Source organism: Sphingomonas sp., from assembly GCF_036731925.1.
Classification (GTDB): Bacteria; Pseudomonadota; Alphaproteobacteria; order Sphingomonadales; family Sphingomonadaceae; genus Sphingomonas.
Window position 1 is genome coordinate 1327623 of sequence record NZ_DAINDJ010000001.1, and the last position, 455502, is coordinate 1783124.

At 67.1% G+C, this 455502-nt stretch carries 410 protein-coding genes, 5 tRNA genes and 2 riboswitches (2 of these 417 running past the window's edge); of the genes, 185 read left to right on the forward strand and 230 right to left on the reverse strand.

From position 1 onward, the window contains the following. On the reverse strand, positions 1 to 75 hold the 5' end (the start) of the coding sequence (locus tag V7E00_RS06585; protein ID WP_333571848.1) for an Hsp20 family protein. 396 nt of this gene lie to the left of the window's left edge; 75 of the gene's 471 nt are visible here — the first part of the coding sequence; the start codon lies at positions 73 to 75; its stop codon lies beyond the left edge, outside the window. A 223-nt stretch (positions 76 to 298) separates the two neighbouring features. On the opposite strand from V7E00_RS06585, the gene V7E00_RS06590 reads away from it, so the two are divergent. The 5 genes from V7E00_RS06590 to dnaE all read left to right on the forward strand — a co-directional run bounded on the left by V7E00_RS06590 (position 299) and on the right by dnaE (position 9185). Beyond that, entirely contained in the window at positions 299 to 2677 is a 2379-nt protein-coding gene (locus V7E00_RS06590; protein WP_333571849.1) for a TonB-dependent receptor, read from the forward strand. Between the two features lie 424 nt (positions 2678 to 3101). Continuing rightward, complete coding sequence (locus tag V7E00_RS06595) at positions 3102 to 4352, forward strand: lipoprotein-releasing ABC transporter permease subunit (RefSeq protein WP_333571850.1); 1251 nt, start codon at positions 3102 to 3104, stop codon at positions 4350 to 4352. Beyond that, positions 4345 to 5028, forward strand: a complete 684-nt coding sequence (locus tag V7E00_RS06600) for an ABC transporter ATP-binding protein (protein ID WP_333571851.1) — start codon at positions 4345 to 4347, stop codon at positions 5026 to 5028. Before V7E00_RS06595 ends, V7E00_RS06600 begins: the two co-directional genes overlap by 8 nt. Then, a complete protein-coding gene (locus V7E00_RS06605; RefSeq protein WP_333571852.1) occupies positions 5025 to 5507 on the forward strand; it encodes a glutathione peroxidase in 483 nt (160 codons plus the stop codon). The genes V7E00_RS06600 and V7E00_RS06605 overlap by 4 nt, the downstream gene beginning before the upstream one ends. 198 nt (positions 5508 to 5705) lie before the next feature. Further along, entirely contained in the window at positions 5706 to 9185 is a 3480-nt protein-coding gene (dnaE, locus tag V7E00_RS06610) for a DNA polymerase III subunit alpha (RefSeq protein WP_333571853.1), read from the forward strand. Positions 9186 to 9204: 19 nt separating this feature from the next. On the opposite strand, the gene V7E00_RS06615 is transcribed toward dnaE, so the two are convergent. Continuing rightward, entirely contained in the window at positions 9205 to 9561 is a 357-nt protein-coding gene (locus tag V7E00_RS06615) for a hypothetical protein (protein WP_333571854.1), read from the reverse strand. Between V7E00_RS06615 and V7E00_RS06620 the strand changes: the two genes are divergently transcribed. Then, a complete protein-coding gene (locus tag V7E00_RS06620) occupies positions 9548 to 11140 on the forward strand; it encodes a long-chain fatty acid--CoA ligase (RefSeq protein ID WP_333571855.1) in 1593 nt (530 codons plus the stop codon). The genes V7E00_RS06615 and V7E00_RS06620 overlap by 14 nt on opposite strands. A 114-nt stretch (positions 11141 to 11254) precedes the next feature. Here V7E00_RS06620 and V7E00_RS06625 read toward each other — a convergent pair whose 3' ends face one another. After that, positions 11255 to 13867, reverse strand: a complete 2613-nt coding sequence (locus tag V7E00_RS06625; protein ID WP_333571856.1) for a M1 family metallopeptidase — start codon at positions 13865 to 13867, stop codon at positions 11255 to 11257. 151 nt (positions 13868 to 14018) lie between these two features. Between V7E00_RS06625 and V7E00_RS06630 the strand changes: the two genes are divergently transcribed. Then, complete coding sequence (locus V7E00_RS06630; protein ID WP_333571857.1) at positions 14019 to 15233, forward strand: SGNH/GDSL hydrolase family protein; 1215 nt, start codon at positions 14019 to 14021, stop codon at positions 15231 to 15233. Here the strand turns inward: V7E00_RS06630 and V7E00_RS06635 are convergent. Then, positions 15230 to 16300 carry a PA0069 family radical SAM protein gene (locus V7E00_RS06635; RefSeq protein WP_333571858.1) on the reverse strand — a complete coding sequence of 357 codons (1071 nt, stop codon included), beginning with the start codon at positions 16298 to 16300 and terminating at the stop codon, positions 15230 to 15232. The genes V7E00_RS06630 and V7E00_RS06635 overlap by 4 nt on opposite strands. A 54-nt stretch (positions 16301 to 16354) precedes the next feature. Here V7E00_RS06635 and V7E00_RS06640 point away from each other — a divergent pair, with 54 nt between their 5' ends. Continuing rightward, positions 16355 to 16690 carry a VOC family protein gene (locus V7E00_RS06640; RefSeq protein ID WP_333571859.1) on the forward strand — a complete coding sequence of 112 codons (336 nt, stop codon included), beginning with the start codon at positions 16355 to 16357 and terminating at the stop codon, positions 16688 to 16690. 137 nt (positions 16691 to 16827) lie between these two features. On the opposite strand, the gene moaB is transcribed toward V7E00_RS06640, so the two are convergent. Genes moaB through V7E00_RS06655 form a run of 3 tightly spaced genes read right to left on the reverse strand, consistent with a single transcriptional unit; the run spans position 16828 to position 19944 of the window. Then, positions 16828 to 17355, reverse strand: coding sequence for a molybdenum cofactor biosynthesis protein B (gene moaB, locus V7E00_RS06645; protein ID WP_333571860.1), 528 nt, complete (start codon positions 17353 to 17355; stop codon positions 16828 to 16830). Further along, complete coding sequence (locus V7E00_RS06650) at positions 17345 to 19270, reverse strand: lytic transglycosylase domain-containing protein (protein WP_333571861.1); 1926 nt, start codon at positions 19268 to 19270, stop codon at positions 17345 to 17347. Before V7E00_RS06650 ends, moaB begins: the two co-directional genes overlap by 11 nt. After that, on the reverse strand, positions 19267 to 19944 hold the full coding sequence (locus V7E00_RS06655; protein ID WP_333571862.1) for a uracil-DNA glycosylase family protein: 678 nt from the start codon (positions 19942 to 19944) through the stop codon (positions 19267 to 19269). The genes V7E00_RS06650 and V7E00_RS06655 overlap by 4 nt, the downstream gene beginning before the upstream one ends. 176 nt (positions 19945 to 20120) lie before the next feature. On the opposite strand from V7E00_RS06655, the gene V7E00_RS06660 reads away from it, so the two are divergent. From V7E00_RS06660 to V7E00_RS06700, 9 genes are all read left to right on the forward strand, one after another. After that, complete coding sequence (locus V7E00_RS06660; protein WP_333571863.1) at positions 20121 to 21773, forward strand: electron transfer flavoprotein-ubiquinone oxidoreductase; 1653 nt, start codon at positions 20121 to 20123, stop codon at positions 21771 to 21773. Continuing rightward, positions 21748 to 23334 carry a tetratricopeptide repeat protein gene (locus tag V7E00_RS06665; protein ID WP_333571864.1) on the forward strand — a complete coding sequence of 529 codons (1587 nt, stop codon included), beginning with the start codon at positions 21748 to 21750 and terminating at the stop codon, positions 23332 to 23334. Before V7E00_RS06660 ends, V7E00_RS06665 begins: the two co-directional genes overlap by 26 nt. Before the next feature lie 20 nt (positions 23335 to 23354). After that, positions 23355 to 24191, forward strand: a complete 837-nt coding sequence (locus V7E00_RS06670; RefSeq protein WP_333571865.1) for a 4-(cytidine 5'-diphospho)-2-C-methyl-D-erythritol kinase — start codon at positions 23355 to 23357, stop codon at positions 24189 to 24191. A 158-nt stretch (positions 24192 to 24349) separates the two neighbouring features. Further along, on the forward strand, positions 24350 to 25084 hold the full coding sequence (locus V7E00_RS06675) for an enoyl-CoA hydratase/isomerase family protein (protein ID WP_333571866.1): 735 nt from the start codon (positions 24350 to 24352) through the stop codon (positions 25082 to 25084). Beyond that, positions 25081 to 25812, forward strand: coding sequence for an N-formylglutamate amidohydrolase (locus tag V7E00_RS06680; RefSeq protein WP_333571867.1), 732 nt, complete (start codon positions 25081 to 25083; stop codon positions 25810 to 25812). The genes V7E00_RS06675 and V7E00_RS06680 overlap by 4 nt, the downstream gene beginning before the upstream one ends. 11 nt (positions 25813 to 25823) lie before the next feature. After that, the gene (ilvD, locus tag V7E00_RS06685) at positions 25824 to 27545 is read left to right on the forward strand and encodes a dihydroxy-acid dehydratase (protein ID WP_333571868.1); all 1722 of its coding nucleotides are present in this window, start codon (positions 25824 to 25826) and stop codon (positions 27543 to 27545) included. Positions 27546 to 27558: 13 nt separating this feature from the next. Continuing rightward, the gene (locus tag V7E00_RS06690; RefSeq protein WP_333572391.1) at positions 27559 to 27864 is read left to right on the forward strand and encodes a hypothetical protein; all 306 of its coding nucleotides are present in this window, start codon (positions 27559 to 27561) and stop codon (positions 27862 to 27864) included. Next, positions 27861 to 29264, forward strand: a complete 1404-nt coding sequence (locus V7E00_RS06695; protein ID WP_333571869.1) for an NAD(P)H-hydrate dehydratase — start codon at positions 27861 to 27863, stop codon at positions 29262 to 29264. Before V7E00_RS06690 ends, V7E00_RS06695 begins: the two co-directional genes overlap by 4 nt. Continuing rightward, positions 29261 to 30451, forward strand: a complete 1191-nt coding sequence (locus V7E00_RS06700; protein WP_333571870.1) for a class I SAM-dependent RNA methyltransferase — start codon at positions 29261 to 29263, stop codon at positions 30449 to 30451. Before V7E00_RS06695 ends, V7E00_RS06700 begins: the two co-directional genes overlap by 4 nt. On the opposite strand, the gene truA is transcribed toward V7E00_RS06700, so the two are convergent. Beyond that, entirely contained in the window at positions 30441 to 31187 is a 747-nt protein-coding gene (truA, locus tag V7E00_RS06705) for a tRNA pseudouridine(38-40) synthase TruA (RefSeq protein ID WP_333571871.1), read from the reverse strand. The genes V7E00_RS06700 and truA overlap by 11 nt on opposite strands. Next, complete coding sequence (gene fmt / locus V7E00_RS06710) at positions 31184 to 32086, reverse strand: methionyl-tRNA formyltransferase (RefSeq protein ID WP_333571872.1); 903 nt, start codon at positions 32084 to 32086, stop codon at positions 31184 to 31186. The genes truA and fmt overlap by 4 nt, the downstream gene beginning before the upstream one ends. 52 nt (positions 32087 to 32138) lie before the next feature. On the opposite strand from fmt, the gene recR reads away from it, so the two are divergent. The 3 genes from recR (at position 32139) to V7E00_RS06725 (ending at position 35105) form a co-directional block, all read left to right on the forward strand. Next, entirely contained in the window at positions 32139 to 32735 is a 597-nt protein-coding gene (gene recR, locus V7E00_RS06715; protein ID WP_333571873.1) for a recombination mediator RecR, read from the forward strand. A gap of 31 nt (positions 32736 to 32766) precedes the next feature. Next, complete coding sequence (gene def, locus V7E00_RS06720; protein WP_333571874.1) at positions 32767 to 33291, forward strand: peptide deformylase; 525 nt, start codon at positions 32767 to 32769, stop codon at positions 33289 to 33291. 410 nt (positions 33292 to 33701) lie between these two features. Next, positions 33702 to 35105, forward strand: coding sequence for a DNA recombination protein RmuC (locus V7E00_RS06725; RefSeq protein ID WP_175487973.1), 1404 nt, complete (start codon positions 33702 to 33704; stop codon positions 35103 to 35105). A gap of 63 nt (positions 35106 to 35168) precedes the next feature. On the opposite strand, the gene V7E00_RS06730 is transcribed toward V7E00_RS06725, so the two are convergent. From V7E00_RS06730 to V7E00_RS06765, 8 genes are all read right to left on the reverse strand, one after another. After that, on the reverse strand, positions 35169 to 36836 hold the full coding sequence (locus V7E00_RS06730) for an RNA-directed DNA polymerase (protein WP_333571875.1): 1668 nt from the start codon (positions 36834 to 36836) through the stop codon (positions 35169 to 35171). Positions 36837 to 36899: 63 nt separating this feature from the next. Next, positions 36900 to 37181: an META domain-containing protein gene (locus V7E00_RS20080; RefSeq protein ID WP_443019149.1), complete on the reverse strand. Its 282-nt coding sequence runs from the start codon at positions 37179 to 37181 to the stop codon at positions 36900 to 36902. A gap of 352 nt (positions 37182 to 37533) precedes the next feature. Further along, positions 37534 to 38337, reverse strand: coding sequence for a TrmH family RNA methyltransferase (locus V7E00_RS06740; protein ID WP_333571877.1), 804 nt, complete (start codon positions 38335 to 38337; stop codon positions 37534 to 37536). 167 nt (positions 38338 to 38504) lie between these two features. Next, a complete protein-coding gene (locus V7E00_RS06745; protein WP_315381545.1) occupies positions 38505 to 38777 on the reverse strand; it encodes an HPr family phosphocarrier protein in 273 nt (90 codons plus the stop codon). Beyond that, on the reverse strand, positions 38774 to 39178 hold the full coding sequence (locus tag V7E00_RS06750; RefSeq protein ID WP_010544989.1) for a PTS sugar transporter subunit IIA: 405 nt from the start codon (positions 39176 to 39178) through the stop codon (positions 38774 to 38776). Before V7E00_RS06750 ends, V7E00_RS06745 begins: the two co-directional genes overlap by 4 nt. Before the next feature lies 1 nt (position 39179). Further along, positions 39180 to 40112: an RNase adapter RapZ gene (gene rapZ, locus V7E00_RS06755; RefSeq protein WP_333571878.1), complete on the reverse strand. Its 933-nt coding sequence runs from the start codon at positions 40110 to 40112 to the stop codon at positions 39180 to 39182. Between the two features lie 50 nt (positions 40113 to 40162). Next, positions 40163 to 41737 carry a stimulus-sensing domain-containing protein gene (locus V7E00_RS06760; RefSeq protein ID WP_443019150.1) on the reverse strand — a complete coding sequence of 525 codons (1575 nt, stop codon included), beginning with the start codon at positions 41735 to 41737 and terminating at the stop codon, positions 40163 to 40165. Continuing rightward, positions 41706 to 42416 (reverse strand): response regulator transcription factor, encoded by a 711-nt coding sequence (locus tag V7E00_RS06765; protein ID WP_333571880.1) that lies wholly within the window; start codon positions 42414 to 42416, stop codon positions 41706 to 41708. The genes V7E00_RS06760 and V7E00_RS06765 overlap by 32 nt, the downstream gene beginning before the upstream one ends. A 207-nt stretch (positions 42417 to 42623) precedes the next feature. On the opposite strand from V7E00_RS06765, the gene V7E00_RS06770 reads away from it, so the two are divergent. Together V7E00_RS06770 and V7E00_RS06775 are read left to right on the forward strand one after the other, a co-directional pair. Next, the gene (locus V7E00_RS06770; RefSeq protein WP_333571881.1) at positions 42624 to 44225 is read left to right on the forward strand and encodes a phosphoenolpyruvate carboxykinase; all 1602 of its coding nucleotides are present in this window, start codon (positions 42624 to 42626) and stop codon (positions 44223 to 44225) included. A gap of 83 nt (positions 44226 to 44308) precedes the next feature. Next, positions 44309 to 44674, forward strand: a complete 366-nt coding sequence (locus V7E00_RS06775; protein WP_333571882.1) for a hypothetical protein — start codon at positions 44309 to 44311, stop codon at positions 44672 to 44674. Positions 44675 to 44863: 189 nt separating this feature from the next. Here the strand turns inward: V7E00_RS06775 and V7E00_RS06780 are convergent, their stop codons facing one another. The 5 genes from V7E00_RS06780 to V7E00_RS06800 all read right to left on the reverse strand — a co-directional run bounded on the left by V7E00_RS06780 (position 44864) and on the right by V7E00_RS06800 (position 46806). Further along, a complete protein-coding gene (locus V7E00_RS06780) occupies positions 44864 to 45094 on the reverse strand; it encodes a DUF4170 domain-containing protein (protein ID WP_294329959.1) in 231 nt (76 codons plus the stop codon). A 77-nt stretch (positions 45095 to 45171) separates the two neighbouring features. Continuing rightward, positions 45172 to 45477: a hypothetical protein gene (locus V7E00_RS06785; RefSeq protein ID WP_333571883.1), complete on the reverse strand. Its 306-nt coding sequence runs from the start codon at positions 45475 to 45477 to the stop codon at positions 45172 to 45174. A gap of 4 nt (positions 45478 to 45481) precedes the next feature. Continuing rightward, on the reverse strand, positions 45482 to 45814 hold the full coding sequence (locus tag V7E00_RS06790; protein WP_333571884.1) for a DUF3618 domain-containing protein: 333 nt from the start codon (positions 45812 to 45814) through the stop codon (positions 45482 to 45484). Beyond that, on the reverse strand, positions 45811 to 46152 hold the full coding sequence (locus tag V7E00_RS06795; RefSeq protein WP_333571885.1) for a phage holin family protein: 342 nt from the start codon (positions 46150 to 46152) through the stop codon (positions 45811 to 45813). The genes V7E00_RS06790 and V7E00_RS06795 overlap by 4 nt, the downstream gene beginning before the upstream one ends. An 18-nt stretch (positions 46153 to 46170) precedes the next feature. Continuing rightward, the gene (locus tag V7E00_RS06800; RefSeq protein ID WP_333571886.1) at positions 46171 to 46806 is read right to left on the reverse strand and encodes a hypothetical protein; all 636 of its coding nucleotides are present in this window, start codon (positions 46804 to 46806) and stop codon (positions 46171 to 46173) included. Positions 46807 to 46920: 114 nt separating this feature from the next. Here V7E00_RS06800 and eno point away from each other — a divergent pair, with 114 nt between their 5' ends. The 4 genes from eno to V7E00_RS06820 all read left to right on the forward strand — a co-directional run bounded on the left by eno (position 46921) and on the right by V7E00_RS06820 (position 51158). Further along, positions 46921 to 48201, forward strand: a complete 1281-nt coding sequence (gene eno, locus V7E00_RS06805) for a phosphopyruvate hydratase (protein WP_333571887.1) — start codon at positions 46921 to 46923, stop codon at positions 48199 to 48201. A 56-nt stretch (positions 48202 to 48257) separates the two neighbouring features. After that, entirely contained in the window at positions 48258 to 48578 is a 321-nt protein-coding gene (locus V7E00_RS06810) for an FtsB family cell division protein (protein ID WP_333571888.1), read from the forward strand. 146 nt (positions 48579 to 48724) lie between these two features. Next, a complete protein-coding gene (gene pdhA / locus V7E00_RS06815) occupies positions 48725 to 49774 on the forward strand; it encodes a pyruvate dehydrogenase (acetyl-transferring) E1 component subunit alpha (protein WP_019367919.1) in 1050 nt (349 codons plus the stop codon). A 1-nt stretch (position 49775) separates the two neighbouring features. Further along, entirely contained in the window at positions 49776 to 51158 is a 1383-nt protein-coding gene (locus tag V7E00_RS06820; RefSeq protein WP_333571889.1) for a pyruvate dehydrogenase complex E1 component subunit beta, read from the forward strand. A gap of 60 nt (positions 51159 to 51218) precedes the next feature. On the opposite strand, the gene V7E00_RS06825 is transcribed toward V7E00_RS06820, so the two are convergent. From V7E00_RS06825 to V7E00_RS06835, 3 genes are read right to left on the reverse strand one after another with little or no spacing between them, the layout of a single operon-like run. Further along, positions 51219 to 51953 carry a TadE/TadG family type IV pilus assembly protein gene (locus V7E00_RS06825; RefSeq protein WP_333571890.1) on the reverse strand — a complete coding sequence of 245 codons (735 nt, stop codon included), beginning with the start codon at positions 51951 to 51953 and terminating at the stop codon, positions 51219 to 51221. Further along, on the reverse strand, positions 51950 to 52522 hold the full coding sequence (locus V7E00_RS06830) for a TadE/TadG family type IV pilus assembly protein (protein ID WP_333571891.1): 573 nt from the start codon (positions 52520 to 52522) through the stop codon (positions 51950 to 51952). The genes V7E00_RS06825 and V7E00_RS06830 overlap by 4 nt, the downstream gene beginning before the upstream one ends. After that, the gene (locus V7E00_RS06835) at positions 52519 to 54459 is read right to left on the reverse strand and encodes a TadE/TadG family type IV pilus assembly protein (protein ID WP_333571892.1); all 1941 of its coding nucleotides are present in this window, start codon (positions 54457 to 54459) and stop codon (positions 52519 to 52521) included. Before V7E00_RS06835 ends, V7E00_RS06830 begins: the two co-directional genes overlap by 4 nt. Positions 54460 to 54534: 75 nt before the next feature. On the opposite strand from V7E00_RS06835, the gene V7E00_RS06840 reads away from it, so the two are divergent. Further along, on the forward strand, positions 54535 to 55215 hold the full coding sequence (locus V7E00_RS06840) for a squalene/phytoene synthase family protein (RefSeq protein ID WP_333571893.1): 681 nt from the start codon (positions 54535 to 54537) through the stop codon (positions 55213 to 55215). Between the two features lie 60 nt (positions 55216 to 55275). After that, positions 55276 to 55767, forward strand: a complete 492-nt coding sequence (locus tag V7E00_RS06845; protein ID WP_333571894.1) for an EF-hand domain-containing protein — start codon at positions 55276 to 55278, stop codon at positions 55765 to 55767. Between the two features lie 95 nt (positions 55768 to 55862). On the opposite strand, the gene V7E00_RS06850 is transcribed toward V7E00_RS06845, so the two are convergent. Beyond that, the gene (locus V7E00_RS06850) at positions 55863 to 56573 is read right to left on the reverse strand and encodes an SDR family NAD(P)-dependent oxidoreductase (RefSeq protein ID WP_333571895.1); all 711 of its coding nucleotides are present in this window, start codon (positions 56571 to 56573) and stop codon (positions 55863 to 55865) included. Positions 56574 to 56577: 4 nt separating this feature from the next. After that, positions 56578 to 58041: an amidophosphoribosyltransferase gene (purF, locus tag V7E00_RS06855; protein ID WP_333571896.1), complete on the reverse strand. Its 1464-nt coding sequence runs from the start codon at positions 58039 to 58041 to the stop codon at positions 56578 to 56580. A gap of 131 nt (positions 58042 to 58172) precedes the next feature. On the opposite strand from purF, the gene V7E00_RS06860 reads away from it, so the two are divergent. The 7 genes from V7E00_RS06860 (at position 58173) to V7E00_RS06890 (ending at position 62758) form a co-directional block, all read left to right on the forward strand. Then, positions 58173 to 58421: a DUF7218 family protein gene (locus V7E00_RS06860; RefSeq protein WP_333571897.1), complete on the forward strand. Its 249-nt coding sequence runs from the start codon at positions 58173 to 58175 to the stop codon at positions 58419 to 58421. 71 nt (positions 58422 to 58492) lie between these two features. Further along, positions 58493 to 59089 carry a hypothetical protein gene (locus V7E00_RS06865; RefSeq protein ID WP_333571898.1) on the forward strand — a complete coding sequence of 199 codons (597 nt, stop codon included), beginning with the start codon at positions 58493 to 58495 and terminating at the stop codon, positions 59087 to 59089. An 85-nt stretch (positions 59090 to 59174) separates the two neighbouring features. After that, the gene (hisI, locus tag V7E00_RS06870; protein ID WP_333571899.1) at positions 59175 to 59537 is read left to right on the forward strand and encodes a phosphoribosyl-AMP cyclohydrolase; all 363 of its coding nucleotides are present in this window, start codon (positions 59175 to 59177) and stop codon (positions 59535 to 59537) included. Beyond that, the gene (locus tag V7E00_RS06875; RefSeq protein WP_333571900.1) at positions 59534 to 60031 is read left to right on the forward strand and encodes a hypothetical protein; all 498 of its coding nucleotides are present in this window, start codon (positions 59534 to 59536) and stop codon (positions 60029 to 60031) included. Before hisI ends, V7E00_RS06875 begins: the two co-directional genes overlap by 4 nt. Positions 60032 to 60104: 73 nt before the next feature. Next, positions 60105 to 60473, forward strand: a complete 369-nt coding sequence (locus tag V7E00_RS06880) for a hypothetical protein (protein WP_333571901.1) — start codon at positions 60105 to 60107, stop codon at positions 60471 to 60473. A gap of 43 nt (positions 60474 to 60516) precedes the next feature. After that, on the forward strand, positions 60517 to 60945 hold the full coding sequence (locus V7E00_RS06885) for a MerR family transcriptional regulator (protein WP_333571902.1): 429 nt from the start codon (positions 60517 to 60519) through the stop codon (positions 60943 to 60945). 10 nt (positions 60946 to 60955) lie between these two features. After that, positions 60956 to 62758, forward strand: coding sequence for an acyl-CoA dehydrogenase C-terminal domain-containing protein (locus tag V7E00_RS06890; RefSeq protein ID WP_333571903.1), 1803 nt, complete (start codon positions 60956 to 60958; stop codon positions 62756 to 62758). Here the strand turns inward: V7E00_RS06890 and V7E00_RS06895 are convergent. Continuing rightward, positions 62755 to 64113 (reverse strand): cell wall hydrolase, encoded by a 1359-nt coding sequence (locus tag V7E00_RS06895; RefSeq protein ID WP_333571904.1) that lies wholly within the window; start codon positions 64111 to 64113, stop codon positions 62755 to 62757. The two genes, V7E00_RS06890 and V7E00_RS06895, sit on opposite strands and share 4 nt — an antisense overlap. Before the next feature lie 162 nt (positions 64114 to 64275). On the opposite strand from V7E00_RS06895, the gene V7E00_RS06900 reads away from it, so the two are divergent. Next, positions 64276 to 66093 (forward strand): cation:proton antiporter, encoded by a 1818-nt coding sequence (locus V7E00_RS06900; protein ID WP_333571905.1) that lies wholly within the window; start codon positions 64276 to 64278, stop codon positions 66091 to 66093. Continuing rightward, complete coding sequence (locus V7E00_RS06905) at positions 66090 to 66722, forward strand: OmpA family protein (RefSeq protein ID WP_333571906.1); 633 nt, start codon at positions 66090 to 66092, stop codon at positions 66720 to 66722. The genes V7E00_RS06900 and V7E00_RS06905 overlap by 4 nt, the downstream gene beginning before the upstream one ends. A gap of 144 nt (positions 66723 to 66866) precedes the next feature. Here V7E00_RS06905 and cysK read toward each other — a convergent pair whose 3' ends face one another. From cysK to V7E00_RS06930, 5 genes are all read right to left on the reverse strand, one after another. Beyond that, the gene (gene cysK, locus V7E00_RS06910; protein WP_333571907.1) at positions 66867 to 67787 is read right to left on the reverse strand and encodes a cysteine synthase A; all 921 of its coding nucleotides are present in this window, start codon (positions 67785 to 67787) and stop codon (positions 66867 to 66869) included. Beyond that, a complete protein-coding gene (locus V7E00_RS06915) occupies positions 67784 to 69106 on the reverse strand; it encodes an MFS transporter (RefSeq protein WP_333571908.1) in 1323 nt (440 codons plus the stop codon). The genes cysK and V7E00_RS06915 overlap by 4 nt, the downstream gene beginning before the upstream one ends. 63 nt (positions 69107 to 69169) lie before the next feature. Further along, positions 69170 to 70564: an MFS transporter gene (locus V7E00_RS06920; protein ID WP_333571909.1), complete on the reverse strand. Its 1395-nt coding sequence runs from the start codon at positions 70562 to 70564 to the stop codon at positions 69170 to 69172. Between the two features lie 221 nt (positions 70565 to 70785). Further along, positions 70786 to 70980: a YdcH family protein gene (locus V7E00_RS06925; protein ID WP_333571910.1), complete on the reverse strand. Its 195-nt coding sequence runs from the start codon at positions 70978 to 70980 to the stop codon at positions 70786 to 70788. Between the two features lie 235 nt (positions 70981 to 71215). Then, positions 71216 to 71737 (reverse strand): glycine zipper 2TM domain-containing protein, encoded by a 522-nt coding sequence (locus V7E00_RS06930; RefSeq protein WP_333571911.1) that lies wholly within the window; start codon positions 71735 to 71737, stop codon positions 71216 to 71218. Positions 71738 to 71932: 195 nt separating this feature from the next. On the opposite strand from V7E00_RS06930, the gene V7E00_RS06935 reads away from it, so the two are divergent. Further along, the gene (locus V7E00_RS06935; protein ID WP_333571912.1) at positions 71933 to 72256 is read left to right on the forward strand and encodes a WYL domain-containing protein; all 324 of its coding nucleotides are present in this window, start codon (positions 71933 to 71935) and stop codon (positions 72254 to 72256) included. A 9-nt stretch (positions 72257 to 72265) separates the two neighbouring features. On the opposite strand, the gene V7E00_RS06940 is transcribed toward V7E00_RS06935, so the two are convergent. Continuing rightward, on the reverse strand, positions 72266 to 74575 hold the full coding sequence (locus V7E00_RS06940; RefSeq protein WP_333571913.1) for an ATP-dependent helicase: 2310 nt from the start codon (positions 74573 to 74575) through the stop codon (positions 72266 to 72268). A gap of 217 nt (positions 74576 to 74792) precedes the next feature. Here V7E00_RS06940 and V7E00_RS06945 point away from each other — a divergent pair, with 217 nt between their 5' ends. Both V7E00_RS06945 and V7E00_RS06950 read left to right on the forward strand, forming a co-directional pair. Further along, positions 74793 to 74936, forward strand: a complete 144-nt coding sequence (locus V7E00_RS06945; protein WP_333571914.1) for a hypothetical protein — start codon at positions 74793 to 74795, stop codon at positions 74934 to 74936. A gap of 62 nt (positions 74937 to 74998) precedes the next feature. Beyond that, positions 74999 to 76642 carry an inorganic phosphate transporter gene (locus V7E00_RS06950; RefSeq protein ID WP_443019152.1) on the forward strand — a complete coding sequence of 548 codons (1644 nt, stop codon included), beginning with the start codon at positions 74999 to 75001 and terminating at the stop codon, positions 76640 to 76642. A gap of 54 nt (positions 76643 to 76696) precedes the next feature. Here the strand turns inward: V7E00_RS06950 and V7E00_RS06955 are convergent, their stop codons facing one another. Continuing rightward, complete coding sequence (locus V7E00_RS06955; protein ID WP_169804434.1) at positions 76697 to 76870, reverse strand: hypothetical protein; 174 nt, start codon at positions 76868 to 76870, stop codon at positions 76697 to 76699. A 129-nt stretch (positions 76871 to 76999) separates the two neighbouring features. On the opposite strand from V7E00_RS06955, the gene V7E00_RS06960 reads away from it, so the two are divergent. Then, a complete protein-coding gene (locus tag V7E00_RS06960; RefSeq protein WP_333571915.1) occupies positions 77000 to 78262 on the forward strand; it encodes an MFS transporter in 1263 nt (420 codons plus the stop codon). Here the strand turns inward: V7E00_RS06960 and V7E00_RS06965 are convergent. Genes V7E00_RS06965 through V7E00_RS06975 form a run of 3 tightly spaced genes read right to left on the reverse strand, consistent with a single transcriptional unit; the run spans position 78259 to position 81091 of the window. Further along, the gene (locus V7E00_RS06965) at positions 78259 to 78891 is read right to left on the reverse strand and encodes a GNAT family N-acetyltransferase (protein ID WP_333571916.1); all 633 of its coding nucleotides are present in this window, start codon (positions 78889 to 78891) and stop codon (positions 78259 to 78261) included. The genes V7E00_RS06960 and V7E00_RS06965 overlap by 4 nt on opposite strands. Before the next feature lie 14 nt (positions 78892 to 78905). Then, positions 78906 to 79445 (reverse strand): 16S rRNA (guanine(966)-N(2))-methyltransferase RsmD, encoded by a 540-nt coding sequence (gene rsmD, locus V7E00_RS06970; protein ID WP_333571917.1) that lies wholly within the window; start codon positions 79443 to 79445, stop codon positions 78906 to 78908. Continuing rightward, positions 79445 to 81091: a pseudouridine synthase gene (locus tag V7E00_RS06975; RefSeq protein ID WP_333571918.1), complete on the reverse strand. Its 1647-nt coding sequence runs from the start codon at positions 81089 to 81091 to the stop codon at positions 79445 to 79447. Before V7E00_RS06975 ends, rsmD begins: the two co-directional genes overlap by 1 nt. Before the next feature lie 109 nt (positions 81092 to 81200). Between V7E00_RS06975 and V7E00_RS06980 the strand changes: the two genes are divergently transcribed. Further along, on the forward strand, positions 81201 to 81632 hold the full coding sequence (locus V7E00_RS06980) for a response regulator (RefSeq protein ID WP_333571919.1): 432 nt from the start codon (positions 81201 to 81203) through the stop codon (positions 81630 to 81632). Between the two features lie 6 nt (positions 81633 to 81638). Here V7E00_RS06980 and V7E00_RS06985 read toward each other — a convergent pair whose 3' ends face one another. Beyond that, the gene (locus V7E00_RS06985) at positions 81639 to 81770 is read right to left on the reverse strand and encodes a hypothetical protein (RefSeq protein ID WP_333571920.1); all 132 of its coding nucleotides are present in this window, start codon (positions 81768 to 81770) and stop codon (positions 81639 to 81641) included. Between the two features lie 27 nt (positions 81771 to 81797). After that, positions 81798 to 82991: an aromatic ring-hydroxylating oxygenase subunit alpha gene (locus V7E00_RS06990; RefSeq protein ID WP_333571921.1), complete on the reverse strand. Its 1194-nt coding sequence runs from the start codon at positions 82989 to 82991 to the stop codon at positions 81798 to 81800. A gap of 460 nt (positions 82992 to 83451) precedes the next feature. Between V7E00_RS06990 and V7E00_RS06995 the strand changes: the two genes are divergently transcribed. Then, positions 83452 to 84774, forward strand: a complete 1323-nt coding sequence (locus tag V7E00_RS06995) for an MFS transporter (protein WP_333572393.1) — start codon at positions 83452 to 83454, stop codon at positions 84772 to 84774. 4 nt (positions 84775 to 84778) lie between these two features. On the opposite strand, the gene V7E00_RS07000 is transcribed toward V7E00_RS06995, so the two are convergent. From V7E00_RS07000 to purM, 14 genes are all read right to left on the reverse strand, one after another. Next, entirely contained in the window at positions 84779 to 85210 is a 432-nt protein-coding gene (locus V7E00_RS07000) for a hypothetical protein (protein WP_333571922.1), read from the reverse strand. A gap of 78 nt (positions 85211 to 85288) precedes the next feature. Next, positions 85289 to 86605, reverse strand: coding sequence for a bifunctional folylpolyglutamate synthase/dihydrofolate synthase (locus V7E00_RS07005; protein ID WP_333571923.1), 1317 nt, complete (start codon positions 86603 to 86605; stop codon positions 85289 to 85291). Positions 86606 to 86801: 196 nt separating this feature from the next. Next, entirely contained in the window at positions 86802 to 87662 is an 861-nt protein-coding gene (gene accD / locus V7E00_RS07010; RefSeq protein WP_333571924.1) for an acetyl-CoA carboxylase, carboxyltransferase subunit beta, read from the reverse strand. Next, positions 87659 to 88471, reverse strand: coding sequence for a tryptophan synthase subunit alpha (gene trpA, locus V7E00_RS07015; RefSeq protein ID WP_333571925.1), 813 nt, complete (start codon positions 88469 to 88471; stop codon positions 87659 to 87661). The genes accD and trpA overlap by 4 nt, the downstream gene beginning before the upstream one ends. After that, on the reverse strand, positions 88468 to 89697 hold the full coding sequence (gene trpB / locus V7E00_RS07020; RefSeq protein WP_333571926.1) for a tryptophan synthase subunit beta: 1230 nt from the start codon (positions 89695 to 89697) through the stop codon (positions 88468 to 88470). The genes trpA and trpB overlap by 4 nt, the downstream gene beginning before the upstream one ends. Continuing rightward, on the reverse strand, positions 89694 to 90332 hold the full coding sequence (locus V7E00_RS07025) for a phosphoribosylanthranilate isomerase (protein ID WP_333571927.1): 639 nt from the start codon (positions 90330 to 90332) through the stop codon (positions 89694 to 89696). Before V7E00_RS07025 ends, trpB begins: the two co-directional genes overlap by 4 nt. 16 nt (positions 90333 to 90348) lie before the next feature. Further along, the gene (locus V7E00_RS07030) at positions 90349 to 90855 is read right to left on the reverse strand and encodes a GNAT family N-acetyltransferase (protein ID WP_333571928.1); all 507 of its coding nucleotides are present in this window, start codon (positions 90853 to 90855) and stop codon (positions 90349 to 90351) included. A 52-nt stretch (positions 90856 to 90907) separates the two neighbouring features. Then, positions 90908 to 91582: an orotidine-5'-phosphate decarboxylase gene (gene pyrF, locus V7E00_RS07035; protein ID WP_333571929.1), complete on the reverse strand. Its 675-nt coding sequence runs from the start codon at positions 91580 to 91582 to the stop codon at positions 90908 to 90910. Further along, positions 91579 to 91902: a LapA family protein gene (locus V7E00_RS07040; protein WP_333571930.1), complete on the reverse strand. Its 324-nt coding sequence runs from the start codon at positions 91900 to 91902 to the stop codon at positions 91579 to 91581. Before V7E00_RS07040 ends, pyrF begins: the two co-directional genes overlap by 4 nt. Positions 91903 to 91966: 64 nt before the next feature. Next, complete coding sequence (locus V7E00_RS07045) at positions 91967 to 94243, reverse strand: patatin-like protein (RefSeq protein WP_333571931.1); 2277 nt, start codon at positions 94241 to 94243, stop codon at positions 91967 to 91969. Next, entirely contained in the window at positions 94243 to 94935 is a 693-nt protein-coding gene (locus tag V7E00_RS07050; RefSeq protein WP_333571932.1) for an endonuclease/exonuclease/phosphatase family protein, read from the reverse strand. Before V7E00_RS07050 ends, V7E00_RS07045 begins: the two co-directional genes overlap by 1 nt. Positions 94936 to 94976: 41 nt before the next feature. Continuing rightward, positions 94977 to 95174 (reverse strand): hypothetical protein, encoded by a 198-nt coding sequence (locus V7E00_RS07055; RefSeq protein WP_333571933.1) that lies wholly within the window; start codon positions 95172 to 95174, stop codon positions 94977 to 94979. A 69-nt stretch (positions 95175 to 95243) separates the two neighbouring features. Continuing rightward, complete coding sequence (gene purN / locus V7E00_RS07060; protein ID WP_333571934.1) at positions 95244 to 95840, reverse strand: phosphoribosylglycinamide formyltransferase; 597 nt, start codon at positions 95838 to 95840, stop codon at positions 95244 to 95246. Further along, positions 95833 to 96939, reverse strand: coding sequence for a phosphoribosylformylglycinamidine cyclo-ligase (gene purM, locus V7E00_RS07065; protein WP_333571935.1), 1107 nt, complete (start codon positions 96937 to 96939; stop codon positions 95833 to 95835). The genes purN and purM overlap by 8 nt, the downstream gene beginning before the upstream one ends. A 64-nt stretch (positions 96940 to 97003) precedes the next feature. On the opposite strand from purM, the gene V7E00_RS07070 reads away from it, so the two are divergent. Genes V7E00_RS07070 through V7E00_RS07085 form a run of 4 tightly spaced genes read left to right on the forward strand, consistent with a single transcriptional unit; the run spans position 97004 to position 102522 of the window. Next, positions 97004 to 98245, forward strand: coding sequence for a heavy-metal-associated domain-containing protein (locus tag V7E00_RS07070; RefSeq protein ID WP_333571936.1), 1242 nt, complete (start codon positions 97004 to 97006; stop codon positions 98243 to 98245). Further along, a complete protein-coding gene (locus V7E00_RS07075; protein WP_333571937.1) occupies positions 98242 to 98856 on the forward strand; it encodes a chromosomal replication initiator DnaA in 615 nt (204 codons plus the stop codon). The genes V7E00_RS07070 and V7E00_RS07075 overlap by 4 nt, the downstream gene beginning before the upstream one ends. Beyond that, positions 98853 to 101021 (forward strand): RNA degradosome polyphosphate kinase, encoded by a 2169-nt coding sequence (locus V7E00_RS07080; RefSeq protein WP_333571938.1) that lies wholly within the window; start codon positions 98853 to 98855, stop codon positions 101019 to 101021. The genes V7E00_RS07075 and V7E00_RS07080 overlap by 4 nt, the downstream gene beginning before the upstream one ends. A 4-nt stretch (positions 101022 to 101025) precedes the next feature. Further along, positions 101026 to 102522: a Ppx/GppA phosphatase family protein gene (locus V7E00_RS07085; protein ID WP_333571939.1), complete on the forward strand. Its 1497-nt coding sequence runs from the start codon at positions 101026 to 101028 to the stop codon at positions 102520 to 102522. A gap of 7 nt (positions 102523 to 102529) precedes the next feature. Here the strand turns inward: V7E00_RS07085 and trmFO are convergent, their stop codons facing one another. Next, on the reverse strand, positions 102530 to 103843 hold the full coding sequence (gene trmFO, locus V7E00_RS07090; protein ID WP_333571940.1) for a methylenetetrahydrofolate--tRNA-(uracil(54)-C(5))-methyltransferase (FADH(2)-oxidizing) TrmFO: 1314 nt from the start codon (positions 103841 to 103843) through the stop codon (positions 102530 to 102532). 46 nt (positions 103844 to 103889) lie between these two features. Here trmFO and V7E00_RS07095 point away from each other — a divergent pair, with 46 nt between their 5' ends. Then, on the forward strand, positions 103890 to 104321 hold the full coding sequence (locus V7E00_RS07095) for a DUF488 domain-containing protein (protein ID WP_333571941.1): 432 nt from the start codon (positions 103890 to 103892) through the stop codon (positions 104319 to 104321). A gap of 269 nt (positions 104322 to 104590) precedes the next feature. Further along, complete coding sequence (locus tag V7E00_RS07100) at positions 104591 to 105106, forward strand: PilZ domain-containing protein (RefSeq protein ID WP_333571942.1); 516 nt, start codon at positions 104591 to 104593, stop codon at positions 105104 to 105106. Positions 105107 to 105125: 19 nt separating this feature from the next. Here the strand turns inward: V7E00_RS07100 and V7E00_RS07105 are convergent, their stop codons facing one another. Then, a complete protein-coding gene (locus tag V7E00_RS07105; RefSeq protein ID WP_333572394.1) occupies positions 105126 to 106496 on the reverse strand; it encodes a class II 3-deoxy-7-phosphoheptulonate synthase in 1371 nt (456 codons plus the stop codon). Between the two features lie 330 nt (positions 106497 to 106826). Here V7E00_RS07105 and V7E00_RS07110 point away from each other — a divergent pair, with 330 nt between their 5' ends. Genes V7E00_RS07110 through V7E00_RS07120 form a run of 3 tightly spaced genes read left to right on the forward strand, consistent with a single transcriptional unit; the run spans position 106827 to position 109833 of the window. Further along, positions 106827 to 107969 carry an 8-amino-7-oxononanoate synthase gene (locus V7E00_RS07110; protein WP_333571943.1) on the forward strand — a complete coding sequence of 381 codons (1143 nt, stop codon included), beginning with the start codon at positions 106827 to 106829 and terminating at the stop codon, positions 107967 to 107969. Continuing rightward, positions 107966 to 108592 carry a dethiobiotin synthase gene (gene bioD, locus V7E00_RS07115; RefSeq protein ID WP_333571944.1) on the forward strand — a complete coding sequence of 209 codons (627 nt, stop codon included), beginning with the start codon at positions 107966 to 107968 and terminating at the stop codon, positions 108590 to 108592. Before V7E00_RS07110 ends, bioD begins: the two co-directional genes overlap by 4 nt. After that, the gene (locus V7E00_RS07120) at positions 108592 to 109833 is read left to right on the forward strand and encodes an adenosylmethionine--8-amino-7-oxononanoate transaminase (protein WP_333571945.1); all 1242 of its coding nucleotides are present in this window, start codon (positions 108592 to 108594) and stop codon (positions 109831 to 109833) included. Before bioD ends, V7E00_RS07120 begins: the two co-directional genes overlap by 1 nt. Here the strand turns inward: V7E00_RS07120 and V7E00_RS07125 are convergent, their stop codons facing one another. The 4 genes from V7E00_RS07125 to V7E00_RS07140 all read right to left on the reverse strand — a co-directional run bounded on the left by V7E00_RS07125 (position 109834) and on the right by V7E00_RS07140 (position 112340). After that, on the reverse strand, positions 109834 to 110253 hold the full coding sequence (locus V7E00_RS07125) for a TM2 domain-containing protein (protein ID WP_333571946.1): 420 nt from the start codon (positions 110251 to 110253) through the stop codon (positions 109834 to 109836). It lies immediately after the preceding gene. Positions 110254 to 110341: 88 nt separating this feature from the next. Continuing rightward, positions 110342 to 111772 (reverse strand): cysteine--tRNA ligase, encoded by a 1431-nt coding sequence (cysS, locus tag V7E00_RS07130; protein ID WP_443019157.1) that lies wholly within the window; start codon positions 111770 to 111772, stop codon positions 110342 to 110344. 55 nt (positions 111773 to 111827) lie between these two features. Beyond that, positions 111828 to 112118 (reverse strand): hypothetical protein, encoded by a 291-nt coding sequence (locus tag V7E00_RS07135; RefSeq protein ID WP_333571948.1) that lies wholly within the window; start codon positions 112116 to 112118, stop codon positions 111828 to 111830. Between the two features lie 3 nt (positions 112119 to 112121). Further along, positions 112122 to 112340, reverse strand: a complete 219-nt coding sequence (locus tag V7E00_RS07140) for a hypothetical protein (protein WP_333571949.1) — start codon at positions 112338 to 112340, stop codon at positions 112122 to 112124. Between the two features lie 198 nt (positions 112341 to 112538). On the opposite strand from V7E00_RS07140, the gene V7E00_RS07145 reads away from it, so the two are divergent. Continuing rightward, the gene (locus V7E00_RS07145) at positions 112539 to 112934 is read left to right on the forward strand and encodes a glycine zipper 2TM domain-containing protein (RefSeq protein WP_333571950.1); all 396 of its coding nucleotides are present in this window, start codon (positions 112539 to 112541) and stop codon (positions 112932 to 112934) included. Between the two features lie 110 nt (positions 112935 to 113044). Here V7E00_RS07145 and V7E00_RS07150 read toward each other — a convergent pair whose 3' ends face one another. Both V7E00_RS07150 and V7E00_RS07155 read right to left on the reverse strand, forming a co-directional pair. After that, positions 113045 to 113224: a RebB family R body protein gene (locus V7E00_RS07150; RefSeq protein WP_333571951.1), complete on the reverse strand. Its 180-nt coding sequence runs from the start codon at positions 113222 to 113224 to the stop codon at positions 113045 to 113047. Positions 113225 to 113433: 209 nt separating this feature from the next. Beyond that, positions 113434 to 113507 (reverse strand) — tRNA-Cys (locus V7E00_RS07155). 164 nt (positions 113508 to 113671) lie between these two features. On the opposite strand from V7E00_RS07155, the gene V7E00_RS07160 reads away from it, so the two are divergent. The 4 genes from V7E00_RS07160 to V7E00_RS07175 are packed head-to-tail and all read left to right on the forward strand — an operon-like array spanning position 113672 to position 118526. Further along, positions 113672 to 114355 (forward strand): protein-L-isoaspartate O-methyltransferase family protein, encoded by a 684-nt coding sequence (locus V7E00_RS07160; RefSeq protein WP_333571952.1) that lies wholly within the window; start codon positions 113672 to 113674, stop codon positions 114353 to 114355. A gap of 17 nt (positions 114356 to 114372) precedes the next feature. Continuing rightward, positions 114373 to 115938, forward strand: a complete 1566-nt coding sequence (locus V7E00_RS07165; protein ID WP_333571953.1) for a TolC family outer membrane protein — start codon at positions 114373 to 114375, stop codon at positions 115936 to 115938. A gap of 37 nt (positions 115939 to 115975) precedes the next feature. Then, the gene (locus V7E00_RS07170; RefSeq protein WP_333571954.1) at positions 115976 to 116428 is read left to right on the forward strand and encodes a DUF2497 domain-containing protein; all 453 of its coding nucleotides are present in this window, start codon (positions 115976 to 115978) and stop codon (positions 116426 to 116428) included. 52 nt (positions 116429 to 116480) lie between these two features. After that, positions 116481 to 118526 (forward strand): S9 family peptidase, encoded by a 2046-nt coding sequence (locus V7E00_RS07175; protein WP_333571955.1) that lies wholly within the window; start codon positions 116481 to 116483, stop codon positions 118524 to 118526. A gap of 32 nt (positions 118527 to 118558) precedes the next feature. On the opposite strand, the gene V7E00_RS07180 is transcribed toward V7E00_RS07175, so the two are convergent. Continuing rightward, positions 118559 to 119278 (reverse strand): MOSC domain-containing protein, encoded by a 720-nt coding sequence (locus V7E00_RS07180; RefSeq protein WP_333571956.1) that lies wholly within the window; start codon positions 119276 to 119278, stop codon positions 118559 to 118561. 139 nt (positions 119279 to 119417) lie between these two features. Here V7E00_RS07180 and recA point away from each other — a divergent pair, with 139 nt between their 5' ends. From recA to V7E00_RS07195, 3 genes are all read left to right on the forward strand, one after another. Then, positions 119418 to 120488 carry a recombinase RecA gene (recA, locus tag V7E00_RS07185; RefSeq protein WP_064312673.1) on the forward strand — a complete coding sequence of 357 codons (1071 nt, stop codon included), beginning with the start codon at positions 119418 to 119420 and terminating at the stop codon, positions 120486 to 120488. Positions 120489 to 120662: 174 nt separating this feature from the next. Then, positions 120663 to 121043, forward strand: coding sequence for a hypothetical protein (locus V7E00_RS07190; RefSeq protein WP_333571957.1), 381 nt, complete (start codon positions 120663 to 120665; stop codon positions 121041 to 121043). 195 nt (positions 121044 to 121238) lie between these two features. Then, positions 121239 to 121865 (forward strand): glutathione S-transferase family protein, encoded by a 627-nt coding sequence (locus V7E00_RS07195; protein WP_333571958.1) that lies wholly within the window; start codon positions 121239 to 121241, stop codon positions 121863 to 121865. A 15-nt stretch (positions 121866 to 121880) separates the two neighbouring features. Here V7E00_RS07195 and V7E00_RS07200 read toward each other — a convergent pair whose 3' ends face one another. Then, entirely contained in the window at positions 121881 to 123203 is a 1323-nt protein-coding gene (locus V7E00_RS07200; protein WP_333571959.1) for a dicarboxylate/amino acid:cation symporter, read from the reverse strand. A 66-nt stretch (positions 123204 to 123269) separates the two neighbouring features. Further along, positions 123270 to 124895: a hypothetical protein gene (locus V7E00_RS07205; RefSeq protein ID WP_333571960.1), complete on the reverse strand. Its 1626-nt coding sequence runs from the start codon at positions 124893 to 124895 to the stop codon at positions 123270 to 123272. Positions 124896 to 124991: 96 nt separating this feature from the next. Here V7E00_RS07205 and V7E00_RS07210 point away from each other — a divergent pair, with 96 nt between their 5' ends. Further along, positions 124992 to 126251: a M24 family metallopeptidase gene (locus V7E00_RS07210; protein WP_333571961.1), complete on the forward strand. Its 1260-nt coding sequence runs from the start codon at positions 124992 to 124994 to the stop codon at positions 126249 to 126251. Between the two features lie 12 nt (positions 126252 to 126263). Here the strand turns inward: V7E00_RS07210 and V7E00_RS07215 are convergent, their stop codons facing one another. Continuing rightward, the gene (locus tag V7E00_RS07215) at positions 126264 to 127025 is read right to left on the reverse strand and encodes a hypothetical protein (protein ID WP_333571962.1); all 762 of its coding nucleotides are present in this window, start codon (positions 127023 to 127025) and stop codon (positions 126264 to 126266) included. Between the two features lie 94 nt (positions 127026 to 127119). Between V7E00_RS07215 and alaS the strand changes: the two genes are divergently transcribed. Continuing rightward, complete coding sequence (gene alaS, locus V7E00_RS07220; protein WP_333571963.1) at positions 127120 to 129771, forward strand: alanine--tRNA ligase; 2652 nt, start codon at positions 127120 to 127122, stop codon at positions 129769 to 129771. Between the two features lie 5 nt (positions 129772 to 129776). Here the strand turns inward: alaS and V7E00_RS07225 are convergent, their stop codons facing one another. The 6 genes from V7E00_RS07225 to hcp form a co-directional block, all read right to left on the reverse strand. Then, positions 129777 to 130292, reverse strand: coding sequence for a hypothetical protein (locus V7E00_RS07225; RefSeq protein ID WP_333571964.1), 516 nt, complete (start codon positions 130290 to 130292; stop codon positions 129777 to 129779). Continuing rightward, positions 130292 to 132085, reverse strand: a complete 1794-nt coding sequence (locus V7E00_RS07230; protein ID WP_333571965.1) for a cation:proton antiporter domain-containing protein — start codon at positions 132083 to 132085, stop codon at positions 130292 to 130294. Before V7E00_RS07230 ends, V7E00_RS07225 begins: the two co-directional genes overlap by 1 nt. 183 nt (positions 132086 to 132268) lie before the next feature. Beyond that, entirely contained in the window at positions 132269 to 133489 is a 1221-nt protein-coding gene (locus V7E00_RS07235; RefSeq protein ID WP_333571966.1) for an NADP-dependent isocitrate dehydrogenase, read from the reverse strand. Positions 133490 to 133677: 188 nt separating this feature from the next. Further along, a tRNA-Glu gene (locus V7E00_RS07240) sits at positions 133678 to 133752 on the reverse strand. 54 nt (positions 133753 to 133806) lie between these two features. After that, positions 133807 to 135573 (reverse strand): single-stranded-DNA-specific exonuclease RecJ, encoded by a 1767-nt coding sequence (gene recJ, locus V7E00_RS07245; RefSeq protein WP_333571967.1) that lies wholly within the window; start codon positions 135571 to 135573, stop codon positions 133807 to 133809. A 98-nt stretch (positions 135574 to 135671) separates the two neighbouring features. Next, positions 135672 to 137312 carry a hydroxylamine reductase gene (hcp, locus tag V7E00_RS07250; RefSeq protein WP_333571968.1) on the reverse strand — a complete coding sequence of 547 codons (1641 nt, stop codon included), beginning with the start codon at positions 137310 to 137312 and terminating at the stop codon, positions 135672 to 135674. A gap of 134 nt (positions 137313 to 137446) precedes the next feature. Here hcp and V7E00_RS07255 point away from each other — a divergent pair, with 134 nt between their 5' ends. Further along, entirely contained in the window at positions 137447 to 137866 is a 420-nt protein-coding gene (locus tag V7E00_RS07255; protein WP_333571969.1) for an RrF2 family transcriptional regulator, read from the forward strand. Positions 137867 to 137869: 3 nt separating this feature from the next. On the opposite strand, the gene V7E00_RS07260 is transcribed toward V7E00_RS07255, so the two are convergent. The 3 genes from V7E00_RS07260 to V7E00_RS07270 form a co-directional block, all read right to left on the reverse strand. Beyond that, the gene (locus V7E00_RS07260; RefSeq protein WP_333571970.1) at positions 137870 to 138598 is read right to left on the reverse strand and encodes a 2OG-Fe(II) oxygenase; all 729 of its coding nucleotides are present in this window, start codon (positions 138596 to 138598) and stop codon (positions 137870 to 137872) included. 76 nt (positions 138599 to 138674) lie between these two features. Then, positions 138675 to 139607, reverse strand: a complete 933-nt coding sequence (locus V7E00_RS07265; protein WP_333571971.1) for an RcnB family protein — start codon at positions 139605 to 139607, stop codon at positions 138675 to 138677. Between the two features lie 107 nt (positions 139608 to 139714). Further along, positions 139715 to 140188, reverse strand: coding sequence for a (2Fe-2S)-binding protein (locus V7E00_RS07270; RefSeq protein WP_333571972.1), 474 nt, complete (start codon positions 140186 to 140188; stop codon positions 139715 to 139717). A 78-nt stretch (positions 140189 to 140266) separates the two neighbouring features. Between V7E00_RS07270 and V7E00_RS07275 the strand changes: the two genes are divergently transcribed. After that, entirely contained in the window at positions 140267 to 141067 is an 801-nt protein-coding gene (locus tag V7E00_RS07275; RefSeq protein ID WP_333571973.1) for a DODA-type extradiol aromatic ring-opening family dioxygenase, read from the forward strand. Here V7E00_RS07275 and V7E00_RS07280 read toward each other — a convergent pair. Continuing rightward, on the reverse strand, positions 141064 to 141825 hold the full coding sequence (locus tag V7E00_RS07280) for a class II aldolase/adducin family protein (protein ID WP_333571974.1): 762 nt from the start codon (positions 141823 to 141825) through the stop codon (positions 141064 to 141066). The genes V7E00_RS07275 and V7E00_RS07280 overlap by 4 nt on opposite strands. Positions 141826 to 141889: 64 nt before the next feature. Continuing rightward, positions 141890 to 143317, reverse strand: coding sequence for a helix-turn-helix domain-containing protein (locus tag V7E00_RS07285; protein ID WP_333571975.1), 1428 nt, complete (start codon positions 143315 to 143317; stop codon positions 141890 to 141892). A gap of 105 nt (positions 143318 to 143422) precedes the next feature. Between V7E00_RS07285 and V7E00_RS07290 the strand changes: the two genes are divergently transcribed. The 6 genes from V7E00_RS07290 to V7E00_RS07315 all read left to right on the forward strand — a co-directional run bounded on the left by V7E00_RS07290 (position 143423) and on the right by V7E00_RS07315 (position 151649). Further along, on the forward strand, positions 143423 to 144949 hold the full coding sequence (locus V7E00_RS07290; RefSeq protein WP_333571976.1) for an acyl-CoA carboxylase subunit beta: 1527 nt from the start codon (positions 143423 to 143425) through the stop codon (positions 144947 to 144949). A gap of 23 nt (positions 144950 to 144972) precedes the next feature. Next, a complete protein-coding gene (gene mce / locus V7E00_RS07295; protein WP_333571977.1) occupies positions 144973 to 145392 on the forward strand; it encodes a methylmalonyl-CoA epimerase in 420 nt (139 codons plus the stop codon). A 1-nt stretch (position 145393) separates the two neighbouring features. Continuing rightward, positions 145394 to 147532 (forward strand): methylmalonyl-CoA mutase, encoded by a 2139-nt coding sequence (gene scpA / locus V7E00_RS07300; protein WP_333571978.1) that lies wholly within the window; start codon positions 145394 to 145396, stop codon positions 147530 to 147532. 73 nt (positions 147533 to 147605) lie between these two features. Next, positions 147606 to 148616, forward strand: a complete 1011-nt coding sequence (gene bioB / locus V7E00_RS07305) for a biotin synthase BioB (protein ID WP_333571979.1) — start codon at positions 147606 to 147608, stop codon at positions 148614 to 148616. Positions 148617 to 148812: 196 nt separating this feature from the next. Further along, positions 148813 to 150825, forward strand: a complete 2013-nt coding sequence (locus V7E00_RS07310; RefSeq protein WP_333571980.1) for an acetyl/propionyl/methylcrotonyl-CoA carboxylase subunit alpha — start codon at positions 148813 to 148815, stop codon at positions 150823 to 150825. 167 nt (positions 150826 to 150992) lie between these two features. Continuing rightward, a complete protein-coding gene (locus V7E00_RS07315) occupies positions 150993 to 151649 on the forward strand; it encodes a hypothetical protein (RefSeq protein ID WP_333571981.1) in 657 nt (218 codons plus the stop codon). 5 nt (positions 151650 to 151654) lie between these two features. Here the strand turns inward: V7E00_RS07315 and V7E00_RS07320 are convergent, their stop codons facing one another. After that, on the reverse strand, positions 151655 to 152134 hold the full coding sequence (locus tag V7E00_RS07320) for an RNA pyrophosphohydrolase (protein ID WP_333571982.1): 480 nt from the start codon (positions 152132 to 152134) through the stop codon (positions 151655 to 151657). Positions 152135 to 152212: 78 nt separating this feature from the next. Between V7E00_RS07320 and V7E00_RS07325 the strand changes: the two genes are divergently transcribed. Genes V7E00_RS07325 through V7E00_RS07345 form a run of 5 tightly spaced genes read left to right on the forward strand, consistent with a single transcriptional unit; the run spans position 152213 to position 157395 of the window. Beyond that, entirely contained in the window at positions 152213 to 153154 is a 942-nt protein-coding gene (locus tag V7E00_RS07325; RefSeq protein ID WP_333571983.1) for a histone deacetylase family protein, read from the forward strand. Continuing rightward, entirely contained in the window at positions 153151 to 154137 is a 987-nt protein-coding gene (gene hemB / locus V7E00_RS07330; RefSeq protein ID WP_333571984.1) for a porphobilinogen synthase, read from the forward strand. The genes V7E00_RS07325 and hemB overlap by 4 nt, the downstream gene beginning before the upstream one ends. Continuing rightward, the gene (locus V7E00_RS07335; protein ID WP_333571985.1) at positions 154134 to 154658 is read left to right on the forward strand and encodes a GNAT family N-acetyltransferase; all 525 of its coding nucleotides are present in this window, start codon (positions 154134 to 154136) and stop codon (positions 154656 to 154658) included. Before hemB ends, V7E00_RS07335 begins: the two co-directional genes overlap by 4 nt. Next, a complete protein-coding gene (locus V7E00_RS07340; RefSeq protein WP_333571986.1) occupies positions 154655 to 155179 on the forward strand; it encodes a GNAT family N-acetyltransferase in 525 nt (174 codons plus the stop codon). The genes V7E00_RS07335 and V7E00_RS07340 overlap by 4 nt, the downstream gene beginning before the upstream one ends. Continuing rightward, the gene (locus tag V7E00_RS07345) at positions 155176 to 157395 is read left to right on the forward strand and encodes a spermidine synthase (RefSeq protein ID WP_333571987.1); all 2220 of its coding nucleotides are present in this window, start codon (positions 155176 to 155178) and stop codon (positions 157393 to 157395) included. Before V7E00_RS07340 ends, V7E00_RS07345 begins: the two co-directional genes overlap by 4 nt. 55 nt (positions 157396 to 157450) lie before the next feature. On the opposite strand, the gene rsmA is transcribed toward V7E00_RS07345, so the two are convergent. The 4 genes from rsmA to V7E00_RS07365 form a co-directional block, all read right to left on the reverse strand. After that, complete coding sequence (rsmA, locus tag V7E00_RS07350; RefSeq protein WP_333572395.1) at positions 157451 to 158269, reverse strand: 16S rRNA (adenine(1518)-N(6)/adenine(1519)-N(6))-dimethyltransferase RsmA; 819 nt, start codon at positions 158267 to 158269, stop codon at positions 157451 to 157453. A 2-nt stretch (positions 158270 to 158271) separates the two neighbouring features. After that, the gene (gene pdxA, locus V7E00_RS07355) at positions 158272 to 159285 is read right to left on the reverse strand and encodes a 4-hydroxythreonine-4-phosphate dehydrogenase PdxA (RefSeq protein ID WP_333571988.1); all 1014 of its coding nucleotides are present in this window, start codon (positions 159283 to 159285) and stop codon (positions 158272 to 158274) included. A 1-nt stretch (position 159286) separates the two neighbouring features. Further along, positions 159287 to 160645: a peptidylprolyl isomerase gene (locus V7E00_RS07360; RefSeq protein WP_333572396.1), complete on the reverse strand. Its 1359-nt coding sequence runs from the start codon at positions 160643 to 160645 to the stop codon at positions 159287 to 159289. Between the two features lie 99 nt (positions 160646 to 160744). Next, positions 160745 to 163033, reverse strand: coding sequence for an LPS-assembly protein LptD (locus tag V7E00_RS07365; protein ID WP_333572397.1), 2289 nt, complete (start codon positions 163031 to 163033; stop codon positions 160745 to 160747). A 138-nt stretch (positions 163034 to 163171) separates the two neighbouring features. Between V7E00_RS07365 and V7E00_RS07370 the strand changes: the two genes are divergently transcribed. Next, entirely contained in the window at positions 163172 to 163612 is a 441-nt protein-coding gene (locus V7E00_RS07370) for a DNA polymerase III subunit chi (protein ID WP_333571989.1), read from the forward strand. Positions 163613 to 163686: 74 nt separating this feature from the next. Then, positions 163687 to 164109, forward strand: a complete 423-nt coding sequence (gene ndk, locus V7E00_RS07375; protein WP_125973737.1) for a nucleoside-diphosphate kinase — start codon at positions 163687 to 163689, stop codon at positions 164107 to 164109. A gap of 172 nt (positions 164110 to 164281) precedes the next feature. Here ndk and V7E00_RS07380 read toward each other — a convergent pair whose 3' ends face one another. The 3 genes from V7E00_RS07380 to V7E00_RS07390 all read right to left on the reverse strand — a co-directional run bounded on the left by V7E00_RS07380 (position 164282) and on the right by V7E00_RS07390 (position 167046). Then, entirely contained in the window at positions 164282 to 165664 is a 1383-nt protein-coding gene (locus tag V7E00_RS07380) for a sensor histidine kinase (RefSeq protein ID WP_333571990.1), read from the reverse strand. Beyond that, a complete protein-coding gene (locus tag V7E00_RS07385; protein ID WP_333571991.1) occupies positions 165661 to 166380 on the reverse strand; it encodes a response regulator in 720 nt (239 codons plus the stop codon). The genes V7E00_RS07380 and V7E00_RS07385 overlap by 4 nt, the downstream gene beginning before the upstream one ends. A gap of 159 nt (positions 166381 to 166539) precedes the next feature. Continuing rightward, entirely contained in the window at positions 166540 to 167046 is a 507-nt protein-coding gene (locus V7E00_RS07390) for an EF-hand domain-containing protein (RefSeq protein ID WP_333571992.1), read from the reverse strand. A gap of 359 nt (positions 167047 to 167405) precedes the next feature. On the opposite strand from V7E00_RS07390, the gene V7E00_RS07395 reads away from it, so the two are divergent. Next, on the forward strand, positions 167406 to 170138 hold the full coding sequence (locus V7E00_RS07395; RefSeq protein WP_333571993.1) for a TonB-dependent receptor: 2733 nt from the start codon (positions 167406 to 167408) through the stop codon (positions 170136 to 170138). A gap of 185 nt (positions 170139 to 170323) precedes the next feature. Then, positions 170324 to 171283, forward strand: coding sequence for a hypothetical protein (locus V7E00_RS07400; RefSeq protein ID WP_333571994.1), 960 nt, complete (start codon positions 170324 to 170326; stop codon positions 171281 to 171283). 36 nt (positions 171284 to 171319) lie between these two features. Here the strand turns inward: V7E00_RS07400 and V7E00_RS07405 are convergent, their stop codons facing one another. Next, a complete protein-coding gene (locus V7E00_RS07405; protein ID WP_333571995.1) occupies positions 171320 to 173164 on the reverse strand; it encodes a sensor domain-containing phosphodiesterase in 1845 nt (614 codons plus the stop codon). 199 nt (positions 173165 to 173363) lie between these two features. On the opposite strand from V7E00_RS07405, the gene V7E00_RS07410 reads away from it, so the two are divergent. The 9 genes from V7E00_RS07410 (at position 173364) to cobJ (ending at position 184940) form a co-directional block, all read left to right on the forward strand. Continuing rightward, a complete protein-coding gene (locus V7E00_RS07410) occupies positions 173364 to 174122 on the forward strand; it encodes an acid phosphatase (protein WP_333571996.1) in 759 nt (252 codons plus the stop codon). A 74-nt stretch (positions 174123 to 174196) separates the two neighbouring features. After that, entirely contained in the window at positions 174197 to 175504 is a 1308-nt protein-coding gene (locus tag V7E00_RS07415) for a DUF5690 family protein (RefSeq protein WP_333571997.1), read from the forward strand. A gap of 36 nt (positions 175505 to 175540) precedes the next feature. Next, a riboswitch (cobalamin riboswitch) is annotated at positions 175541 to 175758 on the forward strand. A gap of 193 nt (positions 175759 to 175951) precedes the next feature. After that, entirely contained in the window at positions 175952 to 176959 is a 1008-nt protein-coding gene (locus V7E00_RS07420; protein ID WP_443019175.1) for a HoxN/HupN/NixA family nickel/cobalt transporter, read from the forward strand. Between the two features lie 25 nt (positions 176960 to 176984). Next, a riboswitch (cobalamin riboswitch) is annotated at positions 176985 to 177202 on the forward strand. 182 nt (positions 177203 to 177384) lie between these two features. Further along, positions 177385 to 178422 carry a cobalamin biosynthesis protein CobW gene (cobW, locus tag V7E00_RS07425; protein WP_333571998.1) on the forward strand — a complete coding sequence of 346 codons (1038 nt, stop codon included), beginning with the start codon at positions 177385 to 177387 and terminating at the stop codon, positions 178420 to 178422. Between the two features lie 12 nt (positions 178423 to 178434). Continuing rightward, on the forward strand, positions 178435 to 181713 hold the full coding sequence (cobN, locus tag V7E00_RS07430; RefSeq protein ID WP_333571999.1) for a cobaltochelatase subunit CobN: 3279 nt from the start codon (positions 178435 to 178437) through the stop codon (positions 181711 to 181713). Then, positions 181710 to 182834: a cobalamin biosynthesis protein CobG gene (locus V7E00_RS07435; RefSeq protein ID WP_333572000.1), complete on the forward strand. Its 1125-nt coding sequence runs from the start codon at positions 181710 to 181712 to the stop codon at positions 182832 to 182834. Before cobN ends, V7E00_RS07435 begins: the two co-directional genes overlap by 4 nt. Continuing rightward, positions 182834 to 183463: a precorrin-8X methylmutase gene (locus V7E00_RS07440; protein ID WP_333572001.1), complete on the forward strand. Its 630-nt coding sequence runs from the start codon at positions 182834 to 182836 to the stop codon at positions 183461 to 183463. The genes V7E00_RS07435 and V7E00_RS07440 overlap by 1 nt, the downstream gene beginning before the upstream one ends. Next, a complete protein-coding gene (gene cobI / locus V7E00_RS07445; protein WP_333572002.1) occupies positions 183460 to 184185 on the forward strand; it encodes a precorrin-2 C(20)-methyltransferase in 726 nt (241 codons plus the stop codon). Before V7E00_RS07440 ends, cobI begins: the two co-directional genes overlap by 4 nt. Then, complete coding sequence (gene cobJ, locus V7E00_RS07450) at positions 184182 to 184940, forward strand: precorrin-3B C(17)-methyltransferase (protein ID WP_333572003.1); 759 nt, start codon at positions 184182 to 184184, stop codon at positions 184938 to 184940. Before cobI ends, cobJ begins: the two co-directional genes overlap by 4 nt. On the opposite strand, the gene V7E00_RS07455 is transcribed toward cobJ, so the two are convergent. Then, positions 184907 to 185665, reverse strand: coding sequence for a cobalt-precorrin-6A reductase (locus V7E00_RS07455; RefSeq protein ID WP_333572004.1), 759 nt, complete (start codon positions 185663 to 185665; stop codon positions 184907 to 184909). The two genes, cobJ and V7E00_RS07455, sit on opposite strands and share 34 nt — an antisense overlap. On the opposite strand from V7E00_RS07455, the gene cbiE reads away from it, so the two are divergent. Genes cbiE through V7E00_RS07495 form a run of 8 tightly spaced genes read left to right on the forward strand, consistent with a single transcriptional unit; the run spans position 185664 to position 191721 of the window. Then, positions 185664 to 186860, forward strand: coding sequence for a precorrin-6y C5,15-methyltransferase (decarboxylating) subunit CbiE (gene cbiE / locus V7E00_RS07460; RefSeq protein WP_333572005.1), 1197 nt, complete (start codon positions 185664 to 185666; stop codon positions 186858 to 186860). The two genes, V7E00_RS07455 and cbiE, sit on opposite strands and share 2 nt — an antisense overlap. After that, the gene (locus tag V7E00_RS07465; RefSeq protein ID WP_333572006.1) at positions 186857 to 187204 is read left to right on the forward strand and encodes a cobalamin biosynthesis protein; all 348 of its coding nucleotides are present in this window, start codon (positions 186857 to 186859) and stop codon (positions 187202 to 187204) included. The genes cbiE and V7E00_RS07465 overlap by 4 nt, the downstream gene beginning before the upstream one ends. Further along, positions 187201 to 187986, forward strand: coding sequence for a precorrin-4 C(11)-methyltransferase (cobM, locus tag V7E00_RS07470; RefSeq protein ID WP_333572007.1), 786 nt, complete (start codon positions 187201 to 187203; stop codon positions 187984 to 187986). Before V7E00_RS07465 ends, cobM begins: the two co-directional genes overlap by 4 nt. Next, positions 187983 to 189305, forward strand: coding sequence for a cobyrinate a,c-diamide synthase (locus V7E00_RS07475; protein WP_333572008.1), 1323 nt, complete (start codon positions 187983 to 187985; stop codon positions 189303 to 189305). Before cobM ends, V7E00_RS07475 begins: the two co-directional genes overlap by 4 nt. Next, positions 189302 to 190039, forward strand: coding sequence for a precorrin-6A synthase (deacetylating) (cobF, locus tag V7E00_RS07480; protein ID WP_333572009.1), 738 nt, complete (start codon positions 189302 to 189304; stop codon positions 190037 to 190039). The genes V7E00_RS07475 and cobF overlap by 4 nt, the downstream gene beginning before the upstream one ends. Next, positions 190036 to 190638 carry a cob(I)yrinic acid a,c-diamide adenosyltransferase gene (cobO, locus tag V7E00_RS07485; RefSeq protein ID WP_333572010.1) on the forward strand — a complete coding sequence of 201 codons (603 nt, stop codon included), beginning with the start codon at positions 190036 to 190038 and terminating at the stop codon, positions 190636 to 190638. Before cobF ends, cobO begins: the two co-directional genes overlap by 4 nt. After that, on the forward strand, positions 190635 to 191294 hold the full coding sequence (gene bluB, locus V7E00_RS07490) for a 5,6-dimethylbenzimidazole synthase (protein ID WP_333572399.1): 660 nt from the start codon (positions 190635 to 190637) through the stop codon (positions 191292 to 191294). Before cobO ends, bluB begins: the two co-directional genes overlap by 4 nt. A gap of 16 nt (positions 191295 to 191310) precedes the next feature. After that, entirely contained in the window at positions 191311 to 191721 is a 411-nt protein-coding gene (locus V7E00_RS07495; protein WP_333572011.1) for a DUF1636 domain-containing protein, read from the forward strand. A gap of 124 nt (positions 191722 to 191845) precedes the next feature. Here the strand turns inward: V7E00_RS07495 and V7E00_RS07500 are convergent, their stop codons facing one another. Both V7E00_RS07500 and V7E00_RS07505 read right to left on the reverse strand, forming a co-directional pair. Then, a complete protein-coding gene (locus V7E00_RS07500) occupies positions 191846 to 193195 on the reverse strand; it encodes a sensor histidine kinase (RefSeq protein WP_333572012.1) in 1350 nt (449 codons plus the stop codon). Next, the gene (locus V7E00_RS07505) at positions 193192 to 193869 is read right to left on the reverse strand and encodes a response regulator transcription factor (protein ID WP_333572013.1); all 678 of its coding nucleotides are present in this window, start codon (positions 193867 to 193869) and stop codon (positions 193192 to 193194) included. Before V7E00_RS07505 ends, V7E00_RS07500 begins: the two co-directional genes overlap by 4 nt. Before the next feature lie 130 nt (positions 193870 to 193999). Between V7E00_RS07505 and V7E00_RS07510 the strand changes: the two genes are divergently transcribed. Both V7E00_RS07510 and V7E00_RS07515 read left to right on the forward strand, forming a co-directional pair. Continuing rightward, the gene (locus V7E00_RS07510) at positions 194000 to 194740 is read left to right on the forward strand and encodes a hypothetical protein (RefSeq protein WP_333572014.1); all 741 of its coding nucleotides are present in this window, start codon (positions 194000 to 194002) and stop codon (positions 194738 to 194740) included. A 41-nt stretch (positions 194741 to 194781) separates the two neighbouring features. After that, positions 194782 to 195768, forward strand: a complete 987-nt coding sequence (locus V7E00_RS07515; RefSeq protein ID WP_333572015.1) for a lysylphosphatidylglycerol synthase domain-containing protein — start codon at positions 194782 to 194784, stop codon at positions 195766 to 195768. Between the two features lie 464 nt (positions 195769 to 196232). On the opposite strand, the gene V7E00_RS07520 is transcribed toward V7E00_RS07515, so the two are convergent. The 9 genes from V7E00_RS07520 to V7E00_RS07560 form a co-directional block, all read right to left on the reverse strand. Then, complete coding sequence (locus V7E00_RS07520) at positions 196233 to 196847, reverse strand: retropepsin-like aspartic protease family protein (RefSeq protein WP_333572016.1); 615 nt, start codon at positions 196845 to 196847, stop codon at positions 196233 to 196235. Next, on the reverse strand, positions 196844 to 197614 hold the full coding sequence (locus tag V7E00_RS07525; protein ID WP_333572400.1) for an MBL fold metallo-hydrolase: 771 nt from the start codon (positions 197612 to 197614) through the stop codon (positions 196844 to 196846). Before V7E00_RS07525 ends, V7E00_RS07520 begins: the two co-directional genes overlap by 4 nt. A gap of 25 nt (positions 197615 to 197639) precedes the next feature. Beyond that, the gene (locus V7E00_RS07530) at positions 197640 to 198419 is read right to left on the reverse strand and encodes a TatD family hydrolase (RefSeq protein ID WP_333572017.1); all 780 of its coding nucleotides are present in this window, start codon (positions 198417 to 198419) and stop codon (positions 197640 to 197642) included. Beyond that, positions 198416 to 199921 (reverse strand): methionine--tRNA ligase, encoded by a 1506-nt coding sequence (metG, locus tag V7E00_RS07535; protein WP_333572018.1) that lies wholly within the window; start codon positions 199919 to 199921, stop codon positions 198416 to 198418. The genes V7E00_RS07530 and metG overlap by 4 nt, the downstream gene beginning before the upstream one ends. A 220-nt stretch (positions 199922 to 200141) precedes the next feature. Continuing rightward, positions 200142 to 201125 carry an AAA family ATPase gene (locus tag V7E00_RS07540; RefSeq protein ID WP_333572019.1) on the reverse strand — a complete coding sequence of 328 codons (984 nt, stop codon included), beginning with the start codon at positions 201123 to 201125 and terminating at the stop codon, positions 200142 to 200144. 5 nt (positions 201126 to 201130) lie between these two features. After that, positions 201131 to 202297, reverse strand: coding sequence for a D-alanyl-D-alanine carboxypeptidase family protein (locus V7E00_RS07545; protein WP_333572020.1), 1167 nt, complete (start codon positions 202295 to 202297; stop codon positions 201131 to 201133). 32 nt (positions 202298 to 202329) lie between these two features. Beyond that, positions 202330 to 203139 carry an SPOR domain-containing protein gene (locus V7E00_RS07550; RefSeq protein ID WP_333572021.1) on the reverse strand — a complete coding sequence of 270 codons (810 nt, stop codon included), beginning with the start codon at positions 203137 to 203139 and terminating at the stop codon, positions 202330 to 202332. Beyond that, complete coding sequence (locus tag V7E00_RS07555) at positions 203123 to 204160, reverse strand: lytic murein transglycosylase (protein WP_333572022.1); 1038 nt, start codon at positions 204158 to 204160, stop codon at positions 203123 to 203125. The genes V7E00_RS07550 and V7E00_RS07555 overlap by 17 nt, the downstream gene beginning before the upstream one ends. Positions 204161 to 204317: 157 nt before the next feature. After that, positions 204318 to 204866 (reverse strand): FxDxF family PEP-CTERM protein, encoded by a 549-nt coding sequence (locus tag V7E00_RS07560; RefSeq protein WP_333572023.1) that lies wholly within the window; start codon positions 204864 to 204866, stop codon positions 204318 to 204320. Between the two features lie 250 nt (positions 204867 to 205116). Here V7E00_RS07560 and V7E00_RS07565 point away from each other — a divergent pair. Continuing rightward, positions 205117 to 205206 (forward strand) — tRNA-Ser (locus V7E00_RS07565). Positions 205207 to 205607: 401 nt separating this feature from the next. Here the strand turns inward: V7E00_RS07565 and rpmE are convergent. From rpmE to V7E00_RS07640, 15 genes are all read right to left on the reverse strand, one after another. Beyond that, complete coding sequence (gene rpmE, locus V7E00_RS07570; RefSeq protein ID WP_064313046.1) at positions 205608 to 205838, reverse strand: 50S ribosomal protein L31; 231 nt, start codon at positions 205836 to 205838, stop codon at positions 205608 to 205610. Positions 205839 to 205920: 82 nt separating this feature from the next. Further along, a complete protein-coding gene (locus tag V7E00_RS07575) occupies positions 205921 to 206148 on the reverse strand; it encodes a hypothetical protein (RefSeq protein WP_333572024.1) in 228 nt (75 codons plus the stop codon). A gap of 31 nt (positions 206149 to 206179) precedes the next feature. Continuing rightward, on the reverse strand, positions 206180 to 206659 hold the full coding sequence (gene fabZ / locus V7E00_RS07580) for a 3-hydroxyacyl-ACP dehydratase FabZ (protein WP_333572025.1): 480 nt from the start codon (positions 206657 to 206659) through the stop codon (positions 206180 to 206182). After that, on the reverse strand, positions 206656 to 207426 hold the full coding sequence (locus V7E00_RS07585; protein WP_333572026.1) for an OmpH family outer membrane protein: 771 nt from the start codon (positions 207424 to 207426) through the stop codon (positions 206656 to 206658). Before V7E00_RS07585 ends, fabZ begins: the two co-directional genes overlap by 4 nt. Continuing rightward, entirely contained in the window at positions 207426 to 210173 is a 2748-nt protein-coding gene (bamA, locus tag V7E00_RS07590; protein ID WP_333572401.1) for an outer membrane protein assembly factor BamA, read from the reverse strand. Before bamA ends, V7E00_RS07585 begins: the two co-directional genes overlap by 1 nt. Positions 210174 to 210241: 68 nt before the next feature. After that, positions 210242 to 211375 carry a M50 family metallopeptidase gene (locus tag V7E00_RS07595; RefSeq protein WP_333572027.1) on the reverse strand — a complete coding sequence of 378 codons (1134 nt, stop codon included), beginning with the start codon at positions 211373 to 211375 and terminating at the stop codon, positions 210242 to 210244. Next, positions 211372 to 212529: a 1-deoxy-D-xylulose-5-phosphate reductoisomerase gene (locus V7E00_RS07600; RefSeq protein ID WP_333572028.1), complete on the reverse strand. Its 1158-nt coding sequence runs from the start codon at positions 212527 to 212529 to the stop codon at positions 211372 to 211374. The genes V7E00_RS07595 and V7E00_RS07600 overlap by 4 nt, the downstream gene beginning before the upstream one ends. Next, positions 212526 to 213326 (reverse strand): phosphatidate cytidylyltransferase, encoded by an 801-nt coding sequence (locus V7E00_RS07605; RefSeq protein ID WP_333572029.1) that lies wholly within the window; start codon positions 213324 to 213326, stop codon positions 212526 to 212528. Before V7E00_RS07605 ends, V7E00_RS07600 begins: the two co-directional genes overlap by 4 nt. Continuing rightward, positions 213323 to 214045 (reverse strand): isoprenyl transferase, encoded by a 723-nt coding sequence (locus V7E00_RS07610; RefSeq protein WP_443019176.1) that lies wholly within the window; start codon positions 214043 to 214045, stop codon positions 213323 to 213325. Before V7E00_RS07610 ends, V7E00_RS07605 begins: the two co-directional genes overlap by 4 nt. Before the next feature lie 54 nt (positions 214046 to 214099). Continuing rightward, positions 214100 to 214657, reverse strand: coding sequence for a ribosome recycling factor (frr, locus tag V7E00_RS07615; RefSeq protein ID WP_333572030.1), 558 nt, complete (start codon positions 214655 to 214657; stop codon positions 214100 to 214102). A 33-nt stretch (positions 214658 to 214690) separates the two neighbouring features. Continuing rightward, positions 214691 to 215419: a UMP kinase gene (gene pyrH, locus V7E00_RS07620; protein ID WP_010544556.1), complete on the reverse strand. Its 729-nt coding sequence runs from the start codon at positions 215417 to 215419 to the stop codon at positions 214691 to 214693. Positions 215420 to 215542: 123 nt separating this feature from the next. Beyond that, complete coding sequence (gene tsf / locus V7E00_RS07625; RefSeq protein ID WP_333572031.1) at positions 215543 to 216472, reverse strand: translation elongation factor Ts; 930 nt, start codon at positions 216470 to 216472, stop codon at positions 215543 to 215545. An 82-nt stretch (positions 216473 to 216554) separates the two neighbouring features. Further along, the gene (gene rpsB, locus V7E00_RS07630) at positions 216555 to 217310 is read right to left on the reverse strand and encodes a 30S ribosomal protein S2 (RefSeq protein WP_019369395.1); all 756 of its coding nucleotides are present in this window, start codon (positions 217308 to 217310) and stop codon (positions 216555 to 216557) included. Between the two features lie 435 nt (positions 217311 to 217745). Further along, a complete protein-coding gene (pssA, locus tag V7E00_RS07635) occupies positions 217746 to 218585 on the reverse strand; it encodes a CDP-diacylglycerol--serine O-phosphatidyltransferase (RefSeq protein ID WP_333572032.1) in 840 nt (279 codons plus the stop codon). Then, positions 218582 to 219310, reverse strand: a complete 729-nt coding sequence (locus tag V7E00_RS07640; protein WP_333572033.1) for a phosphatidylserine decarboxylase — start codon at positions 219308 to 219310, stop codon at positions 218582 to 218584. The genes pssA and V7E00_RS07640 overlap by 4 nt, the downstream gene beginning before the upstream one ends. Before the next feature lie 196 nt (positions 219311 to 219506). Here V7E00_RS07640 and V7E00_RS07645 point away from each other — a divergent pair, with 196 nt between their 5' ends. Continuing rightward, on the forward strand, positions 219507 to 220130 hold the full coding sequence (locus V7E00_RS07645; RefSeq protein ID WP_333572034.1) for a class I SAM-dependent methyltransferase: 624 nt from the start codon (positions 219507 to 219509) through the stop codon (positions 220128 to 220130). A 96-nt stretch (positions 220131 to 220226) separates the two neighbouring features. Here V7E00_RS07645 and manD read toward each other — a convergent pair whose 3' ends face one another. From manD to V7E00_RS07670, 5 genes are all read right to left on the reverse strand, one after another. Continuing rightward, positions 220227 to 221435, reverse strand: a complete 1209-nt coding sequence (manD, locus tag V7E00_RS07650) for a D-mannonate dehydratase ManD (protein ID WP_333572035.1) — start codon at positions 221433 to 221435, stop codon at positions 220227 to 220229. A 167-nt stretch (positions 221436 to 221602) separates the two neighbouring features. Continuing rightward, entirely contained in the window at positions 221603 to 222391 is a 789-nt protein-coding gene (locus V7E00_RS07655) for an SDR family NAD(P)-dependent oxidoreductase (protein ID WP_333572403.1), read from the reverse strand. A gap of 5 nt (positions 222392 to 222396) precedes the next feature. Continuing rightward, a complete protein-coding gene (locus tag V7E00_RS07660; RefSeq protein ID WP_333572036.1) occupies positions 222397 to 223413 on the reverse strand; it encodes a phosphotransferase family protein in 1017 nt (338 codons plus the stop codon). Further along, a complete protein-coding gene (locus V7E00_RS07665; protein ID WP_333572037.1) occupies positions 223410 to 224495 on the reverse strand; it encodes a Zn-dependent alcohol dehydrogenase in 1086 nt (361 codons plus the stop codon). Before V7E00_RS07665 ends, V7E00_RS07660 begins: the two co-directional genes overlap by 4 nt. Before the next feature lie 11 nt (positions 224496 to 224506). Continuing rightward, positions 224507 to 225790 carry an acyl-CoA dehydrogenase family protein gene (locus V7E00_RS07670; RefSeq protein ID WP_333572038.1) on the reverse strand — a complete coding sequence of 428 codons (1284 nt, stop codon included), beginning with the start codon at positions 225788 to 225790 and terminating at the stop codon, positions 224507 to 224509. Between the two features lie 140 nt (positions 225791 to 225930). On the opposite strand from V7E00_RS07670, the gene V7E00_RS07675 reads away from it, so the two are divergent. Next, positions 225931 to 227166, forward strand: a complete 1236-nt coding sequence (locus V7E00_RS07675; protein WP_333572039.1) for a TetR/AcrR family transcriptional regulator — start codon at positions 225931 to 225933, stop codon at positions 227164 to 227166. Between the two features lie 21 nt (positions 227167 to 227187). Here the strand turns inward: V7E00_RS07675 and V7E00_RS07680 are convergent, their stop codons facing one another. The 7 genes from V7E00_RS07680 to cyoA are packed head-to-tail and all read right to left on the reverse strand — an operon-like array spanning position 227188 to position 233831. Next, positions 227188 to 227715, reverse strand: coding sequence for a response regulator transcription factor (locus V7E00_RS07680; RefSeq protein WP_333572040.1), 528 nt, complete (start codon positions 227713 to 227715; stop codon positions 227188 to 227190). Then, the gene (locus V7E00_RS07685; protein ID WP_333572041.1) at positions 227712 to 228983 is read right to left on the reverse strand and encodes an ATP-binding protein; all 1272 of its coding nucleotides are present in this window, start codon (positions 228981 to 228983) and stop codon (positions 227712 to 227714) included. Before V7E00_RS07685 ends, V7E00_RS07680 begins: the two co-directional genes overlap by 4 nt. Further along, positions 228980 to 229645, reverse strand: coding sequence for an SURF1 family protein (locus V7E00_RS07690; RefSeq protein WP_333572404.1), 666 nt, complete (start codon positions 229643 to 229645; stop codon positions 228980 to 228982). The genes V7E00_RS07685 and V7E00_RS07690 overlap by 4 nt, the downstream gene beginning before the upstream one ends. 23 nt (positions 229646 to 229668) lie before the next feature. After that, complete coding sequence (gene cyoD / locus V7E00_RS07695) at positions 229669 to 230061, reverse strand: cytochrome o ubiquinol oxidase subunit IV (RefSeq protein ID WP_084580902.1); 393 nt, start codon at positions 230059 to 230061, stop codon at positions 229669 to 229671. Next, positions 230058 to 230684, reverse strand: coding sequence for a cytochrome o ubiquinol oxidase subunit III (cyoC, locus tag V7E00_RS07700; RefSeq protein ID WP_333572042.1), 627 nt, complete (start codon positions 230682 to 230684; stop codon positions 230058 to 230060). The genes cyoD and cyoC overlap by 4 nt, the downstream gene beginning before the upstream one ends. A gap of 4 nt (positions 230685 to 230688) precedes the next feature. Further along, the gene (cyoB, locus tag V7E00_RS07705; RefSeq protein WP_333572043.1) at positions 230689 to 232689 is read right to left on the reverse strand and encodes a cytochrome o ubiquinol oxidase subunit I; all 2001 of its coding nucleotides are present in this window, start codon (positions 232687 to 232689) and stop codon (positions 230689 to 230691) included. 8 nt (positions 232690 to 232697) lie between these two features. Further along, the gene (gene cyoA / locus V7E00_RS07710; RefSeq protein ID WP_333572044.1) at positions 232698 to 233831 is read right to left on the reverse strand and encodes a ubiquinol oxidase subunit II; all 1134 of its coding nucleotides are present in this window, start codon (positions 233829 to 233831) and stop codon (positions 232698 to 232700) included. Positions 233832 to 233959: 128 nt separating this feature from the next. On the opposite strand from cyoA, the gene V7E00_RS07715 reads away from it, so the two are divergent. After that, positions 233960 to 235291 carry an MFS transporter gene (locus V7E00_RS07715; protein ID WP_333572045.1) on the forward strand — a complete coding sequence of 444 codons (1332 nt, stop codon included), beginning with the start codon at positions 233960 to 233962 and terminating at the stop codon, positions 235289 to 235291. A gap of 77 nt (positions 235292 to 235368) precedes the next feature. Further along, positions 235369 to 236121 (forward strand): nucleoside triphosphate pyrophosphohydrolase, encoded by a 753-nt coding sequence (mazG, locus tag V7E00_RS07720; protein ID WP_333572046.1) that lies wholly within the window; start codon positions 235369 to 235371, stop codon positions 236119 to 236121. Between the two features lie 156 nt (positions 236122 to 236277). On the opposite strand, the gene hflX is transcribed toward mazG, so the two are convergent. The 7 genes from hflX to dusB all read right to left on the reverse strand — a co-directional run bounded on the left by hflX (position 236278) and on the right by dusB (position 245449). Further along, positions 236278 to 237570 (reverse strand): GTPase HflX, encoded by a 1293-nt coding sequence (gene hflX / locus V7E00_RS07725; RefSeq protein WP_333572047.1) that lies wholly within the window; start codon positions 237568 to 237570, stop codon positions 236278 to 236280. A gap of 7 nt (positions 237571 to 237577) precedes the next feature. Further along, positions 237578 to 238129, reverse strand: a complete 552-nt coding sequence (hfq, locus tag V7E00_RS07730; RefSeq protein ID WP_315384413.1) for an RNA chaperone Hfq — start codon at positions 238127 to 238129, stop codon at positions 237578 to 237580. Between the two features lie 63 nt (positions 238130 to 238192). Next, positions 238193 to 239572 (reverse strand): nitrogen assimilation response regulator NtrX, encoded by a 1380-nt coding sequence (gene ntrX / locus V7E00_RS07735; protein WP_333572048.1) that lies wholly within the window; start codon positions 239570 to 239572, stop codon positions 238193 to 238195. Then, entirely contained in the window at positions 239569 to 241836 is a 2268-nt protein-coding gene (locus tag V7E00_RS07740) for a sensor histidine kinase NtrY-like (RefSeq protein WP_333572049.1), read from the reverse strand. Before V7E00_RS07740 ends, ntrX begins: the two co-directional genes overlap by 4 nt. A gap of 93 nt (positions 241837 to 241929) precedes the next feature. Further along, a complete protein-coding gene (gene ntrC / locus V7E00_RS07745; protein ID WP_333572050.1) occupies positions 241930 to 243369 on the reverse strand; it encodes a nitrogen regulation protein NR(I) in 1440 nt (479 codons plus the stop codon). Then, a complete protein-coding gene (locus tag V7E00_RS07750) occupies positions 243366 to 244475 on the reverse strand; it encodes a two-component system sensor histidine kinase NtrB (RefSeq protein ID WP_333572051.1) in 1110 nt (369 codons plus the stop codon). The genes ntrC and V7E00_RS07750 overlap by 4 nt, the downstream gene beginning before the upstream one ends. Continuing rightward, positions 244451 to 245449, reverse strand: coding sequence for a tRNA dihydrouridine synthase DusB (gene dusB, locus V7E00_RS07755; RefSeq protein ID WP_333572052.1), 999 nt, complete (start codon positions 245447 to 245449; stop codon positions 244451 to 244453). The genes V7E00_RS07750 and dusB overlap by 25 nt, the downstream gene beginning before the upstream one ends. 141 nt (positions 245450 to 245590) lie before the next feature. On the opposite strand from dusB, the gene V7E00_RS07760 reads away from it, so the two are divergent. Both V7E00_RS07760 and V7E00_RS07765 read left to right on the forward strand, forming a co-directional pair. Further along, positions 245591 to 246748, forward strand: coding sequence for a bifunctional 2-C-methyl-D-erythritol 4-phosphate cytidylyltransferase/2-C-methyl-D-erythritol 2,4-cyclodiphosphate synthase (locus V7E00_RS07760; protein WP_333572053.1), 1158 nt, complete (start codon positions 245591 to 245593; stop codon positions 246746 to 246748). A 40-nt stretch (positions 246749 to 246788) separates the two neighbouring features. Then, positions 246789 to 247325, forward strand: coding sequence for a CinA family protein (locus V7E00_RS07765; RefSeq protein WP_333572054.1), 537 nt, complete (start codon positions 246789 to 246791; stop codon positions 247323 to 247325). Here V7E00_RS07765 and V7E00_RS07770 read toward each other — a convergent pair. Both V7E00_RS07770 and lipA read right to left on the reverse strand, forming a co-directional pair. After that, positions 247250 to 247747 carry a type II toxin-antitoxin system RatA family toxin gene (locus V7E00_RS07770; RefSeq protein WP_333572055.1) on the reverse strand — a complete coding sequence of 166 codons (498 nt, stop codon included), beginning with the start codon at positions 247745 to 247747 and terminating at the stop codon, positions 247250 to 247252. The two genes, V7E00_RS07765 and V7E00_RS07770, sit on opposite strands and share 76 nt — an antisense overlap. Further along, positions 247747 to 248679: a lipoyl synthase gene (gene lipA / locus V7E00_RS07775; protein ID WP_333572056.1), complete on the reverse strand. Its 933-nt coding sequence runs from the start codon at positions 248677 to 248679 to the stop codon at positions 247747 to 247749. Before lipA ends, V7E00_RS07770 begins: the two co-directional genes overlap by 1 nt. 130 nt (positions 248680 to 248809) lie before the next feature. Between lipA and V7E00_RS07780 the strand changes: the two genes are divergently transcribed. After that, positions 248810 to 249439 carry a carbonic anhydrase gene (locus tag V7E00_RS07780; protein WP_333572057.1) on the forward strand — a complete coding sequence of 210 codons (630 nt, stop codon included), beginning with the start codon at positions 248810 to 248812 and terminating at the stop codon, positions 249437 to 249439. Positions 249440 to 249476: 37 nt separating this feature from the next. On the opposite strand, the gene V7E00_RS07785 is transcribed toward V7E00_RS07780, so the two are convergent. Genes V7E00_RS07785 through aspS form a run of 3 tightly spaced genes read right to left on the reverse strand, consistent with a single transcriptional unit; the run spans position 249477 to position 253133 of the window. After that, complete coding sequence (locus V7E00_RS07785; RefSeq protein WP_333572058.1) at positions 249477 to 250253, reverse strand: polyphosphate kinase 2 family protein; 777 nt, start codon at positions 250251 to 250253, stop codon at positions 249477 to 249479. An 8-nt stretch (positions 250254 to 250261) separates the two neighbouring features. Then, positions 250262 to 251278 (reverse strand): 2-hydroxyacid dehydrogenase, encoded by a 1017-nt coding sequence (locus V7E00_RS07790; RefSeq protein WP_333572059.1) that lies wholly within the window; start codon positions 251276 to 251278, stop codon positions 250262 to 250264. Positions 251279 to 251294: 16 nt separating this feature from the next. Beyond that, positions 251295 to 253133: an aspartate--tRNA ligase gene (gene aspS / locus V7E00_RS07795; RefSeq protein ID WP_333572060.1), complete on the reverse strand. Its 1839-nt coding sequence runs from the start codon at positions 253131 to 253133 to the stop codon at positions 251295 to 251297. Positions 253134 to 253279: 146 nt separating this feature from the next. On the opposite strand from aspS, the gene rnd reads away from it, so the two are divergent. Together rnd and V7E00_RS07805 are read left to right on the forward strand one after the other, a co-directional pair. Then, entirely contained in the window at positions 253280 to 254455 is a 1176-nt protein-coding gene (gene rnd, locus V7E00_RS07800) for a ribonuclease D (RefSeq protein ID WP_333572061.1), read from the forward strand. After that, positions 254452 to 254742, forward strand: a complete 291-nt coding sequence (locus V7E00_RS07805; RefSeq protein WP_333572062.1) for an I78 family peptidase inhibitor — start codon at positions 254452 to 254454, stop codon at positions 254740 to 254742. The genes rnd and V7E00_RS07805 overlap by 4 nt, the downstream gene beginning before the upstream one ends. A gap of 18 nt (positions 254743 to 254760) precedes the next feature. Here V7E00_RS07805 and V7E00_RS07810 read toward each other — a convergent pair whose 3' ends face one another. Both V7E00_RS07810 and V7E00_RS07815 read right to left on the reverse strand, forming a co-directional pair. Beyond that, entirely contained in the window at positions 254761 to 255993 is a 1233-nt protein-coding gene (locus V7E00_RS07810) for a cyclopropane-fatty-acyl-phospholipid synthase family protein (protein WP_333572063.1), read from the reverse strand. 39 nt (positions 255994 to 256032) lie between these two features. Continuing rightward, entirely contained in the window at positions 256033 to 257406 is a 1374-nt protein-coding gene (locus tag V7E00_RS07815; protein WP_333572064.1) for a cryptochrome/photolyase family protein, read from the reverse strand. Between the two features lie 113 nt (positions 257407 to 257519). On the opposite strand from V7E00_RS07815, the gene V7E00_RS07820 reads away from it, so the two are divergent. Then, on the forward strand, positions 257520 to 258404 hold the full coding sequence (locus V7E00_RS07820; RefSeq protein ID WP_333572065.1) for a diacylglycerol/lipid kinase family protein: 885 nt from the start codon (positions 257520 to 257522) through the stop codon (positions 258402 to 258404). A gap of 37 nt (positions 258405 to 258441) precedes the next feature. On the opposite strand, the gene V7E00_RS07825 is transcribed toward V7E00_RS07820, so the two are convergent. The 6 genes from V7E00_RS07825 to dapA all read right to left on the reverse strand — a co-directional run bounded on the left by V7E00_RS07825 (position 258442) and on the right by dapA (position 266020). Then, the gene (locus tag V7E00_RS07825; protein ID WP_333572066.1) at positions 258442 to 261126 is read right to left on the reverse strand and encodes a valine--tRNA ligase; all 2685 of its coding nucleotides are present in this window, start codon (positions 261124 to 261126) and stop codon (positions 258442 to 258444) included. 56 nt (positions 261127 to 261182) lie between these two features. After that, positions 261183 to 261536, reverse strand: coding sequence for a response regulator (locus tag V7E00_RS07830; RefSeq protein WP_333572067.1), 354 nt, complete (start codon positions 261534 to 261536; stop codon positions 261183 to 261185). Positions 261537 to 261576: 40 nt separating this feature from the next. Next, on the reverse strand, positions 261577 to 263970 hold the full coding sequence (locus V7E00_RS07835) for a hybrid sensor histidine kinase/response regulator (protein ID WP_333572068.1): 2394 nt from the start codon (positions 263968 to 263970) through the stop codon (positions 261577 to 261579). Positions 263971 to 264044: 74 nt separating this feature from the next. Beyond that, positions 264045 to 264587 (reverse strand): DUF2062 domain-containing protein, encoded by a 543-nt coding sequence (locus tag V7E00_RS07840; protein WP_333572069.1) that lies wholly within the window; start codon positions 264585 to 264587, stop codon positions 264045 to 264047. Between the two features lies 1 nt (position 264588). Next, positions 264589 to 265071 carry an SsrA-binding protein SmpB gene (smpB, locus tag V7E00_RS07845; protein ID WP_141985574.1) on the reverse strand — a complete coding sequence of 161 codons (483 nt, stop codon included), beginning with the start codon at positions 265069 to 265071 and terminating at the stop codon, positions 264589 to 264591. 67 nt (positions 265072 to 265138) lie between these two features. Continuing rightward, the gene (dapA, locus tag V7E00_RS07850) at positions 265139 to 266020 is read right to left on the reverse strand and encodes a 4-hydroxy-tetrahydrodipicolinate synthase (protein WP_333572070.1); all 882 of its coding nucleotides are present in this window, start codon (positions 266018 to 266020) and stop codon (positions 265139 to 265141) included. 71 nt (positions 266021 to 266091) lie between these two features. Between dapA and V7E00_RS07855 the strand changes: the two genes are divergently transcribed. The 4 genes from V7E00_RS07855 (at position 266092) to V7E00_RS07870 (ending at position 269251) form a co-directional block, all read left to right on the forward strand. Next, a complete protein-coding gene (locus V7E00_RS07855; RefSeq protein ID WP_333572071.1) occupies positions 266092 to 268083 on the forward strand; it encodes a lytic transglycosylase domain-containing protein in 1992 nt (663 codons plus the stop codon). A gap of 14 nt (positions 268084 to 268097) precedes the next feature. Next, a complete protein-coding gene (greB, locus tag V7E00_RS07860) occupies positions 268098 to 268577 on the forward strand; it encodes a transcription elongation factor GreB (protein WP_333572072.1) in 480 nt (159 codons plus the stop codon). Positions 268578 to 268692: 115 nt separating this feature from the next. Then, on the forward strand, positions 268693 to 268971 hold the full coding sequence (locus tag V7E00_RS07865; protein WP_333572073.1) for an acylphosphatase: 279 nt from the start codon (positions 268693 to 268695) through the stop codon (positions 268969 to 268971). Positions 268972 to 269020: 49 nt separating this feature from the next. Continuing rightward, positions 269021 to 269251, forward strand: coding sequence for a hypothetical protein (locus V7E00_RS07870; RefSeq protein WP_333572074.1), 231 nt, complete (start codon positions 269021 to 269023; stop codon positions 269249 to 269251). A gap of 68 nt (positions 269252 to 269319) precedes the next feature. Here V7E00_RS07870 and ettA read toward each other — a convergent pair whose 3' ends face one another. Then, positions 269320 to 270999: an energy-dependent translational throttle protein EttA gene (ettA, locus tag V7E00_RS07875; RefSeq protein ID WP_333572075.1), complete on the reverse strand. Its 1680-nt coding sequence runs from the start codon at positions 270997 to 270999 to the stop codon at positions 269320 to 269322. Between the two features lie 268 nt (positions 271000 to 271267). Between ettA and V7E00_RS07880 the strand changes: the two genes are divergently transcribed. Together V7E00_RS07880 and V7E00_RS07885 are read left to right on the forward strand one after the other, a co-directional pair. Further along, positions 271268 to 272647 carry a M20/M25/M40 family metallo-hydrolase gene (locus tag V7E00_RS07880; protein WP_333572076.1) on the forward strand — a complete coding sequence of 460 codons (1380 nt, stop codon included), beginning with the start codon at positions 271268 to 271270 and terminating at the stop codon, positions 272645 to 272647. Between the two features lie 148 nt (positions 272648 to 272795). After that, positions 272796 to 273020, forward strand: coding sequence for a hypothetical protein (locus V7E00_RS07885; RefSeq protein ID WP_333572077.1), 225 nt, complete (start codon positions 272796 to 272798; stop codon positions 273018 to 273020). 56 nt (positions 273021 to 273076) lie between these two features. Here V7E00_RS07885 and V7E00_RS07890 read toward each other — a convergent pair whose 3' ends face one another. Next, on the reverse strand, positions 273077 to 273664 hold the full coding sequence (locus V7E00_RS07890) for a PAS domain-containing protein (protein ID WP_333572078.1): 588 nt from the start codon (positions 273662 to 273664) through the stop codon (positions 273077 to 273079). 145 nt (positions 273665 to 273809) lie between these two features. On the opposite strand from V7E00_RS07890, the gene folE reads away from it, so the two are divergent. Both folE and V7E00_RS07900 read left to right on the forward strand, forming a co-directional pair. Continuing rightward, positions 273810 to 274424, forward strand: coding sequence for a GTP cyclohydrolase I FolE (folE, locus tag V7E00_RS07895; RefSeq protein WP_333572405.1), 615 nt, complete (start codon positions 273810 to 273812; stop codon positions 274422 to 274424). A gap of 14 nt (positions 274425 to 274438) precedes the next feature. Beyond that, positions 274439 to 275386 (forward strand): NAD(P)/FAD-dependent oxidoreductase, encoded by a 948-nt coding sequence (locus V7E00_RS07900; protein ID WP_333572079.1) that lies wholly within the window; start codon positions 274439 to 274441, stop codon positions 275384 to 275386. A 13-nt stretch (positions 275387 to 275399) separates the two neighbouring features. Here V7E00_RS07900 and V7E00_RS07905 read toward each other — a convergent pair whose 3' ends face one another. Beyond that, positions 275400 to 275846, reverse strand: coding sequence for a DUF3429 domain-containing protein (locus V7E00_RS07905; RefSeq protein ID WP_333572080.1), 447 nt, complete (start codon positions 275844 to 275846; stop codon positions 275400 to 275402). A gap of 79 nt (positions 275847 to 275925) precedes the next feature. Between V7E00_RS07905 and V7E00_RS07910 the strand changes: the two genes are divergently transcribed. The 3 genes from V7E00_RS07910 to V7E00_RS07920 are packed head-to-tail and all read left to right on the forward strand — an operon-like array spanning position 275926 to position 279152. Then, entirely contained in the window at positions 275926 to 277467 is a 1542-nt protein-coding gene (locus V7E00_RS07910; RefSeq protein ID WP_333572406.1) for a cryptochrome/photolyase family protein, read from the forward strand. Continuing rightward, the gene (locus tag V7E00_RS07915) at positions 277460 to 277831 is read left to right on the forward strand and encodes a DCC1-like thiol-disulfide oxidoreductase family protein (protein WP_333572081.1); all 372 of its coding nucleotides are present in this window, start codon (positions 277460 to 277462) and stop codon (positions 277829 to 277831) included. Before V7E00_RS07910 ends, V7E00_RS07915 begins: the two co-directional genes overlap by 8 nt. Next, complete coding sequence (locus V7E00_RS07920; protein WP_333572082.1) at positions 277821 to 279152, forward strand: ABC1 kinase family protein; 1332 nt, start codon at positions 277821 to 277823, stop codon at positions 279150 to 279152. The genes V7E00_RS07915 and V7E00_RS07920 overlap by 11 nt, the downstream gene beginning before the upstream one ends. Here V7E00_RS07920 and V7E00_RS07925 read toward each other — a convergent pair. Then, complete coding sequence (locus V7E00_RS07925) at positions 279146 to 279862, reverse strand: SDR family NAD(P)-dependent oxidoreductase (RefSeq protein WP_333572083.1); 717 nt, start codon at positions 279860 to 279862, stop codon at positions 279146 to 279148. The two genes, V7E00_RS07920 and V7E00_RS07925, sit on opposite strands and share 7 nt — an antisense overlap. A gap of 143 nt (positions 279863 to 280005) precedes the next feature. On the opposite strand from V7E00_RS07925, the gene V7E00_RS07930 reads away from it, so the two are divergent. From V7E00_RS07930 to V7E00_RS07950, 5 genes are read left to right on the forward strand one after another with little or no spacing between them, the layout of a single operon-like run. Beyond that, positions 280006 to 280893 carry a DUF481 domain-containing protein gene (locus V7E00_RS07930; RefSeq protein WP_333572084.1) on the forward strand — a complete coding sequence of 296 codons (888 nt, stop codon included), beginning with the start codon at positions 280006 to 280008 and terminating at the stop codon, positions 280891 to 280893. Positions 280894 to 280946: 53 nt separating this feature from the next. After that, the gene (locus V7E00_RS07935; protein ID WP_333572085.1) at positions 280947 to 282155 is read left to right on the forward strand and encodes a hydrolase; all 1209 of its coding nucleotides are present in this window, start codon (positions 280947 to 280949) and stop codon (positions 282153 to 282155) included. Between the two features lie 53 nt (positions 282156 to 282208). Further along, entirely contained in the window at positions 282209 to 283168 is a 960-nt protein-coding gene (locus V7E00_RS07940) for an arginine N-succinyltransferase (protein ID WP_333572407.1), read from the forward strand. Beyond that, the gene (locus V7E00_RS07945) at positions 283168 to 284427 is read left to right on the forward strand and encodes an N-succinylarginine dihydrolase (RefSeq protein WP_333572408.1); all 1260 of its coding nucleotides are present in this window, start codon (positions 283168 to 283170) and stop codon (positions 284425 to 284427) included. The genes V7E00_RS07940 and V7E00_RS07945 overlap by 1 nt, the downstream gene beginning before the upstream one ends. A 59-nt stretch (positions 284428 to 284486) precedes the next feature. Further along, positions 284487 to 284699 (forward strand): hypothetical protein, encoded by a 213-nt coding sequence (locus V7E00_RS07950; RefSeq protein WP_333572086.1) that lies wholly within the window; start codon positions 284487 to 284489, stop codon positions 284697 to 284699. Between the two features lie 43 nt (positions 284700 to 284742). Here the strand turns inward: V7E00_RS07950 and V7E00_RS07955 are convergent. Continuing rightward, positions 284743 to 284819 (reverse strand) — tRNA-Arg (locus V7E00_RS07955). Between the two features lie 83 nt (positions 284820 to 284902). On the opposite strand from V7E00_RS07955, the gene V7E00_RS07960 reads away from it, so the two are divergent. After that, on the forward strand, positions 284903 to 285400 hold the full coding sequence (locus V7E00_RS07960; RefSeq protein ID WP_333572087.1) for a hypothetical protein: 498 nt from the start codon (positions 284903 to 284905) through the stop codon (positions 285398 to 285400). Positions 285401 to 285406: 6 nt separating this feature from the next. Here V7E00_RS07960 and V7E00_RS07965 read toward each other — a convergent pair whose 3' ends face one another. Together V7E00_RS07965 and V7E00_RS07970 are read right to left on the reverse strand one after the other, a co-directional pair. Beyond that, positions 285407 to 285931, reverse strand: coding sequence for a tetratricopeptide repeat protein (locus tag V7E00_RS07965; RefSeq protein ID WP_333572409.1), 525 nt, complete (start codon positions 285929 to 285931; stop codon positions 285407 to 285409). Between the two features lie 29 nt (positions 285932 to 285960). Next, complete coding sequence (locus V7E00_RS07970; RefSeq protein ID WP_333572088.1) at positions 285961 to 287148, reverse strand: RsmB/NOP family class I SAM-dependent RNA methyltransferase; 1188 nt, start codon at positions 287146 to 287148, stop codon at positions 285961 to 285963. 121 nt (positions 287149 to 287269) lie between these two features. On the opposite strand from V7E00_RS07970, the gene V7E00_RS07975 reads away from it, so the two are divergent. Continuing rightward, positions 287270 to 289063, forward strand: coding sequence for a GGDEF domain-containing protein (locus V7E00_RS07975; protein ID WP_333572089.1), 1794 nt, complete (start codon positions 287270 to 287272; stop codon positions 289061 to 289063). Here the strand turns inward: V7E00_RS07975 and guaB are convergent. The 3 genes from guaB to V7E00_RS07990 all read right to left on the reverse strand — a co-directional run bounded on the left by guaB (position 289048) and on the right by V7E00_RS07990 (position 291846). After that, on the reverse strand, positions 289048 to 290505 hold the full coding sequence (gene guaB, locus V7E00_RS07980) for an IMP dehydrogenase (RefSeq protein ID WP_333572090.1): 1458 nt from the start codon (positions 290503 to 290505) through the stop codon (positions 289048 to 289050). The two genes, V7E00_RS07975 and guaB, sit on opposite strands and share 16 nt — an antisense overlap. Positions 290506 to 290581: 76 nt before the next feature. Further along, positions 290582 to 290980, reverse strand: coding sequence for a hypothetical protein (locus tag V7E00_RS07985; RefSeq protein WP_333572091.1), 399 nt, complete (start codon positions 290978 to 290980; stop codon positions 290582 to 290584). A gap of 50 nt (positions 290981 to 291030) precedes the next feature. Then, positions 291031 to 291846 (reverse strand): HpcH/HpaI aldolase/citrate lyase family protein, encoded by an 816-nt coding sequence (locus V7E00_RS07990; RefSeq protein ID WP_333572092.1) that lies wholly within the window; start codon positions 291844 to 291846, stop codon positions 291031 to 291033. A gap of 51 nt (positions 291847 to 291897) precedes the next feature. Between V7E00_RS07990 and V7E00_RS07995 the strand changes: the two genes are divergently transcribed. The 3 genes from V7E00_RS07995 to V7E00_RS08005 are packed head-to-tail and all read left to right on the forward strand — an operon-like array spanning position 291898 to position 295189. Further along, positions 291898 to 292881, forward strand: a complete 984-nt coding sequence (locus V7E00_RS07995; RefSeq protein ID WP_333572093.1) for an SPFH domain-containing protein — start codon at positions 291898 to 291900, stop codon at positions 292879 to 292881. Between the two features lie 8 nt (positions 292882 to 292889). Further along, positions 292890 to 293348, forward strand: coding sequence for an NfeD family protein (locus tag V7E00_RS08000; RefSeq protein ID WP_333572094.1), 459 nt, complete (start codon positions 292890 to 292892; stop codon positions 293346 to 293348). A gap of 20 nt (positions 293349 to 293368) precedes the next feature. Then, entirely contained in the window at positions 293369 to 295189 is a 1821-nt protein-coding gene (locus tag V7E00_RS08005; RefSeq protein ID WP_333572095.1) for a DUF885 domain-containing protein, read from the forward strand. A gap of 36 nt (positions 295190 to 295225) precedes the next feature. Here V7E00_RS08005 and V7E00_RS08010 read toward each other — a convergent pair whose 3' ends face one another. From V7E00_RS08010 to carA, 5 genes are all read right to left on the reverse strand, one after another. Beyond that, entirely contained in the window at positions 295226 to 295852 is a 627-nt protein-coding gene (locus tag V7E00_RS08010) for a rhomboid family intramembrane serine protease (RefSeq protein WP_333572096.1), read from the reverse strand. A gap of 8 nt (positions 295853 to 295860) precedes the next feature. After that, a complete protein-coding gene (gene greA, locus V7E00_RS08015; protein ID WP_121079359.1) occupies positions 295861 to 296337 on the reverse strand; it encodes a transcription elongation factor GreA in 477 nt (158 codons plus the stop codon). 343 nt (positions 296338 to 296680) lie between these two features. Then, complete coding sequence (gene carB / locus V7E00_RS08020) at positions 296681 to 300010, reverse strand: carbamoyl-phosphate synthase large subunit (RefSeq protein WP_333572097.1); 3330 nt, start codon at positions 300008 to 300010, stop codon at positions 296681 to 296683. Beyond that, positions 300010 to 300372, reverse strand: a complete 363-nt coding sequence (locus V7E00_RS08025) for a ribonuclease E inhibitor RraB (protein ID WP_333572098.1) — start codon at positions 300370 to 300372, stop codon at positions 300010 to 300012. The genes carB and V7E00_RS08025 overlap by 1 nt, the downstream gene beginning before the upstream one ends. Next, positions 300369 to 301532: a glutamine-hydrolyzing carbamoyl-phosphate synthase small subunit gene (gene carA / locus V7E00_RS08030; protein WP_333572099.1), complete on the reverse strand. Its 1164-nt coding sequence runs from the start codon at positions 301530 to 301532 to the stop codon at positions 300369 to 300371. The genes V7E00_RS08025 and carA overlap by 4 nt, the downstream gene beginning before the upstream one ends. 141 nt (positions 301533 to 301673) lie before the next feature. On the opposite strand from carA, the gene V7E00_RS08035 reads away from it, so the two are divergent. The 8 genes from V7E00_RS08035 (at position 301674) to V7E00_RS08070 (ending at position 310443) form a co-directional block, all read left to right on the forward strand. Continuing rightward, positions 301674 to 302126, forward strand: coding sequence for a GatB/YqeY domain-containing protein (locus V7E00_RS08035; protein ID WP_333572100.1), 453 nt, complete (start codon positions 301674 to 301676; stop codon positions 302124 to 302126). A 49-nt stretch (positions 302127 to 302175) separates the two neighbouring features. Further along, positions 302176 to 302592, forward strand: a complete 417-nt coding sequence (locus V7E00_RS08040; protein ID WP_333572101.1) for an endonuclease domain-containing protein — start codon at positions 302176 to 302178, stop codon at positions 302590 to 302592. Positions 302593 to 302764: 172 nt separating this feature from the next. After that, a complete protein-coding gene (dnaG, locus tag V7E00_RS08045) occupies positions 302765 to 304660 on the forward strand; it encodes a DNA primase (RefSeq protein ID WP_333572102.1) in 1896 nt (631 codons plus the stop codon). Between the two features lie 42 nt (positions 304661 to 304702). Beyond that, positions 304703 to 306730 carry an RNA polymerase sigma factor RpoD gene (gene rpoD, locus V7E00_RS08050; RefSeq protein ID WP_333572103.1) on the forward strand — a complete coding sequence of 676 codons (2028 nt, stop codon included), beginning with the start codon at positions 304703 to 304705 and terminating at the stop codon, positions 306728 to 306730. Between the two features lie 203 nt (positions 306731 to 306933). Continuing rightward, positions 306934 to 307599, forward strand: a complete 666-nt coding sequence (locus V7E00_RS08055) for a DUF6975 family protein (RefSeq protein WP_333572104.1) — start codon at positions 306934 to 306936, stop codon at positions 307597 to 307599. 53 nt (positions 307600 to 307652) lie between these two features. Continuing rightward, positions 307653 to 308495 (forward strand): AAA family ATPase, encoded by an 843-nt coding sequence (locus tag V7E00_RS08060; RefSeq protein WP_333572105.1) that lies wholly within the window; start codon positions 307653 to 307655, stop codon positions 308493 to 308495. Positions 308496 to 308569: 74 nt separating this feature from the next. Continuing rightward, positions 308570 to 309748, forward strand: coding sequence for a vWA domain-containing protein (locus V7E00_RS08065; RefSeq protein ID WP_333572106.1), 1179 nt, complete (start codon positions 308570 to 308572; stop codon positions 309746 to 309748). Further along, positions 309745 to 310443, forward strand: coding sequence for an immunity protein Imm33 domain-containing protein (locus V7E00_RS08070; RefSeq protein ID WP_333572107.1), 699 nt, complete (start codon positions 309745 to 309747; stop codon positions 310441 to 310443). Before V7E00_RS08065 ends, V7E00_RS08070 begins: the two co-directional genes overlap by 4 nt. Before the next feature lie 463 nt (positions 310444 to 310906). Here the strand turns inward: V7E00_RS08070 and V7E00_RS08075 are convergent, their stop codons facing one another. Then, a complete protein-coding gene (locus tag V7E00_RS08075) occupies positions 310907 to 311200 on the reverse strand; it encodes an Hpt domain-containing protein (protein WP_093292741.1) in 294 nt (97 codons plus the stop codon). Positions 311201 to 311283: 83 nt separating this feature from the next. Here V7E00_RS08075 and V7E00_RS08080 point away from each other — a divergent pair, with 83 nt between their 5' ends. Further along, on the forward strand, positions 311284 to 313572 hold the full coding sequence (locus V7E00_RS08080; RefSeq protein WP_333572108.1) for a hypothetical protein: 2289 nt from the start codon (positions 311284 to 311286) through the stop codon (positions 313570 to 313572). 69 nt (positions 313573 to 313641) lie between these two features. Here the strand turns inward: V7E00_RS08080 and V7E00_RS08085 are convergent, their stop codons facing one another. From V7E00_RS08085 to V7E00_RS08100, 4 genes are all read right to left on the reverse strand, one after another. Beyond that, on the reverse strand, positions 313642 to 314697 hold the full coding sequence (locus tag V7E00_RS08085; protein ID WP_333572109.1) for a LacI family DNA-binding transcriptional regulator: 1056 nt from the start codon (positions 314695 to 314697) through the stop codon (positions 313642 to 313644). Positions 314698 to 314727: 30 nt separating this feature from the next. Continuing rightward, positions 314728 to 315759, reverse strand: a complete 1032-nt coding sequence (locus V7E00_RS08090) for a cupin-like domain-containing protein (protein WP_333572110.1) — start codon at positions 315757 to 315759, stop codon at positions 314728 to 314730. Then, positions 315752 to 316486 carry a SapC family protein gene (locus tag V7E00_RS08095; protein WP_333572111.1) on the reverse strand — a complete coding sequence of 245 codons (735 nt, stop codon included), beginning with the start codon at positions 316484 to 316486 and terminating at the stop codon, positions 315752 to 315754. Before V7E00_RS08095 ends, V7E00_RS08090 begins: the two co-directional genes overlap by 8 nt. A 92-nt stretch (positions 316487 to 316578) precedes the next feature. Continuing rightward, the gene (locus tag V7E00_RS08100) at positions 316579 to 319539 is read right to left on the reverse strand and encodes a TonB-dependent receptor (protein WP_333572112.1); all 2961 of its coding nucleotides are present in this window, start codon (positions 319537 to 319539) and stop codon (positions 316579 to 316581) included. A gap of 250 nt (positions 319540 to 319789) precedes the next feature. On the opposite strand from V7E00_RS08100, the gene V7E00_RS08105 reads away from it, so the two are divergent. After that, complete coding sequence (locus V7E00_RS08105) at positions 319790 to 321019, forward strand: MFS transporter (RefSeq protein ID WP_333572113.1); 1230 nt, start codon at positions 319790 to 319792, stop codon at positions 321017 to 321019. Here the strand turns inward: V7E00_RS08105 and V7E00_RS08110 are convergent. The 28 genes from V7E00_RS08110 to V7E00_RS08245 form a co-directional block, all read right to left on the reverse strand. Continuing rightward, the gene (locus V7E00_RS08110) at positions 321010 to 322815 is read right to left on the reverse strand and encodes an adenylyl cyclase (RefSeq protein WP_333572114.1); all 1806 of its coding nucleotides are present in this window, start codon (positions 322813 to 322815) and stop codon (positions 321010 to 321012) included. The two genes, V7E00_RS08105 and V7E00_RS08110, sit on opposite strands and share 10 nt — an antisense overlap. Before the next feature lie 12 nt (positions 322816 to 322827). After that, the gene (locus V7E00_RS08115; protein ID WP_333572115.1) at positions 322828 to 324384 is read right to left on the reverse strand and encodes an alkaline phosphatase D family protein; all 1557 of its coding nucleotides are present in this window, start codon (positions 324382 to 324384) and stop codon (positions 322828 to 322830) included. A 105-nt stretch (positions 324385 to 324489) separates the two neighbouring features. Further along, positions 324490 to 324885 (reverse strand): hypothetical protein, encoded by a 396-nt coding sequence (locus V7E00_RS08120; RefSeq protein ID WP_333572116.1) that lies wholly within the window; start codon positions 324883 to 324885, stop codon positions 324490 to 324492. A 56-nt stretch (positions 324886 to 324941) separates the two neighbouring features. Then, positions 324942 to 325202: a DUF1467 family protein gene (locus V7E00_RS08125; RefSeq protein ID WP_333572117.1), complete on the reverse strand. Its 261-nt coding sequence runs from the start codon at positions 325200 to 325202 to the stop codon at positions 324942 to 324944. Between the two features lie 10 nt (positions 325203 to 325212). Next, positions 325213 to 326850: a ribonuclease J gene (locus V7E00_RS08130; protein ID WP_333572118.1), complete on the reverse strand. Its 1638-nt coding sequence runs from the start codon at positions 326848 to 326850 to the stop codon at positions 325213 to 325215. Next, positions 326851 to 327633: a type III pantothenate kinase gene (locus V7E00_RS08135; RefSeq protein WP_333572119.1), complete on the reverse strand. Its 783-nt coding sequence runs from the start codon at positions 327631 to 327633 to the stop codon at positions 326851 to 326853. 18 nt (positions 327634 to 327651) lie between these two features. Next, positions 327652 to 328344, reverse strand: a complete 693-nt coding sequence (locus tag V7E00_RS08140) for a biotin--[acetyl-CoA-carboxylase] ligase (RefSeq protein WP_333572410.1) — start codon at positions 328342 to 328344, stop codon at positions 327652 to 327654. 8 nt (positions 328345 to 328352) lie between these two features. Then, entirely contained in the window at positions 328353 to 329810 is a 1458-nt protein-coding gene (gene nuoN / locus V7E00_RS08145; protein ID WP_333572120.1) for an NADH-quinone oxidoreductase subunit NuoN, read from the reverse strand. Next, positions 329810 to 331375 (reverse strand): NADH-quinone oxidoreductase subunit M, encoded by a 1566-nt coding sequence (locus tag V7E00_RS08150; RefSeq protein ID WP_333572121.1) that lies wholly within the window; start codon positions 331373 to 331375, stop codon positions 329810 to 329812. The genes nuoN and V7E00_RS08150 overlap by 1 nt, the downstream gene beginning before the upstream one ends. Before the next feature lie 7 nt (positions 331376 to 331382). Further along, complete coding sequence (gene nuoL, locus V7E00_RS08155) at positions 331383 to 333506, reverse strand: NADH-quinone oxidoreductase subunit L (RefSeq protein WP_333572122.1); 2124 nt, start codon at positions 333504 to 333506, stop codon at positions 331383 to 331385. Beyond that, positions 333506 to 333811, reverse strand: coding sequence for an NADH-quinone oxidoreductase subunit NuoK (nuoK, locus tag V7E00_RS08160; protein WP_333572123.1), 306 nt, complete (start codon positions 333809 to 333811; stop codon positions 333506 to 333508). The genes nuoL and nuoK overlap by 1 nt, the downstream gene beginning before the upstream one ends. Then, positions 333808 to 334419: an NADH-quinone oxidoreductase subunit J gene (locus tag V7E00_RS08165; RefSeq protein ID WP_333572124.1), complete on the reverse strand. Its 612-nt coding sequence runs from the start codon at positions 334417 to 334419 to the stop codon at positions 333808 to 333810. The genes nuoK and V7E00_RS08165 overlap by 4 nt, the downstream gene beginning before the upstream one ends. 33 nt (positions 334420 to 334452) lie before the next feature. Then, the gene (nuoI, locus tag V7E00_RS08170; protein WP_066718225.1) at positions 334453 to 334938 is read right to left on the reverse strand and encodes an NADH-quinone oxidoreductase subunit NuoI; all 486 of its coding nucleotides are present in this window, start codon (positions 334936 to 334938) and stop codon (positions 334453 to 334455) included. Continuing rightward, entirely contained in the window at positions 334935 to 335984 is a 1050-nt protein-coding gene (gene nuoH, locus V7E00_RS08175; protein WP_333572125.1) for an NADH-quinone oxidoreductase subunit NuoH, read from the reverse strand. Before nuoH ends, nuoI begins: the two co-directional genes overlap by 4 nt. After that, positions 335981 to 337999, reverse strand: a complete 2019-nt coding sequence (gene nuoG, locus V7E00_RS08180; protein ID WP_333572126.1) for an NADH-quinone oxidoreductase subunit NuoG — start codon at positions 337997 to 337999, stop codon at positions 335981 to 335983. Before nuoG ends, nuoH begins: the two co-directional genes overlap by 4 nt. Then, positions 337999 to 339303, reverse strand: coding sequence for an NADH-quinone oxidoreductase subunit NuoF (gene nuoF / locus V7E00_RS08185; protein ID WP_333572127.1), 1305 nt, complete (start codon positions 339301 to 339303; stop codon positions 337999 to 338001). The genes nuoG and nuoF overlap by 1 nt, the downstream gene beginning before the upstream one ends. 1 nt (position 339304) lies before the next feature. Continuing rightward, entirely contained in the window at positions 339305 to 339472 is a 168-nt protein-coding gene (locus V7E00_RS08190) for a hypothetical protein (RefSeq protein ID WP_164521846.1), read from the reverse strand. Further along, a complete protein-coding gene (locus V7E00_RS08195; RefSeq protein ID WP_333572128.1) occupies positions 339472 to 340140 on the reverse strand; it encodes a complex I 24 kDa subunit family protein in 669 nt (222 codons plus the stop codon). Before V7E00_RS08195 ends, V7E00_RS08190 begins: the two co-directional genes overlap by 1 nt. Further along, positions 340140 to 341369 carry an NADH-quinone oxidoreductase subunit D gene (locus tag V7E00_RS08200; RefSeq protein ID WP_333572129.1) on the reverse strand — a complete coding sequence of 410 codons (1230 nt, stop codon included), beginning with the start codon at positions 341367 to 341369 and terminating at the stop codon, positions 340140 to 340142. The genes V7E00_RS08195 and V7E00_RS08200 overlap by 1 nt, the downstream gene beginning before the upstream one ends. After that, on the reverse strand, positions 341366 to 342202 hold the full coding sequence (locus tag V7E00_RS08205; protein ID WP_333572130.1) for an NADH-quinone oxidoreductase subunit C: 837 nt from the start codon (positions 342200 to 342202) through the stop codon (positions 341366 to 341368). Before V7E00_RS08205 ends, V7E00_RS08200 begins: the two co-directional genes overlap by 4 nt. After that, complete coding sequence (locus V7E00_RS08210; protein ID WP_064312156.1) at positions 342199 to 342738, reverse strand: NuoB/complex I 20 kDa subunit family protein; 540 nt, start codon at positions 342736 to 342738, stop codon at positions 342199 to 342201. Before V7E00_RS08210 ends, V7E00_RS08205 begins: the two co-directional genes overlap by 4 nt. Then, the gene (locus tag V7E00_RS08215; RefSeq protein WP_333572131.1) at positions 342729 to 343103 is read right to left on the reverse strand and encodes an NADH-quinone oxidoreductase subunit A; all 375 of its coding nucleotides are present in this window, start codon (positions 343101 to 343103) and stop codon (positions 342729 to 342731) included. Before V7E00_RS08215 ends, V7E00_RS08210 begins: the two co-directional genes overlap by 10 nt. A 129-nt stretch (positions 343104 to 343232) precedes the next feature. Continuing rightward, complete coding sequence (locus V7E00_RS08220; RefSeq protein ID WP_333572132.1) at positions 343233 to 344639, reverse strand: chemotaxis protein CheW; 1407 nt, start codon at positions 344637 to 344639, stop codon at positions 343233 to 343235. 2 nt (positions 344640 to 344641) lie between these two features. Continuing rightward, positions 344642 to 347110, reverse strand: coding sequence for a methyl-accepting chemotaxis protein (locus V7E00_RS08225; RefSeq protein ID WP_333572133.1), 2469 nt, complete (start codon positions 347108 to 347110; stop codon positions 344642 to 344644). A 127-nt stretch (positions 347111 to 347237) separates the two neighbouring features. Continuing rightward, positions 347238 to 348053, reverse strand: coding sequence for an inositol monophosphatase family protein (locus tag V7E00_RS08230; RefSeq protein WP_333572134.1), 816 nt, complete (start codon positions 348051 to 348053; stop codon positions 347238 to 347240). A 119-nt stretch (positions 348054 to 348172) separates the two neighbouring features. Beyond that, positions 348173 to 348736, reverse strand: a complete 564-nt coding sequence (gene efp / locus V7E00_RS08235) for an elongation factor P (protein WP_064312161.1) — start codon at positions 348734 to 348736, stop codon at positions 348173 to 348175. A 39-nt stretch (positions 348737 to 348775) separates the two neighbouring features. Further along, complete coding sequence (locus V7E00_RS08240; RefSeq protein WP_333572135.1) at positions 348776 to 349354, reverse strand: M23 family metallopeptidase; 579 nt, start codon at positions 349352 to 349354, stop codon at positions 348776 to 348778. A 4-nt stretch (positions 349355 to 349358) separates the two neighbouring features. Beyond that, complete coding sequence (locus tag V7E00_RS08245) at positions 349359 to 350318, reverse strand: L,D-transpeptidase family protein (protein WP_333572136.1); 960 nt, start codon at positions 350316 to 350318, stop codon at positions 349359 to 349361. 153 nt (positions 350319 to 350471) lie between these two features. Between V7E00_RS08245 and V7E00_RS08250 the strand changes: the two genes are divergently transcribed. From V7E00_RS08250 to V7E00_RS08330, 17 genes are all read left to right on the forward strand, one after another. Continuing rightward, a complete protein-coding gene (locus V7E00_RS08250) occupies positions 350472 to 351554 on the forward strand; it encodes a potassium channel family protein (RefSeq protein ID WP_333572137.1) in 1083 nt (360 codons plus the stop codon). Between the two features lie 125 nt (positions 351555 to 351679). Then, on the forward strand, positions 351680 to 352450 hold the full coding sequence (locus tag V7E00_RS08255; protein WP_333572138.1) for an AcvB/VirJ family lysyl-phosphatidylglycerol hydrolase: 771 nt from the start codon (positions 351680 to 351682) through the stop codon (positions 352448 to 352450). A 168-nt stretch (positions 352451 to 352618) separates the two neighbouring features. Then, complete coding sequence (mprF, locus tag V7E00_RS08260) at positions 352619 to 355144, forward strand: bifunctional lysylphosphatidylglycerol flippase/synthetase MprF (protein ID WP_333572139.1); 2526 nt, start codon at positions 352619 to 352621, stop codon at positions 355142 to 355144. Between the two features lie 58 nt (positions 355145 to 355202). Next, a complete protein-coding gene (locus V7E00_RS08265) occupies positions 355203 to 356072 on the forward strand; it encodes an NAD(P)-dependent oxidoreductase (protein ID WP_333572140.1) in 870 nt (289 codons plus the stop codon). A gap of 72 nt (positions 356073 to 356144) precedes the next feature. Further along, positions 356145 to 356411: a DUF6356 family protein gene (locus V7E00_RS08270; RefSeq protein ID WP_333572141.1), complete on the forward strand. Its 267-nt coding sequence runs from the start codon at positions 356145 to 356147 to the stop codon at positions 356409 to 356411. A gap of 25 nt (positions 356412 to 356436) precedes the next feature. Continuing rightward, on the forward strand, positions 356437 to 357786 hold the full coding sequence (locus V7E00_RS08275; protein WP_333572142.1) for an FAD/NAD(P)-binding protein: 1350 nt from the start codon (positions 356437 to 356439) through the stop codon (positions 357784 to 357786). Between the two features lie 51 nt (positions 357787 to 357837). Next, positions 357838 to 358878, forward strand: coding sequence for a 4-hydroxyphenylpyruvate dioxygenase (gene hppD, locus V7E00_RS08280; protein WP_333572143.1), 1041 nt, complete (start codon positions 357838 to 357840; stop codon positions 358876 to 358878). A 239-nt stretch (positions 358879 to 359117) separates the two neighbouring features. After that, positions 359118 to 360395 carry a homogentisate 1,2-dioxygenase gene (hmgA, locus tag V7E00_RS08285; protein ID WP_333572144.1) on the forward strand — a complete coding sequence of 426 codons (1278 nt, stop codon included), beginning with the start codon at positions 359118 to 359120 and terminating at the stop codon, positions 360393 to 360395. A gap of 212 nt (positions 360396 to 360607) precedes the next feature. After that, on the forward strand, positions 360608 to 360976 hold the full coding sequence (locus tag V7E00_RS08290; RefSeq protein WP_333572145.1) for a Rieske (2Fe-2S) protein: 369 nt from the start codon (positions 360608 to 360610) through the stop codon (positions 360974 to 360976). Beyond that, positions 360973 to 362127, forward strand: a complete 1155-nt coding sequence (locus V7E00_RS08295) for an isovaleryl-CoA dehydrogenase (RefSeq protein WP_333572146.1) — start codon at positions 360973 to 360975, stop codon at positions 362125 to 362127. The genes V7E00_RS08290 and V7E00_RS08295 overlap by 4 nt, the downstream gene beginning before the upstream one ends. Positions 362128 to 362133: 6 nt before the next feature. Further along, a complete protein-coding gene (locus V7E00_RS08300) occupies positions 362134 to 363735 on the forward strand; it encodes a carboxyl transferase domain-containing protein (RefSeq protein WP_333572147.1) in 1602 nt (533 codons plus the stop codon). Positions 363736 to 363859: 124 nt separating this feature from the next. Next, positions 363860 to 364306 carry a nuclear transport factor 2 family protein gene (locus V7E00_RS08305; protein ID WP_333572148.1) on the forward strand — a complete coding sequence of 149 codons (447 nt, stop codon included), beginning with the start codon at positions 363860 to 363862 and terminating at the stop codon, positions 364304 to 364306. Further along, on the forward strand, positions 364303 to 364614 hold the full coding sequence (locus tag V7E00_RS08310) for a DUF3088 family protein (RefSeq protein WP_333572149.1): 312 nt from the start codon (positions 364303 to 364305) through the stop codon (positions 364612 to 364614). The genes V7E00_RS08305 and V7E00_RS08310 overlap by 4 nt, the downstream gene beginning before the upstream one ends. After that, positions 364611 to 366485 carry an acetyl/propionyl/methylcrotonyl-CoA carboxylase subunit alpha gene (locus tag V7E00_RS08315; protein WP_333572150.1) on the forward strand — a complete coding sequence of 625 codons (1875 nt, stop codon included), beginning with the start codon at positions 364611 to 364613 and terminating at the stop codon, positions 366483 to 366485. The genes V7E00_RS08310 and V7E00_RS08315 overlap by 4 nt, the downstream gene beginning before the upstream one ends. Then, complete coding sequence (locus tag V7E00_RS08320) at positions 366482 to 366946, forward strand: GNAT family N-acetyltransferase (RefSeq protein ID WP_333572151.1); 465 nt, start codon at positions 366482 to 366484, stop codon at positions 366944 to 366946. Before V7E00_RS08315 ends, V7E00_RS08320 begins: the two co-directional genes overlap by 4 nt. Then, positions 366947 to 367396: a MaoC family dehydratase gene (locus V7E00_RS08325; RefSeq protein ID WP_333572152.1), complete on the forward strand. Its 450-nt coding sequence runs from the start codon at positions 366947 to 366949 to the stop codon at positions 367394 to 367396. A gap of 17 nt (positions 367397 to 367413) precedes the next feature. After that, the gene (locus tag V7E00_RS08330) at positions 367414 to 368631 is read left to right on the forward strand and encodes a flavin monoamine oxidase family protein (protein WP_333572153.1); all 1218 of its coding nucleotides are present in this window, start codon (positions 367414 to 367416) and stop codon (positions 368629 to 368631) included. On the opposite strand, the gene V7E00_RS08335 is transcribed toward V7E00_RS08330, so the two are convergent. The 6 genes from V7E00_RS08335 to V7E00_RS08360 form a co-directional block, all read right to left on the reverse strand. Next, positions 368628 to 370094: a flavin-containing monooxygenase gene (locus V7E00_RS08335; protein WP_333572154.1), complete on the reverse strand. Its 1467-nt coding sequence runs from the start codon at positions 370092 to 370094 to the stop codon at positions 368628 to 368630. The genes V7E00_RS08330 and V7E00_RS08335 overlap by 4 nt on opposite strands. Positions 370095 to 370148: 54 nt before the next feature. Further along, on the reverse strand, positions 370149 to 374366 hold the full coding sequence (locus V7E00_RS08340; protein ID WP_333572155.1) for a translocation/assembly module TamB domain-containing protein: 4218 nt from the start codon (positions 374364 to 374366) through the stop codon (positions 370149 to 370151). Continuing rightward, on the reverse strand, positions 374366 to 376570 hold the full coding sequence (locus tag V7E00_RS08345; protein ID WP_333572156.1) for an autotransporter assembly complex protein TamA: 2205 nt from the start codon (positions 376568 to 376570) through the stop codon (positions 374366 to 374368). Before V7E00_RS08345 ends, V7E00_RS08340 begins: the two co-directional genes overlap by 1 nt. Positions 376571 to 376673: 103 nt before the next feature. Continuing rightward, a complete protein-coding gene (locus V7E00_RS08350; protein WP_333572157.1) occupies positions 376674 to 378713 on the reverse strand; it encodes a malate synthase G in 2040 nt (679 codons plus the stop codon). A 74-nt stretch (positions 378714 to 378787) separates the two neighbouring features. Then, positions 378788 to 379234, reverse strand: a complete 447-nt coding sequence (locus V7E00_RS08355; protein WP_333572158.1) for a MarR family winged helix-turn-helix transcriptional regulator — start codon at positions 379232 to 379234, stop codon at positions 378788 to 378790. 204 nt (positions 379235 to 379438) lie between these two features. Next, on the reverse strand, positions 379439 to 380284 hold the full coding sequence (locus tag V7E00_RS08360; RefSeq protein WP_333572159.1) for a prepilin peptidase: 846 nt from the start codon (positions 380282 to 380284) through the stop codon (positions 379439 to 379441). Positions 380285 to 380418: 134 nt separating this feature from the next. Here V7E00_RS08360 and V7E00_RS08365 point away from each other — a divergent pair, with 134 nt between their 5' ends. Next, entirely contained in the window at positions 380419 to 381606 is a 1188-nt protein-coding gene (locus V7E00_RS08365; protein WP_333572160.1) for an acetyl-CoA C-acyltransferase, read from the forward strand. 192 nt (positions 381607 to 381798) lie between these two features. Here the strand turns inward: V7E00_RS08365 and V7E00_RS08370 are convergent, their stop codons facing one another. Beyond that, on the reverse strand, positions 381799 to 382281 hold the full coding sequence (locus V7E00_RS08370; protein WP_333572161.1) for an SH3 domain-containing protein: 483 nt from the start codon (positions 382279 to 382281) through the stop codon (positions 381799 to 381801). 73 nt (positions 382282 to 382354) lie between these two features. Between V7E00_RS08370 and V7E00_RS08375 the strand changes: the two genes are divergently transcribed. Beyond that, positions 382355 to 383353, forward strand: coding sequence for a 2-hydroxyacid dehydrogenase (locus V7E00_RS08375; RefSeq protein ID WP_333572162.1), 999 nt, complete (start codon positions 382355 to 382357; stop codon positions 383351 to 383353). 130 nt (positions 383354 to 383483) lie between these two features. Here the strand turns inward: V7E00_RS08375 and V7E00_RS08380 are convergent, their stop codons facing one another. Both V7E00_RS08380 and V7E00_RS08385 read right to left on the reverse strand, forming a co-directional pair. After that, on the reverse strand, positions 383484 to 384887 hold the full coding sequence (locus V7E00_RS08380) for an NAD(P)H-dependent flavin oxidoreductase (protein WP_333572163.1): 1404 nt from the start codon (positions 384885 to 384887) through the stop codon (positions 383484 to 383486). An 80-nt stretch (positions 384888 to 384967) separates the two neighbouring features. Next, a complete protein-coding gene (locus tag V7E00_RS08385; protein WP_333572164.1) occupies positions 384968 to 386101 on the reverse strand; it encodes a glycosyltransferase in 1134 nt (377 codons plus the stop codon). A gap of 196 nt (positions 386102 to 386297) precedes the next feature. Between V7E00_RS08385 and V7E00_RS08390 the strand changes: the two genes are divergently transcribed. After that, entirely contained in the window at positions 386298 to 388535 is a 2238-nt protein-coding gene (locus tag V7E00_RS08390) for a TonB-dependent receptor (RefSeq protein ID WP_333572165.1), read from the forward strand. Positions 388536 to 388688: 153 nt separating this feature from the next. Here V7E00_RS08390 and V7E00_RS08395 read toward each other — a convergent pair whose 3' ends face one another. Continuing rightward, a complete protein-coding gene (locus tag V7E00_RS08395) occupies positions 388689 to 389555 on the reverse strand; it encodes an alpha/beta fold hydrolase (RefSeq protein ID WP_333572166.1) in 867 nt (288 codons plus the stop codon). A gap of 18 nt (positions 389556 to 389573) precedes the next feature. On the opposite strand from V7E00_RS08395, the gene V7E00_RS08400 reads away from it, so the two are divergent. The 6 genes from V7E00_RS08400 (at position 389574) to V7E00_RS08425 (ending at position 396473) form a co-directional block, all read left to right on the forward strand. After that, positions 389574 to 390923, forward strand: coding sequence for a protein adenylyltransferase SelO family protein (locus V7E00_RS08400; RefSeq protein WP_333572167.1), 1350 nt, complete (start codon positions 389574 to 389576; stop codon positions 390921 to 390923). A 61-nt stretch (positions 390924 to 390984) separates the two neighbouring features. Beyond that, positions 390985 to 392400 (forward strand): succinylglutamate-semialdehyde dehydrogenase, encoded by a 1416-nt coding sequence (gene astD / locus V7E00_RS08405; RefSeq protein WP_333572168.1) that lies wholly within the window; start codon positions 390985 to 390987, stop codon positions 392398 to 392400. Between the two features lie 90 nt (positions 392401 to 392490). Further along, positions 392491 to 393432 carry a PilZ domain-containing protein gene (locus tag V7E00_RS08410; protein WP_333572169.1) on the forward strand — a complete coding sequence of 314 codons (942 nt, stop codon included), beginning with the start codon at positions 392491 to 392493 and terminating at the stop codon, positions 393430 to 393432. Positions 393433 to 393473: 41 nt separating this feature from the next. Continuing rightward, a complete protein-coding gene (locus V7E00_RS08415) occupies positions 393474 to 394655 on the forward strand; it encodes a molybdopterin molybdotransferase MoeA (RefSeq protein WP_333572170.1) in 1182 nt (393 codons plus the stop codon). A gap of 57 nt (positions 394656 to 394712) precedes the next feature. After that, a complete protein-coding gene (gene lexA / locus V7E00_RS08420) occupies positions 394713 to 395390 on the forward strand; it encodes a transcriptional repressor LexA (protein WP_333572171.1) in 678 nt (225 codons plus the stop codon). Positions 395391 to 395552: 162 nt separating this feature from the next. Beyond that, positions 395553 to 396473, forward strand: coding sequence for a hypothetical protein (locus V7E00_RS08425; RefSeq protein ID WP_333572172.1), 921 nt, complete (start codon positions 395553 to 395555; stop codon positions 396471 to 396473). A 12-nt stretch (positions 396474 to 396485) separates the two neighbouring features. Here V7E00_RS08425 and bla read toward each other — a convergent pair whose 3' ends face one another. After that, entirely contained in the window at positions 396486 to 397346 is an 861-nt protein-coding gene (gene bla / locus V7E00_RS08430; RefSeq protein WP_333572173.1) for a subclass B3 metallo-beta-lactamase, read from the reverse strand. Beyond that, positions 397343 to 399457 (reverse strand): ComEC/Rec2 family competence protein, encoded by a 2115-nt coding sequence (locus V7E00_RS08435; RefSeq protein ID WP_333572174.1) that lies wholly within the window; start codon positions 399455 to 399457, stop codon positions 397343 to 397345. Before V7E00_RS08435 ends, bla begins: the two co-directional genes overlap by 4 nt. A 79-nt stretch (positions 399458 to 399536) precedes the next feature. Between V7E00_RS08435 and gltX the strand changes: the two genes are divergently transcribed. Together gltX and V7E00_RS08445 are read left to right on the forward strand one after the other, a co-directional pair. After that, positions 399537 to 400961, forward strand: coding sequence for a glutamate--tRNA ligase (gltX, locus tag V7E00_RS08440; RefSeq protein ID WP_333572175.1), 1425 nt, complete (start codon positions 399537 to 399539; stop codon positions 400959 to 400961). A 27-nt stretch (positions 400962 to 400988) separates the two neighbouring features. Continuing rightward, positions 400989 to 402272 carry a citrate synthase gene (locus V7E00_RS08445; RefSeq protein ID WP_333572176.1) on the forward strand — a complete coding sequence of 428 codons (1284 nt, stop codon included), beginning with the start codon at positions 400989 to 400991 and terminating at the stop codon, positions 402270 to 402272. A 322-nt stretch (positions 402273 to 402594) separates the two neighbouring features. On the opposite strand, the gene V7E00_RS08450 is transcribed toward V7E00_RS08445, so the two are convergent. The 4 genes from V7E00_RS08450 to V7E00_RS08465 all read right to left on the reverse strand — a co-directional run bounded on the left by V7E00_RS08450 (position 402595) and on the right by V7E00_RS08465 (position 408693). Further along, positions 402595 to 404448 carry an ABC transporter ATP-binding protein gene (locus V7E00_RS08450; RefSeq protein ID WP_333572177.1) on the reverse strand — a complete coding sequence of 618 codons (1854 nt, stop codon included), beginning with the start codon at positions 404446 to 404448 and terminating at the stop codon, positions 402595 to 402597. A gap of 160 nt (positions 404449 to 404608) precedes the next feature. Then, the gene (locus V7E00_RS08455) at positions 404609 to 406561 is read right to left on the reverse strand and encodes a glycoside hydrolase family 97 protein (RefSeq protein WP_333572178.1); all 1953 of its coding nucleotides are present in this window, start codon (positions 406559 to 406561) and stop codon (positions 404609 to 404611) included. Beyond that, positions 406558 to 407277, reverse strand: coding sequence for a GDSL-type esterase/lipase family protein (locus V7E00_RS08460; RefSeq protein WP_333572179.1), 720 nt, complete (start codon positions 407275 to 407277; stop codon positions 406558 to 406560). The genes V7E00_RS08455 and V7E00_RS08460 overlap by 4 nt, the downstream gene beginning before the upstream one ends. 87 nt (positions 407278 to 407364) lie before the next feature. Continuing rightward, on the reverse strand, positions 407365 to 408693 hold the full coding sequence (locus tag V7E00_RS08465) for an MFS transporter (RefSeq protein WP_333572180.1): 1329 nt from the start codon (positions 408691 to 408693) through the stop codon (positions 407365 to 407367). A gap of 192 nt (positions 408694 to 408885) precedes the next feature. Between V7E00_RS08465 and V7E00_RS08470 the strand changes: the two genes are divergently transcribed. Next, positions 408886 to 410511, forward strand: a complete 1626-nt coding sequence (locus tag V7E00_RS08470) for a L,D-transpeptidase family protein (protein ID WP_333572181.1) — start codon at positions 408886 to 408888, stop codon at positions 410509 to 410511. Positions 410512 to 410534: 23 nt separating this feature from the next. Continuing rightward, positions 410535 to 410858, forward strand: a complete 324-nt coding sequence (locus V7E00_RS08475; protein ID WP_333572182.1) for a hypothetical protein — start codon at positions 410535 to 410537, stop codon at positions 410856 to 410858. A gap of 25 nt (positions 410859 to 410883) precedes the next feature. Here V7E00_RS08475 and V7E00_RS08480 read toward each other — a convergent pair whose 3' ends face one another. Next, positions 410884 to 411270: a hypothetical protein gene (locus tag V7E00_RS08480; RefSeq protein ID WP_333572183.1), complete on the reverse strand. Its 387-nt coding sequence runs from the start codon at positions 411268 to 411270 to the stop codon at positions 410884 to 410886. A 307-nt stretch (positions 411271 to 411577) separates the two neighbouring features. On the opposite strand from V7E00_RS08480, the gene V7E00_RS08485 reads away from it, so the two are divergent. Both V7E00_RS08485 and V7E00_RS08490 read left to right on the forward strand, forming a co-directional pair. Continuing rightward, positions 411578 to 413071, forward strand: a complete 1494-nt coding sequence (locus V7E00_RS08485; protein ID WP_333572184.1) for a DUF885 family protein — start codon at positions 411578 to 411580, stop codon at positions 413069 to 413071. 94 nt (positions 413072 to 413165) lie between these two features. Next, positions 413166 to 413432 carry a hypothetical protein gene (locus V7E00_RS08490; protein ID WP_333572185.1) on the forward strand — a complete coding sequence of 89 codons (267 nt, stop codon included), beginning with the start codon at positions 413166 to 413168 and terminating at the stop codon, positions 413430 to 413432. A gap of 4 nt (positions 413433 to 413436) precedes the next feature. Here V7E00_RS08490 and V7E00_RS08495 read toward each other — a convergent pair whose 3' ends face one another. The 5 genes from V7E00_RS08495 to V7E00_RS08515 are packed head-to-tail and all read right to left on the reverse strand — an operon-like array spanning position 413437 to position 418888. Beyond that, on the reverse strand, positions 413437 to 414864 hold the full coding sequence (locus V7E00_RS08495; RefSeq protein WP_333572186.1) for a sensor histidine kinase: 1428 nt from the start codon (positions 414862 to 414864) through the stop codon (positions 413437 to 413439). Further along, on the reverse strand, positions 414861 to 415925 hold the full coding sequence (locus V7E00_RS08500; RefSeq protein WP_333572187.1) for a DUF2336 domain-containing protein: 1065 nt from the start codon (positions 415923 to 415925) through the stop codon (positions 414861 to 414863). The genes V7E00_RS08495 and V7E00_RS08500 overlap by 4 nt, the downstream gene beginning before the upstream one ends. A gap of 35 nt (positions 415926 to 415960) precedes the next feature. Continuing rightward, on the reverse strand, positions 415961 to 417157 hold the full coding sequence (locus V7E00_RS08505; protein WP_333572188.1) for a hypothetical protein: 1197 nt from the start codon (positions 417155 to 417157) through the stop codon (positions 415961 to 415963). Positions 417158 to 417165: 8 nt separating this feature from the next. Further along, positions 417166 to 418362 (reverse strand): exo-beta-N-acetylmuramidase NamZ family protein, encoded by a 1197-nt coding sequence (locus V7E00_RS08510; protein ID WP_333572189.1) that lies wholly within the window; start codon positions 418360 to 418362, stop codon positions 417166 to 417168. 1 nt (position 418363) lies between these two features. After that, entirely contained in the window at positions 418364 to 418888 is a 525-nt protein-coding gene (locus V7E00_RS08515; RefSeq protein ID WP_333572190.1) for a DOMON-like domain-containing protein, read from the reverse strand. A 102-nt stretch (positions 418889 to 418990) separates the two neighbouring features. Between V7E00_RS08515 and tyrS the strand changes: the two genes are divergently transcribed. Next, complete coding sequence (gene tyrS / locus V7E00_RS08520) at positions 418991 to 420220, forward strand: tyrosine--tRNA ligase (RefSeq protein WP_333572191.1); 1230 nt, start codon at positions 418991 to 418993, stop codon at positions 420218 to 420220. Positions 420221 to 420305: 85 nt separating this feature from the next. Continuing rightward, the gene (locus V7E00_RS08525) at positions 420306 to 420626 is read left to right on the forward strand and encodes a PilZ domain-containing protein (protein WP_333572192.1); all 321 of its coding nucleotides are present in this window, start codon (positions 420306 to 420308) and stop codon (positions 420624 to 420626) included. Here V7E00_RS08525 and recG read toward each other — a convergent pair whose 3' ends face one another. Together recG and V7E00_RS08535 are read right to left on the reverse strand one after the other, a co-directional pair. Beyond that, positions 420627 to 422690, reverse strand: coding sequence for an ATP-dependent DNA helicase RecG (gene recG / locus V7E00_RS08530; protein WP_333572193.1), 2064 nt, complete (start codon positions 422688 to 422690; stop codon positions 420627 to 420629). Between the two features lie 71 nt (positions 422691 to 422761). Then, the gene (locus tag V7E00_RS08535) at positions 422762 to 423004 is read right to left on the reverse strand and encodes a hypothetical protein (protein ID WP_333572194.1); all 243 of its coding nucleotides are present in this window, start codon (positions 423002 to 423004) and stop codon (positions 422762 to 422764) included. Positions 423005 to 423194: 190 nt separating this feature from the next. Between V7E00_RS08535 and V7E00_RS08540 the strand changes: the two genes are divergently transcribed. Continuing rightward, positions 423195 to 423461: an FAD assembly factor SdhE gene (locus V7E00_RS08540; RefSeq protein ID WP_333572195.1), complete on the forward strand. Its 267-nt coding sequence runs from the start codon at positions 423195 to 423197 to the stop codon at positions 423459 to 423461. A 72-nt stretch (positions 423462 to 423533) separates the two neighbouring features. Beyond that, a complete protein-coding gene (mfd, locus tag V7E00_RS08545; RefSeq protein WP_333572196.1) occupies positions 423534 to 427007 on the forward strand; it encodes a transcription-repair coupling factor in 3474 nt (1157 codons plus the stop codon). Between the two features lie 6 nt (positions 427008 to 427013). Here the strand turns inward: mfd and V7E00_RS08550 are convergent, their stop codons facing one another. After that, complete coding sequence (locus V7E00_RS08550; RefSeq protein ID WP_333572197.1) at positions 427014 to 427421, reverse strand: YybH family protein; 408 nt, start codon at positions 427419 to 427421, stop codon at positions 427014 to 427016. A gap of 279 nt (positions 427422 to 427700) precedes the next feature. On the opposite strand from V7E00_RS08550, the gene V7E00_RS08555 reads away from it, so the two are divergent. After that, complete coding sequence (locus V7E00_RS08555) at positions 427701 to 429167, forward strand: methyl-accepting chemotaxis protein (protein WP_333572411.1); 1467 nt, start codon at positions 427701 to 427703, stop codon at positions 429165 to 429167. A gap of 15 nt (positions 429168 to 429182) precedes the next feature. On the opposite strand, the gene V7E00_RS08560 is transcribed toward V7E00_RS08555, so the two are convergent. Then, the gene (locus V7E00_RS08560; RefSeq protein ID WP_333572198.1) at positions 429183 to 431168 is read right to left on the reverse strand and encodes a putative bifunctional diguanylate cyclase/phosphodiesterase; all 1986 of its coding nucleotides are present in this window, start codon (positions 431166 to 431168) and stop codon (positions 429183 to 429185) included. Positions 431169 to 431247: 79 nt separating this feature from the next. On the opposite strand from V7E00_RS08560, the gene moaA reads away from it, so the two are divergent. From moaA to V7E00_RS08575, 3 genes are all read left to right on the forward strand, one after another. Next, positions 431248 to 432264, forward strand: coding sequence for a GTP 3',8-cyclase MoaA (gene moaA, locus V7E00_RS08565; RefSeq protein ID WP_333572199.1), 1017 nt, complete (start codon positions 431248 to 431250; stop codon positions 432262 to 432264). Further along, the gene (locus V7E00_RS08570; RefSeq protein WP_333572200.1) at positions 432261 to 433037 is read left to right on the forward strand and encodes an NAD kinase; all 777 of its coding nucleotides are present in this window, start codon (positions 432261 to 432263) and stop codon (positions 433035 to 433037) included. Before moaA ends, V7E00_RS08570 begins: the two co-directional genes overlap by 4 nt. Before the next feature lie 84 nt (positions 433038 to 433121). Further along, positions 433122 to 433196 (forward strand) — tRNA-Asn (locus V7E00_RS08575). 3 nt (positions 433197 to 433199) lie between these two features. On the opposite strand, the gene V7E00_RS08580 is transcribed toward V7E00_RS08575, so the two are convergent. After that, complete coding sequence (locus tag V7E00_RS08580; RefSeq protein WP_333572201.1) at positions 433200 to 433385, reverse strand: KTSC domain-containing protein; 186 nt, start codon at positions 433383 to 433385, stop codon at positions 433200 to 433202. An 83-nt stretch (positions 433386 to 433468) separates the two neighbouring features. Between V7E00_RS08580 and V7E00_RS08585 the strand changes: the two genes are divergently transcribed. From V7E00_RS08585 to V7E00_RS08595, 3 genes are all read left to right on the forward strand, one after another. Next, positions 433469 to 434485: an adenosine deaminase gene (locus V7E00_RS08585; RefSeq protein ID WP_333572202.1), complete on the forward strand. Its 1017-nt coding sequence runs from the start codon at positions 433469 to 433471 to the stop codon at positions 434483 to 434485. After that, positions 434485 to 435000 (forward strand): phosphoribosyltransferase, encoded by a 516-nt coding sequence (locus tag V7E00_RS08590; RefSeq protein ID WP_333572203.1) that lies wholly within the window; start codon positions 434485 to 434487, stop codon positions 434998 to 435000. The genes V7E00_RS08585 and V7E00_RS08590 overlap by 1 nt, the downstream gene beginning before the upstream one ends. Positions 435001 to 435132: 132 nt before the next feature. After that, complete coding sequence (locus V7E00_RS08595; RefSeq protein WP_333572204.1) at positions 435133 to 435732, forward strand: CC0125/CC1285 family lipoprotein; 600 nt, start codon at positions 435133 to 435135, stop codon at positions 435730 to 435732. A gap of 100 nt (positions 435733 to 435832) precedes the next feature. Here V7E00_RS08595 and secA read toward each other — a convergent pair whose 3' ends face one another. Both secA and V7E00_RS08605 read right to left on the reverse strand, forming a co-directional pair. Beyond that, positions 435833 to 438577, reverse strand: coding sequence for a preprotein translocase subunit SecA (gene secA, locus V7E00_RS08600; protein ID WP_333572205.1), 2745 nt, complete (start codon positions 438575 to 438577; stop codon positions 435833 to 435835). A gap of 126 nt (positions 438578 to 438703) precedes the next feature. Then, the gene (locus tag V7E00_RS08605) at positions 438704 to 438964 is read right to left on the reverse strand and encodes a hypothetical protein (protein ID WP_333572206.1); all 261 of its coding nucleotides are present in this window, start codon (positions 438962 to 438964) and stop codon (positions 438704 to 438706) included. Between the two features lie 260 nt (positions 438965 to 439224). On the opposite strand from V7E00_RS08605, the gene argJ reads away from it, so the two are divergent. Both argJ and V7E00_RS08615 read left to right on the forward strand, forming a co-directional pair. Beyond that, the gene (argJ, locus tag V7E00_RS08610) at positions 439225 to 440451 is read left to right on the forward strand and encodes a bifunctional glutamate N-acetyltransferase/amino-acid acetyltransferase ArgJ (protein ID WP_333572207.1); all 1227 of its coding nucleotides are present in this window, start codon (positions 439225 to 439227) and stop codon (positions 440449 to 440451) included. Positions 440452 to 440456: 5 nt separating this feature from the next. Further along, the gene (locus tag V7E00_RS08615; RefSeq protein WP_333572208.1) at positions 440457 to 441251 is read left to right on the forward strand and encodes an inositol monophosphatase family protein; all 795 of its coding nucleotides are present in this window, start codon (positions 440457 to 440459) and stop codon (positions 441249 to 441251) included. A gap of 52 nt (positions 441252 to 441303) precedes the next feature. Here the strand turns inward: V7E00_RS08615 and trxA are convergent, their stop codons facing one another. The 8 genes from trxA to V7E00_RS08655 form a co-directional block, all read right to left on the reverse strand. After that, entirely contained in the window at positions 441304 to 441624 is a 321-nt protein-coding gene (gene trxA / locus V7E00_RS08620; RefSeq protein ID WP_333572209.1) for a thioredoxin, read from the reverse strand. A gap of 84 nt (positions 441625 to 441708) precedes the next feature. Next, positions 441709 to 445110 (reverse strand): double-strand break repair helicase AddA, encoded by a 3402-nt coding sequence (gene addA / locus V7E00_RS08625; protein ID WP_333572210.1) that lies wholly within the window; start codon positions 445108 to 445110, stop codon positions 441709 to 441711. Between the two features lie 4 nt (positions 445111 to 445114). Next, a complete protein-coding gene (addB, locus tag V7E00_RS08630; protein WP_333572211.1) occupies positions 445115 to 448054 on the reverse strand; it encodes a double-strand break repair protein AddB in 2940 nt (979 codons plus the stop codon). Positions 448055 to 448128: 74 nt separating this feature from the next. Then, complete coding sequence (locus V7E00_RS08635) at positions 448129 to 448827, reverse strand: nucleotidyltransferase family protein (RefSeq protein WP_333572412.1); 699 nt, start codon at positions 448825 to 448827, stop codon at positions 448129 to 448131. A 50-nt stretch (positions 448828 to 448877) separates the two neighbouring features. Next, positions 448878 to 449849, reverse strand: coding sequence for an aminoglycoside phosphotransferase family protein (locus tag V7E00_RS08640; RefSeq protein ID WP_333572212.1), 972 nt, complete (start codon positions 449847 to 449849; stop codon positions 448878 to 448880). After that, positions 449846 to 450289, reverse strand: a complete 444-nt coding sequence (gene tsaE / locus V7E00_RS08645; RefSeq protein ID WP_443019177.1) for a tRNA (adenosine(37)-N6)-threonylcarbamoyltransferase complex ATPase subunit type 1 TsaE — start codon at positions 450287 to 450289, stop codon at positions 449846 to 449848. Before tsaE ends, V7E00_RS08640 begins: the two co-directional genes overlap by 4 nt. An 11-nt stretch (positions 450290 to 450300) precedes the next feature. Further along, positions 450301 to 452640, reverse strand: coding sequence for a sensor histidine kinase (locus tag V7E00_RS08650; RefSeq protein WP_333572214.1), 2340 nt, complete (start codon positions 452638 to 452640; stop codon positions 450301 to 450303). 109 nt (positions 452641 to 452749) lie between these two features. Next, positions 452750 to 455502, reverse strand: partial view of a TonB-dependent receptor domain-containing protein gene (locus V7E00_RS08655; RefSeq protein WP_333572215.1) — the 3' portion only. The gene runs 292 nt beyond the window's last position; 2753 of the gene's 3045 nt are visible here — the last part of the coding sequence; its start codon lies beyond the right edge, outside the window — the gene reads right to left on this strand; its stop codon occupies positions 452750 to 452752.

Below are 455502 nucleotides of genomic sequence, written 5' to 3' on the forward strand. Positions count from 1 at the left end.
GGCTTCGAGCAAGTCGAACAGCCGATCAAACCCGATGGCGGAACGACGGAAGGGGGTAAAGTCGAACTGACGCATCTTCATATCCTCCTGTGAGCAATTTGAACGTCATGGGTATCGATGCCCGGCATACTGCCGCGACACCGCTACGAGACCCGTTCGGCGCCTCGCCACGCTGATCTGGTGTTGCGCTCTGCTAATTCAAGAGGGGCCAATCCGGGCTAGGCGGCCCTAAACATCTCCTTCCTCGCTAAACCCGACCGATACAGTGGAGATTGCGGCAACGATTTAGGGGAACACAATGAGCCTGCCGCTGATTCCGCTGCTCTTGCTATCCAGCGCGATGCCTGCCGTGCACGATCGCGACGCGCCCGCGCCCGCGCCCGTCGCCGAGGAACCGCAGCAGCAGGACGGCGACATCGTCGTCACCGCCCGGCGCCGCGAGGAGCGGGTGCAGGAGGTGCCGGTCGCCATTTCGGTGCTGAGCGGCGCGACGCTGGCCGAAGCCGGGGCGTTCAACGTCGCGCGCATCCAGCAGTCGCAGCCGGCGCTGCAATTCTATTCGAGCAACCCGCGCAATACCGCCATCAACATCCGCGGCCTCGGCGCGCCGTTCGGCCTCACCAATGACGGGATCGAGCAGGGCGTCGGCTTCTATGTCGACGGCGTCTATATCGGCCGGGTCGGTGCCTCGACCTTCGATTTTGTCGATGTCGAGCGGGTTGAGGTGCTTCGCGGGCCGCAGGGCACGCTGTACGGCAAGAACACCACGGCGGGCGCGATCAACATCACCACGCGCAAGCCGAGCTTCACTCCTGAATTCCGCTTCGAGGCGAGCACCGGCAACTACAACTTCCTCCAGCTCAAGGCCTCCGCCTCGGCGCCCATCGCCGAGGACAAGCTGGCGGTGCGGATCTCGACCTCGGTAACCAACCGCAAGGGCACGATCTACGACACCCGCAGCGACACGAACCTTCACCGGCTCGACAATTACGGGCTCCGCGGCCAGCTGCTGTGGCGCGCGGCGCCGAACCTGGACCTGACGCTGTCGGGCGATTTCAACCTGCAGAACCCGCTGTGCTGTGTGCAATATTATGTCCGCACCGGCACCACCCAGCGGCCGCTCAACCGGCAATATGCCGCGCTTGCGGCGGCGTTCGGCTACGCGCCGCCGAGCACCGATCCGTTCGACCGCCGCACCGATCTCGATGCCGACATCAACTCGCGCCAGGAGATCGGCGGCGCGTCGCTGGTGGCAAACTGGGATCTGGGCGGCGCCACCGTCACCTCGGTCAGCGCCTGGCGCTACTGGGATTGGCAGCCGGCCAACGATCGCGATTTCGTCGGCCTGCCGATCACCACCGTCTCGCAGAACCGGTCGCAGCAGAAACAGGTGACGCAGGAGCTGCGCATCGCCTCCAATGGCAAGAACAGGCTCGACTACACCGCCGGCGTGTTCGTGTTCCACCAGACGATCGACACGCAAGGTTCGCAGGTTCAGGGCCCGGCGGCGAGCCGCTGGCTGCTCAACCCGAGCAGCGCGGCGGCGAACAATCCGGCGACGCTGAACGGGCTTACCTCGAAGAACACGATCGGGTTCGACAACACCAGCTTCGCGGTGTTCGGCAAGCTCAACTGGGAAGTGGTATCGAAGTTGCGGTTCCAGCCCGGGCTGCGGGTGAACTATGACAAGAAGACCGGGTCCTATCTTGCGGTGGTGACCAACGGTGCGGGCAGCACGACGCTCACCGCCGACCAGCGCGGCGTGCTGGCGCCGCAGAACTATTCGGCGCGGTTCAGCGACTGGAACATCTCGGGCGACGCGACGCTTTCCTACGACTTCGCACGCGACGTGCACGGCTATGCGACCTATGCGCGCAGCTTCAAGTCCGGCGGCATCAACCTTTCCGGCCTGCCGCTCGATTTGAACAACAACCCGATCCTGGGGGCCGCCTCGGTCAAGCCGGAGAAGGTCAACCATTTCGAGCTGGGCCTGAAGACGCAGTTCCTCGATCGCCGCGCGACCTTCAACGTTGCGGGCTTCTGGACCGAGGTGAAGGATTATCAGGCGACCGTCACCAACGGCCAGCTGGGGGTGATCCGCGGCTATCTCGCCAACGCCGACAAGGTGCGCGTCCGCGGTGTCGAGTTCGACTCCAACTTCCAGCCGACCGACCGCTTCAAGCTTTACGTCAACGGCGCCTATACCGATGCGAAGTACGTTCGCTTCCGCGACGCGCCATGCCCGCCGGAGCTGTCGGGTGGCACCACCGGCGCAACGCCGAGCGCGCCGGGCACGCCCGGCGGCGTGAGCCCGGCCAATTGCGACATTTCCGGCCAGGTGCTGCCGGGCATCTCCAAATGGGCGCTGGGCTTCGGCGGCGAGGTGAACGTGCCGGTAGCCGAGGGGCAGGTCTATCTCGGCTATGACGGAAGCTGGCGTTCGCGCTTCTCGTCCAATCCGTCGCCTTCGGCCTATACCTGGATCGACGGCTATGCGCTGTCCAACTTCCGGCTCGGCTATCGCAAGGGCAAGGTGAACGCCTTCGCCTGGGTGCGAAACGCGTTCGACAAGCGCTACTTCGAGCTTCTCTCCGTGCAGTCCGGCAATACCGGCCTGATCGTCGGCCAGCCCGGCGATCCGCGCACCTGGGGCTTCACGATCAGCGGTTCCTTCTGATCGTGCACGCACTGACCTCTCGCCATGGCCGGGGGAGGTTGGCGGGCGGGGCAGGGTGACCTGCTCCGCCCGATAGCGTTGGGACGCAAGTACGCGATAAGGTTGTACAGGCGATCGAGCGGCTGGCGGGAAGGCCGAAAACGAAAACGCCCGGACCGTTGCCAGCCCGGGCGCCTGCGTGACGAATGCTCGTCAGCCCCCTTGATAGGATCCCGCTTCATACACTTGCGATTGATCGCAAATGGAGCTGGGAACCTCCCCGAACCGTGGCCTTTTTGCGCCTGCGCTTCGACGGTTTCTTGGTAGAAGCCTGCGCGGGCTTTGTCACCGGTCGACAGGCTGGCGTCAGCAGATTGCGGCAACCCTGTGTCGAATCGGCAACAGAACGCTTCCCACATTGGCTGACTGGCCCTAGAGGATCCCCATGCTACTCTCGCGCTACGAGCGAATGATCGCCCGCCGCTATCTGCTGCCCGGGCGCAGCGAAGCCTTCATCGCCGTCGTCGCCGGCTTCAGCCTGGTCGCCGTCATGCTTGGCGTCGCCGCGCTGATCGTGGTGATGAGCATCATGAACGGCTTTCGCGCCGAACTGTTCGACAAGATCTCCGGGCTGAACGGCCATGCGGTGGTGCAGGGCTATAACGGCCAGCTGCGCGACTGGCGCCGCATCGCGGACGAAGCCAAGGCAATCCCCGGCGTCACTGCGGCCACGCCGCTGATCGAGCAGCCGCTGTTCACGATCTACAATGGCCGGACCGAGTTCTCGCTGGTGCGCGGCATGCGGGTGCGGGACATCGAGGAGAACGCCACGCTGAAGGGCAAGGAAATCCTGGGCTCGTTCAAGAGCCTGAAGCCCGGGAGCGAGCAGGTGGCGATCGGTTCGCGGTTGGCCGAAGCGCTGGGCGCGTCGATCGGTTCGGAAATCTCGATCGTCAATCCGCTCGGCGTGGCGACGCCGTTCGGGACCAATATTCGCATCGTCAAATATCGTGTCGCCGCGATCTTCGAGGTCGGGGTGTATGACTATGACAAGAGCTACATCATCATGCCGATCGAGGACGCGCAGACGTTGCTGCTGATGGGCGACACGGTGGGCATGGTGCGGATTGATACCAGCAAGCCAGATCAGATCGAGCAGATCGTCGGCCCCTTGGCGAGCAAGGTAAGCGACGTGGCCCAGATCACCGACTGGCGGAAAATGAACAGCGAGCTGTTCGAGGCGCTGTCGGTGGATCGCATCGTCTCGTTCACGATCCTGTCGATCATCCTGGTCGTTGCCTCGTTCAACATCATTTCGTCGCTGATCATGCTGGTGCGCGCCAAGACGCGCGACATCGCGGTGCTGCGGACGATGGGGGCGACGCGCGGCGGCCTGATGCGGATCTTCGTCACCGTCGGCACCACCATCGGGGCGCTGGGCGTAGGGGCAGGGGGCGTGCTCGCCTTCTTCTTCATCACCTTCCGCGAGCAGGTGGTATGGGTGATCGGCGCGGTGACCGGGCAGAAGGTGTGGGATCCGCAGATGCGATTCCTCACCGAGCTGCCCGCCAAGACCGATCCGTTCCAGACCTTCGCGATCTGCGCGATGGCGCTGATCTTCACCTTCCTCGCTACCCTCTACCCCGCGTGGAAGGCAGCGAGCACCGATCCTGTCCAGGTGCTGCGCTATGAGTGATCCGGTTCTCCAGACGCGCGACCTGCGCCGCAGCTTCGAACAGGGCGGGGTGCGGATCGACGTGCTGCGCGGCGTCGACCTCGACGTCCAGCCGGGCGAGATCGTTGCGCTGCTCGGGCCTTCGGGCTCGGGCAAGTCGACCCTGCTGCAGGCCGTGGGCCTGCTCGAGGGCGGATTTGAGGGATCGATCCGCATCGTCGGAGAGGAGGCCGCGAAGCTGCCTGCCGGTGGGCGGACCGAGGTGCGCCGCGACAAGCTGGGCTTCGTCTATCAATTCCACCACCTCCTGCCCGATTTCGATGCGACCGAAAATGTCGTGCTGCCGCAGATGATCCGCGGCGGTACCCGTGCCGAGGCGCAGGCGCGGGCGATCGAGCTGCTCACCCTGCTCGGCCTGGGCCATCGGCTGACGCACCGGCCCAACCAGCTTTCGGGCGGCGAACAGCAGCGCGTCGCGGTGGCCCGCGCGCTGGCCAATCGCCCGCCGCTGGTGCTGGCGGACGAGCCTACCGGCAATCTCGACGAGGCGACATCGGACCGGGTGTTCGGCGAATTCCTGAACCTTGTCCGCAACGAAGGTTCGGCGGCGCTGGTCGCGACTCATAATGAACGGCTCGCCAAACGGATGGACCGCGTGGTGCGGCTGCACGAAGGGCGCCTGGAGGAAATGGCATGAGCGAAGCGATCACGCAGATTCCGGTGACGTTGCCGGACGGCACCACCAGCGATCTTTCCAACTTCACCGGCCAGGTGCTGCTGGTGGTCAACACCGCATCCAAGTGCGGCTTCACCCCCCAGTACAAGGAGCTGGAGCAGCTCTGGCGCGCCTATCGCGATCGAGGTTTCGCGGTACTGGCCTTTCCCTGCAACCAGTTCGGCGCGCAGGAACCGGGCAACGCAGAAGAAATCGCGAATTTCTGCTCGCTCACCTACGACGTGACCTTTCCGGTGTTCGCCAAGGTCGACGTCAACGGCGGCAACGCTGCGCCGCTGTTCCAGGCACTGAAGGCGCAGGCACCCGGCGTACTCGGCACCCAGGCGATCAAGTGGAACTTCACCAAGTTCCTGGTGGATCGCGACGGCAAGGTAGTGGAGCGCTACGCCCCGACGACGGCACCGAGCGCCATTGGTGCGGGCATCGAGAAGCTGCTTTAACGCGCAGGAAGCGCGAAAAAGCACGGCCGGGGCGGGAGGTGTGTGGATGCCCCGGCCGCCCGTTCCGTTTACCATATCTACGCATTTGTGCAGGCGTGGATTGGTCCGATCCGGGGGGATTGGTCGGCCGTGCGCAAAAGCTGTGGAGAAGCCTGGCGGCGGGTTGGCAAATCGGCGCGCAAGCTCCTAGGTTCGGGCATGGCGCATTCCGGTTTCGTACCTCTTCGGGTTTTCTCCTGCTACACCATGCTGGAAGGGGCGATCGACCCCAAGGCGATCGCCAAGCACGCCAAGAGCCACGGTTTCCCCGCCATCGCCGTCGCCGATCGCAACGGTCTCTATGCCGCGATGAGCTTTTCGGATGCCGCCAAGAAGGCCGGCGTCCAGCCGATCGTCGGCACGCTGCTGGCGGTCAAGCGCTCGAACCTCGCCGAGGGGCTGAACGTGCCGATCGACTGGCTCGCGCTCTATGCGCAGGACCAGACCGGCTATGAAAATCTCTGCCACCTCGTCTCGCAGGCGCATCTCGATCGCCCGATCGAGGAAGACGCCCATGTGCCGTTTGCGGCGCTCACCGGCCATACCGACGGACTGATCTGCCTCACCGCCGGCGCCGAGGGTGCACTCGCCCGGCTCTATGCCGAGGGGCAGGACAGGACCGCCGAGGCCTATGTCGCCCAGCTGGAGGCGCTGTTTCCGGATCGGCTCTATGTCGAGATCGCCCGGCGCAACAACGAGGTGGAGACCCGCGCCGAGGCAAAGCTGATCGACCTGGCCTACGCCCGCAACCTGCCGCTGGTGGGTACGAACCCGGCCTGCTTCGCCGACGCCGATTTCTACAGCGCGCACGACGCAATGCTGTGCATCGCCAACTCGACCTATCTCGAAACCGACGATCGCCCGCGCTCCTCGCCCGAGGCCTGGCTCAAGCCGGCCGAGACGATGAAGACCGATTTCGCCGATCTGCCCGAGGCGATCGAGAACACGCTCGTCGTGGCGCAGCGCTGCGCCTATGCCGCGCCCAAGCGCAAGCCGATCCTGCCCAGCCTCGCGGGCGACCGCGAGGGCGAAGCGGCGATGCTGCGCGAGCGCAGCTGGCAGGGGCTGAAGGACCGGCTCGATTTCGCCGGCATCACCGATCCATCGGAAGTGGAGGTATATAACCAGCGCCTCCAGTTCGAGCTCGACATCATCATCCAGATGGGGTTCCCGGGCTACTTCCTGATCGTTGCCGACTTCATCCAATGGGCGAAGTCGAACGACATCCCGGTCGGGCCGGGGCGCGGTTCGGGCGCGGGCTCGGCGGTCGCCTGGGCGCTGACCATCACCGATCTCGATCCGCTCAAGCTGGGTCTGCTGTTCGAACGCTTCCTCAATCCGGAACGCGTCTCGATGCCCGACTTCGACATCGACTTCTGCGAAACCCGGCGCGGCGAAGTGATCCGCTACGTCCAGGAGAAATACGGCCGCGATCACGTCGCGCAGATCATCACCTTCGGGACGATGAAGGCGCGCGCCGTGATCAAGGATGTCGGCCGCGTCTTGCAGATGAGCTATGGCCAGGTCGATCGCCTCGCCAAGCAGATCCCCAACCACCCGACCGACCCCTGGACGCTGGAGCGCACGCTGAACGGCGTGAGCGAATTCCTCGCCGAATATAAGGGCAACGAGGATGTGAAGCGTCTCGTCGACCTGTCGATGCGGATGGAAGGCCTGCCGCGCCACAGCTCGACCCACGCCGCCGGCGTGGTGATCGGCGACCGGCCGCTCGCGCAGCTGGTGCCGCTCTATCGCGATCCACGCTCGGACATGCCGGTCACCCAGTTCGACATGAAGAATGTCGAAGGCGCGGGGCTGGTGAAGTTCGACTTTCTCGGTCTCAAGACGCTGTCGGTGCTCAAGAAGGCGGTGGTGCTGCTCGCCAAGCGCGGCGTCGACGTGAATCTCGACCGGCTCGATTGGGACGACGAGGGCGTCTACGCCCTCCTCCAGCGTGGCGACACGGTGGGCGTGTTCCAGCTGGAATCCGAAGGCATGCGCCGCACGCTGACTGCGGTGCGGCCGACCAATTTCGGCGACATCGTCGCGCTCGTGTCGCTCTACCGCCCGGGCCCGATGGACAACATCCCGATGTTCGGCGCGCGAAAGGCCGGGCGCGAGCCGATCGTCTATCCGCACGATCTGCTCGAGCCGATCCTTGGCGAGACCTACGGGATCTTCGTCTACCAGGAACAGGTGATGCAGGCCGCGCAGATCCTCGCCGGCTACACGCTGGGCGGCGCAGACATGCTGCGGCGCGCGATGGGCAAGAAGGTCAAGGCGGAGATGGATGCCCAGCGCAGCATCTTCGTGAAGGGCTGCAAGGAGGTGAACGACATCCCGGCGGCCAAGGCGAACGAGCTGTTCGACTTGATCGACAAGTTCGCCGGCTATGGCTTCAACAAGTCGCACGCGGCTGCCTATGCGCTGCTCGCCTATCAGACGGCGTGGCTGAAGGCGCACCATCCGCACGAGTTCTTCGCCGCTTCGATGGCGTATGACATCCACCAGACCGACAAGCTGGCGGTGTTTGCCGATGACATGCGTCGCCTCGGCATCGAAGCGACGCCGCCGGACATCAACGCCAGCGAGGCTGACTTCACCGTCCAGGCGCATGGCGACGGGCTGGCCGTACGCTATGCGCTCGGTGCGCTGAAGGGCGTGGGCGAGCGGGCGATGGAGCTGCTGGTCGAGGAGCGCGAGAAGAACGGGCGCTTCGCCAGCCTCGACGATTTTGCCAAGCGCGTCGATCCCCGCGTGCTCAACAAGCGCCAGCTCGAAACGCTGGCCTCGGCGGGCGCGTTCGACAGCATCGAGCCCAACCGGGCCGGCGTGCACGCCGCCGCCGAGACGATCCTCGCGGTCGCCCAGCGCGACCATGCCACCCGCATGAGCGGGCAGGGCGGGCTGTTCGGCGATGCCGAACCGGCGGGCGGCGGCATCACGGTGCCCAAGGACGCCGTCTGGTCGATGTCCGACAAGATCAACGCAGAGAAGGATGCCTTCGGCTATTATTTCTCGGCGCATCCGCTCGACCGCTATGAACATCTGTTCCGCGGCCAGGGTGTTCGCGACATCGCGACGCTGCCGGACATGCAGATCCCCGAGGGAGCGCGCGTGAATGCGCAGATCGCCGCCTTGATCGAGGATTGCCGCTACCGCACTTCGGCGCGCGGCAACCGATATCTGATGGCGACGATCTCGGACCGCAGCGCGCAGATCCAGACCTCGTGCTTCGAGGAGCTGATCGCCAAGGATATGGAAGCCTGCGCCGCCGGCACCGGCTGCGCGATCCTGACGCTGGAGCTCGACAAGCGCCCGGGCGAGGATACGCCACGCGCGGCGGTGAAGCGGGTCCAGCCCTTCGATACGCTGGCAGGCACCACCCAGCTGGTGATGGAGATTCGGATCGAGGATCCAACCGTGCCGGCGCAGCTTGCCGCGCTGGTCGGCGAGCTGCGCGGCGGGGGCAGGGGCGAGATCCTGCTGCACGCACCGATCGACGGCGGCGAGGCGACGGTGATGCTGGGCCGCGGCTTCCGGCTGGATACCGAGCTGGCGGCGCAGATCGAGGGCATGCCCGGCGTGAAGGCGGCGTCGCTGATGCCGGCGAGCATGAAGTTGGCAGCAGCCGCCTGAACGCGATCTCGCCGATTTCTTAGCGTTCGCTGCCAACGCCTCTATAATGCACGAGGATCGGAACGGGCGCGTCGTCGCTTTTGCGGCGGCGCGCCTCGGGGGCAACTGCATGGGCCATGTCTTTGCCTGATACAGCCGGATGGCTGTGCCCTTGGTCGCAGCGCTGCTGGAGCTTGCCGGGCTGGTGTGCCGCGGGCTGAGCGATCTCGGCCACGCCGTTGCGATCGCCTGCAACGAAATCCGCGAGCCGGTGCGGGCGATTCTGCTTCGCCGGCGCGAAAAGCAGGATGCGCGCCAGCCCCCTCGACTCCTTTGGATGAAGGCGTATCCTGTGCCAAAACAGCCACGCAATGGAGAGGCATATGCTGGGCGGCATGCAGGATTTCGAGCTTCGGGTATCCACCCTGCTCGATCACGCGGCGCGGGAGCACGGGCCGCGCGAGATCGTCACCCGCTGGGCGGATGGCAGCGAGACAAGAACGAGCTGGGCAGGTGTCGCACAGGATGCGCGGCGGATGGCGCAGGCGCTGGAGCGGCTGGGCATCCGCAGGGGCGACCGGGTGGCGACGCTGGCGATGAACCACAGCCGTCATTTGGTCGCCTGGTACGGCGCCACCGGCATGGGCGCGCTGATCCACACGATCAACCCGCGGCTGTTCGACGACCAGCTCGCCTTTATCGGCAACCATGCCGAGGATCGGGTGCTGCTCTACGACCGGATGTTCGCGCCCGTGGTCGAGCGGCTGAGGCCGCAATGGACCACGATCGAGCATTATATCTGTTTCGACGATCTCGGTCCTGAAGGGTTCGAGGCATGGATCGCTGCCGAGGACGGCGCCTATCAATGGGTGACCGGTGACGAACGCGAGCCGATGATGCTCTGCTATACCAGCGGCACGACCGGCAATCCCAAGGGCGTGGTCTACACCCATCGTTCGACGGTGCTTCATGCGCTGACCGAGCTGCAGCCGGCCGAATTCGATCTCTCCACGCAATCGGTCGCGATGCCGATCGTGCCGATGTTCCATGCGGTCGGCTGGGGGCTGCCCTGGGCCGCGCCGGCGGTGGGCGCGAAGATGGTGTTTTCGGCGGTCAACGATCCCAAGATCCTGTGCGAGCTGATGAACCGCGAGAAGGTCACGCATTCGGCCGGCGTGCCGACTGTGTGGTTCGCCATGTTTCAGCATATCGATGCGACCGGCGAGAGCCCGAAATACCTCAAGATCGTCACCATTGGCGGATCGGCAGCGCCGCGCTCGATGATCGAACGGCTGATGAAGATGGGCATGCGGGTCAACCACGCCTGGGGGATGACCGAAACCAGCCCGATCGGCACGATGGGGGCGCCCTCGCCCGATTGGAACGAACTGAGCTTCGAGGCGCAGGTCGACCAGGTCAGCAAGCAGGGCAAGGTGCCCTACGGCGTCGAACTGCGCACGGTGGACGACGCTGGTGATCTCCTGCCCCGCGACGGCAAGTCTTCGGGCCGGCTGCAGGTTCGCGGACCCTGGGTGGTGTCGCGCTATTATCGCGAGGAGCAGCCCGCCATCGATGCCGACAACTGGTTCGACACGGGCGACGTGGCGGTGCTGCATCCGGATGGAGTGATGCAGATCACCGATCGTGCAAAGGACGTGATCAAGTCCGGCGGCGAGTGGATCAGCTCAGTCGAGCTCGAGAATGCCGCCGTCGGCTGCGAAGGCGTTGCCGAGGCGGCGGCGATCGGCGTCTATCATCCGCGCTGGGAGGAACGGCCGATCCTGCTCGTCGTCCGCAAGCCGGGCAGCGCGGTCAGCGAGGCGGAGATCCTCACCCATCTGGGGCAGCATGTCGCCAAATGGTGGCTGCCCGACGAGATCCACTTCGTCGACAGTCTGCCGCACACCGCTACCGGCAAGCTGCTCAAGATGGAAATCCGCAAGCGCTACAAGGACTATGCGCTGAAGGCCGCGTGAGGCGCGCTGTGCATTCTCTTCGTCACCCCCGCGACGGTGGGGATGAGATCCGGGACCGGGCGGCGTTGTTCCAGTGTCTGGCGCGCCCTCCCCGGTGAGGAGGGCGCCCAGACCTTACTTCCCCGCGATGATCGCGGCGCTCACTTCGCCGGCCTTGGCGTCGCGGAAGCGGGCGCAGGTGCGGATGGTCTCGATCGCCCGATCGAGGCTCAGCGTGCTGCCGCGGGTGGTCGGCCGGAGCTTGGCGTCCACGGCATCGGCCTGCGCGTTCGAGCACAGCGCGCCGAACATCTGCGCCGCGCGCCCCGAGAACACGCCGCCGCCGCCGCCATTCTGGACGAACTCGTCGAAGTGCGTGATCATGAAGTCGCTGGCGAGATCGCGCGTATAGGGCGATTTCAGGAAGCCGGCGACGGTGAACAGCCGCTGGCGGGCATTGATGCGCGGATCCTTGAAGTCGTTGAGGAACCAGCGCGCGACCTCGGCATTGCCCGATCCGGTCACGCCCTGGCCCAGCGCCTGGAACAGCGCCGGCCGATCCTTGGCCTTGGCAGCCAGCTGCTCGACCAGCGGCACGCCCCGCTCGTTGATCGCGATCGCCGCGGCGACACCGCGATAGTCGGGATCGAGCGCCTTGTCGTCGCCTGCCGCGAAGGCATCGAAGGCGCTGATCAGCTTCCCGCGAAGCACCGCGTCATGGCCGGTCACCGCTACCAGATTGACCAGATCCTTGCGCAGCTCGCGCTGGTCGGCTTCCTCCTTGGCATGGGCATCCGCGGCCGGATCGAAGCCGATCTTGGTGAGCATCGGCCCGTACAGATCGACGAACAGCTTGCGGTAGCCGGGGAGCGCCTGCGCGGTGATCAGCCCACGCTTTTCCAGGTCGCGCAGGCGGTGCGCGTTGTCGAAGACGATCTTGGTGGAGCCATGCGTGGCGGTCGCGCGGGTCAGCGCGATCGGGCGCGTCACCGGGCTGCGACCGGCATAGAAGCTCGCCCAGGCGCTGTCGTCGATGGCGAGCAGTTCGGCTGCAGGCAAAGTGGGGGTTGCGGCGATCAGCGCGTCCCAGTCTGCCGGGTCGAGCTCGAAGCGGTAATAGCCCCAGCCGCCGGCGTTCGGCACGATCGCGCCGCTGCCCTTGGCGGAGACGGTCATGCGGGGCTTGTCGAGCAGCGTGCAGCTCTTCGCTTCGCCCTGGCGGAGGCATAGCGGCACCAGCCATTGCTCGGCGGGCAGATTGGCGCCGAAGAAGCCGTAGCGCGACTGGGTGGCGGTGAGCGCACCCCCTTCCCGATGCAAGGTCACCAGCGGCACGCCCTGCTGGTCGACGAAGCTCTTCAGCGAGGCGAGCACCCGCGGATCATGCGCAGCGTCCGCCAGCGATCCGAAGAACTGCTCGGTGCTGGCGTTGCCATAGGCGTGGCGCTTCATGTGCAGCCGCACGCCGTCGCGGAACTGGGTGTCGCCCATATAGGCGGCGATCATCGCGACGACCTGCCCGCCCTTGCCATAGGTGATCTGGTCGAACGCCGCGTCGATATCGCCGTCGTTCGGGATCGGCTGGTGGATCGGCCGGCCGGCGGCGAGCGCGTCGAGGTCCATCGCCTGGAAGCCTTCCTCGATCGCGTTCAGCTCGATGTTCAGGCCGGGTCGCCATTCGTTGCCGATGCGATAGCCCATCCAGTTCGCGAAGCTCTCGTTGAGCCAGATGTCGTCCCACCAGGCGGGCGTGACGAGGTCGCCGAACCACTGGTGCGCCAGTTCGTGCGCCACCACCATGCCGAACGCCTGCTTGCGCTCGCTCGTATCCTTTTCGTCGAGGAACAGGATGCCGTCGCCATAAATGTCGGCGCCGGCATTCTCCATCGCGCCGGGCATGATCGGCGAGCCGATCTGGTCTAGCTTGGGGAAAGGGAAGGGCTGGCCGAAGTAATTCTCGAGCAGCGAAACGATCTTGCCCGATTCCTTCAGCGCGAAGTCCAGCTTGCCGGCATTGGGCTTGGTGCCGACGACGCCCAAGGGCATCGGGGTGCTACGCTGCGGAGTCGGCGGGATCATCGCCGCGGCGGTGGCGAAGGGGCCGGTGACGAGCGCGACCAGATAGGTGGGCAGCGGCTTGGTGGCCGCGAACTGGTGGCGGACCAGATCGCCTGCCTTGCTCGTGCCGCTCTCGGGTGCGTTGCTCACCGCGGCGAAGCCGGGCCTGGTGGTGATCGAAACGGTGAACGGCGTCTTGTAGCCGGGCTGGTCGAACGACGGGAAGGCAGCGCGCGCCTCGATCGATTCGAACTGGGTCCAGCTGTACCAGGCGTCCTCGACCTTCACATGGTAGAGCCCCTGCGTGCCGCTGCCGAACGCGGCGTCATAATCGAACACCAGCGTCACGCGACCGGCGGGCAGCGTCTTGCCGAAATCAAGCTGGGCCAGGCCGGTGGGGCTCTTCTGGGTGAAGGTGGCGGCGACGGCCTTGCCACCCGCGCGCGCCACGGCCTTGGCGACATGGAGGTCGCGGCCGTGCATCCAGATGCTGCGCGCAGGTGCCTTCAGCTCGACGTCGATTTCCGTATGCCCATTGAATCGGTCCTTCTCGGGCAGGATGGTGAAATCCAGGCGATAGGCGATCGGCGTGGCGGCATCGGAGAGCTTGCCGGTGGGCTGTGCGGGTGTCTGGGCGAGGGCAGCGACTGGCAGCAACAGGGCAGAGGAAGCGAAAAGAAGCGCGCGCATCGAGGTTCCTTGATGGAGGATACGGGATGCTTAGGTCGCCTGCTGCCTTGCTGCAATAGCACACCAGGCGCCAGCCGGTGCTTGCTCTTGGGCACGGGCGCGGTCAGGGTGGCGCCCACAAGAAGGCGGGGAGGATCGGATGGTGCGAGGCATGCTGCGCTGGGTTGCGGTGGGGCTGCTGGCAACGGCAACCGCGCAGGCGACGCCCGGCGGCCGTTGGACGACAGCCTGGTGGACGTCGCAGCTCGCGCTCGAGGGCACGAACGCGCTGCCGGCGGCCGAGCTGACCGACGCCACGCTGCGCCAGGTGGTGCGGCTGCAGGGGGCGGCCACGCAGTTGCGGGTGCGCTTCTCCAACCGTTTCGGAACCACGCCGCTCGTCCTCGACGGCGCCACCATCGCCCGGGCAGTCGATGCCGCCAGTGCACGGATCGACCCTGGAACGCTTCGTCCGCTGCGCTTCGGCGGCGCCACGCTCGTGACGATCCCGGCGGGCGCCGATTACTGGAGCGACCCGGTGGAGCTGCGGGCGGCGCCGGGCACGGACCTCGCCATCTCCCTCCATCTCGCCCAGCCACCCGCGCAGCAGACCGGGCACCCGGGCTCGCGCGCGACCTCCTATCTGGTGCACGGCGACCATGGCAGCGATGCCGACCTGCCCGGCGCCAAGACGGTGGATCACTGGTTCCAGATCGCGGGAATCGAGGCGGTTGCACCCAAGGCGCGTGCAATCGTCGCGTTCGGGGACTCGATTACCGACGGCTATGGGGTGAAGGCCAACACCAACGCCCGCTGGACCGATGCGCTCCAGCGGCGGCTGCGCGCTGCGCCCGGCATGGGCGGGGTGGCGGTGCTCAACGCCGGGATCAGCGGCAACCGGCTCCTCAATGACGGGCTGGGCCCGAACGCCTTGGCGCGGTTCGATCATGATGTGATCGGGCAGCCGGGAGTGACGCACCTGATCGTGCTCGAGGGTGTCAACGATCTCGGCACACTCACACGCGACGCCCCGGTGTCGCCCGAGGCGCATGCCGTGCTGGTGGCGCGGATGATCGATGCCTATCGCCAGATTGTCACCCGGGCGCATGCCCGCGGCATCAAAGTCATCGGCGCGACGATCCTACCCTATGCGGGTTCGGCCTATTACCATCCGGACGCGCAGAACGAAGCCGATCGCCAGGCGGTGAACCGCTGGATCCGCACGCCCGGCAATTTCGACGCCGTGGCGGACCTGGACGCAGCGATGCGCGATCCGACGGACCCGAAGCGGCTGCGCAAGGACTATGACAGCGGCGACGGGCTGCATCCTTCGGTGATGGGCTATGCGGCGATGGCCGAGGCGGTGCCGCTGGCGTCGTTGCGTTAGAATAGCTCGCCCTGCGGCCCCGCGGGTGGGCGGAACAGATCGGTGCGCAGCCGCATCCGTTCCCCGTCTAGCCCGTACCGAGTCACCGCGCGGCTGAAGCGGGTGCGAAGCAGTTCGGCCCAGGGCCCCTGGCCGCGCATGCGGGTGAAGAAGCCGGGATCGTTGTCCTTGCCGCCCCGGATCGACTGGATCGTCGCCATCACCTTGGCCGCGCGATCGGGGAAATGCGCATCGAGCCAGGCGCGGAACAGCGGCGCAACTTCCCAGGGCAGTCGCACCGGCAGGAAGAAGGCGCCGCGTGCCCCCGCCTCGGCGGCGCGCTCGAGAATATGCTCCATCTCGTGATCGGTGACGTGCGGGATCACCGGCGACATCGAGACGAACACCGGCACGCCCGCATCGGTGAGGGTGCGGATCGCGGCCAGTCGGCGTTCGGGATGCGGGGCGCGGGGTTCCACCGTCATCGCGATCTTCGGGTCGAGCGAGGTGACCGACAGCATCACCGCCGCCAAGCCCTGTGCCGCCATCGGGGCGAGCAGGTCGAGATCCTTGACCACGCGGTTCGACTTGGTGGTGATCGTTACCGGATGCCGACACTCGGCGAGCAATTCGAGGCAGCTACGGGTGATCCGCCAGGTCGATTCGATCGGCTGATAGGGATCGGTGTTGGTGCCGAAGGCGATCGGCGTGCACACATAGGCCCGCTTGCCGAGTTCAGCGCGCAGCAGCGCGGGCGCACTGGGCTTGGCGAACAGCTTGCTCTCGAAATCAAGGCCGGGGGAGAGGTCGAGATAGGCATGGCTCGGCCGCGCGAAGCAGTAGATGCAGCCATGCTCGCAGCCGCGATAGGGGTTCACCGATTGCTCGAAGCTGATGTCCGGCGACTGGTTGCGGCTGATGATCGTGCGCGGGGTTTCCACCGTCACCGTGGTGCGCAGCGGCGGCGGGGCGCCGTCGATCGCTTCCTGCGCATCGAGCCAATCACCGTCCGCCTCGCGAGCGGGGAGGTTGAAGCGCGCGCTCGCATCGTTGAACGTGGCGCCGCGAACAGGGCGACTCTTTGCCATTGCGCGATGCTAATGACAACGATAGAACGAAGCAAGAACATTGGGGGCACGGCGATGGCGCGACTGAACTATCTTGAATTGCCCGCGGGCGACGTGGGGACGCTCAAGGCGTTTTATGGGCAGGTGTTCGACTGGCAGTTCACCGATTTCGGGCCGAGCTATGCCGCGACGATGAGCGGGGACACCGGTGTCGGGATCGACGGCGATGCGCAGGGGCGCACGGCGCTGTTGCCGGTGATCGCGGTCGACGATCTGGAGGCGACGCTGGCGGCGGTGGAAGCGGCGGGCGGGACGGTGACGGTGCCGATCTTCAGCTTTCCCGGCGGGCGGCGGTTTCACTTTCGCGATCCGCAGGGGCATGAACTCGCGGCCTGGGTGATGGAGGGCTGACGTTGCCCTTTTTCAAAGTGGCTCAACGCCATAGCGTGCCCCTGCGAAAGCAGGGGCTCAGGGTAGGATAGTACGTCGCTCGTGGCCCTGGGCCCCTGCTTCCGCAGGGGCGCGGCTGAACGGGAAGTGCGCGGAGCTTACCGCTCCTGCAGCCGCCCCATCAGCTCGACGAAGTTGCAGGGCTTGTGGCGGATGTCGAGCTGGCTGGCGAGGATGCCGTCCCACGCGTCGGTAACCGCGCCGGTCGAGCCCGGCAGCGCGAAGATATAGGTGCCGCGGGCCACGCCGGCGGTGGCGCGGGACTGGATCGTCGAGGTGCCGATCTTGGCGTAGCTCAGCCAGCGGAACAGCTCGCCGAAGCCGGGGATTTCCTTGTCCCACACGCGGGCGAGCGCCTCGGGCGTGACGTCGCGGCCGGTCACGCCGGTGCCGCCGGTGGCGAGGATCACCTCGACGCCCGGCGCCGCGACCCACGCCTCGAACTGCGCCGCAATCGCGTCGACATCGTCGCGCAGGATCATGCGGTCGGTGAGGAGGTGTCCCGCCTCCGTCAGCCGCTCGACCAGCCGGTCCCCCGAGCGATCATCGGCCAGCGTGCGGGTGTCGGAAACGGTGAGGACGGCAATGCGGACGGGGCGGAAGGCGATGCTCTCGTCAATTGCCACGCGCAACCTCGCTCGGCAGGGTGGCGGCGCTGATCGTCACGCTGGTACCGGTGCCCGGCAGCTGCAACTGCTGCTGAAGGGGCGAGGGCGCCGCGGGCAGCACCGGCTGCGGCGCCGGGAAGGTCAGCGGCGGCGCGCGCCGGGTGCTGAGCTTCACCGCCTTGGCGCCGGCCATGCCGGGGAAGCGCGGCCACATGCCGCCCGCAAGTGCCACGCGGCTGGGTGAGGGCTTGCCGTCGTGCAGCTCGTACATCCAGTAGTTGCGCAGCACCGTCATCACATAGCCGCGCGTCTCCCAGTACGGGATGCTCTCGATGTAGAGCAGCGGGTCCCCGCCATCGCGCGAGGCCTGGTTCCAGGCGTCGACCGGGCTGGGGCCGGCATTATAGGCGGCGATCACTTTCGGCAGCAGGCCTTGCGTTAGCGGCATGTCACGCAGCTGCTCGAGATAGGACTGGCCGATTTCCATGTTGACCGACGGCTTGGTGAGGTCGCTGGCGGCATAGGTCACGCCCCGCCTGCGGCCCACGTCGATGGCGGCGCCGGTCTTCACCTGCATCAACCCCATTGCGCCCGCCGCGCTGCGGACTTCGGCATTGAAGCGCGATTCCTGCAGCGTGTGTGCGAACACCAGCGAGCGATCTACCCGCCAGCCGCCGTCCGGCGACCAGTTCGGCACCGGATAGCGCGCCTCCACGATCGGCTTTGCGCCGGCCGGGCCGTTATGCGCCAGCCACAGCTCGGTCTGCGGCAAGCTTAGCTGTGCAGCGAGGCGCGTGAGCGCCCCGTGATCGTCGGGCGTGCAGAATTTGGCCTGGTGGCGCAGCACCTGGTCGGCAAGTGACGTCTCGCCAATCTCGTTCAGCGCCGCGGCGACGCGGATGTTGGGGCGCCGCTCGAGCGCGCTCCAGTCCTTGCTGACGAAGCGATCGCCTTCGAGCCGCTTTTCCTCGAGACCAAGGCTGGAGCGGGCGAGCAGGCCGTAAAAAGTCTCGCCATATTGGCTGGCGGCGCGCAGCTTGGCGGCGACACGGTCCGGGCGACCGCACGCCATTTCGGCGCGCGAGCCCCAGAACAGGCCTGCCGAGCGCAGTTCGGTGTCGCTGGCGCGGGTGGCGACACGTTCGAACGCCACAGTGGCGCCGGCGCAATCCTGCTGGCGCCATGCGGCCAGACCATCGGCCCAGTCGGCCTGCGCCGCCCATTCGCCCATTCCCTGCTCGGCCTTGGCTGCCATGCGGCGGGCATTGGCGTCGTCGCCGGCAACATAGTAGATCCAGGCGACCTTCTGCTGCCACTCGGTCAGCGCCTCGGGCGTCAGGTCGCCCGCGAAGCGCGCGACCACCGCCTCGGCGGCAGGGCCGTTGTCGGCCTTCACATAGGGCGACATCAGAATCGCGACTTCGGTCGCGGCATTGTCGCTGCGAACCGAGCGCGCGCGCTTGCGGATCGGCGCGCCGTCAAACCAGATCAGCCGCTGGGCAACCGGCAGCGAGGGCAGGTCGTTGACGCCGCGCGTCTTGGCCAGCCGCACAAGCTGCTCTGCCTGGGGCAGCTCGGGCGCCTCGGTGATCAGCGCGACCAGCTGGTCTGCCTCGACGCGGGGAGAGCCCTTGGCCGTGTAGAGCTGCGCGCGGGCAATCGCGTGGAGCGGGCCCGGCTTCATCGAATCGAGCTTGATCTGCGCGTCTGCCCAGCGGCCGGCACGGATCGCATCGAAAACGAAGCGGTAGTCGGCGCGCTGATCGGCATCGAGCTGCGGCGGGATGCCTTCGCCGGCGCGCTTGGACGCAGCCGGCGCAGGCGCGTCCTCGTCGATGACCGCGGGGCTGGTGTCGTCGGGCAACGCGGCCAGGGCCGGCGTGGCGATCGGCGCCGTCATCAGCGTGGCGGCAAGCAGGATGCGCAAGGTCAAAGGCTCGGTCCCCGGCTCAGCAGCAACAGATGTTTCCAGGTTTCGCTCTTGGCGGCCGGGCGCTCGATCAGCGAGCGCGGATGGTAGGTCGCCACCACCTGGGTATTGGTCTCGTAGCGGTTAACGTCGTGCAAACGAAGTTCCGGAGGCCAGGCTTCCGCCCCAACAACCGCACGGGTCGCCGCATGGCCGAGCAGCAGCAGCTTTTTCGGCTGCACGAGTGACAGGAATCGCGTGGCGAGTTCCACCAGACGAGGCGCCGCATCCGCCGGCACCTGGCCGGTGAGCGGCCGCGCGAAGCAAAGCGGCACCAGCTGCACCGATTCGCGCGACAGGCCCACCGCGGCCAGCATCCGGTCGAGCAGGGCGCCTGCAGGGCCGCTCCACAAGGTGTCGGTGTCTTCCGGCTCGGGCATGTCGACAAAAATCGTCCATGCGGAGTCCGCCACGATCGTGGGGGGAATGACCGGGGTATGCCAACCAGCCTCGGGGGCTGCTTCGCCGGTGCGCCAGGCGATCAGCTCCGGCAGCGTTTGCGGCACCGCCGGGGGAACGGCCGCTACGGCAGGCTCGGGCTGCGGCTCGGCGCGAAGAGGGGCGGGTTTGGCGAACCAGTCGCGGACCTCGCCCTCCACAAGCATGTCGACCCCGGCGGAATCCCACCATTCGAGCACGCTCGCGAGTGACTTGTGCCAGCTATTGTCTGGTTCTACCCCCATACCCATTCTTTGAATCCCGGTTGACGGCGAGGTCAATCTGGCTTCATCGCCGGATAGACAGAACGTTGCGCGCGCGCGACGACAGGTGGCCGCGAGGGCCGTGTTAGTACGAAGGACTTAGGGGAACAAGGATGAGCGAACGGGAGTCGATGCCCTATGACGTCGTGATCGTCGGCGCGGGGCCTGCCGGTCTTTCCGCGGCGATCCGGCTCAAGCAGCTGGCGAACGAGTCTGGCGCCGAGCTCTCGGTGTGCGTGCTGGAGAAGGGCTCCGAGGTCGGCGCGCATATCCTCTCGGGAGCGGTGGTCGATCCACGCTCGCTCGACGAGCTCCTGCCGACGTGGCGCGACGATGGCTGCCCGATGGCGCGCACGCCGGTGACCGAAAACCATCACTGGGTGCTGAGCGAGAAGGGCAAGTCGGCCTACCCCGAATTCCTGACCCCGCCCTATCTGCACAACAAGGGCACCTACACGGGCAGCCTCGGCAATCTCTGCCGCTGGATGGCGGAGAAGGCTGGTGAGCTGGGCGTGGAGATCTTCCCCGGCTTCGCCGCGGCCGAGATCCTCTACAACGAGGACGGCAGCGTGAAGGGCGTGGCCACCGGCGACATGGGCGTTGCGAAGGACGGCGAGCACAAGCCCGACTATCAGCCGGGGCTCGAGATCCACGCCAAATATACCTTCCTCTCCGAAGGCTGCCGCGGGCACCTGTCGAAGCAGATGATCCGCCAGTTCGCGCTGGACGCGGATAGCCAGCCCCAGGTCTATGGCATCGGCATCAAGGAATTGTGGGACATCGATCCCGCAAAGCATGTGCCCGGCCGGGTAATCCACACCCAGGGCTGGCCGCTGACCGATGGCAGCAACGGCGGCGGGTTCATCTATCACCAGGCGGACGGGCAGGTCGCGATCGGCTTTGTCGTTTGGCTCGGCTACAAGAACCCGTGGCTCTCGCCCTTCCAGGAGATGCAGCGCTGGAAGATGCATCCCGAGATCGCCGAGCTGCTCAAGGGTGGCAAGCGCGTCTCGTACGGTGCGCGGGCGATTTCCGACGGCGGCTGGCAGGCGGTACCCAAGCTGGTGGCACCTGGCCTGGCGCTGATCGGCGACTCCGCCGGCTTCCTCAACGTGCCGCGGATCAAGGGCACGCACACGGCCATGAAAAGCGGCATGATGGCGGCCGAGGCAGCGTTCGCGGCGGTACAGGCCGGCCGCGCGAATGACGAGCTGACCGCCTATCCAGAGGCCTATGAGGCCAGCTGGGTCTACGAGGAGCTGCGCGGCGTTCGCAACGTGGTGCCGCTCGTCAAGAAGTTCGGCGACACCTGGGGCACCCTGCTCTCCGGCGTGGCGATGTGGAGCGAGCATCTCGGCCTGCGCTGGCCCGTGACGATGAAGCTCAAGCCCGACCATGAGGGGCTGCTCCGCGCTGACCAGGCGCCGAAGATCGATTATCCCAAGCCCGACGGCGTGCTGACCTTCGACCGCCTCTCTTCGGTGTTCGTCTCGAACACCAATCACGAGGAGGACCAGCCTGTCCATTTGACGCTGAAGGACAAGCATATTCCGATCGGGTACAATCTCCCGATGTACGCCGAGCCGGCGCAGCGTTATTGTCCGGCGGGTGTGTATGAGGTCGTAGGGGAAGGCGATGATCTGCGGTTCCAGATCAACGCGCAGAATTGCGTGCACTGCAAGACCTGCGACATCAAGGATCCCACCCAAAACATTAACTGGGTGGTGCCAGAAGGCGGCGGTGGCCCCAATTATCCGAACATGTAGTCTGGGCGTCGCGCTGCTGCTGGCGATGCCGGCGGCGGCGCAGACAGCGGACCTGACGGATTATGTTCGCGCCCGCGCCGCCGACGCGGCTGGGGCCGCGACGGTCGCTGCGCAAGGCTATGGCCGGGCGCTGGCGGCGACGCCCGAGGATCCGGTGATCGCGCTACGCGCCTATCGCCAGGCGCTGATGGTGGGGGACATGCCGCTCGCCTCCCGCGCCGCCGCGGTGATGGCAAAGGCCGACGTGGCGCCGCCCGATGCGGCGCTGGTCGATATGGCCGTGGCGCTTGCGGCCGGCGATCAGCCCCGCGCCGCCGATGCCGTGAAGCGGCTGAAGGGCACCCCGTTCGATTTCCTGATGCCGATCTTTACCGCCTGGCTCGCCCAGGCGCGGGGGCTGGACGGCGTGGCGGTGATCGACAGTCTCGACATGGGCGCGCTCGCGCGCCGTTATGCGGCACCCCAGCGCGCGCTGATGCTGATGACGCAAGGCAAGGACGATTCCGCCGCGCTCGGCGCAATGGCGGGGCTTGCCGGCGATGGCGACGCCGACATGCGCATCGATCTGGCGACCGTGCGCGGGCGGGAGGGCGGGCGCTTCCTGCTTGAAGGCGGCGGGCCCGAGCTGGAGGCAGTCGCGCGTTCGCTCGGCGCTCCCCAGCCGGTAACGATCACCTATGCGCTGTCGCGCATGTTCCGGGCGATGGCCGCCGATCTGGGCGGGGACCGGATGGCCACGCTGACGATCGTGTTGAGCCGCTGCGCCCTGATCCTCGATCCCGGCGAGACCCGCGCCCGCATCCTGCTTGCGCAGGCGCTGGACGACAGCGGCGCGGCCGATCTCGCGCTGCAGACGCTGGCGGCAATTCCCAAGGACAGTCCCTTCACCCGCCGCGCGACCGGCGTGCGCGTCACCGTGCTCGGCGGCGCGGGGCGCACCGATGCCGCGCTTGCCGAGGCAAGGGCGCTTGCCGAGGACCGCCAGGCGACGCCGCTGGAGGTGGAACGCTACGCCCAGTTGCTCACCGATGCCGGTCGCCACGATGCGGCGGCGCGCGTCTATGCCGATGCGCTGCGCCGGGGTGGGGAAGGCAGTGCCGATCTCCGTATTGATCATGGGCTGGCGCTCGAGCGGGCAGGTCGCTGGAACGAGGCCCTGGCGGAGCTGCGGAAGGCTGTGGAGCTCGCCCCCAACAGGGCGGACGCGCTGCGGACGCTGGGTGCCGCGCTGATCGCGCATGGGGCGGACGGTGCCGAAGCGCTGCGCCTCCTGGAGCGTGCCCGCAAGATCGCCCCTGAGGATGCCGAAGTCGCCGATGCGCTTGGCTGGGCCTATGTGCGCCAAGGCGAGGTCGCGCGCGGCGCGGTGCTGCTGGAGGTCGCGACGCGCAACGACCCGGCCGGCACCACGGCGAACGAGCATTTGGGGGACGCCTACTGGCAGCTCGGCCGCCAGTTCGAAGCACGCTATGCCTGGCGGGCGGCGGCGATCCATGCCGCGCCGGCCGATGCCGAGCGGATCGCCCGCAAGCTCCGTGAGGGGCTGACGGCCGCCTCGTGATCGCGCTAGGGGCGGCAGCGATGCCTGATCTCTGCACCGTCACCGAGCCCGCCCGCGCCAAGCTGAACCTCGCGCTGCACGTTCGCCATCGCCGGGCGGACGGCTATCACGAGCTGGAAACATTGTTCGCCTTTGTGGAGCATGGTGACCTTGTGCGCGTGACGCCGGCAGAGTCTGATCGGTTCACGCTGACCGGCCCCTTTGCGGCGGTACTGGCGGGTGAGGGGGATAACCTCGTCACGCGCGCGGCCGACCGGTTCCGCGCGGTATTCGGCGGCGGCGCGTACGCGATCGAGCTCGAGAAGCACCTGCCTGTCGCCTCGGGCATCGGGGGGGGCTCGGCGGATGCCGCGGCGACTCTCCGCGCGCTCGCAACGCTCCACGGCATCGCGGTGGAGGACCCTCGCTTGTTCGCGATTGCCGATGGCCTGGGCTCGGATGTGCCTGCCTGCCTGTTCGGCCGCACTGCGCTGGGGCGGGGGCGAGGCGAGCAGCTGGCGCCGCTGGGGGGGCTCACAGGCACCCCGACGCTGCTGGTGAACCCCGGCGTCGGCGTTTCGACCGCGGCGGTGTTCAAGGCTTGGGACGGCGTAGACCGCGGCCCCATCGGCACTGGCGAGCTGCTGGCGGTGGCGCGGGCCGGGCGCAACGACCTCGAGCCGCCGGCCCGCGCAATGGCTCCGGCGATTGACACGGTCCTGGCGGCGCTGGCGGCGCAACCCGGCGTCATGCTCGCCCGGATGTCCGGTTCCGGGGCGACCTGCTTCGCGCTGTTCGATACCGATGGCGCGCGTGACGCGGCCGCGGCGGCGCTTCAGGGCCGTGGATGGTGGCTTGCCGCTACACAGTTGCGGTGAGCAGGTAACCGAATCTTTACGGTTTCGGGACATTTCGGCGTCGACGGATCTGGCGCCACGCGAACGTCCGTCCTTGGCCCGCGGGGGCGCTCTCTTGTGTGGAGTCCCCCCGCGCGCCATCGCGTGACTTGCTCGCGCGGATCGGGCACAGCCGGCACATGATCGACGTTCATTGGGATGGGCCGATCGCCACGATCGCGCTCGGGCGCGGCGGGGCGCGCAACGCAGTTCCGGTCGCCGGCTGGGAACAGCTTGCCGCGCATGCGGCCGATCTGGGCGAGGCGCGGGTGGTGATCCTGCGATCGAGCATGCCGGCGATGTTCTCGGCCGGGGCCGACATCAGCGAATTTGCGCAGCTGCAGACGGATCCCGCTGCGCGAACCCGCTTTCGCCTGGCCATGCGCGCCGCGATCGAGGCGGTGGCGGCGCTGCCGATGCCTGTGCTCGCCGCAATTGACGGTGGCTGTTTCGGGGCTGCCGTGGCGCTGATCCTCGCGGCCGACCTTCGCATTGCAGGTGACGCCGCAAAGTTCGCCGTCACCCCGGCGCGGCTCGGCCTCGGCTATCCGCGCGAGGATGTCGCCGGGCTTGCGGCGCAGGTCGGGCAGGGGCGGGCCGGGGAGCTGCTGTTCACCGCCGACGCGATCGATGCCGACGCAGCTGCGCGTATCGGCCTGGTAGAGCGTCGCGTACCCCACGCAGGCACCGGAGCGATTGCGCTTGCCCAGCGCATCGCCGAGAACGCGCCGAGCGCCGTCCGGCAGCTCAAGCGGGCGCTGCACCATCCGGGCGATACGGGGCTCGACACCGCGTTCGAGGCGGCGTTCGCGGGTGCAGAGCTTGTCGAAGGGCTCGCCGCCTTCCAGGCGCGCCGGCGTCCGGTGTTTTCATGAGCGTGGCGGAGGTTCTTCATGGCGCGGGGCAGGATGTGCTGCTGCTGTGCGATCACGCGTCGAATGCCGTGCCGGGGGATATCGACCTCGGCATCGATCCGCGGCTGCTGGACCTCCATATCGGCGTCGATATCGGCGCGGCCGAGGTGACGCGTGCTCTTGCCGCTGCACTGGATGCGCCGGCGATCCTCGCCACGGTCTCGCGTCTGGTCATCGATCTGCACCGCGAGCCGGACCATGCCGGGCTGATCCCCGCGGCCAGCGACGGCCACCTGATCCCCGGCAATGTTGGCGCCGATCGGGCAGAGCGGATCGCCCGGTTCCATGCACCCTATCATCGCCTGCTGCGCGACCAGGTCCGCCGACAGCGGCCGGCGCTGATCCTCTCGATCCACAGCTTTACGCCGCAGCTGGAGCAGGGTGGGTCGCCGCGGCCCTGGGAGGTCGGCGTCCTCTACAATCGCGACGCCCGAGCCGCGCGTCCTGCCGTCGAATGGTTCCGCGCCCAGGGGATCGTGACCGGCGACAACGAGCCCTATTCGGGGCGGCTGCTCAACGCGACGCTCAACCGCCACGCGGAGGCGCAGGGTATTCCCTCTATCGCGATCGAGATCCGCAACGACTGCATCCGCGAGCCTGCGGGCGTCACGCGCTGGGCAACGCAGTTGCACGATCTTACGCTTTTTCTGCGCAACACTCTTGCGCGAAAGGGTGTTCCCGCGACATAGGCTTGCGCGCCATGACCAACCGATTCGACAAATCCAAGCTCCCCAGCCGCCACGTCTCCGTGGGGCCCGAGCGCGCGCCCCACCGCAGCTATTATTATGCCATGGGGATTCCCGAAGAGGATATCGCCAAGCCGTTCGTCGCCGTGGCGAGCGCCGGCAACGACAGCGCGCCGTGCAACACGACCCTAGATTTCCAGGCAGACGCCGCGCGCCAGGGCGTGATCGCCAATGGCGGCATGCCGCGCCGCTTCAACACCATCACGGTGACCGACGGCATTGCCATGGGCCACCAGGGTATGAAGTCCTCGCTCGTCAGCCGCGAGGTGATCGCGGACTCGGTCGAGCTCAGCGTGCGCGGCCACTGCTACGATGCCCTTGTGGCGTTCGCTGGCTGCGACAAGTCGCTCCCCGGCATGATGATGGCGATGCTGCGCCTCAATATCCCCTCGATCTTCGTCTATGGCGGCTCGATCCTGCCGGGCCGGTTCGAGGATCGCGACGTCACCGTGGTCGACGTGTTCGAGGCGGTCGGCAAGTTCGCTGCCGGCAACTGCCCGCTCAAGGACCTGACTGCGCTCGAGAAGGTCGCCTGCCCGGGCCACGGCGCATGCGGCGGGCAGTTCACGGCGAATACCATGGCGTGTGTCGGCGAAGCGATGGGATTGTCTTTGCCGAACAGCAACATGGTGCCCGCTCCGTACAAGAGCCGTGAAGAGATCGCGATCGCGGCAGGTCATCAGGTGATGAACCTGCTCGAGATGAACCTGCGCCCCCGCGACATCGCGACGCGCGCCGCCTTCATCAACGCCGCCCGTGTGGTGGCGGCGACCGGCGGCTCGACCAACGCAGCGCTGCACTTGCCCGCGATGGCCAATGAAGCGGGCATCGAATTCGACCTTCATGATGTTGCGGAAGCTTTCAAATCAACGCCTTACATCGCAGACCTGAAGCCGGGTGGTAAGTATGTTGCCAAGGACATGCACGCGGCGGGCGGTGTCTACATGCTGATGAAGACGATGCTGGCGAACGGCCTGCTCGACGGCAGCTGCATGACGGTGACGGGCAAGACGCTGGGCGAGAATATCGACCAGGTCACCTGGAACCCCGACCAGAAGGTGATCTACGACGTGAAGACGCCGATCACGCCGACCGGCGGCGTTGTCGGCCTGCGCGGCTCGCTCGCGCCCGAGGGTGCGATCGTGAAGGTGGCGGGCATGCACCGGCTCCAGTTCACCGGCCCGGCGCGGGTGTTCGACTGCGAAGAGGATGCCTTCCAGGCGGTGGAGAACCGCCAGATCAACGAGGGCGAGGTCATTATCATTCGCTATGAAGGGCCGAAGGGCGGGCCAGGCATGCGCGAGATGCTGTCGACCACCGCGGCGCTCTACGGCCTCGGCATGGGCGAGAAGGTGGCGCTGATCACCGACGGCCGCTTCTCGGGCGGTACGCGCGGCTTCTGCATCGGCCATGTGGGGCCCGAGGCGGCAGAGGGCGGACCCATCGCGCTGGTCGAGGACGGCGACACCATTCGCATCGATGCCGAGGCGGGCACGATCGACCTCGACGTCGCCGAGGACGTGCTGGCCGAGCGTCGTGCGCGCTGGCAGCCGCGGGTCAACGACTATCAGTCGGGCGCGCTCTACCGTTATTCGCAGAATGTCGGCCCGGCCTATCAAGGGGCGGTGACGCACCCCGGCGCCAAGGCCGAGCGCCATGTCTACGCGGACATCTAGTCTCGTGCTGGGGATGCTTCTGGCGGGCTGCAGTGCCGATCCGGCGCCGCAGCAAGCGCAGCAAGCGGGCGAGACGGTGGCGTGCGGTCCGGTCGGCGAGACGCTGCTGCCGGTCTGCACCCTCGATCGCGACGGCGGCACCCTAGTCCTCCATCATCCCGATGGCGGGTTCCGGCGGCTGCAGGTGCAGGGCAACGTGATCAGCGCGGCCGATGGTGCCGAGGTGGCGGGCGTCTCGCATGCCGGCGGCGCAACCGAGGTGACGATCGGCGGGATGCGCTATCGTCTTGGGAGCAAGGGCGCTACAGCGGGACCATGATCCCGCCAGGCGCCCCGATCCTCACCGCCGACGCGATGCGAGCCGCCGAGGAGGCGGTGTTCGCGCGCGGCGTTTCCCAGGACGAATTGATGGAGCGCGCCGGCGCCGCGGTCGCCCGCGAGGCGGTGCGCTTCGCCATGGGGCGGCCGGTGCTGGTGCTCGCAGGCCCCGGCAACAATGGCGGCGATGCCTATGTCGTTGCGCGATATTTGCGGGACGCCGGGCTCGACGTGCTGGTTGCGGCCTCGGGAGCGCCCAAGCCCGGCGCGGCCGAACGGATGCACGCGCGCTGGGATGGCCCGACGACCTCGCTCTACGGCGCGCCGGTGCGACCGGTGGTGATCGACGGGCTGTTCGGGATCGGTGTCACCCGCCCGCTCGAACGCAGCATCGCCGCCGTTCTGGGGGAGCTGGTGCGGGGCGCGGAGTTCACCCTTGCGATTGATCTGCCCTCGGGCATGGATACCGACAGCGGTGCCGAGCTGGGCGCGCCGCGCGGCGTGAACGCCACGGTTGCACTCGGCGCGCTCAAGCCGGCGCATGTCCTCGATGATGGCTTGTCGCGGTGCGGCCATGTCCTGCTTGCTGATATCGGCATCGCGGTCGAAACCGCCTGGCGCACCGTCGGACGGCCTGCGCTGGCGACGCCCGGACCCCAAAGCCACAAGTACAGCCGCGGCCTTGTCGCGGTGGTGGAAGGTGCGATGCCGGGCGCAGGCCGTCTGGCCGCGCGCGCGGCAATGGCGAGCGGCGCGGGCTATGTGATGCTCGCCGGGCCGGAGCCTGCGGGGCCTGCGCCCGACGCGCTGGTGCGCAGAACGATCGACGATGCGGATGATCTCGCGGATTTCCTCGCGGGCGATCAGATCGACGCGGTCGTGCTCGGCCCGGGGCTCGGCAGAGATCGCCGCGCCGAGGCGTTCCTGCGCGCGGGGCTCGCCGCCGACAAGCCAATGGTGCTGGATGGCGACGCGCTGAGCCTTCTCGGCACCGGAGCGGCCGCCGCCCTGGCGTCGCGGGAGGCACCGGTGTGGATCACTCCGCATGGCGGCGAGTTCGACCGGATGTTCGGCGGCACGGGCAGCAAGATCGATCGCACGCTCCAGGCCGCCGCTGCGAGCGGCGCGACGGTGATTCACAAGGGCGGCGATACCGTGATCGCGGGTCCGGACGGCAGCGTGCGCGTGCTGGCGGGGGCTTCCCCCTGGCTTTCCACCGCGGGCACCGGCGACGTCCTGGCCGGTGTGTTGGGCGCGCAGATCGGGCAGGGCGGCAGCGGCGTCGATCCGGCGGCGGCGGCGGTCTGGCTGCACGGCCGCGCGGCGCAGCTTGCAGGTCCGGCGTTTTTCGCCGATCAGCTCGCCGCTCAACTGGCGGAAGCGTGTTCGGAATGTCTGTGAGCGAAGTGCAAGTGGTGCGCGTTGCTGCGCGGGGCGATGGTGTGACCAGCGATGGCCGGCATTTCCCGCTGACCGCACCCGGCGATTGGGTGAGCGAGAACGGCACGATCCGCTTCGGCCCGCACCACCAGACGCCGCCCTGCCGGCATTTCCCCGGCTGCGGCGGCTGCCAGCTCCAGCATCTCGACGATGCGGCGTGGGGCCGGTTTCTCGCCGAGCGCGTGCGCACTGCGCTTGCGGCACAGGGGCTGGAGACGGAAATCCGCACGCCGTTGCTCTCGCCGCCGCGCACCCGCCGGCGCGCGACGCTCCATGCAGAGCGGCGCGGCAAGCAGGTGCGGATCGGCTTCACCGAGGCGGGCAGCCACAAGCTGGTCGATCTTGCCGAATGCCACGTCCTCGCGCCCGAGCTGTTCGCGCTGCTGGGGCCCCTGCGCCGCCTGTTCGCGACGCTGCTGCCCGATGCGCGGCGCGTGAACGTACATCTCGCGCTGAGCGATCAGGGCCGCGACGTGCTGGTCGAGGGCATCGACCCCGAGGGCTTGGCCGCGGCCGAGGCGATCACCGCCTTCGCGCAGGCCGAGCAGCTGGCACGCTTTGCGATCGACGAGGGCTTCGGCCCCACCGCCCGCTGGGAGCCGGTGCCCGTGACGATCACGCTGGGCGAGGTCGCCGTGCCGTTGCCGAGCGGCAGCTTCCTCCAGGCTACGCCCGAGGGCGAGGCGGCACTGGTTGCGGTGGTCCGCGAGATTGTCGGCGACGCGCGCACGGTCGCAGACCTGTTCGCCGGGCTTGGCACGTTCACCTTCGCGCTCGCCGATGCGCGGGTCTATGCGGGCGAGGCGGCGCGCGACGCCATTCTGTCGCTGAAGGCGGCGGCCGGGGCGACGGGGCGGCAGGTGTTCGGCGATCACCGGGACTTGTTCCGCCGGCCGGTCACCACCGCAGAACTCGATCGGTTCGATGCGGTGGTGCTCGATCCGCCGCGAGCGGGTGCGCGGGAACAGGTGGGCGAGCTCGCTGCCTCCAAGGCGCCGATTCTCGCCTATGTCTCGTGCAATCCCAGTACCTTCGCGCGCGATGCGGAGATCCTGTGCAAGGGTGGCTATCGGCTTGAATGGGTGCAGCCGGTGGGGCAGTTCCGCTGGTCCACCCATGTCGAACTTGCAGCGAAGTTCACGCGCTAGGATATTCTGCCCGAAGGAAAAACAGGCCATCGGGCGGCGCGTTCAATCCCAATGTGCTCCGGTCACGCGCCGCAAGTGCATCTCGCATATCCTCCGGTGCCCATTTGCCCTGGCCGATCAGCGACAGGCAGCCGACCATCGACCGCACCTGGTGATGGAGGAAGGAACGCGCCGATGCGAAGACGCTGATCCGATCGCCGGCCTCGACGATATCGAGACGGTCGAGGGTGCGCACCGGGCTCTCCGCCTGGCAATGGGCGGAGCGAAAGGTGGTGAAGTCATGCCGGCCCACGAGAAACGCCGCGGCCGCCTGCATCGCGGAGATATCGAGCGGTCCGGATAGCCGCCAGGCCAGCCCCTTTTCCCAGGTGAGAGGGGCGCGGCGTGTTACGATCCGATATTCATAATGACGGCTAAGGCACGAGAAACGCGCATGCCAATCCTCGGCAACCTCCTCGCAAGCGAGGATCGCGACGGGGTTGGGGCGAATTCGCGCGTTGAGCGCCTCCATCAGCCGGAACGGCGCGATCGGCTTGGCGATATCGACATGCGCGCGCATGCCTAGGCCGTGCACGCCCGCATCGGTACGACCGGCCGCGTGGACCACCACGTCCTCGCCGGTCACCGCATGGGCGGCATCCTCGATCGCCTGCTGGACGCTGGGGCCGTGATCCTGCCGCTGCCAGCCCATGAAGGGGCGGCCGTCGAACTCCACCGTGAGCGCGAAGCGCGTCAAAGCTGCGTCCCCGGCGGGATGGGCAGGCCGCGCAGCAGTTCGGCCACCGTCATCACGCCGCGACCGGCGCGCTGGATCGAGGTCGGTCGGATCGCACCTTCGCCGCAATGGATCAGCAAGTCGTCGCCGACGGAGCCCGCCGGGCCGCTCGCCTCGACGAGATCGGCGGCGTGGATGCGGAAACGCTCGCTGTTCAGCTCGAAGAACGCGCCCGGCGCCGGGTTGAACGCGCGCACCGCCCGCTCGACCTCCACGGCGCTACGGGTGAAGTCCAGCCGCGCCTCGGCCTTGTCGATCTTGGAGGCGTAGGTGATGCCTTCCTCGGGCTGCGGCACGGCCGGATAGGCGTCGAAGTCGGCAAGTACCTGCACCATCAGCCGCGCGCCCATTGCGCTCAGCTCCGCCCGCAGCTCACCGGCTGTCTTGCGGTCGATCGGCGTGCGCCCCTCCAGCCGCACCGGGCCGGTGTCGAGCCCGGCCTCCATCTGCATGATGCCGACGCCGGTCTCCGCATCGCCGGCGAGGATCGCCCGCTCGATCGGTGCCGCGCCACGCCAGCGGGGGAGCAGCGAGCCATGGACGTTGAGGCAGCCCAGCCGCGGTGCCGCCAGCACCGCCTTGGGCAGGATCAGCCCGTACGCCGCGACCACCGCGACGTCGGCATCGAGCGCCGCCAGTGCCGCCTGCTCCTCCACACTCTTGAGGCTGAGCGGCGTGCGGACTTCGATTCCCAGCGCCTCGGCGCGGGTGTGGACCGGGGAGGGGGTCAGCGCCTTGCCGCGCCGCCCACCCGGGCGCGGCGGCTGGCTATAGGCGGCGGCAATCGTGTGACCGGCTTCGACCAGGGCATCGAGCACCGGTACGGCGAAATCGGGGGTTCCCATGAAGAGGATGCGCATCTGTCCCCTCAACCGCTTGGCAGGCGCGCATGCAAGCCCCTATGTGTCGCACATGGCCTCTCCCGAAATCGAAGCGCTGACCCAGGCCCTGTCGCGGCTGCCCGGTTTTGGGCCGCGATCGGCGCGACGGGCGGTGCTGCACCTGCTCAAGAAGCGCGAGACGACACTCGACCCGCTGCTCGCGGCGCTCAGCGCGGTCAGCCAGAAGCTCACCACCTGCCATATCTGCGGCAATGTCGACACGCACGACCCCTGCGCGATCTGCGCCGACCCGCGCCGCGACGATCGTTCGCTGTGCGTGGTGGAGGAAGTCGCCGACCTCTGGGCGCTCGACCGCGCGCGGCTGTTCCCCGGCCGCTTTCATGTGCTGGGCGGCAAGCTTTCCGCGCTCGACGGGGTGCGGCCCGAGGATCTCCGCATCGACGCGCTGGTCCGCCGCGTAGGCGCGGGGGGCATCGACGAGGTCGTCCTCGCGATGAACGCCACGCTCGAGGGCCAGACCACCGCGCACTATGTCTCCGAGCGGCTGGAGACCTTCCCGATCCGCGTCACCCAGCTCGCCCACGGCCTGCCGGTGGGGGGCGAACTCGACTATCTCGACGAGGGCACGCTGGCCCAGGCACTGCGCGCGCGGCGGCCGGTTGCTTGACGCTGGAGGGCCGCTCTCCTAAATTTAGGCGATGGCCATCCTCCCTATCGTCGAAGTACCCGATCCGCGTCTGCGTCTCGTCTCCACCCCTGTCGAGGCGGTCGATGACGACGTTCGCACGCTGATCGGCGACATGTTCGACACCATGTACGATGCGCCGGGCATCGGCCTCGCCGCCATCCAGGTGGGCGTGCCCAAGCGCCTGATCGTCATGGACCTGCAGGAGGAAGAGGATGAGGAGGGCAAGCCGATCCGGCACCCGCGCGTCTTCATCAATCCCGAGATCCACGAGCCCGCGGAAGAGTATTCGGTCTATACCGAGGGCTGCCTGTCCGTCCCCGACCAGTTCGCCGATGTCGAGCGCCCCGCGCGCTGCCGCGTGACCTGGCTGGATGAGAAGGGCGAGGCGCATGACGAGCTCTTCGAGGGCCTGCTCGCTACCTGCATCCAGCACGAGATGGACCATCTGGAGGGCATCGTGTTCCTCGACCATCTCTCGCGGCTCAAGCGCGACATGCTGCTGAAGAAGCTGAACAAGGCCCGCAAGGCGGCCTGAAGGCTTTCGGGCTTTTCTGATTTCACGCGAAGGCGCGAAGACGCGAGGTCTTTCGCGCAGAGGCGCAGAGAGCGCAGGGCGCCGCCCTCGCTTCTCGCGTCGGCGGGACCAAAGGAACGATCGTGTTCACGCGGAGGCGCGAAGGCGCGGAGATTGGTCTTGCCGCCGCGCAGCGGCTCTCCCTTGCCCGCGTTCAGCGCTGACCGCCGTTGGAAGAGCGGCTCACGCCGCCTGCGATCCAAAGCCTTCGCGCCTTCGCGCCTTCGCGTGAAACAATCTTCTTCTCTTCTCCCCTGCGCTCTCCGCGCCTCTGCGCGAAACGAGAATCCCGCGCCCAACCGACCGCCGCCACCCTTGCGGCCCTGTCCCCGCACGGGTAAGTTCGCGTCCTGTTCCCGGGAGATTTGGTGTTGGATCCGTTCGTCGTTGCCTTTGTGATGGTTGCCCTGGTCGTGGGCGTGGTGGTCGGCTGGCTGATCGGCGCGCGCGGGACGAGCGAGGCGCGGGCGGAGAGCGCCCGGCGCGAGGCCGATTTCAAGGCTGCCATCACCGATCTCGCCATGGCCGAGGAACGCGTCGCCCAGCTCCCCCGCCTGCGCGAGGAAGCCGCGATGCTCCGCAACGAGCGCGACGCCGCCCGTATCGAGCTGGCCGAGCTCAAGGCCAAGGCCGGCGCCTTCGAGGAGCGGCTGACCGAATTCGTCAACGCGCGCGAGATGATGGCCGGCCAGTTCCGCGAATCCGCCGCCAAGATGCTCGACGAGACGCAGCGCGCCTTCCTCGAACGCGCCGAGGCGCGCTTCCACCAGGCGGGCGAGAAGAACGAGGAGCGGCTGCGCACGCTGCTCCAGCCCATCGACACCACGCTCAAGCGCTATGAGGAGGGGCTGCACCGTGTCGAGAAGGACCGCAACGACAGCTATGGCCAGCTGCGCGAGGCGATCAGCGCCGTGCAGGCCGGGCTGGGCGAGACGCGCGCGGAAACCTCCAAGCTGGTCAATGCCCTGCGCGCCGCACCCAAGACGCGCGGCCGCTGGGGTGAGCAGCAGTTCCGCAACCTGATCGAGATCGCCGGGCTTTCCGGCCATGTCGATTTCGCCGCCGAAGTCTCGGTCACCACCGAGGACGGCATGCTGCGGCCGGACTTCATCATCCGCCTGCCGGGCGACCAGCAGCTGATCGTCGACGTGAAGTGCGTGCTCGACGGCTATCTCCAGGCGGCCGAGGCGACCAGCGCCGAGGAACGCACCGCCGCGCTCAAGGCACATGCCAAGGCGATGAGCACCCATGCCGACGCGCTGTCGCGCAAGGCCTATTGGGCGCAGTTCGAAAAGGCGCCCGATTTCGTGATCATGTACATCCCCGGCGACAATTTCCTGTCGAGCGCGCTGGAAGTGGACATGGAGCTGTGGGAGCGCGCGGCGCGCAACCGGGTGATCATCGCCGGACCCTCGGCCTTCCTGCCGCTCGCCCGCACCGTCGCCTCAATGTGGCGCCAGCAGAAGCTGACCGAGGATGCCCGCGAAGTCGGCAAGCTGGGCAAGGAACTGTACGAGCGGCTGGCGACGGCGGCGGGCCACCTCAAGCGCGTCGGCGGCGGGCTGAACAGCGCGGTGGAGAATTACAACAAGTTCGTCGCGAGCTTCGAAGGCCGGGTGATGGTCTCCGCGCGGCGCTTCCAGGCGCTCAATGTGGATACCGGCAACAGCGCGCTGGACGCGATCGACACGGTGGACGTGATCGCGCGGGCGCCGACGGCGGAACTGCCGGCGCCGGATGGGGGCGAGGTGGAGGAAGCGGCTGCGGCGGAGTAAGGGGGCATGTGCCCCTACCGAATGTTCATTGCTCAGCAAGCAAGGCTTCGGAAAAGGTCCACTTCATTTAGCCAATCCCTTAGACATAAGCTTATGAAGCTGGCTGTGCCCACCCCAGCTGTCTCTTGCATTTTTCCGCTCGACGCCTGGCCAACGTCGAGAAGAAAAATATATAGCTAGCTTAACGTAGTCCGATACATTTTGATATGTTTGGAATAGGGCTTTGCGTCGGTCATAGTCGCCATATCTTCCTATGAACATAGCGGCTACCGCTCGAAGTCCATCGTGTCGGTTGGCATCGTTAAGAAGTGCTGCGCAGCTTTTTATGGCTGCTTTGCTGGCCGTCCCAGCCTGCATAAGTGCAGCTGTAATCCACATTTTTTGCCAGTCATAATAGGAGGCTTCGTCGAGAGCTTTAGCAAGTGTGTCTCTTACATTCTGATTACCGGCGACAAACTTCCCGAGGTAGGCCGCATATATTTGCGTCATTGATGGACGGCGCGATAGTTGGTCCAACACATACCCCAAGGCGTAGTCGCTTTCTGCCTTTGTGAACAAAGGTAGGCAAAAGCGCTCAATTGCTTCTTCATGACTAGGGAAGTCGTCGATAGAGTCAAATAGGGCCTTTGTTGCCTCTAATTCAAGGTCGTGGAAATCGCCGCCTCCATCGGAATCATCGTCCTCGCCTTCTTCTTCGTCCTCGTCGTCGTTCCAATCCTTCTGAAATCCATAATCCACGTCCGAGTCTTCGTCGTCGATCTGACCAGATATCTCAGAGACCGCGTTTGAAAAAAGCTCTTCCAAATCTGGTTCTTCTGCGAACAATGCTGATTTAGGCATCACGGTGGATTTCGCTTCGTTCAGGGTCAGGTCGTATGATCGAAGAAATGGAATCAACGTCCTCAGCACATTATCTGCTGCATCGACACTGCTCACGAATGCGTAGATGTCGTCGACGTATCTTGCTGACGGAATTCCTCGATCGTCGAAAAAGGTGTCTACTCCAGACATATAAAACGCGCCAAGGAGATCGGAGGGGTAAATTCCCTGTAAAATTCCTCTTGAACTTCTTTGTCCAGTATAGCTTAGAAGAAGGCGTTCAAGTTTATCGCAGAGGGCGCCATCCAATCCGTACTCTTTTAGAGTGTTTATCAGTATGTGCTGATTTATGGATCCAAAGTAGTCAGCTACATCTACTCTGAGAATGTACTTCGCCGAAGAATCTTGGAGATGTTCTTTGATTGCATTTTGCATGTCGCTCCAGGATTTCCTGGACGATACAAACATTGCATCATCGTCTGAATCGCTAAGCCTATGGCTAAAAGAGCGATCTCTGTCAGTATGTTCTTCCACCAGTGGCGCAGCTTCGTCAGCGAAAATCTGGTATAGAAGTCGGTCTTTGGGGAGCAGGATACTCCCTGGACGAGTGAAGCTTGGGCCGAGTCTTTTAGATAAAGGCCCCCCGACCTTTATTCTGAATGGTTTTGGAACTTCGATTGTCATGGGAATGCCGGGATGAAATGTCCCAGCATTTAGCTCTCCTTTGACGATCTGAATAAGCTCAGCACCAGTCTGAGTGTATATAAAGCGAATATGTGGTGCCCAGATGAAGTCTGACCGGAGATCGTGTATGACCCGCGCCAGCGCCCTCTCCCAATCAAGTGCGTTGGTGGCATTCTGATCAAGACCAAATGACTGTTCAGTCTTTTTGGAAGAGGAATTGTTGGACACGGTTTCCTCGAATGGTGCGGTTTCGTAGGCTACTATCGGACTGACACCATTTTACTGAAAAGCTCAACCCACCGCCCGCACCAGCACCAGCGTCTTCCCCTCGCGCCCGGTCAGCAGCAGCCGGCCGCGATGGCTTTGCTGGACCGCCAGGCGCTGGTCGAGCAGCGCCAGCAGCGCCGCTTCCTGCCGCATCAGCGCCGGCGAGCAGGCACGGCGGGTGGTGATCACGCCGCCGGTGGTGAGATAGCCGCGCTCCACCCGGTAATTGCCGCCCAGCGCGTTGCAGCCGGTATAGCCGCTGATCCGCAGCCCCTCCAGCTTCAGCCGCGCGTGGCTGCCGGGCACCGTCGGGTGGCCGGCGACGCCGGTGATCCGCCACTCGCCGAGGAGGAGCTGCTCCTCGGCGTCGAAGCGCGGGGTTTCGGGGCGCGGGGCTTCGCGGGGTGGGGGTTCGGTCTGTTGGGCGAGGGCGGGGTGGGGGGTGACGAGGGTGAGGGCGAGGAGGGCGGTGGCGCAGTTCCAGCCCTTGTCCCCCTCACCCTTCCCACTGCCTCCGGCAGCGGGCCCCTTCCCTCTCCCACAAGGGGAGAGGGAGAAGTCGCGTCCGGCTCCCTCTCCCCTTGTGGGAGAGGGAGGGAGCGCCGAAGGCGCGGAAGGGTGAGGGGGACACGGGCGCAGTGGTGCCGACGCCTTCAAATCACCCCCGCCGGAACTGGTTGCGTACTTCATAGGCCATCACCGCCGTTGCCACTGCCGCATTGAGGCTGTCTGCCTTGCCGAGCATGGGGATCTTTACCAGAAGATCGCAGGCGGCTTCCATATGCGGCGGCATGCCTTGCGCCTCGTTGCCGGTGAGCAGGAAGGTGGGCGCGGCGTAGCGGGGGGCCTGATAATCGTGGTCGGTATCGAGGCTGAGGCCGACGAGTTGGCCGGGGCCGGCGCGCAGCCAGGGCTCGAACTCCTCCCAGCGGGCGCGGGCGACGGGGACGGTGAACAGCGCGCCCATGCTCGCGCGCACCGCCTCGACCGAGAAGGGATCGACGCAGTCGTCGAGCAGGATCAGCCCGCCGGCGCCCACCGCGTCGCCGGTGCGCAGGATGGTGCCGAGATTGCCGGGATCGCGCAGGCGCTCGGCGACCAGCCAGAGCGGCGCGGTGCTGCGGTCGATCGCGGCGAGGTCCAGCGCGAACTCCGGGTAGACGCCGACGACCGCGCCCGGATTGTCCTTGCCGGAGAGCTTCGAGAGGATGTCGGCATTGGTCTCGATCGCCTCGCCGCCCTGCGCCTCGGTGGCGGTGACGAGCGCGGTGACCAGCGGGTGGCGGGCGCTCTCGGCAGTGTAGAAGAGATAGTCGGGGATCCGGCCGGCCTCGCGCGCCTCGGTGAGGATGCGCAGGCCCTCGGCGAGGAACAGCCCCTCTTCGCGGCGGTGGCGCTTGTCGCGCAGGTTGCGGATGCGCTTGATGAGGGGGTTGGAATAAGCGGTGATTTCGCGTGGCATCGGGCCGCTATAGGGCGGGATGGGGGCGGGGGCTAGTTGGGGGCCTTCTTAGCCCCTCCTCCTTGGAGGAGGGGTTGGGGTGGAGGGATTCCAGAACGTCTGTTGGTCTCGGTGAGACACCGCCCCACCCCAACCCCTCCCCTGAAGGGGAGGGGCTTAGGTTAGTCCTATTCCTCGTTGAACCGCGCTTCGACCAGCTCGACCAGCGCCTGCACCGCGCCCTCCGCGCCATCGCCTTCGGCCCAGATCGTGATCGTGTCGCCCTTGGCGGCGCCGAGCATCATCAGGTCGAGGATCGAGGTGCCGGCGGCGCTGTTGCCGTCCTTCTCGACGGTCAGCTCGCAGGGCTGGGTGCTGGCGAGCGTGACGAAGGCCATGCTGGCGCGGGCGTGGAGGCCACGCTGGTTCTCGATGAGGACCTCGCGCGACACCCGGCTCATTGCGGCGGCCCCAGCATTTCCGACGCGACCGTCACATATTTGCGGCCGGCGTCGCGCGCGGCGAGCACCGCGTCGGTGACGGACATGGTCTTGCGGGCGCTGCCGAGGCGGATCAGCATCGGCAGGCTGATGCCGGCGATCACCTCGACCTTGCCCGCTTTCATCAGCGAGATGGCGAGATTGGAGGGGGTGCCGCCGAACAGGTCGCTCAGCACGATCACGCCTTCGCCCGAATCGACCGCGCCGATGGCGGCGGCGATGTCGGCGCGGCGGCCCTCCATGTCATCCTCGGGGCCGATGCAGATCGCGGCGACCTGCTCCTGTTTTCCCACCACATGTTCCATCGCGACGACGAACTCCTCGGCGAGTCGTCCGTGCGTCACGAGCACCAACCCGATCATTCTATTCTCCGCCCCTAGCCATGGACACCGGCGCCCCCTCCAGGGAGTCCTGTGGCGCGGTCTGCAAATCTCTGTGCGTCACCGTGGGCGAAAATCCTTCTTCGCGCAACCGGCGGGCCATCCGTTCCGCGACATGGACCGAGCGATGCCGCCCGCCGGTGCAGCCGAACGCGATCGTCACATAGGCCTTCCCCTCCGCCTGGTAGCGGGGGAGGAGGAGGAGCAGCAGCGACTCGATCTGCGCCATGGCGGCATCATAGGCCGGGTCGGCGGCGATATAGGCGGAGACGTCGGCATCGAGTCCCGTGCCGGGACGAAGCACCGGATCCCAGTGCGGATTGCGCAGGAAGCGCATGTCGAGGACGAGATCGGCGTCGCGCGGCAGCCCGCGCGAGAAGCCGAACGAGGTCACGCTGAAGGTGGTCTTGCCGCCGTCCGCCGAAAAGATCTGGCGGATCGTCTGCGACAGCTGGTTCGCCTTCATGTCGGTGGTGTCGATCAGCCGGTTGGCCCATTGGCGCAAGGGGCCGAGCAGCTCGCGTTCGCGGGCGATGCCGTCCTCGGCCGGGCGATCCTGCGCCAGCGGGTGGCGGCGGCGGGTCTCGGAGAAGCGACGGACCAGCTCGGCGCCGGTGCATTCGAGGAACAGCGTGCCGACGTCAAGGCCCTGATCCTCGCGCAGCTTCTCGATGCGCTGGACGATGCTCTCGGCGTCGAAGCCGCGCGTCTGGGTGCCGAGGCCGAGGGCCAGCGGGCGCTCGTCGGCGCCGCCGTCGGCCCCGGGCGCGGTATCGAGCAGGCGGTTGAGCAGGCGGAGCGGCAGGTTGTCCACCACCTCCCAGCCGAGATCCTCGAGCGTGCGGAGCACGGTCGACTTGCCGGCACCCGACATGCCGGTGACGAGCAGGATATGTTTGGGGCGACGCCGTTGCATGGTGCTCTCGTTATAGCCTGTCGGGAGCGCGGACGGGTCGACCGGCGAAATCATGCGCGGGCCGCCAATGGCAGCCGCACCACGAAGCGTGCGCCCTGCGATCGATCCTCCCGCGATTCCACGAGGATGCTTCCCTGATGGCCTTCGACGATGGTGCGGGCAATGGCAAGCCCGAGCCCCGAATGCTGGCCGAACGCCTCGCTGGAGGGGCGGACCGAATGGAAGCGGCGGAAGATCGCCTCGCGGGCCTCTTCAGGTACGCCCGGGCCTTCGTCCTCCACCCAGATGGCGAGGGTGTCGTCCTCCTCCTCAGCGGAGATCGCGATCAGCCCGCCGGGGGGCGAGAAGGACAGGGCGTTTTCGATGAGGTTCTCGAACACGCGTTCGAGCCGGGTCGGGTCGCCCATCACTTCCATCGACTGGCCGCGCGGGCGATCGAAGCGGATGCGGATCTCCTCGGGCACGCCGCGGGCCTCGCGCTGGCCGATCAGCGCGGCGATCAGGTCGCCCAGGTCGAACGGCTCGAAGGTGGTGCGACTGAGCTGCGCGTCGATGCGTGAGGCTTCGGAAATGTCGGTGATCAGCCGGTCGAGCCGGTGGACATCGTCGCGGACGATCTCGAGCAGTTGGTCGCGCAGGGCGGGATCCTTGACGTTCGACAGGCCCTCGACGGCGGAGCGGAGCGAGGCGAGGGGGTTCTTCAGCTCGTGCGTCACGTCGGCGGCAAAGGTTTCCGTCGCGTCGATGCGGGCGCGGAGCGCACCGCTCATGTCGGAGAGCGCGCGGGCAAGCATGCCGATTTCGTCACGGCGCTCGGGCAGGCGGGGGACCACCACCTCGCGCGCTCGGCCCAGGCGCACCCGGATTGCCGCCAGTGCGAGTCGTCGCAGCGGACGGACGATGGTGCGCGCAAGGAAGAGCGAGAGCAGCACCGAGACCAGCGAGACAATCGCCAGGACCACGCCCAGCCGGTAGCGCTCGATCCGCACCGTCTGGGTGATGTCGCGGGCGTTGAACGCCGTCATCACGACGCCGAGGCCGGTGATTGGCGCCGCGGCGGTAATTACGGGGGTGCGATCCGGCGCGCGCCATACCGAAGCGGCGGCGGCATGGGTTTCCAGCGCGGTCTTCACGTCCGGCCAGTCGAGGCCGGCGTCGCGCGGCCGCTCGCGGTAGAGCGGCGCGCGGTCGGCACCGGCGACCTTGTCGATCACCGCATCGAGAAACCGGGCGATGGTCTGGCCCACCGGATCCTTGTCCGGGTCGCGCAGCACGAGGTTGCGCAGGCCCAGCTCACGGCTGTCGCTGAGCAGCTTGCCCTGCGGGTCATAGAGGCGGATGCGCGTGCCCATGTCGCGGGCGAGGCTGAGCACCAGCAGGTCGCGGCGCTTGTCGGTGGCCGATGCCAGCGCCTGGGCGATCAGCCGCACCTCGCGGCTGGTCTGCTCGACGCGGCTGTCGACGATGCGGCTGCGATAGCTGTCGAGATAGAAGAAGCCGCCGCACAGCAGCGCCAGCGCGAAGATGTTGACCGCCAGGATCCGCGGCGTGAGGCTGACCCGGCCCGACCATCGCAGCGCCAGGTCGCGCTCGTCATTCATCCGAGAAGCGATATCCGGCGCCATAGAGCGTCTCGATCGCGTCGAATTCCGGGTCTACCTGGCGGAACTTGCGGCGGACGCGCTTGATGTGGCTGTCGATCGTGCGGTCGTCGACATAGATGTCGTCCTGATAGGCGGCGTCCATCAGCTGGTTGCGCGTTTTCACGATGCCCGGGCGCTGGGCGAGCGTCTCCAGGATCAGGAATTCGGTGACCGTCAGCGTGACGTTGACGCCGCCCCAGGTGACCTTGTGGCGCGCCGGATCCATGCTCAGGCGACCGCGCTCCAGCGCTTCGGCCGGCTCGGCGGGGGCTGCACCCTCAGCGGCCGGCGCGGCCGGTTCGGTCCGGCGCAGGATCGCGCGGATGCGGGCGATCAGCAGACGCTGCGAGAACGGCTTGGCGATATAGTCGTCGGCACCCATCGCAAGGCCCAGCGCCTCGTCCAGCTCGTCGTCCTTGCTGGTGAGGAAGATCACCGGGATCTGGCTCTTCTCGCGCAGGCGGCGGAGCAGTTCCAGCCCGTCCATCTTGGGCATCTTGATGTCGAGCACCGCCAGCTCGGGCGGGTTCTCGATCAGCGCCTTCAATGCGCTTTCGCCGTCCGAATAGACCCGGGTGAGGAAACCCTCGGTCTGAAGCGCAATCGATACCGAGGTGAGGATGTTGCGGTCATCGTCGACCAGCGCGATCGTGGCGGTCATCCGGCAACCCGGGGCTGGCGCAAAATCAGCATCTCCACCCGTTAGACCAAAGTTTCTTCCGCCTCAACCGACCGACAACGCTTACCCGCATTGACCCCCTCCGCACGCCCATGTCAGGGAGTGATTGGAAATAAAGTTGCGCGGCGAGGCAATGATATGCTTTGTCATATAAATAGTGCGACAGTGTTTGAGGAGGGTGTTTTGAGCATGCGACAGTCGCGCCATGGTCTTGGCGAGCAGGGAATTGCCACGTCGGCGACCCTTCATTGGAACCTGATTACCGCGCCGCTGGTTGAGCACGCGATCCGCCGTGGCGAAGGTGCCTTGGCGGCAGATGGTCCGCTAGTGGTTGCTACCGGTAAACACACGGGCCGGTCCGCCAAGGACAAGTTCATCGTCCGCGATGCCGAGACCGAAACCGGCGTCTGGTGGGGCAAGACCAACCAGGCGATGACGCCCGAGCATTTCGCCGCGCTCAAGGCCGATTTCCTCACCGAGCTGGGACGACGCGACGAGCTGTTCGTGCAGGACCTGTACGGCGGCTCGCAGCCCGAGCACCGCGTGCAGGTGCGCGTGATCAACGAGCTCGCCTGGCACAATCTGTTCATCCGCACGATGCTGGTGCGGCCGGGCGCCGAGGCGCTGGCGGACTTCGTGCCCGAATACACGATCATCGATCTGCCGAGCTTCCGCGCCGATCCCGCGCGCCACGGCACGCGCGGCGAGACGGTGATTGCGGTCAGCTTCACGGACAAGCTGATCCTGATCGGCGGCACTGCCTATGCCGGCGAAATGAAGAAGAGCGTGTTCGGCCTGCTCAACTATCTGCTGCCCGAACAGGGCATCATGCCGATGCATTGCTCGGCCAATATCGGGCCCCAGGGCGACACGGCGATCTTCTTCGGCCTGTCCGGCACCGGCAAGACGACGCTTTCGGCCGATGCCAGCCGCACGCTGATCGGCGACGACGAGCATGGCTGGTCGGACACGGCGGTCTTCAACTTCGAGGGCGGCTGCTACGCCAAGATGATCCGCCTTTCGCCCGAGGCCGAGCCGGAGATCTTTGCCACCACCAGACGCTTCGGCACGGTGCTGGAAAATGTGGTGATGGATCCGGAGACGCGCACGCTCGACCTCGACGATGCGACGCTCGCCGAGAACAGCCGCGGGTCGTACCCGATCGACTTCATCCCCAATGCCTCGGCCGACAATCTCGGGCCGGTGCCGAAGAACATGATCTTCCTCACCGCCGATGCGTACGGCGTGCTCCCGCCGATCGCGCGGCTGACGCCCGAGCAGGCGATGTACCATTTCCTCTCGGGCTATACCGCGCGCGTGGCCGGTACCGAGATCGGCGTCACCGAGCCCGAGGCGACCTTCTCCACCTGCTTCGGGGCGCCGTTCATGCCGCGGCACCCCTCGGTCTATGGCAATCTGCTCAAGAAGCGGATCGCGGAAGGGAATGTCGCCTGCTGGCTGGTCAATACCGGCTGGACCGGCGGCAAGTATGGCGTCGGCCACCGCATGCCGATCAAGGCGACGCGGGCGCTGCTCAACGCCGCGCTCGACGGCAGCCTGAACGCAGTCGAGTTTCGGGTCGATCCCTATTTCGGCTTCGAGGTGCCGGTGGCGGTTCCGGGTGTCGACTCGGCCATTCTCGACCCGCGCGAGACCTGGCCGGACAAGGCCGAGTATGACGCGACCGCGGAGAAGCTCGTCGACCAGTTCGTCGAAAATTTCGCGCAGTTCGAGGCGCATGTCGAAGCCGGCGTGCGCGCCGCCGCGCCAAAAGCACGGGCGTTCGCCTGAGTGATGCTGCCGACCTTCCGCCGCGGTGCTTCCCCAGCGCCGCGGCGATCGTCCGGATCGGGGAGGGGCTGCTCGCCTGCACCTTGTCGCGCGAGGACTGGACGCACGAGGCGCATCTCGCGGCGTGTGTCTATTTGCTGACCGAGCGGCCAGACATCGATGTGGATGCCGAGATCGGCGGCTTCATCCGCCGCTTCAACGAGCGCCTGGGCGGCATCAACGACGATCACGGCGGCTATCACGACACGATCACGCGCACCTATGTCGCGGGCGTACGGCTGTTCTTGGCGGAGGCGGGGGAAGGGGATCTGCTCGAGCGGGTGAACGGCTTGCTGGCGTCGCCGATGGGCCGACGCGACTGGCCGCTGCGCTTCTACAGCAGGGAGCGACTGTTCTCGGTGGAGGCGCGTCGCGGCCTCGTGGCGCCCGACCTGGCAGCGGTGCCGTGAGCGCTCCCAGCCCGGAAGGCCGGGCCGCCATATCCTCAAACCGCCGTCATCCCCGCGAAGGCGGGGATCCATTCGCCTGTGCGTTGCAGCAAGAGCCGAGACACCGGTGCCAATGGATCCCCGCCTTCGCGGGGATGACGTGGTACATAGCGGTACGCGATTGCCGTCCAAATGGAGAGGCAAACCGCCTCAGGCCTTGGCCGATGCCTCGACGTCGGGATCGAGCATGCGGTGGAGGTGCACCACCACGTAGCGCATCTCGGCGTCGTCGACGGTGCGCTGTGCTGCAGCGCGCCATGCCTTTTCGGCGCTGGCATAATCGGGGAAGATGCCGACCACGTCGAGCTTGGACGGATCGACGAAATCGAGGGTCGTCGGGTCGGCAACGCGGCCGCCGAAGACCAGGTGAAGCTTGCTCATTGCGCCTCCTGGGGGTGGGGGGATGCTGCAGCCCTTACCGGCACTGCAGCATCGCACTCAACCCCCTTATAGGCGGCTCAACGCTTCGAGGTTGCGTCCTTGGCAGCGTCGATCACCGTGCCGAACAGCGCCGAGACGCGCTCCTTGGTGGCATCGCTGTTCGGGATCAGCGATTCGATCTGCTCGCGGCCGCTGTCCTTGGCAGCCTGGACTGCGGCGGCGGCGCCGTCGGCCAGCTTGCGGCCCAGCGGCTCCAGCGCGGCCTTTTCCCGCTCGAAGCGCGGCAGCAGCATGCCGATCACCACGCCCACCGCAATCCCGCCGGCGAGCAGCAGGCCGGGGTTTTCGGTGAGGCGCGATCCGTTTTCGGTTTCGGTGCTCATGGCATCATCCTTCTGCATTGCTGTCTTTATGATCCGAACCCTTGGGCGGTCCGGCGGTTTCGTGTTTGCCCTTGCGGAAAATATCCAGGATCCAGCCGCGGGCGAGGACGAGGCCGATCCCGCTCGTCACCGCAGCGGCGAGCCACGGCCGTTCGCGCACCGCTTCGGTGCCCTCGCGGGCAATGGTCGTGACGCTCTGCTTGGCATTCTCCATCGCCTCGTGTGCGATGTTGCGAGGCTTCAGCCGCTCCTGGACCGTGCCGACCGTCGCCATCAGCTTGTCGCGGGCCGCGCGGGCGCGGGCGCGAGCGGCGTCGGGGTCGCGAGGTACAGTCATGCTTGCGCTCCCATCGCCTTGCGGATGCCGCGCGCCGCCACCCAGCCGAGCAGACCGGCGACGACGAGGCTGACGCCGACGACGATCAGCGTCGCCCAGCCGGGGCCGACCAGAGTCGCCAGCGTCAGGATCGCGCCGACGATCAGCCCGATCGCTGCGGCCAGGGCGAGCGCGAGCGCAAGCACGGCGGCAATCGCCGCGCCCTTGACCTCGGCCACCTTGGCTTGCGCGACTGCCTTGAAATAGTCGACCTCGGCGCGGGCATAATCCTTGGCGTCTTCGGTGAGCTGGCCGATCAGCTCACCGATGCCGGCGTCTTCCGTTCGGGGGGCGTCCATGCCCTGTTCTGCCCGTCCTTAGCTCTGCGTCGTGCCGGGCGACGCCGACGGACCATCGCCGAACCCGACAGGCTCGATCTTGATGTCGTCCGCCGTGCCGGCAGTGGTGCCGCCGGTTGCCGTGGCGCCGCTCGTCCCGGCATCGGTGGTGCTGGTCTCGGTTTCGGTACCGGCCGCCTCGATCCCCGACTTGATCACGCGCGCCAGCACGAAGCCGAGCGCCGCGGCGGTGCCTACCGCGATCGCCGGGCTCTTCTTGACGAAGTCCGTGGCTTCATCGAGCAGCTCGCCGACTTCCTTGCCGCGCAGCGAGTCCGCGAAGCCGGCGATGCCGTCGGCTGCGGTGCGGGCGTACTGGCCGTACTGCGCACCAAGCTTCGCATCGACGTCGCCCGCCGCCGTGCGCATCATCTCCGCCACTTCGTCGAGGGCGCTGGTCGCGCGTTCCTTGCCGGTGCCGGCGAAGCCGAGGATGTGCTCCTTGGCCTGATCGGCGTACTTCGACGCTTCCTCGCGAATCGTGTCGGATGCGTTGCGCGTGAAGCTGGCGCCTTCCGCACCGCTGCCGCCCTCGGTACCGCCGCTTGCCGCGCCGGTTTCGCCCATGTTCCCTGCGAGCGGATCGCCCGCAATGTTGGCCGTTTCGTCTGCCATGATCAAAAACCCTCCATGTCGCGCCGAAACAACAACGGCCCCGTTTGCGAGTTCCCTTGCGAACCGCTAGAGGCACCGCGCGCCTCATTCCAGATATGTTACGGAGACCATGACGTGACCGCAATCATCGACGTCCACGCCCGCCAGATTCTCGACAGCCGTGGCAACCCCACGGTGGAAGTGGATGTCCTGCTGGACGATGGCAGCTTCGGCCGCGCTGCCGTGCCTTCGGGCGCCTCCACCGGTGCCCATGAGGCGGTGGAAAAGCGCGACGGCGACAAGTCCCGCTGGCTCGGCAAGGGCGTCGAGGGCGCCGTCGATGCGGTGAACGGAGAGATTGCCGAGGCGGTTCTCGGCCTCGACGCCGAAGACCAGGCGGATCTCGATCGCACCATGATCGAGCTGGACGGCACCGCCAACAAGGGTCGCCTGGGTGCCAACGCCATCCTCGGCGTCAGCCTCGCCGCCGCCAAGGCCGCGGCCGATGCCCGCGGCCTGCCGCTCTATCGCTATGTCGGCGGCGTCAACGCGCACGTCCTGCCGGTGCCGATGATGAACATCATCAACGGCGGCGAGCATGCTGACAACCCGATCGACTTCCAGGAATTCATGATCATGCCGGTCGGCGCCGAGAACATCGTCGAGGCGGTGCGTTGCGGTTCGGAAATCTTCCACACGCTGAAGAAGAAGCTGCACGAGAAGGGCCTGGCGACCGGCGTGGGCGACGAGGGCGGCTTCGCGCCGAATATCGCGTCGACCACCGAAGCGCTCGATTTCATCATGAGCAGCATCGAGGCGGCCGGCTACACGCCGGGCGACGACGTGATGCTCGCGCTCGACTGCGCCGCCACCGAATATTTCAAGGACGGCGCCTACAAGATGGTGGGCGAGGGCAAGACCCTCAGCTCGACCGAGAATGCCGAGTTCCTGGCCAAGCTCGCCGCCGATTATCCGATCTTCTCGATCGAGGACGGCATGGCCGAGGACGATTGGGAAGGCTGGAAGGCGCTGACCGACCTGCTCGGCGGCAAGGTCCAGCTGGTTGGGGACGATCTGTTCGTCACCAACCCCGAGCGCCTGCTGCGCGGCATCCAGAGCGGCACCGCCAACTCGCTGCTGGTGAAGGTCAACCAGATCGGCACGCTGACCGAGACGCTCGAGGCCGTCAGCCTCGCCCAGCGCTCGTCCTACACCGCCGTCATGTCGCACCGTTCGGGCGAGACCGAGGACGCGACGATCGCCGATCTCGCGGTCGCCACCAACTGCGGCCAGATCAAGACCGGCAGCCTCGCGCGCTCGGACCGGCTCGCCAAGTACAACCAGCTGATCCGCATCGAGGAAGAGCTGGGCGACGCGGCGGTCTATGCCGGCCGTTCGGTGCTGCGCCGCGCCTGACCTAGGTAGGAACCGCAATCTTGCTAAGAGCCGATCGATCAGCGAAAAACACGGGCATGAAGCGCGCTTCGCCCATGTCCACGCTGCTGCGCCGCGCGGGGCTTCCCGCCGCGGCGCTGATCGCCATCGGCTTCTTTGCCTATAACGCGGTTCTGGGGCCCAACGGGATCGTCGCCGCCAAGGAAGTGCAGCACGAGCTTGCCGCCAAGCAGCGCGAATATGCGCTGCTCGACAAGAAGCGTGCCGAGCTGAAGAATCGAGTCGATCTGCTCGATCCGAAGCATGGCGCCGATCCCGACATGGTCGACGAGCTTGCCCGCAAGCAGCTCAACGTCGTCCGCCCCGACGAAGTGATCATCCCGCTCGACAAGAAGTGATCGCCGTAGCGGCACCTGTTGCCAGCCACGGCGGAGCGCCTTAGGGCGGATGAACGTGGGCCGAACCCGCGCGTTGGTTGCAAGCTTTGCAAGAACGCGCGTATAGGCACCCGCCTTTCCCCTCCCCGGATGAGGAATATCTGATCGTGGCCAAAGCACCGGCACGCAACGCACCGACCCCACCCGCCGTACCGAATCGCGAGCGGCCCAGCGAACCGGAACGGTTCAAGGCCTCGAAGGAACAGCTGCTCGAATTCTATCGCCAGATGCTGCTTATCCGCCGCTTCGAAGAGAAGGCGGGCCAGCTCTACGGCCTCGGCTTCATCGGCGGCTTCTGCCACCTGTACATCGGCCAGGAAGCCGTGGCAGTCGGCCTGCAGTCGGCGCTGGACGGCGAGAAGGACTCGGTGATCACCGGCTATCGCGACCATGGCCACATGCTCGCTTACGGTATCGACCCCAAGGTGATCATGGCCGAGCTGACCGGCCGCGGCGCGGGTATCTCGCGCGGCAAGGGCGGCTCGATGCACATGTTCTCGACCGAGAAGAAGTTCTACGGCGGCCACGGCATCGTCGGCGCCCAGGTCTCGCTCGGCACGGGTCTGGCGTTCGCCCACAAGTATAACGAGGATGGCGGCGTCGCCATGGCCTATTTCGGCGACGGCGCCGCAAACCAGGGCCAGGTGTACGAATCGTTCAACATGGCCGAGCTGTGGAAGCTCCCGATCATCTACGTGATCGAGAACAACCAGTATGCCATGGGCACCAGCGTCAACCGCTCCTCGGCGGAAGACCAGCTGTACAAGCGCGGCGAGAGCTTCCGCATCCCCGGCATCCAGGTGGACGGCATGGACGTGCTCGCCTGCCGCGGTGCCGCTGAGGAAGCGCTCGCCTGGGTGCGCGCCGGCAAGGGCCCGATCATCCTCGAGATGAAGACCTATCGCTATCGCGGCCACTCGATGTCCGATCCGGCCAAGTATCGCAGCCGCGAGGAAGTCCAGTCGGTTCGCGACAAGTCGGACCCGATCGAGGCGGTGAAGCGCGAGCTCGAGACGATGGGCGTGACCGAAGAGCAGCTCAAGCCGCTCGAGGCCGAGATCCGCAAGATCGTGAACGAATCGGCGGACTTCGCCGAACAGACGCCGGAGCCCGATCCGGCCGAACTCTATACCGACGTGCTGGTGGAGACCTACTGAGATGGCGATCGAACTCAAGATGCCGGCGCTCTCGCCGACCATGGAAGAGGGCACGCTCGCCAAGTGGCTCGTCAAGGAAGGCGACGTCGTGAAGTCCGGCGACATCCTCGCCGAGATCGAGACCGACAAGGCGACGATGGAATTCGAAGCCGTCGACGAAGGCACGATCGCGAAGATCCTGGTCGCCGAGGGCACGGATAACGTGAAGGTCGGCACCGTGATCGCGATGATCGCGGGCGAGGGCGAGGATGCCTCGACCGCCGCCGCCGCGCCGACCCCGGCCAGCCAGCAGACCGAGCCCACCCCGGCGCCCGCCAAGGCACCGGAAACCGGCACTGCCCAGCTGACCGCCGCCGTCGAGAAGACCCGTCCCGCCGATCCCGCCGTGCCGGCCGGCACCGAGATGGTGAAGACCACGGTCCGCGAAGCGCTGCGCGACGCAATGGCCGAGGAAATGCGCGCCGATCCGCGCATCTTCGTGATGGGCGAGGAAGTCGCCGAGTATCAGGGCGCCTACAAGGTGACCCAGGGCCTGCTCGACGAATTCGGCCCGAAGCGCGTCATCGACACCCCGATCACCGAATATGGCTTTGCCGGCGTCGGCACCGGCGCGGCGATGGGCGGCCTGAAGCCGATCATCGAGTTCATGACGTTCAACTTCGCCATGCAGGCGATCGACCACATCATCAACTCGGCGGCCAAGACCAACTACATGTCCGGCGGCCAGATGCGCTGCCCGATCGTGTTCCGTGGTCCGAACGGCGCGGCCAGCCGCGTCGGCGCGCAGCACAGCCAGAACTATGGCCCGTGGTACGCCAGCGTCCCCGGCCTGATCGTGATCGCGCCCTATGACGCGGCCGATGCCAAGGGCCTGCTCAAGGCGGCGATCCGCAGCCAGGATCCGGTCGTGTTCCTCGAGAACGAGCTGATGTACGGCCGCAGCTTCGACGTGCCGAAGCTCGACGACTATGTCCTGCCGATCGGCAAGGCGCGCATCATGCGTGAGGGCAAGGACGTGACCCTGGTGAGCTACTCGATCGGCGTGGGCGTTTCGCTCGAAGCCGCCGAGAAGCTGGCGGCGGAAGGCATCGATGCCGAGGTGATCGACCTGCGCACGCTGCGCCCGCTCGACAAGCAGACCGTGCTGGAAAGCCTGAAGAAGACCAACCGCATCGTGGTGGTCGAGGAAGGCTGGCCCACCTGCTCGATCGCGTCGGAAGTCGCCGCGTTCGTGATGGAAGAGGGCTTTGACGACCTCGACGCGCCGGTGCTGCGCGTGACCAACGAGGACGTGCCGCTGCCGTACGCCGCGAACCTGGAAAAGCTCGCCCTGGTGACCGCCGACAAGGTGGTCGCGACGGTGAAGAAGGTCACCTATCGCTGATCTTCGGCTTGCCGACGGAAAGTAGGCCCGCCCGACCCAGTGTCGGGCGGGCCTTTTTCGTTAGCCGGAATAAAGGTCGCAGGTGGCGCGGTTGGACGTGGGCGAGGGGTTGTAGACCTGGCCGTAATCGCGATTGTCGCGGACCACGAACGAGGCAACGTAGCGTATCGTCTTCGCGCTGGTGAACCAGCCCTTTCCAATCAGCGGCGTGTAGAGATAGTTGATCTCGACGAACATCACCCCCGAATTCGTCGGTGCATTCACTTGGGCGCCGTTCTCGCCCATGCCGTTGGGGGCGAGCGTTCCCGGATGCTGGGCGCTGTTGTCTCCAGAGGCTGCGGTGTTCACGCCCGCGGTTGGATCGTAAGTCACGCCGTCCGTCTGCACGGTCTTGCCATAGTGCGAGTCGTAGGTCGCACCGCTCTGCACACCGATGCAGCGCTGCCAGTGGATGCGCTGGGTGCCCCCGCTATTCTCCAGGCTCGACAGCGTGATCCTGCCGTTCGCGGTGAGGTTGAACGCCGCGCCCTGCTGCTTGGCGGCGAGCAGCACATCGTTGATGTCCACCTCGCGCAATATGGTCGTGCCGGTGCCGTTGAACAGGCCGACGCGGCTTGCATTGTCCGCGAGTGCCAGCGCAATCTGGCTGAGGCGCTGGTTGGTGACGGCGAAGTTGGTCAGCTCGGCGGCCCAGAGGCCGGCGGTCAGCACCAGCGGCAAGCCGAGCGCAAACTCGAGCAGCGCGGCGCCGGAACGCGCCGCGGCGAGGCGGGGGAGCAGGGCGCGCGCGGTCATTTGCAGAGCAGCTGCGGCGTCGGAATTGATTGGGTACCGTAAGGCTGGTTCTTGAAGCGCGTCGATGCGCTGAGCACCACCTGGTTGCTCCAGCCGATCAGCCGCGCGAGCGGGAACAGCCGGGTATAGTGGACCGTCACCCTGTAGACGGTCACGTCGCTCGCCCCACCTTGTCCGGCACGGCCAGGATCCATGTCCCACTGGCCATTCCCGTTCACATCGGTGAAGCATTCGCCGGGATCGTGTATCCCGTTGCCGTTGCTGTCCGCGAAATCCTCGGGCTTGATCAGCGCGAAGCTGGCATAGAAGAGGCGGTTCGGCGTGACGCTGGCCTTGCCTGCCACGCGGCGCACGGCGGTGACGACCCGCGTGTCGATCGTGCTGATGTCGGCAGCCTCGATGGTAGAATCGCGCGCCGCCTTCTGCACGGCACCTTCCAGCACCGCCTGGACATAGGCCTGGTAGCAAAGGTCCATCAGCCCCATCAGCAGCGCCAGCAGCACCGGCAGCAGGATCGCGAATTCGACCAGCGTCGCGCCGCGCTCGTCGGGGAACAGCCGGCGCATCATCGGCTCAGGCGCAGCATTGCCACGCGCTTGGCGATCGTCTGGAAGGCTGTGTTGAGGGCCGCGTTGTCGGCCGCATAGAAGGCCTGGCCCGGCGAGGCGCACTGGGTCAGCTGGGTTGTCAGCGTCTGGCCGAAGCCGACCACGAAGATCGAGATGTTGCGGGCCTTGGCCGAGGCGCAGGCGGCGAGGAACCGGGCATTGTGGTTGTCGAGTTGGGTCGTCGCGCGGCAATTGCTGGTATAGGCGAGATTGGTCACGCGCTTGTCGTAATTCTCGATGCCGTACATGCCGTACAGGCACTTGCTCGGCGACATGTCGCCATCGGTCATGAACACGATGTAGCGTTTCGGCGGGTTGCGCCCGGGCCAGGCCGCGGTGTCCCCGGCGAACAGGCCCGTGGGCGAGAGGAGGCGGGTGCCCCAGATCATGCCCGCGTCGTGATAGGTGCCGCCCTGCGGCACAAAGTCCGGCGCGTTGACATAGGCGCTGACGTCCGACCGCGTCATCACCCGCAGGCGCTGCACGGGCTTGCCGCACGAGACATACCCCGCCGAAATGTTCTGGGGCATATTCAGCGCGGTATATTGCCCCAGCTGGCTTGTGCTGGTGCTGTCGCCTGCCGGGTTGGTGCTCGTGCCCCAATAGGTGGAGGAGCTGGTGTTGCCGCGATAATAGACGACATCCGGCCACATCGGGCGCCACCGCGTGCCGTCACTTGTGGGGACGAGATCGGGGTTCAGATCGGGCGGCAGGTTCGAATAGTCGAAGCTGCTGCTCTGCGTCGTGTCGCGTTCCTCGATGCAGCCCTGCCAGCGGGAGGTCGAGCCGTCGATCTTGGTGAGATCGGGGACGGCAGCGCCCAGCTTGTACTGCCGCGTGTCGAACTGGACCTTCTGGTAGCTCCAGGTGCGCTTCAGCGGCTGGACCGTGGCGGTGCAGGTGCCGCCGCTGGCGGGGGACCAGCTATTGATGGTGGTCCAGGTTGCCGTGCCCGCAGCGGTATAGCCGGCCGACGGATTGCGCCCGGCCCAGCTGTAGCAGGTCGCCTGGCTGGTGTTGGTGTAGGCGCTGGTCGTCGCGGATCCGTTGTTCTCGTCGACCAGCACACGGCTGTTGTAGGTCCAGCTGTCGACCAGATACGCCGGTGACAGGGCCGCGATCGCATAACCGGCGTTGACGGTGGAGGTATAGGTGACGAAGCCGTAGCGGAGGTGCGTTGCGGGATCGACCGCCGCCGCCAGCGTATCGTAGAAGTTGAGCACGGCCTGGCGCAGGCCCGAGATCTTCGAGCCCGATCGTTCCTCGGTATAATAGCCGATGGTGCCGCCATAGCCGGGCGCGCCGTCGATGACAGGCCGGGTGTAGCTCACCACCGGCTGGCTGCAGCCGGCGGTGCCGTCGGACGTCAGGCATGCCATCGAGCCCGTCGTGTCCAGCACGAACATGATGTCCGTGTCCGCCACGTCGTAGCGCGCCTCGCAGGTTACCGTCAGCGCCTGGTCACCGAAGCCCATCATGCCGGTGAGGGTCATCGGCACGGTGGCGGTAGCGGTGGCGGCGACCTGGTTCTCGCTCGTCTTGGCGGGCGTGAAGCGCACCGCCTTGGCGCCGAACAGCCCGACCTTGAAGTTGTTGGCGAAGAAGGCATTGGCTTGGGTGACGGCGGCGCTGTCCAGCGTGGTTGCGCTGGTGGATTCCATGAAGCGTCGTCCTGCCAGCGCGCCGGCGTCGCAGGCCTGCTGCAGCCGCGTCTTCACCATATACAGCCGGGCGGTATCCACGGCCGACCCAGCGATGAACAGCAGCGGTATCAGGGCGATCGCCATCATCGCGAGCACATTGCCCGCATGGTTTCCGCGCAGCCGGGCAAGCAGACCGTCCCGGCCCCGCGGCCGGAGGCAGCAACGCCGAAACCGCTCGAGAACCGTTCTGCGCATCGCGACCGATCGAAACTCCCTGACGAGCAAGCGCCGGCTCTTCCTTCACCGACCCTCCCGCCATAGAGAGAACGGGTGAATGCTTCGCTAAACACGCTGCCCGAGGACCCCGAACGGGCGTTGATCCTGTCCTATGCGCCGGCCCAGGGGCGGGCGGCGCTTGCCGCGCTTCTGGCGCTCGATGCGGCGCTGGCGCAGTTGCTGCGCACCACCAGCCAGCCGGCGGTGGGACAGTTGCGGCTCGCCTGGTGGCGCGAGGCGCTCGCCAAGCTCGACACCGCGCCGCCGCCGGCCGAGCCGGTACTGCGCGGGCTCGCCACCGAAGTGCTGCCGCGCGGCGTCACCGGCGCGTCGCTGGTGCCGATCGTGCACGGCTGGGAAGTGCTGGTGGAGGAAGAGGCGCTGGATGGCCTGGCGCTTGCCCGGTACGCAGCGGGGCGGGGGAGCCTGTTCGTCTCCGCCGGGACCGCACTGGGTGCAGTAGGCGACCTGCTGGCATCGGGTGGCGAAGGCTGGGCGCTTGCCGATCTTGCGCGCCATCTCGGTGACGGTGACGAGGCGGACGCAGCCCGGAGCCTCGCCACGCCGCGACTCGCCCAGGCGCTGGCGGCCCGGTGGAGCCGGAACGGTCGCGCACTGGGCGCGCTCGCGCACCGGGCGCGGATGGACCTCATGCTGCCCGCGGATGCTCCCCTGCCGATCGGTGCACCCCGGCGAGTCGCCCGCTTGCTCTGGCACCGCCTCAGCGGCCGTTAGGACTTGGCTGCATTCCCCTGAAGGTGTAAACTCAGGCGACCTTCCGGGGGGAAGCTTGGCATGTGGCGATATGCGGTGGGCGCCGGCGCGGCGCTGTTACTGGCGTTCGGTGGATTTCTGCTGTTCGGACGCGGGCCGGCGCGAACGCCGCTCGCCGCGGTATTGCAGCCGGCGCCGGCAGCGGCGGGTGCGGTGACGCCCATGCCCGACGCTGCGCCCGCGGCCGACGCCGAGACCCGCGAGCAGAAGCGCTTCGACCGCTATGACAAGGATCGTGACGACGCGGTCAGCCGGGACGAGTATTTCGCCGCGCGCCACAAGGCGTTCGCCAAGCTGGATACCAACGGCGACGGACGGTTGAGCTTCGAGGAATGGGCGGCCAAGTCGATCGCCAAATTCACTGGCGCCGATGCCGACAAGTCCGGCACGCTCACCCGCACCGAGTTCGCGACGACGGCACCGACACGCAAGGCACCAGGCACACGCTGTGCCTGCGGAAAGCCCGCGCCGGCACCAAGTCCCGCCGCCAAGGGCGATGAGGAGGAAAACTAGAGCGTTCTCACCATCGGTGAAGACGCCCTAGATCCTTGTTGTCGCATTTTCCGGGTCGTTGCCCGTACACGGTCGACTAAAAATGCTCTGGGAGGTCAGCCGACCCGCTCGAGATGGCCGCGCTCGAAGCCGCCGGCCATCAGCGCGACGATCCGCTCGGCTACCACTTCGGGTGCCTTCACCGTTGCGGGATCCTCGCCGGGGAACGCGCGCGCACGCATCTTGGTGCGCGTGGCGCCGGGATCGACGATGCCGACCCGGACCTGGCTGACATTCTCCAGCTCATGGCCGTAGCTGAGCAGCAGATTCTCGAACGCCGCCTTGGAAGCGCCGTAGACGCCCCAATAGGCGCGCGGCGTGCGACCGACACTGGAAGTGATCCCGAGCACCCGAGCCGACGGCGCGCGGCGCAGCATCGGATCGAAGGCGGCGAGCATCGCTCCCTGCGCGGCGACGTTCAGCGTCAGCACCTTGGCGAACTCGGCAAAGTCGATCGCGTTCACGGCGCTCAAGGTGCCCAGCATGCCGGCGTTGAGCACCAGCATGTCGAGCACCGGCCAGCGCTCGGCGATCGCACCGGCAAGCCGGCCAATCGCATCGTGCTCGGCCAGATCCAGCGGCGCGATCGTTGCGCTTCCCTCCGCCTGGAAGATGGCGTCCTCGACCTCCTCGAGCCCGCCTGCGGTACGGGCGGTGAGGATCACATGCGCGCCGGCCGCGCCCAGTGCGATTGCCGTCGCCGCCCCGATGCCGCGGCTCGCGCCGGTGACAAGGGCGGTCTGTCCCGCCAGCGGACCGTCGCTCACCGGTTCAGCCGACCTTCTCGGCGAGCAGCGCCAGCTGGTCCGGCGGCGGCGCCAGCTCGTCCTGGTCGGTCAGCGTCGTCGGATAGTCGCCGGTGAAGCAGGCGTCGCAATATTTGGGATGGATGTCCGCGCGGCGCGCTTCGCCCAGCGCCTTGTACAGCCCGTCGATCGAAACGAAGGCCAGGCTGTCGGCATGGATGAAGTCGGTCATGCCGCCCACATCCATCTTCGCGGCGAGCAGCTTGGCGCGCTCGGGCGTGTCGACGCCGTAGAAGCAGCTGTGGCGCGTCGGCGGCGAAGCGATGCGCATATGCACTTCCTTCGCGCCGGCATCGTGCATCATCTGCACGATCTTGAGGCTGGTGGTGCCGCGTACGATCGAATCGTCGATCAGCACGATGCGCTTGCCCGCGATCAGATCGCGATTGGCATTGTGCTTCAGCTTCACGCCGAGGTGGCGGACCTTGTCGCCCGGCTGGATGAAGGTGCGGCCGACATAGTGCGAGCGGATGATCCCCAGCTCGAACGGAATGCCCGATTGCTGGGCATAGCCGATCGCCGCCGGCACGCCCGAATCGGGCACTGGGACGACGAGGTCGGCCTCGACAGGCGACTCGATCGCCAGCTGCGCGCCGATCGCCTTGCGCACCGAATAGACCGAGCGATCGTCGCTGATCGAATCGGGGCGCGAGAAATAGACATATTCGAAGATGCACGGCCGCGGCGCCTGGGGTGCGAACGGCTTGTGGCTGCTCATCTCGCCATTGGCCTTCACGATCACCAGCTCGCCCGGCTCCACGTCGCGGACATATTGCGCGTCGCACACGTCGAGCGCGACGGTTTCCGAGGCGAACACGATTGAGTCGCCCTGACGGCCCATGACGAGCGGGCGGATGCCGAGCGGATCGCGGCAGGCGATCATGCCTTCCGGCGTCATCACGATCAGCGAATAGGCACCCTCGACCTGCTTCAGCGCATCGATGAACCGGTCGATCAGCGTGCGGTACTGCGAGGTGGCGACGAGGTGGATGATCACCTCGGTATCCGAGGTCGACTGGAAGATCGCGCCGCGGCGGACGAGATCGCGCCGCAGCCGCATCGCGTTGGAGATATTGCCGTTATGCGCGATCGCGAAGCCGCCGCTGGCCAGCTCGGCATAGAGCGGCTGGACGTTGCGGATCGCCGAGCCGCCGGTGGTGGCGTAGCGGACATGGCCGCAGGCGACGAGGCCCGGCAGCGCGCGGATCACGTCGTCGCGATCGAAATTGCCGGCGACATGGCCCATCGCGCGATGCGAATGGAACTGATTGCCGTCCCAGCTGGTTATGCCCGCCGCCTCCTGGCCGCGGTGCTGGAGCGCGTGCAGCCCGAGCGCGACCATCGCGGCCGCGCCTTCGCTGTTGGAAACGCCGAAAATGCCGCACTCTTCGCGCAGCTTGTCGTCATCAAACGGGTGTGTGGTAAGCATTGGCCCTCGGGGGGAACGGCAACGGTTGCCGGCCATATAGGCGCTTCGTCCCGCTTTGTCTCCGGTCTGTAACAGCGAAAAGGACCGTTTACCCTTTTTGCAGGTTAACCCCCTGAGAAAGGAGAGGGATCATGGCCAGGGACCACGGTTCGCAGATCAAGAACGACGGCCTCTACGAGAAGCTTCGCCAAGAGGGCGCCTCCAAGGAAAAAGCAGCACGGATCGCCAATGCCCGGGCGAACGGCAGCCTCGATTCGGGCGGCGGCAAGCTGGAGGAACGCACCAAGGCCGAGCTGTACGACGAGGCAAGGGAGATCGGCATCGAAGGCCGCTCGAAGATGGACAAGGATGCGCTGGTGCGGGCTATTCGAAAGGGTTGATACCGAGGCCCGACCATATACTGTCCTCTTGAGGCTGGCAGATTGCCGCCCTGACGGAGAGGTGGCGGGCAATGCTGGGCGTGGCGGCATGGGTGCTCAGTACGGCTGTCTGGCCGGAGACACCGGATCGTAGCGATCCGTCCGCTGGCTATTGGAGCCCGCATGCCCGGAAGATTGCCTCGGTTGCCGGAGCAGATGCGAGGCCGGCCTGGTCGCCCGATCGCACGCGGTACGTTTCCCAGGACGGCGGCGGGGTGTATCTGGGTGTAGGCCGAAAGATTGTTCGGTTCCATGTGTCGTTCACGCCGAACCTGGTCGAGGTGCTCTGGGCGCCGAACGCACGGTTCGCCGCCATCACGGGGAGCGATGGCGGTGCCGTCGGCAGCTGGTCGATCCTGCTTATAGATGCGCGCGGGGAGGATGTTTCCCAGCGCCTGAAACTGGCCCTCCGCAAGAAGATCCATCTGCCCGCGAAGTGCGTGGAGGCGGAGGCTCCAAACTATGCCGCCCTCCGGTGGCGCGGCGGCGATGTTCTGGTGGTCAAGGTCCAGGTCCCGCCGCATTCGAACTGCGCGAACTTGGGACAGTCGGTGGAAGTCACGATCAAGGTATCGGATCTTCGTCCAATTCGCGTTCGGCCGGCGACGAACCTGAAGCGCCGCACCTGAACGAAGTGTCGCTTCCCGCGATCTGCTCGATCGGTGCCCAGAGGCCGGGGATGACGACCGCAAGGAACCCGGCTAGACGACGCACGTGACAAACCTTCGCGAAACGGGCGCTGCGCTCGACCCGAAATTTGATGCCAACGGCCTGATCACCGCCGTCGCCACCCACGCCACCACCGGCGAGGTGCTGATGCTCGCCCATATGAATGCCGAGGCGCTGGCCGTGACGCTGGAGACCGGCAAGGCCACCTTCTGGTCGCGCAGCCGCGGCCGATTGTGGACCAAGGGCGAGACCTCGGGGCATTTCCTCCACGTCGTGGAGGCGCGGATCGACTGCGACCAGGATGCGCTGTGGCTGCGGGTGGAGCCGCATGGGCCGGCCTGCCACACCGGGGCGCCAAGCTGCTTCTACCGCCGGATCGAGAACGGAGCGCTGGTGCGCGACGCATGAAGCGGGCGGGGGTGGCGCTGCTGCTGGGGCTCGCCGCGTGCGGCGGCCCTTCGCCTGCGCCGCGCGATGGGGTCGCGACCGATCTTGAAACGGCAGCGATCCGGCGCGGTCTGGTCCGCGATCCCGGGCATGTCAGCATCGCAGGTGCCTATGCCCGCGGCTCCGATCGGCTCTGCATCGTGCCTGCCGGCGTCGCCCACCGGATCGGCATCGTCATCGACTATGGAGAGGACAATGGCTGTCGTGCGACCGGCACCGGCCGGCGGACAGGCGACGGGCTGGAACTGGCGCTCGGTCCGCAGGGCACGTGCCGTTTCACCGCCCGGTACGACGGCAATCACCTCGCGCTGCCGGGCGCCTTGCCCGACACGTGCACCCAGCTCTGCACCGGGCGCGCTGCCTTGGCGGGAACGCAGTTCGTTCGGCTGGGCGAGTCGATCGCCGAGGCACGCGCGATGCGGGATTCGCGCGGCCGGCTCCTTTGCGGCGAGTAGACGCAGGGCAGGGATGTGATAGCATCTCTCCGGCAGCCGTCTTGTCGCGGCATGCCCGTACAGGAGAGAGCCCATGCGTGTGCTGGTTCTTGCAAGCGCGGTCGGCCTGATCGCCGTGCTCCCTTGTTCCGCCCAGATCTGGGGCGGGCCCGTTCCCGCCAGTGCCAGGGGCAGCGTTGCCGGTCGCGGTATCGTGGTCGCACCGCAGCCCCGCACTCCCCGCAGCGAGATTCGCGCCGGGGAGCGTAGCGGCCAGCTCACCCGCCACGAGGCGCGGCAGCTGGGACGGGCGGATACCGTGAACGCCGATATCGCCGCGCGCCTGTCCAGCAACGGTCTTACCGAGTCCGAGGCGGCGGAGCTCAACACCCGCTCCATCCTGCTCCACGAGGATATCGTGCGGGCCCGCTTCAACGGCAGTACGCGGCCGAAAAGCAGATAGCCGCCCGCTTGACGTTCACGTAAAGGTAAACTACAAAGGTGGCATGACCGCTGCTGCCGCTCCGATCGAGGCCCTGGCGCCGATCGAACCGCGTCCCGACCGCGACGCCTTTTCCATTTCAGACCTGTGCGCCGAGTTCGGGGTCACCCCGCGCGCACTGCGCTTCTATGAGGACGAGGGGCTGATTTCGCCTGAGCGGCGCGGCACCCAGCGCATCTATACCCACCGCGATCGTGCCCGGCTCGCCTGGATCCTGCGCGGCAAGCGCGTCGGCTTCAGCCTGGGCGAGATCAAGGAGATGATCGATCTCTACGACCTCGGCGACGGGCGGCGCGTGCAGCGCCAGGTGACGCTGGAACGCTGCATGGACCGCATCCGCCATCTGGAAGCGCAGAAGCGCGACATCGACGCGCACATCGCCGAGCTCGCGCAGTTCGTCGACCTGATCAAAAGCAAAGACAACGAGCACTGAGGAACCTGAAATGCCGCAGTTTACCCCGCCTGTGCGCGATACGCGCTTCGTCCTCGATCGGGTCATCGGGCTCGATCGCTACACCAACCTGCCGCACTTCCAGGCGGCGACGCCCGACGTGGTCGATGCGGTGCTGGAAGAAGGCGGCAAGTTCGTCGCCGAGGTGCTGTTCCCGATCAACCACAGCGGCGACCAGCAGGGCTGCACCCGCCACCCCGACGGCAGCGTGACGACGCCCGACGGCTTCAAGGAAGCGTACAAGCAGTTCGTCGAGAGCGGCTGGGGCACGCTCAGCGCGCCCGTCGAATATGGCGGGCAGGCCATGCCGCATGTCGTCGCGACCGCGTACGAGGAATATATGATCGCCGCGAACATGGCCTTCGCCATGTATCCGGGCCTCACCCACGGCGCGATCGCCGCACTGCTGGTCAAGGGCTCCGAGGAGCAGAAGGCCAAGTATGTGCCGAAGATGGTCTCGGGTGAATGGGGAGGCACGATGAACCTGACGGAGCCGCAGTGCGGCACCGATCTGGGCCTCATCAAGACCAAGGCCGAGCCGAACGCTGACGGTTCCTACAGCATCACCGGCACCAAGATCTTCATCTCGTCGGGCGAGCACGACCTGACCAGCAACATCATCCATCTGGTGCTCGCGAAGACGCCAGGCGCGCCGGACAGCACCAAGGGCATCTCGCTGTTCGTGGTGCCGAAGTTCATCGTCAACGACGACGGCTCGATCGGCGAGCGCAACGCGGTGACCTGCGGCTCGATCGAGCACAAGATGGGCATCCACGCCAACTCAACCTGCGTGATGAACTATGATGGCGCCAAGGGCTGGCTGGTCGGCGAGGAGATGAAGGGCCTGGCGGCCATGTTCATCATGATGAACGCCGCGCGCCTCGGTGTCGGTCTGCAGGGCCTCGGCATTGCCGAAGTCGCGATGCAGAACGCGGTTCAGTACGCCGGCGACCGTCGCCAGGGCCGCGCGCTTACCGGCCCCAAGGAGCCGGCGGAGAAGGCCGACACGCTGTTCGTCCACCCCGACGTGCGCCGCATGCTGATGGAAGCCAAGGCGCAGATCGAGGGCCTGCGCGCGCTGTGCCTGTGGGGCGCGCTCCAGGTCGACATGGAACATGCCGCCGCCACCGAGGAGGAGCGCCAGCTGGCCGGCGATCTGATCGGGCTGCTGACCCCGGTGATCAAGGGCGTCGGCACCGATATCGGCTACAAGGTCGCGACCGATTGCCAGCAGGTCTATGGCGGCCATGGCTATATCGCGGAATGGGGCATGGAGCAGTATGTCCGCGATGCCCGCATCGCGATGATCTATGAAGGCACCAACGGCGTCCAGGCGATGGACCTGGTCGGCCGCAAGCTGGCGCTGAACGGCGGCCGTGCGGTGCAGGCCTTCTTCCGCGTGGTGAGCGAGGAAGTTGCAGCCGCCAAGGGCAACGAGAAGCTGGCGGGCTTCGCGGAGGCGCTGGAGAAGGCGCTTGGCCACCTCCAGGGTGCTACGATGTGGCTGGCGCAGAACGGGTTCAAGAACCCGAACGAAGTGGGCGCGGGCGCCTATCCGTACATGCAGCTCACCGGCACGGTGGCGCTCGGCCTGATGTGGCTGCGCATGGCCAAGGCCGCCGCCGAGGCGCTGGCCCAGGGCGCCGAGGACGTCGCCTTCCTCGAGGCCAAGCTGGTCACCGCCCGCTTCTATGCCGAGCGGTTCTTGCCCGATGCGAGCGGCCTGCGCCGCAAGATCGAGGCCGGCAGCGAGGCCGTGATGGCGCTCGATCCGGAGATGTTCAAGGCAGCCTAATCGCTGCTGGAAGTCGACGAGGCCGGCGTTGCGGGAACCGCAGCGCCGGCCTTGTTCTGTGCGGGTGCCTTGCGGCGGACGCCGTCGAGCGGCGCAGGCTCGGCGGCAGGAGCAGACTCTGCACTAGCGGCAGGCGCGGGCTTTGCCGCCGGGACGGGAGGGAGCTGGCGGCGCATGCACTGGGCAGTGCTGGGGCGGCGAAACTGCTCGCAATTCCACAGCGCCTTCACATACTGCACCTTCTCGTCGCGCAGATAGCTGAACGACATCGCCGCTGCCTGGTCTCCGGTCGGCGGCAACCGGGCCGGCTTCTTGGACGAATCGAGCCAGGCCATGAACTTGCAGTAAGGCCGGTCGCCACAGGTGCGGAGCGCCAGCGCCGGGTAGAGGTCCGGCACCATGTCGTCCGGCAGCGTCACCAGGAAGACGTTCTGGTCGCCGGCCACCGCTGCAGGGACCGCGTTTGCGGGAATGGCACTGGCCGCCTTGTTGACGTCGAACAGCAAACCCGTGGCACCCGGGTCACCTGCAGGTGTGGCCGCGTCGGTTGCGCCGCCCAGATGTGCAGGCGAGAGCTTCGCAAGCTGCGGGACGTTGGGCTCGTCGGCGACATAAGCGCGGTTGAAGGCGGGCGGGGTGCCCCACCAGCCGGCCCAGCGGAAGAACAAATGCGTGTGCAGCGCGACGATCTTGTCGAGGCTGGCGCTCCAATAGGGCACGACCCAATCGGTGTGATAATGGGTCGCGTGGCCGACGGGGCGGAACACGGCCCCGTGCAGCGCCATCCTGGCGATCTCGCGCGCGCGCGCCCAGGCGGCGGGCGTGGGCGACCAGCGGGTGAGCGCGCCGTCGCAGCTGAAGGTGAACTGGCAGCCGGTGCTCCGCTCCGCTCCCTGGAACACAACCCCGCACACGGTCTTCGGAAAGGCGGGATGGCGTACGCGGTTCAGGATCACCTGCGCCACCGCCCGTTCCCCGAGCGCATCGTCGCCTGCCTCGTAAACCTCGGCAGCGGCCAGACAGTCGACCGCGCGCTCCTGGCTGTCGCCCGCGCCGACGAGGTGAAAGGGTCGTGCCGCCGGGTTGGGATCGGTCGAAAACGGGATCGACTCGTTGAACGCACGCGCATCATCCGGCGTGAGATCGGCAATGGCGATCGGTTCGACCGCCGGCAGCTCTTCCTTCGGTACGACGCGGTTGGGCAGCGCGACGGGCGGCACGCGGTGACGCCGGTGCGGTACCCTGGGTGCGTTGAGCACGAGCAAGGCCGGCACGACCAGCGCCGCAAGGGCGATGATGCCGATCGCCAGGCGGAGCCAGGCAGGCGTGGGGGCGATGGAATTGCTGGGCGTCACAGGCGGTTGTGGCGTTCTCGATCGAGGGTGGTCGCCCTTATCCCAAAGCATCGGTGAAGGAAACAGGCACAGGCGCGAACCTGAAACGGAACCGATACGGTGCCGCAACCGTATTGTCCCAGGGCATGATTTCCTGCGAACGAATGAAGATAGGTTTTTCGAATGCATCAACCCGCGCTTGTCATCGCGCTGATCGGTGCGCTCGGCATCGGTGCGCAGTGGATCGCCTGGCGTACCGGCTGGCCTGCGATCGCGTTGATGCTGGTCGCCGGCGTGCTCGCCGGGCCGGTGGCCGGGGTGATCGAGCCGCACGCGGTGTTCGGCGAGCTGCTCGAGCCGATCGTCTCGATCGCCGTCGCGCTGATCCTGTTCGAGGGTGGCCTCAGCCTCAACTTCCGCGAACTGCGGCGCACGGACGGCGCAGTGACGCGGCTGGTGCTCCTGGGCGTGCCGATCGGCTGGGGGCTGGGCACGCTGGCGCTCTACTACGCGGCCGGGCTCGTCTGGCCGGTGGCGACGCTGTTCGCCGGCATCCTGGTCGTCACCGGGCCCACCGTGGTGCTGCCGCTGCTCCGCCAGAGCAACGTCGCGCAGCGTCCGCGCGCGATCCTCAAATGGGAAGCGATCGTCAACGACCCGATCGGCGCGCTGTGCGGGCTGGTCACGTATGAATATCTCCGCCGGTCCGCCGATGGCGGCACGCTGATCAGCGTGCTGGGCTCGCTGCTCGCCGCCAGCCTCGTCGCCGGATTGATCGGCTATGTCGTCGCCAAGGCGATCGGCTGGGCCTTCCAGCGCGGCCATGTGCCCGAATATCTGAAGGCGCCGGTGCTGCTCGTTGCGGTGATCGGCGTGTTCGTCGGCTCGAACCTGATCCAGCAGGAGACCGGGCTGATCACCGTGACGGTGATGGGCGTGGCGCTCGCCAACATGCGGCTGGACTCGCTGCGCGACATCCATCCGTTCAAGGAAAACGTCACCGTCCTCTTGATCTCGGGCGTGTTCGTGCTGCTCTCCGCCTCGCTGGATTTCGAGGTGCTGCGGCATTTCGAGTGGCGCTTCCTCGCGTTCCTCGCGGCGCTCCTCTTCCTCGTGCGGCCGATCACCGTGCTGCTGAGCCTCGCCTTCACCAAGGTGCCGTGGAACGAGCGGCTGCTGGTCGCCTGGATCGCGCCGCGCGGTATCGTAGCGGTGGCGATCTCGGGGCTGTTCGCGCTGCGGCTGGACAAGCTCGGCTATAGCGACGGTTCGATCCTGGTGACCCTGTCCTTCGCCGTTGTGGTGGCGACGATCGTCGCACACGGTTTCTCGATCGGTCCGGTCGCCAAGCTTCTAAAGGTGACCGGCGCCACCGAGCGCGGGCTTCTGATCGTCGGCGGCACGCCGTGGAGCCTGGCGCTGGCCGACCAGCTCCGCCAGCTCGAGGTGCCGGTGACGATCTGCGACACGAGCTGGCAGCGGCTGCGGCCGGCGCGTTCGGCGGGCATCCCGACCTATCATGGCGAGATCCTTGCCGAGGCGACCGAGGACCGGCTGGACATGTCGCAGTTCCAGGTACTCGCCGCCACCAGCGACAACGAGGCGTACAACGCGCTCGTCTGCAACGAATTCGCGCATGAGATGGGGCGCGACAATGTCTACCAGCTCGGTAGCGGCGGCGATGACGAGGATGCGCGGGCGCTGCCGGAATCGCTGCGCGGCCGCGCGCTGTTCACCAGCGGGCACGGCGTCGACGAGATCGTCGAGCGCGAGCGGGAGGGCTGGACCTTCCGCAAGACCCGGCTGACCGAGCAGTTCGACTTCGATGCCGCCAAGGCCGACCTGCCGGACGCGGCCGACATGCTGCTGCTGGTGCGGAAGGGTGGGCTGCTGCGCTTCTTCTCGCACGCCAGCCGGCCAACGCCGCAGCCCGGCGACACGATCATCTCGTACGTGCCCCCCGTGCCGGCGGCGCGACGACTGCAGGAGGAGGTTGCATGACCAGATGGGCGATGCTGGGGCTCGCGGTGGCGCTGGCGGGCTGCAATGTGCGGGAGCCCGCGCGCGACAATGCAGCGGCCGAGAACAAGAGCATCCTCCCCGAGGACGGTATCGCCAACAACAGTGCGGCTGAGGCGCCGAAGTCTATCCTGCGCCCGGATGTCGTGCCCGAGGCGCCGGAGAAGCCCGAGCTCAAGCCGCTGGACCTGGTAGTGCCGTTCGGCGCTTCGGGGCTCAAGCTGGACGATTCCGGCAGAGAGTTGCTTGATGCGATGCTGGGCAACTCCAGCCTCGCCGCCGGCGGACCGATCACGATCGGCGGCCACAGCGACACCCGCGGCAACGACCGCGATAATCTCGCCGCTTCTCGCAAGCGGGCCGAGGCGGTTCGTGAGTATCTGCTGTCGAAGGGCGTGCCGGCCGAACGCATGACGGTAGTTGCCTTCGGGGAGACACGGGCGCTGGTGCCGAATTCCAAGACCGACGGCAGCGACGATCCCGACGCACGCGCAAAGAACCGCCGGGTGGAAGTGCATGTGGCGCTGCCCGCGGCCACGGAGCCGCCGGCTGCCGCGCCTGCCAATGAAGCGGCAGAAGTTTCAGAAGCTGGCACTAAGTCGCAGCAATAGCCCGCAATGGCCTGCGATATAAGCCTGAGGCGGGATCCGTTGTCCTCAGCGATGCGGCTCTTGCTGCAACCGAGTGGCGAATGGATCCCGACTCTCGCCGAGATGACCGTGGAGGGGCAGCGCCCTCCACCTTTCGATCAGATCTCAGCTCTCAGGCAGGAAGTCCGGTACGCTTAGATAGCGCTCACCGGTGTCGTAGTTGAAGCCAAGCACGCGCACGCCGTCGGGCAGGTCGGGCAGCTTCTGCAGGATCCCCGCCAGCGTGCCGCCCGAGGAGATGCCGACCAGCATGCCCTCTTCGGCGGCCGAGCGGCGCGCCATGTCCTTGGCCACCGCCGCGTCGACCTTGATCACGCCGTCGATCGCGTCGGTGTGCAGGTTCTTCGGCACGAAGCCCGCACCAATGCCCTGGATCGGGTGCGGACCGGGCTGGCCGCCCGAGATGACCGGCGAAAGCTCCGGCTCCACCGCATAGACCTTGAGGTTCGGCCATTCCTTCTTCAGCGCTTCGGCGACGCCGGTGATGTGGCCGCCGGTGCCAACGCCGGTGATGATCACGTCGATGGGCGTGTCGCGGAAGTCGTTGAGGATTTCCTGAGCAGTGGTGCGCACATGCACGTCGATGTTCGCAGCATTTTCGAACTGCTGCGGCATCCAGGCGCCAGGCGTGCTCTCGACGATTTCGAGCGCGCGCTCGATCGCGCCCTTCATGCCCTTCTCACGCGGCGTCAGGTCGAAGCTGGCGCCATAGGCGAGCATCAGCCGGCGGCGTTCGACCGACATGCTCTCCGGCATCACCAGGATCAGCTTGTAGCCTTTCACCGCCGCGACCATCGCCAGGCCGACGCCGGTATTGCCGCTGGTCGGCTCGACGATCGTGCCGCCGGGCTGGAGGCTGCCGTCCTTCTCGGCCGCCTCGACCATCGCGAGCGCGATGCGGTCCTTGATCGAGCCGCCCGGGTTCGAGCGCTCGGACTTGATCCACACTTCGGCGCCCGGGAACAGCTTGTTGATGCGGACGTGCGGCGTGTTGCCGATCGTCTCGAGGATCGAATGGGCCTTCATGTCGTCATCTCCTTGGGAGGAACTTCGAGGGTGGCCGGGGGATCGAAGGTTCGAGCCCGCTTGAGCTCAGGGAATAGCTTCGCCCACAGGGCCGTGACAAGGATCGCGCCGATGCCGCCGCCGATCACCGCGGCGACCGGCCCGATCAGCGCGGCAAGGAAGCCGCTTTCGGCTTCGCCCAGCTCGTTGGAGCCGGAAATGAAGAGGGTGGAGACCGCGCCGACCCGGCCGCGCATCTCGTCCGGCGTGTAGAGCTGGATCAGCGACTGGCGAACGTACACCGACACCATGTCGGCCGCGCCCAGCACGAACAGCGCGGCGAGCGACACCAGCACGGCGGGGGAAAGGTCGGTGCCCACCGCCCTGGGGCCGAGCACCGGCACCAGCAGCGGGGCCGCCGCGCCGAACACCACCGTCGCCAGGCCGAACAGCGCGACCGCGACCAGCATCTTCACGCCCACATTGGTCTTGAGCGGGCGCCACGAGAAGAACAGGGCCGTCACCACCGCACCCAACGCAGGCGCGGCGCGAAGGTGCCCAAGGCCTTCGGACCCGACCTGGAGGATGTCGCGCGCATAGACCGGCAGCATCGCCGTCGCACCGCCGAGGAGCACCGCGAACAGGTCGAGCGAGATCGCGCCGAGCACCAGCCGATTGCGGCGGACGTAGTGGAGGCCGTCGACCATCTGGGACAGGGGGCTGCCGGTGAACTTGCGATTGGCGACCGGCACCGGGCCGATCAGGAACAGCATCAGCAGCGAGACGAGGAACAGCCCGCCCGAGACAGCATAGGCTGCCCATGAGGCGGCGGCGTAGAGATATCCGCCCATTGCCGGGCCGATCACGGTGCCGCTCTGCCACGCGAGCGAGCTGAGCGCGATGGCCGTGGGAAGGATCGCCTTTGGCACAAGATTGGGCGCCAGCGCACCCAGGGCGGGGCTGGCAAAGGCGCGCGCCACCCCGAGCAGCGCGGCGATGCTGAACAGATGGGTGAGGGTGATCGTCTGCTGCCAGGTGAGCCAGGCGAGTGCCAGCGCGCAGAACGCCTCCAGCGCCACGGCCGCGCGCGCGATCCAGCGCCGGTCGATTCGATCTGCGACCCAGCCCGCGAACAGCGAGAGGAACAGCAGCGGCAGGAACTGCGCAACGCCAATCATGCCCAGCTGAAAGGCCGCTTCCTTGATGCTCATGGAGCGGCGGGCAATGTCGTACACCTGCCAGCCGATCACGATCACCATCGCCATCTGCCCCAGCGTGGCGGCGAGGCGGGCGACGAAATAGGCGCGGAAATTGCCGATGGCGAAGGGATGTTGGGCCATGTCTCGCTCTTGGCGCGCGGTGGGTCCCCACGCAATGCTTCGATGGTTGGGGGTGCTAAAGCTTTACCCTAATTGTGCGGGCTGCGCCTGATCCGCCTCGGTTTTGGCAGGATTGCGGATCGAGGGGCGCAGGCGGGCGAGGCTGCACAGGCCCGCAATCAGCGCAAGGCCGGCGGCGACCAGCGCGGGGGCCATGCCCGCGCCGACGCCCATGGCCAGCAGTGCTGCGACCAGCGTCGCGCCGGTGGTCTGCCCTACCATCCGCGTGGTTGAAATGAGGCCGCCCGCGGCTGCCGCACGCTCCACCGGTGCCGAACCGATGATCAGCCGCGCATTGGGGGACAGGAACATGCCGAAGCCCGCGCCGGTGAGCGACATGCGCCAGGCGATGTCGAAATAGCTCGGGTCCTGCGGCAGGAAGGCGAGGGCGGTGAGGCCGGCGATCGCGATCGCCATTCCGATCCCGCCCAGCGCGCCTGCCGGATAGCGATCGGACAGCGACCCGGCGAGCGGCGCGACGAACATCGTGGTCAGCGGCCACGGCGCAATCACCGCCCCCACTTCGGAGGGCGCGAAGCCATAGCCGTGCTGCAGCCGGAAGGGCAGCGAGAGCAGCAGGGTCATCGTCGCGATGAAGGCGGTGAACGCGCCGATCGTCGACAGTGCCAGCACCGGGCGCGCGAGCAGGTCTACGGGCAGGATCGGCTCGGCCTCCCCCCGTTCGCGCCGCACGAAGATCACCCCGATGGCGATCCCCGCGAGCACCACTGCCGCCGACACGACCGGGCTGTCGCCATGCACCGCGCTTTCCAGCCCGCCGATCACCAGCCCGAACATCGCCGCGCACAGCACCGCGCCCAACACGTCGAACGGTGCCTTGGAGCGCGGGATGTCGGGGAGCGAACGCCCGAGCAACAGGCTCGCCACCGCGAAGGGTACGGCGGAGGCGAACACCCAGGGCCAGGGGCCGACGGCCAGCACCAGTCCGCCCAGCGTAGGCGCGATCGCGGCGGAGACCGACACCACGACCGAGTTCACCCCCAGCCCGCGCCCGAGCTGCCTGGCAGGGTAAATCTGCCGGACCAGCGCCGAGGAGACGCTGAGCGCCGCCGCCGCACCCGCCGCCTGGGCGGCGCGGACGATCAGCAGGAAGGGCAGGCTCTTGGCGAAGAAGCACAGGATCGTCGCGACGGTGAAGACGATCTGCCCCCATTGGTACAGCCGCTTCAGGCCGATGCGATTGCCCAGCCCCGAGAAAGGCAGGAGCAGCATCACCAGCACCAGCTGGTAGACCGTCACCACCGCGACGGCGGCGGAGGAGTCGACGCGAAGATCGCGTGCGATGGTGGGGAGGGCCACCGTGGCGATGGCGCCGTCGATCACGACCAGCGCCGTACCGAACGACACGGCGGCAATGGCGGTGAGGCGGCGGGGCATGGGAAGACCGTCGATCTGCATCGCGGACTTAGTGCATCAGCCTGCACTCGGTTCCCAGCCCGGAACTCAGAACCCAACCCATGGTTTAGTCGACAGCGAAACGACGCTTTCAGGAGATTAAAATGGGTAAGGGCATTCTGATGTGGCTGGTGGGCATTCCGATTCCCATCATCATCCTGCTGCTGCTCTTCTGGCATTGAGGTTAGCGGGTCCGGCGCATCTCCGCCGGACCCCAACCCTCGTCATCGGCGGCTCGGCACCAGTGCCAGCTGCGCGGCAGGCGCCGGCAGGTAGAGGTGCAGCCGATCCTTTACCGCCAGCTTGTGCTTCTTGAGCTGCGCCACGCGAAATGCGTCCGGCATGCGGCGACGCAATTCGCTGCGGATGTCGCGCTCGAGCATCCGGTGGGTGGCGACAAGGCGTTCTACAATCGTCATCGTCATGGCTCCAATCGATGGATTTGCATCGATCAAGCGGCCCGATGAGAGGGTGGTGCGAGGGAGTGGAAACACCGCCGATCCTGCACCGAGCACGCTCGATGCGGTCCGACATCACGGGGCTTCAGGTGAAGCCGCCGCCAGAGGGGCCCGGTCCCGCAACATCAACATAGGTTTGTGCTCGAGGGAGACAAGGGGCTTCGCGACGAACCGTGCGAAGCCCCGAGCGCGCGCCTCAGCGGCAGCGCACGTCCTGATTGTTCATCTGGTTGTTGCGGTCGATCGAGTTGCCGATCGCACCACCGGCGATTGCGCCCAGCAGCGTGCCCACCGTGCCGGAGCGGCGGCTGGAGATGACGTTGCCGAACAGTCCGCCCGCCGCCGCACCCACGATCAGGCCGGTCGTGCCGTCCGGGCGCTTGCAGTAATAGCGACCGTCATCGCCGCGATAGACGCGATCGTCGCGGGTCAGCACGCGCTCGCTGCTGCCCGGCCGATAATAGCGGGACGGCTCCCAATCGCCTTCGTCGCGGATGTCGACGCGCGGCGGGGGCGGCGCGTGCGCCAGCCAGTCGCTGTAATTGGCGTAGCGCTCCGAAGCCTGCTGGAAGAGGCGGTATTCGCGGTCGAACCGGTCGCGCGCTGCCTCGAAACGCGCGCGCTCCTGATCGGGCGAGGCATATTGCTGCGCCGATGCCGGTGCTACGACCGAAAGGCCGGCGGTTGCCAGCGCAACCAGGGCCAGGACATGCTTCATGCGAGTCTCCTTCATCAACACGCCGGCGCTGCCGCCGGGAACGCCGCGTTCATCCGGTCTTGCGCGTGAAGCGCGGCTGAACGAAGCTGGCACCCGAATATCACTGGGAGAGGGGGTGTCCCATGGTCTATGCGCTTTGCGCTTGCTGCTCTGCAGCATTGGTATCATATTTGTCCCATGAACGTTAGCGCTGCCGTGACCGAAGCTCCTGTGAACAACACGCCGTTTGTCCTTGAAGGGATCGTGCGCCTGCGGTGCCTGCAGGTGACCTATAACCGCACCCGGATGATCGTGGCGCCGCACATCCTCTACACGCGAAACGAGTCGCTCTATACCGACGCCTTCATCGTGTCGCGGGAAGGCATGCTTCCGCGCGAGCCGAAGATCGCCACCTTCAAGGTCGACGGTCTCAAGGAAGTCTCGGTGCTCGACCGCGCATTCGAGATCAGCGATCTGTTCGACCCTGAGCTCGACAAATATGCCGGCACCACGTTGATGAAGGTCGAGGCTGAGGCCTGACCGCGCCCGTCAGTCGTTCAGGCTGACGAAGCTGTCCATCACGCGCTTGCGGCCGGCCTGCTCGAAGTCGATCTCCAGCTTGTTGCCCTCGATCTCCGCGATGGTGCCATAGCCGAACTTCTGGTGGAACACGCGCATGCCGAGCGCCAGGTCCACGCGCGGCTTCGCGCCGAAGCTCACGGCGGAGGCGCGGCTTTCCAGCACGCGCGGCTGATCCCGGGTGAAGGTGCGTGCCGTGAAGGCGCCGCCCGGATTCTTCGGATCGACGCCCGCCGCACGCTGCCAGCCCGGGCCCCGGCCAGCACCGCGCGCCACATCGGCAAAGGGGTCGCTTCGCTCGCTCCAATTCGCGCGCCACAGGCTCTCGCCGCCGGTCATCGTGCTTTCCGACTCGACATGCTCGGGGGGCAGTTCGCCGACGAAGCGGCTCGGCAGGCTCGAGGTCCACTGCCCGTAGATACGGCGATTGGCCGCATGCAGAATGATCGCCCGCCGCCGCGCGCGCGTGATCGCGACATAGGCGAGTCGGCGCTCTTCCTCCAGGCTGGCCAGCCCGCCCTCGTCGAGCGCACGCTGCGACGGGAAGATGCCTTCCTCCCAGCCGGCGAGGAACACCGTGTCGAACTCCAGCCCCTTGGCGGCGTGGATCGTCATGATCGTGACCTTGGGCTCCTCGGCGGAAGCCTCGTTGTCCATCACCAGGCTGACATGCTCGAGGAACGCCGAGAGGCTCTCATATTCCTCCATCGCGCGGACGAGTTCGTTCAGGTTTTCCAGCCGCCCGGCCGCCTCGGCGGTGCGATCGGCCTGCCACATCGCGGTATAGCCGCTTTCGTCCAGGATGATGCGGGCGAGATCGGGGTGCTGGAGGTCGTCGCCCATGCTCCGCCAGCGCGCCATGTCGCCGATCAGGTTGCCGAGCGCGCGACGGGCCTGCGGGGTCAGCTCGTCGGTATCGAGGATGCGCGCCGCCGCCGTGGCCAGCGGCAGCCCTTGCGACCGCGCGAACAGGTGCACCTTGGCCAGCGCCTTGTCGCCCAGCCCGCGCTTCGGGACGTTGACGATGCGCTCGAAGGCGAGGTCGTCCGCCGGCTGGGCCACGACGCGGAGATAGGCGAGCGCATCGCGGATTTCCTGCCGCTCGTAGAAGCGGAAGCCCCCGATGATGCGGTAGGGCAGGCCGATCGCAATGAACCGGTCTTCGAACTCGCGGGTCTGATGCTGGGCGCGGACGAGGATCGCGGTTGCGTCGAGGCTGAGGCCATCGCGCTGCAGCCCCTCGATCTCCTCGCCGACGCGGCGGGCTTCCTCGGGCCCATCCCAAACGCCGAGCACCTTCACCTTCTCGCCGACATCGACTTCGGTCCACAGCGTCTTGCCAAGGCGCCCGCCATTATTGGCGATCACCCCTGAGGCGGCGCCGAGGATGTGCGGCGTGGAGCGGTAGTTCTGCTCCAACTTGATCACAACAGCCCCAGGGAAGTCCTTCTCGAACTTCAGGATATTTTCCACCTGCGCGCCGCGCCAGCTGTAGATGGACTGGTCGTCGTCGCCCACGCAGCAGATGTTCTTGCGCTCCTGCGCGAGCAGTCGCAGCCACAGATACTGGACCGAGTTGGTATCCTGATACTCATCCACCATGATGTAGCGGAAGCGCTTCTGGTAGAGTTCCAGCACTTCACGATTGGTCTTAAGAACCGTGAGCATGTGGAGGAGAAGGTCGCCGAAATCGCAGGCATTGAGCAGCCGAAGCCGCTCCTGGTACTGGGCGTAGAGCGAATGGCCGCGGCCATTGGCATAATGCTCGGACTCGCCGGCATCGAGGTCGGCGGGGACGAGGCCGCGGTTCTTCCATCCGTCGATCAGGCCGGCGAGCTGCCGCGCCGGCCAGCGCTTCTCGTCAAGGTCGTTGGCGATGATCAGCTGCTTGAGCAGGCGCAGCTGGTCGTCGGTATCGAGGATGGTGAAATTGCTCTGCAGCCCGACCAGCTCCGCATGGCGGCGAAGCATCTTGGCACCGATCGCGTGAAACGTGCCGAGCCACGGCATCCCCTCGACCGCCTCCCCGACGAGGCGGCCGACACGCTCCTTCATCTCGCGTGCGGCCTTGTTGGTGAAGGTCACGGCCAGGATCTCGGAGGGATAGGCGCGCCGCGTCCACAGGAGATGCGCCAGTCGTGCGGTGAGCGCCGCCGTCTTCCCCGTGCCGGCGCCGGCCAGCACCAGCACCGGTCCTTCAGTGGTCAGCACGGCTTCGCGCTGGGGATCGTTCAGGCCCTGGAGATAGGGGGCGTCCTGGGGAGAAGGGGCAAGCGACATCCGTGAACAACTAGGGAACGACGCCGCCGCCCGCAAGCTTTAGGCGATCGCAGCCGCCGCCCGGCACGCGCGCAATGCCGCTTCGGGACAGGCGCCCTACCGCAAAACTACGGAGGGCCGCATTGCCTCCCATCCCTCGGGCGACTATGGGGTGCCGCGAGATTAACCCATGACAAGTTCCAAAGCCTCCCGCCGACTGAAGGTGCGCCTTGCAGTCGTGCTGACGCTCGCGATCATCGCGGCGGTCGTCGCATGGCGTTCGGCGCCGGTGCGCGATCCTGCATGCACATCGGGGCGACACGAGGAGCGCGATGCCAGCGGCAAGCTCGTGCGGATCACGCATACCGAATGCCTGCGCTGATCGCATGCGCCGGCACCCTTGTCATTATCCTGTCATAAGCCAACCCCAAAGGCGCTAACATCATGGCGACGCTCGCAATGGAACAGGCTTCGACCACGGCAGAGTTGCCGCGAAGTCCTCGATTCAACGAAAAAACGCACCCCCTGGCCAAGCTGCTCTTTGCAGCCATGCTGGTCGGCGGACTGGCCTTTGCGGGCTGGAGCATCCTGGTCGATACGCGCGCGGCGGGAGAACAGATGGCGCTGGGCGTCTTCGCGTTTCTCGGGCTCGCGCTGGTCATCGCGCTCGCGTTCGAGTTCGTGAACGGCTTTCATGACACTGCCAACGCTGTCGCGACGGTCATCTACACCAACTCGATGCCCGCACAGCTCGCCGTGGTGTGGTCCGGCTTCTTCAATTTCCTGGGCGTGATGCTGTCCAGCGGCGCGGTTGCCTATGCGATCATCACGCTGCTGCCGGTGGACCTCATCCTCAACGTCGGCTCCGCGGCGGGCTTCTCGATGATCTTCGCACTGCTGTTTGCGGCAGTGCTCTGGAACCTCGCCACCTGGTATGTCGGCCTGCCCAATTCCTCGAGCCATGCACTGATCGGATCGGTGCTCGGCGTGGGCCTCGCCAACCAGCTGATCCTCGGCGGCTCGCGTGGTGGCACTGCCGGCGTCGACTGGAGCCAGGCGACCAAGGTATTCTCCGCTCTGCTCTGGAGCCCGCTGCTCGGCTTTGCCGGCGCGCTGCTGCTGCTGCTGGTGATGCGCGTGCTGTTCCGCAAGCGGCCGCAGCTGTTCCAGGCCCCCGCGGGCAACACGCCGCCGCCGCGTGGTATCCGCGCGCTTCTGATCGGTACCTGCACGGCGGTCTCGTTCTTCCACGGCTCGAACGACGGCCAGAAGGGCATGGGGCTGATCATGCTCATCCTGATCGGCTGCGCGCCCACCGCCTATGCGCTGAACCGCACGCTTCCGGCGAGCGCGACCGCGGCATTCGTCCAGACGTCACATGCCGCCCATGCAGTGTTTCACGCGCGCAGCAACGGCCTGAGCATGAATCCGGTCGATGCGCGCGCGACGCTCACCGACGCGCTCCAGCACCGCAAGGCAGAGGGCCCCAAGGTCTATGCCGCGCTCGAAGCACTGTCGACCAACCTTATCGATCAGGTCTCCGGCTATGGTTCGCTGAGCAAGGTGCCGGCGAGCGCGAGCTCGAACGTGCGGAACGACATGTACCTGGTGCTCGACACCACCCGCCTCGCCACCAAGAAGCCGGAGGGCTTCGCACCGGCCGAGCGGGCCACGCTGAAGGCCTACCAGGACGATCTGGAGGGCGGCACGCGCTTCATTCCGCTCTGGGTGAAGATCGTCGTCGCGATCGCGCTGGGGCTCGGCACCATGATCGGGTGGAAGCGCATCGTCGTGACCGTCGGCGAGAAGATCGGCAAGCAGCACATGACCTATGGCATGGGCGCCGCGGCCGAAATCGTTGCCGCCGCGACGATCATGGGCGCGGATCATCTCGGCGTTCCCGTCTCGACCACCCACATCCTGTCTTCGGGCGTTGCCGGTGCATCGGTCGGCAGCGGCGCCGGGCTGCAGTTCCGAACCATCCGCAACATGGCGCTGGCCTGGCTGATGACGCTGCCCGCCGCGATGCTGCTGTCCGGCGGCCTGTATTGGCTGATGCTCAACGCGGTGCGTATCTTCGGCCTGTAAGCGGCCGCTGCAGCAATTGCGAAAGGGCGGGGCGAAGGTCCCGCCCTTTTCGTATCAGCCGCGCAGCAGATCGTGGACAGCGAGGTGCAGCCCGGCTTTGACCCCGCTTGTATCGGCGCGGAGATCGGCCTTCACATGCTCCACGGGGTTGTAGGCCGCGACCAGCACGCCTGCGAGCAGGCTGAAAAAGGCCGCATAGACCACACGCTTTATCGGCGATTCGCGCATATCCCGACTCCCTATTTCCGGTGCTGCGAGTGAGGACGGTCGATACCGTGCCGAAACTGTCGCTCTGCTGAACGCGGCTTGACCCGCGCGGCGGCTGGCCCGAGGGAGGCGGCGGGAGGAGCCGCGCACATGTCCAATGCCGCCGCGCCTGCGTCGCACCGCCGCATCCTGTTTGCGAGCCTGGTGGGGACGTCGGTCGAATTCTACGACTTCTACATCTATGCGACCGCGACGGCGCTGGTCTTCGGGCCGCTGTTCTTCCCGGCGCAGGAACCATGGCTGCAGCAGGTGGCGGCCTATGCGAGCTTCAGCGTTGCCTTCTTCGCGCGGCCGCTCGGCGGGCTGGTGTTTGGCCATTTCGGGGACCGGCTGGGGCGCAAGTCGACGCTGGTCGCCTCCCTGATGCTGATGGGGCTTTCCACCGTGCTGATCGGCTGTCTGCCCGGCCATGCGATGATCGGCTGGGTCGCGCCCTTGCTGCTCTGCCTGTTGCGCTTCGGCCAAGGACTGGGCCTGGGGGGCGAGTGGGGCGGGGCGAGCCTGCTGGCGGTGGAATATGCGCCCAAGGGCTGGGCTTATCGCTATGGCAGCTTCCCGCCGCTCGGCGCACCCGTGGGGTTCATCGCGGCGAACGGCCTGTTCCTGCTGCTCGGTGCCTTCCTAACCGACGACGCCTTCCGCGAGTGGGGCTGGCGCCTGCCGTTCCTGGCGAGCGCGGCGCTGGTCGGCCTGGGCCTCTGGGTGCGGCTGCGCATCGCCGAGACGCCCGCCTTCGTCGAGGCTGCCGAACATGCCCCGCCGCCGCAGGTGCCGCTGGGCGTGCTGGTGCGCGAGCACCTCGGCGCGACGCTGGCCGGAACGCTGGGCACGGTCGCCTGCTTCGCGCTGTTCTATGTCGCGACGCTGTTCGCGATCGGCTTCGGCACCAAGACGCTCGGCTACCCGCGGGCGGCGTTTCTGGGCGCCGAACTCGCGGCGATCCTGTTCATGGCGCTGGGCATCGGGGTGGCCGGCTGGCTGGCCGACAAGCGCGGCGCGACGCTGGTCCTCGCACTCGGCTGCATCGGCATGGTGCCGCTCGGCCTCGCCATGCCGGCACTGCTGGTGCCGGGATCGCTGGCGGCCGTGTTCCTGTGGCTTGGCGCCGGTCTGTTCGTGATGGGCTTCGTCTATGGGCCGCTCGGGGGATGGCTTCCCAGCCTGTTCCCGGCGCAGGTGCGCTACACGGGCGTTTCGGTGACCTTCAACCTGGGCGGCATCCTCGGCGGCGGGCTCACCCCGCTGATCGCGGAGACGCTGGTCCAGCGCGGCGGCATCGGGATGGTCGGCTGGTACCTCGCCGGTGCCGCCGGGCTGAGCCTGATCGGGCTGTCGCTCACCCGCCGGCGCTAGACCGGCGGGAGCGCGGCGGTCGCATAGGGCGAGAGCACCCGCCAGCCGAGGTGCTGGTAAAGGCATCGTCCTTCTTCGGTTGCCACGAGCAGTTCTGGGGCGTCGTCGCGCGTACGCATCGCGCGCAGTGCTGCCATCACGCCTGCGCCCAATCCTCGCCGCTGATGTGCCGGCGCGGTGACAATCCGATCGAAGACGAACGCTTCGCTGGTCTCCGCTGCGTAGCCCGAGGCGGCCAGGGTGCCGCCCGGGCCGAGGATGGCGACACGGCAGACCGGCCCCGCTACCGACGTCTCGCACCGATAGCCCGCCGGAAGCGATCGCGCCGTGGGCCAGCTTCCGGCCTGCATGAAGAAGGCGGGCGCGTGGATCTGCCAGCCATCGGGAAGCAGTCGGCGCAGCGCCTCGTCTTCCCCGCACAATTTGATCAGCCGCCCCGGCCGATCGACTTCGCGGGCCAGCGCGGAGAGCTCCGGATGCGGCGCGGCGAAGACCCAGCGACAATATTCGCTGTCGGAGCGGGTATCGACTCGGTAGCCTCCGCGATCCGCCATCGGTGCCGGGAGGCCGCGGGCGAGCGACCTGCCCGCCAACCAGGCATGGAGCAGGGCAGGCGGGACACCCTCCATGCCCTGCTCCGGGATCATTCCGGGCGGAGCAGGGTCAGCTTCGCCTTGCCGTAGACGCGATCGGCATCGACCACGAAGCCGGCGAGCTCGACATCCTCGGTTTTCCCCGTCTCGATGCTGATCCAGGTCCCCGGGCCGGTCCAGCCGAGCCGGGCCAGCTTGTCCAGCGCGACGATGCCGGCGCCGGTGCCATAGGGTGGGTCCATCAGGATCAGGTCGAGCGGCGCGCGGGCGGGGCCCAGCGCCATCACCGAACCGGGCCGCACATCCGTGCCCTTGGCCCCGAGCTTGGCGATGTTGGCCTTGAGCGCATCCAGCGCGGCACGATCCTGCTCGACGAACAGGCACGAGGCGGCGCCGCGTGACAGCGCTTCCAGCCCGAGCGCGCCCGAGCCGGCGAAGAAGTCACCGACGGCCAATTCCTCGAAGCTGCCGAGCCGCGAGGCCAGCATGGAAAACAGCGCCTCACGGGTGCGGTCGGCGGTCGGCCGGGTGGTGTCACCCTTCGGGGCGGCCAGCGGACGGCCGCGCCATTCTCCAGCGATGATCCGCATCAGCCGCGCCCCCGCGGCGGACGGCCGGGACCGCCGGGACGCTGCGGACGATCACCGCCGCCACGAGGCCGTGGAGTACGGGGACGGTCCGACGTGGTGTTGCCGCCAGGTCTTCCCGTCCGCGGCCCGCGCGGCCGCTCGCTTTCCTCTCCGCCGAACCGCGGGGGACGGGGCGCGCGGCTACGTTCGGGCGAGTCGCCGCCCGGACGCGCTGCCCGTGGACCGCGTGGCCGCTCGATCTCGTCTCCGCCAAACCGGGAGGGCCGCTGTGTGCGACCCCGGTCGGGCGACTCGGCTCCAGGGCGTGCTGTCCGCGGACCGCGCGGCCGCTCGGTATCGTCTCCGCCAAACCGGGAGGGCCGCTGCGTGCGACCCCGGTCGGGCGACTCGGCTCCAGGGCGCGCCGTGCGCGGACCGCGTGGACGATCGCCGTCCGCCCCGCCGAACCGCGACGGCCCGCCGGTACGCGTGCGCTCGCCGCTTTCGCCGCCGCGCGACCAGGTCCGGTCGCTGTCCCGCGCCGTGCGGGGGCGTTCGGCGCCCTGTTCGCCGCGCGCGTCGCGACGGCCCCGCGGGCGATCGACCAGCTCGCCGGCACGCGGCTCGCGGGTATCGCGGAAGGACTTGGCGCGGGCGGCACGCGCGGGCTTGCCGACTCCGCCCTCGGTGCCTTCGCGCACGCCGAGCCGCCCGCCGGTGCGCGGCCGTTCCTCGCCGTCCTTCGGCTTGGCCTTGGGCGTGGCGCGGGCAGTGAACACCGGGCCCTTCGCCACGGGTGCCGGCTTGGGCAGGCGGCGGCGGCCTTCGGGCTCCACCTTCGCCGGCTTCTCCACCGGCTCCACCACGCGCTGGCGTGTCGCGAACTGCAGGTTCGACGCCGCCTTGCCGCCGCCGGCCTTGCCGAGCACCGTGCGGAAGGTGATCAGGTCGGCCTGGCGGATCTCGTCGACGTCGCCGGCCGGCAGGTCGTTCAGGTAGAAGGGGCCGTAGCGGGTGCGGATCAGGCGGCTGACCTGAAGGCCCAGATACTCCAGCACGCGGCGGACTTCGCGGTTCTTGCCCTCGGTCAGCGTCATCTCGATCCAGAGATTGGCGCCGGTGCGTCGTTCGATATTGGCGTTGATCGGCCCGTAGCGAACGCCCTCGATCTCGATGCCGAGCATCAGGTCCTCGAGCTGTTCCTGGCTCACCTGGCCATAGGCGCGGGCGCGGTAGGTGCGCTCGACGCCGCTCGCCGGCAATTCCATCTCGCGCTTCAGCTCGCCATCAGTGGTGAGCAGCAGCAGCCCTTCGGTATTGAGGTCGAGTCGCCCGACCGGCATCACCCGCGGCAGGCCTTCCGGCATGCGATCATAGATGGTGGGGCGGCCGGTGAAGTCCCGCTCGGCCGTCAGCAGGCCCGCCGCCTTGTGATAGCGGAACAGCCGCGCCGGCGTTGCTGCCGCCACGGGGTCGCCGTCGACGGTGACGCCGTGAAGCGAGGTGAGGATGGTTGCAGGTGTATCGAGCGTGACGCCGTTCAGGGCGACGCGCCCCTCGGCGATCATCCGCTCGATCTCGCGCCGCGAGGCGATGCCGGCACGGGCGAGGAGCTTGGCGATACGCTGCGGCGTACCGGCGGTTTTCATAGGCTTGGAGTCAGACACCGCAGCGCTATAGCGATAATGGCGGGACAGGCAAAAATTTATACGGTGCCAGTTCGTGACTCGCGCGTTACGGGCTTTGCCAAGCGATTGATTCGGGGGCCCAAACGGGATGTTGTTCGGTAAGAAGAAGCGGCGGATCGAACATCTACTCGTCGTGGAGGACGAGCCGCTGGTGGCATTCGATACCGAACACTTCCTGCGCGAGTCGGGCTTCACGATCGTGGCGACGGTCGATTCGGTGGCGGACGCTACCCGGATCGTGGATGGCGAAGAGCCCCTCGACCTCGTGCTGGCCGACATCAACCTCGCCGACGGCAGCGGGGTGGAAGTTGCGCGCACCGCCTTTGGCCGCGGGGTGCCGGTGCTGTTCGTCACCGGCGCTTGCCCGGCAGACGCGCGTGCGCTAGCGGCAGGATGCCTCTCCAAGCCCTATGCGCAGCGTGATCTTCTGCTCGCGATCGACGCCATCGAAGCCGTGCTGGAAGGCGGCAAGGTGCCTCGGCGCCTGCCCGGCAGCTTCAACCTGTTCCTCGGCGACTGACGCCGATCAGCGGACGAAGAGCGAGACGACCACGCCGGCCCAGGCGAACACCGAGGCGAATACCGCCAGATGCGCGACCGTTTCCAACGGCGAAGCCTGCTTGGGGGCAACGGCGGCGCGGGTGCGGGTACGGGACATGGCGAACTCCTTTGTACGACGCCGGTGTTATAGCACCTCTTCCTGAACAGAAGCCTGACCGAAGGGGCGAGTCGCACCGATTGCAGACGCATCGTCGCACGAAACCCACGCATCGACTGCATCGTGGAAAACGCGGACCCCCTGTTCGAGATTGCCGAGCGTGACGCGATCGATTGCTCCGGCCTCCAGCCCCTGCTGGGCGAGCGCACAGGCGCGGAAATCCTCCGACGCGAAGACGCCGCCGTCGAGCAGCTCCCAGCTGCGCTCCCAATGATCGCGCGCCTTCTCGGTAGCGGGGGCTTCGGGGATCAGCATGAAATCCTCGACCAGCACCTCGTCGACTGCCTGCGGCATCAGCACCATCAGGTTGATATAGTCGGGGCTCACCGCCAGCACCGCGCCAGGGAACATCTGGTAGGTATAGGTGATCGCGCCGCGCAGGGTGGGCCAGTCGTGCGACTCGAGCGCGGCGATGCTGGCGGCGCGGCCGACGGCGGAGCGCTGATGGGGGCCGATGCGGTCGGCGGCGGAGATGCCGTCCTGAAAGAAGGGCGCGATGCTGCCGGCATGGAGGCGCTGGATGTGATAGCTTTCGAGGAAGGCATCCATGACCAGCTTCCAGTTGGCAGGCACGCGGTGGGTACGTCTGCGGAAGCAATGCTGGCCGGCTAGATCGAACGCTGCGAAGTCCTGCGCCAGCGTGTTTGCATGGGTGAAGTCGGCGGCCTCGTGGAAGGCGAACCAGATCAGGCCGCCGGCCTCGTGGGCGGGCAGGCGGCGGAGTGCGAAGTCGGCCTTGTCGAGGCCCGGGAACGCCTCGGCGCGCGGCAGTCCTGCGAGGCGGCCGTCAAGCGCGTAGCTCCAGGCGTGGTAGGGGCACACGAGCCGGGGGACGCTTGTCGCCGCGCAACCCTCGACGAGTCGCGTGCCGCGATGCCGGCAGACGTTGAGGAAGACATGCACCTGGCCCTGCTTGTCGCGGGTAATCAGTAGCGGCTTGCCAAAGCCGTCATGCGGCACCGCCATGCCGGGTTCCGGCAGCAGCGCCGATGGAGCCAGCACCAGCGGCGCCCGGTCGAAGATCCGCGCCCGCTCGGCGGCGAAGCGTTCGGGACTGGTGTAGACGCCCGCATCGACATGGCTGATCGGGCCTGCACCCGTATCGCCGCCCTGCGCCAGCATCCCCGCCAGCGCGCGCTGGCCGTGCGTCGGTGCGTTCATGGCTATCCTCTCCCGAATTTTCGGCTAGTTTCGCGCCTCCATGCCGAACCAACAAGCCCCCATCGCCGCGAACGATCGCGCCAGCATCTTCCATGTCCTCGCCCAGCTGGCCCTGGCGGGCAGCCTCGCGCTGCTGGCGGTTCCCTGGATCCGTGTCGGCGGCACGGCGGTTCCCGGCTTCGGGTTCGCTACGGGCTGGACCAACGGTTCGGCGACGCTCGCCCCGTCGATGACGTTCCTTCTGGGCCTGCTCGCGCTTGCCGCGACGCTGGTGCTGAGTATCGCCTGGCGCAGGCGGGGCGGGGCAAGCCTGATCGTCGCGGGCAGCCTGGTCGGTGCCGCCCTGCTGGCCCTCGCCGTGCTGTTCACGCTCTTTTCGCCGCCCAAGTCGCTTGCCGGGGCCACGGTGTCGCTCGCATCGGGCAGCGGCGTGGCGCTTGCGGCGCTCTTCGCAGCATTCCTGCTAGCGCGCGCCGCCGCGCCCGCGGACTGGCGGGCGGAACTCCCGGACGGCGTGCGACCCTATTTCGCAAAGGGCCCGCTCGCGTCATTCGCGCTCGGCGTGTCCTCCGGCTTCCCCTTCGCGATGATCGGGGCGACGCTCACCACGCGACTGGCCCAGACCGGCATCGACAAGTCGACCGTCACCGCCTTCACGCTCGCGATCCTCGTCTACAACTTCAAGTTCCTCTGGGCGTGGATCGTCGACAGCGTGCCGATCCCGTTGCTCGGGCGGCTGGGTCAGCGCGTCTCCTGGCTGATCGTGGCGGGCGTGCTGGTGGTCGCGGCGACGGTGAACCTCGCACTGGTCGTCCCCGATCCGGGGAACATCTGGCCGACCGTGACCGCCGCAGTGCTGATGGGTGCGGCTGGGGCAACCTATGACATCGTGATCGACGGGTATCGCATCGAAGTGCTGCAGCCGCACGAGCTCGGCTATGGCTCGGGCATGTCGCAATATGGCTGGCGGATCGGCTCGGTGGCGGCCGGGGCCATCGCGCTGGTGGTGGCCGGGCAGGCCGGTTGGACGGCGGGCTATGCCGCCTGCGCCGTTTTCGCGCTGCCCGCGATCCTCACCGGCCTGATCGTTGGTGAACCCGAACGTCACCGCGCCCCCGCCGAACGCCGCAGCATCGCCACCGTGGCGGCGGGGATCTGGAGGCCGTTCGTCCAGTTCTTCGCCCGCGAAGGCGCGCTGATCGTGCTGCTGTTCATCCTGGTTCACAAGATCGGCGACACCCTGGCGAACCTCACCTTCCGCCTGCTGTTCAACGACCTTGGGTTCTCGAACGACGAGATTGCCTTCTACGACGTCTCGCTTGGCTTCCTGGCCTATATGCTCGGCATCTTTCTGGGCGGCGTGCTTTACGCGCGAATGGGGATGAAGCGATCGGTGATGCTCAGCCTGGTGCTGATGGCGGTCTCCAACCTCAGCTTCGCGGCGCTGGCTGCGGCGGGGCACTCCAACATTGGCATGGCAGGCTCGATCGGTTTCGAGAACATCGCCAGCGGCATCGGCGGCGTGGTGGTGATCGCCTATTTCTCCGCGCTGACGGACTTGCGTTTCACCGCCGCCCAATATGCATTGATCTCGGCGGGCGCGAGCATCGTCGGCCGGTTCATCACCGGCACGACAGCGGGCAGCCTGATCGAAGCGATGGGCTATGTGAACTTCTACCTGTTCACCACCGTCATCGCGCTGCCCGGCGTGGCGCTCTACTGGTGGATGATGCGCAGCGGCCTCGTCGACCGCTCGATCGGCAGCGCCGGGCAGGACCGCTAGGGGCTCACGGCTCCAGCGGCAGCGCGAGATCGGCGAAGCTCTGGGCCAGCGCGTGGGCGGTCGGCAGCAGGCCGGTCGCGTCGCGGACGCCAATCAGGTCGGCGAGGAGCAGGGCGGCGGCTTCCGGGTTTGTGCGGACCTTGCCGAGCGCGCCGACCAGCGCGGCTTCGGACGCGGTCATGCGCGGGCAGCACCAGGGGGCGATCTGCACCGGGCCGGTCGCCATGCCCGACATCTCGTGCATCAGCGTTCGCAGCAGCATCAGCGGGCGGCGGAAGGCCTTGCCGAATGCAACCAGGAAGGCGTGCGCGGTGCTCGCGTCGTGCAGCCCATTGGCGCCGGTCTGGCGAACGCCGAACAGCAGCAGCCGCACGCCCGGATCCTCGGGCTGAAGTTGGGGCAGGGCAGTGACGAGGGTCTGGACGGACGGCTGCATGCGATTCTCCCGATGGGCGTCGGGGAGATCATCGCATTCTGTTATTAATAGTCAATCGCAATAAGCCACGATGTGCGCTCAGTCGGGCAGTTCGCCATTGGCTTCGAGCACGACCCCTGCGAGATAGAGCGAGCCCAGGATGAGGACTGCGCCCGGTGCGGCAGCGCCGAGCCCGTCGGCGATGGCACGGAGTGCGGCCGGCACGTCCGCGGCCGTCTTGACCACCGGCACGCCGAGCCGCTGCACGCGGGTGGCGAGTTCGGCAGGTGCATGATGGGCATGGCCCGGGATCGGCACCGCGGTCACGCTCGCCAGCCGGGAGGCGAGGGGCGCGAGCAGCCCTTCCGGATCCTTGTTGGCGAGCATGCCGAGCACGAGGTGGCAGGGCCGCTCGTGCGCAACTTCGGCGACGGTGCCGGCGATCGCAGCGCCGGCGGCGGCGTTGTGGCCGCCGTCGAGCCAGACCGGCGTTCCATTGGGCAGCAGCGCGGTGAGCGGACCATCCCCGAGGCGCTGCATCCGTGCCGGCCACCGCGCACCGATCGCTGCGCCGGCAAACGCGGTGTCGGGGATGGTCAGCGCGTCCTGATGCCGCAGCATCGCGATCGCGAGGGCGAGGTTGCCCGGCTGATGCGGCCCGGACAGTGCTGGCAGCGGAGTCTCCAGCATCCCCTTCGCGTCGCGATAGGTGAGGCGGTCGCCCTCCAGCGAATAGTCCCAGGCGGTGCCTTGTGCGAGTACCGGCACCCCGGCCGCGGCAACCACCTCCGCGATCTCGGGCTCATAGCGCATCGTCACCAAGGGCACGCCGGGCTTGGCGATGCCGGCCTTTTCGCGGGCGATCTGCGGCAGCGTGTCGCCGAGGAATGCCTGATGGTCGATGCCGAGCTGGGCGATGCCGGTGGCGATCGGCGCGGAAACCACGTTCGTGGCATCCAGCCTCCCGCCCAGGCCGACCTCGATCACGCAGGCATTGGCGGGCGTGCGGGCGAAAGCCAGGAAGGCGGCGGCGGTGGTGACTTCGAAGAAGCTGGCGCCGATGTCGCCGCCCGCGTCGAGCACTTCGGCCAGAAGCGGCGCGAGCGCGGCATCGTCGATCAGCGTGCCGGCAAGGCGGATGCGCTCGTTGAAGCGAACCAGATGGGGGCTGGAATAGACATGGACGCGCAAGCCTGCTGCCTCCAGCGCTGCGCGCAGGAAGGCACAGGTCGACCCCTTGCCGTTGGTGCCGGCGACATGCAGCACTGGCGGCAGGCGGAGATGCGGATTGCCGACGCGCTCCAGCAGCCGGGTGATCCGATCGAGGCCGAGAATATCTGCGCCGGGGGAGAGCAGGGTCAGCCGGTCGAGCTGGGCCTGCACGGCGGCATCGGTGGAGCGAGCGAAGTCGGGCATGGCGCTTTTGAGTCAAGCCCCTCCTCCTTGGAGGAGGGGTTGGGGTGGAGGGATTCCAGAACGATCGTTGGTCTCGGTGAGACACGGCCCCACCCCAACCCGCATCAGGGGATCAGCGCCCCGCGCTGTTCAGGTGCTGCCCGGGGGGGGCAGCACAGACCTGATGCGCCTGAAGGGGAGGGGCCAGAGCACGGGATTACGCCGCCGCGCGCGCCTCGCACAGCAGGCCGATCAGCTGGCCCAGCGTGTCGCGCAGCTCCTTGCGGTGCGTGACCATGTCGACGAGGCCGTGATCGCGATAATATTCGCTGGTCTGGAAATCGTCGGGCAGCTTCTCGCGGATCGTGTTCTCGATCACGCGGCGGCCGGTGAAGGCGAGGGTGGCACCCGGCTCGGCGATCTGGACGTCGCCCAGCATGGCATAGGCTGCCATCACGCCGCCCGAGGTCGGGTCGGTCAGCACCACGATATAGGGCAGGCCCGCATCGTGCAGCATCTCGATCGCCACGGTGGTGCGCGGCATCTGCATCAGGCTGAGAATGCCTTCCTGCATGCGCGCGCCGCCTGAAGCGGTGAACACGATGTACGGCGCACGCGCCGCAATCGCTTGCTCGACGCCGGCGATGAACGCCTCGCCCACAGCCTGGCCCATCGATCCGCCCATGAAGGCGAAATCCTGCACGCCGATCACGGCCTTGTGGCCGTGGATCGTACCGCTGGCGTTCTGGAAGGCGTCCTGCTCGCCGGTGCTCGCCCGCGCCGCCTTGATCCGCGCCGTATAGGGCTTGGAATCGCGGAACTTCAGCGGGTCCTCGGCGACCTTGGGGCTCGGCAGCAGCTTGAAGGCGCCGTCGTCGAACAATTGCTCGAAGCGCTTCGTCGCGCCGATCCGGTCATGATAGTCGCAGTGCGGACAAACATTCTGATTGTCCTCGAACTCCTTCATGAACACCATCTGCCCGCATCCCTTGCACTTGTGCCAGAGATTGTCCGGGCTCTCTTCGCCCCGGGTGGTAACATAGGCGAGCGCGTTACGAACGCGCGAAATCCAGCTCATGCGACTTCCTTGCGTGCGGCGACCAGCGCCGTCTTCAGCGTATCGATATAGGCACGGACGGGCTCTGCCGCATCCGCGCCGTGGCGCCCGACCAGCTCGACGATCGCGGAGCCGACGACCACGCCGTCCGCGACGCGGCCGATGGCGGCGGCCTGTTCGGGGGTGCGGACGCCGAAGCCCACCGCGATCGGCAGGTCGGTGGCTGCCTTGAGGCGTGCGACTGCGGCTTCGATCGACGCCGTGGCGGCCTGCTGCAGGCCGGTGATCCCGGCGACCGAGACGTAGTAGAGGAACCCCGACGCGCCCTCCAGCACCGCCGGCAGCCGCGCCGCGTCGGTGGTCGGGGTGGCGAGGCGGACATTGCCGATGCCGGCGGCGCGGAGCGCTTCGCCGAGGCTGTCGTCTTCCTCTGCGGGAATGTCGACGCAGATCACGCCGTCCACGCCTGCATCGCGCGCGGCGGTCGCGAACCATTCCGGCCCGCGGCGCGTCATCGGGTTGGCATAGCCCATCAGCACCAGCGGCACGTCGGGGTGACGCGCGCGGAACGCGGTGGCGATGGCGAGCACGTCGGCAGTGGTGGTGCCGGCGGCTAGGCTGCGCAGGTTCGCCGCCTGGATCGCGGGGCCATCGGCCATCGGATCGGTGAACGGCATGCCGAGCTCGATCACGTCGGCGCCGCCCGCGACGAGCGCGTCGAGGATCGCCGCGGTGGCGTTCGGCGCGGGATCGCCGGCGGTGACGAAGGTCACCAGTGCGGCGCGGCCCTGTTCGGCGGCGCGGGCAAAGGCATTGGCGAGCCGGGTCACATCTGCACTCCCAGCGCCTCGGCCACCGTGAAGATGTCCTTGTCCCCGCGGCCGCACAAATTGGCGAGGATCACCTTGTCGCGCGGCATCGTGCGGGCGACCTTAGCCACCGCGGCGATCGCGTGGCTTGGTTCGAGCGCCGGGATGATGCCCTCGGTGCGGCAGAGCAGCTGGAAGGCATCCAGCGCCTCCGTGTCCGTCACCGAGGTATAGTCGACGCGGCCGATGTCGCGCAGCCAGGCATGCTCGGGGCCGATGCCCGGATAGTCGAGACCGGCCGAGATCGAGTGCGCCTCGGTGATCTGGCCGTCCTCGTCCTGCAGCAGATAGGTGCGGTTGCCGTGGAGGATGCCCGGCGATCCGCCGGCGAGGCTGGCGGCGTGGCGCTTCTCCAGCCCTTCGCCCGCCGCCTCTACGCCCAGCATCTGGACGTCGGCATCGTCGAGGAACGGGTGGAACAGGCCGATCGCGTTCGACCCGCCGCCGATCGCGGCGACCAGCAGGTCGGGCAGCTTGCCGGTACGCTTGAGCATCTGCTCGCGCGCCTCGCGGCCGATCACCGACTGGAAATCGCGGACCAGCTCCGGATAGGGGTGCGGACCGGCGGCGGTGCCGATGATGTAGAAGGTGTCCTCCACATTGGCGACCCAGTCGCGCAGGCCTTCGTTCATCGCATCCTTGAGCGTCGCCGCGCCGCTGGTCACCGGCACCACCTCGGCACCGAGCAGCTTCATGCGGAACACGTTGGGCTGCTGCCGCGCCACATCGGTTGCGCCCATGTAGATCACGCAAGGCAGGCCGAAGCGCGCGCAGACGGTGGCGGTGGCCACGCCGTGCTGGCCAGCGCCGGTCTCGGCGATGATCCGCGTCTTGCCCATGCGACGGGCGAGCAGGATCTGGCCGATGCAATTGTTGATCTTGTGCGCGCCGGTGTGGTTGAGCTCGTCGCGCTTGAACCAGATCTCGGCGCCCATGCCCTCGGGCGCGTTCTCGCGCAGGGCGTCGGTCAGCCGCTCGGCGTAATAGAGCGGGCTGGGGCGGCCGACATAATGTTCGAGCAGGTCGTCGAACTCGGCCTGGAAGGCGGGATCGGCCTTGGCGGCGGTGTATTCGCGCTCCAGGTCGAGAACCAGCGGCATCAGCGTCTCGGCGACGAAGCGCCCGCCGAACTGGCCGAAATGCCCGCGGTCGTCGGGCTGGGCGCGGAAGGAGTTTGGTGCGTTCATGATCGGCCCACGGCTTTAAGGAAAGCGGCGATCTTGTCCACATCCTTGATGCCCGGTGCCGTCTCAATGCCCGAAGAGACATCCACCAGCGTAGCCCCGGTCACCCGCACGGCCTCGCCGACATTGCCTGCGTCCAGCCCGCCGGAGAGGGTCCAGGGCAGGGGATGCGCGAAGCCGTCGAGCAGACCCCAGTCGAAACGCAAGCCGGTGCCGCCGGGTACCTTCGCACCTTCCGGCGCCTTGGCATCATAGAGCAGGCGGTCGGCGGCGCCGCGGAACCCGGCAGCGGGCACAAGGTCGGCGCGGGTCTTCACCGCAAGCGCCACCCAGGTCTCGCGGCTCGTTCGCGCCTTTACTGCGGCGGCGCGTTCGGGGGTCACCTTGTGGAGCTGGATCACGTTCAGCCGTCCCGCAGCAATGGCGGCGTCGAGCATGCCGTCATCGGGATCGACGAACACGCCGACACGCGCAACCTGCTCCGGCACGCGCGCGGCCAGCCCTTGCGCCTTCTCGAACGACAGATGGCGCGGGCTGGGCGGGAAGAAGACGAAGCCGATATGGCTCGCCCCGCCGGCGATGGCGGCATCGAGGGTCTCGGGGGTGGACAGGCCACAGATTTTCGCGGTTGCGGGCATGGGCGCCCTGTAGGCGCTAGACCAGCGGCTTGGCCAGCACCGTCATGAACAGGGGCGGATCGAGCGGGATCGGAAAATCGCGGCGCTCGCCCGTCTCTGCATAGCCGCGACGGACATAGTAATCGATCAGCTTGCGGCGCTCTTCGATCACCGTCATCTCGATCCGCGTACAGCCGAACACGCTGCGCGCATGAACCTCGGCGGCCGCGATCAGCTGGCGGCCGAGGCCGGCGGCCTGACGAAGCGGATCGATGCAGAGCAGGCCCAGATAGGCGATGCCGCCGCCGCGATCGGCGACATTGACGCAGCCGATCGCCACGTCGCCTTCCCAGGCGCTCAGCAGCACCTGCGTCGGGTCCTCGACGATCGCGGTCAAGGTTTCCAGATCGGTGCGCGGCCCCTCGATCAGATCGGCCTCATGTGTCCAGCCCTGGCGCGCGGTCTCGCCGCGATAGGCGCGTTCGATGACGGGATGGAGCGCGGGCAGGTCCGCACGGTTGGCAGGGCGAATGGCGAGAGGCATGAGAATTCCGGAAGCGTTTCCCGTCGTTTGAACGAGAAACGCTAATGCCGTGTCAAAGCGTCGCTGCGATTGCGCGGGCAGCCTGGTCGGGATCGCTCGCCTGGGTGATCGGGCGGCCGATCACGAGGATCGAGGCACCCGCGTCCACCGCGCTGCGCGGCGTCACCACGCGCTTCTGGTCGCCGACATGGGCGTCGGCGGGGCGCACGCCGGGAATGACGAAGAAGCCGTCCTTCCATGCCGCATGCGCCGCCTTCACCTCTTCGCCGGAGCAGACGATGCCGTCCACGCCCGCCGAGCGGGCCAGTTCGGCGAGCCGCATCACCTGCTCGTGCGGATCGGGCCTCAGGCCGATCGAGGTCATGTCGTCGCCGTCGAGGCTGGTCAGCATCGTTACCGCGACGACCTTGGTGCCCTCGGGCGCCGCTGCCTTCGCGTCTTCCAGCATCGCCCGGCCGCCGGCGGCATGGACAGTGAGGATCGCCGGGTTGAGGGGCCGCAGCGCCTGGATTGCCTTGGCGACCGTGTTGGGGATGTCGTGGAACTTGAGGTCGAGGAAGATCGGCACCCCGATCTCCGCCATCTCGTGCACCCCGTGGCGGCCGTTCGCCATGAAGAATTCGAGGCCAAGCTTGATCCCGCCGACATGGTGCCGGACCTTCTGGGCAAGCGCCTTGGCCTTTTCCAGCTCCGGCGTGTCGAGCGCGACATAGATCCGGCTGCTCATGCGTGCGGCTCCTCGATCGCGGGCGTTTCCGTCACCGGCTCGAAACGCGGTGCCGGCGTGGCCGGAATGGCGCGCAGGTCGGCCAGTGCCCGCTCAAGCCCCGCGAAGCGCTGGCGCATCCGCCAGCGCAGCGTCTGATAGGCAACCAGCATCGGCAGGAAGCCCGCGAGGAACACGACAATCAGCAAAAGCGGCAGGCTGATATCGGCGACGAGGCCGCCCCAAAGCTGGATGCTCACGCGCTGCTCGCCATTGTAGATCACGAACCCGGCGATCACGCCGCCGAGCAGGAGCCACAACAGCACCTTCAGAAACCGCATTCCGCTCCCTTCCTGACAAACCCTGAGCGGCCTTCTAGGCCCGAGCAGGCCCGCTTGCCAAGGCTCAGCCGATTTCGCTGCGTAACTCGGCGATCAGGCCCGGGATCGCATGGAGGCTGGGCTCCTCTTCGTCGAGGATCGCAAGGAAGGCCCGGCGCTTGAGCGCGGCAACATGCCCCGCGTCCGGCCGGCCCTCCGGATCGAGCGTGGAGAGGACGATGTCGATCAGCCGGTCCGCGCCGTTCAAGCGGCCCCAGAGATAGTCGTTCTCGCGGTACGCACGGCTGAAGAACGCGCCGAAATTGTTGAACTGGTTCCCCTTCAGCATCGCTGCGACGCCGCCGGTGCGGATCGCCCTGGCATCCTCCGGCGAGATGCGGTCGACGCGGATCGGATCGAATTCGTCCATCCCCTCGCCCTGGAGCAGGGGCAGCGTCGCGATGTCGAAGAAAGGAAAGCCGAGATAGGCGAGCAGCATCGGCCGCCGAAGCTCCTTCGACAGCGCGCTGAACCCGGCCGAGAGCACCTCGTCGGTCTGGCGATCGAGCGTGCGCAACTGCATCCGTTCCGCAAGGACGTCGAGCAGGGTGCCGCGATCTTCGCCCGCCCGATCCCGCATGTCGGCAAAGGTGTCCGAGCGCTTGAGCTCGAGATAGGCGGCGAGCGCGCCGTAGATCGCGTCCCGCATCGGCCGCATCGCGCCGCGCGGAGCCGAATGCTCCAGTTCCGCAAGACGCCGTGCGAGCAGGCGCAGGCGGCGAATGCGGAAACCAAGGTCATGGCCGCGCAGGAAATCGAGCGCCTCGGGCGACGCGCCGCCGGGCAGCGCGGCTCCGAAGCGGTCGGCGCCCCTGGCGCGGACGGTATCCCGCAACTGGCGCGCCAGTGTGCGGAGCCGCTGGCCATCCTGCTGGCCGCTCAGCGACTGGAGCAGCCTTGCGGTCCGGTCGATCGCGGCATCGACCTTGAGCAGGGCATAGGCGGTATGGCCATAGCCGGCCTTGGCGGCCGCGGCGACCTGGGCGCGCTTGCGCCAGGCCGCGAGGCGCTTGGGCGTGGGGTAATCCAGCCACAGCGTATAGCCAAACAGCGACTCGACCTGTGCCTCCACCTCCGCCCGGATTTCGGTGACGATGGCGAGCATGCGCTCGATGCGATCCGAACGATCGGCGATAACGTCGAGATTGTCTCGGATGGGCTGCTTGCGCGGCAACTCCGAAAGGGCCCCGATGATCGTGGAGAAGAAGCCGGGGCGCTCCTGCCGCGGACCGTAGAAGTCGAAGCGCATGTCCGGCGTGGGATCGAGGAACACGAACCGCCGATCGACCTGGCGGCGGGCAGGGCGCTCTCGCAGCGCCGCCATGGCCGGGCCGAAAGGCGCGTTGGCGAGTACCGACCCGTCGATCAGCACGGCCTTTTCCGCGCGGCTTTCCGCCCATTGCTCGGGCAGCGCGCGCTGGAGAAAGGCATCCCGCCCGGGCCAGGTTTCGCCGCGGTCTGCCAGCACCGTGTCGAGCTCTTCCACCATCAGCGGCGGGAAGGCGCCCGGGAAGCTGGACGTCGCCCGCGCGGCGAAGGCGAGGGCGGCGGGGTGTGCGACGCCGGTCCCCCGGCCATGATCGCTGAAGCCGAAGACCAGGCGATGTTCGGTCTCCGTCACCTCCGGCGGGGTGTTGAGCCGCAGGGTTTCCGCATGACCCCGGAAATCGGTGGCGGTGACGAACAGGTCGAGCGGCTGGCCATCGGGCAGCAGCCGGCGCTCGGCAGGTCCCTTCGCCATCGCGTCAAACGCATTCATCAGCGTATGGAGCAGTTGCGCGCCACCGAAGGGCGGTTCGAACCAGCGCGAGCGGACGAAGCGTTCCAGCTTCTCCCGCACTTCCGCGCGGGCGCCGGCTTCCACCGTCTCGTCGATGGTCTGCGAACGGTTCGAGACCATCCAGGCGATCGGCTTGGCCCAGACCTTGGCGAAGCGATGCGACGGGCCCTGGCTGGGCGCGAGCAGCGCGTCGACATCGGCATAGTCCAGCCACATCGCGGTCAGCGGATCCAGCGACTGCCCGGTGGCGATCGCCTGGGCGAGGAACACGGCGTTGATCCCGCCGGCGCTGGCGCCCGAGAGGATATCGACCAGCACCCGCAGGCTGAGCCCGCTGCGCTCGCGAATCTCCTCGAGCAGGTCGCGATAGACGCTGTGGAGCGGCGTGCCTTCGCGCTCCGCGCAACTGGCGCGGGCGAGATGCCATACCTCCTTGGTGATGCCGTGCATGTAGACCGCCAGGCTGATCCCGCCATAGCAGACCAGCGCCAGCCGCAGTTCCTTTTCCTGCCCTTCCTGCATCAGCGGTGCCGCACCTCCGCCCAGACCGGCAGGTGATCGGAAGCCGTCCGCGCCGCCAGACTTACATGGACCCCGGCGTCACCGAACGCCAGATCGGGCGAGGCCATGATCCGGTCCAGTCGCGCCATCGGGCGGCGGGCATGGAAGCTCTTGCCGGTAGGGGCGAAGGCGAAATGCTGGGCAAAATCGCGCAGGCAGCCACGCTCCGCGCTCCACTCGTTGAGGTCGCCCATCATCACTGTCGGCATCGGCGGTAGATCGGCGAGCTGCGTGAGGATCGCATGCGCCTGCCGCCGCCGCCACAGGCCGGACAGATCAAGGTGCATGCCGAGGACGCGGAGCGGCTGCCCCTGGATGCGAAGGTCTGCCATCACCGCGCCGCGCGGCTCGAGCGTGGGCAAATGGAGTGCCGCGCAACCGAGGATCTCGGCGTCCTTGCGGACCAGCAGGGCGTTGCCGTGCCAACCCATCGAGCGGGCGCGCATTCCGAAATGCACCGGCTTCCATGGGCTGTGTTCGGCGAGCATGTGCTGCGCAAGCACGGCCTCGCGCGCGCCGAAGCGGCGATCGGCTTCTTGCAGCGCGATCACATCGGCGTCGACCTCGAGCAGTACCTCGAGCGTCCTCTCCGGTCGGCGTCGTCGGTCGGTGCCGATCGACTTCCGCATGTTATAGCTGGCGACCTTGATCATCCGCGCCCCTTATCGGCGCGGGCAGTATGACAGCACAAGTCTCAATAACCCGTTTCGCCCCGCTCGCGCTGCCCTGCTGCGGCTTCCGCCGCGGCGAGCAGGCTGCGGCCGGTGGCCTCCGCGGCCTCCGGAGTCATTGCCACCGCGACGCCGTTCGGGCCGTCCAGCAGCACGAGGCCGAGCTCGGCGGTGGCAATTCCGCCTTCTTCCTCCGGCGTCAGCGCCGCGTTGTTGGCCATATCCGAGGCTTCCCGTTCTGGAGTAAGGACCGGGAAGAACGCGGCATTGCAGCCAAATATCCGCGGATTTCAGCCGCGAAGCCAGGCGGCAAGGGTTTTGGGATAGAGCTTGTGCTCCTCAGCGAGCACGCGCGCCGCGAGCGTGTCGGCCGTGTCCCCCGGCAGGATCGTCACGCGCGCCTGGCCGAGCACCTCGCCGCCATCCAGCTCTTCGGTAACGATGTGCACCGACGCACCGGCCTCGGCGTCGCCGGCCTCGATCGCGCGGGCATGCGTATCGAGGCCCTTGTACTTGGGCAGCAGCGAGGGGTGGATATTGACGATCCGCCCCCGCCAGCGCGCGACGAAATCGTCCGACAGCAACCGCATGTAGCCGGCAAGCGCGATCGCCTCCACGCCCGCTTCACGCAGGGCCGCATCGATCTTCGCCTCATACTCGGCCTTGGGCATGCCCTTGGGCGATTGGGCAAAGGTCGCCACGCCGCGCTCGGCAGCCCAGGCCAGCCCGGCGGCTTCCGGCTTGTCGCTGGCGACGAGAGCCACGGTATAGGGGCAGTCCGGCGCTGCGGCGGCCGCGACCAGCGAAGCCATGTTCGAACCACGGCCCGAGATCAGGATGCCGAGTCGTTTCTTGGGACTGGAAGCGCCGCCCGACGGCTCACCCATGGTGCGTGGCGCTCCACGGCGCCCGGGCGCTCCAGGTCTCGTCGCCGCCGACCACGGTGCAGCCGCGCTCGCCGGCTTCGATCGTGCCGATGGTGAACACCGTCTCGCGCGCGCCGGTCAGTGCTGCCGTCACGGCCTCCGCCTGCTCGGCCGCGACCACGGCGACCATGCCGATGCCGCAGTTGAAGGTGCGCGCCATCTCTTCGGGTTCGATATTCCCCTGCGCCTGCAGGAACGCCATCAGCCGCGGCAGCGGCCAGGCATCGGCATTGATCCGGGCATGGGTGCCCTCGGGCAGCACGCGGGGGACATTCTCCAGCAGGCCGCCGCCGGTGATGTGCGCGAGGCCATGGATCGTGCCCTTGCGCAGCTCCGGCAGCAGGCTGGCGACGTAGATCCGAGTCGGCGCCATCAGCGTGTCGATCAGCAGCCGCTCCTGATCGAACAGCGCCGGGCGGTCGAGCTTCCAGCCCTTGTCCGCCGCGAGTCGCCGCACCAGCGAGAAGCCATTCGAATGCACGCCGTTCGAGGCGAGACCAAGCAGCACGTCGCCGGCGGCGATCTTCTTGCCGTCGAGCAGCCGGTCGCGCTCGACCGCGCCGACGCAGAAGCCGGCGAGGTCGTAGTCGCCATCGGCATACATGCCCGGCATCTCGGCGGTCTCGCCGCCGATCAGTGCGCAGCCGGCTTGGCGGCACCCTTCGGCGATGGAGGCGATGACGCGCTCCGCAACGGCGTTGTCGAGCTTGCCGCTGGCATAATAGTCGAGGAAAAACAGCGGTTCGGCGCCCTGGACGATCAGATCGTTGGCGCACATCGCGACCAGGTCGATGCCGACGCCGTCATGGTGGTTGTGCTCGATCGCCAGCTTCAGCTTGGTGCCGACGCCGTCGTTTGCCGCCACGAGCAGCGGATCGGTGAAGCCTGCGGCCTTCAGGTCGAAGATGCCGCCGAAGCCGCCCAGATCGGCATCTGCGCCCGGGCGCCGGGTGGAACGGGCAAGCGGGCCGATCGCGCGCACCAGCGCATTGCCCGCCGCAATCGAAACGCCCGCCTGGGCATAGGTGTAAGGGCCGTCGCCCGCCTTGGTCTCGCTCATGGGAGAGCGGTCTAGCCAGAACGCGCTTGGATTTCCACGCCCGGTTCGCCAAAAGGGCGCCCGCATGCAGTTTCGCCGTCCCAAAACCGTCCTTGGCGCCCTTTCGGCGCTCGCGCTCGCCGGTGCGGGCATCATGGCGGCACGCGGGCAGGGCGGGGCGCCCGCCGCACCTGCGGGCGTCGCGGGCAGTTTCGAAGTGAGCGGGGTGAAGGTCGACGTCTCCGGCAAGAGCGCCGACATCGCTCGCCAGGGCGGCTGGCGCATCGCCCAGCGCAAGGGCTGGTCGATGCTGTCGCAGCAGCTCACGGGCAAGCCGGGCTCCCTCTCCGATTCGGCACTTGATGCGATCGTCACCGGCATCGTCGTCGAGCGCGAGCAGATCGGGCCCAATCGCTATATCGCCAGCCTTGGCGTGCAGTTCGATCGCGCCAAGGCGGGCTCGATCCTCGGCGTGTCGATCGCGGTGACCCATTCGCCGCCGATGCTGCTGGTGCCGCTCCAATATTCGGGCGGCGTCGGCCAGGTGTTCGAGCGCGACACCGCCTGGGCCCGCGCCTGGAACCGCCTCCGTGCCGCCGGCAGCACCATCGACTATGTCCGCCTGCGCGGCACAGGCGCCGACCGGCTGCTGGTCAATGGCGGCCAGACGCTGCGCCGTGGCCGCAACTGGTGGCGGACGATCCTCGACCAATATGGCGCCGTCGACATGCTCGTCGCGGAGGTCCAGCTGCGCCGCGACTATCCAGGCGGCCCGATCGTCGGCGTGTTCTCGGCGACGCACGGGCCGGACAAGGATCCGATCACCAGTTTCGCGCTGCGGATCGACAATGGCGATGCGATCGACGCGCTGTTCGACACCGCCGTCACCCGGATCGACAAGGCCTATCAGTCGGCGCTGACCGACGGCCGGCTGCATACCGATGCGGTGCTTGCGGCGCGTCCGCCCGTCGCGCAGCCAGCGCCGGTGGAAGCGGAGGAAGTCGCCACGCCGACGCCCATGCCAAGCGCGGAGGCCAGCGGCGTCGCTGCCGGCACGTCGCTGTCGGTCCAGGTCGACACGCCCAATGCCGCCGCGGTGAATGCATCCGAGAGCGCCGTCCGCGGCGTGCCTGGTGTCCGCAGCGCCACCACCACCAGCCTGGCGCTGGGCGGCATCTCCGTGATTCGCGTCAGCTATGAAGGGCCGCAAGCTGCGCTCCGGGCTGCGCTGGAAGCGCGCGGGTGGAACGTGCAGGAAGGACCGGGCGTGCTCCGCATCCGCCGCGGTGCCGCACCCCAAGCCTCGCCGACCCCCAAGGCCCAATGAGCCAGCTCCGCCTGCCGCTGGGGCTGCCCGAGGCGAGCGAGACGGACTTCCTGGTCAGCGACTCGAACGCCCGCGCCGTCCACCAGCTCGAACACTGGGCCACCTGGCCGGTGATGGCCGCGCTGCTGATCGGCCCCCGGAAATCGGGGCGCAGCCTGCTCGCGCGGATCTTCGCAGCCAAGAATGGCGCGACGATCATCGACGATGCGGAGCGCGCCGACGAGGCCGACATCTTCCACGCCTGGAACCGCGCGCAGGGCGAGCGCCGCCCGCTGCTGATCGTTGCCGATGCCGCGCCGCCGCTCTGGGAGGTGACGCTGCCCGATCTGCGCTCGCGCCTTGCCGCCTCGCCGCTGCTGGAGATCGGCCCGCCGGACGATGCGCTGATCCCGCTGCTGCTGGAACGCGCTTTCACCCGGCACCTGCTCCATGCGACGCCGGCGGTGATCGCCTGGATCGCCAGGCGGATCGAGCGCAGCCACGTCGCCATTCTGCGCGTCGCCGACGTGCTGGAGATGGAAACGGACGGCCGTTTGTCGATCCCCCTGGTCAAGTCTACACTTCAGGCTGCAAGCCTTTTGACGCATTCCGACGATAGCGAGAGCGAATGACCGAATCCGCCGCACCTGCGACCATCGCCCCCGCCGATCCCACCGAAGCGCGCTACTTCAATCGCGAACTCTCCTGGCTGGCCTTCAACCGCCGTGTGATGGAGGAAGCCTGCAACCCCGCGCATCCGCTGCTGGAACGGCTGCGCTTCCTGTCCATCTCGGGAAGCAATTTCGACGAATTCTTCATGGTGCGCGTGGCAGGCCTGATGGGCCAGCAACTCCAGAACATCGACACGCGCTCGGCCGACGGCCTCACCCCCGCCCAGCAGCTGGAGGCGATCTCCGCGGAAGCTGCGACGCTCGCCGACGAGCAACAGGCAGTGTGGGTCGACATCCGGGCTGAACTCGCGCTGGCCAATATCTTCGTGCTGGAGGCCGATGCGATCACGGGCGAGACCGAGGAATGGCTCGCCAACCATTTCCGCGAGCAGATCTTCCCGATCCTGACGCCCCAGGCGCTCGATCCGGCGCACCCGTTCCCGTTCATCCCAAACCAGGGATCGAGCGTGATCTTCAACCTGCTGCGCACCTCGGACCGCGAACCGATCCAGGAACTGGTGATGCTGCCGACCACGCTCAAGCGCTTCGTCCGCTTGCCGGGCAGCCCTGCGCGCTACGTCGCGATCGAGACGCTGATCAAGCATTTCTGGGGGCTGCTGTTCCCCGGCTACGAGTTCCTCGCCGCCGCCACCTTCCGGGTGCTGCGCGACAGCGACATCGAAATCGAGGAAGAGGCCGAGGATCTGGTCCTCACCTTCCGCTCGGCGATCAAGCGCCGCCGTCGCGGCCGTGTGATCCGCCTCGAGATGGAAGAGGGCATCGCCCCCGATCTCGAAGCGGTGCTGAAGGAGGAACTGGGCGGCAGCGACGCGCTGCTGACCGAGACCGGCGGCTTCCTCGGCGTCGGCGACCTGTCGATGCTGGTCGATGAGGATCGGCCCGACCTCAAGTTCACCCCCTTTTCCGCGCGCTTTCCCGAGCGGATCCGCGAGTATGGCGGCGACTGTTTTGCCGCGATCCGCGCCAAGGACATCATCGTCCACCACCCGTACGAAACGTTCGACGTGGTGCTCAGCTTCCTCCAGCAGGCGGCGGCTGATCCAGACGTCGTGGCGATCAAGCAGACGCTCTACCGCGCCGGCAAGCAGCCGGCCGTGATCAACGCGCTGATCGCGGCGGCCGAGGCGGGCAAGTCGGTGACTGCGGTGGTGGAGCTGAAGGCGCGCTTCGACGAGGAGCAGAACCTCTATTGGGCGACCGCGCTGGAACGCGCAGGCGTCCAGGTCGTCTACGGCTTTATCGACTGGAAGACGCACGCCAAGGTCTCGATGGTCGTGCGCCGCGAGGGCGATCGCTACCGCACCTACTGCCATTTCGGCACGGGCAATTACCACCCGATCACTGCGCGCATCTACACGGATCTAAGCTTCTTTACCGCCGATCCGCGCATCGGCCGCGATGCGGCGCAGATCTTCAATTACGTGACCGGCTATGTGGAGCCGCAGCATCTGGAGCTGCTCCGCATTTCCCCGCGCAACTTGCGGAACCGGCTGGAGAGCCTGATCGAGGAAGAAATCGCCCATGTCCGCGCGGGCCGGCCGGGCATGATCTGGGCGAAGATGAATTCGCTGGTCGATCCTGCGATCATCGAGAAGCTGTACCAGGCCAGCACGGCCGGCGTGCAGATCGAGCTGGTCGTGCGCGGCATCTGCTGCCTGCGTCCCGGCGTCGCAGGGATGAGCGAGAACATTCGGGTCAAGTCGATCGTCGGCCGGTTCCTGGAGCACAGCCGCATCTGGGCGTTCGGCAGCGGCAAGGCGCTGCCCAATGATGGCGCCCAGGTCTATATCTCCTCGGCGGACTGGATGCAGCGCAACTTCGATCGCCGTGTCGAGTTCATGTTGCCGATCCTGAACAAGACCGTGCACGATCAGGTGCTCGATCAGGTGATGGTCGCCAACCTGCTCGACAATGAACAGAGCTGGCTGCTTGCGCCCGACGGCCATTATGACCGGATCGTCCCGGGCGAAGACGGGGAATTCAACCTGCACCGCTATTTCATGACCAACCCTTCGCTTTCGGGCCGCGGCGCCGCCGTGGAGGCGCGCAAGCCCGTGCCCAAGCTGTCGCCGCGCAAGCGCCGTCTCGCGACGAAGGGTGGTTGAGCGCGTGGCAACAGCCCTGTTTCGCACGCCACGTCCCGTTTCCGAAGGCGATCGCCCGCGCACGGCGATCATCGACATCGGCTCCAACTCGATCCGCCTCGTCGTCTATGAAGGTCCGGCGCGATTGCCGGCGATCCTGTTCAACGAGAAGGTGATGGCGGGGCTCGGCAAGGGGCTGGCCGAAACCGGAGCGATCCATGCCGGCGGCCTCGCCAGCGCGCGCGCGGCGCTCGGCCGCTTTGCGCTGCTCGCCCGCGAAATGCAGGTCAGCGAACTGCGCACGGTCGCCACCGCTGCGGTACGCGACGCGTCAAACGGCGGTGAGCTCATGGCGATGGCGGAGGCCTTCGGGCTGGAGGTCGAGCTGCTGTCCGGCGTCGAGGAAGCGACCGCTGCCGGGTTCGGCGTGCTTTCCGGCATTCCGGAAGCGGATGGTGTCGTCGGGGATCTCGGCGGCGGCAGCTTGGAGCTGGTGCGGGTCGTTGCGGGCACGGTCACCGATCGCGTGTCCTTCCCGCTGGGTGTCCTTCGCCTTGGGGCAATCCGCGCGCGCGGCAAGGGCGTGCTCGAGCGCGAGGTTACCCGCATGATCGAGGCGGCTGGCTGGAAAGGCAGGGGCAAGGGGCTGCCTTTCTACATGGTCGGCGGCTCGTGGCGATCGCTCGCCAAGCTCGACATGCACCTGACCAACTATCCTCTGCCGATCGTGCACCATTATCCGCTCGCGATCGCGCGCGTCGAGGAGCTTGGCCGCCGCGTCGAAGGCGCGACCAAGGCCGATCTCAAGACCGTGCCGGACCTGTCGAGTGCGCGTATACCGTCGCTGGCGGATGCCGCGGCACTGCTCGTGGCAGTGACCAGGCAGCTCGGCAGCAGCGGTACGCTCGTGTCCGCCTATGGCTTGCGCGAGGGGCTGCTGTTCCAGCGCCTTTCGCCGGACGAGCGGCTGCAGGACCCGCTGATCGTCGCCGCTCGCGAGGAAGGCCAGCGATCGGGGCGCTTCCCCGAACATGGCGACCTGCTCGACGCCTGGCTCGCGCCGCTGTTCCGCGACGGTGCAGACTGGGCGCGGCTGCGCCATGCCGCCTGCCTGCTGGCGGACGTGGGCTGGCGGGCGAACCCCGAATTTCGCGCCGAGCGCGGCATGGAAATCGGGCTGCATGGCAACTGGGTAGGCATCGACGCCGCCGGCCGCGCGATCGTTGCGCAGGCGCTCTATACCTCGCTGGGCGGCGCGATGGACAGCCCGGCGCCGCTGGAACGGCTGGCTCCGGCGGAAGCCTTGGCCGAGGCGAAGCGCTGGGGGTTGGCGATGCGGCTCGGCCAGCGGCTGAGCGGCGGTGTCGCGCGCCCGCTCAAGCGCTCGCGGCTGCGGCTGGAGGGGGCGTCGCTGGTGCTCAGCCTCGCCGATGGCGACGAACCGCTGTACGGCGAGGCGGTGGAAAAGCGCCACCGCGCGCTGGCGGTGGCGCTCGCGAAGGAGCCGGTGCTGGAAACCTGAGCCAGGCTCAGGCCGCCAGCCACTCTTTCAGCGCGGCCCGCGCGCGATCGGTATACATGCGCTTGCGGTCGGCCTTCTTGGTCCTGCCCTCGATCGGCGGGAACAAGCCGAAATTGACGTTCATCGGCTGATAGGTTTCGATCTCCGCCTCGCCGGTGATGTGCGAGAGCAGCGCCCCCAGCGCCGTCTCGCGCGGCGGCGGCGGCAGGTCCACACCCGCAATCTCCGCCGCGGCGAAGCGGCCGGCGAGCATGCCGATCGCGGCGCTCTCCACATATCCCTCGCAGCCGGTGATCTGCCCGGCAAAGCGGATGTTCGGCGCGCTCTTCAGCCGCAGCGTTCCGTCGAGCAGCTCGGGCGAGCGCAGGAAGGTGTTGCGGTGCAGGCCGCCGAGCCGGGCGAACTCGGCATTCTCCAGCCCCGGGATGGTGCGGAACAACCGCACCTGCTCGGCATATTTCAGCTTGGTCTGGAAGCCGACCATGTTCCACAGCGTGCCGCTGGCATTGTCCTGGCGCAGCTGCACCACCGCATAGGGCCAGCGGCCGGTGCGCGGATCGTCGAGGCCGACGCCCTTCATCGGCCCGTAGCGCAGCGTGTCGACGCCGCGCTCCGCCATCACCTCGATCGGCATGCAGCCTTCGAAATACGGGACATTCTCCCACTCGCGAAACTCGGTCTTCTCGCCGGCCATCAGCGCGGCGTGGAATTCGAGATATTGTTCCTTCGACATCGGGCAGTTGATGTAATCCTTGCCCGAACCCTTGTTCCACCGGCTCTGGAACCAGGCGGTCTCCATGTCGATCGACTCGCGATGCACGATCGGGGCGATCGCGTCGAAGAAGGCAAGGCTGTCCTTGCCCGTCGCGCGCCCGATGCTCTCCGCCAGCATCGGCGCGGTGAGTGGCCCCGTGGCGATGATCGTGCGGCCTTCGCTCGGCAGCGTATCGACCCGCTCGCGGACGATGGTGATGTTGGGATGCTGTTCCAGCGCCGCGGTCACGCCGTCGGCGAACCCGTCGCGGTCCACTGCCAGCGCCGAGCCGGCGGGCACCTTGTGGATGTCTCCCTGGGTGAGGATCAGCGAACCGAGCGCGCGCATCTCCTGGTGGAGCAGGCCGACGGCGTTGCTGTCGGCATCGTCCGAGCGGAAGCTGTTGGAGCAGACCAGCTCGGCCAGCCGGTCGCTCTGGTGCGCCGGGGTCATTTCGCCCGATCCGCGCATTTCGGAAAGGCGAACCCTATATCCCGCCTGGGCGAGCTGCCACGCGGCTTCCGAGCCGGCGAGGCCGCCGCCGATGATATGAATGTCTTGAGTCACATGGCCGGCCATAGCGGCATGACGGCGCGATGACAAAGGAGCGACGATGCGGATTTTCACGATCGGCTATGAAGCGACCACCATGGCCGAGTTCCTGGCCGCGCTTGCCGGCGCGGGCGTGCAGCGCGTGATCGACGTGCGTGCGCTGCCGAATTCGCGTCGCCCCGGCTTTTCCAAAAACAACCTTGCTGGGTGCCTGCGAGAGGCCGGCATCGACTATGTCCATCTCAAGCAGCTCGGCACCCCCAAGCGCGGCCGTGACGCCGCGAAGAAGGGCGACGTGGCGACGTTGCGCGAGGTTTATGATGTGCAGCTGGAACTGCCGGAGGCACAGGCGCAGGCTGCGGCAATGCGCGCGCTGGCCGCCGAGAAACCAAGCGCGCTGCTCTGCTACGAGCGCGACCCCTGCCACTGCCACCGCACGCTTTTGCTGGAAGCGGAGGGAGGAGGGGCGGAGGTGGTCGACCTCTACGCCTGAGCGGGAAAAGGCCGGGGCAGCCGCGAGCGGCTGCCCCGCCAGTTCGGGGAGAGTCGACGCGAGGGGGAACGAAACGCGCCGACCGGATCCCTTTGCCGCCGCCATGTTGCAACCGCGTGTCGCTTCGTTGCGACTGCTCGGGAAATTGTGGCATCGCGCCCCAGAAGGCTTCGTTAACCATGAAATCTTAAGATAATTTCCGCAGTGTTTACCGCCTCGCAACGCATGTCAGCGCAAAGCAGCACCCAATGCACGCCAGTGGAGCGCTTATGGGTATCGCGGCACGACTGTATCAGGACGGACGTTGGGCCGAACGGCATCCGGTCGAACTGGAAGCCACGTTGCGCGATTCGGACTGGGCGCCGGTCGATGTGACGATCGAGGATCTGTCGCATGGCGGCTTCCGGGTGGTCGCGGGGGCGGAGCTCAAGGTGGGCGACGGCATAGCGCTCGGCATCGCCGGAATCGGCACGCGCGAGGCGAAGGTCGTGTGGGGCACTGCCGGCATCTATGGCTGCGAATTCGTCGCGCCGCTGAGCGATGCGGACCTGCGCACCGCCGTATCGGGGCCGGTCGCAACCCCGATCGCCTTCCCCAAGACGCCGCTGCCAACGCCGCAGGCTGCCCCGCCGCAGGTGGAGGGGTGGAATGCCCCCGCGCAGGAAGAGAAGTTCTCGGTTCGCACGCGCCTTGCGATCATCGTGGGCAGCGCGGTGCTCGCCTGGATGCTGGTGTTCGCGCTCGGCTACGGCCTCTGGGCGCTGGCAGGCGCGCTGCTCCGCTGAGCAACGCGCCCGCAGTTCTTCAGGCCGCAGCCTTGCGGCGTTCGGCCATTTCGTCGTTGAGCATTTCGGCGAGCAGGAACGCCAGCTCCAGGCTCTGACCCGCGTTGAGCCGCGGGTCGCAATGCGTGTGGTAGCGATCGGCCAGCCCCTGCTCGGTGATCGCGATCGCACCGCCGGTGCACTCGGTCACGTTCTGCCCGGTCATCTCGGCATGGATGCCGCCGGCAAAGGTGCCTTCGGCACGGTGGACGGCGAAGAAGCCGCGCACCTCGGCCAGGATCCGGTCGAACGGCCGCGTCTTGTAGCCGTTCGCCGCCTTGACGACGTTGCCGTGCATCGGATCGCAGCTCCACACCACCGGATGGCCCTCGCGCTTCACCGCGCGCACCAGCTTGGGCAGCCCGGCCTCGATCTTGTCATGGCCATAGCGGGTGATCAGCGTCATCCGGCCCGGAATGCGGCCGGGGTTGAGCGTGTCGAGCAGCCGCAGCAGCGCATCGGGCTCAAGGCTGGGTCCGCACTTCATGCCGATCGGGTTACCGATGCCGCGCAGGAACTCGACATGCGCCGATCCCTCGAAGCGGGTGCGGTCGCCGATCCACAGGAAGTGCGCCGAGGTATCGTACCAGTCGCCGGTGAGGCTGTCCTGCCGGGTGAGCGCCTGCTCATAGGGGAGCAGCAGCGCCTCGTGGCTGGTGTAGAAATCGGTGCCCTTGAGCTGCGGCACGGTATCGGGGTTGATCCCGCACGCTTCCATGAAGTCGAGCGCCTCGCCGATCCGGTCCGCGACATCGGCGAACTTGGCCGACCAGGGGCTCTTGCCCATGAAGTCGAGGGTCCACTTATGGACCTGATGCAAATTGGCGTACCCGCCGTTCGCGAAGGCGCGCAGCAGGTTCAGCGTCGCCGCCGACTGGCTGTAGCCCTGCACCATCCGCTGCGGATCGGGGATCCGCGCCTCGGGCGTGAAGGCGATGTCGTTGACATTGTCGCCGCGGTAGCTGGGTAGCTCGACGCCGTCGATCACCTCGGTATCGGCCGAGCGCGGCTTGGCGAACTGGCCGGCCATGCGGCCAAGCTTCACCGTCGGCAGCTTGGAGGCGAAGGTGAGCACCACCGCCATCTGCAGGATCACGCGGAAGGTGTCGCGAATGTTGTTCGGGTGGAACTCGGCGAAGCTTTCAGCGCAGTCGCCGCCCTGGAGCAGGAAGGCCTCGCCGCGCGCGACCTTCGCCAGCGCGCCCGTCAGTTCGCGTGCCTCGCCGGCAAAGACCAGGGGCGGATAGCTGCTCAGCTGCCGGGTGGCCGCATCGAGGGCGCCCTTGTCCGGATATTGCGGCATCTGGCGCGCTTCGGCGCGCGTCCAGCTATCGGGGGTCCAGCTTGCCATTGCACTCTCCACGTCGCGGACGGCAACGTGCCAGTCCGCATGCTCGGCGATTCCCATCGCCGCAATCTGGTTCATCACCTTGGTACTGGCGCGCTTGCCGTCGGTTTCCCAGCCCTGGACCGTCGAGCCCGGTGTGTCGAACCAGGCGCCGAAGGTGGCGCGGGTGAGGGAGCGTTCTTCGCGATACTGGCGAATCTTGGAACCGGCTAACGTCGTCATGGAAGCTGCTTACCCTGAGGGGGTAAACGCGTGCAAGCGCTTTCTTACCCAGGCGGGGTAACGTTGCGCCGGCGATTGCGTGGCGAAGCGGGCGCGTGTAGCCGCGCAGCGATGGACGCATTCGACGCACAGGCGCGCGACCTCGCTGATCTGGCATCCCGCGGCCGGGGCCGCAGGCTGATCGCGCGCGAGGGCGCGGACTTCGCCTCGAACGACTATCTTGGCCTCTCGGCATCGCCCCTGCTGACCGAGGCAGTGGCGGCCGCGCTGGCCCGGGGGGTCCCGATCGGCTCCGGCGGATCGCGGTTGCTGCGCGGCAACCATGACGAGCACGAAGCGCTGGAAGCCGAAGCGGCATCCTTCTTCGGTCGCGAATCGGCGCTCTATTTCTCCAGCGGCTACGCCGCCAATGCCGCCCTGCTGGCGACGCTGCCCCAGCGCGGCGACCTGGTGCTGTTCGATGCGCTGGTCCACGCCAGCGCGCATGAGGGCATGCGCCTCGGCAGGGCGGAGGTTCGGCAGGCCCCGCACAACGACGTTGCCGCGTTCCGCGAGGCGATAGGCAAATGGCGGCGCGACGGCGGCACCGGGCGGGTGTGGATCGCGGTCGAGAGCCTGTACAGCATGGACGGCGACATGGCGCCGCTCGCCCAGCTTTCCGCGCTGGCCGAAGCGGAGGGTGCGATCCTGCTCGTCGACGAGGCGCACGCGACCGGCGTCTACGGCCCACAGGGGCAGGGGCTCGCTTATGGTCTGCCGACCGCCAACCTGATTACGCTGCACACCTGCGGCAAGGCGCTGGGCTGCGAAGGCGCGCTGGTCACCGGCCCGGCGGTCGTCCGCGACTTTCTCGTGAACCGCGGCCGCGCATTCATCTTCTCCACGGCGCCGTCGCCGCTGATGGCCGCTGCCGTCCGTGCCGCGCTGCGGATCACTGCCGAGGGAGAGGCCCTGCGGGCCGCGCTGTTCGGTCGGATCGCGGCTGCGCGGGGCGCGCTCGGGCCCCTCGGCGTGGCGGAGGGCGAGACCCAGATCCTGCCGCTGGTCCTCGGCGAGGACGTGCGCACTATGGCGGTTGCCGGCGCGCTGCAGGACAGCGGCTTCGACGTGCGCGGCATCCGCCCGCCGACCGTTCCTGCGGGCACTTCCCGCCTGCGCATCTCGATCACCAACAATGTGTCGCTTGGCCAGATCGCCGCATTTGCGGAACGGCTGGCGTCCCTGCTTCCCGCAACCGAGCCTATCGCAGCATGACCCACAGCTTCATTGTCACCGGCACCGACACCGGCATTGGCAAGACCGTGTTCGCCGCCGCGCTCGCCGGCGCCCTTCGCGCCCGCTACTGGAAGCCGGTCCAAGCGGGGCTGGACGACGGCAGCGACAGCGAACGTACCGCGGTGCTCGCCGGCCTGCCTGCCGATTACATCCTTCCCGAAGCCTATCGCCTGCATACCCCCTGCTCGCCGCACCGCGCGGCCGAGATCGACGGCGTGACCATCGATCCCGAACGGCTCGCGCTGCCGCAGGTCGACGGCCCCCTGGTGGTAGAGGGCGCGGGCGGGGTGCTGGTGCCGGTGACGCGCGATATTCTCTATGCCGACATGTTCGCGCGCTGGGGCAAGCCGGTGGTGCTCGTCGCCCGTACTGCGCTGGGAACGATCAACCATAGCCTGCTGTCGATCGAGGCGCTGCGCACACGCGGCGTGCCGATCCACGGCGTGGCATTCGTCGGCGACGCCGTCGAGGACAGCGAGGCGACCATTGCTGCGATCGGTAGGGTCAAGCGCCTCGGCCGCCTGCCGATGCTGGCGGAACTGACCCCCGCGGCACTGGCGCGCGCCTTTGCCGAGTCTTTCGACATGGCGGATTTCGCCTGATGTCGTCGGTCTGGCACCCCTTCACCCAGCACGGCCTGGGCGAGCCGATCCCGATCGTCAGCCACGCGCGCGACGCACGGATCCACACCGCCGATGGCCGCAGCTTCATCGACGCGATCTCCTCCTGGTGGGTGACGACGCACGGCCATTGCAACCCCCGCATCATGGCGGCGATCGCCGAACAGGCCGGCAAGCTCGACCAGATCATCTTCGCGGGCTGGACGCACGAACCCGCCGAAACGCTGGCTGCCGGGCTCCGCGCGATCCTGCCGGACGCGCTGGAGCATGTGTTCTTCAGCGACAGCGGTTCCACCGCCGTGGAAGTCGCGCTGAAGATGGCGCTCGGCTACTGGCACAATCGCGGGGAGGGCCGGAGCCGCATCCTTGTGCTCGAGCACAGCTATCACGGCGATACGATCGGCGGCATGTCGGTCGGTGCGCGCGGCGTATTCAACCGGCCGTACGAGCCACTGCTGTTCGACGTCGGCACCATCCCTTTTCCCGGCGCCGGCGCCGAACAGGCAACGCTGGATGCGCTGGAGGCCGAATGCCGCGCGGGAGCGGCCGCCTTCATCGTCGAGCCGCTGGTGCTGGGAGCGGGCGGCATGCTGTTCTACACGCCTGCGCTGCTCGCCGAGATGGCTGCGATCTGCGCCGGCCATGACGTGCTGTTCATCGCCGACGAGGTGATGACGGGCTGGGGCCGCACCGGCACGCTCACGGCGTGTGAACAGGCCGGCGTGGTGCCCGACATTCTCTGCCTGTCGAAGGGGATCACCGGCGGCGCGATTCCGCTGGCGGTGACGCTGGCGACCGCGCCGATCTTCCAGGCGCACTGGTCCGAGGATCGGGCGCGGATGTTCTTCCACTCCTCCAGCTACACCGCCAATCCGATCGCCTGTGCGGCGGCGGTCGCGAACCTCGCCATCTGGCGCGAGGAACCGGTGCTGGAACGGATCACCCGGCTGGGCGAATGGCAGCAGGCAGCCCTTGACGGGCTTGCCGACGTGCCCGGGCTGGTCGGGCATCGTCGCATGGGGACTATCGCGGCGCTGGAGATCGAACAGCCGGAGAACGGCTATCTTTCAGCGATTGCCCCGCGCCTGATGGCCTTTGCGCGCGAAAACGGCGTGCTGCTCCGCCCGCTGGGCAACACCGTCTATGTGATGCCGCCCTACAGCATCATGCGCGAACAGCTGGCGCAGGTGTGGGCGCTGGTGCCGGCCTTCCTCGGCCGCTGATCAGCGGCGGGGATAGCGCTGGGCGAATTCGATGTCGCTCATCAGCAGGTAGCGGATCGCGTCGACGAACGCCCAGATGCCGGTGATCAGCGCCCCGACGATGGTGCAGGTGAGCAGCAGCATCACCACGCCCGAACCGGTGCGTCCGAGATAGAAGCGATGGATGCCGAGCGTGCCCAGGAAGAAGGCAAGTACCGCCGCCACGATCTTGTTGCGCGGCTCCCCTACGGGGACCGCAATTTCCGCGCCGTCGAGCAGCCGGAAGATGCGGCGGGCGCGCTTGCCGTCGATGTCGAAATCGACCTTGGCGCCGACGGCGGGATGGCGGCTGTCGCTCCAGTCTTCCTGGGTGAAGACATAACGGCTGCCGTCCTCGCCCGAAATCTGGCCCTCACCGCTCGACCGATCTACGCCCAACACTTGCCCGCGCATTGCTTCCCCCGAAAAACGTCGCGTTTTGTGGCGGAGGTTACCGGTTCAGCGCAAGAGGCTTTCGCGTCCGGCGCGTTTACAGCGCCGGCTTCCAGTCCCAACCGAGCGGGTCCCCGTCCATCACTTCGATGCCCTCGGCCGTCAGCGCGTCACGGATGCGGTCGGAACGCTGGAAGTCCTTTGCAACGCGCGCTTCCTTGCGTTCGACCAGCATGGCCGCGATCGCCTCCGGGGTAATCGTCGCCCCCTTGGGCTGGATCCGCAGCTCCTCACGGGTCAACGCCGACAGCCGCAGGCCAAGCACCTTGTCGAACTCCGCAAGCGCCGCCAGTCGGTCGGCGGGCGAGGTGCGCTTGTCCGCCAGCAACTCGTCGAGCACCGGCAGCGCCTTGGGTGTGTTGAGGTCGTCCGATACCGCAGCGTCGAGCTTTTCCAGCCATGCGGCGGGCGCGGTGCCGTCGCCTTCGGCACGCGCCTTGAGCGCGGTAACTGTCATCACCAGCCGCTTCAGCCGGGTAAGCGCTGCCGCGAGGTTTTCGGCCGAGAATTCCAGTTCGCTGCGATACTGCGCCTGCAGGCACAGCAGGCGATAGGCGATGGGATGCACCCCCGCGTCGATAAGCGACTGCAGCGTGGTGAACCCGCCCTTGGACTTGGACATCTTCCCCTGGCGATCGACGAGGAAGTTGTTGTGCATCCAGAACTTCGCCCCCGTGTCACCGCAGCCGCAGAATGCCTGGTTCTGCGCGATCTCGTTGGGATGGTGGATCTCGCGATGGTCAATCCCGCCGGTGTGAATGTCGAACGGGGCGCCGAGATACTGGATGCTCATCACCGAACATTCGAGGTGCCAGCCCGGGGCACCTTTCCCCCAGGGCGAATCCCATTCCATCTGGCGCTGCTCGCCCGGCGGCGACTTGCGCCAGATCGCGAAGTCCTGCGGGTGGCGTTTGCCGTCCACCGGGTCGATCCGGCTTTCTGCAGCGTCATCGGCGGCACCGGCCAGTCGGCCGTAATCCGGCACTGTCGTCACATCGAAATACAGGCCGGATTCGAGCTCGTAGCAATGCTCGGGCGCGATCTTTTCGGCGAAGGCGATCATCTGCTGGATGTGATCGGTCGCGACCGACCATTTGCTCGGCTCGGTGATGTTGAGGTCGCGGATGTTCTGCTTGAACGCCGCGGTATAGTGCGCGGCGATGTCCCAGATGCTCATCGCCTGGGCGCGCGCGGCTGCCTCCATCTTGTCGTCGCCGGCATCGGCGTCCGAGGTCAGGTGGCCGACATCCGTGATGTTGATGATGTGGGTGAGCGGATAGCCCTTCCAGCGCAGCACCCGGCTCAGCGTGTCGGTGAACACATAGGCGCGCAAATTGCCGAGATGGGCATAGTTGTAGACCGTGGGCCCGCACGAATAGACGCGCACGCCCTTGGCTGGGTCGAGCGGCTGGAACGGCTCGAGCGAACGGGAGAGCGAGTTGTAGAGCGTCAGCGGAGCGTCATGCATGGACCTGCGCATAGCGAACAAAATGCCCGCGACAAACCCGGCAAGGTGCCCGGCTTCAGTCTATCAGCGCGGGGGCCTCGGTGATCGCCGCATTTACCATCGCGCTCCAGATGCGCGCGGGATCGTCCCCGGCGGCGCGGCCTGCCTCGATCATCGTGATGGTGGGCTCGCGCAGCGTGCGCAGGACGGCCAGGGCACGGTCGGTCTCGCGCGACCAGATCGTGTCGACGATCTCGCTCACCGGACGGCTGAGCTCACCGGCCCCTTCGGCGTTGGGGCTCAGCATTTCGGCGGCGATCACGCGGGCGATTCGCTCGACCGGCGAGGTGTTGGCGATGCTGGTCATGGTTCAGGCCGCCAGCGGCGGATGGGTGGGGCGGCCATGGAGCGCACTGCCGCCAACGGCACCGTGGTGCAGCGGCAGGGCGGTACCGCAGAAGGCGCACTCGGCCGTCATCCGGCCGACCATCCAGTGCGACTGGCCGCAGCCGGGGCAGGGGTTGGTCTCATGCGGGCGATAGGCCAGGCGATAGCCGGTCAACGCGCGTCGGATGCCGAAATCGTACATGCGGGCGGTTCCCTCCAATAGACCGAAAGAACGTTTCCCAGGTGTCATGGTTCCGCGCACGCGCGGCGTGGAACGTGCCCATGCGGGGCGATGATTAGCTGAACATGAGCTAACGAGCGCATTCAGGCTCGGAACAGCCGATTTGTGCGAGTCAGGCTTCAGACGGCGGCACCCGCTGCCGCCGCGAGGAGATAGGACATGAAGAAGTTTCTGATCGGCGCCACCATGGCTGCCACGCTGATGACCGGTTCGATCGCCGCGACGCCGGCGGCCGCTCAGGATTGGGGCTATCGCGACGGCTACGGGCAGTATGACCGCGATTACCGTGGCGACTATCGCGACTATCGCCGGGATTACCGGGACTATCGCGGCGAGCGTCCGCGTTACGCCTATCGCGAGCGCAATTATCGCCAGCGGTGCAGCGACGGCACCACCGGCACGATCCTCGGTGCGATCGCAGGCGGCCTGCTGGGCGGCGAGATCGGGCGCGGCAGCTCCTATCGCCGCAGCGGCACCGGCATGATCATTGGCGCTGGTGCGGGCGCTCTGGCGGGCCGCGCTGTCGACGGCGGCGATTGCCGCGGCCGACGCTAAGCTCGGCAAGGCACGAGAAATGGGCGTCCGCTGCACGGGGCAGCGGGCGCCCTTTTCGCGTCGGCACGTCGCGACAGGGAAGAAGCGACGGCGGCCGCTTCCCGATCCGATCAGCCGCGCGGCTGGGTGTCTCGGCGAAGCTGTTCCAGCTGGCGCTTCGCTGCCTCGACGTCGAACGCCGGATCCGTGCCGTGGATCGGATTCGTTGCGATGGCCGGCGCTTCGCCGCCTTTCTTGACATTGGCTTGCGTCACGGCGTCTGTGATCGCGTCATTGACGTTGCTGGTCATCGGCAGGAGTCTCTCGCTTTCCGCAATGTACCGGCAAAACCGGAAGCGCAGCTTCACCTGACCATGCGGCGACATCTATAGCGCCGCGCCATCCGACCGGCGCACCATCATGTCACACGATAGGGCGCAACGCGAGTCGGCGATGTGCGCCAACGTGCAAGGGCACAGCAAACGCGCGGGCCCGAAACTGCAGATTTTGTAGATGATATTGGAGGCCCGAGCCGGAATCGAACCGGCATATACGGATTTGCAGTCCGCTGCGTCACCATTCCGCCATCGGGCCATCCGGAGGTGAGGCGCGGCCAATGCCCCCGGGGGTGGGTCCCTGTCAACACAGTTTCAAAATAACGTCGCACTCGCTTGGCGAGTCCCCAACGGCACGATAGAAGCCTCGGGATAGCAACTAGTGTATTGCACAACTAATACGGTTGTGCGACAAGCGGAGTGATGATGGCCCTTACGGTCGACCCTGCGCCCCTCGAAGCGCCCCGTTTCGAAGCGATGCGCCACGCCATGGTGGCGAGCCAACTGCGTACCAACGCAGTGAACGATCCCCGTGTGGTCACGGCGATGTCGCAAGTTCCGCGCGAAGTGTTCCTGCCGCCCAAGCAGCGCGCGCTCGCCTATCGGGACACGCTGCTGCCGCTCGGCAACGGCCGCCGCCACGATTCGCCGCTGGCGACCGGCCGGCTGCTGACCGAGGCGGAATTGCAGCCCAGCGACCATGTCCTGCTGATCGGCGCCGCCGGCGGCTATGCTGCAGCGCTGCTCTCGACCCTGGTCGCTTCGGTCGTCGCGCTCGAGGAAGAGCCGGCGCTGGTCGCGATCGCGCGGGGTGGCCTCGCTGGCGCGGGGAATGTCGAGTTGGTTCACGGCCCGCTCAACGCCGGCTGGGCCGCACGCGGGCCCTATGACCTGATCGTCGTCGACGGCGCTGTAGAGGAGCTGCCGCAGGCGATTATCGATCAGGTCAAGATCGGCGGTCGCATCGTGTCCGGTGTCATTGATCGCGGCGTGACGCGGCTCGCGCTCGGCCGCCGTACCGAAGGGGGCTTCGGTTTCGCCGACTTCATGGACCTCGAAGTGACGACGCTGCCGGGCTTTGAAAAACCGAGAAAATTTACCTTTTAACCTTAAAAGCGGGGCTCATGCGACTGAACATTTTGCTCATTGGTGTGAGCCTCGTCTCCCTCGGGGCACCGGCGTACGCCCAGACCGCGCCCAGCGGTCGCCAGGACGTGCCTTCCCCGGGCGCGAAGACTGCGGCGCCGACGACGACGCTGCAGGATGCGCTGGCCCAGGCCTATGCGACCAATCCGGACCTCCAGTCGGAACGCGCCAACCAGCGCGCCAATGACGAGAATGTTCCGATCGCACGTTCGCAGGGCCTGCCCGGGCTGAACGCCACCGGCAATGCCAATGACAGCCTGTATAATACGGCGTCGAATCCGCTGACACCGTCGCGCCAGGCACAGCTGGGGCTCAACCTGTCGCAACCGATCTATAATGGCGGTCGGATTCGCAATTCGGTGCGTGCGGCCGAGGTTCGGGTGAACGCCGGCCGCGCCAACCTGCGCGGCACGGAAGCGGACATCTTCACGCAGACCGTCACTGCCTATCTGAACGTGATCCGTGACGAGTCGATCGTCCGACTCAACCAGGAAAATGTTCACGTCCTCGAGGTCAATCTCCAGGCAACGCGCGATCGGTTCCAGGTGGGCGACCTGACCCGTACCGACGTCGCCCAGTCCGAGGCACGGCTTGCGCTTGCCCAGTCGCAGCTGCGGAGCGCCGAGGCACAGCTGATCGGCAGTCGCGAAACCTATATTCGCGTGGTCGGAACGCCGCCGGGCGTGCTGGCGCCCCCGCCGCCGCTGCCGAATCTGCCCCAGGACGTGCAGACTGCGGAGCAAGTCGCGCTTGCCAACAATCCCTTTCTCGAGGCGGCCCAGCTCGCCCGCGACGCTACGCGCTACGATACGCGGGTCGCCAAGTCGGGCCGGCTCCCGCAGGTCAGCCTCGGCGTCGGCGGTAACTATTCCAATTATCTCGGCTCCATCGGATCGGTGGGAGGCGCTACGCCGCTGACGTCGAACGTGCCGAACGCCACCACGACGGCGACCTTGGGCGTGCAGGTCACGCTGCCGCTCTTCCAGGCCGGTCGCCCCGCCGCACAGGTTCGGCAGGCCCAGGCGCGCGAAGGTGCCGCGATCGAGCAGGTGACCCTCACCGAGCGCGGCGTGATCGCCCAGGCCCGCTCGGCCTATGCCAGCTACCAGGCGGCGCTGCGCGTGATCGAGTCGTCGCGGACGGCAGTGCAGGCCAACCAGCTCAGCCTCGAGGGTGTGCGAGCCGAAAACAGCGTCGGCACCCGCACCATCCTCGACATTCTCAACGCCGAGCAGGAACTGCTGAACTCGCAGGTTCAGTATGTCACGGCGGAACGGGACGCCTATGTCGCGGGGTTCAGCCTGCTGGCGGCGATGGGGCGTGCCCAGGCCAAGGATCTCAGCTTCGACAGCCGCCTGCTGTACGATCCGAGCGTCAACTATACGCGGGTGCGTAACCGCATCAACGACTGGCGCGACGACAAGACGCCGCAGCCGGTGGGCACCACCACGCGCACCACGCCGGCCCAGGGGGCGGAGGTTATCGGGGTGCCGCTCGACCCAACGCTGCGGCGTCCGGTTGACAGCGACCGGCCGAATCCCTGATTGAGGGGGTTCGCACTCGAACGCCAGGATGGACGCGATGGGGACTGCCAGCAGCGAGCCGTCGATGGAGGAGATCCTCGCATCGATCAAACGGATCATCGCCGATGATGAGCCCGGCGCATTCGCCCGCGGCCGCCCCTTGCGTTCGGTGCCACCCGCCGAGCACGAGGACGAAGCGTCGGCCGGGGCGTCCGAGGACGTTTTGGAGCTGAGCGAGCCGATTGCAGAGGCGGCGCTTCCGGCGCCCGCAGCGGCCGCCGCGCCGCTGGATCCCATCCTCTCCGATCGTGTTGCCGAGGCAAGCCGCGAAAAGCTGGAGGCGTTGTCGCGGCTGGTGGTGAAGCCGCAGGTGCCGGGCTCCGACACGCTGGAGGGGCTGGTCCGCGAGATGCTCAAGCCGATGCTCCGCGACTGGCTCGACGACAATCTGCCGCAGCTCGTCGAGCAGATCGTCTCGCGCGAGATCGCCCGGATCACCGGCAGCCGCTGATCGCCAATCGCCCGATTGTATCGGACGTTACCTTGCGGCTATCGTCGCGGGCATGAAGCAGTTCCTTGTCGCGAGCGTCGCGCTCGCCGCCATCGCAGCGCCGGCTTCGGCGCGAGACCTCACCATCCAGGACGTCGTCGGCCTCTCCCGCGTGGGCGCGCCCGCGGTATCGCCCGACGGTCACTGGCTCGTCTGGCAGCAGCGCGAGACCGATCTTGCCGCCAACAAGGGCCGCTACGACCTGTGGCGCCTCGACCTGACCGCCAAGGGCGCCAGGCCCGAGAAGCTGGTGGCCGAGCCGCTGGTCAACGAAACCGCCCCGCAATTCTCCGCCGATGGCAAGACCGTTTGGTTCCAGTCCGACAAGGGCGGCGAGGACGCGGTGTGGTCGGTTTCGATCACCGGCGGCACGCCCACCCAGCTGACCCACATCCAGGGAGGGTTCAGCGGCTTCAAGGTTTCGCCGGACGGGTCGAAGCTGCTCGTCTGGGCAGATCGCAAGCCTGGTGCCCCCACCGTCACCCCGGCGATGGAGAAGAAGGACCCGAACGCGGGTTCCGGCCGTGTCTACCAGCAACTGTTCGTGCGGCACTGGGATACATGGGCCGACGGCACTCGCTCGCAGCTCTTCGTCCTGCCCTTCGGACCGCAGGGCGCGACCGGCGACGGGGTTGCCATCGAAGGCGGGCTGATCGGCGACACGCCCTCCAAGCCCAATGGCGGCGGCGAGGAAGTCGCCTGGAGCGCCGACGGCAAGACGATCTATTTCGCGCTGCGCGAGGCGGGGCGCATCGAATCGCTCTCGACCAATCTCGATATCTTCGCTGCCCCGGCCGACGGCTCTGCGGCGCCGGTGAACCTCACCAAGGGCAATGGCGGCATGGACAATCTGCCGACGCCGTCGCCGGACGGGAAGTGGCTCGCCTGGTTCGCCATGGCACGGCCAGGCTATGAAGCCGATCGCCAGGTGCTGATGCTCCGCAACCTCGCCACCGGCGAGGTCCGCGCGCTGACGGAGAAGTGGGATCGCTCGGTCGCCTCGATCGCCTGGGCGCCGGACTCCAGGACGATCTACGTTACCGCGCAGGACGTGCAGGAGGAGCCGGTCTTCTCGGTCTCGCTGGAAGGCAAGGTCGAGCGGCTGACCGAGCAGGGCAGCGTCTCGGCCGTCGTGCCGACCAGGGGCGGCCTCGTCTACGCAATGAACAGCCTTACCGCGCCGGACGATTTCTATTGGCTGAAGGGCAAGAAGAGCACGCGTCTCACGGCGGTGAACGCGGAGAAGCTTGCCGGCATCGCGATGCCGCAGGTAACCCGCTACAGCTTCAACGGTGCCAATGGCGATACCGTCTGGGGCTATGTCGCGAGGCCGGCAGCGCTTCCGGCCGACGCCAAGGCGCCGATCGCCTTCATCGTTCATGGCGGTCCGCAAGGCAGCATGGGCAATAGCTGGTCGTATCGCTGGAACCCGGCGGTGTTCGCCGGGGCCGGCTATGCCGTGGTCGCGGTCGATTTCCACGGCTCTACCGGCTACGGTCAGGCCTTCACCGATGCGATCCGCAACAACTGGGGCGGCTGGCCGCTCGAGGACCTGAAAAAGGGCCTCAAGGCCGCGACCGATCGTTTCGCCTTCCTCGACGGCGGCAAGGCCTGCGCGCTGGGCGCCTCCTATGGCGGCTACATGATGAACTGGATCGAGGGGCAGTGGCCCGATCGCTTCAAGTGCATCGTCCAGCATGACGGCGTGTTCGACGCCCGCGCCATGGCGTACGAAACCGAGGAGCTGTGGTTCGACGAGTGGGAACATGGCGGCAAGGCCTATTTCGAGGATCCCGCCGCGTTCGAGCGCTGGAACCCGGTCAACCATGTCGCCGCCTGGAAGACGCCGCAGCTGGTGATCACCAGCGAAAAGGACTTCCGCATTCCCTATACCCAGGGGCTGGCCGCCTTCACCGCGCTCCAGCGCCGCGAGGTGCCGTCCAAGCTGCTCGTCTTCCCGGACGAGAACCACTGGGTGCTGAAGCCCAAGAATTCGCTGCAATGGTATGGCGAAGTCCTCGGCTGGATGGACCAGTGGACGGGCAAGGCGGCGAAGTAACGGAAAGGGGAGGGGCTTTCTGCCCCTCCGCCTCAGGCGAGAATGCGAACCGGATCGCCGACGCGAATCAGTCCCGGACGTGCGGGAGCCGAATACAGCCCGTAACAGGCAGCAAAACGCTGTGCGACGGTGCGCAGGATCGACGGGTCCTTCGCGCCCGTATCCGGGTCGATGGTCACCAGCACGCAGCGCTGGATCGGGTCGGCGCATTGCACGATTGCGCCGTCCGCGCTCGGGTCGCCAAAGGCAATGCGCAGCCCCTGCCATTGCTCGGGCAGCAACTCGCTTTCGATCGTCACATTGATGCGAAAGCGCCGCGGGTCGATCCGCCCGCCATGCGCAGTTTCCAGTGCGCGGTGGCCGGCGCTGGTCTGGAGCGAAATCGGCATCGAGTCGTAGACGCCGCGGGCAACCTGGATCAGCGACACCGGCTCGCGCGCTGCCTCGGCAAGATGTGCCAGCAGTCCGGCATCATGAAGCGAGCGAACGCCGCCGTCCGGCGCCTCCACCGCAACGGCACTGGTCTTGGGCGCGGCGGGATCGGCGAAACGCGCCCGGTGCAGCACCATGCCCGGCACTTCCCGCGCGGTGAGCCAGGGGAAGCGCGTGCCGTTGGCGGCGCGCACGAAGGCGTATTGCCGATCCCCCTCGATGCCCTGCCAGTCCATCTCCGCCACGCTGGGGGATTCGCCAGCCATGGATTTCACCGGGAAGCGGGCGAGGGCGGAGACGTGGCCGACGATCATGGTCATCGCCCATCGCTAGCCAGCCGGACGCACACTCGCAAATCTTCTGCCGCGTTCCGCTCTTGTTCTTGTGGAACAAATGGAATACATAGGGTCCAACACAGTTGAACGCGGCACGTAAACCCTCTAGCGACGGGGCTTCCCAATGGCAGCATCTCTCAAGGTGATCGACGGCAATATGGCCAATCCCACGGACAAGCAGAAGGCGCTCGACGCCGCCCTCGCGCAGATCGACCGCGCCTTCGGCAAGGGCTCGGCCATGCGGCTGGGCTCGAAGGAGACGATGCAGGTAGAGGCGATCTCCACCGGTTCGCTGGGCCTCGACATCGCGCTCGGCGTCGGCGGTCTGCCGCGCGGCCGCGTGATCGAAGTCTATGGTCCGGAAAGCTCGGGCAAGACGACGCTTGCGCTGCACGTGATCGCCGAGGCGCAGAAGAATGGCGGCGTAGCCGCGTTCGTCGACGCCGAGCACGCGCTCGATCCGGTCTATGCCAAGAAGCTGGGCGTCAACATCGACGAGCTGATCGTCTCGCAGCCCGATACCGGCGAGCAGGCACTGGAGATCACCGACACGCTGGTCCGCTCGAACGCGATCGACGTTCTGGTGGTCGACTCGGTCGCAGCGCTGGTGCCGCGCGCCGAAATCGAAGGCGAGATGGGCGACAGCCATGTCGGCCTTCAGGCGCGGCTGATGTCGCAGAGCTTGCGCAAGCTGACCGGATCGATCAGCCGCTCGCGCTGCATGGTGATCTTCATCAACCAGCTGCGCATGAAGATCGGCGTGATGTACGGCAATCCCGAGACGACGACGGGCGGCAACGCGCTCAAGTTCTACGCCTCGGTCCGCCTCGACATCCGCCGTACCGGCCAGATCAAGGATCGCGACGAGATCATCGGCAACGCCACGCGCGTGAAGGTGGTGAAGAACAAGGTGGCCCCGCCGTTCAAGCAGGTCGAGTTCGACATCATGTATGGCGAGGGCATTTCCAAGATCGGCGAGATCCTCGATCTCGGCGTGAAAGCCGGCCTCGTCGAGAAGTCGGGCGCCTGGTTCAGCTATGACAGCATTCGCATTGGCCAGGGCCGCGAGAATTCGAAGAACTTCCTGCGCGAAAACCCGGAGGTCTGTAACCGGCTGGAAGCCGCTATTCGCGGCCGCACCGAGCAGGTCGCTGAAGGCTTGATGGCCGGTCCGGAGCCTGACGACGACATTTGATCCGTGCGATCTGTTGCTGACAACAAGGAGGCCCGGCGTAAGATGCGCCGGGCCTTTTGCCTTGAATGGGGCGCATCGGAGGCGGACTCAGCGTGCGGGTACAGCTGCTCGGCGTACCTTTGCCGTGTATGGCGGACGGCTTCAAAGCCGCATATCAGGTCGGGGTAGCGCTTGATGGAGTCTGGTTCCGTTATGGGCGAGCATTGCCCGGCAAGCACGTTACAGCTGGAGTCGCGCGTTGCGCTGGCGCGAGAGCAGCTCCTGGCATCTGCGCCTGACCTTCGGGAATGGCAGGAAGCCGGCCGCCAGTCGCGTTTCGCTTACGGGAACGTATCGGGCCCGGTGGTGATGCGATTGGTCGTCGACCCGCCCAACCTTCTGCTCCATTTCGCGGAAGGCGCGGCCTTGCCCGATCCGGCGGGGTTACTGCGCGGCGTGGGGCGGCGCGGGCGCTACGTCTGTCTGGGAGCAGTAAAGGCCCAGGATCGTCCAGCGCTCCTCGCCTTGATCGGTGCGGCGCTGTGCAACGGAAACGAGTGTAGGTCACAGACCTGAGGCAACTACCGGCTCTGCAGGTTGCTCAGGCGTCGCATGCCTGCGGGGATAGCCATGACAGATCTCAACCACCACAATGCCGCGGCGGATGCGACGCGCACCAGGTAACGGCCTTGCGCGGCGTTTCGCCGTCGCGCAAGCTGCAGGCCTATGCAGACAGCGGCGGCGAACGCCGCGCCAATCGGAGGGGCCGACTTGACGATCATCGTCCACCATCTCGAAAATTCGCGCTCGCAGCGCGTGCTCTGGCTGCTCGAGGAGCTCGGTCTTCCCTATGAAATGAAGCGCTATGCGCGCGACAAGGCGACCATGCTCGCCCCGCCCGAGCTCAAGCAGGTTCACCCGCTCGGCAAGTCGCCGGTCATCGAGGATGGCGGGACGGTGGTCGCCGAGACCGGCGCGATCCTGCAATATCTGGTCGACAAGGCCGAAGGGAAGCTTAGCGCGCCAGCGAACCGCGAGGACGCGCTGCGCTACCGACACTTTCTCCATTATGCCGAGGGCTCGCTGATGCCGCCGCTGCTGGTGATGCTGGTGCTCGCCCGCGTGCCCTTCTTCGGCAAGCTCGCCCTCAAGAAATTCCGCCCGATGGCCGAGGTGCACTTCGACTATATCGAAGCCGAACTCGCCAGCCGGCCGTGGTTCGCGGGCACCAGCTTCACTGCGGCAGACGTGATGATGAGCTTCCCTATGGAGGCCGCGGTCAAGCGCGCAGGGATCCTCATCGGTCGTCCGCACATCGCCGCGTTCCTGGAGAAGATCCACGCTCGCCCGGCCTATCAGCGGGCGCTGAAGGCGGGCGGGCCCTATGCCTATGCGTGATGGTGTCGGGAGCGCTCAGCTCCCGGCATAATCCTCGAACTTGCTGGCGTCGTGCGGCCCCCCGGCGGGGAGCGGCCGCACGGGAGGCTCCGCCTCGTCCGGTTCGTCGAGCTTGCCTTCCCAGCGCGCCACCACCGCGGCCGCCACGGCATTGCCGACGACGTTGGTCGCGGTGCGGCCCATGTCGAGGAAATGATCGACCGCCAGGATCAGCAGCACGCCGGCCTCGGGGATGTTGAAGTGGGCAAGCGTGCCGGTGATGACCACCAGGCTGGCGCGCGGCACCCCGGCGATGCCCTTGCTGGTGACCATCAGGATCAGCAGCATCTGGATCATCGTCGCCCAGTCGAGATGGATGCCATAGGCCTGCGCGATGAAGATCGACGCGAAGGTCATGTACATCATCGAGCCGTCGAGGTTGAACGAATAGCCGAGCGGCAGCACAAAGCTGGCGATGCGCGGCGGCACGCCGAACCGATCGAGCGCGTCCAGCGTGCGCGGATAAGCGGCCTCCGAGGACGCGGTCGAGAAGCCGAGCAGGATGGGATCGCGCAGATAACGGAACAAGAGGCCCGTGCGCGGGCCGATCACCAGGAAGCAGGCGCCGAGCAGCACCGCCCACAGCGCTGCCAGCCCGATGTAGAAGCTGCCCATGAAGAAGGCGAGATCGCCGACCACGCCCAGCCCTTTGGTCGCCAGCGTGCGGGCAACGGCGCAGAACACCGCGACCGGCGCGAACAGCATGACATAGCCGGTAACGGTGAGCATCACCGAGACGAGTGCTTCAAGCCCGCGCAGCAGCGGCTTGGCCTTCTCACCCACCGCCGCCATGCCGACGCCGAAGAACAGCGAGAAGATCACGAGCTGGAGGATGTCGTTGCTCGCCATCGCCTCGATCGCGCTGGTCGGCACGATATGGGTGAAGAACTTGGCCGCATCGAACGCCGAGCGGTCCACGCCGCTCGAGGCGTTGGCTGGCGGCCACGGCAGGTGCAACCCGGTGCCGGGTTGGAGCAGATTGACCAGCAGCAGGCCAAGCGTAAGCGACACAAGGCTCGCGCAGACGAACCACAGGAAGGCCTTCAGCCCCACGCGCCCGATCGCGCCGCCGCCGCCCATATGCGCGATGCCGACGACCAGCGTCGAAACGACCAGTGGGGCAATGATCATCTTGATCAGGTGGAGGAACATCTGGGTGGGGATGTCGAGACCGTAGGCGATTCGCTCCAGCGTCGCCTTGCCTGCGTCCGTACCCCCATAGCCGAGGTTGAGGCCCCAGCCGATCAGTCCGCCCAGCAGCAGCGCCGCCAGGATGAACCAGGTTAGTCGTTTACCCACTTTTGCTCCCCGAAGAATCGTCGCGGGAGGGAAGGGGATTGTTGGCCCCGGGTCAAGCCCGGCGCATTAACCCAGCGTGGCGCCGGTTCCGCGCCAGCGCGCGAGCGCGGTGGCACGATCGCGACTTGCGGCGCTGGAATTGCCCAGTTTTTCCTGGATCCGGCTGCGCGTGGCCAGCGCTGCGGGATCGAGCGGCCGGTGACGCAGCGACGCCTCGATTTCGGCAAGCGCCTCCTTGGTCTTGCCCTGCGCCAGCAAGGCCACCGCCAGATCCCGACGAACCGGATACCACCAGAGCGGCGGATCGGTCCATTCGGCGAGCGGCTTGGCCTCTTCGATCGCGGCGGCCCGGCCAAAGGCCTTGGCTGCGCGATCGGGCCGGTTATCGAGCATCGCCGTTCGCCCCTCGAGCACCAGCCGGGCCAGCTTGATGGCAGCGTTGGTGCTGCCCTCCAGCGGATTGCCCTTGATCTTGCCCGGCATTGCGCGCGCTTCCGCCACAAGCCCCGCCCGATCGCCGGCGCGGGCATAGGCCTCGCCGCGAGCATAATGCCAGAGGGCCTGGGCGCCATCTGCACCCTTGGGCGGCGGGGCGATCGCCAGCGTCTCTGAGAGCGGGGCGAAGCGGGCGATGGCGATATAGCCCTGGGCAAGCACCACCTGCTGGAACGAGTCGAGCTTGGGCGCGCGACCCCCCATTGCCACCAGCGGCCGGGCAATCGCCAGGCCGCGCTCCGCATCGCCCGCCATCAGCGCGCCGCCGATGCCGAACTGGACGTTGTGACCATGGTAGGCGAGCGTCCATACCCCGTCCGGCTCCGGCAGCTTCAGCCGGCGGGCATTGGCGAAGCCGAGTTCGACGGCCTTCAAGTTTGCTGCCGCCGCATCCTCGTAGCGGCCAACCCAGTAATAGGTATGCGAGGGCATGTGCACGAGATGGCTGGCGGCGGGCGCGATGCTCGCCAGCCGGTTCGCATAGGGTTCGGCGCGCTTGGGGAAGCCCGCAATCTCGGTCGCGTGGATGTAGAAATGGATGGCGGGCGCATAGTCCGGGTTGCGCTGGAGCACCGTCTCCAAGAGCGCCACCGGCCGCGCCATCTGATTGGGCTTGGCGTCGGAGGCGATCAGCAGCGCGTTGGAGGCGACCACCGCGATCGAATCATCGTCAGGGTAGGCGCGGGCGAGCGCGTCCATCGCCTCGGCAAAGCTCTTGTTGCCCTGGCTGGCATCACCGGCATAACGCAGCTTCATCGCCGCGATCAGGCGGCGTTCCTTCTCCGGGCCGTCGGCGACGAGCCGCTCGGCATTGGCGGTCACTTCTGCGAGCCGCTTACGCTCGGCATCGTCGATCGAATAGTTGATGGTGGGCCCTGCGGCATAGGCCTCGCCCCAGCTGCACATGGCGCAATTGGGGTCCAGCCGACGCGACTCCTGCATGGCACCCACCGCAGCCTTGTGCGCGAAGGCGTGCGCCAGCTGCATGCCGTTGCTGAAAAATGCCTGCGCCTCTGCGTTGCCCGTGCGGATCTGGAAGCCGCCCTGGCCATAGCCGGGCAGGATCGTCGGTCGTTCGCCGGTCTGCACCGCATCCCCGCACCAGTGCGGGCTGAACCCTCGGGTCGCGAGACCGGCCGCAGGGGGAAGCGCAGCGCCGAGCAAGAGCAATGCGGGTGTGATGGCAAGAACACGCATGATGAAGTCCCCGGTCGCAGCGGACGCGCGCCCCTTGCGGTCTGCCCCTGCTTCATCCTACCCGATCCGGGCGGACGGTAAAAGGCGGGGGGGCGCATGACGACGGATCTGGGAACGACACGGCGTAGCTTGTTGGGATCGATGGCGGTGCTGCCGCTGCTGGCCGTGCCCGGCATCGTCCGCGCTGCCGAGCCGGACCTCGCCCAGTTGCAGGACATGACCGGCAATGCCCGCGCGATCGGCCCTGAGGAGCGCCAGGCGCGACTCGCCAAGGCGCAGTCGTTGATGCGTGCCAGCGGCATCGGCGCGGTGCTGATCGAGCCGGGCGCGAGCCTGGTCTATTTCACCGGCGTTCGCTGGGGCCGCAGTGAGCGGCTGACCGCCGCCGTTCTGCCGGTAGAGGGGGAGCCGTGCATCGTCACGCCGTTCTTCGAGGAGCCACGCACCCGCGAGACTCTGGCGATCCCGGCAGAGGTGCGTGTGTGGCAGGAGGACGAGGATCCGCTGAAGATCGTCGCCGGCTTCCTCAAGGACCGCAAGCTCGCGACGTCGCCGGTGGGAATCGAGGAAACGGTGCGCTTCTTCGCGGTCGACGGGCTGCAGAAGAACGGACTGCGCGTTACTTCTGCCAACCCCGTCGTGCGTGGCTGCCGGATGATCAAGAGCCCGGCCGAGCTCGCGCTGATGCAGCTTGCAACCGATATCACCATTGCCGCCTATCGCTTTGTTCATGCACGTGTGGAGAAGGGAATGCGCCAGCGCGACGTCTCCGCGCTGATGGACGCGGCGACCCGCAAGCTGGGCGGCGATCCCGAGTTCAGCATGGTGCTGGTGGGCGAGGGCGCAGCCTATCCGCACGGCACCAAGACACCCTCGCCGGTGAGCGACGGCGCGATCGTGCTGATGGACTGCGGCTGCAACGTGATGGGCTATCAGTCCGATGTCTCGCGCACCTTCGTCCATGGATCGGCCAGCGCGGCGCAGCGCAAGGTGTGGGATGCGGTGGCGAAGGGCCAGCAGGTAGCGTTCGCCGCGGCGAAGCTGGGTGCGCCGGCGGGCAGCGTCGACGATGCGGTGCGCGGCTATTATGCGTCGCTGGGCTATGGACCGGACTATAAGCTGCCCGGCCTGTCCCACCGCACCGGCCACGGCATCGGGCTCGACGGGCACGAGCCGGTCAACCTCGTCCGGGGTGAGAAGACGCCGCTGGCACCGGGCATGTGCTTCTCGAACGAACCCGGCATCTACATTCCCGGCAGCTTCGGCGTGCGGCTGGAGGATTGCTTCCACATGACCGAGGCGGGGCCGGCGTGGTTCTCCAAGCCACCCGTCTCGATCGAGCAGCCGATGGGGTGAGGGGGACGGGGCCTAGTGCCCCGTCAGCGCCGCCATCCAGCGGAGCCACCAAGGCTCGTAGAACAGCCAGGTGCCGAGGCACTGGTTGGCGACGATCCAAACGGCGGAGAGCGCCCAGGCCGGGTGCAGGCGGTGGCGTGTGGCAAGGTCGTAGCCGCCCGCCGCCAGGACCAGCACCAGCGTGCCCGCATAGGTCTCCAGATAATAAGGCAGATAGCCCTCGCCAAACCAGGCGTAGAGCGTGGGGTAGAGCAGCCGGCCGAAGCCGGGTTCGGTAAGGCCGATCGTGCCCATGATCATCAACCGCTTGTGCGTCGAGGGATGCCGCACGGTGAGCAGGCCGGCAATCAGAACCGCGCCCGCCCCGAGTACATTGGCGAACTGCGTGCCCATGAAGGCGAGTTCCTGCCAGACGGGGTGCGGCGCGGTGACGCGCACCACGATGGCGGTCGCGGGCCCCAGCACGATCATCGCAGGGATCAGCAGCGCGCCCAGCCGACCAAGCCGACGATGCAGCGCCAGCCGCCGCGTCCGCACTAATCCCACCTGCATTGCGAGCAGCACGATCCAGCCGGTGTAGACCAGCGCGTGGAGATGCACGATCCACGGGAAGTCGAGCATGCCGAGCCGGGCGCGCGTCACCAGATCATAACCGAACCCGGCAACGAGCACGGTCCAGATCGCCAGCGTCGCACCCAGAAAGAAGCTGCGATCCCAGCGGTGAAAGGGGGGGAACCGCCCCGTGATCGTCGATGCTGTGCCGTTTCCCTGCATGGCACGCGCCGATAATCGATGCGCACGCGGAACGATAGCGTCCATCGACGTGTTTCGCTTGAGCGAAACGCGCTCCGCCCCTAAGTCGACGGACATGACGTCGACCAATGATATCCGCCGCTCGTTTCTCGACTATTTCGAGGGCCAGGGCCATGCCCGCGTCCCCAGCGCGCCGCTGGTGCCGCACAACGATCCCACGCTGATGTTCGTGAATGCGGGCATGGTTCCGTTCAAGAACGTGTTCACCGGCCTGGAATCCCGCCCCTACAGCACCGCGACCAGCAGCCAGAAGTGCGTGCGCGCGGGCGGCAAGCACAACGACCTCGACAATGTCGGCTATACCGCGCGGCACCATACCTTCTTCGAAATGCTCGGCAATTTCTCGTTCGGCGACTATTTCAAGGAGCAGGCGATCACCCACGCCTGGACGCTCCTCACCAAGGAATGGGGCATCCCGGCCGAGAAGCTGACCGTCACGGTGTACCACACTGACGACCAGGCGTTCGACCTGTGGAAGAAGATCGCCGAGCTGCCCGATCACAAGATCATCCGTATCCCGACCAAGGACAATTTCTGGGCGATGGGCTCGGACGGTCCCTGCGGCCCCTGCTCGGAAATCTTCTACGATCACGGCGAGCACATCTATGGCGGCCCCCCGGGCTCTCCGCAGGAGGATGGCGACCGTTTCGTGGAGATCTGGAACCTCGTCTTCATGCAGTTCGTGCAGGAAAATGACGAGATCGTCGGCGACCTGCCGCGGCCGAGCATCGACACGGGCATGGGGCTGGAGCGCATCGCCGCCGTGCTCCAGGGCGTCCACAACAATTACGACATCGACACGTTCAAGGCGCTGATCGACCAGTCCGCTGCGCTGACCGGCACCTCGGCCAGCGGCGAGCAGGTCGCCAGCCACCGCGTGATCGCCGATCACCTGCGCTCGTCGGGCTTCCTCGTCGCGGACGGCGTGCTGCCCGCGAACGAGGGCCGCGGCTATGTGCTCCGCCGCATCATGCGCCGCGCGATGCGCCACGCGCATCTGCTCGGCGCCAAGGATCCGCTGATGCACCGGCTGGTGCCGTCGCTCGTCGCCGAGATGGGCGCCGCCTATCCCGAGTTGGTCCGCGCGCAGCCGCTGATCGAGGCGACGCTGCTCCAGGAGGAAACCCGCTTCCGCCAGACGCTCGCCAACGGCCTGCGCCTGCTCGACGAGGCGACCCAGGGGCTCAAGGCGGGCGACACGCTGCCGGGCGCGACCGCGTTCAAGCTCTACGACACCTTCGGCTTCCCCTATGACCTGACCGAGGACGCACTGCGCGCCAACGAGATCAGCGTCGATCGCGCCGGCTTCGACCAAGCGATGGCCGAGCAGAAGCGCGCCGCGCGTGCCGCCTGGAAGGGATCGGGCGAGAAGGCGTCGGAAGAGCTGTGGTACGATCTCGCCGACGAGCTCGGCGGCACCGAGTTCACCGGCTATGTCAGCACCGAAGGCGAAGGCCAGGTGGTGGCGCTGGTCAAGGACGGCGCGCGGGTGGAAAAAGCCGTTGCCGGTGACACGGTGACCATCCTGACCAACCAGACGCCCTTCTACGGCGAGAGCGGCGGCCAGATGGGCGATGTCGGCGTGATCGGCAACGACAAGCTGCGCGCGCTGGTCGATGACACGTCGAAGCCGCTGGGCCGGCTGCACGCGCACCATGCCAAGATCGAGAGCGGCGAAGTCGCGGTCGGCGATGCGGTGCACCTGTCGGTCGATGTCGAGCATCGCGATCAGGTCCGCGCCAACCACTCGGCGACCCACCTGCTGCACGCGGCGCTGCGCAAGCGGCTCGGCACCCATGTCAGCCAAAAGGGCAGCATGGTGGCACCCGAGCGGCTGCGGTTCGACTTCTCGCATCCCTCGGCACTCACCCCCGAGCAGGTCGCCCAGGTCGAAGCCGATGTGAACGCGCAGATCCGCCACAACGGGACGGTCGAGACGCGGCTGATGACCCCGGACGACGCGATCGCCGCCGGCGCCATGGCGCTGTTCGGCGAGAAATATGGCGACGAGGTCCGCGTGCTCTCGATGGGGCTGGGCGAGGATGCGTCCTACTCGGTCGAGCTGTGCGGCGGCACCCATGTCAATGCAACGGGCGACATCGCGATCTTCAAGATCGTATCGGAAAGCGCCGTCTCCTCGGGCGTGCGCCGCATCGAGGCGCTGACCGGCGAGGGCGCGCGCCTGTGGCTCAACGCTCGCGACGAGCGGCTGCGCGAGGCTGCGGCCGCACTCAAGACCGCGCCCGACGACGTGCCCGCGCGTGTCGCTGCGCTGGTCGAGGAACGCCGCAAGCTCGAGCGCGAGCTGGCCGACGCCAAGAAGGCGCTGGCGCTCGGCGGCGGCGCCGGCGCTGCACCGGCGGGCCCGGAGCAGGTGAACGGCATCAACTTCGTCGGCCAGGTGCTCGACGGGCTCGAAGCCAAGGCCCTGCGCGGCGCGGTGGACGAGGCCAAGGCGCGGATCGGCAGCGGCGTTGTCGCGCTGGTGGCGGTGAACGAAGGCCGTGCGTCAGTCGCGGTCGGCGTCACCGACGGGATCGGCGTCAGCGCCGTGGACCTGGTGAAGGTCGCGGTGGCGGTGCTCGGCGGTCAGGGCGGCGGCGGCCGTCCGGATATGGCGCAGGGTGGCGGTCCGGACGGCGCCAAGGGTGCCGACGCACTCGCGGCGGTAAAGGCGGCGCTGGCGGAAGCTGCCGTCGCCGCCTGATCGGGTCAGCGCCCGGGGGCGTAGCCGTCCTCGGGCAGCACCCAGATCGCCGACTGGCTCATGTCCGGGCGCAGCAGGCCGTCGATCGTCACATGGACGGTCAGTTCGCCCGCCCCCGAATCACGATAGCAGCGCTCGTGGCCCGCAAGCGGCTGCAGCGCCTCCAGCAGCTTGGCGCGCGTGTTGGTCTCCAGCGCGGGGCTCAACGCGGTGCCGTTGCTGGTCAGCTTGCCTGCGTTGAAGTCGGCGGGGCGGATGCGGCTGCACACCGCACCGTCGCGCACCTGGCCGAACGTCGCATATTCCAGCACGATCAATGGTTCCCGGTTGACCACGCCGGTAACCTGCGCGTCGAATGCGCCGTCGCCCCGCAAGGTGTAATGAACAAGGGTGCCGCACGTCCGGGCGGCGCGATCGGGGTCGATGCAGCGGATGCGGCCGGCTTTGACCGGCGCCAGCGGATCGGGGGCGGCATCAGTCTGGACGGGGGCGAGAAGTGCAAGGGCGAGGGGGAGCAGCATCAGGATAGGGCCTCGGTTGATTCAGGGCTCGCGTTCAGGCGGGACCGGGTGAGGCGCGGGTCGCGCTGCAGCCCGGCGGCTTCCTTGATCGAGCGGCGCATCTCGTCGCGCTTTTCGTGGATGGATGCAATCACCGGACCGACCCCGAGGCCGAGATCGACCAGCAGCGCCTCGGAGAGCTGCAGCGAACTCTCCAGCGTTTCCGGCACCGCATCGGTCGCGCCGGCGCGGTAGAGTTCCGCAGCGTGGCCGGCATCCCGGGCGCGGGCGATGATGGGCAAGGTTGGCACCCAGCCTCGCACGCGCTTGGTCAGGCGGACGGTCAGCACCGGATCGTCCATCGTGAGCACGAGCGCGCGGGCGCGACCGAGCTGGAGCTGATCGACCAGCTCGCTGCGCGTCACGTCGCCGAACAGCACGTGAAAGCCGGCGCGGCGGGCGCGGACGACGGTGTCGATGTCGGCGTCCACTGCAACATAGGGCTTGTCGTGCCGGCGCAGCATCTCCGCCACGGTGCGGCCGACGCGGCCAAAGCCGATGACAACGGTGCCGCCTTCCACCTGGACAAGATCCTCGTCGGCGATCTGCGCGCCGTTCTTGCCCTCGATCTTGCGCGCGGCGCTCCGCCCGGCCTTTGCCAGCAACGGCGTGGAGGTGAGGCCGATGGCCGTGACCGCGCTCCAGAAGGCAGCAGTCCCGGGCGCGATCAGCCCGGCGGCGCCGGCGACGCCGAGCACGATCAGCGTCGTCTCCGACGGGCTCGCCATCAGTACGCCGGTTTCCGCGGCCGTGCCCATGCGCGCGCCTGAAAGTCGAAGCAGCGTCGTCGTGACGGCGACCTTGACGATCATCACCAGCACGCTCGCGCCGAACAGCGCCGCCCAATTCTCCCAGACGAAGCCGAGATCGAGCCGCATGCCGACGGTGAGCAGAAACACGCCGAGCGCCAGGCCCTTGAAGGGTGCGGTGATCGCTTCGACTTCGCCGTGATATTCGGTCTCGGCGATCAGCAGGCCGGCGATCAGCGCCCCGACGATCGGCGAGAGGCCCGCGGCGGTGGTGGCGAGACTGGCGACGATCACCACCAGCAGGCTGGCGGCGAGGAACAGTTCGGGGCTCTTGGTACGCGCTGCCTGGGCGAACATTCGGGGCAGCACGATCCGGCCGCCGACGAAAAGGACCGCCACGGTTGCCGCGCCGATGCCGAGGGTCGTCAGCAATTTGGCGACGCCCGCGCCATCTGGATTGGGCGCCATCGCGCCGAGGCCGAAGATGATCGGCACCAGCGCCAGATCCTCGAACAGCAGCATGGCAAAGGCGGCGCGGCCGACGGCGCTGGTGGTGCCGGCGATCGGTATCACGAGGGCCGTGGAGGAGAGAGCGAGCGCGAGACCGAGCCCGATCGCGCCGCCGGTGCTCAACCCGGTCAGGTACAGCACGGCGGCAAGAATGAGCCCCGATCCGAACAGCTCGGCCGCGCCGGTGCCGAACACGAGCGCGCGCATCGCCCAGAGGCGCTTGAATGAGAGTTCGAGGCCGATCGAGAACAGCAGCAGGATGATGCCGAACTCGGCGAAAGGCTCGATCGAATGCGCGTCCGAGATGGTGAGGTAATAGAGCCAGGGTGCCTGGCCGACGAGGCTGCCGAGCCCATAGGGCCCGACCAGCAGGCCGGCGAGGATGAACCCGATCACCGGGCTGATGCGAAAGCGCGCAAAGGCGGGGATGACGAGCCCGGCGGCGCCGAGGATCACCAGCGTGTCGCTGAAGCCGTGATTGGACAGGTTCAGCATGCGGTGTCCCGGAGGCTAGGTGCGGGCGCGGGGCGGGAATGGGAGGAACAGAAAGGCCGATGGCCGGTGGCGGGTTTTGCTCGCTCGGTCATGGCCCCTAGAGACGATGCGAGGCCCGGCATTGCAAGTAGAAAAGCCCGCCAGAGGCGGGCTTTTCCGTAGCTTTACGTAGAGGGAAGCGGCTTACTGCCAGCTGCCCATCGCAGTTTCGAGATTGACGCGGATCGCCTCGAAGAACTGCTCGGTGGTCATCCAAGCCTGATCCGGGCCGATCAGCAGCGCGAGATCCTTGGTCATCTTGCCGCTCTCGACGGTCTCGATGCAGACGCGCTCCAGCGTCTCGGCGAAGCGGGTCACCTCGGGGGTGTTGTCGAACTTGCCGCGATACTTGAGACCGCCGGTCCACGCGAAGATCGACGCGATCGGGTTGGTCGAGGTCGCCTTGCCCTGCTGGTGCTGGCGATAGTGGCGGGTGACGGTGCCGTGCGCCGCTTCCGCCTCGATCGTCTTGCCGTCCGGCGTCATCAGCACCGAGGTCATCAGGCCCAGCGAGCCGAAGCCCTGCGCGACCTGGTCCGACTGGACGTCGCCGTCATAGTTCTTGCAGGCCCAGACGAATTCGCCGTGCCACTTGAGCGCCGAGGCGACCATGTCGTCGATCAGGCGGTGCTCATAGACGATGCCGGCGCTCTGGAACTGGTCCTTGAACTCGGTCTCGAACACCTCGGCGAAGATGTCCTTGAAGCGGCCGTCATAGGCCTTGAGGATCGTGTTCTTGGTCGACAGGTACAGCGGCCAGTTGCGGCCGAGGGCATAGTTCATCGAGGCGCGCGCGAAATCGCGGATCGACTCGTCGAGATTGTACATGCCCAGGGCGACGCCGGCCTGCGGGAAGTCGAACACCTCGTGCTCGATCGTCTCGCCATTCTCGCCTTCCCACTTCATGGTCAGCTTGCCCTTGCCGGGCACCTTGAAGTCGGTCGCCTTGTACTGGTCGCCGAAGGCGTGACGGCCGACGACGATCGGCTTGGTCCAGCCCGGGATCAGGCGGGGCACGTTCGAGATCACGATCGGCTCGCGGAAGATCACGCCGCCCAGGATGTTGCGGATCGTGCCGTTGGGCGACTTCCACATCTTCTTGAGGCTGAATTCCTCGACGCGCTGCTCGTCCGGGGTGATCGTCGCGCACTTCACGCCGACGCCGTACTGCTTGATCGCATTGGCCGAATCGATGGTGATCTGGTCGTTGGTCTCGTCGCGCTTCTGCACCGAGAGGTCGTAATACTTCAGATCGATGTCGAGGTACGGAAGGATCAGGCGCTCGCGAATCCATTCCCAGATGATCCGCGTCATTTCGTCGCCGTCGATCTCCACGACGGGCGTTGCTACCTTGATCTTCGCCATAAGCTCGCTTTCCTGAGACAGGTTGGTTCCCGGCAGCGTCTAGGGGCAAGGGGAGGGGGGATCAAGCGGTTGCGGCGGCCAAAGCCGGCGCTACGTCGGGAGTCGACGCGCAGCACGTATCCGCACCGTGAAAGTCCGACGATGTCTGTGACAGCACCCGCGCTGCGGCTCTGTAAGCCGGCAAGCCGTGGTGACCCCTACGGGAATCGAACCCGTGTTTCAGCCGTGAAAGGGCCGCGTCCTAACCGCTAGACGAAGGGGCCAACTGCGTGGCGTGGAGCGGCCGAATAGGGGCCGATTCCAAAGTCGTCAAGCACTCATTCTGCCCATGCAGCATCTTCTATGTGCAATTCTGCTGCCGGGCGGCTTCCCCAGGTGTCTATCTTGGCGCGGCCGGCCAGCCAGAGGCGGCGATGCGTAGGCGCCGAGAGCAAAGCCTGGCCCAGCTCCGAATCGGCCTGGCGGAAGGCAACGGCCTTGAGGCTGCGTCCGTCGGCGCCTGCGACGATGACGCGGACATGACCGCCGCTGCCCACCACATCTGCCTTCAACACCCGTACCGGCCCAGCCGCGATTCGCGGCGCCGGCCAGCCCATCCCGTAAGGCCCCCCTGCTTCCATCGCCTCTACAAGGGACGGGTTCACGCCCGCGGGGCTGAGCACCGCGTCGAGAAGCAGGGCACGTTCGCCCCGCGCAGCGGCGATTCGCTCGGCCAGGCGCTCTTCGAGAAAGGCTGCGAGCGCTTCCACCCGGTCCCCCGCCACGGTGACGCCGCAGGCCATCGCATGGCCGCCGCCGGCGATCAGCAGGCCGGCATCCTTCGCCGCGAGCACCGCCGCACCCAGGTCGACGCCGGGGATCGAGCGGCCCGATCCCTTGCCGACCCCGTCTTCACCGACCGCGATGACGAGTGCGGGCCGGCCGAACTTCTCCTTCAGCCGCCCGGCTACGATGCCGATCACGCCCGGATGCCAGCCATCGCCCGCGACCAGCGCTACCATCCGCTCGCCGCCCGCCATGCACAGCGATTCGGCCGCAACCTGCACCTCCGCCTCGATCGCGCGGCGCTCCTCGTTGAGCAGATCGAGCTCGGCTGCGATCGCGCGCGCCTCGGCGGGATCACGGGTGGTAAGCAGCCGGACGCCGAGATCGGACTTGCCGACCCGGCCCCCGGCGTTGATTCGCGGCCCGAGCGCGAAGCCGAGATCGGTGCAGCTGGGCGCGCGGGTGAGTCGCGAGGCTTCGATCAGTGCGGCGATGCCGATGTTCCGCCGCTGCGCCATCACCTTGAGGCCCTGGGCGACGAAGGCGCGGTTCAGCCCCTTCAGCTGCGCCACATCCGCCACGGTGCCGAGCGCGACGATATCGAGCAGGTCGAGCAGGCGCGGTTCGTCCCGGCTGGCAAAATAGCCGCGGCCCCGCAGGGTGCGCACCAGCGCCGCGCCGAGCAGGAAGGCGACGCCCACAGCGGCAAGGTGGCCGTGTTCCGCACCTTCGGTTTCATCCAGCCGGTTCGGGTTCACCAGCGCATGGGCGACGGGCAGCTCGGTCGCGCATTTATGGTGATCAACGACGATCACGTCGGCCTGCACATCACGCGCCATCGCCAGCGCCTCAAATGCCTGCGCGCCGCAATCGACCGTCACGATCAGCCCGTGGCCCTGCTGCTTCAGCCGCACCAGCGCCTCCCCCGACGGGCCGTAGCCCTCCATCAGGCGATCGGGGATGTAGGGCGTTGCCTCCAGTCCGAGATCGCGGAGCAGCAGGATCAGCAGGGCAGCGGAGGTCGCGCCGTCCACGTCATAGTCGCCGAAGATGGCGATCTGCTCGCGTGCCTCCACGGCTTCGGCCAGGCGTTCGGCGGCGCGGTCCATGTCGCGGAAGATCGAGGGGTCCGGCATGAAGGCGCGGATGCTGGGGGTGCGATGCCGCTCGAGATCGGCGCGGTCCACGCCGCGGGTCAGCAGCAGCTGGGTAACGAGATCGTCGGGAGCGAAATTCGGGTCGCGCGCATCGGCGGCGAGCCCCCGCCAGCGCCAGGGCTGGCCGAGGATCGAACAGTGAACGTTGAGGGCAGGGGACATGCCCCCGATGTGGCCGGGGGGGTGCCGAATGTCGAGGGGTTCGCACCGAAACCCGCTCGACACGCCCGAGGAGGCGGCGTGCCGAGCGGGCAGGTTCCTCAGGCGGCCTGGAGCATGTGCTCCAGATCGGTGCGGGCATCGCCGGTCGGGCGGATGTCGAACTTTTCGATCAGGATGCCGAGCACTTCGGGGGTGAGGAACTGCGGCAGCGTGGGCCCCAGATGAATGCGGCGCAGGCCGAGATGCAGCATGGTCAGCAGCACGGCGGTTGCCTTCTGCTCGAACCAGCTGATCGCATAGTGCAGCGGCAGATCATTGACGCCGACGTTCAACGCCTCTGCAACGGCGGTGGCGATGCGGATTGCCGAATAGGCGTCATTGCACTGGCCGATGTCGAGCACGCGCGGGATGCCGTTGATGTCGCCCAGTTCTTCGCGGTTGAAGCGAAACTTGCCGCAGCCCAGGGTGAGCACCAGGCTGTCCTTGGGCGTCGCCATTGCGAGGTCGTGGAAATAGTTGCGCCCCGGCCGCGCGCCGTCGCAACCGCCGATCAGGAACAGGTTCTTTACCTCGCCCTTGCCGATCATGCCGAGCAGCGTATCGGCCACGCCCATCACCGTGTTGCGACCGAAGCCGATGGTGATCGTCTGCTCCGGCGTATCGTCCGCGAAGCCAGGCTGGGCGAGAGCGCAGGCGATGGCGGGGGCGAAGTCATGGTCCGTCAGGTGCGGCAGGCCGTTCCAGCCCACCGGCCCGGCGGTGAAGATGCGGCCCCCATAGCCCTTCAGGTTCGGGTTGATCAGGCAGTTGGAGGTCATCACGATCGCGCCGGGGAAAGCGTCGAAATCCTTCTGCTGCTCCTGCCAGGCGCCGCCGTAGTTGCCGGCAAGATGACCATATTTCTTCAAGCCAGGGTAAGCATTTGCAGGAAGAAGCTCACCATGGGTGTAAACATCGATGCCGGTGCCCTCGGTCTGCTGGAGGATGGCTTCGAGATCGCCCATGTCGTGGCCGGAGACGAGCAGGCACTTGCCGGCGCGTGGGCTCATCCGCACGGGGGTCGGTTCCGGGTGCCCGAAGCGGCCGGTGTTCGCCGCGTCCAGCAGTTCCATCACCTTGAGGTTGAGCGCGCCGATCGCAAGCGCGTTGCCGAGCAGGGCGTCGACATCGGTCGGGTCGGTTGCGAGAAAGGCAGCGATGCGGTGAAACTCGCGGCTGATCGCCTCGTCCTCGAAGCCGAGTACGCGGGCGTGTTCGCCATAGGCGGCGGTGCCCTTGAGTCCGTACAGGATCAGGTTGCGCAAACCGACGATGCTGGGTCCGTCGCGATCCATGAAGCGCTGGATCGCAGCGAAGGGCGCGGCGGCCGCGAGCTCGGACGGGGTCGTGCCCGGGTTCCAAGTTGCGGGCTCCGGCAGCGCGGAGAGGTCGGCGCCGGCTGCTTCGGCCAACGCATGCGCCTGCGCACGCATGGAAAGCGCCTTGGCGATCAGCGGCACGAAGCGGGTGTCGTCGAAATTGACGTTGGTCAGGGTGGTGAACCAGGCGTGCGGCGTGAAGGCATCCACCGCCGTATCGCGCGCGCCCCTGGGCGCTGCGCGATCGGCGTAGACCGACACGCCCTGCATCACGCGCAGCAGCACGTCCTGCAGATCGGCGACCTGTGCGGTCTTGCCGCAGGAGCCCATTTTGGCGGCGCAGCCACCCTTGTTCGATTGTTCGCACTGGACGCAGTACATCGCCGGTCTCCGGTAAAGCTGAATTGCAAAGTCCGGTTATTCGGCCGTCCAGATCCGCTCTTTGACCAGGGTCAAACCCTAGTAGATGTCCCAGGTGCATCTGCACGTTTCGACAATTACGAAGCGGATGTCCCATGCAACTGACCCGCCATACCGATTATGCACTTCGGCTGCTGATCCACCTGGGCAGCATGGCGGAGCCGCGCATCGCCATCGCGGAGGTGGCGGCGGCGCAGGGGATTTCGGCAACGCATCTGATGAAGATCGCCAACGGCCTGGCCCATGCCGGCTTCATCGAGGCACTGCGGGGGCGCGGCGGCGGCATCCGTCTGGCGCGCGATCCTGCCGAGATCAATCTCGGTGCCGTGCTGGAGGCGACCGAGCCCCGCTGCGCGCTGGTCGATTGCACCGGCTGCCGTCTGGCGCGGCACTGCAGCCTGCCGGGCGTGCTCGACGAGGCGAGGCGCGCCTTCATGGCAGTGCTGGGGCGCTATACGCTGGCGGATGTTCTTCGAGGGCGTGTGGCCGGGATCATCGCGCCCGTCGCCGCCTGACGCTCACTTCGCGTCGGCGTCGACCACGCCCGAGCGATAGGTCTGGATCGGCGCCTTGATCCAGGCGGATTCGCGGAACCACTTGGTGATGATGTACTTGGTGCCTTCCACGACGCGCATCCCCTCGTGCAGCGTGTCGTAATTGGGGCTGCCGTCGGCGAGCATGTTGTTCCACATCACCAGCAGTCCACGCTTCGGCTTGAAGCGGATGCCGGCGCGCGGAAACCAGGTGGCGCCGCCTTCCTCGACATCGTTGAGATAGGCCATCGCGGTCCAGGTGCGCTGGCCGCCGGTTTCCAGCATCTTTTCCCAATAGACGCTGTCTTCGTGGAAATAGTCGCAGTGCGCGCGGAATTGCTGGTTTTCCGCATAGCGCTGGCCCTGCATCGTCTCGGCATTTTCCACCGGGATGCCGAGCAGGTCCGCGATCCGGTTGTCGATCGCCAGCACGTCGGGCGACCAGCGATACAGGTCCGAGCTGTGGCTGGTCCGGTATTCGGGGTCGTCGGTCGCGGCGAGCAGGGTGGAAGGGCGCGCGTTGCTGTCGATCAGCGCCATCAGCATGTCGCAATCGGCGTCGCTGAAGAAATCCGGATAGGTGTAGACCTGCGCCAGTTCCACCTTGGCACGCCGCACGTTCGGATTGGCATCCAGCCGTGCCGCCACCTCGCGCCCGATCCTCGCCCGTTCGGGGGAGGGCGACCCCTTGCTGTTTCCGTTCGTCTTGCTCACGGCGAAACTCTTTGCCGCCCGCCCCGGCGATTGCAAGCGGGAGCGGCCGACATCGCAGCCGACCGCCCCCCTTTGCTTACCAGAAGATGCCGTAGATCACGTCGACCACTTCGCCGGTATCGACGTCCACCAGCAGCGCATCGTCATAGTAGCGGACCCAGCGATACGGCCCCCAAACTTCGGGAAGACGATAGGAATAGGGGTTGCTGATCCAGTATTGCTGCCCGAACAGGAAGCTGTCGAGGCGATAGCCGATCGAGAAGCGGCGATAGCCGTAGCTCCAGCGCGCCGGCGGATAATAGCGGGGCAGGCGGTAGAGGCTGCGATTATAGTCGCGATAGGCGCGCCAGTCATAGCGATGGTCGCTCCGCCAGCCATTGTTCCACACACCCCGGTCCCCGCGCCACCGGTCGCCGCGATCCCAGTCGCGGCGGTCGTTCCAGCGGCGGCCCCCGTCACGGCGTCCCCAGTCGCGTCCGCCGTTCCACTGGGCGCGCGCGCGATCGTCCGAGCGGCGATCCTGCCAGGCCTGGGGGCTGCGAACCTCGCCGCGGTTCTGCCAGTCCGGCCGCTGCCCGCCGCGCCAGTCCCGCTGCGGCTGAACCGGGCTTGGGCTCCCCTGCGGCTGCTGGAAGGCGGGGCGGGGTTGGCCGTCGGGGCGGCGCCATTCGCCGCGGTCCATGGCTTGCGGCGCGCCCTGCGGACGCATCCAGCCGGAACTGCCCTGCGGGCGCTGCCAGTTGCCCCGATCCTGGGGCTGGCCCTGCGGCACAGCCTGCGGACGTTGCCAATCGCCACGATCCTGCGGCCGTGCCTGGGGCGCGCCCTGCGGGCGCTGCCAGGCCTGACCCTCCTGGGGGCGCTGCCAACCTTGTCCGCCTTGCGGGCGGGCGCCTTCGGGGCGCATCCAGCCGCCATTGCCACGATGCTCGCCACGCTCCTGCGCGATGGCGGCGGCGGGAACGAGCGCGCTTGCAGCTGCAATTGCCGCCAACAGCATCCTCTTCATCGAACGATTCTCCGGTGGCAGCGGCGAAGTCGCCGTGCCGATGCTGCCTTGATACGCGCGACTGGCTGAGCCGGTTCTGAACTGGCCCGTCAGCCGATTGAAAGCTTTCATGCCCCATCGGCAGGATCGCCGCGAGCGATGCGCGCGGCCTCCTGTATCGCTGCGACCAGCCGCGGATAGATGCCGCAGCGGCAGATGTTGGGGATGCCCTGTCGAATGTCTTCCTCGGACGGAGTGCGATTGGTGCGGATCAGCACGGAGGCGGCCATCACCATGCCGGGGATGCAATAGCCGCACTGGACGAGATTGGCGGCGAGGAACGCCTGCTGCACCGGATGGCTGCGATCGGGCGACAGGCCTTCGATGGTGGTGACGAAGGTCCCCTCGACGGCGCCGATCGTCTCTCTGCAGGCAAGCCGCGCGGCGCCGTCGATGTCGACCGTGCAGGCGCCGCAATCGCCGGTGCCGCAGCCATATTTGGTGCCGGTGAGGTTGGAGGCGTCGCGCAGGGCCCAGAGGAGCGGCGTCTGCGGATCCATGTCGTACTGGACCGGCTGGTTGTTGACGGTGAACCGAGTCATGGCGGCGACCCTAGCGGGAAACGACGGGTTTCCGAAACCGGCATTGTCGGCGGCAGCGGCGCAGGCGACATTCGCGGCATGCCCTTACCCGCGCTTTTCGTGCCGCATGGCGGTGGTCCCTGCTTCTTCATGGATCCTGCCGGCGGCCCGCCCGATCCGATGTGGCAGCCGATGCAGGCCTATCTCGCGGGGCTGATCGAAAGCCTGCCGGCGCGTCCGCGTGCGATCCTGCTCGTCTCCGGTCATTGGGAGGAACGGGACGTCACGGTGCATGTCGGCGATGGCCAGCCGCTGCTCTTCGATTATCACGGCTTTCCCGAGCACACCTATCAGCTGCGCTGGGACGCTCTCGGGGCGCCCGACGTGGCGTTGCGCGTCCAGGCGCTGCTGGAGGGGGCGGGCTTCCCTGCTGGCGTTGAACGCGAGCGGGGCTGGGATCACGGCGTTTTCATCCCGATGAAGGTGGCTGTCCCGAATGCCGATATTCCGCTTGCCCAGCTATCGCTCCGCACAGACCTCGACCCCGCCGCGCATGTCGCGATCGGCAAGGCGCTGGCCCCCTTGCGCGACGAAGGGGTGCTGATCGTCGGCTCGGGCATGAGCTTCCACAATCTTCGCGCCTTCGGCCCGCAGGTGACCCCCTATGCCGATGCCTGGGACGACGCGCTGGTAGAGGCTGCAACCGATCCCGATCCCGCACGTCGGAAAGCGCGCGTCATCGCCTGGCGGGAATTCCCATATGCCGAATTCGCCCACCCGCGCGAGGAGCATCTGCTGCCGCTGATGATCGCGCTTGGCGCAGGCGGCGACGGCCCGGCGGTGTGCGACTATCGCGACCATGTCCTCGGCTGGGCAGTGAGCGGGTTCCGCTTCGGCTAGTCGCGCCAGCTGCGATCAACGCGGTCGACCAGCCGCACCATTGCCGCGAAGTCCGCCGCGCCGGGGCCGCCGGGCACCTGCGCCATATGGACGTCGCGCTGGTGGACAGCGACGACCTCGGGCGCAATCTCGATCGGCTGGCCCATGCTCATCGTCGCGACCTGGATCTCGCAGGCGCGCTGCAGCGCCCAGTGCTTGACGAACGCCTCGGGCAGAGTCCGGCCCATGGCGAGGATGCCGTGGTTGCGCAGCAGCATCACCCGCTTGTCCCCGAGATGGGCGAGGAGGCGCGCGCCTTCCTCATCGCGGACGGTGACCCCTTCGAAATCATGGTAGGCGATCTGGCCGATGAAGTTGCAGGCGTAGAAGTTCGTCGGCCGCAACCCGCCTTCGAGCGAGGCGACTGCCATGCCGGCGGTGGTGTGGCTGTGCATGATGCAATGCGCATCGGGCAGATGGCGGTGGAAGAGGGCATGCTGCACGAAGCCGGCACGGTTCACCGGATGGGGTGAGTCGTCCAGCTTGTTGCCGTCGATGTCGATCTTGACGAGGTTTGATGCCTTCACTTCGCTGAAGTGCAGCCCGAACGGGTTGATCAGAAAGGCGCCTTCCTGGTCCGGCAGCTTCACCGTGATGTGGTTGTAGATCATCTCGGACCAGCCGAGCATGTCGAACACGCGGTAGCAGGCGGCGAGCTGTTGCCGCGCCTCCCACTCGGCGTCGCTGACCTGCGAAGTTGCGGCGAGCGCGGTTGCCATGGAACCTCTCCAATCTCTTTTTAGAGGTTCGGGTATGCCATGAAGCGGGCGCCACCCGCAAGCATCAGCGGAAGCCGTAGGGCACGGCCCGGCGGCGATCGGGATCGATCTCGATTACCGATCCGGCCGGCGGAAAGGCCCGCTGGTCGCAATCGAGCCGCGGGCAGATGCGGCAGGAGGCGCCGATCGGCGTGGCGGCGCCGCCGGTGCGCAGCGCATCGGCATACACGAAGTCCGCGGCATGCGCCTCCTCGCAGCCCAGCGCCACGGCATAGCGGCGCGGCGGGCGGGTGAAGCTGCCCGAGGGCTTCACCAGCCCCTTCGCCATCGAGACATAGCGCGTTCCGTCCGGCATTTCGGCGAGCTGGACCAGGATACGATCCGGAATAGCCACCGCCTCATGGACGATCCACAGGGGGCATGCACCGCCCAGCGCCGCGAATTGCAGTCGGGTGGCGGAGTGGCGCTTGGTGATGTTGCCAGCCATGTCGACGCGGCAGAAGAACACCGGCAGCCCCTGCGCGCCGGGTCGCTGCAGCGTCGACAGTCGGTGGCACGCCTGCTCGAAGCTCACCCCGAAGCGCTGGCGGAGCCGGTCGATGTCGTGACGCACTTCATAGGCTGCAGCGCGGAACCGGCCATAGGGCATCAGCAGCGCCCCCGCCGCATAATTGGCGAGGCCCACGCTCAGCAGTTCGCGCGCGGCCGGCGAGGCGAGGCCGGCGCGATCGATCACCAGCCGCATCTCGTTGGCGAACTCGTACCGCACCAGGCGATGGGCGAGCAAAAAGCCGCGGCTCTCCGGTGGCAGGGCATGGTTGAGTGCCAAGGTTCGCGCCCGCTCGTCGAACCGGCTCAGCTCGCTGCCGTCGCCTCGCGCGCCGACCACCCGCACACCGTGCCAAAGCCGCAGCCGATCCTCGAACGCGCGCAGGACATTGTCGTCGTCGAGCGCGAGCGCATCGGCCAGTGTCTCCGCCGAGCGATCGATCGCATCGATATAATTGCCCTCGGCCTGAAACCAGTCGCGCACCTCTTCCCAGGGAAGGGGGGCCGCGTCGCCCGAGCCGGTGTCGAACCGGTCATCGAGCACGCGCAACTGCTCCTGGCTGCGGCGAAAGGCATCGTGCAGCGCGACCATGCGCCGCGCAAGCAAGGGCTGCTGCTCGATCCCGCGGCGAACATCGGTTTCGTCGATGCGGTCGCCAGGCACGCTGCTGTCGGTCGCGGCGTCGATCGCGCGGAGCAGGGCGGCCGTCCCGCCCTCGCCGTTGATCTCCGCGGCCTCGACCGGGAATTCCCGCGCCAGCGCCAGCAGCACGCCATCCGTGATCGGTCGGTCGTTATTTTCGATCTGCGAGAGATAGGAGACGGAGATGCCCAGCCGCTGCGCCATCCCGGCCTGCGGGATGTTCAGACGGCGTCGCAACTCGCGCAGGCGAAAGCCTTCGAACAAACGACGGCGGGGCAGGGGTGGGACTTGGCTGGCCATGGCTCTGCGATAATCTGCAAACCTCACTCCCGCAACTTTGCAACATTGCATTTGCAGATCCTTCATGGCCCGGTGCACAAGCCGCGTTCACGGAGAGAAATGCCGATGTCGTCGACGATCGAGGAACTGGAACGCCGTCGTGCCGCTGCCCGCCTGGGCGGGGGCCAGAAGCGGATCGACGCACAACATGCCAAGGGCAAGCTGACCGCGCGCGAGCGGCTCCAAGTTCTGCTCGACGAGGGTAGTTTCGAGGAGCTCGACATGTATGTCGAGCACAACTGCACCGATTTCGGCATGCAGGATCAGGTGATCCCCGGCGACGGCGTGGTCACGGGTTCCGGCACGATCAACGGTCGCCTCGTCTTCGTGTTCAGCCAGGACTTCACCGTATTCGGCGGCTCGCTCTCGGAGCGCCACGCGCAGAAGATCTGCAAGATCATGGACATGGCGATGAAGGTCGGCGCGCCCGTGATCGGCCTCAACGACAGCGGCGGCGCGCGCATTCAGGAGGGCGTCGCCAGCCTTGGGGGCTATGCCGAGGTGTTCCAGCGCAACGTGCTAGCCTCGGGCGTCGTGCCCCAGCTCAGCCTGATCATGGGGCCCTGCGCCGGCGGCGCGGTCTACAGCCCCGCAATGACGGACTTCATTTTCATGGTGAAGGATTCGTCCTACATGTTCGTCACCGGCCCGGATGTAGTGAAGACCGTTACCAACGAGATCGTCACGCAGGAGGAGCTGGGTGGAGCGGTGACGCATACCACGAAGTCGGGGGTCGCTGACGTGGCCTTCGAGAACGACATCGAGGCGCTGCTCGCGGCCCGCGACTTCGTGGATTTCCTTCCTGCCTCGAATCGTGAGGCGCCGCCGGAGCGCGCCAGCGACGATCCCTGGGACCGGATCGACGAGAGCCTCGACACGCTGATCCCGCCGAACGCCAACCAGCCGTACGACATGCACGAGCTGATCCGTAAGGCGCTGGACGAGGGCGAGTTCTTCGAGCTGCAGCCTGCGCATGCCGGCAACATCCTGATCGGCTTCGGCCGGATCGAGGGGCGCACGGTGGGCGTGGTAGCGAACCAGCCGATGGTGCTGGCAGGCTGTCTCGACATCAACGCCTCCAAGAAGGCGGCGCGGTTCGTGCGCTTCTGCGACGCGTTCGAGATCCCGATCGTCACCTTCGTCGACGTGCCGGGCTTCCTGCCGGGCGTCGGCCAGGAGCATTCCGGCATCATCAAGCACGGCGCCAAGCTGCTGTTCGCCTATGCCGAGGCGACGGTGCCGAAGATCACGGTGATCACCCGCAAGGCCTATGGCGGCGCCTATGACGTGATGGCATCGAAGCACCTGCGCGGCGACCTCAACTATGCCTGGCCTACCGCGGAGATCGCGGTGATGGGCGCCAAGGGCGCGGTGGAGATCATCTTCCGGGGCAGGACACCGGAGGAAATCGCCGAGCGCACCGCGGAATATGAGGCGCGCTTCGCCAATCCTTTCGTGGCGGCCAGCAAGGGCTTTGTCGACGAAGTGATCATGCCGCACTCCACGCGCCGCCGGATCGCTCTAGGGCTTCGCAAGCTGCGCAACAAGCAGCTCGAGAACCCGTGGAAGAAGCACGACAATATTCCGCTGTGACGCGGCACTGATCAGGAAACGCGATGAAACTCGGCCGTCTCAACCATGTCGGCGTGGCGACGCCGTCGATCGAAGCCTCAATCGCCTTCTATCGCGACGTGATGGGAGCGGAAGTGATCCGCGCGCCCTTCGACCTCCCCGCGCAGGGCGTAAGGGTGTGTTTCGTCGACACGCCCAACAGCCAGATCGAGCTGATCGAGCCGCTGGGCGAGGCGTCGCCGATCCACGGGTTCCTCGCGAAGAACCCGGCGGGCGGCCAGCATCATCTCTGCTACGAGGTGCCCGACATTCATCTGGCGAAGGCATGGTTCGAGGCCAAGGGCTGCAAGGTCCTCGGCGAGCCGCGCATCGGAGCGCATGGAACGCCGATCTTCTTCGTCCATCCAAAGGACATGGGCGGCATCCTTACCGAGATCATGGAAACGCCGCGTGGTGAGCATTGATATGAGCAAGCCCACGATCGACCAGTGGTCGGCTGCCGCTTCAAAGGAAGTGAAGGGCAAGGACCTGGGCTGGGACACGCCTGAAGGTATCTCGGTCAAGCCACTGTACACAAAGGAAGATGTCGCAGGTATCGATCCCGGCCTTCCCGGCTTTGCGCCCTTCACGCGCGGGGTGCGCGCCTCGATGTATGCCGGCCGGCCCTGGACGATCCGCCAATATGCCGGCTTCTCGACTGCCGAGGAGTCCAACGCCTTCTATCGCCGCAACCTTGCGGCCGGGCAGAAGGGCCTTTCGGTCGCGTTCGATCTCGCCACCCATCGCGGCTATGACAGCGATCATCCGCGCGTGCTCGGCGATGTCGGCAAGGCCGGCGTGGCGATCGACACGATCGAGGACATGAAGATCCTGTTCGACGGCATTCCGCTCGACCAGATGTCCGTCTCGATGACGATGAACGGCGCGGTGATCCCGGTGCTGGCCTTCTTCATCGTCGCGGGCGAGGAGCAGGGGGTTCCGCAGGAGAAGCTGGAAGGCACGATCCAGAACGACATCCTCAAGGAGTTCATGGTTCGGAACACCTATATCTACCCACCCGAACCGAGCATGCGGATCATTTCAGACATTTTCGCCTATACCAGCGCGAAAATGCCGAAATTCAACAGCATTTCCATCTCTGGCTACCATATGCAGGAAGCCGGAGCGACCCAGGTGCAGGAGCTGGCCTTCACCATCGCCGACGGCATGGAATATGTAAAGTACGGCGTCGCCAGCGGGCTGGATATCGACAAGTTTGCAGGCCGTCTGAGCTTCTTCTTCGCAATCGGTATGAACTTCTTCATGGAAGTGGCGAAGCTGCGGGCTGCCCGTGTGCTGTGGCACCGGGTGATGACGCAGCTGGGTGCGCAGGACGAGCGCTCCAAGATGCTGCGTACCCATTGCCAGACCAGCGGCGTATCGCTGACCGAGCAGGATCCGTACAACAACGTCATCCGCACGACGATCGAGGCGATGGCGGCGATGCTGGGCGGCACCCAGAGCCTCCACACCAACGCGCTCGACGAAGCGATCGCGCTGCCCACGGACTTCTCCGCCCGTATTGCCCGCAACACCCAGATCGTGCTGCAGGAAGAGACGGGGATGACCAAGGTCGTCGATCCGCTCGGCGGCAGCTATTATGTCGAAAGCCTGACCCAGAGCCTGGTCGACAAGGCCTGGGAGATCATCGAGCGGGTCGAAGCGGAAGGCGGCATGGCCAAAGCGGTTGCTGCCGGCTGGCCGAAGGCGATGATCGAGGAAGCGGCTGCGGCACGACAGGCGCGGGTGGATCGCGGCGAGGACGTGATCGTCGGGGTCAACAAGTACCGGCTCTCCAGCGAGGATCTGCTCGAAACGCTGGAGGTGGACAATGCCGCGGTGCGGGAAGGCCAGATCGCGCGGATCCAGCAGGTGAAGGCAGCGCGGGATGAAGCGGCGTGCCAGGCGGCGCTCGATGCGTTGCGCGACGGCGCGCGCGGCGGTGGTAATCTGCTGGAACTGGCGGTGGTGGCGGCGCGCGCACGAGCGACGCTGGGCGAGATCAGCGCGGCGATGGAGGACGTGTTCGGCCGCTACGCCACCCAGCCGACACCGGTGAAGGGCGTTTATGGCGCGCCCTATGCGGAGGACAACCGCTGGGCGGAGGTCGTGCGCGGCGTCGAGGCGGTCGAGCGCCGGATTGGTCGCAAGCCGCGCCTGCTCGTCGCGAAGATGGGGCAGGACGGGCATGATCGCGGCGCAAACGTCATCGCGTCGGCCTTTTCGGACATGGGCTTCGAGGTGGTCAGTGGGCCCCTGTTCCAGACGCCGGAGGAGACGGTGGTGCTGGCCCTCGACAGCGGCGTCGATGTCGTGGGTGCCTCCAGCCTGGCCGCAGGGCACAAGACGCTGATCCCCGAGCTGATCCGCGGCCTGCGCGAAGCGGGCAGAAGCGATATCAAGGTCATCGCCGGTGGCGTGATCCCGCCGCAGGATTACGAGATGCTGCGCGCAGCCGGCGTGCAGGGAATCTACGGCCCCGGCTCCAACGTGGTCGAGTGCGCCGCGGATGTGCTGCGCCTGCTCGGCCACAACATGCCACCCCTCGAGGCTGCTGCCGAGTGACCATGCTGCCCTTTTACGCCGACGCCCGCACCCGCTATGCCGGGCGGCGTAACCGAATACCGGAGTTAGTTGTTTGACCTTCGAATCCACCCCCGTGCGCACCGATTGGACCCGCGACGAGATCGCCAGCCTGTTCGACCTGCCGTTCACCGAGCTCGTGTTCCGCGCGGCGGAAGTGCACCGCGCCAACCATCCGGCGAACCAGGTCCAGCGTTCGACGCTGCTCTCGATCAAGACCGGCGGTTGCCCCGAGGATTGCGGCTATTGCAGCCAGTCGGCGCATGCCGATACCGGACTGAAGGCCACCAAGCTGATGGATCCGCGCGCGGTGCTGCAAGCGGCAGCGCAGGCCAAGGACCATGGCTCGACCCGCTTCTGCATGGGTGCTGCCTGGCGCAACCCCAAGGACCGCGACATGCCCGCCATCGTCGAGATGGTGAAGGGCGTCCGCGCGATGGGCATGGAAACCTGCATGACGCTGGGCATGCTCACCGATGGTCAGGCGAAGACGCTCGCCGATGCCGGGCTCGATTACTACAACCACAATATCGATACCTCGCCCGAACGCTATGGCGAGGTGATCACTACCCGCAGCTTCGAGGAGCGGCTGGAGACGCTGGACCATGTCCGCGAGGCGGGCATCAACGTGTGCTGCGGCGGCATCGTCGGCATGGGCGAGACGCGCGGCGACCGGGTAGGCTTCATCCACGCGCTGGCGACCCTGCCGGTGCATCCGGGCAGTGTGCCGGTCAACGCGCTGGTGCCGGTGAAGGGCACGGTGCTGGGCGACATGCTGGCCGACACGCCGCTCGCCAAGATCGACGATATCGAGTTCGTCCGCACCGTGGCGGTGGCGCGCATCACCATGCCGCGCTCGATGGTCCGCCTCTCGGCCGGTCGCGAGAGCATGAGCGATGCGACCCAAGCCTTGTGCTTCCTCGCGGGCGCCAATTCGATCTTCACCGGCGACAAGCTGCTGACCGCAGGCAACGCCGGCGACGACAAGGACGCCGCGCTGTTCGCTCGCCTCGGCATCACGCCAATGGCCGCGGAGTGCAAGGTGGAGCTGGAGGCGGCGGAATAACCATGCCGCACGAGCTCGATTGGCTTTGGCGGGCGATTGCCTTTCCCTTCGTCGATTGGGCGAACAGCCCCTCCATGCTCCGGCTCGAACTGCGGCGGCCATGACTCTACCGCGCCATTGTCTGGCCGCCGTTTCTTCTTCTGATGGCCGCCCTGTCGGTCGTCAGCCTTTGGCTTCTAGGGGTAGTAAAGCTCTGATGTTCAAGAAAATCCTCGTCGCCAACCGTGGCGAAATCGCGTGCCGGGTGATGCGTACGGCCAAGAAGATGGGCATCGCCACGGTCGCGGTCTATTCGGATGCGGATGCCCGCGCACCGCATGTGCGGATGGCGGACGAGGCGGTGCGGCTCGGGCCTGCGCCGGCGGCGGAGAGCTATCTCCGCGCGGACCTGATCCTGCTCGCAGCCAAGGAAACCGGCGCCGATGCGATCCATCCCGGCTATGGCTTCCTCTCCGAGCGCGAGAGCTTCGCCAAGGCCTGTGCCGAGGCGGGCATCGCCTTTGTCGGCCCGCCGCCGGGGGCGATCGCGGCGATGGGCGACAAGATCGAGTCGAAGAAGCTCGCCAAGCAGGCGGGGGTGAACGTCGTCCCCGGTTTCGTTGGCGAGATCGCGGATACCGAGCATGCGGTGCGAATCGCCGCCGAGATCGGCTATCCGGTGATGATGAAGGCCTCGGCCGGCGGCGGCGGCAAGGGCATGCGGCTCGCCTATAGCGAGCAGGACGTCCGCGAAGGCTTCGAGGCGACCAAGCGTGAGGGGCTGGCGAGCTTCGGCGACGACCGCGTGTTCATCGAGAAGTTCATCGAGAGCCCGCGCCACATCGAGATCCAGGTGCTGGGCGACCAGCACGGCAACATCGTCTATCTCAACGAGCGCGAATGCTCGATCCAGCGCCGCCACCAGAAGGTGGTGGAGGAAGCTCCGTCGCCGTTCGTGACGCCCGAGATGCGCAGGGCGATGGGCGAACAGGCGGTCGCGCTCGCGCGGGCAGTCGGATACTATAGCGCCGGCACGGTAGAGCTGATCGTCTCGGGCGCCGACAAGACCGGGCAGGGCTTCTACTTTCTCGAGATGAACACCCGCCTCCAGGTGGAGCATCCGGTGACCGAGGCGATCACCGGGCTCGACCTGGTCGAGCAGATGATCCGCGTCGCCGCCGGCGAGAAGCTTGCCTTCACGCAGGACGAGGTGAAGCTCGACGGCTGGGCGATCGAGAACCGCGTCTATGCCGAGGATCCCTATCGCGGCTTCCTGCCGAGCACGGGCCGGCTGGTACGCTATCGCAGCCCGAAGGCGGAGCCGGCGGGGCAGGGCTATGTCCGCGTCGACGACGGCGTGACCGAAGGCTCGGAGATCAGCATGTTCTACGATCCGATGATCGCCAAGCTGATCACTTGGGCGCCCACGCGCGACGAGGCCGCGGACCTGCAGGTCCGTGCGCTTGACCGCTTCCGCATCGACGGCATCGGCCACAATATCGATTTCCTCTCCGCGATCATGCAGCACCCGCGCTTCCGCTCGGGCGAACTGACCACGGGCTTCATCGCGGAGGAATATCCCGAAGGGTTCCACGGCGCCCCGGCGGACGAAGCGCTGGTGCGTCGCCTCGCCGCCGTCGCGGTGGTGCTGGACCTTGCCCGCACCGAGCGGCTCGCGGAGATCTCCGGGCAGCTTGGCGCGCCTGCGGTGCCTTCGACCGCGCGCTCGGTGCGGGTCGGCGACCACCGCTTCGACGTGACAGTGGACGGCTGCGCGACCGGACTGCTGGTGAACCTGTCGAGCGACGAGGCGCCGCTGGAGGTATCCGGCCATTGGCGCGCGGGCGATCCGCAGTTCGTCGCGCACATCGACGGGGAAGAGTTCGCCACCGCGGTAGACCGCACCCGCACCGGCTGGAAGCTCACTGCGCACGGCGCAGCGCATCTCGTTGAGGTCCTGCCGCCGCATGTCGCGCAGTATCGCGCGCACATGATCGAGAAGGTGCCGCCGGACATGAGCCGCTTTCTGCTCGCGCCGATGCCGGGGCTGCTCACGCGGCTGCACGTGCAGCCCGGCGACAAGGTAGAGGCGGGGCAGCCGCTGGCGGTCATCGAAGCGATGAAGATGGAGAACATCCTGCGCGCCGAGCGTGCCGGAACCGTCAAGCACGCGCACTTCCGGGCTGGCGACAGTCTGGCCGTCGACGCCGCTATTCTGGAATTCGAGTGACTTACAGGCAATACGTCTCACATCGATACGAGGTCGTACCAATTTAACAATTGCCCTCCTTCCGTTTCCGGGCTTGTGGCGATCGGGAAACTCGTGTCTCAATTGCGGTACAAAGGACACGATCGACGGTACACCCCGGAGACCGCAAGTCCTCAGAGGATGGCAACGTGCAGGAAGAGGACGGCTTTACCCGCTGGATCGAGGCGTGCGCGGCGGGCGAGTTGCTCGGCATTGGTGCTGCCGCCTTGTGGTGGGTCACCGTCGACCGGTTCGATCCGGTGCCGGTGGGCGAGACGGCCGAATGGCTGGTCTTTTTCGGCAAGGCACTGAGCGGGTTGATCCAGGGGCTTACGCTGGGCCTACTGCAGGGCTGGGCATTGCGGCGCCAGTTTCCCGCCCTCAACCTGCGGGCGTGGGTGACGGCGACGTCGCTGGTCGGCATCGCGGTGTGGTCGATCGCTGCCTGGTACGCTGTCTTCCCCCCGCTCAACGGCGATCCGTTGCTGCCGCCGGTAGAAACGTTGTTCCAGACCGCGGTTGCCTCGGCTGGCTTCGGGCTGGGGCTGGGTATCCTGTTCGGCGCCGCGCAAGCGTTGGTACTGTACCGTGCGGCCGGGCAAGCGCATTGGTGGGTGGCGGTGAGTGCGATCGGCTGGGGCGCGGCCCTGCCGTGCATTTATGTCGCAGCCTCGGTCGGCAGCGCCGAGCCGAGCAGCCTCGAGATCGCTTCCCGCGGGCTGATCGGCGGCGTCGTCTCGGGTGTCGTGCTCGGCACGATCACCGGCCTTTCCTTCGCGGTCATGCCGGCGCGCCGCCTCGCCTGACGCACTCAGCCCAGATGGGGGGCGAACAGTTCGAGAAGCCGTTCGTACAAGGCCCGCTTGAACGGCACGATCAGGCTCGGGAGGTCGGCAGGCTCGGCCCAGCGCCAGGCGCGGAATTCGGGATGCGCGGTCGCGATGTCGATGTCGCCGTCTTCGCCCAGAAAGCGGAGCAGGAACCACCGCTGGCGTTGCCCGCGCCACTTGCCCTTCCAGACCTTGCCGATCAGGTCCTCGGGCAGATCGTACTGCAGTTCCTCGGGAGCTTCGGCGATGAGCTCGGCATGATGGCGCGCAACGCCCGTTTCTTCCCACAGTTCGCGGAACGCCGCTTCCACCGCGTCCTCGCCGGGGTCGATCCCGCCCTGCGGCATCTGCCAGGCCTCCAGCGTCGAATCGAGGCGCTGGCCGACGAAAACATTGCCGTCGCGATTGAGCAGCATCACGCCGGCGCAGGGGCGGTAGGGAAGCGAAGTGGTATCCGTCATGCGCCAATCCTAGGGCTGCGCGCGACCTGGCGGAAGAGGCGTCTTTCGATCGCGGCCGGCCCTTCCTAGATGATCGGCGTGATCCCGGTCGTTCACCATCCCGATTATGTCGCGCCGGCACCGGCGGGCAGCGCCTATTTGTGGAACAAGAACGGGCTGGTGCGGGACCTGCTGCAAGCCCACGGCAGCCGCATTGCCTGGCATGTCCCAGAGGCGATGCCGCCACGCTGGCTAGAGGCCGTGCACGACCCGGACTATGTCGCCGAGGTACTCGAGGCACGCGTGCCGCCGCACAAGACGCGCCGGATCGGCTTCCCGGTGACGCCCGCAGTCGCGCGGCGATCGGCGCGGGTCCCGGGCGGCACCTTCCTCGCGGCGCGCATCGCGCAGGCGGAGGGCTATGCAGCGAACAGCGCCGGCGGCAGCCACCATGCGCTTGCCGATACGGGTGCGGGCTTTTGCGTGTTCAACGATCTTGCCATTGCCGCCGTGCGTCTTACCGAGGAGGGGCATGCCGCCCGCGTGCTGATCGTCGACTGTGACGTGCATCAGGGCGACGGCACCGCCGCGCTGACGGCGGGACGGGAGGATATTGCCACCTATTCGATCCACGCCGAGAAAAACTTCCCCGTGCGCAAGGCCCGCTCCACCGTGGACGTGGGTCTGCCGGACGGCGTCGGCGACGCGGTGTATCTCGAGACGCTGGAGGCTACGCTGGTGCCGCTGCTGGCGCAATTCGATCCCGATCTTGTCCTCTATCAGGCGGGTGTCGATCCCTTCGCGGATGATCGCCTTGGCCGGCTCGCGCTCAGTGCCGAGGGGCTGAACGCACGCGATCGCTGGGTGGCGGAGGCGTTGCGCCGCCGCGGCATTCCCTTCGCCAGCACCCTCGGCGGCGGTTACGGGTCGGATGCGCTGGAAGTAGCCGGTCGGCACGCCAGCTCGATCCTCACGCTGGGCGAAACGGCGCTCGGCGACGCTTGCAACCGACGCAATCCAGGCGCATCTGGCACGCCATGAGCCACTATCCCGCGCTTCGCCTCCGCCGCTCCCGGGCTTCGGCCTGGAGCCGTCGCCTCCATGCCGAAACGGTGCTCACCCCGGCGGACCTGATCTGGCCGGTGTTTGTCACCGAGGGCGAGGAAGAGGAGCCGATCGCGGCGCTTCCCGGGGTATCGCGCTGGGGCCTGAAGGGCATTGTCCAGCGCGCGCGGGAGGCGCGGGACCTCGGCATTCCGTGCCTCGCGCTGTTCCCCAACACGCCGCATGCGCTGCGCTCCGAGGACGGCCGGGAGGCGATCAATCCCGAAAACCTGATGTGCCGCGCCATCCGCGCGATCAAGGAAGCGGTGCCGGAGGTAGGTGTTCTGACCGACGTGGCGCTCGACCCCTATACCAGCCACGGGCATGACGGCATCGTCGACGCGGCGGGGTATGTACTGAACGACGAAACCTCTGCGGTGCTGGTCGAGCAGGCGCTGGTCCAGGCCCAGGCGGGCGCGGACATCGTCGCGCCCAGCGACATGATGGACGGGCGCGTCGGCCAGATCCGCGGCGCGCTGGAGGCGAACGGTCACATCAACGTGCAGATCATGGCCTATGCCGCCAAATATGCGAGTGCCTTCTACGGTCCGTTCCGGGACGCGGTCGGAAGCCGTGGGCTGCTCAAGGGCGACAAGAAGACCTACCAGATGGACCCCGCGAATGCCGAGGAGGCGCTGCGGGAAGTTGCCCTCGATCTGGCCGAAGGCGCGGACAGCGTGATGGTCAAGCCGGGGCTGCCCTATCTCGACATTGTCACGCGCGTGAAGAGTGCTTTCGAAGTGCCCGTTTTCGCATATCAGGTGTCCGGCGAATATGCCATGATCGAAGCTGCCGCCGCGGTGGGGGCAGGGGATCGGGAGGCGCTGGTGCTGGAGACGTTGATGGCCTTCAAGCGGGCCGGGTGTTCTGGCGTGCTCACCTATCACGCGCCCTTGGCGGCACGGTTGCTCGGCGCGTGATCGAGACGGCGCGGCTGCTGTTGCGGCCGCCCGAGCCGCGCGACTTCGATGCGCTCCACGCGATGTGGAGCGATCCGGCGGTGATGCGCGACCTTGGGCCGGTAAAGTCGACCGCGCACAGCCGGGCAACGATCGCCCGGCACCTCGGCTACGGGCCTAGCCACGGGATTGGCTTCAACGCAGTCGAGCGGCGCGAGGATGGTGCAGTGATCGGCTTTTGCGGCCTCAAGCCGGGCGCTCCCGATACGCCGATCGCGGACGAACTGGAGATCGGCTGGATGTTCGCCCGTGCCTGCTGGGGCAAGGGCTATGCGCGGGAGGCGGCCGCGGCGTGGCTCGACTGGGCGTGGGTGTACCGACCCGAGCCGCGGGTGGTTGCGATCACCGCGGCCTGCAATCTGCCCAGCCAGGCGCTGATGGCGCGGCTGGGTATGCGCTGGATCGTCGATTTCGAGCATCCCGTGCAGCCGGAGGGGCATCGCTTGCGTCCCAGTGTCGCCTTTGCAATCGACCGCCCATGATCGAGACCGAACGACTCCTGCTGCGCGGCTGGACCGACGCCGACCGCGCACCGTTCCACGCAATGTGTACCGACCCTGCGGTGATGGCCTTTATCGGACCGCTGCAGTCGCGTGCGGAGAGCGACGCGGGCATTGACCGGCAGCTTGGCCTGCTTGCACAACATGGCCATTGCTTCTGGGCGGTCGAGCGGCGCGAGGACGGGCGTTTCCTGGGCTTCTGTGGATTGAAGCCGGGGGCGGCGGGCACGCCGATCGAAGGCGAGGTGGAGATCGGCTGGCGTCTTGCCGCCACCTATTGGGGCCAGGGTTATGCGCAGGAGGCTGCGCGCGCCAGTCTTGCCTGGGCCTGGCAGCAGCTGGACGTACCCGCCGTCGCGGCGATCGTGGCGGAGGGGAACGCGCGCAGCTGGGGTCTGATGGAACGGCTCGGCATGCAGCGCGCGGTCGGTGGCGATTTCGATCATCCGGCCGCGATCCCTGCACTGCGGCGCCACCGTAGCTATCGCATCGCGCGTCCGTGAACGAAACCTCCCCGATTTCGCGCGACGACGGCGCCGCGCGCCGTACGCTGTTCGTGGCGGCGATCCTCGGAGGATCGTTCCTGCTGTTCCTGGTTCAGCCGATGGTAGCACGCATGGCGTTGCCGCGGCTGGGCGGAGCGCCGGCGGTGTGGAACTCGGCGATGCTCGTCTACCAGGCGCTGCTGCTGCTCGGCTATGGCTATGCGCACTGGCTCGGGCGGTTTCGCGTACGAACACAGGCGGGGATCCACCTCGGATTGCTGGCGCTCGCCGCGCTGTGGCTGCCGATCGGACTGGGAACGATGCAGGTGCCGGTTGGTGCGGAGCCGGCCCTGTGGGTCCCATGGCTGCTCGTCGCGGCCATCGGGCCCCTGTTCCTCGCGATTTCCGCCCAGGCGCCGCTGCTCCAGCGCTGGTTTGCCGTGGCAAGCCATGGGCGCGACCCCTATGCACTCTACGCCGCGTCCAACATTGGCAGCTTCGCCGGCCTGCTCGCCTATCCGCTGCTGGTCGAGCCGTTGCTCCGGCTGCAGTGCCAGAGCTGGCTGTGGACGATCGGCTATGCAATCGTCGCGCTGCTGGTGCTCGGTTGCGCGCGCCGCTTGCCGCAGAACGACGCGCCGCCCCAGGCGCGAACGGAACGCCCGGCAACGGTCGCGCGCGACTGGGTGCGCTGGATCGCCCTGGCGCTGGTTCCCTCGGGACTGATGCTGGCGACCACAACCTTCCTCACCACGGATATCGTCGCCGTGCCGCTGCTCTGGGTTCTGCCGCTCGGGCTGTACCTGCTGAGCTTTCCCGTGGCCTTTCGCAGCTCCGCGCTGCTCGACGACCTGCTCGAGCGCTGCGTGCCTCTGGTGCTGCTGCTGTTTGGCGCCACGCTGGTCGCCGGGGACTCCCGGCTCGCCTATTTCAACGCGCTGATCGGCCTTGTCCTCCTCTTCGCGGTGGCGGTCGCCTGCCACGCCCGTCTGTACGCGCTTCGGCCGCCGCCGGAGCGGCTGACCGGCTTCTACCTGGCCATGGCGCTGGGCGGGGCGCTGGGCGGCGTGTTCGCCGGCCTGCTCGCGCCGGTGCTGTTCGACTGGACCTATGAGTACCCCTTGCTCATCTTGGCGGCCGGGCTGCTGATCCCGCAGCGTGCGCTGACCCGCGAGTTCAGCCGCCTCTGGGCTGGCCGCTACCGTCTGCCCGCGGCGGCGGTGCTCTGCGCGCTGGTGATGGTGATCGTGTGGGCTGCGCTCGACGAGCGGTTGCCGGGCCCGATGCACGTTCAGCTCGGCTTTGTGGCCGTTGCGGCGATCGGCCTCGTCGCCGTCGGTGTGCGGTGGCCCTTCACGGTGGCGCTCGCCGGCGGGCTTTTCCTGTTCGGCGGCTATAGCGCGATCCAGACCTCGCTGAGCGGCGCCCGCACCCGCAGCTATTTCGGCGTCTATACGGTAGGCGACAAGCCGGACCAGCGCCGCCTCGCGCATGGCACCACGGTCCATGGCATCCAGCTCAAGGGCGCGCGGGCGCGGCGGCCCACCACCTATTATCAGGCCGGGTCGGGCGTGGGGCAGGCGATGCTCGCGGCGCCTGCCCTCTACGGCACGCACGCACGGATCGGCGTTGTCGGCCTGGGCACCGGTACGCTCGCCTGTTACGCGCGTCCGGGGCAGGACTGGCGTTTCTTCGAGATTGACCCGGCGGTGGTGCATCTCGCGCGCGATTCGAGTGCGTTCAGCTTTATCCGGCTGTGCGCACCGCAGGCGCAGATCCTGGTTGGCGACGCCCGCTTGCGGCTGAGCGAACTGCCCTCCGCCGGGCTGGACCTGCTCGCCCTTGATGCCTTCTCCTCGGACGCGGTGCCGATGCACCTGATGACGGCCGAGGCCTTTGCCGCCTATGGCCGTGTCTTGTCGCCTGAAGGGCTGCTGCTGGTGCATATCTCCAACCGCTTCCTGGCGCTGGCGCCGGTTGTCGCCGGTGCGGCCAAGACGGGCGGATGGCAGGGGCTGCGGCTGGTGCATGTGCCGACTGCGCTGGAACGGCAGGACGAAGGCGCGGTATCCGACTGGATCGCCCTGAGCCGTTCGCCGCGCGCACTGGCGGCACTCAAGGCTCGTAGCGGCGCGTGGCGACCGCTGGTCGCCGAACCGGGCTTTGACGGCTGGACCGACGACCATGCATCGCTGGTGCCGGTGCTGCGGCTGTTCCGAGCACGCGCAGACTAGCCGCATTTTCCGAGCCGTTGACCGTAACCGGTCGACCTGAAAATGCTCTAGCGCATCAGGGCTTGCGGCCGAGCTCGCGCGCGATCGCGACGAATTCGGCGACGCTCACCGTCTCCGCGCGCCGGCTGGCATCGATTTCCAGTACTTCCAACGCTGCAAGCGCGCCGGGCACCGACTTGAGGCTCTGACGCAGCATCTTGCGGCGCTGGCCGAAGGCGGCGGCGGTCACCGCTTCCAGCAGGCGGAGCTGCACCCCCTCCGGCGCTTCGCCGGGCACGATATGGACCACTGCTGACATCACCTTGGGCGGCGGCGTGAAAGCGGAACGATGCACGTTCATCGCAATCCGCGGCGTGCTCCGCCACTGGGCGAGCACGGCAAGTCGGCCATAATGTTCGGTGCCGGCCTGGGCGACGATGCGCTCGGCGACTTCCTTCTGGAACATCAGCGTCAGGCTTGCCCACCAGGGCTGCCATTCCGCCGAGAGCCAGCCGACCAGCAGCGCGGTGCCGACATTATAGGGCAGGTTGGCCACGACGTGCGGCTTGCCCGCGAACAGCGCCGGCGCGTCGACCTCGAGCGCGTCGCCCTCGATCACGCGGAGCTTGTCCGGGAAATAACCGCCCAGTTCCTCCAGCGCAGGAATACAGCGCCGGTCGCGCTCGACGGCAGTGACCTGCGCGCCGGCCTGGAGCAGCGCGCGGGTGAGGCCGCCCGGGCCCGGACCGACCTCGAACACCTCTGCACCGGCAAGATCGCCGGGCACCTTGGCGATGCGGCCGAGCAGCTGGCCGTCGAACAGGAAGTTCTGGCCCAGCGCCTTGCTGGCACTCAGTCCGTATCTCGTAATGACGTCACGAAGCGGGGGAAGCATAGTCACGCGGAGGCTTCTATCCTGCGCTGCGCCGCAGCGGCAGCCATTTTGATCGCCGCAATCATCGCACCCGGGTGCGCTGCATCGCGACCGGCGATGCCAAAGGCGGTGCCATGGTCCGGCGAGGTCCGCACGATCGGCAGACCCAGCGTCATGTTCACACCGTCATCGAAGTGCAGCGTCTTGATCGGGATCAGCGCCTGATCGTGGTAAAGGCACAGCGCCGCATCATATTCGGCGCGGGCGCGCGCGTGAAACAGCGTGTCCGCCGCGAACGGACCGGCGGCATCGATGCCTTCGGCACGCAGCCGCTCGATCGCCGGGACCAGCACCTCGATCTCCTCGCGACCGATCGCGCCGCCTTCGCCCGCATGCGGGTTCAGCCCGGCAAAGGCGAGGCGTGGGTTGGGAATGCCGAAATTGCGCTGGAGCCCGCGCGCGGTGACGCGGGCCTTGGCGACGATCAGTTCGGGGCTGATCAGCGACGGCACCAACGCCAGCGGCACGTGCACGGTAATCGGCACCACGCGCAGCGTCGGTCCGGCCAGCATCATCACCGCGTTGTCGGCGGTGATGCCGCAGCGCTCGGCGACGAATTCGGTCTGGCCTGGATGCGTGAATCCGATCGCATAGAGCTGCGCCTTGGACACGGGGCCGGTCACCAGCGCACCCGCGGCACCGGCGCTGGCGAGGCCCGTCGCCACTTCCAGCGATTGCAGGGCGATGTGCGCCGTACCCAGCGAAGGCGTGCCGGGAACCACCGGCCCGGTATCGCCGATCGGCAGGATCGGCAGCGCCTCGCCGAAGAGGGTGAACGCTTCGCGAGGATCACCGATCGGCGCAATGGGCCCGTTCCACACGGCCCGGACCGCCTTGGGGTCGCCCACGGCGAAGAACGGCGCGAGACCCTCGGCGCCGCGCATTTCCCACGCCTTGGCGGTGATTTCCGGCCCGATCCCCGCCGAGTCGCCCATGGCGACGGCGAGCGGAGGCAGGGTGGTGCCCCCGACCGTCACGTCAGCGATATTCGATCAGCGCGTCGCGACGCAGATCGCGCAGCATCCGCTCGGCGCGGAGGTTGACCCGCTGATCTTCCAGCTGCTCCTGCACCTGCTCCACCGAGGGCGTGTTGGCGGCGGGCGGATCGTCGCGGCCGCAAATCACCAGCACGCGCACGCCGTCCTCGATCGAGCCGAAGGGCTGGGTCGACTGGCCGACCTGGAGCGGCAGGATCAAGTTCTGCAGCGCAGGCGGCAGGTCCTTGATCACGATATTGTCGCGGTCGACGACTTCCGCGCCTTCGGCCGCTGCAACCTTGCTTACGTCGCCGCAGCCGCGGATCGCCTGCGTCGCCTTGGCAAACGAGGCAGCACGGCTGCTCGCCTGCGCTTCGGTGGTGCCCTTGCCGAACGCCAGCGACAGCTGCCGCAGGCTCAGCTTGGCGTCGCGCGGGTCGGAGATGCCGACCTTGTGCTTGTCCGCCAGGTAGACAATCGAAAAGCCGGCGGAGAGCGGGATCGGCCCGGCAACCTGGCCAGGCTGCATTTCCTGCACCGCTTGCGCAAGCGCCTCGGGCAGCATCGCCGGCTGGATCCAGCCGAGATCACCGCCGCGGGCGCGGGTCGAGCTCTGCGAATAGGTGCGGGCGAGATAGTCGAACGGCGTGCCCTGGCGCATCTGCTCGATCATCTTCTGCATGCCGCCGGAGACTTCCTGCGCGCGATCGGGCGTGGCGTTCTGGTAGATCTCGTAGACGTGGTACTCGTCGGTGCCCTTCTGCGCGGTGAGGCGATCGATCATCGCCTTCACTTCGGCCTCGCCCACATTGACGTTGACGCGGCGGCGCAATAGGCGGCTCCAGGCCAGTTCCGCCTCGATCTGGCGCTTGATCGAACGCTCGGACGAGCCGATCTCCCGCAGCCAGCTGCGCATCTGGTCGGGCGTCTTCTGGAAACGCGTGGCAACGCGGCTGAAGCTGTTTTCGATCTCGCGTGCGTCGACCTTGATCTCGTTGGCCTTGGCCTCCTGGATCTCGAGCGTCTCGTCGATCAGCTGGCGCAGCATGGCGAGCTTGAGCTGTTCGCGCTCCTCCGGCTTCAGCGTCAGCTTCTGCATGCCGGTGACCAGCGCAACGCGGTGATCCACCTCGGTGCCGGTGATCACGTAATCGTTGACGATCGCGGTGGGCTTGCGGACATTCGGATCGGCCTTGCCGAAGACTTCCAGCGTGCTGGGCAGATCGAGGCCGTTGTTCACGCCAGCCTGGCTGTCCTGCGCGGGCGTGGTCTGCGCGACCGCCATTGTCGCCAGGGCAGCAATCCCTGCGCCGGCCAGCCACTTCGCACCCGTTCCCGCAATCCTGCCCAAACCCATCATCACTTCAGAACGACCCTTATCCTCAAACGGGAAGCAGCGCTTATAGCGCAATTGTGCCTGAACCAAGGCTGAGCGCCGAATCCCCCCAAGCGGGATCTTCTAGCGGCCGAGGTTCTTGAAGGCGAGGGTTAGCAGATACGAGTTGCCACGCTGTGCGTCGCCCGTCGTCGCATAGTCGCGCCGCCAGGTTGTTCCGATGCGCAGGCAGTCGTCTTCGTAGAACAGGCCGATGCGGTGGCGGATCGGCTGGAAGCCATTGGCCAGCGACAGCGGATCTTCCTGCTTGTCGGTGAGGTCGATCAGCGTCGAGCCGGACAGCGACCAGAAGCGCGCGAACTGCACCCGGGCGCCGAGGCGGAGTTCCTCGCGATCCTGCAGATCCTCCAGCGTCGGATCCACATTGCGGTTGAGCCGCAGATAGCCGACCGTCACATAGGTCGCGCGCGAGCCCACCGACATGTCGATCTCGTTGCGACGCACCGCCAGCCCGTCCTTGTCGAGCCGGTAACGGTGGGTGAGGCTGAGGAAATCGTGGAAGCGGACGACGGTCCGCCCAACGATGTCCGACATCCGATCGGTCAACCCGGTGCCGTTGGGGAATAGCGAGGGCCGGTTGGTCAGGCGGTAGCTCTGGCCGACATTCGCTTCGACGCTGAAGCCCGGCAGGTACAGCGCGTAATCCAGCCCGTAGGTGAAGCGGGTGGAATCCTCGAAGCGATCATAGCCGGCGAAGCGGTTGAGCGCGAAGAGGTTGGAGTCTTCCAGGTCGACGGCGCGGGCGTCCTCGTTGGGCACGTCGATATTCGCCAGATGCGGCGCCGCGACGACCTGGACGCGCGGTGTGATGCGCTGCGAGCCACCTAGGAAGTCGCCGACGAACGACCATTTCACGTCGATCGCGCCCGCGGCGATCCCGCGGAAGCGAAAGCCGTTCTCGCCGCGGTAGCTCGCGACCGTCGTCGCAATGGTGTCGGACGTGTTGTAGATGTCGCCCCGGGTGTAAGCCGTGAGGCTGACTTCCTGGCCCCAGTTGGTCAGGCGCCGGACGCTCCACTGTGCGCTGGTGAAGGCGCGCTGGGTATCCTGGCCGCCGGTACGGGTGAGCGCCAGCGTGTTCACCTGGAAGTCGAACTTGCCGCCGAGCAGGCCGTCGTCCATGCGGCGGCGATAGTCGATCTCCGGCAGCGCCACCGGCTGCAGTCCTTGGCGATCGCCGACCCGCAGCGTCTGCACCGCCCAGGCGTTGATCACGAAATAGCTGTCGGCGTCGATCCGCTCGATCGCAACATTGTTGCGCAGACGGTCGTCGCGTGAGATGTCGTAGCGGCGCAGGAAGGTGCGGTCGCTCGCCACGCGCAGCGAAGCGCGCACGTCCCAGCTGGGATTCAGCTGGTAGCGTCCGATCAGGTCGAGATAGCCGCGGAAGTCGTTGCGCAGCGTGGCCGGCGTCGGCGCGACCGTCAGGTCGTCCGAGCGGCGGCTGTAGGTGCCATAGGCCTGTACCCGGAACGAGCCCAGGCTGTTCAGTTCGCGATAGTCGGCCTGGAGCATCGGCAGCGTGTCCGAGAACACGCGCGGCGTGACGGTCAGGTCGCGATTGGGGGCGATGCTGAAGAAGTAGGGCAGGGCAACCTGGAAGCCGTTGGTGCGGCTGTAGCGCGCGTCGGGCGTGAGGAAGCCAGAATCGCTTTGGCCCCCAGCCGGGTGCGAGAAGGCGGGCAGCGGGATCGTGGCGAATCCGAAGACGGAGATCCGCGCACCCTTGTAGCGCAGGCGATGCTTGGCCGGATCGTAGACAACCCGGTCGGCCGTGATCTTCCACGAAGGCTCTTTGGGGCAGCCCGAGCTGTCGGTCACCGAGCAGGGCGTATAGGCGGCATTCTCGACCGTGATGACGCCGCCGTCGCTGCGCGAGCCGCGCTGTGCCGCGATACGGCCGCCGGCCTCGAGCACCACCAGCATGTTGTCCACCACGCCGTCCTTCAGCGTGTCGGTGAGTTCGATGCTGTCGCCATAGGCAGCGTCGCCCTGTGGGTTGGCGACGACGATGTTGCCCGTCGCCATCACCTTGCCGGTCCGGCGGTCCCAAGTGACCTTGTCGGCGCGGAGGCGATTGCTCTCCCGATAAAGGCGGACGTCGCCACTCGCCGTGACGACATCGCTGTTCATGTCGTAATCGAGCTGGTCGGCGGTGAACTGCACCTGATTGGGGTCGTCGGGCAGGCCGCCCGGCGGGGGCGGGGCGGGCTCGGCCGGCCGGTCCTGCAGATTGGCGGCCGGCACCGAAGCACCGGCGGCCTGATCGGCGGGCAGGGGGCGCGAATCGGGCGCCTGCTGGGCACGTGCCTGCGCGGACAGGCACAGACCGAGCGCGGCCGGAAAGAACATGGCCTTGCGCTTCACGAAAACTCCCACCTTTATCGTCACTCCCCGGCACCGGGCATCGTCGAGCCCTATCGCAGCGATTGCGCCTCCGCAACGGCAGCCGCGTTGGCCCCAACGCACATCCGGGCTAAGGGACCCCGCATGCAGGTCGATTTCTATCATCTCACGCTGGCGCCGATCGATCGCGTGCTGCCCTCGATCGCCGAACGGGTGCTGGGAAGCGGCGGGCGGCTTCTCATCGTAGCCGGGGATGCCGCGCTGCGCACCCGGATCGACCAGCTGCTGTGGAATTACAATGCCGCGAGCTTTCTCCCGCACGGCCAGGCCGGCGGTGATTGGGACGCCGAACAGCCTGCGCTGATTTCGGAGGAGGTCGCGCCCGCCAACGGCGCCCGCAACGTGGCGCTGGTCGATGGCCTCTGGCGCGACGAGGCGCTCGACTTTGAACGCGCCTTCCACCTTTTCGACGAGGAAAGCATCGGCGCCGCGCGGGCTGCATGGCGTGCTCTGGGAGAGCGCGAAGGTGTCGAGCGGCGCTACTGGCGGCAGGACGAGAATGGCCGCTGGGCGCAGGTTGCCTGAGCTTGCATTGAAGACGCTGCAGGACTAGGGAGCCGCGACTTCCTTTCATCACCAACTACAGGAGCCGCACGGCCATGGCCGCGACCCGGACCTTTTCGATCATCAAGCCCGATGCCACCCGCCGCAACCTGACCGGCGCCGTCACCAAGATGCTGGAAGAGGCTGGCCTGCGCGTCGTCGCTTCCAAGCGCATCCAGATGACCCGCGAGCAGGCCGAGGGCTTCTACGGCGTCCACAAGGAGCGTCCCTTCTTCAACGACCTCGTCTCGTTCATGATTTCGGGCCCGGTCGTCGTGCAGGTGCTCGAGGGCGAGAATGCCGTGCAGCGCAACCGCGACATCATGGGCGCGACCAACCCGGCGAACGCCGAGCCGGGCACGATCCGCAAGGAACTGGCCGAGTCGATCGAAGCCAATTCGGTCCATGGTTCGGACTCGGAAGAGAATGCCGCGATCGAGATCGCCTTCTTCTTCAAGCCGGAAGAAATCGTCGGCTGATCGGCTGACGCTTCTTCGGTAAAAAAGGGGCCGCGCTTCCGATGGGGAGCGCGGCCTTTTTGCAATTAGCCCCTCCCCTTCAGGGGAGGGGTTGGGGTGGGGCTGAACCTCACCGAGGCCGACTAGGGTTCTGGAATCCCTCCACCCCAACCCCTTCTCCAAGGAAGAGGGCTCACCTCGGCAGCGTGATCGTCGCCGTCAGCCCGCCACCGTCGCTATTTGCCAGTGCGATGGTCCCGCCGGCGTCATTGACGATTGCCCGAGCCAGTGCGAGGCCCAGCCCGATGCCGCCGGTGTCACGATTGCGCGACTGTTCGAGCCGGGTGAAGGGGTTGAACACCGCCTCCAGCTTGTCCGGCGGGATCCCCGGTCCGTGATCGCACACTTCGATCGTCACCCGCTCGGCCGCCGAGATCAGGCGCACTTCCGCGCCGCCACCATATTTCACGGCATTCTCTATGAGGTTGCGCACCGCCCGGCGCATCAGCGTCGGCCGCAGCCGCATCTTGAGTCGCTCCGGCTCCTCGAAGGTGACGTCGTGATCCAGATCGCGGAAATCCTCGACCACGGCATCCACGAGCGCGCCGAGGTCGACATCGGTATTGGGTTCGCTCGGCCGCCCGAGCCGCGCCAGCGAAAGGATATCGTCGAGCGTGCGGCTCATTTCGTCGACCGTATCGGCCATGCGCGCGCGATCATCCTCGTCCTCGACCGATTCGATCCGTACCCGCAGCGCCTGCAACGGCGTGCGCAGATCATGGCCGATTGCGCCGAGCATCCGGTCCTTCTCGTCCAGCATCGACGTCACCCGCCGGCCGAGCGCGTTATAGGCCGCGATGAGCGCCCGTACGTCGCTGGGGCCGCGTTCGCGGATCGGCGCCGTGTCGTCGCCGGGGCGGAAGGTTCGGGCGGCATCGGTCAGCGTCCGCAGCGGCCGCGCGATCCGCCCGCCGACCAGCAACACCGGCACAAGCACCACGACATAGAGGATCAGGGTCTGGGCCGCGAGCTGCCAGATCAGGTCGAAATCGGTCCGCGGCCACGGCGTGGCGAGGGTCAGCCAGCCCTTTCCGGGAAGCTCCACCGCCACCAGCATCTCCGCGCCCATCCGCCGCAGCCGCTCGGCACGGAGTGGATCCAGCTTCGGGTCGAGCAGCCGCTTTGGATTGACCGGGCGCAGCGCAGCCATGATCGCGCCTGCGCGCAGCCCTGCATCCTCCAGTCCGCGCCGCAGATCGCGCTCGACATCCGGCCGGCGGTGCTCGGTCTCACCGGCGAAGGGATTGTCCACATGCAGGCGGACATGCGTCCGGGGGTCGGACAGGAAACGGTTCTTCGCCGCGCGGGGCTGCAGCGGCGCCTCCCGCTGGAGCGCGAGCAGCCGTTCGGCGGCGTCGGCGAGGCGCGTCGTCGCAGGCACGATCACCAGTGCGAAGCGCGCCTTTTGCCGCTCGTGGAGGAGCAGCCCGAAATTGATCGCCTGCGCGACGAACAGCGCGGCCGCTACCAGCAAGGCGATGCGGGCGATCAGGCTGGTGGGGAGAAACCGGCTCAAAGCCTGGTGACCTCGGCGGCCAGCGTGTAGCCGCCGCCCCACACGGTCTTGATGATCGAGGGGTTTTTCGGATCCGGCTCGATCTTCTTGCGCAGCCGGCTGACCTGATTGTCGATCGCACGATCGAACGCTGCCGCCTCGCGTCCCTGCGTAAGATCGAGCAGCTGGTCGCGGGTGAGCACCTGGCGCGGCCGGGTGACCAGCGCATGCAACAGATTATACTCGCCGGTGGACAGCGGCACCGACACGCCCTCGCGGTCCACCAGCGTGCGTTCACCCGTGCGCAGCACCCATCCTGCGAAAGCGAAGGAGCCGGTTTCGGGCGCATGCTGCTTCGCGCCGCCTGCGGACCAGCGGCGCAGCACCACCTTGATCCGCGCAGAGAGCTCGCGCGGGCTGAACGGCTTCACGACATAGTCGTCGGCACCCATTTCCAGTCCCACGATGCGATCGGTTTCCTCGCTGCGCGCCGTGAGCAGGATGACCGGCGTTTCGCTGGTCTCGCGAATGTGGCGGCACAGGCTCAGCCCGTCCTCGCCGGGCATCATGATGTCCAGCACCACGAGGTCGATTGCATAGGCGTTGAGCCGCGCGCGCGCGCTCTCGGCATCGCCGGCCTGGGTGACGCGGAAGCCCTGCTTGGTCAGATATTGCGCGAGCGGCTCGCGGATCGAACGCTCGTCATCGACGAGCAGCAGGTGAGGGACCTCGGACATGGTCGACAACGTAGCGCCTTTGCCAGCGGGGAAAAGAGCCGGGCGGGAGGGAGGAGATCCGCGAGCTATCGCAGAGAAGCGACAGGGGAGCGCTTGCGATCCTGACGGGGACAGGATCGGCGATGCCCGCAGCCTCCCGCCCGGCTGCTCCGACTGGCGTCAGTTGCCGCCGGCCGGAGGAGGGGGAGGCGGGGGCATGTCGCCCGGCGGCGGACCCTGGCGGGCGCGCCAGCCACCGCCGCCCCCGCGACGCATCTGCATCATCCGCTGCGCCGCGGCCTTGCGCTCGGCGGCGTCGATCTTGCCGTCGTGGTTGGTGTCGACCATGTCGAACATGCGGGTGGCGCGCGACTGTTCGTCCGCCAGCGTCAGGTCACGCTTCGGGGCCATGCGGGCGCCCATGCGGGCGCGTTCCTGCGCCTGATAGGCTTCGCGTTCCTCGGGCGTGACCTTGCCGTCGTGATTGGCATCCATCGCGGCGAAGCGCGTCGCGATGGCGGCGAGCATTTCCTCGCGCGTGACAACGCCGTCCTTGTTCTGGTCCGCCATGGCCAGCGGGTCATGCCGGGGCGGGCGCGGTCCGTCCTGCGGCTCCGTCTGGGCTGCGAACGCCGAACCCGCGAGCAAAGAAGCCCCAAGGGCGGCAAGCGTGACACGTTTCAGCATCCGAAACTCCTGAGAGAAGGGGATGCCGGGGGTGGGGGCGGGCCCCCGGCACGCCGCTGGTTTCAGGGATACGTGTCGCAGGGGTTTGTCACGCCCGCCACAAAGTGTCGCAAATTGTCGCCTGGCCGCGGCCGCCGCCGGGGCGCGCGGCCCGACCTTCCACTCGATCAGCAGCTTGGCGGCAACGGCGGAAAGCTCGAACACGGCGTTCTGCAACACTGTGCCCTTAGAGCAACGATCGAATTCTAGTGGCATTTTGCAACTTTAGTTTTGCTTGACGGCGCTGACGCGAAGGCGTGTATTCGAGCTTCGGGTATGGAGCGGGAACCACAGCTCCAACCTCGGTGGAGAGGATAGATATGCGGCTACGCCTTATGTCGGCCTGTGCAGTGCCGGCACTCGTGATGGCGCTCGCAGCGCCTGCGCACGCTCAGGAAACCCCTCAGGATCAACAGGACGCATCGGCGCGCTCGGAGCAGTCCGATAACGAGATCATCGTCACCGCGCAGGGTCGCGCCCAGGCGCTGGCCGACGTGCCGCTGGCGGTGTCCGCGGTAAGTTCGGAAACGCTGCAGCAGACCGGCGCGAACGATATTCGTGCACTCAACCAGGTGGCTCCGTCGCTGCTGGTCTCCTCGACCGGCAGCGAGGCCAATGGTTCGGCGCGAATTCGTGGTATCGGTACGGTCGGCGACAATCCCGGGCTGGAAAGTTCGGTCGCTGTTTTCATCGACGGCGTCTATCGCTCGCGCTCGGGCATCGGGCTCAGTGAACTGGGCGATCTGGAGCGGATCGAGGTGCTGCGCGGCCCGCAGGGAACGCTGTTCGGGCGCAACGCTTCCGCCGGCATCATCAATATCGTCTCGAAGATGCCGCAGCCGACCTTCTCGGCAGGCGCGGAGGCTACCTACGGCAATTACGAGACGATCCGCCTCCAGGGCTTCGTCAACGTGCCGCTCAGCACGAGCATGTCGGGCCGGCTCGACGGTGTCTACATGAAGCGCGACGGCTTCTACCGCGACGTCACCAACAACCGGGACGTCAACAATCGCGACCGCTATTTCCTGCGCGGGCAATTGCTGTTCGAGCCGTCGAGCGACCTGCGCGTTCGCGTGATCGGCGACTATACACACCGCAACGAGGAATGCTGTGGCGCTACCTATGTAGACTCCTCGATCAACCCCTATGTCGGCGACCTCAACAGCCCGTCGTCCAACAACATCGTTCGCGTGCTACGGGACCTCGGCCAGCCGATGGCCGCGTTCAGCAATCCCTATAGCCGGAATCTCTACGTCTCTTCGGGCCGGAGCTATGGCGGCATCACCGAGGATTGGGGCGGCTCTGTCCAGGTCGACTGGAACCTGGGCAATGTGAAGCTCACCTCGATCACCGGCTATCGCAACTATTTCTCCAGCCAGGGTGCCGATACCGATTATAGTGCAGTGGATCTGCTCTATCGCGCACCCAATGCCGACTCCTCGCGCGCCTTCGAGACGTTCAGCCAGGAGCTCCGCCTGAACGGCACTGCGTTCGGCGAAAAGCTCGACTGGCTCGTCGGCGGCTATTACGCCAACGAGGATCTGACCCTGGTCGACAATCTGCGGTTCGGGACGCAGTATGGCCGCTTCGCTACCTGCCGCATCGTATCGGGCAGCGCGCTGGCGGCGCTCTACAATCCGGCAGCCGCGGGCTGCCTTGCGGCACGCCCGGCATTGTTCGGCGCGGCATCGCCGCTGATCTACGCCGCGTTCGACCGGCTGGACGGCATCAATGATCGCGGCACCACGCGCGACCTGTTCAAGCAGAACAGCCGCAACTGGGCGCTGTTTACCCACAATATCTTCCATGTCGCCAAGGGCTTGGACCTGACCGTCGGCCTGCGCTACACCAATGAACGCAAGCGGCTCAACGCAACCTTCGGCAACGACAACACTGCCTGCGTCGCGAACCAGAGCGCGCTGCTGCCGCTGCGCTCGGTAGCATCGCTCACTGCGACGATCGACGGGATCCTCGGCCTTTCCTGCCAGGGAAATTCGACGGCGGAACTAAACGGGGCTTCGATCCGCGACACGCGCAAGGAGGACCAGTTCACCGGTACCGCCATCCTGTCGTACAAGCCGACCGACGATCTGCTGGTCTATGGCAGCTATTCGCGCGGGTATAAGGCCGGGGGCTTCAACCTCGACAAGTCGGCGCTGAAGGTGCCTATCTTGCCCTTCGCTTCGGTTGGCGGTGCGCAGGCGCTCGTCACCAACCTGCAGTTCGCGCCAGAGACGAACGACGCATTCGAGATCGGCCTGAAATACTCGACCCGCAAGTTCAGCCTGAACGTCTCTGCATTCCGCCAGCAGTTCAAGAACTTCCAGCTCAACACGTTCAACGGCACCGTTTTCCTGGTGCAGAACATCAACGGTTGCACCGCAAGCCTGAACGGCGGCGACCGCGACCAGAGCAAGTTCAGCGCGGCGACCAACTTCAACGCCGCCGCCGCGACAACCGGCGCCTGTTCCTCGTCCAGCGTCGGCTACGGCGTCGTGTCGCAGGGCGTCGAACTGGAAGCCTCGCTGGTTCCGGTCCGCAACTTCCGGGTGGGCCTGGGCCTGACCTATGCCGACACCCATTATCGCGACCAGCTCGTCGGCAGCGATAGCGGCGCGCCGCTCGACCAGGCGCTGCGCCTGCTGCCGGGCCAGCAGCTCTCCAACGCTCCGGAGATCGTGACAACGGCATCGGTGGCCTGGACGCCGCAGATCGGCAATTCCGGCCTCAGCGGCCTAGTCTATTTTGATGCTCGCATGACCGGCGACTACAACACCGGGTCAGACCTGTTCCCGCAGAAGATCCAGGACGGCTACACGCTGGTCAACGGCCGCATCGGCATTCGGGGCAAGGACGAGCGCTGGGCGATCGAGCTTTGGGCGCAGAACCTGCTCAACCAGAACTACACGCAGGTGGTGTTCAACTCGCCGTTCCAGGAAGGGGCGGCGAGCGCGCCGTTCATCGATCCCAAATATCCGGGCGGTCGCCAGATCTTCTCGGCGTATCTCGCCGAACCGCGCACCTACGGCATCACGGTGCGCACGCGCTTCTGACTTTCCTGGGGAGGAAAGCACTGGGCCGGAGGAGCGATCCTCCGGCCCATTTTTATGTATCACGGTGGAAAAACAATCGTTTTACTGCTCGTAACACCATTTTCTTATTTGCAAGGCACCGCTGGCGAGGTTTTCCTGCATATAAGTATAGATGTTGTAAAACAGCATCTTCGAGGGGAAAGTTGATGTCTTCGATCCGTCCGTTGCCGCAAGCTGCCGACCTTAGCGGCGTAGCCGCCGTCGCCCCCGTGGGTAGCGACGCCAAATCTGCCGAGGGCACGTCCGCCGCGACCGCCGCCGGGGCCGACCCGCGCGGCGTGCAGCTGGCTTCGGACACGGCGAACGCGCTGCCGGAGGCCCAGTCGGACGCGCCCGGGACGAACAAGCCGAAGGACGAGCCGCCTTCGGTCTACGAGATGTTCGTGCCGGCCTTGGAGGGCTTTTCCTCGCACGAATTCGCCATGGGGATCCGGGATCCCAAGCGGGTTGGCAACTCCGCGGGATTGACCGATGCCGACGTGTTGAAGGACGTGCGGGCACGGTTCGACGACAAGACGGCGCGCATCGGGCCTGATGCGAAGAAGAACTCGAGCGAATATGTCTACGCTATGGTCGGCGATCTCGATACGCGCTCGATGGCGCTGGTCGCCGCGGATACAAGCGGTACCTTCTCCGACGAGGAGAAGCAGATGGTGACGATGGCAACGCAGTGGCAGGATCATTTCCGCGCCGGCGGCTATGTCGGATCACCCGAACTGCACAATACCTATATCGGCATGGGGCTTTCGTTCGTCCGCCCGCAGGATCGTGCGGAGGTCATGCGCGTGCATGACGGCGAGGCGGCGAAGGACACGAGCATCCGCAGCCAGCTCGGCCGGGCCTCGGCGCGGGTCACGCTGGGCGAAGAGCAGAGCAAGGCGGTATTCGGCGACCTGTCGGCAAGCACCGACCCGAAAGACAAGGTGCTGAGCCTGCTGGTCGAGGCCATGATCAAGGCGAAAGAGACCGACCCGCAGATCACCGCGAAGCTGCATGGCATCAACACCGGCGACGACCTCAAAAAGGCCGAGTGGTTCAAACCCTATGTGGACCGGTTCAATCAGCTGCTGGACGAGCAGGCGACGACGTCGGCCAACGCGGCCTGAGACGCGCCGCTCCTGCGTGTTGAGCGCGGCGCGGCTTCAGTGGAGCAGCGCCGCGTCCGACGCGGTGCCGGCCGCACCCCGGCCGGGCGGGAGCGGCGGGATCTTTGCCGCGCGAAGTATCTCGGTCGCCCGCTCGACGCTTACCGCGGGCGAGAACAGATGCCCCTGGCCATAGGCGCAGCCGATGCTGCGCAGCCGATCGGCCTGCAGCTTGGTCTCGACACCCTCGGCGATCACCCGCATGTCGAGTTCCTGCGCGATGTGCAGCACACCTTCCACAATGGCGCGGCTGGCGCTGTTCTGCAGCAATTCGTCGGTGAAGCTCTTGTCGATCTTGATGAAGTCCACCGGCATGGTGAGAAGGTGTGTCAGTGAGGCGTAGCCGGTGCCGAAATCATCCAGCGCCACCAGAAGCCCCTGCGCCCGGAACCAGCGCAGCGTGTCGGCGACGACCGTGTCACCCTGGCCCAGATAGACGGTCTCGGTAATCTCCAGCGTCAGGTGGTGCAGGGGAACGCCATATCGCCCGAACGTCTCCGGGATCATCTCGCGAAGTCGAGCGCCGTGAAAGTCGCTGGACGAGAAGTTCATGCCGACATGCGGCGGCGCGATGCCGAGATCGCACCAGCGCCGCAGATCGGCAGCGACGCGATCAAGCATTCGCGCGGTGATCGCGCCGGCGACCTTGCCGTCGGTTGTCGCCTCGAAGAACTCGGCGGCGGAAACGATCCGATCCTCGGTCCGCATGCGGCACAGCGCCTCGAAGCCGAGGATCCCACCCGTCTTGAGGTCGAACAGCGGCTGGTAATGGGGGAGAAGCCGGTCCTCGGCGAGCGCACGTTCCACGGCATGGATGGCATCCAGCCGACGTGCCATGCGGGTCGCGATGCCGGGCACGTAGCGGACATAGCTGCCGCGCGCGGTTTCCTTGGCGTGATAGAGCGCGAGGTCCGCGTTGAGGCGCACCTGCTCGGCGGTTTCGCCTTCGCCGATCAGCGCGCCGCCGGCAGTGGCGCGAGGAACCACATTGCGTTCGCCGTCGTCCATCGGCTGGGCCAGCGCATCCAGCAACGTTCGGGCGGTTTCGGCCGGGTCGGCAAGGGCTGCAGGGCTTTGCAGCAGCACCGCGAATTCGTCGCCGCCCAGCCGATAGGCGCGATCGGGTGCCGCCGCATCGGCCAGCCGACGCGCGGCCTGGATGATCAGGCCGTCACCGGCGACATGCCCGAAGGTGTCGTTCACGATCTTGAGATTGTCGAGGTCGAGCAGAATGAGCCCCCAGGCACCCGGCTCGGTACAATCCAGGTCGCCCAGCGTGGTGGTGAAGGCAGAACGGTTGGGCAGCCCGGTCAGCCCGTCGAGCTGGGCACGGCGCACCTGCTGGGCACGCCAGATGTCCTGCTCGATCGCGATGGCGCAGAGATGGATGCAGACCTGCACAATCCGCTTTTCCTGCGGCGTCGGGCCCCGCGGGACGCGGTAATAGAAGGCGACCACGCCGGTCACGTCGCCGCGGCCGTTCTTGATCGGGTTAGACCAGCAGCCGCGCATCTCGAGGGGGCGGGTCAGGTCGAGAAACTTGGTCCAGTTGGGGTCCGTCTCGATGTCCGTGCTCGCATAGGGCTGCCCGAGATAGGCGGCGGCTCCGCACGAACCGACCTTCGGCCCGATCATCAGGCCGTCGATCGCCTGCATGTAATATTCGGGCAGACTAGGCCCCGCCACGGGATGGAGGCGGCCCGAGACATCCACCCGCAGCACCGTGCAGCGCACGTCGGGCAGGCGCACCTCTACCTCGCGGCACAGCCGATCGGTTGCGGATGCAAGGTCGACGCCTTTGGCGACCAGCTCCAAAATGTTGTTCTGAAGCGAGATGTCCACGCTGGTCGTCACCTTCTGCAAGTCGCTGCAAACTGCCGCGCAGGGGCTTGCCTGCGCCATAACGCAAACCCCGGTATAAGTACGTAGAAGTGTAAAGATGCGCAGTTAGGGGGAGCGCCATGCCCACTATCATCTCGTCGCGCGGCCCCTGCACGCGCCCACGCTCCGCTGTTTCCGCCGATCTCGCACGGCGGGCCGCATGATGCGGGCGGGCATCGCGGCGGCGCTCTCGCTGGTCTTGACGGCGCCGCAGGCGGGCGACACCGGCCCGTACCTTGCCGCCGATCAATATCCCGACGGGATGATCATCCTCCCGCCACCGCCGGCGGCAGGTAGCGCTGCGGCGACACTCGACATGGCCGTGTTTCGCGCAACGCGGAAGCTGGAGGGCAGCCCGCGCTGGCAGATCGCCGCCGACGACGTCACCAATGATCCGCTAGGCCGGAACGCCTGCGCGATGCAGATGGTGCTCGACGCCAAGCGGGCGCCGGTGCTGGCGCGGCTGCTGGCCCGCGCCCGGACCGGCCCGGTGGTGGGGAAGGTCAAGGCCGCCTATCAGGTGCCACGCCCCTATCTGCGCGAGGAGGGACCGATTTGCGAGCCGAAGACCGCGCATCTTGCCGGCAACGGCGATTATCCGTCAGGCCATACCGCCAATGGATGGTTGGAAGCGCAGATCCTCGCCCAGGTGATGCCCGACAAGGCCTCTGCCATCCTTGCACGCGGCCGCGCCTATGGCGAAAGTCGGGCGATCTGCGGGTCGCACAGCAAGAGCGCAGTGGAGGCGGGCTACATGGCCGGTGCAGCGGTGTTCACGGTTCTCCAGACGTCGCCGGCCTATCAGCGCGCACTGGACGCGGCGCGCAAGGAAGTACACCAGCTGCGCGCAACGGCACCCCATCCCGACGGGCGAGCCTGTGCGGCGGAAGCCGCGGCGCTTCGGGTTCGTCCCTGGTAAGGCGCTCGTGACTGCAATGTCATGAAGCCGTCGTGCTTGCCGGGCACAAGTGCGACGATTCTTGAGGATGTGAGATGGACGGTGACGGCGCGCCTGCCCGGGCGCAAACCGCTTCGGGCTTGGCGCTGTTCCTGGGCGGCCTTGCGGCATTCGGCGCCTATTTCGCCATGTACGCGTTCCGCAAGCCGTTCGCGGTGGGCACGTATACGGACGTGGTCGGCTGGCATTTTGCCGTCGACTACAAGGCGGCGCTGCTGATCGCGCAGGTGATTGGCTACGCTCTTTCCAAGCTAATCGGCGTACGCGTGATTTCCGAAGCGGAACGGCAGGGACGCGCCCGCATGATCCTGGCGCTGATCGGCACCTCATGGGTGTCGCTGTTCCTGTTCGCAGTGGTGCCGGCGCCCTGGAATGTTGCCTGCCTGTTCTTCAACGGCCTCCCGCTGGGGCTCATCTGGGGCCTGGTCTTCAGCTATGTCGAGGGGCGGCGCGCAACCGAACTGCTCGGCGCCATGCTGTGTGCGAGCTTCATCCTGTCGTCGGGCGTGGTGAAATCGGCGGCGATGCTGCTGATGGACGCGGGCGTTACCGAACACTGGATGCCCGCCGCGACCGGGCTCGTCTTCGTCCCGATGTTGTTGCTCGCGCTGTGGCAGCTCGAGCGATTGCCGCCGCCCGACGCGCGGGATGTGGCCGAGCGCACGATCCGCGTTCCAATGCATGCCGCCGAGCGACGTGCCTTTCTGCGTGCCCATGGGTCTACGCTGGTGATGCTTGTCTTCGGCTATGTCCTGCTCACCGCATTGCGCGACGTGCGCGATAACTATGCGACCGAGCTCTGGACCGCGCTCGGCTATGGTGGCGAGGCTGCGGTGTTTTCGGCCAGCGAACTGCCGGTGGCGCTGCTGACACTCGGCGCACTGGCGCTGCTGATGCTGATCCGCGACAATCTCCGCGCGCTCCTGGCGATGCACGGGCTGATCCTGCTGGGTGCCGCGTGCCTGGGGGGATCGACGCTGGCCTTCCAGGCCGGCCTGCTGGCGCCGCTGCCCTGGATGATCGTGGCCGGGGCGGGGCTGTACCTGGCCTACACCCCATTCAATGCGATGCTGTTCGATCGCATGATCGCGACGATCGGCACTGCGGCGAATGCGGGGTTCCTGATCTACATCGCCGATGCGTCGGGCTATGTGGGGAGCGTGGCGTTGCTGCTGGTCCACAGCCTCGGCGTGCCGGACGTGCGCTGGCTGACCTTCTTCATCGCCTGCTGCTATGCGGCGGCGGTGGCGGTGGGCATGCTCACGCTCCTTTCCGCGCTGCACTTCTTGCGAACCGCACAGGATGGCGGCGTGTCGCTGCGGCGGGCCGGACTCTCGCTCTAGTGCGCGGTTGATCCGGTCCGGGGCTTGCCCTACCAGAGGGATCGATCGCGCCGGTGCCCCGATAAGGGGCTTAATCGGGAATGCGGTGCGGGAGCCTGGCTCCCAAATCCGCGGCTGTCCCTGCAACTGTGAGCGGATAGCGCGATGCACTGGCCCCCACCCGAGGGGCAGCCACTGGGCTTATCCGGCCTGGGAAGGCGTGCAGCGCGCCGTGACCCGCAAGCCAGGAGACCTGCCGGCGTCCGGTCGCTCTTGCCCTGGCCCAGGGGATGGCCGCGGCACGGTGTACTCCGTCTGAGCGACGCTTGAGCGGCGGGGGCCGTTCGTGGTCGCGTGGCCCGGTCGCTATGGAAGCGTCCGGCCGGGGTGCACGACCGGCCGTTCGCGGTGGGCCCCGGCCAGGTCGCACGACGCCGCCGGAGTGCCCTCGCCTTGTCCTTCCTTGCCCTGCGTAGCCGCGTGGCGCTGCTGTTCGCAGCCCTGATCGCAGCCAATCTCGCCGCATGGGGATGGGCCTTCACCCTCTTCCATGCCCAGCCGCTGATGCTCGGCACGGCGCTCCTCGCCTGGGGGCTCGGCCTCCGCCATGCCGTCGATGCCGACCATATCGCCGCGATCGACAACGTGACGCGCAAGCTGATGAACGACGGGCAGCGCCCGATCGCCACCGGCCTGTGGTTCGCCGTCGGCCATTCCGGGATCATCGCCATCGCATCGACGGGCATTGCCCTCACCACCAGCGCGCTGGCGGGGATGGGCGCGTTCAAGGAGGTGGGGGGCGTTGTCGCCACCTGCGTCTCGGCGCTCTTCCTGTTCGCGATCGCGGCAATGAACCTGATCATCCTGCGTTCGGTGTGGAAGACCTTCCGGCATGTGCGCGCCGGTGGCGCCTATGTGGAGGACGATCTCAACCTGCTGATGGGCTCGCGCGGGCCGCTGTCGAAGCTGTTCGGGCCGATGTTCCGGCTGGTGAGCAAGAGCTGGCACATGGCGCCGCTCGGCTTCCTGTTCGGCCTGGGCTTCGACACTGCGACCGAAGTGGCGATCCTCGGCATGTCGGCGGGGCAGGCGGCGCACGGCGTATCGCTCGGCACGCTGCTGGTGCTGCCGGCGCTGTTCGCGGCCGGCATGGCGCTGATCGACACGCTGGACGGCGTGGTGATGCTGGGCGCCTATCAATGGGCGTTCGTGAAGCCGATCCGGAAGCTCTACTACAACGTCACGATTACGCTGATTTCGGCACTGGTCGCCATCGTGATCGGCGGGATCGAGACGCTGGCGCTGGTCGGCGACAAGATGGGCTGGACCGGCTGGCCGTTCGGGCTCGCGGCCGATCTTGGTGCGCATTTCAACGGCCTTGGCTTCGCGATCATCGGGCTGTTCGTCGGCTGCTGGTTGATCAGCTTCGTCATCTATCGCTGGCAGAGGCTGGACGAGATCGAGGTGCGCGTATAGAGCCGATGGCGAGGGCCCGGCTTGGGTCCTCGAAGATCGCGCCGGTGCCCCGACGAGGGGCTTAATCGGGAATGCGGTGCGGGAGCCTGGCTTCCAAATCCGCGGCTGTCCCTGCAACTGTGAGCGGATAGCGCGATGCACTCGCCCCTCGGAGGGGCTGCCACTGGGCTCATCTGGCCTGGGAAGGCGTGCAGCGTGCCGTGACCCGCAAGCCAGGAGACCTGCCGGCGCAACGGTCGCTCTTGCCTTGGTCCAGGGGATGGCCGCGGCACGGTCTTGCTTCCGTTCGAGCGACGAAGCTGTGCGGCTGGGGCTGCACGGTCGCGTGGTGAGGGGTGCCGTCGCGCCCGCCCGTCGTCGCGCGCCGGCCGGACATATGTCCGGCAAGCCCGGCCCGTTCGCTCCGGCGTGGGGGAAGACTGTTCATGACCGACCTTGCCAAGGTCCCCGTTACCATCGTCACCGGCTTTCTCGGCGCCGGCAAGACCACGCTGATCCGCCATCTGATCCAGAATGCCGAGGGGCGTCGGCTGGCGGTCGTCGTCAACGAGTTCGGCACGCTGGGGGTCGACGGCGAGATCCTCAAATCCTGCGCCATCCCCGATTGCCCGGCCGAGAACATCGTCGAGCTGGCCAATGGCTGCATCTGCTGCACCGTCGCGGATGACTTCATCCCCACGGTGGAACGGCTGCTCGCGCTCGATCCCCGCCCCGATCACATCCTGATCGAAACCTCGGGCCTGGCGCTGCCCAAGCCGCTGCTCAAGGCGTTCGACTGGCCGGCGATCCGCAGCCGCATCACTGTCGATGGCGTGCTGGCGCTGGCCGATGCCGAGGCGGTGGCCGAGGGCCGGTTCGCGCCCGATCTGGAAGCGCTGGAGGCGCAGCGCGCCGCCGATCCGGGCATCGACCATGAGACGCCGCTCGCCGAAGTATTCGAGGACCAGCTCGCCTGTGCAGACATGGTGCTGCTCACCAAGGTGGACCTTGCCGGACCGGAGGGCGTCGCCGCCGCCCGTGCGGTGATCGCCGCCGAGGCCCCCCGTCCGGTGCCGGTGGTCGAGATCCGCGAAGGCGCGATCGATCCGCGCGTGATCCTGGGGCTTGGCGCGGCCGCGGAAGACGACCTCGCCGCACGCCCTTCGCACCACGACGGTGCCGACGATCACGAGCATGAGGATTTCGACAGTACCGTCATAACCTTCGGGGAGATCGCCGATCCCGCCGAGCTGGTCGCCCGCATCGAACGCTTGGCGCGCGAGCACAAGGTGCTGCGGGTGAAGGGATATGCGGCGGTGACCGGTAAGCCGATGCGGCTGCTGGTGCAGGCGGTCGGCGCGCGGGTCCGGCATCAATATGATCGGCCCTGGCGCCCGGGTGAGCCACGCGGCACCGCGCTGGTCGCCATCGCCGAGCATGACCACGTCAACCCGCAAGCCTTCCGCGCGGTGCTGGCCGGCTGAGGCAGGCGGGCCATGCACGTCCTTTTCCGCGAGACGCACGGGCTGGAGGAGAATGCAGCACCACAGGACCTCGGGCAGGCGCCCGCAGACCTGGTGGTGTTGTCCTTTTCCGACAGCGATCTCGGCGCGTTCGCGGCTGCCTGGAAGCAGGGGCGGGACGTGCTGCCGTCGCTGCGACTGGCGAATCTCGCCGGGCTGATGCACCCGCTGTCGGTCGACACCTATGTCGAGCGGACGCTTTCAGGCGCGAAAGCCATTCTGATCCGGTTGATCGGCGGTATGCCCTATTGGAGCTACGGGCTCCAGCAGGTGGAAGCTCTGGCACGGGAGCGGGGCATCGCACTGGCGGTGCTGCCTGCGGATGGCCGCCCTGACGAGCGCCTCGATGCGGCTTCGACGGTGTCGATGGCGGTGCTGCGAGAGCTGTCCGCGCTTTGCGATGCGGGCGGCGCAGCGGCGGCCCACGCGGCGCTGGGGCTACTGGCAGAAATCGCCGGCGTCGGCTCCAGCAAGACAAGGGCATACGCCCCGCTGCCCGGTTTTGGCCTCTGGCATCCCAGGAGCGGCGTTCTTCCGGACACGTTCAGTTCCCAACGTGGCGGCGAAAGCGATCCTGCGGGAGTGGGCGGCTGGAGGCGCACCGGACGCCCGCTGGTGCTGATCGTCTTCTACCGCTCCTATCTCGCCGCCAGCGACGTCGAACCCTTCGAGGTGCTGCACCACGGCTTCGAGGCGCGCGGCTTCGACACGCTTTCGATCTTCGTGCCGTCGCTCAAGGCGCCCGATGCGCGCGCCCGGGTCGAGCAGTGGGTGCGGGATCTTGCGCCCGCCGCCGTCGTCAACGCGACCGCCTTTTCCGCCCGCGACGAACAGGGGCGCTCCCCGCTCGATGCCGCAGGCGCGCCGGTCTTCCAACTGGCGCTCGCCACCGCCTCCCGCGAGGCATGGGCGGGGTCCGATCGCGGCCTGTCGCCCGCCGATCTGGCGATGCACGTCGTGCTGCCGGAGATCGACGGCCGCATCTTCGCCGGCGTTGCCAGCTTCAAGCAGGCAGAGGCACGCGATGCGGATCTCGGTTTCGCGCGGACCGTGCACCGCACCGAGCCCGAGCGGATCGCTGCCATTGTCGAGCGCGTCGCCCGTTGGACTATGCTTGCCGCCAAGCCCGCTGCCGAGCGCCGCGTGGCGCTGCTGCTCTCCACCTATCCCGGCAAGACCTATCAACTTGCCCATGCCGTCGGGCTCGACGCGATCGCCTCTGCCGAGGCGATTGCGGCCGATCTGGGGGAAGCCGTGACGGGACTGGCGACGCGTTTGCAGCGCGAAACACTGGGCTGGCCCCTTCATGACTATGTGAAGGCGCTTGCCCGCCTGCCGGAACCGCTGCACGCTGCTCTGGCGGGGGGCTGGGGATCCCCGGACAGCGATCCGGCCGTGGTCGATGGTGCCTTCCGCTTTCCCGCCCTTCGCGCCGGCAAGCTCCTCCTCGCACTCCAGCCGGAGCGCGGCGACAGAGGGACCCGCGAGGACAGCTACCACGATGTCACGCGCGTGCCGCGCCACGCCTATGTCGCCTTCTATCTGTGGCTGCAGGCGCAGGAGATTGACGCGCTGGTGCATATCGGCGCGCACGGAACGCTCGAATGGCTACCGGGTAAGTCCGTCGCACTGTCGGACGGCTGCTGGCCCGAGGCACTGACCGGCGGATTGCCGATCCTCTATCCCTTCATCGTCAACGATCCGGGCGAGGCGGCGCAGGCCAAGCGACGCACCGGCGCAGTAACCATCGGCCACCTCCCGCCGCCGCTGAAGACGGCCGGCACCGGCGCCGGCCTGGCACGAATCGAGGCGCTGCTCGACGAGTTCTCCAACGCGGTCGGACTCGATCCGGCCCGGCGCGACCGGCTGCAGACGACGATCCGCGACGAGGCGCGCGCCGCCGGGCTCGAAGCCGAGCTGGGGCTCGACACCGCCGCCAGCACCGCTGAAGCGATCGCGCGTATCGACCGGTTCGTCTGCGACGTGAAGGAGGGCCAGTTCGGCGACGGGCTGCATGTCTTCGGGCGCGGTGCCTGCGGCTCGGCGGAGCGCGACGGGTTGCTGGCGGGGCTGGCGGGCAGGCGCGTCGCGGCTGGGCCTGCCGGATCCCCCCACCGCGGAAGGACGGACGTGATGCCGACCGGCCGCAACCTCTATGCGATCGATCCGCGCGCGGTGCCGAGCCGGGCGGCGCACCTGCAGGGCATCGTGCTCGCCGACGAGCTGGTCCGGCGCCACCTCCAGGATCATGGCGACTATCCGCGCGGGCTGGTGGTGGATCTGTGGGGCTCGGCCACAATGCGCACGGCCGGCGAGGAGTTTGCGATGGCGCTGCACCTGCTGGGTGCCGCACCTGTCTGGGATCCTGCCTCGGAGCGGGTCACAGGCGTCGAGATCCTGCCGCTCGCGTTGCTCGATCGTCCGCGCATCGACGTGACGCTTCGGGTGTCGGGGCTGTTCCGCGATGCCTTTCCGACCTTGCCGCAGCTATTCGGGCAAGCCGTTCGTGCCCTGGCGGCGCGCGACGAGGCGCCCGAATGGAACCCGTTCGTCGGCCGGGAGGCTGCGCCGCGCGTCTATGGCCCCAGGCCGGGCAGCTACGGGCTCGGCATGGGCGAGGCAGCGGAGACCTATACGGACGATGCCCGCCGTCGTGCCGGCGAAGCGTGGCTTGCTGCTTCGGATCATGCCTTTGACGGGCCGGAGGCGCAGGCGGATATGGACGGCATTCGCGCTCGGGTGGCGGCTGCGGATGTGTTCGTGCACCTCCAGGACCTGCCCGAGACCGACCTGCTGCTCGCCGCCGACTATGCGGCGCATGAAGCCGGGTTCGCCGCCGCCAAGGCGCTGAGCGGCGGAGGTGCGGCGCTCTACCATCTCGATGCCCGGGATGCCGCCAGGCCGGTCGCCCGCCCGCTCACCGAGGAGATCGCCCGGGTCGTCCGCGCACGTGCTGCGCATCCGGGATGGATTGCGGGCATGTGCCGCCATGGCTTCCGCGGTGCGGCGGAGATTGCCGCAACGCTCGACCATCTTGGTGCCTTCGCCCACCTCGCGGGAGCGGTACCGTCGCAGCTGTTCGATCTCTATCACGACGCGACCCTCGGCGATGCTGCGGTGCGCGACTTCCTGGCGCGCGAAAACCCGGCAGCACTGGCGGCGATCGAGGCACGCTTCGCGGCGCTGCACGCTGCGGGGCTGTGGCAGACGCGGCGCAATTCGATCCTCGCTGCCCTGGGGGGCGCAGCATGAGCGGCTTCGCGGTGCGCGGCTGGTGCCCCAATGCCTGGCGGCCGATGGCGGCCGGCGACGGATTGCTGGTGCGGGTAAAGCCTCGTCTGGCGCGGCTCACGTGCCTGCAGCTGCGCGGGCTGTGCGAGGCATCGCTTGCGCACGGCAACGGCCTGATCGACCTTACCAATCGGGGCAACCTGCAGCTGCGGGGCGTTTCGGATGCGACCTGGCCGCTGCTGATCGAGCGGCTGATCGCGCTTGGTCTTGTCGATGCCGATCCGGACATGGAGCAGCGCCGCACCCTTCTGGTCACGCCCGACTGGCGCGAGGGCGATGATACGCACCGCATCGCCAGCGACCTGCTTGCCCTGCTCCATGCCCTGCCGGAACTGCCGGGCAAGATGGGTTTCGCGATCGATGCCGGTCCGGCGCCGTTGCTGGCCGAGGCGCCCGGCGATTTCCGCATCGAGCGCAGCGGAGACGGCGCATTGATCCTCCGGCTGGAGGGACGGCCTGCCGGAACGCCGCTGCGGTTCGGAGACGAGGCCGACGCGCTCGTGCGGCTGGCGCACTGGTTCGTCGAAAGCGGCGGCGTTGCGTCCGGGCGCGCGGCCCGCCACGCTGCACCGCTGCCCGAATGGGCGCCGGCGCAATCGCCACCTGCGACGGCGGCCATACCGCTGCGACCCGGACCGCATCCGCTGGGCGCCGCACTGGGCGTTGCGTTCGGGCAACTCGATGCGCGGCAGTTCCTCGGCGGGGGGACGGACGATCTCAGGGCCGTGCGGGTCACGCCCTGGCGCGTCTTGCTGATCGAAGGCGCCGCGCCCGTCGATCCCGCGCTGATCACCGATCCCGAAGATCCGCTGCTGCGCACCGATGCCTGTGTCGGCGCACCGGCCTGTCCCCAGGCCAGCGTGGAGACACGCACGCTCGCGGCCCGTCTCGCGCCGCGCGTTGCGGGGCGGCTGCACGTTTCCGGCTGCGCCAAGGGATGCGGCCGCGCGCGCACCGCCGACGTGGTGGTGACGGGCCGCGACGGGCTGCTGGATCTCGCCTTTAACGCTCGCGCCGGGGCAGCGCCCGTCCATGCCGGGCGCTCGCCCGACGCCCTGCTTTCCCTCTTCGGAACCGACTGATGCCCTATTGCTATGAAACCGACGGCGCCGCCATCTACCGCCAGTCCTTCGCGACCATCCGCGCCGAGGCCGATCTCGCGCGCTTCTCGCCCGAGGAAGAGCCCGTGGCGGTTCGGATGATCCACGCGGCGGGAATGGTGGAACTGGCCCCGCACATCCGCTTCTCGCCAGGCTTCGCCGTCGCCGCGCGTGCAGCCCTTGCCGGCGGCGCCCCGATCCTGTGCGATGCGCGGATGGTGTCGGAGGGGATCACCCGGTCGCGGCTGCCCGCCGACAATGCGGTGGTCTGCACGCTGCACGATCCGCAGGTGCCGGCGCTCGCCAAGGCGATGGCGAACACCCGTTCGGCTGCCGCGCTGGAGCTGTGGCGGCCGCATCTGGCCGGGGCGGTGGTCGCGATCGGCAACGCGCCGACCGCGCTGTTCCACCTGCTCAACATGCTGGAGGACCCTGGCTGCCCGCGTCCGGCGGCGATCATCGGCTGCCCGGTGGGCTTTGTCGGCGCAGTGGAGTCCAAGGCGGCGCTGTGGGCGGCGGCGCCGGTGCCCTGCTGCATTGTCGAGGGGCGGCTGGGCGGCAGCGCAATCACCGTAGCCGCGGTCAACGGGCTAGCGAGCCGGGCCGAATGAGCGTCGGGACCATCCACGGTGTCGGGCTCGGGCCCGGCGCGCCGGACCTGCTCAGCGTCCGCGCCGACCGGCTGGTGCGCGGTGCGCGCCACGTCGCCTATTTCCGCAAGGCCGGACGTCCGGGACAGGCGCGTCGGATCGCCGACGGCATGCTGCGCACGGACGCGATCGAGCTGCCGATGGAGTATCCGGCCACCACCGAGATCCCGCTTTCCGATCCGCGCTACAACGCCATCCTTTCGGCCTTCTACGCCGAATGTACGGACCGGCTGCTCGCGCTTGCCCATGCGGGCGAGGATGTGGTGGTGCTTTGCGAAGGCGACCCGTTCTTCTACGGCTCGTTCATGCATCTGCACACGCGGCTTTCGGGACGCGCGCCGGTGGCGGTGGTACCCGGGATCACCGGCATGGCAGGAGCGTGGAACGCCACCGGCCAGCCAATCACCTGGGGTGACGACGTGCTGACCATCGCGATGGCGACGCTGCCCGAGGAGGAACTGGTCCGCCGGATCCGGGACACCGATGCGCTGGTGGTGATGAAGATCGGCCGCAACCTGCCCAAGCTGCGGCAGGCGGTGGCGGCGGCCGGGCGCGAGGGAGAGGCCTGGCTGGTCGAGCATGCCGCCATGCCGGAACAGCGGGTAACCCCGCTCGCCGAGGCGACCAGCGTCACCCCCTATTTCTCGATCCTGCTGATCCACGGGCGGGGGCGTCGCCCATGAGCGGCTGGCTCGCCATTGCAGGTCTGGGCCCTGGCGACGCCGCCCTGGTCACGCCCGAAGTCACCGAGGTGCTGGCGCAGGCGACCGACGTGATCGGCTACATCCCCTATGTGGCGCGCATCGCGCCCCGGGAGGGGCTGGTGCTGCACGCCTCGGACAATCGCGTCGAACTGGATCGCGCCGCGCTTGCGCTCCAGCTTGCCGCGGACGGGCGGCGGGTGGTGGTGGTATCCTCGGGCGATCCGGGCGTGTTCGCGATGGCGGCGGCGGTGTTCGAGGCGCTGGAAGCCGGCCCCGAGGCGTGGCGGGACCTCGATATCCGCGTCTTGCCGGGAATTACCGCGATGCTGGCGGCGAGCGCACGGGCAGGGGCGCCGCTCGGCCATGACTTCTGCGCGATCAACCTGTCGGACAATCTGAAGCCCTTGAGCCTGATCGAGAAGCGATTGCGCCTCGCCGTCGAGGCCGATTTCGCCATGGCCTTCTACAATCCGCGTTCCAAGGCCCGGCCGCACGGCTTCACGCGCGTGCTCGAGCTGCTGCGGGAACTTTGCGGGCCGGATCGGCTGATCCTGTTCGCCCGCGCCGTGTCCACGCCGGAGGAAGCGTTGCAGATCGTTCCGCTGGGCGAGGCGAAACCGGAAATGGCGGACATGCGGACGATGGTGATCCTCGGTTCGAGCACCACGCGCCGCGTCGAGCGGCCGGCTGGACCGATCCTCTACACCCCGCGCTTCGCGGAGGGGGCCGCATGATCGAGCCAGGCCAGCACCGCGTGCGGATCGGTGACCTCGACGCGCGCCGGCAGCGCGGGGCGGTCGATCATCAACACCGGAATGCCCAGCGCGCGGGCGGCGACCAGCTTCGCCTCGGCGCCGGTGCCGCCGGCATTCTTGCACACGACCCGTTCGATGCCGTGCGTCGCAAGCAACGTGCGGTCGCCTTCCGGCGTGAACGGGCCGCGCTCGACGATCAGGTGGTGATCGGGCAGGGCGGGCGGCACCGCTGCAGCATCGACGAAGCGCAGGACATAATGGTGCTGCGGCGCGGCGGCGAAAGCCTCGACATGCATCCGGCCGAGCGCGAGCAGAATGCGCTGCGGGCGGCCCGCAAGCGCGGCGACTGCGCCCGGAATGTCGGGAACATGGGTCCAGCGGTCGCCTGCGACAGGCGTCCAGGCAGGGCGAGTGAGCGCGATCAGCGGGACGTCGGCCGCGCGGGCCGCCGCCACGGCATTGGCGCTCATCGTCGCAGCGAAGGGATGGGTGGCGTCGACCAGATGCGTCACCTGCGCGTCGCGCAGGAAGCGCGCCAGCCCGTCTGCGCCGCCGAAGCCGCCGACACGCACCGGGATCGGCTGCGCACGCGGCTTTTCGGTGCGACCGGCATAGCTGAGCGTCGCTCGCACGCCGCGATCGGCGAGCAGGCGGGCCAGCGCGCTGGCCTCGGTGGTGCCGCCCAGCAGCAGGACGTTCGGCATGGCTGATCTTCCCTGGCTGACCATCGTCGGACTGAGCGAGGCTGGCGCGGACGATCTCTCCGGGCGTGCACGGCAGGCGCTGGAGACGGCCGAGCTGGTGCTGGGCGCCGCCCGCCACCTGTCGCTGCTGCCGCGGCTTACGTGCGAAGTACGGGAATGGCCAGTGCCCTTTGCCGACGGCGTGCCGCTGCTGCTGGCCGAGCGCGGACGGCGCGTGGTGATGCTCGCTTCGGGCGACCCGTTCTGGTTTGGCGCCGGCACCAGCATCACCCGGCATCTGGCGCGCGAGGAATGGATCGCCCACCCCGCGCCCTCCAGCTTCGCGCTCGCGGCCGCACGGCTGGGCTGGGCGGTGCAAGATGTCGCGTGCCTGGGCCTGCACGCAGCGTCCTTCACGCGGCTGCGGCCACAGCTCGCGCCCGCCCGGCGGCTGCTGGTGTTGGTGCGCGACGGGAGCGCCGTCGCGGAACTCGCAGGGTATTTGGGGGCGCAGGGCTTCGGCGCCTCGACCGTGCACGTGCTGGAAGCGCTGGGCGGCCCCCGTGAGCGGGTGCGCACGACACAGGCTGCCGCCTTCGCTCTGGACGACATCGCGCATCCGGTAGCGGTCGGGATCGACGTGGCGGGCGACGGCGCCGTGCTGCCGCTCACCGCCGGGCGGCCCGACAGCTGGTTCGATTCCGACGGTCAGCTCACCAAGCAGCCGGTGCGGGCGCTCACCTTGTCCGCGCTGGCGCCGCGGCCGGGCGAATTGTTGTGGGACATCGGCGCGGGCTCCGGCTCGATCGGTATCGAATGGCTGCTCGCGCACCCCGCCAACCGGGCGATCGCAGTTGAAGCCGACGCCGTTCGTGCCGAGCGTGCGCGGGGAAATGCGGCCGGGCTCGGCGTGGAACGCCTGATCGTCCTCGAGGGCTGCGCACCCGATATCCTGCCCGAGGGCACGCCCGATGCCGTGTTCATCGGCGGGGGCCTGTCGCAGGCCTTGCTGGAGGCCCTGTGGGCGCGTCTGCCCGCAGGCACGCGGGTGGTGGCGAACGCGGTGACGCTCGAGTCCGAGGCGCTGCTCGCCCAGTGGCACGGGGCGGCGGGCGGCAGCCTGTTGCGCATCGAGCTTGCGGACGCCGTGCCGCTGGGCACGCGCCACGGCTGGCGCGCCCGCTACCCGGTGGTGCAGTGGAGCGTCACGCGATGATCGTCGCGGGCTTCGGCTACCGGACGGGCGCAACCGCGGCTTCGCTGCGCTCGGCACTCGCCCTCGCGCAGGCCGGGGCACCGCCGATTACTCACGTCGCCACGGTGGCAGACAAGCTGCCGCTGCTGGCCACGCTCGGCCTGCCGATGATCGTTGCGGAGGCCGTGGAGGCCGTGCTGACGCCTACCCGATCGCCTGCCAGCCTCGCCGCACGCGGCACCGGCAGCGTCGCCGAGGCGGCCGCGCTGGTCGCCGCCGGCCCTCATGCGCGGCTGCTCGTCGCGCGACAGATCTCCCCCGATCGCATGGCGACCTGCGCCATCGCCGAAGGAACTTGCCCATGACCGTCCACTTCATTGGCGCCGGCCCCGGCGCGCCCGACCTTCTGACGCTGCGCGGCCGCGATCTGATCGCGGCCAGCCCGGTCTGCCTCTATGCGGGCTCGCTGATCCCGGAGGCGATCCTGGCGCATTGCCCGGCCGGTGCGCGGATCGTGAACACTGCGCCGATGGACCTCGACGCGATCGTCGCGGAAATCGCCGCCGCCCATGCCGCGGGCCACGACGTCGCCCGGCTGCACTCGGGCGATCTTTCGGTGTGGTCGGCCATGGGCGAACAGCTGCGAAGGCTGCGCGCGCTCGGCATTCCGTTCACCGTGACGCCGGGCGTGCCCGCGTTCGCCGCCGCCGCAGCAGCGCTGGAGGCGGAGCTGACCCTGCCCGAGCTGGGCCAGTCGCTGGTTCTCACCCGCACGCCGGGGCGTGCGAGCCGCATGCCGGAGCGCGAGAGCCTGACCAACTTCGCCGCGACCGGCGCAACGCTGGCGATCCACCTCTCGATCCACAATCTGGCGGCGCTGGTCGCGGACCTGCTGCCTGGCTATGGCGCCGATTGTCCCGTCGCGGTGGTCTGGCGGGCGAGCTGGCCCGACCAGCGCATCGTGCGGGCGACGCTCGCGACCATCGAGGCGGCAGTGGCCGGCAGCATGGAGCGCACCGCACTCATCCTCGTCGGGCCGGTGCTGGCGGCAGAGGGCTTCGCCGAAAGCAGCCTCTATGCCCCCGGCTATGACCGCCGCTTCCGGCCGCAGGACGCGTCCTCGCCCTTCGCGGAGCGCAGCGCATGAGCACACCCGGGCTGATCGTTGCCGCACCGGCGTCCGGCACGGGCAAGACCACCGTGATGCTCGGCCTGTTGCGCGCGCTGCGGGACGCGGGTGTCGCAGTGGCACCGTTCAAGAACGGCCCGGATTATATCGACCCGGCGTTTCACCGTGCCGCCGGCGGACGCCCGTCGTGCAATCTCGACAGCTGGGCGATGGGCGGGGACCTGCTCGACGCGCTCGTGGGGGAGGGGCAGGGTGCAGATCTGATCCTTGCCGAAGGTTCCATGGGGCTGTTCGACGGCGTGGCGCAGCGCGGCGCGACCGGCACCGGGGCGACCGCCGACCTCGCCCGGCGCTATGGCTGGCCGGTGGTTCTGGTGGTGGACGTGTCCGGCCAGGCGCAGTCGGCCGCGGCTACGGCACTGGGCTTTGCGCGACTGGACCCGCACGTGCCGTTCGCGGGCGTGATCCTCAACCGCGTCGCCAGTCCCCGGCACGAGCGGCTGGTGCGCGTCGGCATGGAAGCTGCCGGCATTCCTGTCCTCGGCGCCCTGCCGCGCCGCGCCGACCTCGCGCTGCCCGAACGGCATCTGGGGCTGGTGCAGGCGGAGGAACATCCGGACCTCGACCGCGTGATCGGCGACTATGCGGCGTTCCTGCGCGACCATGTCGATCTCCCCGCGCTGCGCGCCGCAGCGCAGGGGGCTGCGCAGCCGGGTCCGGGAGGCGCGCAGGCCGGAGGCTCCCCGCCGCCGCCCGCGCAGCGGATCGCCATCGCACAGGATGCAGCCTTCTCGTTCCTCTACCCGCATTTGCTCGAGGGCTGGCGACGGGCTGGCGCGGAAATCCTGCCTTTTTCACCGCTGGCCGATGAAGCGCCGGCGGGAGACGCCGACTTGGTCTGGCTGCCCGGCGGCTATCCGGAGCTGCATGCCGGCACGATCGCCGCGGCGGGACGCTTCCTTGCCGGCTTGCGCACCCATGCCGAGACGCGCCCGGTCCATGGCGAGTGCGGCGGCTATATGGCGCTGGGCGAGGCACTCGTCGACAAGGCGGGCGAGACGCACCGCATGGCGGGGCTGCTTGGCCTCGTCACCAGCCATGCGGAGCGGCGGATGCATCTCGGCTATCGCCAGGCAACGCTTCACGCGCCGGTCGCGGGGCTGCCGGTGGGTGCCCGGCTGACCGGCCACGAATTCCACTATGCCACGATCATCTCCCAAAGCGACGCGCCGCTAGCCGAGGTACACGACGCGGAGGGCAACCTGGTCGCGGAGACGGGATCGGTGCGCGGGCGCGTGACCGGCAGCTTCTTCCACCTGATCGCGGCGGCGGCATGATCAGCCTCCAGCTGATCGGGATCGGCACCGGCAACCCGGCCCACCTCACCGGGGAAGCGGTAGCCGCGCTCAACACTGCCGACCTGATCCTCGTTCCGCGCAAGGAGAACGCCCCCGATCTCGCCGATCTGCGGCGTTCGATCTGCGCGTCGGTGCTTACCCGCCCCGTGCCGATCGCCGAGTTCGACATGCCGGTGCGGTCAGGGGAGGAGTATGTCCAGGCTGTCCAGGACTGGCATGACGCCATCGCTGCCGCCTGGATCGCTGCTCTCCGCGCGCATCTGCCCGGCGGCGGCACGGTGGCGCTGCTCGTCTGGGGGGATCCGTCGCTCTACGACAGCACGCTGCGTATTGCGGCGCGGCTTGCCGATGCCGCTGTGCGGGTCGTGCCGGGCATCACCAGCATCCAGGCGCTCACTGCCGCACACGCCATTCCGCTCAATCCGCTCGCCGGCGCCGTCACCATCACCACCGGACGCCTGCTGCGCAGCCATGGCTGGCCGCACACCACGGATACGCTGGTCGTGATGCTAGACGGCGGCTGCGCCTTCCAGACCCTTGATCCCGAAGGCGTCCGCATCTGGTGGGCCGCCTATCTGGGCATGCCGCAGCAGGCGCTCGACCACGGGCTTCTGGCCGAGGCGGGGCCAAGGATCGTGGCTGCCCGCGCCGCGCTCCGTGCGCAGCACGGCTGGATCATGGACGTCTATCTGCTTCGAAAGGAAATCCGATGACCCGCGACGATGCCGCGCATGCCGAGAAGATGCGCAAGATCCAGGCCGCGCGCGCCACGATGATGGAAAGCAAGACCGAGGAGAAGGGCCTGCTGATCGTCCATACCGGCAAGGGCAAGGGCAAGAGCAGCGCCGCCATGGGCATGGTCGTCCGCGCGATCGGCCACGGCATGAAGATCGGCGTCGTCCAGTTCATCAAGGGCGCGATGATGACGGGCGAGAAGGCGGTCTTCGATGCCTTCCCGCAGCAGGTCGAATTCAAGCCCATGGGGGAGGGGTTCACCTGGGACACGCAGGATCGCGCCCGCGACATCGCCGTGACCCGCACCGCATGGAACGAGGTGCAGCGAATGATCGCCGACCCTTCCTATGACATGGTGCTCGCGGACGAACTGAACATCGCGCTGCGCTACGACTATCTGCCGCTCGACGAGGTGCTGGCGGTGCTGGCGGCACGCCCGCCGATGCAGCATGTCATCGTGACCGGTCGCAACGCGCCCGACGCGCTGATCGAGGCGGCGGACCTGGTCACCGAGATGACGCAGGTGAAGCACCCGTTCCGCTCCGGCGTGAAGGCACAGCGGGGGATCGAGTTCTGAGCGACGCCCCTGTCTTTGACGCTCCTGTCTTCGACGCCGCATTCCTCGAGCGGTTCGACACGCTGCTGCGCTGGCGCCGGGACGTGCGCCACTTCGCTGCCACGCCAGTGGCGGAGGAAGACGTGCAGGCGCTGCTCGAAGCGGCGACGCTCGCCCCTTCGGTGGGCAATGCGCAGCCATGGCGGTTCGTCCGCGTGCGGACGCCGGCGGTGCGCGCGTTGCTGGCAGATCATGTCGATGCGGAGAATGTGCGCGCGGCCAGCGGCTTCGAGGAGCCAGCGCGGCGGGACGCCTATCGCGCACTGAAGCTCCACGGACTGCGCGAGGCACCCGAGCTGCTCGCCATCTTCTGCGATGAGCGCCCCGCTGCGGGCCACGGCCTGGGCATCGCCACCATGCCGGAAATGCTGCGTTATTCCTGCGTCACCGCGGTCCACACCCTGTGGCTCGCCGCACGTGCCCGCGGCCTTGGGGTTGGCTGGGTTTCGATCCTCGAGCCCGCTGCCGTCAGCGCGCTGCTGGACGTGCCGCAGGACTGGACGCTCATTGCGTTGCTCTGCCTCGGCCATCCCGAGGCACCCTCCCATACCCCCGAACTCGAACGCCGCGGCTGGCAGGCACGCGAGCCGCTTGCCGACCGGTTGTTCGAACGCTGATTTTCAGGAGATACCGATGCTGACCCCCGTTGAAGACGGCCCCGCGATCGTCGTTTGCAATACCTGCCGCTTCAGCGCCGAGGCACGCGAGGATGCGCAAGGGCGCCGCGGCGGCGCTTTGCTGGCCGAGGCGTTGACGGCCGCGCGAGATGCCGAGCCGCGCTTTGCCGGTATCGCGGTCCAGGAGATGCCGTGCCTGTTCGCCTGCAGTGATCACTGCACCGTGCATCTGCGGGCACCCGGCAAGGTTGGCTATGTCCTGGGGCGCTTCACGCCCGATGCCGAGGCTGCGGACGCGATCCTGGATTATGCGGCGCATTACGCGGCGAGCGAGCATGGCCGCGTGCCGTTCGCGCAATGGCCCAAGGGCGTGAAGGGGCATTTCATCGTCCGGGTGCCGCCAGCTGGCCAGGTCGTGGAGAGCTGAGCCGCTGCAGACACGCGTTTGCCGCGTCTGCCCGATCTAGGCCCGGATTTGCGCCGACAGGCAGCCAGTCGTGGATGCAAGATTGTGCCATTCGTCGCCGGAGCCTGTTCGTCAGCTTGCGAATTCAGCCGGGATCAGCCAGCGAAAGCTGAAGTGCGAAAGCTGTCCGCCCCGGCTCGGACGAGAGCACGATGCGGCTACCGTGGATCAAGGCAATGCGTTCCACAATCGCCAGTCCCAATCCTCCGCCGCGCTGCGTTCTCCGGTCACGCCGCCAGAAGCGCTGGAACACCAGTGCCTGCTCTTCGAGCGCGATACCCGGGCCGTCGTCTTCCACCACCAATAGGCCGCTTTCGGTGACGGCGACGATGATCTCAGTGCCGCGAGGCGTATGCTGGACTGCATTTTCGACAAGTGCCCGCAAGGCGCGGCTCAAAAACTGCGGGTGCGCCTGCACCTGCACGGCTTGTACCACGCCGCCATAGGCGATCGTCTGGCCGCGCCGGAAGGCCAGCGGCGCGATGTCGGCAACCGCTTGCTGGGCAAGGCCCGTCAGGTCGACGGCTTGCATCGGCATGGCTGCGAGCGAATCCAGTTCTGCGATTTCCAGCAACTGCGCGACGATGTTGCCAAGGGAATCGAGATCCTGCTTGATGCGTTCGGCCAACTGCGGATCCGCGATTTCCTCCGCCCGAACCCGCGCGAGGGTGATCGGCGTGCGCAGCTCATGAGCCGCGTCGGCAGTGAAATCGCGCTGCGCTTGCAGGCTTTCGGTCAGCCTGTCGAGCGCATCGTTGACGCCCTGGGCGAGGGGGCGGACCTCCGTCGGCAGCTCCGCAGTCGGCAGCCTGATCTCCGGTTGCGCCGGTGCGATCGTCCGCGCGAGCGCCGAGGCTCGCCGCACCGGCCGCAGCGCTCGTCGAATGATCCAGGTGTCGATGGCAAGCAGCAGGGCCAACAAGGGAGCGATCACGATGAGCCCGTGCGTTAGGAATTGCCGTACGAGATCGTCCAAGACGTTCGCGGGATGGTCGAGATTCTGTACCACCAGGATCCACAGGGATCGCTGTTGCACCGCGACGGGAACGCTGAGCGCAGCGTAATAGGCGCGGCGAGACCGGCGGGTAAGATACACCTCGGTGGCGCGCTGGGGGACGCGCAGGTCGGGCCGCAGGACTGCCGGCATGGCGTCGATCAAGGCCACTCCTCGCGCATCGGCGACACGGAAGCCCAGGCCGGCCGCTTCCAGCCGCGTCCGCGCACCTGCCGACGCGAGCGCCAATTTCCCCTCGCGAACAACCAGATCGTCCCGGATCGCCATCGCCTCGGATCGCAGCGTCTGGCGCTCGAGCCGCTCGGCCGTTGTTTCGAGAAGCCAATAGACGCCAGCAGAGACGGCGAGGGCGGTGACCAGTACCGCCACTGCGTGCCACGCCAAGATGCGCAGAAGCAGCGATCGAGGCGCGCGGATCATGCGACCGGCCCTGCGAGCATGTAGCCGACGCCGCGCACCGTGACGATCTGCGCGCTCGCACCAGCCTCCGCCAGCTTTCGGCGCAGGCGGTGGATGTACACCTCCACCGCGTTCGAACCCAGCTCGCCCTCCAGCCCGAAGAGCTGCGCTTCGAGTTGCGCCTTGGCAACAACGCGCTCGCGGCGCTGGATCAGGATTTCCAGGATCGCCAGCTCCCGCGCGAACAGGATCGTCGGCGCGCCACCGGTGCGCACCTCGCGCGAGGCCGGGTCGAGGGTGACGTTGCCGCAGGTCACTGGCCGATCCGCAATCAGGTCGCTCCGTCGCAACAGCGCCTGGACGCGCGCGATCAATTCTTCCGGCGCGAACGGCTTGACCAGATAATCATCGCCGCCGGCCGCGAGGCCGGCGACGCGATCCTCGACGCTGCCCCGTGCGGTCAGCAGGATCACCGGCGTGATATCGCCGCGTGCCCGCGCCGCCTGGACGACGCTGCGCCCGTCGCCGTCGGGCAGCCCGATATCGAGGACGACTGCGGCATAGCTGCCCAGCTCCAGCATCAGCGTGGCGTCCTCGATGCTGACGGCGTGATCGATCGTGAAGCCGGCCGCGGCCAGGAGCGGGCGGAGCATCGCCACCAGCTCCGTGCTGTCCTCGACGATCAGAAGTCTCATGCCGTCTCCGTTCTACACCGCCGTCGCCGGCCTCATCGCACCAGCGCCGTGTAAGGTCCGTGTAAGCGGGATCAACCTAGCGCGACCGCTTCGGTCACTTCCGGCCGCCCTTCGATGGGAAAGCACAGCAATGGCGAACCTTGTAAACTGTCGGCCGAGCTGGCCGATGCGGCTCGGCGTGCTGCTGGTCAGCGTCGCGATCGCTGGCGCGCTTCCCGCAAATGCGCAAGAAGCGCCCGACATCGCCGAGCCGATGGTGTTCGACCTGGTTCGGCCGCTCGGCGCAAAGCGAGGCGAGCTGGAAGTCAACGCGCTGGCCCAGCAGAACCTGTCCGGGCCCGATCGCACGATCGAATGGGCGCCCGAGATCGAGCTGGCGGTAGCCGACGGCTTCGCGGTGGAGCTGGAGTTGCCGCTCGAAGGCCGGCACGTCACAGCTTACAAGATCGGCCTGCAAGGCACGTTCGGGCTGCTGAATCAGGGGAGGGGCATCCACGGCGTGCAGTATCTCGGCGTGTGGAACCGGGCGGAGCGGCGCTGGGAAAGCTCGTTGCTGTACATCCTCGGCAACCGCTTCAGCCGGCGGGTCAGCACGCTGACCATGGTAGGCATCGGGGACGTCAGCAGCGCCGGGCGCTCGGAACGCGCGCTGCTGGTCAACCACACGAGCTTCTACGACGCGAGCGATGCAACTACGCTGGGCGTGGAGGTCAACGCGCGGCTCGGACGCGAGCGTTCGGTGCTGGTGATGCCACAACTGCACCAATCGCTGAGCCCCCGGCTGGACGTGCAGGCCGGAGTTGGCGCGATCTGGCGAAGCGAGGAAGCGTGGCGCCCCCGCGCAGGGGTGCGGCTGGTCCGGCAGCTTTGAAGCGCGCGCGATCCTCCGGCGGCTTCCGCGGCCATCTCGCGATGCTTGCGCGCTTGTCTCTGGTCCGCCACTTGGCCGTGGCCCTCGTCATGCTGCTGGTGCTAGCGGTCGCCGCCGTCGCGCTGAAGCGAATCCTGGCAGAAATCAGCTGGGCGGATGTTCGCGTCGCTATCAACGGCATCGCGCCATGGCGGATCGCTGCCGCATTGGGCTTCACCGTTGCCAGTTATGTCACGCTCACCGGCTATGACGTGGTGTCGCTGCGCCTGTTGCGACGAAAACTGCGGTACCGCACCGCGGCGCTCGCCTCGTTTACCAGCTATATCTTCAGCCACAATCTGGGCTTCGCCGTGCTCACCGGCGGGACCGCCCGGCTCCGCATCTATGGCCGCAAGGGCCTCGTGCTGTCCGAAGTCGCGCAGATCATGCTGCTTACCGGGCTCACCTTCTGGCTGGGCGTGCTGCTATTGCTGGGCCTGGGTTTGGCGGCACTGCCAAATGCGATCACCCTGGCCGACTGGAGCCTTCCGGACCTCTATCAGCGCACGCTCGGCGCGCTGATCCTCGCAGCCTTGGCGGGTTTGCTGCTCCTGCTGCGTACGAATGCGGGAAGACCGATCCGGCTGTTTCGTTGGTCCCTTGTGCTGCCCAGCTGGCGGATGGCGCTGGTGCAATATGGGCTGGCAGCCGCCGACCTGTGCCTCGCCACCGCCGCGCTGTTCGTACTGGTGCCGGACCTGCCGCTGGCAAGCTTTCCTTTCGTCGTCGTCGGATATCTGCTGGCCTTTCTATCCGGCCTGCTCACCCATGCGCCGGGAGGGGTAGGCGTGTTCGAAGCCGTGATGCTGCTTGCAATCCCCCAAGCCGACCGCGCTGGATTGTTCGCCGCGCTGCTCGTCTTCCGGCTGATCTATTATCTGATCCCATTGGCCATAGGCGTTATCCTGTTCATTGCGCATGAGATCGACGGAGCACGGCCGCGGCGCATGCCGACACGCGATACGGGCACGCCTCGGCGACGGATTTGAGCGCCTTATTTGCGCATGTTCGTGCAATTGGGCACAGCGTTGGACTGTTCGGGGAGCAATGAAGCTGCCCCCGGATCAAGCGGAGATTGACTACCAGGCAGTGGTTCCAACCTGGAAGTTATGACCATCTCTGGCCGATGGTCTACAGGCAACGGGGGCGGGGCTGTGCAACTTGCATCGATCTTTTCCGCTAGCCCTTCGACATTGAAGCCAAACGTCGATGCGACGGATGGGCCGTCCCCGAGCAGGTCGCTCGCTGACGTGGCGCGACACGCTTAATCTTCTGGGTGCAAAGCCCCCTCCGGTCGGTCTTCGGTTTCGCTGAAGTAGGGGGCTCGAAAACGCTTTAGCGAAGGTGTCCGATTTCCACGTTGCGCTTACACCCTATCGGCTTCACTCGAGCCGATAATATGTATTATGTAAAATGCGCGCAGCCTTGGTCGTGGCTCATACCCCCGGACGCGCTACTTAGTCGCTGCCGGCGCCTTTGGTTCCAGAACGAGCACATTGCCCTCGACCCGCCAGCTGTGCAGCCGCGACAGAAAGTTCATGCCCAGGACGTCCAACTCGCCGAAATTCTGCGATACCACCACGCCAACGTCACGCATCGTGAGCGGCCCGAGCGACACCGTGCCGATCCGGCCCCGGCGCGCGGCAACACTGCCGTTGGCGGTCTCGATGATCGCCGGCAATCCGTCCGCCGCCTGGATCTCTGCTTCCTTGGCGGTCCGCTCGGAAATCGCGGTGATTGTCGCGCCGCTGTCGATCAGCATCCGGCGCTCCACGCCGTTCAGGGTTACGCGCGCCCAGAAATGTCCATCCGGGCTCATCCGGATCCGCACGGTGTCGCCTTCGACCCGCTGATCTTCGATGCCGAGCTTCGCGCTCAGTGACGACCAGGCTGCCGCCAGTTCATACCGGTGGCCGACTGCAAGCAGCACCAGCAGCACGATGGCCACCCATCCGAGCAGCGTCCGTACGAAGACTCCCAGGCCGATCCGCCGGACCGACAAGGCGCTGACCACCAGCACCAAGCCGCCGACGAGCCACACCATGTTCACGCCGTCGAACCCGTTCACGCGCGCAACTCCAGCCCGTCATAGCCCGGCTCGACACCGGCGGGCAGTTCCGCGACGAGCGTTGCATAGTCCATGGAGTGATCCATATGAACCAGCGCGGAACGGCCCGGCGTCAGGTCCTCGATCCAGCGCAGCACTTCTCCCAGATGCGGATGCGTCGGGTGCGGCGCGCGGCGCAGGGCGTCGACAATCCACAGGTCAAGCCCGGTGTAGAGCCCCCGCATTTCCGCCGTCATCTCATGAAAATCAGTGGCATAGCCAATTACCTTGCCACCACATTCAAACCGCAATCCGGCAGAGGTGATCCCGCCATGTGGCTGATCGATCACCCGGACGGCAATGTCCCCGACCTGGAAAGCGTCCGGCATGGTCTCCAGCGCTACCACCGGGGGGTAGTATTTACCCCTTCCCTCAAAGATATAGGGAAAGCGCTTGCCGAACTGTTCGAAGGTAAAAGGCCGCGCCATGCCGCGCACCGGGGTGCCGCCCCGGGCGTGCATCACCTGGCGCAAGTCGTCCATGCCATGGCAATGGTCAGCGTGATCATGCGTCCACAGGACGGCGTCGACATCGGCCACCCGCGCCGCGATCAACTGCTCGCGCATGTCCGGGCTGGTATCGACCAGGATCGACGTCGTGGCGCTGCGCACCAGCACCGAAGAGCGCGTGCGACGGTTGCGTGGTTCACCCGGATCGCAGGCGCCCCAATCGGGGCCGATGCGGGGAACGCCCGAGGAGGTACCCGATCCGAGGATCCGGATGCTCAGCACAGGTGGCGGCTCCCCTGCCCGGTCACGCCAGCGTCTTGGCGAACAGCGAGTGGAAATTGGCGCGGGTAGCCTCGGCGAGCACCGCGGGATCCTCGCCGCGCAGCTGAGCGAGGAACGTGCAGGTGTCCGCCACGAAGGCCGGCTCACCGGTCTTGCCCCGATGCGGCACGGGCGCGAGGAACGGCGCGTCGGTTTCGATCAGCAGCCGGTCCAGCGGCAGCGCGGCGGCGGTTTCCTGCAGGTCCTTGGCGTTCTTGAACGTCACGATACCGGAAATCGATATGTAGAAGCCGAGTTCCAACGCAATCTCGCCAAAGGCGCGGCTGGCGGTGAAACAGTGGATCACGCCGGGGAAGGCCCCCTTCCCCATTTCCTCGCGCAGGATCTCGGCGGTGTCCTCCTCGGCGTCGCGAGTGTGGACGATGATCGGCAGCTGGGTCTCGCGGGCGGCCGCGAGGTGCGCGCGGAAGCTCGCCTGTTGGCGGTCACGGTCGCTATGGTCGTAATAATAGTCGAGCCCGCTCTCGCCGATGCCGACCACGCGCGGGTGCTGCGCGCGTTCGACCAGCTTGGCGGTGTCGACATGCGGGTGGGTGTCCGCCTCATGCGGGTGGATGCCCACGCTCGCCCACACATCCGCCTCGCGCTCGGCGACGGCGATCACCTGGTCCCACTCATTCTCGCGCGTCGAGATATTGAGCATCGCCACCACGCCGGCCTCGCGGGCGCGGGCCAGCACCTCCGGCTGCTGTTCGCCCAGACCCTTGTAGATCAGGTGGCAATGGCTGTCGGCGAGCTTCATGCGTCCTCGGAAATTTGCAGTTCAAGTCTCGGGAAAATGGGGGTCGGCGGGGCGATCTTGAAGTCCGCGTCGCCTTCCGGGCCCAGTTGCGCGAGCAGCTTTGCCGCAGAGGTCGGCACCACGGGTTCGATGGTGATGCCCAGGCGACGGATCGCCTTGAGAAGCGTGCCGAGCACCGCGTGCATCCGCTCCGGATCGGTCTTGCGGAGCGTCCACGGGGCCTGCGCATCGATATACTGGTTGCAGGCGAACACGCCGGTCATCCAGGCCTCGACACCTTGGCTCAGCGCCAGATCCTGGAACGCGCGGGTGAAGGCGGCGCAGGCGGTATCGACCTCGGTCAGCAGCACCGCGTCCGCGTCCTCGGCGCGACCGGCCTGCACCGCACCTTCGCAATTCTTGGCGATGAAGCTCAGCGTGCGCTGCGCCAGGTTGCCGAAGCTGTTCGACAGATCGGCATTGGCGCGGGTGACGATCGCCTCGTCGCTGAACGTGCCGTCCTGGCCGAAGCTCACGTCGCGCATCAGGAAGTAGCGCAGCGCGTCGACACCGTAGGTCTCGGCCAGTTCCATCGGATCGACGACATTGCCGACCGACTTCGACATCTTTTCGCCGCGGTTGAGCAGGAAGCCGTGGCCGAAGACCTGCTTCGGCAGCGCGATGTCGGCAGACATCAGGAAGGCCGGCCAGTACACCGTGTGGAAGCGGACGATGTCCTTGCCGATCAGGTGCAGATCGGCCGGCCAGTAGCGCGCCAGCCGCTCGGCATCGTCGGGATAGCCGGCGCCGGTGAGATAGTTGGTCAGCGCGTCGACCCACACATACATGACGTGCCCGGGCGAACCCGGCACCGGCACGCCCCAGTCGAAGCTGGTGCGGCTGACCGAGAGATCGACCAGCCCGCCCTCGACGAAGCGCAGCACCTCGTTGCGGCGCGATTCCGGGCGGATGAAGTCCGGGTTGGCGGCGTAGAAATCGAGCAGCGGCTGCTGGTATTTGGAAAGGCGGAAGAACCAGGTTTCCTCCTTGGTCCATTCCACCGGCGTGCCCTGGGGGGAGAGCTTCTGGCCCCCTTCCCCTTCGACCAGCTCCTTCTCCTCGTAGAACGCCTCGTCGCGGACCGAATACCAGCCCTCGTAGCGATCGAGATACAGGTCGCCCTTTGCCGCCATCTTCTCCCAGATCGCTTGGCTGGCGCGGTAGTGATCGGCTTCCGAGGTGCGGATGAAACGATCGCACGAGATATCGAGTTTCTCCGCCATCACACGGAAATGGTTCGACATTTCGTCGGCGAGCTCGCGCGCGGTCATGTCGCGCGCGCGGGCGGTCTGCACCATCTTGAGGCCATGCTCGTCGGTGCCGGTCTGGAAGAACACGTCGCGACCCTGTTGGCGCTGGAAGCGCGCGATCGCGTCGGCGGCGATCATCTCATAGGCATGGCCGATATGCGGCTTGCCGTTGGGATAGTGGATCGCGGTGGTGATGTAGAAGGGGTCAGCCATGCCCGCCGCTTTAGGATGCGGCGCAGCAACGGGCAACCTGTACCCTCAGCACGCGGAGGGTCAATGGGGATGCTGGCGCCCCCCACACCCATCGTCATCCCCGCGAAGGCGGGAATCCATCGGCCTGAACGCTTGGGGAAAGAGCCGCACCTGCAGCGCGAATGGATCCCCGCCTCCGCGGGGATGACGGGGTTCTTTGGCTAAAAGCGGTTGCCATTCTTCAGCGCCGGGCGAGCCGGGCGAGGATGCCGCTCATTTCGAACACGGTGGCGGTAGCGTCGAGCGACAGTCCCAGTGCAGCGCCGGCCAGTTCGCGGGCAGCCGCATAGGCGTCGAGCGCGGTGCGCAGCGCCTCGCCTTCCAGCCGCTTGGCGCGTGTGGCGATGAAGCTGGGGGTGCGCTCCAGGAACGCCTCGTAGCGCGGCTGCGCGGCTTTGGCGCCGAGCTGGCGGCCGAGGCGCATGCGCACGGCATTGTCCGGATCGCCATAGTCGGCGAGGTGCGCCATGTCTGCTTCCAGCGCCGACAGGTCCAGCCCGGCGAAGCGCATCGCGCGGCCCGGCGAACCTTCGGCGGCTTCGACCAGCGCAGCGATCTCGATCTCGCTCGCCTCCGGGATCCGGCGGCGGAGCACCGTCGTCGTCTCGGCATCGCTCAGCGGCTCAAACCGGAGCAGCCGGCAGCGCGAGCGGATCGTCGGCAGCAGCCGGCCCGGCGCGTGGCTCACCAGCAGGAAGATGGTGCCCGCCGGCGGCTCCTCCAGGTTCTTGAGCAGCGCATTGGCACCGGCGCGTTCGAGATCGTCGATCGCGTCGATGATCACCACCCGGCGGGGCCCCAGCGACGGCTTGGTCGCAAACAGCGGCTGCAGGCTGCGCACCTGCGCGATGGTGATCGAGCGGGCGAGCGCCTCGTCCGGCTTGTCCGCATCCTTGGGCAGCCGGGCGAGGATCTTGAAGTCGGGGTGGCTACCTGCCGCGATCAGGCTGGCGGTGCGGGTCGTCTCCGGCACGTCCCAGCCGGGCATCAGCCGATCGGGCTCGGACGCCTCCGCCAGCATCCTCGCGGCGGCGATGCGGGCGAACGCCCCCTTCCCCACGCCCTCCGGACCGGCGATCAGCCAGGCATGGTGCAACGCACCGATCGCCATGGCGGCGGCGAGCGCGTCGCGGGCTTGGCTGTTGCCGATCAGGGCGGGAGTCAAGTCGGTCAGGCCAGGTGCAGCAGCGACATCAGCCCCGCCCAGGCGCGACCGAAGAAACCGGCCTGGCCGACATCCTCCGCGGCGACCAGCGGCAGCACCTGCTGCGGCATGCCTTCGCCTTCGATGATCAGGTCGGCGATATGGTCGCCCTTCTTGAAGCCTGCCTTGACCGGGCCCTGATAGACGATCTTGCCGGCAAGCTTCGGGCTCAGGCCGGAGGGCAGCGTGATGTTGAGGTCGCGCGGCGCGACGACGGCCACCTTGTTGGCAGTGCCGCCCTGCACGTCGACGGTGCCGACGGTGCGGTCCTTCTTCACCACGGGCTTGGTGCTCCAGGCGGCGAAGCCCCAGCGCATGAAGCGCACGGATTCGTCGGCGCGGGCGCTGTAGCTGCTGACCCCGGCGAGGACCATCACCAAGCGGCGGCCATTCTGCTCGGCCGAACCGGTGAAGCCATAGCCGGCCTCCTCGGTGTGACCGGTCTTGAGGCCGTCGGCGCCGGGTACCTTGCCGAGCAGCGGATCGCGGTTGCCCTGCTCGATCGCGGCGCCTGCGCCCAGCGTCTTGCCCCAGGTAAAGCTCGGCAGCGAATAGAAGGACTTGTAGAGATCGGGGAAGTCGCGGATCGTCGCGGCCGCAAGATGCGCCAGATCGCGCGCGGTCACATAGGTCCGCCCCTCATCGGGCCAGCCGTTCGACGTGCCGAAATGGCTGTTCGACAGGCCGATCTTCTTGGCCCGATCGTTCATCAGATTGACGAACCCCTCCTCGGTGCCGGCGATCCCCTCCGCCAGCACGACGCAGGCGTCGTTGCCGGACAGGGTGACGATGCCCTTCAGCAGGTCCGCCACCGTCGGCTGCTCGCCGACGCCGAGGAACATGGTCGAGCCCTGCGAGTGCCACTTCTTCCAGGTCTCAGGGCGCACCTCGATCTTCTGGTCGAGCTTGAGCTCGCCCTTCTTGATCAGGTCGAAGGCGACATAGACCGTCATCATCTTGGCCATCGAGGCCGGCGGCATGCGGCGGTCGGCGTCCTTGGCGAACAGCACCGCGCCCGAAGACATGTCTTCCATGTAGGCGATCGGTGCGGGCGTCGGGAAATCCGGGCCAGCGGCCTGCAGCGGCGCGGCGATGGCAAGCGCCAGGAACGAAATAGCGGCGAGCTTCTTCATGATGATCGGTCCAGAACGCGAAAATTAACCCTTTATCGGACCGAGGTGCGGCGCGCATCTCCGAAACCGGCCCGAACAGCCTCCACCCGCGCCCGCTCCGCCGCCGCCTCCGTCGCGAAGGGGCCGAGCTGGACGCGGTAGAGCCCGCCCCCTGCCTTTACGAAGCCCTTTAGCTTTTGGGCAAGCGCAGTCGCGCGCTTCGGCGAAGAAAGTGCGGCCACCTGCACCAGATAGCGGCCCTGAACGGGCTTTCCGTGCGCTGCGGCCGCCTTTGCGGGCGTTGGCGTAAAGACCGGGTGCGGAATCACGTCGACAATCGGATCCGACTGCGCAGGTGGCGGCGGGAGCGGTTCATCCTTCGGCCGGGGCGGCAGCTGCAGGCGCAGCGCCCGCACCAGGGCCGGCGGCGAATCGATGCGCAGCTGGGCCGCACCGGCGCTGCGCAGCGCCGCCTGATCCTCGCTCGATGGCCGCACTGCGCGAATGCGGACTGCGATCGGCGCGCCGGTGCCGGCGCCGAGCTGCCGTGCGGCGCCCTCGGACAAGGCGGCGAGGAAGCCCGGCGTTTCCGCGGTAGACTGGATGCGAACAAGGATCGTGCGCCCGCTGTCGAGGGCCGTCACCTCGGCATAGCTTTCGGGCGGCAGGCTTGCACTCACCGCCAGTGCGGCGGCGCCGATCGGCTGCACTGTCGCATAGCCGACGGCGTCATAGCGCCCCTCTCCCGGCTGGGACTGCGGTGCAGTCGCCTCCAGCGGTCTTTGCGTGTCCTGTGCATGCGCAGCGTCGACTGGGGCCAGCAGCACAAAGGCGAGGATGATCGTTCTAGCGTTCCACGGCATCGGCCAGCAGGCCTACCGACAAAGCGTAAAAATTCGAGCAATTGTAATCGAGGATCACTCGGTAATTGCCAGTGAGCAGATAGGCTGTCGCCCCCTGCCCATCCGGCTCGAGCAACGTCGCCAGCACATCGTCACCGGGCCAGGCGCGCGCTTGCGGCACCACGCCGAGCGACCGCCACTCCGCCATGGTCTTCCATTGGCTCTGGCGGCCATGAACGCGCGAACAGCGCGGGCTGGTGGTGCGGCTGGCGATCAGGCGACGGTCCAAGGACGCCGGCACCGAAACCGCAAAGCCCCAGGGCACCCCCGCCCGCCACCCGGCGTCGACGAAGTAATTGCCAATCGATGCCAGGGTGTCGGCGTCGCTGTTCCAGATGTCTGCCACGCCATCGCCATCGCCGTCGCGCGCGAGCCGGAGATAGACGCTCGGCAGGAACTGGGGGCCGCCGAACGCACCCGCCCAGCTGCCGACCAGCTTCTCGCGCGGCACGCCGCGGTCGATCATCTTGAGCGTCGCGATGAACTCATCGGTGAACAGCGTGCGGCGACGTCCTTCATAGGCGAGGCTTGCCAGGGCGCGCGGCAGGTCGAAGCCGCCCATCACACGGCCATAGCTGGTCTCGTGTCCCCAGATCGCCACCATTATTGATTCGGGCACGCCCGTCTCGCGCTCGATTGCGGACAGCCGCCCCCGCGCCCGCAGATAGGCGGCCCGGCCCCGGATAATGCGATCGGCGTCGACATGACGGGCCTTGTACGGTGCGAAGGCGGGGATCGGCGCGTTGGGGCTGCTCTCCGGCTGCTGGCGGTCCAGCTCGATCACGCGGGCATTGTAGGTGAGCGCGGGGATCACCGCATCGATGGTGCGGCGGCTGACCCCGGCGGCGGCGGCCTGCGCCGCAAGCGTCGGCAGATAGCGCTGGAAGCCGGCTTCGTCCTGCGCCAGCGCGGGGCGGGTCGGCAGGACAAGGGCAAGGGCAAGACCGGCAACCCCGGCGAGAGACGAGCGAAAACGCGACATGGCCGGGCTGTTGCACAGCAGCGCGCGGACAGAAAGCCCGCGCGCCGCTCCAACGCGACGAAAACCGCCCCGCGCGGCGACCAAAAGAAAAACACCGGCCGCGAGCCGCGACCGGTGTCCTTCGATCCAGCGCACCCGGGGGTGCGAGAAACCGGGTTCAGGCGAACGCGACGCGCGCGGTGTTGCGACGACGCAGCGCACCGCCGACGAACGCGAAGCCGCCGATCATCATCGCCCAGCTGGCGGGCTCCGGAACCGGGGCGAAGGTTGCCTGGGCACCGTACGAACCCGCGCCACGCGACATGCCCTTGATTACGAGGGTGTTCGCCTTGCCGGCAATCATCGGAACGTCGTTCACGAAGACCGACTCATTAAGCGCACCCTTGGTGCCGGTCAGTTCGACGCCGTTGAAGAAGACCGAAATGAGATCGAGATCCGTCGCCGGCTTCAGCTTCACTGCGCTGGTGCTGACCGAAGCGCTGCCCGTGAGGTAGCCCGGCAGCGTGAAGGAGTAGACGTGCTCGAACGTGCCCTTCGCGATGCCCGACTTGCCGAAGTTCGCCGAGTAGGTGCCATCCGTACCGAGCACGATGTTCATGTCCGATGCGTTGTAGTTGGTGGTGATCACCGGGGCGGCCTGCGCCGGAGCCGAGAAAGAAACGACGGCGGCGACGGCGCCGAGTGCCGGAAGAAGCTTGTTGATCATGAACCCTCTGTTTCGCTGGTGTCGAACGATTGCTGTAAGCCTCTTCCGAACTACGCATGCAGGCGGTGGCTTCAACACGTCGCTGGTCCCGAACGGGGACCATGTCCCGTGGCGGAACAGGGCAGAACGGTGCGTTTACGATCTTTGTCGCTTTGACCCGATCGAATCGATCGTGACGCTCGCAACGAAGCCGTCCTGCAGGGGGTGGATTGATCCCGGCGCAAACTGGGACTAGGCGCTGGCACGGCGCGGAGAGATGGCCGAGTGGTTTAAGGCAGCGGTCTTGAAAACCGCCGTGGGTGCAAGCTCACCGTGGGTTCGAATCCCACTCTCTCCGCCATCACTTAAAAGGGCCTGGTGTGATCTGCCTTCCGTCCCACGGAATGCGCTGCCACTATCGAATGCGCGCGAGGCTGATTGAGATCACCCCCGAAGCGGCTGTGATCACCACCCAGAAGCTTCCCGCGACCATCAACGCCAGTGCGTCCATACCTCCCACCCCCTGGGGAGGACGGGCAATGCAGAGGACGGACAGAATGGCCATGCACCCTCTCTCGGAGCGCTCCGCAGGATCGGCGCATTGCCACGCCAGGCGCGACAGCGCTCCGCGGGCAGCTGCAGGCCCGCCCGCACGCAATCGCCTTTGCTCTGCAGCCGCACGCAAAAAGGCTCCCGACGCACCAATGTGCGCGGGAGCCCTTCCCAAAGCGTTGAACCGGGCGCTGCCGCCCGGCGCGCGGCTTACTTCTTGCCGAGCGTGAGGCCGCCGAAGCGCTTGTTGAAGCGCGCAACCTGGCCACCCTGGTCGAGCAGCTGACCGCGACCGCCGGTCCAGGCCGGGTGCGCGAGCGGATCGATCTCGAGCTGCATGAGATCGCCTTCCTTGCCCCAGGTGGAGCGCGTCTCGTACACGGTGCCGTCGGTCATCTGCACCTTGATCATGTGATAATCGGGGTGGGTGTTCTGCTTCACATCGAATTCCTTGAGAAAAGCCGCCGGTTTCCGACCGGCAGCGGACGCGCGCGCCTAGCAAAGCATCGGCATCGGCGCAACCTTATTGCGAGACGGCGGCGTGCATTCCCCACCAGCGCCGCAGCGCGACCAGAGACCAGATCGCCTCGACCAGCCCGAACGGCCAGGCCCCTTGCAGGAAGCCATAGGCCGAACCGAGCAGGCAGGCGCCGGCAAAGCCGAGCACCCACCAGGTCGAGCGCGATTCCAGCGCATAGGTGACCAGCATCGCGGTCACCGCGAACAGGCCGAACCAGGTCAGTGCGTCCATGGTCCGGCCCCTGCCCGTTCAGGCTGCCGCGTCAGGCGCTGGGCGGATCGGCGATCATCGCGGTGAATTCGCATTCCGCCGCCAGTTCGCCGTCGATCAGCGCCTTGCCCGCGAACTTGCAGACGCGCGAACGCTTCTGCACGAACGTGACATGGAGCTTGAGCAGCACGCCCGGCTCCACCGGCTTGCGGAACTTCACGTTGTCGATCGCCATGAAGTAGACCAGCTTGCCCGAGCCGGCGAGCCCGAGCGACTCGACCGCCAACACGCCCGCCGCCTGGGCGAGCGCCTCGACGGTGAGCACGCCCGGCATGATCGGCCGGCCGGGGAAGTGGCCCTGGAAGAACGACTCGTTGATCGTCACCGCCTTCACCGCCACGATCGACTGGTCGAGGATCAGCTCCTCGACCCGATCGACCAGCAGCATCGGAAAGCGGTGGGGCAGCGCCGCCATCACCCGCCCGATATCGAGCGGACCGATGTTGCTGCCCCCCTGCTCGCCCCCGCTCACCGCGGTTCGGGCTTGGCCGGCTTGGTGCCCGCAGCGGCCGGACGACCTGCCGGAGCAGCCGCGCCCGGAGCGGCGGCGGTGCCCTGCTGCTGCTGCTGCTGCGCGCGGGCAGCTGCCAGCTGATAGGCGCGGCGCTTCAGCTCGTTCACCTGCTGCTGGAACTGCACGGTGCGCTGCTGCGGCTGCCAGTTTGCCGGCGGCGTGATCGCAACCGTCGGGGTCTTGTCGAGCTCGGCGACGACGGCGTCGGTGATGTCCACCGCGTCGGGGGCGTAGACGATCGCTTCCGGCGTCAGGATCACGTTGACCTTGCGCGCGTTGACGACCGAGATCTGCGCCGCGTCATAGAGCGCGAGGATCTTCTCGAACGCGAACAGCTCCGCCAGGATCGACGGCATCTGCAGCTTCTGGATTTCCTCGTTCGCCTGGTTCTGCAGGGTCATGAGCTGGGTGTAGTTCGGATCCTTGCGCGCGGCAGCGGCCTGCTCTTCGGCTTCCGAAACCTGGCCGTCCTTGTTCGTGTCGATCGTGCTGATCAGCGGGCGGGCGTCGGCCTGAAACTTGGTCTGCCGGGCCTGGATCTGGTCGCGGACCGGCTTGAAGGTGGTGTCCAGCTGCGTCTCGGCAGTGGTGAACGCCTTGGCGCGGGTGATCGCCTCGATCGTGTTGATCGTGGCGATGCCGGCGACCTGCGCCGAGGCCGGCGCTGCGACGGTCATCGCCGCGGAGGCGGCAAGCGCCGCCGCGAATACACGGTTCTTCATCATTAGAACTGAGTCCCTACGTTGAAAGTAATGAGCTTCTTGTCGTCCCCGGGCTGGCTGACGAGCGCCTTTGCAAGGTCGATACGCAGCGGGCCGAAAGGCGAATTCCAGTTGACGCCGACACCCACCGAGATGCGCGGCGAGGCGGTGCTGCCGCGATACTGTTCGTAGAACAGCGGCGACGAGTTGAGCGCGCGCGTGTTGATCGAAGTACCGACGCAAGGCTGCCCCGCCGCGGCTGCATAGCCGATGGTGCAGGTCGTGTAGCTGCCCTGGAAGGTCCCCGTAGTCACCGTATACAGTGCGTTGCCCGCATTGTCGTTCAACGGACGCTGCGTCACCGCCGGCGACCCATCCTTGTTGATCGCCGGCAAGCCGGTTGCCGGATCGATATAGGCGGGGAAATAGTTGTTCGTCTGCGGGCGACGGATCGAGAAGAGCGAGCCCATCTGCACATAGACCGAGGGCCGCAGCCCCAGCTCGGCTGCACCCGAACCGAGCGGCAGTTCGAGTTCGGCCTTGGTCAGATAATAGGCCTTGCCGCCCAGCGCGTCGTCGATGATCTGATCGCGATCCGTCAGGAGCGCCTGGGTGCCCGTGGCGGGATCGCCAGTATATTGATAGCGCTGCACGCGCGGACCGACACCGCGGATGTCGAAGCCGCGGAACTGCGGCTCGCCCAGGTAGAAGCGGTCGGTGATCCGTACTTCGCTGCCGTCCAGGCTCTTGATCACGCCGCCTTCGCCGGTGACCGAGAAGACGAAGCCGCTGCCGAGGCCCCAATATTTTGCGCCATCGATCTTGCCGCGGACATACCGCACATCGCCGCCAAGACCCGCAACGTCCAAGCCGAGCGACACACGCTGGCCGCGCGTCGGGCGCAGGCGGCTATTGAGGCTGTCGTAGATCAGCGACATGCCGACCAGCGAGGTCAGGCGGTTACCCACCGCTTCACAGTAATAGCGGCCGGCGAGGAACGGATCGCACTTGCCGTCCGTGTAGAACTGGCTCTGGTCGAGCGTGACATTGTCCTTCGACAGATAGTAGCGTGCGGACAGCGTCCAGTATTCGGTGAGCGGAAGGCCCGCCACCAGCTGGAAGCCGGTCGAGACCTGTTGATAGGTCGTGTTGCGCGAATTGTTCAGGCCGTAGCTGAAGCTGTTATAGTCGCGGCGGAAGATCGTCGCGCCGAGGGCGATGTTGCTGTCAAACAGGTAAGGCTCGGTAAAGCCCAGTTCGACCGACTTCGAATAGCTCGAATAATCCGCCGAGATGCTTGCCGTCTGGCCCATGCCGCGGAAGTTGCGCTGGCGGATCGATGCCTGGAGGATGAAGCGCTCCAGGCTCGAGAAACCGGCCGACAGCGTCAGTTCGCCGTTGGGCTTTTCCTCGACATTCGCGCCGAGCACGATCCGGTCCGGTGCCGAGCCTTCCTTGCGCTCGATCTCGAACTTGTCCTGGAAGTAGCCGAGGCTGTTGATGCGATCCTGCGAACGCTTGACCAGGAAGGTGTTGAACGCATCGCCTTCCGCCACGCGCATTTCGCGGCGGATCACCTTGTCCTGCGTCTGGCGATTGCCGGTGATGTCGACACGCTCGATATAGGTACGGTTCGCTTCGCCGATGTGGAAGTTCATCGACATCGTCAGCGCATCCTTGTTGCGCTGGAAGTCGGGGCGAACGTCGGCAAAGGCGTAGCCGAACAGGCCGGCGGTCTCGCTCAGCTGCTCCACCGTGTCTTCGACGGCCTTGGCGTTATACCACTGGCCTTCCTTGATCGGCAGCGCGGCGGCGAGCTTCTTGTCGTCGAAGTCGCGGATCGCGCTGTCGACGCTGACCGGACCGAATTTGTAACGGGGGCCTTCTTCCACCACGTACGTGATGATGAAGTCCTTCTTGTCCGGCGTCAGCTCGGCCACGGCCGAGATCACGCGGAAATCGGCATAGCCCTCCGTCAGATAATATTGGCGCAGCTTCTGCTGGTCATAGGCAAGCCGGTCCTGATCGTACGACGTGTTCGAGCTGAGCAAGTGCGAGAGGCTGGAGACCTTGGTCGCCATTTGCGCACGCAGCTTCTTGTCCGAAAACACCTCGTTGCCGATGATGTTGATCTGGCGGACCTTGGACTTGGCGCCCTCGTGGATTTCGAAGATCACGTCGACGCGATTCTGGTCGAGGCTGACCATCTTCGGCTCGACGCGCGCTGCGAAGCGGCCCTGGCGGCGATACAGCTCGATGATCCGCGCAATGTCCGCACGGACTGCAGTGCGCGTGAAGATCTGGCGCGGCTTGAGCTTGATCTCCTTGTCGATCTTGTCCTGCTTCAGCCGCTTGTTGCCTTCAAAGACCACGCGGTTGATCACCGGGTTTTCGCGGATGCGGATGATCAGGTTGCCCGTCTCCACGCCCTCAATGGTCACGTCGGCGAGCAGTTCGGAGGCGAGCAGGTCCTTGATCGCCTGGTCGACCGTTTCGTTGCTGTAGCTGTCGCCCGCGCGCAGACGCGTGTAGCTGAGCACCGTCTCCGGCTCGATGCGCTGCGAGCCTTCCACCCGCAGCGACTTGATCGTCCGCACCACCGCCGGCGCGGCCGCAGGCGCAGTCGCCTGGGGCTGGGCGGCCGCAGGCGCCGCGGACTTCGCCGCGGTCTGCGCCTCCGCCGGCGCTACCACGCCCGACAGGATCGTCCCTGCCAACAGCGTAGCCGTCGCCCGCGCGCCCAAATTGCTTGCCTTGATCGCAGTCACCATCCCACCCCAGTCGGAATCCAAATATTGCCGGAACGCGCGCGGCACATTGCCGCCCTGCACGAACCCCCTCAACCGATCAAGCCGGCCAGATGTCTCCACACACCGAATGCGCCCAGATCGTTGAGCGTCACGAACAGCATCAGCGCGAGGATCGCGAGCATGCCGCCCCGGAACGCCCATTCCATCACCTGCGGCTCCACCGGACGCCGGCGGACCGCCTCAACGGCGTAGAACAAGAGATGACCACCATCCAGTACCGGAACTGGCAACAGGTTGATGAATCCCAGATTAATGGAGACGAGCGCAATCAGGAACGCGAACTCGATCGGCCCCATGGAAAGCCGCTCGCCGGAGACCTGCGCGATCTTGAGTGGTCCACCTAGCTCGGAAACCGAGCGGCGACTGGTGATGATCTGGCCCAGACCGTCGATCGTCATGCGAACGATGTCCGCGGTCGTGCGCAGGCCCACCAGCGGCGCTTCGAGAAGGCCGACCGGCACCTGGGTCGAACCTGCCGCGCCGATACCGAGCTGGCCGATGCGGTACTCGTTGCCGAACCGGTCGCGCTCGCGGCGGGTGCCGATGACAGCGTCGACGCTGCGCTCTGCGCCAGCGCGCACGTAATCGATTCGAACCGGCTCGTTCGGCCGCAGCTGGGTGAACTGGACCATGTCGGCATAGGTCTCGACCGGGCGGCCGCCGAGCCCGGTGATGCGATCGCCGGGTTGCAGGCCGGCCTGTGCGGCGGCGCTGCCCTGGAGGACCTTGCCCACCACGGACGGCGTGCGGTTCTCGCCGAACATGAAGGCGAAGGCCGAGAGAATGACGATCGCGACCAGGAAGTTCATGATCGGTCCCGCCGCGACGATGATCGCGCGCTGCCACAAGGGCTTCGACTGGAAGGTCTTGGCGCGTTCGCTCGCCGGCAGCTGCAGCCACTCGGGCGACGGCTGGCTGGCGGGGTTCATGTCGCCGGCGAAGCGGACATAGCCGCCCAGCGGCAGCAGGCTGAACTTCCAGCGCGTACCGCGGCGATCGGTGATCCCGGCGATCTCGCGGCCGAAGCCGATGGAGAACTCCTCGGCCTTCACCCCGAAGAGGCGGCCGGCCAGATAATGTCCCAGCTCGTGCAGGAACACGAGCGGCCCGATCACCAGCGCGAACGCCAGAATGGTGAGCAGGATGCCGGGGGATTGGATCAAGCGACGCAGTCCTTCACTCGCTCAGCCGCATAAAGCCGCGCTTCCTCGTCGATCGCCAGCACGGCATCGAGCGTTTCCGGAGCGGCCGGGTCATAGCGAGACAGCGTATCGGCAGAGATTGCGGCAATTTCAAGAAATCCGATCCGGCCGGCAAGAAAGGCCGCGACCGCGACTTCATTGGCGGCGTTGAGGATCGCCGGTCGTGCGCCCCCTGCCTTCAGCGCATCCATTGCCAGCGCCAGTGCCGGGAAGCGATCGAGGTCCGGATTTTCGAACTCGAGCTTGCCCACCGCGGCGAGGTCGAGCGGCGGGCACGGCGTCTCCATCCGTTCCGGCCAAGCGAGCGCATAGGCGATCGGCGTGCGCATGTCGGGCGTGCCGAGCTGCGCCAGCACCGAACCATCGACATATTCGACCATGGAGTGGACGACCGACTGGCGGTGGACCAGCACCGCCAGCTGCTCGGCGGCGACGGGGAACAGATGGAAGGCCTCGATCAGCTCGAGCCCCTTGTTCATCATCGTCGCCGAATCGACCGAGATCTTGGCGCCCATTGACCAGTTGGGATGCGCTACCGCCTGGGCCGGCGTGATCTCGCGCATGGCATCCTTCGGGGTAGAACGGAACGGGCCGCCGCTCGCCGTGAGGATGATGCGACGCACGCCTTTCGGCGCGGTGCGATCGAGGCACTGGAACACGGCATTGTGCTCCGAGTCGACCGGCAGCAGCGTCGCACCATGGGCGCGAGCCGCCGCCATCATCACCTCGCCTGCGGAGACCAGGGACTCCTTGTTGGCCAGCGCCACCGTGCCGCCGGCTTCCAGCGCCGCCATCACGGGCTTCAGCCCGGCGCTGCCGACGATCGCGGCCATGGTCCAGTCGGCGCCCATCCGCGCGACGTCGCACACCGAATGCGCACCGCCCATCGCCTCGACGCCGGTGCCGGCCAGCCGTTCCTGCAGCGCCGGCAGGCAGATCTCGTCGGCGACGACGGCGCAGCGCGCGCGGGTGCGGATGGCGGCTGCGGCCAGCTTCTCGACGTCGCAATTGGCGGTCAGCGCCACGACTTCGAAGGCGTGGGGATTTCGTTCGATCAGGTCGAGCGTCGAGGTGCCGACCGAGCCGGTCGCCCCCAACACCGTAACGCGCTTCACCACCAGTATCCTCCCACAACCACCTGATGATGGATCGCAAAAAACAGGGCCGCAACCGGGGCGGCGAAGACCAGCCCGTCGAGGCGATCGAGAATGCCGCCATGGCCGGGCAGCAGGTTGCTCGAATCCTTTACGCCTGCGACGCGCTTTAGGTGGCTCTCGTACAGGTCGCCGACTTGCGAAGCGAACGCGACCAGCGGCGAAACCGCCACCAGCCACCAGCCGATCGCGGTGCCCGGCGCAACGGCGACAAAGGCGGCGGAGAAGAGGATCGCCGCAACAAGGCCGCCGATCAGACCGGCCCAGGTCTTGTTCGGGCTGATGGCGGGCGCAAGCTTCGGTCCCCCGATCGTGCGCCCCGCGAAATAGGCGCCGCTGTCGCAAACCCAGACAATCGCCATCGTCCAGAGCGTCGCGGCGAAGCCCTGCGGATGGTCGCGGAGCAGCAGCAGGGCCAGTACCGGCAACCCGACATAGACCTGCCCTGCCGCCAGCTTCGCATTCCGCGTCACGGCCGCGACGAAGAAGAATGCGCCGAACACCAGGCCCAGTGCCAGGAACCCCGGCCCCGCAGCCCCGGGGCTGAGGATCGCGAGCGGCACCATCATCACATATTGGGTGAGCCGCCGCTTGGCGGTGTCACCCGCGAGCAGCGCCCATTCGCCGACCATCAGCACGGCCATCACCGTGATGACCAGCCAGAAGCCCCAGCCGCCCGCCCAGAGCGCGGCGAGCGCGAGCCCGACCAGCGCAAGCCCGACGACGACGCGCTTGGGGAGATCAGAATTCTTGCTCACAGGCCTCCAAAGCGCCGCTGGCGCCGCCCGAACTGCGCCAGTGCGTCGGCCAGCGCGCGCTCGTCAAAGTCAGGCCACAGCGTGTCGACGAACAGCAGCTCGGCATAGGCTGCCTGCCACAGGAGGAAATTGGAAAGACGCTGCTCGCCTGAGGTGCGGATCATGAGGTCCAGCGGCGGCAGCCCTGCCGTTTCCAGTTCACTCTCGAACCGCGCCTCATCGATCGAGGAAGGATCCAGCGTGCCGTCGCGCGCTTGTTCGGCCAGGCTGCGGGCGGCCGCAAGCAGTTCCGCCTGCGCGCCGTAGTTCAGCGCCAACACCAGGGTCGGGCCGGCGTTGGCCGCCGTCCGCGCGATCGCGGCATCGATCATCGCCACCAGATCGGGCGAGAGCTGCCGCCAATCACCGATCACACGCAGCTTGACGCCGTCGGCAACGATCTCGTCCAGTTCGCGCTCCAGGAATTGCCGCAGCAGCCCCATCAGCGCGCCGACTTCCTCCTCGGGTCGCCGCCAGTTTTCGGACGAGAAGGCGTAGAGCGTCAGGACCTCGATCCCGAGCGTGCGGGCAGCCCGCGCTACGCGGCGAACGGCCTCCACGCCCTGGCGGTGGCCGGCGACGCGCGGCAACAGCCGCTTTTTTGCCCAGCGGCCGTTTCCGTCCATGATGATCGCGACGTGGCGGGGCGGCGGGGTTCCGCCACCCGACGCGGAGGCCAGCTTAACGCCCACCGCACCCTGCCCTTTCGGCCGCACCAGACCCCGGGGCACGGATCACTTGCCCAGGATTTCCTTTTCCTTGGCCGCCGCCGCCGCGTCGATATCGGCGATGGTCGCGTCCGTCAGCTTCTGGACCTCGGTTTCGTGGCGCTTGCGCTCGTCCTCGCCGAACACGCCCTTCTTCTCGTCGGTCTTCAGGCTGTCCATGCCGTCGCGGCGCACGTTGCGCGCAGCGATACGAGCCTTTTCGGCATATTGGTTGGCGAGCTTGGCGAGCTCCTTGCGGCGCTCCTCGGTCAGATCGGGGATCGGCAGGCGCAGCGTCTGGCCGTCGACAATCGGGTTGAGGCCGAGGCCCGCCGAACGGATCGCCTTGTCGACGGGGCCGACGTTCGACTTGTCCCACACCTGCACCGACAGCATCCGCGGCTCGGGCGCCGAGACGGTCGCCACCTGGGTGATCGGCATGTGCGAGCCATAGACCTCGACGGTCACCGGATCGAGCAGCGTGGTGGAGGCGCGGCCGGTGCGGAGACCTGTCAGATCATGCTTGAGCGATTCCACGGCGCCGGCCATGCGGCGCTCGAGGTCTGCCTTGTCGTAAGCGGCCATTTACGGCTCTCCTTGAAGCTTGGTTGCGGTGGGTTACGCGGCGTTCGCGTCCTGGACGATGGTGGAAGTCCCCTCGCCCCGAAGCACCGAAGCGAGATTGCCCTCGCCGCGGATGTTGAACACCACGATCGGGATATGGTTGTCGCGGCACAGCGCGACAGCAGAGGCATCCATCACCTTCAGATTGTCGGCAAGGACGCGGTCATAGCTCAGCGTCTCGTAGCGGGTCGCGGTCGGCACCTTCTTGGGATCGGCGTCGTACACGCCATCGACCGAGGTGCCCTTGAACAGCGCATCGCACTTCATCTCGGCGGCGCGCAGCGCCGCCGTCGTGTCCGTGGTGAAGAACGGCAGGCCGGTGCCCGCGGCGAACAGCACGACGCGGCCCTTCTCCATGTGTCGCTCGGCGCGGCGGCGGATATAGGGTTCGCACACGCTGGCCATCGGGATGGCAGACTGGACGCGGGTCTCGACGCCCACCTTCTCCAGCGCATTCTGCATGGCGAGCGCGTTCATCACCGTGGCGAGCATGCCCATATAGTCGGCGCTCGCGCGATCGAAGCCCTGCGCGGCGCCGGCGATGCCGCGGAAGATGTTGCCACCGCCCACCGTCATGCAGATTTCCAGGCCGCTTTCCTTGGCCTCCTTCACCTCGAGCGCGACGCGCTCGCAGGTCTCCGGATCGATGCCGAACTGCCCCTGGCCCATCAGGACCTCCCCCGACAGCTTGAGAAGGATGCGGCGGAAGGTCGGAGCGGTCATGAGTTTCCTGAAATTCTGAGAAGCGGACAGCGAAGCGGCGCGGACCCTAGAGGAGCCGCGCCGCACGAACAAGCGTGGATGCCGGGGAAAAGCCGTCGAAACGGCCCCTCCCGGCGCGCCTGATTACTTGGTGAGACCGGCAGTCGCCGCCACTTCGGCAGCGAAGTCGCTCTCTTCCTTCTCGATGCCTTCGCCGAGCTGGAAGCGGACATAGTCCTTCAGCACGATCGCCGAGCCCGAGTCCTTCGCCGCCTTGGCGATGACGTCCGACACCGGGGTCTTGCCGTCCATCACGAACAGCTGGCTGAGCAGGGCGTTTTCCTTGGCAAACTTCTTCACCGCGCCATCGACCATCTTCTCGATGATCTCGGCCGGCTTGCCGCTCTCGGAAGCCTTCTCGGCTGCGATCGCACGCTCGCGGGCGAGCACGTCCTGGTCCAGGCCGCTCTCGTCCAGCGCCAGCGGGAAGGCGGCGGCGATGTGCATCGCCAGCTGCTTGCCGAGCGGCTCGAGCACGTCGACACCAGCTTCCGATTCGAGCGCGACGAGCACGCCGATCTTGCCGAGGCCCGGGGCCGCTGCGTTGTGGACGTACGGGATCACCGCGCCCTTGGCGACTTCGACCTTCTTGGCGCGACGCAGAACCTGGTTCTCGCCGATGGTGGCAATGTTGGCGGTCAGCGTCTCGTCAACGGTCTGGCCCGACTCCATCTTCGCGCCCTTGATCGCGGCGATGTCGTCACCGGCTTCCAGCGCCAGCGCGGTGGCCTCGCGGACGAAGTTCTGGAAGATCTCGTTCTTGGCGACGAAATCGGTCTGCGAGTTCACCTCGACGGCGACACCCTTGGTGCCGGCAACGGCCAGGCCGACCAGGCCCTCGGCAGCGGTGCGGCTCGACTTCTTGGCGGCGGCGGCGAGGCCCTTGGCGCGCAGCCAGTCGGCAGCGGCTTCCATGTCACCGTTGGTTTCGGAGAGCGCCTTCTTGCAATCCATCATGCCGGCGCCGCTCTTTTCGCGGAGTTCCTTGACGGCGGCTGCAGTGATCTCGGCCATGTCTCTATTCCTCAGTTAAAAGTCGGGCGGAGCAGTGCGTGCGCCCTGCCCCGCCCCGATTACGGTTCGATGACGCGGGCGATCAGCCTTCGACGGCTTCCTCGACCGGCGGCTGCTCGGCAGCACCGAAGTCATAGCCCTGCTGCATCAGCGCTTCGCGGCCGCCACGGGTCGCGGCGATGGCGATGGCTTCGCAGTAGAGGCGGATAGCGCGGCTGGCGTCGTCGTTGCCCGGAACCGGGAACGCGATGCCGTCCGGCGAAACGTTCGAGTCGAGCACCGCGACGACGGGGATGCCAAGCGTGTTGGCTTCCTTAATCGCCAGCTCTTCCTTGTTCGCGTCGATCACGAACATGATGTCGGGGATGCCGCCCATGTCGCGGATGCCGCCGAGCGAGAGCTCGAGCTTGTCGCGCTCGCGGGTGAGCTGCAGCACTTCCTTCTTGGTGAGGCCGTGCGTGTCGCCCGACAGCTGCTCTTCAAGCGTCTTGAGGCGCTTGATCGAGTTGCTGATGGTCTTCCAGTTGGTGAGCATGCCGCCCAGCCAGCGGTGGTTGACGAAGTGCTGGCCCGCACGACGCGCTGCCTCGGCGATCGGCTCCTGCGCCTGGCGCTTGGTGCCGACGAACAGCACCTTGCCGCCGGCGGCGACGGTGGAGCTGACGAACTCGAGCGCGCGGGCGAAGAGCGGAACGGTCTGCGACAAGTCGATGATGTGAACGCCGTTGCGATCACCGAAGATGTAGGGCTTCATCTTCGGGTTCCAGCGATGGGTCTGGTGACCGAAGTGCGCGCCCGATTCGAGCAGCTGCTGCATGGTGACGACGGGTGCCGCCATAGGGATAACTCCTTCCGGTTGGTCCTCTGGGAAGCGGGAATTCGGAATCGCTCCGAACACCGGGTTATGATGCTTCCCATGCGGGGTTGAGGCGGGCCGCTTAGTCGATTGCGGAGCGTCGCACAAGCTGGAACATTATCAGAACATCGCTTGACTGCAGAACAGGAACGGAACATATGGCGATCAGAACGCGACTGATGGAACAGGCGGGACTCTCGACGGTTCGAGGATCTTGGGTTCCGCTGGGATCGGCGTTGAAGATCAGGAGCCGGGTAATGACTGGATTCGCTGTCTTTTTTCTGTTCGGGTCGTCGCTGGTGGCGGCATGCTGGACGCTCTACGCAAGCATTCATCCGCAACTGCACCGCTTCGCCGAACTGTTCGGTGTGGCGCGGCCGGTAGCGCTTCCCGCCCCGTCGCCGCGCCTCTCGCGCGTCAGGGTGCGTTCGGTTCCGGCGCGAATGCCGCGCCCCCGTCCGCAGCGCGCTGCCGCCTGATCCGGCGGTAGGAACGGACGCTGAACGGGATGCTGGCGAGATAGGCGATCGCAACGATCGCGAGCGTCGTCCAGGGTGCCGAGACCAGAGCCGCGGCGAGCGCGACCAACACGGCGATCGCCTCGAAACGCACGTTCTGGCGCAGCCGGATCTTCGGTCCGAAGGTGGCGACGCTGGAAACCATCAGGATGGCGATCAGTACCGTCCACACGGCGATGACGAGCGGGGCACGCGTGATCGCCTCGCCCGTCCACAGCCAGAGATAGACCGGTGTCAGCGCCAGGGCAGCGCCGGCGGGTGCCGGGACGCCGGTGAGGAAGCCTGCCGATTTGTGGGGCTGTTCGGCAAGGTCGATCTGCGCGTTGAACCGCGCCAGACGCAACGCGCAGAACAGCGCGTGGAGCAGTGCCACCAGCCAGCCGAACCGGCCGAGCGCCTGGAGCGACCAGAGATACAGGATCAGTGCCGGCGCCACCCCGAACGAGATGGCATCGGACAGGCTGTCCAGCTCGGCACCGAAGCGGCTCTCGGCGCGCACCAGCCGGGCGATGCGGCCGTCGATCCCATCGAGCACCGCGGCGGCGAGTACCATCAGCACCGCCGCTTCCCAGTTGCCGAGGATCGCAAAGCGGATGCCGGTGAGGCCGGAGCAAAGGGCGAGCGCCGTTACGGCATTGGGCAACACCGCACGCAGCGGGATGCCGCGCGGCAGGGCCGGTCCCCGCCCAAGGCCGCGACGCCCCAACCCGCGCCGGGTGCGCGGGTGTTGATCGGTCATTGCGCCACCCCGGTGGCGTTCTGGATGTTGCGGCGAGCGATGATCGTCTCGCCCGCGATGGTGCGCTGGCCGAGGATCACCTGCGCGCCATATTCCTCAGGCAGGAACACGTCGACACGGCTGCCGAAGCGGATCAGGCCGATGCGTTGCCCCGCCACGACCATGTCGCCGGGCTTGACGAACGCAACGATGCGCCGCGCGACCAGGCCGGCGATCTGGGTGAAGCCGATGCGCAGGCCGTCGCGATCCTCGACCACCATGTGCTGACGCTCGTTTTCGTCGCTCGCCTTGTCGAGATCGGCGTTCATGAACTTGCCGGAGATGTAGATGACGTGGCGGATCGTGCCGGTGATCGGCGTCCGGTTCACATGGACGTCGAACACGCTCATGAAGATCGAAACGCGCACCATTGGCTCGGTGCCGAGTGCATGGGGCCCGGCGAGTTCGGGCGGCAGCGGCACGCGCTGGATCATGGTGACGAGGCCGTCGGCAGGGGCGACGAGCACGCCCTCCTCGACCGGCGTCACCCGAATGGGGTCACGGAAGAAGGCGGCGACGCCGAGCGTCAGGAAAAGGAGCGGCCAGGTGAGGACGTCCCACACCCACAGGCTGAGCACGGCGATCGCGGCTGCGATCAGCACATATTTGCGGCCTTCAGGGTGGATGTCGGGGAAACGCCACTTCACCGTCGAGGTACCGACCGGGGGCTTATCGAGCGATGTCATGCGCGCAGGTGTAACCGCCCGGGGACGGATTTCCTAGATACTCCTGCGCTCCGGGAAAATGCAGGGCAACAAAGTGGCGCTCCGGCGTTGTTGCCCTGGCCAGGATCGGGATCCTTTTCGACGACGGTCGCTTGCATATCCGCCGGAATTTGCGCAACCGATGTCCCCGAAGCGTAATATTTTCGTAAGGAAGCCCATGCCCCCTTCGACCGCCACCGCAAAGCGCCGCAGCGCCCGCCGCAGCCGCCCAGCCGGTGTGCCCTCGCCCACCATGTTCTTCCTGCAGCAGTTTCTGAAGCGCCCGGTGATGGTCGGCGCGGTCGCCCAGTCCTCGGGCCGACTGATTCGCCACATGCTGAGCAAGGTGGACTGGGCGAACACGAAGCTGTTCGTCGAATATGGCCCAGGCGTCGGCACCTTCAGCCGCCCGATCCTCGAACGCCTCGCGCCCGACGGCAAGCTGATCGTGATCGACACCAACCCCGATTTCATCCGCTATCTGCGCCAGTCGATCGACGATCCGCGCTTCGTCGCGGTGCTCGGCTCGGCGGCCGACGTGCAGAAGATCGTGCGCGACAACGGCTTCGAGCAGGCGGACTATATCGCCTCGGGCCTGCCCTTCTCGACCCTGCCGGACGGTGTCGGCGACGCGATCGCGAAGGCGACGCGCGACATCCTGCGGCCGGGCGGCGCCTTCCTGGTCTATCAGTATAATCCTAACGTCCGGAACTTCCTGACGCCCCATTGGGACAATATCGAGCACGCCATGGAATGGTGGAATATCCCCCCGGCCCAGCTCTGGTGGGCCTGGAAGGACTGATCTTTCCGCCGCAATGCAAGAAGGGCGGTCGCATCCCCTGCGGCCGCCCGTTTCATGTCCGGCATGCAGGGCGGCGTGCCACCGCCCCTCCAGCACTCACCAGTTCCACATCGTCCCGTCCTCGAGACGCGCCACCGGCAGATAGGCAGGCTTGTACGGATACTTGGCCGCCAGCGCCTCGTCGATGTCGACCCCGTGCCCCGGCGCTTCGCCGCAGAACAGATATCCCTGGTCGAAGTGATAATCGTGCGGGAACACCGCATCGGTCTCTTCGGAGTGCCGCATATATTCCTGGATGCCGAAATTCGGGACCCAGGTGTCGAAATGGAGCGCGCAGCCCATGGTGACCGGCGACAGGTCGGTCGCGCCGTGGCAGCCGGTGCGCACCTGGTAGAGGCTGGCGAGATCGGCCAGGCGGCGCAGATGCGTCAGGCCGCCGGCGCCGACCACGGTCGCGCGCAGATAATCGATCAGCTGGTTCTGGATCAGATCCTTGGCGTCCCAGATCGTGTTGAAGATCTCGCCGACGGCCAGCGGCGTGACCGTGTGCTGGCGGATCAGCTTGAACGCTTCCTGGTTCTCGGCCGGGGTCACGTCTTCCAGCCAGAAGAGCTGATAGGGCTCGAGCATCTTGCCGAGGTTGGCGGCTTCTTGCGGCGTGTACCGATGATGGCCGTCGTGCAGCAGGTGATGGTCGAAGCCATAGGTGGCGCGTAGCTTCTCGAACAGCTTCGGCACATAGTTGAGCGCCTTGCGCGTATCCCAGCCGGTGACCGAGGGGAGCGCCGCGTCGGCGGGCTCGTAATACATGGTGCCGCGGCCGACGCCGTACGCATCCTTGATGCCAGGAACCCCGGTCTGCGCGCGAATCGCCTTGTAGCCAAGGTCGATATATTTGCCGACCGCGTCGACTGTCTGCTCAATGTCCGCGCCATTGGCATGACCATAGACCATCACGCCGTCGCGACTGCGGCCGCCGAGCAACTGATAGACCGGCATGCCGGCCATCTTGCCCTTGATGTCCCATAGCGCCATGTCGACGGCCGCGATCGCGCGCATCGTTACCGGGCCGCGGCGCCAATAGGCACCCCGGTACAGATACTGCCAGATATCCTCGATGCGGCGCGGATCCATGCCGATGAGGCACGGGATGACATGGTCCTCCAGATAGGAGACCACCGCCAGCTCGCGCCCGTTGAGCGTGCCATCGCCGATGCCGTATACGCCCTGATCGGTATGGATCTTCAGCGTCACGAAATTGCGGCCGGGACAGGTCACGATAACCTTGGCCGAGACGATCTTCATCGAGCTACCTCTATAGGCTGTTTGCTGTCGTTGGCCTGACCAATACTGCTACTCCTGTCAAGAGCTGCCGAATTGGCCAGACCTTCGGGCATACCCTAGAGGCCGTACGCTAATCATTCCTCAACGCGAGCGAGGAGGCACGATGCGCGGATACTGCGGCACACGCCTCAGAACGCGGGCTTGCCGAACGCCTGTCGCGTGACCGGGTGGCTGCTGCTCAGCCCGCCATCCACGGCGATGGCCTGGCCATTGACATAGCTCGCAGCGTCGGAGGCGAGGAACAGCGCCACCTGCGCAATTTCCTCCGGTCGTCCCGCCCGGCGCAGGGGATTGAGCTGGCCCAGCTTCTCTTCCTTGCCCTGTTCGCGCGCATGGTCGAACGCCCGCTGCGTCATGCCCGTCTCGATCAGGCCCGGGCAGATGGCGTTGACGCGGACTCCGGAAGTGGCGAGCTGCTGCGCCGCCGTCTGCACCAGGTTGATGACACCCGCCTTGGAGGCCGAATAGGGCGTGCCCCCTGCCCCGGACCGAAGCCCGGCAACGCTTGCCGTGCACAGGATCGCGCCGCCGCCGCGCGCGACGATCCGGGGCGCGGCATGCTTGATGGCGAGAGCGGGGCCGATCAGATTCACACGCAGAACTTCCATCCAAAGCTCTGCACTGGCGTCAAAAATACCGGCCGTGCCGCCGGAGATGCCGGCATTGGCGTAGAAGATGTCGATCCCGCCGAAGCGATCGCACGCCGCGTCCACCAGCCGTTGTACATCCTGCTCGTCGCCTGCATCCATCGTGACCGCGAGCGCCGTTTCCAGCCCGCTGACTGTATCGTGGACGTCGGCGGAACGGTCAGCCGCGACCACGGCGGCGCCTTGTGCGGCAAAGGCGCGTGCCGTTGCGCGGCCGATGCCGGAAGCGGCACCGGTGACCACCACGACCTTGCCGGCAAAGCTCGCCATCCCGCTCATGCCCCGGCCCTTTGCGCAAAATGCCATGCCGCGGCCGACAGCCCCGGCAGCCGCTCCACCGTGCTCGCCGCCTGGGCGCTCGAGGCATTGCCGTCCAGCATCCGCTTCTTGATCCCCTGCACGATGCCCGCGAGGCGGAAGAGGTTGTAGGCGAAGTACCAGTCGAGGTCCGGCACGCCCTCCCGGCCCGTCGCCGCACAATAGCGGTCAACCATGGCCTCTACCGTCGGAATGCCGGTGGCGGGACCAGCCAGCCCCTTCACGCCCGAGCGCCCTTCCGGCTCGGTCACCCAGTTCATCAGGAAGTAGGAGAAATCCGCCAGCGGATCGCCCAGCGTGGACAATTCCCAGTCGAGCACCGCCAGCACCTCGGGGCGATCGGCGGCAAAGATCATGTTGTCGATGCGATAATCACCATGGACGATGCTCACCTGCGTCTGCGGCGGGACGGTACGCGGCAGGAACGCGATCAGCGCCTCCATCTCGGGCAGATCGTCGGTCTGGCTGGCGCGATATTGCCGCGTCCAGCGCTCCACCTGGCGCGCGAAGTAATTGCCGGGCTTGCCATAATCCCCCAGCCCCACCGCTTCCGGTTCGATCCGGTGCAGCGCAGCGAGCGTATCGACCATTGCCTCGTAGATCGCCGTCCGCTCCGCCGGTGCCATATCCGGCAGCGAACCGTCCCAAAGCGTCCTCCCCTCGACCAGCTCCATCAGGTAAAAGGGCGCGCCGATCACCTGCCGATCCTCGCAAAGCGCATAAGGCCGCGCCACCGGGAAGCCCGCCGGATGGAGCGCCGCGATCAGCCGATATTCGCGCTCCACCGCGTGCGCCGAGGGCAGGATCGTACCGAAGGGCTTGCGGCGAAGCACATAGGCGCCGCTTTGATTTTCAACACGATAGGTCGGATTGCTCTGCCCACCTGGGAACTTGGTGAGCGTTACCGGCCCCGTGAAGCCTGGTACGTGCGCCGCTGCCCAGGCAGCAAGCCGGGTCTCGTCGAGATCACTCATGCGAATTCGATCACCGAGCGGACGCTCGTGCCCTGGCGAAGCTTGTCGAGCGCGTCGTTGACCTGCGGCAGCCGGATGCGCTCTGCCACCATGGTGTCGAGGTCCAGCCTGCCCTCGAGATACTGCTGCACCAGCCGCGGCATGTCGATCGGGAAGCGGGTGCTGCCGAGCAGCGAGCCCTGGATCCGCTTGCCGGTCAGGAAGCTGGGGCCCGGGAGGCTTACCGACTGCCCCGGCGCGATCATGCCCAGGATCGTGGCCGTGCCGCCGCGGCGCAGGATCTGCCAGGCGAGCTCGGCGGTGGCAGGGCGTCCGACCGCCTCGATCGCATAATGGACGCCGCCGCCGCTCACCGCCAGGATCTGCTTGGTCACGCCATCCGCCGTCGGATCGAAGCTGTGCGTCGCGCCCATCTTCTCGGCAAGAGCGCGCTTTTCGGGCACCGGATCGAGCGCGAGGATCTGCCCGGCGCCCGCGATCTTCGCTGCGTTGATCGCGGCGAGCCCGATCCCGCCCGCGCCGATCACCGCGACGCTTTCGCCGGGACGCAGACGACTGTCGTTGAAGATCGAGCCCGCGCCGGTGATCACCGCACAGCCGAGCAGCGCCGCGCGATCCAGCGGCATTTCCTTGCTGATCGCGACACAGGCGTTCTCGTGCACCAGCATCATCTCGGCGAAGGCGGAGAGGTTGAGGAACGGCGCCAGGGGCGTACCGCCGGCAAGCTTCAACCGGGGCTCTGCGTCCGGCGGGCGCCGCGTCGACGGATCGACGCAAAGCGAAGGCCGCCCGGTAACGCACATCTCGCAGGCACCGCAGAACACGGTGAGAAAGGTGACGACGTGATCGCCGGGCCGCAGGTGCGCGACGTCCGACCCCACTGCCTCCACCACGCCTGCCGCCTCGTGCCCCGGCACGGTCGGCACCGGATGCGGGAAGGCGCCGTCGACAAAGTGCAGGTCGGAGCGGCACACCCCCACCGCAGCGGTGCGGATCAGCACCTCCCGCGGGCCGGGCTTGGATACTTCCACCTCCTCGATGACGAGCGGCGTCTTGGCCTCGAACAGGACGGCTGCTTTCATGCCCACCCCTCCTAGCGGCTGACGCCAAGATCGCCGGACGAGGCGCGATCTGCCTTGAAGTCCGCATATCGGCCGAACTCCGCGCGGGCGATCGCGCGGGAATGGACCTCGTCGGGCCCGTCGGCGAGCCGCAGCGTGCGGATGCTGCCCCAATTGTGCGCGAGGTCGAAGTCGTCGCTCACCCCGGCCCCGCCATGCGCCTGGATCGCGTCGTCGAGGATCTGGAGCGCCATGCTCGGCGCCTGCACCTTGATCATCGCGATCTCGAGCTGGGCCGCTTTGTTGCCGGCCTTGTCCATCATGTCGGCGGCCTTCAGGCACAGCAGCCGCGTCATCTCGATGTCGATCCGCGCGCGAGCGACGCGCTGCTCCCAGATCGAATGATCGGAAATGCGCTTGCCGAAGGCGACCCGGCTGACCAGACGCTTCGCCATCGCGGCGATCGCCTCTTCCGCCACGCCGATCGTGCGCATGCAATGGTGGATGCGGCCCGGCCCGAGACGACACTGCGCAATCTCGAAACCGCGCCCCTCGCCGAGCAGCAGATGGTCCGCCGGCACGCGAACGTCGCGCAGCACGATTTCGGCATGGCCATGTGGCGCGTGATCATACCCGAAAACCGAAAGCATGCGCTCGATGGTCACACCGGGCGTATCCAGCGGTACCAGGATCATGCTCTGCTGGGCGTGCTTGGCCGCGCCGAAATCGGTCTTGCCCATCAGGATCGCGATCTTGCAGCGCAGGTCGCCCGCGCCCGACGACCACCATTTCCGGCCGTTGATCACATAATGATCGCCGTCCCGCTCGATTCGCGTTTCGATATTGGTCGCGTCGGAGGAGGCGACCGCCGGCTCGGTCATCAGAAAGGCCGAGCGGATCTCACCCCGCATCAGCGGCGCGAGCCACGCGTCCTTTTGAGCGCGGGTGCCGTAGCGGTGCAGCACTTCCATGTTGCCGGTATCGGGCGCCGAGCAATTGAACACCTCCGATGCCCAGCCAACCCGGCCCATCTCTTCCGCGCACAGCGCATATTCCAGATTGGTGAGCTGCTCGCCCTCGAACACGAAGCTGTCGTCGACATGGCCCCGCCCGGACTGGGGCGGCATGAAGAAATTCCACAGCCCCGCGGCCTTGGCCCGCGCCTTGACCTGCTCCAGCACGGGGTTGACCGCCCAGCGATCCCCGGTAGCCGCCGCGGCGCGATACTCGGCATCGCGCGGCCGGACCTCGGCATCGATAAAGGCCTTCACCCGGTCGCGGAAATGGGTCTCGCGCGCGTTCAGCGTGAAGTCCATGGCATCGCTCTCCTGTCGCTCTTTTGCCAAGGCTTAGCCCGTACCCGATATTCGGTAAAGGGTGGCTGCCGATCAAATTATCGACATACCCGCTTCAAAAAATCGTTTTGGCGCGCGGTGGAAACGGCTAAGCTGGCGGGATGCAATCGCCGCCCAAGATCGAGACCACAAATACGAAGCGGTTCCAGGCCAAGCGCGACGCCATCCTCGCCGCCGCCGCCGCCGCGATCAACGAACAAAGCGCGAAGGGAATGACCTTCGCCGACGTCGCGCGCCGCGTGGGGCTCAACACCACTTCGGTCACCTATTATTTCAAGCGCAAGGAAGATCTGGCCGCCGCCGCGTTCGAACAGACGCTGGCCTGGCTGGATGCGATCCTCGACCAAGCACTTGCCGAGCCGACGCCGGATGCCCGCGTCGCCCGCTTCCTCGCGATCAACATGGAGCGGCTGGCGCGTATCGGCCGCGGCGAGGAACAGGCCGTCGCCATCCTCTCGGACCTTCGCGCGATGGAGGAGCCGCTCAAGGGCAAGCTGCTCACCGGCTGGCGGAACATCTTCCGTAAGACGCGCAGCCTGTGGGGCAGCGACGGCTCCCGGGCCGAGACCGACCTGCGCGGTGCCAGAGCGCATGTTCTGCTCGAGAACAGCTTCTGGCTGAACGCGTGGATGTCGCGCTACGAGATCGACGAATACCCCCGGGTCGAGGCACGGCTGATGGACGTGTTCCGCCACGGCGTCGCCGCGCCGGGACAGGTATGGGCACCCGAACTGTTCGAGCTGGTGCACGAGGAGCCGGAGCCCGGGCGCGAGGCATTCCTGCTCGCCGCCACGCGGCTGATCAACGAACTCGGCTATCGCGGAGCGTCGGTGCAGCGCATCGCCTCGGAGCTCAACGTCACCAAGGGCAGCTTCTACCACCATCTCGATGCCAAGGACGACCTGGTCATTGCCTGCTACAAGCGCAGCTTCGACATTCTCGCCGATGCGCAGCGGCTGGCGGAAAGCCATTCCGGCAGCCAGTGGCAGCGCATCGAAAGCACGGTGGCGACGCTGCTCGACTATCAGTTCTCGGAGCGAGGGCCGCTGCTCCGCACCACCGCGCTGTCCGGGCTGCCACCGCACGTCCGCAACACGATGCTCGACCGATCGAACCGGATCGCGCGCCGTTTCGCCGGCATGCTCTCCGACGGCATCGCCGAGGGCACGATCCGCTCGATCGACCCGCTGGTCGCCAGCCAGGCGCTGATGGCGCTGCAGAATGCGGCGTTCGACATGCGCAAATGGGCAGGCACGATGCCGCGCGACCGTGCGGTCGCTTTCTATGCCTCCACGCTCGCCTTTGGCCTGTTCGACGATCGCGTGCTGGGCGGCTGACGCCGCCCGCGTCCGCCCTTCCTAGAGGTGTTTTTTGTCGAGCTTCCGTGCCAGCGTGCGCCGGTGCAGGCCGAGCCGCCGTGCAGCTTCGGACAGGTTGTAGTTCGTATCCGCCAGCGTCTGGTGGATATGCTCCCACTCCAGCGTCTTGATCGAGGTCGGCCGCGCCTTGAGCTCGGTATCGACATCGCCTTCGACGCGGTCGAAAGCCGCTTCGATATCGTCCGTATTCGCCGGCTTCATCAGATAGTTGGTGGCGCCCAGCTTCACCGCCTCCACCGCCGTGCTGATGCTGGCGAAGCCGGTGAGCACGACGATCCGCATCGCCGGATCGATCTCGTGCAGTTGCTTGACGCAGACCAGGCCCGAACTGCCGCCGAGCCGAAGGTCCACCACCGCACGATCCGGCGCAAACTCACGCGCGAGCGTCTCCAGCTCCTCCGGCCCGTTGCGCACCTCGACGGTGTAGCCGCGTCGCTCGAAAGACCGGCCGAGGGTACGCGCGAACACCACGTCATCTTCCACGATCAACAGCTTATGCGTGGTCATTCGCTTTCTTCCTCAAGTGCGAGCGCAGCCTCGGGCACGCGCAGAATCACCTCCGCGCCCCCCGCTTCGCAGTTCCGCGCCGTCAGCGAGCCGCCCAGCGTGCGCAGCACATTATGGGTCAGGAACAGCCCCAGCCCGGCGCCCTGAAGCCCCTTGCTGCTGTTATAGGGATCGCCGATCCGCGGGAGAATGTCGGCGGGGAAGCCTCGTCCGTCGTCGCGGACTGCCAGCACCAGGGCATCCTCCTGCTGGGCGATGGAAAGCCGGATATGGTTTGCGCCGGCCTCCACCGCATTGTCGAGCAGATTGACGATCGACTGCCCGAGCGCGCGATCGGCGACGATCGGCAAGTCGCTGGCCAGGCGGTAATCGAGGATCACGCTGTCGTTGCGCGGCCAGCCTTCCACCAGGCCGGTAACGAAACGGCGAAGCGTGGTCCGTTCGGGCGCCTCGCCGCTGATTTCGCCCGCCGCGAAAAGGATGCCGGCGACGATCGCCTTGCACCGCGCGACCTCCGCCTGCATGTCGGCCACTTCGGCGCTGAGCTGCGGATCCTGCGCGATCTTCTTGTCCGCGCGCCAGTCCCCCAGCGCGACCGAGATCGACGCGAGCGGCGTCCCCAGCTCGTGCGCCGCGCCGCTCGCAAGCAGTCCCATGCGCACGATATGCTCCTCCTCGGCCGCGCGCTGGCGAAGCTCGGCGAGGCGGGCGTCCCGGTCCCGGAGGTTGCGCGCGATGCGGGTGACGAACTGGACGATCAGCGTCGCCGTCAGCGTGTAGTTGAACCAGAGGGCGAAGAGGAACGGTCCCGAAAGCGACGTGGCGAGCATCGACGGCAAGGGCAGCGGCCGGTGAACGATCGCGAGCACTGCGAACGCCGTGCTGGTGAGCAGCACCAGCACCCAACTCGATCCGGTCTCGAGCAGCACGGCACCCAGCACCACCTGCAGCAGGTAGAGCGACACAAAGGGATTGGTCGCGCCCCCGCTGAGGTACAGCAGCACGGTCAGGCAGGCGACGTCGACCAGCAGCCCGGCCATCACCTGCGCATTGGTTGCGGGGCGGAGCGCGCGGGCCGGATACATCGCCAGGTTCAGCGCGACCAGCACACCGACCGTGGCGAGCATCGGTACCAGCGGCAACCGCACGCCGAACACGAGGTGGACACCGAGGATCGTCGTCAGCTGCCCCAGCACCGCCAGCCATCGCAGCTGGACCAGCAGCAGCAGATTGCGGCGGGCTGCTTCCTCCGGCGTGGCCGTGGTCATTCCCCTCCCCGGCTGCACCACGCCCGCCAGGCGAACCACGCGGTCAGCAAGGCGAGGCCGAACCAGGTCAGCGCGTAGACGAGGTGATTGTTGGCGAAGCGGATGACGGTCATGCCGCCGCGCGGCCAGCCGTCGCCGCTGCGATCGGCGTCGATGAAATAGGGCGCGAGCTGCGGCAGCCCCTGCCCCATGGCAGCCACGTCGCGCGAATACCAGCGGCCGGCGGCGGGATCGTTGGCGCGCAGGAAACCGCCCTTGGGCTCGCTGAGGCGCAGCAGCCCGGTGATGCTGACCGGCTTCGCCGCTGCGGACTTGCAGTTCGGGAGTGCCTTGCCTTCCGGCAGGAACCCGCGGTTCACGAACACGGTAAAGCCGCGGTCGGTGAGCAGCGGGGTCATCACCCATTTGCCCGGCCCGAGTTCGGTGACGGCCTGGGTGAGCTTCGTACGGCAGGAGAGATAATTGCCGGTGACGCGGACGCGGCGATAGGTGGCTTCGGTATTCACGCCCGCCCATTCGGCGGGCCCGGGGGCGGGCACCGGCGCCGTCGCCAGTCCCCGCTCTACCCGTTCGATCAATGCCAGCTTCCAGGCGCGCCGCTCGACCTGCCAGATGCCGAGGCCGAGAAGGATGGCGATCAGCGGCAGCAGCGCGATCGCCATCCAGTTGCGGGAAGCCGGCCGGCTCACATGCCGGCGCCGGAAGCCATCCCGGGCATCATGTTGAGGTTCATGTTGTACATCACCCACAGCGAGCCCGCGAGCGCGATGACGATGATGATGATCGTGAACACCAGCGCCATCAGGGTCCAGCCCTGCTCCGACTTGCTGTTCATGTGGAGGAAGTAGATCATGTGGACGACGATCTGCACCATCGCCAGCGCCGCGCAGATCGCCACCGCCACGCGGGTGTCGGCGATCCAGCCGCCCATCACGATCCCGAACGGGATCGCGGTGAGGACGACCGAGAGCAGGAAGCCGGTGATGTAGCCGCCGCGGGTCGAGTGCGGCGCGTCATGGCCATGATCGTGCCCATGGCCGTGGTCGTGGCCGGCATGGCTGTGGGGGTGCGCGCTCATCGCATGGCTCCAAACAGATAGACGAAGGTGAACACGCCGATCCAGATCACGTCCAGGAAGTGCCAGAACAGCGACAGGCACTGCAGGCGACGGACATTGGCCGGGATCAGGCCCTTGCGACCGATCTGCACCATCAGCGTGAACAGCCAGATCAGGCCGAAGGTGACGTGCAGGCCGTGGGTGCCCACCAGGGTGAAGAACGACGAGAGGAACGCCGAGCGCCACGGGCCGGCGCCTTCATGGATCAGCTCCGAGAACTCGTAGAGCTCGATCCCGAGAAAGGCCGCGCCGAACAGCGCGGTCAGCAGCAGCCAGGCCTGGACGGCGCCCTTGCGCTGTTCCTGCATGGCGATCATCGCGAAGCCATAGGTGATGGAGGAGAACAGCAGCATCGCCGTGTTCACCGCCACCAGCGGCAGCTTGAACAGTTCGTGGGAGGTCGGACCTCCCGCGAAGCTGGTTCCGTAGACGCCCCACGCCGCGAACAGCATCGCGAAGATGAGGCAGTCGCTCATCAGGTACATCCAGAAGCCGAGCAGCGTGCTGCCGCCGGGTTCGTGATGCTCCTCCTTGAGCTGGTAGAAGACGGGCGTGTCGCCCGTCGGTACGGTGGTGGCGCTCATCGCGTCAGGCTCCATGGCGCGCGAGCACCGTGGTGCGCGCATTCTCGGTTTCGGTCACTTCTTCCGCAGAGATGTAGAAGTCGCGATCATAGTTGAAGGTATGGGCGATCGCCGTGACCAGCAGGCCCAGGAACGCCGCGGCCGCGAGCCACCAGATGTACCAGATCATCGCGAAGCCGATCACCAGCGAGAAGCCCGCCAGGATGATGCCGGCGCCGGTGTTCTTCGGCATGTGGATCGGCAGGTAGCCGCCCAGCGGACGCTTCGCGCCACGCGCCTTCATGTCGTACCAGGCATCCAGGTCATGGATGACGGGCGAGAACGCGAAGTTGTAGGCCGGCGGCGGCGACGAGGTCGCCCATTCCAGCGTGCGCGCGTTCCACGGATCGCCGCTGTCGTCGCGCAGCGCCTCGCGGTTGCGGATGCTGACGAAGATCTGGAGCAGGAAGGCAGCGATGCCGACTGCGATGATCGCGGCGCCGATCGCGGCGATGACGAACCAGATCTGCAGGCTCGGATCCTCGAAATGGCGCAGGCGACGAGTCACGCCCATCAGGCCGAGGACGTAGAGCGGCGTGAAGGCAACCCAGAAGCCCACAACCCAGCACCAGAAGGAGACCAGGCCCCACTTCTTGTCGAGCTTGAAGCCGAAGGCCTTGGGCCACCAGTAGTTGATGCCGGCGAACAAGCCGAACAGCACGCCGCCGATGATCACGTTGTGGAAGTGCGCGACCAGGAACAGCGAGTTGTGCAGCACGAAGTCGGCAGGGGGCACCGCCAGCATCACGCCGGTCATGCCGCCGATCACGAAGGTCAGCATGAAGGCGACGGTCCACATCATCGGCAGTTCAAAGCGGATGCGGCCCTTGTACATGGTGAACAGCCAGTTGAAGATCTTGGCACCCGTCGGGATCGAGATGATCATCGTGGTGATGCCGAAGAAGCTGTTCACGCTCGCGCCCGAGCCCATCGTGAAGAAGTGATGGAGCCAGACGAGGTACGACAGGATGGTGATGACCAGCACGGCGTAGACCATCGAGGTATAGCCGAACAGGCGCTTGCCCGAGAAGGTGGACGTGACTTCGGAAAAGATACCGAAAGCCGGCAGGATCAGGATGTAGACTTCCGGGTGACCCCAGATCCAGATCATGTTCACGTACATCATCGGGTTGCCGCCGCCGGTGTTCGTGAAGAACTGCGTACCGACGTACCGATCAAGACTGAGCAGCGCGAGCACCGCAGTCAGCACCGGGAAGGCAGCGACGATCAGGATGTTGGTGGCAAGCGCGGTCCAGGTGAAGATCGGCATCTTCATCAGGCCCATGCCCGGTGCGCGCATCTTGACGATGGTGGCGACCAGATTGACGCCGGATAGCAGCGTGCCGACACCCGCGATCTGCAAGGCCCAGATATAGTAATCCACGCCAACGTCCGGCGAATAGTCGAGGCCCGACAGCGGCGCCATCGCCAGCCAGCCGGTCCGCGCGAACTCGCCGATGAACAGGCTGGCCATCACCAGCGCCGCACCCGCCGCCGTCATCCAGAAGCTGAAATTGTTCAGGAACGGGAAGCTGACGTCGCGCGCGCCGATCTGCAGCGGCACCACGAAGTTCATGAGACCCGTGACGAACGGCATCGCCACGAAGAAGATCATGATCACGCCGTGCGCGGTGAAGATCTGATCATAATGGTGCGAGTTGAGATAGCCCTCGTTGGCGCCGAACGCCATCGACTGCTGGAGGCGCATCATGATCGCGTCGGCAAAGCCGCGCAGCAGCATCACCAGGCCCAGCACCATGTACATGATGCCGATGCGCTTGTGATCGACGGTGGTGAACCACTCCTTCCAGAGATAGCCCCACAGGCGGAAATAGGTCAGCGCGCCAACCAGCGCGATGCCGCCGAGCGCGACGCCTGCAAAGGTCGCCACGACGATCGGCTCATGGATCGGCAGGCTCTCGATGGAGAGCCGACCGAAGATCATCTTGATCAAGGTGTCAGACATGGGAGTGCTCAAGCCTCGCCCGCCGCCGCGCGACCGGGATAGGTCGGCGCGTCAACGCGGGTCATGTTACGGTTCGAATCCGCGCCGGGTTCGCTGTGGCCGGCGGGAGCGCCGTGCGGATGGGTCAGGTGCGGACTGGTCTTCATTTCGTCCGGCGACTTCATCAGCGCCCCGTCGGCGCCTTCGCCCGGACGCTGATTTACCGCAGGCGCGACTTCCTGGGCACCCGCACCATGGTGCATCATGTGACCGCCGCAGGTCGTGCCCGGCTTCACGCACATCTGGACGATACGGTCGAACAGGCCGGCCTCGATCGCGCCGAAGTGCATCGCCGGCACCTTCTCGCTCGGCTTTTCGAGCGTCAGATATTGCGCGGCATCGAGCGACCCGCCGTTCGCCTTGGTCTTGGCGACCCACTGGTCGAAGCCGGCGCCATCAACGGACAGGGTAGGGAAGCGCATGTCGGAGAAGCCCGCGCCGCTGTAGTTGGCGCTGATGCCCTCGAAGGTGCCGACGCGGTTCATCACCGCGTGGAGCTTCGTCTCCATGCCCGGCATGGTGTAGATCATGCCCGCCATCGCCGGAACATAGAAGGTGTTCATCACGCTCGACGAGGTCAGGCGGAAGCGCACCTGGCGATCGGCCGGCAGCACCAGCTCGTTGACGGTGGCCACGCCCTGCTCGGGGTAGATGAACAGCCATTTCCAGTCGAGCGAGACGACCTGGATCTCCAGCGGCTTCTGGTCCGCGGGAATCGGCTTGCCCGGCGCGATGCGGTCCAGCGGCCGGTACGGGTCCAGCTGGTGCGTCGTGAGCCAGGTCAGCGCGCCGAGGGCGATGATGATCAGCAGCGGGGCCGACCAGATCACCAGCTCGATTCGGGTCGAGTGATCCCAGTCGGGCTTGTATTCCGACTCGGTGTTGCTCGCGCGGTATTTCACCGCGAAAACCACCGTCAGGATCATCACCGGCACGATGATGAGCAGCATCAAAAAGACGGACCAGAGGATCAGATCGGCTTGCTGCCGTGCAACATCGCCGGACGGATTCATCACCACCAGGTCGCACCCGCCGAGGATCAGCGGGGCAGCGAGGGTGGCGATCAAGGCCGTCGGTCTCAGAGCACGACGGAACAGGGGCATGGATCGAAACATAGCGGCCGCGAGTTAGGAGGGGTTGTGCGGGCGCGAAATAGGACAATTTGTCCCATGGCTGCAACCCGCGAGTTTCCCTAGGTGCTTTCCCCAAAGCTTTGCGGTAGACATATCTCATGGCCAATGCTCAGCTTGGTTCGACGCAGATCGAACATGACGCCCGCCTGATCAACACCTCGCACGGTGAGGATCATCTCCGCCCCGGCGACATCGCCATCGGCGTGATCATCGGACGAACATCCGAGTTCTTCGACTTCTTCGTCTACGCGATCGCATCGGTGCTGGTATTCCCGGCGCTGGTGTTTCCCTACATGGATCGGGTCACCGGCACCCTCTGGTCGTTCGCCCTCTTCCCGCTTGCCTTCATCGCCCGTCCTATCGGCACGCAGATCTTCATGCGCATTGATCGCCGTCATGGACGCGGTGCGAAGCTCACGCTGGCCCTGTTCCTCCTCGGCACCGCGACGGTCACAATGGCCTTCCTGCCGGGCTATGAGCAGGTCGGCATCTGGTCGGCGATCCTGCTTGCGGCGCTCCGCGTACTGCAGGGGTTCGCATTGGGCGGCGCCTGGGACGGCCTGGCCTCCTTGCTGGCGCTCAATGCCCCGCCGGCGCGTCGCGGCTGGTATGCAATGGTGCCGCAGCTCGGCGCCCCGCTCGGCCTGATCGTGGCAAGCGGCCTGTTCGCCTACTTCCTCAGCGCGCTCGACTCGGCCGACTTCATGAGCTGGGGCTGGCGCTACCCGTTCTTCGTTGCCTTCGCGCTCAACGTGGTGGCGCTGTTCGCCCGCCTGCGCATGGTCGTTGCCCCCGAATATGTGAAGCTGTTCGAAAGCCGCGAACTGACCCCCTCGCGCGTCACCGCGACGATTAAGGCACAATGGCGCAACATCATCATCGGTGCCTTCGCGCCGTTGGCGAGCTTCGCGCTGTTCCACATGGTTACCGTGTTTCCGCTCTCGTGGATCGCGCTCTACACCACCGAGGACATGACCCGCTTCCTGTGGATCGAAGTCGGCGCGGCCGCCTGCGGTCTCGTCGCAATCGTGATTTCGGGCCTTCTCGCCGATCGCATCGGACGTCGCTCGCTGCTCGGCTATACCGCCGCTGCGATCGCTGCCTATTCCGGGTTCGCACCGCAGCTCCTGGAGCGGGGCAATGCGGGCGAGACGGTGTTCATGGTGCTTGGCTTCATCCTGCTGGGCCTCGCCTTCGGCCAGTCCTCGGGCGCGGTAGCCAGCAACTTCCCGAAGCGCGCCCGCTATACCGGCGCGGCGCTGACCTCGGATCTCGCCTGGCTGTTCGGTGCGGGGTTCGCCCCCCTCGCCGCGCTGCTGCTGGCGGCGAACTGGGGTGTGATCGCCTCGGGGCTTTACCTGCTCTCGGGCGCCGTCGGCACGCTGGTCGCGCTGTACTTCAACAAGGAACTCGGGCGCCGGCTCGACTGACGCTCGCGCGGCTTGCCTAAGTCGCACGCGACCTTCAAAGGCCTCCTGTCCGCACCCGCGTTCAGGAGGCCTTTTTCATGACGTCCCCCACCGGTATCGACCGCCTGGTCACCATCATGGAACGGCTGCGCGATCCGGAGCGCGGCTGTGAATGGGACGTGGCGCAGACCTTCGAGACGATCGCGCCCTACACGATCGAGGAAGCCTACGAAGTGGCCGACGCGATCGAGCGCGGCGACATCGCCGAGCTGAAGGACGAATTGGGCGACCTGCTGCTCCAGGTCGTGTTTCACAGCCGCATCGCCGAGGAAGCCGGACAGTTCGCGCTGGCGGACGTGGTCACCTCGATCAGCGACAAAATGGAGCGTCGCCATCCGCACATCTTCGGCGACGTCGCCGAGGGCGGGCACCATCTGTGGGAGGTGATCAAGGCCGAGGAACGCGGGGTCAAGGGCGCCTCCAGCGCCCTTGACGGCGTCGCGATCGGCCTTCCCGCGCTTCTCCGCGCGGAGAAGCTCCAGAAGCGGGCGGCGCGGACCGGCTTCGACTGGCCGGACGCGACCGGCGCGCGGGAGAAGATCCTGGAGGAGCTGGAGGAGGTCGACACGGCCACGGACGACGCCCATCGCGCAGAAGAGGTGGGCGACCTGCTCTTCGCGGTGGTGAACTATGCCCGCAAGCTGGGCGTGGAGCCTGAGGCGGCATTGCGGGCGGCGAACGGCAAGTTCGAAGGGCGGTTCAAGGCGATGGAGGAGCGCGCCGGCGAGGCGTTCGTGGGGCTCGGCCTGGAGGGCAAGGAAGCCCTTTGGCAGCTAGTGAAGCGGGGCTGAGAGGCACCAGTCTTTACGTCATCCCGGCGAAAGCCGGGATCCATTCGCCTCTCCCTTTCAGCAAAAGCCGCGACGTGGCGCCAACGGATTCCGGCTTCCGTCGGAATGACGGATTGAAGGGCGCCACAAAAGAAAGGAAGCAGAGGGCTGACGCCCCTACCCCCGGGTGAAGAACCGTTCGTAATCGCGCGGCGCCATGCGGACTTCGTAGACCGCCTGCTCGTCCTCGATATGCTGCTCGATCACGTCGCCATGCTGGTGCAGCCAGGCCGCGCCCGCGCCATCGGCCGGATCGAGCCGGAGCGTGTAGCGGCGATGCCCCTCGGTCAGCCGAGCCGCGACGGCCTCCACCAGCGCGTCGACGCCCTCGCCGGTCAGCGCCGAGATCACCCGTACCTCGTCGGTCCGGCGCGCGGCCATCGCCAGCGCTTCCTCGCGCTGCTCCTCATCGAGCAGGTCCAGCTTGTTCCACGCCTCGAAGCGCGGCGTCTGCTCGGACACGCCGATTTCCTGGAGCACCTTCTCCACATCGACGCGCTGCGCCTCGGTGTCGGGATGCGCGATATCGCGGACATGGATCAGCAGATCGGCCGAAACCACCTCTTCCAGCGTCGCCTTGAACGCGGCGACCAGCTGGGTCGGCAGCTCGGAAACGAAGCCCACCGTGTCCGACAGGATCGCCTTGTCGATCCCCGGCAGCGAAATCTGGCGCAGCGTCGGATCGAGGGTGGCGAACAGCAGATTCTCTGCCATCACCCCGGCGCCGGTCAGCCGGTTGAACAACGTCGACTTGCCGGCATTGGTATAGCCGACCAGCGCCACCACCGGCCAGGGCGCGCGCTGGCGCCGGTCGCGGTGGAGCGTGCGGGTGCGGCTGACCTGGTCGAGCTCGCGCCGCAGCCGGGCCATGCGGTCGCGGATCAAGCGGCGGTCAGCCTCGATCTGGGTTTCGCCCGGGCCGCCGAGGAAGCCGAAGCCGCCGCGCTGCCGCTCGAGGTGGGTCCAGCTGCGTACCAGCCGGCCCGCCTGATAATCGAGATGGGCGAGTTCGACCTGCAGCCGGCCCTCGGCCGTACGGGCGCGCTCGCCGAAGATTTCGAGGATGAGGCCCGTCCGGTCGATCACCTTGCAGCCGAGCGCGGTCTCGAGATTGCGCTGCTGCACCGGCGTCAGCGCCGCGTCGAATACGGCGAGCTGGAGTTCGCCGTCGCGGACCGTCTCGGCCAGGGCTTCCACCTGGCCCGAGCCGATCAGCGTACCCGGCTTGGGCTGGCGCAGCCGAACGGCGACCCGCTCGACCACGTCGACGCCGATCGCCGCGGCGAGGCCGGCAGTTTCCTCCAGCCGCGCGTCGGAGTCCCGCGAACTCCCGCCCATGTCCGGATAGACGACAAGCGCGCGTGCGCCCCGCGCGAATTCGTCGGGGTCGCGCTCGAAACCAGTGCTCATGCGAGGATCAATCCTCGTCGCCGCCGTTGGTTTCCTCGGCGAGGTTCAGCGGGTGCGCGGGCTGTACGGTAGAAACCGCATGCTTGTAGACCAGCTGGGCCATGCCCTCGCGCTGGAGCAGCATGCAGAACAGGTCGAACGCGGCGATCTGGCCCTGGAGCATCACGCCGTTCACCAGGAACATCGTGACGTTTTCCTGCTGCTTGCGAACGGCATTCAGGAAGATTTCCTGCAGCACGGGGTTCTTGTGCTGATATTCGCCTGCGGCATCGAGCAGCGCGGCAAGGTCCATCGGACCCGAGGGCATGATCGTCGAGATGGCATGCTTGTAGATCAGCTGCGACTGGCCGTCGCGGCGGAGCAGCACCGAAAAATTATCGAACCAGGTGACGATCCCCTGGAGCTTGACGCCCTTGACGAGGAACATCGTCACCGGCGTCTTCGACCGGCGCAGTGAGTTGAGGAACAGGTCCTGAAGCGAAGTCTGCTTCTCTGCCATATGGTGGCTCCATTTATTCTTGGCGGGATTTGTCCCGCGGTGCGCCGTTCCCGGCGTCAGGGTCGGCGCCACCCCGGCGCCGGGACCAATCTAGGGTGTTCGGATGCTTCCGTCCATAGCGGCTCAATCGTCGCGCGCGTCGGTGATGCCGAGCAGTTTGAGCTTGCGGTGCAGGGCCGAGCGCTCCATCCCGATGAAGCTCGCCGTGCGCGAGATGTTGCCGGAGAAGCGGCGGATCTGGACGCGCAGATATTCGCGTTCGAAACTCTCCCGCGCTTCCTTCAGCGGCGCACCCATGATCGCGTTAGACGCCATGCCGCTGCCGCCGTCGTTCTGGCGGCCAAGCACCTCGGGAGGCAGCAGATCGACGTCAATGCGGCCGATCCGGTCGCCCGGCGCCAGGATCACCGTGCGCTCGACAACGTTGCGCAGCTGGCGGACATTGCCCGGCCAGTCATGGCTCTGCAGCGCCACCATCGCGTCGGCGGCGATCTCCGGCGTCGGCACGCGGCGCTCGGCGGCGTAATGCGCGACATAATGCTCAACCAGCGCGGGAATGTCCTCGCGGCGATCGGTGAGCGCCGGGATCGGCACCGGCACCACGTTGAGCCGGTAATAGAGGTCCTCGCGAAATCGGCCTGCGGCGATCTCCGCCATCAGATCGCGCGCGGTGGCGGAGACGACCCGCACATCGACCTTCACGATCCGGGTGCCGCCAACGCGGCTGAAGCTCTGATCGGTCAGCACGCGGAGGATGCGTGCCTGGGTGGCGACCGGCATGTCGGCGATCTCGTCGAGAAACAACGTGCCGCCATGCGCCTGTTCGAGCAGGCCGGGTCGCACGAGGTCGCCGCTCTCCTCGACGCCGAACAGCTCCTCGTCCACCCGCTCGGGCGTCATCCGTGCTGCGCTGACGATCACGAAGGGAGCATCGGCGCGCTGACTCCAGCCATGGAGCAGCCGCGCCGCGACTTCCTTGCCGACGCCCGCCCCACCGGTGATCAGCACCCGGCTGCCGGTGGACGCCACGCGCTTGAGAGTCGCGCGCACCGTGTTGATCGCGGTCGAGGTGCCCTGCAGGTCGGTCCCCCGCCCCGTCACCGCCCGTAGGGAGGCAACTTCGCGGCGGAGCTGCTCGGTCTCGGTCGCGCGGGCCACCATGAGCAGCAGCCGCTCGGCCTCGAACGGCTTCTCGATGAAGTCCGAAGCGCCGCGTCGGATCGCCGCCACCGCCGTATCAAGGTTGCCGTGCCCGGAGATGACCAGGACCGGGATCGAGGGATCGCGCCGCTTGATCTCGTCGAGCAATTCGAGCCCGTCGAGCCGCGAGCCCTGCAGCCACACATCGAGCAGCACCAGGCTCGGCCGTCGCTCGGCGATCGCTTCGAGTGCGGAATCGCTGTCGGCGGCGTTACGGGTTGCATACCCCTCGTCCTCCAGCACGCCGGCTACCAGTTCGCGAATGTCGCGTTCGTCATCGACGACGAGAATGTCCAGGCTCATGTTCTGCTTCCGGTTCGGGTGAGCATCGCCGGCCGCGCGTCCTTCGCGTCGTCCGGCGTTTCGGTAAGCGCGACGCTGGCCAGCATCGCAGTGTCGAAGCACAGCGTCACGCGCGTGCCGCCGCCAGGGCGGTCGGCGAAGCCGATCGTGCCGCAATGTTCCTCGACGATCTTCTTCACGATCGCGAGCCCGAGGCCGGTGCCGCGGCTGCGCGTCGTCATATAGGGCTCGACGATCCGGTCGCGCTCCACCGGCAGCCCCACGCCGTTGTCGGCAAGCGTGAGAACCAGCTTGCTGTCAGCCTCCGGTGCGATCGTCAGATGCACCTCGCCCTCGGGCAGCGCCGCTCCCTGCCCGTCCGCCTCGGCGCGCGCTTCGATCGCCTCCACTGCGTTCTTGACGATGTTGGTCAAGGCCTGGCCGATCTGGCGGCGATCGCACACAAGGGACGGCGCGGGATCGGGCGCGTCGAGCGTGAAGCGCAGCGCCGGATGCGCGACTTCGTGCAGGAACATCGCCTGGCGCGCGATGTCGAGCAGCGACTCGCGACGGAACATCGGCTTGGGCATGCGCGCGAAGGAGGAGAACTCGTCCACCATTCGCCGCAGATCGCCCACCTGGCGGACAATCGTGTCGGTAAGCCGCGCGAAAACGCCGTCGCTCTGGTCGACTTGCTTGCCGTACCTGCGCTGGAGCCGCTCGGCGGCGAGCTGGATCGGGGTAAGCGGGTTCTTGATCTCGTGCGCGATGCGGCGCGCGACGTCGGCCCAGGCTGCGCGGCGCTGGTCGTTGAGCTGCTGGGTGATGTCGTCGAAGGTCAGCACCTGGCCGCCTTCGTCCGAGGTCACCTTCACCGCCAGCGTCCGCGCCTCCCCACCGCTGGCGATCTGCACGATCCCCTCCCGGTCGCCGCTGACGAGCATCGCCTCCAGCTCGGGCGCAAGCGCCTCCAGTGGCTGGGCGACCGGGTCCTCGGTGGTATGCCGCAGCAGCGCGATCGCCGATGCGTTGATCAGGCGCACGCGATGATCGCTGCCGATGGCGATCACGCCTGCCGACACGCCCGACATCACCGCCTCGATCAGCGCGCGGCGGCTGTCGAGCTGGGCATTGGCGGTGACCAACGCGTTGGTCTGGTCCTGCAGCCGCTCCGTCATGCTGTTGAAGGCGATGCCCAGCGTGGCAATCTCGTCGATCGTCTCCGGCGTCGGCACCCGGGCGCTGAGGTCGCCGTCCGCCACCTGCCCCGCCGCCTGGACGAGCTGGTCGACCGGGCGTACCAGCCGGTCTGCCACCGCCAGCGCGATCCAGGTTGCGATGCTGACGATCAGCAGCGCGACACCGAACAGCACCGCGTTGAACTGCAGCTGGAGCGAGCGGGAGCGCGCAATCAGCGCCGAATATTCATGCCCGATCCGATCCGAGGCCAGGTTCTGCCGGTTGAGGAAGTCGACATTGTTGGGCGTCGCCACATACAGGAACAGGTTCGCCGAGCGATCTACCGGCGTCACCACCCACACGACCTCGGAGTCGTAGTTGATGTAGCTGTCCTCGTCGCGCAGCACCTTCAGCACCTTACCCGATACGCGGCGAGTGAAGGTCGGCGCGGACGGCGCTTCATAGGCATAGAGCGCCTCGACTCGCTTGCCGTCGATCACTCGGAACAGCACGGACTGGAAGAACTGGCGGAAATAGGTTTGCCGGAGGAACCAGTCCTCAAAGACGGCAGAGCGCTCGGGCACCTTTGGCGCGGTTTCGAGCATGTCGCTCACCATCTGGCGCGCCTCGCTCTTCCAGCGCTGGATCACCAGCGCCTTGCCCTCGTTGGCAAGCGCCTGCGTGGATGTCAGGGCAGCGCGTGCGCGCTCCGATCCCCAGAGCTGCACGCCCGACTGAAACATGATCGAGGCGGCGATCACGGCGAGCACAATCGGCACGCTGGCCATCAGCGAGAAGACGGCCACCAGCCGAACATGCAGCCGACCCCCGCCTGCCAGCGCCGAGCGCGCGGTCCGCTTCAGCGCGATCCGGCGGCCGATCAGGACGATCAGCGCGACATAGGGCAGCAGATTGACAAGAAGCAGCGCCGCGGCAACGCCCGGGCTGAACAGCTGCTGGTGCGAATGCTGGCGAACGAACCAGTAGGTTACGATCGGCGTCGCGATGGCCAGCGCCAGCACGAAGAGTTCAACCAGCCGAAACGCCCTGCTGGGGCGCGACCAATCCTCCGGGCTATCGAGACTCGTTGGAGCTACGGCGACCATTGCCCCCTTGATACACGGGGATTGTGGCCAAAAGAACACATAATATTGCCGGATTGTCACTCAGACGCATCGCTTCGACGCACATCCGATTTCTCAACCCGTGGGCTCATCGCCGCGCGTAGCGATGCCCAGCGTGTCCAGCCGCTTGCGTAGCGTATTGCGGTTGATGCCCAGGGCACGGGCGGCGCGAAGCTGGTTGTGCTGGTGCCGTGCCAGCATCATCTCGATCAGCGGCCGTTCGACCTCCCCGATGATACGATCGTACAATGTGCCATCGTCCAGCGCTCGCGGCTCCTCCAGCGCGATGCGTTCCAGGCGGGCACGAATGGCCGCCTCGATCCCGGCATCGCGCGCCACAGGCATGGTCCCGCCGCCATCGCCGAGCGCGCGGCGAAGCGCAGCAGCGTCGATCCACTCGTCGCGGGAAAGCGCTGCAATGCGGCGCATCAGGTTTTCCAGCTCGCGGACATTGCCCGGCCAGTCGAGCGTCTCAAGCAGCGCCACCGCGTCCTTGTCGAGCTGCTTGCGGGGCAAGCCGTCTTCGGCGGCACGCTCGAGGAAATGGCGCGCGAGGAGCGGAATGTCCTGGCGGCGCTCACGCAGCGCCGGCAGGCTGATCGGTACCACGTTCAGCCGGTAGAACAGGTCTTCGCGGAACTGGCCGACCTGGACCAGCTGCGCCAGATCCTTGTTGGTCGCCGCGACGATGCGTACATCGGCGCGGATCGTCCGCGCGCCCCCGACGGTGGTAAACTCGCCGGACTGGAGCACGCGGAGCAGCCGCGTTTGCGCATCCATCGGCATGTCGCCAATCTCGTCGAGGAACAGCGTGCCGCCGGCCGCCTGCTCGAACTTGCCGGCCACCCGCGCCTGCGCGCCGGTGAAGGCGCCGCGCTCGTGTCCGAACAATTCGGCTTCGATCAATTCGCGCGGGATCGCCGCCATGTTGAGCGCGACGAACGGCGCGCGGCGACGCGGCCCGAGATCGTGGATCGCCTTGGCGACCAGCTCCTTGCCGGTGCCCGATTCGCCGCTGATCAGCACGGTGAGATCGTTGGAGACGACACGGGCGATCACCCGGTACACCTCCTGCATCGCCGGCGAGCGGCCGATCAGCGAGGGGCCGCCGCCCTGTTCGGCGTCGGGCTGGTCGGCAGGGCGGCGCCGACCGCGCGCCATTGCGCTCTGCACGGCGTGGGTCAGCGCATCGAGGTCGAACGGCTTGGGGAGATAGTCGAACGCGCCAACCTCGGTGGCGCGCACCGCGGTCGCCAGCGTGTTCTGCGCCGAGAAGACAATCACCGGCAGCGCCGGATGCTCGGCCATCAGGCCGGAGACGACGTCGAGCCCGTTGCCGTCCGGCAGCACCACGTCGGTCACCAGGACGTCAGGCACCCCGGTCGTGAGCGCGCGGCGCAACTCGGCGACGCTCGCGGCGGTGGCGACGCGATGCCCCTCACGCTTGAGCGCGGCGGCGACCACGGTGCGGATCGCGGCGTCGTCGTCGACGACCAGAACCGAGCCGGGCGTCATGCCGAGGCTCGCGGCAGCAAGATGCGGAACACCGTAACCTCCGGTTCGCGTTCGCGGGCATATTGGACGATCCCGCCCATGTCCCGCACCAGTTTCTCAACGAGCGGCAGCCCCAGACCCTTGCCCTCCGGCTTGCCCGAGACGAACGGCTCGAACAGATGCTCGGCGATGTCGGCGGGGGCGCCTGGGCCGTTGTCCATCACGCAGATCTCGATCGGCAGCGGCCGGCGCGGCTGGCCCGGGCCTGCATTGACCGACATGCCGTGGCGGAACGCAGTCGACAGCACGATCCGCGGCTGGGCCAGCCCCTTCAGTGCTTCGGCCGCATTCTTGAGCAGGTTGATCAGGACCTGCAGGAACGCGTCGCGATCGATCAGCACGGGCGGCAGTGAAGGGTCGAACCATTCCTCGATGACGATGCCGCGGGCGAACCCGGCAAGCGCTACCCTGCGGCCATGATCCAGCAGCGGATAGATGTTGGTCGGCACAAGGTCGAGCGGCCGGGTATCGGTGAAGTCCTGCATCCGATCGATCAGCGCGGCGATGCGGTCGACTTCGGTGGTGATCAGGCGGGTGAGCTCGCCATTGCTCTCGGGATCGCCGCCGCTTTGGAGGAGCTGCGCCGCGCCGCGGATGCCGGACAGCGGGTTCTTGATCTCGTGCCCCAGCATCGCCGCTGCACCGATGGCAGCGCGCGCGCCGGCAGTGCGGTCCAGGCCCTGCCCCATCTTGCGCGCCTGCGGGGCATGATGGAGCGTCACGATCCGCCACCCGGGATGATCCGGCACCTGCGTCTCGAGAAAATCCACTCGCAGCCGCGATCCGCGAACGGCCTCGATCTCCGCGTCGAAGGCCGCAAAGCCGCGCCCGTCGCGGCGGTCGGCATAATCCTCGGGCGGCAGCAGCACCGCATCATAGGGCTGGCCGACCATGCTGGTCTCGCTGTGGTTGAGCAGCACCTCGCATGCCGGGTTGGCATGCGCGATACGCCCGTCGGGGTCGAGCACGAGCACCGCCACAGGCAGCGCGCCGAACAACTCGGCAAAGCTCGGTCCCTCGGCGGTCTGGGGGCGAAACCGCCTCAGGCCGCCGCGCGGGAGAGCCACGGCTCGTAGAACTCCGCCAGCATGTCGAGCACCTTCACCGGATCGACGACCTGGTTCACCTTGTTGCGGAACTCGGCCGAACCGTGCAGCCCCTTGGTATACCAGCCGAGATGCTTGCGCATCATGTTGACGCCGACTTCGTTGCCGTAATGGGCGAGCGTCTCGACATAATGTTCGGTAATCACCCGATATTGTTCTTCGATCGACGGCTCGGGCTTGTCGCCCTTGCCGGTCAGCGCGTCCATCACCTGACGGAGGATCCACGGCTTGCCGTACGCGCCGCGGCCGATCATCACGCCGTCCGCCCCAGACTGGGCGAGGGCCTCGCGGGCATCGGCCACCGAGCAAATGTCGCCGTTGACGATCACCGGGATCGACACCGCATCCTTCACCCGACGCACGAAGCTCCAGTCAGCGCTGCCGCGATACATCTGGTTGCGGGTGCGGCCATGCACCGTCACCAGCTTGGCGCCGAGATCCTGCGCGATCTTCGCCAGTTCGGGCGCGTTGAGGCTGTCATGATCCCAGCCCATCCGCATCTTCACCGTGACGGGGGTTTGTACCGCATCGACACAGGCGCGGATGATCGCGCCGGCATGATCGAGGTCGCGCATCAGCGCCGAGCCGGCATCGCCATTGGTGACCTTGCGGACCGGGCAGCCCATGTTGATGTCGATGATCGACGCGCCGCGATCCTCGTTGAGCTTGGCCGCCTCCGCCATCTCGTGCGGGGTGCAGCCGACCAGCTGCATCGAGACCGGTTCCTCGATCGGGTCCCAGGCCGCCTTCTGCACCGATTGCCGCGTCTCGCGGATCGCGGCGGCGCTGGCGATCATCTCGGTGACGTTGAGGCCCGAGCCGAAGCGCCGCACGGCGCGACGGAACGGCAGGTCGGTCACGCCGGTCATCGGCGCGAGCAGCACCGGCGCTTCGACCCGCACGGGGCCGATCTGGATGGGGGCGAGTTCGCTCATCAATTCTGCCTGAAAATCAGGCACGGGATGTAGCGATCGGAAGCCGTGAGGGCAAGATCGCAGAAATCCGGCGCCGTGACATAGCATTGCCGGTCGGTGCGGGACCTACCCCCAGGCTGCAAACTTCGCTAGGCGGCAGCCATGACCGACTTCAGGACTGCCGCGATCCTCGTCGCCGCCGGCAGCGGCACCCGCGCTGGCGGCAGCGTGCCCAAGCAATATGCGCCGCTCGGCGGCAGGCCGTTGATCGCCTATGCGCATCAGGCGCTCGCCAGCCACCCGAAGATCGACGCGGTGCTGACGGTGATCGGCGCAGGCCAGGAGGCGCTGCTCGAAGCCGCGCTGGGCACGACGCCCTTCGTAACCGGCGGCGCCACGCGGCGCGAGTCGGTGCGCAACGGCCTGGAGGCGCTGCTCGCCGGCAATTTCACGCATGTGTTGATCCACGATGCCGCCCGCCCCTTCCTGCCGGCGCGGGTGATCGATGATCTCCTGACCAGCCTCGGCGCTGCCGCCGGAGCCATCCCCGCCCTGCCCGTGGCGGACACCCTGGTCCGGGGCGAAGGCGCGTTGATCGGCGACACTGTGCCGCGCGATGGGCTGTACCGCGTGCAGACCCCGCAAGCCTTCGCCTTCGACGCCATCCTCGACGCACATCGCCGCTGGCCCGCTGAGCAGGAGGCGACCGACGACGCCCAGATGTTGCGCGCGACCGGTGGGCAGGTCGCGCTCGTCCCCGGAGACTCCATGCTCGAAAAGATTACTCATCCCGCCGATTTCGCCGCCGCCGAGGCCCGCCTAGCCTCCGCAATGCGGGTCCGCACGGCGACCGGCTACGACGTCCACCGCTTCGCCGAGGGCGAGGCGCTGTGGCTCGGCGGGGTCCGCATCCCGCACAGCAAAGGCCTGTCAGGCCATAGCGATGCCGATGTCGCGCTGCATGCCATTACCGATGCCCTGCTCGGCACGATCGGCGCAGGCGACATCGGCATGCACTTCCCGCCCAGCGACCCGCAGTGGCGCGGTGCGGCCTCGGCGCGCTTCCTCGAACATGCCGCCTCGCTCGTCGCGGCGGAGGGCGGCATCCTCGATTTCATCGACGTGACGCTGATCTGCGAGGCGCCCAAGATCGGCCCGCATCGCGAGGCGATCCGCGCCTCCATCGCCACGATCCTTGGTCTCGATCCGGGACAGGTGAGCGTTAAGGCGACCACCACCGAACGCCTGGGTTTCACTGGCCGCGGCGAGGGCATGGCCGCGCAGGCTGTCGCTACGGTACGTGTGCCTGCAACGAACTGACTCGTACAACCGATCATCCAATGGCAAGGGGGCAGCCGTTATGGACACGATTCTTCCTTCCGAGCTCATAGAAGCCGCGCGCAACGTTATTGACGCAAACCGCATTGCCGGTCGCCGCGTCGCCGTTGCCGAAAGCTGCACGGGCGGCCTCGTCTCTGCTGCGCTGACCGAGCTGCCGGGTTCGTCCGACGTTTTCGACGCCGGCTTCGTCACCTATTCCAACGACGCCAAGATGGACGTGCTGAAGGTGAGCCTCGACGTGCTCGAGACCTTTGGCGCAGTGTCGATCGCGGTGGCCTGGAGCATGGCGCAGGGCGTGCTGGAGCGGACCAAGGCCGATGTCGCGGTGGCGATCACCGGCATCGCCGGTCCGGGCGGGGCAACCGAGAACAAGCCGGTCGGCACTGTGGTCTTCGCCCAGGCGATCCGCGGCGCCGATCCCAAGCACGTCGTCGCCGACGCCCGCCATTTCGAGAATAACGGCCGCGGTGGCATTCGCCTTCAGGCGGCGTTGTGCGCGCTCGACCTGTTGATGCCGTCGCCCGAGGCGCCGGTGGAGGAACCCGAAGCCGCATAAAGCTTCGCCGCGCGCTCCTCGAAGGCACCGATCATCTTGCGGAGCGCGCGGTCGAACACCTGGCCGGCCAGCATCTCGAAGACGCGGTTCTTGAACGCGAAGTCGACGCAGAAATCGACATAGCAGCCGCCCTGCCCGTCCGGCCGGAACTTCCAGTCGTTCGACAGGTGCTTGAGCGGCCCATCGACATATTCGACGTGCACGGTTTCGGGCCGCGCCTTGGTGACGCGCGAGGTGAAGGTCTCGCGCAGCCCCTTGAAGCCCACGATCATGTCGGCGACCACCTGGGTGTCGCTCGACGAGCGGACGCGCATCGCGCTCACCCAAGGCAGGAACTCGGGGTAGCGCGCCACGTCGGCCACCAGATCGAACATCTGTTCCGGCGTATAGGGAAGATGCCGGGTTTCGCTGTGCTTGGGCATCAGGCCTTGGCGCTCGCCTTCGCCAGCTTGGCCTCGCGGGCCGCGCGCATCTCGGCGAAATCCTCGCCGGCGTGATAGCTGGAACGCGTGAGCGGGGTAGAGGCGACCTGGAGGAAGCCCTTGGCCCGCGCGATCGCACCATAGGCCTGAAAAGCCTGCGGAGTCACGAACTCCTCGACCTTGGCGTGCTTGGGCGTCGGCTGGAGATACTGGCCCATCGTCAGGAAATCGATGTCGGCCGAGCGCATGTCATCCATCACCTGGTGAACCTCCAGGCGCTGCTCGCCCAGGCCCAGCATGATGCCCGACTTGGTGAAGATCGACGGATCGAGCCGCTTCACCGTTTCCAGCAGGCGCAGCGACGCGTAGTAGCGCGCGCCCGGGCGGATCATCGGATAGAGCCTCGGGACGGTCTCCAGATTGTGGTTGTACACGTCCGGCCGCGCCGCCACGATCGCCTCGACGGCGGCTTCGTGCTTGTTGCGGAAATCGGGGGTGAGGATCTCGATCGTCGTGGTCGGGCTCGCGCTGCGGATCGCCTCGATCACCTTGACGAACTGGCTGGCGCCGCCGTCCGGCAGGTCGTCCCGGTCCACCGAGGTGATGACGATATGCTCGAGGCCCATCTGCAGCGCCGCCTCGGCGACGTGCTGCGGCTCCAGCGGATCCACCTTGCGCGGCATGCCGGTCTTGACGTTGCAGAAGCGGCAGGCGCGCGTGCAGACGTCGCCCAGGATCATCACCGTCGCGTGTTTCTTGGTCCAGCACTCGCCGATGTTCGGACAGGCGGCTTCCTCGCACACGGTGACGAGGTTCTTGGAGCGCATCAGGGCGCGGGTCTTGGCGAACCCTTCCGAAGTCGGTGCCTTGACGCGGATCCAGTCGGGCTTGCGGACGCGCTCGGGGCGCGGCAGCGGAGTCTGCTCGTTCATGGGGGGCAGATAGAGCGCCCGAACGCGTTTCGCCAGTCCCGGAAATTGCGCATGGCGCTGCACGGAGCGTAAGCGGCTGGTGCGCGTTCGGGGCGTCGACAAGCCCGGCAAGGACGACTAGGCGACCCACATGGCAGGATTTCAAGAACTGATCGGCGGCTATCACCGCTTCCGCACCGAAGGCTGGAGCCAGCAGCGCGCCCGCTGGGCCGAGCTTTCGGAGGGCCAGAGCCCCAAGGTGATGGTGATCGCCTGTTCGGACAGCCGAGTCGATCCGGCGCAGATCTTCGATACGTCTCCCGGCGAAATCTTCGTGGTGCGCAACGTTGCGAACCTGGTGCCGCCTTATGAAACCGGCGGCGGCCGTCACGGCGTTTCCGCCGCGCTGGAGTTTGCGGTGACCCAGCTCGAAGTGCCGGAGATCGTGGTGATGGGTCACGGTGCCTGTGGCGGCGCCCATGCGGCGCTCACCCAGCGCTTCGCGGATGCCGAAAATGGCGAAGGCGGGTTCATCGCGCATTGGGTGGACATGCTCGAGGGCGCCCGCGAGCGCATCCTGGCCGAACACGGCGAAGGTGCGGCAGCGGTGCGGGCGATGGAGCAGGAAACCGTTCGCGTTTCGATGCGCAACCTGCGCTCCTTCCCCTTCGTGGCCGAGCGCGAAGCCGCAGGCAAACTGACGCTGCACGGCGCCTATTTCGCCATCGCCGACGGCGTGCTGCACGTGATGGGCGACGACGGCACGTTCGCGGCCGCGTGAGCCAAGGATCCTCCCCATGTCGGGGAGGATCAAGCACTCAGAATTTCCCCAGCGCCTCGGTCGCGACCTTCACGACCTGCGGGTCGAGCTCCGGCGGCACCATGGGCACGTGCTTTTCCAGCTGCTCGGCAATGGCGGTGAGCGCCGCGAGGCGCGCGGCCTTCTTGTGATTGCCGTCGATCACGGTCCAGCGCGCATGCGGCGTGTCGGTTTCGTGGAACATCTCGTGCATCGCGTCGAGATAGTCGGCCCGGCGGGAGCGGTTCCGGAAGTCATCCATGCCGGTCTTCCAGCGCTTCCACGGGTGCGTCAGCCGATCGCGTAGCCGCTTGTCCTGGGTCTTCTGCGTGACGTGCAGGAAGATCTTCACCAGCGTTGCGCCGTTGTCGACCTGCTGCGCCTCGAAATCGTTGATCTCGGCATAGCCGCGCCGCCATTCCGCCTCACTGGCATAGCCCTCGACCCGCTCCACCAGAACACGGCCATACCAGGTCCGGTCGAACACCGCGATGTTGTGCTGGGCGGGCAGCCGCTGCCAGAAACGCCAGAGGAAATGGTGCGAAAGCTCTTCCTGGGTCGGCGCCGAGATCGGCCAGACCTCGTAGTAGCGCGGGTCCCACTCGGCGGTGAGGCGCTTGATCACTCCGCCCTTCCCCGCCGCGTCCCAGCCTTCGAACGCCACAATCGCGCGGCGCTTGTGGATGATGTGCGCGGTCTGGATGTGGCTCAGCCGCTTTTGAAGCTTGGCGAGCTCTTCTTCATAATTGCCGTCGACGGACAGGCCGTCTTCATGGTCGGAAAGGTCGATGGTCATAGCAGCGCTCAACGTGCAGGGGCGATCAAGGCTGCATCTACGCGGTTGGCGAGCGGCCGGTCGGCCTCGAAATCGCTGATGCTCGCCAGCGTCGTCTCGGCAATCGCCGCCAAGGCTTCCTCGGTGAGGAAGGCCTGGTGACCCGTCACGAGCACATTGGGAAAGGTCAGCAGCCGCTGGAACTGATCGTCGGCGATGATCTCGTTCGACAGGTCCTCGAAGAACAGGTCGGCTTCCTGCTCATATACGTCCAGCGCAACCGCACGCACCTTGCGCGTCTTCAGCCCCTCGATCAGCGCGGCTGTATCGATCAGCGCGCCGCGGCTGGTGTTGACGATCACCAGCCCGTCCCGCGCCTCGCCAATCACCTGCGCGTCGATCAGCCGATGGGTATCCGGGGTGAGCGGACAGTGCAGCGTCACGATCTCGGCAGTGCGCAGCAGCACCTCGCGCGGCACGTAGCGGACACCGATCGCCTCCAGTTCGGGATCGGGGTGAAGGTCGCTCGCCAGCACCGTGCAGCCGAACCCGGCCCGCAGCGCCCGGGCAACCAGCGCGCCGATCGCGCCCGTTCCCACGACGCCGACGGTGCGGCCATGAAGGTTGCGGCCGATCAGCCCGTCGAGCGCGAAGTTGTTTTCCCGCACCCGTGACCAGGCCCGCGGAATGGCACGATCCACAGCCAGCAGCAGCCCGACGGTGAACTCGGCCACCGCATGCGGCGAATAGGCCGGCACCCGAACCACGGCGATGCCCAGCCGCTCGGCAGCCGCGAGATCGACATTGTTGAACCCGGCGCAGCGCAGCGCCACCAGCCGCACGCCTACCTTGGCCAGCGCCTCCAGCACGGCTGCATCAACGCCGTCGTTCACGAACACGCACACCGCCTCATGCCCCGCCGCCAGCGTGGCGGTCAGCGCGTCGAGGCGAGGTTCGAGAAAGGTCAGCGCGTGGCCGTAGCGCGTATTTGTCTCGGTAAGAAAGCGGCGGTCATAGGCCTTGGTATTGAACACCGCGACGCGCATGACCGCCTCCCTTCGTTCAGCCGGCCGCCGGATCGACGCTGCCGGCGGTGTCGTTCTTCGCCAGCTCGGCGGCGACGCCCGGCGCCAGGCGGATGTGCAGTTCCTTGAGCTGCTTTTCGCTCACGGTCGACGGTGCGTGCATCATCAGATCCTCGGCCTTCTGCGTCATCGGGAAGGCGATCACCTCACGGATGTTCGGCTCGTCCGCCAGCAGCATCACGATGCGGTCGACGCCCGGGGCCGAGCCGCCATGCGGCGGCGCGCCGAACTTGAAGGCATTGATCATGCCCGCGAAGTTCGTGTCTACATCCGCCTGCGTGTAGCCGGCGATCTCGAACGCCTTGTACATGATCTCCGGCTTGTGGTTCCGGATCGCGCCCGAGGACAGCTCGATGCCGTTGCAGACGATGTCATACTGATAGGCGAGGATGTCGAGCGGGTCCTTGGTCTCCAGCGCCTCCAGCTCGCCCTGCGGCATCGAGAAGGGGTTGTGGCTGAAATCGACCTTCTTCGCGTCCTCGTCATATTCGAACATCGGGAAATCGACGATCCAGCAGAACTCGAAGCGCTTCTTGTCGATCAGCTCCAGCTGGTCGGCGACGCGGGTACGGGCGAGACCGGCGAGCTTGGCCGCCTGCGCTTCCTTGCCGGCGGCGAAGAAGATGCCGTCGTTCGGGCCGAGGCCCATGGCTTCCGCCATCGCCTTCATGCCGTCCTGGCCATGGTTGTTGGCGATCGGGCCGCCGAACACGCCGTCCTTCTGCGTGGCATAGCCGAGGCCGGGGAAGCCTTCCGACTGCGCCCAGCTGTTCATGTCGTCGAAGAACTTGCGGCTCTTCTCGTGCGTGCCCGGCGCCGGGATCGCGCGGACGACGTCGCCGCCCTCGACGATCGAGGCGAAGCGGCCGAAGCCCGAGCCCTTGAAGAAGTCCGACACGTCGGTGATCACCAGCGGGTTGCGCAGGTCCGGCTTGTCGTTGCCGTATTTGAGCATCGATTCGCGGTAGGGGATGCGCTTGAACGGCAGCGCGCTGACGGTGCGGCCCATGCCCTCCCAGTCGGCGAACTCCTCGAACACGCCGTGCAGCACCGGCTCAATCGCCGCGAACACGTCGTCCTGCGTCACGAAGCTCATCTCGAAGTCGAGCTGGTAGAACTCGCCCGGCGAACGATCGGCACGCGCGTCTTCGTCACGGAAGCAGGGCGCGATCTGGAAGTAACGGTCGAAGCCGGCGACCATCAGCAGCTGCTTGAACATCTGCGGCGCCTGGGGCAGCGCGTAGAACTTGCCCGGATGGACGCGGCTGGGGACGAGATAGTCACGTGCCCCCTCGGGGCTCGACGCGGTGAGGATCGGCGTCTGGAACTCGGTGAAGCCCTGATCGATCATCCGGCGGCGGAGCGACGCGATGACGTTCGAGCGCAACAGGATGTTCTTGTGGACCTTCTCGCGGCGCAGATCGAGATAGCGGTTCCGCAGGCGGATCTCTTCCGGATATTCCTGCTCGCCGAATACCGGCATCGGCAGGTCGGCAGCGGCCGACTGGACGGTTACTTCCGCCGCACGGACTTCGATCTCGCCGGTCGGCAGGTTCGGGTTCACCACGCTGGAATCGCGCGCGACGACGATGCCGGTGACGGTGATCACCGATTCGGAACGCAGCGACTCGATCAGATCGAAGGCCGGGCCGCTCGCGTCGGTGACGATCTGGGTGATGCCGTAATGATCGCGCAGGTCGACGAACACCAGGTCGCCATGGTCGCGCTTGCGGTGCACCCAGCCCGACAGGCGGACGGTCTGCCCGACATCCGTAGAACGGAGCTGGGCGCAGGTGTGCGTGCGATAGGCGTGCATGATGCGGTTCTTCTCACCTTGGCGTCTTCCCGCCACGCTTGGCGGTGCCGGTCCGGGCCGGCGCGACGATATTGAAACACTATGACCGCGCGCATTCCGGTCACACCCCACTTTTGTCAACCCGAAGACCGGTATATGGGCGTGCGATGCACATTCATGGTCTGATCGAAGACAGCGTCACCCTCGCCGAACTCTGCAAACGCCTCGCGCAGTCCGACTTTATAACGGTCGACACCGAGTTCATGCGCGAAAACAGCTACTGGCCCGAGCTCTGCCTGATCCAGGTGGCCAACGACAAGGAGGCCGCGGCGATCGACCCGATGGCCCCCGGGCTCGACATGGGACCGCTGCTCGACCTGATGGTCAACAATGAGGACGTTCTCAAGGTCTTCCACGCCGGCGGCCAAGATATCGAGATCGTCTACAACCTGACCGGCAAGACGCCGCACCCGATGTTTGACACGCAGGTCGCCGCGATGGCGCTCGGCCAGGGCGAGCAGATCGGCTATTCCAACCTCGTCGACACCTATCTGGGCATCGTCGTCGACAAGGGCGCCCGCTTCACCGACTGGGCGCGCCGCCCGCTCGACAAGCGCCAGATCGACTATGCCATCGCTGACGTGACGCACCTTTCCAAAATCTTCCCCAAGATGCTGGAAAAGCTGCGCAAATCTGGTCGCGGCGTGTGGCTGGACCAGGAAATGGAGCGGATCAGCGACCCCGAGAACTACCGCAACGATCCCGATCAGGTGTGGCAGCGCGTCCGCATCAACAGCCGCAAGCCCGAAGTGCTCGGCCGCCTCAAGGCGCTGGCCCGCTGGCGTGAGCTGGAGGCGCAAGGCAAGGACCTGCCGCGTGGCCGCATCGTCAAGGACGAGACGCTGGCCGATCTGGCCGCCAATCCGCCGCGCAAGCAGAGCGACCTCGCCAAGGTCCGCGGCCTCTCCGCCGCATGGGCGGGCAACGACATCGGCGGCCGGATGATGGCCGCCATCGCCGACTCGAAGCCGATGCCGGCGGACGAGATGCCGGGCCGGGAGGAGCGCAAGCCCTCGCTCGGCAAGGATGGGGCGCTGGTCGCCGATCTCTTGAAGCTGCTGCTGAAGATCCGCGCCAAGGAAGTGAACGTCGCCCCGCGGCTGCTCGCCCGCTCCGAGGATCTGGAAGCACTCGCCTCGGGGGTGCGCAAGGACCTGCCGATCCTTGAAGGCTGGCGTTACGAGCAGTTCGGCCGCGATGCCCTCGCGCTGGTTGAAGGCCAGCTCGGCTTTGCGGTGCGTAACGGCAAGCTCCAGATGAGCCGCACGGAAGACCCGGCATGATCCGCGGCGCTGTCCTCGTTGCGCTCGCCGGTGCGGCAGCCGGCTGCGCCCCGCAGCAGAAGGCCGAGCCGCTGCCGGCGATGGTCGAATGCGACGCCAATCGGGTTCAGGACCTGAAGGGCAAACAGCGTTTGCCCGGGATAGAGGCCGATGCCCTCGCCCGCTCCGGTGCCAGGCACCTGCGGTGGATCGAACCCGGTTCGGCGGTGACCATGGATTTTCGGGTCGATCGGCTGAACCTGCACGTGGGCAAGGACGGCACGATCATCGACGCGCGCTGCGGCTGAGGCCGTGGGTGAAGCGGGTTAGCCCCGCTTCACCAGCGTCATCTGGATCACGTCGATCCCGCCGCCGCGAAATCCGCCTTCGCAGTACATCAGATAATAGCGCCACAGCCGCACGAAGCGTTCGTCGAACTGCGGCGGCAGCAGGCCTTCAGCCGCCGCCGCATCGAAGCGCGCGCGCCAGCGCCGCAGCGTCTCGGCGTAATCGAGGCCGAAGGCGTGCCGCTCTTGCCATTCCAGCCCCTCGGCTTCGGCCAGCGCGCGAAATTCGCTTTCGCGCAGCAGCATGCCGCCCGGGAAGACATAGGTCTGGATGAAGTCGACGTTGCGGGCATAGCCTTCGAACAATGCGTCGTCGAAGGTGATGACCTGCAGCGCCGCGCGCCCACCCGGCTTCAGCGCCCGGGCGATCGCCGAAACATAGGCCGGCCAAAATTCGCGACCAACTGCCTCGGCCATCTCGATGCTGGCGACCGCGTCATACTGGCCGTCAACGTCGCGATAATCGGTCAGGGTGAAGCGGGCGCCCTCCAGCCCCGCCGTCCGCGCTTCGGCCCACGCCTTCTGCTCGGTCGACAGCGTGATGCCGTGCAGCTTTCGACCCCGGCGGAGCGCCAGTTCGGCGAAGGAGCCCCAGCCGCAGCCGATCTCCAGGATCGTATCGCCCGGCCGGGTGGCCGTCCGGTCGAGAATCGCCTGCAGCTTGGTGTCCTGCGCAGCCTCCAACGCCTCGTCGGCGTCGCGGAAAATCGCGCTCGAATAGCTCATGCCCGGGTCCAGCCAGGGCGTGTAGAAGTCGTTGCCGAGATCATAGTGAAACGCGATGTTCTTGCGCGATCCGCCGCGATGGTTGCGCCGCAGCCAGTGCATCAGCCGTCGCGGCAGCAGCGACAGTCCACGCGCGCGCGCCTGTGCCGCCAGCCCCGCCCGATTGTGACTGAACAACGCAAACAACTGCACCGGATCTGGGCTGGACCACTCACCCTTTTCCCAAGCCTCATACCAGCCCGCGGAGCCGCCCGTTGCCAGCCGCACCAAAGCCCGCCAGCTGCGCAGCGTCACCGTTGTCGCAGGGCCGGCTGCGCTGCCGCCGAGCAGCCGCGCCTGCCCGTCCGGCGTGAACACCTCGAGGCTCCCCGCGTCGATGCCTTGATCCAGGCGGTCGAGCTGACGATGAAAGAAACGGCCGAAAAGAGCCAGCGGGCCGGAGCCTCGTGCAGCGACTCGTGCGGTATCCTGCACCGGAGCGTTCATGCCCTTTTACATGCACGCCTGATCGCACCGGGCAAGCCCTCAGCGGACGGCGCGACCTGCAGCCAGCGCGCGTTCCCGCGCGTCTCGATGGTTGATCCGCTTGCGCGGGTAGTCGCGCGGACGGCACCCCGCAGCCTCCGGATCGTGGATCGCCGCATTGGGCAGTCTGGCCAGCTCGGGCACCCATTGCCGGATATAGCCGGCCGCGTTGAACTTCTCGGACTGGGTCAGCGGTGCCATGACCCGGCTCCACTGGCTCGAATCGACTCCCGAGCCGGATACCCACTGCCAGTTTACCGCGTTGTTGCCGTAATCGGCATCGACCAGCGTGTCCCAGAACCAGCGTTCGCCTTCCCGCCAGTCGATCAGCAGGTGCTTGATCAGAAAGCTGGCGGCGATCATCCGCACCCGATTGTGCATCCAGCCGGTCGCCCAGAGCTGGCGCATGCCGGCGTCGACGATCGGATAGCCCGTCTGCCCGCGCTGCCAGGCACGCAGATCGGCCGCTGCTTCCTCGCCGCTACGCCACGCCATGGCGTCAAACGCCGGACGGCCGTTCTTGGCGGCGTAATCCGGATACTGGCAGATCAGGTTCTGCGCGAAGTCGCGCCAGCCCAGTTCGCGCAAATATTCTTCCACCTGCCCGCCTGCGCCCTCCAGCGCATGCCAGACCTGCGCGGGCGAGACTTCGCCGAAATGCAGGTGCGGCGAAAGACGAGAGCTGCCCTCGATCGACGGCAGGTTTCGCGTATCGTCGTAGCGCGCCGCGCGATCCCTGAACTGGCGGAGCCGCTGGTGGGCCCCCTCCTCTCCCGGCTGCCATTCCCCGCGAAAGCCGGCCGCCCAGTCCGGCGTGGTGGGCAGCAGCCTCCAGCTTTCCAACGTGTCGCTCGCCGGCCATTTGGAGGGCGCAACGATGCCGTTCGGCGCGTGCAAGGGTGCGGCGGGGGGCATGCGCTCGCGCAAGGTTCGCCAGAAGGGCGTGAAGATCTTGTACGGCGTACCCGCGCCGCTCGTCACTGCCCCCGGTGGCAGCAGATAGTTGCCGTCGTGGCAGCAGAGCGTCAGCCGCTTCGCCACCGCGCGTTCGGCATTGCGCCACCAAGGCTCGTAATGCCGGATGCAGTAGACGGTGTCCGCCCCGGTTTCCTCCGCCAGCCGCGCAAGCGCTTCCTCGCTTCTCCCGCGGCGCAGGATCAGCCGCGATCCCATCTTGCGCAGCGCGCCATCGAGCGCGGCCAGGCTGTGGTGCAACCACCAGCGAGAGGCGCCGCCCATCGCGCGGTGTTTCGCCGTCTCGTCGTCCAGCACGTACACGGGGATGACGGTGCCCGCCGCCACCGCTGCCGCAAGGGCGGGCTGATCGGCAAGGCGAAGGTCACGGCGGAACCAGAGGAGAACGGGTGCAGTCATAGGCGCACAAACGCGCAAGCACCGGTCAAGGCGACCTGTCCCGTGGAACAGGGGACACGGACCCGATCGACGGGCACGTGCGTTACGGACCCGTCATCAATCGAGGGGTTTCCATGCAGTTCCAATCGGCGGCGATGGTCGTCAACACCAAGTCCCGCCACGGCCAGGACTGGTTCGATCGCGCCTGCGCCCGCTTCCATGCGCAGGACATGCCGGTGGATGCGCACGCCGTCGATGACCCGGATCATCTGGAAGCAACGCTCGACAAGGCACTGGCAAAGAACCCGGAACTGGTGATCCTGGGGGGCGGTGACGGAACGGTGAGCGGCCTGGTCGACCGCCTTGTCGGCAAGGGAGTCACGCTGGGCGTTCTGCCGCTGGGCACGGCGAACAGCTTCGCCCGCTCGCTCGGCATCCCGCTCGATGTGGACGGCGCCGTCGACGCGATCTTGCAGGGCGCGCCCAAGCGGATCGACCTGGGCATGATCAACGACGATTATTACGCCAGCACCGCCGCGATCGGCCTTTCGCCCCAGATCGCCGAGACAGTGCCGCACAACGCCAAGCGCTGGTTCGGCCGGATGGGCTATCTCAGCTGGGCGGCGCTGCAGTTTCTGAAGTTCAAGCCGTTCACCGTCATCGTCGGAGAGGGGGCCGACGCCAAGCGGCTGCGCGCCGTGGAGGTTCGCATCTCGAACGGCCCGTTCCATGGCGGAACCGAACTCGTCGACGAGGCCGGGGTCACCTCGGGCGAGATCGTGGTTCAGGTGGTGAAGGGACATGTGAAGTCGCGGCTGGTGCGCAACTGGGCAGCCTCCGTCCTTCGGCTGGAGGCGCGAAAGGAAGACACGGTAACGTTCCGCGGCAAGGCGCTCCGGGTCGCGACCGAGCCGGTGCTGCCGATCTCGATCGATGGCGAGGTGCTGGCCAAGACGCCGGTGATGGCCAAGGTGGCGCCGGCGGTGATCGACGTGATGGTGCCGACCGCCGCCGCCTGACAGGAGAAACGCCCCGGCACTAGCCGGGGCGTCCCATTCATCCCAATCGCGCCAAGGCGGCCGACAGCCGTTCGGCTTCCGCCGCTTTCTCGTCGTGGTCCGCGCGCGCCTTCTCGACTGCCTCCGGCTTCGCACGCTCGACGAAGCTGGGATTGCCGAGCCGTCCGGCGAGCCCGTCGCGCTCCTTCTCGGCCGCCGCAATCGCCTTGGTGAGCCGGGCGCGCTCGGCCTCCAGGTCCACTACGTCGCCCAGCGGCATCACGAAGGTCGCTTCGTCGACGACGAGCTGGAGCGCGCCGCCCGCGGGCGCATCTCCCTGCGCCTGGTCGACACGGCCGAGCCGCGCCAGCGCCGCTTCCTGCCGCGCCAGACGCGCGACCGTTTCGGGCGAGGCATCGCGGACGTGCAGCGCAAGACGCGCGCCCGGCGGCACGTTCAATTCGGTGCGCGCCGCACGGATCTCGCTCACCAGGCGGATCAGCCAGTCGATTTCCTGCGCCGCCGAAGGATCGAGCGCGCGTGCATCGGCCATCGGCCACTTTGCGACGATGAGGTCATGGTCGCGCGGCCCCATTTTCGACCACAGCTCTTCGGTGATGAAGGGCATGAACGGGTGCAGCATGACCAGGATCTGATCGAGCGCCCAGCCGGCGACGGCACGCGTCTCCTCCGCTTGCGTGGCGGCAACGCCCTCGCCCTGCAGCACCGGCTTGATCAGCTCCAGATACCAGTCGCAGAACCGGCTCCAGACGAACTGGTAGATCGTGTTCGCCGCCTCGTCGAAGCGCAGATCAGCCAGCGCGAGGTCCAGCGCCTGCACCGTGGTGATCGTTTCCGCGATAATCCAGCGGTTTACCGCGAGCTCCGCCGACGGCGCCTCAAGATGCTTGCTCGCGGCGATGCCGTTGGACTGGCAGAAGCGCGCGGCGTTCCACAGCTTGGTCGCGAAGTTGCGATAGCCCTCGAGCCGCTTCTCATCCATCTTGATGTCGCGGCCCTGGCTTTCCATCGCCGCCATGAAGAAGCGCAGCGCGTCGGCGCCGTACTTGTCGATCATGCCCAGCGGATCGACCGTGTTGCCCTTCGACTTGGACATTTTCTGGCCGTCGGCGGCGCGGACAAGACCGTGCAGATACAGGGTCTTGAAGGGCACTTGCTTCATGAAGTGCAAGCCCTGCATCATCATCCGCGCATCCCAGAAGAACAGGATGTCGAAGCCGGAGATGAGCACGTCGTTCGAGTAGCGCCCGCCCAGTGTGGGGTCGGTGTTCTCAGGCCATCCGAGCGTCGCGAACGGCCACAGCGCCGAGGAGAACCAGGTGTCGAGCACGTCGGGATCCCGGGTGAGCGCAACGCCCTCGCCCGCCTGCGCCTGCGCCTCTTCCTCGCTTTCGGCGACATACGGCTTGCCCTCGGCGTCGAACCAGGCCGGGATACGATGTCCCCACCAGAGTTGGCGGCTGACGCACCAGGGCTGGATGTTCTCCATCCAGTTGAAATAGGTCTTTTCCCAGCTCTTCGGCACGATCTTGGTCGCGCCCGAGCGGACCGCCTCGATCGCCGGCTTGGCAAGTGTGGCGGCGTCGACATACCATTGGTCGGTAAGCCAGGGCTCGATCACCTGACCCGAGCGATCACCATAGGGCGTCTGAATGGTGCGCGGCTCGGCGTCGTGCTCGGCGCCGTCCTTGTCGACGAACGGCACGAGGAAGCCCTCGTCCTTCAGCCGCGCGACGATCGCCTTGCGGGCCTCAAAGCGGTCCAGCCCGATCAGCTCGGCCGGGACGAGCCCGTCCTGCGTCTGGCAGATCGCCGCCTTGGCATCGAGCATGTTGAGCATTTCGCCGGCTTTGATGCCAGCGCGAACACCCACCTCGAAGTCGTTGAAATCATGGCCTGGCGTGATCTTCACCGCACCCGAACCAAGGGCCGGATCGGCATGCTCGTCGCCGACGATCGGGATCAGGCGGCCGGTGATCGGCAGCTTGACCTGCTTGCCGATCAGCGCCTTGTAGCGTTCGTCCTCGGGATGCACGGCGACGGCCATGTCGGCCAGCATCGTCTCCGGCCGCGTCGTCGCGACCTGGATATGGCCCGAGCCGTCCGCCAGCGGATAGCGCAGGTGCCAGAAATTGCCGCGAACTTCCTTGGTCTCGACCTCAAGGTCCGAGATCGCGGTGCCGAGGCCGGGATCCCAGTTCACCAGCCGCTTGTCGCGGTAGAGCAGGCCTTGGCGATAGAGCTCGACGAACACCTTGAGGACTGCCTTGGAGAAGCCCTCGTCCATGGTGAATCGCTCGTTCGCCCAGTCCATCGAGCAGCCCAGACGGCGCAGCTGGCCGGTGATCTGGCCCCCGCTCTCCGCCTTCCATTCCCACACCTTGTCGACGAACGCCTCGCGGGTGAAATCGGTGCGCTTGCTGCCGGCGGCGTTGAGCTGGCGTTCGACCACCATCTGCGTCGCGATGCCGGCATGGTCGGTGCCGACCACCCACCGCGCGTCCTTGCCCTTCAGCCGCGCGTGGCGGACGAGGATGTCCTGCAGCGTGTTGTCGAGCGCGTGGCCGATGTGCAGGCTGCCCGTCACGTTGGGCGGCGGGTTGACGATCGTCCACGGCTCGGCGCCGGTGCGCTCGGGGCGGAACAGGCCTTCGTCTTCCCAATGGGCGTACCAGCGGGATTCGATTTCGGCGGGGTCGAAGGTCTTGGGGAGTTCGGTCATGATGACAGGGGCTTTAGCGTCGCCCCTGCCCTGCGCACAACCCTAAGCGACGGTACTCAGCTCAGGCTGCTGAGCACCTTGTCGACGCGGTCCAGCGTGAACGGCTTGGAAAGCACCGGCCGGTCGCGGTGCGGCTGGGCGATGCTGTCATCGGCGCCGCCGGTCGCTAGAACGAAGGGAATGCCGAGTTCGGCCAGCTTGTCGGCCACCGGCCAACTCTGCTCCCCGCCGCGCAGATTCACGTCAAGGATCGCCGCGTCGATGCCGCCGGCGCCGATCCGGTCGAGCGCCTCGGCGACATTGTCGGCCGTGCCCGCCGGTACCCGGTCCAATGCGTCGAGGAAATCCTCGAGCATCATGGCGATCAACGGCTCGTCTTCGACGATGAGGATGTTACGCGGACCCTGCATAAAGCCCCCTTTGCAGGAAAAATGGTTACGTGCCAAGCACTTATTTGGTCACTAGAATCTCCTGAACCGCTTCTGCAAGTTGCTGAACCGAGAAGGGTTTAGGAAGAAAGGCGACATTGTCGAGATCGATCGAACGCCGTAATTGTTCCTCCGCATAGCCAGACATGAACAAGATCGGCAGGTCAGGCCAGCGCTCGCGAACCTTGCGGGCCATGCTGGGGCCGTCGAGTACCGGCATCACCACGTCGGAAACGAGCAGGTCCGGCTTGTCCATTGTCTCGATCGTTTCAAGTGCGACTTCGCCGTTTTCTGCGGTCACCACCGAATAACCCTGACGCGTGAGCGCGCGCTCGGCGATCGCGCGAACCATGTCCTCGTCCTCAACGACAAGGATGGTGCCCGTGCCCCACAGGTCCGCCGGCTTCTCCTTGGTCACCGGCAGCTTGGCGACAGCCGTCTCCGGCGCGGTATGGACCGGCAGGTAGATGGTGAAGGCCGCACCGCCGCCGGGATTGTTCTCCGCGAAGATGTAGCCGCCGGACTGCTTGATGATGCCGTATACGGTCGACAGGCCCAGCCCCGTCCCCTTGCCGACCTCCTTGGTGGTGAAGAACGGCTCCCAGATCTTGGGCAGGATCTCCGGCGGAATGCCGGTGCCGGTGTCGGAGATGCGGAGCGCGGTATAGTCGCCGACCGGAAGCACGTCGTCGTCCATCCGACGCACGTCGGCGGACGACACGGCCAGCGTCTCGATCGTCAGCGAACCGCCGCCGCTGGGGTTCTTGCTCAGCATCGAATCGCGCGCGTTGACCGCTAGGTTGACTACCACCTGCTCGAGCTGCCCCGGATCGGCGCGCACCGGCCCCAGGTTGCGGCCGTGCTTCACGTCGAGCGAGACCGTCTCGCCGAGCAGCCGCTTCAGGAGGTTCGAAACCTCCGAGATGATGTCGGGCAGCTGCAGCACCTGCGGCCGCAGCGTCTGCTGGCGCGAAAAGGCGAGCAGCTGGCGCGTCAGGCTGGCGGCGCGGTTGGAGTTGGCCCGGATCTGCTGGATGTCATCATAATCGCTGTCGCCGGGGGAATGGCGCATCAGCATCAGGTCGCAATGCCCGATGATGGCCGTCAGGATATTGTTGAAATCGTGCGCGACACCACCGGCGAGCTGGCCCACCGCCTGCATCTTGGTCGCCTGGGCGATCTGGCGCTTGAGCTTGCCCTCTTCGCCCGAATCCCGGAGGCTCAGCAGCACCGCGGCATCCCCGAGCCCACGCGCGCCGGCGATGGTAATTGCCACAGGCTCCTCGGAGGCATCCTTCAGCCGCACCGTGATCTCGAGCGATTGCGGCGCCCCGCCGGCAAAGCGCCGGACAGCGTCGGCCAGCGTCGCCTTGTCCTCACGCACCACCAGGTCGCCCGGATAGAGCGGCGGCGCGGCGGGATGGACGCGCGCGGTGCGAACGAACGCATCGTTCATCATCAGGAACCGGCCGTCGCGATCGATCAGGGCGAGGCCGGTCGGCAGCAGCGAGATCAGCGAATGGACATGTGCCGAAGCACTGCCGGCCAGCGCCGGGCTGGCGAGCGCCACCGGCTCCTCGTCGAGCAGCGCAACCAGCAGCGGCGCCTCATCACCCTCCAGGAACGGGATCTGGAGCACCCGCAGCGGCGTGCCCTCGATGCCCTCGCGCTCGAAGCGGACCTGACCAATCGAGTCGGTGATCAGCATCCCGGCAAAGTCGCGGCCGTCGACAATGGCATCGGCGCTTCCCAGCGCGCGGTGCCGAAACACGCGGTTTGCCGAGCGGATGCGGCCATCGGGTGCCACCAGCACCACCATCACTCCTGCGCCGCCCAGCCGGTCCCCCGTCGGCCCGGCGAGCAGCCCCTGCACCTGCACCGCAAGGTCGAGCGCGTGGATCCCGATGAAGCGCCACACCAGCGATTCGTCGCCGACGCGAACCACCCGCACCGCCACCTGCGCGCCGAATACCTGGACGTCGCTGCACCGGCTTTCGCCGTCGCGCCACGCCGCCCGCGCGCAAGCACCCAGCGCGCGCTCCCCCTCCTCGCCGATCGGCAAATTGGGCGGCGTTGGCCAGCCGCCGAACAAGGCCTCGTAGCGCGGATTGGCGCAGACCAGCCGGCCGCTGCGATCCGTTACCGCGAGCGCGTCGTCGCTAGCGGAGGCCAGTGCATGCGCGATCGCCCAATCGGTATAGCGTTCGATGCTGGTGCTGGGGGAACGAAACAGGCGTCCAAAGGCCAGGATCACGCCGGCCGCGAGCAGAGCAGCCGCAAGAAACCCTGCCGCGATGGCGCGGTCATTCAGGCTGAACAGGATTGCGGCAGCAGCAGCGACGCCGGTGACCACCACGGCCACGATCGGCAGCAGCAGCGAAGGCTTGGGCAGCTCGGCGTCGGGCAGACTTGCCATCGTTCACCGATGTTCCGTCACCGTCCCAGCGTCAAGCACCGATCGCATCGGATCGGCGGCAGGACTGCTCTGGATCAATGCGCCGCACGACGGAGATGCAGGCGCCGCCTGCGTTTGCGGACGATCCACCATCGCCACAGCAGCCCGCTGCCGAAATAGCCGAGGATCGCGAGTGCCACCGCCAGGGTGACAAGGCCGGTCAGCAGTGCCGGGCCGCCCTGGTGCAGCAGCCAGTCGAGCCAGCCCGGTGCGTCGCCCTCGAGAACGTCTGCCGAGAGGCGCGGCCCGAGCATCCAGCTGCCGAGCCAATAGGCCGCCACCCAGAGCGGCGGCGTGGTGAAGGGGTTGGTCAGGAAGGTCGTCGCGGCCGCAGCCGGTATGTTCGCACGGAGCGGCAGTGCCAGGACGGCAGATGCCGGGATCTGCCCCATCGGCACGAGGATGCCGGTCACCATACCCAGCGCGACGCCCCGCGGCACGGAGCGGCGCGTGAACCGCCATAGCGAAGAGTGCATCACCCGCCCCGCCACCGGCTTCAGCCAGCGATTGGTCTCGATCGATTCGCGGCTGGGCACCGCCTTGTCCGCCAGTCGGCGCAGGCGTCCCGGCCGCGTCATCTCAGCCGCGGTCGCGGAGGATGCGGGACTGCTCGCGCTTCCAGTCGCGTTCCTTGATGGTTTCGCGCTTGTCATGCGTCTTCTTGCCCTTCGCCAGCGCCAGCTCCACCTTCGCACGTCCCTTGCCGTTGAAATAGACCGACAGCGGGACCAGCGTCATGCCCTCTCGGGCGACGGCGCCGTGCAGCTTGTTAATCTGGCGCTCGTTGAGGAGCAGTTTACGCGGGCGCTTGGGCTCGTGGTTGAAGCGGTTCCCGTGACTGAACTCGGGAATATTGGCATTGACCAGCCATACCGCGTCACTCTTGATCTCGGCATAGGCCTCGGCAATCGAGCCCTCGCCGAACCGCAGCGACTTCACTTCCGTGCCGGTGAGCACGAGGCCGGCCTCATAGACCTGCTCGATGAAATAGTCGAAACGCGCGCGCCGGTTCTCGGCGACGGTCTTTACCTTGTCGAATTCCTGGGGACGTGGACGGGCCATAAGACCGCGGGATGTAGGGAGGGACAGGCCGGAGCGCCAGCCGTTTGTTGGCGCTCCGGTCCCTTCCTCAGAGCAGCCCGGCGAATTCCAGCGCCGCGTCGACCGCCTTGCGGCTCGCCTCGCCCGCCTCGGTCATCGGCAGGCGCAGTTCCTGCGGGAAGCCGGAGCGGATGCGGCCCATCGCGTACTTGACCGGGCCCGGCGACGCATCGGTGAACATCGCGATGTGGAGCGGATAGAGCTTGTCGTGGAGCGCCAGCGCCTGTGCGGCATCACCCGCTGCCCACGCAGCCTGGAACTCGGCGCACAGCTTCGGCGCGACGTTGGCCGAGACCGAGATGCACCCCACGCCGCCTGTTGCGTTGAATGCCAGCGCCGTCTCGTCATTGCCGGAAAGCTGGACGAACCCGGCTCCGCAGCCCGCTCGTTGTTCGGAGACGCGTCCGAGATTGCCCGTCGCGTCCTTCACGCCGACGAACGTCTCCGGAAATGCCTGTACTATCCGCGCCATCGTGGCGGGCTGGATATCGGTGACGGTACGTCCTGGCACATTGTAGAGCACGATCGGCAGATCGGTTGCCTCCGCCACGGCCGCGAAATGCCGGAAGATGCCTTCCTGGCTCGGTCGATTATAATAGGGTGGCACCATCAGCGCTGCGTCGGCACCGGCGTCCGCGGCGGCGCGAACGTTGTCGATCGCCACCTTGGTATCGTTCGAGCCGGCGCCTGCCAGGATCTTCATCCGGCCTTTCGCCTGGTCGGCACATACCCGCACGATGTGGAAATGCTCGTCCTTCGGCATGGTCGCTGCCTCGCCGGTGGTGCCGCAGGGCACCAGCGCCGACGAGCCTTCGCCGATCTGCCATTCGACGAGCGCGCGGAAATCCTCCTCCGCGAACGCGCCGTTGCGGAACGGCGTCACCAGCGCAGGGATCGATCCTGAAAACATCGCGCGGAATCATCCTCTTTTTCGGTATAAACGGGGTGGCAGATACGGCGCGATCTCCTATCATGTCCAGCATGGTCGGTACGATGCTCAAAGGCGCGTTGGTGTTCGCCGGTGTTTCGGGACTGGCGGCCTCTTCGCAGGTGACCCCCGCGATGCTGGCGGCCCTAGCGGGCGGCTTCGTGCCGCAGGCTCAGGCGCAATATGATCCGGTGAGCACGGCGCTGGTCGAATGGAAGCGGCTTCAGCAGTCGGACAATTACGCCTTTTCGGACTATGCCAATTTCCTGCTCGCCCATCCCGGCTGGCCGGGCGAGAAGAGCCGGCGCGCCGCCGCCGAGACGATCCTCGACAGCGGCACGGCAATGCCGGACCTCGCCGTCCGCTTCTTCACCCGTTTCCCGCCGATTACGCCCGCCGGGCGCTTGCGCTATGCCGAGGCGCTCGCCGCCACTGGCCGTCGTGCCGAGGCGGAGGACCAGGCGCGCCGCGCATGGCGCGCGGGCATCCTGCGGACCTCGGACGAGAGCAAGCTGCTCGCCTCGTTCGGCACCGCGCTCCGCCCCGCAGATCACGATGCGCGCGAGGACATGCTGCTGTGGCAGGGCGCAACGAGCATCGCGACGCGGCAGCTGGCCTTCACATCACCCCAGCTGCGGCCGGTGTTCGAAGCGCGGATCGCCTATCGCACCAACGGCTTCGACGCGGCCACCAAGGCGAACCTTGCCGACGCCCGCGGCCAGTCGGACCATGGGTATATCGCCGATCGCGCGCGCTGGCTGGGGCAGACCGGCCAGACCCAGCTGATGCGGTCCTATCTCGCTCAGCCGCGGCGCATGGCCGGCTTTCCCGGCGATCCGGAGAAATGGTACGAGGTGCTGCTCTCGGCCGCGCGGGGCGCGCTGGCGGACGGACAATATGACCTCGCTTATCGTATCGCCTCGCAGGTGGATGACGCCTTCCCGTCCGGCACGGACGTCAGCGATCTCTCGCTCGGGGTGCGCGACGATTATACCAGCCTCACCTGGCTCGCAGGCACGGTGGCGCTCTACAACCTGGGGCGCCCGAACGACGCCGTCGGCATGTTCGCGCGCTACGGCCGCGGATCGAAGACGCCGGGCACGCAGTCCAAGGGCATGTACTGGGCCGGGCGCGCCGCCGAAGCCGCCGGCAATGCCACTGGCGCGCAGGCCTATTATGCCCGCGCGGGCGGCTTCCCCGACCTGTTCTACGGCCAGCTAGCCGTGGAAAGGCTCGGCCAACCCCTGCGAGGCCCGCGTGACCTGACCGGGAAGACCGCCGCGCCGGGGGCGCGAGATGCCTTCTATCGCCGCGAGCTCGTCCGCGCAGCGCAACTGCTCGGCCAGATGGGCAATCGCAGCGACCAGAGCCTGTTCCTGCGCAAGATCGCCGAGGATGCGACGACCGAGGACGACCACCTCCTGGCCGCCGATCTCAGCCGCACCCTCGGGCGACCGGACCTGGGCGTGATGGTCGGCCGCAGCGCGCTCCAGAACGGCCTGTCCGACTATAGCGCCGCCGGCTACCCATCGGTGAAGGTGCCCGAGGGCCAGCGCGACTATTGGACGATCATCCACGCGATCGCCCGGCAGGAAAGCCAGTTCAATCGCGACGCAGTGAGCCGCGCCGGCGCACGCGGGCTGATGCAGCTGATGCCGGGCACGGCCCGCGAGACCGCGACCAAGCTCGGCATGGGCTATGACGCGAGCGCGCTCAACGCCGATACCGATTACAACATCCAGCTCGGCTCCAGCTACTTCCAGCGCATGCTGAACTATTATGGCGGCTGCTACCCGCTGGCGGTGGCAGCGTACAATGCCGGCCCGGGCAATGTGAACAAGTGGCTCCGTGCCTATGGCGATCCGCGGCTGCCGGGCGGCGACGTGGTCCGCTGGATCGAGCAGATCCCGATCTTCGAGACCAAGAACTACGTCCAGCGCGTACTGGAAAACGCCGTGGTCTATGATCTGATGAACCCGTCGCTGGCCCGCAGCAAGGGCGCGGCGAACCTCAGCTGGTATCTGGGCAAGAGCCGGCCGGGCTGATAGCGCGGGCGACGATGAACGATCGCCCCAACTATATCACGCCCGCAGGCTATGCGGCGCTCAAGGCCGAATATGACCAGCTCTTCGGGCAGGAGCGCCCGAAGCTTGTCGACACGATCTCCTGGGCGGCGGGCAATGGCGATCGCTCCGAGAATGGCGACTATATCTACGGCCGCAAGCGACTGCGCGAGATCGATCGTCGGCTCGGCTTCCTCGCCCGGCGGATGAAGGCCGCCAAGGTTGTCGACCCTACCCGACAGGAAGACCGCAGCGGCGTGTTCTTCGGCGCCTGCGTGACCATCGCCGACGAGGACGACAACCACCGCACCCTCACACTGGTTGGTGATGACGAGGCCGATGCCGCCAAGGGTCTGGTCGGCTGGAATGCGCCCCTCGCGCGAGCATTGCGCGGTGCACGCATCGGCGATCTGCGCCGCGTGGTGCTGCCCGCGGGCGAACGGGAATATGAAGTGATGGCGATCACCTACCCCTGACGCGCCGGGGTCTGCCGGGTTTGCGGCGGGCCGTTCCCCTGGCCCGCTTCCCATTCGTCCCAGACTGCTACAGGGTTGCCCGGCCCGAGATCATGGGCGTGTACAAAGGGAGCATATGGCGCAGCAGCGAATCCTGGTTTCGGGACGGGTACAAGGAGTCGGCTATCGCGACTGGGTGGTGCGGACCGCGCAGCGCGGCGGGCTGACGGGTTGGGTCCGTAATCTGCGGGACGGTCGCGTCGAGATTCTCGCTGCCGGCGAAGACACGGCAATTGGCCTGTTTGTCGAGGCATGCCGTGAAGGCCCGCCGCTCGCCCGCGTCGAGCATGTCGAAAGCGAGGCAATGCCGGAAGACAAGGCGCATAAGGGTTTCACCAAGCGGTTTACCGCCTGAGGGGGAACAGGAACGCGCGCTATCCTGTTGTAGAGGCAGGAGAATGCCGATGGAAAATCCCCGCACGGAAACCGCCCGCGATCATGACGACCGCGATCTTATCGAAAATGCCGAAACTGCCCCGTCCTTCTCGGGCGCAAGCGGCGGCAATCTCGAGCGCGACGTAGCGAGCAGCGCCGAATTGGACGCCGTCGATGCGCCGGATGGCATCCGCCGCGTTCGGAAGCAGGACGCGATCGACCACGACCAGAGCCGGCCTCACGATCGTCCACGCGACTGACCAATGCAAAAGGGCCTTCCCGCATCGGCGGAGAGGCCCTTTCTGTTCGCCGGCAGAGCCCGATCGGCTCAGCGCGTCAGCTTCTTGTAGGCCAGCGCGGTAGGACGATCGGCGGCATCGCCCAGGCGACGGCGCTTGTCTTCCTCATAGGCCTCGAAGTTGCCCTCGAACCATTCGACATGGCTGTTGCCTTCGAAGGCGAGAATATGGGTGGCGAGACGATCGAGGAAGAAGCGATCGTGGCTGATCACCACGGCGCAGCCCGCGAAATTCTCGATCGCCTCTTCCAGCGCGCCCAGCGTTTCCACATCGAGATCGTTGGTCGGTTCGTCGAGCAGCAGCACGTTGCCGCCGCGCTTCAGCATCTTGGCGATGTTGACGCGGTTGCGCTCACCGCCCGAAAGCTTGCCGACGATCTTCTGCTGATCCGCGCCCTTGAAGTTGAACGCACCCACATAGGCGCGCGTCGACTGATCATGGCCGTTGATCTTCATGTAGTCGAGACCGTCGGAGATTTCCTGCCAGACGTTCTTGCTGTCATCGAGGTGATCGCGGCTCTGGTCGACATAGCCGAGGCGCACGGTCGAGCCGATGTCGATCTCGCCCGAGTCCGGGGTTTCCTGGCCGGTGAGCAGCTTGAACAGCGTCGACTTGCCCGCGCCGTTCGGCCCGATCACGCCGACAATGCCGCCCGGCGGCAGCATGAACGAGAGGTTCTCGAACAGCAGCTTGTCGCCATAGGCCTTGGAGATGTTCTTGGCCTCGATGACCTTGCCGCCCAGGCGCTCGGGCACCTGGATGACGATCTGGGCCTTGCCCGGCGTGCGGTTTTCCTGGCTGGCGACCAGCTGCTCGAACTTGGCGATACGCGCCTTCGACTTGGTCTGACGCGCCTTGGCGCCCTGCCGGATCCATTCGAGCTCGTCCTTGATCGCCTTCTGGCGGCCGGTGGCCTCGCGGTCTTCCTGCTCGAGGCGCTTGGCCTTCTTCTCGAGATAGGTCGAGTAATTGCCCTCGTACGGGAAATACTTGCCGCGGTCGATCTCGAGGATCCACTCGACGACGTTATCGAGGAAGTAGCGGTCGTGGGTGATCATCAGCACCGCGCCGGCATATTCCTTGAGGTGATTTTCCAGCCAGTTGACGCTTTCGGCGTCGAGGTGGTTGGTCGGCTCGTCGAGCAGCAGGATCGACGGCTTCTGGATCAGCAGGCGGGTGAGCGCGATGCGGCGCTTTTCACCGCCCGAGAGGTTCTCGACCGGCCAGTCCGACGGCGGGCAGCGCAGCGCTTCCATCGCGATCTCGAGCTGGTTGTCGAGGCTCCAGCCGTCGACCGCGTCGATCTTGGCCTGGAGATCGCCCATCTCCTCCATCAGCGCGTCGAAATCGGTGTCGTCCTTGGGATCGCCCATCTCGGCCGAAATGGCGTTGAAGCGATCGACCATGTCCGCCACTTCGCGCGCGCCGTCCTTGACGTTCTCGAGCACGTTCTTGGTCGGGTCGAGCTGCGGCTCCTGCGGCAGGTAGCCGACGGTGATGTTCTCGCCCGGCCAAGCCTCGCCGGCGAAATCCTTGTCGATGCCGGCCATGATCTTCATGAGCGTCGACTTACCCGCGCCGTTCGGACCCACGATGCCGATCTTGGCACCCTGGTAGAATTGCAGGTTGATGTTGTTGAGCACCGGCTTGGGGGCGCCGGGGAAGGTTTTGGTCATGTCCTTCATGACGAAGGCGTACTGCGCAGCCACGGTGGCGGATCTCCGTTGCGAAATTCTGGATGCTGGAAAGACGCGTGGCATGTAGCGATGCGGGCGCAGGTTGGCAACGCGGGGGTTGGCGGAGGTTCTAAGCCCCTCCCCTTCAGGGGAGGGGTTGGGGTGGGGCTGTGTCTCACCGAGACCAACAAGCGTTCTGGAATCCCTTCACCCCAACCCCTCCTGCAAGGAGGAGGGGCTAAGTGACGGAAACGCCTCATCCCCCATTGCAATCGGTTCGCCGCTGGTTAGCATCCGCAGCATGAACAAGCGCCTCCTGCTCGCGGCCGCTGCCGCCTTCGCCCTGCCCCTCCCCGCGCTCGCGCAGACCGCCGCCCAGGTGGCAAGCGTACGCGATGCCGCGATGAAGGACGACGTCGCGTGGGACGTGGTGGAAGGCCTTACCACCGAGATCGGCCAGCGCCTCGCCGCCACCGAAGCCGAGGCGCGTGCCCGCGCCTGGGGCGTGCAGAAGCTTACGGCGCTCGGCTTCAAGAACGTGCATGTCGAGACCTATCGCATGCCGGTATGGGTTCGCGGCGTGGAGACCGCCGAAGTGCTCGGCGGCTCCGCGCAGAAGCTGACCGTCGCCGCGCTCGGCTATTCCGGCTCGACCGGTGCGCAGCCGCTGGAGGCCGAGGTCGTCTATTTCGCGTCGCTCGCCGAGCTGCAGGCAGCAGCCGCCGGCAGCCTGAAGGGCAAGATCGCCTTTATCGATCATGCCATGGTGCCGACCCAGGACGGATCGCAGTACGGCTATTACGGCGCGGTCCGTCGCGCGGGCCCGAGCATCGCGGCGACCAAGGGCGCGGCCGCGGTGCTGATCCGCTCGATCGGTACCGATCACCACCGCAACCCGCACACCGGCGTGACCAGCTGGGCAAAGGGAGTTTCGCCGATTGCCGCCGCGGCCCTCTCGGTCCCCGATGCCGAGCAGCTGGTGCGGCTGGTCAAGCGCGGCCCCGTCAAGCTGCGGCTCAGCGTGACGCCGCAGTTCAAGGGCGAGGCAGAATCCGGCAACGTGATCGCCGATATTCCAGGCAGTGATCCGAGCGCGGGCATCATCGTGGTCGGCGGCCATCTTGACAGCTGGGACCTGGGCACCGGCGCGATCGATGACGCTTCGGGTGTGGCGATCACCACCGCCGCGGCGCTCCAGGCGGCGAAGCTCGGCCAGCCGAGGCGCACCATCCGCGTCGTATGGTTCGGGGCCGAGGAAGTCGGCGGCTTCGGCGGCACCGCTTATGCCAAGGCCCATGCCAAGGAGCGGCATGTGCTGGCGATGGAGTCCGATTTCGGCGCCGATCGCGTCTGGAAGTTCGAAACCAACCTGCCGGAGAGCGCCAAGGCACTTGGAGACCGACTGGAGACCGCCCTCTATCCGCTCGGCATCGAGCGCGGCCGCGACAAGGCGCATGGCGGCACGGACGTCGAGCCGATCCTGGCGCTGGGTGTCGGCACCATCGGTCTGAACCAGGACGGGCTGCGCTATTTTGACCTGCACCACACGCCGGACGACACGCTGGACAAGATCGATCCCGCCCAGCTTCGCCAGAATGTCGCCGCCTGGGCCTCCATGCTGGCGATCGCCGCCAATGCGCCGGAGGACATCGGGCCGGTGCCCGCCGAGAAGGGCGAGTAATCGCCGTCCCAAATTCAGGCGAAAACATGGCCAAGTCACGGCGATGCGACATATTTGCGTTTGACGCGTTGCTCGCCGTGGCCCATGCAGCGGGCTTGACGTGCGGCTCTTTTCGCCTGCGCAACGAATTTGAAGTGGGAGCACCCGGATGAGCAAGCTTCGCCTGATGGCCGCAGCAGCCCTGCTGGCGCCGCTGGCAGCATGCGGCGGTAGCGAAAGCAATGTCGCGGACGGCGCGAATGTCGCGCCCGAGGCCAATGCGATGATCTACCAGAACGATGCCGAGGATCGGGCCAATGCCGAGGCCGAAGCGATGATCGGCAATGCCGCGCCGGACAACGGCGCCGAGATGCCGGCCGGCAACGCGCAGTAGGCTCCTGCCGCCGAACAAGCGAGGGGCGTCCCGTTCGGGCGCCCCTTTTTCGTGGTTCAGTAGCCCGCTTCGATCGCCATCCGCACCGCGTCCGCAGCGGTCCGCACCCCCAGTGCGCGGAACATGGCGGCGCGATGCATCTTGATCGTCCGCTCGGTCAGCCCAAGGTCATAGGCGATCTGCTTGTTGAGCTTGCCCGCCGCCATCGCGATCAGCACCGCGCGCTGGCGCGGCGACAGCGCATCGATCTTCTCGCGCGCGATAGTGGCGCGGTGGGCGGTGCCTTCCTTCGGCCCCTCCACCTCCATCTGCGAGCCGAGGAAATATTCGAGCTCGCCGTCTTCCCCGAAGATTGGCGCGACCAGCAGCGCGTTGCGGAACGGCGTGCCATCCTTCTTGTAGTTAAGAATCTCGACCATTACCGGCCGCTTCTCGCGCACGCCCGCGCTTAGCGCCTCGCTCAGCCACGGCTCCGTCTTGTCGCCGGCGAGGAAGCGGCAATTGCGCCCGATGATCTCATCCCGACGATAGCCCGTCAGGGTGATGAACGCATCGTTGCAATCGACGATGGGGTTGTCGGGCAGTCGGGGGTTGCTGAGCACCGCGGCGACGGCGCTTCCGGCGATCATGTCGGTCAGTGGCATTGGTCGGCTTTCTGCATCCCGTTGGGGTCGCGTAACTGCATACCCTTTTGTCCATGTTCCCGGTTTCACCCGGGTTCCTCATGTGGAGGACACTCGATGCCGGCGTGCCACACAAATGCTGCCGGTGAAACGAAAGGTAGGCCCGATGAACTTCTTCTGCAACGATATAGAACGGGCCGATGACGAAACAGGCGGCGAAATGGTCCCCGACGAGGTGCAGGAGGCGGTTCGCACGCTGCTGCGCTGGGTCGGCGAAGATCCTGAGCGCGAGGGTCTGCGCGACACGCCGCTGCGGCACGCCAAGGCCTGGCGCGAATATTGCGCCGGCTATGACGAGGATCCCGGGATGCACCTTGCCCGTACCTTCGAGGAGGTTGCGGGCTATGACGAGATCGTGCTGCTGAAGGACATCCCGTTCCAGTCGCACTGCGAGCATCACCTGGCGCCGATCACCGGCAAGGCATCGATCGCCTATCTGCCCAAGGACCGTGTGGTCGGCATCTCGAAGCTCGCCCGCGTCCTGCACGGCTATGCCCGTCGCCTGCAGATCCAGGAGCGCCTGACCGCGGAGATCGCCCAGGCGATCTGGACGCATCTGAAGCCCGCGGGCGTGGCGGTGGTGATCGAGGCGCAGCATGGCTGCATGACCGGACGTGGTGTGAAGACCCACGGCGTCGGCATGGTCACCAGCCGGATGCTGGGCTGCTTCCTCGAGGATCGCAGCAGCCGCGCCGAGCTGATGTCCCTGATGGGCTATTGAGCAGGCGAACGCAGATGGACGTGGTGATCCTCGGCGCCGGGATTGCGGGCCTCGCCTGCGCCGATCAACTCCGGGCCGCCGGGCATCAGGTAACGCTGTTCGACAAGGGCCGCGGCCCCGGCGGCCGCATGTCCACGCGGCGGGTCGACCTGGACGGTCGGCAGCTGCAGTTCGATCACGGCGCGCAATATTTCACGGTGCGCGACGATCGCTTCCGCCGGCTGGTCCAGGTATGGGAGGCGCAGGGCGTCGCCAGCCGCTGGCATGCGGCAGGCGAGGACGCCTGGGTCGGCACCCCCGCAATGAACGCGCCGGTGCGGCACATGGCGGAAGGGCACCGGGTCCATTTCGGCCACCATGTCGTTGCGCTCACCCGAGACGTGACCGGCTGGCATGTGCGGCTGCAGGACGGCCAGCACGGCCCCTTCCACGCCGCGATCGTCGCCGTGCCGGCCGAGCAGGCCGCTGCATTTCTCGGCGCGCACGACCTGATGATGGCGGCGGATGCGATGGCCGCGCGGTCGCAGCCCTGCTGGACCGCGATGATCGCCTTCGAGGATCGCCTGCAGATCCCGGCGGACAGCTTTCGCCAGCACGGCATCATCGGCTGGGCCGCGCGGGACGGCGCCAAGCCCGGCCGGCAGGACGGCGAAACCTGGGTCGTACAGGCGCATGGCTCCTGGTCCAGGACGCATCTGGAGGATACGGCGGAGGACGTGGCACGCGCGCTGCTCGATGCCCTGCTCGCCCATGCCGAGGGGCCGGTGCCCGCCGTCCGCTACTGCGCGGCACATCGCTGGCGCTTCGCGATGACCCCGGGCGTCGACAAGGGCGCATTGTGGAACGAGGCGCTGCGCCTCGGCGCCTGCGGCGACTGGCTGCAAGGGCCGCGCGTGGAGCTCGCCTGGCTGTCCGGCCACCGCCTCGGCACGATGATCGGGAGTGCGGCCGCGGCAGCCTGAACCCGTTGCGGCTCTACAGCAGCGCGAGGGTGAGCGTCAGCAGGCCGAGGCCGAGGGAAAGCTGCAGCCGCAGCGCAATCCAGCCCCGCACCGTGGGGCACGTCCGCGCCAGCACCAGATCGACCGCCGGCGAGACGAGGATCGCCGCGCCGAGGACCAGCAGCGCCTGCCCCGTCGTCCAGCCGAGCTGCTGAAGCAACATCAATCCCCAGGCGATCAGCGAGGGCAGCACCGCCACGCCGAACAGTCCGGCCGATGCCTGGCCGCGCGCTACGCCCTGCCCCCACCACAGCCCGCCGAGGAAGCTGTAGATCAGCGCGGCATAGCCGAAGCCCGCGCCGAGCAGCAGCGTACGGTGCATCGGCAGCAGCACCAGTCCCGCAATGCACAGCAGGAGCGGCAGCAGCCCGGCATAGCCGAGGGTCCGCGCCGCCGAGGTGATCGAGCCATGGTTTTCCATGATGGGGGCATCGCGCGCGGCCCGCCCACCCTCAACCTGTCCGAAAAGACATGGCGTGCGACGCCCTCGCCTGCCCCACATGCCGGCCATGGCCCGCCTGATCCTTCTTCTCGGCGACCAGCTCAGCGCTGGCATCTCCTCGCTTGCCGAGGCTGATTCCGCAGAGGACGTGGTGCTGATGGCGGAAGTCTCTGAAGAGGCAGGCTATGTCCCGCACCACAGGAAGAAGCTCGCCTTCGTCTTCGCCGCGATGCGCCACTTCGCAGAGGAATTGCGCGCCGAGGGCTGGCAGGTCCGGTACACGACGCTCGATGATCCCGCGAATTGCGGCAGCCTCGTCGGCGAGCTGGAACGCGCGCGGGCCGCACTGGACCCGGAAGAAATCTGGTGCACCGAACCCGGCGAATGGCGCCTGCGCCAGGCCCTCGCCGCCGTGCCGGGGCTGACGCTGTTCCCCGACGACCGTTTCCTGATCGATCCGGCAGGGTTTCGTGCCTGGGCGCAGGGCCGCCGCCAGTTGCGGATGGAGTATTTCTACCGCGACATGCGGCGCCGCACCCGGTTGCTGATGGACGGCGACCAGCCGGCCGGGGGCGAATGGAACTACGATCACGACAACCGCGGCACGCCGCCGCCCGGTACAAGGCCGCCCGCCCTTCCGGCGTTTGAGCCCGACGCGATCACCCGCGCCGTGCTGGAACTGGTCGAACGGCGCTTCCCCGATAATTTCGGCGATCTCCACCCCTTCGCGCTCGCGGTCACCCGCACCGATGCCGAAAAGGCGCGCGACCATTTCCTGCAGCACGCCCTGCCCCGCTTCGGCGACTATCAGGATGCGATGCGGCGCGGCGAGCCCGTGCTGTTTCACGCGCACCTCGCGCTCTACATGAACATCGGCCTGCTCGACCCGCTGGACCTGTGCCGTCGCGCCGAAGCCGAGTGGCGGGCGGGCCGCGTGCCGATCAACTCGGCCGAAGGGTTCATTCGTCAGATCCTCGGCTGGCGCGAATATGTCCGCGGCATCTACTGGCTCCACATGCCGCGCTATGCCGAAGCCAATGCGCTGGAGGCCCGGCGCCCGCTGCCGGAGTTCTACTGGACGGCCGAGACCGACATGGCGTGCATGCGCGACGCCGTCGAACAGACCCGTGCCCATGCCTATGCGCATCACATCCAGCGGCTGATGGTCACCGGCAATTTCGCGCTGCTGGCGGGCATCGATCCCTATCTGGTCCATGTCTGGTACATGGCGGTCTATGCCGATGCCTATGAATGGGTGGAGATGCCCAACACGATCGGCATGGCCCTGTTCGCCGACGGGGGCATCATGGGCTCCAAACCCTATGCGGCAAGCGGCGCCTATATCGATCGCATGTCTGATTACTGCGCCGGCTGCCGCTACAAGGTGAAGCTGAAGGCCGGGCCGGATGCGTGCCCGTTCAACTATCTCTACTGGGATTTCGTCGCCCGCCACCGCGATCGCTTCGCCCGCAACCAGCGGATGGGTCCGATCGTCCGCAATTTCGACCGCATGACGGAAGAGCGCAAGGCGGAGATCGCGGCCGACTCCGCGCGCTTCCTCGATGCGCTGGTGCCGACCGGGAGCCGCTGGAATGGTTGAGCCGCTCACCGTCTGGTATGATGGCGGCTGCCCGCTTTGCACGCGCGAGATCGCAGTGATGCGGCGGCTGGACCGTCGCGGGCGCCTGCGCTTCGTCGACGTGAGCGACGGGACTACAAGCTGCCCGCGCGACCGCGCCGACCTGCTCGCGCGCTTTCACGTCAGCGACGCGCGCGGGACCTTCTACAGCGGCGCGGCGGCGTTCGCGGCGATGTGGCGCGCGATCCCGCTGCTGCGACCGCTGGGGCTGCTTGCGCTGCTGCCGGGTGCTACCTGGTTGCTTGAGCGGGTCTATCGCGCCTTCCTGCGCGTTCGGCCAAGATTACAGCGCTGGATGCGCGAAAGGGATCGGCATGGCGGATGATCGTTCGAACGAAGGCCGCTCCCGTGCGGTCCCCAAGGGGCGGCTCGCGCGCTTCGGCGTGATGGGACGGCTGGCCGGTGGCGTGGCCGGCAACGTGCTGGCGGAAGGTGCCAAGCGGCTGGTTGCCGGCGAGCGGCCCCAGCTGCGCGATCTGGTCCTGACACCCGGCAACGTAGCGCGCGCGACCGAGCAGCTGGCGCAGCTGCGCGGCGCGGCGATGAAGCTGGGGCAGATGCTGTCGCTCGACGCCGGCGACGTGCTGCCCGACGAGCTCACCCAGATCCTCGCCCGGCTGCGAGACCGGGCCCATCACATGCCTCCCGCCCAGCTTCAGCAGGTGCTGGCGCGCGAATGGGGCGCAGACTGGCGGCGGCGCTTCGCGCTGTTCGAGGCGCATCCGATGGCAGCGGCATCGATCGGGCAGGTTCACCGCGCACGGCTGCCCGACGGGCGGATGCTCGCGATCAAGGTTCAGTATCCCGGCGTCCGCGAAAGCATCGACGCCGATGTCGACAATGTGGCGACGCTGCTCCGCCTGTCCGGGCTGCTGCCCAAGGGCCTGGACGTCACGCCGCTGCTCGGCGAGGCCAAGCGCCAGCTCCATGACGAAGCGGACTATGTCCGCGAGGCGGAGATGATGACGCGCTATGCAGATCACCTCGCCGGCGACGATCGCTATCTGGTGCCGCGCCCCTATGCAGCGCTGTCGACCACCAACGTGCTGGCAATGGACTATATCGCCGCCAAGCCGATCGAGACGCTGGAGACTGCCGAGCAGGATGAGCGGAACCGCGTGACCACTGCGCTGATCGACCTGGTGCTACACGAGCTGTTCCGCTTCGCCTTCATTCAGACCGACCCGAACTTCGCCAATTACCGCTACCAGCCCGAAACCGGCCGACTGGTGCTGCTGGACTTTGGCGCGGCCATGCCGGTTTCCGATGCGATTGCAAAGGGATATCGTGATCTCCTAGGGGCAGGTCTCAGCAGCGACCGCGATGCCGTCCGCGGCGCGGCACTGGATCTCGGCTTCTTCAGCGCAGCCGCGCTGGAGCGGCACCCTGCCGTGATCAACCGCATGATCGGCCTGATCCTCGAGCAGACCGATCGTGCCGACGATTTCGACTTCGGCGACCGCAGCTTCCTGCAGGCAGTGCGCGGCGAGGGCATGCAGATGGTGGAGGATCGCGCCGTGTGGCACGTACCGCCTGCGGACACGCTGTTCGTGCAGCGCAAGATCAGCGGCATGGCGCTGCTTGCCGCCCGGTTGAAGGCGCGGGTGCCCCTCCGCACCCTGGTGGGCGCGCGACTGGCTCAGTAAGGCAGGCGGCTGCCGTCCCAGGCGAACAGTCCACCGGAATCCTCCGGGGCCAAGCGGTTCAGAACGTCTAGCATGTATGCCGCGCTTTGCTCTGGTGTGAAAAGCTTTTCTGGCGCGACGCCGCGCTGGAAAGGCGCCGAGAGGCCGGTGTCGACGGTCCCCGGGTGCAGGGCCGCCACGATCGCCTGCGGATGCGTGCGGCGCAGCTCGATCGCGAGGTTCACGAGCAGCATGTTGAGCGCCGCCTTGGACGCGCGATAACTGTGCCAGCCCCCCAGCCGGTTGTCGGCGATCGAGCCCACCTTGGCGGAAAGCGCCGCGAACACGCTCCGCCGGTCGCGGGGCAGCAAGGGCGCGAAATGCTTGGCGATGAGCGCAGGGCCCGTGGCGTTGACGGCGAACAGCTCGGCCATTGCCGCGGGATCGATCGCCCGCAGCGCCTTTTCGGGCGCAGGGCCGCCGCTGCGGTGGAGCATGCCGGTCGCGACGAAGGCGAGGTCGATCTGCCCCTCGATTTCCCCCGCCGCGCGCGCGATGCTCCCTTCGTCCTGAAGATCGAAGGCAAAAGGGATGATCCTCGGGTCATCAAAGGCCGTCGGGCGGCGGCTGCCGGCATGGATCCGCCCGATCGACGGGTCGGCAGCCAGCTGCGCCACCAGCGCGCGGCCGATGCCGCCTGATGTACCGAAAACCACGATCTGTTTGGGCATGCACGACCTCGCTTTCGCCTGGTTTCGGCGCCGGCAGGCGCGGCTGCAACCTGTCCGCAGGGCCGCGACTGAGGCCGCGCGTTGTGCAGATGCGATAACCTGCCCTTTTTGCGCCCCGAAACTATGGCTAGGACGGAGCTGTCATGCGTGCCCTGCTCCTCGCCCTTCCGCTCCTGCTTGCGAACACCGAGGATCCGCCGATCCCGCCGACGATCAAGGCGATGCTCGACGCGGCGATGAGCTCCGGCAACGAGGCCGATGTCGCCGTTATCGTCAAATATGCAAAGACGGCCGACCCCGCGAGCGCGCCGCTCGTCGCCCGGCTCGCCGGCGACTGGCGATCGAAGCGTCGCGAAGTCGCCCAGCAGGCGCTGCGCGAGGCACATTTCCTCCAGCTGGTGAAGGGCCATGTCGAGCTGGGCGGCTATGTGCAGACCGGCAATTCGGAGAATATCGGCGTCACCGCCGCCGCCGAGGTGAAGCGCGAAGGCATCGAATGGCGCCACAAGGTTCGCGTGCAGGCCGATTACCAGGAGAGCCTGGGGTTCACCACGCGCGAGCGCTACCTCGCCGCCTATGAGCCGAACTGGAAGTTCGACAACCGTGCGTACATGTACGGCGCGGCGCAATATGAAAGCGATCGCTTCTCGGGCTTCGGGGATCGTGTCTCGCTGTCCGCCGGTGCCGGCTACAGCGCGATCAAGAGTTCGGCGATCAAGCTCGATCTCGAACTCGGCCCGGCCTATCGCTACACGCGCTTCATCGGCGCGCCGACCGAGAACAACATCGCCGCGCGTGGCTCGCTCGATTTCGCCTGGCGGCTGTCGCGCGGCATGTCGCTCACCCAGACGGCATCGGCTTATATCGAAAAGGACAACAGCACCGTCGCCACCAAGTCGGCGTTGCTGGCGCGGCTGATCGGCCCGCTGTCGGCGCAGTTCAGCTACACGGTGCAATATGAAAGCGCGCCGCCGCTTGGCCGCCTCACCACCGACACCACCAGCCGCGCGGCACTCGTCGTCGATTTCTGATCGCGGCCCGGCGGGGGTGTTCAACCGCCTTGGTTCCGGGCTACGACACCTCCATGGGAATGCTATCCGCGATCGAACGGACGGCGATCGAGCGCGCACAGGCCGCGCCGATGCTGGAGAGGACAATGCAATGGGCCGCCATCAACAGCGGCACCCGTAACCTGGCGGGGCTCGCCACCATGGCGGCGACGCTGGCGGACGCCTTTTCGGTGCTGCCGGGCGAACTGCAGCTGGTCCAGCCCGAGCCGGTGGAAACGGTGACCGCTGCTGGGGCCGTCGAACCGCTGGCGCATGGGCGCCACCTGCTGTTGACGGTGCGGCCGGAGGCACAGGTGCAACTGCTGTTCACCGGCCATATGGATACGGTGTTCGGCGCCGATCATCCGTTCCAGGCGGTACGCTGGCTGGAAGACGGCCGCCTCAACGCCCCCGGCGCCGCCGACATGAAGGGCGGCCTGGCGCTGCTGCTGGCGGCGCTCGAAGCCGTCGAGACAAGTCCGCTTGCGGTACGCCTCGGCTACACGGTCCTGATCAACGCCGACGAGGAGACGGGATCGCTCTCCTCGCAAGCCCTGATCGCGCGCGTGGCGCAGGGCAAGGCGGCGGCACTAACCTATGAGCCTTCGCTGCCCGACGGCACATTGGCCGGTGCGCGCGGCGGCACGGGCAATTTCTCGCTGGTCGTGCACGGCCGCAGCGCCCATGCTGGCCGCAATCCCGAGGAGGGCCGCAATGCCCTGGTCGCCGCGGCGGCGCTGGCCGTGACGCTGGCCGCGGCGAAGGCACCGGGGCTGTCGGTCAATCCGGCGCGGATCGACGGCGGCGGCCCCAACAATGTGGTGCCCGACCTCGCCATTCTTCGGGTCAACTTCCGCCCCGGCGACGCTGCCGCCACCGCCTTGGCACAGTCGGCGCTCGACACCGCGATCGCGCGCATCTCCGCCGAGCACGAGGTGCGGATCGCGCTGCACGGCAGCTTCAACCGCCCGCCAAAGCCGATCGACCCCGCCGCCGCGCGCCTGTTCGACCTTGTCCACGGTGCCGGCGCCGATCTCGACATACCCATCGCCTGGAAAACGACCGGCGGCGTGTGCGACGGCAACAACATCGCGGCCTGCGGCGTGCCCGTGGTCGACACCATGGGTGCCCGCGGCGGCGCCATTCATTCGACGGAGGAATTTCTGGTCCCGGAAAGCCTGCCCGAGCGCGCCGCGCTCTCGGTTCTCACCATCCTTCGCCTTGCCGAGCGAGGCCGGCCTTGAACAGCTTTCGCATCCGCGCCGCGCGCGACGAGGATCTTCAGCATCTCTATGAAATGGCCAAGCTAACTGGCGGCGGTTTCACGAATTTGCCGCCGGACAAGCCCGCACTTCGTGCCAAGCTGGACCGCAGCCACGCCGCCTTTGCGCGCGGCGACGAGGACGACACCTCGGATGACCTTTTCGTGCTCATCCTCGAGAATGTCGATACCGGGGAGGTGCGCGGCACCTGCCAGATCTTCACCCGCGTCGGCCAGAAATGGCCTTTCTACAGCTACCGCATCGGCACGGTGACCAAGCACAGCCAGGAACTGAAGCGCACCTTCCGCGCCGAAATCCTTAGCTTGGTCAATGATCTTGAGGGTTGCAGTGAAGTGGGCGGCCTGTTCCTCCACCCGGGCGAGCGCGCCGGTGGGCTTGGCCTGCTGCTGGCGCGGAGCCGCTACATGTTCATTGCCCAGCACCGCGCCCGCTTTGCCGATCGCATCCTTGCCGAACTGCGCGGGGTGATCGACGAAGCGGGGGGCTCGCCCTTCTGGGACGGGGTTGCCGGACGCTTTTTCGGCATGAACTTCCAGCAGGCGGATGAATTCAACGCGACCCATGGCAACCAGTTCATCGCCGATCTTATGCCCAAGCACCCGGTCTACACCGCCATGCTGTCGGAATCCGCGCGCTCGGTGATCGGCCTGCCCCATCCGTCCGGACGCGCGGCCATGCGAATGTTGGAAAATGAAGGGTTTGCGTTCGAGAGCTACATCGATATCTTCGATGGAGGCCCGACGATGACGGCGCGTACCGACCAGGTGAAGACGGTGCGCGAGGCACAACGGGCGACGATCGCTGCGATTGGCGGCGGCGGAGAACCGGCGCTGGTTGCGACGGGCCGCCTGCACGAATTCCAGTCTGCCCTGGCCCATCTCGGCCAGAGCGACGGCGGCGTGGTGATCGACCCGGTCTCCGCCGGGGCGCTCGGCCTGGCGGTCGGCGACGAGATCCTGTGGGTGGCGCGCTGATGCTGGTCGAGATCAACTTCGACGGGATCATCGGTCCGAGCCACAACTATGCCGGCCTCAGCCCCGGCAACCTGGCCGCCACACGCAATCGCGGCGCAGTCTCGCATCCGCGCGCAGCCGCCTTGCAAGGCATCGCCAAGATGCGGGCCAATCTGGCGCTGGGGCTCCACCAGGGCATCTTCCTGCCTCACACACGGCCGGACCGGCGATGGCTGGCGGAGCTCGGGGTCGATTATGCCCACGCGCCGCCCCACAGCCAGGCACAGGCGCTGTCCGCCTCGCCGATGTGGGCCGCCAACGCCGCCACGGTCTCGCCTGCCCCGGACACGGCGGACGGTCGCTGCCACCTCAGCGTCGCCAATCTCGTGACGATGCCCCATCGCAGCCATGAATGGCCCGAGACGCTGGCACAGCTCCGTCTCGCCTTCGCCGATCCCGCCTTCGCGGTTCATGGCCCCGTTCCCGCCCCCTTCGGCGACGAAGGTGCGGCCAACCATATGCGGCTGGCTGCGGCGCCAGATGCGCCAGGCGTGGAGGTGTTCGTCTACGGCATGGCGGGCGGCCCCTTCCCGGCGCGGCAGCATCCCGATGCGAGCGCCGCGGTCGCGCGGCGCCACCTGCTCGATCCCGCGCGGACCTTCTTCGTCCAGCAATCGGATGAAGCGATTGCCGCCGGCGCCTTCCACAACGACGTGGTTGCGGTGGCGAACGGCCGGGTGCTGTTCGCGCACGAACACGCCTTTGCCGAAAAGGATCGCTTCTACGACGGGCTGCGCGCCGCGATGCCCGAGGTGGAGATCGTCGAAGTGCCGGCCGCCCAGGTGAGCCTGGCAGACGCCATCGCGTCTTACCTCTTCAATGCCCAGCTGGTCACCCTGCCCGGCGGCGAGACGGCGCTGATCGTGCCCGGCGAGGCGCGGGATACGCCGGCGGTGTGGAACTGGCTGGAAGCACATGTCGCGGGCAACGGCCCGATCCGGCGGGTGGAAGTGGTCGACGTACGCGAATCGATGGCGAATGGCGGCGGCCCTGCCTGCCTTCGGCTGCGGGTGATGGCAGATCCCGCGACCGTGGATCCGCGCTTCCTGGTCGATGACGTGAAGCTCAACCGCATCGCGGCCGTCGTCGAGGCGTACTGGCCTGAAGCGATCGACCCCAACGCCATCGCCGATCCTGCGTTGATCGCGCGCATCCAGTCCGCGCGCGCGGCGCTGCTCGAAACGCTCGACCTTGTCGGGTTAATTGACAGTTTACCATGAGTGCCCGCTGAAAAGCGGGAGATTTCTGCGGCTGGCATGCACCTTGCTGCGTGCCGGCCATGCTATACCGCATCGTCCGCCTGTTCGTCATCAAGTCAAAGTTCGAAGCATTCCTGGTGATCTTCGGGCTTGCCAATGGCGCAGTCGAGCGCGGCTTCCACTACATGAGCCTGTATCCAGGGATCGGCGGCAAGCTGCTGTTCGCGGTATGTCCGATCGCCGTTTTCATGGCCGGCGGTCGCATTCTCGACAGCCTGGAGACACGCGGCTGACCACAAACACAAACCCCCGCCGAGCTGGGCTCTGGCGGGGGTATGGCGCGCCCGGAACGATTCGAACGTCCGACCCTCAGATTCGTAGTCTGATGCTCTATCCAGCTGAGCTACGGGCGCCTGGTGGAGGCGAGCGTTTATCGGCGGATTTGCAGGAGCGCAACCCCGTTGCGCCAAGTTTTCCACAGGCATATGGCAAGCCCATGCGATCGCTTCCCCTTCTCGCCCTCGGCGCTGTGCTTCTCGCCGGCTGCGCCCAGACCAGCACGCGCTATCCTTCGCTGCTTCCGCGCGCGAACGAAGGGCTGAACTTCACCGAGCCGGAGCGTCCGACGCCGCAGGCCACGCCCGACGCCACGCTCGACACGCGGATCGCAGCCATTGCCGCGACGCTCGATTCGACCGATCGCGACTTCCAGGCAGCAGCGAAGGAGGCCGAGACGAAGGTTGCGCGCGCCCGCGGCATGGCGGCCGGAACCGGCCCCTGGCTCGACGCGCAGACCGCGCTCAGCGTGCTGGACGGCCTTCGCTCCCGCGCCGCGGTGACGCTCGCGGACCTGGACCAGCTGCGGATCCAGCGCGCGCAGACGGGGGCACCCGACTATCCGGCGCTTCAGTCGGCGATGGAACGCGCAGGCGCCGTCGTCGCGACGGAGGAAGCCCGCGCCCGGGCGCTGGAGGCGGCAATCGCCCCCAGCTGAGCGCCGTCAGGGCTTTGCCGCGTCCTTGGCCGGGCTGCTGTTGGCGGCGACCGGGGTGGGCGTGGGCGCCGGCGCGGGTGGCGGGCCCTTGGCGATGCTCGCCGCAAGCGTGGTCGCGTCGGCACAGCCGGCCTTGCAGATTGTCTTGATCTTGGCGAGATTGTCCTTCGCTCGCGTCATCGCACCCTTGGCGACCATCGCCTCGCCCTGGCCCCGCAGGGCCGCGACGTCGTTGGGATCAAGCTTCAGTGCCTCGCCGTAGAAGCGGATCGCCTTGCCGGGAAGGCTCTGCGCACGCGCGATGTCCGCCAGCAGCACGAACGCCTCGCGGTTGCGCGGATCGACGGTCAACGCGCTTTCCAGCAAATCATTAGCGCCGCCAAGATTGCCTGCCGCCTGCGCGCCGCGCGCCTGGCGGACCAGCTCCACCGAGCGGGGATCGAGCTGGCTGTCCGGCCGCTGCGCCTGGAGGCTGGTCGAGACCGTCAGCACCAGCAGTGCCGCCGCAACCGAGATCGTCGTGAACCGCATCAACATCTCCGAAACTCCATGGCCCTGCGCTAGCATTGCCGCACCAGCTTCGCGACAAAAAACCCGTCGGTCGTGTCGTGCAGGGGCGTCAGTCGAAGGCCGTCGCCGCGCGGACGCCCGGCGGGCGAGTCGAGCGGTACCGCGGACCAGCCCGCCTGGGCGGCCAGAAAGCGCTCCACCTGCCCCGCCCCCTCAGCATCGAGCAGCGAGCAGACGATATGCACCAGCGCACCGCCGGGCCGCACCAGCCGGGCGGCGACGTCGAGCAGATGCGCCTGAGTATCGACATAGCGATCGAGCTGCGCCGGCGTGAGCCGCCAGCGCGCTTCCGGGTTGCGGCGCCACGTCCCCGTTCCGGAGCACGGCGCGTCCACCACCACCAGATCCGCCTGCTCGCGCCAATCCGCCAGCCGTTCGGCTTCACGCGCGGGATCGAGCAGAAGCGTCTCGGCGATGGTGACGCCCGCGCGTTCGGCCCGCGGCATCAGGCGCGACAGGCGTGGCCGGTCCACGTCGCAGGCGAGGATCCTGCCATGGTTTTCCATCGCCGCCGCCAGCGCGAGCGTCTTGCCGCCGCCGCCGGCGCAGAGGTCGATCACCGTCATCCCCGGCGCCGCCCCGGCCAGCGCGCTCACCAGCTGGCTGCCGGCGTCCTGCACCTCGAATTGCCCAGCAGCATAGGCATCGCTGCGATCGACCGACGTATCCTCGGGCAGACGGATCGCATTCGGTGCGAAGCCGAGCCGTTCGGCGCCTTCAAAGCGCCCGGAGATCTGCTTCGGCGTCGCCTTCAGGCGGTTGACCCGCAAATCGAGCGGCGCGCGATCGAGCAACGCGGTCCGTTCGTCCGCGCCCAGGCCCGATGCCTCAAAGGCTGCTTCCAGCCAGGCGGGTGCGACGCCCTGCCCGGCAACCGCTTCGCCGGCAGCGATCGGCGCAGGGCCGTAGCGCGAACCGTCGAAGCACGCGGACAGCTCAGGCCTCGCGCGGGCGACCGCCAGCATCGCGGCGCGCCCCGAAACCGGAATCTCTCCGGAATGGCGGATTGCATCATAAACCAGCGCCCGCACCGCGCGGCGATCCTTGGACCCGGCGAAACGGCGTTCCGCGAACCAGCGCGCGAGGATCACATCCGCCGCGGCGCCACGCTCCCGCGCGGCCGCGATGATGAGGTCGAGAATGTCGATGGCCATTTGAACGCGCGCGGCAGGTGTCATGGCGTGAGCGCTAAGCCCAACGCGGGGCGATTGCAAAGCCGCGCAGGCAGATCCTTTGCTTTCAGGTGGATAGCGCCAGGTGGCAAACCTTTGTAAACGACCCTGCGCGCAGGATGGGAGCGTGCTGATTTTGGGGGTAGAGGTCTCGGTGCGGAGCCCGACCGGTCTGGTACTGTTTCGTTGCTTGCTGCTCAGCCTGCTCTGCCTGCTGGCCGGGCCCGCCCGCGCCTGGGCGCCGCCCGCGGCCGGGCGCCTGGCGATCTGCCATGCAGTCAGCACCCGCGAAGCGCCGGACGCGATCGCCTCCACCCTGCCGTTCGACTGCGCGGGCAAGCCGGAAAACTACCAGTCGGCAAGCTTGTGGCTGCGCCTGGACCCGCGCTCCGCCGCACCTGCCGGCGACACGACGACGCTGCTCATCCACAACACCCGTTTCGACCGGATGCTGGCCCGCTTCGACTATGCGGATGGCACGAGCGAGATGCAGCAGGTGCGCAGCGGCGCGTTCGACGACCATTGGCGGCCCGGCGCCCAGATCGCCTTCCGTCCCGAGAACGGGAAGGCGGCCCTCGTGCGCATCACGCTTCGTATTGACCGCCTGAGCAGCTATCCCTTGTTGCGCATGCGCCTGGTGGATGCGGGCGAGGCCGATATCGAGACGACCATCCTCGCAGGCCTTATCGGGGCGGCACTCACCCTGTTGCTGGCCGGTGCACTCTACAACCTCACGCTGGCGCTGGGCGTTCGCCGCCAATATTTTGCCTGGCAGGGCGCGTGGGCGGGAAGCGTGTTCCTGTGGGGAACGGTCTGGTCGCAATTCGGGCTGCTGGTCGCGCCGGGTCTGGCGGGAACCCTTGCGGCACAGCTATCCACGGCGGTGTCGGTTCTATCGATCCCGTTCGCGACGCTCAGCGTCACCACGGCGCTTGCTCCCGGGATGGCGCCACGCCGCCTGAAGCAGGCTGCGCTCGTGCTGGGCGCAACCGTGGTACTGCTCGGCATCCCGGCAGCGTTGGTGCGGGGCCCGGTGCTCGAGAGCCTCGCCCCTGCTCTCTCAATCGCAACACTGGGCACCCTGGTCTGTGCGATGCTCTGCCTTGCCTGGGGCCTGCGCCGCGGCAGCCCGGAAGCGCGCGACCTGCTCGGCGCCTGGTCGATCCCCTCGGCCGCGCTGGCGCTGACGCAGATTGTCGACATCGGCGGCAGCCTCTGGGGCGGCGGGCCGCAGATCCTCGTGCTGTTCGCTTCGGCCTGGCAGACGATATGGCTGTCGATCGCCGCCAGCCGCCGCCTCGCCAGGCTGCGCGCCGAACGGGACGTGGCCCGCGCCGCGGAAGCGCGCGCGAGCGAGCTCGCCGGGCGGGACCCCCTTACGGGACTTCACAACCGGCGCGGCTTTGTCGACGCCTCGGAAGCGCTGATGCTGGCCGCGAGCACAGACGGTGCACCGCTTGCGCTGCTGCTGATCGACATCGACCGCTTCAAGCGGATCAACGACGAGCATGGCCACGAAGCAGGCGATATCGTGCTGTGCACCATCGCCAGCCGGCTGGCGCGTTGGGGAGGCCCGATGTGCACGGTCGCCCGGCTGGGCGGCGAGGAGTTCGCGATGGTGGTCGCGCATCTCTCCGGCCAGGCGCTGCTCGGCTTCGCGGATCATGTCCGGCAGGAAATCGCCGCCTGCGATCATGGCGCGGTCATCGGCGCGCAGCAGGTGACGATCAGCATTGGCGTGGCCGAGGCCGGCAAGCGCTACGACTTCACGGGCCTGTACCGGAGTGCCGATCGCGCCCTCTACGCGGCCAAGCACGGCGGTCGCAACCGGGTCCGCCACGCCAACGAGGATGCGCAGGTGCCGGCCGCCCGGGGCCAGAGCCCCGCAGCGACCGGCCCAAACCATCAGCGCGTCGGGTAGTTCGGCGCCTCGCGGGTGATCGTCACGTCGTGGACGTGGCTTTCCTTCAGACCCGCATTGGTGATGCGCACGAAGCGCGCCTTCTTCTGGAACTCCGGCAGCGTCGCCGCGCCGACATAGCCCATCGACGCCTTCACACCGCCGACCAGCTGGTGGATCACGTCGCGCGCCGGGCCCTTGTACGGCACCTGGCCCTCGATGCCTTCCGGCACCAGCTTGAGCTGATCCTTGATGTCCTGCTGGAAATAGCGGTCGGCCGAACCCTTGGCCATTGCGCCGACCGAGCCCATGCCGCGATACGACTTGTAGGCGCGGCCCTGGTACAGGAAGGTCTCGCCCGGCGCTTCCTCGGTGCCGGCGAGCAGCGAGCCGATCATCGCCGCGCCCGCGCCGGCGGCGAGCGCCTTGGCAATGTCGCCGGAGGTGCGAATGCCGCCGTCGGCGATCACCGGGATACCCGACTTTGCGGCTTCATTTGCCGCATCCATCACCGCGGTGAGCTGCGGCACGCCGACACCCGCAACGACGCGGGTGGTGCAGATCGAGCCCGGCCCGATGCCGACCTTGAGGCCATCCGCACCCGCATCGATGAGCGCCCGCGCCGCCTCGGCGGTGGCGATGTTGCCGGCGATCACCTGAACGCGGTTGGAAAGCTTCTTCACCCGCTCCACCGCGCGGCTGACGTCCTTGTTGTGGCCGTGCGCAGTGTCGATCACGATAAGATCGACTTCGGCGTCGACCAGCGCTTCGGTTCGCGCGAAGCCCTTGTCACCGACCGTGGTGGCGGCAGCAACGCAGAGGCGGCCGGTGCTGTCCTTGGTCGCGTGCGGGTAGTTCACGGCCTTCTCGATGTCCTTCACCGTGATCAGACCGACGCAGCGATAGGCGTCGTCGACCACCAGCAGCTTCTCGATGCGGCGCTGGTGGAGCAGGCGGCGCGCCTCTTCCTGCGCGACGCCCAGCTTCACGGTAGCGAGGTTCTGGTGCGTCATCAGCTCCGAGACGGGCTGGCCGGGGTTCTCGGCGAAACGCACGTCGCGGTTGGTGAGGATGCCGACCAGCTTGCCGTCGGCTTCCACGATCGGAATGCCGCTGATCCGGTGGCGCGCCATCAATGCCTGGGCATCGGCCAGCGTGCCCGTCGGCGCCATGGTGATCGGGTTGACGACCATGCCGCTCTCGAAGCGCTTGACCAGCCGCACCGCCTCGACCTGCTCCTCCACTTCCATGTTGCGGTGGAGCACGCCGATGCCGCCCAGCTGCGCCATCACGATCGCCATGTCGGCTTCCGTGACGGTGTCCATCGCCGAGGAGAGGATCGGGATGTTGAGCGCCAGATTCTTCGTCACGAAGGTGCGCGTATCCGCCATGCTCGGCACGATTTCGGATTCGCCCGGATAGAGGAGGACGTCGTCGAATGTCAGGCCGAGAGGGATTTCCATGTGGGTGCGCCAAATCCTTGAGTCGAATGTTGGCGGCCCATGTAACCGCAAGGGTGCAGATGCGCTAGGGGGCGCGTCAGACCACGATCTGGCGCAATTCGGGATAGAGTGCTGTCCGCTCCACGGCCACCTGCTGCCGGATCACCGACGCGAGCTTGCGCGAGGCGACGACATAGGCGGGCCATTCGGCCACTGCACGCGCGGTTGGCCAGGCGATGGTATGGTCCGAGTAGAACATCCGCATCTCGAAGTTGCCGGCCCGCAGCGCCTTCACGGCTTCCGCCCTGGCGCCGCCTTCGGCCGCGGCTGCGTTGAACAACTCGTCCATCGCCCGCCGCCGCGCCGCTACTGCGCGCGCGGTCCGGTATCGGATGCGGGACAGCTCCGCCACGTCGCAGCTGGGCAAGGCGAGCAGCGCTTCGATCGCCCCGATCGCCTGGAGCAGCGTTTCGTCGAGTGCGTGAAGATTCTCCATATAGTAGACATAGGAGAACTGCGGATACGAGGCCCGGCCGGAGGCGAGAATTAATCGCGTTCGCCGGCGCGTTGCAGGAGAAGCCGGGCCTGCGCCACGTGCATCGCCTCGATCATGCGATCGCGGAACCGCTCGGCCCCGCCCTGCGCTGCCGCCAGCAGCGCGCGGGCGTCGGCAATCTCGTCGGCGGTCGGGGCAAAGGCGAGCGCCGCCGTCGCGATCTGCCCGGGATGGATCAGGGTCTTGCCGTCGAAGCCGAGCGCACGGCCGTCGCGGCATTCGGCCTCCAGCCCTTGCGGATCGGCGAGCGCGTTGAACACGCCGTCGAGCGCCCAGCCGCCGCCCGCGCGCGCCGCCAGCACCACGGTCTGCAATGCGAGCGCCAGACCACCCCGCCCCGCCGCCGACGGAATGCCTAGGCTCGCCTTCAGGTCGTTGGTGCCGGCGATGAGACCCGCCACTCCCGGCGTTGCGGCGATGCCCGCCGCCGCCAGCACACCGGCAGGCGTTTCGATCATCGCCAAAATCGGCTTGCCGGCAGCGACGATCCGCGCAGCGGTCGCGGCATCCTCTACCTTCGGCACGACGACGACGGCGGCAGCCGAGGACGCCGCCGCGGCCAGGTCCGCTGCATGCTCCGCCGTGTCGGCGGCGTTGATCCGGATGGCGGCGATGCGCTCGCCGAACCCTTCCGCCATCGCCGCCACCGCGGCTTCCCGTGCCGCGGCCTTGTCCTCGGGCTTAACCGCATCTTCAAGGTCGAGGATGACCATGTCGCAGTCGAGCGTTCGCGCCTTGGCGATCGCCCGCGGGTTCGACGCGGGCAGGAACAGGGCGGTGCGGGGGGCGAGAGCCATGCTGGTCATCGCGCTTCTCTATGCTAGCACTAGGGACGATTGCGAGGGGAGTCGGGGCAAATGGACGTGCTTTTCGTGTTTCTGGCCGGGCTGGTGGTGCTGGTGCTGTTCTACCTGCTGGCCAGCGTGAAGATCGTGACCCAGGGCTATCAGTACACGATCGAGCATTTCGGCCGCTTCACCACGGTCGCGGCGCCGGGCTTCAACTTCTACCCCGCCTTCTTCTACCGTGTCGGCCGCAAGGTGAACATGATGGAGCAGGTGATCGATATTCCGGGCCAGGAGATCATCACCAAGGACAATGCGATGATCTCCACCGACGGAGTGGTGTTCTTCCAGGTGCTGGATGCCGCCAAGGCCGCCTATGAAGTGTCGGACCTGTACGTCGCGCTGCTCCAGCTGACGACGACCAACCTGCGCACCGTCATGGGCTCGATGGACCTGGACGAGACGCTTTCCAAGCGTGACGAGATCAACGCGCGGCTGCTCTCGGTGGTCGACCATGCCACGACCCCCTGGGGCGTGAAGATCACCCGCGTGGAGATCAAGGACATCCGGCCGCCGGCCGATATCGTCAACGCGATGGGCCGTCAGATGAAGGCCGAGCGCGAGAAGCGCGCCAACATCCTCGAGGCCGAAGGCAGCCGCCAGTCGGAAATCCTGCGCGCCGAGGGCCAGAAGCAGGCGCGGATCCTGGAGGCCGAGGGCCGCCGCGAATCCGCCTTCCGCGACGCCGAAGCCCGCGAGCGCGCCGCCCAGGCCGAGGCGGAGGCGACCCGGCTGGTGTCCGACGCGATCGAGTCCGGCAGTGCGCAGTCGCTCAACTATTTCATCGCGCAGAAATATGTGGAGGCAGTCGGCAAGTTCGCAACCTCGCCCAACGCCAAGACCATCCTGTTCCCGGTCGAGGCCACGCAGCTGATCGGCACGCTAGGCGGCATCGGCGAGCTGGCCCGAGATGCGCTGTCCGGCGGCGCGCCCAAGCCCCCTGCCCCGCCAGCGCCTCCGGCCCGCCGCCCGAGTCCGTTCGACCAGCAGGGTTGATCGCGCCGTTGGAATGGCTGCAACACCCGCCCCTGCTCTGGCTGATCACCGCGGTTGCGCTCGGGATCGCCGAACTGGTGGTGCCGGGCGTATTCCTGGTGTTCCTCGCCATTGCTGCGGCGATCATGGGTGCGCTGGCGCTGTTGTTCCCGGACCTGCCGCTCGCGGCGCAGCTGTTGGGCTTTGCCGGCTGGTCGGCCGTCGCGGTGCTGATCGGCCGGCGCTGGTATCAGGATTTCCCCGTGGCGAGCAGCGATCCCCTGCTCAACGATCGCGTCGCGCGACTGGTCGGCGAGATCGTCACCGTCGTCGAGCCGGTGAGCGACCATGGCGGCCGGGTCCGCGTCGGCGACGGCGAATGGCCGGCGCGCGGCCCCGATGCGCCCGCCGGTGCCCGCGTGCGGATCACCGGCGCCAACGGCGCTACGCTCCGCGTCGAGCCGCTTCCCACCCTTCCCCAGAACTGAAAATCATCGAGGTCGAATAGATGCGTACCACCCGTCGTGACGTGCTGCTCGGATCCAGCGCTCTCCTGGCTACCGGCGCGGTGACGCGCCCCGCGCTTGCCGCCGCCGGTCCCGCCGAGGCCCAGGCGCAGGCGCTGATCGACCGCACCGCGGAGGCGCTGCTGGTGCTCAACCCCGAGGGCGCGACGGGGCTCGGCATCGACAAGGGCGCGCGCGCGGCGCTCAAGCACCGGCTCGGCGACCGCACCCCCGCCGGGGTCGCCAAGATGGCGGCGCACCTCAAGGCGACGCTCGCCGAGATCGAGCGGATCGACGTGAACGCGGTCAGCCCCGAGATGCGCGTCCATCTCGACGTGATCCAGACCGCCTATGCCAATGGTCTGAAGGGCATGGCCTTCCCGTACGGCGACGTCGCAGTGGGGAGCTGGCGCAACACGCCGTACGTCGTGATCCAGAATGTCGGCGCCTATATCGACGTGCCGAAGATGCTCGACAGCGATCACCAGATCGCCACCCGCGACGATGCGGATGCCTATGTCGAGCGGCTCCAGGCCTATGCCGGCGCACTGGACGGCGAAACCGAGCGGCTGCAGCAGGCCGCGAGCGTGGGCGTGATCGCGCCCGACTTCCTGCTCGACAAGTGCCTCAAACAGATCCGCCTCGCCCGCAGCGGTGATCCGGCCACATGGGACGTGGTGACTTCGCTCGCCAAGCGCACGGCGATGATGCCGGGCGGCTATGCGGCGCGCGCCACGAAGATCGCCGGCGAGCAGATCGCACCCGCACTCAGCCGCCAGATCGCCGAACTTGAGAAGCAGCGGGCGCGCGCCACCGCAGACGCCGGCGTGTGGAAGTTCAAGGATGGCGAGGCCTATTATGCCTGGGCACTGAGCGCGGGCACCACCACCACCATGTCGCCCGACGAAGTCCATGCGATGGGCAAGGCGCAGCTGGCCGAGCTGCAGGCCGAGATGGACACGATCCTCAAGTCGCTCGGCTACACGCAAGGCAGCGTCGGCGCGCGGATGCGGGGCCTCGCCACCGACAAGCGCTTCGCCTTTCCGGAGACCGATGCCGGCCGCGCCGAGATCATCCAGATCCTCCAGAAGAGCATCGATGACATGCGCGGCCGCATGCCCCAGGCCTTCCACACGCTGGTGCCGGGCAATGTCGAGGTGAAGCGCATCCCCATCGTAGAGGAAGAAGGTGCGGCAGGCGCCTATGGCGGCCCGGGCACGATCGACGGCAAGGTGCCCGGCCGGCTCTGGGTCAACCTGCGCTCGACCGGCATCTGGACGCGCTTCAGCCTGCCCGACCTCGCCTATCACGAGGCGATCCCCGGCCATGCCTGGCAGGGCGAATATACCTTCAAGATGCCGCTGATCCGCTCGCTGTTGCAGTTCAACGCCTATTCGGAAGGCTGGGCGCTCTATGCCGAGCAGCTGGGCGACGAGCTGGGTGTCTATGCCGAGAACCCGGCGGCGAAGCTCGGCTATCTCCAGTCGCTCGGCTTCCGCGCCTGCCGGCTGGTGGTCGACAGCGGGCTCCACGCCAAGCGCTGGACGCGCGAGCAGGCGATCCGCTGGTTCGTCGAGGCGAACGGCTCGTCCGAGGATGAGGTGCAGGGCGAAGTCGACCGCTATTGTTCCTGGCCAGGCCAGGCCTGCGGCTACAAGGTAGGCCACACCGCGATCAACCGGCTGCGCACCCAAGCGAAGACTGCGCTCGGCGAGAGGTTCGACTTCCGCGCGTTCAACGATGCGCTGCTGCTGGGCGGCAACGTGCCGATGACGGTGCTCGGCCATGTGATCGACCGGCACATCGCGCAGCGGAAGGCGTGAGATGAAGGAGGCCCCGCCCGATCGCGGGCGGGGTCCTCAGGCGTGGCGCCAGCGCCAGAGCAGCATCGGCCGGGCGAGCGCGAGACCGATGAGAAAGCCCCCGATATGCGCCCAGATCGCGACGGTCACGCCGCCCTGCAGGAAGGCAAAACCCATCAGCAGGTTCACGCCAACCCAGGCTGCGGCGAGCCAGGCGATGTGGACCAGCTGCGCCGGGATCGGACCGATCGCCTTGGCGCGCTGGCGGCCGTAGAGCAGCGAATAGGCGCCGACCACCGCCGAGCTCGCGCCGCTGGCACCGATCATCGGCGCGGTCGACATCGGGCCGGCAAGCCATTGCGCAGCGCAGGCCGCATAGCCGCCGATCAGGTAGAGCGTCACCAGCCCCTTGGCGCCGATCGCCCGCTCCGTCTCGCGGCCGGTAAAGCCGAGCATCAGCATGTTCATGCCGAGATGGGCGAGGCCGCCATGGATCAGCGCGGAACTGAGCGGCGTCAGCCACGCCGGCACCACCAGCCCGGACAGGATCAGCCCGCCGGAAAGCCGCGCCGGGATGAACCCCGCGCCATATTGGATCTGCACCGCATTAGGCGCAAAATTGGCGATCAGGCTCACCACCACGGTGACGGCGACGATCACCGTCGTGGCGCTAAGCTTCCGCATGCCAGTCCTCAGATGAATTCGACCTTCGAGACCAGATAATAGCGGTCGCCCGCCGGCACCGACACCTCGACCTCTTCGTCGACCTTGCGGCCGATCAGCGCACGGCCGATCGGCGAGTTGTACGAGATTCGGCCCTTGCTGGCATCGGCTTCAGTCTGGCCGACGATCTGGTAGGTGACGGGCTTGTCGTCCTCGTCGAGCAGCGTCACCGTCGCGCCGAACACCACCTTGTCGCCCGAAAGCTCCTTGGGATCGATGATCTGGGCGCGGCTCAGCTTGTCCTCGATGTCGGCGATCGTCGCCTCGACCTGGCCCTGCCGCTCCTTGGCGGCGTGATATTCGGCGTTTTCGGAGAGGTCGCCATGTGCGCGGGCTTCCTCGATCGCGTCCACGATCAACGGCCGCTCGGCCTTCAGCCGCTTCAGCTCCTCGCTGAGCTTCTGATAGCCTTCCGCCAGCATCGGCATCTTCTCGACGGTCGCCATAACGCCCTTGTCCTTCAATACGCCCCCGGTACCGACCGTCGCCCGAAAACGACGTCCGCACACTTACATCGGTTGGGGAAATCCATTGTGCGAACGCGAATATTAAGACGCGAGACGAAAAACATCAAGGCGGGGGGAGGAAAACGCAAGATTTAGCCAACTAAGCCCCTCCCCTTTAGGAGCGTCAGGTGAACCGCGCCCCGCGCGGTTCAGGTCCGCCTGGGAGGCGGACCGGCCTGACGCTGGGTTGGGGTGGGGCTGAGTCTCACAGAGACCAACCAACGTTCTGGAATCCCTCCACCCCCAACCCCTCCTCCGAGGAGGAGGGGCTAAGGTTCGTCCCTCACCCCCGCGAGGCGAAATACGCCTGGATCGGCTGCACTTCGAACGCCTGGGCTCGCATCGCCGCAATCGCCCGCGCCGCCGCCACGCTGCCCGGTGCCGTGGTGAAATACGGCACCTTCTGCGCCAGCGCCGAGGCGCGGATGCTCATCGAGTCCTTGAGCGACTGCCAGCCTTCGGTGGTGTTGAAGATCAGCGCAACGTCGCCGTCCTGGATGCGGTCGACGATGTGCGGGCGGCCCTGGGCCACCTTGTTCACCGTCTCCACCGCAATCCCTTCGGCCGCCAGGAACTCGGCGGTGCCGCTGGTCGCGATGATCTTGAAGCCGAGCTCGGCCAGGATCTTCACCCCCGGCAGCACCACGGCCTTGTCGCCCTGCTTGACGCTGACGAACACCGTGCCGCCGTCCGGCAGCACCGTCCCCGCACCGAGCTGCGACTTGGCGAAGGCGGTCGCGAAGTCCTTGTCGATCCCCATCACTTCGCCGGTCGACTTCATCTCGGGCGAGAGCACCGGATCGACGCCGGGGAAGCGCGCCCAGGGGAACACCGCTTCCTTCACCGCGATATAGTCGATGTCGCGATCGATCTTGGGCAGGTTGGCCAGCTTCTCGCCCGCCATCACGCGACTGGCGATCTTGGCGATCGGCGCACCGATCGCCTTGGCGACGAACGGCACCGTGCGGCTGGCGCGCGGGTTCACCTCGATGAGGTAGACCTCGCCGTCCTTGACCGCGAACTGGATGTTCATCAGCCCCTTCACCTTGAGCGCGCGCGCCAGGGCGACGGTCTGACGCTCGATCTCCGCGATGATCTCGGCGGGCAGGCTGTAGGGCGGGATCGAGCAGGCGCTGTCGCCCGAATGGACGCCGGCCTCCTCGATATGCTGGAGCACGCCGGCCACGACCACATCGGTGCCGTCGGCGATCGCGTCCACGTCCACTTCGATGGCGTCACGCAGATACTGGTCGATCAGCACCGGCGAGTCGCCCGAGACCTGCACCGCGGTCTGGATATAGTCGTCGAGCTGCTGGAGGCTGTCGACGATCTCCATCGCCCGGCCGCCCAGCACATAGCTCGGCCGCATCAGCACCGGATAGCCGATCCGCTCGGCCACGCGCACCGCCTCGTCGCGGCTGCGGGCGATGCCGTTGGCGGGCTGCTTGAGGCCCAGCTTGGCGACGAGATCGGCGAAGCGCTCGCGGTCCTCGGCCAGGTCGATCGCGTCGGGGCTGGTGCCGAGGATCGGGATGCCCGCATCTTCCAGCGCCTTGGCGAGGTTGAGCGGGGTCTGGCCGCCGAACTGGACGATCACGCCGACCAGCTCGCCCTTCGACTTCTCGACCTCGAGGATCTCGAGCACGTCCTCGGCGGTCAGCGGCTCGAAATAGAGCCGGTCCGAGGTGTCATAGTCGGTGCTCACCGTCTCCGGATTGCAGTTGACCATGATCGTCTCATAGCCCGCGTCCGCCAGCGCGAAGCAGGCGTGGCAGCAGCAATAGTCGAACTCGATGCCCTGCCCGATCCGGTTCGGGCCGCCGCCGAGGATCACGATCTTGCGGCGGTCGCTCGGCTCAGCCTCGTTCTCGGGCTCGCCGAAGCTCGGCGCCTCATAGGTCGAGTACATGTAGGGCGTCTTCGCCTCGAACTCGGCCGCGCAGGTGTCGATCCGCTTGAACACGGGGCGCACGCCCAGCCGGTGGCGCAGCTTGCGCACCTCGGCCTCGGTGACGCCGCCGGAGATGGCATTGGCCACTTCGCCGATCAGGCCCGAGCTGCGCGCCATGACTTCGCTGCCCGCGCGGAGATTGACCGACTTGAGCGCGAGATAGGCAAGCCGCTTGTCGCTGAAGCCCATCGCCTTCAGGCGGCGCATGCCGGCCGCGTCCTGCGGCAGGCCGTTGGTGGCGACGTCCTTCTCGGCGTCGAGGATCTCGGCGATCCGCTCGAGGAACCAGGGGTCGTAGCTGGTGAAGCGCTGGACGTCCTTGACGCTGAAGCCCTCGCGCATCGCCTGGGCGGCGATCAGCAGCCGGTCCGGCGAGCGCACGGTCAGCGCCGCCTCGATCACGTCGCGCGGCGCGCCGACCAGCCGGTCGACATCGTTGAAGCCGCTGAGGCCGGTCTCCAGCCCGCGCAGCGCCTTCTGGATCGATTCGTGGATCGAGCGGCCGATCGCCATCACTTCGCCGACCGACTTCATCGCCGTGCCCAGCACCGCCTCGGCGCCCTTGAACTTCTCGAAGGCGAAGCGCGGGATCTTGGTGACGACGTAATCGATCGTCGGCTCGAAGCTCGCCGGCGTCGCGCCGGTGATGTCGTTGTCGATCTCGTCAAGCGTGTAGCCCACCGCCAGCTTGGCCGCGACCTTGGCGATCGGGAAGCCCGTCGCCTTGGAGGCGAGCGCCGAGGAACGGCTGACGCGCGGGTTCATCTCGATCACGATCAGGCGGCCGTCCTTCGGATTGACCGCGAACTGCACGTTGGAACCGCCGGTCTCGACGCCGATCTCCCGGAGACACGCGATCGATGCGTTGCGCATGATCTGGTATTCCTTGTCGGTCAGCGTCAGCGCCGGCGCGACGGTGATCGAATCGCCGGTGTGCGTGCCCATCGGATCGATATTCTCGATCGAGCAGACGATGATGGCATTGTCGTTCCGATCCCGGACGACCTCCATCTCATACTCCTTCCAGCCGAGCAGCGACTCTTCGATCAGCACCTCGGTGGTCGGCGACAGGTCGAGGCCCGAGCGCACGATCGCGATGAATTCCTCGCGATTATAGGCGATGCCGCCGCCCGAGCCGCCCATGGTGAAGCTGGGGCGGATGATCGCCGGCAGCCCGACATAGTCGAGCGCGGTCAGCGCCTCGGCCTCGGTATGCGCGATCGCCGAGCGGGCGCTTTCGAGCCCGATCTTGGTCATCGCGTCCTTGAACTTCAGCCGGTCCTCGGCCTTGTCGATCGCATCGGCATCGGCGCCGATCATCGTCACGCCGAACTTCTCCAGCGTGCCGTCGCGGAACAGCGCCAGCGCGGTGTTGAGCGCGGTCTGGCCGCCCATCGTCGGCAGGACGGCGTCGGGCCGCTCCTTCTCGATGATCTTGGCGACGACCGCGGGCGTGATCGGCTCGATATAGGTCGCGTCGGCCAGCTCGGGATCGGTCATGATCGTCGCCGGGTTCGAATTGACCAGGACGATGCGATAGCCCTCTTCCTTGAGCGCCTTGATCGCCTGCGTGCCCGAATAATCGAACTCGCATGCCTGACCGATGACGATCGGCCCCGCGCCGATGACGAGGATGGAGGAGATGTCGGTGCGCTTGGGCATCAGTGTTTCATTCCAGTTTCTGCGACGCAGCCCCAGCCATCATATTCCAGGCCGAAATACGCCTCTATCCGCAGGCAGAGCTCGGTTAGAGCGCGTATTGAAGCTTCGTCGGTGCGTTGTTCTCGTTCAAGGAAGAGCCAAAGGCCCCCATCTTCGCTTTGCTCGTCACCCAATACGGTGAACCCCAGCTCTTCCGCAGCCTCTTCGAGCGCGGCAAGCGCCTTGCCCGAGCCGCGAAAGCTCACGTCGACGGGACGAACGATCGCCGGGTTGTCACCGTTGGCGGCGAGATTCTGCAGCACGTCCTGATCCTGTGCCCATTCTTCCTCGAAGCGGGCGGGATCGAACGGCGGCAGGTTCACGCCATCATCCCCACGAACCGCTCGAACAGATAGAAGCTGTCCTGCGGGCCCGGGCTAGCCTCGGGGTGGTATTGCACGCTGAACGCCGGGCGGTCGGTGAGTTCGATGCCGGCATTGGAGCCGTCGAACAGCGACACATGCGTCTCGCGCGCATTGGCCGGCAGGCTCTCGCGCTCGACGGCAAAGCCGTGGTTCATGGAGGTGATCTCCACCGCGCCGTCTTCCAGCCGCTTGACCGGATGGTTGGCGCCGCGATGGCCCTGGAACATCTTGGTGGTCCGCGCACCCACCGCGAGGCCGAGCAGCTGGTGCCCGAGGCAGATGCCGAACAGCGGCTTACCGGTCTCGAGCAGCTGGCGGATCACCGGCACGGCATATTCGCCGGTCGCCGCGGGGTCGCCCGGGCCGTTGGAGAGGAAGAAGCCGTCCGGGTTGAACGACATCACCTGCTCGAAGGTGGCGGTGGCGGGCAGCACGGTCACGTCCGCGCCGGCCTGGACCAGGTTGCGAAAGATGTTGCGCTTCGAACCATAGTCGATCGCGACGACCTGCGGGCGCTTGCTCTCACCGCGGCTGGTGTCATAGCCGGCGCCGAGCTTCCACACGCCGCCTTCCCAGCCGAAATGCGTCTCGCACGAGACGGTGACGGCGAGGTCCATGCCCTCCAGCCCGGGCCAGGCGCGCGCCTTCTCCAGCAGCGCGTCGAGGTCGAACTTGCCCTCCTTCGAGTGCGCGATCACGCCATTGGGGGCGCCGCCGACACGGATCCGGCGAGTGAGCGCGCGGGTGTCGATGCCGGACAGGCCGATGCGATTGTGCTTCGCCATCCAGGCATCGAGATGCTCGGTGCTGCGGAAGTTCGACGGATCGGTCACGTCCTGGCGGACGATCATGCCCAGCGCATGGGGATCGTCGGCCTCGATGTCGTCGGGGTTGGCGCCGACATTGCCGATGTGCGGGAAAGTGAAATTGATGATCTGACCGGCGAAGCTCGGATCGGTCATGATCTCCTGATAGCCGGTCATCGCGGTGTGGAAGCACACCTCGCCGACGGCATCGCCTTCGGCACCGAATCCCCTACCCCACAATATCTCGCCGCTCGCCAGAACCAGAACGCCCGTGGCTCCAACGGGCATGGACAAGGGTTTGGCGTCGGCCATTTGGGGCGGGCACTCCTGCTTTGGGTTTGCGATGTTGCTAAGGGCCGCCCGCTAGACCCCCATGGCCGCAGCGTCAATCTGTTAAGTTTTTCGGGCGTCGGCTATGGTTCCCGGCTTACCGTAAAAAGATCGAGAGAAACGATGATTCGCGACGACATCAAGGCTGCGCTGGTTACTGCCATGAAGGGCGGCGACAAGGCGTCGACCGCCACGATCCGCCTGATCCAGAGCGCGATCAAGAACCGCGACATCGAAGCGCGCACCGGCAAGGCCCCCGAGGACGACGACGTGCTGGTCGTCGAGGTGCTGCAGAAGATGGTGAAGCAGCGCCGCGAATCGATCGAGATGTACCAGAAGGGGAACCGCCAGGAACTCGCCGACGCAGAAGCAGCGGAGGTCGTCGTGATCGAGCGTTTCCTGCCGACGCAGATGAGCGAGGCGGAAACGACGGCCGCGATCGAGGCGATCAAGACCGAGCTGGGCGCGGCCGGCATGAAGGACATGGGCCGGGTGATGGCCGAGCTGAAGGCCCGCCACGCGGCGCAGCTCGACATGAGCAAGGCCAGCGCGCTGGTGAAGGCGGCGCTGAGCTGAGACAAGGAAGCTCCCTCTCCCTTCCAAGGGAGGGGTTGGGGGTGGGTGCATGTTCACACACAGCAAGCTCTGGATGCAGGCACGCGCGAAAGAGCTCCGCCACAACCCCACGCCGATGGAGCAGAAGCTCTGGCACCACCTTCGCGCGTCGCAGCTCGAAGGGCTAAAGTTCCGCTTCCAGCATGTGATCGAACCGGCGATCGTCGATTTCTGCTGCCCGAGCATCGGGTTGGTGGTCGAGATCGACGGCGACACCCATGATGCGGACGCAGATCGCAACCGCGATATCGGGCTGGCGCAGCTAGGCTATACCGTCCTCCGCTTCACCAACCACGAGGTTGCGACCAACCTGGACGGCGTCCTCCAGACGATCGCGGATCGCGCACGCGGTCTCCCGATCCGGCAGTGGAACCGAGGCGTCACCCACCCCCCGGCCCCCTCCCTTGGAAGGGAGGGGGAGCGCTAGCGCCGACCGTTCTCACTTCCTTGCAAAGGAAGGGAGCGCCACGCCCTATCATTCCCCCTCCCTTCCAAGGGAGGGGGAGGGAGCCGCGCAGCGGCTGAAGGGGGTGGGTGATCCATCGCCGAACTGCCGCCCTCACCTTCCCGACTCACCCATAAAGGCGCATCACGCAGCAGTGTCCCTCACCCCCGCCTTTCTCGACGAGCTCCGCGCCCGCACCACGCTGTCCACCCTCATCGCCAAGTCGGTGAAGCTGCAGCGGGCGGGCAAGGAGTTCCGCGCCTGCTGTCCGTTCCACAACGAGAAGACCCCCAGCTTCTACGTCAACGACGACAAGGGCTTCTACCATTGCTTCGGCTGCGGCGCGCATGGCGATGCGATCCGCTGGATGACCGACCAGCGTGGCCTGCCCTTCATCGATGCGGTGAAGGAACTGGCGCAGGCCGCCGGGCTCGACATGCCCGAGCAGGACCGCCGCGCCGCCGAAAAGGCCGAGCGCGCCAAGGGCCTGCACGAGCTGATGGGCGACGCCGCCACCTGGTTCACCGAGCGGCTGAACGGCATCGAAGGCGCCGAGGCCCGCGCCGTGCTCCAGCGCCGCGGCATCACGCCCGAAATCGCGCGGACCTTCGGCCTCGGCTTCGCTCCCGACTCGCGCGGCAAGCTCAAGGAATCGCTGAAGGCGTACGGCGATCCGATGCTGGTCGAATCCGGCATGCTGATCGCCGTCGAGGGCAAGGAGCCCTATGACCGCTTCCGCGGCCGGCTGATGATCCCGATCCGCGACGTGCGTGGCCGGACGATCGCGTTCGGCGGCCGTATCATCGGCGAGGGCGAGCCCAAATATCTCAACTCCCCCGAGACACCGCTCTTCGACAAGGGCCGCACGCTCTACAATCTCGATCGCGCCCAGGCCGCCGCGCGCAAGGCGGACCGGGTGATCGCGGTTGAAGGCTATATGGACGTGATCGCGCTCGCCCAGGCGGGGTTCGGCGAGGTGGTTGCCCCGCTCGGCACCGCGCTCACCGAGCATCAACTCGAGCGGTTGTGGCGATTGTCCGAAGTCCCCCTGCTCTGCTTCGACGGCGACAGCGCCGGGCAGAAGGCTGCCCTGCGCGCGGCCCACCGCGCGCTGCCGATGCTCGCACCTGGCCGCAGCCTCGCCTTCGTCACCCTGCCCCAGGGCCTCGACCCGGACGACCTCGTCCGGTCGCAGGGCCCGGCCGCGTTCGAAGCGCTCCTCGCCAGGCCCGAGCCGCTGGTTGATCGCCTTTGGGCAAGCGAAGTCGCCGCGGGTCCGCTCGACACGCCAGAGCAGCGCGCCGGCCTCAAGCGCCGCCTGAGTGAACTTGCCGAACAGATTCAGGACTCAAACGTAAAGCACGAATATCTAGCAGAATTTCGCTCCCGCGCTGACCAGCAATTTGGCCGTGGCCCGCGCGACTTTCGCAAGGACCAGCGTGGCCCCGCCCCTGCCCGGTCGCAGCAGCGCGGCAGCCGCAATGCCCGCGGCGTGTGGCAGCCGCCCGAAGCGCCGCCCTCGCACCTGATCCGCGGCGTGCAGGCGAGCGGGCTCGATCCCATATTGGCACGTGCGGTGCTTGCCGGACTGATCCGCCACCCGGTCGAAATCGCCCGGCACATGGAGATCCTGGGGAGTCTGCGTAGTGCTTCGGGGGCTTTGGGCAGGCTATTCGAAGCCGTTGTCGAGGTCGCCCTCACCAATCCCGGCCTTCGTCAACTTGATAGCGAGGATTTCCTCACCATATTAGCCCGGTCCGGTTTCGATTCAGTGGCAAGCGAGTTGCTCCGCGCAGACACGCTCCCCTTCTCCTTCACGCGGCCCGCGGCCGACGTGACGAAGGCGCGCGAGGATCTGGGCGAGGCGATCGCGGTGATGGCGGCACAGCCCGCCGTCGATGTGGCGCTCGCCGAGGCGACCGCTGCCCTGATGCGCGACGGCACCGAGGAAGCGTTCGCCCGCCAGGTGGCGCTTTCACGGCAGCGGCAGGAGCTTCAGGATCGGCTTGCCAATCTGATGCTTGCGGAAGACGGCGTTTTTGAGGAATAGAGGCGGTGTAAAATTGCCGCCATCTGAGTTTCGAGGGATTTGATGGCGAAGGCGAACATGGCAGACGTCACGGACACGACCGACACGAGTGACGCGCCGCTGATCGATCTGAACGAAGGTTCGATCAAGAAGCTGGTCGCGCGTGCGAAAAAGCGCGGCTACATCACCGTCGACCAGCTCAACGAGATGCTGCCGCAGGACCAGATGTCCTCGGAGCAGATCGAGGACGTGATGGCCGCGCTCAACGACATGGGCATCAACGTCGTCGAGAATGAGGACGCGGGCGAGGACGCCGAGGCCGAGGATGATTCGGCCGACGACGCCGAGACTGCGGACAGCAGCGACGATTCCGCCCCTGCCTTCGAGATCGCGAAGAAGAAGGAAACCGTCGATCGCACCGACGATCCGGTGCGCATGTACCTGCGCGAGATGGGCGCCGTGGAGCTGCTCAGCCGCGAGGGCGAAATCGCCATCGCCAAGCGCATCGAGGCCGGCCGCGACACGATGATCCTGGGGCTCTGCGAGTCGCCGATCACGTTCAACGCGATCATCGGCTGGTCGACCGCGCTCAACGAAGGCACGATGCAGCTGCGCGAGATCCTCGATCTCGATGCCATGCTCTCCAAGGGTCCGTCGGCCGAGCAGGTCGAGGGCGCCGAGGACGACAATGGCGAGATCAGCGAATCGAGCACCGGCCCGACCTTCAAGGAAGAGGAAGAGCCCGAGGAAGTCGCATCGGACGAAGACGATGAGATGACCGAACGCCGTGCGCGCCGTCCGTCGGACGACGAGGAGGAGGACAACACCCTCTCGCTCGCCCAGATGGAAGAGCAGCTGAAGCCGCAGGCCCTCGAGAAGTTCGCCAACATCACCGCGATCTACAAGAAGTTCGGCAAGGTTCAGCAGCAGCGGCTCGACACCATGTCGGCCGGCGGCGAGTTCCCGGCCGCCGAGGAAAAGAAGTACAACAAGCTTCGCGAGGAGCTGACCGCCGAGGTGGAGAGCGTCCAGTTCCACCAGGCGAAGATCGAGTATCTCGTCGACCAGCTCTACAGCTTCAACCGGCGCCTCACCGCACTGGGCGGCCAGATGCTGCGCCTCGCCGAGCGCCACAAGGTCAGCCGCAAGGACTTCCTCGACCGCTATGTCGATCACGAGCTGGACGAGAACTGGCTGCCGACCGTGGTCGGCGTCGACAAGAAGTGGAAGGCGTTCGTCGAGAACGAGAGCAGCGCGGTCGATCGCATCCGCACCGAGATGAGCGAGATTGCCCAGCAGACGGGCATGACGCTCACCGAGTTCCGCCGCATCGTCAACATGGTGCAGAAGGGCGAGCGCGAGGCGCGTATCGCGAAGAAGGAGATGGTCGAGGCCAATCTCCGCCTCGTGATCTCGATCGCCAAGAAGTACACCAATCGCGGCCTGCAGTTCCTGGATCTCATCCAGGAGGGCAATATCGGCCTGATGAAGGCGGTGGATAAGTTCGAATATCGCCGCGGCTACAAGTTCAGCACTTATGCGACCTGGTGGATCCGCCAGGCGATCACCCGCTCGATCGCCGATCAGGCGCGCACCATCCGTATTCCGGTGCACATGATCGAGACGATCAACAAGCTGGTCCGCACCAGCCGCCAGTTCCTGCACGAGCAGGGCCGCGAGCCCACGCCCGAGGAAATGGCCGAGCGCCTGAGCATGCCGCTCGAGAAGGTGCGCAAGGTGATGAAGATCGCCAAGGAGCCGATCTCCCTCGAAACGCCGATCGGCGACGAGGAAGACAGCCATCTGGGCGACTTCATCGAGGACAAGAACGCGATCATTCCCGTCGACGCGGCGATCCAGGCGAACCTGAAGGAAACGGTCACCCGCGTCCTGGCGAGCCTCACCCCGCGCGAGGAGCGTGTGCTGCGCATGCGCTTCGGCATCGGCATGAACACCGATCACACGCTGGAAGAAGTCGGGCAGCAATTCTCGGTGACGCGCGAGCGTATCCGCCAGATCGAGGCCAAGGCGCTCCGCAAGCTGAAGCACCCGAGCCGCAGCCGCAAGATGCGCAGCTTCCTCGACCAGTAAGCGCTTCCCGAGCGGGACAGATAAACGGCTCCGGCATCCGCCGGGGCCGTTTTCATTTGGGACAATGCGCGGCGGGGAACGGAAATTCTGTCTTTCAAGATTAATTTCGGCGTAACCATCTTTCTACGCGCTTCGGTATGTTCGCTATGCGATCCCCTTCTGGCCGGCCGATGGCGGACGGCGCTGTCCAGATGAGGAAGGTCATGCTCTTGGATACCGCACCGATCGAGCATTTGTCGGGCGCCTGGGGCCCGATGGGGGCACTGGCGGGATCCGACGGCAGCGCCCGGCATCTGCATCTGCGCGCCCTTGGTGCCGCCGTCCCGCCCCGCCGGGACCTTGCCGATGCCGTGCATCACGTCGCGCGGCTCCACGGCCGCCACCCGGGCCTGATCGATTATGCCGCAGGCCACGCACAGCGCCCGGTAGAATGCGAGTGGCTTGAAGCCGCTGCCGAAGCTTTTGTGGAAGAGCGCGCCTATCTGGTCCGTCTGGTAGCCGCGGCAGGGCCCCTGCCCAGCACCCCGGGCCATGCCGAGAGCGAGGCTGCCGCGGCAGCCCAGCGCCACGCGCTCGACATGCTGGCTCAGTCCGATCGCGCGGGCTGTGCGACGGGCGCGGCGATCGCGCTGGCGATCGATTGGACCGCGATCCGTGCCGTTCTGGATCGTGCAGCCGCCAGCTTCGGCGTGGAGCCCGCGCCCGCACGCCTGCCGATCCCGGAAGAAACGGTCAGCGTGGTCGACGCACTGGCCCGCGAGGCCGCGCACGAACGCGCCATGCTGTTCGGCGCGCAACAGGTTTTCGCCCAGCATCGTGGGCTGTGGGACCTGCTCGAAGCCCGTGCGAGCGCCCGCAGCCACGGCTGACCTGTCCCCCGAGGTGGGTTGCATCGGGCCACCTTTCGGCCCACCTTCCTGCCATGCGCTTCGAAGGCACCCAGAGCTATGTCGCGACCGCCGACCTGAAGGTCGCGGTCAATGCCGCCGTCACGCTGCGGCGCCCGCTGCTGGTGAAGGGCGAGCCCGGCACCGGCAAGACGGTGTTGGCAACCGAAATCGCCAGGGCCGTGGGGGCGCCGCTGATCGAGTGGAACGTCAAGTCCACGACCAAGGCGCAGCAGGGCCTCTACGAATATGACGCGGTGGCGCGGCTGCGCGACGGCCAGCTCGGCGATCCCCGTGTGCACGAGATCGGCAACTATATCCGCAAGGGCAAATTGTGGGAGGCGTTCACCAGCCCCACCCTGCCCGTGCTGCTGATCGACGAGATCGACAAGGCCGATATCGAGTTCCCGAACGATCTGCTGCAGGAACTCGATCGGATGGAATTCCATGTCTACGAGACCGGCGAGAATGTTCGCGCGGCAGAGCGCCCGATCGTCGTCATCACCTCGAACAACGAGAAGGAACTGCCGGACGCGTTCCTGCGCCGCTGCTTCTTCCACTACATCAAGTTCCCCGATCGCGAGACAATGCAGGCGATCATCAACGTCCACTTCCCCGGCATCCAGAAGCTGCTGGTCAGCCGCGCGATGGACCTGTTCTACGAGATCCGCGAAGTGCCCGGCCTCAAGAAGAAGCCCTCGACCAGCGAGCTGCTCGACTGGCTCAAGCTGCTGCTCCACGAGGAAATGCCGCTGGAGGTGCTCCAGTCGCGCGATCCCAGCAAGGCGATCCCTCCGCTCCACGGCGCGCTGCTCAAGAACGAGCAGGATGTGATGCTGTTCGAGCGGCTCGCCTTCATGGCACGGCGGCAGAAATAGCGATGCGGCGGACGGGCAGCCTCCGGCGGTCAACGTAGTGGACGCTCTTCCTCCCGCAGGCGTAGTCTAGCGCCATGTTCCTTGCCTTTCTGGACGAACTGCGCGCCGCCGGCATTCCTGCCAGCCTCAAGGAACATCTGCTGCTGCTCGAGGCGCTGGACGCGCAAGTGATCGAGCCGACGCCCGAGGCCTTCTACTTCCTCGCCCGCGCCACCTATGTGAAGGACGAGGGCCTGCTCGACCGGTTCGACCAGGTCTTCGCCAAGGTCTTCCGAGGCATCACGAGCAACTATGGCGTCGCGCCGGCCGAGATCCCCGAGGAATGGCTCCGCGCCGTCGCCGACAAGTACCTGACCGACGAGGAGAAGGCTGCCATCGAGGCACTCGGCTCGTGGGAAAAGCTGATGGAGACGCTCCAGCAGCGGCTGAACGAGCAGCACGAGCGCCACCAGGGTGGCAACAAGTGGATCGGCACCGGCGGCACCTCTCCCTTCGGCAATGGCGGCTATAATCCCGAAGGCGTGCGGATCGGCGGCGAAGGCAAGCATCAGCGCGCGGTGAAGGTGTGGGAGGCGCGAGACTATCGCAACCTCGACTCCACCCGCGAGCTTGGCACCCGCAACATCAAGGTCGCGCTCCGCCGCCTGCGCCGCTTCGCCCGCGAAGGCGCGGCGGAAGAGCTGGACATCGACGGCACGATTGCCGGCACTGCGCGGCAGGGCTGGCTCGACGTGAAGATGCGGCCGGAGCGGCACAATGCGGTGAAGCTGCTGCTCTTCCTAGACGTCGGGGGGTCGATGGACCCGTTCGTCAAGCTCTGCGAGGAGCTGTTCTCGGCCGCCACCAGCGAGTTCAAGAACCTGGAATTCTTCTACTTCCACAACTGCCTGTACGAAGGGGTGTGGAAGGATAATCGCCGCCGCTTCACCGAGCGCACCCGCACCGCCGACATCGTCCACAAATTCGGCCAGGACTACAAAGTGATCTTCGTCGGCGATGCGTCGATGAGCCCATATGAGATCACCCATGTCGGCGGCTCCGTCGAGCACATGAACGAGGAGCCGGGCGCGGTCTGGCTCCAACGGGTAATCGATACCTACCCCGCCACCATCTGGCTCAACGTCCTGCCCGAGGCGCAATGGGGCTACTCCCACTCGGTGACGATGATCCGCGATCTGATGCGCGACCGCATGTATCCCCTGACGATTGCAGGGATCGATGCAGCGATGCGCGAGTTGAGTAGAAAGCGATGAGTACGATCCGCGACATGCTCTACCGTTGGCGCCGGCGCCTGTTCGGCAGCTACACGATCGCCGACCCCCGGCCGATGGCCGAGGCCGCGCCCTATACCTTCTTCCTGCCCAGCGAGAACGAGGTGCTGGCGCTGCGTGCCGGCGACCTTGCCAAGCTGATCTTCCAGTCGACGCCGCCCTCGCGCGACTATGCCGCGGAGCGGATGTGGGTGGAGATCACCCGCGCCGAGGGCGAGAAGCTGTGGGGCCGGCTGGACAATGTGCCGCTCGACATGCCGCAGCTTCGCCCCGGTAGCGAGATCGCCTTTCGTCGCGGCGACGTGATCGATCTGCGCTGGGGCGAAAACCGACCGGTACGCCCGCCCTCGGCACCCGCCCGGCGGCAGTATGACGCGCGCTGCCTGGTCGACAGCTGCGTGCTCGAGCAAGGCGCGGCGGTCCATTATCTCTACCGCGAGCTGCCGCTGCCCCCCGGCGTCGGCGATGAGCCCGACAGCGGCTGGCGCATCCGCGGCGATTATCGCGGGCTTGAAGACGAGGTGATCGGGGCGCGCGCGATCGAGTGCGTGTCGCTGGGCCGTGTGCTCAACATCGACGACAGCTGGGTCCACCTGATCGACGCCCCCACCGGCTCCGCCTATGTGCGGAACTGGGAGAAGGATGTGTTCGAGCCGGAGTCGGCGGCTGCGGATTGAGGCGCGTTGGTCAGACTCCGACCGCTACCGCCCATTGGCAGACATCACCCCTTCAATTAACTCGCACCCGGACAAACCCGTGCTCGACGAAAATCCGTCGCGCCTCCTCTCGATCTTCTGGTGTCCTCGGTCCGTCAGCCAACGTCACGTCGACAGTAGGCAGGAAGCGAAGCCAGCGCCTTCGCCCTTCTAGCTCCCGGATCGATTCGCCGATGAAGGCGGCGGCGCGCTCTGGGTCAGCGATCAGGCGGCCGTCAGACGAGAAGGGGGAGCTGCTTGTTCTTGTAACCGTCTCTCCCGTCGTAAGGTTTGTCAGATGGACGTGATTCCGAGAAACGGCTGCTTTGTAGCGTACGGTGAACATGCTGCGCGATGTAGCATATCGGGTGATGCCATGTCCGCTTCCCACCAACCTCGGCCACTCGACGATCTGTCTGAATAAACCGCCTGAACCCTCAGCGGTTCAAAGCTTCTCCACCGCCTTGTCGATCCGCCGCAGCAGCGCGCCGTCCTGGGCGCTGCGGCGCACGGCCTCTTCCGCCAGCCCCATCAGGCTGGTCGCGCCGAAGCTGCCGGCCAGGCTCTGCAGCCGCAGCGCGGCGCCCGCCCATTGCTCGGCCCCCTTGGAGGTCTTCATCATGTCGACCGAACGGTTGACGCTTTCGAGGAACGCGTCGCGCAGCTCGGCGATCAGCGCGGGGTCGTCGCCCACGGCGGCGGCGAGGCTCGTATCGATTGCACCGGGATCATAGGCCATGGCCGCACCCTAGGGGCATGATCGTTAACCGTTCGTTGCCAACCCGGTCTTGGTCCGCGCGGCAAAGCTGGTACAGTGGCCGGATGACTGGGGGCTCCACTGCTGAATCCGCCGTACCATCCGACATCCTGCCCACCGAACCGCCGGTGCTGGCCGAGAGCCTCGTGATCGACGATCCCGCACCCGAAGCGGCGCTGGACGGCCATGCGCCGTCGCAGTTCGGCTGGGTCGCGCCGCTGGTCGCGATCGCTGCCGGGGTTGGCGCCACCTATGGCATGGCGTCGCTCGCAATGCCCGCCTGGCACGAGCCGATCAGCGATTTCCAGCGCGTTCAGCTGCTCGCCTCGCTGTGCGTGCCGGGCGCGCTGGTCGCGCTGCTGTACCTGATCGTCGTGCGCACCAGCGCCAGCGAAGCCCGTCGCTTCGCCGACACCGCGCGAGCGATGCGGGCGGAAGCCGAGGCGCTGGAGACGCGCACCGCCGCCCTCACCGATCGCCTGGTCGCGCAGCGCCGCGCGATCGCCGAGCAGGAAACCGGCTTGTCGGTCCTCAGCGATGCCGCCAGCGAGCGCCTCGCCCATGCCGCCGCCAGCGCCGCGCGGCAGGCCGAGACGATCGCCGCCAGCACCCAGCAGCTGAGCGCCATGACAAGCGCCGCCGAGCACAGCGTGGCGGTCATCCTGGCGTCCCTCCCCAGGGCGCATGAGGAGATGCGCGGCCTCGCCGATCGCGTCGACGCCGCCGGTCTGCAGGCGGGGCAGACCGCCGCCGCGCTCGACATCCAGCTGACCGTCCTTGCCGAACGCGGCCGCGAGGCAGATCGCCTGGCCGGGGGCGCGGCCGAGCGGCTGGCGGCGCACATCTCGCGCATGGAAGCGACTAGTGAAGCGGCGAGCAGCCGGCTGGAACAGGTGACCGACCAGATGTCGGCCCAGGTCGATGCGGTGCTTGATCGCGCCGCCGCCGCCGTCGACCAGTCCCGCCAGGGCATCGCCGCACAGGGCGAGGCGATCCTTGCGATGCTGAGCACCAACCAGGCCGCGCTCGAACGCGCCAGCGAGGACAGCAGCGCCGCGATGGCCCAGCGCATGGCGCTGATCGAGGACGCGATCATCCGCATCTCGGCACGGCTGAGCGAGGAACAGCGGCGCAGTGACGCGCTGTTCGCCCGCCTTTCCGAAGGCGCAACCGAGTTCGACCGCGAGCTGGAGGTACTCCACGCCGCCGGCACCCGCCGCACCGAGGCGCTGGCGACGGCCATCCACAGCCTCCACCAGTCAATGGACGGCATGACCGATTCGATGCGGACCGGCGAATCCACGGCGCGCGGGGTGATTGCGACGGCGGAGGACCTGCTCACCGCACTCGACGCCGCCGCGCGCGAGATCGACGAGACCATGCCCGCCGCACTGGGCCGGCTCGACGAACGGATCGACATCACCCGCAAGCGCATCGCTGCCTCCAAGCCGGAGCTGCTCGGCCTCGTCACCGCCGCCGAATCGACCCACGACGCGGTGGAAGGAATTGCCGCCTCGGTCACCCGGCAGCAGGCCGCACTAGAGCGCAGCCGCGTCGCGCTGGTCGAAACGCTGGCGACCGCCGCGGATCATGCGGAGACGCTCAGCCGTGCGGTGGACGGCGCGATCGCCCATGCCAACAGCTTCACCAGCGACGCCGCTCCCGAGTTGATCGAAACGCTGCTCCGCGTCCGGGACAGCGCCAACAAGGCCGCCGATCACGCGCGCGAGGCAGTCGACGGCATCGTGCCGGCAGTGAACCGCGTGCTGCAGGACGCCACGGACACCGCGATCGAGCGCGCTGTGGAAATCTCGGTACGCCAGCAGGTCGACACGCTTACCAAGGCGGCCGATGCCGCGATCGGTGCCGCAGCGCGCGCCGCCGAGCATCTCCGCGCGCAAATGACCGTGCTGGAGGACGCAAACCGCCTCGCCGAGGCGCGCATCGCCGAGGCGCGGGACGCGCAGGAGCGTGCCGAAAGCGACGGCTTCGCCCACCGCATGGCGCTGCTGATCGACGCGCTCCACTCGACCTCGATCGACATCGCCAAGACCTTCTCGGCCGAAGTGACCGACGGCGCCTGGGCCGCCTATCTCAAGGGCGATCGCGGCGTGTTCACCCGTCGCGCGGTACGGCTGCTTGCCCCGCACGAGGCCCGCGAGATCCACCGCCTCTACGATCATGACGACAGCTTCCGCGACAACGTGCATCGCTATGTCCATGATTTCGAAACGATGTTGCGCCAGGTGCTGGGGCTGCGCGAAGGCAACCCGCTGGCGGTGACGTTGCTCTCGTCGGACGCGGGCAAGCTCTATGTGGCGCTCGCCCAGGCCATCGAACGTCTGCGGAACTGAGCGCGCGGCTGCGCAACGAAGCGTTAGGGGGCTGACGCCGCGGGGAATGACGGTTGAGCGTCCGGGCTCCTACCGCGCAGGCGGGCGGCGAGTGGATTCGCGGACGATCAGCGTCGCCGGCAACATCAGCGGTTCGCTTGAATCTACTGCGCGGCCTGCGCAGGCGTCGATGATCCGCTCCACTGCCTTGGCGGTGATATCGGCGATCGGCTGCGAAACGGCGGTAAGCGCAGGGCTGGCGAAGCGCACGATCGGCGTGTCGTCAAAGCTGACCAGCGAAACGTCGTCCGGCACGGTCAGCCCCCGCCCCCGCACCGCCGCCAGCGTCGCCAGCGCCGTCTGGTCATTGGCGGCGATCACGGCGGTAACATCGGCCCGGTCCAGCAACGTGCGCGCGGCGACGAGGCCGGCGTCGTAGGAAAAGTCGCCCGTTTCCAGCAGCCCCTCGGACGGCAGCCCCGCCGCTGCCATCGCCGCGCGCCAGCCTTCGACGCGCCAGGCGCTCAGTTCATATTCGTCAGGCCCGGCGATGAAGCCGATGCGGCGGTGCCCAAGCGCCAGCAGATGCTCGGTCGCCAGCCGGGCGCTGCCGCGATCGTCCTGCACCAGCATGTGCCCCGGCCCCGCCGCCACCGATCCGATGCGCGCGATCTCGATCCCCTTCTCCGCCAGCAGCTTGAGGATGACCGGGTTCTGCGAATGCGGCGGCGTGAGGATCGCGCCATCCGGCTGGAGCGCGGCGATGGCCGCGCCGATCTCGCGCTCGAGCTGATCGCTCCGCGTGTCCACCAGCTCGACGATCATGCGGTAGCCATGCGCGGCGCAGGCCAGCATGCCGCCCAGCAGCATTTGGTCTACCCAATCCCGCCCTTCGCGCGCGCGCCAGTCGGCAATGGTCCGCTCGCGATCGTTGAGCGCGAGGATGAGATAGGAACGCGATCCGCTCATCCGCTGCGCCGCCAGCGACGGCACATAGCCAAGCTTGGCGATCGATGCCTGCACCCGGTGCAGCATCTCCGGCCGCACCCCGGGCTCCTTGTTGATCACCCGGCTTACCGTCTGCAGCGAGACGCCGGCATCGGCCGCGACATGGCGAATGGTCACGGACTGGCGCCTACGAGACATGGCTGTTCCTCTCCCCTGCTTCTTCTTCGCTCAGCGGCTCAGCTGCCGCAACAGATAGGCGCGCAGCTGCCCCGCCGTCTCCGGCGTCAACGGGTCGAGAATGCCCCGCCCACCTTCCGGCAGATGCGCCGTAACGGCCTCGCCCGGCGCGAAGACATAATGTTCGAACACGCTGCGCCAGTGCGCCCGCGCCTCGGCCGGCAGGTCACGAAGGGCGAACAGCGCCATCAGCAGTGCGTCGTGCGGTTCGGCCAGCCATGCCGGCCGCGTGCGCCACCAATAGTTGATCATCACGTTCAAATCATCCAGCGCCTCGACATGGTGCCACCACAGGCTCGGAATGCGCAGCGCATCGCCGGGTGCCAGCACCACCGTACGGGCATGGCGCAGCGCTTCGCGGAAGCGGGGGAAGCGTGCGAAATCCGGCGCATGGAAGTCGATCATGCTGATCGCGCGGCCGCCGGGCGTGTTGTCCAGCGGGCCGGGATACAGGTTCGCGAACTGGTCCGGCGGGAACAGCGTGAAGCGGCGATGGCCGATCGCAGTACAGACAAGGTTGTCGGGCTCGTCGCAGTGCGCCGCTACGCGGGTGGAGGTGCCGATCCAGATGGTGGCGGCCAGCCCATCGCGAGGGCCAAGCGGCATCGGGTTCGCCTCGGCCAGGCCGGGGAAGAAGCGCGGCACATCGGTGGAGGCGATGTAGCGCAGCGGCGCATCCGCCTGCCCCTCGCCTGCTTCCATCGCCGCGAAGATCGTGTCGATCCGCGCGCGGCGCGTGCGGTGGTTCATCCCCATCGCGGCATCGTAGAAGATGCGGTTGCCGGCACCGGCCTCGCCTTCGGCATAGGTGAGATCGGTATCGCGTGCGAACCGTGCCAGATAGGCGCGCGCCTGCGCTGCGCCCCGGTGCCCGGCGGCGACCAGCGGCCAGTCGGCGACCAGCCCGCGCACCACGAAAGGCTCTGCCGATCCGGCAAGCGCCGCGTCCAGCGCCTCCCGGTCGGCTGCCGCGATTTCCGCGATTGGCCGCAGCCCATCGAACAGATCGGCGGGATCAGCCATTGGTATCCCGACGCTGCAGGCGCGCGATCAGCGGCGCGATGTTGGCGAGCGACGCCAGCGCCATGGTGATCGGCAGCAAATGCCCGTCCCGGTGGAGTGCGCCTAGCGCCTCGCCGTCGAGCGCCAGAAATCGTTCCTCATGGATGCCGTGAAAGTCGACGATCTGCCGGGCATTGCCCTCGGCATCGTCGAAGCGGATCGACACCGGCTCCAGCAGCTCGTGCCGCTCCAGTGCATCGAAAAAGTCAGGCGCGGCGCGGTAGCCGCGGTCGAGGCGCTCCAGCCCCTCCAGCACGGCAGCGAGAGAGGCACTTGGGCCGCCCTCTCCGTCGAACAGCGGCAAGGCCTCCTCGTACTGCGGGTCACCCGGTGCCAGCACGCGGGGGCTGGCAGCGTCGAGATAGAGCTGCGGTACGTCTCCGCCCGCCGGCGGCGGACCAATCAGGAAGGGCCGGGTCGCCATCGCCAGCGGCAGGCAAGATGCGTTCCAACGATCGCCGTCCAGATACAGGTTCTCGCCCGGTGCGAAGCCGAACAGCGCGACCGCCTGGAAGCCATCGCGCGCGGCGGTGCGCTGGAACAGGATCGGATAGGCGTTCTGCACCTGGCGGAACTCGCCGGGCACCACGAGGCAGAGCTGGACGGCGTCGCCGTGCGCCGCGCCCCGCCGCGGGTCGATACGGACCGATCGATGGTCTTCGATGGTCACGCGCTGATGATCGGTCATTGATGTGTCCCCAATCCCCGCCCGCGGCGTTGGCACGCCGCGCGGCGGGACGGAAGGGCCTTGCCGCCCGTGAACCGCAAGGCCCTCGGTCGTCAGAAGCGGTAGCGCAGGCCCACCGTATAGCGGGCGTAGCCCGGAGCGGTGACGCCGACATAGCGATCGGTCCGCTGATGGGTCCGGCGGCCCTCGCCGGTCAGGTTGATGCCTTCGAAGAACAGGCTCGTGCGCGGACGCACTTCCCAGCTCGCGCTGGCATCGATCTGGCCATAGGCTTCGGTATAGCTCGGGTTGGAACCCGCGCCGGCCAGGAACTCGGCGCGCCAGTTATACGCGACGCGCGCCTGGATGCCGTTCTTGTCGTAATAGCCGATGATGTTGGCCGTATCGCTCAGGCCCACCAGCGCGAACTGGTTCACGGTGGCGGGGACGTTGTTCCTGTAGTGCACGTCGCCGTCGACGATCGTGTAGTTGAGGATCATCCCCAGCCCGGTGTCCCAGAAGCCGTGCTGGATCGCGAATTCCCAGCCATGGACATTGGCGGTCTGGCCGTTGTTGACCGGCGTGTTGACGGTGAACAGCACCGGATTGTCCTCGGGCAGGCCAAGGATGTCGCCCGTATAGGCACCGGGGGTACCGCCGGTGATCTTCACCGAGCCCGGATAATTGGCGAAGATGTACTGGCGGATGTCGTTGGAGGTCGCGGCCGTGCCGAGCGCCGCGATTGCAGCCTTGTAGCGGGGCCCGTCGGCGGGGTTGGTGAGCCCGAACACCGGCTTCTTCACCTGGCCGGTGCCGATGAAGTTCACGACCGATTTGTGGAAATAGCCGACCGAGATGTAGCTTTCCGGCTGGTAATACCATTCGGCCGAGAAATCGAGGTTCTTGGACTTGTAGGGCAGCAGGCCCGGATTGCCCTGGCTGCCCGAGCCGCCGTCGACGCGGAACAGCGAGTCGATCGTCTGGCCGCCCTGCAGGCTGCCGTAATCCGCGCGGGCGATGGTGTGGCCGTAGGACGCCCGCAGCTTGACGTTCTTGAGCGGCGAAATGTCGAAGTCGAACGAGGGCAGCCAGTTCTGATACGAGCCCTTGAGCGTCGTGTAGTCGCTCTTGCCCGAATAGACGACGTTGAGCTCGTTGGCTGCAACCCACTTCGTGCCCGTGGCGACCGGCACCAGCGCCGACGAGCTGATCCGCGTCCTTTCGTAGCGGAGCCCCGCATAGAGATGCGCGGGACGGCCGAACGCATCGAACTTGAGATTCGCCTGCAGGAAGGGCGCCAGCGTCCTTTCCTGGATGCGCCGGTCGACGGTGTATTGCGCCAGGCAGGTGTCGGCACCCAGCGGCGTGCCGCTCTGGGGCTTGGAGCACATCTTGTACAGGCTCTCCAGATTACCCACCAAGCTCTCGAAATTCTTGGTGAAAATCTTCTGGATCAGCAGGTTTCCGTCGGTCTTCAGGCCCGGATATTTGTCCGGAATGGTGGCCAGCGAGAACAGGCTGTCGGGCAGGTCCGAAGCAGGTCCGGCGCCGCCCCAGGTGTTGTTCTGGAGGAAGCCATAGGCCGAGTGGACCTTGTTATCGACATAGGAGACGCCGAAGTCGACGCTGTCGAGCAGGCCGCCATGCTCGTACCGGCCCTTGAACTGGGCCTGGTTGATCTGGTCGCGGAACAGGCCGTTGCGGAACGAGTTGCCGGTCGCCTGGATGCGCGACGCGTCGAGCAGGTCGCCCCCCGGCTGCATGGTGATCGACAGCACCGGCATATAGTGGCTGAAATCGATCGTCTGGCTCGCTGCGCCGAAGATCGCGGTGCTGACCGAGGTGCTGGTGCCGTATTTGTTGGTCGGGCCGGACTTGGCAGTCGAATGGTGCGCGTCGAGCTCGAACGAGAAGGCCCCCTCTGGCTTCCACTGCACGTTGCCGCCGACCGAGTGGTTCTCGCTCTGATTGGCGCTCAGATTGCTGACATAGGATACGTCCTTGCCCTCGCTCGCCTTGAAGCGCTCGGTGTAGAAAAGCGGGCTGGCAACCTCGCCCCCGGTCCAGCTGCTGACGGTATCGTTGTTGTTGAAATAGACGCCGATGCTGTTGCTGCGCACCGTCACCCGGTTGCGCGAATAGGTATAGTCGATCGCGGCGGTCAGCGTGTCGGACGGCTTGAACTGCAGCACCGCCTGGCCGTTGATCCGTTCGCGCTGGATGTCGTTGATGCCGATGCCGGCATTCTGCGGCACGGTGTAGATCTGGTCGCCGGTCGGGCGATTGGTGATGTTCGCGGCGCGCGGGTCGCCGGGCTGGGCGAGCTCGCCTGCCTTGTCCGATCCGGTGCGGCCGTTCTTCCAGCCGACATAGGCCTCGTTGTTGCCGGCCTTGCGCTTCTGGTAGGTGCCGGCGATCAGGATGCCGATCCGATCATCGGCGAAGCTGTCGCTGATGATGCCGGACAGTTCGGGCGTGATCGCCGTCTTCCGCGCATTGCTCGACGAATCGTACATGCCGGAGACGGCAACGCTGCCGTGCAGGCCCGGCTTGTCGAGCGGGCGCGGCGTGCGGATGTTGATCGTCGAGCCGATGCCGCCCGATTCGATGTCGGCGCGGCCCGTCTTGTAGACCTCCACCGCGGCGATGCCGTCGGACGAGAGGTTGGCGAAGTCGAACAGGCGCGAGGTTGGTGCGGTGGCGCCGCCGTCCAGCGTCGAGGTCGGCATCTGCCGGCCGTTCAGCGTCACCAGGTTGTAGTTGGGACCGAAGCCGCGCACGGTGACGGTCGAGCCTTCGCCGATCGATCGATCGATCGACACGCCCGTGATGCGCTGGAGCGATTCGGCCAGATTGGTGTCGGGGAACTTGCCCATGTCCTCGGCCGTGATGCCGTCGACCACGCCCTGCGCATCGCGCTTGAGCGCAAGCGATTCGCGCAGGCTGGCGCGGATGCCGGTGACGACGACGTCGCCGTCGGTTGCGGCGGCGGCAGACTCGGCGCTGGTCTGCGCTGCGGCGATTCCCGGCATCGCCAGCAGCGCCAGCGACGAAATGCCCGCGCGCAAAAGCATCGAAGTCCTTGCATGTTCACGTGTCATATTGGCTCCCCGCCATTCCATGATCATGGCCCCTCCATGATGTGAACGTTCACTTAGCGGCGTTCTGCTTGGGGTCAATAAGTCACATTTTCGTAGTATTGTGCAGCGGAATCGTTCTCAGAACTGTCATCTTGGCAGCGGCCAGTGCGGACCCCGGAAAAGCCGGCTCATCGGATGAAACAACGTTGGCACGACAGGTCGCACGCTCTAATCGATCCTTCGCATGACAGCGCCCACCGCCTCTGCCGCCGTCCTCGACGGGACCGCACGACATTGGCGCTTTCTGCTTCTTTTCGCGCTCGCCAATGCCGGCGGCACGATCGGGTATCTGCCGCTGTTCACCGTCTTCCTGCCGATGAAGGTGGAAGCGTTGGCAGGACCCGACCGCCTGAACCTCTTCACGCTTGTCGCCATGATAGGTACGCTCGCGGCCATCGCCGCCAACCTGGGCTTCGGGTGGCTGAGCGACCGATCGGCGGCGCGGGGCAAGGGCCGTCGCCGCTGGCTCATCGTGGGGGTGATCAGCCTCAGCGTTGCCTACGCACTGTTCGCCCGCGCGCATTCCCCGGCAAGCGTGCTGCTTGCGGTGGTTGCGGTGCAATGCGCCGCCAACGCCGTACTGGCGCCCCTGATGGCGCTGATGGCCGACGAGATCCCCGACAGCCAGAAGGGGTTCACCGGCGGCCTGCTCGCGCTGGCCAATCCGATCGGCGCCGCGACGGCATGGGCGCTGGTGAAACTGCCCGGGCTGGCCGAGACCGGCCGCCTGGGATTGCTGTCCCTCGCGATAGCGCTGCTGGTGGTGCCGCTCGCCTTCTCCGCCGCGCGCCGGTTGCCCCCGCAAGGCGCCGCACGCCCGCGCACCCAGGCCCGCCGCAATCTTGCCGCGGCCTGGATCGCACGCCTGCTGCTCCAATCGGCGGGCAACGGCCTGACGCTGTGCCTCTATTATTATTTCGCCGACCTGCCGCCGCACCAGAGCGCGCTGGGCGATGCCGATTTCGTCGGCCGGACGCTGGTGCTTGCGTATCTGCTGCCCCTGCCCTGCACGCTGCTGCTCGGCCGCCTCTCGGACCGGATCGGGCGCCGCAAGCCCTTCCTGCTCGCCGCGGCAGCGGTCACCGCCGGCGGACTGGCAGTGATGGCGCTCGCCGCATCGCGGCCCGTCGCGGTGGCGGGCTTCCTGGTGTACGGTGTCGGCGCGCAGCTCTTCATGGCGTTGCACGGCGCCTTCTGGATGCAGGAACTGCCGAGCGAACGCCATCGCGGCCGCGACCTCGGCATCCTCAACCTTACCAACACGCTGCCGGCGCTGATCGGCACAGCGATTGCCTGGCTGGCGGCGACGCCCGGCAGCTTCGCGCCGCTGCTGTTCCTGCTGTCGGCGCTCACGCTTGGCGGGGGGCTGGTGATGCTCCTGGTCCGTGAACCCGCTCCCGCCGGTCAGGGATAGGCGAGCAGCCGCTGCATTGTCGCGCCGGGTTGCGCTGCCGCGCCCTGGTCGTTGACGAGATGCGCGATCGTGCCCACGCCGCCGCCAAGCGACATGCTCGTGACATGGCGGAAGCGAACCCCCGTGCGCCGCGGCGCCTCGATCGCGCTTTCCAGCACCACCTGCGGGTTGGTGCGGAAATACACATACACGCCCAGCGCCACCGCCTCATGCTCGCGCACGGTATCGTCGACCTTGTAGGCCGCCCAGCCCCGCGTACTGCCGGCCATCCAGGCCGCCTGCGTCGGCGGATCATAGGGCAGCTCATTCTGGTAGAAATAGGTGCGGCCGCGATTGCCCCGCCACCAGGTCTGGTAACGCTGGAAATGCTCGACGAACAGCGCATGGACGGTCACGTCGTCGCCGTTCACCACCAGCCCCTGATTGCCCATGCTCTCGTCCCAGCCGACATGCACGCGGGACCCGTCCACATCGCCGTGATCCGCCCGCCAGATCCATAGATGGTCGGCAAGGACATGATGGCTGTTGATCTCAAGGCACGTCTCGACCTTGCCGACCTCCACGCCGCCGACGCGGAAGAACAGATCGGCGAGCAGCACCGGGTTATGACGATGGTCGCCATCGCAGCCCGGTGGGCCGACCTGGACGAGCACCGGCGATCGCACAGGCCCGGCGTCGATCATCAGCCCGGCCACGGTCACCCCCGGCACATCGTCGATTTCCAGCACCGCCGTCCCGTTCATCGCCTGCAGCGTGGCAAGCCCGATGCCGAGCAGCACGCGATTGGCCGCGGTCACGCGGATCGGCGCATCGAGCCGGTAGACTCCGGGAGTGAACAGCAAATGCTGACCACGCGCCAGCGCGGCGTTGAGCGTCGCTGCGTCCATTTCCGGCCGGGCCAGGAAAAAGTGCGCGATCGGCAGGGCGCTGCCCGCCGTGGAGCCTTGCGCCCAGCTATGCCCGACCGAGTCGCGGCGGAGCGCCGGCACGAAGACCGACCAGCGGCCGGCCTCGTCGATCTGCAGGAACGGCTTCTCGCGAAGCAGCGGCACCCGCAGCAGCGTCGTCACCGCGGAATCGGGGAAGGTCGTCGCGGGTGCGCCCTGGACGCCCTGGAACATCATGTTCCAGTTCACGCCTTGCCACCCGCCGATACGGCTGCTGCGGCTATACCATTGCTGCTGGCTGCCGGCGCGGATCGTACCTTCGATCCGGCAATCGGCGAGGAAACCGCCGCTCGACGACCCGCCGTCATCGAGCACCAGATCGCCCAGGAGGTGGATGCGGCGGTACGGCGCGGCCTGCGAAACGGCCCAGCGGTTCCAGCCTTCGAGCGGGCGCAGGGTCAGGTTCTCGGCCCCGCGCCAGAAATTGGCGAGCGCATTCCCCTTCAACCAGCCCGCATCAACGCGGACATGGCCGTCGATCGTCACCGCACCCGGCACCATCCCGAGCCCGAGGACCTGCGTGAAGAACCCGACCCGCACGTCCACCGTGTATCGGCCGGGCCGAAACAGGATGGCAAAGCGGCGGTCGGTGAAATGCGCCGCCTCCTGCTGGGCAAAGATCGCGTTGATCGCCGCCTGGACGGTGCCGCCGGGCATCGATGGATCGATCACCAGCACGTTCGGCCCGAAATCTGGCGTCGCTTCCGCTTTCATCCTTGCCCCCGCGCTTGCCGGTAGCGGCGCCCCCGCCGTTGCCACTGCCACCGCCGCCAGCCCGGCGTCGCCGGCGCGGCGGATCACCGTGCGCCGGCCCGCATCGGGCGGGCAGCCCGCCTGTTCCTCGTGCAACCCGTGTCCCCGTCAGGCGAAGTCGAGCTGCGGGCGGCCGTGAGACACGATCGCGGTTCGCGCCGTCTTCACCGGCGCGCCGGGATTGGTGACGGTATCGATGGTGCGGAACTGGGCCTGCCACTGGTCACGCGTAACGTCGCACAGCAAATAGCCGCGCCGGTCGTTCATGTACTTCAGGTAAGGATTTCGGCCGAGGATCTTGTCGCTTCCGGCGCGGACGTCCGCCCCGTCGCCACCCGAGCTGATCGAGGTGGAGACGAACTCCACCGCCACCGCCTCGCCCTCGCCGGCGCGGGTGCGCAGTTCGCCGGCATAATTCTGGTGCTCGTCGCCGGTCAGCACCACGACGTTGCCGTGGCCGGCGAACCTGGAGAACAGCCGCTCGCGGGGCAGGTCATAGCCGCCCCAGCTGTCCATGTTGCGGATCGGCGCGGGTTCATCGCCCATGCGGCGATCAAGCGGCATCATCATCACCTGCTGGGCGATCGCGTTCCACCGCGCCTTGCCCTCGGCAAGATTTCGGCCCAGCCACGCCTCCTGCGTGCTGCCCAGCACCTGCGCATCGGCGGCGCCCCAGCCCGCGCACTTCGGCTTGAAACCATCCTCACAGGGCTGGTCGGTGCGGTATTGGCGGGTGTCGAGCAGATGCAGGTCAAGCAGGTCGCCAACGCGGGCGCGGCGATAGGCCTGGATGCTGTCGCCATGCGGAATTGCGCTGCTGCGCACCGGCATATGCTCATACCACGCCTGCAAGGCAGCGGCCCGGCGGAGCAGGAACGCCTCGGGCGGGGTGCCGTTCTGGTCGCGGTCGCTTACCCAGTTGTTCTGGATCTCGTGATCGTCAAAGGTCGCGTACCAGCCGGTCGCGGCATGCGCGGCCTGGAGGTTCGCGTCCGTCTTGTACTGGGCGTAGCGGCGGCGATAGTCGTCGAGGCTGAACGGCTCCTCGCCGACATGCGCGCGGATGAACTCCCTCGGGTTGCCGCCATAGTCGAACGCCACCGGGCTCGCGCGGCCTTCGTAGATATAGTCGCCATAGTGGAAGAGGAAGTCGGCCTCCTCAAGCGCCGCATGCGCATAGGCGGTGTAGAGGCCCTGCTCGTAATTCTGGCAGCCGGCGACCAGGAAGCGCGCCTTCGCTACGGACGCGCCGGCGGCCGGAAGCGTCTTGACCCGCCCGCGCATCGAGCGCTCTCGGCCGCAGGTGAAGCGGTACCAGTACGGCCGATCCGGCTGCAGCCCCGCCACCTCGACATGCACCGAATGGCCGAGCTCGGGGCGCGCCAGCGCCTCGCCCTTGGCAGCAACGACCTTGAAGGCGGGGTCGGCGCCGACCTCCCACTGCACCGCAATCGGGGCCATCGGCATGCCGCCATGCGGCTCCAGCGGCTCGGGTGCCAGTCGCGTCCAGAGGACGAAGCCGTCGGCAGCGGCTTCCCCGGCCGCAATGCCAAGCGTGAAGGGATAGGCGCGAAAGATCTGCTGCGCCCGCACAATGGCAGGCGCACCCGCCAGGAGCGTCGCACCTGCGCCGCCCAGCAGCAGCTCGCGTCGTGAAATATGCATACTCGTCTCCCTCGCTCGGCGCGGCAGGCACCAACGCTGTCTTCGCGCGCGATGCAAACCTTATGGGCGACGAATGGCAAGCGATGATGACAAAAATGTGAACGTTCACATGGCGGGAGCAAAATGCGAGCCGAGCACCGCGACTTCGCGCGCCACCTCGCGACGCAGCGACGCGCGCATGGCGGCCGAGGCGCGGACATAGCCGGGCCAGTCCGCCACCACCTGCCGCAACGTCCAGGTGCCGATATGGCTGCTGGAGGTGCCGCGGGACATGTTCGTCGCGTCCCGCAGCGCGGCCACGGCGGGATCCGACACACCTGCGCCGATAAGCCGGTCACACAGCGCCACCACTTGGCGCCGGCGGGCGCTGCTGGCACGGGTAAGGCGATAGCGTACCGCCATCACCGCCTTGTCGTCGCAGGTAGGCGACTGGGTCAGTTGCTCCAGTTCTTCGAGCGCAGCGAGCATCTGGGCGTGGTAGCGACGCAGGTCTTCCATCATGCTCTTATAGGCAGCGCCGGCGTACATGTACCAACAAAAGCTTATTTTGCTGGTAGTTAGCGCGTCCAATCGAGCATGTCTGCGGTCACCCAACCGAAGACATAGTTGAGGTAGAACGCCCCGAACAGCACCGCCGAAAGGATCGTCGTCCGAACGACGATGCGCCTCGGGCTAAAGGCGTGCGGCGCGCTCGGCGCCTGGCCGGGGACAAGCGGCACGCCCGCCTCTTCGCTGGTCCGCACCCCGAAGGGCAGCACGAAGAACACCGACATCGCCCAGAAGAGCGTATAGATCGCGAGCGCCGACTGCCACTTCATGGGTGCGAGGTTACGCTTCGATCAGCAGCACGTCCACTACCGGCTTCTTGCCGGTGAAACGCACCGCAACGCGGCGCACTGCCAGCCGGAGCGACTCGCGCAGCTTCTCGCGATCGCGCCAGTCCTTCTTCACCGCCTCGGCGGCGGCATCGGCAGCGGCGTCGATCAGGTCGTCGCGATCCTCTTCCACGGGCACACCCTGGATGCGGATCTGCGGTTGCCCGAGCAGCTTGCCCTTGCGATCGATCGCCACCGCGACCGACATCTGGCCGTAGAGCGCAATGCGGCGTCGCTCGCCCATCGTCGCGCCGTCGGCGGGCAGGATCACGTCGCCGTCGAGCACCAGCCGGCCAACCGGCGCATGGCCGATCTTGGCCGGGCCATTGGGCGCAAGGCGGATGATCTCGCCATTCTGCTGCTTCACTGCCTTGGGCACGCCCTGCGACAGCGCGAAGCGGGCCTGTTCGTGCATGTGGCGGATCTCACCGTGCACCGGCACGATGATCTCCGGCCGGATCCACTTGTACATCTCGGCCAGCTCGGGGCGACCCGGATGGCCGGACACGTGGACGAAGGCCTGGCGGTCGGTGATGATGTCGACGCCCTTGTCGGCGAGCGTGTTCATGATCTTGCCGATCGCGATCTCGTTGCCCGGGATCTGGCGCGAGGAGAACACCACCAGGTCGCCCTGATGGAGCTTGAGCACATGGCTGCCCTCGGCGATACGATTGAGCGCGGCGCGCGGCTCGCCCTGGCCGCCGGTGGCGACGATCAGCACGCGCGAGGCCGGCAGCGTCATCGCCTTGTCGAAGTCGATCAGCTCGGGGAAGTCGCGCAGATAGCCGGTCGCCTTCGCGACGCGGATGATCCGGTCGAGCGAACGCCCGGCGACGCAAAGCTCGCGCCCGGTGTCGCGGGCGACCTCGCCCAGCGTCTGCAGCCGCGCCGCGTTCGACGCGAAGGTGGTGACGAGCACGCGGCCCTTGGCCCCGGCAACCACCTCATCCAGGCCCTTGCGCACATCCGCTTCCGAGCCCGAGGCTTCGGGGTTGAACACGTTGGTCGAGTCGCACACCAGCGCGAGCACGCCCTTGTCGCCGATCGCGGTCAGTTCCTCGGCGGTCGCCGAACCGCCGAGCGACGGCGCCTCGTCCAGCTTCCAGTCGCCGGTGTGGAACACCTTGCCATAGGGCGTCTCGATCAGCACCGCATTGCCCTCGGGGATCGAGTGGGCGAGTGGCGTATAGGTGATCGTGAACGGGCCGATGTCGAACGGCCCTTCTTCCTTGACCACGTTGAGCTCGACGCGGTTCTCGATGCCTTCTTCGGCCAGCTTGCCGTGGATCAAGCCCGCGGTGAACGGCGTCGCGTAGAGCGGCACGCCGAGATCGGCGGCGAGATAGGGCAGCGCGCCGATATGGTCCTCATGCCCGTGCGTCAGCACGATGCCGAGCAGGTCGTCCACCCGGTCCTCGATGAACTGGAGGTCGGGCAGGATCACGTCGATGCCCGGATAGCTGGCGTCGCCGAAGGTGATGCCGCAATCGACCATCAGCCATTTGCCGTCGCAGCCATAGAGATTGACGTTCATGCCAATCTCGCCCGAGCCACCTAGGGCGAGGAAGAGCAGTTCGTTTCTTGGAGTCACTTAATTTCCTTGCTGGCTGCGTTCCCACAGCATCGCCAAGCCCTGAATGGTGAGATCGGGCTCGATCGTATCGAACACCGATGTATGCCTTTCGAAGAGAATCGCCAGCCCACCCGTCGCAATAACCTTGAGCGGCCTGCCCACTTCGGCCTTCAGCCGCGCGACCAGCCCCTCGATCATCGCCACATAGCCCCAATAGATGCCGATATGCATCTGATCGACGGTGTTGCGACCGATCACGCTCGCGCTGTCCGGGGCAGTGATGGCGATGCGCGGCAGCTTGGCGGCGGCGGTCACCAGCGCGTCGAGCGACAGGTTGATGCCCGGCGCGATGATGCCGCCCTTGTAGGCGCCGCGATAGTCGACCACGTCGAACGTCGTCGCCGTGCCGAAATCGATGATGATCAGGTCGCCGGCGTGCCGCGCATGGCCGGCGAGCACGTTGAGCGCACGGTCGGCGCCGAGATTCTGCGGCTCGTCGACGTCGAGCGCGAAGCCCCATTCGGCATTGCCCTTGCCGGCGATCACCGCCTCGGTCTTGAAGTACTTGCTGGCGAGCACCTGCAGGTTGTGGAGCGCGCGCGGCACCACCGTGCCGACGATCACCCCCGTCACGGCGCCACGATCGAAGCCTTCCAGTGCAAGCAACTGGCTCAGCCACACGGCATATTCGTCGGCGGTGCGGCGCGGGTCGGTGGCGATGCGCCAGCGGGCGCGGATCTCGCCGCCGTCCACCAGCGCGAACACGACATTGGTATTGCCGGCGTCGATCGCGAGCAGCATCGCCCTTCCCTCTTTCCGTTACAGCAGGAACACGTCGCCCGCGTGAATGGCACGGCTGGTGCCGTCGGCCAAGCGCAGGATCAACGCGCCGCTCGAATCCAGCCCCCCGAACAGCCCGTCAAAGCTTGCGCCATCGGCGAGCCGGGCGGTGAGCGCCGTGCCCTCCGGATGCGCCTTGGCGAGCCAGCGCTCGCGCACCGGCCACATGCCCTCGCCCCGCCACCGTTCCAGCCAGCGGCCGAAGCTCTCGGCGAGCACTTCCGCAAAAATGTCGGGGGTTACGGTCACGCCCTGGGCGGCAAGGCTGGTCGCAGCCCGGTCCAGCCCCTCGGGGGCCGCCGCCAGGTTGACGCCAATGCCGACCGCGATCGCGTCCCCTGCCCGCTCGAGCAGGATGCCGGAAAGCTTGGCGCCGTCGACCAGCAGGTCGTTGGGCCATTTGAGCATCGGCTGCACGCCGAAGGCGCGCACCGCTTCTTCCAGCGCGACGGCCGAAAGCAACGCCAGCGTCGCCGGCGAAGGATCGGTCGGCCGCACGCGGACCAGCGTGGAAATGTAGAGATTGCCCGCAGGCGAGACCCAGGCCCGCCCCTGCCGGCCCTTGCCGGCGGTCTGGCGTTCGGCCCGGAGCCACAGCCCCTCCCCGGCGCCCGTAAGCGCCAGGGAAAGGATGTCGGCATTGGTCGATCCCGTCTCGGCGACGGTCCGGATCGTGAGGGTCAGAACAGCGCCTTTGCCGCGACCAGCGACCAGGTGCCGAGCGCACCGAACACCAGCCAGCCGATCGGCGAGATCACGATCGCGCTGATCGCAATCAGGCCGCCTTCGACCAGGTCGGTCTTGCCCGCAAAGGCAGGCGCCGGTTCGTCGAAGTACATCGTCTTGACGATCTTGAGGTAGTAGAAAGCGCCGATCGTCGAGGCAGCCGCACCCACCGTGGCGAACACGGTCAGGCCCGAATGCATGGCGGCGATGAACACGCCCAGCTTGGCGAAGAAGCCGAGCAGCGGCGGAATGCCGGCAAGGCTGAACATGAAGATCGCCAGCGCCAGCGCCAGGCCCGGCCGCGTGCGCGACATGCCGGACAGGCTGGCGATCGTCTCGACCTGCTCGCCCTGCTCGTCCCGCATCTGCAGCACCACCAGGAAGCTGCCGATCGTCATCACGACGTAGATCGCCATGTAGACGAGCACGCTCGCCACGCCTTCCTCGCCGCCGGCTGCAAGGCCGATCAGCGCGAAGCCGACATTGTTGATCGACGAATAGGCCAGCAGACGCTTGATGTTGGTCTGGCCGATCGCCGCCACCGCACCGAAGATGATCGAGGCGAGCGAGGCGAAGATCACGATCTGGCGCCATTCGAGGATCGCCGGGCCCATCGCATCGACCGCGACGCGCACCGCCATCGCCACCGCCGCCACCTTGGGCGCCGAAGCGAAATAGGCGGTGACCGGGGCCGGCGCGCCTTCATACACGTCCGGCGTCCACATGTGGAACGGCACGGCCGAGATCTTGAAGGCTAGGCCGGCGAACACGAACACCAGGCCAAACAGCAGGCCCATATGCTGGCTGCCGCTGGTCGCGACGCTATAGGCGTCCGCAATGCCGTCGAACAGCGTCGTGCCGGCGAAGCCGTAGACCAGGCTGATGCCGTAGAGCAGGATACCCGAAGCCAGCGCGCCGAGCACGAAATACTTCAGGCCGGCTTCCGCGGACCGCGTATCCCGCCGCATGAAGCTGGCAAGGATATAGGCGGAAAGGCTCTGCAGCTCGAGGCCGACATAGAGGCTCAGCAGGTCGCCCGCCGAAACCATCATGCCCATGCCCACAGTCGAGAGCAGGATCAGCACCGGATATTCCGGACGGAGATCCTCACCCGAGGTGCGCTGGAAGAACTTCGGCGCCACGAGGATCGACACCGCAGCGGCGACATAGATCACCACCTTGGCGAAGGTCGCGAAGGCATCCGCGCGATAGAGGCCGCCGAACGCCGCTCCGCCGGTCGAGGACGGACCTGTGAGCGCGATGCCGGCACCGGCGAGCAGCGCAACCGAGGCCCAGCTCACCAGCTTGGTCGATGCGTGGCCGCCAAAGGCGGCGACCAGCATCAGGACGATCGAACCGGCCGCGAGCACCAGCTCGGGCAGCGTCATCATGAGTTGCATGGAATAGGACATCAGTGCGCCTCCCCGTGCGCGGAGGCTTCATGAGCGGGGGCCGCCTGCGGCGTACCCGCGGTTGGCTTGGAGTCGCTGATCGACGCGGCGTGCGCGGCGGTATCGAGCCGCTGCGTCAGGCGTGCGACGTCGGCGCGCATCGGTGCGGTGAAGCTGGTCGGGTACACGCCCATCCACAGCACCACGGCAGCCAGTGCCACCAGCATCGCCACCTCGCGACCGTCGAGATCCGGCATCGCCTTCACGTCGCCCTTGGTCAGGTCGCCCCACACCACCCGACGGAACAGGTAGAGCATATAGGCGGCGCCGAGGATGATGCCGGTGGTGCCGATCAGCGCGGTCCAGGTCGAGACCTGGTACACGCCGGCGAGGCTGAAGAATTCGCCGACGAAGTTGCTGGTGCCCGGCAGGCCGATCGAGGCCATGGTGAACAGCAGGAACAGCACGGCATAGCGCGGCATGTTGATCGCCAGACCGCCGTAGCGGTCGATCTCGCGGGTGTGCAGGCGATCATAGATGATGCCGACGCACAGGAAGAGCGCGCCCGAGACCACGCCGTGGCCCAGCATCACCATCATCGCACCGTCGATGCCGTTCGCGTTGAAGGCGAACAGACCCATGGTGACGATCGCCATGTGCGCCACCGACGAATAGGCGATCAGCTTCTTCATGTCGCTCTGCACGAGCGCGACGAGCGAGGTGTAGACCACCGCGACGCACGACAGACCGAACACCAGCCACATGAACTGCACCGAGGCGACCGGGAACATCGGCAGCGAGAAACGCAGGAAGCCATAGCCGCCGAGCTTCAGCAGCACGCCCGCCAGGATCACCGAGCCCGCGGTCGGCGCCTGCACGTGTGCGTCCGGAAGCCAGGTGTGAACCGGCCACATCGGCATCTTCACCGCGAACGAGGCGAAGAAGGCCAGCCACAACCAGGTCTGCCAGTTGGCCGGGAAGTCGTGCGCCATCAGCACCGGGATCGACGTCGTGCCGGTGTTCAGCACCATGAAGATCATGGCGATAAGCATCAGCAGGGAGCCGAGCAGCGTGTACAGGAAGAATTTGTACGACGCATAGATGCGGTTCACGCCGCCCCAGATGCCGATGATCAGGTACATCGGGATCAGGCCACCTTCGAAGAAGATGTAGAACAGGAACAGGTCCTGCGCGGCGAAGGTGCCGATCATCAGCACTTCGGTCGCGAGGAACGCCGCCATATATTCCGGCACCCGCTTGGTGACCGAGAGCCAGCTGGCGCCGATGCAGATCGGCATCAGGAACAGCGAGAGCTCGATCAGCAGGAAGGCGAAGCCGTCGATGCCGAGCGCCCAGGAGAACTCGACGCCACCCATCTTGAACAGCGTGACGTGCTCGACGAACTGCCACTGCGGGGCACCGTCGCCATATTGGAACTGCGTCCAGAGGAACACGCCGAGCGCCAGATTGACGAGCGTCGCGAGGAGCGCCGTCCAGCGGGCGCCCTGGGCGCCCACGAACAGGCAGAGCACTGCGGCGACCGCTGGGATCGCGAGCAGGACGGAAAGGATCGGAAAGCCGGTCATTTTTCCATCACCCCGCAATGACCCAGGTGAGCGCGGCCGTGAGCCCGATCAGCATGACGAAGGCATAGGTGTAGAGATACCCCGATTGCAGCTTGACGGCGCCTACGCTGCCGATCTGCACCAGGCGCGCTGCGCCATTGGGGCCGAACCGGTCGATCGTCTGCTCGTCGCCGCGCTTCCAGAACAGCCGCCCGATGGCGAATGCGGGACGCACGAAGAGCAGATTGTAGAGCTCGTCGAAATACCACTTGTTGAGCAGGAACAGATACAGCGGACGCACCTGCTCGGCGAAGGCCGCCGGGAAGCCCGGCGAAACGATATAGGCGAAGATCGCGGTGCCCAGGCCCAGCAGCATCGCCACCGTGGCCGAGAGCTTCACCCACACCGGCACTTCATGCATCGCGTGCATCAGATGCTCGTTGAAGGCGAGCGCGCCGTGCCAGTAGGTTTCGCCCGCGGTCGGTTCGATGAACGCGCCGTGGAAGACGAAGCCGGCCAGCACTGCGCCGATCGACAGCAGGATCAGCGGGATCAGCATGATCAGCGGGCTCTCGTGCGGGTGATAGCCCGCCGTGCCCTCGGCCTCATGCTCGTGCAGCGCATGGGTGCCGTGCGGGGTGTGGCCCGCATCTTCCTGCGCCGGCGCATTGGCGTGCTCGCTGCCATGGCCGTGCGTGTCGTGCGCGTCATGGTCGTGGTGACCGTGGCCGTGCGCGTCATGCACTGCGTGCTGGATGTGCTCGGAAGCGGCCCAGCGCGGCTTGCCGTGGAAGGTCAGGAAGACGACGCGCCACGAATAGAAGCTCGTCAGCAGCGCGACGACCACGCCGACCCAGAAGACGCCGGTGTTGCCCGAGGCGAAGCTCGCCTCGATGATCGCGTCCTTCGAGTGGAAGCCCGCGAAGCCGAACGCCACCGGATTGCCGAACAGCGCAGGGATGCCGACGCCGGTGATCGCGAGCGTGCCCGCCATCATCGCCGTGTAGGTCAACGGGATCTTCTTCCAGAGGCCGCCATAGTAGCGCATGTCCTGCTCGTGGTGCATCGCATGGATCACCGAGCCGGCGCCGAGGAACAGCAGCGCCTTGAAGAAGGCGTGCGTGAACAGGTGGAACATCGCCGCGCCGTACGCGCCGACGCCCGCTGCGAAGAACATGTAGCCGAGCTGCGAACAGGTCGAATAGGCGATCACGCGCTTGATGTCGGTCTGCGTCGTGCCGACGGTCGCGGCGAAGAAGCAGGTTGCGGCACCGATCACCATCACGACGTGCATCGCGACCGCGCTCTGCTCGAACAGCGGCGACATGCGGCAGACCATGAACACGCCCGCGGTCACCATGGTCGCGGCGTGGATCAGCGCCGACACAGGCGTCGGGCCTTCCATCGCGTCCGGCAACCAGGTGTGCAGGCCGAGCTGGGCCGACTTGCCCATCGCGCCGACGAACAGCAGCAGGCAGAGCACGGTGATCGTGTCAAAGCGGTGGCCGAGGAAGCCGATCGTCGAACCGGCATGGTTCGGCGCAGCCGCCAGGATCGTCGGGATGTCGACGGTGCCGAACACCAGGAACACGCCGAAGATGCCGAGCATGAAGCCGAGGTCGCCGACGCGGTTGACCACGAAGGCCTTGATCGCAGCGGCATTGGCGCTGGGCTTGCGGAACCAGAAGCCGATCAGCAGGTACGACGCGAGACCCACGCCTTCCCAGCCGAAGAACATCTGCACCAGGTTGTTCGCGGTCACGAGCATCAGCATCGCGAAGGTGAACAGCGAGAGATAGGCGAAGAAGCGCGGCTGGTCCGGCTCCTCGCTCATATAGCCCCAGCTATAGAGGTGGACGAGCGCCGAGACGCTGGTGACCACCACGAGCATCACCGCGGTCAGCGCGTCGACGCGCAGTTCCCAGGCGAAGCTCATCGTGCCCGAGGTCATCCAGTGCAGCACCGGAGTGACCGTCGGCGCGGCAGTGCCGGCCAAATACGAGAGGAAGATCGGCCAGGACAGGCCGCACGCCACGAACAGCGAGCCCGTGGTGAGGATCTTCGGGACCGCGGCGCCGAACGACTTGTTCACGAGCCCCGCAACGGCTGCCGCGAGGAGCGGCAGGAATACGATGATCAGAATGGACGACATCAGCCCTTCATCCGATTGACGTCGTCGACCGAAATCGTGCCGCGACCGCGGAAATAGATGACCAGGATCGCAAGGCCGATCGCGGCCTCACCGGCAGCGACGGTCAGAACGAACATCGCGAACACCTGGCCGACCAAGTCGCCGAGGAACGACGAGAAGGCGACGAGATTGAGGTTCACCGCCAGAAGGATCAGCTCGATCGCCATCAGAATGACGATCAGGTTCTTCCGGTTCATGAAGATGCCGAGCACCCCCATGGTGAACAGGATCGCCGAGACGACCAGATAATGGGTGAGCGTGATCACAGATCCATCCCCTGCCCGACTGCCGGGTTCATGTTGCGGGTGGCATCCTTGGCGCGGCGGGCGTTCTGGCGCGCCACATTCTGCGGCCGCACGTCGCTGCGCTTGCGATAGGTCAGCACGATCGCACCGATCATCGCGACGAGCAGCACCAGGCCGGCGCCCTCGAACACGAACAGGTAGCGCGTGTAGAGCAGCTGGCCGATCGCTTCGATGTTCGGCACGCCGTCCTGCACCGGGGCGACGCGACGACCGAGCGCCAGCGTGCCGGCACTCCAGGCACCGACCGCGACGATGATCTCGGCGACCAGCGCGATGGCGAGCAGCGCGCCGACGGCGGCGTACTTCATCACGCCCGCGCGCAGCTCGGTGAAGTCGATGTCGAGCATCATCACGACGAACAGGAAGAGCACCGCGACCGCGCCGACATAGACGATCACCAGCAGCATGGCGATGAATTCGGCGCCCACGAGCACCATCAGGCCCGCGGCGTTGAAGAACGCCAGGATGAGCCAGAGAACGGAATGTACCGGGTTACGCGACAGGATCGTGCAGGCGCCGGAGACGCACACGATGATCGCGAACAGGTAAAAGGCGAGAAGCTGGATCACGGAATCGGATGGCCCCTTTGAATGGTGCGGCGCTTAACGGTACGGCGCGTCGGCGGCAAGGTTCGCCGCGATGGCGCGTTCCCAGCGGTCGCCGTTCGCGAGCAGCTTATCCTTTTGATAAATCAGCTCTTCCCGCGTTTCGGTGGAAAATTCGAAATTCGGACCCTCGACGATCGCATCGACCGGGCACGCTTCCTGGCACAGGCCGCAGTAAATGCACTTGGTCATGTCGATGTCGTAGCGCGTCGTGCGGCGGCTGCCGTCGTCGCGCGGTTCGGCCTCGATCGTGATCGCCAGCGCCGGGCACACCGCCTCGCACAGCTTGCACGCGATGCAGCGCTCTTCGCCATTGGGATAGCGGCGCAGCGCATGCTCGCCGCGGAAGCGGGGCGAGAGCGGGTTCTTCTCGTACGGATAGTTGATCGTCGCCTTGGGCTTGAAGAAATACTTCAAGGTCAGGGCATGCGCCTTCACGAACTCCCACAGAGTCCAGGTGCGAATGAAACTACCGACGCTCATGCGGGCACTCCAACCCGGGTCAGCATCAGGTACCCGGAAACGAGGAAGACGAAGAGAAGCGACAGCGGCAGGAAGATCTTCCAGCCCAGGCGCATCAGCTGGTCATAGCGATAGCGCGGGACGGTAGCCTTCACCCAGCTGAAGCAGAAGAAGAAGAACAGCATCTTGGCGAACAGCCAGAGGATGCCCGGCACCATGTAGAGCGGCGCCCAGTCGAACGGCGGGAGATAGCCACCCCAGAACAAAGTCGCGTTCAGCGCGCACATCAGGATGACGTTGGCATATTCGCCGAGCCAGTAGAGTGCGAAGGCCATCGACGAATATTCCGTCTGATAGCCCGCGACCAGCTCCGACTCCGCTTCGGTCAGGTCGAACGGCGCGCGCTGCGTCTCGGCGAGCGACGAGATGAAGAACACGATCGCCATCGGGAAGAGCAGCGGGTTGACGAAGTTGCCGTTGATGAAGCCGTAATAGCCCTTCTGCGCCTCAACGATGGTGCCGAGATTGAAGGTGCCGGCCCAGAGCACAACCGAGATCAGCACGAAGCCGATCGAGACTTCGTAGCTCACCATCTGCGCGGCGGCGCGGATCGCCGAGTAGAACGGATATTTCGAGTTCGAAGACCAACCGGCGAGGATGATGCCGTACACACCCAGCGACGAGGCCGCGAGCACGTAGAGCAGGCCGACATTGATGTTCGACAGCGCAACGCCCGCCTGGAACGGCACCACCGCCCACACGATCAGCGCGACCGTGAAGGTGATGATCGGCGCGAGCAGGAACAGGCCCTTGTTCGCGCCCGACGGAATGATGGTTTCCTGCAGGAACACCTTCAGGCCGTCGGCGAAGGACTGCATCAGGCCCAGCGGACCGACGACGTTCGGACCGCGGCGCAGCGCCATCGCTGCCCAGATCTTGCGATCGGCATAGATGATCATGGCGACGGCCAGCATCACCGGCAGCGCGATGACGAGGATGTCGATGACCGTGGCAACGGTCCAGGCCAGCTCGAACGGCAGGCCGAGATAAGTGAACCAGGAGGTCATTCTGCGGCCTCTGCGAAGTCTTCGCCATGGAGCAGTTCGGCCGAGCAGCGCTGCATCGTCGGCGACGCACGGCAGATGGCGTTGGTGAGATAGAAGTCGGCGACCGGATAGGTCACCGGACCCGAAGCCTGGGCCGCCAGCGACGGCGGGTTCCATGCGAATTCGGCAAGGCCTTCCTGGCCGAGCGCCGGAACCTCGCTCGCCATCGCGGCGCGCAGCTCGTCGAAGCTGTCGAACGGCAGCGTGCGGCCGAGCTTTTCGGAGAGCGCACGCAGGATTGTCCAGTCTTCGCGCGCCTCGCCCGGTGCGAACACCGCGCGATCGGCACGCTGCACGCGGCCTTCCAGGTTCACATAGGTGCCCGGCTTCTCGGCATAGGTGGCGCCCGGCAGGATCACATCGGCATGATGCGCGCCCTGGTCGCCATGATGGCCGATATAGACCTTGAAGCTGCCGGCAAACTTGGAGAAGTCGACCTCGTCGGCGCCCAGGAAGAAGGCGAGCTTCGGCGCGGCCGCGACGATGTCGGCAATGCCGCCCTTCTGCGCATAGCCGAGCATCAGGCCCGCCATCCGCGCCGCCGCGGTATGGACGACGTTGAAGCCGTTCCATGCCGCCTCGGTCTCGGTCGCGGCGCGCTGGAAGGCGCCGGCGATCGCAAGCGCAGCACCATGGCCGTTCTTGAGCGCGCCGGGGCCGAGGATCAGCGCCGGCTTCTTGGCATTGTCGATCGCCTGGGCAAGGGTCTCCGGCAGGCTGTTGAGCAGCCCCAGATCGTCGCCCAGCCACTCGACCTTGTACGTGAGGTCGACTTCCGGCCCGATCGCGAACACCTTGGCGCCGCGCTTGATCGCCTTGCGCACGCGGGTGTTCACCAGCGGCGCTTCCCAGCGCAGGTTAGTCCCGACCAGCAGGATCGCATCGGCCTCTTCGAGCGCCGCGATGGTGGTGTTGAACGCCACTGCCGACAGGCTCGACGTGTCATAGGCCATGCCGGTCTGGCGGCCTTCGAGCAGGTCCGAACCAAACGCCTTCACCAGCGCCTTGGCCGCATACATGGTCTCGGCATCGAGCAGGTCGCCGGCGATCGCCGCAACGCTGGAGCCCGCATTGGCGGCAACACCCGCAATCGCATCGAACGCTTCTTCCCACGTCGCCGGGACCAGCTTGCCGTCCTTGCGGACGAACGGGCGGTCGAGACGGCGGCGGACCAGCGCGTCGACATGGTAGCGGGTCTTGTCGTGCGCCCACTCCTCGTTCACGTCCTCGTTGATGCGCGGCAGGACGCGCATCACCTGACGGCCGCGGCTGTCGAGGCGGATGTTGGTGCCGACCGCGTCCATCACGTCGATCGACAGGTTCCGCTTGAGCTCCCAAGGGCGATATTCGAAGGCGACCGGCTTGTGGGTCAGCGCGCCGACCGGGCACAGGTCCGCGACATTGCCCGAAAGCTCGCTCTTGAACGCCTTTTCGAGATAGGTCGTGATCTGCATGTTCTCGCCGCGATAGATCGCGCCGATATCCTCCACGCCGGCCACTTCCTCGCCGAAGCGGACGCAGCGGGTGCACTGGATGCAGCGGGTCATCACCGTCTTGATGATGGGGCCCATGTACTTTTCGGTGACCGCGCGCTTGTTTTCCTCGTAGCGCGACTGGCCACGGCCATAGGCGACCGACTGGTCCTGCAGGTCGCACTCGCCGCCCTGATCGCAGATCGGGCAATCGAGCGGGTGGTTGATCAGCAGGAATTCCATCACGCCTTCGCGCGCGGCCTTCACCATCGGGCTGTCGGTGCGGACTTCCTGATTGTCGGCGGCCGGCAGCGCGCACGAAGCCTGGGGCTTGGGCGGTCCGGGCTTCACCTCGACCAGGCACATGCGGCAATTGCCGGCGATGCTCAGCCGTTCATGATAGCAGAAACGCGGAATCTCCTTGCCCGCGGCCTCGCAGGCCTGGAGCACGGTGGCGCCCTGCGGCACCTCGACTTCGATTCCGTCAACCTTGAGCTTGGGCATTACTCTGCCGCCTCTTGCATGGTTTCAATGCCGCCCGAACGACGCTCGTTGATACGGCGCTCGATCTCGGGGCGGAAATGGCGGATCAGGCCCTGGATCGGCCAGGCGGCCGCGTCACCCAGGGCGCAGATGGTGTGGCCTTCGACCTGCTTGGTCACCTGCTGCAGCGTGTCGATCTCGCTGATGTCGGCGTCGCCGGTGCGCAGCCGCTCCATCACGCGCCACATCCAGCCGGTGCCTTCGCGGCACGGCGTGCACTGGCCGCAGCTCTCATGCTTGTAGAAGTAGGAGAGCCGGCTGATCGCGCGCACGATGTCGGTCGACTTGTCCATGACGATCACGGCGGCGGTGCCGAGGCCCGAGCCGAGCGCGCGCAGACCGTCGAAGTCCATCGGGCAGTCCATGATCTGGGCTGCCGGCACCAGCGGCACCGACGAACCGCCCGGGATCACCGCGAGCAGATTGTCCCAGCCGCCGCGAATGCCGCCGCAATGCTTCTCGATCAGCTCGCGGAACGGGATCGACATGGCCTCTTCAACCACGCACGGCTTGTTCACATGGCCCGAGATCTGGAAGAGCTTGGTGCCCTTGTTGTTCTCGGCGCCGAAGCTGGCGAACCATTCGGGGCCGCGCCGCAGGATCGTCGGGGCGACCGCGATCGACTCGACATTGTTGACCGTGGTCGGGCAGCCATAGAGGCCGGCACCTGCCGGGAACGGCGGCTTGAGGCGCGGCTGGCCCTTCTTGCCTTCCAGGCTCTCGATCATCGCGGTTTCTTCACCGCAGATATAGGCGCCGGCGCCGCGATGGACGAAGACGTCGAAGTCATAGCCCGAACCGCAGGCATTCTTGCCCAGCAGGCCGGCGGCATAGGCCTCGGCCACGGCTGCGAACAGCGTCTCGGCCTCGCGGATATATTCGCCGCGGATATAGATGTACGCCGCACGCGCCCGCATCGCGAAGCCCGCGACCAACGCGCCTTCGATCAGCAAATGCGGATCGTGGCGGATGATCTCGCGGTCCTTGCACGAGCCGGGCTCGGATTCGTCGGCGTTGATGACGAGGAAGCTCGGACGCTCGGGCGTCGGGTTCTTCGGCATGAAGCTCCACTTCATGCCCGTCGGGAAGCCGGCGCCGCCACGCCCGCGCAGGCCCGAGGCCTTGATGCGGTCGATGATGGTATCCGGCCCCAGCTCCAGCAGCGCCTTCGTGTTGTCCCACGCCCCACGCGCCCGCGCGGCATCGAGATGCCACGACTGGTAGCCGTAGAGATTGGTGAAGATGCGGTCCTTGTCCTGAAGCACCTTAGCGTCCCTTCCCGACCAGCTTCTGTACGAACAGATAGAAGACTACGGCCAGACCGATCAGGACGAGCGTCCCGATCACATTGAAAGCAAGTTTGAGCACCCAGCCGAGCACGACGATGCCGCCGATGATGGCCAGGATGGTGACGATGAGGCTGTTGCCCCGCATCACCATTCGCCCCGATAGTCATGGTTCTCGTTCACCATCGCGGTGAGCGAGGTCGGGCCGCCGATCGGCTCGACCGTGTGGCGGCCGGGCTCCTGCGTGCCTGTCTTCGGGGTCTCGCCCTTGGCCAGCGCATCGAGAATGCCGAGCGTACGATCGAAATCGAGATCCTCGTAATTGTCGTCGTTGATCTGCACCATCGGCGCAGACGCGCAATTGCCCAGGCACTCGACCTCGGTGAGCGTGAACAGCCCGTCCGCGGTGGTGTGGCCCTTCTTCAGCCCGCGCGACTTGCACGCGGCCATCACGTCGTCCGACCCGCGCAGCATGCACGGCGTCGTGCCGCAGACCTGCACATGGTAGCGGCCGACCGGCACCAGGTTGAACATGGTATAGAAGGTCGCGACCTCGAACACGCGGATATAGGGCATGTCGAGCTGGCGGGCGACGAACTCGATCACCGGAACCGGAAGCCAGCCCTGCGTGTTCGTCTCGGCACCCACCTGGCGCTGCGCCAGGTCGAGGAACGGGATAGTGCACGACATCTGGCGACCCGCCGGATAGCGCGCCATGATCTCGCGCGCCTTCTCGGCATTGGCCGGCGTCCAGGCGAAATTGCCCCAGCGCGCGCGCACTTCGGCTTCGTCGGGGAGTTGAGGAGCGTCAGCCATCAGCGGTCACATTCACCGAAAACGATATCCATGGCGCCCAGGATGGCGGTGATGTCCGCCAGCATGTGCCCCTTGGACATGAAGTCCATCGCCTGCAGGTGGCTGAACGCGGTCGGGCGCACCTTGCAGCGATAGGGTTTGTTGGTGCCGTCCGACACCAGATACACGCCGAACTCGCCCTTCGGGCTCTCGGTCGCGACATACACTTCGCCCGCCGGCACGTGATAGCCTTCGGTGAAGAGCTTGAAGTGATGGATCAGCGCTTCCATCGATTGCTTCATCTCGCCGCGCTTCGGCGCACCGACCTTGCGGTCGAGCGTCAGGACCGGGCCTTCCGGCATGTCCTGGATGCACTGCTTGATGATGCGGGCCGACTGGTAGACTTCCTCGACGCGGACCATGAAGCGATCATAGCAATCGCCCTTGGTGCCGACGGGGATGTCGAAGTCGACGCGATCATACACATCATATGGCTGCGCGCGGCGGATGTCCCACGGGATACCGGCAGCGCGGATCATCGGGCCGGAGAAGCCCCACTTGATCGCGTCCTCGCGGTTCACGATCGCGATGTCGACGTTGCGCTGCTTGAAGATGCGGTTCTCGGCGACGAGGCTGATCGCGTCGCCGAACAGCTGCGGCAGGCGCGTGTCGAGCCATTCCGCAATGTCGTTCAGCAGCTTGACCGGCACGTCCTGACGGACGCCGCCAACGCGGAAGTAATTGGCGTGCATGCGCGCGCCGGACGCCCGCTCGTAGAAGTTCATGCAGTCTTCGCGCAGCTCGAACATCCACAGGTTCGGCGTCATCGCGCCGACGTCCATGACGTGCGAACCGAGGTTCAGCATGTGGTTCTTGATGCGGGTCAGCTCGGCGAACAGCACGCGCAGATACTGGGCGCGAAGCGGCACCTCGAGGTCGAGCAACTTCTCGACCGCGAGCACATAGCTGTGCTCCATCGCCATCGGCGAGCAATAGTCGAAGCGATCGAAATACGGCAGCGCCTGGGTGTAGGTCTTGTACTCGATCAGCTTTTCGGTGCCGCGGTGAAGCAGCCCGACATGCGGATCGATGCGCTCGATGATCTCGCCGTCCAGTTCGGTGACGAGACGGAGCACGCCGTGCGCCGCAGGGTGCTGCGGGCCGAAGTTGATCGTGTAGTTCGCGATAGAGGTATCGCCCGTCGCCGGGTCAATATCGCGCTCCATGATCTTTTCAACGGTGTCGGTCATTGGTTCTGCCCCTCACCCTTGGTGGGGATCACCGCGGGATCCGCCGGCTTCTCCTCCGGCTTGTTACCGGGGTGCGGCTGGCCAGCGCCGGTCTCGGCCGGGCTGTTGGTGGTCTTGGTGTCCTTGCCCTGCGCCGCTTCGCCCTTGGCGGCAGCGGTGTCGGCCTTGACGACGTCGTCGGCATTGGCCGGCGTCGGCGCGCCCTTGGCTTCGGGCTGCGGTGCCTTCTCGTCGCCGGGGAGGACGTATTGGGCACCCTCCCACGGGCTCATGAAATCGAAGTTGCGGAAGTCCTGCGCCAGGTTCACCGGCTCATAAACCACGCGCTTCGCTTCTTCCGAATAGCGCACTTCGACATACCCGGTCATCGGGAAGTCCTTGCGAAGCGGGTGCCCCTGGAAGCCGTAATCGGTCAGGATTCGGCGGAGGTCCGTATTGCCGTCGAACAGCACGCCGTACAGATCGTACACTTCGCGCTCGAGCCAGCCGGCTACCGGCCAGATGCCGGTCACGCTCGGCACCGGCTTTTCCTCGTCGGTGGTCACGCGGATGCGAATGCGGTGGTTCCGGGTGAACGACAGCAGCTGATAGACGACGTCAAAACGCTCCGCACGCTGCGGATAGTCGACACCGGCAATTTCGCTGAGCTGCTGGTATTCCAGACCCGGCGTGTCGCGCAGCGCGATCATCGCATCGCACAGCTTCTCGCGGACGACGGTGAGCGAAACCTCGCCCACGGCATCCTTCGCCTCGACCAGCATGTCGCCGAGCGCGGCCGTGGCCGCCTCGATCACGCCGTCATTGGCGGCATAGCGGGGAGCCGGCGCCCTCACCGGTCGAGGCTCCCGATGCGGCGGATCTTCCGCTGCAGCTGCATCACGCCGTAGAGCAAGGCCTCGGCGGTCGGCGGACAGCCGGGGACGTAGATGTCCACGGGCACCACGCGATCGCAGCCGCGCACGACGCTGTAGCTATAGTGGTAATAGCCGCCGCCATTGGCGCAGCTGCCCATCGAAATCACGTATTTCGGTTCCGACATCTGGTCATAAACCCGGCGCAGCGCCGGGGCCATCTTGTTGCACAGCGTGCCCGCGACGATCATCACGTCCGACTGGCGCGGCGACGCGCGCGGGGCAGCACCGAACCGCTCCATGTCGTAGCGCGGCATGTTGACGTGGATCATCTCCACCGCGCAGCACGCCAGGCCGAAGGTCATCCACCACAGCGAGCCGGTACGGGCCCACTGGAACAGCTCCTCGGTGGAGGTGACCAGGAATCCCTTGTCCGAAATCTCGGCATTGATGTCGTTCAGGAAACCAACGTCCGGGAGCGTACCGGCCGGAGGCGCCGACGAAAGCTCTACTCCCATTCCAGGGCTCCCTTCTTCCACGCATAAATCAGACCGAGCGCCAGCTCGGCAACGAAGATCATCATCGAGAACCAGGCCGTCCAGCCCAGTTTGAACACGCTCACCGCCCAGGGGTAGAGAAACGCGGCTTCGAGATCGAACACGATGAACAGGATCGCGACGAGGTAGAAGCGCACGTCGAACTGGCTGCGCGAATCCTCGAAGGCGGGGAAGCCGCACTCATATTCGGTGAGCTTTTCCGGCGACGGCTTGTTCGTGCCGGTGAGGCGCGACACGAGCATCGGCAGGAATACGAACGTGCCCGAGAGCAACAGGGCGATCCCAAGGAATATCAGGATCGGCAGATATTGTGACAGGTCGACCAATGGCCTTCTCTTCTCGCGAATGCGGAATCTTGGGGGGCTTCTAGGACCATGATCCCAGTGCGGCAAGGCCTGGAACCGCTGAGAATCATTCGCAATTGTTAAGGGGTAGTGAACCGCTGCCGTACTTCCTTAGCCAAGCGTATGAATTCGGATGGAATGCGCCGCCCCGTCGATCGTTGCGGGCACGAACCGAGCGCTTGCGCTTCCCCCAGGGACAGGGAGCGAAGGCGCATGGATGATGGTCGCCAGGCGCTGGGCGAGAAAGCCCCGTGCACCCCGCCCCTCCCGATCCCGGGCGATGATCAGCAGCTTCGCTTCTTCCGGCTGAACCCCGGGCTCCACGCCATAAACGGAAAGCGGCGCCCCGCGATGATCGGCGAGCCCGCACAAACCCGAATGGTCTTCGACTCGCGAAGAAAGCCCACGAAACGGCACCACTTCCCTAATGGCATCGAGGGGCGTTGCAAGCAGCCGTGCGCCTGTATCGAAGATGAGAAAAGCGTCGTTCGACTCCGCGCCAGCGCGCGCGCCAACGATTGCCCCGCCGGTCGCCTGCGCCGGCTCTCGGCACAGGGCGGCCATCGCCTTGATCGCAGGATCGGCGCGGACCGCTTCGCTATCCAGCACCAGATTCTGCCCGCCCGCCGGATCGGTGGCGATACCCGCAAAGAGCGAACTGCGTTCGGTGAGCTCGGTTGGTACCGGCCCGAACTTTTCGTCGGAGATGCGCGCGACGCTGCGAACGCTTTCGACATGCCATCCCACCAGCTTCCCGGGAGCTATCCGCAGCAGGATCACCGGGCCGGACGATTCCTCCGGAGTCGCGCCGTCGAGTCCCAGCGTCGCGAGTTGGTCGAACACGCGGACGTCGCGGCCCAGATAATTGACGCTCCGCGCCCAGCCGGGCGCAGGTACGGCGCAGCGCCGCAGGCTGATCGCCGGCGCGGTGCTCTCCACCAGGTGGCTGTCGATGGCGATGTCCACGCCGGCGACCGTGACGAGCACGAACGGCCGTGCCCGCGCGAGCGCGGCGTTGTCCGCCTCGCGGGCATGGCTGCGGACGAGCGGCAGACCCGGCATAGCGAAAAGCGTATCCGGATCGAGAATACCAACAATATGCGCCTCTCGCGTGAAGGCCCGGTCGACGAGACGCGCAGCGCCGCCGGAGTCGACCAGTTCGCGCACCGCCGACACCGGAATCCGGTACAGCCCGGACACGGTGTCAATCCGCAGGCCGAGCAGGACGTCCTCCTTGCGCAGCACCACGACGGTGCCGCCTGCCCCGGTCGTCTCGGCAAACCCCAGGAGTACGGAAACGTCGACCACCGGAATGACGTCGCCGCGCACGCCGATCGAGCCGATCAGCGCCGGGTGACTGCCGAAACACGGGCCCAGTTCGTCAGGGCACGGCACGACTTCACGGACCCAGTCTACCGGCACGGCCAGTTCGACGCCGCACAGGCGGAGCAGTCCGACGTCGATATGGCGCCGCCCAGCCTCCCCGACCACCGCGGTGAGCTCGGTCCCCATCGCCATCGTCAGATCGCGCTGTGGGTGGACGTCGCGAGCTCCGCGATCATCGCGACTACCTGGCGCGACGTCTCACGCTGCGCGCTGACCGACTGGGCAATTCCAGAGATCGCACCCGTGGTCTTGTCGACGCAGCCGGCGATCGATTCGAAGGCATTCCGCGCCGAGCGGGAGCGCTCGGTACCCTGCGTCACCCGCTCGCTCGACTCGCCGATCAGCCGGTTGATCTCTTCGGCCGCCGAAGCGCTGCGCTCGGCGAGCTTTCGCACTTCCTCGGCGACGATCGAGAAGCCGACGCCGTGCTCGCCAGCCCGCGCCGCTTCGATCGCGGCGTTGAAGGCCAGCAGGTTGGTCTGCCCGGCAAGGTCGCCGATCACGTCGACGATGCTGGCGATCTTCTTCGACGAGGCAGCCATGAGCTCCATCGATTCGATCGTCCCCTCGATCGCCGTCGTGCCGCGATCGGCCGCCGCCTGGGTCTCGCTGGCGAGCCCCGTCGCACTGCAGGCGCCATCACTGATGGTTTTGATGGCATCGGAAAGGTCGCCTACAACCGTCTGCATCTGCTCGGTCTTTGCCGCGATCTTGCGCTCGAGCATCACCTGGTCGGTGACGTCATAGGCATATTTGATCACCCGCGACGGATTTCCCTGGAGATCGAACACCGGCGAGTAGCTCGCCTGGATGAACACGTCGCGATCATATTTGCCGATCCGGTGGAAGCGGCCGGACTGCCCCTCGCCGCGGCCGAGCGAACGCCAGAAGTCACCATATTCCTTCGACTTCAGATGCGCGGGATCGACGAACATCGAATGGTGCCGTCCCTGTATTTCCCGCAGCGAGTAGCCCATGGTCGACAGGAAATTCTCGTTCGCCGTCAAGATCTCACCGTCCAGGCTGAACTCGATCGTCGCGAGGCTGCGGTCCACCGCCTGGGCACGACTCTTGCCTTCGATCGCCGCCTTCTTCCGCTCGGTGATGTCGTGCGCGAACTTCACTACCTTCACTACATTACCCAGACCATCGAAGATCGGGTTATAGGTCGCATTGAGCCAGATCTCCTCGCCCGCCTTGTTGCGGCGGCGGAAGTCGCCGGCGACATATTCGCCATGCGCCAGATCGGTCCAGAAGCGCGCATATTCCGGCGAATGGACAAGTTCGGCATCGCAGAACATCTTGTGATGCTTGCCGACCACGTCCTCCCGCCGATATCCCGTGGCGGCGAGGAAATTCTCGTTCGCGTCGAGGATCATGCCTTCGGGGGTGAATTCGATCACCGCCTGCGCGCGATTGATCGCCGCAACCTTGCCCTCGGCATCCGCGGCGCGCTGCTTCTGCTCGGTGATGTCATAGGCGTATTTCACCACCTTGATCAGCTTGCCGTCGGCATCCACAATGGGATTGTAGGTCGCGCGGATCCAGACGCGGCGCCCGTCCTTGCCGATGCGCGGGAAGATCCCGGCCTGAAACTCGCCCGCCGAGAGCGCGCGCCAGAAATTGGCATAGTCCTCGCTCTTCACATAGTCTGGATCGCAACAGGTGCGGTGGTGCTTGCCGATCAGCTCGCTGCGGTCATAGCCCATGGTCTGCAGGAACATGTCATTCGCGGCGACGACATAGCCGCTGGTGTCAAACTCGATCACCGCCGTCGAGCGGTCGATCGCGGCCAGCTTGCCGGCGGCCTCGGCGCTCTCGACCTGCTGCTGCGTAACGTCCATTGCGAACTTGACGATCTTCACCGGCAGACCCTGATGATCGAGGATCGGGTTGTAGGTCGCCTGGATCCACCGGTCCGTGCCGTCCTTCGCCACGCGCTTGTAGAGGCCGCCGTCGAATTCGCCGCGGCCGAGCCGCTCCCAGAACTGGCGATAGGCGGGGGAGCGGGCATATTCCGGCGTGCAGAAGATGCGGTGGTGCTGCCCCACTACCTCCTCGGCCTTGTAGCCGAGCAGGTTACAAAAATTCTCGTTTGCGCTGAGCACGCGGCCGGAAAGATCGAACTCGATCATCGCCGTTCCACGGCTGAAGGCGTTGAGTATACTGCGATTCAGCGCAGCCTCGATCCTCGCGCCGCGCACGTCACGGGCGATGAGGATGATATTCTTTACCTTGCCCTTTTCGTCCGTCACCGGCGCATAATAACCGGCAAGCCAAGCGTCTTTTCCGTCACAACCGTTACGACGCTCGGTTTCCTCGATCGTCTCGCCCGCGCGCAATCGGTCCCAGAAGGCGGCATAGGCCGGGCTAGCCGCGTAATCGGGATCGCAGAAGAAGCGGTGGTGCTCGCCGACCACGGTCTCGAGCACGCACCCCATCGCGTCGAGGAAGTGCTGATTGGCCCGGATCAGCGTCCCATCAGGGCTGAACTCGGCGACGGCGTAGAGGCGGTCCAGGACGCTGCCAACGTCCTGACAGAATGCCCCATCTGCAGCCGCTCCACGCCGCCCATTACCCAGGCCGGTCACTTCCATGTTCATGCGCCGTTCGTCCTATTTCGCCCGGCTTGTGAGCCGCAGCGGTTTTTAAGGACTTATAGAACGCGCGAACCCGGCAACTCCCGGGAAATAAGGTTAACTTTTAGGCTCCGTACTCGTACGGACCGCCTCAGCGCAGAGCGTTGGCGACCAGCTTGTGCAGCTTGGAGTGCAGGCCGTCATTGGCGGCAAGGAACTGGTTGCGCTGCATCGCCATGTCCTGGCCGCGATAGTCGGTGACGAAGCCGCCGGCTTCCTTAACGAGCAGCATGCCCGCCGCGACGTCCCACGGCTTCAGGTCCGATTCCCAATAGCCGTCGAACCGGCCCGCCGCGACCCAGGCGAGATCGAGCGCTGCCGAGCCCAGCCGACGGATGCCCGCCACTTCCGGCGCCACCGCACCGAAGATGCGGCTCCATTCGGCGAAATTGCCATGGCCCATGAACGGAATGCCGGTGGCGATCAGCGATTCCGAAAGGTCGCGACGCGAGGAAACGCGCAGCCGCTGGTCTTGCAGCCATGCGCCGCGGCCCTTCTCGGCCCAGAAGCTCTCGTCGGTGAGCGGCTGGTAGACCAGGCCGTGGGTGATCTCGGGCTTGCCCTGGGATCCGTTCGGATCCTCCACCGCGATCACGATCGAGAAATGCGGGATGCCGTGCAGGAAGTTGGTGGTGCCGTCGAGCGGATCGACGATGAAGCGCGGCTTGTCCGGATCGCCGGGCAGCTCGCCGCCCTCTTCGGCCAGGATGCGCCAGTCGGGGCGCGCCTTGCGCAGTTCCTCGATCAGCGTCTGCTCGGCGCGCTTGTCGGCCATGCTCACGAAATCGGCCGGGCCCTTGCGGCTGACCTGCAGGTGCTGGACCTCGTTGAAGTCGCGACGCAGGCGGGGTGCCGCCTTGCGAGCGGCACGGTCCATGACGGTGAGAAGGCCGGAAAAGGCTGCCATATCAATCTCTCTCCCTGCCGCAGGTGCGGGGGACTGGGAAGGCCTGATCCGAAAACGGGAAAAGGGGACGCAGGCCTGCCGTCCCCTTCCCTTGCATTGGTTCGGCCGAAGCCGGCAGATCAGTCCGCGCGGCGGACGTAGGTCTGCTCGTACACGTCGACGACGATGCGCGTGCCGCTGCCGATATGCGGCGGCACCATCACGCGCACGCCGTTGTCGAGCACGGCCGGCTTGTACGAGGAGGAGGCCGTCTGGCCCTTCACCACCGCGTCGGCCTCGACGATCGTCGCCTCGATCGTGTCGGGCAGCTGAACGCTGATCGCCTCGTCGTCATAGAGTTCCATGACCACGTCCATGCCGTCCTGCAGGAAGGCCGCCGCCTCGCCGAGCAGGTCGCGCGGCAGGGTCGTCTGGTCGTAGGTTTCCTTGTCCATGAACACGAGCATGTCGCCTTCCGGGTACAGGAACTGGAAATCCTTGGTGTCGAGGCGCACGCGCTCCACCGTCTCGGCCGAACGGAAGCGGACGTTGTTCTTGCGGCCGTCACGCAGGTTCTTGAGTTCGACCTGCATATAGGCACCGCCCTTGCCGGGCTGGGTGTGCTGAATCTTGACGGCGCGCCAGATGCCGCCTTCATATTCGATGATGTTGCCGGGACGGATGTCCACGCCGCTGATCTTCATGGATCGTGCCTGTTGTTGAGAAAGAGCTGAACGCGGCCCTTAGCTCCGCCCGGCCTTTCCCGCAAGCAGGGGATAGGGATCGACATTGGTCCCCTGCCACCAGCCCTCGCCCGGGGCCATCCGCTTGACCTCGAAATGGAGATGCGGCGACCCGCCATCAGCGCTGCCGCTGGTGCCGACGGTGGCGATCGGCTGGCCTTGCCGGATCGTCGCACCTTCCGGGACTTCGATGGTATCCAGATGGGCGTAGTAATGGACCGCCGCGCCATCGGACGTTCGGACGTAAAGGGTGCGCCCGCCTAGATCGCTCTCGAACTGTTTCTCCACCGTGCCGCTGGCAGCCGCCAGGACGGGCGTCCCCTTGGGCGCGAGGATGTCGATGGCGTGGTGTTCGCGGTCGCCATCGCCGCGAGGCTCGCCCCAATTGTCGCTGAGCGCCGACACGGGAACCCCCTGCACCGGGATGATCAACCCTGATGCTGCGGGCGTCGCAGCAGCTCTCGCGCGGGCCGCTTCGGCGCGCTTGGCCTGCCCCGCGGGCAGGAACCGCACGCGCGAAACCAGCAGCGCGAGCAGCGCCACGACGACAAGTCCCGCGATCAGGCCGAAGCGTCGCACGTGGCTATTCCTGGAAAATCGCCGGCGTGCCGGGCTTCACCATCAGCGCAACGCGCGCCGCGTCCCAGTTGGTCAGGCGGATGCAGCCATGGCTTTCGGTGCGGCCGATCGTCTGCGGCTCCGGCGTGCCGTGGATCCCGTAATGGTCCTTGGAGAGGTCGATCCACACCACGCCGACCGGCCCGTTCGGCCCCGGCGGCAGCATCGCCGCGTCGTCGCCCTTCTTAGCGTCCCAGAACAGCTTCGGGTTGTAGTGAAACTTGGGGTTGGTATCGACGCCGTAGATCTTCCAGCGGCCGATCGGGAGCGGATCGTGCTCGCTGCCCATGGTGGCGCTGAACTGGGCAACCAGTCGATTACCCGCGCCAAACACCTTCAGCACGCCTTCCGACTTGTCGACGATGATATGATCGGCCTTGGGCTGGCGCGGATCGACGTTGAGCATGCCCAGCGTCTGCCGCCATTCGGGCTTCCAGTCGGCCGGATAGGCCCGCGATCCCGGAAGCGCGTTGGGCAGCCGCAGCATCGTGCCGGTCTTGATCGTCGTCACGCCCGGATTGAGCGCGGTGATCACCTCGGGCGTGGTGTGAAACATCTCGGCCAGCTTTTCGAGCGGATTGCGATAGCCGAGCGTCTTCAGCTTGCCCTGCTCGGTCAGATCCTTCGGTATCGGATCGACAAACGGGCCCTGCATGGTCGCAGCACCCACGGCGAGGGTGCGCACCGGGCGCAGTGCGCGATACTGGTGCAGCACCGCCAGCGTGGCCGGGTCGATCACCCCTGTCCGCTTCAGCCCCCGCGCCTCCTGCAGGCCGCGAACCGCAGCGGTCAGTGACTGCCCCGAGCGGCCGTCCAGTATCCCGGGCCCGAAGCCCAGGTGATCGAGGATGACCTGGGCATGGAGGATGTTGAGATCGACCGGCGGCTTGGGGCTTGGGGCCTGCGCACGAGCGGGCATGGGCATGGCAAGCAGAACGGCAAACAACCCCAGGCATTTCCGCACACACTCTCTCCCGATCGCTTGTCGATCCAGGCAGAACGTTCGCACGCGCCGCTGGGTTGCGATCGGGTCAAACCCCGATGGACAAGTAGCGCATCCCGTGCGCTTATCAACGCGATGCGGGGGATTCTTTCAGAAGCGGAACAAGTGCTCGGCTCGCCGGTGCGCAACCTGGTTTCGATCCTGCTGTTCGTGCTCGCGGTCGCGATATCGGCGACGATCGGCTACATGGCGGCGGGCTGGAGCTTCGCCGATGCCAGCTACATGGTCGTGCTGACGATCTACACCGTCGGTTATGGCGAAGTCCGGCCGATCGACACCCCCTATCTCCACGCGCTGACCATGGGGGTGATGGTGCTGGGCTGCACCGGCATGATCCTCCTCACCAGCGCACTCGTCCAGTTCTTCACCGTCCTGCAATTGCAGAGCATTTTCGGAGCAACCCGCATGCAGAGCCGGATCGACAAGCTCTCGGACCATGTCGTCATCTGCGGCTATGGCCGGATCGGCGTGATGCTCGCCCGCGATCTTTCCCGCGCCGCCGTACCGGTGCTGGTGATCGAGCGCGGGCCCGAGCGCCGTGCGGAGGCCGAGGCGGCGGGCCTGTGCACGCTCTCGGGCGACGCGACTGAGGAGGAAGTGCTGATCGCCGCCGGCATCCAGCGCGCCCGCGCGCTCGCCACGGTGCTGCCCGACGACGCCGCCAATGTGTTCATCACGCTCAGCGCGCGTAACCTCAACGCCGGGCTGGAAATCATCGCCCGTGGCGAGGCCCCGACAACGGAGCGCAAGCTGATCCACGCCGGCGCAGACCGCGTCGTTTTCCCCACCCATATCGGCGCCGAGGCAATGGCGCGGATGATCCTCTATCCCCACCGCGAGCATGTGCAGGGTGACGAGCAACTGGCGCGGCTGCGGCGCGAGCTCGGCGCACTGGGGCTGGAGGTCGAGATGGTGGAAGTCGCGAAAGGCTCGACCATGGTCGGGCTGAGCGTCGAGGAAGCCGAGCGTCGCGCCGAGGGCAGCATCTTCATCGTCCAGATCGACCGCACCGACGGCCGCTCCATCCCCCGCCCCGCACGGGATGAGCGGCTGGAGGCCGGCGACAAGGCGGTGGTGGTGATGCGCGACGTCGCCGCGGGTGCGCGGGCATTGTTTACCTCCCGCGTCGAGATTCGTGCCGGGCGGAACAAGTTTTGAGGTTCGTTCTTCTCGAGCCCCCTTCCTTCAGGCACGGTTGGGGTGGAGCAGCATCCCAGCGGGGCCAGCCCCTGGCCTCGCCTCCCTTCACCCCAGCTTCAGCTACCGCCGGTTAAGGGCTTCGAATGGCAACGCCTGCTCCCTCCTCCCGAACGATTCCCTTCGCCTGGAAACGCTGGGCAGCGGCACTCATCGCCCTGCTCGCCGCGATCGCCTTCGGAGTCTATTGGAGCGCCGGCTTCCTCGATCGCGATCCGGTGCACCTCTACGGCATGCCCGAGCGACCCGGTACCGCGCCCGTGGCAGCAGTATTCCTCTCCGGTGACATGGGCATGCGCTACGGAATGGGCTCGCATGTCGTCGAGGCGCTGGCCGGCGCCGGCGTGCCGGTCTACGCCGTGGCAAGCTCCACCGCATTTGCGCACCGGCAGACCCATGCGGAGGTACAGGCCCTGCTCGATCATGCGATCCGAGAGGCGAGCCGCCGCTCCGGCGCCGCCAGGATCGTCGTCATCGGCCAGTCCTTCGGCGCAGACATGGCCCGGGTGGCCATGGCGTCGCTGCCGGCGGAACTGCGATCAAGGGTCGCGGCGCTGGTGCTGGTCGTCCCCGGAACGACCGCCTACTTTCGTGCCGACCCGCTCGGATTCGCCTATATCGGTGCGCCCGATGCCGACGCGGCATCGGCGAAGAAACTGGACTGGCTCCCGGTGACCTGCATTCGCGGCGCCGACGAGACCGACAGCCTCTGCCCTACCCTGCTTGCGCCGAACGTACGCCGCATCACGCTGCCGGGCGGGCATTTCCTGCGCATGGACCATGACCTGCTGGTCCGCACCGTGTTCGCCGCGCTGGCGCCCGTCCTTGGCACGCACCTCGACGCTCCTGCATCCTGAGCCTCCCGGGCCCGACCACGTCCGCTCGATTGCTAGGCGTACGGCGCGCAGCTAAAGCCAGCGGCGATGCCCAAGGGGGAAAGGCATCGGCTGGGGAACGGAATGCAAGGCGCGGAGCCGGACACGACGGCGGAAAAGACAAGGTCCACACGCGGGCTCGGCCTCTGGTTGACCACCCACCGCCGACCAGTCCTGATCCTGCTGACGCTGGCGCTCACCTTGTCGGGCTTCGAGGCGGTGCGGGCGATCCTCCACGAAGTGCGCCTGCGCGACGTGCGCCATTCCTTGCACCAGATCGACTCCATTCGGCTGGCACTGGCCCTGGGCCTCACCACTGCCTCCTATCTGGCGCTGACCCTGTACGACTGGTTTGCCGTGCGCGCGATCGGCCTCCGCCTGCCTTGGCGGACGGCAGCGCTCGCCTCGTTCACTAGCTACACGATCAGCCACAATCTCGGGCTCTCGCTACTGACCGGCGGCACCGCGCGGCTGCGGGCCTATGGCGCGGCAGGCCTCGACTTCGCCGATGTCGCACGCGTCACGCTGATTGCCAGCGGCACCTTCTGGGGCGGCGTGTTCGCCGTGACGGCGATCGCCCTGCTCAGCGCCCAGCATCCGCTGCCGCTGTTCGGAGGGATGCTCTCTCTGTCGCTGCTCCACGGCGCCGGGGCGATCGTGGCGCTCGGCTTCGTCGCGCTGTTCGTGCTCCGCGCGCGAGGACTGAACGAATTGCACATCGGCAGCGCCAGCCTGCCGCTGCCTCGTGCGCCGCTGATGGCTGCGCAGATCGGGATCGCCGCCTTCGATCTGGCCTGCGCGTCCGGCGCGCTGTTCGTCCTGATCCCGCATGCCGATCCCACGCTGATCGGCACCTTCTTCCTCGCCTATGCCCTGGCCATCGTCGTCGCGCTGATCACCCATGTTCCCGGCGGAATCGGCGTGTTCGAGGCGGCGATGCTCGCCCTGGTGCCGATCGGGCGAAGCGATCTCTTCGCGGCGCTGCTGCTCTACCGCGTCCTGTATTATCTGCTGCCGCTGCTGATCGCCGGTGCGGTCCTCGTCGCGATCGAAGGCGGAAGGCTGCGCCGCCCGATCGCCACCGGGCTGAGCGTTGCGCACCGGATCGGCCAGACGCTGGTGCCGCCGCTGCTGGCACTTCTGGTGTTCGGCGGCGGACTGGTCCTGCTGGTATCCGGCGCCCTGCCGCCGGCGCATGGCCGCATGCACCCGCTCCACGGCATCCTGCCCCTGCCCTTCGTGGAGGGGTCCCACTTCGCCGGGAGCCTGGTCGGCACGGCACTGCTGCTGATCGCGCCCGCCGTGCAGGCGCGGCTGAAGAGCGGCTTCCATGCCGCGCGGCTGCTGCTGCTGGCCGGCGCCGTCTTCTCGATCGCCAAGGGCATCGATGTCGAAGAGGCGGCGGTACTGCTAATCGTTGCCGGGCTGCTGCAATATGCGCGGCCAGGCTTCTATCGCAGCGCGGGGATCGGCTCTGCGCCGGTCGCACGCTGGTGGTGGGCGGCGGCGCTGATCGCCCTGCTGCTCAGCGCCTGGGCCGGTTTCTTCGCGTACAAGCGCGTGCCGTACAGCGACGATCTGTGGTGGGACTTCGCCTGGCGCGGCAACGCCCCACGGTTTCTCCGCGCGACACTCGGTGCGACGATATTGCTGGTGGGCTGGGCGTTCTGGCGCCTCATGTCCGCCGCGCCCCGCGTCCGCGAGCACCACGCGCTCGACGCCGAGGTAGCCAAACGCGCGATCGCCGTCGCCAGTCGCGCCGACGCCATGCTCGCCTATACCGGCGACAAGGATTTCCTGGTTTCCACCGCCGGCGACGCCTTCCTGATGTACCGCGTGCAGGGGCGCACCTGGATCGTGATGGGCGATCCCGTCGGGCCCGAAGAGGCCTGGTCCGAGCTGATCTGGGAAATCCGCCGCCGCTGCGATGCCGCGCGGGGGCGGCTGTGCCTGTTCCAGGTCAGCGCGGCAATGCTGCCGCTGGTCGTCGAACTGGGCCTCCAGCCGCTCAAATATGGCGAGGAAGCGGTGGTCGATCTCCGTGCAGGCTATGACCTGAAGGGCGGCCAGTTCAAGTCGCTGCGCTATTCGGTGAAGCGCGCGACCAGCGAAGGACTGGCGTTCGAGGTGGTGCCCGCGTCGGACGTGCCTGCGCTGCTCCCCGATCTCAAGCGCGTCTCCGATGCCTGGCTTGCCGGTAAGACCGGGGCGGAGAAACGGTTCAGCCTCGGCTGCTTCGACGCCGCCTATCTGTCCCATTTCGATTGCGCCGTGCTGCGGCTGGAGGGGCAGGTCGTCGCCTTCGCAAACCTGTGGGAGACACCCAACCGCGAGGAAATCTCCGTGGACCTGATGCGGCATCTGCCGGGCACACCCTATGGCGCCATGGACCTGCTGTTCGTGCGGCTGTTGCAATATGGCGCCGCGCAGCGGTTCGAGCGGTTCAACCTCGGCATGGCGCCGCTCTCCGGCCTCAAGCCCGGCCCGCTTGCGCCGATCTGGTCGCGGCTGGGGGCGGCGGTCTATGGCCATGGCGAGCGGATTTACGGCTTTTCCGGGCTGCGCGCGTTCAAGCAGAAGTTCGGCCCCAGCTGGATTCCGCGCTATATCGGCACCACCCCCGGCGTGTCCGTGCCGCGGGCGCTGATCGACGCGGCGGTGCTGATCGGCGGATAGCCCCTTGGGTTCCGGTTCTCCCACCCCACATGCTGCCGCGTATTCCAGGGAGGCACGCATGGACATCGCATTTCTCGGGCTTGGGCAGATGGGCATCGGCATGGCGGGCGCGCTGCTCGATGCCGGGCATACGCTCACGGTGTGGAACCGCTCGCCCGACAAGGCCGAACCGCTGACGGAACGCGGCGCCCGTCTCGCCCGCACCCCGCGCGAGGCGGCCGACGGGGCGCAGGCCGTGCTGACCATGGTGGCGGACGACGCTGCGCTGGCAGCGATCCTCGACGGGGAAGACGGCGTGCTCGCCGGCATGGCGCCGGGCGCGCTCCACCTTTCCCACAGCACCATCGCCGTCGCCACCGCCGACAGGCTGGCGGAGCGCCACGCCGAAGCCGGGCACCACTTCGTTTCCGCGCCCGTCTTCGGTCGCCCGCCGGTCGCCGCACAGGGCAAGCTCGCCATTGTCGCCGCCGGTCCGGCGGAGGCGATGGAAGCCGCCGCGCCGATCCTCGACGCGCTGGGCCGTGTGACCTTCCCGATCGGCGACAAGCCCTCGGCCGCGAACCTGGTGAAGCTGGCCGGCAACTTCATGATCATGGCGACCGTGGAAGCCTATGGCGAGGCGATGTCGCTTGGCGAGAAGGGCGGCGTGGCTCGCGAGAAGATGCTGGAAGTATTCTCGGGCACGATCTTCGACGGGGCAATCCACAAGGTCTATGGCCCGCCGATTGCCGAGCGCCGCCACCGCCCCGCCGGCTTTGCCGCGCCGCTGGGCCTCAAGGACATGCGTCTTGCCGGTGAGGCGGCCGAGGCGCTGGGCGCCAGGCTGCCGCTGCTCGATCTTGTCCGCGCGCATCTCACCGAAACCGTCGCGACGGAAGGCAGCGACGTCGACGTGACCGCGCTCGCCGAGACGATCGCCAAGCTCTGATCGTCGGAAGGGCGGCCCGCTTCGTCGGTGTCCGCCCTTCCCACCGCGCTGGATCGCGCGTACATTTCCCACATGATCAAGCGGCTTTTCCTCGCCCATCCCCGCAGCGTCGGCGAAAGCTATGGCGAGCACGCCGTCACCGCCGCCCGGTTCGGCGCTACGATGATGGTGGGCGGTGCCGCGTGCATCGTCCATGCGGTGCTGCCGTTCCTGTTCGTGCGGACGGCGAGCGACTCGGTAAAGCGGCTGTATGCCCAGATGAAGGCGCGTCAGCCGGCCTTTGCGAAGCAGCAGCCCGCCTTCCGCCAGCCCGAGTGGCAGCTCGACTACGAAATCTGAAGCCGGCGCCGGGGGGCCGCATTCCATGATCGAACACGTTGCCATCATCGGCGCGGGCTTTTCGGGCACGCTCCAGGCCATCAACCTCATCCGCCACGAAGGCCCGCGCGCGACGCTGATCGAGCGCGCGCCGGTGGCGGGCACCGGGCTTGCCTATGGCGCCGCCCACCCCTCCCACCTGCTCAACGTCCGCGCCGCGAACATGAGCGCGTTCCCCGACGATCCCGCCCATCTCGTCCGCTGGCTGGAAGCGCGCGGTGTGGAGAATGCCGCCGCCAGCTTCGTGCCGCGCCGCGTCTATGGCGAGTATCTCCGCGAGATGCTGGACGAGGCGCTCGCCCGCTATCCGGACCGCCTGCGCCTCGTTCGCGGCGAAGTGGAGGACGTGACCTTCGATGCCGACGGCGCGACCCTCCAGCTGTCCGACGGCACACTGCGCGCCGATGCCGCCGTGCTCGCGGTCGGCAACCTGCCCCCGCACGATCCGCCGGGACTGGACCCCACCACGCTGTCGAGCGCCCGCTACAAGGGGGACCCCTGGGACACGAGCGTGCCCGAGGGGCTTTCCGATAGCGATACCGTGCTGGTGATCGGCACCGGCCTCACCATGGTCGATGTGGCGCTGCTGCTGGAGGCGCGCGGCTTCGGCGGCAAGATCGTCGCCGTCTCGCGGCGCGGCTTGCTCCCCCGCCCCCATGCCGCTGGCCAGGACTGGGACAAGCTCCGCGAGCGCCCGCACGCTCGTGCCTCTGCGCTGGTCCGGGCCGTGCGTATGCGCGCCGAGCAGGTCGGCTGGCGCAATGCGGTCGACGAGCTCCGCCCCTTTACCCAACCGATGTGGGCCAATGCCAGCGAGGACGAGCGCGCCCGCTTCCTCCGCCATTTGCGCCCCTGGTGGGACGTCCACCGCCACCGCCTCGCCCCAGAGGTGCATGCACGCCTCCAGGCGCTGATCGATCGCGGCCGGCTGGAGGTGCGCGCCGCCAAGACGCTGGGCTTTACCGAGGGGCCGGACGGGATCGCTGTCACCCTGCGCCCACGCGGAAGCGACGCCCCGGAAACGATCCTCACCCAGCGCATCGTGAACTGCACCGGCCCACTTGGCGACCTTGCCCGGTCGCGCGAGCCGCTGCTCCAGCGCCTGGCCGCGCGTGGGATGATCCGCCCGGATCCCGCGCATATCGGAATCGATGTCGACAACCAGGGCCAGACCATCGCCGCCGATGGCCGCGCCAACGCGAACCTCTACGCGCTGGGCCCGATGACCCGCGGCGCCTTCTGGGAAATCGTCGCCGTGCCCGACATTCGCACCCAGACCTGGGCCGTCGCCCGCCGGCTGTCCAATGCGCATTGGGTCGGGGGCGAGGGTCTGTGACGATTTGGTAACATTTGACACTAAATCGGGAAGTGCGGTATCAGGTCGATCATGACCGATACCGCCAATCCGCTCGGCCTCAACGGCTTCGAGTTCGTCGAGTTCACCTCGCCCGATCCGGACGCGATGGCGCGCCAGTTCGAGCAGCTGGGCTTCGTCCCCACCCATCGCCATCCGCGCAAGAACATCACCCGCTACAAGCAGGGCCGCATCAACCTGATGCTCAACCGCGACGATGCCGGCCGCGTCGCCGCCTTCCGCGGCGAGCACGGTCCCTCGGCCAGCGCGATGGCGTTCCGCGTCGCCGATCCGGCGAAGGCAATGGAATGGGCGCTCGCCCATGGCGGCAAGCCCACCGACGAGGATGATACCGTCATCCAGGGCATCGGCGGATCCTACCTCTATTTCATCCAGGACGGCAGCGACCTCTATGCCGATTGGGCCGAGTTCCCCGGCTGGCGCGAGGCGGAGGCGGAGAACAGCGTCGGGCTCGACCTGCTCGACCACCTCACCCACAATGTCCGCCGCGGACAGATGCGGGTGTGGAGCGAATTCTACCGCACGCTCTTCGGCTTCGAGGAGCAGAAGTATTTCGACATCAAGGGCAAGGCCACCGGCCTGTTCAGCCAGGCGATGATCGCGCCGGACAAGGCGATCCGCATCCCGCTCAACGAGAGCCAGGACGACGCCAGCCAGATCGAGGAATTTCTCCGCGAATATAACGGCGAAGGCATCCAGCACCTCGCGCTGACGACGGACGACATCTATGACACGGTCGAGCGCCTGCGCGCCCGCGGCGTGCGGCTGCAGGACACGATCGAGACCTATTACGAGCTGGTCGACAAGCGCGTCCCCGGCCACGGCGAGGATCTGGAGCGACTGCGTAAGAACCGCATCCTGATCGACGGTTCGGTGGAGAACAACGAGGGCATCCTGCTCCAGATCTTCACCGAGACGATGTTCGGCCCGATCTTCTTCGAGATCATCCAGCGCAAGGGCAACGAGGGGTTCGGCAACGGCAATTTCCAGGCGCTGTTCGAGAGCATCGAGCTCGACCAGATCCGCCGCGGCGTGATCAAGGTCGACGCCTGACCAGTTCGGAGAGGGAGAGAGCCGGGGGTGCCGCCGCAGGAACGCACGGCATACCCCGGCCCCATTCCTCGAACCCCTCTCCCCACCGGGGAGAGGGAGGGGCCCGCCGCCGCAGGCGGTGGGAGGGAGAGGGGCAGTCGCGCGGTGCTGGCGCACCGCACACCCTCTCCAAGCCTCGCTAGGCGGCACGCCGCCAAGCTACGCTATCCTCCCCCTCGAGGGGGAGGAGGGAGAGCCAGATGACCCAGTATTTCCCCGGCTTCGGCAACCATGTCTCCACCGAAGCGGTCCCCGGCGCGCTGCCGATTGGCCGCAACAGCCCGCAGCGGCCGCCCTTCGGCCTGTACGCCGAACAGCTCTCCGGCACCGCCTTCACCGCGCCGCGCGCCGAGAACCGCCGCAGCTGGCTCTACCGCCTGCGCCCGAGTGCCGAGCATCCGCCCTATCAAGCCTATGAAGGCGCCCCGCTGTTCTCGCCGCATACGTCGGCGAAGCCGCTTGCCCCGAACCGGCTCCGCTGGGATCCCGCCCCCGCCCCCGCCACGCCGGTGGACTGGATCGACGGCATGGAGACAATGCTGGCCACCCGCGACCCCGCCGACCTGGAAGGCGTGGTCGTCCACCGCTATGCTGCCAATCGCGACATGGACACGCGCGCGTTCGTGAACGCGGACGGCGAATTGCTGTTCATTCCTCAAGCGGGCGCGCTGGCGCTGCTGACCGAGCTCGGCCGTATGGACATTGCCCCCGGCCAGATCGCGGTGATCCCGCGCGGCATCCGCTTTCGCGTGCTGCTGCCCGAAGGCACCGCCGCCGGCTATGTCGCCGAAAATTACGGCGCCCCCTTCCGCCTGCCCGATCTCGGCCCGATCGGTGCCAACGGCCTCGCCAACCCGCGCGATTTCGAGACGCCCGCCGCCTGGTTCGAGGACCGAGACGCGCCGTTCCAGCTTGTGCAGAAGTCGTTGGCAAGTCTGTGGATAACCTCGCTGCCCCACAGCCCGCTCGACGTCGTCGCCTGGCACGGCAACCTTGCGCCCTATCGCTACGATCTCGCCCGGTTCAACACGATGAACACGGTCAGCTTCGACCATCCCGATCCCTCGATCTTCACCGTCCTCACTTCGCCCAGCACCGTCGCCGGCCGCGCGAACGCCGATTTCGTGATCTTCCCGCCGCGCTGGATGGTCGCCGAGGACACGTTCCGCCCGCCCTGGTTCCACCGCAACGTGATGAGCGAGGCAATGGGCCTGATCCACGGCGCCTATGACGCCAAGGCGGAGGGCTTCGCACCCGGCGGCCTCTCGCTCCACAATCTGATGGCTGGCCACGGCCCGGACGTCGCCAGCTGGCTCGGGGCAACGCAAGCGGACCTCAAGCCGCACAAGATCAACGGCACCATGGCCTTCATGGTCGAGACCTGCTGGCCCTATCGCCCGACCGAACATGCGATGACGCACGCCCAGCCGGACTATGACGCGGTATGGGAAGGCTTCCCCAAGGCACAGCTGCCGTGAAGCGTGCCGGTGCCGCATGGCAGCTGCATTGCGATCGAACGAAGGACGACGCCTCAAAAAGACTTTGTCATTCCCGCGAAGGCGGGAATCCATTGCCCTCGATGCTGGGGGAAGGAACCGACAGCGCAGCGCCAATGGATCCCCGCCTGCGCGGGGATGACGAACGGCGGAGTTCGCGGGTAACCGCGCTCCCCGTGTCGGTGAGGATCTAGATGGACCGCCTCACCGCCACCCCCGCCGGTGTAACCCTCGGCCCGCTCGAGCTGATCCCCGACGGCACCGCCCGCAACTTCGTGCTGGAGATGCGCGCCGGCCGGTTCCACGGTTTCGTGGTGCGCAAGGGCGGCCGTGTGTTCGGCTATGTCGATCGCTGCGCCCACATGCCGGTGCCGCTCACCCAGGCGCTCGACGCCTATCTCACCCCCGATGCCACCCATATCCAGTGCAGCTGGCACGGCGCGCTCTACACCCTGGAGGAGGGCCGGTGCGTCGGCGGCCCTTGCGTCGGCGCGCGACTGCTTCCATGGCCCGTTACAACAATCGACGGCATGATCGTGACCGTTGGAGAGGAACAAGCATGACCCCGGACTTCGACTTCGCCCTCGGCGATTCCGCCGATATGATCCGCGATACGACCGCGCGCTTCGCCCGCGACAGGATCGCCCCATTGGCGGCGCGGATCGACGCCGAGGACTGGTTCCCGCGCGACGAGCTCTGGGCGGCGATGGGCGAGCTGGGACTGCACGGCATCACCGTCCCCGAAGCCGATGGCGGCCTCGGTCTCGGCTATCTCGAACATGTCATCGCCTGCGAGGAAGTCGCCCGCGCCTCGGCCTCGATCGGCCTCAGCTACGGCGCGCACTCGAACCTCTGCGTCAACCAGATCGCCCGCTGGGGCAATGCCGAGCAGAAGGCCAAGTATCTGCCCAAGCTGATCTCGGGCGAGCATGTCGGCAGCCTCGCCATGTCCGAAGCCGGCGCGGGCTCCGACGTGGTCTCGATGAAGCTCAAGGCCGAGAAGGTCCAGGGCGGCTACGTGCTCAACGGCACCAAGTTCTGGATCACCAACGCGGCCTATGCCGACACGCTGGTCGTCTATGCGAAGACCGGCGAAGGCTCGCGCGGCATCACGACGTTCCTGATCGAAAAGGACATGCCCGGCTTCGCGATCGGCCAGAAGATCGACAAGATGGGCATGCGCGGCTCGCCCACCTCGGAGCTGGTGTTCACCGACTGCGAGGTGCCCGAGGAGAACGTGATGGGCCCCCTCAACGGCGGGGTCGGCGTGCTGATGAGCGGGCTCGACTATGAGCGTACCGTGCTCGCCGGCATCCAGCTCGGCATCATGCAGGCCTGTCTCGACGTGGTCCTGCCCTACTTGCGCGAGCGAAAGCAGTTCGGCCAGGCGATCGGCAGCTTCCAGCTGATGCAGGCCAAGATCGCCGACATGTATGTCGCGCTCAATTCGGCGCGCGCCTATGTCTACGCCGTGGCGCGCAGCTGCGATGCGGGCAAGACGACGCGCTTCGACGCGGCCGGCGCGATCCTGCTCGCCAGCGAGAACGCCTTCCGCGTTGCCGGCGAGGCAGTGCAGGCGCTGGGCGGCGCCGGCTATACCAAGGACTGGCCGGTCGAACGCTTCCTGCGCGACGCCAAGCTGCTCGACATCGGCGCGGGAACGAACGAGATCCGCCGCATGCTGATCGGCCGCGAATTGCTGGGGGCGGCGTAACCACCGATGTCTGCCCCCATCCTCCCCACCGCCGTCAATCCCGACAGCGACCAGTTCCGCGCCCAGGCCGCGCACCACCGCGCGCTGGCGGAGAAGCTTCGCGCCGACGTTGCGCAGGCAGCACTCGGCGGCAGCGAGTCCGCGCGCGCCAAGCATGTCGCCCGCGGCAAGCTGCTCCCCCGCGAGCGGGTCGAACGCCTGCTCGATCCCGGTGCGCCCTTCCTCGAAATCGGCCAGCTCGCCGCCTGCGATCTCTATGACGGCGAAGTCCCCGGCGCAGGGGTGATCGCCGGCATCGGCCGCGTCTCCGGCCGGATGGTGATGATCGTCTGCAACGACGCCACCGTGAAGGGCGGGACCTATTATCCGATGACGGTGAAGAAGCATCTCCGCGCGCAGGAGATCGCCGAGGCCAACCGCCTGCCCTGCATCTACCTGGTCGACAGCGGCGGCGCCAACCTGCCCCACCAGGCCGAGGTGTTCCCGGACAAGGATCATTTCGGCCGGATCTTCTTCAACCAGGCCAATATGAGCGCGCAGGGCATCCCGCAGATCGCCTGCGTGATGGGCAGCTGCACCGCCGGCGGCGCCTATGTGCCGGCCATGTCCGACGAGAGCGTGATCGTCCGCAACCAGGGCACGATCTTCCTCGCCGGCCCGCCGCTGGTGAAGGCGGCGACCGGCGAGGAGATCAGCGCCGAGGATCTCGGCGGCGGCGACCTTCATGCCCGCCGCTCGGGCGTGGTCGACCATCTCGCCGAGAATGACGAGCATGCGCTGACGATCGTCCGCGATATCGTCAGCCATTTGCCCGCCGACCGTGTGCCCGATGTGGCGCTGAAGGATCCCCGTCCGCCCAAATATGCGCCCGAGGAGCTCTACGGCATCCTCCCTGCTGACGTCCGCGCGCCGTACGACGTGCACGAGGTGATCGCCCGGCTGGTCGACGGATCGGAGTTCCACGAGTTCAAGGCACTGTACGGCAGCTCGCTGGTGTGCGGCTTCGCGCATATCTGGGGCATGCCGGTTGCGATCCTCGCCAATAACGGCGTGCTGTTCTCCGAAAGCGCGCAGAAGGGCGCGCATTTCATCGAGCTCGCCTGCCAGCGCCGCATCCCTCTGCTCTTCCTCCAGAACATCTCCGGCTTCATGGTCGGCGGCAAGTATGAGGCGGAAGGCATTGCAAAACATGGTGCAAAGCTGGTGACGGCGGTGGCGACGGCAACGGTGCCCAAGCTCACCATCCTGATCGGCGGCAGCTTCGGCGCCGGCAATTACGGCATGTGCGGCCGGGCCTATTCCCCCCGCTTCCTGTTCAGCTGGCCCAACAGCCGGATCAGCGTGATGGGCGGCGAGCAGGCGGCAAGCGTGCTTGCGACGGTCCACCGCGATGCCGCCAACTGGTCGCCCGAGGATGCCGAGGCATTCAAAGCGCCGATCCGCCAGAAATACGAGGATGAAGGCAACCCCTGGCACGCTACCGCGCGGCTGTGGGACGACGGCATCATCGACCCGGCGCAGACCCGCGACGTGCTGGGGCTCGCGCTGGCGGCGACGCTGAACGCGCCGATCCCGGAGCGGCCGCAGTTCGGTGTGTTCCGGATGTGAGGATGCCGCACCTTTCTCGGAATCAGATCTCAAAGGCTCACTCATGTTGCTGTCGCTAATGGCGATTTCCTTTGCCGCGCAGGCCACTGGCCTCCCGCCACCGGCGGCCGACCCACCCCGCAGCATGCCCGCGCCAGCCAAGCTGCCCCCGGCCAACCCGCTTGCGCCACCTGACGGCAACGACGAACGCGCCGTACTCGCGGTGGTCGACCGGCTGCTCGCCGGGATCAACGCGCGCGACGCCGCCGCAATCGGCGCGACTCTCCGCGCAGAGGGTGGCGCGACCGTGGTCGCCGAGGCTGCCGCTGGCCCCGCCACCGTGCGCTACCTCCCCTGGCAGGAACTGCTCGCCCGGTTCCAACCGGGGACCGAGACCTTCGACGAGCGTATCTCCAGTCCCGCGGTTGAGATCGACGGCGATGTTGCGATGGTCTGGGCCCCATATGTCTTCCGCTTGGACGGCAAGTTCCACCATTGCGGCACCAACCATGTGAGCCTCGTCCGCGAAGCCGGTACGTGGAAGATCGCCGGGCTGAGTTGGAATCAGCGCACCACCGGGTGCCCCGCATGAGCCGGGACACGCTGTTCGTCCTCGACACCGACTGGGCGGACCCCGCCTATGGCGGCGAACGCCGCTTTTACTGCAAGGACTGCATCACGGTGGAGGGCCTGCTCGCCGCCTTCCCGGCGCGCGCCGAGGCCATCGAGGTGGTCCGCGTTGCCTGGCCTCGCCCCCGCGCGGCGGTGGTCGAGCGGCTCGGCGCGGAAAACCAGAACCTGCCCGCACTCGCCTTCGCCGAGGGCGGCTTCGCAAACGACATCGAGGGCGTGCTGGCCGCGCTCCACACCCGCCACGGTTTTCCGGAGCGCCACCCGTGATCCAGTCCCTGCTCATCGCCAATCGCGGCGAAATCGCCTGCCGCATCATCCGCACCGCCCGTGCGATGGGCATCCGCACCGTCGCCGTCTACTCGGACGCCGACGCGAACGCGCTGCACGTTCGCCGGGCCGATGAATCCGTGCATATCGGCCCCTCGCCGGCACGCGAAAGCTATCTGGTCGGCGACAAGATCATCGCCGCGGCCAAGGCGACTGGCGCCGAGGCGATCCATCCCGGCTATGGCTTTCTCTCGGAAAATGCAGACTTCGCCGAGGCGGTGCTCGCCGCCGGGCTGGTGTGGGTCGGGCCAAAGCCGGACAGCATCCGCGCCATGGGCCTCAAGGACGCCGCCAAGGCGCGGATGATCGCGGCGGGCGTGCCGGTCACCCCCGGCTATCTGGGCGAGGACCAGTCGCCGGAGCGGCTGCAGGCGGAGGCTGATGCGATCGGCTATCCGGTGCTGATCAAGGCAGTTGCCGGCGGCGGCGGCAAGGGGATGCGGCGGGTGGAAAGCGCGGCGGACTTCGCCGACGCGCTCGCCAGCTGCAAGCGCGAGGCAGCCTCCTCCTTCGGCGACGATCGGGTGCTGCTGGAGAAATACATCCTCTCCCCCAGGCACATCGAAGTGCAGGTGTTCGGCGACAGCCATGGCAATGTCGTCCATCTGTTCGAGCGCGACTGCTCGCTCCAGCGCCGCCACCAGAAGGTGATCGAGGAAGCCCCCGCTCCCGGCATGGATGCTGAGACGCGCGAGGAAATCTGCGCTGCGGCAGTGCGCGCGGCCAAGGCGGTCGACTATGTCGGCGCAGGCACGATCGAGTTCATCGCCGACGCCAGCGAAGGCCTGCGCGCCGACCGCATCTGGTTCATGGAAATGAACACCCGGCTCCAGGTCGAGCACCCGGTGACGGAGGAGATCACCGGCCAGGATCTCGTGGAGTGGCAGCTCCGCGTGGCGAGCGGCGAACCGCTGCCCAAGCGGCAGGACGAGCTGTCGATCCATGGCTGGGCGATGGAAGCGAGGCTTTATGCGGAGGACCCGGCCAAGGGGTTCCTGCCGAGTGTGGGGCGGCTGGACCATTTCAGGGTTGGTGGATACCGCATCGAGAGCGGAATCGTCGAAGGGGAGGCGATCTCGCCCTTCTATGATCCGATGATTGCGAAGCTCGTTGCAGCTGCGCCCACGCGCGAGGAGACCATCTCCGATCTGCAAGGCATGTGCGCGACCTGTGATGTTTGGCCAATCCGGACCAATGCTGGGTTTTTGGCGAAGCTGCTCGACGCACCAGCGTTCCAGGCAGGAAAAATCGATACGGGGTTCATCGCGCGAGATCAGGACGCGTTGGTTGCCAAGCCCGACCTCAGCGCGGACGCGCTCGACGCTGCGCTATGCCTTCTCTATCCGGCCAAGAAAGTGAGAACGCTTGCCAGCTCGGGCTTTCGCTTGAACGCGCAACCCAATCTGGGCGTACGACTGCTGATCGACGACGCACCTGTCGAAGCAGAACTTCCGCAAGACTTCTCCCCGGATGCGAACAACGCCGCGCGCGCCATCCCTTCGGAGAGAGGGGTGGTGAAGTTTGATCAGGGCTATGCCTACACGGTGCAGCCTTGGGCGTCGCGGTCTCAAGGATTGGGCACCACCGCCGACGGCGCCCTGCTCGCCCCCATGCCCGGCCGCATCACCGCGGTGGACGTGACCGCCGGCGCACAGGTCACCAAGGGCCAGCGCCTCGTCACGCTGGAGGCGATGAAGATGGAGCATGCCCTTACCGCGCCGTTCGACGGCACGGTTGCCGAACTGCCGGTCACCGCAGGCGGACAGGTCACCGAAGGCACGCTGCTCGTCCGCGTGGAGAAGGCGGCGTGATCTTCCGCGACGCCACGCTCGCCGATCTGCCCGCGATCGTCGCGATGCTTGCCGACGACGATCTCAGCCGAGGGCGCGAGGATGCCTCCCTGCCGCTCGATCCGCGCTACGAGATGGCGTTCGCCGACATCGATTCCGATCCCAATCAACGGCTGATCGTCGCAGAACGGGACGGCGAGGTCATCGGCACGATGCAGTTGAGCTACCTTCCCGGAATCGCCTTTCGCGGCGCCTGGCGCGGCCAGATCGAGGCTGTACGCATCGCCTCTTCCGTTCGCGGTCAAGGACTTGGCGGCACAATGATAGAGTGGGCGGTAGAAGCGTGCCGCGCCCGTGGCTGCCGGATGGTCCAGCTCACGTCGATGCAGGATCGGCTGGATGCGCACCGGTTCTACGAAAAGCTCGGCTGGACCAAGAGCCATTTCGGCTTCAAGCTGAAACTGGATCAGGACGAAGGCTGAATGGCACGCTTTTTTGACGAATGGGCGCTCGGTGACCGCATCGAGCATGCGCTGCGGCGCACGGTGACGGAGACCGACAATCTCCTGTTCACCACGCTCACCCACAATACCCAGCCGCTGCACCTCGATGCCGAGGCGGCGCGTGCGTCCGAGTTCGGGCAGATCCTCGTCAACGGCACCTACACATTCAGCCTGATGATCGGCATCACCGTGGCGGACACCACCGCCGGATCGCTGGTCGCCAATCTCGGCTATGACAAGCTGACCATGCCCAAGCCCGTGTTCCTGGGCGATACGCTGCGCGCCAGTTCCGAAGTGGTGGAGCTGCGCCCCAGCAAGTCGCGCCCCGGCCAGGGCATCGTCACCTGGCGACACCAGATGCACAACCAGCGCGACGAGCTGGTGTGCGAATGCCTGCGATCCGCGCTGCTGCGCAGCCGTTCGGCCTGACGCGCGTTTACCCATCGATGCAACAGTTTGACGTGATCGTCGTCGGCGGCGGTGCTGCCGGTATCGGCGCGGCCCGCACGCTTTCGGACGCCGGCAAGGCGGTGCTGCTGGTAGAGGCAGACACCCGGCTGGGCGGTCGTGCCCGTACCGAGCATGTCGACGGCATGACGCTCGACCTGGGCGCCGGCTGGCTGCATTCGGCCGAGCATAATCCATGGGTCGAAATCGCCGCGCTGCACGGCTTCACGCTCGATCGCACTCTGCCGCGTTGGCGGGATCAATGGCGCGAGATAGGCTTTTCTCAAGCAGAACAACGCGATGCCGGGAAGGCTTATGATGCGTTCGAAAGCCGGTTGCGCCAGGACCCGCCACCGGGAGATCGCGCCGGCGCGGCGCTGGTGCCGAACAGCGCGTGGAGCGTGTGGATCGACACGATCAGCGGGTTCGTGAACGGGGTAGATACCGCCAAGCTCTCGATCGCCGATTACCTGGCCTATGAGGACGCAGCGACCGAGACCGATTGGCGTGTGCCCGCCGGCTATGGCGCGCTGGTGGGTGCCCAGGCCAGCGGGCTGCGCACCGCGCTCGCCACGCCCGTGACCGAGATCGACCGTTCGGGCACGCGGCTGAAGCTGCAGACACCCCGCGGCACGCTCGAAGCCGAACAGGCGATCGTCACCGTCTCCACCGATATCCTTGCCCGCGGCGACATCACGATGGACGGCCATGACGAGGTGCTGCACGCGGCAGCGGCCCTGCCGCTAGGTCTTGCGGACAAGCTGTTCCTCGCGATCGATCAGGGCGCGGACGAGCTCGAGGCCAACGCTCATCTGCTCGGCGATCCGCGCAACGCCATTACCGCAAGCTACACGCTGCGGCCGTTCGGTCGTCCGGTCATCGAGGCCATGTTCGGCGGCGAAGGCGCGCGGGAAATGGCGGCGCGTGGCCTGCAGGGTGCCGCCGATTTCGCGATCGAGGAGCTGTGCGCACTGCTCGGCGGCAAATGGCGCCGGCGCCTGCGGCTGCTCGCCGGATCGGCATGGAGCCGGGAAACGCACATCCGGGGCGGCTACAGCCACGCCCTGCCCGGCCGCGCGGCCGCGCGGCGGGTGCTGGCGAACCCCGTGGATCCCCGCATCCGTATTGCGGGCGAGGCCTGCTCGGCGACCGAGTTCTCGACCGTCCACGGCGCGTACAAGACCGGCGTCGCCGCCGCCCGTGCGTTGCTGGGCTAGGCTGCCTGCGGCACGGCAGGTTCGGGGTTGGAAAAGACCATCTCGTCGTCGATGCTGCCGAACTTGAGCGCGAGCAGGTCGCGCGTGTAGCTCTGATGCACGCGCCACGGCTTGCGATGCCCCTGGCGCGGCAGAAGGCCGAGGGCACGCTGCACATAGCCCGAGGTGAAGTCCAGAAAGGGTTCGGGCTCCACGGGCGCGGCCGGCTGCGGGGTCACCTGCCGCATGCCGCGCTTCGCCATCGCGCACAGCAACCGGGTGACATAGGCGGCGGTCAGGTCGGCCTTCAGCGTCCAGCTGGCATTGGTATAGCCGAAGGCGATCGCGAAATTCGGCACACCGGAAAACATCATGCCCTTGTAGGTGAGCCGCTGCGCCCAATCGACAAGCTGGCCGTCCACCGTTACCGGCACGCCGCCCATCAGCTGCACCTCCAGTCCCGTCGCCGTGACGACCAGATCGGCATCCAGTTCACGGCCGGATTCGAGCCTGAGGCCGGCAGGCGTAAACCGCTCGATCCGATCGGTGACCACCTCTGCCCGGCCCTCGCGAACCGCTGCGAACAGATCGGCATCGGGCACCAGGCAGAGCCGCTGGTCCCAGGGGTCGTAGCGCGGTGTGAAGTGCGTCGCGACGTCATAGTCATGGCCCAGCTCGCACCGGACCATCTCGACCAGCCGCGCCTTGGCCCTGGCGGGGTGCTTGCGAGCCAGCGCGTAGAAATACTGGCCGATCAGCACGTTCTTCCATCGCGTGAGCGCATAGGCGGCCTTGGCGGGAAGGTACCTGCGAAGCCAATTGGCGATGCCGTCCTGCGACGGGCGTGCGACGATATAGGTCGGCGATCGCTGCAGCATCGTCACGTGCGCGGCCTGCCTGGCAAGCTCCGGCACCAGCGTCACCGCCGTAGCGCCGCTGCCGATCACCACCACGCGCTTCCCGGCATAATCGATGTCGGGCGTCCAGAATTGCGGATGGACGATGCGGCCGTGGAAATCCGCGCGGCCGGGGAAGTCCGGCAGATGGCCGCGCTCGTAATTGTAATAGCCCGCACACAGGAACAGGAAGCTGCAGCTGAACTGTCGCGTGCGGCCGGCGGCTTCCACCGTCACGGTCCATAGGGCTTCGCTGCTCGACCAGGCGGCGGCCACCACCTTGTGCCGATAGCGAATGTGACGATCGATCCCGAATTCCCGTGCGGTGTCTTCCAGATAGCGCAGGATGGCGTCGCCGTCCGCGATCGCCTTCGCCTCCGTCCAGGGGCGGAACGAGAACCCCAGCGTGTACATGTCGGAATCGGACCGGATGCCGGGATAGCGGAACAGGTCCCAGGTTCCGCCCATCCGCTCGCGGCCTTCAAGGATCGCATAGGTGCGCCCGGGGCAGTTCGTCTGCAGGTGATAGCCTGCACCAATCCCCGACAGCCCCGCGCCCACAACGAGAACGTCGAAATGTTCGCGCATCTTCTTTTGCCTCTCCGGGAGGCATGGTTGCACGACTATGGAGCGCGCGCCACCTCAATAATCCCGCGAGTAGCGCAAGGTCGCGCCCGATCCGCCGAACGAACTGGTCTGCGAAAGCACGCTCAGCGCCCGCGATAGCGAGACTTCCAGCTGCGTCGCGGTGAAGCCGCGGGCATCGGTGATGATCTCGATATAGATATTGTTCGTGATGTACTTGCCCGCCGCCAGCGACGTACCGCGTCCGGTCGTATCATCAGCGCCCAGCACCCGAAGGCGGTCGATGCCCGTCGCCGATTTCAGCTGACCGAGCGGATTGAGCCCGCCACCCGTCGCCCGCAGCGAATTGAGCGCGGCCGCCAGCTGGATCGCCTCCGTGGCCGAGAGGTTGGTCACGTTGGTGCCGAAGAACAGCCGCGACAGCACCTCGTCCTGCGGGAGTGCGGGGTTGGAGGTGAAGGCGATCTGCGGCTTCTGGGCCGTACCGGTGATGTTGAGGATCGCCGTTACACCCTCCGCCGTCGTGTTCGCCGAGATGTCGATCGTCGGGTTGGTCAGCTCCGCCCCCTGGAAGCTGATGATGCCCTTGGTCAGATCGAACCGGCGGCTGGCGAAGCTGTAGGTGCCGCGCACGACTTCCATCGTTCCGCGAATCTGCGGGGCCAGCGTGGTGCCGCCGATGGTGATGTTGGCCTGCCATTCGGATTCGAGGCCCATGCCGCTCACCATCAGGCGATTGTCCGCCCGCACGCGGATGGCGAGATCGAAGTTGCCGAACGCACGCGCCGGCTTCTTCGCCTGCGCCTGCTGGTTCGGGTCCAGATCGCCCTTGCGCCGCACGCCGGTCAGCTCCGGGATTTCGGCCGCGCCCTGGCGGATGATCTGGTAGTTCGCCTCGGGGATGTTGATCTGTCCCTCGATCCGCTGGACGCTGGCGCTCTTGGTGATGGTGAGCGTACCGCTCGCCGTCGCCCCCAGCGCTTCGCTCCGCGCGAGCCGGGCATTGTCCAGCTTCACGTTGATCGCCATCGGGAAGCCGTCTGCCGAAGACAGGCCGACCCTGCCGCTGGCGGTGACGCTGCCGTCGCCGGCGCGCGCACTCGCCTGGTTGAGCACGAAGGCATCGTTGGAGAACTGGCCGTCGATCTTCAGGTTGTTCAGCCGGGTGCCGGTGCCCTCATTGTCATAGGTCAGGTTGTCGGCACGGACGACGCCGTTGAGCAGCGGACGATCGACGCGGCCGGTGAAGTCCGCCGCCATGCCGATCGCGCCGGTAAGCTGCTGGTTGGGCAGCCCCGTGAAGGCGAACGGGAGCGCGGCGGGTCCGTTGTAGCGAATGCCGCCCGAAAGCGGTGCCGCCATCAGCCGCTCGGTCCAGCTGCCGGCGCCGGGCCCCAGCGGGCGCAAGGTAGTGACCACCCGGCCGATCGTGGCATCACCCCGGCGGATCAGCGCGCGCAGGTCGCCGCCGTCGGGGAGCAGCTTGCCGACCATGCTGATATGCACCGGGGTCGACACGCGCGCGAGGCTGGAGCGGGTGAGGTTATCCACCTCGAGCCGCAGATCGGCGCTGGGGAAGGCGTCCGGCGAGGTCTGGGCAAAGTCGAGGCTGCCCGTGGCGGCGCCGCCGATGCCGAGATCGGGCACGAACGCGTTGGTGATGGCAAGGTCGAGCTTGTCCAGCCGCGCCTGCAGGACGGTGCCGTCGCCGTAGCGCCCGGCCAGCCGCACGCTGCCCTGGTCGAAATCGATCTGCGTCGGCAGGAGGCGGTAGACGCCCTTGTCGATCGCGATCCGCGCCGCCTGCGGCGTACGGAACTTCACCCCGCTCGCCTGCCCTTGCAGCGCAGCCGTCCACAGCGCCGGTGTCATGCGGCCGTTGAGCGCGACGTCGAACGCTACCCCCGAGGACCCGCTCGCCACCGCCTGCACGGTGCCGATGCCGCCGCGATAGTCGAGCTTGGCGCGGGCGGTTCGCAGCAGGAATTCGCCACGCTTGAGATTGGCGATCTGAACGTCGGCGACGATCTGGGGCTGCTCGGCAAGCACGATGCTCGCATTGGCGATGGCCCGGCCGATGCTAAGCTCGGCAACGCCCGGAATGGCCGCATTGTCGGCGGTCGCACGGACATCGGCGCGCTGGAACTTGCCCTCGGCGCCGAGCGTGGCGATGCCGTCGATCCCCGAGCCACGGAAGCTGAGCTGGCCGGCGAACGGCCCGGCGGCGGTGGCCTGGAGCTGCCCGGCAATATCCATGCCCGCGAACCGCGCCGCGTTGACCTGGATGGCCAGCGCCTTGCCGGTGCGGACCAGCACATCGGCGTTGAACGGCCCGTAATTGCTGTCGCCAGTGGCGGTCACCGCATAGGCATCGCCGCGCCCGACCACCTTTGCCTCTACCTTCGCCAGTCCTACGCCGAGGCCCGGCTTCTCGGCGCGCAGCAGCAGCTGCGGCGCATTGAGCGTGCCGGTCACCCGCGCGCTTAGCGGACCATATCGATCGGAAACTGCATCGGCGGTGATCCGGATCGGTCCGGCGGGATCATAGGTTCCCTGCCCGCGCAGCACGCGGAACTGCGGCGCGCGCACGCGCACATCGGCTATGCCGATCACGCCCTTCGGATCGAGGTTCAGCCGCGCCGAGGCGACGGTGTTGCCGCCCAGGAAATTGCGGACGCCTTCGTTGAACAGCTTTCGGGTGCGGCCGGCGACCTTTCCGCGAATGCCCCAGCCCCCGCCGGGCGCCGTGTAGAGTTCGGCATCGGTGTTGAGGTCGACCACGCCGACGCCCGCGATGGTATAGTCGTTGATGCGCCCCTTGAGCGCGCCCGTGTAGCGGCCCTTGGCCATGTCGGCCGCGACGATTGCGGTCGCATCGATCTTGTCCGACTTCAGCCGGAGATTGTCCGAGAGGATGCGGCTGCCCGAGATGGCCAGATCGCCGTTCACCGTCACATTGGTGACGAGACCGCCGGCGGCCGCGTTCAGCCCCGAAACCCGCGCAGCCTTGGCGCGCACGGGCACCAGGATGCGATCCGAGTCCACGCGTGCGCGGCCCTCGGCATAAAGCTGCTCGACTACCGTCTCGCCGAAGCCGATCGCGCCGGCGGAGAGCTTGTAGTCGACCATCGGCGTCGCGAAGGCGCCCTCCAGCGCGAGCGAGGCGCGCACCGAGCGGCCGACCAGCTTCGGCGCGATCGTGCCTGGCTTCAGCAGCAGCGCATCGACATGCACACCGTGGAACTGGTTGTTGCCGAGATCGACCAGCCCCTGCGCCTGGGCCGAGAGCGCATCGGACTTGAGCTTGATTACGCCCTCTGCCTTGCGGTCCGCCCAGCGGAAGTCGGTGTCGATGCGGAGCCCGGGGGCGGTCAACCGCTCGACCGGACCCTGCAGGTACAGCCCGGGATGCGTCATTCCGCGGATCTGGAAACGGCCATTGTCTGCCGTCACGTCGAGATCGGCGAGGCTCCCACCGCCGAGCGTGGCGATGCCCTTGCCGGCCCAATGCTTCCAGTCGCCCGCGCCCTGTACCGTTGCCACCAGCGGCGCCTGCAGCTTGGCGAGACCGGCGACGAGTCCGCCCTTGGGCGCATTCAGGCGAAGATCGATGTCCAGGCGGTTCGCCTGCGGCACCGCGTCGAGCTTGAGGGTCACCCGGTCGCCGCCGGCCACGCCGCGCGCCGCGACGGTGCCGGCGTCGGCTAGAAGCTGCGCGCGTCCGTCCGAAAGATGCGCCGATCCGCTCAGCCGCGCGATGTGGCGCTGGCCGTCCACCGCCGGCGCGATATCGATCCGGGCAACGTTGAGGCGTGCGACGTCGATGTTGAGGTCCGGGAGCAGCGGCGCGTTCGGATCACCGGACGGCTTCAGCTCGGGCAGTCGCGCCAGCCGGACCTCGGGGCTTTCGAGGTTGCGGATGTCGATCCGGTTCTTGAGGTAGGACAGCGGCCGCCAGTCGAGCCGAATTTCCTGTGCGGTGGCGAACACGCCCTTGGTATCGCTCACCCGCACGTCGCGGAGGATCATGCCCCCATAAATCGAACCATCGATCCGCCCGATGCGGAAGCCGAGGCCGGACTCGAGCTTAAGGCGCGCCAGCTGATCGACGATCAGCCGCCGCCCCGGCTGGGTATCCAGCCCCAGCACGGCCAGCCCGGCCAGCGCCGCGATCGAGACCAGCCCGACCGCGATCCAGCCAACGATCTTGATCCATAGCGGTCTGCCGGCACGTACCACGGTGACGGTCTCGGTTTCAGGCATGTCGTCCGCCATCAGAATGCCTGTCCGATCGAGATGTAGAGCGCGATTTTAGACTCGTTCTTCTTGCGCGCGATCGGCGTCGCGACGTCGATGCGCAGCGGGCCGAAATTGGTGTAGAGCCGGCCGCCGATGCCCGCGCCGAAGCGCAGGTTGCGGCCCGTGGGCGTCGTGCCCTCATAAACCTGGCCGGCGTCCAGGAACGGCACGATGCCGTAATTGCCGAAGCGGTAGCGCGCTTCGATCCCGAACTCGTTGAAGGCGCGCCCGCCCACCGGCTTGTCGTCCGGCGAACGCGGCCCCAGCTCCTGGTAGCCGAAGCCGCGGACCGATCCGCCACCGCCCCCATAATAACGGCGCGAGGGCGGCAGTTCGTCCCGCGCCACGCCGCTGATCGATCCGACCCGCGCCCGGCCGGCGATCACGATGCTGCTGGTGACCGGGTAATAGCCGTCCACCTCCAGCATCATCCGCGCATAGGGCCGCACCGATCCGCGAACCGAGGTTTCGGCGCTGAGATTGCCCTTGATGCGATAGCCGCGCGTCGGGTTCAGCAGGTCGTCGGACGTGTCGTAGCCGAGGAAGGTCGGGATCGCCGCGATCAGCCAGGTGCCCCGATCGCGCTTGCCGAGGCTGTAGTTATATCGGTCTTCGTTCGAGCCGACGAGTTCGGCACCGTAATAATAGGTCCACCGCTTCTGCCAGATCGGCGTCGAATCGCGCGAAATGCGCGCGGACAGCGTGCTGGTGAACGCCTCGAACGCGTCATAATCCTGGTGGTTGAGCGACGCGGTGATCAGGAAGGTGCGGTCGCGCTTGCCGGCATTGGAGCGGCGGAAGGTCGTGGTCAGCGCCTGTTCCTGCGTGCCGAGGATGCTGCTGACGGTCAGTGCGCCTTCGGGCGGGAACAGGTTGCGGTGCGCCCAGCTCGCCTGCGCCTTGATCCCCTGGCCGGTGCTGTACCCCAGTTCGCCCGCCAGCGTACGCGCCTTGCCCGCCACCTGCCGCACCAGCAGATCGACCTGCTCGGTCCCATCCGGGCCGGCCTTGCCGGTGCGCTGCGGCTCGACCGAGACAGTGGAGAAGAGGCCGGTAGCAATCAGCGCCTGGCGCAGGTCGTCCACCTTGCGGCTGTCATAGACCTGCCCCTCGCGGTACCGCCGGAAAATGTTGATGTGCTCCGGCGTGAAGACCTGGCGCTGGCCGGCCGTCTGGATCTGGCCGAAGCTGGCCCGCGGCCCGAGCGTGACGGGCAGCGTATAGTCTCCGGTTTGCGTCGCATCGTCGAGGACGACGTCACGCTGGCCGAGCTCGATGAATGGATAGCCCTGCTGCGGCATGCGCAGCGACACATTGGCCTCGGCGCCGAGCACGCGATCGGCCTGGATCGGATCTCCGGGGTTCAGGTTGAGTTCGCGGTCCAGCAGGCCCGCCGGCACCGTCGGGTCGCTGTCGATCCGCACGCTGCCAAGTCGGTAAAGCTTGCCCGGCGACGCGGTGATCGTCGCGCGGAGATTGCCGGAATTTGGCGGGTTCTGCGCGATGGAGGAGGACGCCGTTGCATCATAGTAGCCGAGCGACTTCATCAGCCGCAGCGCCAGCTTTTCGTCCTCGCGAGCCCGCGCCGAGACCATCGCCGCGTTGGCCGCCTTGCCCTTGCCATGCTGAAGCGCCGAGAGGCTGCGGAACTCGTCGTCCAGCCGCAACGCATCCAGGCCGACCAGTTCGGTAGTGTAGCGGATGGAGGGCGCCTTGTCGTCGTCCTCGGCGGTGTCGGCGACCGGCTCCACCTTGAATGCGGCAAGCGGCGGCAGCGGGGCGAGCATCTCCGCCGCCTCCGGTCCTGCCGGCGCGAAGCCCTGCTCGTCTGCGATCGGCGGCACCTGCGACTGTGTCCCGGCGGGCGCGGCGGCGACCGGGGCAGTGGGCGCCGTTGGGGCGGCGGGCAGCTGTGCAGGCTTCTGGAAGCCACCGAGCGGCTCCAGCGGCGCGTTGATGTCGTCGCTCAGTTTGGGAAGCGCGTCCTCGAACGCCTTGTCGGGGATGATCGGAACGGCCTGCTGCGTTGCCGTTCCAGCGGGCTGGTCGAGCGACGGGGAGGCAGATTGAGGCGCACCCTGCCCCGGCTTTGGATCGTTCAACTGGGCATGCGCAAGCGCAGGCACGAAGCCCGCCCCCGCCAGCGCGGCGACCCAAACCACCCGAACCCCTTTACCCACGCGCCTCCTTCGGGAGCCGCGATATCTTCCGGCCCTCCCGCTTCCGTAACGGTCTGCTGCGGATTTTGCTCCCCTGATACGTCGCTCCAAGCAATGCGTGCGATCAAACGCAAGGTTCGAGCGCTTTTACACGCGCACGGAAGCGGTGGAGGAGCGGCTCGGTATAGCCGTTGGGCTGGTCGAGCCCCTCGAAGATCAGCGCGCGCGCGGCCTGGAACGCAAGGCTCTTCGCTTCCCCACCGGCCAAGGGCTGATAGAACGGGTCCTGCGTGTTCTGCGCGTCCACCTTCAACGCCATGCGCCGAAGCGCCGCATCCACCTGTTCCGGCGTGGCGACGCCGTGCAACAGCCAGTTGGCGATGTGCTGCGAGGAAATGCGCAGCGTTGCGCGGTCTTCCATCAGCCCGACATCGTGGATGTCCGGGACCTTGGAACAGCCGATCCCCTGATCGACCCAGCGCACGACATAGCCCAGGATGCCCTGCGCGTTATTGTCGAGCTCATGCGCGACCTCGTCCGCGCTCCAGTTTCGGCCACCGGCGAGCGGCACCGTCAGCAGATCGGCGAGCGGGAGAACTTCGGCGGGCAGCGCGCGCTGGCAAGCGGCGACGTCGACCTGGTGGTAATGGGTGGCGTGCAACGTCGCCGCCGTCGGGCTCGGCACCCAGGCGGTCGTGGCACCGCTCTTCGGATGCGCGACCTTCTGCGCAAGCATGTCTGCCATGCGGTCGGGTGCGGCCCACATCCCCTTGCCGATCTGCGCCCGCCCGGCCAGCCCGCAATCGAGCCCGATGCGGACATTGCGCGCCTCATAGGCGGCAATCCAGCGCGCGGCCTTCATCTCGCTTTTGGGCACCATCGCGCCGGCGCGCATGCTGGTGTGGATCTCGTCGCCGGTGCGATCGAGGAAGCCGGTGTTGATGAAGAACAGCCGGTCCTTCAGCGCATGGATGCAGGCGGCGAGGTTGGCGGAGGTCCGCCGCTCCTCGTCCATCAAACCGATCTTGATCGTGTTGGGCGCAAGACCAAGCACTGCCTCCACCGCGCCGTACAGCCGATCAGCGAAGGCGCATTCCTCCGGCCCGTGCATCTTCGGCTTCACGACGTAGATTGAACCCGCGCGGCTGTTTCGGAAACGCCCCAGGCCCCGCAGGTCGTGCAGCCCGATCGCGCCGGTGACGATCGCGTCGAGAATGCCCTCGGGCGCCTCGCTGCCATCCGGCAACAGCACCGCCGGTGTCGTCATCAGGTGGCCGACATTGCGGACGAGCAGCACCGCGCGCCCAGGCAGCGTCGTGCCGTCCGCCAACGTCCGGTCGGGCGCCAGCGTCCGCACGAGGCTGCGTCCGTTCTTTTCGAAGGTCTCCGACAGATCGCCGCGCATCAGCCCGAGCCAGTTGGCATAGCCGAGCAGCTTGTCCTCGGCGTCGACAGCCGCGACCGAGTCCTCCAGATCCACGATCGCCGTCAGCGCCGATTCGAGCAGCACGTCGGCGATATGCTCGGGATCGTCCCGGCCGATCGGATTGCCGGGATCGCGCACCACGGCGAAGTGCAGGCCATTGGCACCGCGATAATACACCGTATGTCGGGTGCCCTCCGCCGTGCTTCCGATCTCCCTCGCGCCAGGCAGGACGCGCGCGAGAAAGTCGCGTGCCCAGGCGATCACCTGCGCCCCTCGTTTGGCGTCATAGCCCTCCGAGCCGGTCGGCCCCGGTATGGCATCGGTGCCGTACAGCGCATCGTAGAGGCTCCCCCACCGCGCGTTGGCGGCATTGAGCACAAAGCGGGCGTTCAGCGCCGGCACCACCAGCTGCGGCCCGGCAAGCGTGGCGATCTCCGGATCGACATGCTCAGTAGCGATGGTGAAGGGCGTGGGCTCGGGAACGAGATACCCGATCTCGCGCAGGAAGGTCTCGTCAGCCGCTTCTCCATTCTGCAGCCGGGCGTCGATGGCCGCCTGCAGTGCGTCCCGTTTCGCCAGCAACGCACGGTTGATGGGCGCGCATTCCGCGAAGATCGCGGCGGCACCGGACCAGAAGGCGCCGGGATCCATGCCGAGCGGCGGCAGCACCGCCTCTTCGACGAAATGCACCAGCGTTGTGGCGACCTGCAGCCCGGCGCGATCGGCATAGTCAGTCACGGAGTCCTCCTTGCGGTTCTTCGCTACACGCCTGGGGAGGGCCTCGCCTGCTTACGCGAGGGCGCACGCTGCGATCAACCCCCGTCGAAAGCCGTAGCCGCCGCCTCGATCCGTTCCAGCATCGCAGCCAGCTGTTCCTTCTCCGCATCAGAGAAGCTCGCGAACAGGCGCCGCTCCAGCTCCAGGGCCTTGGGGGCCACCTGCTCGTACAACTGCCAGCCTTCGGGCGTCAGTGCGACCAGATGCGAACGCTGGTCGATCGGATTGGCCGCGCGCGCGATGAGTCCGCGCTCGACGAGGCCGATCGCAGCGCGACTCACCGTCACCTTGTCCATCCGTGTCCGGCCGCACAGCGCCTGCTGGCTCATCGCCCCACCTTCCGCCAGCACCGCCACCAAGCGCCATTCGGGGATGCGCAAGCCGAACAAGGTTCGATATGCACTGGCAACCGCGTCCGAAACCGCATTGGATGCAATTGACATGCGATACGGCAAAAAGTCGTTCAATTTCAACGCGGTCATCTATCCCCCTCAGATCCGATTAACCTTGACGCATATGACAACGCTGGCAGGTTGCATTTTTTGCAATGATACCGGTAACAGTTCGCACTTGCAGCAGATCCCCGTGCGGTGCAGAAAGATCGGGCCTTTCAGGCATCCTCTCCTAAGACTTTCAAAGGCCGTCCTCCGGGGCGGTCTTTTTTTTGGCGCGTTTTCAGCGCCGGCTCAATGGGCGATCGGCACCTGCTGCCATATCGCCACCACCTGGCCATCCGCGATGGGAGGCGGAAAAAGCTGCGCGCCGACCCATAGCGCCCAGGCCCCGGCTGCCAGCATCACCCCGAAGGGTAGTCGATCCGTCGCGCGTACCCGGCGCCCCACGCTCATCATCCCCAACACCGCTGCCAGGCCGATCAGGCTGGCTGCGAGCAGTAGCAGTGGCAGGTTCTGCCAACCCAGCCAGCATCCGATCGCGCCGAAAAGCTTGGGGTCCCCGCCCCCAAGCCCCTGCCGCCCGCGCAATGCCTTGTACCCCCGCGCGACCAGCCACAGAACGGCGAAACCTGCCACACCGCCGATCATCCGATCGAGCAGCGACGGGGCCAGACCAAGGGCGCCGGCCCCCAGCCCCGCCGCCGCCAATGCCGCATTGAGCACGTTGGGCAGCCAGAATGCCGCGAGGTCCAGCGCCGCCAGCGCCAGCAGCAGCCAGCCGAACACCGCGCCCGCAATACCTTCGAGGCCCGGCGCAACCAGTCCCGCCACCGCGCCGATCGCCAGCCCAGCGACCTCGATCACCCAATGGCTGGGCGAGATGGTTGCGCGGCAATGGCGGCAGCGGCCGCGCAGGATCAGGAAGCTCAGTACCGGCACCAGCTCCACCGGTGTCAGCGTTTCGCCGCACGCATCGCAGGCCGATCGGCCGCGAGCGACACTCCGCCCTTCGGGCCAGCGGACCGCGATCGTCGCGATGAAGCTGCCGAACACCGCGCCCAGCAGGCCAAGCAGGACGGCCCAGCCCCAAAGGTCAAACGGTGTCACGCGCCGGCCGAAATCGACGGATACGGCCATGCCGCTGGCGGCGGCGCTCCGTTTCAGGATGTCTAGAAGGTTTACGCACGGCGCTCTAGTGCGGGAGCGCGCAAGCTTTTGCAAACCGATCGCCGAGCCCCTAGATCACCGGCAAACATCCGAGAGGAGCCTGTATGTCCACCGATCCCGTCGTGATCCTGTCCTATGCCCGCACGCCGATGGGGAGCTTCCAGGGCAGCCTTACCGATGCATCCGCCACCGATCTGGGCGCTACCGCCGTCGGCGCCGCGGTGGAGCGGGCAGGCCTGAAGGGCGAGGCGATCGAGCGCATCTACATGGGCTGCGTGCTCCCCGCCGGTCTGGGCCAGGCCCCGGCCCGCCAGGCCGCGCTCAAGGCCGGGCTGCCGCAGCACATCGAAGCGACGACAATCAACAAGATGTGCGGATCGGGCATGCAGGCGACGATCATGGCCGCCGAGGCGCTCGCCGCCGGCTCGGCCGACCTGCTGATCGCCGGCGGCATGGAGAGCATGACCAACGCGCCCTATCTGTCGATGCGCCATCGCAGCGGCGCGCGGATCGGTCACGATGTGCTCAAGGACCATATGTTCCTCGACGGGCTGGAAGACGCCTATGAGCCCGGCCGGCTGATGGGCAGCTTCGCCGAGGAGACGGCGAAGGAATATCAGTTCACCCGCGAGGCGCAGGACGCCTTCGCCATCGCCAGCCTCGAACGCGCCAAGGCGGCGCAGACCAGCGGCGCGTTCGATCGCGAGATCGTTCCCGTCGAGCTGCAGGGCCGCAAGGGCGTGGTGACGGTGGCGCTCGACGAGCAGCCGACCAAGGCCGATCCGTCCAAGATCCCCACGCTCAAGCCCGCCTTCGCCAAGGACGGCACGATCACCGCAGCCAATGCCTCGTCGATCTCGGACGGTGCGGCGGCGCTGGTGCTCGCGCGCGCATCGGTGGCGGAGAAGCTGGGGCTGACGCCGATCGCGCGGATCGTCAGCCACGCCGCGCACGCCCATGCGCCGGCGCGATTCACCACGGCGCCCGTGTTCGCGATGCGCAAGGCGCTGGAGAAGGCGGGTTGGGAAACCGGCGACATCGACCTGTTCGAGGTCAACGAGGCGTTCGCCTGCGTGACGATGATCGCAATGCAGGAACTCGGCCTCAGCCACGACGCTGTGAACGTGCATGGCGGCGCCTGCGCGCTTGGCCACCCTATCGGCGCGAGCGGCGCGCGGGTGCTGGCGACCCTGCTCTCGGCGCTGGAGAGCAAGGGCCAGAAACGCGGCCTTGCCTCGCTGTGCATCGGCGGCGGCGAAGCGACCGCGGTTGCGGTGGAGCTGATGGATTGAGTTTCTTCTAAAGCCCCTCCCCTTCAGGCGCATCAGGTCGGCGCTGCCCCCGGCAGCGCCTGAACAGCGTGGGACGCTGTTCACCTGATGCGGGGTTTGGGGTGGGGCAGTGTCTCACCGAGACCAACAGGCGTTCTGGAATCCCTCCACTCCCAACCCCTCCTCCAAGGAGGAGGGGCTTGATGTTGAACGCTACCGCACCGTCTCGCCCGGGTCCGTCCCCCAGATTCGCGCCTGCTCGACATAGCCCGCGCGCCCGCCCGCATCGAACCAGCACCACCCGGCGGTGCACGCGCTGATCTTGCCGACCACGCCCGGCGCGGCGCGCCAGCTGATGTGCGAATCGCCCGCGGGGCTGCTGTGCAGCTCCGCCACGCCGCCCGCGACGATGGCGGTGCGCTTGTCGTCGAGCAGGTTGGCCTGCATCCAGCCTTCCGCGCCGTCCGGATCGCGCACCTTCACCCAGGCGCCGTAGCTGGCGAGCACCTTCACCGGCAGTCCGCGCCGCTGGTAGAACCAGTTGGTGGGGTAATTGCGTCCGGGGCCGGTACGCATCCGCGCCTTGCTTGCCTTCAGCGAGGCATAATAAGGCGGCTTGCGCTCTGCCTGTGCAGGCGTTGCGAGGGCGACAAGCGCCAGGGCGGTGATACCGATCGAGAGACGCCGATGCTGCATGGGCCGTCTATCGACCAGCCGGCCGCGCGCTTCAACCGTTGACTGCGCGGTCCGCACCGGTCAATCCTTTGCCATGGCCGATCCCAAGCGACCGTCCCGCCCCCGGGTGATCCTCACCCGCGCGCTGCCGCAAGCCAGCGAGGCGCGGATGGACCAGCTGTTCGAATCGGTCCCCAATGCCGACGACAGCCCGATGGACGCTGCCGCGCTGGCAGCCGCGATAGCCGATGCGGACGTGCTGGTGCCCACCGTGACCGATCGCATCACTGCCGAGCTGATCGCGGGCGCGCCCGATCGGTTGCGGCTGATCGCCAATTACGGCGCGGGGGTCGGGCACATCGATCTGAAGGCGGCGCGCGCCCGGGGCATCGTCGTCACCAACACGCCGGGCGTACTGACCGACGATACCGCCGACATGGCAATGGCGCTGATCCTGGCGGTGCCGCGGCGACTGGTGGAGGGCGACAAGCTGGTCCGCTCGGGCGCATGGCGCGGCTGGAGCCCCACCAGCATGCGCGGCCACCGCATCGGCGGACGCGGGCTCGGCATCCTCGGCATGGGCCGGATCGGCCAGGCGGTGGCGCAGCGGGCGCGTGCCTTCGGGCTGCAGATCCATTATCACGGGCGGCACCGGGTGCATGAGGTGCTCGAGCACCAGCTGGGCGCCACCTTCCATGACAGTCTCGATGCGATGCTGGAGGCAATCGACATCCTGACCATCCATACGCCGCACACTGCCACGACCAGCGGCCTGATCGATGCGCGGCGGCTCGACCTGCTTGGACCCGACGCCTGGCTGGTCAACACCGCGCGCGGCGAGATCGTCGATCCCGATGCGCTGGTGGCAGCGCTCCAGGAACGCCGCATCGCCGGCGCGGGTCTCGACGTCTATGTCGACGAACCGAAGGTCGATCCTCGGCTGATGGCGCTGGAAAATGTGGTGCTGCTGCCGCACCTCGGCTCGGCGACGTTCGAGGCGCGCGAGGCGATGGGCTTGAAGGTCATCGCCAATATCCGCAGCTGGGCGGACGGGCATCGCCCGCCGGATCAGGTGTTCGAGGGGTGGCTGTAAAAGTCACATAAGCCCCTCCCCTTCAGGGGAGCGGTTGGGGTGGGGCAGTGTCTCGCAGAGACCGACAGGCGTTCTGGAATCCCTCCACCCCCAACCCCTCCTCCAAGGAGGAGGGGCTAAGAAGTGTCCATCAATCCCCGGTCAGGATCCGGTCCACCAGCTGCTTCACGGTCGGCACGAACCCGTTCGAATAGAAGGGATCGCGCTTGAAGTTGTACGCGGCGTGGCCGGCGAACATCAGGTTCTGGTCGGTATCGCCGCCATGGGCGATGTCCTGCAGCGTCTTCTGGATGCAGAAGCTGCGCGGGTCGGCCAGGCGGCCAGTCGAGTTGGTCTCGGTATCCGCCCAGGACGAGAACTGGCACTGGCTGAGGCAGCCCATGCAGTCGGCCTGGTCCTTGCGGATGACCTGCTGGTCCTCGGGGGTCACGAACACCAGGGTGTTGTCCGGCGTCTTGAGCGCGCTGGTGAAGCCCAGGCCGAACCATTCGCGCGCGCGCAGCAGGTCGTTGCGGGTCACCCAGAAATTCTTGCCCTTCACACCCACGTCGAGCTGGAAGGTGTGGTCCCCCGCCGCTTCGGTCGAATAGGGAATCTGGCGCTCGCTGCGCGCTTCGAGATGGCGCAGGAACGGGTTGCGCACGGCGCTGGAATAGAAGCCGGTGGGCGAGAAGCGGTGCAGCAGCACATCGCCTTCTTCGATTTCCATCAGCTTAGCCTTCCAGCCATCGGGGATCGGGCTTTCCCGCGTGAGCAGCGGACGGGTGCCGAACTGGAAGGCGATCGCCCCCAGTTCCGGATTGTCGATCCAGTCGTTCCAGTCGCGCAGATACCAGACGCCGCCGGCCATCACGATCGGCACGCTGTCCGGCAGCCCGCCTTCGCGCATCACGTCGCGCAGCGCCTTGACGCGCGGATAGGGATCCTGCGGCGCGCGGGGATCCTCGGCATTGGACAGGCCGTTATGGCCGCCGGCAAGCCAGGGATCCTCATAGACCACCGCCGCCAGCCATTCCTGCGCCTTAGAATAGGCCCGCTTCCACAGCGCGCGGAAGGCGCGGCCGGAGCTGACGATCGGCAGGTAGCTCACCTCATGGTGCGCCGCGATCTCGCTGAGCTTGTAGGGCATGCCCGCGCCGCAGGTGACGCCGGCCACCATGCCCTTGGTCCGTTCCAGCACGCCCTGGAGGACGCGCTGCGCCCCGCCCATTTCCCAGAGCACGTTGATGTTGATCGCGCCCTTGCCGCCGGCGATCTCGAACGCCCGCTTCACCTGCTCCACGGCGCCTTCGATGGCGTACTGGATCAGCTCTTCATGGCGCTCGCGGCGCGTGAGGGCACGGTAGATCTGCGGGATGATCTTGCCATCCGCATCATAGCTGTCGGCGTTGACCGCGCTGACCGTGCCGATGCCGCCGGCGGCCGCCCAGGCCCCCGCGCTTGCATGGTTGGTCGCTGCGACGCCCTTCCCACCCTCGACCAGCGGCCAGACTTCACGGCCGTTATAGCTGATGGGCGAAAGACCCTTGAACACATTGCCTCCACAAAAATTGCCGCGCGACGCTAGCCGGAACGGCCGCAACAAGCGAGTAACAAATAGTAGCGATCGGGTTCTCAGCCCAGCGCGCCGGGCCGTCCCATCGCCTGCGCATAGAGCCGCGCATAGGCTGCAACCATCTCCGCCTCGTCATACAACGCCGCAACACGCAGCCGGTTCGCCTCGCCCACACGCTTCCGTTCCTCAGGGTGCTGGGCGAGGATGTCGAGCCGGTCCCGCAACGATACTTCGGTCCGGTCCGCGGACAGATACCGGCGATTAGGCTCGGAAACCATTGCCGCAATATCCCCTACCTGCGGGGCGACGATCGGCAGCCCTGCCGCCATCGCCTCCAGCACCGATACCGGTGCCTGCTCGCTCCTGGACGACAGCGCGAACAAGTCGAACAAGCCCAGATAGCGATGCGGGTTGGCGACGAAGCCGGGCAGGAAGACCTGGTCCTCCACCGCCGTCGCCTCGGCCTGATCCAGGATCGCCTGACGCTCCGGCCCCTCGCCGAGGATCACCAGCTTGAAGCGCGAGCTCATGCCGGCGACGGCGCGGACCAGCATCGGCAGGTCCTTCACCGGTCGCAGCCCCGCGAGGCAGCCGATGAACACCTCGCCCTTGCGGCGCTTCTCCAGCATCGGCAGCAACTTGGGGTCGAGCTGCCCAGTATAGCGTGCGGTCGGAACGCCGTTGGCGATGCGCACCAGCCGCTCGGGCGGTTGCTTCCAGAACCTGGTCGCGACCTGTTCGAGCTTTTCCGAGGGCACGACCAGCGCGTTGGCGGCGGGCAGCGCCATGCGGCGGTACATGTTGCGGACGGTGCTCAGCTTCTCCGCCTCGTCGGCATTGAACCCGTCCTCATGGTGAATGATCGGCGGCAGCCCCTTGCCGAACACGCGCGCGGCCATCACGCCGTCGATCGCCCCCCAATTATAGGTGAGCACCAGATCGAAGCGCCGCATGAACCGGGCAATCTGCTCATAGCGCTTGACCGAGGGCTTGCCGGTAAGCGGCGGCGGATCGAGCGCGATCTCATACTTGATGTGCCTGTCGATCGCCTCGCGGGCGCCAAGCTGGTCGGGCATCGCCGAGACGATGGTGTGCCGCGCGCGGTCCCCGAACGCGTTCATCAGCTGCACCGCCCGCGCTTCCTTGCCGCCGAGCGCGAAGGTCGAATGAAGATGAAGGATGTGGATCGACATGGGCGCCGGGGTTTAGCGGCGGTTTGCGGCGCCGTCATCCGTTAGGATGCGAAGCAGCGGATTATGACCAAAATCTGCGGTTGTTTCGGAAATGTCATAAATTGGGCTTACGCGCGCGCTGACTTGGGGAACGTCGCGGCCACACATCCTAACGTCGAGGGACCGCGCCCCAGGGTTGAGTATAAGGGGCAACATCATGAAAACGAAGACGTACCTGCTGGCTGGTCTGCCGGTCCTGCTTGCCGGCGCCACGCCGGCATGCGCGCAGGAGGCGACGCCGCAGGACATGGCATCGGAGGCACAATCCTCCGAAATCGTCGTCACTGCGCAACGCCGGCCGGAAAACATCCGGGACGTGCCGATTGCCGTCTCGGTGCTCGACGGCACCAAGGTCAGTGCGATCGCCAGTGGCGGCGCGGACATCCTGTCGCTCGCAGGACGGGTGCCGAGCCTGTATGTCGAGAGCTCGAACGGCCGCTACGCACCGCGCCTCTACATTCGCGGGCTCGGCAACGTGGATTTCGACTTCAACGCATCGCAGCCCGTATCGGTGGTACTGGACGACGTGGTGCTGGAGAACGTCTACCTGAAGGGCTTCCCGCTGTTCGACCTGGATTCGGTTGAAGTGCTGAAGGGACCCCAAGGCACGCTGTTCGGCCGCAACACGCCGGCGGGCGTCCTGAAGATGGATACGCGCCGTCCCGGCAACACCGCGGAGGGCCGCGCCGAAGTCACCGTGGGTGAACTTGGCACGATTCGTGGTGAAATGGGTGTGACGATCCCTGCAAGCAGCACCCTGTCGTTCCGCTTCGCCGGCCTTGCCAACCACCGCAACAACTGGGTCGACAACGGGTACACCAACACCAGCTTCAATCGCGCCGGCCACGATCTGGGCGGGTTCGACGATCTGGCCGGCCGCATCCATGCGCAGTGGAAGCCGGATGACCGCCTGTCCGTCCTGCTGACGCTGCAGGCGCGCGACTATCGCGGTACCGGCACGCTGAATCGCGCCAATGTGCTGACCACGGGCTCGAACAAGCTGAACGATCGCTATGATCGGACGCGGGTCTATTATGACGGCGGACGCAACAACCCGCAGACGCAGCACACCAAGTCCGAGGCGCTGCACATCGACTATGATCTGGGCGGCGCGACGCTGACCGGCATCGTCTCTGCCTACCAGGGCGGCAGCTCCGGCCGGGGCGACATCGACGGCGGCGTGCTGGGCACCACCCCCGGCAGCGGCACGATCCCGTTCAATTCGGAAACGGGCACACTCTCCAGCGACCTCGACCAGCAGACCTATGAGCTGCGGCTGGCCAGCAACGGCGAAGGCCGGTTCGGATGGCAGGTCGGCGCCTTCTACTGGCACGAGAGCTTCAACCTGGTCTCGGCCACCTGGAACGGCACCGGCGGCATCGACCCGACGATCATCTCGACCCTCGACCAGACCAGCGACAGCTGGTCGGTGTTCGGCCAGCTGCGCTACGATGTTACCGACCGCCTCCGCCTTACCGGCGGCGCGCGCTGGACGCGCGACAAGCGCGATCTGGTCGCCGAGCGGACGAAGGGCGCTTATTTCATCGACACGCGCTCGGTCCGCGATGGGCAGCCCAGCTGGGACGCAAGCGCGCTCTATCGCCTCAGCCCGCAGGCGAGCCTGTTCGCCCGTGTGGCACGCGGCTATCGCGGCCCGTCGATCCAGGGCCGCATCGCGACCTCGAACGTGCTGACGACGGCGAATTCGGAGACAATCACGTCCTATGAAGCGGGCATCAAGGCCGCGACCGGGGACCGCCGCTTCACCGCCAACCTGACCGGCTATCTCTACGAGATCGAGGATCCGCAGTTCACTGCGATCGGCGGCCAGGGCAACTTCAACCAGCTGATCAACGCGCGGCGCGGCAAGGGGCGCGGCATCGAGTTCGAAGCGACCGCGAACCCGCTGCCGGGCCTGCAGTTCAACGGCGGCGTCTCGTACAACTTCACGCGCATCGCCGATGCTTCGCTGCTGGTGGCGCCGTGCGGCGCAGCCTGCACGGTGCGGGACGCGATCGTGCTGGTCGACGGCAAGCGCCGCGCGGCGATCAACGGGAACCCGTTCCCGCAGGCGCCCCGCTGGCTGTTCAATCTCAGCGCGTCCTATACCCACGCGCTCGGCAACGGCAGCAAGCTCTATGCCCAGACCGACTGGGTCGGCCAGGCGGACTTCAACCTGTTCCTGTACGACGCGACCGAATTCCACGTCGGCACGAACTATGAAGGCGGGGTTCGCTTCGGCTGGCGCTCGCCGTCCGACAAGACGGACGCGTTCGTCTTCGCTCGCAACGTGACCGATCGTTCGAACGTCATCGGCGCGATCGACTTCAACAACCTGACGGCTTTCGTGAACGAGCCGCGGGTGATCGGCGCGGGCGTGGCCTTCCGCTTCTGATCGAAAGGGCACCGTCACCGCATGGACGCACATGCGGTGACGGGCCCACATCATCGCGCGTCAACAGGCACCTCGACGTCGCCGCAGGCATCCTCCAGGTCCCCCTGCGCGGCGCGGTGCGCGCCATCTCGATCGCCGGTGCGCGGAGGGTGTTTACGCCACCTTCGCCAGCAGCCGTTCGATGCCTGCTACCGCCGCTGGTTCGTCGAGCGTAGGCGCGTGCCCCACCCGCTCCACTGTCACCAGCTCTGCGCCCGGCACCCGCGCGACCATCTTCTCCGCCGTTTCCGCGCGCAGAATGTCCGACCGCTCGCCCCGCACCACCAGCAGCGGCAGGCCCGCGAGCGCGTCGATCGTCGGCCACATGTCGGGCCCTGCCTCGTTGCCCGGCACGCGGAAGGGTTCGGCGATCTTCATGTCATAGTCGAGCACGATGCGGCCCTGGCTGTTCACCCGGTGCAGCCGCTTGGCCATCGCCAGCCAGTCCTCGATCCTGTAATCGGGATACACGTCCGCATTCGCCTCGGCCACGCCCCGCGCCGCGTGCATCCAGGTCGGGTACCAGACCTGCTTGCCGACGTACGTGCGAATCCGCGCCAGGCCCGCCGGGTTCAGCTCCGGCCCCACGTCGTTCAGCACCGCACCGGCCAGCTTGCCGCCGTCCGTCGCCGCAAGCAGCATCGTCACGATGCCGCCGAGCGAGGTGCCAACCGCGACGAACTTCTCGATCTTCAGTTCGGCGAGCAGCGCCTCGACGTCCTGCAGGTAAACGAGCGGGACATAGCTCATCGGATCCTTGGCATAGGCGCTCTCGCCGCGTCCGCGGAACTCGACACACAAGACGCGCCATTCGCCCGAGAAGCGTTCGGCCAGGCCGGCGAAGTCGCGCGCGTTTCGGGTGAGGCCCGGGAAACAGAGCAGCGGCGGCCGGTCTTCCCGCCCCGGATAGTCGCGATAATGCAGCCGCAGGCCGTCTTTCGACCACCAAACGCCATCGGAGTAGTTGCGCCGAGCATCCATCACGCCCCATATCGCTGCATGGCCTTCGCTCCGCAACAGGCGATCCTCGAACTCGGGGATGGCTTCTACGATCCGGTGAGCTCCGCTCGCTTCCCGCAGACGATCCTTCGCTTCCGCAACGACCGTGCTGCCGGGGAAGTGGGCCTGAAGGGGCTGACGGATGCGGAATGGCTGGCCCATTTCGGCCGGTTCGAGCCGTTGCCCGGCAGCCTGCCGCAACCGCTGGCACTCCGCTACCATGGTCACCAGTTCCGCGTGTACAATCCGGAGATCGGCGACGGCCGCGGCTTCCTGTTCGCGCAGATGACCGACGATGCCGGTCGGCTGATGGATCTCGGCACCAAGGGATCGGGCCAGACGCCCTATAGCCGCTTCGGCGACGGCCGCCTGACGCTGAAAGGCGGCGTGCGCGAGATCCTGGCGACCGAAATGCTCGAGGCGCTGGGCGTCGCCACCAGCCGCACCTTGTCGCTGATCGAGACCGGCGAATCCCTTCATCGCGGCGACGAGCCCTCCCCCACCCGTTCCTCGGTGCTGGTGCGGCTCAACCACGGTCATATCCGGATCGGCACCTTCCAGCGCCTCGCCTATTTCCAGGACGAAGAAGGGCTGCAAAAACTCACGGCCTATGTGCTCCGCCACTATTATGGCGAGCCGGACGGGCCCGATGCACCGGAGCGCCTGCTCGCCCATGTCGTCGCCCGCACCGCGCGGCTGGCGGGCCAGTTCATGGCCGCCGGCTTCGTGCACGGCGTGCTCAACAGCGACAATATCAACGTTACCGGCGAAAGCTTCGACTACGGCCCCTGGCGCTTCGTGCCGAGCTGGGCACCGAACTTCACCGCCGCCTATTTCGACCAGTCGGGGCTCTACGCCTTCGGCCGCCAGCCCGAGGCAATCTATTGGGACGTGATGCAGCTCGCCATCTCGCTGCGCCTGATTGCCGAGGAAGCGCCGCTGATCGCCGCGCTTGAGGGATTCGCGCCCGCCTATCACCACGAGGAGGCTGCTGCCGTGCTGTGGCGGCTCGGCGTCGAGCCGCGCGACGCGGCGAGCGACCGTGCGCTCACCGAAGCGGTGGAGGTGGCGCTGAACCAGACCGGCACGCTGCTCGATCGCTTCTATTTCGACGCGTTCGGGGGCACCCTGCCGGACCGCTATGGCACCGAGTTCGACGAAGTCCGCAGCCGCCTGGCCGAGTATCGCCCGCGGAAAAGCCGCGACCATGGCTATTGGCAGGGGGAGCCCTGTTCGATGCTGATCGAGGAAGTCGAATCGCTATGGTCCGCCATTGCCGAGCGTGATGACTGGGCACCGCTCACCGCCAAGATCGCCACGATCCGCACCATGGGCGAGGCTCTGGCCTAGCGCCGCGAAATCGGGCAAAGCGATCGTAACAGGGGCAACGAACCAGAAATACAGAAGGCCCATGCCGGATCAGGAACTCCTTTCGACCGAACCCGCAACCGGCGCCGTGCTGTGGCGCCACCCGATCGGGGATGCGGACACCGAAGTTGCGATTGCCCGCGCCAGTTGGGCCGGCTGGGCGGCACGACCGCTTGCCGTGCGCATCGAGGCGCTGCGCCGCTTCGCCAACGTCGTACGGCAACGGGCCGACGCGTTCACGGATCTGCTTGCCCGTGAAACCGGCAAGCCGCTGTGGGAAGCGCGCACGGAAGTCGAGACGGTGATCGCCAAGGTCGACATCTCGGTCACCAGCTATTCGGAACGCACCGGTCAGCGCCGGATCGAGGCGCCGATGAACACGCGTCTTGCGCTGCGGCACAAGCCGCACGGTGTGCTCGCCGTGCTCGGGCCCTACAATTTTCCGGCGCATCTGCCCAACGGGCACATTGTTCCCGCACTGCTCGCTGGCAATGCCGTGGTGTTCAAGCCTTCCGAGAAGACGCCTGCCAGCGGCGCCTTTCTTGTGGAATGCTTCCACGCCGCCGGTATCCCGGAAGGCTGTGTTCGCCTGCTGATCGGTGGCCCCGAGCAGGGCAAGGCACTGGCGAGCCATCCGGACATTGACGGCCTGCTCTTCACCGGTTCGGCGAACACCGGCATCGCGCTCAACCGCCAGTTCGCCGCCCGGCCCGAGAAGATCCTCGCGCTGGAAATGGGCGGCAACAACCCGATCGTCGTCTGGAATACGCCGGACCTCTATTCGGCCGCCGTGCTGGTGGTGCAGTCCGCCTTCACCACCGCCGGTCAGCGCTGCACCGCCGCGCGCCGGCTGATCGTCGACGAGAAGCTGTTCGATCCGCTGATGGCCGAGCTGAACAAGCTGATCGGGCGCCTGATCATCGGCGAACCGCATGCGGATCCCCAACCCTTCATGGGCCCGGTGATCGACAACAATACCGCCGACATGCTGACCGAGAGCTTCCTGACTCTCTCCACCATGGGTGGGCGACCGCTGCGCCACATGGAGCGACTGATCGAGAACCGGCCCTTCCTCACCCCCGGCGTGGTCGACATGACCGAGGCGCGGGAAAAGGTGGATGTCGAGCTGTTCGGCCCCGTGCTTCAGGTGTTCCGCAAGGCAAGCTTCGAGGACGCGATCGCCGAGGCGAACGACACCCGCTACGGCCTGTCGGCGAGCCTGGTGAGCCAGGACCCGCGGCTCTACGACCAGTTCTGGGCGAATATTCGCGCCGGCATCGTCAACTGGAACAAGCCGACCAACGGCGCCTCCTCGGCGGCGCCCTTCGGGGGCGTGGGCTGGTCGGGCAACCATCGGCCCAGCGCCTATTACGCAGCGGATTATTGCGCCTACCCTGTCGTCTCCTCGGAATCCGAGCAGGCGCGCGCGGCGATGGGCGTGGGGCTGCGCGACGCCTGACGCCTGCGTTAGGCTTTTCGCAACCCTCTCGCTTAACGACCATTTCAGGTCGCGGCCTCCATGGTGCCCGCCTTCGGACGGGATAAACACATGGATTCGGGGCTTACGTCCGCGACGATCTTCAGCCTGACGCACGATCTGCCCGCACCGCGCTCCCCGATTGCGGCGGTGGGAGACGGGCTCGACGCCGGCCGCATCACCTGGGGGCATGAGACCGCCGACTGCGGCATCCACTGGATCGGCCGGGCCGGCGCACGGCTGCGGATCGCGCAGGACATCGCCGAGAAGACGCCGGTTCGTCTCCACCTCGACGGCGCCGAGCCGCTGATCGGTCGCACGCTCTGGGCCGACGGGAACGAGGCAGGCCTCGTTTTCGATGCACCGGTGGACGTGCTGGGCATGGTAGCCCGCAATCTGGCGCGCGCGACAGCCGAACGCCGACGCCTTCCCCGTATCGAACTGCGCCACACGGTCGGCGTCCACCGCGGCGGCGATGTGGAGCACTTGCGCACCCGCGACATCTCGCAGGGCGGCGTCGGCGTCGAAGCGCGGGCGCTGGCGGTGAACGAGGCGGTACAGCTTACCTTCGACGGTCTCCGGCCGCTCGACGGCATAGTCCGCTGGGTCGCAGGCGAGACCGCAGGCATTGTCTTCGCCGAGGAACTGGGATGGCAGACGCTGTTTCCCTGGCTCCGCGGCATCCAGCAGGCGCCCGCGCCCCAGGCCGGCGGAAGCGAAGCAGACGGATTGCTGCAGGACAAGCTGGCGCTGCGCCTCGACCTGCCGGGGCGGGTTCGCGAAGGCGTGCGCTGGTGGAACTGCCGCATTCACGCGCTGACGGCGCAGCAAGTGGAATTCGAGGCGCGGCAAGGCTTCGATCCCGGGGCCGCGCTCTGGGTCGCCCTGCCCGAGATTGGGGGCGGGCCGGCGCGGGTCGTGCGCACGCGCAGTGGCCGGACGCTCGCCGAATTCCGCATGCCCCTGCGCGACAGCGACCTGCGCCTGCTCACGGCAAACCGTCGCGGCGCCTGAAGCCGCTTGCATCGCCGGCCGAGCGACGCCAAGCGAATGCCATGGCGCTCCTTCCCATTGCCGAGGCCCAGGCGCGGCTGCTTGCACTCGCCGGCCCGACCCCCGTCGAGACCGTTCCGCTTGCCGAAGCTGTCGGTCGCTGGGCGGCTGCGCCGGTGGTCGCGCGCCGAACCCAGCCGGATGCCGATCTGTCGGCAATGGACGGCTATGCCATCCGCTTTGAAGACCTGCCCGGTCCGTGGACGGTGATCGGCGAAAGCGCTGCCGGCGCCGGCTTTTCGAGTAGGGTCTCCCCCGGCGAGGCGGTGCGCATCTTCACCGGCGCGCCGATGCCGTCGGGCGCGGACACGGTTCTGATCCAGGAAGAAGCCGCGCGCCAGGGCGACCGCCTTTCGCTCGCCGGGGAAGGCCCGGCCTATCCCGGGCGAAACACACGCCGCCGCGGGCTCGACTTCGCCGAGGGCGATACGCTGATCGTCGCGGGCGAACGCTTTACGGCGGCGCGGGTCGCCGTCGCCGCGATCGGCGGCCACGCCACGGTCCCGGTGCACCGCAAGATCCGGGTCGCAATCGCCGCTACCGGCGACGAGCTCGTGCCGCCCGGCGCGCACGCAGGTCCCGCCCAGCTCCCCGAATCGAACCGCACCATGCTCGTCGCTCAGCTCGCCGACCTGCCGGTGGAGATTGTCGATCTGGGCATCCTGCCGGATGATCTCGACGCGCTGACCCGCGCCTTCTCCACGGTGGAAGCCGATCTGCTGGTGACGAGCGGCGGCGCCTCGGTCGGCGATCATGATCTCGTGCGCCCCGCGCTTGAGGCCGCCGGCGCGACCATCGACTTCTGGCGGATCGCGCTGCGGCCGGGAAAGCCGATGATGGCGGGTCGGCGCGGCGACATGATTGTGCTCGGCCTGCCGGGCAATCCGGTTTCCGTGTTCGTCACCGCGCTGCTGTTCGCCAAGCCTTTGATTGCGCACCGTTCCGGCGCCGCCGACCCGTTCCCCGCGGCTCGCGCTGCGATCCTCGGCGAACCCCTGCCCGCCAACGGGCCGCGAACCGATTACCTCCGCGCGGCGCTGATCGACGGGCGGGTCCATGCCTCCGCGATCCAGGACAGCTCGATGCTCCGCACGCTCGCCCGCAGCAGCTGCCTGATCATTCGAGAACCCCATGCCCCGCCGGCAAATATCTCCGACTCGGTGGAAATCCTCGACATCGCTTGACAGCATGCCGGAACATTGCATAAACGTTCCCAGTCTGTTCTAGACCCGGAGGATTGGATGCTCACGCGCAAGCAGCACGAGCTGATCTGCTTCATTGCCGACCGCCTTGCCGAAACCGGCGTGTCGCCCTCGTTCGAGGAGATGAAGGAGGCGCTCGACCTCAAGTCGAAGTCGGGCGTACACCGCCTGATCAGCGCGCTGGAAGAACGTGAGTTCATCCGGCGGCTGCCGAACCGCGCGCGCGCGCTGGAAGTGCTCCGCATGCCGGAACGCGGCGAGCGCAAGCCGGCGGCGAAGTCGGCAAAGCCAGCCGCGACTGCGACCGCGCCGGCATCGCTGCCGACGCCCGCCAACGACGTGGTCGAGATCCCGCTGCACGGTCGCATCGCTGCCGGCACGCCGATCGAGGCGCTCGAAGGCTCGACCATGCTGCCGGTACCGGCCGCATTGCTCGGCGCGGGCGAACATTATGCGCTGGAAGTGGCCGGCGACTCGATGGTCGAGGCGGGCATCCTTGACGGCGATTATGCGCTGATCCGCCGTACAGAGACGGCCCGCGACGGCGAGATCGTGGTGGCGCTGATCGACGATTCCGAAGCGACTCTGAAGTATTTCCGCAAGGAAGGCGCGATGGTTCGGCTGGATCCGGCAAATCGCGACTATTCGCCGCAGCGCTACCGCCCGGATCAGGTGCGGGTGCAAGGCCGACTGGCCGGGTTGTTGCGACGCTATTGATCCTTGCTGGCCCGTGCGGGCGAACGTGCACGATGTTCGCCCGCCCGTACGGCATCTTTGCTGGCCCAATGAGGAATGGAAGGGTCGCGCAGGCCGGTTGTTCTTCCGTTTCGCCGGCTCTTGTGACAAGCTTCACCAGCTGATGTGATGGGGAGCGGTCGGATGCGCGTATCTATTCTGGCACTTCTGGCGGGCGTGCTGCTGCCGGGTTCGGCGATGGCGCAACAGAACGTCCCGGCTACTGCGGATGCTCCGCCGTCAAAAGTGGAGGCGCCGAAAGTGGAGGCGCCGGCTTCGGACCCCATCATCGTGACCGGCCGTCCGCTTCCGTCCAAAGACGAAATCCGCGCGATGACCCGGGCGATCACGCCCATCGACCCGTCGGGTGACCCGCTTGCGCGCTTCAACGATCCTGTGTGCCTTGGCAGCATCGGGCTGGACCGTGCAACGCTGGAAGCGATCGGGGACCGGTTCGCCGCGGATGCGGAGCAGGCCGGACTGAAGCTTGCGGGGAGCGGCTGCAAGCCCAACGTCCTTGTCCTTTTCGTGGACCATGTGGATTCCGAAGTTGATACGCTGGTGAAGCGGAAATGGTGGGTTTTCGGCGACCGCAGCCCGGCGGAGATCCGCACGATCGTCCACGAGCGCGGACCGGTTCGCGCATGGAGCAACAGCGAAACGCGCGCGCGGGACGGGGAACGCATCGGCTATGACCGCTTCCTCCAGATCGCCAGTGCCTCGAGGATCGTTGCCCCGATCCGGAAAGACACGCTGGCGGCTGTCGTGCTGGTCGAACGATCGGCAGCGATCGGCAAGACAACGTACCAGGTTGCCGATTATCTGGCGATGCGCGCCCTGGCCGGAGTCCGTCCTCGGCAAACGAACAGCAAGGATACGATCCTCGGCCTGTTCGCAGCCGATGCCCAGGAAGCTCCTGCCGAGCTGACCGCGTTCGATCGGGGGTATCTGCGCGGCCTGTACGCAGGGCAAGCCAACGCATTCGCATCGACCACGCAGGGGCAGATCGTCCGGACGATCCTCAAGGCAAAGGACGCAGAGGTCGCCGGATCGGGTACGCCATAGGCGCCGGCAGCGCTATCGGGCCTGCTCCACCTTCCACGCCGCCTCGAATGCCTTCTGCGCCGCGTCCACGCGGCGCCCGAGTTCGCCCGGATCGACGAACGCGTCGACGTCCCCGGCGAGCTGCCTGGCGCGCTTGGCGGCGAGGTCGAACTGCTCGGCGTGGAAGCTCAGGTACACATCGGCCTGCGTCGCACGCAGCTTGGCGAAGGTCGCGCGGAAATCAGTGGGTGAGGCATCATAGCCATGGCCCGGCGTGAGCGGCTGGTCTGCGACGCTCAGGCTGCAGGCGAACAGCACGGTCAGGCTGTCGCCGCCCGACGGGACCTGCACGGTGAAGCTGGTGCAGCCCTTGGTGTGCCCCGGCGTCAGATGGGCGGTCAGCGTGTTGGTGCCGACGCGGATTTCCTCGCCGTCCTTGATCTGTGCGTCGACCTTGACCGGCGGCGCCGCGATCGAGATGTCCGGGCGATAGTCCGCCCGTCCCGCCTCCAGCGCCGGCGTGTCGGCTGCGCTCGCCAGCAGCCGCGCACCCGTACGGCGCTTGAGTTCGGCAAGGCCGCCGTCATGGTCCCAGTGCGCGTGGTTGATCAGCAGGATCTTCACGTCACCAAGCTTGAAGCCCAGCTTCTCGATGTTGGCGGCGATCAGCGGGGCGCTCTCCGGCATGCCCCCGTCGATCAGGATATGCCCCTGTGGGCTGGTGATCAGATAGGCCGCGACGCCCGCCGTGCCGACATAGTGGACATTCCCCAGGATCCGGAACGGCGCCGCGGGCCGGTTCCATTCGGCGCGGACCTTCGCCCAGTCGGCGCCTTGCGCAATCGCCGGGGAAGCCACGCCAAGTGCCGAGGCCGCAAGCAGAATCCGGATCATCGTCGATCTCCCTTCGCGGCGCTGAATGGCGGCTCAACGGTGGGCGGGTCAAGCCATGGGTGGCGGCCCCGGTTGCGGACGCGACGCACCGAGCCGTCCGCGAAGCTCACCGCGGTCCCTCCGGTCTGGGTCAGGTTCCCGCGGTCGAGCCGCAGCCAGCGCGGATGGCAGGCGCGCGGCAGGCGGCGTTCGCTCACCACCACGTCGCTTGCCGCGCACACCGCCACCAGTTGGCGCCATGCGACCGGATAGGCACTTCGGGTCGCGGCAATCCGCCAGTGCCGCCCGCCGCGGACCACCTCGACAACGCACAGATCGGGGCTGCACCGGGCATCGGCACTGTCGGCCAGCGCGGCCAGGGCATCCGCTTCCACGCCGCCATTCTCGCTCAACACCTGGCGCGTGAAGTCTCCGGCGCGGTCGCGCAGCAAGGCAAAGCTGCCATCGGCCATGCGCAGCGCGGCGTGGCGGCCGTCGCCCGTAATGAGCAGGTCCGGCCCCGGCGTGATCGCCGCCCAGAGCGCACCGATGCACAGCGGCACCAGCCCCAGCATCCGCACGCGCGTGCGCCACAGACCGATCCAGAGCCCACCGGCGACCATGGCTGCGAACGCCCCCGCCGGCATGACCGGAAGTGCCGCCACCGAACCTGGCGCGTCCGCCACTGCATGCGCGATCCACAGGAGCAGCGCCATCGCCTTGCCGGTAAGCCACCAGAAGGGTGCGCCGGCCCCCACCAGATCGGCGATCAGCGCCAAAGCCTCCAGCGGCATGACCACGAAGGTGGTGAGCGGGATCGCGACGATATTGGCCACGGCGCCGTACACCCCGCCCTTGTGGAAGTGGAACAGGCCGATCGGCATCAGCGCCAGCTCCACAAGGATGCCGGTGAGCAGCAGCGATCCCGCTCCGCGCGCGATGCGGCGCGCGAGCCCCTCCTCGCGCGCCTCGAACCAGCGGCGCATGTGCGGGCTTTCGTGCAGCGCGACGATCGCCGCCACCGCCGTGAAGCTCAGCTGGAAGCTTGGGCCGGCCAGCGACTCCGGCCACAGCAGCAGCACCACCATCGCGCCCGCAGCGACCAGCCGCAGCGTCAACGCCTCGCGCCCTAGGCTCAGCGCCACCAGCACCAGCAGCGCGGCAACGCAGGAGCGGATCGTCGGCACCTGTCCGCCGGTGAGCCAGGTATAGCCGATCGCGGCCAGCGCGCCCGCCGCTGCGGCGACGAGGGGCAGCCGCACCCGCAGCGCCAGCCAGGGGCTCAGCGCAAGCAACCGCAACACCACGAGCATCGCCGCGCCGGTGACTGCCGTCACGTGCAGTCCGCTCACCGAAAGCAAGTGCGCGAGGCCGGCCCGGCGCATCGCCTCGCTGTCCGCCTCGCTGATCGCGCCCTCGTCGCCGGTCGCGAGCGCGCTGGCGATGCCGCCGGCGCTGCTCGGCAGGCGCGACTCGATATGGGCGGACAGCGCCGCGCGAAGGTCCTGGCCGGGCCGCGCGGGTGCCCGACGCAACCTGATGCCGTCCAGCGCCTTGCCCGTGGCACCGATCCCGTCGAACCATGCAACGCGGCGAAAGTCATAGGCGCCGGGCACCGAGGGACCGGGCGGCGGCACCAGCCGCGCCCGCAGCGTAACCCGTGCGCCCGCTGCCATCCCGGCGGGAACGGCGCCGGCCTCCACGTTCACGCGCAGCTTGGGCGGGAGGTCGGCCCGTGCGACGGGGGCGAGTACCAGCCGCACCAGACCGCGGGCGGTCAACGCGTCGACTCGCACCACGTCTGCGTCGAACGCCACCACTTCCGGTCGCGCCAGCACGGGCGCGGAGACGCTTTGCGCCCGCCACCAGATCGACCCGCATCCCGCGGCGAGAAGCAGCCCCGCGACCAGCAGCGCCCGCCCCGCCCTGCCCGGCAGGATCGCGCCGAGGAGCGCCAGCCCGAGCGCGGCAAGGAGGAAACCGGCCCATTGCCGTGCATCGTCCAGCACGAACCAGGCGGTGATGCCGCCGCCGAACGCGATCGGCAGCCATAGCGGCAGTTGCCCTCGCTCCGCCTCCAGCCAGCGCTCCAATGCTCCCCGGCCCTTGGGGAATCCCCAGCCCGCCCCCATTTGAAGGCCCGGTAACCCCGTGCTAGGGGCCGCGGCGGCTGAACTGGCCATCGAGACAACAGACTGGGAGCATGCGCGCTTGAGCGCAACACAAGAAACCACCCCCGCCAAGCCCGTCGTGACGCGCTTCGCCCCCTCGCCGACCGGCTTCCTCCATATCGGCGGGGCGCGCACCGCGCTGTTCAACCTGCTGTTCGCTCGCCATCATGGCGGCAAGTTCCTGCTGCGCATCGAGGATACCGATCGCGCGCGTTCGACGCAGCCGGCGATCGAGGCGATCCTCGATGGCCTGCGTTGGCTTGGCCTCGATTGGGACGGCGACGAAGTCTACCAGTTCGCCCGCGCCGCGCGGCATGCCGAGGTGGCCAACGAGATGATCGCGCGCGGCGCGGCCTATCGCTGCTACCTGACGCAGGACGAACTCGCCGCGATGCGGGCGGAGGCGGAAGCAGCCAAGAAGCCGCTGCGCATCCGCTCGCCCTGGCGTGATCGTAGCGACGGCGATCTGTCGCAGCCCCACGTCGTTCGCCTCAAGGCGCCGACCGAGGGTTCCGTGACGATCCGCGACCATGTCCAGGGCGAAGTGACGGTGCAGAATGCCGAGATCGACGATCTCGTGCTGCTGCGCTCCGATGGTACGCCCACCTACATGCTGGCCGTGGTCGTCGACGACAACGACATGGGCGTCACCCATGTGATCCGCGGCGACGATCATCTCAACAACGCCTTCCGCCAGCTGCCCATCTACCGGGCGATGGGCTGGGATGAGCCGGAATATGCCCACATCCCGCTGATCCACGGCGCGGACGGCGCGAAGCTCTCCAAGCGCCACGGCGCGCTCGGCGTCGACGCCTATCGCGACGATCTGGGCCTGCTGCCCGAGGCGGTCTCCAACTATCTCCTCCGCCTCGGCTGGGGGCATGGCGACGACGAGATCATAAGCCGCGAGCAGGCGATCGAGTGGTTCGACCTCGCCGGCGTCGGCAAATCACCAAGCCGGTTCGATCTGAAGAAGCTCGAGAACCTGAACGGCCATTATATCCGTCAGTCGGACGATGATCGCCTGGCCGATCTGGTCGCGGCACGACTGCCCTTCGAAGCCGACGACTCGCAGCACGACCTTCTGCGCCGCAGCATGGCCGCGCTGAAGCCGCGTGCCGCCAATCTCCTGGAACTTGCGGACGGCGCAGGCTTTCTTTTTCGCACCCGCCCACTGGAAATGGACGAGGCGGCAGCCGCTCTGCTAGAGGGCGATGCGCGCACTCTGCTGGCCCAGTTGCACACCGCGCTTGACGGATTGGCAACGTGGGATACGGAGGCGCTCGAAGCGGCGGTACGCACCGTCGCCGATGCTGCGGGCGTGAAGCTCGGCAACCTGGCGCAGCCGCTGCGTGCGGCGTTAACCGGCCGCCGAACTTCTCCTGGTATCTTCGATGTCCTGGCGTTGCTGGGGCGGGAAGAAAGCCTCGCCCGCATCGCAGATCAGATGCGTACGCCCGCCTGAAAACGGGTCGAAGGAAAGGACGACTACATGAGCGATACCGCCAAACTGCATGTTGCGGGGAAAGACGTCGAATATCCGGTCCTTAAGGGCAGCACGGGCCCGGACGTCGTCGACATCCGCAAGCTCTACGCGCAGACCGGCGCCTTCACCTACGATCCGGGCTTCACCTCGACCGCGAGCTGCGAGTCGGGCCTGACCTTCATCGACGGCGACGAGGGCGTGCTGCTTCACCGCGGCTACCCGATCGGCCAGCTGGCCGAGCAGTCGAGCTTCATGGAAGTCTCGTACCTGCTGCTCAACGGCGAACTGCCGACGCAGGACGAGCTGACCAAGTTCGAGAGCACGATCACTCGCCACACCATGCTGCACGAGCAGCTGGCGACCTTCTACCGCGGCTTCCGTCGTGACGCACACCCGATGGCGGTGATGTGCGGCGTCGTCGGCGCGCTTTCGGCCTTCTACCACGATTCCACCGACATCACCGATCCGACGCAGCGCATGATCGCGTCGCACCGCCTGATCGCCAAGATGCCGACGATCGCGGCGATGGCGTACAAGTACAGCGTGGGCCAGCCGTTCCTCTATCCGAAGAACGACCTGAGCTACACCGGCAACTTCCTGCGCATGACCTTCGGCGTTCCCGCCGAGGAATATGAAGTGAACCCGGTGGTGGAGAAGGCGCTCGACCGCATCTTCATCCTCCACGCCGATCACGAGCAGAACGCCTCGACCTCGACCGTGCGTCTCGCCGGTTCGTCGGGCGCCAATCCGTTCGCCTGCATCGCGGCCGGCATCGCCTGCCTCTGGGGCCCGGCGCATGGCGGCGCCAACGAAGCGGCGCTCAACATGCTGCACGAGATCGGCCGCCCGGAGCGCATCCCCGAGTTCATCGCCCGCGCGAAGGACAAGAACGATCCGTTCCGCCTGATGGGCTTCGGCCACCGCGTGTACAAGAACTACGATCCGCGCGCGACCGTCATGCAGAAGACCGTGCGCGAAGTGTTCGCCTCGCTCAACGTTTCGGACCCCGTGTTCGAAGTGGCACTGCAGCTCGAGGAAATGGCGCTCAAGGACGACTACTTCGTCGAGAAGAAGCTGTTCCCGAATGTCGACTTCTATTCGGGCGTTATCCTGTCGGCGATCGGCTTCCCGACCACCATGTTCACCGCGCTGTTCGCGCTGGCCCGCACCGTGGGTTGGGTGGCGCAGTGGAACGAGATGATCTCGGACCCGGAGCAGAAGATCGGCCGTCCGCGCCAGCTCTACACCGGCCCGACGCAGCGCGATTACGTGCCCGTCAGCCAGCGCTGAGCGCAGGTTCCGGAGTTCGCTCCGGAGCAGGTTTGAAAAAAACGGCGCCCCGCACCTGCGGTGGCGCCGTTTTTCTTTGCCCGCCGCCCCGGCTGGACAGGCCTTGATCCTTGCGCGCATCTTGCCATGCGTGACGGAGAGGCACCAATGATCCGTTTGGCGCGAGCGAGCGATTCCGCTGGCGCCTGGACCGCCGGTACATTCGGGGATGCGCATTGCCGCACGGCAGCCGAATGGGTCCCTCAGCGCCGTCGATTACCGTGCTCGTTGCGCTCCGGGCATCATCGAATTCTGATTGCCCCCAGCGTGAAGGGCGCAGCCCTCACCCTGCAGCCTGGCGTTCCACCACGCGCAGCGGCGGACGCGGACCGAGGCCGAACATTCGCCGCGCGGTGCCTGCAACGAAGCGCGGCAGCTCGCGGCGCTCCGCCGGGGCGTCCAGCCCCTCCGCCTGCAGCGCCCAGAGCCGCTGGAACGCCCCGCGCGCGCGCAGCAGCTTGAGCGGCGCGCCGTCCTCCACGATCCGGCCATGCTCTACCACGATGACGCGGTCGAAGCCGACCACGGTAGACAGACGGTGCGCCACCGCCAGCACTGTGCGATGCGCCATCAGCGCATCGAGCGCCTGCTGCACCTCGATCTCCGAACTCGTGTCGAGCGCCGAGGTCGCCTCGTCGAGCAGCACGATCGGCGCCTTGCTGAGGAACGCGCGGGCGATGCCGATCCGCTGGCGCTGCCCGCCGGAGAGATTGGTACCACGCTCCCCCACCACCGTGTCGTAGCCCTGCGGCAGCAGCGCGATAAAGCCGGCGCAGTGCGCCGCTTCGGCAGCAACCCGCACCTCCTCGTCGGTCGCATCAGGCCGGGCGAAGCGGATATTTTCGAGGATCGAGCGGTGGAACAGCAGCACTTCCTGCGGCACCACGGCAACCGCCTGGTGGAGGCTGTCCTGCGTCACCCGGTCGATCGGCTGGCCATCGATCAACACGCGGCCGCCCTGCGGATCGTGCAGACGCTGGACGAGCTGGAGAATGGTCGACTTGCCCGCGCCCGACGGGCCGACGATGCCGATCTTCTGGCCGGGCGCGACGATCAGCGACAGATCGTGCAGCACCGGTCGGCCCGGATGATGGCCGAAGGTGACGCCCTCGATCCGCACCTCGCCGCGTGTCGCGACCAGCGGTGCCGCGTCGGGAGCATCGTCCAGCGCGTGGGGGGCGCCGACGATCTCCAGCGTCTCGCGCAGATAGCTGAACTGCTGGCTGGTATCGATCAGCGCCATCGCCAGGTCGCGCGAGCCGTTGAGCATGCGGAAGGTCATCGCGCTGACGACCACCACGTCGCCGGCAGTGATCCCACCCGCGATCCAGCGCTCGACGGCCCAGACGAGCGCCGCACCGACGAGCACTACCAGCGCGACGTCGTGAAGGACGCGGATACGCTCGACAAACATCCAGCCGCGCTTCTGCGCCGCGGCTTCAGTCTCGAAATAGCCGCGCAACCGGTCCGACTCGCGGCGTCGTGCGCCGAACGACTTGATCGCGGCGATGTTGCCGACCAGGTCGACCAGTTCGCCGCCGCTCTCGCTCGCGGCGCGCGCAAAGGCCTTGTGGTATTTGTCGCCGCGCATGCCGAGGAAGACGAGGCCGGTGCTCGCCGCCACGAAAATACCCGTGATCGCGGCCGCCATGCGCCAGTCGATCGCCAGGAAGATCAGTAGCGCACCGCCAAATGCGATCAGCGGCGGGGTGATCTCCATCAGGATGCGGTGGGTCAGCGCCTGGAACGAGCCGGTCAGTGCCCCCACCCGGTGCCCGAGCGAGCCGCCGCGCTGGTTCTGGAAGAAGCCGATGTGATGGCCGGTCAGATAGTGGAACATGTCCAGCCGGATGCGGACGCCGCTGGCCACGGTGATGTTGCACAACAACATCGCCGCACCGCGAACCAGCCCGTTCTCCAGCGCCACAAGGCCGACGAATCCCGCAAGTGCGACGTAGACAGCGGCATGCGAAGGCGCCGCAATCGTCATGGAGTCGATCAGCAGCTTCATCGCGTATTGCACGCCGACCGCGCTGGACGCACCGCCTACGACGAGCAGCGCGAGCAGCGCAAAGGCAAGCGGCCTGCGCGTGACATAGTGGAGCAGAAACCGTGCCGGGCTCTTCAAAAACGGCATGTCGTTCCCCTTCGGGGTTTCGGGGCGCTGCATTGCAACAAACATGCGCCTGAAAAGAGCCATTGGGCGATGAACCCACTGTGAACTTTCCGGAATGGGAAGATCAGCGGAGAAAATGGGTCGATGAATTGCGGCAGGATCGGGGCAGACCGGCCGCGGCTCAGCGCTCCTGCAGGAGTGCGGCCGCGCCGCCCGTTGCCGCAAGGTTCAGCGTCAGCACCGTGTCGGAGGCGACGCGGCGGCTTTCCACCTGCACCGCCTCGGGGCCGGCACCGTCGGTCCAGATCCGCGCCTCGGCGCCGCGGGGCCCGAGGAACGCCAGCGGCACCGTGATGCTGCGCGCCTTCTCGTTGTTCATCGCGCCGAGATACCAGCTTTTGCCCTTGCGGCGGGCGATCACGATATATTCGCCCGTCTCGCCGGCAAGGAATCGCGTCTCGTCCCAGCTCGACGGCACCGCCTTGATGAAGTCGAAGCCGGCAGGGCTGGCCGCATAGGTGTCCGGGCTGTCCGCGACCGCTGCGAGGGGCGAGAGGTAGACGACATACATCGCCAGCCCGTGCGCACGGGTCGTCTGCACCAGCGGCAGATCGTTCCGGATCTGGAAGTTGGCCGGGGCCACGTTGCGGAAGCCACCTGGCGTATAGTCCATCGGCCCCAGAAGCCCGCGGGTATAGGCGAGCATGACATTGTTGCCCGCTGTCGCCCGCCGGCTCCACTTGTTGTACTCGGCCCCCATCACGCCTTCCTGCGTGACGAAGTTCGGCCAGGTCCGGGTGAGGCCGCGCGGCGGGAAGGCGCCGTGCAGGTCTACCATCAGATGGTGGCGCGCCGCAGCACCGAGCAGCTTCTGATACCAGTTGACCATCCACTGGTCATCGCGGTCCATGAAGTCGATCTTGATGCCGGCGATGCCGAGCTTCTCGTAGAGCGTCAGCGCGTCTTCCATCTGCTCGTCGAGCGCCTGCCAGTGCGCCCACAGCCACAGCCGCACCTTCTTCGTGCGGGCATAGTCAGCGACTTCCTGCAGATTGATCGCATCGGCCCATTTGGTGATGTCGACACCGGGCCGGCGCACCCCGCCGCCACCCGCACCGGCGTACCAGCCCTCGTCGATCATCGTGTAGGGAAAGCCGTTCTCGGCGGCGAAGTCGATGAACGCCTTGGCCACCGCCGTCGTGGTCCGCTGCCCCGGCAACTTCCCGATCACCGGCCCGTTCCACCAGTCCCAGCTGGTGAGACCCGGCTTGATCCAGCTCGTGTCCTCGATCCGGCTAGGGCTGGAGAGGTTAGTGAGCAGCGTCGATTCTTGGAGCTTGCCGAGCTGGTCCGCGAGCATCACCACGCGCCAGGGCGTGACGATCGGGCTGCCGATCCGGGTGTGGACGGCGATGCGCGGGTCGTCGAGCGAAGGCGACAGCTTGATCTGCAGTCCCGGCCCGCCATCACCGCGCCCGGTCAGGTACATGCCGGCAAAGTCGATCAGGTCGGCCTCTGCAAGCGCGAAGGCGCCTTTCCCGGTTTCGCAGGCGAACGGAAGGTCGAACAGATTGTGGTCGCGCAGCCGCGTGGTGTCGACGGGGTCGAACTCGCCCTCATGGCTGGACCCGAAATGGCCGACGTTGAAGCCCCAGCATTTCCAGGCCTGGGGGAAATAGAAGCCGGTCCGTTCGTAACGGACGATCGCCGCGGCGGTCCCTGCCTGCACCGGCACCACCGTGCGGAAGGCGACACCATCGTCATAGGCGCGCAGCACCAGATCCATCCGGCGCTTGGCACCGCCACGCTCCTGCAGGTGGACGGTCAGCTGGTTGTAGCGATCCCGCCCCTCCTCGGCCTTGCCGAGCACGATCCGGTAGCGGGTGTCGGCGCTGCTCGCCTCGCTGCCGGTGATCGCCATGCCCCAGCCAAGCATGTCGCGATCGAGGTCGAGCGCAATGGGCGACGGCGCCAGCACCATCTCGCCGCGCCGCTGGACGAGATAATTGGGCGTGCCCTGCCGATCGAGCGCCACGACGATCCTGTTGGTGCCGTCCGGCGACACCGTCTCCAGCGTCTGCCCGGCAGCCGGAGCCGCCACCAGCAGCGCCGCGGAACCGAGCAGCGCCCTCACGCGCGGCGGGCCTTGAGGATCGGCTCGATGACCGTGGCCATCGCATCATAGCCCGCTTCGGTCGGGTGGACGCCGTCATAGGCCAGGCCCGGCTTCATCGCGCCCCGGGCATCGCCCAGCACCGGAGTATAATCCACCCACGTCAAATGCTCCGCCTTGGCATAGTCGTGCAGCCAGGCGTTTATTTCGCGGATCGGCCCGACCACGTCCAGGCCCGGGCGCCAGGGGAAATGGTCCGCGGGCGGCACGGAAGCAAGGATCACGCCGATGCCATTCGCCCTGGCGATCTGCGCCATCATGCGGAAATTGTCGTAGCTCTGCGCCCGTGTCATCTTGCCGGTGTTCCCGGCGATGTCGTTGGTGCCGGCCATGATGTGAACGAAGCGGGGCTTGAGGTGCACCACGTCCGCCATCATCCGCAGCACCATCTGCGGCGTGGTCTGCCCGCCGATGCCGCGGCCCACCCGGCCCGGGGTGAAGAACCCGGGACGCTTGCTCTTCCAGCCTTCGGTGATCGAATCGCCCAGAAAGACGATGTTGACCTTCTCGCCCGCGGCGAGAATGCGGGCGTTGTCCGCAGCGTAGCGGCTCAGTTCCGGGAAGTCCTCGTGCAACAGGCGCTCCTTGCGCTGTTCCCAGGTTTCCTGCGTCTGCGCGCGGGCGACGAACGGAAGCGCCAAGGCACCGGCAAGCAGCGAACGGCGGCGGACGGACATCAGGATTCTCCCCGGAAAAGGCTCTGGTCTTGTGGGCCGAGCGTGGCGCAACGCTGCGGGAGCGTCAAACTCCGCCCGGCCTACAGGTCAGTGCAACGACGCGGCCCCGCCCGCGCGCACCGGCTTGGCGCGGCCGGCTGCGATCGCGAAGCCACACAGCACGACGTAGCAAAGCGCCGGCACGATGAGCGCAAAGGCATAGCCGTGCAGATCCGCGACCTTGCCGACCAGCAGCGGCAGCACCGCGCCACCGACAATGGCGGTGCAGAGCAGGCCCGAGGTGGCTTCCTCGCTCGCCGCCGAACGCTCCAGCGTCAGCGTGAAGATGACGGGGAACATGATCGAATTGAACAGGCCGATCGCCAGCGCGACGAAGCCCGCGCTCACGCCGCCTACCGCGACGACATAGAGGCACATCGCCGCCGCGACCACGGTGAACAGCGCCAGCAGCTTGTCCGCGCGGACGCGGGTGAGCAGCAGCGAGCCCAGCGCACGCCCAACCATCGCGCCGCCCCAGTAGAAAGCGACGGCCTTGCCGGCTTCCTGGAGCGAGACGCCGTGCACGCCGTCGCTGCCCATCAGCGTGCCGAGCAGCGGCACCCCGAACGGCGCGTCGGACTGGCCCCAGATGCTGTTGTCGTTGAGGAACAGCGCCATCTGCGTGCCGATCGACACTTCGGCGCCGACATAGAGGAAGATCCCCAGCGCGCCGAACAGCGCCCAGCGCGAGGAGAAGGCGTCGAACAGGCCCGAGGTCGCATTGTGCGCGGGTGCGGCGTCGCGCACGACGCGGCGACTGACGAAGAAGAACACCGCGAGCGCGAGGATCAGGCCGCAGATCCACAGATAGGCGGTATCGATGCCCGCCAGCGCCTCGGCACGGACCGCCGGATCGACGACCGCTCCCGACTTCACCTCGACGCCCTTCAGGAACAGATGCGCGCCGAGCAGCGGGCCCAGGAACGTGCCGAAGGAGTTGAAGGTCTGGCTCAGCACCAATCGGAAATGGCTGCCCTTCGGGTCGCCCAACGCCGCGGCGAGCGGGTTGGCGGCGACCTGCAGCACGGTGATGCCGCTGGCCAGCACGAACAGGCCGAGCAGCACCAGCCAGTAATTGGCGAGATTGGCCGCGGTCAGCATGATCAGGCACGCCGCCGCCATGGTGCACAGCGCGAGCAGGATGGACGGCACCGCCTTCAGCCGCGAGACCAGCGCCGCGGCGGGCAGCGAGACCACGAAATAGGCGAAGAAGAAGGCAAAGGCGCTCGCCTGCGCCTGCAGATTGGTGAGCGTGAAGATGCCCTTCACCGCGGCGACCAGCGGATCGACCAGCGAGGTGATGAACCCCCAGGCGAAGAACAGCGTTGTTACCGCGGCAAATGCCAGCGTGGTGTGCGTAGAACGTGCGGTGGCCAAGCGATCCCTCTCCTGCCCCAATGGCTTAATCGGGCGCGACGCTTCCCGACAACGTTGGCAAATGTCAAGCAGGAGCGGCTTTTCGCGCTCGCATCTTCACGCCGGCCTCGCCTATAGGCCGATGCGTTGATAAACGACGCGGCGAGTGGAGTATTGCGCGTGGACGAAGTGAAGAAGCTTGCGGGAACGAAGATGGTATTGACGAAGGGGGTGGCGGCGCTGGCGCTTGCAGGCGCGATTGCCTCTCCCGCAGCAGCCCAGTTCCGGCTGATTCCGAAGCCTAAGCCCACCGAGACGCCCGTCGCCCGCCCGGTCCAGACGCCCGCTAGTCAGGTGCAGGCTCAAGCTCCGGTGAAGACGCAGGCGCCGCGACCCGCGCCCGCGCGCGCGCCGCAGAGCCAGACTCCCGCGGTGCAGACGCCGCGGCCGACGCTCGCCCCGCCCCAGGCCCAGTCGACACCGCTGGTCCCCGCACCGATGGTGCAGGCGGCGCCGTTGCCGACGCTGAGCGGAAAGCAGGTCGCCGAGCTGCGCCAGCTTCTCACCGATGCCGGCCTGTCGCAGGGGTTGCGCCGGATGACCAGCACCGTCACGCTGCCCAGTGACAGCGACGGCATGGCCCGCGCAGCGCTGGATTATGCCCGCGCGGTCCATTCGGGCCGGCTCGACTCCAGTGACTTCATCAATGACTGGGGCCTGCGCCCCGCGCCGTTCGATCCGGCGCCCGGCTTCGCCGATGCGGTGAAGCGCGACCGCCTGGCCGCATGGATCCGCTCGTTGCCGCCGCCCTATGCCGGCTATGACGGGCTCGAAAAGGGCCTGGTAGCGTACCGTAGCATTCTCACCTCGGGCGGCTGGGCCAAGCTCGCCCCCGGGCCCGATCTCGGCAAGGGCGCAAGCGGTGCCCGGGTCAAGGCGCTGCGCAAGCGACTGGCCGTGGAGGACAAGCTGGTTTCGACCAGCGGCGACGTGTTCGACCAGGACCTCCAGGAAGCGGTGCTCCGCGCCCAGCGCCGCTATGGCCTGCGCCCGACCGGCGTCGTCTCCACCGGCACGCTCGCCGCACTCAACGTGCCGGTCGAGGCACGCGTCCGCCAGATCATGGCGAACATGGAGCGCTGGCGCTGGCTGCCGCAGACGCTGCCCGCCAAGCGCATCCAGGTGAACATCGCCGCTGCGGTGATGACCGTGTTCGAGGGCGACAGCCCGATCGCCTCGATGAAGGCAGTCACCGGCCGGCCCGGCAACGAGACGCCGATGCTCCAGTCGCGCATCCACTCGATCGTGCTCAATCCGCCCTGGAACGTGCCGAGCGGCATTGCCGCCAAGGAATTGTGGCCCAAGGGCGAAGCCTATCTGAAGGCGCGTGGCTATCGCGTGATCGGCTCCGGGCCGGACCGTCGCCTTCAGCAGGAATCGGGTCCGCGCAGCGCGCTCGGCCGCTACAAGTTCGACTTCGACAATCCCTATGCCGTGTATCTGCACGACACGCCGGTCCAATCGGGCTTCAACAGCTACAGCCGGCTGGACAGCCATGGCTGCGTGCGCCTCGAGAAGCCCGGCCCGCTTGCCGAGCTGCTGCTGAAGAACGACCCCAACTGGCAGCCCGATGCAATCGCGGCGCAGCTGGAAGGCACCAAGACCGTGCGCGTTCGCCTGGCGGATGCGGATCAGGTCGCGGTCTACCTGCTGTACTGGACCGCCTTCGCGAGCGCCGACGGCACGATGAACTTCCGCGACGACCCCTATAGCTGGGACAAGCTGCTGGCCGAAAAGATCGAATCGCGCGCGGCCGTCAGCGCCGGCACCGCCTCCTGAACCCGCATTCCAAGGAAACATCCATGAAGCTGCGCACTCTCGCAATCTTGGCCGGCGCCGGCCTCACCCTCGCTGCTTGCGGCAGCAAGGACGAAGGCCCCACCGCGCCCGACGCCAACGTCACGGAGATCACCGTGCCGGAAACGCCGGCGGACGTGAACGTCTCCACGCAGGAGCCGGCGGCGGCCGAGCCCGCCAACGCCGCGCCCGCGCCGGTCGCCACGCCGAGCGAGAAGCCGACGCCGTTCAGCGACCGCGAGCAGACCGAATCGGACGCCGCCGCAACGGGCATGACGTCGCGCATCGATCGCAACGCCGACAGCGAAAATCAGGAAAAGAAGCAGTAAGCGAAAATAGCGGGCGCGACGCGCGTCAGCGCGCGCGCCCCTCGTTCAGGGCGGCACGGCCCTGGCTCACTCGGGCGAGCAACAGCTCGAGATGATCGATCGAATAGCCGGATTCGTGGAAGGCGGCGATTTCCTGCTTCGGCAGCGCATAGCCCTTGTGCCAAGCGAGCACCGCCATGCGGCGCAGCGCTTCAAGCTTCGAATCGGCAAGCCGGGGGCTCGCCCGATCACCACCGAAGAACAGCGCGAAGAAGCGCGACCAGCGGCTCGGCGCTTCCAGCGACGAAAGGCGATCGCGCTGCGCGATGGCGACGACCTGCCATTCCAGCGCCGTCAGCGTTGCAGCAGCCTCAAGAGCCCCGCTCGTCGCGAGGGGTTGGCCGTTGAAGCCGCCAAGATCGAGATACGCCATCGCCTGCACTCCCTGTACATGCGGATGCAGGCCACCCCCGGCGCACCTATAAAAAGCGCTGCCTTGGCCGTTCCGCCACTTCGTTCCACCTTGCCCGCGCTCGGCTGCCCCGGGTCACCCCTTCGTCCCGCCGCTGGACTGCCGGTATATGCCGGCTTCCTGAACCCACGCTGTCCCTGCGCATGGATCGTTTCGGTATGGTGTCTCATGTACGCCCGGGCGCCGTAACGTCAAGACAAAATCGTACTGTACAGTACTCTAATTTTCACGGGTCGAACCGTGGTACGGTTTGTCGCATAAAGACACGATGATAGCGCTTTCCCGTCGCTCGCTGCTCGCCGGCACCGCCGCCACGCTTGTCTTTCCCGCGCGTGCTTCGGGGATGCACGAGGCGGACCAGCAAGCGCTGCGCGCAATACTGGACCGCGCGAGCGCGGACCCCGCCGCCGCGCTGGCGGCGCTCTCGAGGTGGGACGCGACAGACCTGCCAGCGGGGCCGCGCCTCGACCTGCTTGCCGCCAGATCCGGACTGGCGATCGATATCGAACTCGCCCGCCGTTTCCCGTTCGGAAGGCCTGGCCGGAGCCCCTATCGCATCACACCCGGCAGCGGCGCGTGGCTCCATGCCGATGGTTCGGAACAGGCGATCACGCTGGAGACGCAGGCGCTGCGCGCCGATGCAGCGCTGGGCGTGCGCCTGCCCCGGGGCCTCGCCGAGCGCACGGCGACCGCCGTTGAAGCGGCACAGCGCGCAGCGGCCGGCCCCCGCGCAGCGACGCTGGGCGAGCAGCTTGCAGTATTGCGCCGCCTCGCCGTCGACGCGCCCGCACCCGGCGTGGCCGCCCTTCCCGACGGCCATCGCTATTATGTGCTGTTGCTGCGCCGAACGAGCGGCGACGACGTGGATGCGGAGGCGCTTCGCCACCGGCTGATACGCGAGCACGCGGCCGTGTGTGCCAAGGCCGATCGCCTGTTCGCGCAAATCGGGCAGCGAGGCGGCAGCATCGGCGCGCGCTATCAAAGCCTCTGGCAGGATTCGCGCTGGCGCTACCCGGACGATGCTGCAGGCCGCGACCGGGCGGTGGCGGACATGAACCGCGTACTCGCCACCGCAGACAAGCACCTGCCGCTGTGGTTCGACCCGCTACCCGCGCAGGTGCACACCGTCCGCGCCGCCAGGATGTCGGCAGCGGAAGAGGCAGCCGGCAAGCAGGGCTATCGCAGCTTGCCCGAGGGTGCACGGCCCGGCCGCTACGTTGTCGACCTGCGGGAGATTGGCCGACGGCCGGCCTGGACGCTGCCCGCTGTCGTCCATCATGAGCTGCTGCCCGGTCATATGGTGCAGATGCCGCTGGAAACACTGGCGGCCCCGCATCCGCTCCGGCTGGACTACGCCCAGTCCTTCGTCGAGGGCTGGGCGATCTATGCGGAGGGACTCGCCGCAGCGGCCGGGCTCTATCGGGGGGACCCGCACGGCGCGCTCGGCTATTGCCACTGGCGGCTGTTCCGCTTGTGCCGGGCACTGGCGGACCTGAATATCCATCTCCACGGATGGAGCATAGACGAGGCGCTCGCATTCTGGCGCGAGAATATGGGGGAACCGGCCTATTTCGCCCCCTTTGACTCCGATCTCGATCGCATCGTGCTCGAGCCCGCGACGCGGGCGGCGGAGGCTGCCAGCTGGCTTGCAATCGAGGATCTCGCCCGCGGCCGCGCGCCCCGCCCCTTCCACCGCGCGCTCCTCCAGCATGGCCGGATGCGTACTGACATGCTGCGCGGGAGCAACGCGCGCGCAGGATGATGCCAAGATGAACCCCGGCCTACGATCCGGTTCAGGCTGCGGATGCTTCGACTCGGTTAGTCCTCCTCGCATCGAAACGACAGAGGACAGACCGATGAAACTGGTTCAATGGATCGCCGCCGCCGGGTTCGTAGCGACGGGACTGGTAGGCGCCACCGCTGCCCAGGCGCAGGACTGGCGCTACCGCGATCATCATGAGCGCCGCTGGGATCGTCATGACCGCCATGCGCGCTGGGAACGCCATCGCGGCTGGGATCGCGGCCGCCATCACGGCTGGAACGCGTATGGCTATCGCAGCCGCACGGTATGCTGGGACGAATGGCACCGTGGCCGCCGCGTCGAGGTCTGCCGCCGCCGCTAACGGCTCACGGAGCGCCCGCAGGAGGAGGCGGGCGCTCCGTTTCGTCGAGCAGCGGAAGCATCAGCACGAAGCGCGCGCCCATCCCAGGCGCACTGTCGACAATCAGATCCCCGCCCATCGCGCGTGACAGGCGGCGCGCGATATAGAGCCCAAGCCCGCTGCCGCCCGGCTCCGCCGGCTCCACGCGCGCGAATTTCTCGAAGATGCGCGCCTGATCGCTCGCGGCGATCCCCTTGCCCTGGTCCGCGACAATGACGCAGCCCATCCCGCCTTCGCTTTCCAGACGGATCCACACCACCGAACCCCGTGGACTGTAGCGCACGGCGTTGCCGATCAGGTTCACCAGCACCTGCAGCGCGCGCCGGAATTCACCCCGCACCCGCAGGACCTCGTCGCTCCCCGGCCGGTCGATGCGGACGCCTGCCTCGCCAGCCCGCACGGATAACAGGCTGGCCGCGCGCCGCGCGACGTCGGCGAGATCGATCGTCTCGCGCGCGGTCGTGAAATCCTCACCTTCGATCGCCTGGAGGTCGACGAGATCCTCGACGAGCCCGAGCAGATGGCGGCCTGCGCTGGCAATGTCGCCGGCATAGCCGGCATAATCGCCTCGGATCGGGCCCTCGACCTGCGCGCTGATCGCCTCGGCGTTGGCGATGATTCGCGCCAATGGGCCGCGCAGTGCGCGTTCGAGCCGTCTCCCGAACGCGCGCGGAAAGCCTTTGCCAGATTGCGGCGCGGGAAGAATAGTCGCGATTTCCGGCGGCGCTGCATCGAGCATCCGCGCGGCACCCATAAAGCCCGCGAACCGGCCCAGCGGATCGCTCCGCGGCGTCGCATCCAGCCGGACCATCCGCCCGGTACCGCGCAGCTCTGCCCGCTGTCCGTCGAACCGCGCACGGGCAGACATCGCCGACAGGATCGGCAGCTGGCCACCTTCGTCCTGCGCGAGCGCGAACAGCCGCGTCAGCGGCTGCCCCAGCATCTCCCGGATGTCGAAGCCGTGGCCCAGCCCCGCTTCGGGGGACAGGAAGGTCAGGCGCAACGCGCCATCGGTCTCCCACAGCCAGTCGCCGGTAGCGCGGAGGAAATCGCCATCGCGTTCGGGATCTGCAGCAGGGCGCCAGGCGGGGCGCGCGCGCCAGCCGCTGACCTCCAGCCGCACGCCGCCGCGATCGGGGCCTGCGCGTACCCAGAGATCGAGCTCCTCCTCGCCGTCGGCCGCGACCACGCTGCGCGAAATGGCGATACCCAGCCGGTGCGCCAACTGCGCGATCGCGGCGACGCCGGGCAGCGCGAGTGGGGCGCCGATGCCGCCCCCCGCGCGGTCGTTGAGCGCGCGCAGCCGCGGCTCGGCATCGATCAGCCGACCAGCGGCATCCAGTCGCGCCACCGCCAGCGGCACCACCGGGTCGAGCGACTTGATAGCGGTCACGGCGCACGGCCCCCGTGCATGGCGGCACGCACTGCCCGGTACTCGGGCGGAAGCCGCAGCAACGCGAGCAGGTCGCGCGCAGTCCCCATATCCACCGCCGCCAAGGTGTCGACCGCATCGGCCAGTCCGGCAAGGTCGCGTGCGGGATCCGCGTTGCACAGCAAGAAGCAGAGCTCCGCGATATTCTCGCGCGGCAGCTCCAGAGCGTGCAGCACGAGCAACAGGCGTTCGGCGCCCGGGTCGAGCAGCAGCGCCCGCGCTTCCGGAAATTCGATGTCCGCCGCGCGCGCCAGCAGGGCGACGAACAGCGGCAGGTGGCGATCGCGCAGCGCCTCCAGCAAGATGCGCCCCCACTCCCGCGGGCCGGGATCGATCGCGGCGGCAAGTCGGGCAGCGGCTGCCTCCACCTGGTCCGGAGCGGCTCGCTCGGCGAGCGCACACTCTTCGCGAACGGCCGCGCAGAGCGCCGCGTCCAATGCCACGCCGGCCAGGGTTCCCGCTTGTTCGCGCATCGCCGCTGCAACCCACCAAAGCAGGCGTGCATGCAAGATGAACGGCAGCCGCCAACGTCCCGCTTCAGGACTCCGCGCGCGGCTCTCCGCCAGCAGCAGCGCGCGCGCCGCCTCCGAAAGGCCCGGTGCCGGGTGTTCGGCCAACCGGTTGAGCAGGCTGGGCCGCGCCGGATCCTCCGGGGCATGGTGCGGAAGGCCCGCGGCAAGCTGGTCCAGCCGCACCGTGGCCAGAAGCTCGCCTGCGAGCGCCGGGTCTGCCGGCAGGCCGGCTGCGTGCAGCAGCGGCAACGTCGCGCCCAGCCCAGGAAATCCCTCCGGCGCTACCGCGCGGCAGAGGCTCGCCTCGATGGCGCCGACAATCTGTTCGAGCCGCAGTCGCACGCCGGCGCGCGTGCGCTCGTCCAGCCGCAGCGCATCCGGAACGGCGATGTCACGTGCAGTGACTTCATCCAGTGCGCGGCCGTGCATTTCCGCCGCCGCCGCGCGTGCCAGCAGATCCGGGGCGCCAGTGGCAAGGCCACCGCGCGGTTCGGGAGCGCCTTGCGCCATATCCAAGGACATAGCGGCGCAAGCTTAATCGGAGGCTAAGACTTGCCGCGCAGGCTTTCGATCGCTGCCGTCAGCGTGGACAGCGCATAGAGCGACACCGCCCCCAGGCCGGCGGTTGCGTGCCCCAGCAGCGCGAAGGGGGTGAGGACGAGCATCTGCGCCGCCGCATTCGCCCACCAGCGCCGGCGCTGGACCGGCACCCGCTCGGCAAGCAGCTGCAGCACCACGCCGCTTGCCGCGAGCAGCAGCGACGCAGGATTGCCGATCAGCCGGAATTCATGCCAGCCGGTCGCCGCGAGCAGCAGCACGAACAACCCGAGAATGGCGAGCTCGATCTGCCGCGCGCGCGGCTCCTCGCCGCGCAAGGCCGCATGCGAAGCCGCAGTCGCAAAGCCCAGCGTGGCGACCAAGGCCACCAGCGTGCCGATCCCTCCCCAGCCCGCCAGCACCGTCAGCAGTGCCGCGACGGCGACCACGCCGCCCAGCGCCAGCGGCGCCCAGTCGGGTATGTTGCGCGCCATCATCTGCGGGAGCACGAAGCGCGACGCGCGGCTGAACACCCAGCGATCGGCCCAGAGCGTCCGTCGGTCGCTCAGTGCGGCGAGCACCGCGTCGTTCCTTGCCGCGAGCCCGTCCCCGCTCCGCTCGACCGCGTGACCGGCGCGCGCCCAGCCGGGCGCGAGCGGCACTTGCAGCGCGCCAGACTGTGCGGCGACCCGAAGCAGCGCCGACTGGAAGTCATAGTCCTCGGGCATGGAGGCGATATGGGCGAGGTGGCGCGTCTCGATCCGGGCGATGCCGGCCCAGCAATGGCGCATGTCCAGCCGCTCGATGGCGGCCGGCGATTCCGAATCGTCGGTCACGAGCAGCGCGGCATGCGGCTCGGCCGCCATCCGTTCCATGACCGGGTCGATCGTCACCAGTCCGTCAGCAAGCACCAGCACATCGGCGTCGCGCAGCACCTTCTCGGCTGCTTCCTCGGCCGAGCGGACGATGTCGACCTTCAGCCGCCCACGCCCTGCCCGCTCGATGGCCGCCAGGAACTGCGGCGTCACTTTGCCCACCGCAACCAGCACCTGCTCGGCGCCGATGCCGGCGAGCAGGCGGATCTGATATTCGAGCAGGGTCATGCCGCCGAACGGCAGGCTGGCGACGAGCGTGCCGGGGCGATCCTGCGCCTCTTCCACCGCGAAGATCAGACCGCACAGGGCACGTTCGGGTGCCACCATCATCCCCTCCATCAGTAGAGCAGATGCGGCCGGCGTGCCGCGACCCAGGCGGCTTCGTCCGGCAGGGCCAGTGCGTCGAGATCGGCGGGCGCCGCGGCGGGATCGTCCACCCATTCACGCAAGCCCGGGCCGCCGTTGATCACATCGATCGCCAGCTTGTCGAACACATATTCGTAGGGGAAATCGCGCCAGAGATCATAGCCGGGGTATAGCGACCGGATCGCCTTGAACGCCAGCGCCTGCACACGCCACGGGCGGAAAGCGGCGTGGTCATAGCCCGGACCCTCGGCGTGGATAAACACGCCCGCACAGAGCTGGCCGACATGCTTGTGGAACGTCGGCTGGAACCACATGTCGCGCAAGCTGCAGCCCGCCAGCCATTGCGGCGCTGTGCGCTGCATCTCCGCGATTACCGCCCGGGCATCGATATCCGGGGCGCCGAACAGCTCGAGCGGCCGGGTGGTGCCGCGGCCCTCGGAAAGCGTCGTGCCCTCCAGCATCACCGTTCCGGCATAGGCGCGCGCCATATTGACGTTCGCGGCGTTGGGGCTCGGGTTGATCCACGGACGCTCGGCGGGCCAGCCAAAGCCGGGCCCCACCTCCGGCTGCCAGCCCTGCATGGCGACGACCCGATATTCCACGTCCAGGCCGTAATGCGTGATGAACCAATGGCCGAGTTCGCCCAGCGTCATGCCGTGGCGCATCGGCATCGGCCCCGCGCCGACAAAGCTTTCCCAGCCCGGCAGCAGCGTCAGCCCCTCGACCGGACGACCGGCAGGATTGGGGCGATCGAGCACCCACACCGCCTTGCCCTGCCTGGCGGCGGCTTCGAGCACGTAGAGCAGCGTCGTCACGAAGGTATAGATGCGGCAGCCGACATCCTGGAGATCCACGAGCATCACGTCGAACGTGGCCATCGAGGCGTCCGTCGGTCGCCGGACTTCACCATAGAGGCTGAACACCGGCACCCCGTACTGCGGATCGGTGAAGTCGGGCGACTCCATCATGTTGTCCTGCAGGTCGCCGCGTACGCCATGCTGCGGGCCGAACACCGCCGAAATGTTCACGCCTGCCGCCACCAGTGCGTCGAGACTGTGGGTAAGGTCCGCAGTCACGGACGCGGGGTGCGCGAGCAGCGCCACGCGCTTGCCCTGAAGGGGAGCGCGCAGCTCGGGTTCGGCGAGGAGACGATCGATTCCGAAAAGCATGTCAGTCTGCTGGCGGCAGAACGCCCACAAAGCAATCGGGATCGTGGAAATCGGGCGCATCTCCCCCGTGGCGCAGCGCCCAAAAGGATTTGGTGCCGTCCTTCTCCTCGATCACGGCGGTGATGCCGAAGCGCAGGCGGCCGCCGCCGGGGGCCGGCAGTTCCACGGTAACGCGGGCCTCGTCCGCCCCCGTGCAAAGGAGAACCGCGGGCGATATTGGCATTGCCAGCGGCGCCATGCCTTCGCGCCGGGCGGTGAAACCGTAGGCGGCCCACTGGCCAGAAGGTGCGAAGTTGAACTCCCGATAGGCGCCCCCCGCACCGGCGACGAACAGTTCCAGGCACGTTGTCTGCCAGAGGCCGTCGGTCCGCTCCGGCGGCGCTGCCGGCGGCAGAACCACGGCGTCCGCGCGGCCCGCGATCGCATAGACCAGGCGCAGCGTCGCGTCGTCGCGCGCCAGGGTGCAGGTGATGCCGGTAACGGCACGCGGCGGCGTCGCCGGATGCGGCTGCAGGAAAAGCTTCATGCCAAACCTGTAGCGCGGACTGCCACCCGTCGTCAGCATCGCGACGCGGGACAGCGCGCGGGGATGACGTAGGCCCGAGCTTTGGCTATGCGGCCTCGCATCATGACCGAATACAGCTCCGATCTGCTCCGCCTGCTCGCCTCGCGCGGGTATATCCACCAGGTGACCGATGCCGCGGGCCTCGACGCGCTCGCCGCCAAGCAGATCGTGCCCGGCTATATCGGCTTTGATCCCACCGCGCCGTCGCTCCATGTCGGCAGCCTGGTGCAGATCATGCTGCTCCGCCGCCTCCAGCAGGCGGGCCACAAGCCGATCGTGCTGATGGGCGGCGGCACCGGCAAGATCGGCGATCCGAGCTTCAAGGACGAAGCGCGCAAGATGCTGACGCTCGACACGATCGGCAGCAACATCGCCTCGATCAAGACGGCGTTCGAGAATTTCCTGACCTTCGGCGATGGACCCACCGATGCGGTGATGGTCGACAATGCCGACTGGCTCGACAAGCTGGAATATATCCCGTTCCTGCGCGAGATCGGCCAGCATTTCTCGATCAACCGGATGCTGAGTTTCGATTCGGTGAAGCTGCGGCTGGACCGCGAGCAGTCGCTGAGCTTCCTCGAGTTCAACTACATGATCCTCCAGGCGTACGACTTCCTGGAGCTGTCGCGGCGCTCCGCCTGCCGCCTGCAAATGGGCGGATCGGACCAGTGGGGCAACATCGTCAACGGCATCGAGCTGTCGCGGCGCGCCGACGGCACTGATGTCTACGGCGTCACCACCCCGCTGATCACCACCGCAGACGGCGGCAAGATGGGCAAGACCATGTCCGGCGCGGTGTGGCTCAATCCCGAGCAGCTGCCGCATTACGACTATTGGCAGTTCTGGCGGAATACCGACGATCGCGACGTGGGCCGCTTCCTGCGGCTGTTCACCGACCTGCCGCTGGACGAGATCGCACGTCTCGAAGCCCTGGAGGGCGCGGAAATCAACGAGGCGAAGAAGATCCTCGCCAACGAGGCCACCGCCATGTGCCGCGGCCGCGCCGCGGCCGAGGAAGCCGCCGAGACCGCCCGCAAGACCTTCGAGGAAGGTGCCGCCGGCGGCGCGTTGCCGACCCTGGCGGTCAGCGGCGGCAGCATCAGCGTGGTCGACGCACTGGTCGGCCTCGGCTTCTGCGCGTCCAAGGGCGAGGCGCGGCGGCTGATCAAGGGCGGCGGCGCGCGTGTCGAAGGCGAGAAGATCGACGACGAGGCGGCCACGATCAACGTCTCGGGCGAGGTCCGCCTTTCGGCCGGCAAGAAGCATCACGGGCTGCTCACCCTCCAAAGCTAATGTCGCGTTTACCAGCTTCGTTTGGCACCCGTTCACTGCCGTAGGTTACCCTCTTCACGACTCTCCAGTGTGTGAAGAGGCGCGTGTGAGCGTACCGGGTGCCAAGCTGGCGAGCGCCGACGATCGTCTGGTGCATCGCGACGAAGTAGAGCACCGCACCCGTGCGGTCGGCCCCGATTCGAGATCGGTCGCCTTCCTGATCGTCAACGTTTCGCCGCAGGGGCTGATGGCGCGCTGCGAAGCGGCGTTCGAGGCCGGTGACCTGCTTCGCATCCAGCTGCCGGTTCTGGGCGAGACCGGTGCGGAAATTCGCTGGGCGCTGGGCGGGCGGGTCGGCTGCCAGTTTCTCCAGCCGATAGCGGCGGCCGATTATGTGCCGCTGGTCGCGATGATGCGCGCCAGATAGTCAGCCCGCGCGGAGCAGCCCGACCGCCGCATCGCGTTCGAACAGGTAGAGCGCCACCCGCGCCGCCTGCCCCCGTTCCCCCTGCAATCCGCCGTCGCGGTCCACCAGCAGGCGCGCGTCGCCGTTGGCCGCAGGCAGGAGCGACCCGAGCATGTCCGGCTCGGCCAGCCGGAACTGCATGTCGCCCGATTGCCGCGTTCCCAGAAGCTCGCCCGCGCCGCGCAGCCGCAGATCCTCCTCGGCGATGCGGAAGCCGTCATTGCTCTCGCGCATCAGCGCCAGCCGCGCCCGCGCCGTCTCGCTCAGATGATTGCCGCGCAGCAGCACGCAGACCGAACGCCCCCCGCCCCGCCCGACACGGCCGCGCAGCTGGTGCAGCTGGGCGAGGCCGAAGCGATCGGCATGCTCGATCACGATCAGCGTCGCATTCGGCACGTCGACGCCCACCTCGATCACCGTCGTCGCAACCAGCACGCCCAGTTCGCCGGCAGAGAAGCGCGCCATCACCGCGTCCTTTTCCGGCCCCTTCATCCGGCCGTGGATCAGCCCGACCTTGTCCCCGAAATGCGCCTGCAGCTCGGCCGCGCGCGCCTCGGCCGCGGCGAGGTCGCTCTTCTCGCTCTCTTCAACCAGCGGGCACACCCAATAGGCCTGGCCGCCACTCGCCAGATGCCGCCCCAACCCGCCGACCACTTCGCCCAGCCGCTCCTCGGAGATCACGCTGGTCTCGATCGGCTGGCGGCCCGGCGGCATCTCGTCGAGCCGGCTGACATCCATTTCGCCATATTGAGCAAGCGTCAGCGTACGCGGGATCGGCGTGGCCGTCATCACCAGCAGATGCGGTGGACGTTCCGCTTTCGCCTGGAGCATCATTCGCTGGGCGACGCCGAAGCGGTGCTGCTCGTCCACCACCACCAGCCCGAGGTCGCGATAGGTAACCCCCTCCTGAAAGATGGCATGGGTGCCGATCAGGATATCGATCTCGCCAGCGGCAAGGCCCATCAGCGTCGCCTCGCGCGCCTTGCCCTTGTCGCGCCCGGTGAGAATCGCGACGTTCACGCCGATGGCGCCCAGCGTGCGGCTCAGCGTCTCATAATGCTGGCGGGCGAGGATTTCGGTCGGGGCCAGCAACGCCCCCTGCGCGCGCGCCTCGGTGGCGATCAGCAGCGCCATCGTCGCCACCAGCGTCTTGCCCGAGCCCACATCGCCCTGCAGCATTCGCAGCATCGGCTGGGCCTGCGCCATGTCGCCTTCGATCTCGGCGATGGTGCGGCTTTGCGCACCGGTGGGCGCGTAAGGCAGCTTCAGCTTGTCGCGCAGCCGCCCGTCGCCGGCGAGCGGACGCCCGCGCTTCGCCCGCGCCTCGCCGCGAACCAGCAGCAGCGCCAGCTGGTTGGCGAACACCTCGTCATAGGCGAGTCGTTCGCGCGCCTTGGCGTCGGCCGGGTCGGCATGGATGCGGGCGATCGCCTCGCGCCAGTCGGGCCAGCCCTTCTGCGCCTTGAGGCTGGGTTCGATCCATTCGGGAAGCTCGGGCGCGCGTTCGATTGCCTGCGCCGCCAGCGCGGCGATCCGCTTGGAGGTGATGCCTTCCGAACAGGGATAGATCGCCTCGCGACCGCCGACGCTCTCCACCTGGTCGAGCGGCAGGACATGGTCCGGATGGACCATCTGCAGGTCCTGGCCATAATGCTCCAGCTTGCCGGAGACCCAGCGCGGTTCGTTCAGCGGCAGCAGCTTCTTGGCCCAGCCCGAGCTGCCGCCGAAATAGACGAGGCTGACATGGTTGCCCTTGGCGTCCACGGCCTGCACCCGCGCCGGCGAGCGGGGGCCGCCGCCGAATCGATATTGCACGGGCGTGAGCGTGATCGCGATCACCTTGCCCGAATCGGCCATGTCCAGTTCTTCGCGCGGCAGCCGGTCGACGAAACCCGTGGGCAGGTGGAAGGCGACGTCCACCACGCGCGCAAGCCCCAGCTTCTCCATCGGCTTGGCCAGCGCCGGGCCGATCCCCTTCAGCGCAGTGACTTCGGCGAACAATGGATTGAGAAGCTCGGGACGCATCGCCCCGCCCTATCGTGCGGCGGGGCGGCTGACAAATGGCGCTGCACCGGCGGCAGCGCCTTGGTCACGACTCAGGCGTTGAGGAAGATCGGGCTGTGGCTGGCGAGCGCGGCTTCGATCGCCTTCACCACTTCCGGCACCGACGAACCGATCACCACTTCATGATCCTTGCCGAACGAAATGACGCCGACGTCCTCGCCCGCCATGTTGATCGTGGTGACCGTGCGTACCGCTGCGATGTTGACGATCATCGGCTCGCCATTGATCGACTTCAGCATCACGAAACGCAGCTTGTTGGTCAAAGTGTCGCTCATCGTACCCTAGCCTTTTACCCCAAAGAGACGTCGACCCTAGCCCGCTTCGGTTAACAAGCCCTCCACACCTATACCCGGAAGACCACGCTGGCCTTTCCGCACCGGCATCCCTATCTGCCGTCCTCGTGATCAACCCCGTGTCGGCCGCGCCCTGGCGTGCAGCCGTCCGCCTGCCGTTGGGAAAGCCGTCATGGATCGTGAAACCCGCCTCAAGCGCCTCCGCTTCCGCAGCTGGCATCGCGGCACCAAGGAAGCCGATCTGCTGATCGGCGGCTTCTTCGACCAGCATGGCGAGCGCTGGTCCGACGAGGAAATCACGCTGTTCGAGACTCTGCTCGAAGAGCAGGATGTCGACATCATGGCCTGGGCAATGGGAACCGACACCGCGCCGGAGCGCTACCGGGGCACGATCCTCGATGCGCTCAAGACCCTGAACTACGTGCCCGTTTCCGAGTGACCCTCCGGATCTCCTGAGCCTGAGCGCCCGCGCATCCACCGCGGGCAAGGAGATCGATCCGAACGAGACCCCATGCCCGACCTGAAGACGATCCTTTCCGCCAAGCACCCGCTGACGCTTGCCGGCGTACCGAGCGGCTTCCTGCCTTGGATGTTGGCGGATGTTGCGCGCGCGAGCCGGATGGCCGTGTTCGTCGCCGCCGACGAGGCGGGCATGCGGGCGGTTGCGAGTACCGCGACCTTCTTCGCGCCCGAGCTGGAGGTTCTCAGCTATCCGGCGTGGGATTGCCTTCCGTACGATCGCGCCAGCCCGACGCTGCGGGTGATGGCGGAGCGGCTGGCGACGCTCCACGCGCTTCAGGGCAAGAGCGAGGCGCCACGCCTGCTCGTCACCACGGTCAACGCCGCTACGCAGCGCACCCTGACGCCGTTTCGCATTCGCCAGCTGGTCGCGCGCCTCGCGCCGGGCGAACGGATCGGCCTCGATAAGCTCGCCGCGCTGCTCCAGGCAAACGGCTATGTCCGCGTCGAGACGGTCAACGACCATGGCGAGTTCGCGGTGCGCGGCGGCCTGGTCGATCTGTTCCCGAGCGGCGCCGAGCAGGCGCTGCGGCTCGATTTCTTCGGCGACGAGATCGAAAGCGTTCGCACCTTCGATCCGCAGGACCAGCGCACGACCGGCCGGGTCGACGGCTTCACCCTGCTGCCCGCCAGCGAGGCGCTGCTCGACGAGGAAAGCATCAAGCGCTTCCGCAGCGGTTATCGCGACCGCTTCGGCGCCACCGCAACCGGCGATCCGCTCTACCAAGCGATCAGCGAGGGCCGCCGCCTCGCCGGGATGGAGCATTGGCTGCCGCTGTTCGAGGAGCGGCTGGAAACACTGTTCGATCATCTGCCCGGCAACGCCGTGCTCATCCGTGACAGCGGCACGCCGGCTGCCGCCGAGCAGCGCTTCGAGGCGATCAAGGACTATCAGGAGAACCGGATCCGCGCGCAGTCGGCCGATCCGGGCAGCTATCGCCCGCTCAAGGCCGGCGACCTCTATCTGCTCGCCAAGGAATGGCAGGCACAGGTCGATGCGCAGCCGATGCATCTGGCGACGCCGTTCCACGAGCCCGAATCGGCCCATGTCGTCGAGTTCGGCGTCGACGGCCCGCGCGACTTCGCACCCGAGCGCGCCGCTGCCAGCAACGTCTATGAAGCGGTGGTCGCCCACCTCAAGGCCCTGCGCAGCCAGGGCAAGAAGCCCGTGCTCGCCAGCTATTCGATCGGCGCGCGCGAGCGGCTGAAGGGGCTGCTCGAAGACCACGGCCTCACCGGCGCGGTGCCGGTCGATGGCTGGCAGCCCGCACTCGGCGTCGCCAATCCAAACGGCAGCGGGCTGCAGGTCGCGCTGCTCGTGCTGCCGCTCGACCATGGCTTCACCACGCCCGACGTGGCGGTGCTCACCGAACAGGACATGCTCGGCGACCGGCTCGTGCGCCGCGCCAAGCGCCGCAAGAATACCGACGCCTTCCTCCAGGAACTGGCGACGCTCTCCCCCGGCGACCTCGTCGTCCACCTCGATCACGGCATCGGCCGCTACGAGGGGCTGACCCAGATCCCGGTGCAGAAGGCGCCGCACGACTGCGTCGCGCTCGAATATGCCGGCGGCGACAAGCTCTACGTGCCGGTCGAGAATCTCGAAGTGCTGAGCCGCTACGGCTCGGGCGAGGAAGGCGCTGCGCTCGACCGGCTGGGCGGCGAGGCGTGGCAGCGCCGCAAGGCGCGGATGAAGGAGCGCATCCGCGAGATCGCGGGCGAACTCATCGCCACCGCAGCCCTGCGCGCCACCCGCGGCGCCGAGATCGCCGAGCCCGATCATGGCGGCTACCCCGCCTTTGTCGACCGCTTTCCCTTCGAGGAAACCGACGACCAGGATCGTGCGATCGGCGATGTGCTCGGCGATCTCGCCGCGGGCCGACCGATGGACCGGCTCGTCGTCGGCGATGTCGGCTTCGGCAAGACCGAGGTCGCGCTGCGCGCCGCCTTCGTCGCGGCGATGGCCGGCATGCAGGTGGCGGTGGTGTGCCCCACCACCCTGCTCGCCCGCCAGCATTACAACAACTTCAAGACGCGCTTTGAAGGCTTCCCGCTCGAGATCGGCCGCCTTTCGCGTCTCGTCACCGCCGGCGAGACCAAGAAGGTGAAGGACGGGCTCGCCGCGGGCACGATCGACATCGTCGTCGGCACCCATGCCGTGCTGGCGAAGAATATCGAGTTCAAGCGGCTCGGCCTCGTCATCGTCGACGAGGAGCAGCGCTTCGGCGTCACCCACAAGGAGCGGCTCAAGGCGCTCAAGACCGACGTCCACGTCCTCACCCTCACCGCCACGCCGATCCCGCGCACGCTGCAGATGGCGATGAGCGGGCTGCGCGAGCTGTCGGTGATCCAGACGCCGCCCGTCGATCGCCTCGCGGTGCGCACCTATGTGATGCCCTGGGACCCCGTCGTGCTGCGCGAGGCGCTGCTCCGCGAACATTATCGCGGCGGGCAGAGCTATTTCGTCACCCCGCGCATCGCCGACCTGCCCGAGATCGAGGAATTCCTCCGCAACGAGGTGCCCGAGGTCCGCTATGTCGTGGCGCACGGCCAAATGTCGCCTACCGAAGTGGAGGAACGGATCTCCGCCTTCTATGACCGCAAGTTCGAGGTGCTGGTCTCGACCACCATCGTCGAGAGCGGGCTTGACATCCCGAGTGCCAACACGCTGATCATCAACCGCGCGGACAAGTTCGGCCTCGCCCAGCTCTACCAGCTGCGCGGCCGCGTCGGCCGGGCCAAGACGCGCGCCTATGCGTACATGACCACCCCGCCCCAGCGGCAGATGACCGAGGCGGCGGAAAAGCGGCTCAAGGTGCTGTCCGACCTCGAGAGCCTGGGCGCGGGCTTCCAGCTCGCCAGCCACGATCTCGACATTCGCGGCGCCGGCAATCTGCTGGGCGACGAGCAGTCGGGGCATATCAAGGAAGTCGGCTACGAGCTCTACCAGTCGATGCTGGAAGAGGCGATCATGGACGCCAAGGCCGGCGGCATCCGAGACGACAGCCGCCCGAAGGACCTGTCGCCACAGATCACCGTCGACGCGCCGATCATGATCCCCGAGGACTATGTCCCCGATCTCGACCTGCGCATGGGCCTCTATCGCCGCCTCAACGAAGTGGAGGATACCGATGGCATCGAGAGCTTCGCCGCCGAGCTGATCGACCGCTTCGGCAAGCTGCCCGAGCCGACCGACAACCTGCTGCGCCTGATCGAGACCAAGCTGAACGCCAAGAAGGCGTGCATCGCCAAGCTGGATCTGGGGCCGAAGGGCGCGCTGGTGTCGTTCCACAACGACCACTTCCCCAACCCCGCCGGGCTGATTGCCTATGTCGAGAAGCTGGGCGAGACCGCGCGGCTGCGGCCCGACATGAAGCTGGTGATCAACCGCGCCTGGGCCAACCCGGCGGCGCGGCTGCACGGCGCGCTGCAGCTTTCGCGCGGGCTTGCGCGCGCCGCGGGCTGATTTGCCTCAGCTGCTGTGGTCGGCGATGATCTTCCACCCGCCGGCCTCATGGTGCAGCACTAGGCTGGTGGGGCCGGAAGCGCTGTGCCCGTCCGGATAGCGCAGCGTGTAGCGGCCAATGTACAGGGCATAGTCACGCCCGAGCGGGCGATAGTCGAGACGCTCGATGGCAAGCGTTCCGCGCTTAACTGGATCCGAAAAGTCGTATTTCGCGCGGTATCGGGCGATCATCGCCGTCTTGCCGCGCACCACCCCTTCGTCAGCTACGAAGCTGGTATCGGGATTTTCTGAATAAACCTCCATAAATCGCTCTACATCACCAGCATTCCATCCAGCGACACTTCCGGCGATGGCCTTGTCGATCGCGTTCTCGTCGACACCGCCCGCCATCATCAGCAATCCCAGCAAAATCATTCGTTAACTCCCTTCACCAGCTGTTGAACGTCGTGCCCGCATGAATATCGCATCTATTCTTCTTGATATTACAAACGATGCGCCGCGAATACTATAAATAACAATCGTTTTCACAAGGCATATCGCGACTTGCGGTACCAAGAATCTGCACACACCGGAATTATACTTACCAGGCCCACCCGTCCCTTGGACCATACTATGATGCTTAAGAATGGTTTGCCGTACCAGCGGCCGACCATGTTTCAAGGACAGGAAAGGATCGGCCACGTGCCCGAACAGATGACGTCGCGGCTGAGCTTCATGGAGTTGGACGAGGCCCAGCGTGCCACGCTGCGTGCCACCCAGCCCTGGGTCGAGGCGACGCTGGGCGACGCGCTGGATCGCTTCTATGCGCGCGCTGCCGCCACCCCCGAGACCTCCCGCTTCTTCCGCGACCAGGCCCATATGGGCGTTGCCAAGGCCGCGCAGCAGAAGCACTGGGCCCGGATCGCCGCCGGCGAGTTCAACGCCGACTATCACGCTAGCGCCCGTCGTATCGGCGCCACCCATGCGCGGATCGGGCTGGAGCCGCGCTGGTATGTTGGCAGCTATGCCATCGTGCTGCAGGGCCTGATCGCCGGTGTGCACCGGCTGAACAACCCGTTCAAGCGCATGCTACGCCTGTTTCGCGGCCCCAGTTCGGAGAAGGCGACCATCGCGCTGGTGAAGGCCGCGCTGCTCGACATGGAAGTATCGCTCTCGATCTACTTCGAGGAAGCGCAGGCCGAGCGGGAGGCTGCAATCGCCGCGTTCGAGAAGGCGCTGAACGCCTTGGCGGACGGCGACCTGACCAATGAGCTTGGCGGGTTGCCGACGAGCTTCGCGGCGCTGGAGAAGAGCTACAACAAGACGCTGAACCGCATCCGTGAGATGATTGCCTCGGTCAGCGACGGCACGATGCGCATCCGCTCGGGCATCAACGAGATCTCGCAAGCTGCCGAAGATCTTTCGCGCCGCACCCAGGGCAATGCCGCGAGCCTGGAGGAAACGACCGCTGCCGTTTCGCAGATGGACGCGCGCTCCCGTTCGACGGCCGAGGCCGCTCGCCACACGGTTGAACGGGCGGATCAGGCGATCGACGTCATCGGCCTTGGCCGCGCGACTGCCGACGAAGCGGTCCAGGCGATGACGCGCGTCTCCCAGAGCGCCAAGGGCATCGACAGCGTCATCGAAGGTGTCGACAAGATCGCCTTCCAGACACGCGTTCTGGCGATGAACGCCGCCGTCGAGGCAGGCCGTGCAGGTGAGGCGGGACGCGGCTTCGCGGTCGTCGCCGATCTCGTCTCGGCGCTGGCGATGCGCGCCGAGGAAGAGGCGGGCCGTGCACGCGAACAGCTCACCATGACCCAAGCGGAGATCGTGACGGCGGTCGATGCGGTGCAGAAGGTCGATGGCGCGCTCGCCGATATTTCCGGCAATGTCAGCCAGGTGCATGACCTTCTCGGCAGCATGGCGACCGACAACGGCGCGCAGTCGACCGCGATCAGCGAGATTTCCAACGCTGTGGGCGCCATGGACCGATCCACCCAGCAGAATGCCGCGATGGTGGAGCAGACCTCGGCCGCCGCGCAGAACCTCGCGAACGAGGTGAGCGAGCTCGCCAGCCTTGCCTCGCAGTTCCGGACGGAAAAGACTGGCGCGCGCTTCGGCGGCTACCGGCCGCTGCCCGCAGCGGCGGTGCCGGCGCTCATCCGGCCGGACCTTTAAGCCCGTGGCCGGCGCTCACCAGTCGCGCACGAGCGCGGCGAGCGCCGGCACGTCGATCGGCGGCGAGCACAGGAAGCCCTGAAAATACTGGCAGCCTTCCTTGGCCAGCAGGTCGAGCTGCTGCTCCGTCTCCACACCTTCCGCGACTACCGCGAGGCCCAGCGAACGGGCCATGTCGATCACCCCGCGCACCACGATCCGGTCGCGCGCGGAGCCGGTGATCTCGTGCGAAAGCTTCTTGTCGATCTTCAGATAGTCGAGCGGCAGCGCCTTCAAATAGGCGAGGCTGGAATAGCCCGTGCCGAAATCGTCGATTGCGACGCGACAGCCCGCCGTGCGCAGATCCGAAAGCAGCGCCGCCGCGTCGCTCAAATCGGCCATGATGCCGCTTTCGGTGATCTCCAGCGTGAGCCTGTGGCGCGGAAAACCCGTCGCATCGACCCAGCGCAGCAGGCTCTCGCCGAAGCCCGCGCGCCCCACATCGCCCGCGGTGACGTTGATCGACAGCCGCAGCGTCGCCAGCGATCGCGGCCAATGCGCCGCGATGGTCAGCGCGCGACGCTGGACATGCTCACTGAGCACGCCCGACAGTCCGGCGCGATCTGCCGCCGCGAACAGCGGTTCGGCACCGATCTCGCCATGCTGGGGGTGCTGCCAGCGCGCCAACGCCTCCACGCCGGTGATCTGGCCGGTCGCCACGGCAACCTGCGGCTGGAACAACACGCCGATCTCACCACGCTCGATGCCGCGTCGCAAGTCCCCGATCAGAGACTCAATCGAAGGGCCGCTTCCCGGCCGCGCTGCGCCTTCCCCGAGCAGGGTTTCGCTCGCCCGGCGCAGCAGGCTGGCCGCGCCGTCGCCCGCAACGCTTTCCGTCAGCACCACCTTGGCGCCGAGATGGACGAGCTCGCCCGCGGCGACGAACGGGCGCGCCAGCGCCTCCTCGATGCGCCGCGCGGCATTGCGCAGCGCGGGCGTGCCGGGATCCACCGCAGCCGCAAGGAAATCGGATCCGCCAATCCGCGCCACCACCACGTCCGAGCCGAGCGTTTCGCGTGCTGCCTCGGCAACGCGGCGGGAGACACCGCGGAGCAGCTCGTCGCCGGCCGGCCGGCCATAGGCGGTATTGATCGTGTCGAAGCGGGTAAGCCCTACCAGCACCAGGCCGATCCGCTGCCCCTTCTCCATCGCCCGATCGATCCAGCGCCGCGCGCTGGGGGCATCGCGCGCGCCGGTCAACACGTCGCGAACCGCCGCCCCGGCATCCGGCGTCATGCCCAGCGGCTCGACCAGGGCATCAATCTGGCCGGTTTCCGCGTCATATTGGAGATGCTGCACCACCCTGCCCTTGCCCGGCAGATCATGCGCGAAGGCAGTCGATCCCGCCTCGCGCAACCGCCGCAGGGCGGCCCAGGCGAGCCGCCGGTCGGACAGCGCAAGCCGGCCGAACAACGCCCGCGGGCCCGGCGCCTCGGGCAGATCGAGCAATTGTGCCAGTGCCGGCGTCAGTTCGATTGAGCCTGCGGCCGGATCGAACCGCCAGCCCAACGGGTTCGACGTGCTCGTTCCCTGCCCCGCCCAGCCGGAAAGCCGTTCGACATAACGCTCGGCGAACCGGATCGCATGGGCGATCGCAGCGGAGGACATCGGGCTGCCGAGAAAGTGCGTCGCCCCCGCCTCGTAGAAGCGACCCATGTGAACGGTGTCGCTCTGCGACACGAGGATCAGCAGCGCCGCGCCATAGGCCTTGATCGTCGGGCCGAGCAGCCGCGCCGCGTCCAGCCCCTCGGTCATCGCACCGCGTGCATCGATCACCGCCACGGAGGCGCCGCTCGCCAGGAAACGCGTTTCCAGCCCTTCGCTGCGCCGCGCCGCCACGACCCGCCAGCCGCCTCCCGCCGCCGCCGCCGCCACTTCGTCGCGCTGCCGAAAAGAAAGCACGAAGACGGGAACTTCCGGCGCGGGCGCTGTCGTCGGGACGATCGTGAAACCTTCTTCCATAAGGCTTCGATAGCGGCTCGATGCGCGCTCGGCTATCCAAGCCTTGTGCACCGCGGGCGAACGCCCTACCTCGAAGGCTATGGCCAGCGCCCCCGCCCTTGCGACGCCGCCCTCGCTGGTCGATCGCCATGGTCGTGCGATCCGCTATCTGCGTATCTCCGTGACCGACCGCTGCGATCTGCGCTGCCGTTATTGCATGGCGGAGCACATGTCCTTCCTCCCGCGGGACGCCGTACTCAGCCTTGAGGAGCTGGCGGCGATCGCCCGCCGGTTCGTCGATCGCGGCGTCACCAAGATCCGCCTGACCGGCGGCGAACCGCTCGTCCGCCGCAACATGATGACGCTGGTGCAGCAGCTCGGCGCGCGGATCGGCCATGGCCTGCGCGAGCTCACCCTCACCACCAACGCGACGCGCCTGACCGACTTCGCCGCTGATCTGGCCGCCGCCGGTGTGCGCCGCATCAACGTCAGCCTGGACAGCCGCGATCCCCAGACCTTCCGCTATATCACCCGCCATGGGGATGTGGCGCAGGTGCTGGCGGGTGTCGCCGCGGCTCAGGCCGCCGGAATGCGCGTGAAGATCAACATGGTGGCACTGCGCGGCCTGAACGAAGACGAGATCGCGCCGATGCTCGCCTGGGCGGCAGCCAACGACATGGACCTGTCGCTGATCGAGACCATGCCGCTGGGCATGATCGACGAGGACCGCGCCGATCGCTTCCTGCCGCTGCCGGAGGTGCTGACAAGGCTGAAGGGCGACTTCGACCTTACGGCCGATTCGCACGACAGCGGCGGACCGGCGCGATACTGGCGTGTGGGCGGGAGCAACAGCCGGCTGGGGCTGATCTCGCCGCTGACCAACAATTTTTGCGCAAGCTGCAATCGCGTTCGGCTCTCGACCGACGGACGGTTGCACATGTGCCTGGGGCATGAGGATTCGGTGGACCTGAAGGCAGCGATTCGCGAGGGCGGGCTGGAAGCGGTGGACGAGGCGATCGACCGGGCGCTGGCCGCAAAGCCGGAACGGCATGACTTCCGCATCGAGGCCGGCGCCGCGCCTGCGGTTGCCCGCCACATGAGCGTGACCGGCGGATGAGCGCCACCAAGCCGCGTGCATTGCTGGCCTCTCCCACCGCCCCGGCGCAAACCGCGGCGGAGGAACTTCGGCAGACCTATGACTGGGTGCCGATCGACCAGGCGGAGGAAGTCGTCGCCTTGGGCGGCGATGGCTTCATGCTGCAGACGCTGCACGCCATGCTGGAACGGCGACGGCTGCTGCCCGTGTTCGGGATGAATCTCGGCACGGTCGGCTTCCTGATGAACGACTGGGGGCTGGACGGCCTCACCCAGCGGCTCGAGCGTGCCCGTCCCTTCCGCGTGGCGCCGCTGGCGATGACCGCGACAACGGTGGAGGGCGAAACCTGCGTCCTGCCCGCGATCAACGAAGCCTCGTTGCTCCGCGAAACGCGCCAGACGGCCAAGCTGGAAGTGACCATCAACGGCCGAATCGTGATTCCCGAACTGGTGTGTGACGGCATCCTCGTCGCGACGCCGGCGGGCTCGACGGCGTATAATTTTTCCGCCCAGGGGCCGATTCTCCCGCTCGGGTCGGCGCTGCTTGCCCTCACCCCGATCAGCCCCTTCCGCCCGCGGCGCTGGCGCGGCGCGATCCTGCCGGAGAAGACTCGCATCGATATCCGCGTACTGGAGGCCGAAAAGCGCCCCGTGAGCGCGGTCGCCGACCAGCGCGAGATCCGCGAAGTCGCCCACGTCCATGTCGAGATCGACCGCATGCGCGACCTCACGCTGCTGTTCGATCCGGAGCACGCATTGGACGATCGGATAACGATGGAACAATTTATTGCATAAGACCCCTTGCGCCTTTCGAAAACCCGGTGCTAAAGGCGCGCCTCCCGACGCGGTGACCCACCGCCGAGGGGTTGACCAGAGTGGTCCCCGATAGCTCAGCGGTAGAGCATTCGACTGTTAATCGAATGGTCGTAGGTTCGAATCCTACTCGGGGAGCCATCTCTAGTCTGCCGGTTCGAAGGCGAAGCATTCCCGGATCTGCCGGTTGAAATAGCTTCCCTTCGATCCCGCTGCGGCAAGCCCCGCCACCACGCCTTCCGGTACATTCAGATAGCAATAGCGTCGTCCGCTCGTGAACAGCAGGACCAGCCGCCGCGCGTCCGAATCATAGCTCCAGTTGCGAATCACGCTTGAGGACATGTGCACCAAACGCAACGCACCCGTCCGGCGTTGCGCTTGCGACTCGGCGGGGGCGCTGCGATGGTGGGGCGATGGAAAATCTCGACGCGTTCATCGCCGGCCTGCCCAAGGCCGAACTCCATCTCCACATCGAAGGCAGCCTCGAGCCCGAGCAGATGTTCGAGTTCGCCCGCCGCAACGGCGTGGCCATCCCCTATGACAGCGTCGAGGCGGTGCGTGCTGCCTATCAGTTCTCGAACCTGCAGGACTTTCTCGACATCTATTATGCCGGCGCCGACGTGCTGCGCACCGAGGCGGACTTCCGCGACCTTGCGCTCGCCTATTTCGAGCGCTCCGCCGCGGACGGCGTCCGCCACGCCGAGATCTTCTTCGATCCGCAGACCCACACCGCGCGCGGCATCACGATGGGTACCGTCGTCGAGGGGCTGCTGGCCGGCATGGCGGAGGCCGAAGCGCGGCTGGGAATCACCTCGCAGCTGATCCTCTGCTTCCTGCGGCATCTCGACGAGGAAGATGCCTTCAAGACGCTCGCCGAGGCCGAACCCTGGCTCGATCGCATCGCCGGCGTGGGCCTCGATTCCTCCGAGCTCGGCCATCCGCCGTCGAAGTTTGCCCGGGTGTTCGCGGCAGCGGCGGAGAAGGGCCTGAAGCGCGTCGCCCATGCCGGCGAGGAAGGCCCGGCTGCCTATGTCCATGAGGCGCTGGACCTGCTCCAGGTCGACCGGCTCGACCATGGCAATCGTAGCCTCGACGATCCCGCGCTGGTCGCCCGGCTGGCGCGCTCGGCCATGACGCTCACGGTCTGCCCGTTGTCCAACGTGAAGTTGTGCAATGTTGAGACCATCGACGCGCACCCGATCGATCGCATGCTCGAGCTGGGTCTTCGCGCCACCGTGAATTCGGACGATCCTGCCTATTTCGGCGGCTATGTCGGCGAGAACTACCGCGCCGTTGCCCGTGGCCGCGGCCTGAGCAAGCAGCAACTCGCCACGCTGGCCCGCAACAGCTTCCTGGGCTCGTTCCTGCCCGACGAGGCGGTTGCGGCCCACTGCGCGGCGATCGACGCCTGGGTGGCGGAGATGGCGTGATGGGCGAGATCGTCTTCACGCACTTCGCCCATGAGCAGCTCGTCGCCGGCGTCCACGCGATCGCCGAGGCGGTGGCAGAATGGTCCCCCACCCTTCTCGTCGGCGTGGGGCGCGGCGGTCTCACGCCGGCGGTCTATCTCTCGCACCGTATCGGGCTGCCGCTCGTGTCGATCGACCATTCGACCCGGATCGCGCAGTTCGGCGAGGCGCTGGTCGCGGTGCTGGCGCAGCGCACCCGCGACGGTGAGCGGCTGCTGTTCGTCGAGGACATCAACGACAGCGGCAAGACGATCGGCGAGCTGCGCGCCGCGCTGGCGGCCCAGGGCGCCGTCGCCGGGCAGGTTCGCTTTGCGGTGCTGCTCGACAATGTCCGCTCGTCCCAGCGCATCGACTATGGCGCGCAGACGATCGATCGGGCCGTGCAGAAGGATTGGTTCGTCTTCCCCTGGGAAGCCATGGCGCCCCAGACTTCGCTCGACAAGGATGCGCGCGAAGTCCCCGATCGTCTTGCTTGACAGCCGCTGTTCAGCAACCGTCAATCGCACCTGTGCCACGCCTCATCGCGAGAATGCGCGGGAGAGTTTCGCCGGCTCGCGCGTTCGAGGGGCATGCGGCGACGTTTACTGTTTGGAAGTGTCGGAGGAACAATGCCAATTTCATCACAGAAGGGCCGGCGGCTGGCAGCACTCGGCCTGATGGTCGCGGGCAGCCTCTCGCTCGCATCGTGCATGACCGCCACGCCCTACCAGCCCGCCTCGGCGAGCGGATCGGTGCGCAACGGCTATTCGGACGAGCAGATCGAAGAGAATCGCTTTCGCGTGAGCTTCTCGGGCAACAGCCTGACCTCGCGCGAAACGGTGGAACGCTATTTGCTCTACCGGTCGGCGGAGCTGACCCTGCAGAGCGGCTACGACTATTTCCTGCTCGCAAATCGCGATACGGAAAAGAAGACCCAGACCTATGCGACGCCGGGCGTCGGCGGCGCGGGTTTTGGTGGCCCCTGGGGCTATTGGAACCCGTATTGGCGCTACTACAGCCCGCGCTGGGGCTGGCGCAGCTGGGACCCGTTCTGGGGCGATCCCTTCTTCGATCGCAACGTCGATATCCGCACGGTGGATCGCTATGAGGCAATGGCGGAGATCGTGATGGGCAAGGGTCCCAAGCCCGCCGACAACATCCGCGCCTTCGACGCGCGCGAGGTGAAGGAACGGCTGGGGCCGAAGATCCAGATGCCGCAGACCCGCTGATCGCGGCCTACGGAGAAACAGAAAGGGCGGCGCCGGAGACACCGGCGCCGCCCTTTTCTTTGGTGCCCCCCTCCCGCAAGCGGGAGGGGAACGCAGGTGGTTACGCCACCTGGCCGTGGCAGTGCTTGTACTTCAGCCCCGAACCGCACGGGCACGGCGCGTTGCGGCTGACCACGCCCTCCCACTGCGACGGATCGGTGCCATAGTCGTCGCCCGCGGGCTGCGGGATGCCGAGCGGTGGCAGGCGGGTGGTGACCAGCCCGGCCGAGCCGCCGTCCCAGTCATTGGTGTTGTCCATCCCGGTCAGCGGATCGATATGGGTGGTCAGGAACGCCGGCAGCTCCGGCAGCTCCGGCGGCGGCGCCATGCGGAACTGGGCGAAGGCCATGGTGCGCGTCACGTCCTCGCGGATCGTGTCGAGCATCCGCTGGAACATCGAAAACGCCTCGTGCTTGTACTCGTTGATCGGCGTCTTCTGCGCATAGGCACGCAGGTGGACGACCTGGCGCAGCGCGTCGAGCATCGCGAGATGCTCCTTCCAGTGATGATCCAGGTTCTGGAGCAGGATCGACTTCTCGATCGAGGTCCAGGTTTCCGGCTCGAGATCCGCCGCCTTCTCGGCGATCGCAGCGTCGGCCGCCGCGCGGATGCGCTCCTCCAGGATCTCCGGATCGATCGCTTCCTCGTCCTTCATCCACTGGTCGACCGGCAGGTCGAGGTTGAGGGTATCTGCCAGACGCTCCTTCAGCCCTGCAATGTTCCACTGCTCGGGATAGCTGTTCGGCGGGCAGGCCTCGCCGACGATCGCGTTCACGGTCTCGTGGCGCATGTCCTCCACCACATGGCCGACCGTATCGGCGTCCATGATGTCGGCGCGCTGCTCGTAGATCACCTTGCGCTGATCGTTCATCACGTCGTCATATTCCACGACCTGCTTGCGCACGTCGTAATTGCGCGCCTCGACCTTGCGCTGCGCGGTCTCGATCGCCTTGCTGAGCCAGCGCGACGGCGGCATCGCCTCGCCGTCCTCCAGGCTGGAGCGCATCATCCGCGAGAACAAGGTGTTCGAGCCGAAGATGCGGAGCAGATCGTCGTCGAGGCTGAGATAGAAGCGGCTGAGGCCCGGATCGCCCTGGCGGCCCGAGCGGCCGCGCAGCTGGTTGTCGATCCGGCGGCTCTCGTGGCGCTCGGTGCCGAGCACGAACAGACCGCCGGCGGCCTTCACCTTCTCCTTCTCCTCCGCGACCTCGGCCTTGATCCGCTCGATCGCGGCATCGCGCTCGGGGCCGTCCGGCATGTCGCGCAGCTCGTCAGCAACGCGGAACTCGACGTTGCCGCCCAGCTGAATGTCGGTGCCGCGGCCCGCCATGTTAGTGGAGACGGTCACCACACCCAGGCGACCCGCCTGCGCGACGATATGGGCCTCGCTCTCGTGGAAACGGGCGTTGAGCACCTCATGCTTCACACCCTCGCGATGGAGGAATTCGGAGAGCAGCTCGGACTTCTCGATCGAGACGGTGCCGACCAGCACCGGCTGGCCGCGCTCGGCATGTGCCTTGATCGTCTTGGCGATGCCGGCGAACTTGTCCTCGGTCGACTTGTAGAAGGTGTCTTCCTCGTCGATCCGCTGCACCGGCAGGTTGGTCGGGATGGTGACCACGTTCATCTTGTAGATGTCGTAGAATTCGGCCGCCTCGGTCGATGCGGTGCCGGTCATGCCACCCAGCTTGGGGTACATGCGGAAATAGTTCTGGAAGGTGATCGAGGCGAGCGTCTGGTTCTCCGGCTCGATGTTCACGCCTTCCTTGGCTTCCACCGCCTGGTGCAGGCCGTCCGACCAGCGGCGGCCGTCCATCATGCGGCCGGTGAACTCGTCGATGATGACGATCTTGCCGTCCTTGACGATATAGTCGGTGTCGCGCTTGAACATCACGTTGGCACGCAACGCCTGGTTCAGGTGGTGGACGACCTGGGTGTTCTCGAAATCATACAGGTTCGCGCCGACCAGCACCCCGGCATCCTCGAGCAGCCGCTCGACCGTTTCGGTGCCTTCCTCGGTCAGCACGATGGTACGCTGCTTCTCATCCTTCTCGTAGGTCGAAGCATCGAGCTGCTTCACGACGGCATCGACCTTCATGTACAGCTCGGACCGATCGTCGGTCGGACCGGAGATGATCAGCGGCGTGCGCGCCTCGTCGATCAGGATCGAATCGACCTCGTCGACGATCGCATAGGCGAACGGGCGCTGCACCATGCTCGCGCGGTCGTACTTCATGTTGTCGCGCAGATAGTCGAAGCCGAACTCGTTGTTCGTGCCGTAGGTGATGTCCGAGGCATAGGCGTCGCGCCGCTGCTGGTCGGAGAGGTTGGGCACGATCACGCCGGTGGTGAGGCCCAGGAAGCCATAGACCTGCGCCATCCACTCCGCGTCGCGGCGGGCGAGATAGTCGTTCACGGTGATGACGTGGACGCCGTCGCCCGGCAGCGCGTTGAGATAGGTGGCGAGCGTCGCCACCAGCGTCTTACCTTCGCCGGTGCGCATCTCGGCGATCTCGCCGCGATGGAGCACGATGCCGCCGATCATCTGCACGTCATAGTGGCGCTGGCCGATCACGCGGCGGGCCGCCTCGCGCACCGTGGCGAATGCCTCCGGCAGCAGGTCATCGAGCTTGGCGCCGTTGGCGAGCTGTTCGCGGAACTTGATCGTCTGCGCGGCCAGCGTGTCATCGTTCATCGCCTGGAGCGCGGGCTCGAAGCTGGCGATCTTCTGGACGATGGGCTTGAGCGACTTGACGTAGCGATCGTTGGACGAACCGAAAAGCGACTTGGCAATACCGCCGAACATGCGAATTCCTGACCTGTTAGGATGGGGTGCGCGACGGCTGCCGGAACCGGCCGAGCCATCGTGTGCGTGCCGCGCCATGCGCGCGGCGACGGAAGGAAAAGCGGCCCGGCGCCCGGGCCGAAAAGGCTATTCGCGCCGCTGCTCGAAGGCGAGGCGAAGCGCAGGCCGCGGCGCGGCGGCAAGGTGAAACACCGGAAGCGCGATGACGCGGGAAAGGGCCGGCAGGGCCGCTGCAGCAGCGACGATGTGGCGCGAGGGCTGAACCGCCGCCTGCGCCGCTTCCGCCAGACGCACCACCGCCACACCCTGCACCGGACGCAATCCACGGTCACCCGACCCGCCGGTCAGGCTCGCGAAAAACGCAGTGAGGAGCAGCAGCAGTTCCAAGCGAAACCCTGTGGTACACGGTGTTGATGTCGCAACCGACGGGCAGCAACGCACGACACATAGGGACCGACGCACGGTTCGTCTAATCAAAAGCTAGGGCTGCTGTACGAGTTCGGCACCACGCGTCGCGGTGCAACAGTCATCAATTGCGCCCACCCCGTGTCCGTGCACCGACGATCCTGCAAGGCGATTACCAAAAGCATTGATCTTTGCCCCCCCATGCACGAAGCACGCGCCGCATTCTAATCGGAGGCATTCTCTTGTCCACCAGCACCTCCCCGCTCGCGCTGCCCTTCCCCGCCCTGCCCGCGATCGCCGGCGTGACGCCGCGCGTCGCCCGTGCGCGGTACAAGAACTGGGATCGCTGCGACCTCACCTTCGTCACGTTCGACGAAGGCACCAGCGTCGCGGGCGTGCTGACCACGAGCAAATGCCCGTCGCCCGAGGTGGAATGGTGCCGCAAGGCCCTGCCGCTCGGCAAGGCCCGCGCGCTGGTGGTGAATGCCGGCAACTCCAATGCCTTCACAGGCAATCGCGGCCGCGCCGCGGTGGAGGCAATCGCCGCCCGGACGGCCCAGCACCTCGGCTGCGAACCCTCGGACGTGTTCGTCTCGTCGACCGGCGTGATCGGCGTGCCGCTGCCGATCGACAAGGCGGAAGCAGGGCTCGATGCGGCCTATACGGCGGAGCCGTGCACGTGGGAGGACGCCGCCGCGACGATCATGACCACCGACACCTTCGCCAAGGGCGCGGTGACCACCGCAATCGTCGACGGGCGCACGGTCACGCTGGCGGGCATCATCAAGGGATCGGGCATGATCGCGCCGGACATGGCGACGATGCTCGGCTATGTCTTCACCGACGCGGCGGTGGACCCGGTGTTCCTCCAGCGCGCGCTGAGCGACGCCAACGGCGCCACCTTCTCCTGCATCACCGTCGACGGGGATACGTCGACCAGCGACACCGTCCTGGCCTTCGCCACCGGCAAGGCAGGCAACGCCCCGCTGACCAGCGACGAGGATGCCGGCGCCGACGCCTTCCGCGCTGCGCTCGCCGATCTGTGCCGCCAGCTTGCACTGCTCGTTGTCCGCGACGGTGAAGGCGCGCAGAAGCTGATCGCGATCACGGTCGAGGGTGCCGAGAGCGATCGCAGCGCGCACCGCATCGCCATGTCGATCGCCAATTCGCCGCTGGTGAAGACGGCGATCGCCGGCGAAGATGCGAACTGGGGGCGCGTGGTGATGGCCGTCGGCAAGGCTGGCGAACCCGCCGAGCGCGACAAGCTCGCGATTCGTTTTGGCACCACCCAGGTCGCGCGCGAGGGGCTGGCGGTGGAAGGCTATGACGAAGCGCCGGTCGCCGCACACCTCAAGGGGCAGGAGATCGAGATCGGCGTGGACCTTGGCCTTGGCGATGGTCGCGCCATGGTTTGGACCTGCGACCTGACGCACGGCTACATCTCGATCAACGCCGACTATCGGAGCTGAGCACCATGCACCGCCATCATGCCGCCGTCTCCGCGCTGATGCGCACCGTGGCCGAGGCGGTGGTGATGCCGCGCTTCCGCAACCTCGCCGCGGACGAAGTGCTGGAAAAGACGCCCGGCGAGCTGGTCACGATCGCCGATCGCGAGGCCGAGGAGCGACTGACCGCAGGGCTTGCGACGATCGACGGCGACGCGGTGATCGTCGGCGAGGAGGCCTGTGCGGCCAATCCGGCGCTGATGGACCAGGCCACCGCCGCGCGCGCCTGGATCATCGATCCCATCGACGGCACGGCCAACTTCGCCGCCGGGCAGCCGCCCTTCGGCATCATGATCGCGCTGGTCGAGGATAGCGTCACGCAGGCCGGCTGGCTGTACGATCCGGTGGCCGGCCGGATGTGCCATGCGGTGCTGGGCGGCGGCGCGTTCCTGAACGACGGGGCAGTACGGGCCCGCGCGAGCGGCGCCGCGCGTCCGCTTGCGGCCGTGTCGAAGGTCGGCCAGTCCGAGGAGGAACATGCCGCCCGCGCCGCGCGGTTCGGCAGCACCTTCGAGCTGGTGCCCCTGCCCCGCTGCGCCGCCGAAAACTATCCGCGGCTGGTGCTGGGGCAGAACGACGTCGCCGTGTTCCGGCGGACGCTGGTATGGGATCACGCGCCGGGCGTGCTGTTTCTGACCGAAGCCGGGGGCTATGTCGGCCGATGGGACGGCAGCCCTTATCGGATCGGCGACGACGGCGTCGGCATCGTCGCGGCCGCTACACCCGAGCTGGGCGAACGCGCGACCGAGCGGCTGTTCGGTTGATCCTCGCATTCCCCTCTTGGACACGGGAGGGGAATGCGAGGGCGGCAGGCAATCAGATCTCGCGCTCGATCCACTGCTTGATCGCGCTCTTCGGCAGTGCGCCGACCTGCGTCGCGGCCTGCTGGCCATTCTTGAACAGGATCATCGTCGGAATGCCGCGCACGCCGTACTTGGTCGGCGCATCGGGATTGTCGTCGATGTTGATCTTCACGATCTGCACCTGCTCCGCCAGCTCCTCGGCGAGCTCTTCAAGCGCGGGGCCGATCATGCGGCACGGGCCGCACCACTCGGCCCAGAAATCGACGAGGACGGGCTTGTCCGCCTGCAGCACGTCGGTTTCGAAAGTGGCGTCGGTAGTCGCCCGTGTGGCCATGTCGTAATCTCCTGAACTTCGTGTTGGTCGGCTATCTATGATCGCCGGGGCCGTCGCTCAAGCGCATGGGCCCAAGCTTTGCTCCTACTCCGCGTAGCCGGGCTTGTGCCTGTCGAGAAGGGCCTCGGGCAATGCGTAGAGCACCGGACCGGCGGAATAAAGCAGTGCCGCATCCACCGCACGCTCCGGGAAGATCACCCGCAGCGCCGCGACATAGGCGGACATCTGCCGCAGATGGTAGGGCGGCACGTCGTCCAGCGACGCCGGTGCCCGGCGACCGGTCTTAAAATCGATCACGCGCACGCGATCGGGCCGCACGACCAACCGGTCCACCGTGCCCGACACGACTACCCCATCGGCGACCACCGCCGCGATCGGCGCTTCGCCCAGTGCTTCGGGGCCGAACAATTCGGCGAAGCGCGGGTCTTCGGTCACCGCCAGTGCCGCATCGATCAGCGCCGCACGCGCGCCGGCATCGGCCATTCCACCCGCACCCGCCAGCCAGCGGTCGGCCGCCGCACGCCGCTCGGCCGCCGCGACGCCCGGCAAGCGCTCGAACAGCGCGTGGAGCAAGCGTCCGCGCTCGGCGGCAGCCCGCATCGCCGGGCCCGGCGGCGGATCGGAAACCTGGTCGTCGCCCAGTGACGAAGGCGCAAGCGGACGCGGCGGCCGCGCTTCCTGCGGCGCCGGTGCGTGCAGCCAGCCCGGCACCACCGGTGGAGGCGCTGCTTCCGCTACCGGCGGAGGCGCAACGGGGCGCACCGGGGCCTGCGGCACGACGCCGTGAAATTCGCGCACGCCGGCTTCGTCCAGCGGCACACCCAGCGCATCGAGCGCGGCAGCGCTGGCGGCATACCAGCTGGCCTTGGGCGGCTCGCCCTTGGCCTGCGGCCCCAGCGCACCGGCGATCACCAGCCGCTCCTCGGCCCGCGTCGCCGCAACGTAGAACAGGCGCCAATGCTCCTGCAGCTCACGCGCGTCGGCTTCCGCCAGCGCCTCGGCCAGCGCGCCGTCGCGCTCTGCGCTACGTGGCCGGAAGATAGGAAACTTCTCTTCGCCCTCCGGCGCCCATTTGAGGAAGCTGCGCGGGCTGCGCGTCGGATCCACGGTGGCATCGGCGAGGATCACCAGCGGCGCCTGCAGCCCCTTGGATCCGTGCGCCGTCATCACCCGCACCGCCGGCTGTGGCTGGGCGGCATCGCGCACGATCTCCACATCGCCGCGGTCGAACCAGTCGAGGAATCGCTGGAGCGAGGGAGTCGCCCTTGTCTCGAAGGTCAGCGCGGCGTTGAGCAGCTCCTCAATCGGATCGCGCGCTTCCTCCCCCAGCCGCAGCAGCAGCTTGCGCCGCCCCTGCATCGGGCCGGAGAGAATTTCCTCAAGGAAGCGATAGGGCGTGGCCAAGTCGGCTCGGCGCAGCAGCTCGTACAGCGGCGCCAGCTTCTCCGCCGGCTGGGTCTCGCGCAGGTGCCGCCACAGCCCGCCGCGCTCGCGCACGGCCCCCGCCATCAGCTCCTCCTGGCTCCAGCCGATCAGCGGCGAGACCAGCAGCGCGGCCAGCGAGAGGTCGTCCTCGGGCTGCAGCGCAAAGCGGATCGCCGCCAGCAGATCCTGCACCGCCAGCGGCGCATTGAGCCGCAGCCGGTCTACGCCGGCGACGGGCACACCTTCCGCATAGAGCCGCGCGACGACCAGTGAGGCGAGTTCGCCGCGGCGCTTGACCAGCACCATCACGTCACCGGGCGCGAGCATCCGCCCCTTGGCCGACAGCGGCAGCGTGCCGATCCAGCCCTTGATCGCCCGCGCGATCCGGGCGGCGAGCGCGCGGGTGGCATCACCGATCCACTCCTCCTCGTCCGCCTCGCCGCCCCCTTCGATCACCGGCGGCCACAACGTCACCGTGCCGGGACCGGGCACTTCGCTCGCGTGCGGCTCGCTGTCGCTCATCGGCCCCATGCCGGGCTCCGGCAACAAGCCAAGCGCAGTATCGACGAACTCCAGCACCGGCCGGGTCGAGCGGAAGCTGTGGGTCAGCGACAGCTGCTCGAGATCGCGGATCTCGGCCTCGTAATCGCTCGGGATATTCGCCAGTCGCTTGAACCGCTCGAACGCCGCTTGGAAAAAGATCGGATCGGTGCCCTGGAAGCCGAAGATCGCCTGCTTGTAATCCCCCACCGTGAACAGCGTGCGCAACCGGTCGCCGCGCGCGCCTTCGCCGGCAAAGAACTCGTCGGCCATGGCGGAGACGATCGCCCATTGCCGCGGATTGGTATCCTGCGCCTCGTCGATCAGCACGTGCTCGGTCACCTGGTCGAGCTTGTAGCGCACCCACTCGCCCATGCCCTCCTGGCGGAGCAGCGCGATGGTGCGGCCGATCAGATCGTCGAAGTCCACCGCCCCCAGCCTGCGCTTGGCGGCGGCATAGGCACGAGCATATTCCCGCCCCGCTTCCAGCCCGCGGGCGAGCAGATCGACATAGCCCGCGCGTAGCTGCATCGCGAGCAGCTCGCCGCATCGACCATGCAGCCGCATCGCCGCTTCGGCATAGTCGGGATCCTGCGGCGCCTGGCCCTTGGCGAAGCTGCGCGGTTCGCCCTTGGCGGTCGCCCAGACGAGGTGGAGCTGGTCCAGTGTCGCCGCCCGTTCCTCGGCCGACCGGCCGAGCCAGCCGGCGATCACATCGGCGCGGTCCAGCCCCCGCGCGGTGCCCCACGCCGTATTGGCAGCTGCGATATTGCGTAGCGTTCGCACATCGAAGCCATCATCGCAGCAGCTTGTTGCAAGCGATTCGCGAATATCGCCGGCCGGCAGATCGAACGCGCGGCGCAGCCAAGGCTTGATGCCGACGGGCAGTGCCTCCAGCGCCTCGCCTGCCCGCGCGCATTCCTGCAAAAACCCTTCCGCCCCGCCCTCACCCAGCCGCAGGCTCAGCGCGCCGACCGCCTCGATTACGCCTTCGCGTCCTTCGCGACGAGCATCGACGAGCATTTCCGCCAGCGTCTCGCGCGCCAGCACCGCTTCCTCGCGGGCTTCAAGCGGCCGGAAGCCGGGAACGAGCCCGGCTTCGATCGGGAAGGCAGCAAGCAGCGACTGGCAGAAGCTGTGGATCGTCTGGATGCGAATGCCGCCCCCCGGCGCATCCAGCACCTTGGCGAACAGCGTGCGCGCCCGCGCCCGGCTGTCCGGGCCGATGCTCTCGCCCAGCGCTGCCAAGTCGGCTGCCAGTTCCTCGTCCCTGGCGCGTACCCAAAAGGCCAGCCGGCCGGTGATCCGCTCGGACATCTCCGCAGCGCCGGCCTTGGTAAAGGTAAGGCACAAGATCGCCGACGGGTCCGTGCCCGCCAGCAGCAGCCGCCACACGCGCGCGGCGAGCACCTGCGTCTTGCCGGTGCCGGCCGAGGCAGACAGCCAGATATGCCGTGTAGGGTCACTGGCGCGCTTCTGGTTGCCCTTCAGCGGGTGGAGCTTGGTGGGGCTGCGGCTCATGCGTTCAATCCCGCCCGTACCATTCGTCGCGTCGCATCAACTGGTCATACTCTGCATAAGGCGCATATTCGGGCACCAGCTTGGCGGTGAACGGACGGTCGCCGGTCAGCCACTCGCCGGCCGCCGCGGCGAAATGCTCGGCGGCCATGGCTACGAAATCCTCGGCCGGCACGGGCTCGCGCTTCTTCGGATCGACGGGCGAGTCGACATAGCCGAACCCGCCGCTCTTCGGATTGCGCGCCAGCGACCAGTATTCGAAGGCGCGCGCGGCGCCCTCGATCCCCTTGAATCCGCCGCGCTCGGCGATCAGCCCCAGCAGCCCGAGCTGCAGGCTGAACCCGGCCTTCACCGCGCGCGTGCTCGGGGGCTGGCCGGTCTTGTAATCGACGATCGCGAGCGCGCCGCCCTCCAGCCGATCGACACGATCGAACTTGCCGCGCAGCTTCACCCCGGCGAAGTCGATCGCGCCGTCCTGTTCCACCGCCAGCACCTTGCGCCCCTTCAAGCCCTGCTCGAGAAGTTCACCGGCGATCCAGTCGATCGCCTCGATCAAGCGCGGCTGCCACAGCGCCCGGATCAGCGGATGGGTGCGGGTATCCGCCAGCATCGCCTCGGCGCGCGCGCGGAGCAGATCGGGCCGGCAGTCATCCTCCTCGAACCAGCGCTGCAGCACATCGTGCACCGCCGTGCCCCGCCACGCAGCACTCGGGTCTGCGTCGACGGGATCGAGCGGCATCAGCCGCAGCATCCGCCGCGCGTAGAACGCATAGGGATCCGCCTTCAGCCGATCGACTTCGGTGACCGAAATCACCTTCGGCCGCGCCGCGACCGGGGGCGCAGGTTCGGGGCGCGCAACGGGCGCGAAGGTCGCCGGCGCGTCGATCCTGGCCATCCACAGGGCCAGATCGTCCGCGCGTTCCAGGCCGCCCGAGAGCGCCTCCAGCCGCAGCCAGAAGCGCGAGGCGATGGTCGGCGCACTGGCATCGCGGCGCGCCCGCGTGAGCAGCACCTCGCGTGCGCCAAGACCAATGGCGAGGTCGTGCGCGGAAACGCCGATCCGCCGCTCCAGCCCGGGCAGGCCCAGCTCGGCGCGGATGCGCGGCGCCAGCCAGGGATCGGGCGCGGGCAGGCCCGGCCAGATCCCCTCGTTCAGCCCACCCAGGATCATCAGGTCGGCGCTGTGCAGCCGTGCCTCGATCAGGCCGAGGATCGCGAGCCGAGGATGCCCGCCCTGCGGCGGACGCACCGCCACTTCATCCATCAGCGTACGCAGCAGCGGGGCGAGACTATCCGGCTCGGCCAGCGCCGGTCCATGCGCCGCCTCGCGCTCCAGATCGTCGAGCAGCAGCGCGGCAGCGCGGCCGTCCTCGCGGCTCCACAGCATGTCACCGCCGAGTGCCTGCGCGGCTTCGCGCAGCGCGGCGACCAGCCCGGCGAGCGGCTGTGCGCCGCCCGCAAACACCGCTTCGAGCGGGGCGAGCAGCGTCCGGGCGGTTTCCCACCAGTGCGCGGCAGTGCGGCGGAGAGGCCCATCCCGCCCGGTCTGGTCCGCCAGATGGGCGTCTATTCCCGCAAGCCCCGGCGCCGGCCGCGGCCCTCGAAGGGCAAGATCGAGCGCGCGGGTGCCGTCCAGCCAGGCGGCACGGTCGTTCGGCTGCACCAGCGGGTGCTTCAGCAGCGTCAGCAATGGCATCGGCGCGAACGCCTGTGCCGCGCCGTCTGCCAGCACGAGCAGCAGCGTGCCCGGCGGCGTAAGCGACAGCGGCTGGCCTGCGGAGTCGTCCACCGCAATGCCCCAGCGTGCACAGTGCGCCGCCACGCGACGCGCCAGCGCGCGATCGGGCGTGACCAGCGCGGCGGTTCGCGCCGGCGTCTCCAGCGCTTCGCGCAGCGCCAGCGCAATCGCCTGCGCCTCCTCGGCGGGAGTCGCGAGCTCCAGCGCCCGGACGCCGTCCAGCCGCCGCTCGCCCGCCGGCAGATCGGTCCAGCGATGGGTGAGTTCGGGGGGCTGCATCGCCGAAGCGATCGCCTTGCTGCGCGCGGGCGGGGCATCGAGTTCGCTGGCCACGCGCCATTGCTGGAATTCGCCGCGCGCCACGCCCATGCGCTCGAGCAGCAGCTTCAGATGGAACTGCGGATGCGTCTCCAGATTGCGCCGCCGCCGACCGGTGACGGGATCGAGGGCATGCGGCCCCAGCGTCTCCCATTCCTCGTCGCCCATCGCGGTCGCCAGTCCGGGCAGCACCACCATGCCTTCGGGCAGCCCGGCGACGACGCGGAGCAGCCGCGCAATCGCAGGTGCCGCCGTGGTGATGCCTGCGGCACAGACGAAGCCGGACGGCGCTGCGGCCTTCCACCGGGCGGCTACGCGATCCAGCAAGCGCCGCCGCCGCTCGGGCAGATCGACGCGGCCCAGCGCCGCAAGCTCGGCCGGCCAGCGCGTCAGGACGATCTCGAACAGCGCTAGCGAGCGCTCCCAATGCGCCGAAAGTTCCGGCCCCAGCTCCAGCTCCTTCAGGCGGCGGGGCGAAACCTCCTCCACCAGCAGCTGGTCCAGCGTCGTGCCCAGGTCGCCGGCCAGCCGCACGGCCTCCGCAGCGTCCAGCCGGGCGTCATGCCCCTGGAGCAGCCGGGCGAGTATCATCCGCCGCTGCAGCGGATCGACGGCGGGGGGCACCGGCTCCACATCGTCGACCGTCTCGAACACGGCTTCGTCGAGTTCCGGATCGCCGATCGCGACTAGTCGGGGCAGCAGCAGCCCGCCGCCGCTTTCGCGGACAAAGGCGTCCTGCATCGCCCGCTTTGCGCGGTTGTTCGGCAGCAGCACCACCCCGCGCGCCAGCCGCAGCGGGTCCGCGCCGAACCGGCGGATCAGGCCGATCGCCAGCGCATCCGCAAAGGCACGATGCGGCGGGATGGTGTAGAGGTGGAGAGCGTGCGGCATCGGGCTCGGCAAAACAGGAACGGAGCGCGAACCTTAGCGGTCGTCCCCCTGCCGGCGCAAGCGGCACCGCCCGGTCAAAGCTCCGCCAGCGCACTCTCCGTTTCGCGGATCGCGCGGGGCGAGCCGACGTCGAACCACAAGCCCTGGTGCACCGCGCCCCAGAGGCGCCCGGCTTCCATCGCGCGGTTCCAGAACAGGTTGGTCGAGAACGGTCCCTCAGGCCAATCGCGGATCACGCGCGGCGAGAGGATCTGCACGCCGGTATAGACGAAGGGTGCAAGCCGGCCCGGCTTCCGCCGTTCGGTGATTCGCCCGAAGGCGTCGAGCCGGAAATCCCCCTGGCCGCGGTGGCAGGTCGCGCGGGCCAGCGGCACCAGGAGCAGCAGCGCGTCCATCTTCGCGTCGTCCCACTGGGCAGCGAGCAGCCGGATCGCGTCGCTGGGGCCGTCGACCCACAGATTGTCGCTGTTGACGCAGAGGAACGGCGCATCGCCCAGCATGTCCCGCGCCTGGACGAGGCCGCCACCGGTTTCCAGCAGCTGCCGCCGCTCGTCCGAGATCAGCAGCTCCATGCCCTTCACTCGCGCCCGCAGATGGGCCTCGAGCTGGTCGGCAAGGTAATGGACGTTGACGACGGCGCGCTCGATGCCCGCCGCGCCCAGCCGATCGAAGACATGGTCGATCAGCGGCTTGCCGGCCACGTCGATCAGCGGCTTGGGCCGGGTGACGGTGAGCGGGCGCATCCGCTTGCCGAGGCCGGCGGCCATCACCATCGCGGTCTTGGGAGCAGGCGCCAGCGGCTGCGGGCGGAGCGAGTAGATCGTCACGCCGCCACCTGCATCGGATCGCCGCGCTTCTCGGCCGGCACATTGGCCGCGAACCAATCCGCCACCGGTTTCAGCGCGGGGTGCGCCAGGTCGCGCTCCAGATAGCGCCAGACGCGCGGGCAGAGCGCGGGGTAGCGCGGCTTGCCGTCGCGCTTCCACAACCGGGTGAAGATGCCGAGGATCTTGGCATTCCGCTGTGCGCCGAGGACGTGATAGGCAATGTCGAACGCCGCGCCTGCCCCGGTGGCCGCGCGGTAGCGCTCCAGCATCGCCGCCTCGATCGCCTCCGGTACGTCGCGCCGCGCATCCTGGAGCAGCGAGACGAGATCATAGGCAGGATGGCCGGCAAGCGCGTCCTGGAAGTCCAGCAGTCCCAAGCCTTCGCCACCTTCGATCAGCATCAGATTCTCGGCATGGTAATCGCGCAGGACCGTGACGGGGCGATGACCGTCCAGCAGCGGCGCCAGCACCGCATCCCAGGCATCGCGGTAGCCGGCGGCATCCACTTCCAGACCGACTGCCGGGCAGTACCATTCGACGAACAACCCGGCTTCGCGCTGGTAGACGGCGAGGTCGTACGGCGCCTCCACCCCCGCCGGCGCGTCGTGGAGGCGTATGAGCAGATCCACCGCGGCACCGTACAGGCCGAGCTCGCGCGCGGGCTCGGCATCCACCGTCTCGCGCAGTCGCACGTCGCCGAAATCCTCGAGCAGCACGAGTCCTTGCGCCAGATCCTCATGCAGGATTGCGGGCGCAGCGAAGCCCTGCCCGGCCAGCCAGCGCGCCACCGCGAGGAACGGGCGCGGATCCTCATGCGGCGGCGGTGCATCCATCAGGATCGCGGTGCGCCCCCCTTCCACCACGCGGAAATAGCGGCGGAACGAGGCATCGCCGGCGACGGGCAGGATCTCTGCCCCTCCCCAACCAGCGGAATCAAGGAAAGCGGGCGCGCCAGGCGGCGGAGTCATGTCAACGGCCATCGGCCTTCCCATGCCGCGGGCACGCGCGCTGTCAAGCTGCGGGTGCCATCCGGGGCAACGTCCAGCGTCAGCCACAAGGCGTCGTGCCACGCCTCCGCGCCCAGCCGCTCGGGCCATTCGACCAGCAGCAGCGAATCCTGGCGCGCATCATCGAGCCCCAGCTCTTCCGCCTCTTCGGGATGCTCGATCCGGTAGAGGTCGACATGCAGCACCGGGAGCCGCACCTCGGGCACGTCATAGGGCTGGACGATGGCGAAGCTCGGCGACGGCGCTTCGCCTTCCAGCCCCAGCGCCGCGAGCAACCCGCGGGCGATGCTGGTCTTGCCGGCCCCCAGCGGCCCGGACAGCGCCACCACATCGCCGGGGCCGACGACCGCCGCGAGCTTGGCGCCGAGCGCCAGTGCTTCCTCCAGCGATGCAAGGTTCATGGTCTTTCCGGTCATCCGCGCGGCAACTCCACCGTAACCAGCGTGCCCTGCCCCGGCTCGGAGATCAGTTCGATCCGCCCGCCATGCGCCTCGACGAACTGCTTGGCGAGCGGCAGGCCCAGCCCCAGCGCACGATCCCCGCCGCGCGAGGTGCCCACCTGCGCGAACCGATCGAACGCGCGCGCCACCGCTTCGGGCGGCATTCCCGCCCCGTCGTCGCTCACGATCACCCGCGCCACGCGCGCATTGCCGTCGAGGTGGAGCAGTACGCGGCCGCCCTCCGGCGTGTGCGAAACGGCATGGCGCAGCAGATGCTCCACCGTCTGGCGGATGCGGCGCGCGTCGCCCTGCACCACCCCCGCAGTGCCCGCGTCCTCGATCACCAGCTCGATCGCCTTGCCCTTGGCCAGCGGCGCGATCACGTCCGCGGCGCTGGTCGCGGCCAGCTCGATATCCACCGTCTCGCGCTCGATCGGCTGGCCCTCGCTCTGGGTCAGGTCGAGCACGTCGTCGATCAACCCGCCAAGCCGATCGACCGACATCAGGATGGCTTCCACATATTCCTTGCCGTCCGCACTCAGCTTGCCGGCGAAACCGCCCTGCAGCATCTCGCCGAAGCCCTTGATCGAGGTGAGCGGCGTGCGCAGCTCATAGCTCATATTGGCGACGAAGGCGGTGCGGACGCGGTCGGCCGCCTCCAGCGCCTCGTTGCGGTCGCGAAGGGCCCGCTCCACCCGCTGACGATCGGTGGTGTCGAGCATCGTCACCAGCGCGTTCCCGTCGGGCAGCGGCACCGCGGCAATATCGAAATGGCGGCCATTGGCGAAGGTGATGCTCGATCCGCGCTGCTGGCGGTCCTTGGCGGCAAGCCGAATGAGGTCGCCGATGATCTCCGCCCGCGCCGGGTTGACCAGCTTGCCGCCTGCCGCCTTCACGATCGTGGCGATCTGCGGATGCCCGTCGAGGAAGCCGTCCTCGAAGCCCCAGACCTGGCGGAACTTGCGGTTCCACAGCTGCAGCCGCCCCTTGCCGAACACGGCAACCGCCTCGGCAAGGCTGTCCAGCGTGGCGGTGCGCACCTGCTGCATCTCCCCATGCTCGCGCTGCAGTTCGAGCTGCTGGGTCTGATCCTCGAAGATCAGCAGCAGCCCGCCTTCAGGCAGCGGCTGGGCGACGACGCGGAGGTGCGTGGTGCCGATGCTCCAGCTTTCTTCCACGGCTTCCGGCGCCGTGAACCACTCCCGGCGCTCGGCCTTCCAATGCGGGAAGTCGCGCACGTCGGGCAGCTTGCGCGCCTCGCGCATGCGTTCCAGCACGCGGTCGAACTCCGGCCGATCGGCCAGCCACTCGTTCTTCATCGCGAAGAGGCGGCGAAACGGCTGGTTGCAGAACACCAGACTGCGGTCCGAGCCGAACTGCGCGACGCCCGCCGACATTCGGTCCAGCATCGCGCGCTGCGCTTCCCCGAACCGTTTCAGGCCACCCCGGGCCCGCTCCAGCTCCTCGATATCGACGGCGAAGCCCGCGATCCCGCCGGTCGGCAGCGGGACGTCGTGCAGGCGAAGCATCCGCCGCGCGCCGGCGACGGTTGCGGGCATCGCTGCCGATTGCGGCTCCTGCGTGTCGCGCGCGATCGCGGCGTTGGCGAGCGGCCCGCCCAGCCCGGCCCCGTCGACCAGTTCCACGCCGCGGGACACCACGTCCTCCGCATCGCGCCCCTCGACCGCGCGGACATAGGCCGTGTTGACCATCAGCAGCCGCAGATCGGGGCCGCGATACCACATCGGCATCGGCGCGGCCTCGATCAGCGCGGTCAGCGCGTCGAACGCCGCGCGCAGGCGATCTGCTTCACGCTCGAGCGCACCGACTTCGGCCTGGCTGTCGGTCGCGTCGAGCACCCAGAGCAGCACGCTGCCCGGCGTTTCCACGGCTTCGGAGGCACGCTCCCCCAGCACAAGCAGCATCCGCTCGGATCCGCGCACGGGGAGCGAGAGCCGGAAGGACTGGCCGGCACGCTGCGCCGCCTCCACCTGATCGCTGAGCAGGGCGACATCTTCCGGATCGAGGCCGGTGTCCTTCTGGGACAAGCGCGAAAGCGATTCGGGCGGCCCTTCCAGACCAAGCCATGCAGCAAGCCGGGGCGACATCTCCACCCGTCCATCTGCACGGACCAGCATCGGCAGCGCCGGAGAGGTTCGCGAGAAACGCAGCAGCCGCCGGTTCTGCTCATAGGCCGTACGCGCTGCCGCCCGCGCTGCCAGCCCGGCGTAGAGCGCCCAGATCGCCGCGATCAGCACGAAGGCGAGCACCGCACCGACAATGGCTGCGCCACTCTGCGAGAGAACGATCATCGGAAGGGCCGCCCAAAAGCCATCGCCTCACCCTTATGCGCATCCCGGCACAAACGAAAAGGGGCCCGACGGATGTCGAGCCCCTTCCCTGTCGATTTATTGCGGACGATCAGAATTTGACGGTCGCGCCGATGTACATGAAGCGGCCAATGTTATCGAAGATGCCGCCATCACCCACGCCCAGCAGGCCGTAGGGCGGACGCTTGTCGGCGATATTGTCGATGCCGCCATACAGCGTAAACTGGCGGTTCACGTCCAGCGTGCCGCGGATCGCGTGGTAGAACACATGCGGATAGTAGACGACATCCGCATAGTTCGGATCCTGCGCCGGCACCCCGTTGGTGTCATGCTGGGTTTCCCAATCGGTGATCGACTGGCGACCGATGTAGCGGACCTGATAGCCCAACGTCAGCGGACCATGGGTGTAATCGACCGAGACGTTGGCACGCCAGATCGGATCGTTCAGCTCGCCACGCACGCGCTCGGGGCGATCCGGGGTATCCAGATACGGATAGTCAGTACGGTTCTGGACATAGTTGGCCAGGCCGCGGATCGTGATCCGGTCGTTTGCGAACACCTTGCGGGTGTAGCTGAGGTCAAGATCGATACCCTTGGCGCGCAGTGCCGCGAAGTTGACGCTGCTCTGTAGCAGCGCCGGCGCGGCGAAATAGCCGTTCGACTGGCGCGGGTTGATCAACTGGCAGAACTGGTTGCTCAGGTTCGGCGCATCATAGCAGGCATCGACGATCGTCTGGGCTTCCACGGGACTGATCACGTTGCTGATCTTGATGTCGTAATAGTCGGCCGTGAACGACAGGCCGGGCACGAAGCTCGGCTGCACGACGACACCATAGGTCCAGCTGCGCGAGGTCTCCGCCGTCAGACTGGCGTTGCCGCCCGACAGGATTTCCAGATTGCCTGCGCGCGTGCGATCGTTGACGAAGCCGACCGGCACGCCGGCTGCTGCGCAATTCGCCGCACGGGTCGAGCGACCCTTGTTGATGAAGTTGACGTCACACGGATCGTCGACGCTGGCGAAGTTCTGCGACGGCGACGAGTAGAGATCCCCCAGCGTCGGCGCGCGGACGGACTTGGAATAGTTCACGCGGAACTTAATGTCGCGAACCGGCGCATAGATGCCGCCCGCGTTCCATGCCCAGACGGTGCCCGTCGCGCCCTTATAGTCGGCAACACGAACGGCACCGTTCACCGTCAGCTCCTGAGCGAACGGCAGGTTGCGCAGCACCGGCAGCTGCAGCTCGCCATAGGCCTCCTTCACTTCGAACGACGTCGGGTTGAAGTCCGGGATCGCGTTCAGGAAGGTCGCGCCGCTCTTCACCAGCGCGTCATACTGGTAGCGTGCGGTCTCGCGACGATATTCGGCGCCGATCGCGAAGCGCACCGGGCCGCCCGGCAGCTCGAACCACTTGCCCGAATCGCCGATGAGGTTGGCGTTGATGTCGAGCTCGGTCGCCTTGCCGGTATAGGTCGAGGTCGTGTTGATGTAGTTGCGCGCCGCCTGGCTGACCGAACCGTCGCCCAGCAGGTTGATCGGCACGCAGTTCGGATCGGTCACCGTGGTCTGGTTGATACGGCACACGATCTGGCCGGCGGCGTTGCGCGTCGCATCCACGGCATTGTAGAAATTCTCCTCGATGCGGTTGTTGTAGAACCGCGAGGTCGAGTTGAACTCGCCGTAGTTCACCGAGAAGTCGTACTTCCAGGTCGAGTTGAACGTGCCTTCCACGCCGCCGACGAAGCGGTAGGTGTCGCGCCGGTCGGACTCGTCACGAGTACCGATGTCGTTGTTCTCGCGGTTGAGACGGAAGAACTGCGACCCGGCCGGCAGCAGCGACGCGATCGTCGCGGCGGCGGCGGGCTGAAGATACGGGTTGTCGAGGCGGATCGGAATGCCGACGCTGGTGCCGTAGGACAGTGCAGCCGGCGCGCCGTTCACCAGGCCCTGGCCGCCGCCCTGCGCGAAGGTCGGGGTGCCCTGTTTGAAGCTTTCGACACGCACGAACTTGGCTTCGAAGAACGGGCGGAACGCGTCCGACACGTCATAGTGCGCGACCAGATTGGCGACATAGCGATCGAGCTTCGGGACCAGCGTGCCGCGATCGTTGAGCACCGCGCCGTCGCCGCCCTGGTTGTTGCCGGAGCCGGCCGGGCGGAAATCGGTGCCGTAGTTATATTCGTTCAGCGAACCGTCCGGACGGAAACCGAAGATGCGCGGGAAGCCATTGGCGACACAGGCGTTGGCAATCGCGCACGACCGCGTGCTCGTGCCGTTGTAGGCGATGAAATTGCCGCCATTGTCATAGCCGTAGCTGCGCACGCGGTTCAGGAAGGTGCGGTCCGGGCGATTGTTGTCGATCGTCGGATCTTCCACCAGCTGGAACTGGTTCCGGCCGTCGACCGCGCCGGTCAGCTCGGGGCGATCGGCATAGGTAACGAGGTCTGCGCGGTTATATTCGAGCGCGACCGCGACGTTACCGCGGCCTTCCGAGAAATTCTTCCCGAAGGTGCCGGACAGACGATAGGTGCCGCGATCGGCCTTGTCGCTGATGCCGGCCTGGGCATTGAGGCGAACGCCGTCGAAGTTGCGCTTCAGCACGAAGTTGACCACGCCGGCCATCGCGTCCGAACCGTAGACCGCCGAGCTACCGCCGGTGACGACGTCGACGCGCTCGAGCAGGTCCGTCGGGATCGTGTTGACGTCGACCTGGAACTCGCCTTCCACCGCCGTGATGTGGCGACGGCCGTTGACCAGCACCAGCGTACGCGCAGTGCCGAGACCCCGCAGATCGAGCAGGTTGAGGCCCGACGTGCCGATATACTGGGTCGAGCTCGCCTGGCTGT

What these genes read in the sequence shown, in the direction of transcription:
- V7E00_RS07225 (WP_333571964.1), bottom strand. Translation starts at nt 130,292, where the DNA reads ATGCTGCTCCCCCTCGCCCTTGCACTTCTCGCCCCCGTCCAGACTGAT.
- cobN (WP_333571999.1), top strand. Translation starts at nt 178,435, where the DNA reads ATGCACGTCCTTTTCCGCGAGACGCACGGGCTGGAGGAGAATGCAGCA.
- cobJ (WP_333572003.1), top strand. Translation starts at nt 184,182, where the DNA reads ATGAGCGGCTGGCTCGCCATTGCAGGTCTGGGCCCTGGCGACGCCGCC.
- V7E00_RS07890 (WP_333572078.1), bottom strand. Translation starts at nt 273,664, where the DNA reads ATGCCACTGACCGACATGATCGCCGGAAGCGCCGTCGCCGCGGTGCTC.
- V7E00_RS06835 (WP_333571892.1), bottom strand. Translation starts at nt 54,459, where the DNA reads ATGCGCAGAACGGTTCTCGAGCGGTTTCGGCGTTGCTGCCTCCGGCCG.
- cobM (WP_333572007.1), top strand. Translation starts at nt 187,201, where the DNA reads ATGACCGTCCACTTCATTGGCGCCGGCCCCGGCGCGCCCGACCTTCTG.
- accD (WP_333571924.1), bottom strand. Translation starts at nt 87,662, where the DNA reads ATGAGCTGGATTTCGCGCGTTCGTAACGCGCTCGCCTATGTTACCACC.
- V7E00_RS08220 (WP_333572132.1), bottom strand. Translation starts at nt 344,639, where the DNA reads ATGGCGATGGGGACCGAGCTCACCGCGGTGGTCGGGGAGGCTGGGCGG.
- V7E00_RS06955 (WP_169804434.1), bottom strand. Translation starts at nt 76,870, where the DNA reads ATGCGCGAATCGCCGATAAAGCGTGTGGTCTATGCGGCCTTTTTCAGC.
- mce (WP_333571977.1), top strand. Translation starts at nt 144,973, where the DNA reads ATGAAACTCGGCCGTCTCAACCATGTCGGCGTGGCGACGCCGTCGATC.
- V7E00_RS07135 (WP_333571948.1), bottom strand. Translation starts at nt 112,118, where the DNA reads ATGACCAGCATCGCCAACACCTCGCCGGTCGAGCGAATCGCCCGCGTG.
- recA (WP_064312673.1), top strand. Translation starts at nt 119,418, where the DNA reads ATGGCAGCATCTCTCAAGGTGATCGACGGCAATATGGCCAATCCCACG.
- V7E00_RS08295 (WP_333572146.1), top strand. Translation starts at nt 360,973, where the DNA reads ATGACCCCGGACTTCGACTTCGCCCTCGGCGATTCCGCCGATATGATC.
- V7E00_RS07230 (WP_333571965.1), bottom strand. Translation starts at nt 132,085, where the DNA reads ATGCTGAACCTGTCCAATCACGGCTTCAGCGACACGCTGGTGATCCTC.
- V7E00_RS07915 (WP_333572081.1), top strand. Translation starts at nt 277,460, where the DNA reads ATGGTTGAGCCGCTCACCGTCTGGTATGATGGCGGCTGCCCGCTTTGC.
- V7E00_RS08570 (WP_333572200.1), top strand. Translation starts at nt 432,261, where the DNA reads ATGAGCGCCACCAAGCCGCGTGCATTGCTGGCCTCTCCCACCGCCCCG.
- V7E00_RS08225 (WP_333572133.1), bottom strand. Translation starts at nt 347,110, where the DNA reads ATGAACATGGAAGTGACCGGCCTGGGTAATGGGCGGCGTGGAGCGGCT.
- V7E00_RS07920 (WP_333572082.1), top strand. Translation starts at nt 277,821, where the DNA reads ATGGCGGATGATCGTTCGAACGAAGGCCGCTCCCGTGCGGTCCCCAAG.
- bla (WP_333572173.1), bottom strand. Translation starts at nt 397,346, where the DNA reads ATGATCCGGATTCTGCTTGCGGCCTCGGCACTTGGCGTGGCTTCCCCG.
- V7E00_RS06690 (WP_333572391.1), top strand. Translation starts at nt 27,559, where the DNA reads ATGCTTCTGGCGGGCTGCAGTGCCGATCCGGCGCCGCAGCAAGCGCAG.
- V7E00_RS07050 (WP_333571932.1), bottom strand. Translation starts at nt 94,935, where the DNA reads ATGATCAAGGTCGCCAGCTATAACATGCGGAAGTCGATCGGCACCGAC.
- V7E00_RS08560 (WP_333572198.1), bottom strand. Translation starts at nt 431,168, where the DNA reads ATGGAAGAAGGTTTCACGATCGTCCCGACGACAGCGCCCGCGCCGGAA.
- V7E00_RS06680 (WP_333571867.1), top strand. Translation starts at nt 25,081, where the DNA reads ATGAGCGTGGCGGAGGTTCTTCATGGCGCGGGGCAGGATGTGCTGCTG.
- V7E00_RS06915 (WP_333571908.1), bottom strand. Translation starts at nt 69,106, where the DNA reads ATGGCCCAACATCCCTTCGCCATCGGCAATTTCCGCGCCTATTTCGTC.
- V7E00_RS06890 (WP_333571903.1), top strand. Translation starts at nt 60,956, where the DNA reads ATGCCGCAGTTTACCCCGCCTGTGCGCGATACGCGCTTCGTCCTCGAT.
- V7E00_RS07025 (WP_333571927.1), bottom strand. Translation starts at nt 90,332, where the DNA reads ATGCCCGCAACCGCGAAAATCTGTGGCCTGTCCACCCCCGAGACCCTC.
- V7E00_RS07370 (WP_333571989.1), top strand. Translation starts at nt 163,172, where the DNA reads ATGCAGGTCGATTTCTATCATCTCACGCTGGCGCCGATCGATCGCGTG.
- V7E00_RS06660 (WP_333571863.1), top strand. Translation starts at nt 20,121, where the DNA reads ATGAGCGAACGGGAGTCGATGCCCTATGACGTCGTGATCGTCGGCGCG.
- V7E00_RS07575 (WP_333572024.1), bottom strand. Translation starts at nt 206,148, where the DNA reads ATGGACGCACTGACCTGGTTCGGCCTGTTCGCGGTGACCGCGATGCTG.
- V7E00_RS08460 (WP_333572179.1), bottom strand. Translation starts at nt 407,277, where the DNA reads ATGTCCGTCCGCCGCCGTTCGCTGCTTGCCGGTGCCTTGGCGCTTCCG.
- rnd (WP_333572061.1), top strand. Translation starts at nt 253,280, where the DNA reads ATGCACATTCATGGTCTGATCGAAGACAGCGTCACCCTCGCCGAACTC.
- V7E00_RS07545 (WP_333572020.1), bottom strand. Translation starts at nt 202,297, where the DNA reads ATGAAGAAGCTCGCCGCTATTTCGTTCCTGGCGCTTGCCATCGCCGCG.
- recR (WP_333571873.1), top strand. Translation starts at nt 32,139, where the DNA reads ATGGCCTCTCCCGAAATCGAAGCGCTGACCCAGGCCCTGTCGCGGCTG.
- V7E00_RS08100 (WP_333572112.1), bottom strand. Translation starts at nt 319,539, where the DNA reads ATGCTTTTGCGCGCGGGCATTTCGTCGCTGGCGCTGCTGGCGATGCCG.
- V7E00_RS07285 (WP_333571975.1), bottom strand. Translation starts at nt 143,317, where the DNA reads ATGGCCAGCCAAGTCCCACCCCTGCCCCGCCGTCGTTTGTTCGAAGGC.
- V7E00_RS07995 (WP_333572093.1), top strand. Translation starts at nt 291,898, where the DNA reads ATGGACGTGCTTTTCGTGTTTCTGGCCGGGCTGGTGGTGCTGGTGCTG.
- V7E00_RS08415 (WP_333572170.1), top strand. Translation starts at nt 393,474, where the DNA reads ATGGCGCTCCTTCCCATTGCCGAGGCCCAGGCGCGGCTGCTTGCACTC.
- rpoD (WP_333572103.1), top strand. Translation starts at nt 304,703, where the DNA reads ATGGCGAAGGCGAACATGGCAGACGTCACGGACACGACCGACACGAGT.
- V7E00_RS08475 (WP_333572182.1), top strand. Translation starts at nt 410,535, where the DNA reads ATGAAGCTGCGCACTCTCGCAATCTTGGCCGGCGCCGGCCTCACCCTC.
- cobW (WP_333571998.1), top strand. Translation starts at nt 177,385, where the DNA reads ATGACCGACCTTGCCAAGGTCCCCGTTACCATCGTCACCGGCTTTCTC.
- V7E00_RS07280 (WP_333571974.1), bottom strand. Translation starts at nt 141,825, where the DNA reads ATGGCAACCGCGCTCGCCGCAACTTCGCAGGTCAGCGACGCCGAGTGG.
- V7E00_RS08515 (WP_333572190.1), bottom strand. Translation starts at nt 418,888, where the DNA reads ATGAAGCTTTTCCTGCAGCCGCATCCGGCGACGCCGCCGCGTGCCGTT.
- V7E00_RS07180 (WP_333571956.1), bottom strand. Translation starts at nt 119,278, where the DNA reads ATGACCATGATCGTCGGCCACGTCTCCGCCCTCGCCCGCTTCCCGGTG.
- V7E00_RS07390 (WP_333571992.1), bottom strand. Translation starts at nt 167,046, where the DNA reads ATGCTGAAACGTGTCACGCTTGCCGCCCTTGGGGCTTCTTTGCTCGCG.
- V7E00_RS07960 (WP_333572087.1), top strand. Translation starts at nt 284,903, where the DNA reads ATGCGATCGCTTCCCCTTCTCGCCCTCGGCGCTGTGCTTCTCGCCGGC.
- V7E00_RS06820 (WP_333571889.1), top strand. Translation starts at nt 49,776, where the DNA reads ATGGCGATCGAACTCAAGATGCCGGCGCTCTCGCCGACCATGGAAGAG.
- efp (WP_064312161.1), bottom strand. Translation starts at nt 348,736, where the DNA reads ATGAAGATCAGCGGCGTGGACATCCGTCCCGGCAACATCATCGAATAT.
- V7E00_RS08640 (WP_333572212.1), bottom strand. Translation starts at nt 449,849, where the DNA reads ATGACTCCGCCGCCTGGCGCGCCCGCTTTCCTTGATTCCGCTGGTTGG.
- V7E00_RS06595 (WP_333571850.1), top strand. Translation starts at nt 3,102, where the DNA reads ATGCTACTCTCGCGCTACGAGCGAATGATCGCCCGCCGCTATCTGCTG.
- fmt (WP_333571872.1), bottom strand. Translation starts at nt 32,086, where the DNA reads ATGCGCATCCTCTTCATGGGAACCCCCGATTTCGCCGTACCGGTGCTC.
- V7E00_RS07830 (WP_333572067.1), bottom strand. Translation starts at nt 261,536, where the DNA reads ATGCAGGGTCCGCGTAACATCCTCATCGTCGAAGACGAGCCGTTGATC.
- lexA (WP_333572171.1), top strand. Translation starts at nt 394,713, where the DNA reads ATGCTCACGCGCAAGCAGCACGAGCTGATCTGCTTCATTGCCGACCGC.
- dusB (WP_333572052.1), bottom strand. Translation starts at nt 245,449, where the DNA reads ATGAGCGAACTCGCCCCCATCCAGATCGGCCCCGTGCGGGTCGAAGCG.
- moaA (WP_333572199.1), top strand. Translation starts at nt 431,248, where the DNA reads ATGGCCAGCGCCCCCGCCCTTGCGACGCCGCCCTCGCTGGTCGATCGC.
- V7E00_RS07790 (WP_333572059.1), bottom strand. Translation starts at nt 251,278, where the DNA reads ATGCGCGTCGCGGTGTTCAATACCAAGGCCTATGACCGCCGCTTTCTT.
- V7E00_RS06965 (WP_333571916.1), bottom strand. Translation starts at nt 78,891, where the DNA reads ATGGAGGGTGTCCCGCCTGCCCTGCTCCATGCCTGGTTGGCGGGCAGG.
- frr (WP_333572030.1), bottom strand. Translation starts at nt 214,657, where the DNA reads ATGGCCGCTTACGACAAGGCAGACCTCGAGCGCCGCATGGCCGGCGCC.
- V7E00_RS08410 (WP_333572169.1), top strand. Translation starts at nt 392,491, where the DNA reads ATGGATTCGGGGCTTACGTCCGCGACGATCTTCAGCCTGACGCACGAT.
- V7E00_RS08450 (WP_333572177.1), bottom strand. Translation starts at nt 404,448, where the DNA reads ATGCCGTTTTTGAAGAGCCCGGCACGGTTTCTGCTCCACTATGTCACG.
- V7E00_RS07170 (WP_333571954.1), top strand. Translation starts at nt 115,976, where the DNA reads ATGGGGACTGCCAGCAGCGAGCCGTCGATGGAGGAGATCCTCGCATCG.
- V7E00_RS08490 (WP_333572185.1), top strand. Translation starts at nt 413,166, where the DNA reads ATGAAACTGGTTCAATGGATCGCCGCCGCCGGGTTCGTAGCGACGGGA.
- V7E00_RS08375 (WP_333572162.1), top strand. Translation starts at nt 382,355, where the DNA reads ATGGCCGATCCCAAGCGACCGTCCCGCCCCCGGGTGATCCTCACCCGC.
- V7E00_RS08480 (WP_333572183.1), bottom strand. Translation starts at nt 411,270, where the DNA reads ATGGCGTATCTCGATCTTGGCGGCTTCAACGGCCAACCCCTCGCGACG.
- V7E00_RS07530 (WP_333572017.1), bottom strand. Translation starts at nt 198,419, where the DNA reads ATGAAGCTCGCCGACAGCCATTGCCACCTGATCTACAAGGGTCTGGGC.
- V7E00_RS07205 (WP_333571960.1), bottom strand. Translation starts at nt 124,895, where the DNA reads ATGCGTGTTCTTGCCATCACACCCGCATTGCTCTTGCTCGGCGCTGCG.
- carA (WP_333572099.1), bottom strand. Translation starts at nt 301,532, where the DNA reads ATGGCCGACGCCAAACCCTTGTCCATGCCCGTTGGAGCCACGGGCGTT.
- V7E00_RS08355 (WP_333572158.1), bottom strand. Translation starts at nt 379,234, where the DNA reads ATGACCGCGTTGAAATTGAACGACTTTTTGCCGTATCGCATGTCAATT.
- V7E00_RS08395 (WP_333572166.1), bottom strand. Translation starts at nt 389,555, where the DNA reads ATGGATGCTCGGCGCAACTACTCCGATGGCGTTTGGTGGTCGAAAGAC.
- V7E00_RS07045 (WP_333571931.1), bottom strand. Translation starts at nt 94,243, where the DNA reads ATGCAGGAAGGGCAGGAAAAGGAACTGCGGCTGGCGCTGGTCTGCTAT.
- V7E00_RS07900 (WP_333572079.1), top strand. Translation starts at nt 274,439, where the DNA reads ATGGACGTGGTGATCCTCGGCGCCGGGATTGCGGGCCTCGCCTGCGCC.
- alaS (WP_333571963.1), top strand. Translation starts at nt 127,120, where the DNA reads ATGACGTCGACCAATGATATCCGCCGCTCGTTTCTCGACTATTTCGAG.
- hemB (WP_333571984.1), top strand. Translation starts at nt 153,151, where the DNA reads ATGAGCCACTATCCCGCGCTTCGCCTCCGCCGCTCCCGGGCTTCGGCC.
- V7E00_RS08120 (WP_333572116.1), bottom strand. Translation starts at nt 324,885, where the DNA reads ATGATGGAAGACCTGCGTCGCTACCACGCCCAGATGCTCGCTGCGCTC.
- V7E00_RS08095 (WP_333572111.1), bottom strand. Translation starts at nt 316,486, where the DNA reads ATGACCGATCATCAGCGCGTGACCATCGAAGACCATCGATCGGTCCGT.
- V7E00_RS08055 (WP_333572104.1), top strand. Translation starts at nt 306,934, where the DNA reads ATGCTCTTGGATACCGCACCGATCGAGCATTTGTCGGGCGCCTGGGGC.
- hflX (WP_333572047.1), bottom strand. Translation starts at nt 237,570, where the DNA reads ATGAGCACTGGTTTCGAGCGCGACCCCGACGAATTCGCGCGGGGCGCA.
- V7E00_RS06940 (WP_333571913.1), bottom strand. Translation starts at nt 74,575, where the DNA reads ATGTCGCTTGCCCCTTCTCCCCAGGACGCCCCCTATCTCCAGGGCCTG.
- nuoH (WP_333572125.1), bottom strand. Translation starts at nt 335,984, where the DNA reads ATGACCTCCTGGTTCACTTATCTCGGCCTGCCGTTCGAGCTGGCCTGG.
- V7E00_RS08310 (WP_333572149.1), top strand. Translation starts at nt 364,303, where the DNA reads ATGAGCCGGGACACGCTGTTCGTCCTCGACACCGACTGGGCGGACCCC.
- V7E00_RS07120 (WP_333571945.1), top strand. Translation starts at nt 108,592, where the DNA reads ATGTCGTCGGTCTGGCACCCCTTCACCCAGCACGGCCTGGGCGAGCCG.
- V7E00_RS07475 (WP_333572008.1), top strand. Translation starts at nt 187,983, where the DNA reads ATGAGCACACCCGGGCTGATCGTTGCCGCACCGGCGTCCGGCACGGGC.
- dapA (WP_333572070.1), bottom strand. Translation starts at nt 266,020, where the DNA reads ATGTTTTCAGGATCGATCCCTGCGCTGGTGACGCCGTTCCGCAACGGC.
- V7E00_RS08330 (WP_333572153.1), top strand. Translation starts at nt 367,414, where the DNA reads ATGCAACAGTTTGACGTGATCGTCGTCGGCGGCGGTGCTGCCGGTATC.
- astD (WP_333572168.1), top strand. Translation starts at nt 390,985, where the DNA reads ATGCCGGATCAGGAACTCCTTTCGACCGAACCCGCAACCGGCGCCGTG.
- cysS (WP_443019157.1), bottom strand. Translation starts at nt 111,772, where the DNA reads ATGCATGACGCTCCGCTGACGCTCTACAACTCGCTCTCCCGTTCGCTC.
- V7E00_RS08075 (WP_093292741.1), bottom strand. Translation starts at nt 311,200, where the DNA reads ATGGCCTATGATCCCGGTGCAATCGATACGAGCCTCGCCGCCGCCGTG.
- V7E00_RS08425 (WP_333572172.1), top strand. Translation starts at nt 395,553, where the DNA reads ATGCGCGTATCTATTCTGGCACTTCTGGCGGGCGTGCTGCTGCCGGGT.
- V7E00_RS06920 (WP_333571909.1), bottom strand. Translation starts at nt 70,564, where the DNA reads ATGCAGATCGACGGTCTTCCCATGCCCCGCCGCCTCACCGCCATTGCC.
- V7E00_RS07275 (WP_333571973.1), top strand. Translation starts at nt 140,267, where the DNA reads ATGCCCTTACCCGCGCTTTTCGTGCCGCATGGCGGTGGTCCCTGCTTC.
- V7E00_RS08585 (WP_333572202.1), top strand. Translation starts at nt 433,469, where the DNA reads ATGGAAAATCTCGACGCGTTCATCGCCGGCCTGCCCAAGGCCGAACTC.
- V7E00_RS07400 (WP_333571994.1), top strand. Translation starts at nt 170,324, where the DNA reads ATGTCTTCGATCCGTCCGTTGCCGCAAGCTGCCGACCTTAGCGGCGTA.
- rpsB (WP_019369395.1), bottom strand. Translation starts at nt 217,310, where the DNA reads ATGGCGGCACCCGTCGTCACCATGCAGCAGCTGCTCGAATCGGGCGCG.
- V7E00_RS08485 (WP_333572184.1), top strand. Translation starts at nt 411,578, where the DNA reads ATGATAGCGCTTTCCCGTCGCTCGCTGCTCGCCGGCACCGCCGCCACG.
- addA (WP_333572210.1), bottom strand. Translation starts at nt 445,110, where the DNA reads ATGAGCCGCAGCCCCACCAAGCTCCACCCGCTGAAGGGCAACCAGAAG.
- V7E00_RS06875 (WP_333571900.1), top strand. Translation starts at nt 59,534, where the DNA reads ATGAAGCGGGCGGGGGTGGCGCTGCTGCTGGGGCTCGCCGCGTGCGGC.
- V7E00_RS08650 (WP_333572214.1), bottom strand. Translation starts at nt 452,640, where the DNA reads ATGATCGTTCTCTCGCAGAGTGGCGCAGCCATTGTCGGTGCGGTGCTC.
- V7E00_RS07805 (WP_333572062.1), top strand. Translation starts at nt 254,452, where the DNA reads ATGATCCGCGGCGCTGTCCTCGTTGCGCTCGCCGGTGCGGCAGCCGGC.
- V7E00_RS07080 (WP_333571938.1), top strand. Translation starts at nt 98,853, where the DNA reads ATGACCGAATCCGCCGCACCTGCGACCATCGCCCCCGCCGATCCCACC.
- dnaE (WP_333571853.1), top strand. Translation starts at nt 5,706, where the DNA reads ATGGCGCATTCCGGTTTCGTACCTCTTCGGGTTTTCTCCTGCTACACC.
- V7E00_RS07910 (WP_333572406.1), top strand. Translation starts at nt 275,926, where the DNA reads ATGCCGGCCATGGCCCGCCTGATCCTTCTTCTCGGCGACCAGCTCAGC.
- V7E00_RS06600 (WP_333571851.1), top strand. Translation starts at nt 4,345, where the DNA reads ATGAGTGATCCGGTTCTCCAGACGCGCGACCTGCGCCGCAGCTTCGAA.
- V7E00_RS07055 (WP_333571933.1), bottom strand. Translation starts at nt 95,174, where the DNA reads ATGGCCAACAACGCGGCGCTGACGCCGGAGGAAGAAGGCGGAATTGCC.
- V7E00_RS08060 (WP_333572105.1), top strand. Translation starts at nt 307,653, where the DNA reads ATGCGCTTCGAAGGCACCCAGAGCTATGTCGCGACCGCCGACCTGAAG.
- V7E00_RS06615 (WP_333571854.1), bottom strand. Translation starts at nt 9,561, where the DNA reads ATGCCGCCCAGCATATGCCTCTCCATTGCGTGGCTGTTTTGGCACAGG.
- V7E00_RS06925 (WP_333571910.1), bottom strand. Translation starts at nt 70,980, where the DNA reads ATGACGATTGTAGAACGCCTTGTCGCCACCCACCGGATGCTCGAGCGC.
- V7E00_RS07885 (WP_333572077.1), top strand. Translation starts at nt 272,796, where the DNA reads ATGAGCAAGCTTCGCCTGATGGCCGCAGCAGCCCTGCTGGCGCCGCTG.
- V7E00_RS08300 (WP_333572147.1), top strand. Translation starts at nt 362,134, where the DNA reads ATGTCTGCCCCCATCCTCCCCACCGCCGTCAATCCCGACAGCGACCAG.
- V7E00_RS06795 (WP_333571885.1), bottom strand. Translation starts at nt 46,152, where the DNA reads ATGGACGCCCCCCGAACGGAAGACGCCGGCATCGGTGAGCTGATCGGC.
- V7E00_RS07670 (WP_333572038.1), bottom strand. Translation starts at nt 225,790, where the DNA reads ATGGACTTCACGCTGAACGCGCGCGAGACCCATTTCCGCGACCGGGTG.
- V7E00_RS06590 (WP_333571849.1), top strand. Translation starts at nt 299, where the DNA reads ATGAGCCTGCCGCTGATTCCGCTGCTCTTGCTATCCAGCGCGATGCCT.
- V7E00_RS08085 (WP_333572109.1), bottom strand. Translation starts at nt 314,697, where the DNA reads ATGTCTCGTAGGCGCCAGTCCGTGACCATTCGCCATGTCGCGGCCGAT.
- V7E00_RS06620 (WP_333571855.1), top strand. Translation starts at nt 9,548, where the DNA reads ATGCTGGGCGGCATGCAGGATTTCGAGCTTCGGGTATCCACCCTGCTC.
- ntrX (WP_333572048.1), bottom strand. Translation starts at nt 239,572, where the DNA reads ATGAGCCTGGACATTCTCGTCGTCGATGACGAACGCGACATTCGCGAA.
- ntrC (WP_333572050.1), bottom strand. Translation starts at nt 243,369, where the DNA reads ATGACGCCCGGCTCGGTTCTGGTCGTCGACGACGACGCCGCGATCCGC.
- V7E00_RS07410 (WP_333571996.1), top strand. Translation starts at nt 173,364, where the DNA reads ATGATGCGGGCGGGCATCGCGGCGGCGCTCTCGCTGGTCTTGACGGCG.
- V7E00_RS07160 (WP_333571952.1), top strand. Translation starts at nt 113,672, where the DNA reads ATGATGGCCCTTACGGTCGACCCTGCGCCCCTCGAAGCGCCCCGTTTC.
- purF (WP_333571896.1), bottom strand. Translation starts at nt 58,041, where the DNA reads ATGCTTACCACACACCCGTTTGATGACGACAAGCTGCGCGAAGAGTGC.
- smpB (WP_141985574.1), bottom strand. Translation starts at nt 265,071, where the DNA reads ATGGCCCGTCCACGTCCCCAGGAATTCGACAAGGTAAAGACCGTCGCC.
- greB (WP_333572072.1), top strand. Translation starts at nt 268,098, where the DNA reads ATGAACGATCGCCCCAACTATATCACGCCCGCAGGCTATGCGGCGCTC.
- V7E00_RS07505 (WP_333572013.1), bottom strand. Translation starts at nt 193,869, where the DNA reads ATGAGACTTCTGATCGTCGAGGACAGCACGGAGCTGGTGGCGATGCTC.
- V7E00_RS07690 (WP_333572404.1), bottom strand. Translation starts at nt 229,645, where the DNA reads ATGGCGATCGCGCTGCTGCCGCTGATCGCCATCCTTCTCGGCCTCGGC.
- V7E00_RS08270 (WP_333572141.1), top strand. Translation starts at nt 356,145, where the DNA reads ATGATCAAGCGGCTTTTCCTCGCCCATCCCCGCAGCGTCGGCGAAAGC.
- trpB (WP_333571926.1), bottom strand. Translation starts at nt 89,697, where the DNA reads ATGAACGCACCAAACTCCTTCCGCGCCCAGCCCGACGACCGCGGGCAT.
- V7E00_RS07340 (WP_333571986.1), top strand. Translation starts at nt 154,655, where the DNA reads ATGATCGAGACCGAACGACTCCTGCTGCGCGGCTGGACCGACGCCGAC.
- V7E00_RS07640 (WP_333572033.1), bottom strand. Translation starts at nt 219,310, where the DNA reads ATGACATCGCTCGATAAGCCCCCGGTCGGTACCTCGACGGTGAAGTGG.
- V7E00_RS08125 (WP_333572117.1), bottom strand. Translation starts at nt 325,202, where the DNA reads ATGAAGTGGCAGTCGGCGCTCGCGATCTATACGCTCTTCTGGGCGATG.
- V7E00_RS08250 (WP_333572137.1), top strand. Translation starts at nt 350,472, where the DNA reads ATGCGGGGGATTCTTTCAGAAGCGGAACAAGTGCTCGGCTCGCCGGTG.
- V7E00_RS07930 (WP_333572084.1), top strand. Translation starts at nt 280,006, where the DNA reads ATGCGTGCCCTGCTCCTCGCCCTTCCGCTCCTGCTTGCGAACACCGAG.
- V7E00_RS07935 (WP_333572085.1), top strand. Translation starts at nt 280,947, where the DNA reads ATGGGAATGCTATCCGCGATCGAACGGACGGCGATCGAGCGCGCACAG.
- V7E00_RS07655 (WP_333572403.1), bottom strand. Translation starts at nt 222,391, where the DNA reads ATGGCGAGCTTTGCCGGCAAGGTCGTGGTGGTCACCGGTGCCGCTTCC.
- cyoD (WP_084580902.1), bottom strand. Translation starts at nt 230,061, where the DNA reads ATGAGCGCGCACCCCCACAGCCATGCCGGCCACGACCACGGCCATGGG.
- V7E00_RS08595 (WP_333572204.1), top strand. Translation starts at nt 435,133, where the DNA reads ATGCCAATTTCATCACAGAAGGGCCGGCGGCTGGCAGCACTCGGCCTG.
- V7E00_RS07685 (WP_333572041.1), bottom strand. Translation starts at nt 228,983, where the DNA reads ATGACCACGGCCACGCCGGAGGAAGCAGCCCGCCGCAATCTGCTGCTG.
- V7E00_RS06745 (WP_315381545.1), bottom strand. Translation starts at nt 38,777, where the DNA reads ATGAGCCGGGTGTCGCGCGAGGTCCTCATCGAGAACCAGCGTGGCCTC.
- lipA (WP_333572056.1), bottom strand. Translation starts at nt 248,679, where the DNA reads ATGAACGAGCAGACTCCGCTGCCGCGCCCCGAGCGCGTCCGCAAGCCC.
- hmgA (WP_333572144.1), top strand. Translation starts at nt 359,118, where the DNA reads ATGACCCAGTATTTCCCCGGCTTCGGCAACCATGTCTCCACCGAAGCG.
- V7E00_RS07835 (WP_333572068.1), bottom strand. Translation starts at nt 263,970, where the DNA reads ATGGCAAGTCTGCCCGACGCCGAGCTGCCCAAGCCTTCGCTGCTGCTG.
- V7E00_RS08340 (WP_333572155.1), bottom strand. Translation starts at nt 374,366, where the DNA reads ATGGCGGACGACATGCCTGAAACCGAGACCGTCACCGTGGTACGTGCC.
- nuoL (WP_333572122.1), bottom strand. Translation starts at nt 333,506, where the DNA reads ATGTCGTCCATTCTGATCATCGTATTCCTGCCGCTCCTCGCGGCAGCC.
- cobO (WP_333572010.1), top strand. Translation starts at nt 190,036, where the DNA reads ATGACCCGCGACGATGCCGCGCATGCCGAGAAGATGCGCAAGATCCAG.
- V7E00_RS07290 (WP_333571976.1), top strand. Translation starts at nt 143,423, where the DNA reads ATGTCGTCGACGATCGAGGAACTGGAACGCCGTCGTGCCGCTGCCCGC.
- V7E00_RS06830 (WP_333571891.1), bottom strand. Translation starts at nt 52,522, where the DNA reads ATGATGCGCCGGCTGTTCCCCGACGAGCGCGGCGCGACGCTGGTCGAA.
- V7E00_RS07095 (WP_333571941.1), top strand. Translation starts at nt 103,890, where the DNA reads ATGCGGATTTTCACGATCGGCTATGAAGCGACCACCATGGCCGAGTTC.
- V7E00_RS07140 (WP_333571949.1), bottom strand. Translation starts at nt 112,340, where the DNA reads ATGTACGATTTCGGCATCCGACGCGCGTTGACCGGCTATCGCCTGGCC.
- purN (WP_333571934.1), bottom strand. Translation starts at nt 95,840, where the DNA reads ATGGGTGAGCCGTCGGGCGGCGCTTCCAGTCCCAAGAAACGACTCGGC.
- V7E00_RS07760 (WP_333572053.1), top strand. Translation starts at nt 245,591, where the DNA reads ATGACCGACTTCAGGACTGCCGCGATCCTCGTCGCCGCCGGCAGCGGC.
- V7E00_RS06780 (WP_294329959.1), bottom strand. Translation starts at nt 45,094, where the DNA reads ATGAGCAAGCTTCACCTGGTCTTCGGCGGCCGCGTTGCCGACCCGACG.
- V7E00_RS07855 (WP_333572071.1), top strand. Translation starts at nt 266,092, where the DNA reads ATGGTCGGTACGATGCTCAAAGGCGCGTTGGTGTTCGCCGGTGTTTCG.
- V7E00_RS08325 (WP_333572152.1), top strand. Translation starts at nt 366,947, where the DNA reads ATGGCACGCTTTTTTGACGAATGGGCGCTCGGTGACCGCATCGAGCAT.
- V7E00_RS08200 (WP_333572129.1), bottom strand. Translation starts at nt 341,369, where the DNA reads ATGACCGACACCGTTGAAAAGATCATGGAGCGCGATATTGACCCGGCG.
- cyoA (WP_333572044.1), bottom strand. Translation starts at nt 233,831, where the DNA reads ATGCCCCTGTTCCGTCGTGCTCTGAGACCGACGGCCTTGATCGCCACC.
- V7E00_RS08245 (WP_333572136.1), bottom strand. Translation starts at nt 350,318, where the DNA reads ATGCCCATGCCCGCTCGTGCGCAGGCCCCAAGCCCCAAGCCGCCGGTC.
- V7E00_RS08210 (WP_064312156.1), bottom strand. Translation starts at nt 342,738, where the DNA reads ATGGGAGTAGAGCTTTCGTCGGCGCCTCCGGCCGGTACGCTCCCGGAC.
- V7E00_RS08190 (WP_164521846.1), bottom strand. Translation starts at nt 339,472, where the DNA reads ATGCGGGGCAACAGCCTCATCGTCACCATCCTGGCCATCATCGGCGGC.
- V7E00_RS07310 (WP_333571980.1), top strand. Translation starts at nt 148,813, where the DNA reads ATGTTCAAGAAAATCCTCGTCGCCAACCGTGGCGAAATCGCGTGCCGG.
- V7E00_RS08540 (WP_333572195.1), top strand. Translation starts at nt 423,195, where the DNA reads ATGGATCGTGAAACCCGCCTCAAGCGCCTCCGCTTCCGCAGCTGGCAT.
- V7E00_RS07715 (WP_333572045.1), top strand. Translation starts at nt 233,960, where the DNA reads ATGGCCAATGCTCAGCTTGGTTCGACGCAGATCGAACATGACGCCCGC.
- addB (WP_333572211.1), bottom strand. Translation starts at nt 448,054, where the DNA reads ATGCCGCACGCTCTCCACCTCTACACCATCCCGCCGCATCGTGCCTTT.
- mfd (WP_333572196.1), top strand. Translation starts at nt 423,534, where the DNA reads ATGCCCGACCTGAAGACGATCCTTTCCGCCAAGCACCCGCTGACGCTT.
- V7E00_RS07765 (WP_333572054.1), top strand. Translation starts at nt 246,789, where the DNA reads ATGGACACGATTCTTCCTTCCGAGCTCATAGAAGCCGCGCGCAACGTT.
- V7E00_RS07785 (WP_333572058.1), bottom strand. Translation starts at nt 250,253, where the DNA reads ATGACCATCGACCTTTCCGACCATGAAGACGGCCTGTCCGTCGACGGC.
- cysK (WP_333571907.1), bottom strand. Translation starts at nt 67,787, where the DNA reads ATGAAGGCCCATTCGATCCTCGAGACGATCGGCAACACGCCGCACGTC.
- cobF (WP_333572009.1), top strand. Translation starts at nt 189,302, where the DNA reads ATGATCAGCCTCCAGCTGATCGGGATCGGCACCGGCAACCCGGCCCAC.
- metG (WP_333572018.1), bottom strand. Translation starts at nt 199,921, where the DNA reads ATGGCTGACCCCTTCTACATCACCACCGCGATCCACTATCCCAACGGC.
- V7E00_RS08385 (WP_333572164.1), bottom strand. Translation starts at nt 386,101, where the DNA reads ATGTCGATCCACATCCTTCATCTTCATTCGACCTTCGCGCTCGGCGGC.
- V7E00_RS08150 (WP_333572121.1), bottom strand. Translation starts at nt 331,375, where the DNA reads ATGACCGGCTTTCCGATCCTTTCCGTCCTGCTCGCGATCCCAGCGGTC.
- V7E00_RS07905 (WP_333572080.1), bottom strand. Translation starts at nt 275,846, where the DNA reads ATGGAAAACCATGGCTCGATCACCTCGGCGGCGCGGACCCTCGGCTAT.
- ilvD (WP_333571868.1), top strand. Translation starts at nt 25,824, where the DNA reads ATGACCAACCGATTCGACAAATCCAAGCTCCCCAGCCGCCACGTCTCC.
- V7E00_RS08035 (WP_333572100.1), top strand. Translation starts at nt 301,674, where the DNA reads ATGATTCGCGACGACATCAAGGCTGCGCTGGTTACTGCCATGAAGGGC.
- guaB (WP_333572090.1), bottom strand. Translation starts at nt 290,505, where the DNA reads ATGGAAATCCCTCTCGGCCTGACATTCGACGACGTCCTCCTCTATCCG.
- V7E00_RS07030 (WP_333571928.1), bottom strand. Translation starts at nt 90,855, where the DNA reads ATGCCTCTCGCCATTCGCCCTGCCAACCGTGCGGACCTGCCCGCGCTC.
- V7E00_RS08500 (WP_333572187.1), bottom strand. Translation starts at nt 415,925, where the DNA reads ATGGCGCAAGGCGCTCCCGAACCGCGCGGTGGCCTTGCCACTGGCGCC.
- V7E00_RS06740 (WP_333571877.1), bottom strand. Translation starts at nt 38,337, where the DNA reads ATGCCACGCGAAATCACCGCTTATTCCAACCCCCTCATCAAGCGCATC.
- V7E00_RS07215 (WP_333571962.1), bottom strand. Translation starts at nt 127,025, where the DNA reads ATGCAGGGAAACGGCACAGCATCGACGATCACGGGGCGGTTCCCCCCC.
- V7E00_RS07515 (WP_333572015.1), top strand. Translation starts at nt 194,782, where the DNA reads ATGCTTGCGCGCTTGTCTCTGGTCCGCCACTTGGCCGTGGCCCTCGTC.
- cbiE (WP_333572005.1), top strand. Translation starts at nt 185,664, where the DNA reads ATGGCTGATCTTCCCTGGCTGACCATCGTCGGACTGAGCGAGGCTGGC.
- cyoC (WP_333572042.1), bottom strand. Translation starts at nt 230,684, where the DNA reads ATGAGCGCCACCACCGTACCGACGGGCGACACGCCCGTCTTCTACCAG.
- V7E00_RS07365 (WP_333572397.1), bottom strand. Translation starts at nt 163,033, where the DNA reads ATGTTCTTTCCGGCCGCGCTCGGTCTGTGCCTGTCCGCGCAGGCACGT.
- V7E00_RS07265 (WP_333571971.1), bottom strand. Translation starts at nt 139,607, where the DNA reads ATGAAGAGGATGCTGTTGGCGGCAATTGCAGCTGCAAGCGCGCTCGTT.
- bioD (WP_333571944.1), top strand. Translation starts at nt 107,966, where the DNA reads ATGACCCACAGCTTCATTGTCACCGGCACCGACACCGGCATTGGCAAG.
- V7E00_RS07840 (WP_333572069.1), bottom strand. Translation starts at nt 264,587, where the DNA reads ATGACGCGGCCGGGACGCCTGCGCCGACTGGCGGACAAGGCGGTGCCC.
- scpA (WP_333571978.1), top strand. Translation starts at nt 145,394, where the DNA reads ATGAGCAAGCCCACGATCGACCAGTGGTCGGCTGCCGCTTCAAAGGAA.
- V7E00_RS06900 (WP_333571905.1), top strand. Translation starts at nt 64,276, where the DNA reads ATGCATCAACCCGCGCTTGTCATCGCGCTGATCGGTGCGCTCGGCATC.
- V7E00_RS08090 (WP_333572110.1), bottom strand. Translation starts at nt 315,759, where the DNA reads ATGGCTGATCCCGCCGATCTGTTCGATGGGCTGCGGCCAATCGCGGAA.
- tyrS (WP_333572191.1), top strand. Translation starts at nt 418,991, where the DNA reads ATGACCGAATACAGCTCCGATCTGCTCCGCCTGCTCGCCTCGCGCGGG.
- V7E00_RS06905 (WP_333571906.1), top strand. Translation starts at nt 66,090, where the DNA reads ATGACCAGATGGGCGATGCTGGGGCTCGCGGTGGCGCTGGCGGGCTGC.
- V7E00_RS07965 (WP_333572409.1), bottom strand. Translation starts at nt 285,931, where the DNA reads ATGCGGTTCACGACGATCTCGGTTGCGGCGGCACTGCTGGTGCTGACG.
- V7E00_RS07665 (WP_333572037.1), bottom strand. Translation starts at nt 224,495, where the DNA reads ATGAAAGCAGCCGTCCTGTTCGAGGCCAAGACGCCGCTCGTCATCGAG.
- V7E00_RS07660 (WP_333572036.1), bottom strand. Translation starts at nt 223,413, where the DNA reads ATGAGTGATCTCGACGAGACCCGGCTTGCTGCCTGGGCAGCGGCGCAC.
- V7E00_RS07810 (WP_333572063.1), bottom strand. Translation starts at nt 255,993, where the DNA reads ATGAACGCTCCGGTGCAGGATACCGCACGAGTCGCTGCACGAGGCTCC.
- V7E00_RS07455 (WP_333572004.1), bottom strand. Translation starts at nt 185,665, where the DNA reads ATGCCGAACGTCCTGCTGCTGGGCGGCACCACCGAGGCCAGCGCGCTG.
- V7E00_RS08535 (WP_333572194.1), bottom strand. Translation starts at nt 423,004, where the DNA reads ATGAGCGACACTTTGACCAACAAGCTGCGTTTCGTGATGCTGAAGTCG.
- hcp (WP_333571968.1), bottom strand. Translation starts at nt 137,312, where the DNA reads ATGTACTGCGTCCAGTGCGAACAATCGAACAAGGGTGGCTGCGCCGCC.
- V7E00_RS08370 (WP_333572161.1), bottom strand. Translation starts at nt 382,281, where the DNA reads ATGCAGCATCGGCGTCTCTCGATCGGTATCACCGCCCTGGCGCTTGTC.
- V7E00_RS06625 (WP_333571856.1), bottom strand. Translation starts at nt 13,867, where the DNA reads ATGCGCGCGCTTCTTTTCGCTTCCTCTGCCCTGTTGCTGCCAGTCGCT.
- V7E00_RS07100 (WP_333571942.1), top strand. Translation starts at nt 104,591, where the DNA reads ATGGGTATCGCGGCACGACTGTATCAGGACGGACGTTGGGCCGAACGG.
- bamA (WP_333572401.1), bottom strand. Translation starts at nt 210,173, where the DNA reads ATGGTGACTGCGATCAAGGCAAGCAATTTGGGCGCGCGGGCGACGGCT.
- trxA (WP_333572209.1), bottom strand. Translation starts at nt 441,624, where the DNA reads ATGGCCACACGGGCGACTACCGACGCCACTTTCGAAACCGACGTGCTG.
- V7E00_RS07825 (WP_333572066.1), bottom strand. Translation starts at nt 261,126, where the DNA reads ATGACCGAACTCCCCAAGACCTTCGACCCCGCCGAAATCGAATCCCGC.
- rsmA (WP_333572395.1), bottom strand. Translation starts at nt 158,269, where the DNA reads ATGCTTCCCCCGCTTCGTGACGTCATTACGAGATACGGACTGAGTGCC.
- V7E00_RS08550 (WP_333572197.1), bottom strand. Translation starts at nt 427,421, where the DNA reads ATGATTTTGCTGGGATTGCTGATGATGGCGGGCGGTGTCGACGAGAAC.
- V7E00_RS08615 (WP_333572208.1), top strand. Translation starts at nt 440,457, where the DNA reads ATGCACCGCCATCATGCCGCCGTCTCCGCGCTGATGCGCACCGTGGCC.
- V7E00_RS06695 (WP_333571869.1), top strand. Translation starts at nt 27,861, where the DNA reads ATGATCCCGCCAGGCGCCCCGATCCTCACCGCCGACGCGATGCGAGCC.
- V7E00_RS07820 (WP_333572065.1), top strand. Translation starts at nt 257,520, where the DNA reads ATGCAGTTCCAATCGGCGGCGATGGTCGTCAACACCAAGTCCCGCCAC.
- V7E00_RS07970 (WP_333572088.1), bottom strand. Translation starts at nt 287,148, where the DNA reads ATGACACCTGCCGCGCGCGTTCAAATGGCCATCGACATTCTCGACCTC.
- V7E00_RS06670 (WP_333571865.1), top strand. Translation starts at nt 23,355, where the DNA reads ATGCCTGATCTCTGCACCGTCACCGAGCCCGCCCGCGCCAAGCTGAAC.
- V7E00_RS07510 (WP_333572014.1), top strand. Translation starts at nt 194,000, where the DNA reads ATGGCGAACCTTGTAAACTGTCGGCCGAGCTGGCCGATGCGGCTCGGC.
- V7E00_RS06750 (WP_010544989.1), bottom strand. Translation starts at nt 39,178, where the DNA reads ATGATCGGGTTGGTGCTCGTGACGCACGGACGACTCGCCGAGGAGTTC.
- V7E00_RS07870 (WP_333572074.1), top strand. Translation starts at nt 269,021, where the DNA reads ATGGAAAATCCCCGCACGGAAACCGCCCGCGATCATGACGACCGCGAT.
- V7E00_RS07985 (WP_333572091.1), bottom strand. Translation starts at nt 290,980, where the DNA reads ATGGAGAATCTTCACGCACTCGACGAAACGCTGCTCCAGGCGATCGGG.
- V7E00_RS07415 (WP_333571997.1), top strand. Translation starts at nt 174,197, where the DNA reads ATGGACGGTGACGGCGCGCCTGCCCGGGCGCAAACCGCTTCGGGCTTG.
- tsf (WP_333572031.1), bottom strand. Translation starts at nt 216,472, where the DNA reads ATGGCCGAGATCACTGCAGCCGCCGTCAAGGAACTCCGCGAAAAGAGC.
- V7E00_RS08635 (WP_333572412.1), bottom strand. Translation starts at nt 448,827, where the DNA reads ATGGTGATGGCCGCCGGCCTCGGCAAGCGGATGCGCCCGCTCACCGTC.
- V7E00_RS08390 (WP_333572165.1), top strand. Translation starts at nt 386,298, where the DNA reads ATGAAAACGAAGACGTACCTGCTGGCTGGTCTGCCGGTCCTGCTTGCC.
- V7E00_RS07465 (WP_333572006.1), top strand. Translation starts at nt 186,857, where the DNA reads ATGATCGTCGCGGGCTTCGGCTACCGGACGGGCGCAACCGCGGCTTCG.
- V7E00_RS06930 (WP_333571911.1), bottom strand. Translation starts at nt 71,737, where the DNA reads ATGAAGCATGTCCTGGCCCTGGTTGCGCTGGCAACCGCCGGCCTTTCG.
- V7E00_RS08065 (WP_333572106.1), top strand. Translation starts at nt 308,570, where the DNA reads ATGTTCCTTGCCTTTCTGGACGAACTGCGCGCCGCCGGCATTCCTGCC.
- V7E00_RS06825 (WP_333571890.1), bottom strand. Translation starts at nt 51,953, where the DNA reads ATGACCGCGCGCGCCCTGCTCCCCCGCCTCGCCGCGGCGCGTTCCGGC.
- V7E00_RS07495 (WP_333572011.1), top strand. Translation starts at nt 191,311, where the DNA reads ATGCTGACCCCCGTTGAAGACGGCCCCGCGATCGTCGTTTGCAATACC.
- V7E00_RS07950 (WP_333572086.1), top strand. Translation starts at nt 284,487, where the DNA reads ATGCTATACCGCATCGTCCGCCTGTTCGTCATCAAGTCAAAGTTCGAA.
- V7E00_RS08255 (WP_333572138.1), top strand. Translation starts at nt 351,680, where the DNA reads ATGGCAACGCCTGCTCCCTCCTCCCGAACGATTCCCTTCGCCTGGAAA.
- nuoG (WP_333572126.1), bottom strand. Translation starts at nt 337,999, where the DNA reads ATGCCCAAGCTCAAGGTTGACGGAATCGAAGTCGAGGTGCCGCAGGGC.
- V7E00_RS08275 (WP_333572142.1), top strand. Translation starts at nt 356,437, where the DNA reads ATGATCGAACACGTTGCCATCATCGGCGCGGGCTTTTCGGGCACGCTC.
- V7E00_RS07815 (WP_333572064.1), bottom strand. Translation starts at nt 257,406, where the DNA reads ATGACTGCACCCGTTCTCCTCTGGTTCCGCCGTGACCTTCGCCTTGCC.
- V7E00_RS08265 (WP_333572140.1), top strand. Translation starts at nt 355,203, where the DNA reads ATGGACATCGCATTTCTCGGGCTTGGGCAGATGGGCATCGGCATGGCG.
- V7E00_RS08010 (WP_333572096.1), bottom strand. Translation starts at nt 295,852, where the DNA reads ATGCGGAAGCTTAGCGCCACGACGGTGATCGTCGCCGTCACCGTGGTG.
- ndk (WP_125973737.1), top strand. Translation starts at nt 163,687, where the DNA reads ATGGCCGCGACCCGGACCTTTTCGATCATCAAGCCCGATGCCACCCGC.
- V7E00_RS06675 (WP_333571866.1), top strand. Translation starts at nt 24,350, where the DNA reads ATGATCGACGTTCATTGGGATGGGCCGATCGCCACGATCGCGCTCGGG.
- V7E00_RS06960 (WP_333571915.1), top strand. Translation starts at nt 77,000, where the DNA reads ATGTCCAATGCCGCCGCGCCTGCGTCGCACCGCCGCATCCTGTTTGCG.
- V7E00_RS07040 (WP_333571930.1), bottom strand. Translation starts at nt 91,902, where the DNA reads ATGCGGTTTCTGAAGGTGCTGTTGTGGCTCCTGCTCGGCGGCGTGATC.
- folE (WP_333572405.1), top strand. Translation starts at nt 273,810, where the DNA reads ATGAACTTCTTCTGCAACGATATAGAACGGGCCGATGACGAAACAGGC.
- V7E00_RS06790 (WP_333571884.1), bottom strand. Translation starts at nt 45,814, where the DNA reads ATGACTGTACCTCGCGACCCCGACGCCGCTCGCGCCCGCGCCCGCGCG.
- V7E00_RS08230 (WP_333572134.1), bottom strand. Translation starts at nt 348,053, where the DNA reads ATGGCAGCCTTTTCCGGCCTTCTCACCGTCATGGACCGTGCCGCTCGC.
- V7E00_RS06885 (WP_333571902.1), top strand. Translation starts at nt 60,517, where the DNA reads ATGACCGCTGCTGCCGCTCCGATCGAGGCCCTGGCGCCGATCGAACCG.
- V7E00_RS07645 (WP_333572034.1), top strand. Translation starts at nt 219,507, where the DNA reads ATGCCCCCTTCGACCGCCACCGCAAAGCGCCGCAGCGCCCGCCGCAGC.
- V7E00_RS07145 (WP_333571950.1), top strand. Translation starts at nt 112,539, where the DNA reads ATGAAGAAGTTTCTGATCGGCGCCACCATGGCTGCCACGCTGATGACC.
- V7E00_RS08040 (WP_333572101.1), top strand. Translation starts at nt 302,176, where the DNA reads ATGTTCACACACAGCAAGCTCTGGATGCAGGCACGCGCGAAAGAGCTC.
- V7E00_RS08365 (WP_333572160.1), top strand. Translation starts at nt 380,419, where the DNA reads ATGTCCACCGATCCCGTCGTGATCCTGTCCTATGCCCGCACGCCGATG.
- secA (WP_333572205.1), bottom strand. Translation starts at nt 438,577, where the DNA reads ATGTTCGGCGGTATTGCCAAGTCGCTTTTCGGTTCGTCCAACGATCGC.
- V7E00_RS07075 (WP_333571937.1), top strand. Translation starts at nt 98,242, where the DNA reads ATGAGCCAGCTCCGCCTGCCGCTGGGGCTGCCCGAGGCGAGCGAGACG.
- V7E00_RS06770 (WP_333571881.1), top strand. Translation starts at nt 42,624, where the DNA reads ATGCGACAGTCGCGCCATGGTCTTGGCGAGCAGGGAATTGCCACGTCG.
- V7E00_RS07435 (WP_333572000.1), top strand. Translation starts at nt 181,710, where the DNA reads ATGAGCGGCTTCGCGGTGCGCGGCTGGTGCCCCAATGCCTGGCGGCCG.
- V7E00_RS07070 (WP_333571936.1), top strand. Translation starts at nt 97,004, where the DNA reads ATGCAGTTTCGCCGTCCCAAAACCGTCCTTGGCGCCCTTTCGGCGCTC.
- recG (WP_333572193.1), bottom strand. Translation starts at nt 422,690, where the DNA reads ATGCGTCCCGAGCTTCTCAATCCATTGTTCGCCGAAGTCACTGCGCTG.
- V7E00_RS07550 (WP_333572021.1), bottom strand. Translation starts at nt 203,139, where the DNA reads ATGCCGTGGAACGCTAGAACGATCATCCTCGCCTTTGTGCTGCTGGCC.
- V7E00_RS06985 (WP_333571920.1), bottom strand. Translation starts at nt 81,770, where the DNA reads ATGTCCCGTACCCGCACCCGCGCCGCCGTTGCCCCCAAGCAGGCTTCG.
- V7E00_RS07360 (WP_333572396.1), bottom strand. Translation starts at nt 160,645, where the DNA reads ATGATGGGTTTGGGCAGGATTGCGGGAACGGGTGCGAAGTGGCTGGCC.
- V7E00_RS08135 (WP_333572119.1), bottom strand. Translation starts at nt 327,633, where the DNA reads ATGCTGCTCGCGATCGACGCCGGCAATACCAATGTCGTGTTCGCGCTG.
- V7E00_RS06765 (WP_333571880.1), bottom strand. Translation starts at nt 42,416, where the DNA reads ATGACCGCCACGATCGCGCTGGTCGACGATGACCGCAACATCCTCACC.
- V7E00_RS06865 (WP_333571898.1), top strand. Translation starts at nt 58,493, where the DNA reads ATGCTGGGCGTGGCGGCATGGGTGCTCAGTACGGCTGTCTGGCCGGAG.
- V7E00_RS06810 (WP_333571888.1), top strand. Translation starts at nt 48,258, where the DNA reads ATGAAGCGCGCTTCGCCCATGTCCACGCTGCTGCGCCGCGCGGGGCTT.
- V7E00_RS08105 (WP_333572113.1), top strand. Translation starts at nt 319,790, where the DNA reads ATGACAGCGCCCACCGCCTCTGCCGCCGTCCTCGACGGGACCGCACGA.
- def (WP_333571874.1), top strand. Translation starts at nt 32,767, where the DNA reads ATGGCCATCCTCCCTATCGTCGAAGTACCCGATCCGCGTCTGCGTCTC.
- tsaE (WP_443019177.1), bottom strand. Translation starts at nt 450,289, where the DNA reads ATGAACCTTGCATCGCTGGAGGAAGCACTGGCGCTCGGCGCCAAGCTC.
- V7E00_RS06760 (WP_443019150.1), bottom strand. Translation starts at nt 41,737, where the DNA reads ATGGCGCCGGATATCGCTTCTCGGATGAATGACGAGCGCGACCTGGCG.
- V7E00_RS07990 (WP_333572092.1), bottom strand. Translation starts at nt 291,846, where the DNA reads ATGACCAGCATGGCTCTCGCCCCCCGCACCGCCCTGTTCCTGCCCGCG.
- V7E00_RS08195 (WP_333572128.1), bottom strand. Translation starts at nt 340,140, where the DNA reads ATGGCTGACGCTCCTCAACTCCCCGACGAAGCCGAAGTGCGCGCGCGC.
- pyrH (WP_010544556.1), bottom strand. Translation starts at nt 215,419, where the DNA reads ATGACCGCTCCGACCTTCCGCCGCATCCTTCTCAAGCTGTCGGGGGAG.
- V7E00_RS07680 (WP_333572040.1), bottom strand. Translation starts at nt 227,715, where the DNA reads ATGACCACGCATAAGCTGTTGATCGTGGAAGATGACGTGGTGTTCGCG.
- V7E00_RS07210 (WP_333571961.1), top strand. Translation starts at nt 124,992, where the DNA reads ATGACGACGGATCTGGGAACGACACGGCGTAGCTTGTTGGGATCGATG.
- V7E00_RS07925 (WP_333572083.1), bottom strand. Translation starts at nt 279,862, where the DNA reads ATGCCCAAACAGATCGTGGTTTTCGGTACATCAGGCGGCATCGGCCGC.
- V7E00_RS07320 (WP_333571982.1), bottom strand. Translation starts at nt 152,134, where the DNA reads ATGACGGATACCACTTCGCTTCCCTACCGCCCCTGCGCCGGCGTGATG.
- V7E00_RS07945 (WP_333572408.1), top strand. Translation starts at nt 283,168, where the DNA reads ATGCTGGTCGAGATCAACTTCGACGGGATCATCGGTCCGAGCCACAAC.
- V7E00_RS06785 (WP_333571883.1), bottom strand. Translation starts at nt 45,477, where the DNA reads ATGAGCACCGAAACCGAAAACGGATCGCGCCTCACCGAAAACCCCGGC.
- V7E00_RS07175 (WP_333571955.1), top strand. Translation starts at nt 116,481, where the DNA reads ATGAAGCAGTTCCTTGTCGCGAGCGTCGCGCTCGCCGCCATCGCAGCG.
- V7E00_RS07440 (WP_333572001.1), top strand. Translation starts at nt 182,834, where the DNA reads ATGCCCTATTGCTATGAAACCGACGGCGCCGCCATCTACCGCCAGTCC.
- V7E00_RS07675 (WP_333572039.1), top strand. Translation starts at nt 225,931, where the DNA reads ATGCAATCGCCGCCCAAGATCGAGACCACAAATACGAAGCGGTTCCAG.
- mazG (WP_333572046.1), top strand. Translation starts at nt 235,369, where the DNA reads ATGACGTCCCCCACCGGTATCGACCGCCTGGTCACCATCATGGAACGG.
- V7E00_RS06880 (WP_333571901.1), top strand. Translation starts at nt 60,105, where the DNA reads ATGCGTGTGCTGGTTCTTGCAAGCGCGGTCGGCCTGATCGCCGTGCTC.
- V7E00_RS08435 (WP_333572174.1), bottom strand. Translation starts at nt 399,457, where the DNA reads ATGGGGGCGGGCTGGGGATTCCCCAAGGGCCGGGGAGCATTGGAGCGC.
- V7E00_RS06630 (WP_333571857.1), top strand. Translation starts at nt 14,019, where the DNA reads ATGCTGCGCTGGGTTGCGGTGGGGCTGCTGGCAACGGCAACCGCGCAG.
- V7E00_RS07770 (WP_333572055.1), bottom strand. Translation starts at nt 247,747, where the DNA reads ATGCCCAAGCACAGCGAAACCCGGCATCTTCCCTATACGCCGGAACAG.
- V7E00_RS07165 (WP_333571953.1), top strand. Translation starts at nt 114,373, where the DNA reads ATGCGACTGAACATTTTGCTCATTGGTGTGAGCCTCGTCTCCCTCGGG.
- V7E00_RS07940 (WP_333572407.1), top strand. Translation starts at nt 282,209, where the DNA reads ATGGCCAAGCTAACTGGCGGCGGTTTCACGAATTTGCCGCCGGACAAG.
- nuoI (WP_066718225.1), bottom strand. Translation starts at nt 334,938, where the DNA reads ATGAGCGTCGGTAGTTTCATTCGCACCTGGACTCTGTGGGAGTTCGTG.
- V7E00_RS07395 (WP_333571993.1), top strand. Translation starts at nt 167,406, where the DNA reads ATGCGGCTACGCCTTATGTCGGCCTGTGCAGTGCCGGCACTCGTGATG.
- V7E00_RS06635 (WP_333571858.1), bottom strand. Translation starts at nt 16,300, where the DNA reads ATGGCAAAGAGTCGCCCTGTTCGCGGCGCCACGTTCAACGATGCGAGC.
- V7E00_RS08555 (WP_333572411.1), top strand. Translation starts at nt 427,701, where the DNA reads ATGACGTCGCGGCTGAGCTTCATGGAGTTGGACGAGGCCCAGCGTGCC.
- V7E00_RS06950 (WP_443019152.1), top strand. Translation starts at nt 74,999, where the DNA reads ATGGCGACGCTCGCAATGGAACAGGCTTCGACCACGGCAGAGTTGCCG.
- V7E00_RS07105 (WP_333572394.1), bottom strand. Translation starts at nt 106,496, where the DNA reads ATGGCAAGCTGGACCCCCGATAGCTGGACGCGCGCCGAAGCGCGCCAG.
- V7E00_RS07150 (WP_333571951.1), bottom strand. Translation starts at nt 113,224, where the DNA reads ATGACCAGCAACGTCAATGACGCGATCACAGACGCCGTGACGCAAGCC.
- V7E00_RS06860 (WP_333571897.1), top strand. Translation starts at nt 58,173, where the DNA reads ATGGCCAGGGACCACGGTTCGCAGATCAAGAACGACGGCCTCTACGAG.
- V7E00_RS08335 (WP_333572154.1), bottom strand. Translation starts at nt 370,094, where the DNA reads ATGCGCGAACATTTCGACGTTCTCGTTGTGGGCGCGGGGCTGTCGGGG.
- V7E00_RS07255 (WP_333571969.1), top strand. Translation starts at nt 137,447, where the DNA reads ATGCAACTGACCCGCCATACCGATTATGCACTTCGGCTGCTGATCCAC.
- V7E00_RS08290 (WP_333572145.1), top strand. Translation starts at nt 360,608, where the DNA reads ATGGACCGCCTCACCGCCACCCCCGCCGGTGTAACCCTCGGCCCGCTC.
- nuoN (WP_333572120.1), bottom strand. Translation starts at nt 329,810, where the DNA reads ATGTCCTATTCCATGCAACTCATGATGACGCTGCCCGAGCTGGTGCTC.
- V7E00_RS08470 (WP_333572181.1), top strand. Translation starts at nt 408,886, where the DNA reads ATGGTATTGACGAAGGGGGTGGCGGCGCTGGCGCTTGCAGGCGCGATT.
- V7E00_RS08070 (WP_333572107.1), top strand. Translation starts at nt 309,745, where the DNA reads ATGAGTACGATCCGCGACATGCTCTACCGTTGGCGCCGGCGCCTGTTC.
- recJ (WP_333571967.1), bottom strand. Translation starts at nt 135,573, where the DNA reads ATGTCCCCTGCCCTCAACGTTCACTGTTCGATCCTCGGCCAGCCCTGG.
- V7E00_RS08360 (WP_333572159.1), bottom strand. Translation starts at nt 380,284, where the DNA reads ATGGCCGTATCCGTCGATTTCGGCCGGCGCGTGACACCGTTTGACCTT.
- V7E00_RS07005 (WP_333571923.1), bottom strand. Translation starts at nt 86,605, where the DNA reads ATGCCCGACTTCGCTCGCTCCACCGATGCCGCCGTGCAGGCCCAGCTC.
- cobI (WP_333572002.1), top strand. Translation starts at nt 183,460, where the DNA reads ATGAGCGTCGGGACCATCCACGGTGTCGGGCTCGGGCCCGGCGCGCCG.
- V7E00_RS08590 (WP_333572203.1), top strand. Translation starts at nt 434,485, where the DNA reads ATGGGCGAGATCGTCTTCACGCACTTCGCCCATGAGCAGCTCGTCGCC.
- V7E00_RS07000 (WP_333571922.1), bottom strand. Translation starts at nt 85,210, where the DNA reads ATGCAGCCGTCCGTCCAGACCCTCGTCACTGCCCTGCCCCAACTTCAG.
- V7E00_RS07780 (WP_333572057.1), top strand. Translation starts at nt 248,810, where the DNA reads ATGGCAGGATTTCAAGAACTGATCGGCGGCTATCACCGCTTCCGCACC.
- V7E00_RS07865 (WP_333572073.1), top strand. Translation starts at nt 268,693, where the DNA reads ATGGCGCAGCAGCGAATCCTGGTTTCGGGACGGGTACAAGGAGTCGGC.
- purM (WP_333571935.1), bottom strand. Translation starts at nt 96,939, where the DNA reads ATGAGCGAGACCAAGGCGGGCGACGGCCCTTACACCTATGCCCAGGCG.
- pyrF (WP_333571929.1), bottom strand. Translation starts at nt 91,582, where the DNA reads ATGAGCAGCCGGATCTATGTCGCGCTCGACACGCCGGAGCTGGAAAAG.
- V7E00_RS07270 (WP_333571972.1), bottom strand. Translation starts at nt 140,188, where the DNA reads ATGACTCGGTTCACCGTCAACAACCAGCCGGTCCAGTACGACATGGAT.
- cyoB (WP_333572043.1), bottom strand. Translation starts at nt 232,689, where the DNA reads ATGTCTGACACCTTGATCAAGATGATCTTCGGTCGGCTCTCCATCGAG.
- carB (WP_333572097.1), bottom strand. Translation starts at nt 300,010, where the DNA reads ATGCCCAAGCGCACCGACATCTCCTCCATCCTCGTCATCGGCGCGGGG.
- V7E00_RS08305 (WP_333572148.1), top strand. Translation starts at nt 363,860, where the DNA reads ATGCCCGCGCCAGCCAAGCTGCCCCCGGCCAACCCGCTTGCGCCACCT.
- V7E00_RS06800 (WP_333571886.1), bottom strand. Translation starts at nt 46,806, where the DNA reads ATGGCAGACGAAACGGCCAACATTGCGGGCGATCCGCTCGCAGGGAAC.
- V7E00_RS06845 (WP_333571894.1), top strand. Translation starts at nt 55,276, where the DNA reads ATGTGGCGATATGCGGTGGGCGCCGGCGCGGCGCTGTTACTGGCGTTC.
- V7E00_RS08115 (WP_333572115.1), bottom strand. Translation starts at nt 324,384, where the DNA reads ATGCATATTTCACGACGCGAGCTGCTGCTGGGCGGCGCAGGTGCGACG.
- pssA (WP_333572032.1), bottom strand. Translation starts at nt 218,585, where the DNA reads ATGACCGATCAACACCCGCGCACCCGGCGCGGGTTGGGGCGTCGCGGC.
- V7E00_RS06605 (WP_333571852.1), top strand. Translation starts at nt 5,025, where the DNA reads ATGAGCGAAGCGATCACGCAGATTCCGGTGACGTTGCCGGACGGCACC.
- V7E00_RS07585 (WP_333572026.1), bottom strand. Translation starts at nt 207,426, where the DNA reads ATGATGAAGAACCGTGTATTCGCGGCGGCGCTTGCCGCCTCCGCGGCG.
- V7E00_RS07740 (WP_333572049.1), bottom strand. Translation starts at nt 241,836, where the DNA reads ATGGTCGCCGTAGCTCCAACGAGTCTCGATAGCCCGGAGGATTGGTCG.
- greA (WP_121079359.1), bottom strand. Translation starts at nt 296,337, where the DNA reads ATGGCGACCGTCGAGAAGATGCCGATGCTGGCGGAAGGCTATCAGAAG.
- V7E00_RS07500 (WP_333572012.1), bottom strand. Translation starts at nt 193,195, where the DNA reads ATGATCCGCGCGCCTCGATCGCTGCTTCTGCGCATCTTGGCGTGGCAC.
- manD (WP_333572035.1), bottom strand. Translation starts at nt 221,435, where the DNA reads ATGAAGATCGTCTCGGCCAAGGTTATCGTGACCTGTCCCGGCCGCAAT.
- rapZ (WP_333571878.1), bottom strand. Translation starts at nt 40,112, where the DNA reads ATGCAACGGCGTCGCCCCAAACATATCCTGCTCGTCACCGGCATGTCG.
- V7E00_RS07110 (WP_333571943.1), top strand. Translation starts at nt 106,827, where the DNA reads ATGGACGCATTCGACGCACAGGCGCGCGACCTCGCTGATCTGGCATCC.
- V7E00_RS07880 (WP_333572076.1), top strand. Translation starts at nt 271,268, where the DNA reads ATGAACAAGCGCCTCCTGCTCGCGGCCGCTGCCGCCTTCGCCCTGCCC.
- V7E00_RS08080 (WP_333572108.1), top strand. Translation starts at nt 311,284, where the DNA reads ATGACTGGGGGCTCCACTGCTGAATCCGCCGTACCATCCGACATCCTG.
- rsmD (WP_333571917.1), bottom strand. Translation starts at nt 79,445, where the DNA reads ATGCGGATCATCGCTGGAGAATGGCGCGGCCGTCCGCTGGCCGCCCCG.
- V7E00_RS08400 (WP_333572167.1), top strand. Translation starts at nt 389,574, where the DNA reads ATGGCCTTCGCTCCGCAACAGGCGATCCTCGAACTCGGGGATGGCTTC.
- V7E00_RS06980 (WP_333571919.1), top strand. Translation starts at nt 81,201, where the DNA reads ATGTTGTTCGGTAAGAAGAAGCGGCGGATCGAACATCTACTCGTCGTG.
- V7E00_RS07235 (WP_333571966.1), bottom strand. Translation starts at nt 133,489, where the DNA reads ATGGCGAAGATCAAGGTAGCAACGCCCGTCGTGGAGATCGACGGCGAC.
- V7E00_RS07385 (WP_333571991.1), bottom strand. Translation starts at nt 166,380, where the DNA reads ATGTCCGAGGTCCCTCACCTGCTGCTCGTCGATGACGAGCGTTCGATC.
- hppD (WP_333572143.1), top strand. Translation starts at nt 357,838, where the DNA reads ATGACCGATACCGCCAATCCGCTCGGCCTCAACGGCTTCGAGTTCGTC.
- V7E00_RS07560 (WP_333572023.1), bottom strand. Translation starts at nt 204,866, where the DNA reads ATGATCAACAAGCTTCTTCCGGCACTCGGCGCCGTCGCCGCCGTCGTT.
- V7E00_RS06990 (WP_333571921.1), bottom strand. Translation starts at nt 82,991, where the DNA reads ATGAACGCACCGACGCACGGCCAGCGCGCGCTGGCGGGGATGCTGGCG.
- V7E00_RS08505 (WP_333572188.1), bottom strand. Translation starts at nt 417,157, where the DNA reads ATGATGGTGGCACCCGAACGTGCCCTGTGCGGTCTGATCTTCGCGGTG.
- V7E00_RS06640 (WP_333571859.1), top strand. Translation starts at nt 16,355, where the DNA reads ATGGCGCGACTGAACTATCTTGAATTGCCCGCGGGCGACGTGGGGACG.
- V7E00_RS08005 (WP_333572095.1), top strand. Translation starts at nt 293,369, where the DNA reads ATGCGTACCACCCGTCGTGACGTGCTGCTCGGATCCAGCGCTCTCCTG.
- V7E00_RS07555 (WP_333572022.1), bottom strand. Translation starts at nt 204,160, where the DNA reads ATGTCGCGTTTTCGCTCGTCTCTCGCCGGGGTTGCCGGTCTTGCCCTT.
- V7E00_RS08445 (WP_333572176.1), top strand. Translation starts at nt 400,989, where the DNA reads ATGAGCGATACCGCCAAACTGCATGTTGCGGGGAAAGACGTCGAATAT.
- V7E00_RS07190 (WP_333571957.1), top strand. Translation starts at nt 120,663, where the DNA reads ATGGAGTCTGGTTCCGTTATGGGCGAGCATTGCCCGGCAAGCACGTTA.
- aspS (WP_333572060.1), bottom strand. Translation starts at nt 253,133, where the DNA reads ATGCACGCCTATCGCACGCACACCTGCGCCCAGCTCCGTTCTACGGAT.
- V7E00_RS08510 (WP_333572189.1), bottom strand. Translation starts at nt 418,362, where the DNA reads ATGCTTTTCGGAATCGATCGTCTCCTCGCCGAACCCGAGCTGCGCGCT.